The sequence below is a fragment of the Variovorax sp. GW821-FHT09D04 genome (assembly GCF_059416405.1).
On sequence record NZ_JBWKPA010000005.1, the window covers coordinates 57485 to 479403 of the forward strand.

Sequence of the window (421919 nt, forward strand, 5' to 3'; positions counted from 1 at the left end):
CGTTGACGGCGGCATAGCCGAAGCCGAATCCACCGCCCTCCAGACCGATCTGGCCGATCATCGACGCCAGCACGACCGTCATCCAGTACGGCTGCTCCCCGTTCTCGGCCCGCTGTACAGACCACGACATAGTGATCATGGTCCGGTGCCGCGCCATATCGCGCGCCAGCTGCGCGATTTCCTGCGCCGGCACGCGGCAGATGGATGATGCCCACTGCGGTGTCTTCGCAATGCCGTCGAACAGTCCCAGCAGGTAGGCACGGAACTGGTCGTAGCCGACCGTGTACCGGGCCAGGAATGACCGGTTCGCGAGGTTCTCGGTTTCCAGCACGTAGGCCAGCCCCAGCATCAGCGCCACATCGGTTTGCGGACGGATGGGCACCCATTCGCAGGGCACGCTTGTGTCGTCCCGGATCGGGCTTATCGAGACCAGGCGCACACCCGCCTGAGCGAGCTGCCCGAGCGTGTCGCGATAGCGATGCCGTGTGACGCCACCGGCATTCACCTGCGCGTTCTTTTCCGGCAGCCCCCCGAAGGTGACCAGCAGCCGGGTGTGGCCGATCATGGACTTGAACGAGGTGTGCCGACCCGCGAGGCTGTGCATCGAGCCGACCACGCGCGGGATGATCACCTCCCCGGCGCCGTAACTATAGGAGTTGATCGATCGCGTATAGCCGCCTAGCAGGTTCAGGAAGCGATGGATCTGGCTCTGCGCATGGTTGAACCGGCCGGCACTGGCCCACCCGTAGGAGCCGCCGAAGATCGCCGTATTGCCGTGCGTCGCGCGCACCCTGTCCAGCTGCGCGGCGGCCATGTCGAGCGCGGTCTTCCAGTCGACCTCGACGAAGGGCTCGCGCCCGCGGCCCGCACCGCTCGCACGATGCTGCTTCTCGAGGAACGATTGCCGGACAGCGGGCGCGGCCACCCTCGGCCCCGTGTGCGAGCCGTCCAGGCCCTCCCAGACCGGCGCCGGCGCGGGATCGCCCGACCAGGACCGGATGCCGGACACCCTCCCCTGGTTCACGGACACGCTATAGGTGCCCCAGTGCGTGGAGACCACGCGGTTCTCTTGGACAGGCAGCATGAACGGCTCCTGCGGACTCAGGCTGCCGCCCGGCTGGAGGCCAGCGGCGGCGGCGCCTCGCCCTGCCCTCGGCCGAGTTCTTCATCGGCCACGGCTTCCAGCGAACGGTTAGTGGTGCGCGGGCCGAACAGCAGCACGGGGATGGCGAAGACGATGTAGATCGCGGCAGCCGTCCACGTCACATACTTCAAGCCACCTGCGGACACCAGTGCCGCGCCCATCACGCCGGAGACCGCGCCGCCGACCCGGGCCCCCGACATCACGATGCCGTTGCCCAGGGCGCGCAACTGCGTGGGCATCGTCTCGGGGATGTAGGTGTAGTAGGCATTGAGGACGAATCCGGCGAAGACGGTGAGGATGCCGCCGATGATGGATACAGCCCAGTAGCCGGTGGACATGCCCAAAGCTGCCAGAGTGAGCGCCGCGAACACGGACATGAAGAGGATGGTGTTCTTGCGCTCCCACCGATCCAGAAATCGCATGGCGAGGAAAGGCATGGCGCCGTAGACCACGGTCCAGATGAACAGGATGAAATACGCGTCCTTCTGCGCGTACTTGAGGTCGTACACCAGTGCGTAGATGCTCCAGTTCGCCCAGGTGTAGTACGCGAGGTAGACCCCGAAATAGGAAACGAAGAGCACGGCCAGGTTGCGTAACACGGACCTGTTCTGGAACAGGTCGCGCAACGTCGGCTGCGCTGCGGCGTACGGTACAGCCGACACCTGGGGCGTGGCGAGCGGGCCCTGGCGCAGCGCACGCGCTTCCAGCCGGCTGACGATCTTCTCGGCGCGGTCGACTTGTCCGCGTGCCACGCACCAGCGCACCGACTCCGGCAGGCAGAAGTGCACCAGCGGGGCGATCAGCAGACCGATGCCGCCTGCGAGGAACAGGTGACGCCAGGTGTCCGGCCCGCCGGTCGGCAGGTAGAACATGGCCAGCGCCGCCGCAAGCACTGCCGCAGCAGTGAGCCCCATCGTCACGACCGACAGGAAGCGCCCGCGCGCGCCGCTTGGAAACATCTCGGAGACGTAGACCAGCAGCACCGACGTGGCCGCCTGCACTCCGAGGCCGGTGATGAAGCGGGAGCCCAGGATCAGTTCGTACCCGGGCACGAAGGCGGTCGCCACCACGCCGAGCGAATACATGACCGTGCCCCACACCAATACCGGGCGACGCCCCCATCTGTCCGAGAGCCAGCCGCCGACGAGCGCGCCGATCACCATGCCTACGTAGAAGGCGCTGCTGATGAAGCCGATCTGCTCGGTGCTCATGCCGGTGTGCGCCTTGATGGTCGGACTGGCATAGGCAAAGATGGCGTTGTCGTAGTACTCCAGCATCATGTTGAGCGCCAGCAGAGCGGCCCAGACGTAATGCAGCCGCATCGTGGGCAGGCGGTCGAATCGCGCCAGCAAGAACGAAGGGGCGATTCCGGCAGAGGTTGGCCTCGTCTCGTCAATACGGTTCATCATTTGTCTCCATCAGCGTTTCATCTGTTGTCTGGTTTTGTGCTGTGCCGCCACGCCCACGGAACACGCGGACGCAGCCATCCCCCGCATGCGGGGCGATGCGCTCTTCGTGGAAAGGCCGCGGCTGATGCCCGCGGCCTGCAGGCCGGGGCCTAGTCTGCGCCGCAGCCGACCACAGCGACCGCGCGGACCTCGACCAGGTACGCCGGGTGGGCCAACTGGGTCACGCCCACCCCGGTCCACGACGGGTAGCGGTCGGGCAGGAACTCGTCCTTGACCTTGGCGAACGCCTGGATGTCCGGGCCTTGCATGTCCATGTGGAAGGTCATGATCTCGACGACATCGGCCAGTGTGGCGCCGGCCTCCTCGAGGACGGCTTTGAGGTTCTGGAATGCCAGCCGGGCCTGCGCGGCCATGCCCTGGCCGGGCTTGCCCGTCGCCACGTCGAAACCGACCTGGCCGGACACCCAGACCATGTCGCCCACACGGGTGGCCGACGAGAAATGCAGCTGGTCGTAGTGCTTCGCCTTGACGGACGCGGGGTTGATCATTTGTCGCTTCATGGTGGTGGTACTCCTGGTGATGTCAGATGCCGGCAACCTGGCGGAAGATGGGCGAGCGGAACGAATCGCCCTGGCTGAAATGAGCCATTTCCTTGCGAAAGAGCGGACCGACGCGGGCATAGCTCGGCTTGCAAGTGGGCAGTTCCCGAAAGGTGGCGTCATCGCCGAAGAAGCGCATCACCAGGGTGTGACGGGTGGGGCAGCCGGCGTCGACCGGGGCGCCGCCGTGCAGCGAACGCGGGTGCAGGAACACGATGTCACCGGGGTCGATGTCGAAGGAGACGATGTCCCACGACGTAGGGTCACGCGCCAAGTCCTTGTCGATGTGCGGCAGGCGGGGGTAGGTGCCGTCGCCGTAGAGCGGATCCGTCGGATCGTCGGCGCTCATGAAGCTGGCGCCGTCGTACTGGATGCCCAGGTGCGAACCGCGCACGATCTCCAGCGAGTTCCTCTTGGGAATCTTCTGGAAGGTGATCCAGGCGTTGCCCCAGTGGCGGCCGGCCCAGGGCAGATTGGCCGTGTCCTGATGCCAGGGACCACGACCGCTCTTGCCTCCTTCCTTGGCGAAGATCTCCTCGGCGAAGTACCAGACGTTCTCCGAGCCCCACAGCTCCTGGAAGATCTGCCCGAAGGGCAGCGACGCTGCCAGTTCGTCCAGCTTGGCCTTGGCCTCGGGGTTGGCATTGTCGATATGGGTCTCCAGCGCAGTCCCGTTCAGGCCCCGGTAGACGTGGGGACCGGGGTTGGCCATGTCCCACTTGAAGGCGTCGTAGCACCGGGCCAGTTGGGTTTCGTCGAGACAGTTCTTGAAGACGGTGGCACCGTCGTTGCGGAACTGGTCGCGCATCTCGGGGGTGGTCAGCATGGTGAGGCTCCTTTGTGATCGGGCAGCAGAAATTTCCTTGCCCTGGATGCCTCACTGTAGCCATCCATCCAATTTTACACAACAGTCGTTCTGTTAATGAAATCCCATATTTACATGACACTCGTTGTGTAATATTTAGACCCCCCTAAGGGGAAACGAAGCTGACGCGAGGAAAGCTGTTGCCAGAACATGACGGCCACGACTGCACCGCAGCGAGGGGTCGCTGCGAATTCTCGTGTCGGGTATCAGGGGCAATCGGCCCCCACGGCACCATCGCGGCCGGCGCCGAAGCGACGCGCAGCATCGCTGCGCGCGCAGAGATGACAGTGCGGCCTAGCCGGCGTTCGCGCTGCGCGATCCGGGTGCGGGTTGCACGCCAGATGCCGGAGCGATCAGGACGCCTATAGCGTCGATGAGCGCCCGGATCCGCTTGGAAGTGAAGCGCTTGGGCTCGACGGGATACATCAGCATCCAGCCGTCCCCCATCGCGCTGAGTTGATCGGCAAGCAGGTCGGCCGGAATGTCGCAGCGAACGCTCCCTTGCTCCTGCGCTTCCTTGAGGATCGACGTCTGGATTTTGCGAAATTGCGCATAGCGCCGGGCGATCACCTCGGCGAATGCGGGCTCATACCGCCCCTGCGCCAGCAACTCAGAAGTCGCAGGCCAGAACCGTGTGTTGCGCTCGTTCAGCTGCAGCCAGTGTTCGAAGAGCAACCGGATGTCACCCTTTTCCCGGACCGACTCCAGCATGGCATCGAAGCGATCGAACGCGCTTTCCAGCAACGCGACGATGAGCTCCTCCTTGTTTGCGAAGTAGTACGTCACGGCACCGGTCGAGTGCCCGGCGTACTGCGCGACCGTGCGCAGCGATGCCTTCGCATAGCCTTCCCGTGCGATCACCGATGCCGCAGCCCTGAGCAACTCCTTGCGCTTGATTTCGGGGTCGCCGGCGGGGCGCCCCCTTGTCGGCGTCTGCCCACGCTCCCCGGCGCCGTGCGCTGGCTTGGTCTTCTTATCTGACATCGTTGAGGTCATCCACGAACAACTTGCACATCCATATCCATTCCTCGTGGACCGAAGCGATCGGTTTCGTCGGCCAAGATCCCACGGTACTCAGTTTAGTAGGCGCCCATGGGCACCACGAAGACTGCCATCAAGCGGTGCGATAGACACCCCGCCCGTCGACCTGCACCTGCCCGTCGGCCAGCAACTCGACCAGGTGTTGCGAGATGGTGCGGGTCTCCGCATCGACCACCCAGGGGCTTTCATAGCCCGGCGGATACAGCATCCGATGCTGGGCCAGCTGCGCCAGCGTCTTTGGCGATTCGCGCAGCAGGTCCAGCAGCCGCTGCGCGCGCTCGTCGAACTTGGCGGCGAAGGCCGCGAGATCGCGCAGAAATCGCTCTCTCTCGGTGTACACGCCACGGTGGTGCGAGGTGACCCACACCTTGGCCGGAATGTCCGGCAGCCGCGCCAGACTGCGGCGGAAATCCCGCAAGCTGGAGCCGGCGTCGCCGTAGTAGGGACCGAAGCCGGTCAAGTCGATGTCGCCGATGAATGCAACGCCCTCCGGCTCGACCAGCAGCACGGTGTGGCCGGCCGTGTGGCCGGGCATGTGAAAGGCCCGGATGCCCGTCCGGCCCAGGTCCCACCTCGCACCGTCCACGTAGCCTCTTGCATCAGGTCGCGGAGCATAGAAGAAGTCGCGTTGGAACTTGGCGAGCATGTCTTGGATGACGGCCGGATCGGTCATGCCGAAGGCTTTGAGCATGCCGTCCCAACCTTGCGCCGCAGGCAAGTCTGCTTCGTGCACATGCACCGCCGCGGCGGGCAGACGGTGCAGCCCAGCCATGTGGTCTTCGTGCACATGCCCCATGACCACCAACTCGGTGGCGTCGAACTCGGGACCGATGTGGTTGGCAACGATCGGCGTATCGAAAGCGGCGCGCGTATCGGTGCCACGTATGAGCACTTGGTTGCCATCGGGATACTTGCCATTCTTCTCGCCGAAGAAAACCGAGACGCGGCCAAAATCAATGCGGCTGACGGCAGTTAAAGGATCGGTTTGGTGGAAGACAGCGCTCATGCTGCCTCATTCCTGGTCATGCCGAACAGCCGATCGATGCATCTCATCCCTCTGCAAAGAGGCAATGTCCCATTCTCTTGGTCCCACCGCATGCCCCTTCTCCCCTGCATGGCAACTATCGAAGTGAAGCGACCTCGACGAGGGCAGCTTCGCTCCCAGTGGAATCTCCCGTCTGATGCTTGCATGGCGCGACCTCCCAACTCAAAGCAAAAAGTCAAAGACTAGCAAATCACATGATTTTTTACAACGATCGTTTTGCGAATGCATGAGCGACGAACAAGGCCGCCGATGCGCCACAGCGGGATCAGACCAAGGGCCGGTCTTCTCCGCGGAACGAGCAAGACCACAGCCCCACGGGTTCCGGCTTCCTATGAATTTCCTATCTAGTCCAATCGCACTGAAGGGCGCAGTCGTGCATTCAGCAGGTCCACCAGCCACAGCAGGCTGCCTCGAGCGAAGCCATGCAGCCTGGCCTGATGGCTCCGATACAGCAGCACGTGGCTGAGCTGGGCCAAACGTCCTTTGAAGGTCACACCTTTGAACATGCCCGTTTTTCCCAGCGAACCATAGGCGTCGTAATCGGCCAAGGAAACCAGGGCACCGAAGTCGGTGTGGCTGAAATCCGGCACCTGCGTGCAGTACTCAAGCGCAGCAGGCAGGTGACGAATCAGGTGCTGCGCCTGCTGATGCGCCACCTGTGCTGTGGGCGGCAACGGCAGATCACCGCCGATAGGCACTAGGCTCGCGCAGTCGCCGACAGCATAAATGGAAGGATCGAGCGTTGTCTGCAGCGAGGGACGCACCAGCAACTGGTTGCTTCGGTTATCGGAGGGTTCGGTTGCGACGCACAGCAGACGTTCAGCGGGCCACACTGACAGCAACCTGTCTGGAGGGGGCGTACACGAAGGACAGCTATGCAGCGATTGCCGTAGTCGGGATCGGAACAATCGATGTCTGCAACGAGGCCAATATCCGACAACCAAGGCAGTGTGAATCGCTGCGGGGCTCAGTCCAGATCGGGCTTCGTAGGTAAGGTCAGTACGCCGACGCATGCCTTCGGCGCCCGCCGAAGTTGCGCGCTTCGGCGGCCAGAGGGTGCGAGAAACCAGCAGGAGGACACTGTATCCATTGAATGCATCAGCGCGTGTCGAATCCTTCCCGCGCCACCCAGAACGGGCGACGCGCGTTCTCTTCGCGAATGCCTTCACAGATCAGCCTGTGCCAACACTGCTGCGTACACAGCGCCACGACGCCTAGCTAGGTGACGTGCAGGTGAAGCTGGACGCCGCCTCGGGATCGCCGGTGCCGTTGTACTTTGGAAACTGCGGGTGCCTGCACATCGGCCGCTGCATGCCCTTGCCCGGCTCGACGCTGCGCGTGGCCACGATCTCGCGGGCGCTGGGATGGGTGCCGGTTTCGATCCAGTCGAACATCGGGGTGACGAGGTCGACGCTGTCCGGGCCCTTGCCGCCTGCCGGCGTGGCGGCGCAGTGGTCGTTGCCTGCCAGCACGTAGTACTCGACGAACCGGTCGGCCGCGGCCTGCCCGCCCGCTGCGGCGACGACCTTGCGGTAGTAGTCCGTGGTGTTGTTCTGCGTGATCAGCCAGTCGGTGGTGCCGTGCATGAGCAGCATCTTGCCGTTGCGGGCCCGGAACCCGCTCAGGTCGGGGTTGACTGCATCGATCAATCGGGCGAGGTGGTCGAGTCGGTTCGTGTACTGCAGCGGGTCGACGTTCAGCGGGTCTGCGGACGGGTCTTGCGCCACGAAGTACTTCATGTAGTCGCCGCCGAGAATCTGAAACGTGGTGCCTCCGATGGCCTGCCACGATGCGTCGTCGGCGGTCTCGCCGCCGACATAGGGAAAGGCCGGCCATGTGTAGCGACCACCCGCCACATCGGTGGGCTCGTACAGGACCTTGGCGGACGCCAGCTGCGCGTCGGTCAGGCAAGAGTCTGCGTCGGCGCCCGTGCATCGGAGCTTGGCCAGATCGGGCTTGCAGGCCTCGGGGTGGCTGATGATGCCGTCCTTCAGGCCGTCGAGTGCATCGCATTGGGACTGCATGAAGTTCGCGAGGGTCTTGACCTTCGGGATGCTCAGGCCCGCCTCGGGCTGGGCCAGCTGCTTGAGTATTTTTTGATACCAGAGGAACTGGCCCGTGTAGGCATTGGCCGGGGCGCGCGCAATCACGCCGTCGAACAGATCGGGATGCCGTTGCGCCTGGATCAACGCCTGACGCCCACCGCCCGAACAGCCCTCGTAGACAAACTTCGAGCGGCCGACCGATTCGCCATAGCGCGAGCGGAGCACGGCCTTCGCCGATGCAAGCACCTTGGGCACGGCACCGTCTGCGTAGTCCTGAAGCAACTGGGGGTCCATAGCGAAGGAGCCATTGGGATGCTTGGCCGCATCGTGTCCATGGTTCGTCGCGATGGTCGCGTAGCCGCTTTCCGCGACGCCAGGGCTGTAGGCGCTGGGGTAGATGGCGCCGTCGAAGCCGCCGCCGCCGATGAACAGGACACGCTGGTTCCAGCTGCTGGGCAGCTTGACTTCGAAGGCGAGTTCCGGCCGCATCTCGCCGCGCACGGTGCAGGTCTCCGGCGTGGTGTCTGTCTGGGGCGTCAGCGTCGCCTGCGTGATCGTGGCGCCTTCGAAGGCCCGGCTCAGGAAGCTGTTGCACGCGGCCTGCGCGCTTCCGGCGGCGGACGGGAACAGCGCGGGTGGCGAGTTGCCACCACCGCTGCCGCTGCCGCCGCAGGAAGCAAGCAGCGCCGCAGCAGCCACCACGGACCACGAGGTGATGCGCCGGTGGGTGTTGCGTCGGCATGTGAGAGGGGCCATCTTCATCTTTTGTCTCCTTGTTGGGGCAATGCCCCCGTGAACGCGCACGCTGGCGCGGAAAGCACTCATGCGGCGGGCGTGAAAAGCACCGTGCCCTGCGCGAGCACGCTGGTCCTGTCGTCTGCGCTCTTGATCGCACCTTGCAATTCGAGAACGCAGCCGCCCTTCGAATGCGCGGCCATCGACGTCACGCGCCACTCGATGAGTACCGTCTCGCTCGCCCGTACGGGACGCAGCAGGTCGACCGAGAAGTTCATGCCCAGCACCTTCCCCCTCGTAGCGAAGTGGCTGGCGGTCAGCCCCATCAGCAGCGAGGTGGTGTGGGTCGCACTGGCGATCAAGCCGCCGAAGCGCGTGCCCTGTGCAAACGCGGCATCATGGTGCAGCGGGTTCTCGTCTCCCGCGGCCAGCGCGAAGGCACGCACTTGCGCTTCGTCGAAGGTGTGGGGTCGCGAGAAGCGATAGCCGGGCCCGACAGGCCCCAGGGCCGCGGCCGCTTCGCACTCAGCCATGGCTCGCGAGCCGGGTGATGGCGTCCTGACTTCCGGCCTGCTGGCGCAAGCGGAACTTCTGGATCTTTCCCGTGGCCGTCTTCGGCAAGGGGGTGAAGATCACGCGGCGCGGACACTTGAAGTGCGCCAGCCGCTCGCGGCAGAACGCAATGATCTCCTGCTCGCTGGGCGCGGCGACACCGGCCTTCAGCTCGATGAACACGCACGGCACCTCGCCCCACTTGGGGTCGGGCTGCGCCACCACGGCGGCATGCAGCACCGCCGGGTGTCCATGGATGACGTCTTCGATTTCGACCGACGAGATGTTCTCGCCGCCCGAAATGATCACGTCCTTCGACCGGTCGGTGATCTGCGCATACCCGTTGGCATGCAGGACCGCGACGTCACCGGTGCGGAACCAGCCGTCGGCGAGCGCCTTGCGCGTTGCCGCCTCGTTCTTGAAGTAGCCCATCATCACGGTGTTGCCGCGCAACATGAGCTCGCCCGCCGATTTGCCGTCGGGCACGACGGGTTCGAGGGTGTCGGCATCGCCGACCATGAGGCCTTCGAACATGGCGGCGCGCACGCCCTGGCGCACGCGCAGCGCCCCCTGCTCGGCGGGCGCTAGGTCGTCCCAGCCGTCCTGCCACACGCAACTCACCGGCGTGCCGGAAACCTCCGTGATTCCGAAGACGTGCTCCACGTCGAAGCCCATCGCCAGCACCGCGTTCAGCACGGCGAGCGGCGGCGGTGAGCCGGCCGTGAGCACGCGCACGGGGCGCGGCAGCCGGGTATCTTTCGCCGCGTCCGCGAGCATCGCCATCACGACCGGCGCTGCGCAGAGGTGATCGATCTGATGGCGCTCGATGGCCTCCAGCACGGCGTCGGCAGACACCCGGCGCAGGCAGACATGGGTGCCCGCCGCCGCAGTCACGGCCCAGGTGAAGCACCATCCGTTCGCGTGGAACATGGGCAAGGTCCACAGGTACTTCGGCGCCCGTGGCATCGCCCAGTTCGTGATCTGCAGCAGGCTCATGAGGTAGGTGCCGCGATGGCTGGCGACCACGCCCTTGGGGTCTCCGGTCGTGCCGGAGGTGTAGTTCAGGGCGATGGGTTGCCACTCGTCGCTGGGCCAGCGACCGGCAAAGTCCGGGTCTCCGTTCGCCAGCAGCGATTCGTAGTCGGTCTCGCCGATGGGTTCGCCGGGTGGTGCGAGGTGGTCGTTGATGTCGATGACCGCAGGCGCACGGTCGAGCAGCTTCAGCGCTGCGGCCACCGTGGCGGCGAACTCGCGATCGACCATCAGCAATTTGCACTCGCCGTGGCGCAGGATGAACGCGATGCCTTCGGCATCCAGGCGATGGTTGATTGCGTTGAGCACCGCGCCGGCCAGCGGAATGCCGAAGTGGGCCTCCAGCATGGCCGGCGTGTTGGGCGCGAGCACCGAGACGGTGTCGCCCGGTTCGATGCCTCGCATCGCCAGCGCGGACGCCAGGCGATGGCAGCGCTCGCGCGTCTGCGCCCAGGTTCGCGTCAGCTCGCCGTGCACCACCGCCACGCGGTTCGGATGCGCGAGCGCCGCGCGGTCGAGAAAGCCCAGCGGCGTGAGCGGCACATGATTTGCCGCGCAGCGTTCGAGGCCCCGTGCATAGGATGGCGCGCTCATGCGGTGGTCTCCTTGGAGGTGTCGTGGAAGGTCGTAAACGCGGAGACTGGCTCGCGCTCGGTGACGAGCGAGTTCTCGACCGACGAGGTGTCGGCGTAGCCCAGGCTCATGCCGCAGACCAGCATCTGGCCGGCGGGAATGTCCAGCAGGTCCGCGATCTGGCGATGGAATTTCAGGAACGCGGCCTGCGGGCAGGTGTGGAGGTTGCGGCCGCGCGCGGCCACCATCACGCTCTGCAGGAACATGCCGTAGTCCAGCAGGCTGCCCTCCTCGAGTTCGCGGTCCACCGTGAAGAACAGGCCCACGGGCGCATCGAAGAAGCGGTAGTTGCGACCGTGCTGCAGGTGCATGCGCTGCTTGTCGCCCTTGGCGATGCCGAGCAATCCGTAGAGGTCCCAGCCGACCTTGCGGCGCCGCTCCAGGTAGGGAGAACACCATTCGCGCGGGTAGTAGTCGTAGGGCTCGAGCAGCTCGCCCGACCGGCCGGGATCGTCGTCGAGCACGGCAATCGCCGCCGACAGACGGGCCTTGGCAGGCCCCGTCAGCACATGCACATGCCAGGGCTGCATGTTCATGCCGGAGGCGCTGTAGCGCGCCGTCGAGAGGATCGCCTCGACCTCTTCCCGGGGCACCGGCCGGGGCAAGAACGCCCTGACGCTGCGCCGGGTGGCAATGGCCCAGTCGACCGCTCCTTGCAGCGCGTGTGCCTCCAGCGGTGGCGCCATCATTCGGTTCATTGAGGTTTCCTTGCTATTTCGAAGCCGGGCGAATCGCCCCGTCCACACGGCCCACTTCGCCGGTGGCCGCGCGCGCGGCCTTGGCCTGGGTCGACGCGGCGCGCGACTGGTTCACGAACGACACCGCTGCCGCGCCGATGACGCCGGCCAGGGCGATCGCCATGAAGTTCTGCTCGATGGGCAGGCTCAGCGACACGAGCCAGCCGATCAGGATCGGCGCGGCAATGGCGCCGATACGGCCGACACCCGAGGCAAAGCCGACACCCGTCGAACGCACGGCCGGTGGATAGAAATCGCCGGCGTAGGCATAGGCCAGCAGTTGCGTTCCGAGCGTGGACGCCCCCACCACGAACACGGCAACGAACAGCAGCTCGGTCGATTTCGTGTATGCGAGCGCGGCCAGCGACGCAGCCCCGACCACGTAGAACGCCACCAGCACATGCTTGATGTTGAACTTGTCGCTCAGCAAGCCGCCGCCGATCGCGCCCACGATCGCACCGACGTTGAAGACGATCACGAAGTTCAGGGCCGAGCCCAGGCTGTATCCCGCCATGGCCATGAGCTTGGTCAGCCAGGAGTTCAGCGCGTAGACCATGAACAGCCCCGTCATGAAAGCCACCCAGATCATCACGGTGCTGAACGCGCGTCCGGCGTCGAACAGGGTGCGCACCGGCGCGTCGTGCAGGCGGTCGGTGGACGCGCCGACATACACGATGCCGGCTGCGTTCGGCTGCTCCGGCGCGAGCTTGGCCGCGATCTCCCCGAGCTGCCGCTGGTCACCCTTCTTGAGAAGAAACGACAGCGATTCGGGCATCGTTTTCAGGATGAGCGGAATCAGTAGCACGGGCAGGCCGGCCACATAGAACACCCATTGCCATCCGTGGCTCTCGATGAGCTGCTTGGCAGTGAGCGCAACCAGAATGCCGCCTACGGAGTAGCCCGCGAAAACCATCGTCACCAGGCGCGTGCGCAGCTTCACCGGGGCGAACTCGCCCATCTGCGCGGTCACGATGGGCAACACCCCGCCGATGCCGAGGCCCGCGATGAAGCGGGCGACGCTGAAGCCGATGGGTTCGGTGGCCAGCCCGGTCAGCGCCGTGAAGACACTGAAGAGCGCCACGCACACCGCGATCATGCGAGGGCGGCCGATGCGGTCTGCCAAGGTGCCCAGGAAGATCGCGCCCAGCATGGTTCCGAACAACGCCGACCCGGCCATGACGCCGGCGCTCGTGGCGTCGACGCCCATGTCTTTCATGATCGATGGCAGCGCGGCACCCACGACCGCCAGGTCATAGCCGTCGATGACCAGGATCAACACGCACCACCAGAGCACGAGCCCGTGAAAGCCGTTGAACCGGGAGTGCCCCGCCAACGCGTGAATATCGACCTGCTTGCCGGCCTGCTGCATGTTTTTGTCTCCTGTCGTTTGATCTGTCGCGAGATGCGATGTCGACGGGAGGTTAGTTCTGCAGGCGGCACGCTTCCATGCCCGCGCGTCTCGATCTGGATGGGGCGTTCGGACATGTCGGCATCCCTGCCGGACGCCGGAGCTTCGGCTTATTGCGGCGCGGGCGCGGACGAGCGATAGGCGCCCGGGCTGACGCCTGTCCATTTCTTGAAGGCGCGATGGAAGGCGCTGGTTTCCTGGAAGCCGGTGCGGGCAGCGACTTCGGCCACCGTCAGCGACGCACTCGACAAGAGGTCGATGGCGATGTCGCGCCGCAGGTCGTCCTTCACGCGCTGGTAGCTCACGCCCTCCTGCTGCAAGCGGCGTTGCAGCGTGGTGCCGGAAACGCAGAGTTCCTGTGCGAGCTTTTCGAGTTCGGGCCACGCCTCGGGCATCTGGCTGCGCAACCTGTTGCGCACCTGGGCGCTGGTGCTTGCATCGTTGCGGTACTTGACCAGCAGGTTGGCCGGCGCTTCCCTCAGGAAGTTGTTGACCGTGGCGGGCAACTCCGCGATCTTCAGGTCCAGCAGATCGCTGGCGAAGCTGATGTGCGTAGTCTCTCCGTTGAACTTCACGTTCTCGCAGAAGCGCGTGCGGTAGTGGCTGTCGTCGCCGGGCGGCGGGCACCGGAACTGCATCTCGCGCAGGGGAATGCGCCGGTGCACGAGCCAGCACGCCAGGCCATGAACGAGGATGAACCAGGTGCCGTAGCCGAACAGCCGGCGCAGCACGCCGCCGTCATGCAGGACGATGCGCGCCTCGTCGCCATCGCAGACCAGCTCGCCGCGGAAGTCGTCCAGCGTGGCGTGGAGGAACCTCAGGATGCGGCGCAATGCGTGCGCGAGGTTGTCGGCGTTGACGGCGGCGCGCGTCATGAGCGCATAGCTGCCGCGGCGAAGCCCGTGGCTGTCCAGGCCGAAGAACTCGTCGTCCATCAGGTCGGCCAGCGCCACCCACATCTGCGAGTACGCCGCCGCCGAGATGCGCGCGCGCGGCGCGTTCAACAGCTCACGATCAATCTTGGCGCTTTCGAGGACGCTGCTGATGTCCATGTTTCTCAGCGCCGCGGCGTGGATCGCCTCGTGCACCAGTTCAATGGACACGGTTCCCTTCAAGCCTGCAGACTTCATACGCACTCGCTCAAGAATCAGTGGTGGGGCGAGCTCTTTATAAGCGCGTTTCGCGCTGTGCAGGATGCGGCCTCAGGGGACCCGCAGCGTCTGCAGCAATGAGATGCCGCCGACCTCTGTCGTGGGCTGTCGCGGAAATTGTGCGACTAGGTGCTCTGGGAACCGGAAGCGCCAGGCGTCATCGAGGAAAGCCTCGACAGTACGGCGCTGCGGCAGACATCCAGAATTTCATCGGCCAGTGGCGAGTCGTCAGGACACGCCCGCGACAGCACGATGGCACCGACTGCCTGCGCAATGAGGTCGATCCGCCTGGCGCGTGCGTCGCCGCCCTGATCGTCCTCCTCTGGCGCGTCGAACTGGTTTCCCAGGGTCACCAGCAGGTTTTCAATGCCGGTCGCAAACGCCGTCTTGATCGACTCCGGTTGGCGCGCAGCATCTGCACACAGGGCGGCCATCGTGCAACCGTCACCCGGTGCATCTCGGTGTTCACGGGACAGATAGTGATGGACAAATGCCATCGCATCGACGCCTTCGGCCTTGGCGGCCGTCTGCGCAAAACCGCAAGTCGCGGCTTGCGCCATCAGGTCGGCCTTGGATTCGAAGTGCTTATAGAACCCGCCGTGGGTAAAGCCTGCGAACGCCATCAAGTCCGCAATCCCCACCCCGTCGTAACCACGCTCGCGAAACAGCGTGGAGGCCGTCTCGACGATGTGCGCCCGGTTCGCCTGTGCCTGCGCCTTGGTGACCTTCATGTCCAGGACCTCTCTAGATGTGCCATCGGTGAAGCCATGAATATACATTGATGTCGATCATCATCAAAGTCCTTGACATCAAAGATGATGATCGACATCATTAGGCCAACTTACCTTGGAAGGCTTCCGAAAATGAGCGATACCCACCTGACCGCACCCACCCGCTTCGTCGAAGTGGATGGCGACAAATTCGCCCATCGCCGCTGGGGCAACACCTCCAGCGGACAGCCCCCTCTGTTCTTCGTCCAGCATTTCCGCGGCGGCCTGGACCACTGGGATCCCCTGTTGACCGATGGTCTGGCCGCAGGCCGCGAGGTCATCCTTTACAACGGTCGCGGCATTGCCTCCTCGACCGGCACGCCCCGCAACCGGATCGAAGACATGGCGGACGACATCGCCCTGGTGATCCGGGCGCTGGGTCTGTCCCAGGTCGATCTGCTTGGTTTCTCGATCGGGGGCTTCCAGGTGCAGGAGGTCGTGCTGCGTCACCCGCAACTGGTTCGAAAGCTCGTCCTGCTCGGCACCGGACTGCGCGGCGGCGATCCGAAGATGGAGCCCAGGGTGCTGGAGGTCGCGCCGAACCCCGTGCCGACCGCGGATGACTTTCTCTACCTGTTCTTCGGCCGCTCGGAAGCTGCCAAGCAGGCGGGTCTGGCCTTCTGGGAGCGCCGCCACCAGCGCGCCGACCAGGACCCGCCCAGCTCGATGGCCGTCGCTCAAGCCCAAGCCGAGGCGCACGCCGCCTACCTGCAGCCGCTGCCGGGTGCGAACCCCTATGCCTTCCTGAACGCCGTCACGCAGCCGACCCTGGTGCTCAACGGCGTCGACGACATCATGATTCCCACGATCAACTCCTGGCATCTGTCGCAGAACATTCCCAACGCGCAGCTGTTGATCTATCCCGACGCCGGACACGGCGCGCAGTTCCAGTATCCCGAGCGCTTCCTGCAACACGCGATCCAGTTCCTCGAGGAGTGATGCCGTAGCGCATCCCGTCCCCGCCCGATCAACGACGACACAGCAAACAAGCATGACTGACAAGACGCTCTTCGAGCCCTACACACTTGGCTCACTCCAACTGTCCAACCGCATCGTGATGGCGCCGCTGACGCGCAATCGGGCAGGCGCGGGTCTGGTGCCCAGCGAGTACGCCGCCACCTACTACGGTCAGCGCGCCTCGGCGGGCCTGATCATCACCGAGGCCACCCAGATCTCGGCCGATGCCCAGGGCTACCAGGACACCCCGGGTCTGTACACGCCGCAGCAGATCGACGGCTGGCGCAAGGTGACCGACGCCGTTCACGCCAAGGGCGGGCGGATCTTCGTGCAGTTGTGGCACGTGGGCCGTATCTCCCACGTCGACCTGCGCCCTGGTGGCACCGCGCCGGTGGCCCCCTCCCCCATCCGCGCCGCGACCAAGACCTTCGTCAACAACGGTTTTCATGACGTCTCTGAGCCACGTGCCCTGACCCTGGATGAGATTCCAGGCATCGTCGAGGATTTCCGCCAGGCTGCGGCCCATGCAATCACTGCGGGGTTCGACGGCGTCGAGGTCCACGGTGCCAACGGCTACCTGCTGGAGCAGTTCATCAAGGACGGTGCCAACACCCGGACGGACGCGTACGGCGGCTCCATCGAGAACCGCGCGCGCCTGTTGCTCGAAGTCACGGCCGCCGTGGCGAAGGAAATCGGTGCCGAGCGCACCGGTGTGCGCCTCTCGCCGGTGTCGTCGGCCGGCGCCATTTCGTCCAGCGATCCGCAGTCGCAGTACGACTACATCGCCGAGCAACTCAATGCGATGGGCATCGTCTACCTGCATGTGGTCGAAGGCGCCACCGGGGGTCCGCGCGATGCCGCACCGTTCGATTTCGACGCCTTGCGCACTCGCTTCAAGAACACCTACCTGGCCAACAACGGGTATGACCTCGAACTGGCCAACGCCCGCCTGATCGAGGACAAGGCCGACCTGTTCGTCTTCGGCCGCCCCTTCATCAGCAACCCCGATCTGGTCGAAAGGCTGGAGATCGGCGCACCCCTCGCCGCGCTGGACCCCACCACGCTGTATGGCGGTGGCGCCAAAGGCTACATCGACTATCCGACCCTCGCTGATTCCAGCGTCCGGTAGTCGTTTTTCCACGCTGCATATCGCGGCATGGACTCACCCTTTCGATCACGAGCAAAACACATGACCTCTCATTCCACTGTTCTCATCACGGGCGCCTCGACCGGCATTGGCGCCATCTATGCCGACCGCTTCGCACGCCGCGGCCACGACCTCGTGCTGGTGGCGCGCGACAAGGCGCGGCTGGAAACGCTCGCGGCGCGCCTGCGTGAGGAAACCGGCGCTGCCGTCGATATCCTTGCGGCCGATCTGACCCAACCCGGCGACCTGGCCGCCGTCGAGACGCGACTGCGCGAGGACGCCAGGATCGAGACCCTGATCAACAACGCCGGGGCCGCACTGTCCGGCCCGTTCATCGACCAGTCGACAGACGATGTCGCCCGCTTGGTCAGCCTCAACACCACCGCACTCGTGAGGCTGGCGAGCGCCATCGCCCCGCGCCTGGTGCAGGCCGGCAAAGGCGCGATCGTCAACATCGGCTCGGTGGTCGGCTTGGCGCCCGAGTTCGGCATGTCGGTCTACGGCGCGACCAAGGCCTTCGTGCTGTTCCTGTCCCAGGGGTTGAGCCTGGAGCTCGCGCCCAAGGGCGTCTACGTGCAGGCGGTGTTGCCGGCCGGCACCCGCACCGAGATCTGGGAGCGCGCGGGCATCGATACCCGTGCGATGCCCGACCTGATGGGAGTAGAAGAGCTGGTGGATGCCGCGCTGACCGGATTCGACCGCCGTGAACTCGTGACCATCCCGCCGTTGCACGATGCCGCGCGCTGGGAAGTGCTGAACACGGCACGTCAGGCCCTGGTCGCGGACATTCGGCAGGCGCACGTGGCGGAGCGCTATCGAACCGCCGCCTGAAACGGCAAGAACGCCAGAACGGAAGGAACAGCACATGACATTCAAGGCACTGCTCGCCAGCAAGACCGGCGACACCATTTCAAGCAGCCTGGTCGACTTCAAGGAAGAGGACCTGATGCCGGGCGACGTCACCGTCGCGGTCGAGTACTCGACGGTGAACTACAAGGACGCGATGGCGCTCAGTGGCCGGTCACCGGTCATTCGCCAGTTTCCGCTGATTCCGGGCATCGACTTTGCCGGTGTCGTCGAGTCGTCGACTTATCCCGGCATCGCAGCCGGCGACCGTGTGCTGGCCAACGGCTGGGGACTGAGCCAGACGCACCACGGCGGCTTTGCGCAAAAGGCGCGGGTGAGCGGTGATTGGCTGGTCAAGGTTCCCGAGGTGTTTTCGACCCGGGATGCCATGGCCGTCGGCACCGCCGGGTACACCGCCATGCTGTCGGTGCTCGCGCTCGAGCATGGTGGCCTGACGCCCGAGCACGGCGACATCCTGGTGACGGGCGCCAATGGCGGCGCCGGCTCCGTGGCGATCGCGCTGCTGTCGAGCCTGGGCTATCGCGTGATCGCGTCGACCGGGCGTCTCGAGGAATCCGATTACCTGCGTGCGCTGGGCGCGGCGGACATCATCGACCGTCACACCCTGTCCGAAGCGGGCGCACCGATCGCCAAGGAGCGATGGGCCGGGGCCATCGATTCGGTCGGCAGCCATACCTTGGCAAACGTCCTGGCGCAGACCCGGTATCGCGGCGTGGTCGCGGCCTTCGGGCTCGCACAGGGCGCGGACCTGCCGGCATCCGTCCTGCCCTTCATCCTGCGCAACGTCACCCTCGCCGGTATCGACTCGGTCAATGCGCCGCAGCCTGCGCGGCTGCAGGCGTGGTCGCGTCTGGCCAGCGACCTGGACCTGGACAAGCTGGCACGGACCACCAAGGTGATCGGATTGGCAGAGGTTCCTGACGTTGCCAGCCAGGTACTCGCAGGGAAGGTCCAGGGGCGCACCATCGTGGATGTGAACGCCTGACCGGATCGCGCATGCCCTTCATCGACGCTCCCAACCTCTCGATCGATGTCGACGGGACTGCATTCGCGTACCGCGACCTGGGGCCGCGCGATGGCGTGCCTCTGGTCCTGCTCAACCACTGGGGCGCGGTCCTCGACAATTTCGACCCGCGGATCGTCGATGGACTTGCCCGCAGGCATCGCATCATCGCCATCGACTACCGAGGGATCGGCGCTTCAGGCGGAACAGCGCCTGTGACCATCGATGCGATGGCGCGGGATGCGATCGCGCTGGTCCACGCACTGGGCTTCGAGAAGATTGATCTGCTTGGCTTCTCCCTCGGAGGATTCGTGGCGCAGGACATCGTGCTGAAAGCCCCCGGCCTGGTGCGCCGACTCATCCTGACCGGCACAGGGCCGGCAGGCGGCACAGGCATCGAACGGGTCGGAGCGGTCTCCTGGCCGCTGATAGTCAAAGGCCTGCTGACGCTGCGGGATCCGAAGACCTTTCTGTTCTTCACCTCCACGGCCAACGGTCGTCAAGCCGCGAAAGCCTTCCTGGAGCGACTGAAGGAGCGCAAGGCGGATCGGGACAAGGAACCGATGCCCCCTGCCTTCCTGCGACAGCTGAAGGCCACCAAGGCCTGGGGCCAGCAGGCGCCCCAGGATCTGGGCGGCATCCGCATCCCTGTGTTGATCGCCAATGGCGACAACGACATCATGGTTCCCACCGTGAACAGTCACGACATGGCGCGTCGCATCCCAGGCTCACAACTGGTCATCTACAAAGACGCTGGGCATGGCGGGATTTTCCAGTATCACGGCGAATTCGTGCCCAAGGCGCTGGCCTTTCTCAATGACTGAACGACGGCATCTTTTGCAACCGGCTTCAGGCCGACTTTCCCGACCGCCCCCTGTGGGGCGGGGCTGCCCGAAGCGCATTCAATCAAACACTCTGGAAAAAAGTCGCCCATGAAAGCGTTCATCATCGATCGTTACGGAAAGAATGAAGTTGGCCGCATCGGCGAAACGCCCGAGCCCGAGGTGCGGGACGATGACGTCCTAATCCAGATCCACGCGGCGAGCATCAATGCCCTGGACTCGAAGATCAAGAGCGGCGAATTCAAATTGATTCTTCCCTACCACTTCCCCCTGATCCTGGGCAACGACCTGGCCGGTACGGTTGAGCGGGTCGGCGCTCGCGTTCGCAGCTTCAAACCGGGCGACGAGGTCTATGCGCGCCCCGACGACGATCGCATCGGCACCTTCGCTGAGTTCATCGCCGTCAAGGAATCGTCGCTGGCGCTGAAGCCCAAGAATCTCAGCATGGTCGAGGCCGCATCCGTTCCTCTGGTGGCCCTGACCGCCTGGCAGGTGCTGGTCGAAACCGCCAAGCTGAAAAAGGGGCAGAAGGTCCTGATCCATGCCGGCTCCGGCGGCGTCGGCACCATCGCCATCCAGCTTGCCAAGCATCTCGGGGCATTCGTGGCCACGACCACCAGCACGGCCAACGTCGCCTGGGTGAAGGCCTTGGGCGCGGACGTCGTCATCGATTACAAGCAGCAGGATTTCGCCACGGTGCTCCGCGACTACGACGTGGTGTTGAACAGCCTCGGCAACGGCGAGCTGAACAAATCCCTCCAGGTTCTCAAGCCGGGCGGGCATCTCATCTCCATCTCGGGGCCGCCCACCCCGGCGTTCGCCATCGCGCGAGGACTGGTCTGGCCGCTCAGGCAAGTGCTGCGCCTGTTGAGTTTCGGCATCAGGAACAAGGCAAAGAAGAACGGGGGCCACTACACCTTCGTCTTCATGCGGGCCGATGGGGCGCAGTTGCGAGAGATCACCGCCCTCATCGAGTCAGGCGCCATCCGCCCGATCGTCGACAAAGTGTTCCCATTTCAGGACACCCACAAAGCGTTGGCCTACGTCGACAGTGGGCGCGCCAAGGGCAAGGTCGTGGTGCAAGTGGTGTAGCTGCCGCCTGCCTGCGCTAGCGTCTTTGATCAGGCCCTTGCCCCGCCGACTCAGGCCATCGCACGGCCGACGCGCAAGCCTCCGGTGGCCTTGGCGTTCTGTACCCGCTCTGCATGACCAGGGGATCGACCTTGAGTTCATACACAACCGCCCGCATCGGCAAGCGCGCGCTGGTGACCGGCGCATCTAGCGGCATCGGTGCGGCCATCGACGCGTGGACCCACATTTTCGCTGACGCTTGAACCGCCTGTATTCCAACGCGCACGCCTGTGGTTCTGCGCATCGGTGCGCAGAAGCGGGTCAGCGTTCGATGGAAAAGTGGGGCCAATGAGCGTGGGAATCCACATCAAAGGCCTCCCGCAGAAACGCGGAGTTCGAAACCTTCGAGATCCCGAAGGACTTGGACTACGACGTGGCCGTCCCAGCGGACGACATCAGGGCGCCTGGTCACGCCGCAGCAAGCTGGTTGCGCGATCCTGCTCGCTTCAGTGACAACCCGCAGGGAGGCGCGCATCCTTCGCACGTTGCCAGCTCACTGCGCGTCGATCCTCATCCGCGAACCTGTAGGCTTCAACCGGCTCACGAGAAAATCCAGCAGTGCCCGATGCACCGCCGTGCTGTGCCTGCGCTCCAGGTACACAGCGGACAGCCACATGTCGCTGCGCACGAACTCCGACAGCACGGGCACCAATCGCCCGCTCTCGACGTAAGGCGCGAGCATCACCGAGGGCAAGTAGACGACGCCTGCGCCAAGCAGCGCCGCCTGGATGAGCGGACTGGCTTCCGTCGCATCCAACGGTCCACGGACCGGGACCTCGAGTGGCTGACCGTCGACTTCGAAGCGCCACTTGGGCAGCGGATTCAGATGGCTGCTGAACAGCGCGATGTGATGCGCAAGTTCGCCCGGATGAGCTGGCACACCATGCTTACGCCAGTAAACGGGAGCCGCGCAGACAGTGAGCTCCATCGATACCAGTTTTCGAACGATCAGGTTCTCATTGGCTGACGCGCCGAAGCGAAGCGCGATGTCGACGCCTTCCTCCGCAAGATCGACCATGCGGTTTGTGAGCACGAGACTGATGCTGACCTCCGGATAGTGGCCAAGAAAGGCGTTGATCAATGCCGGCAATTCGGTCAGTTCCATGCCGTAAGGCGCCGAGATGCGCACGCGCCCGCTGGGGATCCGCGCGCGGTCCTGGAGCTCGGCTTGCGTGACGTCGGCCAGTTCGAGCATGGGCCTGCTTCTTTCGAGCAGCAAGGCGCCGGCGTCCGTCAGGCTGACGGCATGGCTGGTCCGGTTCAGCAATCTGACACCGAACCGGCTCTCGAGTGCCGCGATGTATTTGCTGACGGTGCCCTTGGACAGCGAAAGATGCTTGGCCGTGCGGGAGAAGCTCCCCGAAGTGGCGACCTCGCTGAATGTGCGCAGGAGATCCAGGCTGTCCACAAATGTTCTCCTTCTTGTTGGTCAGGGCGACGCTGGGTACAAGCATCTCGGACAGGTGCTCAGACGAGCCCGAGTTTTTTCCTCAGGCTCGCATCCACCGGTCCCGCCGGCATGAAGCGGCGCAATTTCGTCAACAGAGACGCCTCCCCCGGCGGCGTGCAACGCATTCGCCACGGGCCCAGCGCCGCCTCGACGATGGTGCTCGCCACGCCGTGCGGCTCGGGCGCACTGCTCACGCTCTCGGCCACGGAGAGCGTCACCAGTTCGCGTTCGCGGTCATAGCCCGCGATCCGCGCCTTGACACGGGGCGCATTGGCATCGAGGTTGGTCCGGGTGAAGGCCGGCTGCACCAGCGTGGCACGAATGCCGAACTGGCGCACTTCATGGTCCAGCGACTCCGACAGCCCTTCCACTGCGTGCTTGGTGGCCGCATAGAGTCCCATGTACGGAGCCGGAAGCACACCGAGCACGGAACTCACGTTGACGATTCGCCCGCGGCGTTTTTCACGCATGTACGGGAGCACCGCGCGCGTCGTGCGGAGCATGCCGAAAACGTTGGTATCGAACAGCACTGCAGCCTCGGCTGTCGCGGTTTCCTCGACCGCGCCGATCATCATCATTCCCGCGTTGTTGACCAGCACGTCGATGCGCATGGCCCGGTCGATGACGGATTCGATGCCCCTCTGGACAGAGCCTTCGTCGCGGACGTCCATTTCGATGAACTCCACACCAGGCAGCGCGGGTGCCTTGCGCAACTCGCGAACGGTGCCGAAAACCCGGCAGCCTCGCGCCACGAACATTTCCGCGGCGGCACGTCCGATGCCCGAGGACGCGCCAGTCACTACGACGACTGATGAACTCGACATGACTGGTTCCTTCGATCTTGATGAATGATGATGAAGCGCATCAGTGCGCGGGCTGGGTCGCGTTGCCTGGTTTGATCCTGAACCAGATCGAATACATCGCCGGCAGGAACACCAGCGTCAGGATCGTCCCCGCGAAAGTGCCGCCGATCAGCGTGTACGCCAATGCGCCCCAGAACACCGAATGCGTCAGCGGAATGAACGCGAGGATCGCCGCCAACGCCGTCAGGATCACGGGCCGCGCTCGCTGCACCGTAGCCTCGACCACCGCGTGGAAAGGGTCCATCCCCTCCTGCTCGTTGTGGTGGATCTGCCCCAGCAGAATCAGCGTGTTGCGCATCAGAATCCCCGACAGCGCGATGAGCCCAACCAGCGCATTGATGCCAAATGCCTGCTGGAAGATGAGCAGAGTTGGCACCACACCGATCAGTCCCAACGGGCTGGTAAGGAACACCATGACCATCGCCGACATCGAGCGCACCTGGAGAATGATGATCAGAAGCGTGACCGCCAGCATGATCGGGAACAGCGGCAACATCGCCGCGGTCGCCTTCTCCGATTCCTCGATGGAGCCGGCCTGGACGACGCGGTAGCCCGCGGGCAGCTTGTCGATGATCGGCTGCAGCTGCTTGGTGATCGCGTTCGACACGTCCGGCGGCTGCGTTCCGTCGGCGATGTCGCCCTGCACCGTGATGGTGGGCATGCGGTCGCGTCGCCGCATGACCGGCTCTTCCATGCGCATCTCGACCTGGCCGACCTGCGACAGCGGAATGCGTTGGCCGCCGGCACCGGCGAGCGTGAAGTCCGCGATGCGGGCCGGGTCGAGACGCGTGTCGCCCGCCGAACGGGCGACGACCTGCACGGTGCGGATGTCTTCGCGCACGGTCGTCACAGGTACGCCGCTCAAGAGGAACTGCAGTTGTTGCGCCACGGCATTGGAGCTTAGGCCCAGCGCCGAAGCGAAGGTATCGGTGGAGCGGCAACCGTGCTCCACGAACGGCCCGGTGCTCGCGCCCATCGCCAGGCCCATGGCGCCAAGCTTCGACTCGGGGTCGATCCGCAGGTAGGTGAAGATCACACGGTCGCCGGCGCCGGGCTCCCGCATCAGCTTCACCTGCGAGGCGAAGCTGGCTTGTCCGCTCCAGGTGATCGTGCAGTCCGGCGGCACGTGGAAGGCGCCGCCTGCCGCCAGCTCCATGGTGGAGTCATAGGTGCCGATCGCATAGCGCACGGGCCGCTTCACCTCCTCGCCACAGGTGTCGCGCACCGGCCCTACGTCGGCTCGCCAGCGCGTGCGTATCGGCCCGTCGACGGCGAGGCCCGGGTAGTTTTGCTTGAACCAGTGCGTGTCGATGCGGATGTTCCACTGGCTGACGGTGCGCCGGTTGCTGCGATCCGCACCCAGCTCCACCCACACCGGTCCGCGCGAGCCCGCGCCCACGCGCGGCAGGTCGCAGACGACGAGCTCATGCTCCCAGCGCACCACCTGGCGCTGCGATCCGTCGACGAAGACCTTGCCCTGCCTGCGACCGAAAGCGCCGATGAGGTTGAGCTGGTCGTTCAGTTCATCGACCTCGACATGGTGAATCGCCGGCGAGAGGATGTGACTCACCGCGCTGCGCGGATTGGGCTTGGCGATGAAGTAGGCGCCGGTCTTGGTGCCGTTGCCGGTGTCGTGGTTGAGATTCTTGCGCTGCATATGGGCGATCACTTCTTCGCCCGTGAAGGCGCGTTGCTTCGGCGTGTGCGGCTTGAAGAGGTTGGCGCCCAGCATCCGGTCAACACAGTACTTCGGTATGTCAAAGGCGGCCGGCGGCGAGCAGATCTCCGTCCAGCCCAGGTAGAGGCCCGCGTTCTTACGGTGGCAGGCGACGAGAAAGTCGATCACCCGGTCGTTGTCGGCGCTGTTGGCGCTGTTGCAGGCGTTGATGACGACGACGCTGTCCTGCGCGAACTCCCAATAGGTGTCGACGAAGGCAGCGGTGATGCCGTAGCGCGTGTCCTTGAGCATGATCTCCTCGCCCTTGCTGTCCACGGTGGCGAGGCCGTTGTAGGCCGTGAAGTAGGTCAGCCGGAAGGCGGCGAGATCGGCCTGGAAATCGGGTTGTGCCTCCAGGGCGGGGTCGATCAGCGTGGACGCCGCCATCGTGCTCTGGCCGGCTTCGATGTACCGCCTGCGTAGCAACCTGGTCGATGAGGTCCCCCTCATGGCCTTCGTTCCTGCGACGTCGGATCTCGCGCGCCAGCGGCGCATTGCAGTGCGGGACCTGCAGTCCCTGCCGCCATTCTTCCGCTTCAGTCGCAGCGTGAACACACGCATGTACGACGAGTTCACGCGCGAGTACACGGCGCATGGCTTTCGGCCGAAGGCCGAGGCGCCAGCACCCGATCCGTTGCATGTCTTCGCCCAGATCGGCGCCGGCCGTGGCTGCACCTGCCTGCCTGCGCCCTTTGCGTTGCATCGCTACGCGGGCGTACAGCCCAGGCCGCTGCGGGAGCGGATCATGGTGCCGCTGGTGGTAGTGACTGCGTCGCGCGTGACGCAGGAGTTGCACAACGCCCTGGTCAAGGGCGCGACGCGGATGCTCAGCGGGTGAACGGCATCGTTGTGGATGGCGCAAACGTCGAAGGTGCTGATGCTCCCCCGGGCCTTCTCGAAGGCATCATCCCTTCCGCGATCGACACGGCCGCCAACCTTGGACATCGGGGCGCGCGGCAGCGACGCGAGACGGAGCAGTTACTCATGGGTTCAGTCGAAGGCAGCATGGCTTGCAAGCAAATCCCCTCTGTTCATTGCCGGGCTACACCAAGGACGTCACGATATCGCGCACTGAGGGGACGCTGCCTGCAAGGCACCCGAGGCTGGGCCCACGCGCCATGGTGCAGATCGACAGCAGCGCCGCGAGCCCACCGCAAACTCTGTCAATGCGGTACTTCAGGGTTAATAAAGTCGACCAGTTGCCGCCACGCCCCGAACGGTCCTGCGATCGGGAACATCAAGCCGAGTGGCTCGAGCATGTAAAGCGGCCGTAGCTTCAACTCGCGCAGCAAACCGGCATCGAGGAGAGGCCGCACGAAGCTAAGCGGCAGGAACGACAGTAGGTTTTCTTGCTGCGAGAGCCACCACAACATGGCCGTTGAACGAGTGACGACCGGATAGGTGCGGATCGGGTGAGGCAGATTCGCGGTCAATTCGTCGAATCGCTCACGGGCGGCCGAACCCGTGGGGACGAGTAGCCAGGTCTCGTCGGCGAGTTGCGGCCAGCCCAGGGAACGCTTGCGCGCCAGCGGATGGTCTGCGCGCGCCAAGACCGCGAAACGATCTTCGCGCACCGGCATGAACTGCCAGCCTTCCGGGATCACGGGAGGCCGTCGGCATGCCACGAGATCTGCCTCGCCACGTGCGATGGCCAGCAGTTGATCGTCCCCTTCGGCTTCCGAGAGGTGAACGGTGACATCCGGATGCCGTTGCGCGAAGCGAGGCAGCACGTTGAGCAGGAGCCCGTTCATCGCGCCGACCGAGGCGACGAGGCGGATGGCGCCGCCGATGCGTTGCCGTCGCGCGGTGACGACCTCGGCGCCGTCGGCGACGCCGATCAGCATGCGACGCGCAACGGGCAAGAGGTCTTCGCACGCCTGCGTGGGTCGCGCGCCGCGCGCATGCCGCTCGAAGAGCTGAACTTCCAGCAGCCGTTCCAGGTACGCGAGGCCCTGGGTCACCGACGACTGCGTCATGCCGATCGAGTCCGCCGCCCGCTGGAGGCTGCCCAGCTCTGCCACTTTCAAGAGGATCTGCACATGCCGAAACTTGCCGCGCGCGAGCAGGCGGTTGAAGAGGACGGACGCGTCATGGCTCAAGATATCGGAAAGTCTAATGGAAGAGCGTCATTTTTAATTTGTCGCCGATGGCTTGCTCAGGAATGATGGCAACTCCACAAACGGCGGGCAGCAAGCCACGCGACAGGAGACAAAACGTGAAAAAAAAATGGCCGCTGCTCGCGGTTGTCTGTTGCCTGCTCGGCGCCTTTTCGGCCCATGCGCAGGACGAGGTCTGGCCATCCAAGCCGATCCGGGTGATCGTGCCGACCCCGCCCGGCGGCGCCTACGACCGCACCATGCGACCGCTTTCGCAGGAGCTGGCGTCGTTGCTCAAGCAACCGGTGGTGATCGACAACAAGCCTGGTGCCGGCAACATCATCGGCGCCCAGGCGGGCGCCGCGGCCCCATCCGACGGCTACACGCTCACGATGACGGGCATGGTGAACACGATCGCCCAAGGCATGTACGACAACGTGCCCTTCAACATCGTCAATGACTTCACCCACGTCGCAATGATCGGCGGCGGCGCGCAATGGCTGGTGGTCAACAGCCAGTCCGGCATCGAGTCCTTCGCCGATCTGATCGCCCGCGCCAGACGCGAGCCGGGCGCGATCAACTACGCGAGCTCGGGCGCCGGCAGCACCGGCCATCTGTTGATGGAACTGCTGCAGAAGGCGACACAAACCTCGTTCGTGCACATCCCCTACAAGGGCGGCGCGCCGGCGCTGATGGATGTGCTGGGAGGCCAGGTCGCTGTCACCGTGATTCCGCCGAGCGGGTCGATGCAGTACATCCAGAGCGGCAAGCTCAGGGTGCTGGCGGTGTCCAGCCCGAAGCGCAGCCCCGAGCTCCCTCAAGTTCCGACTTTCGAGGAGCTGGGCTACAAGCAGCTGACGGTGATCTCCTGGGTCGGCCTGTCGGCACCGAGGAAGACGCGGCCCGAAGTCGTGCGCAAGGTCAACGAAGCGGTGCGCGAAGCGATGACGAGGCCGGAGCTGCAAAAGAAGCTCGACGCCGAAGGCATCACGCCGATGACGATGACGCCCGACGAGTTCACGCGCGTCGTCAAGAGCGATACCGAGCGCTGGGGTGCACTCACACGCAGCCTGCAACTCAAGGCCAACTGAAACTCAAGCCCATCCCTCATGCCTTTTGTCACATCGAACAAACGCGACATCTACTACGAGCGCCACGGCGCCGGCCCGGCGATCCTGTTCCTGCACGGAGCCGGATCGAACGCCGCCACCTGGTGGCAGCAATTGCCGGCCTTCACGCCGCAGTACACCTGTCTCACGATGGACATCCGCTGCTTCGGTCGTTCGGTGGCGCCGCCGGAGGAGTTCTCGCTGGAGCTCTTTGTCGGCGATGCCTTGGCGGTACTGGCGCGCGAAGGCATCGAGCGTGCGACGGTCGTCGGCCAATCGCTTGGCGGGATGATCGGGCTGCGGCTCGCGCTGCGCCATCCCGAGCGCGTCGCCGCGTTCGTCGCTTGCGACACGTCGCTGGCCATCGACCACCCGACGCTGGTCGACAGCATCGAGCGGCGCTTTAAGACAGTTTCCGCGGTAAGCATCGAGCAGCGCTCGCTGGGCGCCTGGTTCTTGAAGGCGCAGCCCGCGCTTGCAGCGCTTTACGCGCAGATCAACCACTTCAACCCGAGCGCTCACAGTATTGAGCCCGAAGCCTGGCGCGAGGCCGTACTGCGTCTGAACCAGCCCGAGAACCTGCTTGCCGTCGCTGAGATCGACCAGCTGGCTTGCCCGACGATGTTTCTCGTTGGCGCCGAAGACCCGATTGTTCCGCCGGCGGTCATGCGCGAACTCGGCCAGCGCCTGCCAGGAAGCGAGGTCGTTGTCGTCGAGGAGGCCGCGCATTCTGCGTACTTCGAGAAGCCGCTGGAGTTCAATCAGACGGTGTTCGACTTCTTGAGACGACGCGCCGACTCCTAGGTCTGCTGTGCAGCGACTTCTGAATCTCGGAGCTTGCCTCCATGCAAAAGCGCGCTCACGACCCGGCCCACGCTGGCGAGCAGCTCGGAGCTCTTCTCTCGCCTGTGCTCGAAAGCTCCGATACATTCTGTTGCCTTGCGCTCCGCAACCGCCCCTTGAAGACGCTGCTGAGACGTCCTATTTTTCTCCCGTTCCAAGTTGGTCGTAGAGAAATGGAGGACAAAGCCATGGCCATGGACATGCTCAAACAACTTGCCGGTTCCCCCTTGCCGGCGACCTTCCGGACCCGGGCGGAGATCGACCAGATCAAGCTGCTGCGGGCCGCCGGCCTCGTGATCGCGCTGACGCCCGCGCCGTCGGATCCCCCCACCCTCTCGGGCAGCCCCGACGCCGCCCAGGTGCTCGCCATCACCGAAAAAGGCCGCGCCGAACTCGAACGCATCCACTACCCCGTGGCCGCACAGGGCCCGTGGCGCGGTGCCGCGTCGCGGTGGCGCGCGAAGCTGCCCCACGCAATCCGCACCCGCCTGATGTAGGGAGGCCGCCATGCGTTCGAAGACGTCCAGCCGCATCCCCTACCGGGGCTTCAATATCGCGATCCAGGTCGACCGCGCCGGCGACCAGATCTTCGGCCACGCGGACTTGTTCGCCGACGACGAGTTCAAGGCCCGGCTCGCCGTCGGCACCCAGGGCCGCCGTACCAAGGAAGTCCGCGACCGGCTGAGACGCCTCGCAAAATCCAAGGTCGACGTGTGGGCGATCACGGGGTCCGCGCGGAGCGCTGCCGCGCCCGGCGATGCACGGCCGAGTCCGGGGTGATGCGCGGGTGAGCTACGGCCGGCGCGCAGCGCTGCTTAATTGAACAACTGGATTCCTTTGATTGGCGGTCGGCGCCGACCGTCCGCTGTTACCAGCGAGCACTTCCAGGAGCTGCTCAAGGAACCAAGTATTTCCTGCAGTATGAGCCGTGCGGGCGAGGTCTGGGGCAGCTCGGCCATGGAGAGCTTCTTCAGTTCACTGAAGACTAAGCGCACGGCCAGAAAGGTAACCGGGTCAGCGAGCAGGCTCGCGCCACCATGCCCGCTGTCGGGTCGGGGGCGGTCAGCAATCACGATGGAGCTGAACGGCGTCCGTCTGGACTGACGCTCCTTCGCGGGCGGCCGGCGAGCGCAAGCGCTGCACATTTGCCGCCCACGCGGGTTGACGCTCTCTTGAGGGCGCCCGCGGGCGCCCTCGCCTTACGACTCATCCGACCTCGACATTGATTCGCCGCGGCTTGGCATGCTCGGCCTTGGGGATACGCAGTTTCAACACGCCCTGCGCCAGCTCGGCGGACACCTTCTCGGTGTCCAGCTCCTTGCTGAGCGTGAAGACGCGGCGAAACCGGCCCAGGCCGACCTCGGTGTGGCTGGTCTTCAGGTCATCCGGCACGCTCAGGCCCGACTCCGCCTCGATGGTCAAGGTCTCCGCTTCGACATGAAGATTCAGCTTGTCGCGCGACACGCCGGGCAGATCGGCGTAGAGCGTGATGCCCCCGGCGTCTTCCACCACGTCGACAGGCGGTGTGAGGGCCGCGCCCTGATAGCGTGGCGCCTGCCCACGATCCATGGGTTCCGGCGCGCTGGGCGATGCGGTCTGTACGTCATTGCTCATGATGTTCACCTCCTTGTTTCACAGGACAGCGATGCGCCGCGGCTGTGCCGAGGCCCGGCGGCGGACCGTGATGCGCAGTACACCGTCGCGCAGCCGGGCCTCGACGGCCTCTGGATCGGCATCGTCCGGCAGAGTGAGGACGCGGCGAAACGGCCCCTCGAAGCGCTCGTTGATGTGCACGGCCGCCTTGGCCTGCGCATCGGGAAGCAGGCTCTTGCGCTCACCCGCGATGGTCATGAGACCACGCTCGAGGTTGATCTCCAGCGTGGCCGGGTCGACGCCGGGGGCGAACGCGAAGATCTCCAGCGCCTGCGGTGTGGCGCCCACGTTCAACGCGGGAAATCCGTTGCTGCCGTAACCGCGAATGGTGGGTGACAGATCGAACGCCTGCTGCATGTCCCGTTGCAGGCGATCCATCTCGGCCAGCATGTCGCGCGGGAAGAAAGATCGGTACATGGGAAACCTCCTGTCAAATCAATTGAACCTGAACAGAATCGAGCCGCCCCTCACTGGGGCAGGCCGTGCGTGCCCGTCGGCCGCGCAGCGCCATCGCTGTCCGCGCGGTGCCGTGCAAAGATCCTGGAGGGTCGCTGTCGCCAGCGCGCGGTGCGCGACTGCGGGTACGAGAATTTCGCCAACTCCTCGCGCCCCTTCTGCGTGATGGCCAGCACCTGGGCGGCCGAAGGGGAGCCAGACAGAGCGAGCGAGTTCGAGGGCGCGGGGATCAGGGCAACGACGAGCCCGGCGGCCCGAAGCACCCGCACCTGATCGATGTCCGCGGTGCGATAGAACGAGACAGGCAAGCGAGAGCCGGCAATTTGCTTGAGCAAGTTCATGGCCATTGAATACCTCCTTTTCGGTTGACCAATTTCCGACGCAAGCGAACATAGGAGCCTCCGAATCGATTTTCAAGAGGCGGTTTTCGACACCCGCGCGAGACGCAGGCCGACACGAAAAAAAGCCCGGCCGCACGCGACCGGGCTGAGGTTTACAGCAAGTCCGCGGTGGTGCCGCGGAGACAAAAATCTACCGCGCCGCGCCGACGCAGGCATGTCAGACAACTTCTGATTCTTGAACGCCAGCGCAATGGCCGGACCGACGCGCTAACGCGCCTGGGCGCGTCGATTCTGCAGGGCGTATTCGGGCAACATCCCTCTCAAGTTGAAGGCATCCTAGACCGTGCCGTTGCGAGAGGGTCAAGCACTTTCCAGGGGCCGCGGTCGCTGCGTCAGCCGTTTTTCGACGGGCACCCTCTGCCTGCAGCAGGCTGCGCCAGGTGTGCGGACATCAAGAGCTTCGGCCCAACCCGGAAAACGAAAGCGGTTGCTGGCCGGAGACTGACATGCGTCGCGTCCAGCGCAGCTCATCCGATGCTGGCCGAGCGCGCAACGGCCATCTGCAAACAGCTTGAGCCGGCCCTTGACGTCACGCGGCGTCGCAGGGATTCCCATCGCCGGACCACGTCTGCTTCCGGGACGAAGGCCATCCGGCTGAAGTCGATCCTAAGGTGGTGGAAAGATGTGGAACCGTTTTCATTCGTTCGGCACTTCTTTCTCCTTCGTAATTTCCTTCGTTTTGGGAATTCAGGGTTATCACTGTAGAAACGTTTCCACGCCCACCGCAAACTGCAGTCATGACCGGTTCTGCATCGCCCTTTCTCGCACCCTCCACACGCTTGCCACTGCGGCCGCCCCCCTACGAACCCGAGGTGGCAGCAGCCGTGCAGAGCACCGCCTTCAAGGGCCTGTCACCCCTGAACCTTCGACTGGCGCTCGCGAATCACAGCAAGCTCGGCCCGGCCTTCCAGGCCATGGCACATGTGGTGCTGTTCCAGTGCGCGCTGCCCGAACGGGACCGCGAGATCGCGATCATCCGCACCGGCGCGCTCACGCGGTCCGAGTACGAATGGGGCATGCACATCAGCATCTACGCGGACAGGTGCGGCCTGGATGCCGCGCAGGTGCGCGAGCTCACCGGCAGTGCCGACTGGCATGCGCTGTCGCCAGGCCTGTGGAGCGACAGGGAACGCCTGATCGTGCGCATGGTGGATGAGCTGCACCACCACTGCACGGTGTCCGATCAGACCTGGCAGTCCCTTGGCGCGGGCTGGCCGCAGGAGCAGGTGATCGAGCTGATCTTCGCGTCGAGCTTCTATCACATGGCCGCGCTGTTCCTGAACAGCGCGGCCGTGCCGCTCGAGCCCGGTGCCGAGCGTTTCCCTGCCCCGCTTGCACAGGCGAAAGTGCCGGCATGAAGGCCAAGATCACCATCCGCGAAGTGGCCAAGGCCGCCGGCGTTGCGATTGGAACGGCCTCGCGGGCCCTGAACCGCAGCGGGCGCGTTAGCGAGCAGGCCATCGCAGCGGTCACCAAGGCGGCGCGCGAGCTCGGCTACACGCCGGATTCGGTGGCGCAGAGCATGCGCACCCGCTCGACAGGCGTGGTCGGGTTACTGGTGTCGGATCTGGCCAACCCCTTGTACGCGCGGATCATCACGGCGGTCGAATCGCGCCTGCTGGCGGCGGGCTATGCGCTGCTGGTGGCCAGCACCCACAACGACGACCAGCGCGAGAAAACCCTGATCGACCTGTTCCGGCGCCGGCGCGTGGACGGGCTCATCCTCGGTCCCTGCCAGGCCGAGACCCCGGCCTACCTCGACCAGCTGGCGGCGCACGGCCCGGTGATCGCGCTCGATCGCGACTTCCAGGGCAACAACGCGGGCGTGCACGTTGACCACTACCACGGCGCGCTTCAGGCCACGCGCTACCTGCTGAACCTCGGTCACACGCGCATCGCACTGCTGACGCCCGGCAGCGTGTTGCGTCCGGGTCGCGAGCGCATCATGGGCTACAGGGACGCCTATCTGGAGCGTGGTCTGCAGCCTGACCCCAAGCTGATCCGCGCCGAGAAGTCGGCGATGGACTTCGCCTTCAGCGAGGCCCTCTCGCTGCTGGGCTCCCCCACGGCGCCCACGGCCTTCCTGTGCCTGGGCACCCGCATCCTGTCGGGCGTGCTGCAGGCACTGCGTCACTCGGGCCGTTTGGCGCCCGATGACGTCAGTGTCGTCAGCATCGGCGACACCGACCTGTCGCAGCTTTTCAGTCCCGCCATCACCTCGCTGACCTGGGACCTGGAAGCGGTCGGCACCGCCGTGGCCGAGCTGCTGCTGCGGCGGCTGGACAGCACAGCCCCCCTTGAGCAGGAGCGCATCCTGCTCACCACCCAGATGGTGCTGCGCGAATCCTGCGGTCCGGTCGCCAAGGCACCCGCTGCCGTCCGCAAGAAAACGAGAGCGGCCTCATGACGCAGCGTCTCAAGGACAAGGTGGCCATCGTGGTCGGCGCCGGCTCCATCGGCACCGACATCAGCAACGGCGCCGCCTGCGCCGTCACCTTCGCCCGCGAAGGCGCGACGGTGATCTGCGTCGACCGGTCGCCCGAAGCTGCGGCGACGTCGGTGCGTCGCATTCATGACATCGGCGGCATCGCCGAGGCCTTCGAGGCCGATGTGCGCAGCAGCGAGCAGATCGAGCGGATGGTGAACCACTGCCTGGCACGCTTCGGCCGCATCGACGTGCTGCACCACAACGTCGGCATCGAGGAATTCGGCGAGCTGATCGAAGTGACGGAGGAGTCCTGGGACCGCGTGCACGCCATCAACCTCAAGGGCCCCATGCTCACGGCGCGCGCCGTGGTGCCTCACATGATCCGACAAGGCGGCGGCGCCATCATCAACGTCTCCTCCATCGCGAGCCGCAAGTGGAGCCCGATGCAGTTCCTGTCGTACAGCACCTCCAAGGCGGCACTGAACCACATGACGCGCGTCGTGGCGCGCCAGTACGCGCAGCACCAGGTGCGCTGCAACGTGATCGTGCCGGGCCTGATCGACACGCCGCATGCCGCGGCCCTTTTCAAGAGCGAACAAGAGGCGCAGGCCGGCCGACAGGCACGCAACGCGCGCTGCCCCATGGGCCGCCAGGGCTCGGCCTGGGACGTGGCCAACGCGGCGCTGTTCCTCGCCTCCGACGAATCGAGCTACGTGACGGGCCTGGAGCTTGTGGTCGACGGCGGACTGTCCCTGTAGACGGGTATTCGAGCATCAACGACAAGGAGACAACACCATGCGCAAACTGTGGATTGCCGCGCTCGCGGGCCTCGCATTCGCCGCCCATGCCCAGGCGCCCTCGGACTATCCGTCGCGGCCGATCCGCTTCGTCCTGATCTCGGCCGCAGGCAGTGGCGGCGACGCGCTCGGCCGGCTCCTGGCCGACAAGATGGCGCCCCTGGTCAAGGGCGTGTTCGTGATGGACAACAAGCCGGGCGCCAGCGGTGCCATTGCCACCGACTTCGTCGCCAAGGCGCCGGCCGACGGCTACACGATCGGACTGGGCGGCGCGACCACGCACGTGCTGCTGCCCGCGAGCAATCCCAAGCTCTCGTACGACTCGGTCAAGGACTTCGCACCCATCGGGCAGGTCGGCACCGCCTCTATCCTGCTTATCGCGACCAACGACTTCCCGGCAAACAACGCCAAGGAGCTCATTGCGCTGGCCAGGAAGTCGCCCGGCAGCGTGCAATACGCGAGCTGGGGCATCGCCTCGACCGGTCACTTTTGCGGGGAGCTCTTCAATCTGCGCACGCAGGCACAGATGAGCCACATCCCCTACAAATCGGTGGTGCAGATCCAGACCGACATGCTGGGCGGCCACGTCAAGCTGGCCTACGTGGACATGGCATCGGGCTCGCCGATGGTCAAGTCCGGCAAGGTCAAGGCGATCACCGCCTGCACCTCGCGCTCGCCCAGTCTGCCCGACGTCTCGAGCTACGACGACGAAGGCATCGATTTCGCGGGCAAGCGCATGGGCGCGCTGCGCTGGGCGCTGTACGCACCCGCGGGCACCCCCAAGCCGATCGTCGCCAAGCTCTCCGCCGCGCTGAAGCAGGTCGTCGAGATGCCGGACGTGAAGGCGCGTCTTCTGGACCTGGGCATCACCGCCGCGTTCGTCGGTGGCGACGAACTGCGCGCCATGACCGCCGCAGACATCGAGGGCTGGCGGCAGATCGCCAAGGCCGCGAACATCAGCAATGAGTGACGCGGCCCTTCCCCTGCTGCAGGGCCGCGTGGCCTTGATCACCGGTGCGTCCCGTGCGCGCGGTATCGGCCTGGCGACCGCACGGCTGTTCGCCCGCCACGGTGCCCGGGTGGCGCTGCTCGACCTCGACGAAGGGCAGGCACAGGTCGCTGCCGAATCCCTCGGCGCCGAGCACATCGGCATCGGCTGCGATGTGCGCGATGCCGGCGCCTGCAAGGCGGCCGTGGCGCGCGTGCTGCAATGGGCGGGCCGCATCGACGTGCTGGTGAACAACGCTGCCATCACACAAAAACGCGGTGTGCTGGACGTGAGCGCCGAGGACTTCGAGCAGGTCGTGGGCATTACCCTTCGCGGCACCCTCCAAATGTCGCAGTGCGTGATCCCCACCATGATCGAACAACGCAGCGGCTCGATCATCTGCATCTCGTCGATGTCCGCGCAGCAAGGCGGTGGCGTGTTCGGCGGCAGCCACTACTGCGCCGCCAAGGCCGGCGTGCTGGGCCTCATGCGCGCCATGGCCAAGGAACTGGGCCCCCAAGGCATTCGCGCCAACGCCATCACGCCGGGCTTGATCATGACGGACTTCTCGCGCGGCGCGAACTCCGACGACAACAAGCACGCGCTGGGCAAGACCTTTCCACTGAGCCGTGTCGGCCAGCCCGAAGACATCGCGGGCGCGTGCCTGTACCTGGCAAGCGACCTGTCGTCCTTCGTGACCGGCGCAACGCTCGACGTCAACGGCGGCGCGTACATGCGCTGACCACGCCCCAAGGAGTCCATTCAATGAGCATGCTGTTCGGCGGCGCCCGCCAGGTCGGCTATGTCGTTCACGACATCGAGAAGGCGATGGCCCACTGGTCGCGCACGCTGGGCGTGGGCCCATGGTTCTACAAGGAAGAGGTCGGCACGACCGAGTTCAACTACTACGGCAAGCCGTCGCGCCTGCCTCGGCTGTCCATCGCGCTGGCCAACTCCGGCAACCTGCAGATCGAGCTGATCCAGCAGCGCGACGACGCCCCCTCGCTCTACCTCGATTCGCTGCGCCGCGGCGGCGAGGGCGCCCAGCACCTGGCCTACTGGAGCGACGATGGCTTCGACGACGCCGTGCGACACCTGCGCTCGACGGGTTACGTCGAGGGCCACAGTGGCCGCATGGGCATGCGCGGGCGCTTCGCCTACTTCGTGCATCCCGACCTGCCCAGCGGCATGTTCGAGATCTCCGAGATGGCCGGCGGCAAGGGCGAGTACTTCCGCGACATCCGGCACGCGGCCGAAGGATGGGACGGCAAGGACCCGATCCGCCGCATGGGCGCGAACGCCATCGCCCCGGTGCCATGACGGCTCCCGACCACCCCGTTCACCAACCAGCAGGAGATTCCGTGCAGACCACAACCCTTCAAGCGGCACGCATCAAGACGGTACGCGATCACATGGCGCTCGAGTGCACGCAGGAGTGGGATGCGGTGATCGACACCTTCGAGCATCCCCGCTACGAGATGCACGGCAGCGGCGTGGTGTTCGACGGCGAGGAAGAAGTGCGCGGCTATTTCCGCAGCTCGCGCACGCCCTTTCCCGACCTGGCCAACGAGATCATCGCCATCGCCGCCGACCAGGACACGGTACTGGTCGAGTTCTGGCTCAGCGGAACGCACCTCGGGCCGCTGCATGCCAACGACAAGGTGTTCGATGCCACAGGCCGGAAATTCCGGATCCGCCTGGCGGCAAGTTTCGAGTTCGCGCCAGGTTCCGACAAGATCGTGTGCGAGCGGCCCTACTCCGCACCCGATGCGAAGCTGCGCGCGCTCGGGTTGATCTGACGACCCTCTCGCGCTTCGCCTCGGCTGCGCGCGTCGAGAGGAGGCGGGAAGCCACCCAACCTCCTGCTCACTGGCTGTGCGCTATCGTCTTGGCGGCTTGCTCTCAACACCGAGTGATGTTTCTCCTGCGCTGCGCAGGCTCTCACAGCGGCCTGTCGCGCATCCGCTCAAGCTCGCCACGGCCATGAGGCGTGATTCGCAGAACAACCGCTGGCAGGTCATGGGCTTCAGCCTCTTCTGGAAGGATCGCCTCGACAAGCCCCGCGGCAACCAGCACCGCGACGTTGCGGATGTCCATGGGGTCGGTCACGGTCAGCGGCAACGTTTCCTGTTCGACCTTCTTGAGGAAATCCATCGGCATGAAGCGCTCCCTTTCTCGAAGCGGCTCAGTTTAGGTCAAAGGACCTCCCTCAATCCCCGCAAGGCCCTTCTCTCTTCCATGAGCAGAACGGACTTCTCCCGCTCCTGGGGCTGAGCCCACAGTTCACGCACCGGAGAGCCTCAGCACATTGACGGCTTCCCGCAGCGACGCCGTCCTACGCCCACAAGCACCCACCCCTGAGATGTTGGGGACCCACCGACCAGGAGACCCCGATGACAGCCAAGCGCCATGAACCCGATGCATGCTCGCTACTCGACACCGATCACAAGAACGTCAAGAAGATGTTCGCCGCCTACGAGGAGCTTGCCAGCTCAAAAGCTGCCAGCGCCTCGGAGAAGAAGCGAGATCTTGCACTGCAGATCTGCATGGAGTTGACCGTTCACACGCAACTCGAAGAAGAGCTCCTCTATCCAGCAGTGCGCGAAGCCATCAAGGAAACTGAACTGCTCGACGAAGCCGAGGTTGAACATGCGAGCGCCAAAGACTTAATTGCGCAGATCCAGGATTCGACCGAAGTCGATGAGATGTTCGATGCGAAGGTGAAGGTCCTGGGCGAGTACATCGACCACCACGTCAAGGAAGAGCGCAACGAGATGTTCCCCAAAGCGCGCGCCGCGCGGGGACTCGACCTGGTTGCCATGCGCGAGCAACTCACCACTCGCAAAGAAGAATTGATGGCGGACATGGCAGTCACGGCCTAGACTGCCCCTAGGCCCCTTCCTGGAAGCGTTCCGCCGCCCCTTCGCAAAGACGCAGCCGTCAATGCTGGCCCTCACCAAGCCGCAACTTCGCAATTCCGCAGGAATGTTGCGCCCACCCGGTATCGCGATGAAGCTTCCGTACTTTGCATGCTCGTGCAACATCAAGCATCTGGAAAGTGTCCCGGGGCAGGCATGGCTTCGCCTGTTACCCCGGGTTCAGATGTATCGCTGCATGAACTGCGGGCAATCGCAAGTGTTTTCGCGGCGCTCCATCGATCGAGCCCTGGCCCTTCAAGATGCTCAACCAGTCAGCTCCAGAGAACTGGATGGGATGCGCCATCGTCCACCGCACTGATGCTCCGGGCGCGCCCAATGGGGCAGCGAGACCGAACGCCGGAGCCAATTCCGCGGTCAGGGGCTGAGTACGGGCACCAATTTCCACCCACGCTGGTTGGCCCTGAGCTCGAGGACCGTCCTCGCAAATTCGGCGGGTGGCTGGTTATCCGGTGGCACGTGGCCCGGCAGGCTCGCAGTCACAAACTTCTTGAACCGCGTGCGGTTGGGGGACGCCGCAGCGTCCTTCGAGATAGTGAACGGCCGAGCCGTGCAAGTCTGCAACCTTGGGGTCGCCAGTACCCCCCATTTTCGCTTCTATGCAGGGGCGCCGGTCCATGACACCGACGGCTTTGCACTCGGGTCAATCTGCGTCATCGACTTTCGTCCGCGGAAGCTGGATGGCAGCCAAAGACGCACCCCGCTGGAACTTGCTGCGATTGCTTCTGACGAAGTGAAGCTTCGAGAGCTGATGGCCAAGCTTTAGACGAAGCGAGCGCGCAACGGCCATCTCGCATTCAAGGGAATCACTGGGCCCGGCGCCCTCCCTCCCTGGCAGCTCGATCGATCACGTCGGCGACTGCCTTCGGCTGGGTCATGAATACCGCATGGCTTGCCTTGACCTCCTGAACCGTGGCGCCGATGCGCTTGGCCATCTTGTGCAACATCCGGACGTCGAAGGCCCTGTCCTCGGTCGCGATCACCGCCCAGCTTGGCTTGGTCCGCCATGCGGCGTGATTGAGCTTGGTCGCAAACACCGACATGTTGATCGGCACCTGCGAATCACGCAGGAACGCGGCGTCCGCATCGCTGGCATCGCCGGCGAAGCCGATCTTGAACTTCTCCCGATTGACGAATCCGAATCCGTCCGACTGCGTGTCGATCACGAAGTCGGGGGCCGTGAATCCCGCGTACTGTTCGCTTGTGGTCTCGCCGGCGTCGGGCGACAGCGCGGAGACATAGACAAGACCCACCACCTTCGGATGGATGCCCGCTTCGGTGATGACCGTGCCCCCCCACGAGTGACCCACGAGGATAGTAGGACCGTCCTGGCGCGCGAGCGCGCGCTGCGTCGCCGCCACGTCGTCGGCCAGAGACGTCAGCGGGTTCTGAACGATGGTGACCCGGTAGCCTCGGCCGATGAGCTCGTCATAGACGCCGCGCCAGCCCGAACCATCGGCAAAGGCGCCATGCACCAGCACGACGTTTTTCGCCTGCACCTGTTGGGCATGGGCGCCGCCACCGGGACCGACGATGCTGGCGGTTGTCGCAGCTGCGATCAAAAGCTTGCGAATCAGTGAGTTCATGGGATGTCCTGTGAGTGGATGGGAGAAGCGAAATGGTAGGAAAGAACGTGTTGAACAGGGTTGCGAATATCACGCCAAAGTTGAAGCTTTGCGCGCAAGAATTGCTGTTCTTCAAAACTGCGTTTCGTGACACGCTTCAGATGCGCAATAAAGCTGTCCGGTCCGAATGGCGCGCGGGAGGCGTTGCCACGCACGCAGTCCCTCGCCATCGCACGCGTGTGCAGCCAGCTGCTTTCGTACCGTGCCGGCGATGGCCGCGGCCTTGCCTAGACCGTCGGGACGGTCCCGCCATCGATCAGGTGTTCCGACCCTGAGATCGAGCCCGCCCGGGGTGACACAAGGAACGTGATCAAGTCGGCAACTTCCTGCGGCCTGGCCGGTCGACCCAGCGGAATGCCGCCGAGCGATTGCATGATGATCTGCTTGCCACCCTCGTAATCCGTGCCGGCCTGGCGGGCCAGGCGATCGGCCAGCGCCACCGACGCTTCGGTCTCGATCCATCCGGGCGACACGCGCAGCACGCGCACGCCCTTGGGCGTCACCTCTTTCGACAACGCCTTGCTGTAGGTGGACAAGGCCGCCTTGGCCGCCGCATACGCGGTCGTCGATTCCGGCAGTGGCAGCAGGCGCTGGATCGAGCTGACGTGGACGATGACGCCAGAGCCCTGCGCGAGCATGGCGGGCAGCAGCGCACGATCGAGCCGCACGGCCGGCATGAGGTTCTGGTTCAGTTCGGCGAACCACTGGGCATCGTCCAGGGCCGCGAAGCCGCCGCCCGGTGCGCTGGAGCCGCCGACCACATGCACCAGGATGTCGAGGCCGCCCCAATGCCCGAGCACCGAGTGCGCCACCTTGGCGGCGCCTTCAGCCGTCGCCAGATCGGCGGTCACATGGACCACGCCCCCGATGGGCCGCGCGGGCGCGGCGCGGGCCGTGGTCATCACCTGCACACCGGCGTCGCGCAGGCCTTGAACGACGGCGGCGCCAACGCCTTTGGTGCCGCCGGTGACCAGCGCGCGCTGGCCCTGGAGTTGAAGATCGAAGCTCATGCCGTGATCTCCAGCGACGCAATCAGGCCGCGTTCGAGGCGAAAGCGATATCGAAGATCGACCGGACTGCCGGGAAAATTGCCGGCCACGTGCGCCCGCACGACCTGGAACTCCCCCGCGTGATCCAGCGCAAATGGCTCGACCGTGTACGCGTACTGCGTGGATGTCGCGCTCTTCCATTCCTGGATGGCGCGGCGGCCGGTGTGGGTGCGGCCCTCGTCCTTCACGATGGCTTGAGGCGTGAAACAGCGGGCCAGGGCCTCGGCGTTCTGCCGATCGGCCGCGAAGTAGGCGGCGATCGGAGCGGGAAGGATCAGGGTACTCATGGTGACGACTCCTTGGATGTGAAGACCTCAGGATGCGCGTCGATCATCAATAAGTGAATCGCCTAGAATCTTCACGAGCTATGTAGAAGAAAATACAGAATGCGCGGATCGGAGTTTGCCGAGCTCAAGGCCTTTGCTGCCGTGGTGGAACGCGCGAGCTTTGCCCGCGCCGCCGAGCATCTGGGGCTGTCTGCTTCGGCGCTGAGTCAGACCATCCGACAGCTGGAAACGCGGCTGGGTACGCGGCTGCTGAACCGCACGACCCGCAGCGTGGCCCCCACCGCTACCGGGGCGCAGTTGTACGGGCGCATCGCGCCGCTCTTCCGGGACATGGCCGATGCAGTGAATGAAGCCAGCGCGATGGCGGGTCAGACGCGCGGCACGCTGCGCATCAACACCCTCGGCATGGCCGCCTGGCAGGTGATCGGCCCCCGGCTGGGCCGGTTTCACCGGACGCACCCGGAAGTGACACTGGACATCGTGGTCGACAACGGCCTGAGCGACATCGTCGCCGGTCGCTTCGATGCGGGCATCCGCGTCGGGGGCAAGCTGGAGAAGGACATGATCGCGGTGCGCTTGACGCCGGACGTGAAGATGGTGGCCGTGGCATCCCCGGACTATCTGGAGCGTCGCGGCAAACCGCGGTCCCCCGCCGACCTGCACGGCCACGCCTGCATCAACTGGCGCCTGCAGGGCGACGGGAGTTCCTACCGCTGGGAGTTCGAAAAAAAGGGCAAGCGGATCGAAGTGGCGGTGGAAGGACCCTTGGTCACCAACCACTCGGACACTGGCGTCGCTGCGGCACTCCAAGGGCTGGGGATCGTCTATGCCTTCGATCGCGAACGCGTCGATGCACTGCTCGCCCAGGAGCGGCTGGTGGAGGTTCTCGCCGACTGGTCGATTGCAAGGCCTGGCCTGTTCCTGTACCACCCCAGCCGGCGCCACTTCCCTGCCGCACTGCGCGCCTTCATCGACTGCATGCTGGAGAAAGACCCCTGAGCGGACTTTCTCTTCCCGGCGATCGGACCGGGGGCCGGGCAGGCCCTGCCGGCGTCGCTCGATGGTGACTTCAATATTTCCGCGGATAGGAGCCGGGTAGCCGGAACTCCGCATGGCTCGCGAGCAGCTTGGCGATCTCCGGCTGCGAGGCGTGATCAACGTTCCGATCGTTCATCGGCGGACTTGATCAGACGTTCCCTAGAGATCTCGGAGCAGACGGAAATCTGAGCGAGCGTCGATTGAGCGGCGCAGATCCGTCCGCCTTGCCGCCGCGGCGAGGCGGATCGACGCGCTGCCGGAGGACTCGATTGAGACGCACAGCAGACGTTCAGCGGGCCATACCGACTGACTGCAACCAGTCTGAAGCAGCCACCCCGGTATCCAATACCGGCGCCAAACTCTCACCCTCCCCCACTCTCCTGAAACAACGCCGCCGCATCCCGCGCCAAATCCGACGCGATCCACAGCAGGTTGTCCCGATGCCCTGCCCCCGCCTCTTCGAACCACCCATCGCCGGCGCCGTGGCAGCACCACAGCAGTGAGTTCAGTTGTTCCAGCTTGCATTCCAACAGGTCTGCTGCGTTGGGGGTGGTCGCGTGGGGAGAGGCCGGCGCGGTAGCGCGGGCCATAATTCGTTTAGCCATTTGTTGTGCTCCTTCCAAGGTGTATGCACGTCACTTGGTTAGACGGTCATGGTGTTCGCGCACCGTGGCCGTCGCCTTTTGTGCCTCACGTTCGCATCGATCGATCTGCATCGATGGCCCGCCGTGAGGCGAAGCGGTTCATTCATTCACTCAATCAGTCAGTGGTCCGTGGTGTGGTGTGTGCTGCCCTCCTCGCCCACATGGCGGGTCGTTTCATCACAGGGGCATTCACTGTAGAGAAGTCCTGCCCGGCACAGAGAGAAATTTCGCCGAGGAATGCGCGGTTCGCGCAAGTAATCGCGCTGCGGCAGCGGCGATTCACAAAGCCCTGACAGTCAGGCCCTGAAAGCAGGGCCCGAGCCCCGCATCGAAAGCAGCGCCTCAGCCCTGCCCGCCGAACTCCCGCGCGTGTTCCACCGCGTACTTGATGAGCTCCGCCTGCCCTTCGATGCCCAGGCGCCGCTTGATGCTCTGGCGGTGCGCCTCCACGGTGCGCACGCTCAGGCCGAGGTCGCGCGCGATCTGCTTGCTCGATTCGCCGCGGCCGAGCGCGCTCAAGATTTCGCTCTCGCGCGGCGTGAGCAGCGGGCGTGGGGTCTGGTTGCGAAAGAGTTTCTTCGACACGGCCGGGCTCAAGAAGGTGCCGCCCGCCGACACGGCCTCGATGGCCGCCACGATCTCTGCGGCCGGCGCGTCTTTCAGCACGTAGCCGCGCGCGCCGACCTGCAGGGCCTTCTGCACGTACTCGGGGTTGTCGTACATGCTGAGCATCACGATGTGCGGCGCGGGCTGCTGGTGCGGCTGTTGTTGTTGCAGCAGCAGCGCCGCCAGCTCGATGCCGTTCATGTCCTTCATGCCCACGTCCATGAGCACGAGGTGCGGCTGCGCGCGACCGATGAGTGCCAGCGCCTCGGCCGCGCTGCCGGCCTCGCCCACGATCTCCAGGCCGGGCATGGCGCCCAGGCGCGCGCGCAGGCCGTCGCGCACCAGTGGGTGGTCGTCGACCAGGAACAGGCGCACGATCACAGGGGCAGCAGCAGTGGCGGGGACTTCATTCATGGCCGCTATTCTGGCTTTGCGCGCCGCACAGGCACTTCGGCCACGATGGAGGTGTGGCCCCGGCCCGAGCGCATGCGCAGCCGGCCTTCGATGGACTCCATGCGCTCGCGCATGTTGCGCAGGCCGATGCCGCGCTGCGGGTCGATCTGCATGGCCTCGACGTTGAAGCCGACGCCATCGTCGCTGATCTCCAGGCGCACGGCCTCTTCGTCGAAGCTCAGTGCGATGTGCACCTGTTGCGCACGCGCGTGTTTACGCACATTGGTCAACGCTTCCTGCGTGACGCGAAAGAGCGCGGTCTTGGCTTCTTGCGACAGCTCGAAGGGTTCGCCCTCGACCATGATGGATGCGTCCACGCCGCCTTCTTCACCGAACTCGGCGCCCAGGCGCTCCAGCGCAGCGGGCAGGCCCAGGGTGTCGAGCAGCGCGGGGCGCAGCCGGTGCGAGATGCGGCGCACCTCGGTGAGCGAATCGTTCAGCCGCTGCAGCGCCTTGCCGAGCGCGGGCGGCGGCGACTGGTGCGCGCGGTCGAGCTGCTCCACGGCCGATTCGATGAGCAGCTTGGCCGACACCAGCGTCTGGCTGGTGCCGTCGTGCAGTTCGCGCGCGAGGTGGCCGCGCTCTTCTTCCTGCGACTGCACCACGCGGCGCGCGAGCAGGCGCAGCTTGGCTTCGGCGGTGCGGTGCTCGCTGAGGTTGAGCAGCAGCCCGGCCGCGCTGACCACGCCCAGGCACAGCGCGGCGATGCCGGCGATCCACAGCAGCGTGGCGGTGACGTTGGCGTTCATCTGCCGGTCGAGGGTGTCCATGGTCGACTGGATGTCGTCCAGGTACAGGCCGGTGCCGACCATCCAGTTCCAGCGCGGCAGCGCGGTGACGTAGCCGAGCTTGGGCGCCATCTGCGCGCTGGAGGGCTTGCGCCATTCGTATTCGACGTAGGCGCCGCCCTTGTCGCGCGCGCCCTTGATCAGCTCCTGGATGGTGAAGCGGCCATGCGAATCGCGCAGGTTCCACAGGTTCTGGCCGACCAGCTCGGGCTGGCGCGAGTGCATGAGCGAGTTGCCGTCCATGTCGTAGACGAAGAAGTAGCCGTCGTCGCCGTAGTTGAGCGTGGCCAGGCGGCGCAGCGCCTCGGTGCGCGTGGCCTCGTCGTCCAGGCCCGACTCGTACAGCGGCAGCAGGTTGCTCACGGCCAGGTCGACGTAGCTGCGCAGCTCGCTGCGGCGCTGGGCCATGTAGCTGCGCTCGATGAGGGCCCGCTCGCGCTGGGCGAGGTCGTGTTCCTGGTGACGCACAGCCAGGGCCACGAGCACCAGCGCGACCAGCAGGGGCGCAACGGCCAGCGCGACGATCTTGGTGCGGAGGTTCATCGGGGAGGGAGACTACCACTGGGGGTGGGCGGGGAGCTGACCTCGCGGCTTCGCGGAGAAATTCCGGGGAAGAAGGACCGGGTGACGTTGGGTGACAGTGTGCAGCGCCGAACCGGCCTACAACACGGGGACATCAACAAACGGAAGAGGGAGCACGTATGCGCAAGACGCAAAAGACGACGGCAGCCGAGACAGAGAATGAAGGCTGGAAGCGCGGCATCGACAACGCCGACGACAAGTGGAACAGCCACGACTGCGAGATCCGCTCGGCCGTCCATGAATACGACATGCACCTCTCTCGAACCAAGGGCTACGTCCCGTTGGACTGGCGCCTGGTGAAGGCCATGCTGTGGGTCGAAACGGGGGCCAAACGGCCGCAGTGGAAGACCCGCCCGATGCAGATCGGCAATACAGGAGATCTGGGCCTCCAGGCGCTGCTGGGTGGCAAGGACGGCGGTGACCTGATCCTCCCGCCCTCTTACCGCAGAAGCCTCTCCGTCGACGGCGTGCGCCGCGCGCCTGCCGACAACATCCGGGCGGGCATCGGCTATCTGCTGCTGCGCATGGCCAATTTCTCCTTTCAGAGCGTGCCCGATGCAGACACCCGCACCCATCAGGTCGTCGTGAAAGCTGGCGATACCCTGAACAGCATCGCCAGAGCGAAAGGCAGCACGCCAGAGGTGATGAAGCGGCTCAATCCGTCCGCACACATGCTTCGGCCCGGCGAGGTGCTGCACTACCAGAGGGCCTCGGTTCAGAGGGTCATCACAGGCTGGAAGCCCATCACGGTATCGGGAGCGGCAACTTACTACAACGTGGATGGCGATGCGACGTATGCAGACAAGCTCGGCTATGCCTTGGCGGCCGTTCGCAGAGGCTCCGAGGCAACCGCATGCAAGTAGGCCGAAACATCGGGCGGCGTCTCCTGACACTCGCCTGCTCAGCAGTTATGGCTGGTCCCGCGCACGCCCACACATTCACCGGGAAGTTCACCGGCACGGGCCGGGCATGCAACGGTGTGCTCCACGTGCGCAGCCAGACCATCGAATGGCGGTCGAGTTTCAGCCGCTGCGCACGCAGCAGCTATGAGGTGCTGGACATGAGCCGCCCCGGCGAACCCCGGCGGATGGCCTTTCGCTTCAAGGCACGCGGCGACAAGTGCTTGTATGAAGTCGTCGCGCTCGAACAGGTGGACGGCACCGACTGGACGGCGGACGGCTATCCCTCGCTGGAGGCCTACCGAAAGAAGGACGTACCCGGCTGGCAGGACTCACCCCTGCCCGCCCGGCTCGTTCTGGAGTGCCCAATGACACAACAGCTGCGATGAGCAGCTGCGAAGCAGGTCAGTGCAGGCTCGTCGGCCGCCCCGAAGCCACCCACGCATCCACCCCCCCCGTCAGCGGCAGCGCCCGCCGCGCCCCGCGCGCCAGCAGCACGCGCGCGGCCTGCGCGGCCGAGACTTCGTTGGGGCAGTTGCAGTACAGCACCACGTCGCGGTCGGGGTCGATCGTGAGGTCCAGGTTGCGCTGCTGCAGCGCCTTGAGGGTGTACGACAGCGCGCCCGGAATGCGGCGCGGGTCGACCTGCACGCCGGCTTCGCCGCGCACGTCGATCACCAGCGGCGGCACGTCGCCGCTCATGAGGTCGAACAGTTCGTCGACGCTGATGCGCGGCATGCCGGTGAGCCGCGCGAAGGCGCGGCGGCGCCAGTAGCGCACGGCGAGCATCACGAGCAGCACCACGCCCAGCGCGGCGGTGGCGATGCCGCCGGCCTGCGCCAGCACGGCGAGCACCTGCTGGATCTGGTCGCGAAAGAGCCAGCCCAGGCCGAGGAACAGGCCCGTCCAGACCAGCGCGGCCACGATGTCGAAGCCGACAAAACGCCGCACCGACATGCCCAGCGCACCGGCCATCGGCGGCGCCACCACGGAGACGCCGGGCACGAACTTGGCGGCCACCAGCGACATGCCGCCCCAGTCGGAAATGAGCGATTCGCCGCGCCGCACGCAGGAGTCCTGCGACAGCGAGATGCGGCACAGCAGCCGCATGAAGCGGTAGCCGAAGCGACGCCCGGCATAGAACCACGCGCCGTCGCCCAGCAGGTTGGCGACCACAGCGGCCAGCACCACGCCGACCACCGACACGTCGCCCGCCGCCAGCAGCGCGCCGGTGACGACCAGCACGGCCGCGGCCGGCACAGGCAGGCCCAGGCGCGCGGCGAAGCTGGCGGCAAACACCACCAGGATCGCGTTCTGCACCAGCAGCGACATCAGCTGCGCCATGCGGGCCGCCGTTCGGTCGTTGCCGGGGGCCGCGGGGCGGCGCGCCGGGAGGAGGTGTGGGATGTGCTCATGCCGGGCGCGATTCTCCCGCATGGCCCAAGCACGTACTGCGCGCAGGCCATCCGGGCGCCCGCACGCCCGTTCGCTCAGCGGGGCGCGTCGCCCTTGCGGTACTCGGCGGTGAGCGCGTCGAGCTTCTGCTTGAGCGACGGGTCGAGCGTGTAACTGGCGGCAGCCACGGTGGCGTCGAGCTGCTCGGGGCGGCTGGCGCCCAGCAGCGGCGCGGTGATCAGCGGGTTGGCCATGACCCAGGCCACGGCCAGCGTGGCCAGCGGCACGCCGGCTTCGTCGGCCAGGGCGTGCAGCTGGGTGACGGTGTCGAAGCTGCGGTCGTTCCAGTAGCGGTCCTGGTACATGCCGCCGGCGGTGCCGAGGGTGAAGCGGGTGTTTTCCTCGGGCTTGGCGCCGGGCTTGTACTTGCCGGTGAGCAGGCCGCCGGCCAGCGGGTTGTAGGGAATCACGCCCAGGCCCTCTTCGGCCGCGAGCGGCAGCAGCTCGCGCTCGATCTCGCGGAACAGCAGGCTGTAGCGCGGCTGCACCGACACGAAGCGCGTGAAGCGGTGCAGCTCGGCCTTGCCCAGCGCGCGGGCCAGGCGGTAGGCCAGGAAGTTCGACACGCCGATGTAGCGCGCGCGGCCTGACTTGACGATGACGTCGAGCGCCTCCAGGCTTTCTTCGAGCGGGGTCTCGCGGTCGTCCATGTGCAGCTGGTACAGGTCGACGTGGTCGGTCTTCAGGCGCTTGAGCGAGAGGTCGATGGCGTCGAGCAGGTGCTTGCGCGAGGCGCCCTGGTCCCAGGGGTTGGGGCCGACCTTGTTGACGGCCTTGGTGGCGACCACGAAGCGGCGGCGGCCCGCGGGGCCCTGCTTATCGAGCCAGTTGCCGATGATCTCTTCGGTCCGGCCGGTGGTCTCGATGGTGCCGCCCAGCGGGTACACGTCGGCGGTGTCGAGGAAGTTGATGCCGGCGTCGGCGGCCTTGTCCAGGATCTGGTGCGACACGGCCTCGTCGGTCTGCAGGCCGAAGGTCATGGTGCCCAGGGCCAGGCGGGACACGGTGAGGCCGGTACGGCCCAGGCGGGTGGTGGGGATGCTCATGCAGGCTCGCTCCGAGAAGGTGGGAGAGGGAGGAAAAGAGGCGGCGGCCATCATAGGCACGGCCGCGCATTCCTGCAGGCGCTGGAGATTCAGGTGGATTCGAGGTGCACGCCGGGCGCGCCGCGTTCGACCGAGAAGCGGGCCATGGCCGCGACGGCAGAGTCGGCGTTCTTCTCGTCGTCCACCGCGCGGAACTCGACCGCGCAGCCGCGCGCGTCGAGCGTCATGAGGCCGTAGCCGCGCTTGTCGGCGCGGCCGTAGCGCAGGTGTTCGTTCTTCGCGCGCATGTGGGCCACGCTGGCGGCGCTGGGCCCTTCGGAGGTGATGGCGCCGCCGACGAACTCGGTCGCGACGACGGGCCCCTGCGGCTCGCGGCGCAGGTCGGCGGCCCAGAAGGCGTGCACGTCGCCGCCGAGCACCAGCGCATCGCCGCCGCGCGACGGGTTGGCGGCCAGCGCGTCGAGCAGGCGCGTGCGCGCGGCGGCGTAGCCGTCCCAGCCGTCCATCCAGTAGCCGTGACCGGGGCAGCGCTGGCGGTCGGCTTCGGCGAGCAAGGTGGGTTGGGCGATGACCGTCCAGCGCGCCGGCGGCGTGGCGAGTTCGTTCGCGAGCCAGGCTTCCTGCTGCATGCCGAGCAGGCTGCGCTCCGGGGCCAGCCGGTCGGCGCAATCGACCAGCGGCTTGGTGCTGCGGCCCGGGAGGCAGGCGTGGTGCGAGCGGTACTGGCGGCCGTCGAGCAGCATCACGTCGAGCATGCGGCCGAAGCGATGGCGGCCGTAGATGGTCGCGCCCGCGCCGCGTGGACGCATGGAGGCGGGCACGGGCATGTGCTCGTACCAGGCCTGGTAGGCGGCGGCGCGGATCGCCAGGAACTGCGCCGGGTCGGGCGTGCGCGGCGAGACGTCGTCGGTGTAGTCGTTGGCGACCTCGTGGTCGTCCCAGGTCACGAGCCACGGAAAGGCGGCGTGCGCGGCCTGCAGGTGCGGGTCGGTCTTGTAGAGCGCGTAGCGGTTGCGAAAGCCGGCAAGGTCGGTGGGAATGCCGCCCTCGTGCCGGCGCACGTTGTGCGAGCCGCGCGAGCTTTCGTAGATGTAGTCGCCCAGGTGCACGACGAAGTCGAGCGGCTGCGCGGCCATGTCGCGGTAGGCGGCGTAGTAGCCCTCCTCGTACTGCTGGCACGAGGCGAAGGCGAAGCGCAGCGGCTGCACGGTGGCGTCGGTGTCGGCCGGCGCGGTGCGCGTGCGGCCGACGGGGCTGCGCACGCCGCCGGCTGTGAAGCGGTACCAGTAGGGGCGGCCCGGGCGCAGGCCCTGCACTTCGACGTGCACCGAGTGCGCGAGGTCGGCCTCGGCGCTGGCGATGCCCTTGGTCACGATGCGGCGAAAGCGCTCGTCCTCGGCCACCTCCCACTGCACCGCCACGGGCGCATCACCCATGCCGCCGCCCTGCAGCGGCTCGGGCGCGAGCCGCGTCCACAGCACCATGCCGTCCGGCCGCGGCGCGCCCGAGGCGACGCCGAGCGTGAACGGGTCGCGCGCCGCCGCGGTCTGGGCGCGCAGGTGCAGGAAGGGATGGCCGAGCGCGGCGGCGGCGAGGCCGGTGTGCAGCAGGCGTCGGCGGGTGAAAAACGGAGGGGTCATCGGGCGTCCTTCTTGGCGCGTCGCTCGGCGATCTCGAGGTCGATCGATGCCTGCAGCTGCGCTTGCCGTTCGGGGTTCTTCGGGCGGGTGTCGAAGCTCCTCGTGCGTATGCCTTCGACCGACTGTGAGGAAACACGGCGAGACTTTCCCCACCAGATCGCTGCAGCGCCGCCGAGCAGGAACAGCGCGACCATGAATTCCGCGGCGACCCGGTTCAGGTCGCTCTTGAGGATCGGCTGCGCTGCGTTGTCTGTCCGGTCCCGCGGAGGCAGCAGGACTGCGAGCTTCTTGCCCACGGGGCGCGCGCTGAACTTGCCGCCACGGCCGGCCCGCAGGACGGCTTTTCGGCCATCGGGTCGGACGTAGTCGACCCGCACCTCGTCGCCGTTGGCGCCGGTGACGACACCCTCGACTTCGCCGTAGGACAGAAGAACCAGCGCCGCGTCATACGCCGACAGCAGCGCGACACACAGCATGGCGACGCCCATCGCCGCAACGCACGTCGCCACCAACACTCGAAAGATATGCATGGACTCCAGCCATCAGGAACGTGCCTGATTCTGGCGCCCTTCTCTTGCAGCACCGCCACTGCAGAACGGCGTCTCAGCCCGCCGACCCTTCGCAAACCACCGCCACCGGCCGCCGCGCATCCGCACGCGCGCTCGCCACCGCCCAGGCGAAGATGCCCACGCCCGCCAGCGCGAGCAGCGCGCCGACCCAGCCGGTCGAGGTCCAGCCCAGGCCGGCTGCAATGGCGACGCCGCCGAGCCAGGCGCCCAGGGCGTTGGCCATGTTGAAGGCCGAGTGGTTGAGCGCGGCGGCGAGGGTCTGGGCGTCGCCGGCCACGTCCATCAGGCGGATCTGCAGGGCCGGGCCGATGGCGACGGTGGTGCCGATCAGGAACACGGTGAAGGCCGCCGTCACGACGTGGTGCGCGGCGAAGGTGAAGCTGGCGAGCACCAGCGCCGCGTAGACGAGCACGCCGCCGATGGTGCGCATGAGCGACTTGTCGGCCAGCCGCGAGCCCACGAGGTTGCCGGTGACCATGCCCAGGCCGAACAGCGCGAGCACAAAAGGCACGCCGCCCAGCGGCAGGCCGGCCACCTCGATCAGCGTGGGCTTGATGTAGCTGAACACGGCGAACATGCCGCCGAAGCCGATGGCGCCGATGCCCAGCGTGAACCACACCTGCTTGCGCTTGAGCGCGCCGAGTTCGCGCCAGGGGCTGGCGCCGGCGGCGGGTGCGATGTCGGGCACGTCGCGGCGCAGCAGCACCACGGCAACGAGCGCGATGACGCCCACGAACACGAAGGCCGCGCGCCAGCCGAACAGCTGGCCCAGCCACGCCGCGATGGGCACGCCGACCAGCGTGGCGCCGGTGAGCCCCAGCATCACGAGGCCGACGGCGCGTGCGCGCCGCCCCGGTGGCGCGAGCGTGGCGGCCACGAGCGCGGCCACGCCGAAGTAGGTGCCGTGCGGCAGGCCGGTGGCAAAGCGCAGCAGGTTGAGCGACAGGTAGCCGGGCGCCATGGCGCTGGCGAAGTTGCCGGCCGCGAACACGGCCATCAGCGCGATCAGCAGTGCGCGTCGGCCCCAGCCGGCGGCCAGCACCGCGAGCACGGGCGCGCCGATGACCACGCCCAGCGCGTAGGCGCTGATGACGTGGCCGGCCTGCGGGATGGTGACGGCGATGTCCTTCGCGACCTCGGGCAGCAGGCCCATGATGACGAACTCGCCGGTGCCGATGGCAAAGCCGCCGACGCCGAGCGCGAGCACCGCGCGCAGGAATTGGGCGGACGAGACGGACGGTGCAATGGCGGTGGTTTCCGCGCCTTCGCGGGCGGACGGTGAGGCGTTCAAGGCCGGGCTCCTGGGGGGGGTGCCCGGCGGACGCGGGCAAGGCCCGATTCTAGGGTAAACCCTTAAATTGTGAAGATGCTCTCGTGCGCCGCGTCGGTACCGTCTTGCGGCTGAAGGCCTCAACGCCGCTGGAACTGCGGCGCCCGGCGCTCGGCCATGGCGCGCACGCCTTCCTTGAAGTCGTCGGTTGCGAACTGCACGCACTGCACCTCGCGCTCGTGGCGGTTGGCCTCGGTCACGGCGTCGGCCAAGCCGCGCCGCAGGGTGGCGCGGGTGGCTTCGACGGCCAGCGGGGCCGACAGCGCGATCTCGCCCGCCAGCGCCAGCGCGCTCGCGCGCACCTCGTCGGCCGGCACCAGCTGGTCGACGAGGCCGATGCGCAGCGCTTCCTCGCCACCGATGCGCCGCCCGGTGAAGAACAGCAGGCCGGCCTGCTGCGCCCCCACGAGGCGCGGCAGCGTCGCGCTCAGGCCGAAGCCCGGGTGAAAGCCCAGGCGGTTGAAGTTGGCGCTGAAACGCGCCTCGGCGCAGCTCACGCGAAAGTCGGCCGCCACCGCAAGGCCGAGGCCCGCACCCACCGCAGCGCCATGCACCGCGGCGACCAGGGGCTTGGCGCTGCGAAAGAGCCGCATCGCCTGCGCGTACAGCGGACCGGGGTCGCGCGAGGTGCCGTCGTCGTCCCCGCTGTTGAAGTCGGCGCCTGCGCTGAAGGCGCGCCCCTCGGCGGCCAGCACGATGGCGCGGCAGCCGGGCTCGGCGTCGAGCCGGTCGAGGTGGTCGGCCAGTTCGCGCAGCAGCGCCTCGTTCACGTAGTTGAAAGGACCGCGGCGGATTTCGAGCAGCGCAACGTGCGCGTGGCCCGACTCGAGGGATGCGATGTGGCTCATTGGACCTCCAGCTTGGCGATGTCGACGTAGCCCTTCCACTTCTCGCGCTCCTGACGCTCGAAGGTGGCAAGGTCGGCGAGGCTGACCTTGGCCGGCGCGAAGGCAAAGCCCTCGAGCCGCGAACGGATCGGGTCGGTGGTCACGGCCTCGTTGATCCAGGTGTTGAGTTTCTGCTGGATCTCCACCGGCGTCGCGGCCGGCACGGCAATGCCGAGGAAGCCGCCGCGGATGGTGAACTTCGGGTACGTCTCGGCGATCAGCGGCAGCGCCGGGTAGCGCTTGAGCCGCGCGTCGCTGTGCACGGCCAGCGCGCGCAACTGGCCCGAGGCCACGAAGGCGTCGCCGGCCACGGTGTCGGTGAACACCACCTGGATCTGCCCGGCGATGAGCTCCGACATCGCCTGACTCACCTGCTTGTACGGAATGGGCGCGAGCTCGATGCCGGCCTCGTGCGCGAACAGCGCGCCCGTGACTTTCGAGGTGGCGTTGAAGTGGCCGTAGTTGATGCTGCCCGGCGCCTTCTTCGCGGCGGCCACGAACTCCTGCAGCGTCTTGTAGGGCGCGTCGGGCCGCACCAGCATGTAGGTGGAGCCGGGGCCGAAGGAGCCGACCAGCCGGAAGTCCTTGCCCGGGTCGTAGGGCAGCTTGCGGAACAGGCTGGGGTTGGCCAGGTGCGTGGACGTGGTGGCCAGCAGCAGCACCGAGCCGTCGGCCGGCGCGTTGCGCACCGCCTCCACGCCGATGATGCCGTTGCCGCCGGGGCGGTTGTCGACCACCACCGCGCGGCCGGTCTTGCGCGTGAGGAACTCGGCCAGCATGCGCGCCGAGATGTCGCCCGAGCCGCCGGGGCCGAAGGGCACGATGATCTGGATCGGCTTGTCCTTGTCTTGCGCCTGGGCGGCGCCGGTGGCGGTGGCCGCGAACGGCAGGCCCGCCAGCCAGGCGAGGCAGTGTCTTCTGTGCATGGGATGTGTCTCCTGTCTGTTTTTGAATGTCGTGGCCGGTGGGCGCTCAGCCGAGCGCGCCGGCGCCCAGCGCCTCGTTGTGCTCGCCCACGCCGGGCGCGCGGGCCCGTACCTGCGGGCGTTCGCCGTCGAAGGACAGCGGCAGCCCGACGATGCGCAGTTCTTCGTCGGGCACGGTCTGAAAGATGCCGATGGCCTCGGTCTGCGGCTGCGCCAGCACCTGCGCGAAGTCCTGGATCGGCGCGCACGGAATGCCCAGCGGCTCCAGCGCGTCGAGCCACTGCTGCGTCGAGCGCGTGCGGAACACGGCCTCCAGCGCGGGGATGAGCAGCGCCTTGTGCTGCACGCGCAGCGCGTTGCTCGCAAAGCGTTCGTCGCGCGTCCATTCCTCGTGGCCCGTGGCGCGCGCCAGCTTGGCGAACAGGCGGTCGTTGGCGGCGGCCACGACGATCTCGCCGTCTTCGGTGGGCAGCGCCTGGAACACCACCACGTTGGGGTTGCCGCTGCGGTGGCGCTCGGGCTGACGGCCCGTGGCGTGGAAGCCGGCCATCATCACCTGCAGCCAGCCCAGCGCGGTCTCGAACAGCGAGGTGTCGACCACGCAGCCCTGCCCCGTCGTCGCACGCCGCAGCAGCGCGGCGATGCAACCCAGCGCCGCCCAGATGCCGGTGCCCAGGTCGAGCACCTGCATGCCGACGCGCGCCGACGGGCCGTTCTCGGCGCCGTTGATGCTGAAGATGCCCGCGAAGGCCTGCACCATCGGCTCGTAGCCCGGCGCCAGGCGCATCGGCCCCTTGTGCCCGAAGGCCCAGAGCGAGCAGTACACCAGCCGGGGGTTGAGCGCGCGCAGCACGTCGGGGCCGAGCTCCAGTTCTTCGAGCGAACCGGGGCGCATGTTCTGGATGAACACGTCGGCCTGCGCGGCGTGTTCGCGCAGCCACTGCACGTGCGCCGGGTTCTTCAGGTCGAGCGCGATGCTCTTCTTGCCGTGGTTCATGGCCTGGAAGGTGGTCGCGGTGCCGCGCCAGAACGGCGGGCCCCAGCCGCGCGCGTCGTCGCCCGCGCCGGGCCGCTCGATCTTCACCACCTCGGCGCCGAGCGAGGACAGGATCTCTCCCGCGTACGGCCCGGCGATGTTCTGCCCGACCTCGATGACCTTGATGCCGGCCAGCGGCTGCGCGGCGGCGATGTTGTGAAAAGGGGTCGTCATGTTCAATGTCCTGTGAATCGGGGGGCGCGTTTTTCGAGGAAGTGCTGCACGCCCTCGCGGAAGTCGTCGGTGTCGCGGCACGCGGCGATCTCGCGGTCGGCGTCGCGCGTGGCTTGGCCCAGCGTCTGGTAGCGGGCGGCACGCAGCTGCCGCTTGATGACGCGGGTGGCGCGCGGCGAAGCCGCATTCGCAATCTCGCCGGCGCGCGCGAGCACCGCGTCGAGAAAGCCCTCGGCCGGCAGCAAGTAGGCCAGCCCCATGCGGTCGGCCTCCTCCGCCAGCACGGTGCGGCCGGTCAGCAGCAGGTCGGCGGCATGCATCGGGCCGATGAGGCGCGGCAGCAGCCAGGCCGTGCCGTGCTCGGCCACGAGGCCGCGGCGCGCATAGGGAAAGCTGAGCTTGGCGCCGGCGGCCACGTAGCGCAGGTCGGCGTGCAGCGCGAGGCACAGGCCGACGCCAGCTGCGGCGCCGTTGATCGCCGCGATCAGCGGCTTGTCGAAGCCGCCGAGGTAGCCGTAGCGCTGCGCGAGGTCGTCGTCCGAGGGCGCCTGCGGCACGGGCGGCCGGACTGCTGCGCCCAGCACCGCCATGTCCATGCCTGCGCAAAAGCCCCGCCCGGCGCCGGTCAGCACGGCGCAGCGCACGTCGTCGTCGGCCTGCGCCAGGTGGATGGCCTCGCGCAGCTCGGCCTCCAGCGTGGGCGTCCAGGCGTTGAGCCGGTCGGGGCGGTCGAAGGTGATCGAGGCGACGCGGTCGATCACCGCGTACCTGAGTTCCGTGAATTCCAAGCGTGTCTCCGGTTCGTTGCTCGCCCTGTGTCGGGCATGGGCTCAGTATTCCGGCGCACCCTGGCGGTGACAATGCTGCAATTTCGCTGACCGAAATCATGGCCACGCCCCGCTCCACCTCCACCCGGGCCGAAACGCAGTCGACCGGCACCTTCGTGCGCAGCACGCCGGGCAGCCATTCGCTCGAGCGCGGGCTGGCGTTGCTGCGCGCCTTCCGGCATGGGGTGGACGTGCTGACCAACGCCGAGCTGGCCGATCGCACGCAGCTGCCGCGGCCCACGGTGAGCCGCCTGACGCGCTCGCTGGTGGATGCGGGCTTTCTCGCCTACGACCTCGAGCAGCGCGGCTACCGGCTGACGGCCGCGTGCCTGAGCCTGGCCTTGTCGTTCCGCACCTCGGAGCAGACGCTGGCGCAGGCCCTGCCGCTGATGCGTGCGCTGGCCGAGGGCCGCCGCGTGAACGTGGGCCTGGCGGTGGCCGACCAGCTGGAGATGGTGTACCTGGACTCGGTGCGCTTCAGCCGGCTGGGCATCTTCCGGCGCATCCTGCCGGGCTCGCGCCTGCCGATCGCGAGCACGTCGCTGGGCTGCGCTTTCCTGGCGGGCATGCAGGCGACGGAACGCAAGGCCTTGCTGGGCCAGCTGCGCAAGGCGCATGGCAGCGACTGGCCCGCACTGCAGCGGCAGGTGGATGCGGCCCTGCGTGCGGTGGACGCGCAAGGCTATTGCCACGCGAACTGGGCGCCGGGCATGACGGCGGTGGCGCTGCCGCTGCGTGCACCGTCAGGCAGTCTCTATGCGATGAACGTGAGTTTTCCGACGACGGGGGAGGTGTCGGCGGATGCACTGCAGGCACACGCCGATCTGCTGCTGCGCCTTGCGGCAGACCTGCGCAAGGCGTGGGCGCGGTAGCGGGTCAGATCGCAACCAGCTGCCGCACGCCCTGCGCTTCCATGTCCTTGCCCAGGCCGCGCGCAATGACTTCGCCGCGCTCCATCACGAGGTAGTCGTCGGCCAGCTCCTGCGCGAAGTCGTAGTACTGCTCGCACAGCACAATGGCCATGTCGCCGCGGTCGGCCAGCATGCGGATGACGCGGCCGATGTCCTTGATGATGCTGGGCTGGATGCCCTCGGTGGGCTCGTCGAGGATCAGCAGCTTGGGCTTGGGCGCGAGGGCGCGGGCGATCGCCAGTTGCTGCTGCTGCCCGCCGGAGAGGTCGCCGCCTCTTCGGTTGATCATCTGCTTGAGCACGGGGAACAGCTCGAACAGCTCCGCAGGAATCGGCGTGCCGCCGCTCTTGTAGGCCAGGCCCATGCGCAGGTTCTCCTCGACCGTAAGCCGCGCGAAGATCTCGCGGCCCTGGGGGACGAAGCCGATGCCGGCCCTGGCCCTGTCGTAGGGCGTGGCCTTGTGGATCGGCTTGCCTTCGAGCTCGATGCTGCCGCTCTTGATGGGCACGAGGCCCATGAGCGACTTCAGCAGCGTGGTCTTGCCGACGCCGTTGCGGCCGAGCAGGACCGTGACCTTGCCGAGCGTGGCCTCGAAGCTCACGTCTCTGAGGATGTGGGAGCCGCCGTAGTACTGGTGGATGTTCTTGACTGTCAGCATGGTGGAATGCCTTCCTTGGTCTTTATCGGGGGCACCCGGTGGGCGGCACGGCGCGGTCGGCCCCACTGTGCCGGCCCTTCGGGCTGCCCTGCGGTGCTCGCGTTTCGCGGGGTCTCGCAGAACTCGCTGCGCTCAAACAGCTGCGAGCCCTGATCCGCGAAACGCTGCGCTCCTCGGCGGCACAGAGGGGCCGCCCACGCCGCACCGCACACCGGGCGCTGGTCGTGGCGTTGATGCCGCCGGCTCTGGCTGCGACGACAAGTTCACCGCCCAAGGTAGACCTCGATCACGCGTTCGTCGGCCTGCACTTCGTCCAGCGTGCCTTGCGCGAGCACCGAGCCATCGCACAGCACGGTCACGATCTCGGAGATGGTGCGGATGAAGCTCATGTCGTGCTCCACCACCATCAGCGAATGCTTGCCCTTGAGCGTGAGGAACAGCTCGGCGGTGCGCGCGGTTTCCTCGTCGGTCATGCCGGCCACGGGCTCGTCGAGCAGCAGCAGCTTCGGGTCCTGCATGAGCAGCATGCCGATCTCGAGCCACTGCTTCTGGCCGTGGCTCAGGTTGCCGGCCAGGCGCGAGACGCTGTCGGCCAGGTGGATGGTCTCCAGCACTTCGGCCAGGCGGTCGCTCTGCGCCGAGTCGAGCCTGAACAGCATCGAGGCGCGCACGCCCTTGTCGGTCTTGAGCGCCAGCTCGAGGTTCTCGAACACGGTGAGGTGCTCGAACACCGTCGGCTTCTGGAACTTGCGGCCGATGCCCAGCTGCGCAATGTCGGCTTCGCGGTGGCGCAGCAGGTCGATGGTGCTGCCGAAGAACACGGTGCCCGAATCGGGGCGCGTCTTGCCGGTGATGATGTCCATCATCGTGGTCTTGCCCGCGCCGTTGGGGCCGATGATGCAGCGCAGCTCGCCCGGCGCGATGTCGAGCGAGAGCTTGTTGATGGCCTTGAAGCCGTCGAAGCTCACGCTCACGTCTTCGAGGTACAGGATGCGGCCGTGGGTGACGTCGACCTCGCCCGGCGTGGCGATGCGGCTGAAGCCTGCGGTGCGGCCACCCGATTCGGTCTGGCCCGTGGTCGCGTGCAGGCCGGCCGCGCGTGCGGCGCGCTCGGCGCCGGCTTCCATCAGGTCGGGGGTCATGCGCGGGCTCCCTTCACATCGGCGACCAGGGGCGCCTGCACCGTCGCTTCGGGCTCGGCATGCGCGGGGTGCGCGGCGGCGGGCTCGCGCCGCGCTTCCTTCGCGGCCGGCGCCGCGGCCTTCTGCGTCTTCTCGCGCGAGAGCCACTTGCGCACCAACCCCACGATGCCGTTCGGCAGGAACAGCGTGACAGCAATGAACAACGCACCCAGGAAGTACAGCCAGTACTCGGGGTAGGCCACGGTGAGCCAGCTCTTGGCGCCGTTGACGATGAAGGCGCCGATGATTGGCCCAATCAGCGTGGCGCGCCCGCCCACGGCCGCCCACACCGCGATCTCGATGGAGTTGGCCGCGCTCATCTCGCCCGGGTTGATGATGCCCACCTGCGGCACGTACAGCGCGCCGGCCACGCCGCACATCACGGCCGAGATGACCCAGATCGTGAGCTTGTACGGCAGCGGGTTGTAGCCCGAGAACATCACGCGCGTCTCGGCATCGCGGATGGCCTGCAGCACGCGGCCGAACTTGCTGCCGATGAGCCACTTGGCGAACAGGAAGAAGCCCAGCAGGGTGAGACCGGTGAGCGCGAAGAGCGTCATGCGCATCTCCTGCGTGGCGATCGGGATGTTCAGGATGCGCTTGAAGTCGGTGAAGCCGTTGTTGCCGCCGAAGCCCGTCTCGTTGCGGAAGAAAAGCAGCATCGCCGCGAAGGTCATGGCCTGCGTGATGATCGAGAAGTACACGCCCTTGATGCGCGAGCGGAAGGCGAAGAAGCCGAACACGAAGGCGATGAGGCCGGGCACCGCGACGATGAGCAGCAGCGTCATGCCGAAGCTGCCGCTGAAGGTCCAGTGCCAGGGCAGTTCCTTCCAGTCGAGGAACACCATGAAGTCGGGCAGGTCGCTCTTGTAGTTGCCGTCGCGGCCGATCTGGCGCATGAGGTACATGCCCATCATGTAGCCGCCCAGCGCGAAGAACAGGCCGTGGCCCAGCGACAGGATGCCGGTGTAGCCCCAGATCAGGTCCATGGCCAGCGCGCAGATGGCGTAGCACATGATCTTGCCGACCAGCGCCACGGCGTAGTCGCTCATGTGCAGCGGGCTGTCGGCCGGCACCCACATGTTGAGCACGGGCGCCACGGCGCACACCACGATCAGCGCGACGAAGAAGGCCGTCCAGCCCTTGCCGCTCAGCAGCGGCCCCTTGGTTGGCAATGTGACCTTGCTCATGCTTCTGCGCTCCGGCCCTTCATGGCGAAGATGCCTTGCGGGCGCTTCTGGATGAAGATGATGATGAAAACGAGCACCGCGATCTTCGCGAGCACCGCGCCCGCCCAGCCTTCGATGAACTTGTTGAGAATGCCCAGCCCCAGCGCCGCATACACGGTGCCCGCGAGCTGGCCGACGCCGCCCATCACGACCACCATGAAGCTGTCGACGATGTAGCTCTGGCCCAGATCGGGACCGACGTTGCCGATCTGGCTCAGCGCGCAGCCCGCCAGGCCCGCGATGCCCGAACCGAGCGCGAAGGCATAGGTGTCGATGCGCGCCGTGTTCACGCCCATGCACGAGGCGATCGGGCGGTTCTGCGTGACGCCGCGCACGAACAGGCCCAGGCGCGTCTTGCCGATGAGCCAGCCCATCGCGAGCAGCACGAGCGCCGCGAAGACGATGATGCAGATGCGGTTCCACGGCAGCGTGACGTTGCTCAGCATGGTGAAGCCGCCGCTCATCCAGCCGGGGTTTTCCACGCCGACGTTCTGCGCGCCGAACAGCGATCGCACGAGCTGCTGCAGCATCAGGCTGATGCCCCAGGTGGCGAGCAGCGTCTCGAGCGGACGGCCGTAGAGGAAGCGGATCACGCCGCGTTCGAGCACCGCGCCCACGAGCGCCGAGGCGAGGAAGGACACGGGAATGGCGGCCACGAGGTACCAGCCGAACGCTGCCTCGGGCATGTACTTCTGGAAGATGCCCTGCATCACGTAGGTGGCGTAGGCGCCGATCATCATCAGCTCGCCGTGCGCCATGTTGATGACGCCCATGAGGCCGTAGGTGATGGCCAGGCCGAGCGCGGCGAGCAGCAGCACCGAGCCCAGGCTGATGCCGCTGAACACGGCATTGATGCGGTCGCCCCAGACCAGCGCGCCGTCGATGTTGGCGATCGATGCGGTGATGGCCGCCTTCACGTCGGCTTCGGTTTCGTCGGCCAGGCGCTGGTTGAGCAGCAGCTTGGTGTCGGGGCTGCGGTTGTTGCCCAGCTCCTTGGCCGCGGCCAGGCGCTTGGCCTTGTCGGCGCTGGTGAGCATGCTGGCGGCACGCACCAGCTCGAGCTGCGCCTTGATCTTGGGGTTGGTCTCGGCGGCCAGCGCCTTCTCGACCATCGGAATGCGCGATTCGTCGGGCTCCTTGAAGAGCGCCTGCGCGGCTTCGGCGCGCACCGCGTCGTCGGTGCTTGTGAGCTTGAGTGCGGCCTGCGCGGCATCGAGCGCACCGCGCATGAGGTTGTTGTTGACGACGTCTTCGGCGGTGTCGGGCACCTTGAGCTCGGCGCCGGTGACGGGGTCGAAACCCTTGTCGTCCTTCATCACGAAGACCTTGTCTTCGGTGTACTTCACGGCGTCGTCCGCCATGGCCTGGATGAAGGCGGCGGTCTTGTCGTCGGCGGTGAGGACGGCCTTGTTGAGCGCGGCGATGCGAGCTTCGGATTCACCGGAGGCGATGGCCCGGGCTTCGTCGGCGGTCAGCGCGTGGGCGGCCGACGCTGCGAGGAGCATGGCGGCGAAGGCGCAGTGAAGGGTTCGTCGAAGCATCATGGACTTGGAAGTTAGGTTGGCTCCCTCCCCTTCCGGGGGAGGGTTGGGGTGGGGGCACGCGGCGCCAACAAGGACGCAGTGACCGAATCGACCGCCGTCAGCCCCCACCCCTGCCCTCCCCCAGCGGGGGAGGGAGAAACACACTTACATCGACTTGCCGGCCGGGTAATCGGGCTTCTTGTCATTGCCTTCGATGTACGGGCTCCACGGCTTGGCCTTCACCGGACCCGGCGTCTTCCATACCACGCTGAACTGCCCATCGGCCTTGATCTCGCCGATGAACACGCTCTTGTGCAGGTGGTGGTTCTTCTCGTCCATCTTCGAGACGATGCCCGAGGGCGCGGTGAAGGTCTGGCCGGCCATCGCCGCGATCACCTTGTCGGTGTCGGTCGACTTGGCCTTCTCGACCGCCTGCTTCCACATGTGGATGCCGATCCAGGTGGCTTCCATCGGGTCGTTGGTGAGCGGCTTGTCCTTGTGGCCGGCGATGTTCTTGGCCTTGGCGTAGTCGCTCCACTGCTTGATGAACGCGGTGTTGGTCGGGTTCTTGATCGACATGAAGTAGTTCCATGCCGCGAGGTGGCCCACGAGCGGCTTGGTGTCCACGCCACGCAGCTCTTCCTCGCCCACCGAGAAGGCGACGACCGGCACGTCCTTGGCCTTCAGGCCCGCGTTGCCCAGCTCCTTGTAGAAGGGCACGTTGGAGTCGCCGTTGATGGTCGAGACCACCGCCGTCTTGCCGCCGGCCGAGAACTTCTTGATGTCGGCGACGATGGTCTGGTAGTCGCTGTGGCCAAAGGGGGTGTACTTCTCGTCGATGTCCTTGTCGGCCACGCCCTTGCTCTTGAGGTAGGCGCGCAGGATCTTGTTGGTCGTGCGCGGGTACACGTAGTCCGTGCCCAGCAGCACCCAGCGCTTGGCGCCGCCGCCTTCCTTGCTCATCAGGTAGTCGACGGCCGGAATGGCTTGCTGGTTGGGCGCGGCGCCCGTGTAGAACACGTTCTTGGAAAGTTCTTCACCCTCGTACTGCACGGGGTAGAACAGCAGGCCGTTCATTTCCTCGACCACCGGCAGCACGGACTTGCGCGACACCGAGGTCCAGCAGCCGAAGATCACCGAGACCTTGTCCTGGCCGAGCAGCTGCTTGGTCTTTTCAGCGAACAGCGGCCAGTTGGAGGCCGGGTCGACCACCACGGGCTCCAGCTGCTTGCCCAGCACGCCGCCCTTCTTGTTGATGTCGTCGATGGCCATCAGCACCGTGTCCTTCAACACGGTTTCCGAGATGGCCATCGTGCCCGACAGCGAGTGCAGCACGCCGACCTTGATGGTGTCGGCTGCGAATGCAGGCGCAGCAGAAATGCTGGCCAGCGCGACGGCGGCGGTGAGCGCCTTGAGTGTGAAACGACGTTGCATGTGGACTCCTGCTCCGGGTGGGTTGAACCTTGTCGACAGCGCGGGGCTGGCGATGGAGAGGAGTCTGCGGAACGCACCACAAAGGGGAAATACGCCGGGTGGCGTACACGGAGGTACTCAGGCGGGTGGCGGGGCCGGGTACTTCACGGCGTTGGCGAGCATCTTGTGCTTCGCCGCCTCGACCGGGTCGATGCCGAGCTTGTCGGCCAGCTGCAGCAGGTAGAGCAGGACGTCCGCGATCTCGGTGCCGATCTGCGCGCGCTGGTCTGCGGGCAGCGCCCGGCTTTGCGCTTCGGTGAGCCACTGGAAATGCTCGAGCAGTTCGGCAGCCTCGACCGACAGCGCGGCGGCGAGGTTCTTGGGGGAGTGGAATTGCTCCCAGTCGCGGGCTTGTGCGAAGTCGCGCAAGGCCTGGGTCAGTGCTTGAAGTTCGGTGGCCATGTCAATCCTGCGGGGTCTGCCGCGAGTTTGGCATGGCTACCCGGCTACGCCATGCGACCTCCCCGCCCATGCAGCACCGCCACCAGCAGCGCCGACACCATCAGATAAACCAGCGCCACACCGAACGCGGCTGTGTAGTCCGCCTCGCGCCCCAACTGCCCATAGAACAGGATCCCGACCAACGCCACCCCCAGCGCATTGCCCGCCTGCTGCACCATCGACAGCACACCCGAGGCCACGCCCGCGTGCTGCGGCGGCAGGCCGGCCAGCACGGTGGACACCAGCGGCGCCATCACCATGCCGAGCCCCGCGCCCTGCACGAACAGCAGCGGCACCATCCACGCCACGACGTGCGCATGGCCCGGCCAGCCGGCCACGTTGGCGCACTGCAGCGCATGCCCCGCCGCGAGCACGAGCGCGCCGAGCGCGATCGGGGGCGTGCCGCCGAAGCGGCGGGCGATGCGGGCGCCGGCCATTGAGGTCGCGAAGAAGCCGACGGCCAGCGCGGTGAAGACGATGCCCGAGTGGAGCGCGCCCAGCCCCATCCCCTGCTGCAGGTACAGCGCGAGCACGAAGTAGAACGAGGCGTTGCCCGCATAGAAGGCCAGCGTGGTGAGCAGCCCGGTCACGAAGCGGCGGTTGGCGAGCAGCACCGGTGCCACCAGCGGCGCACCGCCGCGTGCCGCAAGGCGGCGCTGCTGCCCCGCAAAGAGGCCCCACAGCGGCACGGCGGCGGCCAGGCACAGCCAGCTCCACATCGGCCAGCCCTGCTGGCGCCCTTCGACCAGCGGCAGCACCACGGCCACCGAACCGGCCGCGACCAGCGCCATGCCGGCGAGGTCGAGCCGGCTGTCGCCGCGGCCCTGCGCCAGCGGCGGCACCACGCGCGGCGCGAGCACCAGCGCCAGCAAGCCGATGGGCACGTTGATGAGAAAGCAGCTGCGCCAGCCGAGCCCCGCAAGGTCGGCATGGATCAGTGCGCCGCCCACCAGCTGCCCCAGCGTGGCCGCCAGGCCCAGCGTGAGGCCGTAGGCCGCGAAGGCGCGCGTCCGGTCTTCGCCCGCGTAGGCCAGGCCGATCATCGCGAGCACCTGCGGCTGCAGCAGCGCGCCGGCCAGGCCCTGCAGCAGGCGCGCGGCCACGAGCAGCCCGGCGTTCGGCGCCACGCCGCAGGCGGCCGAAGCGAGCGTGAACAGCAGCAGGCCGAGCATGAACATGCGGCGCCGGCCGAACAGGTCGCCCAGCCGCCCGCCCGTGACCAGGCCCGCGGCGGTAGCCAGGCCGTAGCCCGCCACCACCAGCTGCAGCGTGCCCGCGCTGGCCTGCAGGTCGTGCTGCATGGACGGCAGCGCGACGTTGACGATGAAGAAATCGAGCACCACCAGGAAGGTGCCGCTGAGCATGACCCACAGGCCCAGCGGGCCCGGTGTGGCGGACGCGATCGATGGGGCAGAAGAAACGGCAGGGTTCGACGAGGTCATGGCCCCCACTGTCGGCACCGGCCGGCATCGCGGCAATGACCTGCGAGGTCATGCGCGCAGGGCGCCGCGCGTTCAGCGCTTGTCGAACTGCGCGGACGCAAAGGCCCACGTCATGCGCGTCGCATCAGGCCCGATCGGGTCGCTGAACAGCTGCCCCCGCGCCCCGCCGCTCCATGAATGCCCGAGCCCCGCGATCTCGCACAGCGTGACCAGCGTGACGCCCTTGCGCTTGAAGTCGGTCACGCGCATGGCGTGGCGCTTGCCGCGTTGCAGGTCGCGCGGCGTGCCGGGGCGCGCGCCCAGGGCGGTGGCCCAGACGGCCGCACTGCTCACGGCGTTGCTCGGCGCCACCACGGCGTCGGCGTCGCCGTGCAGCACCAGCATCGGCGGCAGCGTGGCGAAGACGGCCGCGGCGCCCATGGCCTTGCCGACCGCGGTGACGGGCATCGGCGGCACGTGCTCGCCGCGCATCGCACCGAGCGCGGTGGCCGGCGACTTCGCGGCACCGGGCGCCACGCCCGAGTGCATGACCACGGCGCGAAAGCGGTTCGGGTAGCGCGTGGCCAGCAGCGCCGCCATGCTCGCGCCCGCCGACAGGCCGGCCACGGCCACGCGATCGCGGTCGGCGGGGTACAGCATGCAGGCCTGATCGACGGCGGCCATCAGCGTGGCGGCCTCGGCGTCGGCCTTGCCGGAGCGGCGCTCGTACCAGTTCCAGCAGCCCTGCGGATGGGCGATGCGGTCCTGCTCGGGGTAGAGCACGAGAAAGCGCTGGCGCACTGCGAGCGCGTTCATGCGCGTGCTGGCCGCGAAGTCGCGACCGGTCTGGCCGCAGCCGTGCAGCATGACCATGAGCGGCAGCTTCTCGCCGGGCTGCAGCACCAGGTCGGCCGGACGGAACAGGTGATAGCCGCGCGCCCCGCCCGCGCCCATCGCCATGCCGCTGATCCAGTCGCCCTTGCCGGGCGGCGGCTTGAGCCGCTTGGCGGTCGCGCGTTGCACCTGGCCGGCCACGCGCTTGCCGTTGCTCAGCGTGAGCTTGGTGAGCGCCTTCAGGTTGCGCTCATAGGCGCGGGCGAAGAAAGAAGCGGTGGAGCGACGGGCCATGGCGCAGTGTGCAGGCAAAGCGCCGGGCGGCCAAACGGCCGCGAAGGCCTCAGTAGATTTCCGGCACGACCATGCTGGCGGGCACCGGCTGGCGAAGATAGTCGTCGTGCCGCTCGCGCGCCGGCAGCTCGACCGGCGCGTGCGCCACTTCCTGGTAGGGCAGCTGGCCCAGCAGGTGGCTGATGCAGTTCAGGCGCGCTTTCTTCTTGTCGACGGCCTGCACCACCCACCACGGCGCCTCGGGGATGTGGGTGCGCTCCAGCATGATCTCTTTCGCCTTGGTGTATTCCTCCCAGCGGCGGCGGCTCTCGAGGTCCATGGGGCTGAGCTTCCACTGCTTGAGCGGATCGTGGATGCGGCCCAGGAAGCGCATGTGCTGCTCGTCGTCGGTGATGGAGAACCAGTACTTGATGACCTTGATGCCCGAGCGCACGAGCATCTTCTCGAATTCGGGCACGGTGCGGAAGAACTCCTCGTACTCGTCGTCGCTGCAGAAACCCATCACGCGCTCGACGCCGGCGCGGTTGTACCAGCTGCGGTCGAACAGCACCATCTCGCCGGCGGCCGGCAGGTGTGCCACGTAGCGCTGGAAGTACCACTGCGTGCGTTCGCGGTCGTTGGGCGCGGGCAGCGCGGCCACGCGGGCCACGCGCGGGTTCAGGCGCTGGGTGATGCGCTTGATGACACCACCCTTGCCCGCCGCGTCGCGGCCCTCGAAAAGAATGACCACCTTCTGCTTGCTGTGCTGCACCCAGTCCTGCAGCTTGACCAGCTCGCCCTGCAGGCGAAAGAGTTCCTTGAAATAGGCCTGGCGCGCCGCCTTGTCGGACACGGAAGACGCGGCCGCGGCGGGGTCGAGCCCGTCGAGGTTGCGGTCTTCGATCTCCAGTTCGAGCTCTTCGTCGTAGCTGTCGATCAGGTCGCGGGCGATGCGTTGCATCAGGTCTTCGTGGTCGGGAAGTGCGCTCGTCAGCATGATGAAAAGGGGCAAGAGTGGCGGGTAGACAAAAAGCATGCTGCACCCGCCGCATGACGGCGGCGTGACGGTTTTGCGGCTGTTTTCTGTAAGCCGACACGCCGTTGTCACATGGCACGAACACCATCCGGGGCACGCTGGCAGCCCGCCAAACGGGCGTCTGCCTGTTCACATGTCTTTTCTGACCAAGCACCTTGTCGGTATTTCATGACCTCGCCGCGCAGTCCTATGGCGGCGACGAAGCCGGGCTGATCTGCGGCTACCTGTTCGACGCCGCGGCGCCGGAACCCGCGCGGGCGATCGATTCGGCGCAGGCCGCCGCGTGGCTGGCGGACGCCGGCCAGCTCGGCGACAGCAACGCCTACGTGTGGCTGCACTTCAACCTGAGCCATGCGCACGCCGAACGCTGGCTGACGCGGCACGCGGCGCTGTCGGACACCTTCTACGAGACGCTGCACGAAGGCCTGCCCTCCACGCGCATCGAGCGCGCCGACGACTCGCTGATCGCGGTCATCAACGACGTGCACTTCGAGTTCAGCTTCGAGCCCTCGGACATTTCGACGCTGTGGATCAGCGTCGGCCCGCGCCTGGTGGTCACGGCGCGCACCAAGCCGCTGCGTTCGGTCGACGCGCTGCGCACGGCCGTGAAGGCGGGCGAGGCACCGCGCTCGAGCACCGAGCTGCTCGAGCACCTGCTGCGCGCGCAGGCCGACGTGCTGGTGAAGATCGTGCGCGGCGTCACCTCGCGCATCGACCGCATCGAGGACGAGCTGCTGGCCGGGCGTCTGGACCACAAGCGCGCACGGCTGGGCGTGCTGCGCCGGCTGCTGGTGCGGCTGCAGCGGCTGCTGGCGCCCGAGCCGGCCGCGCTGTTCCGCCTGCTGCAGGGCCCGCCGGCCTGGATGGCCGAGCCCGACGTGCAGGAGCTGCGCGGCTCGACCGAGGAGTTCTCGGTGGTGCTGCGCGACATGCAGGCGCTGCAGGAGCGCATCAAGCTGCTGCAGGAAGAAATCGCCGCCAACGTCAACGAGGACAACAACCGCAGCCTGTTCGTGCTGACGGTGGTCACGGTGCTGGCGCTGCCGATCAACATCCTGGCCGGCCTGTTCGGCATGAACGTGGGCGGCATCCCGCTGGCGGAGCACAAACACGGGTTCTGGATCGTGGTGGCGATCGTCGCCACCTTCACCGCCGTGGCCGCCTGGACGGCGTTTCGCAAGAAGCGCTGAGGCGCGGCCGCACTCAGTCCGTCGGCAGCGGCGCGGCGGCCGCGTCCTGCATGCATTGCAGGAAGACGCGCGTGGGCGTGTTCATCGCCTCGCTGCGCAGGCGGAAGGCGCACATGGGGCCGCGCAGCAGTTCGCCCGGCATGGCGATGCGGCGCACGAGCCCGCGCCGCTCGAAGTCTTCGGCGTAATGGTTGGCAGTGGCCCACAGCAGGCCCGAGCTGCGCACGAGGTGCAGCGCGAGCGGGGCCGAGTCGGCCTGGATGTCGGCCGGATGCGGCCCGCCCGGACGGCGGTGCACCGACAGCATGCGGTCCAGCTTGGGCCGCAGCGGCGTGCGGTGCGGCGGCAGCACCCAGCGCTCGTTGGCGGCCTCGGCCCAGGTCGGCGCGCGCTTGAGCGCCAGCCGGTGCCGCGGCGCCGCCACGATGCTGCTGAACTCCTCGTACAGCGGCGTGACCTCGACGCGGTTGAGGTCGACCGTCCACTCCGCGTGCGCGAGCATGAGGTCGATGCGCCCGTCCTGCAGCGCGCCGTGCAGGTCCTCGATCTCCAGCGTCTGCACCATCGGGCGCACGTGGGGCAGCATCTGCGAGGCCTGCAGCAGCGCGGCCGCGAGCCGCTGCGCCGAGAACACGGGCAGCACGCCCAGGCGCAGCTCGCCGCTCACGCCCACGCGCAGGTCGCGCAGCGACTCCTCGGCCAGCATCAGCTCGCCCAGCACGCGGTCGGCGTGCCGGACCATGCTCAGCCCCGCCGCCGTGGGCGAGATGCGCTTGGTGGTGCGCTCGAACAGGCGCACCTGCAGCGTGGCCTCGAGCTGGGCCAGCGTGCGGGACAGCGCGGGCTGGGTGGTGTTGAGCAGCTCGGCCGACTTGCTCAGGCTGAGCGTGCGGCCCAGCTGGCTGAGCAGCCGCAGCTGGCGCAGCGTGAGATTTCGTTCCAGGAAGGAGGCCATGGCCATTTATATCGGCAACGGTATGAGTACGCTCGGATTTCTCATTTGTCGCCCTCCCCCGGCCTGCCCAGAATCCGCCCACCGCCCTGGCACCCCGGAGACCCGCGATGACCGAACCGACGAAGCGATCCCTTTGCGCCGCCCTCATGGCCGCCACCCTGCTGGCCGGCCTGCTGCCCGCCGGCGCCGCGGCCCAGGCGTACCCGTCCAGGCCCGTGCGCCTGATCGTGCCGTGGGCGCCCGGCACGCCGGCAGACGTGGCGGGCCGCGTGGTGGCCGAGCGCATGGCGGGCGGGCTGGGCCAGACCGTGTTCGTCGAGAACCGGCCGGGCGCGGCCGGCACCGTGGGCCTGGGCGAGGTGCTGCGCCAGCCGGCCGACGGCTACACGGTCTACATGCTGTCGTCGGCCTCGCTGGTGGCGCCGCTGCTGTTCCCCGGCCAGTCTCTCGACCTGCTCAAGAGCCTGGAGCCGGTCGGCATGACGGCCTGGAGCTACAACGTGCTGGTGGCGCCCGCCGCCTCGGCGCTGGGCTCGCCGCGCGAGCTGGAGGCCGCGGCCAAGGCCCGGCCGGGCACGCTGAGCTTCGGCTCCGGCGGCAACGGCACGCCGGCGCACCTGGCCGGCGCGCTGTTCGCCCAGCAGACCGGCAGCCAGCTCACGCACGTGCCGTACAACCAGTTCCCGATGGCGGTGGGCGACCTGCTGGCCGGGCGCCTGGACACCATGTTCCTGACCGCGTCGGCGGCGCTGCCCCACATCCAGGCCGGCAAGCTGCGCGCGCTCGCGGTGACCGGCGCGCACCGCCTGCCGGCCCTGCCCGCCGTGCCCACGATGATCGAGCAGGGCTACGCGGGCTTCGAGCTGCGCTCCTTCGACGGCATGACGGTGCGCAGCGGCACGCCGCGCGAGATCGTCGAGCGGCTCAGTGATGCGCTCGCCAAGGCGCTGGCCGCGCCCGAGGTGCGCGAGCGCCTGGCCACGCTGGCGCTCGAGCCGGAGCCGATGACGCCGGCGCGCTTTCGCACCGTGCTGGCGGCCGAGTCGGACAAGTGGCTGCGCCTGGGCCGCGGCGCCGGCATCAAGGCCGACTGAGCACGCACGATGCAGGCGGACATCGTGATCGTCGGCGGCGGCTCGGCGGGCTGCGTGCTGGCCGCCCGCCTGAGCGAAGACCCCGCGCTGCAGGTGGTGCTGGTCGAGGCGGGACGGCCCTCGCGCAACCCGTGGCTGCGCATTCCCATCGGCTACTTCAAGACGGTCGGCCACCCCCGGCACGACTGGCGCTTCGAGACCGACCCCGAGCCCGACATGGCGCAGCGCCGCCTGCCCTGGCCGCGCGGGCGGGGGCCGGGCGGCTCCAGCCTCATCAACGGCATGCTGTACCTGCGCGGCCACCGCGCCGACTACGACCAGTGGGACGCCCTGGGCAACCCGGGCTGGGACTGGGACAGCGTGCGCCCCTACTTCGACCGGTCGCAGCCCGCGGCCGATGGGCCGCTGTGGGTGTCCGAGCTGCCGCGCGATGCGCTGTCCGATGCCTTCATCGCCGCGGCGGCGCATGCCGGCATCGCGCCCACGGCCGACTTCAACGGCGGCGACAACAGCGGCGCCGGCTACTTCCGGATGACGACGCGCCACGGCCGGCGCATGGACACGGGGCGGGCCTTCCTGGCGCCGGCGCGGGGCCGGCCCAACCTGCGCGTGCTGTCGGGCGCGCAGGCGACCCGCGTGTGCTTCGAGGGGCGGCGCGCCGTCGGCGTGGACTGTGTGCGCGACGGCAAGGTCGAACGCGTCTCGGCGCGGCACGAGGTGATCCTGAGCGCCGGCGCCATCCAGTCGCCGCAGCTGCTGCAGCTCTCGGGCGTGGGGCCGGCCGGGCTGCTGGGCCGCCTGGGCCTGCCGGTGGTGGCGCCGCTCGAGGGCGTGGGTCGCAACCTGCAGGACCACCTGCAGGTGCGGCCCAGCTACCGCTGCCAGGGCATCGAGACGCTCAACGACATCGCCCACAGCCGCTGGCGCAGCGCGCGCGAGTTCATGCGCTACCTGCTGACGCGCGGCGGCGCGCTGAATGGCGGCGTCTACCGCGCCGGGGCCTTCTTTGCGGCGGGCGACGAGGCCGCGGGGTGGCCCGATGCGCAGATCCACTTCGGGCTGGTGAGCTTCGAGCGGCCGCACCAGCCGCCGCATCCGTTCCCGGGCGTGACGCTGTCGGCCTGCCTGCTGCGCCCGCACAGCCGCGGCGAGATCATGCTGCGCTCGGCCGATCCGCTGGCGGCGCCGTCGATCCAGCCGCGCTACCTGTCGCACGAAGCCGACCGCGCGCTGGCCGTGCGGCTGGTGCGCAAGATGCGCGAGATCGCCGCCGCGCCGCCGCTGGCGCGCTACCTGGCGCAGGAGCACGAGCCCGGGCCCGCGCTGGCCAGCGACGCGCAGCTGCTGGACTGGGTGCGCCGCCGCGGCGGCAGCATCTTCCATCCGGTGGGCACCTGCGCCATGGGCCCCGCCGACGATGCCAACGCGGTGGTCGATGCCCGCCTGCGGGTCCACGGGCTGCAGGGGCTGCGCGTGGTGGACGGCTCGGTGATGCCGCGGCTGGTGTCGGGCAACACGAACGCGCCGATCATCATGATCGCCGAGCGCGCCGCCGACCTCGTCAGGCACGACCTGCGCGCCTGAGCGCCCACGGGACGGCGCGCGCCAAGCCGCTTGGGCGATGAGGTTAATGCTATTTATCTAGTAGCACCGCGAAGCATCCACACGCCGGTGTCGGCGGACGAGAGCGCCTAGAATCGCCCGGTGTCTTCTACTCTCAATGCCGATCTTCACTGCCACTCCGTGGTCTCCGACGGCACATTGACGCCCGAAGCGCTGGCCGCCCGCGCCGCCGCCAACGGGGTCGAGCTCTGGGCCCTCACCGACCACGACGAGGTCGGCGGCCAGCACCGCGCCGCCGCGGCCGCGCGCGAAAACGGCATGCGCTACCTCACGGGCACCGAGATCTCGGTGACCTTCGCGAACGAAACCGTGCACATCGTCGGCCTGGGCTTCGACCCCGACGACGCCGCCATGTCGCAGGGCCTGTACGACACGCGCGGCGGCCGCGGCAAGCGCGCGCAGGAAATGTCCGAGGGGCTGGCCAAGGTCGGCATCCACGGCGCCTACGAAGGCGCGCTCAAGTTCGTCGGCAACCCCGAACTCATTTCGCGCACGCACTTCGCGCGCTTCCTGGTCGAGCAGGGCCACTGCCGCGACACCCCCGAGGTGTTCCGCAAGTTCCTCACCGAAGGCAAGCCCGGCTACGTGCCGCACCGCTGGGCCTCGCTGAAGGACGCCGTGCACTGGATCACCGCCGCCAAGGGCATGGCCGTGATCGCGCACCCGGGCCGCTACAAGTTCACGGCCAACGAGGAGTACGCGCTGTTCCTCGAATTCAAGGCGCACGGCGGCCAGGCGATCGAGGTCGTCACGGGCAGCCACACGCCAGCCGAGTTCGTCGAGTACGCCGACAAGGCGCTCGAGTTCGATTTCGCCGCCTCGCGCGGCAGCGATTTCCACAGCCCCGACGAGAGCCACTGCGATCTCGGCAAGCTGCCACCGTTGCCCGGCAGCCTCACGCCGGTGTGGGAACTGCTCGGCCACCGCATCCAGCAGTGAGCCAGAGCCCCGGGCCCGGCATCGACAGCGCGGCCACCGCCGCGCTCGCCCAGGCACGCGCCACAGCGCAAACCCGCCGCCGCACCGAGTCCGAACGCATCCTCGCGGGCATCGGGCTGGTCATCCTGGCGGTGGCCTGCTTCGCCACGCTGGACACGGCCACCAAGTACTCGACGCTCGCCGTGCCGATCCTCATGGGGGTGTGGTTCCGCTATGCCTTCCAGGCCGTGGCCACCACGCTGGTGCTGCTGCCGCTGCGCGGCACGGCCCTGCTGCGCACGCAGCACCCGCGCTACCAGGCGCTGCGCGGCGCGCTGCTGCTGGGCTCGAGCCTCTTTGCCTTCCTGAGCCTGCGCTACATGCCGCTGGCCGAGTTCACGTCGATCGTGCTGATCGCGCCGCTGGTGATCACGCTGCTGGCCGCCACCACGCTCAAGGAGCAGGTGTCGCCGCTGCGCTGGACGCTGGTGGCGGGCGGCTTCATCGGCACGCTGGTCATCCTGCGTCCGGGCGGCGGCAGCTTCAGCTGGGCCGTGCTGCTGCCGCTGGGGCTGGTGCTGACCAACGCCTGGTTCCAGGTGCTGACCAGCAAGCTCGCGCAGACCGAGAACCCGCTGACCATGCACTTCTACACGGGCTGGGTCGGCACGCTGCTGGCCTCGGTGGCCGTGCCCTTCGCCTGGACCGCCCTGCCCTCGTGGGAATGGTGGGCGCTGCTGTGTCTCATGGGTTTCATGGGCACGGTGGGACACTTCATGCTGATCCTGGCCTACCAGCGCGCGCCGGCGTCCACCCTCACCCCGTACCTGTACGCGCAGATCGCCTTCGCGATGCTGGGCGGCTGGCTCATCTTTTCCCACGTGCCCGACCGCTTCTCGCTGATCGGCATGGCGATGATCGCCGTGTGCGGCGCCGCCGGCGCGTGGCTCACCGTGCGCGAGCGGCGCGTGCCGATCGAACCGGCGGAATCCTGATCAGGAGCAATTCACCATGGCCCAGTACTTCGAAGTCCATCCCGAGAACCCCCAGCAGCGCCTGCTGAAGCAGGCCGTGGCGCTGCTCGCGCGCGGCGAGGTCGTGGCGGTGCCCACCGACTCCAGCTACGCGCTGGCCTGCCACCTGGACGACAAGGACGCGGTCGACCAGCTGCGCCGCATCCGCCAGGTCGACGACAAACACCACCTCACGCTGCTGTGTCGCGACCTGAGCGAGCTGGCCAACTACGCGCGTGTCGACAACAAGCAGTACCGCCTGCTCAAGGCCGCCACGCCCGGGCCCTACACCTTCCTGCTCGAAGCCACCAAGGAAGTGCCGCGCCGCGTGAGCCATCCGCAGCGCAAGACCATCGGCCTGCGCGTGCCCGACCACAAGGTGCTGCTGGAGCTGCTGGAGCTGCACGGCGCGCCACTGCTGGCCACCACCCTCATCGCGCCCGGCGAGACCGAAGCGCTGAACGACGCGCAGGAAATCCGCGAGCGCTTCGAAAAGCAGATCGGCGCCGTCATCGACGCCGGCGCCTGCCCGTCGCAGCCGACCACCGTGGTCGACCTCACGCCCATGGGCACGGGCGACGACCCGGTCGTGGTGCGCCAGGGCCGCGGTGCGCTCGCGGTGCTTGGCCTCTGACGAACGGCTCGGCCGCCTCTTTCCTCTCTGACACAATCGCGCAGTGGATATTTCCAATCTGATACAGACGGTTCTGATTTACGCACTGCCGGTGATCTTCGCGATCACCGTGCACGAAGCGGCGCATGGCTACGTGGCGCGCCACTTCGGGGACAACACCGCCGCCATGATGGGCCGCGTGACGCTCAACCCCATGAAGCACATCGACCCCATCGGGACCATCCTGATGCCGTTGATGCTGTACTTCGCGACCTCGGGCGCCTTCCTGTTCGGCTATGCCAAGCCGGTGCCGGTCAACTTCAACCGCCTGCGCCATCCCAAGCGCGACATGGTGTGGGTCGCGCTCGCGGGCCCAGCCTCCAACTTCATCCAGGCCATCCTGTGGGCCGTGCTGCTCATCGTGATCGTCGCGGCCGGCGTCAGTGAAACCTTTTTCATCAAGATGTGCCAGGGCGGCGTGCTGGTCAACCTCGTGATGTGGGCCTTCAACCTGTTCCCGCTGCCCCCGCTCGACGGCGGCCGCGTGCTGGCGGGCCTGCTGCCCAGCGGCCCGGCGCAGAATTTCCTGGCGCGCATCGAGCCCTACGGTTTCTTCATCGTGATGGCGCTGGTGCTCGCCGGCATCGTCAGCAACTACTGGCTGCGCCCGCTGATGGATGCCGGCTACTTCGTGGTCAACCTGCTCATCACGCCGCTCAAGGCAATGCTGCTCTAAGTTTTCTCTTTCGTCCCATGGCTTCGTCTTCTCCAGCTCCCCTGCGCGTCCTGACCGGCATCACGCCGTCGGGCACGCCTCACCTCGGCAACTACGTCGGCTCCATCCGCCACTCGGTGCGCCAGAGCGTCGCGGCCGGCGTCGAGAGCTACTTCTTCCTGGCCGACTACCACGCGCTCATCAAGGTGCAGGAGCCGGCGCTCATCCAGCGCTCCACGCTCGAAATTGCGGCCAGCTGGCTGGCCTGCGGGCTCGACCCCGAACGCGTGACCTTCTATCGCCAGTCGGACATCGCCGAGATCACCGAGCTCACCTGGTTCCTGACCTGCGTCACCGGCAAGGGCGTGCTCAACCGCGCGCATGCCTACAAGGCCCAGCTCGACAAGAACATCGCCAAGGGCGAGGAGCCCGACGCCGACGTCACGGCGGGCCTGTTCATGTACCCCGTGCTGATGGGCGCCGACATCCTGATGTTCAACGCCCACAAGGTGCCCGTGGGCCGCGACCAGGTGCAGCACATCGAGATGGCGCGCGACATGGCGCAGCGCTTCAACCACCAGTACGGCGAGCACTTCACGCTGCCCGACGCCGAGATCGACGATGCGGTCGCCACCTTGCCCGGCCTCGATGGCCGCAAGATGAGCAAGAGCTACAACAACACGATCCCACTGTTCGCGCCGCGCGCGCAGCTGCAAAAGCAGATCGCCAGCATCGTCACCGACTCGCGCGCGCCCGGCGAGCCCAAGGACACCGAGGGCTCGGCCCTGTTCCAGATCTACCAGGCCTTTGCCAGCGCCGAGGAAACCGAAGCGCTGCGCAAGGCGTATGCCGACGGCATCGCCTGGGGCGACGCCAAGCAGGTGCTGTTCGAGCGCATCGACCGCGAGGTGGCGCCGCTGCGCGCGCGCTACGAGGCGCTCATGAACGACCCGGCCGAGATCGAGCGCATCCTGCTGCTGGGCGCCGAGAAGGCGCGCAAGCTGTCGCGCCCCTTCATGACCTCGCTGCGCCATGCGGTCGGCCTGCGCAACCTTGCGGCGGGCCGCGACGGCGCCGGTGCCAAGGCCGCCAAGGTGGCGAAGCCCAGCTTCAAGCAATACCGCGAGAAGGCCGACGGCCTTTTCTATTTCAAGCTGCTCGATGCGCGCGGCGAAACCCTTTTGCAAAGCCGTGGATTCGCGTCGCCGCAGGAAGCGGGCCGTACCATCGCCGACTTGCAGGCGCAACGCGGCGCGGCGCTCACGGCACTGGCCGCGCAGCTCGAACCGGTCGACGCGCAACAGGCTCGCGCCGCCACCGAGGCGCTGGAGGCACTGGCGGAGGCAACGTCCACCACCCAGGGACATTGATCCGGCAACAACCCGCGGGCCATCCGCCGGCGGGTGTGACAAGAGAGAAGACGGTGCGATCACAAAGGAAGAAAACATGAGCATTTATGTCATCGACGACCACCCCCTGATGCGCGACGCGATCGTGATGGTCCTGCGTCGCCTGCGCCCCGCCGAGAACATCGTCGAGCTCGAGCGGCTCGACAAGCTCGCCAGTTCGGTCCAGCAGCGTGGCGCGCCCACTCTTTTCTGCCTGGACCTGAAGCTGCCGGACACCAATGGCGTCTCGGGCGTGATCGCGGTCAAGCAGGTCTATCCGAACGTGCCGATCGCCGTGTACTCGGCAGCCCCGGCCGCCGACATGGAAGACGCCTGCATCGAGGCTGGCGCTGATACCTACATCGAGAAGTCGGCCAGCTCCAACGAGCTGGCAGCCGCCCTGCGCGGCCTGCTGATGGCCGGGTCGGAAGACGACACCGAGGAGATGCCGGCCGCCAACAGCGGCAAGCTCTCCAAGCGCCAGACCCAGCTGATCGCCATGCTCGACAAGGGCATGAGCAACCGCGACATCGCCACCGACCTGGAGATCAGCGAACACACGGTGAAGGTGCATCTGTGGCGCCTGTTCCGCCGTCTGGGCGTGAAGAGCCGTACGCAGGCCCTTCACTATGCACGGACGAATGGGCTGCTCTCGGGCTGAGCCCGGAACAGCGCCAGCTTGATCAGGAACCGCGCCTCGTGCGCGGTTTTTTCATGGGCGGCGCGCGCGCCGCTCAGCCGCCCGACGCACTCACCCGCGCCTGCGCCACCGCCTCGTCGGCGTCGTGCAGCGCCACGCGGAACACGCTGCCGCTGCCCAGGCGCGAACGCACGCTGACCGGGTGGCCGAGCACGTGCGACAGCCGCGCGACGATGGCCAGGCCGAGGCCGAAGCCGTCGGAGGTGCCGGCGTGGTCAGCGACCTTGTAGAACTCCAGGAACACGTCGCGCAGGTGCTCGGGCGCGATGCCGATGCCGGTGTCCCACACCTCCACGCGCATGCCCTCGCGGGTCTGGCGCGCGGCCAGCAGCACGCCGCCTTCGGTCGTGTACTTGATGGCGTTGGCGAGCAGGTTGCCGATCATGCGGCGCACGCGGATCGGGTCGGTGAGGAACGAGCCCTCGGTCACGTGCACCCGGAAGTCCAGGCCCCGGCTCTCGGCCACGGGGCGGTACTGCAGCTCGAGGTCGTGCAGCAGCTCGGCCACGTCGACGCGCTCGATGTGCAGGCGCACCTGGCCCGCGTCGATGCGCGCCAGGTCGAACATGGAGTCGAACAGCGCGTTCACCGCGTGGGTGGCGCGCACGATCTTCGGGGCCAGTTCGAGCACCAGCTCGGGCTCGTTGCGCAGCCAGTCGGCGTACAGCGACAGCGCCAGCACGGGCTGGCGCATGTCGTGCGCGGCGCTGGCCAGGAAGCGGTTCTTCATGGCCACGGCCGACACCGCCGCCTGCCGCTGCTGCGTAAGCGACTTGATCAGGATGTGGTTGTGGAACAGCAGCTCCAGGCTGTTGCGCGCGGTCTCGTGGATGTTGCGGCCGGCGCGCAGCAGCAGAAACCAGTGCAGCGCCGGCAGCAGCGGCATCAGGTAGCCGTACTGGAAATGCGGGTGCTGCATGGTGACGGCCACGAGGCGCACCAGCACCGCGCCGAGCATGGTGATGAACAGCGTGTTGACGTAGCGCTTGAGCAGCGGCGGGTGCAGCGCCAGCCCGTTGAGCGGGAAGGTGCCCACGCCGGCCACGATGAGCCAGCTCATGAACTGGTTGACCTGCGGTGTGCGCTCGAAGAACAGCAGCACCGAGCAGCCCCAGACCACCGCGCTGGTGCTCCACACGAAGCCGTAGCGGTCGGTGAACTGCTGCTGCGCGACCGCGCTGCGCCCGGCATAGCGCACGGCGTACACGCGCGCGCCCCAGGCCCGGCAGGCGGTAGCGATGATGCCGGCGGCCAGCCAGGTCAGCAGCTCCCAGCGGGGCACGTGGCCCCAGCTCAGGCCGACCATGGCGGGCATGAGCGCCGCCGAGACGAGGTAGGAGCCGCGCGCCGAGCGCATCAGGCTGCGGATGAGTTCTCCGCGCACCCACGACTCGGCCTCGTCGGCCGACGCCGGAGCGGGTGTCACGCTTGCGATCGACGCATTCGCCATGGATGCATGACCGTGGTGGATTCGGCCAAACCAGAGAAAGATGGAGACAGGCGCCTGCGCAGGCGCCGGAAGTTCGCGATCTTAACGGCCTGTCGGGCATGGTTTCGGGAAGTAACCGCAGAAAATCCGCCCGCCCCGCGCAGCGGTCCGCCGCGACGCCCCGTTTACCATGCGGGCTGCCGACACACACCGCACGCCATGCTGAACAACATCACCCCTTTTCTCGTCCACTGGGCCATCACCGGCATCTCGCTGTGGGTCGCCAGCCATCTCTTCAAGGGGCTCAAGTTCGACAGCACCTCGGCGCTGATCGTGTCGGCGCTGCTGCTCGGGCTGGCCAACGCCATCGTCAAGCCGCTGCTGATCTTCCTGACGCTGCCGCTGACGCTGCTGACCTTCGGCCTGTTCCTGCTGGTCATCAACGCGCTGATGATCCTGCTGGTGGCGGCGCTGGTGAAGGGCTTCAAGGTGTCGGGCTTCTGGACCGCGCTGTTCGCGAGCATCTTCGTCTCGCTGCTGAGCATCGTCATCGGCTCGTTCGTGACGGGCGGCGACCCGGCCGAGCAGATCCAGATGCCGCAGGGCGGCAACTGGCTCTGAGCGAGCCCCCGCCGACGGCGACGGCGACGGTGATGATCCCGTTCCACATCGAGCAGCGCGAAAGCTGCTGAGGCGGTTGCGCGCGAAATGCCGCGCGCGCTTCGGAATCAGTGGGACGACCGGTGTGGCTTCGCGGGAAAACCGTGCGCACGCGATGCCCAGGCAATCAGAAGGCCGGGAAGCAACAGCGCCAGCAATGCCCATGGAAAAGCGCCGACGCCCGATGTCTCCAGCAGCACGCCACCGACGATGCCGCCGCCCGCGATGGCGATGTTCCACACCGTCACGAGGATGGATTGCGCCACGTCCGCGCCGGGGCCGGCTGCTTCGGCCGACGCGGTCTGCAGCAAGGCCCCGGAGCCGCCGAAGGTCAGCCCCCACGCGGCCACCGCGACATAGACCACCACCGGCTGCGTGCCGGCGACGCCCAGGGCCAGCGACGCCAGCGCAAAGCCCGCGAGGGCGAGCAGCACCAGCGAGCGCAGCATGCGGTCGATGAGCAGCCCGCTGATCCAGATGCCGGCCAGCGATGCCACGCCGAAGACCAGCAGCACCGCATCGACCCGATCGGACAGGCCGGCCGGCGCCAGGAACGGCATCACGTAGGTGTAGAGAATGCTGTGCGCCAGCACCCACAGCGCAAGCACGGCCAGCACCGGTCGCACGCCGGGCGTGACGAAGATCCGGCGCACCGGCGCGCGCTTTTCGGCCGTCTGCCCCGGATAGTCGGGCACCTGCAGGAAGACCCAGGCCATCACCGCCAGCGTGAGCAGCGACATGCCGCCGAACGCAGTGCGCCAGCCCAGCGTGGCACCCATCAACGTCCCCAGCGGGACGCCCAGCGACAACGCCAGCGGTGCCCCCAGCCCGGCCACTGCCAGCGCGCGCCCCTTGAGGTGCTCGGGCACCATGCGCCGCGCATAGCCCGCCAGCATCCCCCAGATCAGGCCGCCCGCCATGCCGGCCATGAAACGCGCAACCAGCGCGACGGCATAGCTCGACGTCAGCGCCGTGAGCGTGTTGAAGGCCAGCACGGCGACCAGCGCCGCGATCAGCAACGGTCGGCGCCGCCAGCCCAGCGTGGCCGCCGTCAGCGGGATGGCCGCAACCAGCGAGCCGATGGCATAGAGGGTCACGAACTGGCCCGCGAGCGCTTCCGACACGCCCAGGTCCTGGCTGATGCGCAAGAGCATGCCGGCCGGCATCGTTTCCGTCAGCAGCGCCAAGAAGCCGGTCATCGACAGGGCCAGCAAGGCGGCCACGGGCAGTCGTTCAGTGCGCTCGCCCACGGTGGCGGTTGTGGTGGTCATTCAGTTGTTTTCCATCGTCTGTGCCCGCGTTGGCCGGGTGGCCCGCGTTGGCGTTCACCGCAGTGTGGGCGGGAATGCATCAATGAAAAATGGGCTAAAGTTTCAAATACATGTGACTCTCAAGTCATCAATCAAAGTTAGCCAATGGAAAACCTGGGTTCGCTGAACGTCTTCGTTCGCGCCGGCGAAACGCGCAGCTTCACGGCCGCGGGGCAGCAGTTGGGCATCTCGGCCTCGGCCGTCAGCAAGGCCATCGTGCGGCTCGAAGAACGGCTGGGCGTGCGGCTGTTCCATCGCTCCACGCGCACCGTCCACCTGACGCCGGAAGGCGCGCTGTTCCTGGAGCGCTGCCGGCGCATCCTTTGCGAGGTGGAATCGGCCGAAGCGGAACTGCTGCAGACACAGAGCGCACCGCGCGGCAAGCTGCGCATCAGCCTGCCGTCGGTGGGCACCCTGTTCATGCCCAAGCTGGCGGCGTTCAAGCGGCTCTACCCCGACATCGAACTGGACATCGACTACGCCGACCGGCTGGTGGACGTCATCGAGGAAGGCTTCGACGCGGTCATCCGCACCGGCGAGCCCAGCGATTCACGGTTGATGGCGCGCCGCATCGGCTCGTGCCGCAAGGTGATCGTCGGTGCGCCGGCCTACTTTCGCCGGGCCGGCGTGCCGCGCGAACCGCAAGACCTGGCAAGCCACGCCTGCCTGCTCTATCGCTTTCCCAGCACAGGCAAGCTGGACGTGTGGCCGTTGGGCCTTGCGGCCGGCGCGCCCGCCATCGACCTGCCGGCCAGCATGGTGACCAACACGCTCGATCCGCAGGTCTGCTTTGCCGAGCAGGGACTGGGCATTGCCTGCGTGCCGGAGATCGCCGTGCGCCAGCAACTGGAACAGGGCCGCCTGGTCACGGTGCTGGACGACCACAACCGCGAACACATGATCTTCCACGTGCTGTGGCCGTCGAGCCGGCAGCTGTCGCCCAGGATCCGTGTGTTCGTGGACTTCATCGCGCAGCACCTGTTTCCGTTGTCGGATGCGCTGGAGCAGCCGATTCGCTCAGGTCAGCGCTGCGCGCCCGCCATGTAATCCACCGTCAGCTGCGACAGCGTGCGCACGCCCACCAGCAGGCTGGCCTCGTCGACGAAGAAGCGCGGCGAGTGATTGGGCTCGGCCTTGTTCGCGTCGCGGCCGGGCGGCGTGGCGCCAATCATCACGAACAGGCCGGGCGCCTTCTGCGCGAAGAACGAGAAGTCTTCGCCGCCCGTGCCCTTGGGGATCACGATCGGCGTGGCGCCGGGCACGCGCTGCAGGCTGGGCACCATCCTGGCGGTCAGGGCCGGGTCGTTCACGGTCGGGGCGTAGCCGTCGGCCTCGACGCGGACCTCGGCCGTGCCGCCGCCGCTTTGCGCGATGTGCGAGGCGGTCTCGCCCATGCGCTTGATGATGAACTGGCGCATCTCGTCGTCGTAGGTGCGCAGCGTGCCGCTCATCTCCACGGAGTCGGGAATGATGTTGTAGCGCGTGCCCGCGTTGAAGGTGCCCACGCTCAACACGGATGGCTCCTTCGTCACGTTGACCTGGCGGCTCGCGATGGTCTGGAAGCCCAGCACGATCTGCGAGCCCAGCACGATCGGGTCGACCCCGCTCCAGGGCTGCGAGCCGTGCGTCTGGCGGCCCTTCACGCTGACCTTGAAGGTGTCCGAACTCGCGGTGATGGGGCCGCTCTTGTAGCCGATCTGCCCGGTGTTCAGCGCCGAGACCAGGTGCAGGCCGAACACCGCGTCGGGCTTGGGCGCGTCGAAGGCGCCTTCGGCCAGCATGCGGCGCGCGCCGCCGATCTCGGCGTTGGGCAGTTTTTCTTCGGCCGGCTGGAAGATCAGCTTCACGGTGCCGGGCAGCTGCGCCTTCATCGAGGCCAGCACCTCGGCCACGCCCATGAGGATCGCCACGTGGCCGTCGTGCCCGCAGGCGTGCATCACGTCGACCGTCGCGAAGCCCCACTGGGCGCGCGCCTTGGAGGCGAAGGGCACGTCGACCTGTTCCTTCACGGGCAGCGCGTCCATGTCGGCGCGCAGCGCCACCACCGGGCCGGGCTTGCCGCCGCGCAGCGTGGCGACCACGCCGGTCACGGCCACGCCTTCGCGCACCTCGTAGCCCAGCGCCTTCAGGTGGGCCGCGACCAGCGCGGCGGTGCGCTTTTCCTGGTTGCCCAGCTCGGGGTGCTGGTGGATGTCGCGGCGCCAGTCGATCACCTTCTGCTCGATGGCCTTGGAGCGCTCGGCGATCAGCGGGTACAGCGGCACGGCGGCGGGCGATGCGGCAGCAGCCGCAGGTGCCTCCTGCGCCGAGGCGCACAGGGACGAGACGGCTAGGACGATGGGCAGGCACAGGCGCGCGGCCGGACGGAATCGGTGGGACATGGTGATGTGTTGTCTGAAAAGCAAGGAAGGGAAGGACCCGCCGGGCGGGAGCCCTTCGTCCGCACGGCCCCGTCGGACCGGCAGCCGATGCGCCCTTGTCTGCCGCCCGACCCCGTGAGCGTAGGAAGGCCACCGATTGGCGTCCAATCGCTTTTGCATCGACTGATAATGAATGCCTATCGATGGCCGCCGACACACCTACGCCCTCCTCCGTGCTGCACGAGCGGCTGCTCGCGCGCCTGCGCCTGCGCCACCTGAAGCTCATCGACGCGCTGGCCGCGCACTCGCACCTGCGCCGCGCGGCCGACGCGATCCACATCAGCCAGCCGGCGGCCACGCAGATGCTGCAGGAGGTCGAGGGCCTGCTCGACACGCCGCTGTTCGAGCGCCACGCGCGCGGCATGCGCATCACCGAGGCCGGGCGGCTGCTGGCGCTGCACGCGCGCATGGTGATCGACGCCATGCAGGTGGCCAGCGACGGCCTCGCGGCGCTGGCCGCGCAGGAGACGCGCGCGCTGCGCATCGGCGCCATCGAGGCGGCCATCGCCAGCGTGCTGCAGCCCGCGCTGAACCTGCTGCATGCGAAGCACCCCAAGCTGCGCCTGTTCATCGAGGAAGGCAACATCGAGCGGCTCACGATCGGCCTGCGCGCGGGCGCCTTCGACGCCGTGCTGCTGCGCCAGCCTGCGCGCGTGCCCGACGCTCACCGCTTCGTGCCGCTGCGCAGCGACGAGGTGGTGGTCATCGCCGGCATCGGCCACCCGGCTGTGCAGCGCAAGCGCCTGCGGCTGCGGCTGCGCGACCTCGCCGATTCGCGCTGGGTGCTGCCGCCCGCGCACTTCGCGGTGCGCCAGGTGATGGAAGCCGCCTGGGCCGCCGAGCGGATCGTGCCGCGCCCGCACGCCATCCAGGTGCTCACGCCGCAGCTGGTGCGCGCCCTGCTCTCGCAGCCCGACGTGGTGGTGCCGGTGCCGCGCACCGTGCTCGACCAGCTCGACCGCGCGGCCGTGGCAGAGCTGCCGCTGCGCATGAACGCGCCCATCGCGCCGCTGGGCATCCTCTACCGCACCGACAACGAGGTCGGGCCGCTGCAGCTGCTGGTCGATTTCCTCGTCGCGCAGGCCAGGAAGAAACCGTAGCCGGCGGGTTTTTCATGCGGGCAATGTCCCGCTTCACACCCGCTTAACTGTGGGGCCGCACACTCGACGCCACCCGCCCGTCCCCTCGGGACATGGCACGGTTTCCGCTCTGTAAAGTTCGCCGCCCCCGCGCCGCGGCATTGAACTCGACGGCGCGAGCCCGCTCCATCTTTGGCTTTCGTTACTTCTGCCTGTCCATGCCCGTCCACTTTGCCTCCCGCTCCGCCCCGCTCCTCACGGCCCTGTGCATCGCCGCCGCCCTCGCGGGGTGCTCGCGCACCAATGTGGAGGCTCCCGGCGCGGCCAAGGCGGCCAACGCCCCGGCGAAGGAAGTCGGCATCGTCACGCTCAAGTCCGAGGTGCTGGCCCTGAGCACCGAGCTGCCCGGGCGCACCGCGGCCCCGGTGATCGCCGAGATCCGCCCGCAGGTCGGCGGCATCCTCAAGGAGCGGCTCTTCACCGAAGGCTCGCAGGTCAAGGCCGGCCAGGTGCTCTACCAGCTCGACCCCGCTTCGCTGCAGGCGGCCCACGCCAGCGCGCAGGCCAGCGTGCGCAAGGCCGAGTCGGCCCTGGCCACGGCCCGCACCGTGGCCAAGCGCAATGCCGAGCTGGTGAAGATCGACGCCATCAGCCGCCAGGTGTTCGACGAGACCCAGGCCGCCGAGCAGCAGGCCGAGGCCGACCTCGGCGTGGCCCGCGCCGCCGAGCAGACCGCGCGCATCCAGCTGGGCTACACGCGCATCACCTCGCCGATCACCGGCTGGGCCGAGCTGTCCACGGTCACGCCGGGCGCGCTGGTCACAGCCAACCAGGCGGCGGCCATGACCACCGTGCAGCAGCTCGACCCGATCCACGTGCACGTCACGCAGTCCAGCAGCGAGCTGCTGCGCCTGAAGCGCGAGCTGGCCAGCGGCCGGCTGCAGCGCGCCAGCGAGGCCGAGGCGCGCATCCAACTGCTGCTGGAAGACGGCAGCCCCTACCCGCACGCGGGCCGCCTCACCTTCAGCGGCGTGACGGTCGATGCCGGCACCGGCAGCGTCACGCTGCGCGCCGTGGTGCCCAACCCCGACAAGCTGTTGATGCCCGGCATGTACGTGCGCGCCGTGCTGCAGGAAGGCGTGAACGACGCCGCGCTGCTGGTGCCGCAGCAGGCCGTCACGCGCGCGCCCGACGGCAGCGCCTCCACGCTGGTGATCGACGCCGAAGACAAGGTCCAGAAGCGGCCCATCCGCATCGGCCGTGCCGTCGGCACGCGCTGGCAGGTGATCGACGGCCTGGCCGCGGGCGATCGCGTGCTCATGGAAGGCTCGCAGCGCGTGAAGGTGGGCGACAAGGTGCGCACGGTCGACCTGGGCGCGAAGCCGGCCGGTGCTGCCATCGCGAGCGCCACGCCCGACGCCGCCTCCGCCACCGTCGCGCGCTGAGGCCCCGCCATGGCCCAGTTCTTCATCGACCGCCCCATCTTCGCGTGGGTGCTCTCCATCGTCGTCATGCTCGCCGGCCTGATGGCCATCCGCACGCTGCCGCTGGAGCAGTACCCCGACATCGCGCCGCCGCGCGTGTCCATCAACGCCACCTACACCGGCGCCTCGGCCAAGACGGTGGAAGACTCCGTCACCCAGGTCATCGAGCAACAGATGAAGGGGCTGGACAACCTGCTGTACATGCAGTCGACCAGCAACTCGTCGGGCGTGGCGCGCCTGTCGCTCACCTTCAACGCGGGCACCAACATCGACGTGGCCCAGATGCAGGTGCAGAACAAGCTGCAGCAGGCCATGTCGCGCCTGCCGCAGCAGGTGCAAAGCCGCGGCGTCACCGTCACCAAGGGCGGCAACGACTTCCTGCTGATCGTCTCGATGTTCTCCGGCGACGGCAGCGCCTCGGCGGTGGACGTGGGCGACTACATCAGCAGCAACCTGGTCGACGTCATCAGCCGCGTCGACGGCGTGGGCGAGGTGCAGACGCTGGGCACCGGCTACGCCATGCGCCTGTGGCTGGACCCCGACAAGCTGCGCAAGTACGCGCTCATGCCCTCGGACGTGGGCAACGCCATCACCGCGCAGAACGCGCAGGTCTCGGCCGGCCAGCTCGGCGCGCTGCCGGCCGGCGCGCAGCAGCAGCTCAACGCCACCATCACCGCGCGCAGCAAGCTGAAGACGGTCGAGGAGTTCGAGAACGTGGTGCTGCGCGCCACGCCCGACGGCGCCGTGGTGCGCCTGCGCGACGTGGCGCGTGTCGAGCTGGGCGCCGAGAACCTCACGGTGCGCTCGGTGCTGGGCGGTCGTCCGGGCGCCGGCATGGGCATCGTGCTGGCCGACGGCGCCAACGCGGTGCAGGTGGCCGAGGCCGTGAAGGCCAAGGTGGCCGAGCTGCAGCCGCTCTTTCCCAACCAGATGCAGACCTTCGTGAGCTACGACACCACGCCCTTCGTGAGCGCGTCGATCGACGAGGTGGTGAAGGCGCTGGCCGAGGCCATGGTGCTGGTCGTGCTGGTGATGTACATCTTTCTGCAGAACTTCCGCGCCACGCTGATCCCGGCCATTGCCGTGCCGGTGGTGCTGCTGGGCACGTTCGGCGTGCTCTCCGTGGCGGGCTACTCGATCAACACGCTCACCATGTTCGGCATGGTGCTGGCCATCGGCCTTCTGGTGGACGACGCCATCGTGGTGGTGGAGAACGTCGAGCGCGTGATGCACGAAGAGGGCCTGTCGCCCAAGGAGGCCACGCGCAAGTCGATGGCCGAGATCACGCCCGCGCTGGTGGGCATCGCGCTGGTGCTGTCGGCGGTGTTCATCCCGATGGCCTTCTTCGGCGGCTCGACCGGCGTGATCTACCGCCAGTTCTCGATCACCATCGTCTCGGCCATGGCGCTGTCGGTGTTCGTGGCGCTCACGCTCACGCCGGCGCTGTGCGCCACGCTGCTCAAGCCGGTCGCCAAGGGCGGCCACGCGGCGCCGCGCAAGGGCGTGCTGGGCGCGGTCGACCGCTTCTTCGCGGGCTTCAACCGCCGCTTCGACCAGGGCGCCGACCGCTACCAGGGCATCGTCGGCGGCATCGTGCGGCGCGGCAAGCGCAGCCTCGTGGTGTACCTGCTGATCGCGGCCGTGATGGCGCTGCTGTTCATGCGCCTGCCCACCTCCTTCCTGCCCGATGAAGACCAGGCCTTCCTGCAAGTGCAGGTGACGCTGCCGCCGGGCGCGTCGGATGCGCGCTTGCAGCCGGTGGTCGCGCAGATGCAGGACTACTTCACCAAGCAGCCCGAGGTGGTGAGCGTGAACGTCATCACCGGGCAGAACGGCGACCAGAGTTCGGCGCGCGCCTTCGTGAAGCTCAAAGACTGGGCCGAGCGCGAAGGCGCCGGCCAGTCGGCCGCCGAACTCGCGCGGCGCGCCAACAAGGAGCTGTCGACCATCCGCGACGCGCGCATCTTCGTGCTGCTGCCGCCGGCGGTGCGCGGGCTCGGCGCCAACGCGGGCTTCAACTTCCACCTGAAGGACATCAACGGACTGGGCCACGACGCACTGGTGAAGGCGCGCGACCAGCTCATCGACCTGCTCTCCAAGCGCCCCGAGGTGGCGAACGTGCGCAGCAACAACCTGGACGACACGCCGCAGTTCGCGGTGGACATCGACGACGCGCGCGCCGGCGCGGCCAGCCTGGCCACGTCCGACATCGACAGCACCCTGTCGAGCGCGATGGGCGGCACCTACATCAACGACTTCCTGGACAACGGCCGCGTCAAGCGCGTGTACATGCAGGGCGACACGGCCTTTCGCATGCTGCCCACCGACATCGACCGCTGGAGCGTGCGCAACAGCCTGGGCCAGATGGTGCCGTTCCCGGCCTTCTCCGGTTCGCGCTGGACGTATGGCTCGCCGCAGCTGCAGCGCTACAACGGCAGCCCCAGCTACGAGTTCGTCGGCGATGCCGCGCCCGGCGTGAGCTCGGGCGACGCCATGGCCGCCGTCGACGAAGTGATGAAGCAGATGCCCGCCGGCATCGGCTACGAATGGACCGGCGCCTCGTTCCAGGAACGCCTGTCGGGCGCGCAAGCGCCGGTGCTCTACGCCATCTCGATCTTGTTCGTGTTCCTGTGCCTTGCGGCCCTGTACGAGAGCTGGTCGGTGCCGTTCTCGGTGATCCTGGTGGTGCCGCTGGGCATCGTGGGTGCGCTGCTGTTCACCAGCCTGCGCGGCCTGAGCAACGACGTGTACTTCCAGGTCGGCCTGCTGACCACGGTGGGGCTGTCGTCGAAGAACGCGATCCTGATCGTGGAGTTCGCCAAGCAGCTGCAGGAGCAGGGCAAGGGCGTGATCGAGGCCACGCTGGAGGCCGTGCGGCTGCGGCTGCGCCCCATCCTCATGACCTCGCTGGCCTTCGGCTTCGGCGTGCTGCCGCTGGCCATCGGCACGGGTGCAGGTGCAGGTGGGCGCCAGTCGATCGGCACCGCGGTGCTGGGCGGCATGGTGGTCGGCACCGCGCTGGGCATCTTCTTCGTGCCGTTGTTCTTCGCGATGATCCGCGGCTGGCTGGAAGCCCGCCGCAAGCCGGCCGAAACGCCACCGGATGCCTTGCCCGCGGAACAGGGAGCCCAGTGATGACGCGCACTCTCCTGCCCCGCCTTCCCCTGCGCGCACTGGCCTGCGCCGCCCTGGCCTCGGTCGTGCTCGCGGGCTGCGTCAACCTCGCGCCCGCGTATGAAACGCCCGTCTCGCCCGTACCATCGAACCTGCCCTCGGCCGGCATCGCCACGACCACACCCCTGGACATCGGCTGGCGCGACTTCTTCGTCGACAAGCAGCTGCAGGGCGTGATCGAACTCGCGCTCGCCAACAACCGCGACCTGCGCGTGGCGGCGCTCAACATCGAGCGTGCGCGCGCCCAGTACGGCATCGCGCGGGCCGACCTGTTCCCCACCGTCAACGCCGGCGCGAGCGGCACGCGCTCGCGCACGCCGGGCAGCCTGTCGACCAGCGGCGAATCGCGCATCGCCTCGCAGTACAGCGCCAACCTCGGCATGACGGCCTACGAGCTCGACCTGTTCGGGCGCGTGCGCAACCTCGGCGAATCGGCGCTGCAGGGCTACTTCCAGACCGAGGAAACCCAGCGCAGCACGCAGATCAGCCTCGTGGCCTCCGTCGCCACGGCGTGGCTGCAGCTGGCCGCCGACGAACAGCGCCTGCAGCTCGCGCGCGGCACGCTCGAGAGCCAGCGCAAGTCCTTCGAGCTGGTGCAGCGCAGCCATGCGCTCGGCGCGCAGTCGGGCCTGGCGCTGGCGCAGGCGCAGAGCACCGTCGATGCCGCGCGCGCCGACGCCGCGGCCTTCGACAGCCAGGTCGAGCAGGACCGCAACGCGCTGGCGCTGCTGGTCGGCGCCACGCCGCCGCCCGAGCTGCTGCCGACCGCCGCCACGACCGCCGACGTCGCGCAGCTGCTCGTGCCCCCGGCCGGCCTGTCGTCGAGCGTGCTGCAGCAGCGGCCCGACGTGCGCGCCGCCGAGCACGCGCTGCGCGCGAGCAATGCCGACATCGGCGCGGCGCGCGCGGCCTTCTTCCCGCGCATCGCGCTCACCGCCTCGGCCGGCACCGCGAGCAGCACGCTCTCGGGCCTGTTCGCGAGCGGCAGCAAGGCCTGGAGCTTCGCGCCGTCGATCAGCGTGCCGATCTTCGACGGCGGCGCCAACCGCGCCAACCTGCAAGTGGCGCAGGCGCAGCAGAAGATCCAGATCGCCACCTACGAGAAGGCCGTGCAGACCGCCTTCCGCGAAGTGGCCGACGCCCTGGCCGAACGCCGCACGCTGGCCGAGCGCCTCGACGCACAGCGCTCGCTGCGCGCCGCCACCGCGCGCAGCTTCGAGCTCTCGCAGTCGCTCTTCAAGAGCGGCGCCGCCAACTACCTCGACGTGCTGGACGCGCAGCGCAGCGACTATGCGGCGCAGCAGACGCTGATCGGCTTGCAGCTCACGGAGCAGACGAACCGGCTGGCGATCTACAAGGCGCTGGGGGGTGGGTGGAGCGAGGCGTCCGGCACGCAGCAACCTGCGCAAGGCGACTGATGCGCCGCCGCCCTACGCACCAGCCACAGCGTAGGGCGTGAACCTGCTTTCGTTCTCGTTCACATCCAGCGGCCGCCCGACAAACGGGAACGCCCGCTGCGGGCAGGCCACGCGCTCGCAGACCTTGCAGCCCATGCCGATGGGCGTGGGCACGTCGGGGTCCTTCAGGTCCAGGCCCTTGGCGTAGACCAGGCGCGGGGCGTGGCGGATGTCGCAGCCCAGGCCGATCGAGAAGGTCTTGCTCGGCGAGCCGAAGCCGCGCTGGCCGTGCGACACAGTGCGCGCGATCCACAGGTAGGCGCGGCCGTCGGGCATGCGCGCCAGCTGCGGCAGCACGCGCCCGGGCTGCGCGAAGGCCTCGTACACGTTCCACAGCGGGCAGGTGCCGCCGGTCTTCGAGAAGTGGAAGTGCGTGGCCGATTGCCGCTTGGAGATGTTGCCGGCCCGGTCCACGCGGATGAAGAAGAAGGGCACGCCCGACGCGCCCGGGCGCTGCAGGCTGCTCAGGCGGTGGCACACGGTTTCGAAGCCCACGCCGAACTGGCGCGCGAGCAGGTCGATGTCGTAGCGCAGCGCCTCGGCCGCCTGCAGGAACGGACCATAAGGCAGCAGCACGGCGGCCGCGAAGTAGTTGGCCAGCCCGATGCGCGCGAGCGCGTGGGCCGGGGCGTCGCCGAAATCGGCCTGCACGACCAGCGATTCGATGAGCGCGGCCTGCTCCAGCAGCGCGAGCTGCGTGGCCAGCTGGAAGGCCTGCTGGCCCGGCTCCAGGCCCGCCGACAGGCGCAGCACGCGGCGGGCCGGGTCGTAGCGGCGCTGGCTGTCGAGCGCGCCCTCCCCTTCGTCGCCCGGCACCACGCGCACGCCGTGCGCCGAAAGAAGCCGCTGCTGGAGCCACTCGGCGAGCGGTCCGCCCTGCGCGCGGGCCTCGGCGGCGAGCGATTCGGCGGCGGTGTCGAGCGGGTCGAAATGGTTCTGGTGGGCAAAGAAGAAATCGCGCACCACCTCGAAAGGCATCGGCCGGCTGCGCGAGATGTCGCCGCGCCCGTCGCCCAATTCGGCGGCCATGAGCTCCAGCCGCTCCTGCGCTTCCTGGTGGCGGCGGTGCAAGGCGAGCAGCGCGCGCGCCACGGCCGGCATCTGCGACGCCACCTCGCGCAGCTCGGGCAGCGCCACGGCCTCGCCGCCGGGGTTGTCCGCCAGCGCCTCGCGCATGCGGGCCACCAGCCGCGCCTCTTCGTCTTCGGAGAACTGCTGCACGTCGACGCCGAGCGTCTTGCTGATGCGCAGCAGCACCGCCACGGTGAGCGGGCGCTGGTTCTGCTCGATCTGGTTCAGGTAGCTCGGCGACAGGCCCAGCATCTGGGCCAGCGCCACCTGCGTGAGGCCGCGTTCGGCGCGCAGCGTGCGCAGGCGCACGCCCATGAAGGTCTTGCTCATCGGGTCACCTCGTGGGTCTTGCGATATTCGCAATATTTGCAAAATCAGCCATCTTCATTCGCAATGATTCGCCAATTCAGGCCTTCATTATGGGCATTCGATTGCGTAAATTGCGAAGTATGACAAACCGATCCGCCGCCATCGAGCTGACCGACATCGTGTTCCCCGAGCACGCCAACCACTACGGCACGCTGTTCGGCGGCAACGCCCTGCTGCTGATGTCCAAGGCCGCCTTCCTCGCCGCGCGCGCCTTCGCGAAATCCGACGTGGTGATGGCCAGCCTGGGCGACGCGCAGTTCCTCGCACCCGTGCCCGTCGGCCACGTGCTGCGCCTGCGGGCCTGGGTGACGCGCGCCGGGCGCAGCTCGCTCACGGTCTGCGTCACCGGCGCGGCCGAGCCGCCCGACGGCGAGGCCCGCCCTTCGCTCAAAGGCCTGTTCGAGATGGTGGCCGTCGACGGCCGCGGCCGTCCCGCGCGCCTGCGCAACGCCTACCTGCACACCGACAAGGAACCCGCATGAACGACACCGCCACCCCCACCGGCTTCAAGCCCAAGAAATCCGTCGCCCTGTCGGGCGTGACCGCCGGCAACACCGCCCTGTGCACCGTGGGCCGCACCGGCAACGACCTGCACTACCGCGGCTACGACATCCTGGACATCGCCGAGGTCTGCGAGTTCGAGGAAATCGCGCACCTGCTGGTGCACGGCAAGCTGCCCACGTCCGCCGAGCTGCGCGCCTACAAGGCCAAGCTGAAAGCCATGCGCGGCCTGCCCGCGAGCCTGAAGGAGGCGCTGGAGCAGCTGCCTGCCAGCGCCCATCCGATGGACGTGATGCGCACCGGCGTCTCGTCGCTGGGCTGCCTGCTGCCCGAGAAGGAAGACCACAACCTGCCCGGCGCGCGCGACATCGCCGACCGCCTCATGGCCTCGCTCGGCTCGATGCTGCTGTACTGGTACCACTGGTCCACGCAGGGCCGACGCATCGAGGTCGAGACCGACGACGACTCCATCGGCGCGCACTTCCTGCACCTGCTGCACGGGCGCAAGCCCAGCGCGCAGTGGGAGCGCGCCATGCACACCTCGCTCAACCTGTATGCCGAGCACGAGTTCAACGCCTCCACCTTCACGGCGCGCGTGGTCGCGGGCACGGGCTCCGATGTGTACTCGGCCATCACCGGCGCCATCGGCGCGCTGCGCGGCCCCAAGCACGGCGGCGCCAACGAGGTGGCCTTCGAAATCCAGAAGCGCTACGACGCGCCCGACGAAGCCGAGGCCGACATCCGCCGCCGCGTCGCCGCCAAGGAAGTCGTGATCGGCTTCGGCCACCCGGTCTACACCGTGAGCGACCCGCGCAACGTGGTCATCAAGGGCGTGGCGCGCACGCTGTCGCAGGAGGCCGGTTCGACCAAGATGTTCGACATTGCCGAGCGGCTCGAGGCCGTGATGTGGGAGGTGAAGCAGATGTTCCCCAACCTCGACTGGTTCAGCGCCGTGAGCTACCACATGATGGGCGTGCCCACGGCCATGTTCACGCCGCTGTTCGTCATTGCGCGCACCTCGGGCTGGGCGGCGCACATCATCGAGCAGCGCATCGACAACAAGATCATCCGGCCGAGCGCCAACTACACGGGCCCCGAAGACCTGAAGTTCGCGCCGATCCAGGATCGGAAGTAAAAACACGAGAAGAAGAAAAGCGCCCGTGCCTGCGCGCGGGTGCCGAGCGACAAGCGCCCCATGAACACCGACTACCGCAAGAACCTTCCCGGCACCGCGCTGGACTACTTCGATGCGCGCGCAGCCGTCGAGGCGATCCAGGCCGGCGCCTGGGCCCCGATGCCCTACACCGCGCGCGTGCATGCCGAGAACCTCGTGCGCCGCTGCGACCCGGCGATCCTCGTGCAGAGCCTCACGCAGCTCATCGAGCGCCGGCGCGACCATGACTTTCCGTGGTTCCCCGCGCGCGTGGTCTGCCACGACATCCTCGGCCAGACCGCGCTGGTCGATCTGGCCGGCCTGCGCGACGCCATCGCCGAACAGGGCGGCGACCCGTCGCAGGTGAACCCCGTGGTGCCGGTGCAGCTCATCGTCGACCATTCGCTGGCGGTGGAGTGCGGCGGTTTCGACCCCGATGCCTTCGCGAAGAACCGCGCCATCGAGGACCGGCGCAACGAAGACCGCTTTCACTTCATCGAATGGACGAAGCGGGCCTTCCGCAACATGGAGGTGATACCGCCGGGGAACGGGATCATGCACCAGATCAACCTGGAGCGGATGTCGCCCGTCGTGCATGCGCAGGACGGCGTGGCCTACCCCGACACGCTGGTCGGCACCGACAGCCACACGCCGCACGTCGATGCGCTGGGCGTGGTCGCCGTCGGCGTGGGCGGGCTCGAGGCCGAGAACGTGATGCTGGGCCGCGCCTCGTGGATGCGGCTGCCCGACATCGTCGGCGTGCGCCTCGCGGGCCGGCCGCAGCCGGGCATCACGGCCACCGACGTCGTGCTCGCGCTCACCGAGTTCCTGCGCGCAGCAAAGGTCGTGGGCGCGTACCTCGAGTTCCACGGCGAAGGCGCGGCCAGCCTCACGCTGGGCGACCGCGCGACCATCTCCAACATGGCCCCCGAGTACGGCGCCACCGCGGCGATGTTCGCCATCGACACGCAGACGCTCGACTACCTGCGCCTCACAGGCCGCGCCGACGAGCAGGTGCGCCTGGTCGAGGTCTATGCGAAGCAGGCGGGCCTGTGGGCCGACACGCTCGCCGAGGTCGTGTACGAGCGCGTGCTGCAGTTCGATCTGTCGACGGTCGTGCGCAACATGGCCGGCCCGTCGAACCCGCATGCGCGCGTGGCCACCGCCGACCTCGCGGCGCGCGGCATCGCCGCACCGTGGGACGAGGTGCCCGGCCAGATGCCCGACGGCGCGGTGATCATCGCGGCCATCACCAGCTGCACCAACACCAGCAACCCGCGCAACGTGATCGCCGCAGGCCTGCTCGCGCGCAACGCCAACCGCGTGGGCCTGGCGCGCAAGCCTTGGGTCAAGACCTCGCTCGCGCCCGGCTCGAAGGCGGTCACGCTGTACCTGGAAGATGCGGGCCTGATGCGCGAGCTCGAACAGCTGGGCTTCGGCGTGGTCGCCTATGCCTGCACCTCGTGCAACGGCATGTCGGGCGCGCTCGATCCGGCCATCCAGCAGGAGATCGTGGAGCGCGACCTGTACGCCACGGCCGTGCTCTCGGGCAACCGCAACTTCGACGGGCGCATCCACCCGTACGCGAAGCAGGCCTTCCTGGCCTCGCCGCCGCTGGTGGTGGCCTACGCGATTGCGGGCACGGTGCGCTTCGACATCGAGAAGGACGTGCTCACGGTGGTCGACGGCAAGGAGATTCGCCTGAAAGACCTCTGGCCGAGCGACGAAGAGATCGACGCCATCGTGAAAGCCAGCGTGAAGCCCGCGCACTTCCGCCAGGTGTACGAGCCGATGTTCGCGATCCAGCCCGACACGGGCGAGCAGGTGGCGCCGCTGTACGACTGGCGCCCCGCCTCCACCTACATCCGCCGCCCGCCGTACTGGGAAGGCGCGCTGGCCGGCGAACGCACGCTCACGGGCATGCGTCCGCTGGCGATCCTGCCGGACAACATCACGACCGATCACCTCTCGCCGTCGAACGCGATCCTGCTGGACAGCGCAGCCGGCCAGTACCTGCAGCGCATGGGCCTGCCCGAGGACGACTTCAACTCCTACGCCACCCACCGCGGCGACCACCTCACGGCGCAGCGCGCCACCTTCGCCAACCCCACGCTGAAGAACGAGATGGTGCGCAAGGCCGACGGCACGGTGCGCGCCGGATCGCGCGCGCGCGTGGAGCCCGAGGGCGAGGTGATGCGCATGTGGGAGGCCATCGAGACCTACATGCTGCGCAAGCAGCCGCTGATCATCGTGGCCGGCGCCGACTACGGCCAGGGCTCGTCGCGCGACTGGGCCGCCAAGGGCGTGCGGCTGGCCGGCGTGGAAGCGATCGCGGCCGAAGGCTTCGAGCGCATCCACCGCACCAACCTGATCGGCATGGGCGTGCTGCCGCTCGAATTCAAGCCGGGCACCAATCGCCTCACGCTGGGCCTGGATGGCACCGAAACGTACGATGTGACCGGCGAGCGCAACCCGCGCGCCGACCTCGTGCTGGTCGTGCACCGCCGCAATGGCGAACGGCTCGACGTGCCCATGACCTGCCGCCTCGACACCGCCGAAGAGGCCTCCATCTACGAAGCCGGCGGGGTGCTGCAGCGCTTTGCGCAGGACTTCCTCGCCGCCACGAAAGCCGACTGACGATGCCGCACCTTCCGCAGATCAAGATCCCCGCCACCTACATGCGCGGCGGCACCAGCAAGGGCGTGTTCTTCCGCCTGCAGGACCTGCCCGAGGCCGCGCAGGTGCCGGGCCCCGCGCGCGATGCGCTGCTGCTGCGCGTGATCGGCAGCCCCGACCCCTACGGCAAGCAGATCGACGGCATTGGCGCGGCCACGTCGAGCACCAGCAAGACCGTCATCCTCTCGAAGAGCGAGCGGCCCGGCCATGACGTGGACTACCTCTTCGGCCAGGTGTCGATCGACCGGCCTTTCGTCGACTGGAGCGGCAACTGCGGCAACCTCTCGTCGGCCGTGGGCCCGTTCGCGATCAGCAACGGCCTCATCGACGCGGCACGCGTGCCGCGCGACGGCGTGGCGGTCGTGCGCATCTGGCAGGCCAACATCGGCAAGACCATCGTCGCGCACGTGCCGATGACCGGCGGTGCGGTGCAGGAGACCGGCGACTTCGAACTCGACGGCGTGACCTTTCCCGCGGCCGAGGTGCAGCTCGAATTCATGGACCCCGCCGCCGAAGAAGACGGCGCAGGCGGCGCGATGTTCCCGACCGGCAACCTCGTCGACGCGCTGGAGGTGCCCGGCCTCGGCACGCTGCAGGCCACGATGATCAACGCCGGCATCCCCACCGTCTTCGTGAACGCGGAGGCGCTCGGCTACACCGGCACCGAGCTGCAGGACGCGATCAACGGCGACGCCGCCGCGCTCGCCCGCTTCGAGGCCATCCGCGCGCACGGTGCGCTGCGCATGGGCCTCATCCGCACGCTCGACGAAGCGGCCAGCCGCCAGCACACGCCCAAGGTCGCCTTCGTGGCCAAGCCCGCCGGCTACACCGCATCGAGCGGCAAGGTCGTGGCGGCCGGCGACATCGACCTGCTCGTGCGCGCGCTGTCGATGGGCAAGCTGCACCACGCCATGATGGGCACGGCGGCGGTGGCCATCGGCACGGCCGCCGCCATTCCCGGCACGCTGGTGAACCTCGCGGCCGGTGGCGGCGCGCGCGAGGCCGTGCGCTTCGGCCACCCCTCGGGCACCTTGCGCGTGGGCGCGCAGGCCCGCCAGGTCGATGGCGAGTGGCAGGTGACCAAGGCCGTCATGAGCCGCAGCGCCCGCGTGCTGATGGAAGGCTGGGTGCGTGTGCCCGGCGACACCCTTTGAGCTTTCAGATCCATTCACAGGAAATTCCGATGTCGACTCGCAAGACCCTCCGATCCCTGGCCGAGGCCCGCCGCGGCGTGCTGGTGCCGGGCGCCTTCAACGCGCTCTCGGCGCGCGTCATCCAAGACCTGGGCTTCGAGGCCATCTACGTCACCGGCGCGGGCGTCACCAACATGTGGTTCGGCCTGCCCGACCAGGGCTTCATGGGCCTGCACGAGATCGCCGACCACACGGCGCGCATCCGCGACGCGGTGAACCTGCCGCTGATCGTCGATGCCGACACCGGCTTCGGCAACGCGCTGAACGTGCGCCACACGGTGCGCGTGCTGGAGCGCGCGGGCGCCGACTGCATCCAGTTCGAGGACCAGGTCGCGCCCAAGCGCTGCGGCCATTTCTCGGGCAAGGAGGTGATCTCCACCGAGGAAGCCGTCAACAAGATCAAGGCCGCGGTCGATGCGCGCACCGACCCCGACCTGCTCATCATGGCCCGCACCGACGCGGCGGCGACGCTGGGGTTCGAGGCCGCGATCGAGCGCGCGCAGAAGTTCAGCGAGGCCGGCGCCGACATCCTGTTCGTCGAGGCCGTCACCACGGCTGACGAGATCCGTGCGCTGCCGCAGCGGCTGGCGAAGCCGCAGCTCATGAACATGGTGATCGGCGGCAAGACGCCGATCTTCGGCGCCGAGGAACTCGGCGGCCTCGGCTACGGCATCGTGCTGTATGCCAACGCCGCGCTGCAGGGCGCGCTGGCCGGCATGCAGAAGGCGCTCACGGTGCTGCGCGACACGCGGCGCATGGACGAGGACCCGTCGCTGGTCGCGCCCTTCGCCGAACGGCAGCGGCTGGTGCGCAAGCCCGAGCTCGATGCGCTGGATGCACGCTACGCCAGCTGAGGTTCTCTACAAAGAGTCCTTCAGCTTCGCACGCAGCCGGCTCACCGCCTGGCCGTGCAGCTGGCACACGCGCGACTGGCTCACCTCGAGCACCGCGCCGATCTCGCGCAGGTTCAGCTCTTCCTCGTAGTAGAGCTTGAGCAGCAGCTGGTCGCGCTCGGGCAGCGCGCCAATGGCGTCCACCAGCTGGTGGCGAAAGCCGCTTTCGAGCAGGCGCGCCAGCGGGTCGTCGAAGTCGCCGCGCCCCTTGCGCGCCTCCTGCGCATGCAGGTCGAGAAAGGGGTTGTCGGGGTCGCCCTTGGCGAAGTCTTCCACGTACAGCAGCTGGCAGCCCTGGATGTCCTGCAGCATCGACTGGTAGGTCTCCAGGTCGACCTTCAGCTCCTTCGCGATCTCGCCTTCGGAGGGTGCGCGGCCCAGCCGGTGGCCCAGCGCCTGGATCGCTTTCTCGATGCCGCGCGCCGACTGGCGCAGCCCGCGCGACCCCCAGTCGCTGGCGCGCAGCTCGTCGAGCATGGCGCCGCGGATGCGCTGGCTGACGAAGGTCTCGAACTGCGCGCCGCGGTGGTCCTGGTAGCGGCTCGACGCGTCGAGCAGGCCGAGCATGCCGGCCTGGATCAGGTCGTCCAGCTCCACGCTGGCCGGCAGCCGCGCCATCATCTGCAGCGCGATGCGGCGCACCAGCGGCTGGTGCTGTTCCAGCAGATGCGATTTCTCGATGGTGCCCTGTGCGGTGTACACGGCCGTCCGTCCTCGTGGTCGTGTCTCAGGCCGCGAGCGCCTGCGGGAACACGGCCGGCCGCGCAGGCGTGCGCCAGGTCCAGCGGCCCATGTCGTCGGCGATGGCGCGGAAATCGACCGCCGCCGCGCTGGCCGGAAAGGCCTCGACCACAGTCTGGCGCAGCCGCGCCGCGTCGGCCAGCCAAGGGTCGGTGCGCACCCAGCCCACGGGCAACAGCGACAGCGCGAGGTAGCGGCTGGCGGCCTGCGCGAGGTTGTGCATGACCTGCTGCGCGGTGCCCGCATCGGCCACGCCGTTGAGCAGGAAGCGCAGCTGCTTCAGCGCATGCGCGCGGTGCAGGCGCTTGATGCCTGCGTAGGCCGAGGTGATGGCCGCCGGGTGCGGCTGCAGCACCAGCAGCAGTTCGTCGGCGCTTTCCGCCAACGGCGACAGGCGGCCTTCGTCGTCGAAAGCCGCATCGACGAGCACGATGCCGCGCGGCCACAGCGTGCGCGGGTCGATGGTCGCGCCAGGCGATGCGGGCAGCACCTGCACACCGCACACCGCGTTGGCAGCGGCCTGGTCGATGCGCAACCGCCGCCCCGCCACATCGGCCAGCGTGCCGCGCGGGCCCAGCGCCCACACGTCGCACACCGAGCGCATCGTTGGGTGATGCTCGTCGAGCAGCAGGACGTCCTTGCCCTGCTGCGCCAGCGCCGCGCCCAGGCTCATCGCGGCCGTGGTCGCGCCCGCGCCGGGCCCCATGCCCGCCACCGCGACGACGCGCACCGGTGCCTGCCCGAGCAGCCGGCGCAGCCCGTCGGCCTGGTCCGTGACGCGTGCGCTCATCGCCTTCAGCCCAGACGTTCCAACGCGCGCGGCGCTTGCGCAGGCGCTGCCGATTCGGTGCCCAGTGCATCGAGCAGCAGGAACAGCTTGCCCACGCCCGCGTACAGCGCACCGCCCGTCAGCGCGCGGCCGGCGCGCGTGGCGCGGCCCGTGAGCTGGCCCAGCAGCAGGCGCGTGCGGTCGGCCCATTCGCCTTCGGCCTGCAGCAGGCGCCACACGGTGGTCGTGACCTGGCCGGCGACGAGCAGGCGCTTCATCATGTGCGGGTCGCCGGGCTCGCCCATGCCGCCCACCAGTTGCACGCCGTCGCGCAGCAGGCGGAAGCACGGCTCGGCGTCGGCGGCCCAGCCCTGCCATTGCGCGAGCTGCGGCGCGCCCACTTCGTCACCCAGGTTGGTGAGCACGCAGGTCTGCGACAGCAGCTTGCGGCTGCGCGCATCGACCACGCGCACAGAGATGCAGCGCAGTGTGGGCAGGGTGTCGCGATCGATGGCGGTGCGCGGCAACACCTCGACCTGCGCTTCGCATTGCAGCGCGGCCTTGCCGCGATAGCGCACAGGTCGCTCGGTGGCGTCGTCGAACGCGAAGACCAGGCGCGCGAGTGTGGTCGCAGCGCCCGTGTGCACATCCGTCACGGCCGTGCTGCCGGGCGCGCGCGCCAGCCACTTCGAGCCCTCGGCCTGCCACGCCAGCATCTGCTCGAGCGCCGGCGGCTTGCCCAGCACGTGCACGAGCCGCTTGCCGAAATCCTGTTGCTGCAGCCACTGCACCTGACGCTGGCCCGGTGCGGCCGCCTGGCGCGCCGCAGCAGTCGAAAGCCACTGGTTCGGCGCCGCCAGCGGCAGGCCGCTGCGGTCCGACAGCAGCAGGCTGCCATGGCACACGTAGGCGTCGCCGCTGTCGGTCGCACGCAGGCCCACCTGCCCCGCCAGCGCGAGGACGTAGGTGTCGCAGCCGGAAGCCAGCTCGCCACGCGCAAACGTCGACAGCTCTTGCAGCACAGCCTTGGCATCGACAGCCTCATCACCGGCCTGGCGCCACAACGTGCGCGCACCATCGAAGCCGATGTACGCACCGGCCAACGCGCCAGCGGTCGTCGCGAGTTCCTGCGCGTCATGCGCCATCGCACGGATCAGGCTCTGGTAGCGCAGGCGCAGGCGATCGGTCTCGCCCTGCGCCTGCGGCGAAGGCGCGGCCTCGTCGGGCAGGTCGGCTTCGGCCGGCACGAAGAGCGGGCTGTGCTGGCGCGGCTGGAACACGCTGTCCACCAGCTGCACGCGGTCGGCGCGCACCAGGTTCTCGGGCACCTTCTGGCCGCCCGAGATGTAGTGCACCGGCAGGCGGTGGCGGATCACGGTGTCGATCAGCGCACCCGGGTGGGTGGCCTCGTCGACCTTGGTGAAGATGCAGCCCGCCAGCGCATGGCCCTGGCGGTAGGCGTGCACCACCTCGTTGAGCGTGTCGCCGTGGCTGGTGGCGTTGAGCAGCAGCAGCCGCTTCACCGGCCGCTGGCTGCTGCCGAGCATGGCGATCTGCTCGGGCACGGCGCGGTCCCGCTGGCTCATGCCGACGGTGTCGATGAGCACCATGTGGCGGTCGCGCAGGTCGTGCAGCACCAGCTGCAGGTCGGCCGCGTCCTTCACGGCATGCACCGGCACGTTGAGGATCTGGCCGTAGATGCGCAGCTGCTCGTAGGCGCCGATGCGGTAGCTGTCGGTGGTGACGAGCGCGAGCTTGTCGGCGCCGAAGCGCATCACGCAGCGCGCGGCCAGCTTGGCGGTGGTGGTGGTCTTGCCGACGCCGGTCGGGCCCATCAAGGCATAGACGCCGCCCTGCGCGAACAGCGCGTCTTCGTCTTCATGCACCGGCACCGCGCGCACGAGCTCGGTGCGCACGAAGGCCATGCCGTCGGCGTAGCTCTGGCCGGTGGGTAGCTTCTCGAGCATGGCCTTCGACAGGCGCGCGCTGAAGCCCGCGCCCAGCAGCGTGCGCAACAGGCGTCCGCGCACCGGGTCGCGGCGCTGGCTGTCGCTCCAGACCACGCTGGCGAGCTGTTCCTCGATCATGCCGCGCATCGAATGGAGTTCGCTGAGCACGGTGGGGTCGGCGGATGCGGCCGTGGCAGGTGCGGCTGCGGGCACCGCGGTTTGCACCGTCTCCTGCACATCGCCCTCGGCCATGGCGACGATCTCGACGCCTTGCGCGGTGGCGCGGTGCGTGAGCACGATGGCCTCGGCGCCGAGCGATTCGCGCACCAGGCGCAGGGCCTCGCGGCCGGTGGCGGCGACGAATTTGCGTGCGGTGGTGCGCACGTCGGTCTGTGGATTCAAACGGCTCGTCCTCCAATGGCGGCGGTGATCTTGATGGTCCGGGCGTCAGGGATCTCGGCGTGCGAGAGCACCTTGAGCTGCGGCAGGCTGCGCCGCAGGAAGCGAGACAGCAGCACGCGCAGCGCGTGCTGCACGACCAGCACCGGTGCCAGCCCCATCTGCTCCTGGCGCACCATGGCGGCCTGCGCCTGCTTGAGCAGGTTGTCGGCAATGCCCGGCTCGATGCCGCTGCTGTTGTTCAGGGCCTGCTGCAGCACGCTGTCGAGCGAGCCGTCCAGGCCGATCACCTGCATCTCCTCGTCGCCCGGGAACAGCTGCTGCGTGATGGCGCGGCCCAGCGCCAGGCGCGTGAGCGTGGTGAGCTCGGTCGGGTCTTTCACCGTGGGCGCGTGCTCGGCCATCACGTCGAGGATGGTGCGCATGTCGCGGATCGGCACCTCTTCGTCGAGCAGGTTCTGCAGCACCTTGTGCAGCGTGCTCAGCGACAGCACCTTGGGCACCAGGTCTTCGGTGAGCTTGGGCGCGGTCTTGGCGATCTGGTCGAGCAGCTGCTGCACTTCCTGGCGACCCAGCAGCTCGGCCGCGTGGGTGTGGATCAGGTGGTTCAGGTGCGTGGCCATCACGGTGCAGGCATCCACCACGGTGTAGCCGTACACCTGCGCCTGCTGGCGCAGGCTGGCGTCGATCCAGGTGGCCTCCAGGCCGAAGGCCGGGTCGCGCGTGGGCGTGCCCGTCAGCGCGCCCGTCACCTGGCCGGGGTTGATCGCCATCCACTGGTTGGGGAAGGCCTCGCCGCGGCCGATCTCCACGTCCTTCAGGCTGATGACGTAGGCGTTGGGCTTGATCTCCAGGTTGTCGCGGATGTGGACCACCGGCACCAGGAAGCCCAGCTCCTGCGCGATCTTCTTGCGGATGCTCTTGATGCGGCCCAGCAGCTCGCCCTGCTGCGACTGGTCCACCAGCGGGATCAGCCGGTAGCCGACCTGCATGCCCAGCGGATCGACCATGGCCACGTCGTCCCAGGTGGCTTCGGCCTGCTCGGCCGAGGCCGGCACGCCCGCCCCCTGCGTGGCGGCGGCCGCGGCGGCCTGCTGCGCGGCCGCCTGCGGCTTGCGCTGCACCAGCCGCTTGCCGAGCCACACCAGGCCACCCGCGATCAGCAGGAAGGCCAGGTTCGGCATGCCGGGGATCATGCCCAGCAGGCCGACGATGCCGGCCGTGAGGAACAGCACCTGCGGATTGGAAAAGAGCTGGCCCGTGAGCTGGCTGCCCACGTCCTCGTCGGTGGTCACGCGCGAGACGATCACGCCGGCCGCGGTGGAGATCACCAGCGCCGGAATCTGCGCCACCAGGCCGTCGCCGATGGCCAGCAGCGTGTAGGTCTTGCCGGCCGTGGAAAAGTCGAGCCCGTGCTGCAGCATGCCGACCACGAGCCCGCCGATGATGTTGATCACCATGATCAGCAGGCCCGCGATCGCGTCGCCGCGCACGAACTTGCTGGCGCCGTCCATCGAGCCGTAGAAGTCGGCCTCCTGCGCCACCTCGGCGCGGCGCTTGCGGGCGATCTCCTCGCCGATCAGGCCGGCGTTGAGGTCGGCGTCGATCGCCATCTGCTTGCCCGGCATCGCGTCGAGCATGAAGCGCGCGCCCACCTCGGCGATGCGGCCCGCGCCCTTGGTGATCACCATGAAGTTGATGAGCACGAGGATGATGAACACCATCACGCCCACCGCGAAGTTGCCGCCCACCAGGAAGTGGCCGAAGGCCTCGATCACCTTGCCGGCCGCGTCGGGCCCGGTGTGGCCGTGCATGAGCACCACGCGCGTGGAGGCCACGTTGAGCGACAGGCGCAACAGCGTCGAGAACAGCAGCACCGCCGGGAAGGCCGCGAAGTCCAGCGCCTTCATGGTGTACATGCTCACCAGCAGCACCATCACCGACAGCGCGATGTTGAAGGTGAACAGCAGGTCGAGCAGGAAGGGCGGCAGCGGCAGCACCATCATGCTCAGGATGAGGATGATGAGGATCGGGCCCGCCAGGCCCTTGAACTGCGAGCCGGAGAAGATCCGCGCCGGCAGGCGCATCAGGTCGTTCAATCCGTTCATGCCACCGCCGGCGCGTACTGCAGGTCGGCCGGCACCGGCAGGTCGGTCGGCGTGCGCGGCGCCTCGCCGCCTTCGCTGTTCCAGCGCTTGAGCTGGTACACCCAGGCCAGCACCTCGGCCACGGCGGTGTACAGCCCTGCGGGAATTTCCTCGCCCAGCTTCGTGTGGCGGTAGAGCGCGCGCGTGAGCGGCGGCGCCTCGAGGATCGCGACCTTGTGCTCCTTCGCCATCTCGCGGATGCGCGCGGCCACCAGCTCGGTGCCCTTGGCGACCACGCGCGGCGCGCGCATGTCGCTGTCCAGGTACTGCAGCGCCACGGCGAAGTGCGTCGGGTTGGTGAGCACGATGTCGGCCTTGGGCACCTCGGCCATCATGCGGCGGCGCGCCATCTGCTGCTGTTGCCGGCGGATCTGCGCCTTGATGTGCGGATCGCCTTCGCTTTCCTTGTGCTCCTGGCGCACGTCTTCGCGCGACATGCGCAGCTTGCGGTAGTAGTTCCACAGCTGGAACGGCACGTCGACCAGCGCGACGAGAAAGAGCGTGGCGGCGATGAGCGCGCAGTGCTTGGCCACCAGCACCAGCGCATGCGGCAGCGCCTCGTGCGCGGGCTGCGACATGAGCGCCATCACGGCCTCGATGTCGTCCACGATGACCCACCACGCCACGCCGCCGATGAGTGCCGACTTGGCCAGCGCCTTCACGAGCTCGGCCAGCGCCTGTGCCGAGACCATGCGGCCGATGCCGGCCAGGGGATTGAGCTTGCCGAAGTTGGGGGCGACGGCCTTGCCGGAGAACATCCAGCCGCCGAGCATCAGCGGCGCGGCCACGGCGGCCACGACCATCATGGCGAACAGCGGCCCGATGGCCATGAGTGCGTGCAGCACCATGAGCCCGCTCTGCGAGAGCATGTGCGCGGGGTCGAAGGCGCTGGCGCGTTCGAACTGCAGGCCGCGGCGCAGCGCGCCGCTCAGGCTCGCGCCGAGCGACTCGGCCGCCAGCCACAGGCCGGCGCTCGCGGTGGCGAGCATGACGAAGGTGGTGAGCTCGCGCGAACGGGCCACGTTGCCTTCCTCGCGCGCCTTCTCCAGGCGCCGCTCGGAGGCGGGTTCCGTTTTCTCGAGATCGCTTTCCTCAGCCATTCATGCTCCGAACCAGCACTGGCGAAGTACGCCTTGCCCAGAACCAAATTATTGGATCCGGTGGTGCGGAGCAATCTGCCGATCAGGGCCGGTATCGCCCTGCAATTCGGCCAATCAAGCAGGCCGCAAGCGGCTCAGAAGCCGAGGCTTTCGAGCAGGTCGTCGACCTGCGCCTGGTCGGTCACGGCGTCGGGGTTGCCGGGCTTCACCTGCGGCCCGTTCTGCAGGCTCTGCACGGCCTCGTGGCGCTTTTCGGGCGGCGAGTTGTCGATCAGCACCTGCAGCAGCTGCGTCTCGACGTCGTTGACGACCTCCATCATCTTCTTGATGACCTGGCCCGTGAGGTCCTGGAAGTCCTGCGCCATCAGGATCTCCATGAGCTGCGTGTTGATGGCGCTGGCGCGCTGGGGCACGTCGTTCAGGTAGCCGCGCGTGTCCAGCACGAGCTCGCGCGCCTGGTCGAGTTCGATCGGGTTCTCGAACCACTGGTCCCAGCGCTGCGTCAGGGCCTTGGCGTCGGTGGCCAGGGCTTCCTGCAGCGGCTGCGCGACGTCGATGGCGTTGAGCGCGCGGTGCGCCGCGCGCTCGGTGGTGGCCGCCACGTAGTTGAGGCGGTCGCGCGCATCGGGAATGGCCTGCGCGGCCTTGGCCACCTGCTTGTCCAGGCCCAGCTCGCGCAGGCCTTCGCGCAGCTGGCGCGTGAGGTGGCCGATGCGGCCCAGCAGTTCCTCGGTGGTGTTGTTGGTGGCGTCTGCCGCGCCGGCGGTGTCCTGGCTCATGCCTTGGCCAGCTTCTCGAAGATCTTGGTGATCTTCTCTTCCAGCGTCGCCGCGGTGAAGGGCTTCACCACGTAGCCGTTGGCGCCGGCCTGTGCGGCCGCGACGATGTTTTCCTTCTTGGCCTCGGCCGTGACCATCAGCACCGGCAGCGTCTTCAGCTCGGGGTCGGCGCGGATGGTCTGCAGCATGGTCAGGCCGTCCATGTTGGGCATGTTCCAGTCGGACACCACGAAGCCGAAGCTGCCGCCGCGCAGCTTCTCCAGGCCGGCCACGCCGTCCTCGGCCTCGTCGACGTTGAGGAACTCCAGCTCCTTCAACAGGTTGCGCACGATGCGCCGCATGGTCGGGAAGTCATCCACCACCAGGATCTTGATGCTCTTGTCGATCACGATTTTTTCCAGCTCCACAGGTCGTTGTTCAAACTCGTCATACCCGGTTCGCACGTTCGCCGAACGTGCGAAGGTGCGCCATCACGCGGCGACTGATCTCGTTCAGCGGCGACACCTCGTCCACCGCGCCCAGCGCCACCGCCTCGCGCGGCATGCCGAAGACCACGCAGCTGGCCTCGTCCTGCGCCAGCGTGTGCGCGCCCGCGCGCCGCATGCGCAAGAGGCCCTCGGCGCCGTCCTTGCCCATGCCGGTGAGGATGATTCCGATGGCGTTCTTGCCCGCGTGCTTGGCCGCCGAATCGAACAGCACGTCGATCGACGGCCGGTGGCGGTTCACGGGGGGCTCCTGGTCCAGGTGCGCCACGTAGTTGGCGCCGCTGCGCGCCAGCGACAGGTGAAAGCCGCCCGGCGCGATGTAGGCATGGCCCGGCAGCACGCGCTCGCCCTGCTCCGCCTCCTTCACGCGGATGCGGCACAGGCCGTCCAGGCGCTGCGCGAAGGAGCGCGTGAAGCCGGCCGGCATGTGCTGCGCGATGAGCACCGCGGGCGCGTCGGGCGGCAGCGGCTGCAGCACCTCGCGGATGGCCTCGGTGCCGCCGGTGGAGGCGCCGATGATGAGCAGCTTCTCGGTGCTCAGCAGCGGGCTGCGCAGCAGCGCCTCGGGCGCCGCCTCGTGGGCGGGCCGTGCCGCCGTGGCCGCTGGGCGCGCGGGCAGCAGCCGCGCACTGGCGGCCGTGCGGATCTTGCCGGCGATGAGCTCGGTGTAGTTCAGCAGGCCGTCGCGCACACCCAGGCGCGGCTTGGTCACGAAGTCGATGGCGCCCAGCTCCAGCGCGCGCAGCGCGATCTCCGAGCCGCGCTCGGTGAGCGAGGACACCATGACCACCGGCATCGGCCGCAGGCGCATGAGCTTCTCGAGAAACTCCAGGCCGTCCATGCGCGGCATTTCCACGTCGAGCGTGAGCACGTCGGGGTTGGTGACCTTGATGAGGTCGCGCGCCACCAGCGGGTCGGCCGCGGTGCCGACCACGGTCATGTCGCTCTGGCTGTTGATGATCTCGCTCATCACGCTGCGGATCAGCGCCGAATCGTCGACGCAGAGCACCTTGATCTTTTTCTTGCTTGGCAGGCTCACCGGCTTCCTTTGGTTCTGTCGATCTCGTGCGGCGCGGCGGGCACCGACAGCCGGCGCAGCAACTCGCCTTCGTCGCGGCGCACCCGCAGCACCTCGGTCTGCGCGCGCAGGCGGCGCACCACGGCCTTGCCGCTCTCGGGCAGGAAGCACACGCGGCGCGCATGCGGTCCGCGCAGGTCCTGTGCCGCCACTTCGATGCGTTCCGCCTCCAGGTAGCGCAGCACGAAGTCGGCATTGCGGTCGCCGATGTTGAGCGTGGTCATGCCGGCCAGCACGGCGCCGCCGCCGAACACCTTGGCCTGCAGCCGCTCGCGCCGCGCGCCCGCGCGCACCAGTTCGCGCACCAGCACGTCCATCGCGAAGGCGCCGTAGCGCATCGAGCCGCCACCGGGCTCGCCGTCGTCGGGCAGCATGAAGTGGTTCATGCCGGCCACGCCCGCCTGGGCGTCGTGCAGGCAGGCGGCCACGCAGGAGCCGAGCACGGTGCTCAGCACGGTGTGGTCGGTGGTCACGTAGTACTCGGAGGGCAGCAGCTTGACGGCCATGCGCCCGACATCGCGGTCGAAGTAGTGGTGGCTCGCCAGGCTCATGCGATGCCCGGCGTGCGCGACAGCTCGTACACCGTCTGCCCCAGCGGGCGGAAGGCCGGGTTGACGAGCGAGGCGTTCTCGGAGTGCCCGGCGAACAGCAGGCCGCCCGGCTTGAGCAGCGGCGCGAAGCGGTCGAGCACCTTCTTCTGCGTCGGCTTGTCGAAATAGATCATCACGTTGCGGCAGAAGATCGCGTCCACCGGCTCCTTCACCGACCAGGCGCTGTCCAGCAGGTTGACGCGCGAGAACTTCACCAGCGTGGCGACCTCGGGGCGCACGCGCACCTTGCCGGCGTTGGTGCCGGTGCCCTTGTTGAAGAAGCGCCGCAGCCGCTCGGGCGACAGGCGCCGCACCTGCTCGGTGGTGAAGACGCCGGTGGCGGCCTTGGCCAGCACCGCCGTGTCGATGTCGCTGGCGATGACGCGGGCCGAACCCGCGCGCTCGCCCAGCGCTTCCATCAGCGTGATGGCGATCGAGTACGGCTCCTCGCCCGTCGAGGCGGCGGCGCACCACACGGTGACCGGGCCCGGCCGCTTGCGCACATGGTCGGCCAGCGTGGGAAAGTGGTGCGCCTCGCGAAAGAACGAGGTCAGGTTGGTGGTGAGCGCGTTGATGAACAGCTGCCACTCGTCGCCGTCGTGGCGCGCCTCGAGCTGGTCCAGGTACGGCGCGAATGCGGGCAGCTGCAGCTCGCGCAGGCGCCGCGACAGCCGGCTGTACACCATCTGCCGCTTCTGCTCGCCCAGGGCGATGCCGGCGCGGCGGTGGATGAGGGTCCGGATTCTGGAGAAGTCGTGGTCGGTAAAGTGGAACTCGGTCGTCACAGCCAGCCTGGAAGCGTGACTTTCAATGGTCACGGAAACCGCCGTTTCCAATCGGCCGATCAGACGCGCAAAAGCCTTGCATTTCCGGGGGTCAGGCAGGCGGTGCGGTCACGGCCGGGCCGGCGTCGAGCGCCCACACCAGCGCCGACAGCTGCGCGGCATTGACCTGCGCGGCGCTCAAGAAGAGCGCCTCCGACAGGCGCGCCGCACGGCCGTCGTCGGTCTCGCAGCTTTCGGCCAGCGCCACGAAAGGGCCGTAGACGCCGCTGCGCGACAGAATGGCCTGCTGCACGGCCTCGGTGAGCTGCACCTTGCGCAGCACGCCTTCCATGGGCACGCCCAGCAGCTGGTCGAGCAACGAGAACATGCCGGCAACGAACAGGTTGTCGGCCTCGCTGGGTGGCAGCATGCCCTGCCCCATCAGCTCGACGAAGCGCCCGCGCAGGATGGCCTTCTTCATCATGAAGGGCGAACTGACCTTGTTGCTGGTGGCCAGCAGCAGCGACAGCCAGCGGTACAGCGGCGAGTAGCCCAGCATCGCGACGGCATGGCGCAGCGAATGGATCTCGACCGCCAGCCCGACCGAGGGCGAGTTGATGTAGCGCAGCAGCCGGTAGGTGAGCGCCGCGTCGTGCTTGAGCGCGCCCTCGATGGCGCGCATGTCCTCGTTGCGCAGGATCATCTGCATCAGGTGCACGATGAGCTGCGACTCGGGCTGCAGCGCGTCGGCGCTGTCGCGCGCCGGCGGCAGGCGCACGGCGCCGTCGACGAACACCTGCACGCCGCGCGCGGCGCAGGCCTCGAACTCGGCCCAGTTCGCCACGCGCGCAGCGATGGGCGCCGGGCCGGCGGGCGACACGTCCGCCAGCTGCGAGGGCAACACCTCGCGGTGCGTGACGATGGCGCGCAGCTCGTCGTCGTCCGGCAGCGCGACGCCGCCGCACAGCATGAAGCCGAAGCCCTGCTCGCGCAGGAACAGCAGGATGGAGCGCATGTCGGCGTCCATCAGCTCGTCGGCCTTCATGCACAGCACGACGTTGCGCGGCGGCAGCGACTGCAGCTCGCTCTGGAACAGCGCATCGACGGTGACGTCGACGAACACCATCTGCCCGCCCAGCAACCAGCCGTGGCCGCCCGGGTTCAGGTGCAGGCCCAGCGTATCCATGAGCGCCTTGACGCCGGCTGCGGCACCCGCGTCGGTGCCCTGCCCGGCTGCGCGCCAGGCCATGCGATAGCCGACCACGCGGCGCTTGCCGTCCAGCAGCATGGCATAGGCCACGTGGCCGTCGGCGCCCACGGCGGGCGTGATGGCGGGCGTTGCATCGGCTTGCGCGCCGTTGCCGTCGACGCCGGGGCGCCGGAAGAAATCGAACCTCATGCGGCCGTCCCTCGCGTCGGGATCAGGACGCCAACGCGTCGGTGCGGCGCGCCGCGCCCGCCAGGGCCGCCGCGCTGGCGGCCTGTGCGCGCTGGATGCGCGGCATCGCGCCCACGTCGACGATGAAGGCCACGCTGCCGTCGCCCACGATGGTGGCGGCCGAGATGCCCGGCACCTTGCGGTAGTTGGTCTCCAGGTTCTTCACCACCACCTGGTGCTGGCCGAGCAGCTCGTCGACCAGCAGCGCGAAGCGGCTGTCGTCGGCCTGCACGATCACGAGGATGCCCTGCGTGGGCTGCGTCTGCGCGCCGGCCACGTCGAACACGCGGTGCAGCTCGATGAGCGGCAGGTACTCGCCGCGCACGCGGATCACGTGGCCGTCGGCGGTGATCGAATGCAGGTGCTCCGGCAGCGGCTGCAGCGACTCGATGACGTAGCTCAGCGGCAGGATGTAGGCCTCGCTGCCCACGCGCACCGACATGCCGTTGAGGATGGCCAGCGTGAGCGGCAGCACGATGCGCGTGGACGTGCCCTGGCCGCCGCGCGAATGAATTTCGACATGGCCGCCCATCTCCTGGATGTTGCGCTTGACCACGTCCATGCCCACGCCGCGCCCCGAGATGTCGGTGACCTGCTCGGCGGTGGAGAAGCCGGGCGCGAAGATCAGCTGCCACACCTCTTCGTCGGGCATGGCGTCGTTCACCGGCAGGCCCTGCTGGCGCGCCTTGTCGAGGATGCGCTCGCGGTTCAGGCCCGCGCCGTCGTCGCTCACCTCGATCACGATGTTGCCGCCGTGGTGCTGCGCCGACAGCAGCAGCTGGCCGGTGGCGTCCTTGCCCTTGGCCAGGCGCACCTCGGGGGCCTCGATGCCGTGGTCCAGGCTGTTGCGCACCAGGTGCGTGAGCGGATCGACGATGCGTTCGATGAGCCCCTTGTCGAGTTCGGTCTCCTTGCCGTAGGTGTCCAGGCGCACCTGCTTGCCGAGCTTGGCGCTCACGTCGCGGATCACGCGCGGGAAGCGGCTGAACACGTAGTCCATCGGCATCATGCGGATGGACATCACCGATTCCTGCAGGTCGCGCGCGTTGCGCTCCAGGTGGCCCAGGCCGCTCAGGAAGCGCTCGTAGGCCACGGGGTCGAGCACGGTGGCGGCCTGCGTGAGCATCGACTGCGTGATGACGAGCTCGCCCACGAGGTTGATGAGCTGGTCGACCTTCTCGACGTCGACGCGGATGGAGCTGGACTCCTTGGCGCCGGCGGGCACGGGCGCGGCGGCGACCGGTGCAGGCGCGGCGGGTGGCTGCACGACCGGTGCTTCAACTGCGACCACAGGTTCGGCAACGTCGGCCACCTCGCGCGTGATGTCGATCTGCGATTCGTCGATGACGAAGCAGCACACGGCCACGATGTCGTCGGGGTCGCAGGTGGTGGCCAGCCGCACGGTCAGCTGGTCGTTGCTGCGCGTGCGCGTCAGCACGGTGCCCAGGTTGGCCAGCTCGCCGGCGAGCAGCTCGCATTCGCTGTCGGACAGGCGCGCGAAGCGCACGACCAGCACGCCGTCGCTGTTGCCGCCTTCATCGGCCGGCGCAGCGGCTTGAACGACAGGCGCCGGTGCGGGCGCGGGTGCCGGCACGGGCGCGGCGGCGTTGTTCTCCATCGCCAGCTGCTGCAGCACGCCGCAGATGTGGGCGACCCTCTCGGCGTCCGGCTCCTTGCCGGCCTGGTAGGCGGTGAGTTGTTCTTGCAAGGCGTCCTTCGTTTCCAGAAAGGCATCGATCATCGGAGCGCTCAGGTGCAGTTGCCCGTGGCGGGCCCTGTCCAGCAGCGTCTCGAGCACGTGCGTGGTGTGGGTCAAGGCGGTGAAACCGAACGTGGCCGCGCCGCCCTTGATGGAGTGCGCCGCGCGGAAGATGGCGTTGAGCTGCTCGCCGTCGGGCGCCTCGACGTCGAGGTCGAGCAAGAGCTGCTCCATCTCCGCCAGCAGCTCGATGGCTTCGACGAAGAAGGCCTGGGTGAATTGACTGAGGTCCATCTGTGGTGCTCCGGGGCCCGCGCGCTTGCGCGAAGCCGCTTCCTTGTTCTTGTTATCCCGCCGTGTGTCCTGCCGCCGTGCGCGCCTGCGCGGCCGGCGGCGGCAGGCCGATGCGCGTGGCGCCGGCGTCGTTGCTGTTCTCGCGCTCGATGCGCTCCTGCGTGCGGTGGTTCAGCAGGATGATGCTGATGCGGCGGTTGATGGGGTTGCGCGGGTCGGCGCGGTCCAGGTGCATGCTGTCGGCCAGGCCGATCACGCGCAGCACCTTGTCCTCGGCCATGCCGCCCGTGACCAGCTCGCGGCGCGAGGCGTTGGCGCGGTCGGCCGAGAGCTCCCAGTTGCCGTACGAACGGTCGTTGGTGTAGACGATGGCGTCGGTGTGGCCCGACAGCGTGAGCTTGTTGGGCAGGCCGTTGAGCACCGGCGCCAGCTCGCGAAGAATGGCGCGCATGTGCGGCACCACGCGGGCGCTGGCCAGCTCGAACATCGGGCGGTTCTCGCTGTCCACGATCTGCAGGCGCAGGCCTTCGGTGGTGATGTCGATGAGGATCTGCGAGCGGAACTGCTGGAACACCGGGCTTTTCTCGATCAGCTCGTCGAGCTTCTTCTTCATCTCGGCCAGGCGGCTGGCGTCGGCCGCGTCCTCGCTGTCGGCCTCGGTGTGGCGCACCTCGCCCTCGGCGTGCATCACGTCGGCGCCGCCGCCGGGGATCATGCTGGTGCTCATGCTGCTCTTGTCGCCGCCGGCCAGCGCCACGCGCAGCGGCATGCGGAAGTGCTCGGCAATGCCTTCACGCTGCTTGGGGCTGGAGATCGACAGCAGCCACATCACGAGGAAGAAGGCCATCATGGCCGTCATGAAGTCGGCGTAGGCGATCTTCCAGCCGCCGCCCGCATGGCCGCCGCCATGCCCGCCGCCGTGGGCGCGCTTGATGATGATGCGGGGCTTCGCGTCGCTCATGGCCGTCGCAGGGTCAGCGTGCCTTGACTTCGCGCACGTGGTCGTCCAGCTCGGTGAACGAGGGGCGCTCGGTCGAGAACAGCACCTTGCGGCCGAACTCCACGGCCAGCTGCGGCGCGTAGCCGTTCAGGCTGGCCAGCAGCGTGACCTTGGCGCACTGGTAGATCTTCATGCCCTCTTCGACCTTCTGCTCGATCAGCGAGGCCAGCGGCGACACGAAGCCATACGCCAGCAGCACGCCCAGGAAGGTGCCGACCATGGCGTGCGCGATGAGCGCACCCATTTCCGACGGCGGCAGGTGGGCCGAGCCCAGCGCATGCACCACGCCCATCACGGCCGCGACGATGCCCAGCGCGGGCAGCGCGTCGCCCACGCGCGAGAGGCTGTGGCCGGGCACGGCCGCCTCGTGGCGGATGGTGTCGATCTCGTGGTCCATGAGGGCCTCGATCTCGTGGGCGTCGGTGTTGCCGCTGATGACCAGGCGCAGGTAGTCGCACAGGAACACGGTGATGCCCTCGTGCGCCAGGATGGTCGGGTAGCGGCCGAAGATCTCGCTTTGCTCCGGCGCTTCCACGTCGGACTCGAGCTTCATCATGCCCTCCTTGCGGGCCTTGGCGAGCAGCTCGTACAGCAGCGCCAGCAGGTCCATGTAGAGCTGGCGGTTGTGCTTGGACGAACGCAGCAGGAGCGGCAGCTCCCGGATGGTCGCCTTGATGGTCTTGCCGTTGTTGCCCGCGATGAACGCGCCGAGCGCGGAGCCGCCGATCATGAGCAACTCCACGGGCTGGAACAGCACGCCGAAATGCCCGCCCATGAGGCCGTAGCCGCCGAAGACGGCGCCGATCACCACCAGATATCCCACCAGAACCAGCACGCGCTTCCCCTATGCCCTGAGGCGTCCAAAACAAAAAACCCGCGCCGGGCGCCGGGGCACTTTCACGAGACGGCGCCGCCGATGTCGAGCACCGGGCCGCCGGCAATGAGGCCGCCGCGGCGCACCGGTTCGAGCTTGGGCTTGCGCGCCTTGCCCGCGCGCGAGGGCGGGCGGCACAGCACGCACACATAGCCGTGCTTGTGGTCATGGGCATGCGCCACGAAGTGGCCGCCGCAGCGGCTGCACGGGCTCAGCTGCAGCATGTCGCTGTCGAAGAAACGCACCATGGTCTCGGCGCGCGTGAAGTCGAGCACGACCTCGCTGCCCTGCGACTCGACCTGCTCGGCGTACAGGCGGTAGGCCTTGATGAGCGCGGGCAGTTCGCCCTCGCCGGCCTCGTCGCGCATGAAGCGGTAGATGTTGTAGAACATCGACGAGTGGATGTTGGCCAGCCAGGTCATGTACCAGTCGGTGGAGAACGGCAGCAGGCCCTTGGGCGGCGAGACGCCCTTGAGTTCCTTGTACAGGCGGATCAGGCGCTCGCGGCTGAGCGCGACCACGGCCTCCAGGAACTGCAGGCGCGCGCCCAGGCCGATGAGCTCGACCGCGAGCTGCACCTGCCGGACCTCGCCCAGGATGCTCTTGGCAGTCATGCGCTGGCCGAACCTGCTTTGCGCATCTGCGGCTGGGCTTGGGCCTGTGCCTGGCGCGCGCTCATCAGGATCGACATGTGGGCCTGCTGCAGCGCGGGCTCCTTGCCCTCGCCGACCACCGCGAACATGGGCCGGTCGTCCAGGCGGAAGCTGCACAGCAGGAAGTTGGACGCGGCCAGCTTCACGATCTGGCTGAGCGACATGTTCATGAGCAGGTCGGCCAGCTCGCGCCCCACGCCGAGACGGAACATGGCTTCCGCCCGGTCCCGCTTCACGAGCTTCTGCGCGAGCAGCATGTAAGCCAGATTGATCTCGCCGATTTCCTTCGAAATCACGCCGCCTGCGTTGACATTGCAATTTTCCACGTCTACTTCCATTTCCGATTCCATGTCGACTCCGCACGTCCATCCAACATGTATACATTATATACACACTTATTTACACTTCGAAGACAAAGTAGACCAAAAAGTAAAAGGGTTTTGACGCGGTTTCCGACGGAAGGCTTCAGACCTCCCTCTGGGGAAGCGGTTTCAGTCCTGGCGCCGGCGCGCGGTCACGGAGCGCAAGCAATTGTTACGAGCGTGCGTATTCCGGCAATTGGCAATCCCCTCGCCAATTGAATTCATAAAGACTATCGAACGCAGCCGAGCGTTAATCGGCGGCTTTATTCAGGGTCTTTCAATAGGTCAATGACTTTCCATAGAACAACCACCGATCAAGGCGCCGCAGCCTCGGCGCCGCCTTCCAGCCGGTGAATCCAGGCCATCACTTCCGCGACCGCCTGGTACAGCTGCGGCGGGATCTGGCGGTCGAGGTCGATCTGCATCAACAGCTTCACGAGATCGGCCGACGCATGCACGTAGAGCCCGTGCGCGCGCGCCTCGCGCAGGATCGATTCAGCCACCACGCCATAGCCCTTGGCGACGACGACAGGGGCCTTGCGCGTGTCCGCATGCGAGAGCACGACGGCGCTGTGGCGGTTGCGAAGGTCATCGGTCATGCCACCGCCTTCTCCGTGACCTGCAGCTGCTGCAGCTGAAGCCCGACAGCCTCGAAGCGTTGCGCGAGCCGGCCGGCGTCGCCGCGCAGGCGGGCCACGGTGGCGTGCTCGCGCGCCTGCAGCTGCGCCTGCACGGTCGGGCCGCTCAGGCTCAGGCGCAGGTCGACCTCGCCCAGGCGCGGCAGCACGAGCGACACGGTGGTCGACCAGCGGCGCGCGCCTTCTTCTTCGATGGGTTCGCCTTCGCGTGCGTTGGAGCTGGCGGGGTCTTCCTCGATGGTCCACGCCATCGGCACCTCGGGCCAGGCGTGGCCGCTCCAGCGAAACGCGGCGCTGGCCAGCAGGTCGAGCTGCTGGTGCACGACGGTGACGGCTTGCGGATGGATCACTTCAGCGCTGCGCGGGGCCGGCGTGCTGGCGAGGTCAACCGCAGCGCGTGCGTGTTCTGCGATGCGGGGCGCGGGCATTTCCGGCGCGGCATCGGAGAGGCCGTAGGCCGCCTGCACGCGCGCAGCATCCGGTGCGGGCGCGGCGGTGGTCTCGCTGCGCGCAACCGCACGCGCTGCTTGCGCGATATCGGCTTCTGGCGCGTCGACCTGCGGGGCCTGCACGGGCGCATTCGGCGCGGGCGGCGTTGCAACATCGACCGCAGTCAGCGCCGTCGCCGCAGCCACCACGCCCTGCCCTGCCGTGCCCGTCGTCATCGCCACCATCACCGGACTCGCCCAGCGCGCCTGCAGCTCCCGCGCCATTTGCGCGAGCGTGCGCGTGCCGGCCGCGAATTCGGCGAGGTGCGATTCGTAGAAGAGCCCGCTGTCCGCCACCGTCTGCGCCAACGTGCCCGCGAGTGCCGCGGTGTTCGTGCCCTGGCGCGCGACGGGCAGCAGCAACGGCGCCTCGCCCCGCACCGGCCCCGGCGCGGCCTGCAGGTCGGCCAGCACCGCGCCGATCACGCGCGCGGCCAGCGACAGGCGGGTGTCGATGGAAGGCGGCGCACCGCCGGCGGGCGGCGCAGCCACCTCGCCACCGGACGCGCCCGACGGCACCAGCCGGTCCAGCGCCGCGCGCGACGGCAGGCGCACGTCGTTCGCCGTCTTCGGCACGGCCACCGCCGCACCGGGCGCGCCCACCGTGGTCTCGGGCCGCAGGCCGAGCAGGTCGAGCGGCGGCGTCAGGCGCGCGGCCCTCAGTGCATCGATCAGTCCGGTGAGTCCCAGCATGGCCACGGTGGTGTCGTCCTGTCGGTTCGCGTCAGTGCGCGAGGCCGTAGGCCTTGCCCAGGTTCTTCTGGTGGTTGAGCGAATCCATGCGGCGGATCAGGTCGTCGAGCTGCGGCTTGATGAGCCCCGACAGCTCGGCCTGCTCGGTGCAGATGCGCTCGAGCAGGCGCAGCACCAGGTCGCGCTGCGCGGGCTCCAGCGACGCCAGCGGCTGGATCGCCTTCAGGCGCTCGACCGACGCCGAGCACCGGGCCTCCAGCTCGGGCAGCTGCCCCCATTCCTTGGCACGGGCCAGCGCCAGCATCGTCGAGATGCACGCAGCCAGCTGCTCGTAGCAATGGACGATCTCGCTGCGCACGGCCATCTGTTCCTGCCCCCAGGTCACGCTCTGCATCATCAGTTGGAGGGCCTGTCGTCGATCTCGCGCCAGGCGGAAGCCAGGTGGTCGAGCAGGCGGTCGGCCTCGTCCAGCGCCTGCACGTCGTTGCGCAGGTTGGCCAGCAGCAGGCGCTGCACCACGTAGTCGTACAGCGACGAGAGGTTGCCGACGATGTCGCCGCCGGCCTCGCCGGCCGCCTCGGCATCGAGGCTGGCCTTCAGGCCGTTGTCGACGATGTTGATCGCCTTCGAAATCGCCTGCCCCTTGGCGCCGATGTCGCCGGCCGTCATGTGCAGGCGCGCCGCGCCGATGGCGGTCTTCGCGCCGTCGAACAGCATGTGGATCAGTTGCAGCGGCGACGCGCTCATGGCGCGCGTCTCCACGCCGACGCGCGCGTAGACGCCGGCACCGGTGCGGGAGTGGTGAGAGCTGTACATGTCGCGTCCTGTCCTCAGCCCTTGCTGGCGTTCATCGCGTCGAACTGCTGCGCGAGGTACTTCAGCGTGCCGTTCATCTTGTTCATCGCCACGTCCAGCTGCACGAACTGCTTGCGATAGCGCTCCACCGTCGCGTCGGCGCGTTCCTTCATCGCGGTGTACTGGGTGTCGAGCTGCTTGAGCGAGCTCGTCACGCCGTCGGTGGCGACCTTGAGCGCGCCCTTGGTGCCGGTGAGGTCGTCGACCAGCGCCGTCAGCTGCTTGCCGTAGCCGGCGGTGCTGCCGGTGCCGCTGGAGAACAGCTTCGCCACGCCCTCCAGGTTGGTGTCGATGGCCTTGTCGAGCTTGTCGTTGTCGATCGCGAGCGTGCCGTCCTTCTGGAACGAGATGCCGATGGACGTGAGCACCTTCAGGTCGTTCGGGCCTCCCACCTGCGGGGCGACCAGCGCCTGGCGGATGCGCGTCTGCAGGTTGCGCAGGGTCGAGTCGCCCACCAGCGGCGCGGCGGCCTTGGCGTCGGTGTCGAAGGCCGTGAGCGACTTCGCAGTGCTCTGCAGCGCGTTGTAGGCCTTCACGAAATCGGTGATGGCCGTCTTCACCGACGTCGTGTTGGCCTTCATCACCAGGTTGAGCTTGCCGGTCTGCACCAGCGTGAGCGTGGTGCCCTGGATGGCGTCGGTCACCGAGTTGCTCGTGCTGGTGACGGCGATGTTGTTGACGGTGAGCTTGGCGTTCTGCGCCGCGGCGGTCTGCTTCAGGTTCTGCGTGCCGGCGGGGTCGTTGCCCAGCAGGTTCTGCAGCGCGGCGTCGCCGTCCACCGAGATGCGCATGGCCGAGGCCTCGCCGGTCTGCGTGGAAGTGAGCACCAGCCGGTTGGGCGTGCCGCTGCCGTCGTTCACGATGGTGGCCGACACGCCCGCGTTGGCCGCGTTGATCGCATCGCGGATGCCGCCCAGCGTGTTGTTGGTCACATCGATGGTGATCGGCTTGGCCGTGCGCGTCGCGTCCTTGTCGAAGGTGGCGCCGGTGTACTGGCCGGTCGCCGGGTCCAGCGTGCCGCCGGAGACCTTGCCGAAGTCGATGGTGATCTTGCCGCTGCCGATCGCGCTGGTGGTGCTGGCCTGGCCCTTCGCGATGACCGACTGCGCCTGCGCGAGCTGCGAGATGTCGATGGCATAGGTGCCGACCGAGCGCGGGTCGGTGCCGCTGGCCGCCAGGATGCCGCTCACGCTCGGCGTGCCGGTGATGGCCTGGAACAGCGCTGGGTCGCCCAGCTTCTTGGCGGCCGCCTGGATGCCGGTGAGCGCGCTTTGCAGCGTGCCGTAGGCCGAGAGCTTGCTGTTGTAGCTGGTCTGCTTGGCCTTCAGGGCCACCAGCGGCTGGTTCTCCGCGGTCTGCAGCTGGGTGAGCAATGCGCCCAGGTCAAGGTTGGCGCCAACGCCGATGCTGCTGATCGATGCCATGTCGGGGGTGTCCTGAAATGCGAATGAAATGAAGAGGTCTGGAGCGGGTCGTGATCAGGCTTGCTGGCTCACCAGAAGCCCGGCCTGCCGGTCCATGACCTTGGCGATGCGAACGACCTCTTCGGTCGGAATCTGGCGAATGACTTCGCCGTTGCTGCGGTCGACCACCTTGACGATGAGCTTGTCGGTGTCGCGGTCGACCTCGAACTGCAGGCTGATCGAGCGGCTCTCGAGCGAGGCATTGACGGACTTCACCGCCATCTCGATCTGCACCGGCGTCGCCTCCTCGACCTCGGCCTCGGCCTTGCGCAGTGCGGTGGCCTCGGCGGCGGCCGCAGCGGCACCACCGGTGCGGCCGGCGAGCAGTTGCTGCAGCCAGGGGCTTTCCACGGCGGAGGCGGCGGGTACGGGCTGGGACATGGTCTGCGTTCTTCTTCTGGAGTTCGTTGTCCTGTGCGGCCTCGCCACGAGCGTGGCCGCACAGGACAACGCAGGCGGCTTCGGGTCGCCCCGAAGGCCTGCGAGCAAAAAACCAAGGCACCGGGCGCCGCCCTTGTGAGGAGCGCCCGGTGGTCTTAGCGAATCAACGCAGCAGCGACAGCACGCCTTGCGTGGTCTGGTTCGCCTGGGCCAGCACCGAGGTACCGGCCTGCTGCAGGATCTGCGCGCGCGTCATGTTCGACACTTCCACGGCGTAGTCCGAGTCTTCGATGCGCGAACGCGACGACGACAGGTTGGTGATGGTGGTGCCGAGGTTGGCGATCACCGAGTCGAAACGGTTCTGCACCGCACCCAGCGAGGAGCGCAGCTTGTCGACCTTCGACAGGGCGGCGTCCAGGGCCTTGAGCGGGTCGACCGTCGAGGTCTTGCCGCTGCGGGCGTTCAGCGTGAAGGCACCGGCCTTGGCCGAATCGGCGTAGACCGCATTGCCAGCGCCGTCGGTCACTGCGCCGTTGCTGTGCACGCTGTAGGTCGACACGGTGGTGAGCGAGTTGCCGAGCGAGCCGTCGGCGCCCACGTAGGCGCCAGCAACCGTGCCGCCAGCAGTGATCGTGACACCTGCCACGCCGCCGATGGTCGATGCCGCCACGGCGGTGCCAGCACCTGCGGCCAGCTTGTCGTTCAGCGCAGCGGCCGAGATTTCGTCGCCGGTCACGTCGAAGTTGGCTGCACCGGCGGTTGCCGTGTAGGTGGTGCCGCCGACCTTGATGGTGCCGCCCGTGCCGGTAGCCGACGCCATGCTGGTCGTCAGGCTCGTCAGCGTGGCTGCCTGAACGCCAGCGCCAGCGCTGTTCTGCGTCAGGTTGCCCACGTTGTCGACAAACAATGCAGAGCCGTCGGTCGCCGTGATCGTGCCGGCGCTGTCGATCTTGACGTCCAGCGAGGTGCCGCCGATCGTGACCGTGGCGGTCTTGCTCGAGCCCGCTGCGGGCTGGAGCGAAGCGATCGTGGCAGCGTTCGTGCGGCCCGTTTCACCGAAGGTGAAGGCGGACTTCGCAGCGTTGTAGGTGTAGGTGGAACCTGCGGTGACGACCGAGTCGCCCGCCTTGGCGCCCGCCAGCAGCTGGCTGCGCGTGGCCAGCGTGTTGGTGGCCGTGACGTCGTACTTCTGCGTGCCGTTGACCGGTGCACCGTTGGCGACAGCGCCAGCCAGCGTCAGGTCGTCCTTGGTGGCGGCCTTGTTCAGCGTGCCCGTGCCGTTCACGTTGAAGCTTTCCAGACCCAGGGTCTTGGCGCTGATTTCCTGCAGGTCGATGTCGATGGTTTCGCCATCGTTCGCGCCGACTTGCACCGTCAGCTTGCCGGCGTTGGCCGACAGGACCTTCACGCCGTTGAACTGGGTCTGTTCCGACACGCGGTTGATTTCGTCCAGGCGCTGGCCGATTTCCGACTGGATCGAGTCCAGGTCGGTGGCCGAGTTGGTGCCGGTGGCGGCTTGCACCGACAGGTCGCGGATGCGCTGCAGGTTGTTGTTGACTTCGGTCAGCGCGCCTTCGGTGGTCTGCGCGATCGAGATGCCGTCGTTGGCGTTGCGCGCGGCTTGCGTCAGGCCCTTGATGTTGGCGGTGAAGCGGTTGGCGATGGCCTGGCCGGCGGCGTCGTCCTTGGCGCTGTTGATGCGCATGCCGGAAGACAGGCGCTCGATGGCCGTGTTCAGGGCCGATTGCGACTTGTTGAGGTTGTTCTGCGTGAGAAGAGAAAGGCTGTTCGTATTGATGACTTGCGCCATGTTCGACTCCTGATTGACAAAAGGTTGTGGACTCCGGCCATCGGCCGTAACGCTGGACCCGCTTCCACGGTGAGACTCAAGCCATCGTTGAAGGGGATATCGGCGGGTGTCCGCAAACCTTTAGGGTCGCAACGAAAAAAGTTCTACGTTGCCACCCCCTGCCTCGTCATACCTGCATGCTCATGATTTCCTGGTAGGCCGTCACCAGCCGGTTGCGCACCTGCAGCCCGGTCTGGAACGCCACGTTGGCCTTCTGCAGGTCGACCATCACATCGTTGAGCGCCACGCCGGGCTTGCCCAGCTCGAAGGATTCGGCCTGCGCATAGGCCTGCTGCTGCGCGCCGCTGATGTTGGCGAGCGAGCGCTGCAGCTCGGCCGCGAAGCCGCCCGCGCCAGCCGGCGCAGTCGTCGTGGGCCCCATGCCGCTGGCGAGCGCGGTGGCGCGCATCTGCTGCAGGACGGATTCGATGGCATTGATGGACATGGGGAAAAGTTCACTTCCAGCTGACTTGACACGGAGCGCGCGAGCGCTCCAACCGGCAGGCAGCGTATCAAGGGAAGACCCCCATTCAAACGCGCAACTGAGGGCAAAACCCCCGGCTGTTCGACCGATCGAATTCCCCATCGCCTGCTGACAATCGTTCGCGAAACCACAGGCCGCGCACGACGTCGCCGGCCACCGGCATGACATCCCAACACCGAATTCCTTCTCTCACACCGGCGCCGGCCCTGCGCGGCGCAACGGCCCCGGCGAAGGCGCGCCGATGAGCACGGCCGCGCCCACGGGCGGCCTGGCGGCGGGCGCCAACGGCCTGCCCCCGATGCTGGAGCGCATGCGCGCGCAGCCCCGGCTGCCGCTGATCCTTGGCGCCGCGGCGCTGGCGACGGTGGCGGCCGCCTTCTTCCTGTGGAGCCGCGGCCCCGACTACAAGGTGCTCTACACCAACGTGTCGGACCGCGACGGCGGCGCGATCATCGCGTCGCTGCAGCAGATGAACGTGCCCTACAAGTTCGCCGAGGGCGGCGGCGCGATCCTGATCGCGGGCGACAAGGTGGCCGAGACGCGGCTGAAGCTCGCGGCGCAGGGCCTGCCCAAGGCCGGCGGCGTGGGCTTCGAACTGATGGACAACCAGAAGTTCGGCACCAGCCAGTTCGCCGAGCAGGTCAACTACCAGCGCGGGCTCGAAGGCGAGCTGGCGCGCTCCATCGAATCGATCGGCAGCATCGAGGCCGCGCGCGTGCACCTGGCGCTGCCCAAGCCGTCGCTGTTCGTGCGCGACCAGAAGAAGCCTTCGGCCTCGGTGGTGCTCACGCTGATGCGCGGGCGCAGCATCGACGAAGGCCAGGTGAGCGCCATCGTGCACATGGTGTCTAGCAGCGTGCCCGACCTGGACGCCAAGAGCGTCACGGTGGTCGACCAGCGCGGCAACCTGCTGTCGTCGGCGCGCGGCACCAGCCAGGGGCTGGACGTGAGCCAGCTCAAGTACGCGCAGGAGATCGAGCAGGGCTACGTGCGCCGCATCGAAGCCATTCTTCAGCCGCTGGTGGGCGCGAGCAACGTGCGCGCGCAGGTCGCGGCCGAGATCGACTTCTCGGTGGTGGAGCACACCGACGAGAAGTACCGGCCCAACCAGGACCCGGCGCAGGCCGCGATCCGCAGCCAGCAGTCCAGCGAATCGGCACAACACAACGGCGCGCCACCGGGCGGCGTGCCGGGCGCGCTGTCGAACCAGCCACCGGTGAACCCGACGGCGCCGATCACCGCGCCCAAGCCGCCGAACGCGCCGGGCGCACCGAACACGCCGAACGCATCTCCCGCCGCTGCACCGGCCGGCCCGAGCAACACGCGCAAGGACGTCACGACCAACTACGAGCTCGACCGCACCATCCGTCACGTGCAGCAGGCCGCCGGCGGCGTGAAGCGCCTGTCGGTCGCCGTGGTGGTGAACCACCGCGACACGGTCGATGCCGCGGGCAAGACCAGCGCCCGCGCACTCGCACCGGCCGAGCTGGAGCAGATCCGCAACCTCGCCAAGGAAGCGATGGGCTTCAGCCAGGAACGCGGCGACTCGCTCAACGTGGTCAACAGCGCCTTCGCCCGCGATGGCGACAGCGACGCCGGCCCCGCGGCCGACGTGCCGTTCTGGCGCGACCGCGACAACCTCGCGTTCGGCAAGACGCTGGTCCCCTACCTGCTCATCGGCCTGCTCGCGCTGTTCGCCTGGTTCGCCGTGGGGCGCCCGCTGATGCGCCGGCACCTGGCCGCGCCGCCGCCCGCGCAACCCGTGGCCGATGCAAGCGCCGTGGCCCCCATCGGCACGGCCCCGGCCGAGCCCGAAGAAACACTGCAGCAGCGCGAGTCCGCACGCCAGAAGGCCGACATGGACTACGCCCAGCAGACCGCCGACAAGGACCCCAAGCTCGTGGCCGCCCTGATCCAGCACTGGATGCACTCCGATGACTAGCAGCGAAGCAGGCACCCGCAAGAGCGCCATCCTGCTCATGGCGCTGGGCGAAGACCGCGCCGCCGCCGCGCTGCACCTGCTGCCCACCTCCGAGGTGCAGGCACTGGGCCTGGCCATGTCCAAGCTGAGCGCGGTCTCGCGCGACGAGCTGGCCTCGGTGCTGGCCGAGTTCCGCCAGGAGACCGAGCAGCTGTCGGCGCTGCACCTGGGCTCGACCAGCTACATCCGCGCCGTGCTCAAGAAGGCGCTGGGCGACGACCGCGCGAGCAACCTGCTGGAAGACATCCTGCAGCCCGACGAGCCGCACGGCGGCATCGAGCGCCTGAACGAACTCGAGGCCGGCGAGGTGGCCGAACTCATCCGCGACGAGCACCCGCAGATCCTTGCGACGCTGCTGGTGCACCTGGACCGCATGAAGGCCTCGGAGGTGCTCGAGAAGCTGCCCGCGCGCCTGCGCCACGACGTGATCATGCGCGTGGCCACCTTCGGCGGCGTGCAGCCCTCGGCGCTGAACGAGCTGACCGAGGTGCTGACCGAAATGCTCGCGGGCCAGGGCCTGCGCCGCAGCCGCCTGGGCGGCGTGCGCACCGCGGCCGAGATCGTCAACCTGATGAGCACCACGGTGGAAGAAGAAGCCATCGCCCATGTGCGCGAACAGGACGAGGCGCTGGCCCAGCGCATCGTCGACGAGATGTTCGTGTTCGAGAACCTGCTGGGCCTGGAAGACCGCAGCATCCAGCGCCTGCTCAAGGACATCGAGAGCGACTCGCTCATCATCGCGCTCAAGGGCGCACCGCTGGAGCTGCGCGACAAGTTCCTCAGCAACATGTCGCAGCGCGCGGCCGAGACGTTGCGCGAGGACATGGAGCTGCGCGGCCCCGTGCGCGTATCGCAGGTCGAGACCGAGCAGAAGGCCATCCTGCAGGTCGCCCGCCGTCTGGCGGACGCCGGCGAGATCGTGATCGCGGCGCCTGGCACCGATGACTTCGTCTGACCCCGGCGCCTTCGGCGCCTCCAACAGTTCGCGCGAGCGCCTCGCCGCCATCCACGCGGCGGCGCGCCAGGCCGGCGCAGGCACCCCGGCGCTGTCGGCGTGGGAGCGCTGGGAGATGGGCACGCTCGATGGCAAGGCGCCGTCGGGCACGGCCCTCTCGCGCCACACGGCGCAGCGCCCTTCTCCACCGCCTGCGCCTCCCGCACCCAAGGTCGACCTCGCCGAGCTGGCCCGCATCCGCAAGGAAGCACGCGCTGCAGGCGAAGCCGAGGGCCGCGCCGCCGGGCTGGCCGAAGGCCGCCAGGTCGGCCACACCGAAGGCCTGGCCACCGGCCTCGCCGCCGCCAGCGTGCATGCCGAGCGCCTGCGCGCACTGGCCCGTTCGCTGCCCGAGGCGCTGCGCGGCGCCGAAGCCGAGCTGTCCGAAGCCGTGCTCGCGCTCGCGCTCGACGTGGCGCGCCAGGTGGTGCACCGCACCTACCAGGCCGAGCCCGAATGGGTGCTGCCGCTGGTGCGCGACCTGCTGCACGCCGAACCCGCGCTGCGCGGCGAGCCGCGCCTGCTGCTGCACCCCGACGACCTGGCGCTGGTGAAGAACAGCCTGGGCGACGAGATCGAGGCGGCCGGCTGGCAGCTGCGCGCCGACGACAGCCTGGCGCGCGGCGGTTGCCGCGTGCAGTCGGCCACCGGCGAGCTGGACGCCAGCCTGGCCACGCGCTGGGAGCGCGTGGGTGCGGCGCTGCGTGGCGACGCTTCCTGAGCCGATGCAGACGACGGCCACCAACCCTCATCTGAACAGCGTGCGCGCCGTGCTGGAACAGGCGCGCGCCGATGTCGCCCGCAGCACGACCACCACCGCCTCGGGCCGCCTCACGCGCGCCGTTGGCCTCGTGCTCGAGGCCGTGGGCCTGCAGCTGCCCGTGGGCAGCGACTGCCTCATCGAGCTGCCGCCCGGCCATCCGCAGCGCCATGCCGAAGCCGAGGTCGTCGGCTTCGCGGGCGACCGCCTCTTCCTCATGTCGCAGACCGAGGTGGCGGGCCTGCTGCCCGGCGCGCGCGTCTTCGCGCGGCCCGGCCTGCGTGAGCCCGGTGCGACCGGCGACGCCCACACCAAGCGCCTGCCCGTGGGCGAAGGCATGCTGGGGCGCGTGGTCGATGCGGCCGGCCGGCCGCTCGACGGGCTGGGCCCGCTCGACGTGGCGCGCCAGGTTCCGCTGGCGGCGCCGCCGATCAACCCGCTGTCGCGCGCGGCCATCGACTCGGTGCTCGACGTGGGCGTGCGCGCCATCAACGCGATGCTCACCGTCGGCCGCGGCCAGCGCATGGGCCTGTTCGCCGGCTCGGGCGTGGGCAAGAGCGTGCTGCTGGGCATGATGGCCCGCTACACCAGCGCCGAGGTGATCGTGGTCGGCCTCATCGGCGAACGCGGTCGCGAGGTGAAGGACTTCATCGAGAACACGCTGGGCGAGGAAGGCCTGGCCCGCGCCGTGGTGGTGGCCGCGCCGGCCGACAACTCGCCGCTGCTGCGTTTGCAAGGCGCGGCCTACGCCACCTGCCTGGCCGAGTACTTTCGCGACCAGGGCAAGGACGTGCTGCTCATCATGGATTCGCTCACGCGCTATGCGATGGCGCAGCGCGAGATCGCGCTGGCCGTGGGCGAGCCGCCCGCCACCAAGGGCTATCCGCCCTCGGTGTTCGCGCGGCTGCCTGCGCTGGTCGAACGTGCCGGCAACGGCGCGCGCGACGCGCAGGGGCGCGGCGGCTCGATCACGGCCTTCTACACCGTGCTCTCGGAAGGCGACGACCAGCAGGACCCGATCGCCGATTCGGCGCGCGCGATCCTGGACGGCCACGTCGTTCTCTCGCGCACGCTGGCCGAGGCGGGGCACTACCCGGCCATCGACATCGAGGCCTCGATCAGCCGCGCGATGACGTCATTGATTGCGCCCGCGCAGTTCGACACCGTGCGCCGCTTCAAGCAGATGCTGTCGCGCTACCAGCGCAACCGCGACCTGATCAGCGTCGGCGCCTACGCGCCGGGGCACGACCTGCAGCTGGACCAGGCGATCGCGATGTACCCGCGCATCGAGGCCTTCCTGCAGCAGTCGATGCACGAGCGCACCGGCTACGAGGAGGCCATCGCCCACATGGGCAGCCTGTTCACGAACACACCTTCCCCAGGACGCCCATGAGCAGCAGCAAGCTCCCCCTCGGCATGCTCATCGACCTGGCGCAGAGCCAGACCGACGACGCCGCGCGCCGCCTGGGCGCACTGCAAAGCGCGCACCTGAGCGCGCAGCAGAAGCTCGAGCTGCTGCTGCAGTACCGCCAGGACTACCACGCGCAACTGGACACGCTGATGCGCGGCGGCCTGCCGTCTTCGCAGTGGCGCAACTACCGCAACTTCCTCGGCACGCTCGACCACGCGATTGCGCAGCAGCGCGCCATCGCCGAGCGGGCCGGGCACCAGCTCGACCGCGGCCGCACCGACTGGCAGCGCGAGAAGCGCCGCCTCAGCTCCTTCGACACGCTGGCCGATCGCGTGCGTGCGCAGGAGCTGATGGCGCAGGCCAAGCGCGAACAGCGCGACAGCGACGAACGCGCCGCCCGCCAGTTCTTCGACCGCGCCTCGCACCCCACCCACTGAATCTCCTCCAGGAACCGACATGCCTCCCATGATCCCGCCGTCCGTCACGCCTGCCGCCACCTCGCCGGTCGCGCAGGGCGGCGCACGTGGCCGCAGTGCCGACGAAGCACAGGGCCGCGCGTTCGGTGCCGCGCTTGAACGGTCGCGCACGAGCCGGGCCGAGAAGGCGTCGGATGCCGACACCGTGGTGGCGGATGCCAAGCCGCTGCGCAAGACGGAGCTTGCTGAAGAGATGCGGGATGCGCAGCCTGCGGAGCCCGACCTCGCTTTTCTCGCAGCCGCCGTCACGCCGCAACAGGCATTGGTGCTTGCGGGAGGTGCGGCCACGCAGGGCAGCGGTGCGCCTGAAACTTCGCTGGCGCCGGTCACGCCTGACGCGCAAGCCGGTCTCCCTACAGGCACGGTCCGAGTGAGCAGCGACGCCGCCGCCACGCCCGCGCCCGCCATCGCCACCGAAGACGCTTCCGCCCCCACCGCTACCGCCGCCGCACAAAGCGCGACACCTGAAACCGACAACGCCGCGCCGCCCTCGCTGTACGAGATCGTGCGCGCCGCCGTCGCCGCGCAGCCGATGGCTGTCGATGGCAAGAAGCCGGCGACCGCACCGGCCGGCCCACCCGTCGGCACCGCCGCACCGGGCCGCGCGGGCGCACCGCGCACCGTGAGTGCCACCACCACCGAACAGCTGGCAGCCGCAGCGCAAGCCCAGCCCGCCGTCGATGCGAAGCCCGCGACGACAGAAGCCACCACGGTCGCCGCAGTGTCGGCAAGTACATCAGGGGACGACGCGACGACTCCGTCCACCACCCCGTTCGCGCTTCAACAGCCCGCGACCGTCTCCACTGAGCGCACGACCGAAAGCCCCGCCGCACGCCCCGCCGTGCACACGCTCGCGCCCGAAGTCGGCAGCGAGAAATGGGCGCCCGCACTCGGCCAGCAGCTCGCGCGCATGAGCCTCGGCGGCACGCACACGGCCGAGCTGAACCTCAACCCCGCCGGCCTCGGCCCGCTGAAGGTCACGCTGTCGGTCGGCGAGCACCAGGCGCAGGCCGCATTCGTGTCGGCGCACGAGAGCGTGCGCAAGGCCGTCGAGGCTGCGCTGCCACAGCTGCGCACCAGCCTGTCGGAGCAGGGCATCACGCTGGGCCAGACCTCGGTGGGCGCGGACACGCGCGCGCCGTTCGGGCAGGACGCGGCGTTCGCGCAGCAACAGCAGCAGCAACACCAGCGACAGGGCGCATGGCGACCGCAGGGCACCTCCGCTGCCACCGACATCGCCCGCACGGCAACGGCAGCACCCCGCCCCGTTGCCACCCCACGCACGGGCCCGGGCGTCGACACCTTCGCCTGAAACCGCCCCGTCCGCCTCCCGCAATGAACGGATGTGAAGCGCCTTTGTGCGCTTGTTCGGCCGTTCGCCGGCGGGCGACTTCGCAAAGAATAGATCGGACCCGTCCACCGTTTCACCATGGCTACCTCTTCTCCCGCCGCCACCGCGGCTGCGTCGGTCGCGACCGACCCGCCGGCCTCGCGCCGCACCTCGAAACTGCTGATCGGGCTCGTGGCCGTGCTCGGCCTGGCCGTGGCCGGCGCGGCCGCGTACGTCTTCGTGCTGCCCCGCTTCACCGAGCGCGCCGCCGCCGAGACGGCCAAGGCGCCGGTGCCCGAGAAACCCATCTTCCTTCTGCTGGAGCCGCTGACCGTCAACCTGCAGTCCGAAGGCCGCTCGCGCTTTTTGCAGATCGGCATGGCGCTGAAGGTGCGCGACGAGCAGGCCAAGGCGCAGATCGTGGAGTTCATGCCCGAGCTGCGCAGCCGCCTGCTGGTGCTGCTGTCGAACCGCCCTCCCGAATCGCTGGTCACCTCGGAAGACAAGGCCCGGCTGGCCACGGAAATCCACAGCGCCCTGAACGCACCGCTGGCCGAGGGCCTGCCCGAGCTGGGCATTGCGAGCGTGTCCTTCAACTCCTTCGTCGTGCAGTGACGACGATGCCCGTTTGCGGACCCGCGATCCATGGCGTATGAACAGGTGCTCTCCCAGGACGAGGTCGATGCGCTGCTGCAGGGCGTCACCGGCGGCGACCTCGACCAGGCCGCCGCGCCCGCGCCGCCGCCCGACGGCCTGCCGGCCTACGACCTCGGTGCGCCCGACCGCGTGGTGCGCAACCGCATGCACACGCTGGAGGTCATCAACGACCGCTTTGCGCGCGGCCTGCGCAGCGCGCTGCTGAACTTCATGCGTCGCAGCCCCGACATCTCGGTGGGGCCGGTGCAGATTCAGCAGTTCGGCGAGTTCGTGCGGCACCTGCCGGTGCCCGCGAACATCAACATGGTCCACATGAAGCCGCTGCGCGGCACCGCCCTCTTCGTGTTCGACCCGAAGCTGGTGTTCCTCGTGGTGGACAACCTGTTCGGCAGCGACGGGCGCTACCACGTGCGCGTGGAAGGCCGCGACTTCACGCGCACCGAGCAGCGCATCATCAAGCGCCTGCTCGACCTGTCGCTGCAGTGCTACGGCGACGCGTGGCAGCCGGTGTTTCCGCTGGCCTTCGACTACGTGCGCGCCGAGATGCACGGCAAGCTCGCCAACATCGTGGCGCCCAACGAGGTGGTGATCAACACCACGCTGCAGATCGAGTTCGGCCCCATCGGCGGCTTCCTGCATGTGTGCCTGCCCTACTCGATGATCGAGCCGATCCGCGACCTGCTGTCCAACCCGATCCAGGACGAGGTCGAGGTCGACAAGCGCTGGGTCACGCAGATGTCGCGCCAGATGCAGGCCGCCGACGTCGAGCTCACCGCCGACTTCGTGACCATGCCCTCGACGCTGGGCGAGGTGATGAAGCTGCGCGTGGGCGACGTGATTCCCATCGAGCTGCCGGCGACGGTGGTCGCCAAGGTCGGCGGCGTGCCCGTGATGGCCTGCGGCTACGGCACCTCCAACGAGCGCTACGCCCTGCGCGTGCAACACATGATCTCCCACCAAGACAGCGATTCGAAGAACGACCATGACTGACAACACCTCTGCCGCCAGCGACGCGGACGACTGGGCCAGCGCACTGGCCGAGCAGACCGCGGCCAGCGCGCCCGCGCCCGACCCGGCCGTGGCCCCCGCAACGGCGCAGGTCTTCCAGCAGATCCAGGACGCACCGGCTGCATCGTCCGCCACGCCCGTGGACATCGCGCGCGTGCTCGACGTGCCCGTGCAGCTCACCGCCGAGATCGGCCGCACGCGCATCACCATCAAGAACCTGCTGCAGCTGTCGCAGGGCTCGGTGGTCGAGCTCGACGGCCTGGCCGGCCAGCCGCTGGACGTGCTGATCAACGGCTACCTCATTGCGCAGGGCGAGGTGGTGGTGGTGAACGAGAAGTACGGCATCCGACTGACCGACATCGTCACGCCCTCCGAGCGCATGCAGAAGCTCGCGCGCGCATGAACCTGGCGCGGGTGTCTTCGCTGCTTGCGCGGGGCGTCGCGCTGCTGGCACTGGGCCTGCATGCGGCGCATGCGGCGCATGCGGCCTTGCCCACCGTGCCCACGCCGGTGCGCGAAGCCGCGCAGCCCGCTGCGGTCGGCGGCGCGGGCCTGCTGCAGGCGGGCTTCGGCATGGCGGCGGTCGTCGGCCTGATCTTCCTGTGCGCATGGCTGGCGCGGCGCTTCGGCCTGCAGCGGCTGGGCGGCGGCCAGGTGGTGAAGGTGGTGTCCACCGCCATGGTCGGCCCGCGCGAGCGCGTGGTCGTGGTGGACGTGGCCGGCCAGTGGCTGGTGCTGGGCGTGACCAGCAGCCAGGTCCGTACGCTGCACACGCTGCCGGCCCAGGCAACGCCTGCGGCAGTCACACCCATGTCGCCACAGAACCCGGTGGGCCTGTTCGCCCAGAAGCTGCGCGATTCCCTCGCGGGCAAGGCGCGCACCGCGCCATGACGCGCCCTGCCCTGCACCGCGGCCTGCGCACCGCCTTGCTGCTGCTCGCCGCCACGCTGCCCGCCGCCGCGTGGACGCAGGGCCTGCCCGGCCTCACGAGCACGCCGGGCCCTGGCGGCAGCCAGACCTGGTCGCTGAGCGTGCAGACGCTGGTGCTGCTGACCTCGCTCACCTTCCTGCCCGCGCTGCTGCTGTCGATGACCAGCTTCACGCGCATCCTCATCGTGCTGGGCCTGCTGCGCACCGCCATCGGCACGCAGACCTCGCCGCCCAACCAGATCCTGGTGGGGCTGTCGCTGTTCCTCACCTTCTTCGTGATGTCGCCGGTGTTCGACAAGGCCTACACCGAGGCCTACGTGCCCTTCTCGGAAAGCAAGCTCAGCGCCGAGAAGGCCCTGGAGCGCGGCATCGCGCCCTTCAAGACCTTCATGCTCAAGCAGACGCGCGAGACCGACCTGGCGCTGTTCGCGCGGCTCGCCAAGGCGCCCGAGATGCAGGGGCCCGAAGACGTGCCGCTGCGCATCCTGCTGCCGGCCTTCGTCATCAGCGAGCTGAAGACCGCGTTCCAGATCGGCTTCACCATCTTCATTCCCTTTCTCATCATCGACCTCGTGGTGGCGAGCGTGCTGATGTCGATGGGCATGATGATGGTGCCGCCCGCGTCCATCGCACTGCCCTTCAAGCTCATGCTGTTCGTGCTGGCCGACGGCTGGCAGCTGCTGATCGGCGCGCTCTCGCAGAGCTTCTACTTATGACGCCCGAGTCCGTCATGACCATGGGCCACCGGGCCATGGAAATCTCGCTGCTGCTGGGTGCGCCGCTGTTGCTGGTGGCGCTGGTGATCGGCCTGGTGGTCAGCATCTTCCAGGCGGCCACGCAGATCAACGAGGCCACGCTGTCCTTCATTCCCAAGCTGCTCGCGGTGTTCGCGACGCTGGTCATCGCCGGGCCGTGGATGCTCGACCGCATGCTCGACTACATGCGCGCCCTGTTCGCCAGCATCCCGCAGATGCTGGCGTGACGCCCTCGGTTTTTTCCGTCACCTCGGGCCAGCTCGAGGCCTGGCTGGCGGCCTTCCTCTGGCCCTTTGTGCGCATGCTGGCCATGGTCTCCACGGCACCGGTGTTCGGCGAGCCCTGGGCGACGCGGCAGGTGAAGGTGGGCATCGCCGCCGTGCTCACGCTGGTGATCTCGCCCACCATCGGGCCGCTGCCCGCAGTGCCCGTGGTGTCGGCAGGCGGCTTCTGGATCATCGTGCAGCAAGTGCTGATCGGCGCCGCCATGGGCTTCTCGATGCGCCTCATCTTCACGGCCGTGCTGGCCGCGGGCGAGTACATCGGCCTGCAGATGGGTTTGTCTTTCGCGTCCTTCTTCGACCCCATGAGCCACGGCAGCACGATGGTGGTGTCGCGGTTGCTGAACATGCTGGCGATGCTGATCTTCATGGCGCTGGACGGCCACCTGCTCATGCTGGAAGCGCTGGCCGCGAGCTTTCACACGCTGCCCATCGCCGACGCGCCGCTCGCGGCCGGCGGCTGGATGTTCCTGGTGCTCGCGGGCGGCGACATCTTCGCAAGCGGCCTGCTGCTGGCGCTGCCGCTGATCACCGCGCTGCTCACGCTCAACCTCGCCATGGGCATCCTGAACCGCGCCTCGCCGCAGTTCAGCATCTTCGCAGTGGGCTTTCCGCTCACGCTGCTGGCGGGGCTGGTGATGCTGCAGCTGCTGATGCCGCACCTGGCGGCGTTCCTGGAGCCGCGGTTTGCGGAGTCGCTCTCGAACATGCTGCGGTTCACGCAGGGGTTGCGGCGCTGAGGGGTGAAGGGCTGCTTGCGGCCAGTCGGCTGGTTTGAAGGACATCAGGGTCACGGGATGACGCGCCACTCCCACTAAGATGATTCCGGCCGCAACACGGAAGATCGCGCATGTCACACCCCATTTATCTGTCCAGCTCCTCCCTGCCCCGGATGCCGGAAGGCAGCCGCAACGAATGGCGCAGCTTCTTCGGCGACGGCGCCGAGCTGGAGGCCAACGCGTTCTTCCCTCTGTTCTGGCGGGCACTCTTCAGCACCAGCGACATCCGGTACGCGCGCTTCATCGACGAATACGACATCGACGACGAAGCCTCGGCCGTCGACCGCGAGGAATGCATCGAGGATTTCGGCGCCGACGCGACCTACCCCTACCTCGTCATTGACGAGGCCGCAGCGGTTGCGCGGCTGGCGACACGGCGTGAAGCGATCCTCGGCGCCGTCGGAGAACGCTACCGCCCGATCTACGCGTCCTTTGAAGCACTGATTGCGCAGCACTTCGGGGACTACCTCCTGCTGCGCACCTCTGGCTTGCCGGATGCGGCCGATGCCGAGCCATGGCTGCGCGCCGATCTTGGGGACATCGACGGTCTCCACGACAGCAAGGCGCTCGAAAGCCTGATGTCGGATCTTGCGAGGCACGATGCGGACCCGGTCTGGACATTGAGCGGCCTCGCGTCATCCAGCGATGGCGCCTGGCCCACGCCGGCGTTGCGAGAACACTTCCCCGACCCGCGACAACGGAAGGCCCGCAGATCGCCGACCCCACAGCAGATCGACGAACACGATCGCGCGTTCGCGGAACCCAAGGCGCACGCTGCCAAGAGCTGGCTCGACCCCGCCCTGGAATGGCTGGGCGCCTTCGTGGCGGCGGGTGCGGCCTTGGGCGCCTATTACTTCACCCAATCCACCTGGCTGGCCGTGCTGGCATTCTTGTGCGTCGCCGTGGCCTTGGGCTTCGGCATTGCGAGGCTGCGCGCCCCGAGACGATGACCCCGGCCCTCGCCATCAACAAGCCTGCTCCCGCTACATCGCGCGGAACAGGTGCCCGAACGCACGGCTGACCTTGAGCGATCGCGCCAGGCCCCGCACGGACAGGCTGTAGCGCCCGTTCTCGTCGCGGGTGGCGCTCTCGATGCAGTGGGTGTTGACGAGCACGCCGCGATGCACCTGCGTGAAGTCGGCGGCGTCGATGCGCGACACCAGATCGCGCAGGCTCATGCGCACCAGCGCCTCGCCCTGGGCCGTGACGACATTGACGTACTTCTCGGCGGCTTCCAGGCAGATCACCTCCGAGACCGGAATCATCCGCACGGTGTTGCCGACGCCGGCGCGGATGACCTTGATCTTTTCGGGCGCGTCCGCCGGATCGGTGATCGACTGCACGCGCTCCATCAGGGCCGCCATGCCACCGGCCGCCGGTGTCCGCGCGCGCTCGTGCAACCTGTGCTTCAGGCGTTGCACGCAGACCTGCAGGCGTTCGAGCGTCGCCGGCTTGAGCATGTAGTCCATCGCCGCATGCTCGAACGCCGAGATCGCGAAGTTGTCGTACGCGGTGATGAAGACGAAGAGCGGTTCGGCCTCGTCGTCGGGCCACTCGTCAGCGACGGCCTCGGCGACTTCCAGGCCGGTCTTGCCCGGCATCTTGATGTCCAGGAACATCACATCGGGCGCCAGGGTCTGGGCCAGCTCGATCGCCTTCAGGCCATCGTCGGCGACGCCCACGATCTCCAGCTCGGGCCAGGCTTCGTGCAACAAGCGCTGCAGTGTTCGCGACAGCACCGGTTCATCTTCGGCAATCACGCCGCGCCACGCGTTCACGATGGAATCCTCACGACCGCGCGAACGCCGCACGGCGATCGCGCTTGCAGAGACAGGGACGCACGCAAGCCATAACGGGTCTGGAGGCGGTCACGCACATTTTTCAGTCCGGCCCCGCAGACCTCGTCGCCCCCCGAAGCGGGCAGGTGCGGCGACAAGCCCAGACCGGAATCGTCCACCGCGACCTCGATGCCGCCCTCGATCGACCGTGCCAGCACGTCGATGCTCCCTGCGCCCAACTTCGGCTCCAGGCCGTGCCTGATGGCGTTCTCGACCAGCGGCTGCAACAGCATCGGCGGGATGGCGATTCGCGCCAGTTCGGCGGGCAGGTCGAGCCGGTAGGCCAGCCTCGGACCCATGCGCAAGGACATGATGTCGAGGTACGCCCTCAGCTGGGCGAACTCCGACTGCAGCGTCGTCACCTCGTCGCGTGACGCTGCATGCGTGCTGCGCAGGTAGACGATCAGCTGGTCGATCATGCGCTCGGCCTGTCGTGGGTCTTCGTCGACGAGCGAGCGCAGAGTCGCCAGCGTGTTGAACAGCATGTGGGGCTCGAGTTGCGCGCGCAGCAGCCGCAGTTCCGATTCGGTGGCCAGGCGCTGGGCGTCGGATCGGGCGCCCGCTTCCTTGGCAAGCTGGTCACGCGTCGCGGCGACGTAGAGGACGAACAGGGCCAGCACCAGGCCGAATGCGAACGCCACCATGTAGTCGCTGTCATGACCCACGACGCGGCCGACCGGTTCGTCCAGGATCAGGAGCGCGACCAGGTGCCCCCCGAAGTACCCCGTCGGGATGGCGATCGCGCCGGTCAGAAGCCAACGGGGCAGCGCCTGCATTCGCCGCAGTCGTCCAAAGCGGCCCAGCACCGCGACACACGCGATGAACACCATGCCGACACATTCGACGAAGACGAACAGGCGCGCTGGCGTTTCGAGTGCAGGAGCAGCCCAGAAGAGCAGCCCGGCCGCGATCGCGCACAGCAGGAACGCGCCGGCGGTCAGCCGCCCTGCGCCCAGCCAGCGGGCGGGAATGGACGAATCAACGCGGATCACGGACGGAAGTCGGCTGCATGCATCGCGGCACTGTAGAGGTTGGCGCGCCATGCCGCTACCGATCGAGGGCCGGTGGGGCGAGTTTGTCCTCGAGCCGTCGTTTGAGGGGTCCGAACGGCGACCGCTCGATGCCGCCTCACGACCGTTGATGCCCTCCACCGGGCGTTTGGGCGCCAAACCGGATGCGCGCCTGGCTGCGGCCGCCGACAGTGCGGGCCTCACCACCCGGGAGTTCCCATGCAACGATCTTCTTCTCTTTCGAACACGCTGCTTTGCGCCGCGGCCGCCGTCTGTGCGGCCCTCGTCACGACGCACGCACAGGCCTTCGACGGCATCGTGGAAAAGCAGGTGTTCAACCTGCCCACCTACACGACCGTGAACGGCCAGGTCATCAAGGGCGTGCGCATCGGCTATGAAACCTATGGCCGTCTGAATGCGGCGCGAGACAACGTGATCCTCATCAATCACTTCATCACCGGCACCTCGCACGCCGCCGGCCGGTATGCGGCGAGCGACGCCGCGCCGGGTTACTGGGACACGATCATCGGCGCCGGCCTGCCGATCGACACCGATCGGTTCTTCGTCATCGCAACCGACGCGTTGGCCAACCCCAATCGCGCATCGGCCACCGTCATCAGCACCGGCCCCGCCAGCATCGACGCCGCCACCGGCAAACCGTATGGCCCGCGCTTCCCGGTGCTGGCGGCGCGGGACACGGTGGAGGTGCAGAAGGCCCTGCTCGATGCGTTGGGCATTCGAACCCTCTACGCCGTGGCTGGCGCGTCGGCCGGCGCCTGGATGTCGGTGGAATGGGCCTCGGCCTACCCGGAGCGCGTGCAACGCCTGGTGTCCATCGTGGGACCTGGCGTCGACAGCCCGGCCTACGCCATCGCCAAGATGAGCTCGTGGGGCGCGGCCGTGCGACTGGACCCGAACTGGGCCCACGGCGACTACCACGGCAAGGCCGAGCCGCTGGCAGGCATGACGCAGGCGATGCGGCTGGTCACGCTCGATGCGCTCAGCTTCGCCTGGGCCGACAAGGCCTTCGGCCAGAAGTGGGCCGACCCGGGCAAGAACCCCGGCGAAGCGGCTGCGAACCAGTTTGCGGTCGATGCCACCCTCGAGAAGATCGGCGAAGCGCGTGCCAAGGGCATGGACGCCAACAGCTGGCTGTACACGCTGAAGGCCTTGCAGTTGCCCAGCGCCAAGCCAGAACGCATCAAGGCCAGGTCGCTGTTCGTGGGCATCAGCTCGGATCAGATTTTTCCGCCGCTCCTGTCCAAACGCGCCGTGGAGATCCTCAAGGCGCAAGGCACGCCGGCAGAGTATGTCGAGATGAACAGTCCCAACGGCCACGCCGATGCACTGGGTGCCACCATCGGCTTGGCCGGGCCGGCGATTGCGTCGCTCCTGGCGAAGTAAGCAGGCGGTGAGTGGCCGAACCAGGACCTTGGGTCTGCGGCGTTGTCGGGGGGCGTTCGGTCGGGAAGAGGACGCCGGCCTCTTTCAAATTCCGTCCACCAGTTTTCTGGGATCGCGCGATGGATGCAGGCTTTCTTCTTGAGGCTGAAGGAGCCATTCCTCAGGCAAATTGCGCCAGCCCGTGCCCGACGGACCAGTTCTCCTTGGGGGCATCGGCAATGGTCACAAAGACGTCCTCCGGCCGTATCCCCGGACTATCGGCCAGCAGCTGCGCAATGCGCTGGAACAGCGCCTTCTTCTGCTGCGCGGTGCGCGTGTTGAAAACGGTGATCTGGATGTACAGGAGATCGTCGCTGCGCGCGACGCCGAAGGCGCCTCCATATCGGAAGTTGGCGGCCTCGTGCTCGGTGATCGTCATGAACTGGTCGTCTTGCGGCACGTTCAACGTGTCACGCAGGGCGCGATAGAGGCTGTCGAAGATCGCCTGCCGGTACGCCTCTGGCTTTCCCGCGCGCATCGAGATGTGAATGGTGGGCATCGCTGCTCCGGGTCATGGTGGAACAGCGGATGTTATGTATTCAGATTTGCTATTGATACTTATCTCAATAACAATCTTTTGTCATGACTGATCGCCCGCTGGATCTCGATGCCGTTCAGGCCTTCGTTCGCATCACCGAGCTGGGCAGCTTCACGCGCGCGGCAGAAGTCATGCAGACCACGCAAGCAGGAATCAGCCTGAAACTGAAACGCCTGGAAGACAGGCTGGGCTGCCGGCTCCTGGAGCGCACACCCCGGCACGTGGAGCTGTCGGCGCGCGGTGCCGCCTTCCTGGGACATGCCCGGGAACTCCTGGCGGTCCACGATCGCACGCTGGCGGCCTTTGCGAGCGCCCGCCAGCGACTGACCATCGGCATCAGCGATCACGTGGCAGGACCGGAGTTGCCCGCGCTGATCGCCCGCATGAACGCGCAAGACGCGCAGCTGCTGATCGATATCCGGATCGGCTCCTCGGGCGATCTGCTCCAGAGCTACGACCGACGGGAACTCGACACGGTCATCGTCCGGCTGCACGCGGGACGCACGGACGGGAAACTTCTGACGCAGGAGCGCTTCGGCTGGTTCGCTGCCGCGGGCTGGCAGCACCGCGTGGGTGAGCCCCTGCCGCTGGCCACGATGGCACAGCCCTGCGGGGTGCGCGCGTTGGCGGAGCAGCTCCTGGACACGGCCGGCATCCCGTGGACCGAGGTGTTCGTGGGGGGCGGCGTCGCGGCCGTGGCGGCGGCGGTGGTGGCCGGCCTGGGGGTCGCTGCGTTGGCGCCGCGCATGCTGCCCCTGGGCTGCGTCGACGTGGGCCCCAAGCTGGGTCTGCCCGACCTGCCGCGCCTGCCGGTCCTGCTGCACTCCCGGGTCCGGGAGGCTCGGGCGCGGGATGCCGTGGACGCCCTGTCTGCGGCGTTCAGGAGCGTGGCGAGAAACTGATCCGACCGCGTCAGGGCGCGCGTTCGTCCACCACGAAGCCCCAGAAATCGTCGTCGCAGTGGATGCAATGGTCCAGGAAGGATTGCATGCCGCTGGCGTGGAACCACACCAGGCCCTGCGCCTCGTCGCACAGCGCATCGGCCTGCGCATCGAGGCTGAGCGATGGGAGGTGGGCCAGTTCCATGTCGGCCAGGAACTCCTGCGTGTCCAGCTTGCCTGCAAAGAGGTCGTGGTCGAGGCTGGCGATACGGCCCTTGTGCCGGCCGTGCAGCACCTCCACGAACGGGTTGCCCGCCGGGTCGCTGCCGATGTCCAGAAACCAGTCGGCCAGCAGGCTCTCGGCCTGCAGCGTCTCCAGGTCGCAGTGGGGGTCCGAGGCGCCGAAGCTGTTGAGCACACGGAAGTTGGCGTGCGACGCGCTGCTCGCCGTGCCGTCTGGCTGCACATAGGCAGCGATGTCGCCGGCCTGTTCCATCTCGTACAGCGAGAAGCCGTTCTGGGTTCGCAGGAAGGTGGCGTAGGCGTTCGAGAAACCGAGGCGGCGCTGCAGCGCGTCGACCGCCTGCGCGGAGGCCGGTGCGCGGCCAAAGGGATTGGGGAAAAGTACTTTCATGGCGTTCGCTGCAGCCTAACGCGGATCACGGCACACCGGCCCCGCGTCGCTTTCGTGCACCGCCCCTATCGGCCAGGCAGGTTCAGGCCGTAGATCAGCATGTCCTCGAAGACGCCCCGGTGGTTCACATGCTTCACCAGGCGCCCCTCCGGGAGGAACCCCGCCTTCTGCATGACGCGCTCGGAGCCGGTGTTGCGCGGCAGGCAGCTGCAGACGATGCGGCTGATGCCGAGCTCGCCGTGTGCGTAGCGGATCACGGCGCCGACCGCTTCGGAGCAGATGCCGCTCGACCAATGCGCGAAGGCGACCCAGTAGCCCAGTTCGGCGCGGCGATGCAGCACGGACATGTGGGCCAGCTGCACCGCGCCCAGCAGCTCGCCCGTGTCGGCGCTGGTCACGGCATAGATGACGTCGGTTCCCGCGCGGAATGCGGGAGCGTGCGAGGCGATCCATTCGCTGGCCACGCCATCCGGATACGGGTGGGGCACGTGCGCGGTCGGCTCGGCGACGCGCACATCGCCTGCGATGCGTTGCACGTCATCGGCGTCGTCGGGATCGAAGGGGCGCAGGACGAGACGGGGGGTTCGGAGCTGAGGTTGCATGGCGGGGTTCAGATTCAACGTCGCTGGCGTGGCCAAGGGCCCATTCTGGGCCAGAAGCCGAACCGCGAGAATGCGGGCAACAGACACTTCAGAGGAGCTCGCCTTGACCACCGTCGCCATCACCCCCGCCATCCACGTCAGCAACAGCAAGGGCTTTGTCCTGTTCGGCGGCGTGAACGTCCTCGAGTCGAAAGACATGGCCCTGCGTGCCGCGGAAGAATATGTCCGGGTCACGCAGAAGCTCGGCATTCCCTATGTCTTCAAGGCGAGCTTCGACAAGGCCAATCGCTCGTCCATCCATTCCTACCGGGGCCCCGGCCTGGAAGAGGGCCTGAAGATCTTCGAGGCCGTCAAGGCCGCGTTCGGCGTGCCGGTCATCACCGACGTGCACGAGCCCTGGCAGGCGAAACCCGTCGCCGAAGTGGTTGATGTTCTTCAACTGCCTGCGTTTCTCGCCCGCCAGACCGACCTGGTCGTCGCGCTCGCCCAAACCGGCAAGGTCATCAACGTCAAGAAGCCCCAGTTCCTGAGCCCGACGCAGGTGCTCAACATCGTGGAGAAGCTCAAGGAAGCGGGGAATTCCTCCGTCATCCTGTGCGACCGCGGCACCTGCTTCGGCTACGACAACCTGGTGGTGGACATGCTCGGCTTCGGCACCATGAAGAAGGTCACCGGGGACCTGCCGGTCATCTTCGACGTGACGCATTCGCTCCAGCAACGCGAGGCCAACGCCATCGCGTCGGGCGGACGGCGCGAGCAGGTGGCCGAACTGGCGCGTGCGGGCCTGGCAGTGGGCCTGGCGGGCCTCTTTCTCGAAGCGCATCCCGACCCGGCGCAGGCGAAATGCGACGGTCCCAGCGCCCTGCCGCTGGACCAGCTGGAGCCCTTCCTCACGCAGCTGAAGGCACTGGACGACCTGGTGAAGTCGTTCGCGCCCTTGCACATCCGCGCCTGAACAGGACGCGCCCGCACGGGCCTCTAGCGGCTGTCGAGGCGGGCCTTCATGTAGCAGGCCCGCAGCAGCGCCTGTTCGCGATGGGGATCGTGCAGGCCATTGCCCATCGGCCGGGTCCGGCTCGCCGCCTCCTGCAGCGCCCCGGCGTGGTACTCGGCCAGCGACTGGGGCGGAACGGCCAGCGCGCCTGCGGCGTATTCGACCCTGGCTTTTTCCGTCATCCAGCCCTGCACGCGCTCGCGAGACCCTGTGTGCGTGCGGCGGTAGTAGCGGTCGGCCTCCACCTCCGATTGGTAGAAGGTGTCGATGGCGGTCCGCAGGGCGTCCGAGCAGCGCGACATCAGCATGTCCACGGAGGGTTCGCTGCGCGAGGATGCTCTCGCCGCGGGGACGCCGCCCGCCTGGACCGTCGGGCGTTCCGGCGCCGCGGCCTCGTTCGGCATGGCGGCCGAGTCGCAGTTCCTGGCGCCCGAATGTCTGCATTCCGAAACGAGCCGCACGTATTCCTGCTGATAGACCTTGCGCGTGGCCGCGCGGTCTTCGGGTGTCAGGTTGCCGCAGCTGCGATCGAGGTACTCGATCATCGTGTAGTTGTGGACCCGGTCCGCGCCGGGGCCCGAGGCCTGCGTGGCGCGTTGCTGCAGCGCCTTGCATTCTTCGGAGGAGGCGCGCGTTCGCTGCGAGGGCGCCGGATTCGCGGCCTTCGCTTCCTTCTCGGAGAAGCAGTACCCCCGGTAGCCTCGCCCCTCCACGTACCGCCAGCGGCCCGTGCCCCGGTGCTTGGTCGCGCAGGCCCACCAGTGCACGGTGCCGTGCAGGAGGTTGCCCTCCTTCTTGCCGGGGCCCAGCGTGCTGAGTCCGCCGTTGGGGCACTGGAAGGCCTCGGAGCTGTCGAAGAAGTGCTTGGTCTGCCGCGGGTTCTCGACGCAGAAGCCGACGTCGACGCTGTAGTTGCACTGGTTGAAGAGCGTGCTGTCCTTGCCGATGACGCAATGGCTGTCGGTGCCGTCGTTCGCAGCCAGGGCGGGCAAGGCCGTGCCCAGCAGGAAGACGCTCAGGGCCAGGGTGCGAACGATCGGCATGCTTTTCTCCTCCAGGATGGCGCCTGAATCTAGCCCGACGATTCGCAAACGAAATACCGCTTTTGTGGGAGGCCACGGGAACCGGTGGCCCGCCTCGCAAAACGCAGGTGGAGAAGCAATCCCACGCCAACGGCAGGCAGCGTGCTTCCTGCCTCGTGTTCATCGCACCCGCGCTGTCTCGCTTCTATTCCTCCGGCCTGACGTCCATTCCCAGCGCCTCGGCGATGGTCAAGGCTTGCACGGCGGTGATGACTGCGCCTTGGAGCTGCACGTGCTGCGGTTCGAGTGCGCTTAGGTCACTGCCACGCAGGTCGCACCGCGAGAAGTTGGCGCTGTGCAGCCAGGCCCCCGACAGATCGACATCGCGAAGAACGCCGCCGTCGCACCGTGCGCCCGTGAGGTCGACCTCCCGCATCCGTGTCCCATGGAACGATGCCTTGCGCAGGTCGGCCCCCGGCAGGCCGGCAAACGACCAGTCGCCGCCGACCGCCTTCATCACCTCGAACATGCAGCCGTCGAACATGCTGCCGATGAACTTGCAATCGATGAAGCTGGCGTCGAAGAACTTGCAGGCGACAAACGTGCAATTGACGAAGGCCGCATCCGTGTGGACCGACGAATTGAAGCGCGCGCTCCGGAACGTGCAGTCGGTGAACACCGAACCGGTGTTCCTGGCCTCCGTCATGTCCAGATCGTTGAACAGGACGGCGGTGTAGGTTTGCCGGTCGATGTCCTTCCCGTACCAGCGCTCTCCAGGCAGCGTGGTCTGGGTCGCAGGTGCCGGTGCCCCATATGCACGGTCGGCCATGGATCGATTCTCCGAGGAAGGTGGGTGTGGTGCGCTGCTGCCAGGCGGACGACCGGCGGCAGCCAGTCGACGCATTCTGCCCGCGCCCATCGCGACGATCGGCTTTCCCCCTCCAGTGGCCAGCACGCAGCCGCTGGCCACCCCACCCTCACAGGTAGTTGAAAAGCGAAATGCTGTTCAACTTGGCAAACGTCATCTGCGTCGCCTGCAGCGACGACTGCCGCTGGTAGAACTCGGAAATCGCCGTGTACGGATCGAGGTCCTCGATCGATGACAGGTAGCTTTCTTCCTGCAGCTTGTTCATCGCACCCGCGCTGTCGAGCGCCTGCAGCTCGACCTGGCGCGAGCCCACCGACGACAGCACCGTGAGCACGTTGTCGTGTGCGTTCGTGACCTTCACGTTGGCGGTGCTCAAGGCGTTGCGCAACTGCGCCTGGGCCGCCGCGCCGCCGCCGTTCAGCGGTGCGCGCAACGCCGTCACCAGTTCGCCCAGGGCCGCGAAGATGTCGGTGCCGGCGTTCTGTGCGGTCGACACGTCGAAGCTGTCGCCGTTGGCCGGCGTGCCGCTGATGGCGAGCTGCACGCCGCCGAACGAGATCGGGGTGCCGGCGGTGAACGGGCCGCTCGCGGCCACCACGGGCGGCGTGTCCTTGGTCATCACCGTGTAGTCGGTGCCGGTGAAGCGGATGGTGAAATCCTTGCCGTAGTTCGGTGCGGTGGCGTCGGTGATGCTCACGGCGCCGAACACGCCCGAGCCGGTGTTGGCAGGTGAGCCCGAGGTCACATAGCCCGCACCGCCCTGCACCGACTGGAAGATGCTGCGGCCGTCGTCCGAGGTCGACATCTGGCGCGCCACGTCGATCTGCATCAGCCGCTCGCCCTGGTCGCCCACGTACTGCACGCCGCCGCCGGCAGCCATCACGAAGGGCGGGCTGCCGCTCTTGTAGCCGGCGAACAGGTACTGGCCGCTGCCGTTGTCGCTGTTGGCCACTCCCACGAGCTGCTCCAGGCTGCTCTGGATGGCCGTGGCAAGCGAGCCGCGATCGGCGTCCGACAAGCCGCCGCCGCCGGCTTGCACGACCAGCGTCTTCACGTGCTGCAGGATCGACGTCACCGAGTCGAGTGCGTTCTCTTCGGTCGACAGCGCCAGCGCCGCGCGCTGGCGGCTGGTGGCGAACTGGGCGCCCTCCGCCAGCGTCTGGCTCACGCCGAGCGCGCGCGCCGCGCCCACCGGGTCGTCGCCGGCCGACAGGAACTTGGAGTTGGTCGCCAGCTGCTGCTGGACCTTGAACAGCTTCTGCTGCTGCAGGCCCATCGACTGCAGGCTCTGTTCGTAGAAGGATTGGGTGCTGATGCGCATCGCGGGTCCTGGAATCTGTGCGGAAGGTGGAAGGCTAGCTACGGATACCGAGGATGGCGTCGAACATCGCCGAAGCGGTCTGGATCACCTTGGCGTTGGCCTGGTACATCTGCTGGAACATCAGCAGGTTGCCGGTTTCCTCGTCCTGCACCACGCCCGAAATCGCGCGCTGGCTGGCCTTGATCTGGCCGGTCACGCTGTCCTGCGTGACGGCGGCCACCTTGATCGACATGGCGCGGTTGCCGACATCGCTCACCAGCTGCGAGTAGGCGCCGTTGAAGGTCGCGGTGCCGTTCGACATGGTGGTCTTGCGCTGCAGCGCGCCCAGCAGCAGCGCATTGCCGCCGTCGGAGACACCGCCGGTGTTCTTGCCGATGGTGAAGGTGTCGCCCTGCGCGGGCGCGCCCGTCATGGCCACGGTGATGCCGTCGAAGCTCATCTTCGCGCCGGCCGTGTACGGCACGGGCGTGCCGGCCGGGTAGCTGGTGGCGGTGCCGTCGGCGCGCGTGACGGTCACGGCCGAGCCGGCCGGAAAGCCCGACAGCGTGCCGGTGCCCGCGTTGAAGCTCAGCGTGACGTTGCCGGCCAGCGGCGAGCCCGGGTAGGCCGCGTCGACGGTGGCCGCGCCCAGTGCGCCGCTGCCCTTGTTGCCCGCGGTGTTGCCGGTGATCACGGGCGACGCGGCGGCCACCTTGGCCGGGTCGCGCACCAGCACCTCGAGGTCGCGCGCGCCGGTGCGCGTGGGCTGCACCAGGAACGAATCGCCGGCCTGCGCCGTGCCGCTCGCGGCCGTGAGGCTCACGCCGTCGAAGCTGATTGGGAAGGTGGTGAAGCTGCCCATCGGCGTCTTGTCCGAGAGCCGCGTGACCGTGTAGGTGAGCGTGCCTCCGACGTCGGTGACGCTCACGTTGTAGTCGCTCGTGGTGAGCTTGGACGCATCGGTCAGCGTGGCGCCCAGCTCGAGGTTGCCGCCGTTGCCAGCATTGGCGATCGTGCCCGGCACGGCCTGCGAGAAGAAGTTCTGGCCCAGCGCGCCGTTCAGGTCCACGCCCAGCTTGTGCTGCGCGTTCACCGCGTCGGCCACCGACATGGCGAGCCGGCCGATGGCGTTCTGCGTGGGGATCAGCGTGTCCTTGCGGAAGGCCATGAGGCCGCCGAGCACGCCGCCGGTGAAGGCGCTGTCGTCCAGCTCGACGGTGTTGCCGGCAAAGCCCGACAGCGCCACCACCTGGCGCGTGGGGTCGGCCGACGACGTCACCGCCGCCATCTTCGAGGCATGGTCGCCCACCACCAGCGACTGGCCGGTGGCGATGAACACGTTGTACTTGCCGTCGTCCTGCTGCAGCACGCGCACGTCGACCACCTGGCTCAGCTCGCTCACGAGCTGGTCGCGCTGGTCGAGCAGGTCGTTCGGCGCCTGGCCGCCGGCCACCGCGCTCATCTGGCTGATCTGCTGGTTCAGGCTGGCGATCTTGGCGGCGTAGGTGTTGATCTGGCTCACGCTGCCCACGATCTGCTCGTTGACCGAGGTGTTCAGGTCCGACAGGTACTGGTCGGTCGCGCGGAACTTGCTGGCCAGCGACTGCGCCGCGCTGATCATCTGCTGGCGCGCGGCCGGGTCGGCCGGCGTGTTGGCCACGCCCTGCACGCTGGTGAAGAAGCTCTGCATCAGCGGCGCGATGCCCGAGGTCTTGTCGGCCAGCAGCTGGTCGATGCGGTTGACCTGCACGCCGTTGGTGGCCAGCGCGGCCGACTGCGACTGCGCGGTGGCCAGCTGCGCCGTGAGGTAGCGGTCGTAGCTGCGCGACACGGTCGTCACGTTGGCGCCCGAGCCGATGAAGCCCGAGCCGCTGGCAATGCCGCCGGCCGAGGCGATCTGCGCGATCTGGCGGCTGTAGCCGGCCGTGTACACGTTGGCGGTGTTGTGGGCCGTGGTCATCAGCGCGGTGCGGGCGACCGCGAGGCCGCTCAGACCTGTGTAGAACATGCTTCCGGACATAAGGCTTTACCTGTCAAAGGGGTGTGTGGGAGCGGCATCGCGCGCGATGCCTCTCGGTAGTTATCGGCAGCGCGCGCCCGAAGTTGAGGGGCGCGCGTCGTCTTTACGCTTGACTCAGAATTCCGACCAGTCGCCCTTGGCGTCGCCGGCCATGGCGAGCTGCGGCGTCCCGGTGGGTTCGCGGCGCGTGGGCAGCGCCTTGGCACGCGGCTTGGGCGTCGGCTTCGGCGGCTTGGGAATCGGCGTGATGCGCGTGAAGCTGGCGCGGGTCGTCGCGACCGCGTTCGCGTCGAGCTTGAAGACGCTCACGGCCTGCACGAGGGCGCCGGCCTGTTCCTGCAGCGACTGTGCGGCTGCCGAAGCTTCTTCGACCAGTGCCGCGTTCTGCTGCGTCACCTGGTCCATCTGCGTGATCGCCTGGTTGATCTGCTCGATGCCTGAGGTCTGTTCCTGGCTCGCGGCCGTGATCTCGCCCATGATGTCCGTCACGCGCTTGACGCTGCCCACGATCTCTTCCATCGTGCGGCCCGCTTCGGCGACCTGCTTGCTGCCTTCTTCGACCTTTTCCACCGAATCGCCGATCAGGGTCTTGATTTCCTTGGCGGCGGCTGCGGAGCGTTGGGCGAGGCTGCGGACTTCGGATGCGACCACCGCAAAGCCTCGGCCTTGCTCACCGGCACGCGCAGCTTCAACCGCCGCATTCAACGCCAGGATGTTGGTCTGGAACGCGATGCCATCGATGACGCCGATGATGTCGACGATCTTCTTGGACGAAGCATTGATCGAGCCCATCGTGTCCACCACCTGCGAGACCACGGCGCCGCCCTTCACTGCCACTTCCGAAGCAGAGACGGCTAGCTGGTTCGCTTGACGCGCGTTGTCCGCGTTCTGCTTCACCGTCGAGGTCAGCTCTTCCATCGACGCCGCCGTCTGCTCCAGCGAGCTGGCTTGCTCCTCGGTGCGAGACGACAGGTCCTGGTTGCCCGAGGCGATCTGCCCCGAGGCCGTGGCAATGGTCTCCGTGCCCGTGCGCACTTCGCCCACCACCTTGGCGAGATTCGCGTTCATGTCCTTCAGCGCCTGCATCAGCTGGCCCGTCTCGTCGCGGCTGTCCACGCGGATGTTCGCACTCAGGTCGCCCGCGGCCACGGTCTCGGCCACGCCGACGGCCTTGGCCAGCGGGCGCACGATGCTGCGCGAGATGAAGAAGGCGAACAGGCCGCCCAGCAGCACCGTGAGCGCCGTCAGCAGCAGTCGCAGGTTGAAGCTCTTCGCATTCGCCGCGTCGATGGCGTGGCTCATGTCGTCGATGGCGCGGCGCTCGATGGCCAGCAGCTCGAGCACGCGGTTCTCATAGGCCTTGGCGGCCGGCTGGAACGACAGCTGGTAGGCGCGCACGGTCTCGACCGTGTTGCCGCTGGCCTTGGCGCGGGTCACCTCGTCCTTGGCGGCCTGGTACTTGGCGCGCAGCTCGACGATGGACTTGTAGGTCGCCTTTTCCTCGTCGGTGACCAGCAGCGCCTCGACCTTGGCCATGGTCTCGCTGCCCTTCTTCACGCTCTCGGAGATCACGTCGGCGAACAGCATCGGCAGCGCCTCGTCGGTGGTGCGCGCGATCATCGAGGTGCGCGCGATGGCCGAGTAGGTCAGCACGTACCAGTCCGAAATGAGCCGCTCCTTGGCCAGCGGGCTCTGCATCATGATGCGCGTGGCTTCGGCGTTCTTGTGCGCCGACATCAGCCCCACCGCGCTGGAGATGAGCGTCAGCCCCAGTACGATGGCGAAGGCGAGGGTCAGGCGGGTGCCGATGCGAAGGTTCGAAAAGAATGTCATGGGGTGGTCCTCAAACGGTGGCTGCGGCTTCGATGAGGCCCATTTCTTCGCTGGACATCAGCCGGTCGATGTCCACCAGGATCAGCATGCGTTCGTCCAGCGTGCCCAGGCCGATCAGGTAGTCGGTGTCGAGCACCGAACCCATCTCGGGCGCCGGCTTGATCTGCTCGGCCGTGAGCGTGATCACGTCGGACACGCTGTCCACCACCATGCCCACCACGCGGCCCGAGATGTTCAGCACGATCACCACCGTGAACTGGTCGTAGGTGGGTGCGCCCAGCTCGAACTTGATGCGCATGTCGATGATCGGCACGATGATGCCGCGCAGGTTGACCACGCCCTTGATGTAGTCCGGCGCGTTCGCGATGCGCGTCACGGCGTCGTAGCCGCGCAGCTCCTGCACCTTCTGGATGTCGATGCCGTATTCCTCGTCGCCGAGCTTGAAGGTCACGACCTCCAGGCGGTTGGCGACCGCGGACGCGGACGGGGCCGCGCCGTTCGATCGCGGCGATGTGTCTCTGGTGTTGTTCAACATGTGTTCTTCTCCTCGTTCAATACGCATCCCGGGCGCCGGCACCCTCGCCCGCCCCGGTCCTGAATACCCCTGCGGCCCGGACCAGGCCCTCCGCCTGTTCCTGCAGCGACTGCGCCGTGGCCGACGCTTCCTCGACCAATGCGGCGTTCTGCTGCGTCACCTGGTCCATCTGTGCGATGGCCTGGTTGATCTGCTCGATGCCCGAGGTCTGCTCCTGGCTCGCGGTCGTGATCTCGCCCATGATGTCGGTCACGCGCTTCACGCTGCCGACGATCTCCTGCATGGTGCGGCCGGCTTCGGCCACCTGCTTGCTGCCCGCCTCGACCTTCTCCACCGAGTCGCCGATGAGGGTCTTGATTTCTTTCGCAGCCGCGGCCGAGCGCTGCGCCAGGCTGCGAACCTCCGACGCGACCACGGCGAAGCCCTTGCCCTGCTCGCCCGCGCGGGCGGCTTCCACGGCCGCGTTCAGCGCGAGGATGTTGGTCTGGAACGCGATGCCGTCGATCACGCCGATGATGTCGACGATCTTTTTCGACGACGCGTTGATCGAGCCCATCGTGTCCACGACCTGCGACACCACGGCGCCGCCCTTCACCGCCACTTCGGAGGCGGAAACGGCCAGCTGGTTCGCCTGCAGCGCGTTGTCCGCGTTCTGCTTCACCGTCGAGGTCAGCTCTTCCATGGACGCCGCCGTCTGCTCGAGCGAGCTGGCCTGCTGCTCGGTGCGCGAGGACAGGTCCTCGTTGCCCGAAGCGATCTGGCTCGACGCCGACATCACGCCCGCGACGTTCGCGCCCACGTCGGCGACGATGGCAAAGAGGTTGGCGCTCATCTGGTTCAGCGCGCGCAGCAGCCCCGCGATCTCGTCGCCGGGCCGCACCGTGAAGCGCACGAGGTCCCCGCCCGCGATGGTGCGCGCCACGTCAATGGCCTCGTCGAGCGGACGGAACACCGTGCGCCCGAGAAACGCACCCAGGCCCAGCCACGCCAGCGCGGCGCCGAGGCTGCCCGCTGCCACGGCGGTAGGCAGCCAGCTGTGGGCGCCAGACGCTGCCGCCAGGCGGGACGCTTCCATCCAGCCCATCGCGCCCAGGCCCGCTGACAGCGCAGCGGCCGCGAGGGTCACGCCGAACACGCGGCGCCGCACCGGGATGCGCCGCAGCCGCGCCAGCGGACGCGTCCAGCCGCTGCGCACCACCTCGCCCTGCAGCAGCTCGAGGCCCTTGGCCTCGCCCTCGCGCATGCGGCGGTAGAGCGCATCGGCGGCCGCCACATCGTCGCGCGCGGGACGGCTGCGCACGGACATGTAGCCCTCCACGCGGCCCTGGTGGCGGATCGGCGTGACGTTGGCGAGCACCCAGTAGAAGTCGCCGTTCTTGCGCCGGTTCTTGATCAGGCCGGTCCAGGGCAGGCCCTGGTCGAGCGTGCGCCACAGGTCGGCGAAGGCCTCGGGCGGCACATCGGGGTGGCGCACGATGTTGTGCGCCTTGCCCAGGAGTTCGGCGGCCGTGAAGCCGCTGGCCGCGACGAAGGCCGGGTTGACGTAGGTGATGCGGCCCTTGAGGTCGGTGCGGGACACCAGGGCCTCTTCCTTCGAGAGTTCGTATTCGATGTCGGTGACGGGCAGGTTGACACGCATGGCCGGTGCGTCGCCTTCAGGCCAGGGCCAGCGCGTTGCCGTGGCTGCTGCTGCCGCCGAGGCGGAACACGCCGACGACCTGCGACAGGCTGCCCGCCTGCTCCTGCAGCGACTGCGCTGCCGCCGAAGCCTCTTCGACCAGCGCCGCGTTCTGCTGCGTGACCTGGTCCATCTGCGTGATCGCCTGGTTGATCTGCTCGATGCCCGAGGTCTGCTCCTGGCTGGCCGCCGTGATCTCGCCCATGATGTCCGTCACGCGCTTGACGCTGCCGACGATCTCCTCCATCGTGCGGCCGGCTTCTGCGACCTGCTTGCTGCCTTCCTCGACCTTTTCCACCGAGTCGCCGATCAGGGTCTTGATTTCCTTGGCGGCGGCTGCGGAGCGTTGAGCGAGGCTGCGAACTTCGGACGCGACCACTGCGAAGCCTCGGCCTTGCTCACCAGCGCGTGCGGCTTCAACCGCTGCATTCAACGCCAGGATGTTGGTCTGGAACGCGATGCCGTCGATCACGCCGATGATGTCGACGATCTTCTTGGACGACGCGTTGATCGAGCCCATCGTGTCCACCACCTGCGACACGACCGCCCCACCCTTCACCGCGACTTCCGAAGCGGAGACGGCCAGCTGATTCGCTTGCCGCGCGTTGTCCGCGTTCTGCTTCACCGTCGAAGTCAGCTCTTCCATCGACGCCGCCGTCTGCTCCAGCGAACTGGCCTGCTCTTCCGTGCGCGACGACAGGTCCTGGTTGCCCGAAGCGATCTGCCCCGATGCCGTGGCGATGGTCTCCGTCCCCGTGCGCACTTCGCCCACCACCTTCGCCAGGTTGGCGTTCATGTCCTTCAGCGCCTGCATCAGCTGGCCCGCTTCATCGCGACTTTCCACGCGGATGTTCGCGCTCAGGTCGCCCGCGGCCACGGTCTCCGCCACTTCGAGCGCATGGCCCAGCGGGCGCACGATGCCCAGCGTGAGGCGCCAGGCGAACAGCGCGCCCACCGCCAGCGCGATGGCCGACAGCACGAGCAGCGTGGTGCGGCCCTCGGTGTGGTCGGCCGCGATGCCCTTGGCGGCGGCGTCGATCTTCTCGCGCTGGTGGTTGGCCAGGTTTTCGACCGCGCCGGCGTAGACGGCGAGCGCCGCGCTGAACTTGGTGTCGACCAGCACATTGGCTTCGTCGATCTTCTTCTCGTCCTTGAGCTTGTTGAGCGTGCCCACGGTCTCGAGCACGACGACGCGCGCCGCGACCACCGCGGCATAGAGCGCCTTTTCTTCCGGCGTGGCGAGCATCGCCTCCAGCTGCTTCTGCGCCGGCGTGATGCGCGCCGAACCCGCCGCCTGGAGCTTGGCGAAATAGGCCGCCACCTCGGGGTCGGTGGTCTTGACCATCGCGTAGTTGGCGACCGTGTTCGACTTGAGCAGGCTGAGCCATTCGGCCGCCAGCCGTTCCTTGACCAGCGCGCCCTGCACCATCTCGTCGGTCGCCTGCCCCACGTTCGTCAGGCGCAGCACGCCCGTGCCCGCAATGAACGCCATCAGCAGCAGCAGCACCGCGAAGCCGAGCCCCAGGCGGGTGCCGATTTTCAGATCCTTCAAACTCATTGCGCTTCTCTTCCTTCAATAACGGGGGACGGTGGCCGCATCGCGCGGCGGGCCACCGGCATGACATGACGGCATGGCGGGACGGCGGCCTGCGCCACCCCGTCTCCCTGTTATCGGCAGCACGCCGCCAGACTTGAGTCTTTTTTCTAAAGAAAGGCGCGGATCGGGACGCGGGCGCATGCGTTCTCTGTCAGGCGTCGGTGGCGTTGACGTGCTGGAACACCCGGTCCAGCCGCTCGGCCACCTTGGCGTCGTGGCGGCTTGCACGGGCCCGTGCGTGCGCCGCGAAGCCCGTGAGACCCAGGCCCGTCAGGCAGGCGGCGCCGGCCAACGCCCACACGGCATGGAGCGCCCAGGCGCAGCCGGTGCCGACATGGAAGCCGAGGAAGAGCGCCACGGCCAGCAGCAGGAGCAATGCGGCGAAGCCCATGCCGACGCGGCGCAGGGCTTTCGGATGGAAGTGCGTGGACACGGGGTGTTCAGGCCGCAACGGCTTCGTCGGCGTCGAGCTTGAAGGTGCTCACGGCCTCGACCAGGGCACCGGCCTGCTCCTGCAGCGACTGCGCGGCGGCCGACGCTTCCTCGACCAGCGCCGCGTTCTGCTGCGTCACCTGGTCCATCTGCGTGATCGCCTGGTTGATCTGCTCGATGCCGGAGGTCTGTTCCTGGCTCGCCGCCGTGATCTCGCCCATGATGTCGGTCACGCGCTTGACGCTGCCGACGATCTCTTCCATCGTGCGGCCGGCTTCGGCGACCTGCTTGCTTCCTTCTTCGACCTTTTCTACCGAGTCGCCGATCAAGGTTTTGATTTCCTTGGCGGCGGCTGCGGAGCGTTGAGCGAGGCTGCGGACTTCCGAAGCCACGACGGCAAAGCCTCGGCCTTGCTCGCCAGCGCGTGCGGCTTCAACAGCCGCATTCAGCGCCAGGATGTTGGTCTGGAACGCAATGCCGTCGATGACGCCGATGATGTCGACGATCTTCCTGGACGACGCATTGATCGAGCCCATCGTGTCCACCACTTGCGACACGACCGCGCCGCCTTTCACTGCAACTTCCGAAGCCGACACGGCCAGCTGATTCGCCTGTCGCGCGTTGTCCGCGTTCTGCTTGACCGTCGAGGTCAGCTCTTCCATCGACGCCGCCGTCTGCTCCAGCGAACTCGCCTGCTCTTCCGTGCGCGACGACAGGTCCTGGTTGCCCGCCGCGATCTGCCGCGACGCCACCGCGATCGAATCGGTCGAGGCCTTGATGCGCGTCACGAGGTCGGTGAGCGTGTCTTCCATCTCGCCCATGCCGCGCAGCAGCCGGCCGAAGTCGCCGCCGCGCTCGGTCTCGAACTCCTGGCTCAGGTCGCCCGAGGCCACGGTCTCAGCGATCAGCAGCGCCTCGGCGACCGGATCGGCGATGCTGCGCGTGAGCAGCCATGCGAGCACCGCGCCCAGCGCCAGCGCGGCCACGGCCAGCGCGACGATGTAGAGGAGGCCTGCGCGGTACTGCGCGTCGATGGCGGCGGCGGTGCTGTCGATGTGCTTCTGCTGGTGCGTCACCATGGCGCGGATGCCCGCGTCGTAGCCGTCGAGCATCGGCAGCAGCTGCGTGTCGGTGCGCGTCGCGGCCTCGTCCTTGCGGCCTTCGGTCTTGAGCTGGAGGATCTGCTGGCGCAGCGCGATGTACTCGCCGCGCCGCTTCTGGATGTCGGCGCTCAGCGCCAGTTCTTCCGGCGACACGAGCAGCGCCTCGAGCGCCTTCTGCGTCTCGGAGATGGTGGCGCTGGTCGCGGCAATCTGCTTTTGCAGGTGCGCCTGCACCTGCGCGTCGTCGCTCTTGAGCAGCGAGAAGGTGCGCACGCTGTTGGTGGCCGTGCCCAGCTGCCAGGCCGTGGCCAGGCGCTCCTTCGACAGGGTGCGCGAGGCCATGTCCTGCGTGGCCTCGCCCACGCCCTGCAGCCGCAGCACGCCGATGCCCGCCACGGCCACCAGCAGCGCCAGCACCAGCGCAAAGCCGGCGCCCAGCCGCATTCCGATCGTCCAGTTCTTTATCGTCATTCGCTTGTCTCCTCTCGGGGCCTCTCGTGTCGTTGTTCTCGGGTCCGGGCAGTCAGGCTGTGCGAAGGGCTCAGCCGAACTTCTGCATGATGCGAACCAGCTTCTCGCCGTACTTCGGGTCGGTGGCATAGCCCGCGCGCTGCAGACCGTGCGCGGCCTGCGCCGGGTCGGCGGTGGCCAGCACGTTCGCGTAGCGCGGGTTGCGCGTGATGAAGCGCGCGTAGTCGGTGAAGGCCTCCTCGTACGAGGCGTAGGCGCGGAATTTCGCGCGCACCTTCTGCGGCTCGCCGTCGATGTACTCGGTGGTGGTGGTCTCGACCGTCGCGCCCTTCCAGCCCTTGTCGGCCTTGATGCCGAAGAGGTTGAAGCTTTGCGTGCCGTCGTCGGCGCGGATCTCGCGCTTGCCCCAGCCCGATTCGAGCGCGGCCTGCGCCAGGATCAGCGGCGCAGGCACGCCGCTGGCGGCGCTGGCCGCCTGTGCGGAGGCGCCCATGCGGTCCACGAACGCATCGACCTGGCCTTGCAGCGAGGCGTTCGCGGCCGGTGCGGGGCCACTCCTGACTTGATAGACGCCCAGGTCGGCCGCCGTCGACACGCGCGCGCCGGGCGACGAGCCGATGGGAATGCCCGCGCGCGGGCCGTACGGCAGGCCGGCGGGCGGCTCCAGCGACATCGGCCGGGTGCCGATGCCATCGTCGGATTCCGTCGCCGCCGAAGGCAATTGCCGCCGCAGCTGCGCCAGCATCGCCTCGGCCAGCCCCACGCCCCGCCCCGAGAGGTTCTGCGTGAGCTGCTGGTCGAACATCGACAAATAGACCTTCTGGTCCTGGCTGTCGAGCAGGCCGCTCGAAGGCGTCGCCTCGCGCATGCTCTTGAGCACCATGTTCATGAACAGCGCCTCGAACTGGCGCGAGACCTGCTGCAGGCCCTCTTCGGGCGAGGTGCGCACGGTGCGTCGCAGCGCATCGACGCCCTGCACGTCGAGCGCAAAGCGCTGGTCGAGCGCGCCGCTGCGGCTGGCCGCGTCGGCGCCGCTCCACGCGGTATTGGCAGAGATGGTCATGACTGCGGCCTCAGATGATCTCGAGCTCGGCGCTCAGGGCGCCGGCCGACTTCATGGCCTGCAGGATCGACACCAGGTCCTGCGGGTTGGCGCCCAGGCTGTTCAGCCCCTTGACCACATCGGCCAGCGAGGCGCCGCCGCGCACCATCTGGATCGCGCCGCCGCCCTGGTTGACGGAAATCTGCGAGGTCTGCGCCACCACCGTGCTGCCGCCCGAGAACGCGCCGGGCTGGCTGATCACCGGCTCGGTGTTGATCACCACTGACAGGTTGCCGTGGGCGATGGCGCAGTCTTTCACGCGCACCGCCTGGTTCATCACGACCGAGCCCGTGCGCGCATTCACCACCACCCGCGCGCCCGCCTGCGTGGGCGTGACCTCGAGCTCCTGCAGCTGCGCGAGAAAGCCCACGCGCCGCTGCGGCTCGGGCGCCTGCACGCGGATCACGCGCGCGTCCATGGCTTCGGCGGTGCCGGCGCCGAACTGGCGGTTGATGGCGTCCGTGGCGCGCTGCGCGGTGCCGAAGTCGGAGCGGTTCAATTCAATGGTGAACGCGCCTTCCGCGCCCACCGGCGCCTCGACCGTGCGCTCCACCAGCGCGCCGGCGGGAATGCGCCCCGAGCTCAGCTGGTTGACCTGCACCTTGCTGCCGTTGGCCGACGCACCCGCGCCGCCCACCACCATGTTGCCCTGCGCCACCGCGTAGGTCGCGCCGTCCACGCCCTTGAGCGGCGTCATCAGCAGCGTGCCGCCGCGCAGGCTCTTGGCATTGCCCATGGACGACACGGTGACGTCGATGTTCTGCCCCGGCCGCGCGAACGACGGCAGCGTGGCCGTCACCATGACGGCCGCCACGTTCTTCAGCTGCATGTTCACGCCCTGCGGGATCGTGATGCCCAGCTGCTGCAGCATGTTGTTCAGGCTCTGCGTGGTGAACGGCGTCTGCATCGTCTGGTCGCCCGTGCCGTCCAGGCCGACCATGAGGCCGTAGCCGATGAGCGGGTTGTCGCGCACGCCCTGGATGCTGGCGAGTTCCTTCAGGCGCTCTGCATGCGCGGGCGCGATGAACAGGAGCGCGCACAGCGCCGCGATGCGCCAGCGACTCGAATTAGGTGAAGCCTGGAGGTGTGTCATCAGAACGGCATCACGTTGAGGAAGATGCGCTGCATCCAGCCCATGTGCTGGGCCTCGTCGATGTAGCCCTTGGCCGAGTACTCGATGCGCGCATCGGCCACCAGCGTCGAGGGCACGGTGTTGTTGCCCGACACGGTGCGCGGGTTCACCACGCCCGAGAAGCGGATGTACTCGGTGCCCTGGTTGATGCCCATCTGCTTCTCGCCGCTCACCAGCAGGTTGCCGTTGGCCATGACGTCGGTCACGGTGACGGTGATCACGCCGTTGAAGGTGTTGTTGGCGTTGGCGCCGCCCTTGGCGTTGAGCGTGTTGGTGCCCGACAGCTTGGTCTCCTGCCCGTCGAGCAGGCCGCCGATGAGCTTGGGAATGGCCGCGAACACGCTGGTCGTGTTGCCCGTGCGGCTGGCATTGGCGCCCGAGTTCTTGGTCGCGTTGACCTTCTCGCTGATGAGGATGGTGAGGATGTCGCCGACGTTGCGCGGGCGGCGGTCTTCGAACAGCGCGTTGGCGCCGGGGCCGTCCTGGAAGATCGCACCCGGCGCGCGGCGCGCCTGCACCGCCGCGTACTGGTCGGCGCGTGCCGTCATCGGCTGGTGCACCAGCGGCTCGCGCGGCACCTGCGCGCAGCCGGCGGCCAGCGCGGCCACGAGCAGCAGCGCCGCCGCCCGGCGAAGAAGACGCACCCCCGCCCGCATCACAACTGGGCCAGGCGCTGCAACATCTGGTCCGAGGTCTGGACCGCCTTGCTGTTGATCTCGTACGAGCGCTGGGTGGCGATCATGTTGACCAGCTCTTCCACCACGTTGACGTTGGAGGCCTCCACATAGCCCTGGCTCAGCGTGCCCGCGCCGTCCACGCCGGGGTTCACCTGGTTGGGTGCGCCCGAGGCGTCGGTCTCGGCATACAGGTTCTCGCCCTGGCTCTGCAAGCCCGTGGGGTTGACGAAGGTCGCGAGCTGCAACTGGCCGACCTGCACGGTGTTGGTGCCGCCCGCCTGCACCACCGACACGATGCCGTCGCGGCCCACGGTGATGCTGGTGGCGTTGGCCGGGATGGTGATGGCCGGCTGCACCGGGAAGCCGCTGGCCGTGACCAGCTGGCCGTCGCGGTCGGTCTGGAACGAGCCGTCGCGCGTGTACGAGGTGGTGCCGTCGGGCATCAGCACCTGGAAGAAGCCGCTGCCGCTGATGGCCACGTCGGTCGGCTTGTCGGTCTTGGTGAGGTTGCCCTGCGAGTGGATGCGCTCGGTGGCGACCACGTGCACGCCGGTGCCCACTTGCAGGCCCGAGGGCAGGCGCGTCTGGTCGGAGCTCTGGCCGCCGACCTGGCGCAGGTTCTGGTAGACCAGGTCTTCGAACACGGCGCGGCTGCGCTTGAAGCCGGTGGTGCCGACGTTGGCCAGGTTGTTGGAGACCACGTCGAGCTGCGTCTGCTGCGCGTCCAGGCCGGTCTTGGCGATGTAGAGGGAGCGGATCATTGAAAGGAGTTCCTGGAAGAGGGTCAGCCGTAGGCCAGCAGCTTGTTGGCGGTCTGCGCGTTGATGTCGGCGGTCTGCAGCGACTTCATCTGCATCTCGAAGCTGCGGGCGTTGGCGATCATGGCCACCATGGCATCGACCGGCTGCACGTTGCTGCCCTCGATGGCGCCCGAGATGAGCGTGACGGCCTCGTCGGCCTCGGCCGGCGGCAGGTCGGCGCGCATGCGGAACAGGCCGTCGTCGCCGCGCACGAGGTCGGTCACGGGCGGGTTGACGAGCTTGAGCCGGCCCACTTCGGCGATGCCGGTGAGCGTGGTCGAGGCCGCGTCGCGCGAACCCACGAGGCCGTTCGACGCAATGCTCACGGCCGAACCCGGCGGCACGGTGAGCGCGCCGTTGTCCCCCACCACGGGGCGCCCGCCCATCGTCGTGAGCTGGCCGTCGGCGCCGATCTGCAGGTTGCCGACGCGCGTGTAGGCCTCGCTGCCGTCGGCCGCCTGCACCACCAGCCAGCCCTGGCCGCCCACGGCCACATCGAGCGCGCGGCCGGTCTGCGTGAGCGGGCCGTGCGTGAAGTCGGCACCGGGCGTGGTGGCGGCCACGAAGGCGCGCGTGGGCGCTTCCTCGCCGACCACGGGCACGGCGCGGAAGGTCGCGATCTGCGCACGGAAACCCGGCGTCGAGACGTTCGCCATGTTGTTGGCGACCACGGCCTGCTGCTCCATGGCCTGCTTGGCGCCGCTCATGGCGACATACAGCATTCGATCCACGAAGTGCTCCCGATCAGCGGATGTTCATGAGCGTCTGCATGACCTGGTCTTGCGTCTTCACGGTCTGCGCATTGGCCTGGTAGTTGCGCTGCGCGACGATGAGGTTCACCAGCTCGGAGGTCAGGTCGACGTTGGACGACTCCAGCGCCCCCGAGGCCAGCGAGCCGGCCTTGGTGCCTTCGCCCGGCGTGCCGGTGAGCGCATTGCCCGAGGCCTGCGTCTCGGCCCACACGTTGTTGCCCTTGGGCTCCAGGCCGTTGGGGTTGGCGAACGACGACAACACGACCTGGCCCAGCAGGCGCGTCTGCTCGTTGGAGAACTTGCCGGTGATGGTGCCGTCGGGGTTGATCGAGAACGCCGTGAGCTCGCCCGACTTGTAGCCGTCCTGGCCCAGCTTGCTCATGCCGTTGGCGCTGCCGAACTGCGTGGTGCCCGTGAGGTCGACCGAGGCGGTGAGCGGCGAGGCGCCGTTGGTGAAGGTGAGCGGCCCGATGTTGAACGCGCCCGAGGCCGGTGCGGTCATGACGCCCTTGGCGTCGAAGGTCACGTTGGACAGCGCGGCGCCGCCGTTCAGCGGTGCGCCGTCGGAGGTGCCGTACACGTTCCAGGTGTTGGCCGCGGTCTTCACGAAGTACACGGCCACGTCGTGCGGGTTGCCCAGCGAGTCGTAGATGGGGCCGATGGCGTTCGGGTAGTTGTAGGTGGCGGCGTCGGTGGGGTTGAACGGCGTCTTGGCGGGCACCGTGCTGCGCGCGTCGAGGTTGAACTGCGCGTCGATGTTGGCCGTGGGCTTGGGCGGCATCATGCCGCCCTGCACCTGGATCGGGCCCGGCGTGCCGCCGCTGATGCCGCCGCTGGCGTTGGCGCCGTAGCCGGTGAGCTGCAGGCCCTGCGCGTTGACGATGTAGCCGTCCTTGTCGCGCGTGAACTGGCCGTTGCGCGAGTAGAAGACCTCGCCGCTGGGGCTGGCCAGGCGAAAGAAGCCGTCGCCGTTGAGGATGGCCACGTCCAGCGGGCGCGTGCTCGACTGCGTCACGCCCTGCGTGAAGTTCTGCGTCACGCCCGACACCGAGGCGCCCAAGCCCACGCGCGAGCCGGCGTACACGTCCTGGAAGGTGGCGGCGGCCGACTTGTAGCCCACCGTGCCCGAGTTGGCGATGTTGTTGCCGATGACGTCGAGGTTGGCCGCGGCCACGCCGAGTCCGCTGATGCCTTGGGAGAAACTCATGAGGGGGTCCTTGTTCGGTGCGAGGAAGAAGAGTGCGAAGGGCGCGGCCCGTGCGGGCCACGCCGAAGACGAAGACGAAAGCTCAGAGGAACAGGCGCACGTCGCCCAGCCCGATGCTGGCGCCCGAGGCCAGCTCCAGCGTGACGCCGCCGGCGCCCTGCTTCACGGCGGCCACCTGCGAGAAGGTGAGCGCGGTGGCCTTCACCGTCGTGCCGTTGTTGCTGGCATCGACCGTGAAGCGGTAGGCGCCCGGTGGCACCGCCACGCCCAGGTCGTCCTTGCCGTCCCAGGTGACGGCGTTGACGCCTTCCTTCATGGCGCCCGCGTCGAGCGTGCGGATCACCTTGCCGGTGCTGTCGACGATCTTGATCTCGACGTCGGCGGCGGTGCCCGGCAGCTGCACGGCGAAGGCCTGCGTGGCGGGGTCCTTGCCGTCTTCGGGCTTCTTGGTGGTGAGCACGTCGCCGGGCGACAGCACGTTGTAGCCGATGAGCGAGGTGGCCTGCAGCAGCTGGTTGGCGCCGGTCTGGTTGACCAGGCCCGAGAGCGTGGCATTGAGCTTCTCGATGCCGCTCACGGTGCTCATCTGCGCGAGCTGCGAGGTGAGCTCGGCGTTCTGCATCGGGTTGAGCGGGTCCTGGTTGTTCAGCTGCGTGACGAGCAGCTTGAGAAAGCGCTGCTCGCTGTCGGCGCTGGACACGTTGTTGTTGCTGTTCGCCGCCGTGGGCGCGTTCAGCCCGCTGATGGACGAGGTGTCGGAGAGGGCCATGGGGTCGGTGTTCTTCCTGCGGGAGGCGCGTGTGCGTGCGTGGGTTACTGGCCGATGGTCAGCGTCTTGACCATCAGCGTCTTGGCGGTGTTGAGCACCTCGACGTTGGCCTGGTAGCTGCGCGAGGCCGAGATCATGTTGGTCATCTCCTCGACCACGTTGACGTTGGGCATCGCCACGTAGCCCTCGGCGTTGGCGTGCGGGCTCTTCGGGTCGAACACGAGCTTGGCGGGCGACGGGTCTTCGATGACACCGGCCACCTTGACACCGCCGATGTCGCGCCGACCCGAGGCCGCCACTTCGAACACCACCTGCTTGGCGCGGTAAGGCTGGCCGTCGGGGCCGGCCACACTCTCGGCGTTGGCGAGGTTGCTCGCGGTCACGTTCATGCGCTGCGATTGCGCGGTCATGGCGGAGCCCGCCACGTCGAAGATGTTCATGGCTGTACCGCCGACAGGAGCGACTTGATCTTGGCGTTGATGAGGGTCAGGTTCGACTCGTAGCGCAGCGCGTTGTCGGCGAAGGCCACGCGCTCGACGTCCATCTCGACCGTGTTGCCGTCGAGGCTGGACTGGTGCGGCACGCGGTACAGCAGGTCGTCGCCGGCCGTGGCCTGCGCCTGGCCCGCGAGGTGGCGCGACGAGGTGGTGGCCATCGACACCGACGATGCGGCACGGCCGCGCTCGACGGCGTCGCTCAGGCGCGCGCCGAAGTCGAAGTCGCGCGCCTTGTAGTTCGGCGTGTCGGCATGGGCGATGTTGGCCGCGAGCACCTCCTGGCGCTGGGCCCGGAGATGGAGCGCTTCGCGGTGGAAGCGAAACGCCGCATCCAGCTTGTCGATCATCTTTGTTCCATCTGTTGAGGCGTCGCCAGTGCACAGGGCGCAGCGACCGATGGAAAGCAAGTCTATGCATGCGGCGCGTTGGCAATCGTCCGAACAAAGGGGGGTTTCGCCTGCTGCTCGCACCTTCGCCGGCGGGGTGAATTCATAAGAATCCAGGGGCGCCGGTTGCGGCTTTCCTGCACCGGCGACCTCATTTTTCTGGCCCTCTTCTTTCGCTTTCGATGACCCTCTCGCCACTTCGCCATCGCCTGCTGCGCACCGCCTGCGCGGTGGGGCTGTCGTGCGCGGTGTCGACCGGTGCGATCGCAGGCGACGTGGCCGCGAAGGCGGTCGAGACCTACCTCCAGGTGCAGAGTGCCGGCCTGCCGGGCAAGGTGACGGTCAGCCTCGAAGGGCGCGGCACCGATGCCCTGCCCGCGTGCGAAGCCCCCGAGGTGTTCCTGCCGCCGGGCGTCACGCCGTGGGGCCGCCTCTCGGTGGGCGTGCGTTGCCATGCCGAACGGCCGTGGACGCGCTTCGTGCAGGCGCGTGTCGCGGTGGAAGGCCGCTACCTGGTGGCGGCGCGCGCCATCGACGCGGGCCGGGCACTGGGCGCTGGCGACGTGGTCGAGCGCACCGGCGACCTCACGCGGCTGCCGCGCTCGGTGGTCACCAGCGCGGCCGAACTGGTCGGGGTGGTGAGCGCCAACCGCGTCGCGCCCGGCGCTCCGATCCGCAAGGAGCTGCTGCGCGGCGTCGCCGTGATCCAGCAGGGCCAGGCCGTGAAGGTGGTGGCGCAGGGGCCGGGTTTTGTCGTCAGCACCGAGGCCAAGGCCCTGAGCGGCGCCGCGGTGGGCGCGGTGGTGCAGGCCAGGACGCTGGACGGCCGGGTGATCCGCGGCGTGGCCGACGAGGAAGGACAGGTCCGGCTGGTGCAGTAGCGGCCGCCGCGTTGGCGCAGGCTTCACTTCATGCACGCCCTTCCTAAAGTTCTTGCACCGGCTGCCGATATACGGGTCAGCCCCTGAGGAATCACCTTGAAAATCGATCCCACCGCCCCTTCGGCCACGCCCTTGCACCGCACGCCCGCACCCGGCGCGCCGGCTCCGTCGACGCCCGCCGAGGCCGTGCAGCGCCCGAAGGAAGCGGCGCCCGTTTCCGCGCTCGTCCATGCGATGCCCGCCGCCGTGGGAGGCAGCGATTTCGACGCCGCGCGCGTGGCCGCGATCCGCGAGGACATCCGCGCCGGCCGCTACGAGATCCGTCCCGAGCGCATCGCCGACGGCCTGCTGGCCAGCGTGCGCGAGCTGCTCGCACCGAAGGGCCAGGCATGAGCACCTTGCTGGCGCACCTGCGCGCGGAAGCGGACTGCATCGGGCAATTCCTTGTCGCGCTGGACCAGGAGGCGCAGGCCATGTCCGCCAGCGACTTCGACGCGCTCAACGCCATCGCCGGCCACAAGACCGTGCTGCTGGACCGCATGGCCGAGCTCGACCGGCAGCGCGAATCGCTGCAGGCGGCGCTGGGCTTCGCGCCCGGGCGTGCGGGTGCGGACGCCGCAGCTGCGGCAGGCGGTGCGCCGACGCGCCAAGCCTGGAACGAACTGCTCACGCTTGCAGAGGATGCGCGCAACCGCAACCTGCACAACGGCACGCTGGTGTACGCGCACCTCGACTTCACGCAGCAGGCGCTGCACTTCCTGCAGGCGCGCGCCCAACCCTTCTACGGCCCCGACGGCGTGCGCAAGACGCAGGCCGGCGCGGGCACCCGGCTGGCCGCCGGCTGAACAGCAGCCGTGAACGCGTCCGCACGTTTCGCCCTCCGACGCACCGCGATCTTGCGGGTGCTGATGCTGTGGCTCGCGTGCGCCGGCGCCCATGCCTTCGAACTGGCGCCCGCCGTGCGCCCGGACGACGCCATCAACCTGGGCCAGCTGCACCCGGTGCGCGCGGCCGTCGGCGAGACGGCGCGCATCGCCTACTCGGGCGCGGCCATGGCCATTGCGATGTCGGCCGCCTACGTGCCGACGTACCGCCCGGGCGAACAGTCGATCGGCCTGGCCTTCGGCAGCTACCGGGGCTATTCGGCCGCGGCGCTGGGCTTCAAGCGCAGCTCGGACGACGGCGACATGGCCTGGGGCATGGGCGTGTCCAGCACGGGCCGGGACTGGGGCTTCAACGCGGGCATCGGCTGGAAGCTGCCGCGCAGCACGGCCGCCGCCCGCCCCTGAGCCCACGCCGTCGCCCCGGGACGCCCTTCACCACCTTCTCATGGATGCCACCGACATGAAGACCTCTCCTGCCACGCCAACGCCCCGCCACGAGAAGGTCGCACGCCGGGGAGCCCGCGCGTGATGGCCGCGCAGCTGGGCGCGCGCCGCATCGCGATGGTGGGCTGCGACGAGGCGCAGCAGGCCGGCTGGGGCAACCGCCTGCGCCTGATGGGCTGCGATCCCGTGTGCTTCGACGACAGCACGGACTTCCTGCTGGCGATCACCCAGGGCCTGCAGTTCGGCCTGCTGCTGGTGGTGCTGAAGGACGAAGGCGCCTGGCCGATCCTCACGGCGATGTGCCGCGCGCTGCGCATTCCCATCTTCCTGGTGGCGCGCGCCTCCCAGCGCGACCTGCTGGTCGACGTGCTGTCGGCCGCGGGCGGCGAGACGCAGGGCGCGAGCATCGACTTCGCGGTGCTGCCGGTCGACGAGTTCGAGATGGAGCTGCGCGTGCGCGAATCGCTGCGGCGCAACCGCACGCTGCTGCAGCCGCACGCCACGGCCGCGTGCTTCGGCGACTACCAGTTCCTGGGCGAGCGCCGGGTGGTGGTGTGCCACGGCACCGAGGTGCGCCTGAAGCCGCGCGAGTTCGAACTGGCGCTGCTGCTTTTTCGCAACGCCGGCCGGCTGCTGGAGCGCGACTGGCTGCTGGCCTCGCTGTGGGTGGATGCGCGCATCGAACGCACGAGCCGCACGCTCGACTGCTGCGTGGCCAGCATCCGCCGCAAGCTGTCGCTGCACAAGGGCGGCGAGTTCGTGCTGGTCTCGGTGTATGGGCGTGGCTACGAATTGCGGCACATGGCGCCGGCCGCGCGGCGCGCGTCGGACGTCGACGAGGCGCCGCTGATCGACACCGCGGACTTCCCGGACACCTCGAACGAGCCGGTGTGGCTCGGCGAAAGCGCGCGGGCCTGAACATGCGCCCGCGCGACGAAAAAACCGTGACGACCTCCGGCCTCGAGGAACCACCCCGAAGGGCGGGTGCCGAAGCGTCCTCTACCAACGCCAGAAGACCGTCGCCGCCAGTATCCGCGCCTTAGCTGAAGACAGGCTGAAGCCCCGCACAAAACCCTTCTGCTTCCGCACTCAGCCGCCAGTCAGTGAACGCACGTTCAATGGCGGGCACATCGTGAGGGGGAGATTCATTGCAGGACACCATGAGACTACTCGCAGAGGCATCGCTGATTCTTGCCCTGGCCATCGTCCTCGGCGGGTTGGTGCTGGGCCTTCTGGCCGGTCCGCAGCACCCCGACGACCCGGAGTAAACCGTCGGGAGCCTTGCGCGGCTGCGCAGAACTACAGCGCAGCCAGCGGCTTCGCGTCGATGGCCTTCAGCAGGGCCTGCAGCGCCTGGGTGCCCTGGCTGTCGAGTCCGAGCAGCGGCGCGCGCGGCACGCCCGCTTCGAAGCCGCGCAGGCCCAGGCCGGCCTTGATCGTCGTGGGCAGGCCACCCTGCAGGATGAAGCGCAGGATCGGCAGCTGGGCGTAGAACATGCGGCGCGCGCGGTCCAGGTCGCCTGCGGCGCAGATGTCGTAGAGCGCCAGGGGCCACTCGGGGATCAGGTTCGGCGCGGCGGTGCACCAGCCGATGGCGCCGGCCGCAAAGGCTTCGAGCGCCAGCGGGTTGCTGCCGTTGAAGAACGGAATGCGGCCATCGGACAGCTGCATCAGCGTGTGCATGCGCTGGATGTCGCCCGAACTCTCCTTCACCATCGTGGCGTTCGCGATGTCCTTGACGATCCGGACGATCAGCTCCGGCTTCATGTCGACGCCGCTGGTGGCCGGGTTGTTGTAGACCATGATCGGCACGCCCACGGCCTGCGAGATCGTGGCGTAGTGGCGAAAGATCTCGTCGTCCGAGAGCTTCCAGTACGACACCGGAAGCACCATCACGGCATCGGCGCCCGCCGCTTCCGCGAACTTCGCCTTGCGCACCGCGTTGCGCGTCGTCAGGTCGGAAATGCCCACGATGACCGGCAGGCGCTTGTTGACCTGCTGGATCGACGCCTCGGCGACGGCGTCCCACTCGGCGTCGTCCAGGTAGGCGCTTTCGCCGGTGCTGCCCAGCGGGGCGATGCCGTGCGAACCGCGTTCGACGAGACGGTCGATGAGGCCGCGCACGGCCGCAAGGTCGATACGGCCCGAGGCCTTGTCGAATGGCGTGACGGGGTAGGAAATGATGCCTTTGAAGGGAGTGCTCATGATGGCTTCGGAATCTCTCGGTGAAGGGATCGAATGCACGCCGCTCAGCGCGAACGGATGCAGTCCGCGTGGCGGCCGGTGCGTAGGGTGCGGCGCGCGTAGTACGCGAAGGCCGCCTCGTTGCGCTTGGGACGCAGGATCCAGTCGTGTGCTTCACGGCCCAGGGCCGGATCGATGGGCTGGATCGCCCCTGCAGCCGCAGCCAGCAGCTGCATCTTGGCCGCGCGCTCGAACGCGATCGCCAGCACGCAGGCGGCCTCGACGCTTTCGGCCGCCACCAGCAGGCCATGGTGCGAGAGCATCAAGGTGCGCTTGCTGCCCAGTGCCGTCGAGATGAGCTCGCCCTCCTCGTTGCCGACCGGCACGCCGGGCCACTTCGGAACGAAGGCCACGTCGTCGTACAGCACGCAGTTGTCCATGTGGGAAACCTCCAGCGGCACTTCGAGCATGCTCAGGGCCGCCGCGTGCAAGGCGTGCGTGTGGATGATGCAGTTGACGTCCGGCCGCGCACGGTAGACCCACGAGTGGAAGCGGTTGGCGGGGTTGGCCATGCCTGAACCGGACTTGACGTTCAGGTCTTCGTCGACGACCAGCAGGTTGTCTTCCGAAATCTCGTCGAAGCCCAGGCCCAGGCGCTGCGTCAGATAGGTGCCGTGAACCTCGGTGCGCGTGGTGATCTGGCCCGCGAGGCCGGAGTCGTGCCCGTTCTCGAAGAGGATGCGGCATGTCAGCGCCAGCTTCTGGCGCAGCGTGTACTCCGATGGCAACAGGGTCGTTTCCATCTCGGCATTCGCCTTGTCGATCAAGGCTTCTTTGTTGAGGGAAAAAGTGTCTTCTGACATAGCGATCGCTCCCGTATCAGCGTTGAGAAAAAGTCAGCCCGAGGTTTCGAGCGTCGAAAGGGTGAGGTCCGGTTGTCCCGGAAACAAAGGCGCGTAGCCCGGCAGGCCTTCGATGCGGTCGATCCAGCGCTGCACCTGCGGGTAGCGGCCGAGATCGACGCCGCCCATCGGCGCCATGCGGGTGTACGGATACAGGGCGATGTCCGAAATGCTCGGCGCCGTTTCCGTGGAGACCCACTGCCGGCGTGTTGCCAGGCGCGCTTCGAGAATCGCCAGCGCGTCGTGGCCTTCCTGGAGCCACGCGCGCGCTGGGGCGTCGGCGGGCGTGAGGTCTTTGCGCAGGGCCAGGTGCAGCCGCAGCTGGGCCAACGGTCGCATGTGCTGCTCTTGCTCGAAGTGCATCCATGCGAGCGTCTGCGCCTGCTCGTGGAGCGCCTGGGGCCACCACGGCGTGCCCTGCGCCAGATAGAAAAGGATGGCGCCCGACTCGCTCAGCATGCGGCCGTCGTCCAGTTCGAGCACGGGCACCTGCTTCATCGGTGCGTGGGCGAGGAAGCTTGCGGACTGCAGGTCGCCGCGGTCGATCGACAGCGTGGTTCGCTGCAGATCGATGCCCACGAAGCTCGCCAGGAGCCGGACCTTCCAGCAGTTGCCGGAGCGCTGTGTGTCGATGATGCGCATGGCGGTCAGTCCACCTTGGTGCCGGCGGCCTTGGTGATGCGCGTCCACTTGTCGGTCTCGCTGCGCACATGCGTCAGGTAAGCCGCTTCACCCGTAGGCAGCGGCTCGACGCCGATCTCGGCCAGCTTGGCCTGCAGCTCGGGGCGGGCCAGGGCCCGCGCCAGGGCCTCGGACAACAGCGTGGTCTGTTGCTTGGGCGTGCCCGGTGGCGCGAGCAATGCGTTCCACGACCCGATCAGGAAGGTCGGCACACCGGCTTCGGCGCTGGTCGGCACCTTCGGCATGGCGCCACTGCGCGCGTCGTCGGCGATGACCAGGGCCTTCAGGCGCCCGGCCTGGACCTGGCTGCGGATGACGGGAATGGCGTCGATCACGATCTGCACCTGCCCGCCCAGCGCGGCGTTGATGGCCTCGGCACCGCTCTTGAACGGCACATGGACGATCTCGGTGTTGGTGGCGATCTTGAAAAGCTCCAGCCCCAGGTGCGGCGAGCTGGCATTGCCCGCGGAGCCGGCGTTGAGCTTGCCGGGGTTGGCCTTGGCATAGGCCACCAGGCCCTTCACATCGTCGACGCGCAGCGCGTCGTTCACGACCAGCACGTACGGCGAGTTGCTCACCAGCGAGACGGGCGCGAAGGCGCTCGCGTCATAGGCGAGTTTGCTGTAGATCATCTTGTTGACGACCTGCGTACCGACCGTGCCCAGCAGCAGCGTGTAGCCGTCGGGCGCGGCCTGGGCGAGCGCCTGCGCCGCGATGTTGCCGCCCGCGCCGGCGCGGTTGTCGATGATCACCGACTGCTTGAGCTCTTCGCCCAGCTTCTGTCCCACCAGCCGCGCCACGACGTCGGTGATGCCGCCCGCACCGAACGGCACGATCAGCTTGATGGGTTTGGCGGGGTAAGCCGCCTGCGCAAAAGCGGGCCGGGGAAGGGCCACGACCGTGGCCGCGCACAGCACCGCGCCGAGCAGGGCCGCGGCAGTGAGAAATGGATTTTTCCAGCGAAAAGACGGGAAATTCGACATGACATACTCCAAAAGAACCCAACGGTGCGGCGACAAATCGGTGTCGCGGCTCAGGACTCAAATGTACGATAGGACTCATGTGTCCTGCAAGAAACCATGACGATCAAGTTGAAACTCCTGCGCACCCAGGCGGGAATGACGCTGGAAGAGCTTGCGCAAGCAGCTGAGCTCACGCGCAGTTATGTCTCCAAGGTGGAGCGTGGTTTGGCGAACCCGTCGGTCGGCGTTGCGCTGAAACTCGCCAAGGCGTTGAAGCTGCCGGTGGACGAGTTGTTCGGCCAGGCATCGACGAGCAGCTCGGTCACGATCACGCGCGCCGCCGACGCCAAGGCGAAGCAAAAAGACGAAGGCGCCCCGCGGCTGGTCGCGGGCACGGCACCCGGTCAGCGCGTGGTCGCCTTCGTGTTGCAGCCCGGTCGGGACAAAGGCGCGAAGCACCTGAAGAGCGACCACGAGGGCGAAGAGCTCATCTATGTCCTGAGCGGCGAGGTCAGTCTCGAACTCGACGACAAGACCGAGGACCTGGTCGCCGGAGACTGCGTGCATTTCAACGCCTCCGTGCCGCACCGACTGATCTGCACGAGCAAGAAAGCGGCGGAAGTTCTGTTGGTGATTGCGAGCCCCTCCACCGCCTCGTAAGGCGATGTGCTTACAGCACGCAAGCCTGGCGCGTTTCGCTTGATGCGCCTCATGCGACTGACGATCGCGCGCGAACACCGCCGCCTGTTTCTTCCAGCCAACGGTCGCTGAAAGACCTGTCGAAAACCTGCCTGCGCTGGCGACAATCCGTCGCCCGCCGCCGGCAGTACACACACGCCACCGCAGCGCGTCGCGTCTCATCGCGACAGGGAGGCGCGACCACGCTCGCGCCTCCGGCCTCATGCCCAAAAAGTCAGAACTACAAAGGAGAAGAACCATGACGCACGCGCGCAAGCTCGTGACCCTGATCGCCAGCCTCGTCCTGTCCGCCTGTGGCGGCGGCGGCGGGGATTCCGGCGGCGCCGGCTTTGCCGGGATGGGCATCCCCGGCACGCCGGGCACGTCCACCGGTGCACCGGACGATGGCACGACCACGCCGCCGGTGAGCCGCGTCGACGCGGCACTCGACAGCGGAGACCCGAGTGGCCTGCGGCCCGAGGACCGCGCCACGCTGCTGGAGCGCGCGACGCGCAAGGCCATCGAACTGCGTGTGCGTCCGCAGCAGGTATTGGCCGACATCTACAACACGAAGGGCCAGGTGCCGAACCTCACGCTCGACATCAGCAAGAACAGCGCCGAGCTGACGCCAGCCAGCCTCACGCAGGCGATTCCATTCATCGTCGCCGACGACGGTTCAGGCATCGCGGCCATCGCCGAACTGGGCGACGGCCGCGCGCTCGCCTACGGTGCCGACGTGCTGGGCTGGATGGCCGGCACCACACGAGAGCAGCAGCACCTGCCACTGTTCACGCGCGCCTTCACGTGGGTGATGACGGGGCAGGCCGAAGGCACGCTGCCGGCCACGCTCAAGTTCAGCCAGGCGGGCTACAACGCGGGCGCCATCAAGAACTTCGCGACCCGCCTGCAGAAGAAGACGCAAGAGATCGCCTGCGACATCGCCTCGCCCACCAACACCTGCTGGCGCGATGCCGACCTGCTCGTCTTCGGCGCCAGCGTGGCCGACACCCCCGCGCTGGGCGAGCTGGTGCGAAGCTACGTGAAGGCCGGCAAGGCCGTGATCTACATGCACAGCAGCTGGTGGACCGCCCCAGGCGGCACACGCTTGCTGTCCAGCCTGGGCATGAGCCTCGCCGCCGACCCCGGCAACTTCTTTGCGTCAGCAGCGGGCTACTCAGTGAGCGCAGGCCGCACCGCTGCCGACGCCCTGGTGCGCGGCGACCAGCTCGGCAGTCTGGTGCACACGCTCGAGTGGCTCGCGAAGGACAAGTACACGCAGGACTTCGCCGTCGACAACGCACCCATCGTCGGGATCGACGCCGCGCGCAAGGACCTGTCGAGCACCGAGCTGGCAGGCCGGCCGCTCTTCAAGACGGAGAACGCCGAGCTGCAGCGCCTGCTGGTGCTGTGGGCCGATGAATGGCGCCGTGACATCGCCTACGGCAAGATCAACCGCACCAGCGATGCAGCCAACTTCCTGCGCGCCTATGCGTCCGATTCGTGGCAGGCCTTCGGCCGCACCGCGACCACGACGCAACCGGGCGGCCAGGGCGACTACATGCCCGCCGGCGCACAGAAGCTCGCCACGAGCAGCGACTACGAAACCATCGAGCTCACGCTCCCGCAAGGCAGCGGCAAGACGGCGATCGGCCGGGGCGCCATTCCAGCGAAGGCCGTGGCACTCGAGATCGCCGAGGCACCCGTCGGCGTGAACCTCGGTGTGCAGACCAGCCACATCCGCACCTACGGCAACCCGCTGACGGACGCCGGCAATTACATCCGCCCGCGCCAGGCGCCGTCATGGACCGTGCCACTGCAACGCGATGCCGTCAACGACTTCGTCACGCCGTTCGGAGGCCCGCTGTTCCTGAGCTACAGCGGCGCCACCGCCGGGCAGAAGGTCAAGCTGCGCGTCAAGGGCGCCATCCAATACGCCCACTTCGACTTCAGCCAGGGCACGCCCGCGCAAGCCGAACTGGACGCCGCCATGGCCGCACTGCAGCGCCAGGACTACGGTTGGTCCACCTTCAAGTTCCGCGGCGGTGAGCTGCAGCAGACCATCGCCGTCGCGCTCAAGAGCTTCAAGTCGGGCATGCCGACAGGCACGCTGAGAACGCCGCAAGACCTCGTCACGCGGCGCATCGAGGGCATCCTCATGGACACCAACCACATGTCCAACGGCTACAACGACATGAAGATGCCCAGCACCGTGTCGACCTTGTGCACCAGCTTCGCGTGGGCCTGCGACGACGCCGTGCACAACGCGCCGGGCGTGCAGCACTTCGTGAGCTGGCTGCCGAGGTGCGGCAGTGGTTGCTCGGGCAACCCGATCGACTCCGACAACTGGGCCATGGACATCGGCTGGGGCTGGCCGCACGAGCTGGGCCACAACACCGTGCAGCCCTGGATGCAGATCGTGATCGACGGCAAGGGCTGCAGCACCGAGTGCGACAACAACACGCTGTCGAGCGCCCACATGCTGCGCCGCTACGCCGTCCTCGGCGAGGACGACAGCGGCACCCGCACCGCCCACGCGGCCCTGTACAAGATGATCCAGGACAACCGGGCGCTCGCGCTCAGCGGTGAGCCGCAGCGCGCGGACATGCAGGCCCGGCTGTGGGGTGGCCCGGAGCAAAGCCCCATGCTCGCCATGTACTTCCAGCTGGCTTTTCTCTACACCCATGCCCGCCACAGCGAAGCCCAGCCCACCGCCGCGAGCACGATCGAGTTCCTCACGTTGCTGTCGAAGGGCGGGCGCCTGGTCGCCAAGAAGTGGAGCACCAACACGGCGGGCAACTACGGCATGAGCGGCTACACCAGCAACGACATTTTGAACCACGAACTGCTGTACGTGCTGAGCTCGAAGATCATCGGCCAGGACCTGCGCAATGTCTTCGCCATGTACGGCGTTCCGCTCACGCAGCCCGCGCTGGATTCGGTGGCGGCGCTGACGCTTCCGATGGCACCGCAACGGTTCTATGCCCTGGGGGCCAACAAGGCCAACCAGCTGTCGACGGGGCAGTGGCTGTCGGTGCAGGGGCAGACGCCGGCCTATCCGTTCTGAGCGGGCGGGGCATGGTCACGGCGTCCCGTCGTGACCATGCCTTGTCTTCAGCATCACGCGGAAACTGCAGGTCGTTGATTGCCGTCGAGCGACCCGCACGTCGGTGCAGATCGACATGCGCCAGGGTACCGAGGCACGTCTTCTTTCTGCCACACGATGAGCGTGCAGGGTCCGCGATGCGCCGCGTTCCCGCGCAAGCCTCGCTCTCGGCACGTGTGTGGCGGTTCCATCCGCGAGCGCCTGCTTTGCCTTTCCACGTTGCGATCGTTGTCCTGCGCTCTCTGCATCCGCCCAGACATACGACCGACGGCCCCGTCGCACGCAAGCCAAATCGCCTTAAAAAGCGCATCATCTTCACTGACGAACCCACGGTGCAGACTGTTCGCGAGGCAGAGCATGACTTGGTTCAAGAAGCTTTTCTGGATCGGCGCGGGACTCGCCGTGGGAGGCGGGTTTGCCCTGTTCGTGCTGGACGAATTGAAGACGTCCCGGCTGCAATCGGCCCTGTGGCGCGACTTGGCCGAGGGCGCCCGCTTCAGCGTCGAAGACGGTGCCAGCGACGCCATCCGCTTTCCCCGAACCGGGCCCTACGACGAGCGGCTGGGCTACCACCAGCTGCCTGGCTACATCGACCGCCTGGCGCCGCAGGGCTATGTCGTCACCCGCCAGGCCCGCATGTCGCCGCGGCTGATCGAACTGCAGGACTACGGGCTCTTCGCGCCCTACCGTGAGAAAAACCAGGCCGGCCTGACCGTGCGCGACTGCCGGGACACGGCGCTGCTGCACACCCGCGTGCCCCAGCGCGCCTACGAGCGCTTCGAGGAGGTGCCGCCGCTGCTGGTGAGCGCCCTGCTCTTCGTCGAGGACCGCCACCTGCTGGACGCGCAGCCGCTGCAGCGCAACCCCGCGATCGATCCGGAACGCTTCGCCAAGGCGGCGCTCGAGCAGGCGCTGCGCGCGGTCGGCCTGGGCCAGACGGCGACGGGCGGCAGCACGCTGGCCACCCAGCTCGAGAAGTACCGCCATTCGCCGCAGGGCCGCACCGGGTCGGTCGGCGACAAGCTGCGCCAGATGGCGTCGGCCTCGCTGCGCGCCTACCAGGACGGCGACGACACGCAGGCGCGGCGCCGCCAGATCGTCGTCGACTACCTCGACACCGTGCCGCTGGCTGCGCGCCCGGGCATGGGCGAGGTGCACGGGCTGGGCGACGGCCTGTGGGCCTGGTACGGGCGCGACTTCGGCGAGGTCAACCGCCTGCTGGCCGACCAGGCGGAAGAGGCGGCAGCGCCCACGGAGGAGGCGCTGCGGCAGCAGGCCGAGGCCTTCAAGCAGGCGCTGTCGCTGATGATCGCGCAGCGCCGCCCGTCGCAGCACCTGCTCGGCGACGGCGCCAGCCTGGCGCGGCTGACCGACAGCTACCTGCGGCTGATGGCCGAGGCCGGCCTGATCTCGCCCACGCTGCGCGACGCGGCGCTGCCGCTGTCCTTGCACCTGCAGCCACCGCTGCCGCCGACGCCCCGGCCCGACTTCGTGCAGCGCAAGGCCGCGACCGCGCTGCGCACCCACATCGGCACGCTGCTCGACGTGCCACGGGCTTACGACCTGGAGCGCCTGGACCTCGAGGCCGAAACCAGCCTGGACGGCGAAGCGCAGGCGCTGGTGGCGCGCGTGCTGGCCGGCCTGCGCACGCCCGCCGCGACGAAGGCCGCGGGGCTGGTCGGCTCCCACATGCTCGACCCGGGCGCCGACCCCAGCCCGCTGATCTACAGCTTCACGCTGTTCGAGCGCAGCGCCGGGACCAACCTGCTGCGCATCCAGGCCGACAACATCGACCAGCCGTTCGACGTGAACCAGGGCGCGCGGCTGGACCTGGGCTCGACCGCCAAGCTGCGCACCCTGGTGAGCTACCTGGAGCTCGTGGCCGAGCTGCACGCGGGCTGGGTCGACCTGAGCCCGGCCCAGCTGTCGGCGCTGGCGCCGAACCCGCGCGACCCGCTGGGCACGTGGGCGCGGCAGTACCTGCTGCGTGCCAAGGATCGCAGTCTTGCGCCGATGCTGGAGGCGGCGATGGAGCGCAAGTACTCGGCGAACCCCGGCGAGGCCTTCTTCACCGGCGGGGGCCTGCACCAGTTCGAGAACTTCGAGCGCTCGCGCAACAGCAGTTCGATGACGGTGCGCGAAGGCTTCAAGCATTCGGTCAACCTGGTGTTCATCCGCCTGATGCGCGACCTGGTGCGCCACCGCATGTTCGGCGGCGCGTCGGGCGCCGAGCGCCTGCTGAAGGACCTCGCCGACCCGGGCCGGCGCGAGCTGCTCGCGCGCTTTGCCGACCGCGAAGGCTCGGCCTTCCTCACCCGCTTCCATCGCAAGTACCAGCACCTGCCGGCCGCGGACGCCGAAGCGCTGCTGCTGCGCGGCCTGAGGCCATCGGCACCGCGCCTGGCGAGCGTGCTCTTCACGATCGAGCCCGAGGCCGACGACGCACGGCTCGACGCGCTCCTGGTGCAGCGGCTGGGCCGCGGCGCCGACTCGCCGCGCGCACTGGGGGCGCTGCGCCGCACCTACGCCGGCCTGTCGCTGGCCGATCGCGGCTACGTCGCGCGCGTGCATCCGCTGGAGCTCTGGCTGGTCGGCTACCTGCGGCGCCACCCCGGCGCTTCGCTGACCGAGGTGCTGGACGCGAGCGTGCGCGAACGCCAGGAGGTCTACGCCTGGCTCTTCAAGACGCGCCACAAGAGCGCGCAGGACAGGCGCCTGCGCGAGCTGATCGAGCTCGACGCCTTTGTGCAGATCCATCGTTCATGGCAGCGCGTGGGTTACCCCTTCGCGTCGCTGACGCCGTCTTACGCGAGCGCGATCGGCGCGTCGGGCGACCGGCCGGCCGCCCTGGCAGAGCTGATGGGCATCCTCGCGAACGACGGCGTGCGGCTGCCCACGCAACGGGTCGGCGCCCTGCACTTCGCGCGCGACACGCCCTACGAGACGCGGCTGGAACCGCGCCATGCGAGCGCACAGCAGGTGCTGCCCGCCGAGGTGGCCGCCACGGTGCGCCGTGCCTTGGTCGAGGTGGTGAACGACGGCACCGCGCGGCGGCTGAAGGGCGCGCTGGTGGACGAGAGCGGCCACGCCCTCGAGATCGGCGGCAAGACCGGCACCGGCGACCACCGCTACGAACAGACCGGCCGCGGCGGACGGGTGATTTCGCAGCGCAAGATCGACCGCTCGGCCACCTTCGTGTTCATGATCGACGACCGCTACTTCGGCACGATCCTGGCCTACGTGCACGAGCCCCACGCCGCCCGCCATCGGTTCACGAGCGCGCTGCCGACGCAGCTGCTGAAGTCGCTGGGGCCGCAGTTGCTGCCGGTGCTGCAGCGCAGGGGGTGCGGGGAGCCGCAGCAGCGGGCGCCATGAGGCGACATGGGCGGCCCAAAGACAAAGCCCCTGTAGCAGGGCTGCTACAGGGGCTTGAATCTGGAGGAGAGGGAGGGATTCGAACCCTCGGTACTATCGCTAGTACGCCTGATTTCGAGTCAGGTACATTCGACCACTCTGCCACCTCTCCGGTGCTGTCGAGCCTCAGATTATAGCCAGAAAAATCTGACTTTTGACGCCCTGCGCTTCAACCGCGCAAAACTTCGAGGCCGCCGAGGTACGGACGCAACGCCGCCGGCACGTTGATCGAGCCGTCTTCGTTCTGGTGGTTTTCCAGCACGGCGACCAGCGCACGGCCCACGGCCAGGCCGGAGCCGTTGAGGGTGTGCACCAGCTCGTTCTTGCCCTGGGCGTTCTTGAAACGGGCCTGCAGGCGGCGCGCCTGGAAGGCTTCGCAGTTCGACACCGAGCTGATCTCGCGGTACGTGTTCTGCGCGGGCAGCCACACCTCGAGGTCGTAGGTCTTGGTGGAACCGAAACCCATGTCGCCGGTGCACAGCAGCACCACGCGGTACGGCAGTTCCAGCGCCTGCAGCACGGCTTCGGCGTGACCGGTCATCTGCTCGAGCGCGTCGTAGCTCTTCTCGGGGTGCACGATCTGCACCATCTCGACCTTGTCGAACTGGTGCTGGCGGATCATGCCGCGCGTGTCGCGCCCGGCGCTGCCGGCTTCCGAGCGGAAGCACGGCGTGTGGGCCGTGAGCTTGATGGGCAGTTGCGCCTCGGGCACGACCTCGTCGCGCACGAAGTTGGTCAGCGGCACTTCGCTGGTCGGGATGAGGTACAGCGCCGAATGGTCGGGCGCGGGCTCGCCGTCCTGGCCGCCCTTCTTCGCGGCGAACAGGTCGCCTTCGAACTTGGGCAACTGGCCGGTGCCGCTGAGCGTGGCGGCGTTGACCACGTAGGGCACGTAGCACTCGGTGTAGCCGTGCTGTTCGGTCTGCAGGTCGACCATGAACTGGGCCAGCGCGCGGTGCAGGCGGGCGATCGGGCCCTTCATGACGGTGAAGCGCGAGCCCGAGAGCTTGGCGCCCATCTCGAAATCGAGGCCCAGCGGGGCGCCGAGGTCGACGTGGTCCTTGGGCGCGAAGGCCAGCGGCGTGGCGTTGGCGCCGGCGCCGCCCTGGGGCGCCCAGCGGCGCATCTCGACGTTGCCGGCCTCGTCTTCACCGAGCGGCACGCTGGCGTGCGGCAGGTTGGGCACGGCCAGCAGCAGCGCGTGCAGCTCGGGCTGGATTTCTTCGAGGCGCTTGGATTGCGATTCCTGCTCGGCCTTGAGCGCGTTCACTTCGGCCATGAGCGCGTCAACCGACTCGCCCTTGGCCTTGAGCGGGCCGATCTGCTTGTTCAGCGTGTTGCGGCGCGCCTGGATTTCCTCGGTGCGGGTCTGCAGCGTCTTGCGCTCGGCCTCGAGCGCGGTGAACGCCGAGACGTCGAGGTAGGGCTGGTTCTTCTTGCGTTTTTCGAGGCCGGCCACAGCGGAGGCCAGGTCTTTGCGGAGCAGGGTGATGTCGAGCATGGGGAGATTTTAGGTGGGCGCCCGGCCCGCGCCCGCCCTCCCCGCTCGCACGCCTGCGGCGACTCAGGCGACCGTGGCCGGATCGACGTTCGCCCCGCAGATGATCAGGCACACCTTCTCACCCTCGCGCGGCACGTAGGCGCCGGTCTGCAGCGCCGCCAGCGGCAGCGCGGCGGCCGGTTCCACGGCGAGCTTCAGCTCCTTCCAGAGCCACTGCTGGGCGGCGCGGATGGCGTCGTCGGACAGCAGCAGCGCGTCGCGCACCTGCTGCTGCGTGATCTCCCAGGCGATGGCGCCGATGCGACGCGCGCCGAGCGAATCGGCCGCGACGCCGCCGACGTCCACGTCGACGGGCTCGCCGGCCTCGCGGGCGCGGAACAGCGTCGGGGCCTTCTCGGGCTCGAGCGCGACCACGCGGGCGCGCTGCTCGAACCAGCCGGCGAGGCCGCCGATCAGGCCGCCGCCGCCCACGCTCACGAGCACGGCGTCGGGCAGGCCGCCCTGAGCCTCGATCTCGCGGCCGAGCGTGCCGGCGCCGGCCACCACTTCGGGCTGGTCGTAGGCGTGGGTGAGCAAGGCGCCCGTTTCCTTCTGGCGCGCCAGGCAGGCGGCCAGCGCGTCGGGGTACAGCTCGCCGACCACGACCACTTCGGCGCCCAGCGCCCGCAGGCGCGCGCGCTTGGCTTCGGGCGAGACGCCCGGCAGGAACACCTGGCAGGGCACGCCCAGCGCCTTGGCGGCGGCCGCCGTGGCAATGCCGGCATTGCCGCCCGAGGCCACGATCACGCCCGTGGCGGGGATGTCGTTGGCCAGCAGGCGGTTCATCATGCCGCGGGCCTTGAAGCTGCCGCTGACCTGCATGTGCTCCAGCTTGAGCCAGACTTCGGCGCCCGGCGCGGCCACGCCCAGGGCGGCGGCCGGCAGCTTCCACAGCGGCGTTTCACGCAGGAAATGGCCGGCGCGTTCGCCCAGCCTGCGGGAGGCGCTCTCGATGTCGGAGCGCCAATCGGTGTTTGTCATGATGTTCAGGAGATGTGCCCGGGGGGCGGGATGTCGTCGAGCTTGAGGCCCTTGGGAAGCGGGAACTTGATGGTTTCCTCGATGCCGTCCATCTTGCGCACCGACACGGCGCCGAAGGCGCGCACACGCTCGATCACCTCGTGCACCAGCACCTCGGGCGCCGAGGCGCCGGCGGTGAGGCCGATGCGCGACTTGCCCTCGAACCATTCGGGCTTGAGTTCGTCGGCCGAATCGACCATGTAGCTCTCGGTGCCCAGGCGCTGCGCCAGCTCGCGCAGGCGGTTGCTGTTGGAGCTGGTGGGGCTGCCGACCACGATCACGAGGTCGACCTGCGGGCTCATGATCTTCACCGCGTCCTGGCGGTTCTGGGTGGCGTAGCAGATGTCCTGCTGCTTGGGCTCGCGCACGTTCGGGAAGCGCGCACGCACGGCGGCGGCGATCTCGGCGGCGTCGTCCACGCTGAGCGTGGTCTGGGTGACCACGGCGAGCTTCTCGGTCTGCAGCGGCGAGGCGTTGGCCACGTCGGCCACGTCTTCCACGAGGTGGATGCCGCTCGACAGCTGCCCCATCGTGCCCTCGACCTCGGGATGCCCCTTGTGGCCGATCATGATGAATTCGTAGCCCTCTTTCGCGAGCTTGGCCACCTCGACGTGCACCTTGGTCACGAGCGGGCAGGTGGCGTCGAAGATCGAGAAGCCGCGGTCGCGCGCCTCCTGCTCCACGGCCTTGCTCACGCCGTGCGCGCTGAACACCAGCGTGGAGCCGGGCGGCACGTCGGAGAGCTCCTCGATGAAGATCGCGCCCTTGGCCTTGAGCTCGTTCACCACGTAGGTGTTGTGCACGATCTCGTGGCGCACGTAGATCGGCGCGCCGAACTTGGCGAGGGCGCGCTCGACGATCTCGATGGCGCGGTCCACGCCGGCGCAGAAGCCGCGCGGCTCGGCCAACAGGACTTCTTCGATGTTCGGGTTCATAGCACGCCGATCAGCTTCACTTCGAAGGTGACCGGTTGCCCCGCGAGCGGGTGGTTGAAGTCGAAGCGCACGCCGGTCTCGTTCGACTCGACGACCGCGCCCGCGTAGCTGCCCGAGCCGTCGGGCGTGGGGAACTGCACCACGTCGCCGACGGCGTACTGCTCGTCGGGGTCGCCCATCTGAGCCAGCAGCTTGCGCGCCACCCATTGCTGCATGTCGGGGTTGCGCTCGCCGAAGGCCTCGCCGGCGGGCAGCTCGAAGGTGGCGTGCGCGCCCTCTTCCATGCCCATCAGGCGCTGCTCCATGGCCGGCGAGAGCTCGCCGGTGCCCAGCGACAGCGTGGCGGGCTTGTCGGCGAAGGTGTTGATGATGTCGCCCGCCGGACCGGCCAGCCGGTAGTGCAGGGTCAGGAAGGAGCCGGAAGTCACAACTTGGGACATGGGTGCAGCGAAGGTGGGCAAAGACGAGGGAGGTGTCCCGATAAACTGACCCTCATTTTAAGGATCGGGGCAACATCTCGCCCCGGCCCAGGTTTCTGCAGGGTTTCATGGCATTCAAGGATCTCCCTCTCGACGCCCGACCGCGCGAAAAGCTCATCGCGCGGGGCGCCGCCGCGCTTGCCGACGCCGAGCTGCTGGCGCTGCTGCTGCGCACCGGTGTGGCCGGCAAGAACGTGCTCCAGCTGGCCCAGCAACTGCTCGAGCGCTTCGGCGGGCTGTCGGGGCTGCTGCACACGGCGCCCGATGACCTCAAGGCGATCAAGGGCATGGGCGGCAGCGCCAAGCGCTCCGAACTCACGGCCGTGCTCGAACTGGCGCGCCGCGCCATGGGCGAGCGCCTGAAGGAGCGCACGGTGTTCGACTCGCCCGAGGCGGTCAAGCAATACCTGCAGATGCACATCGGCTCGCGCCCGCACGAGGTGTTCGCGGTGCTGTTCCTCGACGTGCAGCACCGCCTGCTCACGCTCGAGGAGCTGTTTCGCGGCACGCTCACGCAGACCAGCGTCTACCCGCGCGAGGTCGTCACCCGCGCCCTGCACCACCAGGCCGCGGCCGTGGTGCTGGCCCACAACCACCCCAGCGGCAGCATCGAGCCCTCGCGCGCCGACGAATCGCTCACGCAGACCCTGCGCGCCGCGCTGGCGCTGGTCGACGTGCGCGTGCTCGACCACGTCATCGTGAGCCCGGGCCAGAGCTTCTCGATGGCGGAACGAGGGCTGCTCTGATGGCGTCGTCTTCTTCGCGTCCCCCGGCCCTGAAGAACCTGGCCGACCTCAAGCAGGTGCAGCGCGTGCTCGCCGAAACCCGCGAGCGCGAGGCCGTGGAGGCCGCCGCGCGCGCCGCGGCCGAGCGCAAGCGCGCCGCCGAGAAAGACCTGTTCACGCGCGCCATCGGCGCCACCGAGCCGCTGCGCCGCAAGGCCGCCGTGGCGCTCGCGCCCGAGCCGCCCGCGCCCATTCCGTTTCAGCACCAGCTCGACGAGCAGCGCGTGCTGCGCGAGTCGCTGTCCGACGAGTTCGACGTGACCACGCTGCTCGACGTCGACGACGCCATGAGCTTTCGCCGCCCCGGCATCGGCACCGACATCACGGCGCGGCTGCGCAAGGGCGACTGGTCGATCCAGGGGCAGGTCGACCTGCACGGCCTGCGCAGCGACGAGGCGCGCGAGGCGCTCGGCGGCTTCATCCGCAACGCCCACAAGCAGGGGCTGCGCTGCGTGCGCGTGGTGCACGGCAAGGGCCTGGGCTCGCCCGGCAAGCAGCCGGTGCTCAAGACCAAGACGCAGCGCTGGCTGATCCAGAAGAACGAGGTGATCGCCTTCGTGCAGGCCAAGCCGGCCGAAGGCGGGGCCGGGGCGCTGGTGGTGCTGCTGGCGCCCGTGCGGCGCTGACACGGCGCCGCACGGGCCCTGCCCTTCTTACTTGCTCAGATCGACCTTGTAGACCGAGCGGCCCTTGCCGCTGCCGTCATCCGCTGTCAGCAGCGAGATGTTCGCGAGCCCCGCATCGGTCGCAGCACTCAGTTGCCCCTGCCCCGACGTGATCGTCACGTTGCCCGCCGTCGTCACCCTGGTGAAGCGCCAGCTGCGCGCCGCGCCGTCGGCCGCGCGCGTGATCGTCTTCTTCGCCTTGATGTAGGCGATCAGCACGTCGCGGTTCGCATCGGGCGAGGCGTAGATCGTCGCGCGCCCGTCCAGCGCCGGAATGAAGCTCGCGCCGCTGGTCGCGCGGTAGTTGTTCGTCGCAATGACGAACTCCTTCGCCGGATCGATGGGCGCGCCCAGGTACATGAGGTTCCTGATGCGGCTGCCCACGGCCTGCGTCACGTCGATCTCGTACTGCATGTCGGGCGTGGTGAACATGTCGAAGTTGTAGCCCGGGAAGGTGCTGATCAGCGGCTGGTCGGTCGTGAGCGCCGGGTCGATCCTGTTGAAGCGCTTGGCCGCGGCCTCGAGCCAGCCCTTGATCTCGGCGCCCGTCACCTTCACCGCGTACACCGTGTTCGGGTACAGGTACAGGTCGGCGGCGCTGAAGATCGCCAGGTTGCCCACGGCCACGTCGGTGTAGTCGCGCCCGCCCTCGAAGCCCGACTTGAAGGGCGCGCTCACCGACAGCACAGGCAGGCCCGCGTACTGCGGCAGGCTGGCCTGGATGTAGGTCTTCACGTAGTCGGCCTGCGCCTGGTTCACGATCTGGATCGCGCCCGGGTCGCCCACGTCGGCGAAGAAGGTGTTCATGCGGAAGTCGGTGCTGCCGATCGGCGTCTTCACGTAGTCGATCGCGGCCTGGTGCTGGGTGTCGACCAGCGGCGCCACGCTCGGGTCGGCATCGACATACACGCCCTTGCCGATCTGGGTCGAACGCGCCTCGACCAGCGTCTTGCTCTTGTCCACGCCCCAGGCCTTGCCGTCCCACACGAGCTCGAGCTTCACGAGGCCCAGCGCCTTGCCCCACGAACTGGGCATCACGGCCGGCACGCCGTTGACGGTGCCGGCGGCGTTGTCCACGCCGGGCTGCGTGTAGCCGGGCTTGGCACCGCGGTCGGGGAACAGGCCGTGCTGGTGGCCCATCATCAGCACGTCGATGCCGGGCACCTTCGACAGGTACAGGCCCGGGCTTTCCATGGTCGGCGAGTACGGCGAGGCGTCGAGGCCGCCGTGCTGCAGCGCGACCACGATGTCGGCGCCCTTCTCGCGCAGCTCGGGCACGTAGCGCTTGGCCGCTTCGACCGCGCCTTCGGTGCGCAGCTTGCCTTCGAGAAAACGCTTGTCCCAGTTCATGATGCCGGGCGTGGTGAAGCCGATCACACCGACCTTCACCGGCACCGTCACGCTCTTGCCATCCGGCGCGGTGGCCGTGAACTGCTTCGTGACGATGGTGTACGGCGCGACGAGCGGCTTGCCGCTCTTGAGGCTGTGCACGTTGGCCACCACCATCGGAAAACTCGGGCCCGCGCACTTCTTGCTGCCGTCGACGCCCTCGACATCGAGGCCGCCGCCGAGCACCTGGTTGAGAAAGTCCAGGCCGTAGTTGAACTCGTGGTTGCCCAGCGTGCCGGCATCGAAGCCGGTGGCGTTCATCACCTTGTAGATCGACAGCGGCTGCGTGCACGGAATGCGGCTGACCAGCGCTTCGTAGTCGGCCAGCGCGGTGCCCTGGATGGTGTCGCCGTTGTCGAACAGCATCGTGTTCGCGAACTCCTTGCGCGCGGCGTTGATGAGCGTGGCGGTGCGCTCGTAGCCGTACGACTTGTCTTCGGCGAGCTTGAAGTAGTCGTAGCTGCGCACGTTGAAGTGCAGGTCGGTCGTTTCGAGCAGCGCGACCGTGGTGCGCGTGCCGGCGGCCACGGGCGCCGGAGCGGGTGCGGGCGCAGGGGGCGGAACGATCGGGGGGAACGTGGTGCCGCCTCCGTTGCCACCGCCACAGGCGGTGAGCACGGCGGCCAGGACGGCGGCACAGGTGGACATGGGGGCGAGGCGCGCCAGCGACGCGGCCACTGCGTTGTTCATCGAGAGGTCTCCCTGCGGATATGAGGAAAGACCAGTCTCCGAAAGCCGGGTGACAGACCGGTGAATCCGGGCCTGCCGTGCAGCGCCGTTGCGACAGCCGTTACGTCAGATTTACGCCAGGTGATTCTTTAGTGGTACCGCCGCGTCCGCCACCGCCTCGGGCGCGGGGCTGCGGCCCGCTTCGAGCAGCTTGCGGCTCATCATGTGATCGACCGGCGCGTTCACCGATTCGACGCACACGAGCTGGCCGTCGACGTAGTGGAACAGCGAGAACGCCTCGGGCTTCGGCCCCGCGCGGCGCACGCTCACCAGGCCCGGCGTGCCTTCGGCCGGCATGAGGCCCGCCATCTGCAAACGCAGGCCGCCCTGGTCGGACCAGAACCACGCGACCGCGTCGTGATCGCGCGCGGCGCCGGTCAGCGTGGCCGCGGCCGTGCGCGCCTGGTCGTTCGCGTTCTGCACCGATTCGAGCCGCAGCGCACGGCCCGCGCGGCGGTCGGGGAAGCGCGTGCAATCGCCCACCGCGAGCACGTCGGCCGCGCTGGTCTGCATGTGGCCGTCGACCACGATGCCGTCGGCGCACTCGAGGCCCGCGGCCTGCGCGAGCGCGGTCTCGGGCACCGCGCCGATGCCCAGCAGCAGCAGGTCGATCGGCTGCTTCACGCCGTTGACTTCGACCGACACGAGCCGGTCGCCCACGACCTCGAAGGCGCCAGTCTGCGCGCCCAGCACGATGTCGATGCCGGCCGCGCGGTGCGTGGCCAGCACGTGCGCCGACAGCTCGGGCGACACGGCGCGGCCCAGCAGGCGCGGCGCGCACTCGATCACCTGCACGCGCTTGCCCAGCGCCTGCGCGGTGGCCGCCACTTCGAGGCCGATGAAGCCGCCGCCCAGCACCGTGACCTGCTGCGCATCCGCCAGCCGCGTGCGCAGGCGATGCGCCTCGTCGGCGGCGCGCAGGCTCGCGACGTTCTCCAGGCCAGCCTGCAGGCCAGGCATCTGGCGTGCGCGCGTGCCGGTGGCCAGCACCAGACGCTCCCACGGCAGCACCGCGCCCGAGCGCAGCGTGACGGTGTGCGCCTCGCGATCGATGGCCACGGCGGCGTCGCCCAGGTGCAGCGTGATGCCCGCTTCGCGGTACCAGTCGGCGGCCTTGTGCGGCTGCGTGGTTTCTTCGGCGCTCTTGAGGAAGGCCTTCGACAGCGGCGGGCGGTGATACGGCTCGCAGGCCTCTTCGCAGACCAGGTGCACGCGCGCGCCCTGCCCGGCTTCCGCCAGGCCCGCGCAGAGCTGGGCCGCGGCGTGGCCGCCGCCGATGATGACGATGGAATTCATGGAGAACAGTCTTTCGGGAATCGTTGTCTGGTCACTCGCCGCGGTTGCGCATCCAGTCGGCGGTCTTGAAGAAGGAGTCTCTGAGGCGTGCGCGCAGGTCTTCGGGCACGCCGGTCTCGCCCATCGCCTGGTCCATGCAGGCCAGCCACTGGTCGCGTTCCTTGATGCCGATGGTGTGGCCGCCGATGGCCTGCGGCAGGTGCCGCGCGCGCAGCATGGGGTGGCCGAAGCGGTCGGTGTAGTGGGCGGGCCCGCCGAGCCAGCCGCACAGGAACCAGAACAGGCGCTGGCGCGCGTTGTCCAGGTCGGTGCCGTGCACGGCGCGCAGTTGCGCGTAGGCCGGCTCGAGGTCCATCAGGTCGTAGAAGCGCTCGACCAGCGCCTCCACCTTCGGCTCGCCGCCGATCCACTCGAAGGGCGTGCCGGCGGGCGGTTTGTCTTGAATCTGCATGAAAGCGAGTATCCCTTCGAGGGCACTCTAGAGTTGGATCAGATCGGGAATGCCCACATCGGTGCTCACGTCGGCCGTGTAGTCCACGCCCTCGACGGCGAAGCCGAACAGGCGCAGGAACTCGGTCTTGTAGCCCGCGAAATCGGTCAGCTCGTTGAGGTTGGCGTCGGTGACCTGCGGCCACAGTTCCTGCACGCGCGCCTGCACCTGCGGCGCCAGTTCCTTGTAGTCGGCGCGCAGGCGACCTTCGTCGTCCAGGTGCGGCGTGGCGCCGTACAGGCTGTCGGCGTACAGGCCGTGCACCTGCTCGATGCAGCCCTCGTGCGTGCCTTCGGCCTTCATCACCTTGAACAGCAGCGACAGGTACAGCGGCATCATCGGAATGGCCGAGCTGGCCTGCGTGACCACCGCCTTCAGCACCGACACGCGCGCGTCGCCGCCCTTGGCCGCCAGCTGCGCGCGGATGTCCAGCACCTTCTCGTCAAGATCCTTCTTGGCGGCGCCGATGGAGCCGTTCCAGTAGATGTCGTGCGTGATCTGCTCGCCCAGGTAAGTGAAGGCCGTGGTCTTGGCGCCGTCGGCCAGCACGCCGGCCTGCTGTAGCGCGTCGATCCACATCTGCCAGTCTTCGCCGCCCATGACGGCGACGGTGTTGTCGATCTCTTCCTGCGTGGCGGGCTCGAGCACCGATTCCTTCACGGTCCCGCTGTCGGTGTCCAGGCCGCGCAGCGTCACGGCCTTGCCGATGGGCTTGAGCACGGAGTTGAAGACCTGGCCGGTCTTCGGGTGCGTGCGGCGCGGCGCGGCCAGGCTGTAGACCACGAGGTCGACCTGGCCGAGGTCGGCGCGGATGGTCTCGATGGCCTGCTGCTTCACCGCGTCGGAAAAGCCGTCGCCGTTGATGGTTTTGGCGTAGCGCCCTTCGGCCGTGGCGGCGCGGTGGAAGGCGGCGGTGTTGTACCAGCCGGGCGAGCCGGGCTTGGTCGCGCTGCCCGCGCGTTCGAAGCACACGCCCAGCGTGTCGGCGCCGCAGCCGAAGGCCGCGGTGATGCGCGCGGCCAGGCCGTAGCCGGTGGACGCGCCGATCACCAGCACGCGCTTGGCGCCGCCCGCGATGGGGGGTTTGGCTTTGACGTACGCGATCTGTTGCCGGACATTGGCTTCGCAGCCCACGGGGTGGGTGGTGACGCAGATGAAGCCGCGCACGCGGGGTTGGATGATCATGAAAAGCTCGCTCGGTAAGACATTCGGGGGACGGCGGCGGGGCACGTCGCGGCGTCGCGAATTTAACCCAGCCGGCAACAGGCCGATTCATCAGCCCCATATGCATATGTCGATTGACGATTTAATAATCTTGGGTTTTATTGATATGGTTCCGGCCTGAATTTCACTCTGGAGAGAGGACGATCCCCACCATGCGCCACACCCTGCTTGCCGCGGCCCTTGCCGCTTCCGCCCTGCTGACCGGCGTTGCCGCCCATGCGGACCAGCTCGCCGACATCAAGAAGAAGGGCGAACTCGTGGTCGGCGTGCTCGGCACCGACGAGCCCGCCACCTTCATCGATCCGAAGACGCGCCAGATCGTCGGCTACGAGGTCGACCTGGTGAACGCCATCGCCAAGAAGATCGGCGTGAAGCCGGTGCTCAAGCAGATCGCCGTGGCCGCGCGCATTCCCGAGCTGCAGCAGGGCCACGTGGACCTGGTGGCCGCCGGCCTCACGCACAACAAGGAGCGCGAGGCGCAGATCGATTTCTCGCTCACCACCTTCGTCACCGGCCAGAAGGCCATCGTGAAGAAGACCAGTGGCATCACCGAGGTGCCGCAGCTCGGCGGCAAGAAGGTGCTGACCATCCGCGGCGGCACGCAGGAGCCCAACATCCGCAAGGCCGTACCCACCGCCGAGGTCGTGACCTTCGACACCAGCCAGCAAGCCTTCCAGGCGCTGCAGCAGGGCAAGGGCGTGGGCTACGTGGACGACGAGGCCGCGCTGCTGCGCAGCTACGCCAAGCTGGGCCCGCAGAAGGCGCAGTACGTGGTGCTCAAGCAGAACCTGAGCACCGAGTCGCTGGCCATCGGCATCAAGAAGGGCGAGAGCGGCCTGAAGACCGTGGTGGACGACACGCTGCGCGAGCTCGAGAAGTCGGGTGAAGCGCAGAAGATCTTCATCAAGTGGTACGGCCCGAACACGGCGTCGGGCTTCCAGACGCGCGACTTCAAGCTCGAGACCGACAAGATCGACTGAGCCCGCGCGCTCGGCACACCAGGGGCGGGCCGCCATGCGACCCGCCCTTCGCTTTTGAGCGGCACGGCGCGCATGCGTACCATGTGCGCCCCGGCGCCTTTCGCCGTGCCTCCCGTTTCCCATGCCCCTGTTCGACTATTCGCTGCTGCTGACCGGCCAGTACCACGACATGCTGGTCGCGGGCCTGTGGCTGTCGCTGCAGCTGCTCGCGGTCTCGCTCGTCTTCGCGCTGCCGCTGGCGCTGGTGGTGGCGCTGCTGCGGCTCTCGCCGCTGGCGCCGCTGCGCTGGCTCGGCTTTGCGTACGTGGAATCGATCCGCAACATCCCGCTGCTGGCCCACATGCTGTTCTGGTATTTCGGCGCGCCCGAGCTGCTGCCCGAAGGCCTGAAGACCTGGCTCTATGAAGGCCACATCGAGGCCTACAGCGCGATCGTGGCGCTGTCGCTGTACACGGCCGCCTTCATGGCGGAGGACATCCGCAGCGGCATCCGCTCGATCCCGGCCGTGCAGTTCGAGGCCGGCCGCGCGCTGGGCTTCAGCTTCCTGGCCACCATGCGCCGCGTGGTGCTGCCGCAGGCGCTGCGCGTGACCGTGCCGCCGCTCATCTCGCAGACGCTGAGCCTGTGGAAGAACACCTCGATCGCCACGGTGATCGGCGTGGCCGAGCTGATGTACCAAGCGGGGCAGGTGGAAAGCGCGACCTTCCGCAGCTTCGAGTCGTTCGCGTTCGCGAGCGCGGCGTACCTGACGGTGTCGCTGGCCATCACCGGGCTCGCCACCTGGTACCACCACCGCTTCCCGGTGCGGACGATCTGAAGGCGGTGCGCTGATGCTCGAAATCATCAACGACTACTGGGTCTACTTTCTCATTGGGCAGTATCCCAACGGCCCGCTCGGCGGCCTGGTGCTCACGCTGCTGCTGGCCTCGTGCGGGCTGGTGCTCGCGCTGCCGCTGGGCATCGTGCTCGGCCTGGCGCGCGTGAGCCCGTGGCGCTGCGTGCGCTGGCCCGTCACGGCGCTGGTGTTCGTGGTGCGCGGCCTGCCGCTGTTGATGGTGATCTTCTGGGCCTACTTCTTCCTGCCCAGCGTCACGGGCGTGAAGACCGACCAGTTCACCACCATGCTGATCGCGCTCGTGATCTTCGATGCCGCCTACCTCGCCGAGATCGTGCGCGCCGGCATCCAGGGCCTGCCGCGCGGGCAGATGGAAACCGCGCGCGCGCTCGGCCTGAGCTACTTCGGCGCGATGCGCCTCGTGGTGCTGCCGCAGGCGCTGCGCAGCATGCTGCCCTCACTGGTGAACCAGTTCGTCTCGACCATCAAGGAGACCTCGCTGGGCTACATCATCGGGCTGGCCGAGGTGTCGTTCATCGCCACGCAGATCAACACGCAGGTGTTCACCAAGCCGGCGCAGATCTACCTGATTCTGGGCCTGACCTACTTCATCCTGTGCTTCGGCCTCTCGCGCTTCGCCTACTGGCTGGAGCGCCGGCTCGCCCGCCGCGGCCTTCCCGCCGCGCCTATCAAGGTGCCCGCATGATCGAACTCCAACAAGTCAACAAGTGGTACGGCAGCTACCACGCACTGGTCGACGTGACCGAGACCATCCACAAGGGCGAGGTGGTCGTGGTGTGCGGGCCCTCGGGCTCGGGCAAGTCGACGCTGATCCGCACCTTCAACCGGCTGGAGCCGATCCAGTCGGGCCGCATCACGCTCGACGGGCAGGACATCCACGCGCCGGGCCTGGACGTGAACGCGTTCCGCTCGCGCATCGGCTTCGTGTTCCAGCAGTTCAACCTGTTCCCGCACCTGAGCGTGCTGCAGAACTGCACCATGGCGCCGATGCAGTTGCACGGCCTGTCGCGCAAGGAGGCCGACGCGCGCGCGATGGCGCTGCTGGAGCGCGTGGGCCTTGCCAACAAGGCCAATGCGTGGCCCGGCGAGCTGTCGGGCGGCCAGCAGCAGCGCGTAGCCATTGCGCGCGCGCTCGCCATGAAGCCGCCGCTGATGCTGTTCGACGAGCCCACCAGCGCGCTCGACCCCGAGATGGTCGGCGAGGTGCTGCTGGTGATGCGCGACCTCACACGCGACGGCATGACCATGGTGTGCGTCACGCACGAGATGGGCTTCGCGCGCGAGGTGGCCGACCGCGTGCTCTTCATGGACCAGGGCCAGGTGCTCGAACGCGCCACGCCCGACGATTTCTTCAACCGCCCGCAGCACCCGCGTGCGCAGCAGTTCCTGTCCGACATCCGTTCGCCTTTTTCGAGAGACGCATGACCGACTCCTCCCTCCCCCTCATCGACGTCGCCCCGCTGGTGGCCGGCACGCCCGAACGCGCACGCGTGGCGGCGCAGATCGGCGACGCCTGCCGCGCGCACGGCTTCTTCTATGTCACGGGCCACGGCGTCGACGCCGCGCTGATCCAGCGGCTCGAAGACCTGAGCCACCAGTTCTTCGACCTGCCCGAAGAAACCAAGATGCAATGGCGCATGGCCCTGGGCGGCCGTGCCTGGCGCGGCTTCTTCCCGCGCGGCGGCGAGCTGACCTCGGGCCGCCCCGACTGGAAGGAAGGCCTGTACCTGGGCACCGAACTGCCCGCCGACCACCCGCTGGTGCTGGCGAAGACGCCGGTGCACGGGCCGAATCTCTTTCCCGACGTGCCGGACTTTCGCGAGACCATCCTCGCGTACATGGACGTCGTCACGCAGCTGGGTCACCGGCTCATGGAAGGCATCGCGCTGAGCCTCGGCCTGCCCGCTTCCTATTTCGCCGAACGCTACACGGCCGACCCGCTGATCCTGTTCCGCCTCTTCAACTACCCGACGCAGGCCGTGCCCGAAGGGCTGGACGTGCAATGGGGCGTGGGCGAGCACACCGACTACGGCCTGCTCACGATCCTGCACCAGGACACCGTGGGCGGCCTCGCGGTGCACACGCCGGGCGGCTGGATCGACGCGCCGCCGGTGCCCGGCGCCTTCGTCTGCAACATCGGCGACATGCTCGACCGCATGACCGGCGGGCTCTACAAGTCGACGCCGCACCGCGTGAAGCGCAACACCTCGGGCCGCGACCGGCTGTCGTTCCCGCTGTTCTTCGACCCGAACTTCGAGGCCCGCGTGCAGCGCATCGAGGGCCTGGCCGGTGCCGACGCGCTCGACGACAGCGCCGAGCGCTGGGACCGCGCGAACGTGCACGCCTTCAGCGGCCGCTACGGCGACTACCTGCTGGCCAAGGTGTCGAAGGTGTTCCCGCAGCTGCGGGACGAAGTGCTCTGAACTGAACTGAACACGGGCCCTGACTTCGTCAGGGAAACCAGCGCGGCACGTGCGGCATCGCGTCGTGCAGCGAATCGAGCACCTGGAAGGCCTGAGCGACGATCGCCTCGGGCGGGTGCTTGAGGTCGGGCACCACCACCACGCACATGCCGGCGGCCAGCGCGGCCTTGGCGCCGTTCTCGCTGTCTTCGAAGGCGACGCAATCGGCAGGGTCCACGCCCAGGCGCTCGGCCGCGAGGCGGTACAGCGCCGGATCGGGCTTGGCGCGCGCCACTTCGTCGCCGCCCGCGAAGGCCTCGAAGTGGTGGAGCACATCAAGGCTGCCCAGGCAGGCCGCGATCTGGCCGCGCGTGGACGACGAGGCGACCGCGCAGCGCGTGCCGCGTCCGCGCAAGGCGGCGAGCAGCTCGGCCGCGCCGGGCTTGATGGGAAAGAGCGGGCGGGCGTCGCCGTCGGCGCGTTCCAGCTGCAGCGCGGCGGTCACCTGCGTCGCCGCGTGCTGGTAGGCGGCGGGGCCGCCGAGCAGCGCGGCAAGGATCTGCTTCGATTCGCTCATGGCCAGCCCCACGCATTGCAGGTACTGGGCGTGCGAAAGCTCGACATCGAGCGTGCGGGCCGCGGCGATCCAGGCGGCCATGATGGGGCGCTCCGAATCGATCAGCAGCCCATCCATGTCAAAAATGGCGGCGGTGAACATCGAGGCGAATCCTAAGCGAGCGACGCAGAGGCCATGAAAAAAGGGGCCATCGGCCCCTTCTTTGCAAACACAGCGGCAACGCCGGTCAGTCCCGCGCCAGCGCCCGGTTCAGCCCCAGCGCCGCCAGCGTGCCAAGCGCGCCCGACAGCAGGTAGATGCTCACGAAGGCCAGGCCGAAGTGCGCTGAAAGGCCCAGGGCGACCAGCGGGGCAAAGGCCGCGCCGATGAGCCAGGCCAGGTCGGCCGTGAGGGCCGCGCCCACGTAGCGGTACTTGGGCGCGAAGTTGGAGGTCACGGCGCCGGCCGCCTGGCCGTACGACAGGCCCAGGAGCGCAAAGCCCAGCACGATGAAGATGTCCTGGCCGATGCGTCCGCCGTCGAGCAGCGTGGGCGCAAAGCCGCTGAACACGGCGATCATGGCGGCCAGGCCGCCGAGCGTGAAGCGACGGCCGATGCGGTCGGCGATCAGGCCCGAGGCCACGATGCCGATGGCGCCGAACACCGCGCCGACCATCTGCACGATCAGGAACTCGGTGATCGACTGGTCGGAGTACAGCGAGATCCACGACAGCGGGAACACCGTGATCAGGTGGAACAGCGCGTAGCTGGCCAACGCGGCGAACGCGCCGATCAGCAGGTTGGCACCCTGCGAACGGGTCAGCTCGACCACGCTGGTGGGCTGCAGCTCGCGCTCTTCGAGCAGGCGCGCGTACTCGTCGGTGGCCACCAGGCGCAGGCGCGCGAACAGCGCCACCACGTTGATGGCGAAGGCCACGTAGAAGGTGTAGCGCCAGCCCCAGTCGAGGAAGTCGGCCAACGGCAGGCTGGAATACAGGTACGCGAACAGCGCGCTGGCCAGGAAGAAGCCCAGCGGTGCGCCCAGCTGGCCCAGCATGGCGTACCAGCCGCGCTTGTTGGGCGGTGCGTTCAGCGCCAGCAGCGACGGCAGGCCGTCCCACGAGCCGCCCAGCGCCAGGCCCTGGGCAAAGCGGAAGATCGACAGCAGCACGATGGCCGTGAAGCCGATGCTCGCGTAGCCCGGCAGGAAGGCGATGCCGGCGGTCGAGGTGCCCAGCAGGAACAGCGCGATGGTCAGTTTCGTCTCGCGCCCGAAGCGCCGCTGGATCGCCATCGAGATCACGGTGCCGAAGGGGCGCGCGATGAAGGCGAACGAGAAGATCACGAAGGCCCAGAGCACGCCTTCCAGGCGCTGCTCGAAGGGGAAGAACACCGCCGGGAACACCAGCACCGAGGCGATGCCGTAGACGAAGAAGTCGAAATACTCGGAGGCGCGGCCGATGACCACGCCGACCGCGATCTCGCCCGGGGCGATGTGCGAATGGTCGGCGTCTGCGGCGCGGGCGCCGCCTTCGGTCGGGTGCGACACAGGCTGGGCGCCTGGTGGACTGATGCTGGACGTCGTCATCTTGCTAGCTGGCTGGCTGTAATTCGGGTGTCATGCCGGGGCACGACACAGGGGAAATTCTGGACACCCTGTAGCGTCTCACCGAATTGCGTTTACCGCCATAGGACAAAACGTCCAATAGGCGGAATCCCTTGGGCGGCGTAGATTGCAGGGTCATTTTTGCGCGGCCTTCGCACTTTCCTCTCCCGGCATGCACATCCTCAAGACCCTTCGCCGAGCACTTCTGCTGCTTTCCGCCATTTTCCTGGCGGGCTGCAACACGGTGCTGTTGAACCCCTCCGGCGACATCGCCAACCAGCAGGGACGCCTGATCGTCGTCTCCACGGTGCTGATGCTGATCATCATCATTCCGGTGATCGCCCTGACCATCTTCTTTGCCTGGCGCTATCGCCAGTCGAACAAGGAGGCCACCTACAGCCCCGACTGGGACCACTCCACGCAGCTCGAGCTGGCGATCTGGGCCGCGCCGCTGCTGATCATCATCGCGCTGGGCGCGATCACCTGGATCAGCACCCACACGCTGGACCCGTACCGCCCGCTGAGCCGCCTGGACGCGCAACGCCCGATTCCCGCCGAAACCAAGCCGCTGGTGGTCGAGGTGGTGGCGCTGGACTGGAAGTGGCTCTTCATCTACCCCGAGCAGGGCATCGCCACGGTGAACGAGCTGGCCGCCCCGGTGGACCGCCCGATCAGCTTCAAGATCACGGCCTCGTCGGTCATGAACTCCTTCTTCATCCCCGCGCTGGCCGGCCAGATCTATGCCATGCCGGGCATGGAGACCAAGCTGCATGCGGTGATCAACAAGCCGGGCGAATTCGACGGCTTCTCCGCCAACTACAGCGGCGCGGGCTTCTCGGGCATGCGCTTCAAGTTCCACGGCCTGAGCCATGACGGCTTCGACCAGTGGGTGGCCAAGGTCAAGACCGGCAAAGAGGGCGAACTGACCCGCGAGCAGTACAAGAAGCTCGAAGTGCCGAGCGAGCGCGAGCCCGTGCGCCACTACGCCGCGGTCGACCCGGCCCTGTACGACGCCATCCTGAACCTGTGCGTCGACCGCAACAAGATGTGCATGAAGGAAATGATGGCCATCGACGCTGACGGCGGCCTGGGCAAGCCCGGCGCCTTCAACGTCGCCACCAAGCAGGCCTGGCAGGCCGACTCCCTCGACACGCCCAAGCGCAAGTACGTCACCGCGATGTGCACCACCGAAGACTAAGATGTTGCAGAACCTAGACCTGACGAAGCTCGTCTTCGGCCGCCTCTCCTGGGAGGCGATTCCCCTTCACGAGCCCATCCTGCTCGTGACCTTCGCGGCCGTGATCCTGGGCGGCCTGGCGCTGCTGGGCGCCGTGACCTACTTCAAGCTGTGGGGCACCTTGTGGCGCGACTGGATCACCAGCATCGACCACAAGAAGATCGGCATCATGTACATCATCCTGGGCCTGGTGATGCTGCTGCGCGGCTTCGCCGACGCACTGATGATGCGGGCCCAGCAGGCCGTCGCCTTCGGCGACAACGCGGGCTTTCTGCCGCCGCACCACTACGACCAGATCTTCACCGCCCACGGCGTGATCATGATCTTTTTCGTGGCGATGCCGCTGGTCACGGGCCTCATGAACTTCGTGGTGCCGCTGCAGATCGGCGCGCGCGACGTGGCCTTCCCGTTCCTGAACAACTTCAGCTTCTGGATGACGACCTTCGGCGCCGGCCTCGTGATGGCCTCGCTGTTCGTGGGCGAGTTCGCCAAGACCGGCTGGCTGGCGTACCCGCCGCTGTCGGGCATCCTCTTCAGCCCTGACGTGGGGGTCGATTACTACATCTGGTCCTTGCAGATCGCGGGGGTCGGCACACTGCTCTCAGGCGTGAACCTGCTGGCCACCATCGTGAAGATGCGCGCGCCCGGCATGACCATGATGAAGATGCCCGTCTTCACCTGGACCGCCCTGTGCACCAACGTGCTGATCGTGGCCGCCTTCCCGGTGCTCACGGCCGTGCTGGCCCTGCTGTCGCTGGACCGTTATGTCGGCACCAACTTCTTCACGAACGACATGGGCGGCAACGCCATGATGTACGTGAACCTGATCTGGATCTGGGGCCACCCCGAGGTGTACATCCTGATCCTGCCGGCCTTCGGCATCTTCTCGGAAGTGGTCTCCACCTTCTCGGGCAAGCGCCTGTTCGGCTACGCCTCGATGGTGTACGCCACGGTCGTGATCACGATCCTGTCGTACCTCGTGTGGCTGCACCACTTCTTCACCATGGGCTCCGGCGCCAGCGTGAACTCGTTCTTCGGCATCACGACGATGATCATCTCGATCCCCACGGGCGCGAAGATCTTCAACTGGCTCTTCACCATGTACCGCGGCCGCATCCGTTTCGAGCTGCCCATGATGTGGACCATCGGCTTCATGATCACCTTCGTGATCGGCGGCATGACCGGCGTGCTGCTGGCCGTGCCCCCGGCCGACTTCGTGCTGCACAACAGCCTGTTCCTGATCGCCCACTTCCACAACGTGATCATTGGCGGCGTGCTGTTCGGCATGCTGGCGGGCATCACCTACTGGTTCCCCAAGGCCTTCGGCTACAAGCTGGACCCGTTCTGGGGCAAGTGCTCGTTCTGGTTCTGGATCGTCGGCTTCTGGATGGCCTTCATGCCGCTGTACATCCTGGGCCTGATGGGCGTCACCCGCCGCATGAGCCACTTCCAGGACATGTCGCTGCAGATCTGGTTCCAGGTCGCCGCCGTCGGCGCCGTGCTGATCGCCCTGGGCATCGCCTCGTTCCTGATCCAGCTGGTGGTGAGCTTCATTCGCCGCGACTCGCTGCGCGACACCACGGGCGACCCGTGGAACGGCCGCACGCTGGAGTGGTCGACCTCGTCGCCGCCGCCGGCCTACAACTTCGCGTTCACGCCGCGCGTGCATGACAACGACGCCTGGACCGACATGAAGGCCCGCGGCTACCAGCGTCCGCTGGACGGCTTCAGCCCCGTGCACATGCCCAAGAACACGGCCGCCGGCTTCATCATCGCGGCGCTGAGCGCGGTGTGCGGCTTTGCGCTGATCTGGCAGATGTGGCTCGTGGCCGGCATCGGCTTCGTGGCCATGCTGGTCGCGATCATCGCCCACACCTTCAACTACAAGCGCGACTACTACATCCCCGCGGAAGAAGTCGTTCGCACCGAAGAAGCACGCACGCGCCTCTTGGCCACCGCCCATGTCTGATACCACCGCCCTCCCCTCCCGGAACGCGAACGCACCGGCGTTCGACCTGTTCCACGTCCGCAACGAGGACCACCACCCCGAGAACGGCACGCTGCTGGGCTTCTGGCTCTACCTGATGAGCGACTGCCTCATCTTCGCCTGCCTGTTCGCGGTGTACGGCGTGCTGGGCCGCAGCTACGCGGCCGGCCCCTCGGGCGCCGACCTGTTCGACCTGCCGCTGGTGGCGATGAACACCTCGCTGCTGCTGCTGTCGTCGATCACCTACGGCTTCGCCATGCTCGAGATGCAGCGCAAGCGCATGGGCGGCGTGCTGCTGTGGCTGGGCATCACCGGCCTGCTCGGCCTGGGCTTCATCGGCCTGGAGCTGTACGAGTTCGCGCACCTGCTGCACGAAGGCGCCGGCCCGCAGCGCAGCGCGTTCCTGTCGTCGTTCTTCGCGCTGGTGGGCACGCACGGCCTGCACGTGAGCTTCGGCATCATCTGGCTGGTCGTGCTGATGGTCCAGCTGCCCAAGCACGGCTTCACCGCCGCCAACCGCCGCCGCCTGATGTGCCTGTCGATGTTCTGGCACTTCCTGGACGTCGTGTGGATCGGCGTCTTCACCTTTGTCTACCTCATGGGATCGATGGCATGAGCGCCCCCGCACACACCGCCACCGCCGCACACGGCCACGGTGCACACGACAGCCACGGTCACGGCGACCACCACGACGACGGCCCCGTGAGCCACAGCACCTTCAAGGGCTACATGACCGGCTTCGTGCTGGCCGTGATCCTGACCGCGATCCCGTTCTGGCTCGTGATGGGCAAGGTGATCGCCAACCCGAGCACCACCGCCCTCGTCATCCTCGGCTTCGCCGTGGTGCAGATCGTGGTCCACATGGTGTACTTCCTGCACATGGACGCCAAGTCCGAAGGCGGCTGGAACATGCTGGCGCTGATCTTCACGCTGGTGCTCGTGGTCATCACGCTGGCCGGCTCGCTGTGGGTCATGTATCACATGAACACCAACATGATGCCGGCCATGGTCCACGACATGAAGAACATGCCCTGATGGCCCCGGCCGCCCGCCCGCGCTCCGTTGTCACGCGTGCGGCGCTGGCGGTCTGCGCCCTCCTGGCCTTTGCCGGCTTTCTTGCGCTCGGCACCTGGCAGGTCGAGCGCAGGGCCTGGAAGCTCGATCTCATCGCCCGCGTCGACCAGCGCGTGCACGCCCCGGCCGCCGACGCGCCGGCGCGATCCGAATGGCCCACGGTCAACGCGGCCAACGACGAATACCGGCACGTGCGCCTTCACGGCACGTTCCTCCATGACAAGGAAGCGCTGGTTCAGGCCAGCACCCGGCTCGGTGCCGGCTTCTGGGTGCTGACCCCGCTGCGCACCGCCGACGGCAGCGTCGTGCTCGTCAACCGCGGCTTCGTGCCGCCTGAAGCGCGTGAACGCGCGGCGCGCACCGCCCCCGAGCCCCAGGGCGACACCACCGTGGCCGGCCTGCTGCGCCTGACCGAGCCCAAGGGCGGTTTCCTGCGCACGAACGACCCCGCGGCCGACCGCTGGTTCTCGCGCGACGTGCAGGCCATTGCCGCCGCGCGCGGCCTGGCCGACGTGGCGCCCTACTTCGTCGACGCCGAGGCCGGGCCCGCGCCCGCACAGGCCGCGCCCACGTGGCCGGCGGGCGGCCTGACGGTCGTCGCCTTTCCCAACAGCCACCTCGTCTACGCACTCACCTGGTACGGGCTGGCGCTGATGGTGCTCGGCGCCTACGGGTTCGTGTGGCGCGACGACCGGCGCCGGCGGGCATCGCAAGACGGTAGCGGCGAAAATGCACCGCATGCCGACGCCGCACGCCCCGACCCCGCCGATGCCCGCCGCGACTGACAAGCTCGTCGCGGTGGCCGGCGAGTTGCACGCCCCGCGCGCGGGCGTCGCCAGCCTGGACAACGCCATCGGCCACCAGAACATGCAGCAGCTGATCCAGCTGCGCTGGTTCGCCGTGGTCGGGCAGGTGGCCACCATCCTCGTGGTGCACTACGGCTTCGGCATCCGCCTGCCGCTGAACCACATGCTGCAGGTGCTCACCTGCCTCGCGCTGTTCAACATGGTGAGCCTGCTGCGCCTGCGCATCCATGGCCGTGTGACCAACGAAGAGCTGTTCGTCGCGCTGCTGGTCGACGTGGCCACGCTCACGGCCCAGCTGTACCTCAGCGGCGGCGCCACCAACCCCTTCGTCTTTCTGTACCTGCTGCAGGTGATCCTGGGCGCGGTGCTGCTCAAGGCCTGGTCGACCTGGACCATCGTGGTCATCACCGGCCTGTGCTTCGCTGGCCTGGCGCTGTTCTCGCGCCCGCTGCCGCTGCCGCTGGACCACGACCGCGGCCTGTGGAGCCCCTACGTGCAGGGCATGCTGGTGTGCTTTGCGCTCAACGCCGCGCTGCTGGTGGTCTTCATCACCCGCATCAGCCGCAACCTGCGCGTGCGCGACGCGCGCCTGGCCGACCTGCGCCAGCGCGCCTCCGAAGAGGAACACATCGTGCGCATGGGCCTGCTGGCCTCGGGCGCAGCGCACGAGCTGGGCACGCCGCTGGCCACGCTGGCCGTGATCCTGGGCGACTGGCGCCGGCTGCCGCACTTCAGCTCCGACCCCGAGCTGCTGCAGGAAGTGGCCGAGATGGAAGTGCAGATCCAGCGCTGCAAGAGCATCGTGAGCGGCATCCTGCTGTCGGCCGGCGAGACGCGCGGCGAGTCGTCCGAGGAGACCACCGTGCGCACCTTCCTGGACGATCTCGTCGAAGAATGGCGCACCACGCGCCCGGTCGAGGAGTTCGACTACGAGAACCTGTTCGGCCAGGACCTGCCCATGGTGTCCGACTCGGCCATCAAGCAGATGGTGTGCAACGTGCTCGACAACGCGCTCGAGGCCTCGCCCCACTGGCTGCGCCTGGAAGCCACGCACGACGCCGACGCGCTCACCATCACCGTCACCGACGCGGGCCCCGGCTTCATGCCGGCCATCCTCGCGGAGTTCGGCAAGCCCTACCAGTCGAGCAAGGGCCGCCCCGGCGGCGGGCTGGGCCTGTTCCTGGTCGTGAACGTGGCGCGCACGCTGGGCGGACGCGTCGCCGTGCGCAACCGCCCCGAGGGCGGCGCCATCGTGACCATCACGCTGCCGCTGGCGGCCATCGTGCTCGAAGAGGACGAGGACACCGCCGCCCCCCAAGCCCCGAGCAGCCCATGACCCACACCCCCGACACCGCCGAAGTCCGCCAGCTGCTCATCGTCGAGGACGACGAGGCCTTCGCGCGCACGCTCGCGCGTTCCTTCGAGCGGCGCGGCTACGTGGTGGTGCATGCGCGCAACCTCGAGGAGGTGGAAGCGCTGCTCGAGGAAGGCGACGGCCCCTCGCCCGGCTACGCCGTGGTCGACCTGAAGCTCAACGGCGAGGCCTCGGGCCTGGCCTGCGTGCAGATGCTGCACCGGCACGACGCCGAGATGCTGATCGTGGTGCTCACCGGCTTCGCAAGCATCGCCACCGCCGTCGAGGCCATCAAGCTCGGCGCCTGCCACTACCTGGCCAAGCCCTCGAACACCGACGACATCGAGGCCGCCTTCGGCCGCGCCACCGGCACCACCGAGGTCGAACTGACCAACCGTTCCACCTCGATCAAGACGCTGGAGTGGGAGCGCATCCACGAAATGCTGGCCGAGACCGGCTTCAACATCTCGGAAACCGCGCGCCGGCTCGGCATGCATCGGCGCACATTGGCACGCAAACTCGGCAAACAGCAGGTCAAGTAACATGATCTGCCGGTTTCGCGAATTCTTGCGGAACCAACACCGATCCCGGAGGCTCTGTTCCTGATGACGAATAGCCCGCCGCTGCAGCTGCAGCCCGCCCGTTCCACCGATCTGCAGAAAAAGCAGGCGTCCGCCGCGCGCGACCAGACCGCGATGGAAGAGCTCTTCAACGCCCTGAGCCACGGCCTGGGCCTGTTGCTGGCGATCGCCTCGCTGCCGATCCTGGTCTACAGCGCCGCCCAGAAGGGCCAGGCCGCGGCCGTGGTGGGCGCCTCGCTCTTCGCGGGCACGGCCATCGTGCTGTACCTGATCTCCACGCTGTACCACGCGCTGCCCATCGGCCGCGCCAAGGCCTGGTTCAACCGGCTCGACCACGCGGCCATCTACCTGTTCATTGCGGGCAGCTACATGCCCTTCCTGTTCGGCGTGCTGCGCGGGCCCTGGGGCTGGACGCTGTTCGGCGCCATCACCGCCGCCGCCGTGCTGGGCGTGAGCGCCAAGCTGTTCAACCGCCTGCAGCACCCGCTGTGGTCCACCGGCCTGTACGTGGCGATGGGCTGGATGGCGCTGATGGCGGCGGTGCCGCTGTACGAGCGCATGTCATCGGCGGGGCTGGCCTGGCTCGTGGCCGGCGGGCTGTTCTATACGGCCGGGGCCGTGGTGTTCCTGTTCGACAACAAGGTGCGCTACGCGCATTCGGTGTGGCACCTGTTCGTGCTCGCGGGCAGCACCTGCCATTTCTTTGCCGTGCTCTGGCACGCGCACGGCTAACCGCAAGTCCTCAGTAGTGGGGCGGGAGTTCATCGCGCAGGTTGCGCGCGCCCCCATCCTGCCCTGCGTTCTGGCTTTGCAGCCTGAGTTGCGCGACCTGCAGGATCAGGCTGTCGATCTGTTGCTGTTGCCGGTAGATCGTCATGTTCAGCTGCTCGAGCAGGTCTTCGGCATAGCTCGACTTGATCTCGAGGTCGTTCAGGCGCTCTGTCACGTCGTTCGGTGAATGTTCCATGCCGCTATTGGACAGGAAGAACCACCGCCTTTCTTGACAGCGCCCCGCTCAGCGCCGCACCTTCGCCTCGAGCAGGTCGCCCATGCCGATGCGGCGGGCGAAGTCGATGCGCACGCGCTCCGACACCTCGAAGACCTCGGCCGCACCGTCGCCCACGAAGTCGATCAGCGAACGCATCGGCCGCGTGCCGGCCGGCAGGCCCACGATGCGCACGATGTCGTCGGCCACGGCCTGCGGATCGGCGTGCTCGGGCGTGAGCGCGGACAGGCGCTCGCCGATGCGGTCCATCACGCCGTCGTAGCGGCCGTAGGCGGCGGCGGTCGCCGCATCGGAGGGCTTGCCCGCGCTCGGAAAGTGATCGGTGCCCCGCGTGAACGCGCCCGGCACGACGATCGAGGTCTCGATGCCGAAGCGCGCGATCTCGTAGGCCAGCGTCACCGCCAGCGAATCCATGGCCGCCTTGGCCGCGCCGTACGGGCCCATGAACGGCGGAAAGCCGCCCTTGGTGGTCGTGCTGCTGATCCACAGCATCAGCCCCGACTCCTGCTGGCGCAGGTACGGCAGCACCGCGCGGTTCACGCGCTGGGCGCCGAGCACGTTGGTGTCGAACACCTGGGCGATGTCTTCCGGCGTGAAGGCCTCGGTCGGCCCGACCACGAGATGGCCCGCGTTCTGCATCACCACATCGAGGCGGCCCTGCGCCTGGACGATGGTCGCCGCGGCGGCATCGGCGGAGGCCTGCGACAGCACATCGAGTTCGAGCGGATGCAGCTGAAGCCCCTGGGCCGCAGCCAGCGCGCGCAGCTCGGCTGCGCGCGCCTTGTTGCGGCCCGCAATGTCGCGCATGGAGGCATAGACGATGTGGCCCGCTTCGGCGAGCGCCTGCGCGCTGAGCTTGCCGATGCCGGAGCCGGCGCCAGTGACGAGGATGACGGATTGCATGAGGGAACCCCTTGAATGAAGGTGAGAGGGAAGAAAGGAAAGTCCGGTGGTCAGTGCACGCGGCGCTGCAGCAGGTGGGCCACCCACGCCGCCATCGATCCGAGTGCCGCCGCGCCGGCCAGCGTGGCGAACAGCGACAGCGAAGGGGGCTGGTGGACCGCGAAGAACGCGATCAGCCCGAGGAAGTAGCACAGCAGGTTGTTCAGTCGCGGCACGCTGCGCATCGACACCACGAGGAGCGCCACGAACAGCACCACCACCGGCAGCGCCGCGGCGCCCGCGATCGGGGCCAGCGCGGCGATGGCCAGCGCCGCGCCCTTGCCGATCAGCAGGCCCAGGCTCACGCAGACGAGGTTGAACACGCCGTCGCGTGCGGTCGCGCCGCGGGTGTAGAACGCCACCCAGCCGACGAACATCGCCCACACGGGCAGTTCGAGCACGAGCGCCATCGCCGAAGCGGCAGCGGCCACCACCGCAGCGGCGGCCGTGAACGTCGCGTAGGCGAGGCTGAAGAAGCGCGGGGTGGCCGCAGGAGGTGAAGGCGGATGCATGGTGCGTGCTCCGTGGATGTCGTGGGAGGCCACCGCTCAGGCCACGCCGCCGTTGGCCCGCAGCACCTGCCCGTTGACCCATCCCGCGTCCGGCCCCGCCAGGAACGACACCACCGAGGCGATGTCTTCCGGCTGGCCCAGGCGCTGCAGCGGCGGCATCTGGGCGAAGGCCTGGATCTGTTCGTCGGTCTTGCCGTCCAGGAACAGCGAGGTGGCGACCGGGCCCGGCGCCACGGCGTTCACCGTGATGCGTCGGCCGCGCAGTTCCTTGGCGAAGACATGCGTGAAGGCCTCGACCGCCGCCTTGGTGGCGTTGTAGATCGCGTAGCCGGGCATGTGCAGCGCGAGCGTGGTGCTCGAGAAGTTGACGATGCGCCCGCCCTCGGCGAGGCGGGTCGCGGCCTCGCGCAGGGTGTTGAAGGTGCCGCGCACGTTGATGTCGAAGGTGTGGTCGTAGAGCGCGTCGCTGTGCGCGGCCAGCGGCGCGGTCTGGAGCACGCCGGCGTTGTTGACCAGCACGTCGACCGGGCCGAGCTGCGCTTCGACGGTGTCGAACATGGCGCGCACCGCTTCAGCGTTCGCCACATCGGCCTGCACCGCGAGGGCACGGGCGCCGTTGGCCTTCAGTTCGGCGACCAGCGCTTCGGCGGGCGCGGCGCCCGCGGCGTAGTTGACGGCGACAGCGAAACCGTCGGCGGCGAGCCGGCGGGCGATGGCGGCGCCGATGCCGCGCGAGGCGCCGGTGACAAGGGCGACGCGGGTGGGCAGCGAAGCAGAAGTGGCGGTGGTGTTCATGGCGCGATTCCTAGGGGTGGTGAGTGAATGAAGCGAATGGTCGGCCATTCCATCCAAAAGATAATCAGCACCAATTCGTCAATAAAATTCCATTTACTTAAACAATAGGCGCGAAGGGCGACCCCATGGACCGCTTCCAGGAAATGCAGGCCTTCGTGCGCATCGCCGAGCGCCAGAGCTTCACGCAGGCCTCGGACGACCTGCAGATTCCGCGCGCCACCCTCACTACGCTGATCCAGCGGCTCGAATCGCGCCTGGGCGCCCGGCTGCTCGAGCGCACCACGCGCACGGTGCGCCTCACGCAGGACGGCGAGGCCCACTACCAGCGCTGCGTGCGGCTGCTGGCGGACGTGGAAGAGGCCGAGGGCGCCTTCACCCACGCCGCGCCCCAGGGTCTGTTGCGCGTGAACCTGCAGGGCACGCTGGCGCGGCACTTCGTGGTGCCGGCGCTGCCCGCTTTCCTCGCCCGCCATCCGGGCCTGCAGCTGCACATCGGCGAGGACGACCGGCTGGTCGACTTGGTGCGCGAAGGCGTGGACTGCGTGCTGCGCGCCGGCCCGCTGCAGGACTCGTCGTTGGTCGCGCAGCGCGTGGCGCTGCTGCCGCAGGTGACGGTGGCGAGCCCCGGCTACCTCGCGGCGCACGGCGAGCCCGTCGACCTCGCGGCACTGGCCTCGCACCGCGCGGTGCACTACGTGTCGAGCGGCACGGGCAAGGCGCTGCCGCTCGAGTTCACGGTCGACGGTCAGGTCCGGCCCGTGCAACTGGCCGCCACCGTGTCAGTCACAGGCGCCGACCTGTACACGGGCGCCGCCGTCGTGGGCCTCGGGCTGGTGCAGGTGCCGCGCTACCGCGTGGCGGCCGAGCTGGTGGATGGGCGCCTGCAAGCGGTGCTGCCGGGCTTTGCGCCGCCGCCGATGCCGGTCTCGGTGCTGTATCCGCAGAACCGGCAGCTGTCGTCGCGGGTACGGGTGTTCACGCAGTGGCTGCGCGGTCTCTTCGAGCAAGACACCGCGCAGGGCTGAGCACGACTCAAGGCGCCTTGTACGACTTGGTGCTGTACAGCTCGACCGGCAGCTTCTGCAACAGCGACAGGCCCGAGCCGACGTCCTTGGGCTTGGACTCGATGTAGTTGAAGAACACGTCGGCATCGAGCACGCCGATGTCCAGGCGCCGCGCGGCGGGCACGGCGGCCAGCGTCTTGTAGCCGTCGCCGCCGCTGGCGTTGAAGCTCAGCACGAACAGCTTGTAGGTCTTGTCCAGGTCGAGCGGGCCCCACACGCCGGTGCCGGGCGCGCGCACCTCGATGTTGCTGGCGCGCTGGCCGTTGGCCTGCGTGGCGTCGACGTCGAAGCGCAGGCCGCCGGTGTACGGGTACGGGCCGGTGGAGCCGCCCGGGCCGTACACGGCCTGCAGGCCGTCTTCGAGCATGCCCTTGACCTCGCGGCCAGTGACGTCGAGGCGGAACAGCATGTTGCCGAAGGGCAGCACCTGGATCACGCTCGCCGCCGTGACGTTGCCCGGCACCAGCGGAATGCGCGCGCCGCCGCCGCTTTGCAGCGAGATGTCGGCGCCGCCGTACTTGCTGTGGCCGATCTCCAGGTAGGCCTGCGCTGCCATCTGCTGGATGTCGCCGCCGCGCAGGCTCACGCTGCCCAGCGCGTTGCACGAGACGCTGGAGCGCGAGTAGTCGACGGTGCCCGTGCCGCCGGGCACGCGACGCGAGCACAGCTCTTCGGTCACGGTGGCCACCAGCGTGGTGTTGAACACCGCCACCTTGTCCTTGAAGGGCTGCAGCACGGCGGTGGCCGTGGGGTCGGGCGCGGTCACGCGCAGGAAGCCGCTGGCCGCCACGTCGGCCAGGATGGCGCTGCGCTGGTTGGCATCGACGGGCTGCTTGCCGAGGCGGAAGTCGTCGCCGATCAGCACGTGCGGCGTGCCGCTGCAGGCCGTGACGTCGCCCTTCTCGTCGAAGCTCACCTTCAGCTCGCCGACCACCTGGCTGTACTCCCAGGCGTGAACCAGGCAGACCTTCTTGCCGTCCTTGTCGGTCAGCGCCGTGGGGTAGGCACCGGCCGGCGAGCCCACGCCGTAGCGGGTGAGCGCGTCGGGGCCGATGAGCGTGTGCGAGTCGCCGCCCACCACGACGTCGACGCCACTCAGGCGCGACGCCACCTGCTTGTCGTACTCATAGCCGATGTGGCTCATGACGACGATCTTGTTCACGCCCTGCGCACGCAGCAGGTCGATCTCGCGCTGGGCGGCAACGGTCTCGTCCTCGAAGGTGGTGTCGGGGTCGGGGCTGGACGAGGCCTTGGTCTTGCCCGCGATGGTCAGGCCGACCAGGCCGATCTTTTCGCCGCCGCGTTCGAGCACCGTGGAGCGCTTCACGTAACCGGGTGCCTTCGAGGGGTGCAGCGCCGATTGGGCGCCGAAGTTCACGTTGGCGCTGAGCACCGGCGTCTGGCAGCTGCCCTTGCGCAGCAGGTCGAGAAAGCCCTTCAGGCCGGTGTCGCCCTTGTCGAACTCGTGGTTGCCCAGCGTGAAGGCGTCGAAGCACACGGTGTTCATCAGCGCCGCATCGGCCTCGCCGTCGGCGCCCGCGCGGTTGAAGTACAGGGTGCCGGTGAGCGCGTCGCCGGCGTGCAGCTTCAGCACGTTCGGCGACTGGGCGGCCAGCGCCTGGATCGCCGCGGTGACGCGCGGAAAGCCCGCCGCATTGACCGTGACCGCCACCGGCGCGCCGCCGCCCGTGTTCAGCTGCAGCGTCTTGTCCTTGGCTTCGAGGTTGGAGTGGTGGTCGTCGATGTGCAGGATCGTGAGGTCGATCGCCTTGCCCTGCGGCGCGGGCGCGGGGGCTGGCGCCGGCGGCGGCACCACGGCGATCGGCGGGAACGCGACACCGCCGCCCCCACCGCCACCGCATGCGGCCATCACGCAGCCTGCAATCACCGTGGCAGCTGCTCCCACGACCCGTCGACTGTTGTTCATCACCATCTCGCACTCCGCTCCTGTTGATCGAGCGGGGATGCTGGCAACGACGCATGACGTGTCCATGAAAGCACCTCATCGGGTGCGGGGTGAGGCGCCTTACGCGTTCTGTCCGAGTGCTTCCGCGTGGCCTCGCGCGGACGCATCGCCGCGCAGGAATGCAAACACCACCACCACCGTCAGCACCGTCACGCCAGCCAGCACGCAGAGCAGCGTCCCGAACGCCACGCCATACGCGTGCAGCAGCCCCGCGCGGTCCATGCCCGGCAGCAAGGCCAGCGCCTGCGCCAGGTCGCCCGTCGCCACGCGCTGCGCCGCCTGCGACACCGCCACGGACGGAGGCGACGACGCCTTCAGCTGCAGCGCCACGAGGGCCGTGAGCCCCGCCCCCACCAGCGCCAGCGCGATGCCCTCCCCCGCGACGCGCACCGTGTTGAAGATGCCCGACGCCATGCCCGCCCGCTCGCGCGGCACCACGCTCACGGCCAGGCCGTCCATCAGCCCCCACGGCAGGCCGATGCCCGCGCCGATCAGCAGCAGCGGACCCACGAGCCCATGCAAGGGCGTGCCCGGCGCGCAGCGGGCGAGCCACACGAGCCCCGCCGCGCACACCAGCAGCCCCACGGCCGAGATCACGCCCGCCGAGAACCGGTGCGCGAGCCACGCGGCCAGCGTCGGCACGATGAGGATCGGCCCCGACAGCGCGAACATGAAGCCGCCCGCCTCCAGCGCGCTGCGCCCTTCGAGCCCGATGAAGCGGATCGGCAGCAGCACCAGCAGCACGACAAAGCCGTAGGCCGGCGCCGCGGCCAGCAGCTGCACGCCGACGAAGCGCGGAAAGCGGAACAGCGACAGGTCGAGCATCGGATGCGCCACGCGCCGCTCGATGGCGATGAAGGCCGCCCCCATGGCCAGCGCGCCGACCAACGCCACGAGCACCCACGGGCTGCCCCAGCCGCTGTCGGGCGCCTGCAGCACGCCCAGCGTGAGCAGGCTCAGCGCGGCCGTGAAGCTGAGCGTGCCCGGCACGTCCAGCCCCATCGCCTGCGGGTTGCGCGACTCGCGCATGCGCGGCGCGGCCAGGCACAGCGCGACGAGGCTCACGGCGCCGGGGCTCAGCATCACGGCGTGCCAGCCGACGGTGTCGGCCAGCCAGCCCGAGAGGATCGATCCGCACGACAGCCCCACGCCGAACGAGGTGCCGATGAGGCTGAACGCCCGCAGCCGCGCCGGCCCGTCGAACAGCTGCGCCAACGCCGCCGTGCCGGCCGCGAAGGCCGCCGCCGAACCCAGCCCCTGCACGGCGCGCGCGAGGTCGAAGGCGACGATGCCCGGCGCCAGCGTCAGCAGCGCGCTGCTCAGCGCCACCACCGCCAGGCCCAGCAGGAAGACGCGCTTGCGCCCGTACGCATCGGCCAGCGCGCCGGCCGCCATCAGCGTGGCGCCGAAGCTCAGCATGAAGGCGTTGGTGACCCAGTTGAGCTGCACCGGCGTGCCGCCCAGCGCGTCGCGGATCGCGGGCAGCACCACGGCCGGGCCGGTGAAGCTCAGCGGCATGCCGAGCGCGGCCAGGCAGACGGCGGCGAGCAGCCAGGCCTTGTGGGAATCGGAGGAAGACATCGGGGAGGCTTTCACGCGGGAGAAGGAAAAGGGAAATGCGTGAAGCGAAGATAAAAAGGATTCAATGAAACGAAAATGGGCCCTCAGCTCCTCACACTGCCAACCAAAGGTTGCCAATCAAGCCCATGGACAGCTTCAGCGGACTCGAATCCTTCGTGCGGGCGGCCGACCTGCAGAGCTTTGCGCGAGCGGGCCGCGACCTGGGCATCTCGGCCTCGGCCGTGGGCAAGAACGTCGCGCGGCTCGAGGCGCAGATGGGCGTGCGCCTGTTCCACCGCACCACGCGGCAGGTGCGGCTCACGGCCGAGGGCGCGATGTTCCATGAGCGCTGCCGCCGCATCCTCGACGAGCTCGGCGATGCGCGCGCCATGCTGCAGGACGCCGTCGCCACGCCGCGCGGCCGCCTGCGTGTGAGCCTGCCGACCATCGGCTACCGCTTTCTGCTGCCGATCCTGCCGGCGTTCAAGGCGCGCTTTCCCGAGATCGAACTCGACCTCGACTTCAACGACCGGCTGGTCGACGTGGTGGCCGAGGGTGTTGACGTGGCGATCCGCAGCGGCGAGCTGGTCGATTCACAGCTCGTGGCGCGCCGCCTCGGCCCGTTCAGCTTCGTGCTCGCCGCCTCGCCGGCGTACCTGGCACGGCACGGCGTGCCGCAGGTGCCGGCCGACCTCGCCCGCCACAGCTGCCTGCGCTACAAGTTCGTGACCGGCGGAAAGATCGAGGACTGGGACCTGCCCGGCCTGCCACCCCAGCTGCCGCCGGGCCTGGTCTGCAACAACATGGAAGCCATGCTGGGCGCCGCTGTCGCAGGACTGGGCATTGCCTACATGCCCGACTTCCTGGCGCGCGACGCACTGCGCCGCGGCGAGCTGCAGCGCGTGCTGGCCGCGCACCTCGTGCGGCAGGGGCAGTTCTCGGCGCTGTGGCCGTCGAGCCGGCAGCTGTCGCCGAAGGTGCGGGCGTTCGTGGACTTTGCGGGTGAGCACATGTTCAGGGACGATGGCTCGGAAACATCGAAAGACTGAATTCAGACCATAATCAGTCCGATCGACAACCGCAGGTGAACCCCATGAATTTCTCCACGCAGATCAAACCCATCAGCTATCTCAAGAGCCATGCCGCGGACATCGTGAAGACCCTCTCGGACACCCGCGAGCCTCTGGTCATCACACAGAACGGCGAGGCCAAGCTCGTGGTGATGGATGTCCGCTCCTTCGAAGAGCAGGAAGCGACCCTCGCGCTGCTGAAAGTGCTGGCACTCGGCAACCGCGAAATCGAACAGGGCCAATTCCGGTCCGCGGACGATGTGTTCGCCGATCTGGACCAAGAAGACGCCCCATGAAGGTGGTGTTCCTGCGGTCCGCCGAAGCCGACCTGAAGGACCTGAGGCGCTACCTGCTCAAGAACTTCGGCGCGGACACCTGGGCGGCGAGCTACGCAAAGATCAAGCAATCCGTCGCGATGATCGCAGCCCATCCCCAGGCAGGCCGCATTCCCGAGGAACTGGAAGACCTGAACGCGGCCCAGTACCGGCAGGTCATCTCAGGCATGAACCGCATCATCTACGAGGTGCGACTGGACACCGCCTACATCCACGTCGTCTGCGACACGCGCAGGGACCTGAAGGGCCTGCTCATGCGGCGCCTCGTTGGCGCCGTGTGAGCCCGATGCAGTACGCGGCCTGAGACGCCCGGCGTGCGACTACGCCGCCGCTTCCACCAGCTGACGCTCCGCCTGTTCGCCGACAGTCACGGCGGGTGCCTCGACAGGCGCCACGGGCTTCGCCTGGCTCAGCGCCAGCGCCACCTGCAACGGATACAGCGTGCGCACATCGCCCTCGGCCTTGTTGCTCACTGTCGTGCCGGCGGCCTCGCTCATGCGGGCCGTGCGCACCGCGTCGAGCCGGTGGGTCGGCACCATGAACGGCGAGTGCGTGGTGTAGAGGATCTGGTTGGCGAAATCGTGCTCCAGGTGCGCCAGCAGATCGGCCTGCGAATGCGCGTGCAGGTGCAGGCCGGGCTCGTCCAGCAGCAGGATCGCATCGGCCGCGCCCTTCGTGTCCGCGAAGAACGCGACGTAGAACGAGAAGAACCACTGGAAGCCGCGGCTGCGTTCGTCGAGGTTCACTTCCACCTCGTAGGCGGCGTTGGGGTCGGACACCAGCGTCTCCAGGTGTTGCCCATCGAGGTTGAAGCGGACCTTGAGTTCGCGGTCCTTCCACACGCGGCGGATTTCCGACGTGACGACCGAGCCGGCCCGGTTCACCAACTGATTGCGCGTCGCCAGGTCGTTCTTCGCCAGCAGGTCCTGCAGCTGCTGCGGGTCGAGCCCCGCCACCTGGCACAGCTTTTCGAAATTGCGTTCGCCCGCCGTGCGCTCGCCCCAGCCCTTGCGCGTGAGGTACTCGGCGATGTTCTGGCGGCCGGGCAGCGAGGCGTAGTCCTCGACGTAGATGAAGCGCGGCAGTTTCTCCAGCACCCAGGCGCGGGCGCGGGCCAGCGCGGGCTGGTCGTTGTCGATCGTGCGGGCCAGCTCTTCGAGCTCGGTCAGCATCTGCGCCTGCTTGTCGGCGATCTCGGCGCCGGCCGTGGCCAGTGCCTGGCGCAGCGCCTGCAGCGCCAGCAGCGCGCCGGCCGACCACTTGACGAAGTCGGGGCTCGGGATCATGGCGGCGTCGAAGGCGTCGGCCTCCTGTTCGAGCGCGGCCTTCAACTCGTCGGCCACCTTCTCGGCCGCGGCCTTCACGGCGGGCACGATCTTGCGCACCTTGGCCTTGATGTCGCTCACGTCGATCGACAGCGGGCCCAGGCCCTCGAAGCCGGTCGTGCGCGTGGCGCCGTAGCCGCGGCCGGCCGTGACCTGGCGCACGCCTGCCGCGCGCGGCAGGATGGCGGCGAGCGCCAGCTGTTCGGAGGCGTCCAGGTCCCAGCGCGTGTGCACCACCGGGGTGTCGTCGGTGCATTCGTCCAGGCGGCGGTGCCGCGGAAAGTCCTTGATGGGGCTGAGTGCCGTGAGCCCGTCGGTCGGGTTCAGGCTGTGCAACGCGCGCAGCAGGTTCGACTTGCCGCTGTCATTTCGGCCGAGGATCGCTGTGATCTGGGAGGAATCGATGGAGCCGCTGTCGTGGATCGAGCGATAGTTGGTGATCTGGAATGACGCCAAGCGCATGCAGGAATTTCTCTTCTGAATTGAATACGGGGCCGGGGAATGTATTGCATCCCCGGCCCCGTCCTGCCGATCGCGGAAGAAAAAAACTGTACGGGCCTGCCGTGCCCTACTCGGCCGCGCGCCGCAGCGTGTCGACCACCGGCCGGCGCAGCACATCGCGCAAGCCCCACCACCCCGCCGCCAGCGCGAGCACCGCACCGGCCAGCGCGCCCGCCACCGGCACGAGCGGCGACGCGGTCCAGGTGAACTCGAACACGTAGCGCGCGAGCCCCCAGCCGATCACCGAGGCCACGATGCTCGCGAGGAAGCCCGCCAGCAGGCCGACACCGATCAGTTCGGCGCGCTGCACCTGCCGCAGCAGGCTGGCGCGGGCACCCACGGCGCGCATCACGGCGAACTCGCGCGCACGCTCTTCGCGCGTGGCGGTGACGGCTGCGAACAGCACCACCAGCCCGGCCGCCAGCGTGAAGCCGAACAAAAACTCGACCGCGCGCACCACCTGATCGAGCACGCGCTGCACCTGGTTGATGGTGGCGCTCATGTCGACGTTGGTCACATTGGGGAAGCTGCGCACCAGCGCGTTGTCGAAGCCGCGCGTCTCGGGCGCGCGGAAGGCGCCCATGTAGGTCACGGGCACGTCGGCCAGCGAGGCCACGGTGTACATCACGAAGAAGTTGGCGTGCAGCGAGCCCCAGTCGACCTTGCGCAGCGAGGTGATGCGCGCGTCGTTCTGCATGCCGCCGATGTCGAAGCGCAGGGTGTCGCCAAGCTTCAGGCCCAGCGTCTCGGCCAGGCCTTCTTCCACGCTCACCTCGTTCTTCGCCTCGGGCGTCCAGGCGCCGGCGGTGACGCTGTTGTGCGCGGGCGCGGCGGTGCTGTTGCTCAGGTTGAACTCGCGGTCCACGAGGCGCTTGGCGCGGTCCTCGGTGTAGTCGTCGGGCGTCACGGGCTTGTCGTTGATCGCCACCAGCCGGCCGCGGATCATCGGGTACCAGTCGAACTTGGCGACGCCCGCGTCGCGCAGCGTCTTCTGGAACGCCTCGCTCTGCTCGGGCATCACGTTGATGACGAAGCGGTTGGGCGCATCGGGCGGCGTGGCCTTGCGCCAGCTCGCGACGAGGTCGGTGCGCAGCAGCACCAGCAGCACCAGCGCCAGCAGGCCCACCGCCAGCGCGCTGACCTGCACCACGGCGTAGGCCGGCCGTGCCGAGATCTGCCGCGTGGCCAGCACCAGCCAGCGCGGCGCGGTGGTTTCGTTGACGCTGCGACGCAGCACTTTCACCGCCAGCCAACTCAGCAGCGCGAACACGGCCACGGCACCGGCAAAGCCGCCGACCGCGATCAGGCCCAGCTTGATGTCGCTGCTGGCCGCCATCAGCAAGGCCGCGAAGCCCGCCACGCCGATGCCGAGCACGGCGAGCGACGCGGGCTTGAGCCCGCCCACGTCGCGGCGGATCACGCGCAGCGGCGGCACGCGCGCCAGCTGCAGCACCGGCGGCAGGCCGAAGGCGAACAGCAGCGTGAGCCCCATGCCCAGGCCGAAGGCCACGGGCCACAGCGTGGCGGCGGGCAATGCGGTCTCGACCAGCCCGGCCAGCAGCAGCACGAACACATAGTGGACGGCGAAGCCGATGGCCACGCCGATGGCGCTGGCCACGGTGCCGATCACGGCGAACTCGAAGGCGTAGGCCGCGGCGATGGTGCGCTGGCTCTGGCCCAGCACGCGCAGCATGGCGCAGTCGTCCAGGTGGCTGGCCGCGAAGCCGCGCGCGGCCAGCGCCACGGCCACGGCCGACAGCAGCGCCGCGAGCAGCGCGACCAGGCTCAGGAATTTCTCGGCGCGGTCCAGGGTCTGGCGCATCTCGGGCCGGCCGCCTTCGAAGGAATCGAGCCGCACGCCGCGCAGCTCGCCCTTCTTGATGGTGGCGTCGGCCCATTCGGTGAAGCGCTTCACGGCGGCGTCGTCGCCCGCCACGGCGTAGCGGTAGCCCACGCGGCTGGCCGGCTGCACGAGGCCGGTGCGCGCCACGTCGGCCTGGTTGAGCATCACGCGCGGCGAAAAACTCATGAAGCCCGCACCCCGGTCGGGCTCCAGCGTGATCACGCGGCCCACGCGCAGGCCGGTGTCGCCCAGCAGCAGCGTGTCGCCGACCTTCAGGCCCAGCGAGTCGAGCAGCGAGGCATCGACCCAGACCTCGCCCGACGCCGGCACGTCGCGCGTCACCGCGCCCGCGCCCTCGGCCGTGGTCGCCGTCTGCAGGTTGCCGCGCAGCGGGTAGCCCGGCGTCACGGCCTTCAGGGCCACGAGCTTGCTGGCCCCGCCCTGGGCGTCCTCGGCCCGCGCCATGGTGGGAAAGCCGAAGGTGCCGGTGCCCGCGAGGCCCAGCGACTTCGCCTGTGCAATGAAAGTTTCGGGCGTCGGGTTGTCGCTCACGACCACCGCGTCGCCGCCCAGCAGCTGGCGCGCGTCACGCTGCAGCCCGCCCTGCAATCGGTCGGCGAAGAAACCGACCGCCGTGAGCGCGGCCACGGCCAGCACCACGGCCACGATCAAGAGGCGCAGCTCGCCGGCGCGCAGGTCGCGCCAGAGCGTGCGCCAGCCAAGGCGAAGGGAAGCGTTCATGGCGCGAACGATAGCCGACGCCTACCGGCACCGGCGGACTCAAGGGTTATTGGAAAGGGCCGCGGGGTGTTGCCCGCTGCGCGGACCTGTCGCACGATGCGAAAAAACGAAGGAGCGCTTGTCGATGACGACCCCACCCGCCCGGTGGCGCCCCGGCTCAGGGCAACACGACGAGGCCCGGCGCGCCAGCTTCCACGCGGCCGATGACCGCCGCCTGCCCGAAGCCTTCGTTGCGGAAGATCTCCAGCACCGCCTCGACCGCCTCGGGCGCGCAGCTCACGAGCAGGCCGCCCGAGGTCTGCGGGTCGGTCATGAGCGCCTGCGCGGTGGCCGGCAGGCCTTCGTGCAACTGCACGTCGGCGCCGTAGCCCGCCCAGTTGCGGCCCGAGGCGCCGGTGACGAGCCCGCCACCGGCCATGGCGATCACGTTGTCGAGCAGCGGCACGCGCGACCACTCGACCACCGCCGCGAGCCCCGCGCCGCGCGCGAGTTCGAGCGCGTGGCCGGCCAGGCCGAAGCCGGTGACGTCGGTCAGCGCATGCACGCCGTCGAGCGCCGACAGCGCGATGCCGGGCGTGTTGAGCTTGGTCGTGTTCTCGATCAGCTGGCGGTAGCCGGCCTCGGACAGCTGCTGCTTCTTGAGCGCCGCCGACAGCACGCCCACGCCCAGCGGCTTGCCCAGCACCAGCACGTCGCCCGCCTGCGCATCGGCGTTGCGCCGCACGCGCTTGGGGTGCACCAGCCCCATCGCGACCAGCCCGTAGATCGGCTCGACCGAATCGATGGTGTGGCCGCCCGCAATGGGAATGCCGGCCGCGCGGCACACGTCCTGCCCGCCGCGCACGATCTCGGCGATGACTTCCACCGGCAGCTGGTTGATCGGCATGGCGACCAGCGCCAGCGCCATGATCGGGCGCCCGCCCATCGCGTAGACGTCGCTGATCGCGTTGGTCGCGGCGATGCGGCCGAACTCGTAGGGGTCGTCCACGATGGGCATGAAGAAATCGGTGGTGGCGATCAGCGCCTGCTCGTCGTTGAGCCGGTAGACTGCCGCGTCGTCGGCGGTCTCGATGCCGACCATGAGCTCGGGCGGAATCAGCCCGCCCGCATGGTTCTTGAGGATCTGCGACAGCACGCCCGGCGCGATCTTGCAGCCGCAGCCGCCCCCATGCGAGAAGCTGGTGAGCCGCAGCGGCGCCAACGGATTCAGGAGCTTGGAAGGTGCGGCTTCGATCATGGCGGCAGGTCGGTCGAATGGAACAAGCCGCGATTATCGAAGCCCGCACCGCCGCCTGCCCGAGTGCCCCGACACACCCTTTTCTTTTTCCACTGAACGCGTCATCACACCATGCAAACGAAACAAACCGTGTCCCGGCTCGCCCTCGCGCTGGCCCTGTCCCTCACCGCCGTGGGCGCCTTCGCCCAGGGCGTGCTGCGCGTGTCGGCCATTCCCGACGAGGCGCCCACCGAGCTGCAGCGCAAGTTCACGCCGCTGGGCGACTACCTGAAGAAGGAAACCGGGATGGACGTGCAGTTCACGCCCGTGACCGACTACGCCGCCGTGGTCGAGGGCCTGGCCACGAACAAGATCGACATGGCATGGCTGGGCGGCTTCACCTTCGTGCAGGCCCGCATCCGCACCAACGGTGGCGCGGTGCCGATCGTGCAGCGCGCGGAAGACGAGGTGTTCACCAGCAAGTTCATCGTGCCGATCGACAGCCCCGCCAAGACCCTGGCCGACCTGAAGGGCAAGACCTTCGCCTTCGGCGCGCCCTCGTCCACCTCGGGCAGCCTGATGCCGCGCTACTTCCTGCTGCAGGCCGGCATCAACCCCGAGAAGGACTTCAAGACCGTCGCGTTCTCGGGCGCGCACGACGCCACCGTGGCCTTCGTGGCCGCCTCGCGCGCCGAAGCGGGCGTGCTCAACGCCTCGGTGTGGGACAAGCTGGTCGAGGCCAAGAACCCCAACGCCGCCAAGGTGCGCGTGCTGGCCACCACGCCGACCTACTACGACTACAACTGGACCGTGCGCCCCGGCCTGGACGCCGCCGTGACGAAGAAGCTGACCGACGCCTTCCTGAAGCTCGACCCGGCCAACCCGGCGCACAAGGAGATCATGGCGCTGCAGCGCGCGAGCAAGTTCATTCCCACCAAGTCGTCGAACTACGACGGCATCGAGACGGCGGGCAAGTCGGCCGGCCTCATCAAGTGAGCGGAATGCGCGGATGAGTTTTTCGCTCGACGGCGTGGGCATGGTGCACCCCAACGGCCAGCGTGCGCTGGCCGGCGTGACGCTGGCCGCGCGCGACGGCGAGCGCATCGCCGTCATCGGGCCCTCGGGCGCGGGCAAGACCACGCTGCTGCGCGTGCTCGGCGCGGCGCTGCGGCCCGGCGAAGGCCAGGTGCAGGCGTTGGGCCAGCACCCGTGGCGGCTGCCGGCCCGTGCGCTCAAACAGCTGCGCGCGCGCATCGGCACCGTGCACCAGGCACCGCCGATCGCGCCGCGCCTGCGCGTGGTCACGGCCGTGCTCGCGGGCCGGCTCGGCCAGTGGTCGACGGCGCGTGCGCTGGGTTCGCTTTTCTATCCGTCCGACATCGCGGGCGCGCACGCGGCGCTGGCCCGGCTCGCACTCGAAGACCGGCTGTTCGACCGCTGCGACCGCCTCTCGGGCGGCCAGCTGCAGCGCGTGGGCATCGCGCGCGTGCTGTACCAGCGCCCCGCGCTGCTGCTGGCGGACGAGCCGGTGTCGGCGCTCGACCCCACGCTGGCGCACGCGGCCGTGGGCCAGCTGGTGGCGCAGAGCGAATCGACGGGCGCCACGCTGGTGGCGTCGCTGCACGCGGTCGACCTGGCGCTGCGCTGGTTCCCGCGCATCGTGGGCATGCGCGACGGGCAGGTCGCCTTCGACCTGCCGGCCGCGCAGGTGACGCCGGCGCTGCTCGAGGCACTCTATGCGAGCGAAGGCGGCGTGGCGACGCAAGGGCCGCTGCCTGTCGCGCCAGTGGCCGGCACCGCCGAGCCAGCCTTCCATCGGCCGGACTGCCCGTGACCGCAACACTCGCCCGCCCCGCCCTGCGCGATCCGCACGCGGGCCGCCGCCTGGCCGGCTGGCTCGCGGCACTGGCCGTTGCGTGGCCAATGCTCGCGCTCTCCGAATTCAAGCCCTGGGCGCTGTTCGGCAGCGGCAACCTCGCGGTCATCGGCGGCTTTCTTGCGGGCTTCTTTCCGCCCGACAGCTCGCCCGCGTTCCTCGCGCTGCTCGCCAAGGCCACGCTCGAGACGCTGGCCATGGCCACCGCCGGCACGGCCATGGCGCTGCTGATCGGCGCGCCGCTGGGCTTCGTGACCACGCGCGCGCTCTCCATCTCGCGCATCGGGCCCGGCCCCGGCCGCGTGCAGGCCGGCGTCGTCCGGCAGGCGGCGCGCTGGCTGCTGATGGTGCTGCGCGCCATTCCCGAGATCGTGTGGGCGCTGCTGTTCGTGCGCGCGCTCGGGCTCGGCCCCGCGGCCGGCGTGCTGGCGCTGGCCATCACCTACGGCGGCATGCTGGGCAAGGTCTACGCCGAGATCCTCGAATCGACCGACACGCGCCCCGCGCGCGCCCTGCTCGAAAGCGGCAGCGGCCGGCTCGCGGCGCTGTGCTACGGCCTGCTGCCGCACACCGCGCAGGAGCTGGCCTCGTACACCGTGTACCGCTGGGAATGCGCGGTGCGCGCCTCGGTGGTGATGGGCTTCGTGGGTGCGGGCGGCCTCGGGCAGCTCATGGACCAGTCGATGAAGATGCTCAACGGCGGCGAGGCCAGCAGCATCCTGCTGGTGTTCCTCGCGCTCGTGCTGCTGGCGGACATGCTGAGCAACGCGCTGCGAAAGCTCCTGGCATGACGACGCTGCCGCCACGCCCTCCTTTGTGCCTGCGCTGCTGGCTCGCCGTGGGGCTGATCGCCGCGGCCGTGGTCGCGAGCTTCGTCTACCTGGGCATCGACTACGGCGCGCTGGGCTCGGCCGAATCGCTCCGGCTCATGGGCAAGTTCATCGCCGAGTTCTTCCCGCCCGACGTGTCGCCCGAGTTCCTGGCCAAGGTCGGCCACGGCGCGCTGCAGACGCTGGCCGTGTCGGCGCTGGGCACCGTGCTGGCCGCCGTGGCGGGCGCCGTGCTCGCGCTGCCGGCGTCGGGGCGCATCGGCGGGCCGCTGCGCCACGGCGCGCGCTTCGTGCTCAACTTCCTGCGCAGCGTGCCCGAGCTGGTGTGGGCCGCGCTGATGGTGCTGGCCGCCGGCATCGGGCCGTTCGCGGGCGCGCTGGCGCTGTCGCTGCACACGACCGGCGTGCTCGGCCGTCTCTTTGCCGAAGCACTGGAGAACGCGCCGCGCGAGCCCGAGCAGGCGCTGGCGCTCTCGGGCGCCGGCCCGGTCGCCGCCTTCAGCTACGCCAGCCTGCCGATCGTGCTGCCGCAGTGGGTGGCCTACACGCTCTACCGCTGGGAAATGAACATCCGCATGGCGGCCGTGCTGGGCTTCGTGGGCGGCGGCGGGCTGGGCCAGCTGCTGTACTTCCACCTGTCGATCTTCCAGCAGCAGCAGGCGATGACGGTGCTGATCGCGATGTTCGTGCTGGTCACCTTTGTCGACTTGGCGAGTGCTCGCTTGCGAAAAGGCTTAGGTCCCGCCTACGCCTGAGTGGCCGACAATGGCGGCATGAGGTCCCTTCAGCCATGAGTCATCGCCAGCCCGTCCGGGTGGCGGACCGCCACGCCTTCGATTCGATCATCGACGCCCGCTCGCCCGCCGAGTTCGCGCTCGACCACATCCCCGGCGCCATCAACTGCCCCGTGCTCAACGACGAGGAGCGCCACATCGTCGGCACGGTCTACGTGCAGACCGGCGCCTTCGAGGCCCGCCGCATCGGCGGTGCGATGGTGGCGGCCAACATCGCGACGCACCTGCGCGACACGCTGGCCGACCGGCCCGAGAAGTGGAAGCCGCTGGTCTACTGCTGGCGCGGCGGCATGCGCAGCGGCTCGATGGTCACCTGGCTGCGGCTCGTGGGCTGGGACGCGCAGCAGCTCGCGGGCGGCTACAAGAGCTTTCGCCGGCACGTGATCTCGCAGCTCGACGCGCTGACGCCGCAGCTCGACCTGCGCGTGGTCTGCGGCGCCACCGGCAGCGCCAAGACGCGCGTGCTGCACGCGCTGGCCGAACGCGGCGCGCAGGTGCTCGACCTGGAAGCCTTCGCCAACCACAAGGGCTCGCTGCTCGGCGCGCTGCCGGGCGTGCCGCAGCCTTCGCAGAAGCACTTCGAGACGCGCATCGCGACCGTGCTCGAAGCCATCGACCTCGCGCGCCCGCTGTATGTCGAGGGCGAGAGCGTGCGCATCGGGCGGCTGTCGCTGCCGCTGTCGCTCGTGGCGCAGATGCGCGCCGCGCCGTGCATCGAGGTGGAGGCCACGCCCGAGGCGCGGCTGGCCTACCTGCTGCGCGACTACGCCTATCTGGGCGACGACCGCGCGGCGCTCGCCGAGAAGATGGGCGTGCTCAAGGAACTGCAGGGCAAGGAGACGGTGACGCGCTGGCAGCAGTGGGCGCACGAGGCCGACCTGCCGCACCTGTTCGCCGAGCTGATGTCGTTGCACTACGACCCGCACTACCAGAAGTCGCAGGAGACGCACTTTCGCGCGTGGGCAAAACGCCAGCGCGTGGGCGCGACCGACCTCTCGGATCAGGGCATCGAGGCCGTGGCCGACGCGGTGCTGGCGCTCGGCGCACCAAGCCCGTTGGCGTAAAGCACACCGCGCGGTGCGCGGCACAGCCCCCAGAACCGCAGGCCGCTGAGCTCGGCCATGCGCACGCCCATCGCGGTCGGCGCCGAGATGGTCGCCATCGCCGCGATGCCCAGGCGCGCGCACTTGCGCACCAGCTCATGGCTGCCGCGGCTGGACATCAGCACGAAGCCGGGCTCCTGCAGCCGATTCGCACGCGCCAGCGCGCCGAGCAGCTTGTCGAGCGCGTTGTGGCGGCCGACGTCTTCCATGAGGTCCGTGAGTTCGCCGTCGACCGTCGCCCAGGCCGCCGCGTGGATCGCGCCGGCTTCGGCGTTGAGCACCTGGCGCGGCGGCATGGCGGCGAAGGCGCGCAGCACGGTGGCCAGGTCGATGCGTTCGATCCAGTCGCGCGGCGGCACGCGCTGCGGCGACAGGTCGAGCCCCGCGAAGCTTTCGACGCCGCACACGCCGCAGCCGGTGCGGCCCGCGAGGCTGCGGCGGCGGTCCTTCAGGCGTTCGAAGCTGCGTGTGGACACTTCGAGCTGCACCTCGATGCCCGGCATGCCCTCGGGCAGGCCCGCATCGAGGGCCTCGACCGTTCGCACGTCGATGCCGCGGCAATCGGCGGCGCTGTCGAGGATGCCTTCGCTGAGCGCAAAGCCCAGCGCGAAGGCCTCGAGGTCTTGCGGCGTGGCCATCATCACTGCGTGCGAGACGCCGTTGAACACCAGCGCCACCGGCACCTCGGCGGCCAGCGTGTCGTCGCGCACCACGCCCTCGGGCGCGAGGCCGCGCTCGCCGAAGACGTGCACGGCATGCCGCGCGAGGGGCGGCAGGGCGTCGGGTTCGGGGGTGTCTGTCATGGCCGCGGCCATTGTCCGCTCAGTCGGATTGTTCGTCAGCCGGCAGGCTGTCGACCACCGCGCGCCCGGCGTCGGTGAGGTGCGCGACCCAGCGATCGTCCAACTGCACCACGCGCACCCAGCCCGGTCCGCGCACGCCGCCCAGCGCGGCATCGCCCATCAGCGTGAGCTGGCGCATGACCACGCTGGCGCCCTGCCCCAGCCGCTTGCCCAGGCGCGGCAGCGACATGCCGCCCTCGCCGGGTGCTTCAGCGAGCGCGCGCAGGATCGCGATGGAAAAGGCGTCGGCGTCGAACCCGGAGTCGCTCATGCCGCCACGGCGTCAGCCTCCACCGCGACCGGCGCCACATGCAGCGACAGCACCACGGGGATCGACTTGGAGGTCGGCGTGCCCGCGTTCTCGGCCACCGACGACAGCGGCACCAGCGGGTTCGTCTCGGGGTAGTAGGCCGCGAGGTTGCCGCGCGGGATGTCGTAGGCCACCAGCTTGAAACGGTCGGCACGCCGCTCCTGCCCGTCGCTCCACACGGTCTGGATGTCGACCCAGTCGCCGTCCTTCATGCCGAGCTGGCGGATGTCGTCTTTGTGGATGAACACCACGCGGCGCTGGCCGAACACGCCGCGGTAGCGGTCGTCCATGCCGTAGATGGTGGTGTTGTACTGGTCGTGCGAGCGCGTGGTGAGCAGCGTGAACACCAGCGTGTCGCGCTGCGACGCAAAGCGCGCGCGGGCCCGGTGCGCGTGCGTGTCCAGCGGCACGGCGTGCGTAAAGAACACGGCCTTGCGCGACGCCGTGGCCCACACGCGCTCGCTGGCCGTGTTGCGCAGGCGGAAGCCGCCGGGGTGCGCCACGCGAACGTTGAAGTCCTTGAAGTCGTCGAACACGGCTTCGATCTTGTCGCGGATGCGGGCGTAGTCTTCGACCAGCCAGAGCCACGGCGTCCTGCTGCGCGCGCCGATGGTGGCTGCAGCAAGGCGCGCGACGATGGCGGGCTCGGACAACAAGAGTTCCGACGCGGGCGGGTTGATGCCCACCGAGATGTGCACCATGCTCATCGAGTCTTCGACCGTCACGCCCTGCGGGCCGTTGGCCTGCATGTCGATCTCGGTGCGGCCCAGGCACGGCAGGATGAGCGCCTCACGCCCGTGGATGATGTGGCTGCGGTTGAGCTTGGTCGTCACGTGCACCGTGAGGTCGCACTGCTGCAGCGCCTTCCAGGTCTGGTAGGTGTCGGGCGTGGCCGCCGCGAAGTTGCCGCCGAGCGCGAAGAACACCTTGCCCTTGCCGTCGAGCATGAGCTGGATCGCCTCGACCGTGTCCACGCCGTTCTGGCGCGGCGGCTCGAAGCCGAACACCTGCTGCAGCCGGTCGAGCAGCGCGGCCGGCGGCTTTTCCCAGATGCCCATGGTGCGGTCGCCCTGCACGTTGCTGTGGCCGCGCACCGGGCAGGCGCCCGCGCCTTCGCGGCCCATGTGGCCGCACAGCATGAGCCAGTTGCCGATCATCTGGATCGTGGCCACCGAATGCTGGTGCTGCGTGATGCCCATGCCCCAGCACGCGATGACGCGCTTGGCGCCCAGGTACACGTCGGCCGCCGCGCGGATCTGCGCTTCGCTCAGGCCCGACTCCTGCACCAGCAGCGGCCACGATTCGGCGCGCAGGTCGTCGGCCAGCGCTTCGAAACCCAGGGTGTGCTCGGCGATGAATGCGTGGTCGAGCACCGAAGGCTCGCCGCGCGCCACCGCCGCGTCTTCGCGCTCGATGACGTGCTTCATCATCCCCTTCACCGCCGCGAAGTCGCCGCCCACGCGCAGCTGGAAGTAGTGCGTGCTGATCGGCGTGGAGCCCAGCGTGGCCATCTCCAGCTTGTCCTGCGGATCGGCAAAGCGCTCCAGCCCGCGCTCGCGCAGCGGGTTGAAGCTCACGATGCGCGCGCCGCGCTTGGAGGCCGCGCGCAGCTCGCCGAGCATGCGCGGGTGATTGGTGCCCGGGTTCTGGCCGAAGATGAAGATCGCGTCGGCCTTCTCGAAGTCTTCCAGCGTGACCGTGCCCTTGCCCACGCCCAGCTGCGGGCGCATGCCGCTGCCGCTGGGCTCGTGGCACATGTTCGAGCAGTCGGGAAAATTGTTGGTGCCGTACTCGCGCACGAACAGCTGGTACAGGAAAGCCGCCTCGTTGCTCGCGCGGCCCGAGGTGTAGAAGATGGCCTGGTTCGGGTCGGGCAGCACGTTCAGGTGCCGCGCAATGCGCGCGAAGGCGTCGTCCCAGTCGATGGGCACGTACCTGTCGCTGGCCGCGTCGTAGGCCATGGGGTGCGTGAGCCGGCCCTGGTCTTCGAGCCAGAAGTCGCTCTGCTGGGCCAGCTCGGCCACGGTGTGCTTCGCGAACAGCTCCGGGCCCGCGCGGCGCGCGGTGGCCTCGGCGGCCACGGCTTTCACGCCGTTCTCGCAGAACTCGAAGGTCGAGGCATGGTTGCGGTCGGGCCAGGCGCAGCCCGGGCAGTCGAAACCGTCGGGCTGGTTGGCCGAGAGCAGCGTCTTCGCGCCCTTGACCGGAATGTCCTGCCGCAGCAGCGCATTCGTCACGCTGCGCAACGCGCCCCAGCCACCGGCGGGGCCCTTGTAAAACTCGATCTTCTGCTCGCTCATGGCGGCAGTGTTGGCCTGTGGGGGCGTGGCGTCAAATTGAATCGCGACATGCGGCGATTCAAAATGGAAATGACGGGGGAGGAAAGGCGCTCAGGCCTCGCGCGCGCCACCCATCAGCAAGCCCCGCAGCTTGCTGCGCAGCGGCGTCTCCTCCACCTCCTGCACCCCGGCAATCTCCCGCAGCGCAAAGTCGCGGCTCTCGGCGTTGTGCAGGTCGATCTCGCGCACCACCTGCCCGTCCTTGTAGACAAAGGCCACGTCGGCCAGCGCCAGCACGTCCTCGATGTCGTGCGTGATCATCAAAACCGGGATGCCCCATTGCTTGCGCACCTGCGCGAGCTCGTTGCGCAGTTCGGCGCGCAGCATGGGGTTGAGCGCGGCAAAGGGTTCGTCGAGCAGCAGCACCTGCGGTTCGCAGGCCAGGGCGCGCGCCAGAGCCACGCGCTGCTGCTGGCCGCCCGAGAGTTTCTGCGGCCGGCTGTCGGCCAGCGCGGCGAGGCCGAAGCTGGCCAGCAGCGCCTGCACGCGCTCGGCGTCGCGCGCCGGCAGCGTGCGGCGGTGCCACGCGGTGAGCCCGAAGGCCACGTTCTCGCGCACCGTGAGGTGCGGGAACAGCGCGTAGTTCTGGAACAGGTAGCCGATGCGGCGCGCCGGCGCGGGCACGTCGATGCGCTGCGCCGCGTCGTACAGCGTACGGCCATCAAGCCGCACATGGCCCGCCGACGGATGCAGCAGGCCAGCGATGGCCTGCAGGGTCAGCGACTTGCCGGCCCCCGAGGGGCCGTAGAGCGCGGCAAAGGGAACGTCGGTCTGGAAGCGCACGGCGAGGTCGAAGCGCCGGGCCCCGTCCTTCACCGTGAGCTGCAGATCGACATCGATCATGGCTTGCCGAAACCGTAGCGCGCGAGCACTTCCTGGGCCGCAGGCGTCGACAGGAAGGCGATGAAGTCGCCGGCCAGCGCCTTCTGCTTGCTCTCGGCCACCACGGCGATGGGGTAGGTCACGGGCGTGTGGCCGGTGGGCGTGAAGGCGACCTTGACCTTGTCGCCAGCCACGGCCGCGTCGGTGCGGTAGACAAAGCCGGCCTCGACCTCGCCACGGCTCACGTAGTCGAGCACCTGGCGCACGCTGTCGGCCTGCACGAACTTGGGTTCGAGCACGGTCCAGAGCTTGGCGTTGTCCAGCACCTGCTTGGTGTAGCGGCCGACCGGCACGGTGGCGGTCTTGCCGACGGCGATCTTCTTCACGCTGGCGCCGCTCAGGTCCTGCAGCGACTTCAGGCCGACGGCGCCCTGCGCAGGCTCGACCAGCACGAGGCTGTTGGTGACGAAGTCCTTGCGGGTGGCGGTTTCGATGAGCTTCTGGTCGTTGCCGCGGTTCATCGTCTCCTGGTCGGCGCTGGCGAACACGTCGACCGGCGCTCCCTGCCCGATCTGCTGCAGCAGCACGCCCGAGGCCGCGAAGTTGAAGCGCACGGTGCTGCCCGCCTTGGCGGCTTCGAACTTGGGACCGATTTCCTTGAACGCGTCGGTCAGGCTCGCGGCGGCGGACACGGTGATCTGCTGCGCGGCGGCCGCAAGCGGCAGGGCCAGGGCAAGCACGACGGACAAAAGACGCAACGGACGCATGGGCACAGTCTCCTGGAAAAAGGGGGGATCAACGAAGCGAAAAGAAGCGGTTCGACACGACCAGCACGGCAATCGACAGCACCGACGTGACGACCACCAGCAGCAGCGCCAGGTCGTCGTGGCCGGCCTGCACGGCGTCGTAGATGGCCATCGACAGGGTCTGGGTCTGCTTGGGAATGGAGCCGGCCACCATCAGCGAGGCGCCGAACTCGCCCATGGCGCGCGCGAACGCGAGCAGCGTGCCGGCCAGGATGCCGGGCCAGGCCAGCGGCAACGTGACGCGCAAAAACACCGAGAACGGCGACTGGCGCAAGGTGCTCGCGGCGGCCTCGAGCGAGCGATCGACGTTAGAAAAAGCCGCGCTGGCCGACTTGAGCACCAGCGGCAGCGCCACCACGGCCGAGGCCACCACGGCGCCGTGCCAGCTGAAGATGATGGTGTAGTCGAAGTGCTCGCGCAGCCAGGCGCCGAGCGGGCTGCGGCGCCCCGCCGCGACCAGGATGGCGTAGCCGATCACCGTGGGCGGCAGCACCAGCGGCAGCATGAACACGGCCTCGAGCACGCCCGAGCCGACGAACTGCTTGCGCGCGAACACCCAGCCCAGCGCCACGCCCGCGACCAGCGCCAGCAAGGTCGCGACCGCCGCGACCTGCAGCGACAGGACCAGCGGCGACCAGTCGGTGGTGGCGATGAGCGAAGAGGTGGTCGTCGTGTTCATTGAGATACGGCGTAATTGTTACATGAGCAGCCTTCTGGTTCCCACGGGGATGCACGGATGCGCCGGTCTTCATATACTGGCGAATACAGCGTTGGAGACTTTGTCCATCCGCCCCATGCGCCTTTCCCCTCATGACACCGTTGTCCGCTCGACCTCCGGCAGGCCCGAGCTTCGCCATGTGACGCAGGTGCACGAATGGCGCATCGAGCGCACGCTGGACGCCGGCGGCTTCGTGCTGTCGATCATCGCGCCGGGCGGCGAGAGCCAGTCGTTCCTGGTGGCGCCGGGCGACGCGCAGGACATCGGCGAGGTGCTGCGCCGCAGCGCCGCGTGGACCGACCGGCGCGGGCCATGACGGCCATGTGGCGCCACATGACGGGTGCGGAACGCATCCTCGAAGTCCTGCTGACACGGCGATCGGTCTCGCCGCGGCGGCTGCAATCGCCCGGCCCCAACCCCGACGAACTCGACGCCATCATTCAGGCCGGCCTGCGCGCGCCCGACCACGGCGGGCTGCATCCGTGGCGCGTGATCGAGTTCCGCCCGCAGAACCGCGAGGCGCTGGCCTGGTGCTTCGAACAGGAAAAGCTGCGCCGCGATCCGCTCGCCAGCCCGACCGACCTGCGGCGCGCCCGCGAGCACGCCACGCGCCCGCCGCTGCTGCTGGGCTTCGTGGTGTCGCCGCGCGAGCGCAGCAAGATCCCGGCGCGCGAGCAGTGGCTGGGCGCCGGTGCGGCGCTGGGCAACCTGCTGGCCGCCGCGCACCAATTGGGCTACGGCGCCATCGTGCTCAGCGGCGAGCGCTGCTTCGACGAGACGCTGGTGCGCCAGGTCGGCGTGCAGCCGGGCGAGTACCTGGCGGGTTTCATCAGCATGGGCACGATCCGCGAAGCGCCGCCGCAGGCGCGCGAGACGCTGTCGCAGGACGTGTGGTCGTGCTGGCAGGGCGACCTGCTGCCGGGCGCGGCCGGCGAGGCGTCAGCCGACGGCGATCAGTCCATCCGGCCGTCGGAGCGCGTGCGCGGCAACTGATCGAGCCGCGCGCCGAACCAGCCCACGCGCTCGGTCTCGCGCACGTCGAAGCGCGGCACGTAGGGCTTGATGTCGAGCACGGGCGTGCCGTCGATCATGTCGTTGCCGCTGAAGTGCAGCGTCGTGCCTTCCACCGCCGTGAGCCGCACGATCGACAGGCCCAGCCGGTTGGGCCGCGCGGGCGCGCGCGTGGCGAACACGCCATGCGTGGCGTCGTCGAGAAAGGGCACCACCTCGAGCCGTTCGTGCGCGCAGCGGTGCAGGTGGGTCACGAGGATCAGGTAGTCGAAGCCTTCGATGTCGCGCAGCCCCGGCGCGAACTCGGCGAACACCTCCAGGCGCCCCACTTCGTCGGGCGCGCCGGCCGTCTGGATGGGCATGCCCGAGGTCTCGGTGAAGCGGCTGCGCACGATGCCGACCGGGCGGCAGACGACAGGGTCGATGTCGGCGGCGTTCATGGGGCCAGCAGGCGCGTGAGCGCGCGAACGTCGGCCGCCGTTGCGAGGCGCGCGGCGTTCTCGATGGCGCGGTAGCGCTTCACGATGTCCTCGCCCACCGGCGTGAGCGCCGTGCCGCCGCCGCGCGAGCCGCCGGCGGCGGTGTTCACGGCCGGCGAGGCCAGCGTCTGGTTCATCTCGTCGATCAGCATCCACGCGCGGCGGTACGACATGCCGAGCAGGCGGGCCGCCGCGGAGATCGAACCGGTCTCGGCCACGGCTTCGAGCACGGCGATCTTGCCGGGGCCGATGGCGATGGTGTCGTCCCGGTAGATGCGCAGGCGGAACTGGGCTTTGGATTTCATGATGGCGCGAAGGGTAAACCATCCAGGTGCCGTCGACACCCGTGGGCCGGGGCTACGCGGCGTCGAGCGCGCCGCTGTGCTGACGCGCCTGCGCCTGCCACTCGGGCGTCTGCAGGAAGGCCAGCGCCGCATCGAGCGCCCGCGCGGGCCGCACGCCCTCCTGCGTCATGAAGCCGATGGGCGTGCGCACCTCGGGCGCCACCAGCGGCAGCGCCTCCAGTTCGCGGTGGCTGCGCACGGCCGCCACCATGGCGCCGGGCAGCACGCTGCTGACGGTGCCCGCGCTCACGGCCAGCGCGAGCGTGAGCACCGAGTTGGTCTCGATGGCCGGCGCCACCGCGGCCACGCCGGCCTCGCGCAGGGCCTGGTCGATGATGGCGCGGTTGTGCATGTCGGGCGTGAGCAGGCACAGCGGCAGCGTGCCGGCCTCGGCCCAGGCGATGGGGCGGCCGATGCGCAGCCGGTCGGCCGAGGGCTTCTTCGCACGCCGCAGCAAGAAGTAATGCTCGATGCTCTGCGGCCAGGCCTTGAGCTTGACGCCCGGCAGGTGCATGCGCTCGGTGTAGCCCAGCGCGAGGTCGACCGAGAGGTTTTCCAGGCCCGTCTCCAGTTCCTGCGAGCTCATGGAGAGCACGGCCGGCACGATGCCCGGATGGCGCTGTTGCAGCATCGCGGCAAAGCGCGACAGCATCGGGATCGCGGTGGGCACGGCGGCCATGCGCAGGCGCCCGCGCGGGTCGCCGGCCTCGCTGCGCAGCTCCTGCAGCAGCACCTCGTTGTCGCGCAGCATGCGCTGCGCCGTGGCCAGCACGCGCTCGCCTTCGTGCGTGAGGCCCACGTACACGCGGGAGCGCTTGACGATGACGACGCCGAACTCGCCTTCCAGCGCGCGCAGCGCATTGGAAAGGGCCGGCTGCGTGATGTGGCAGGCCTGCGCGGCGCGGCCGAAATGCTTGTGCTCGCTGAGTGCGACGAGGTAGCGCATCGAGGCGAGCAGGTTCATTGCGTGCGTCCTTTTTCTTCTTGCGGGCTCGCGTCCGGGGTGCCTGCGCAGGCCCTCGCCCTGCTCCGCCTCGGTCTCAGGTGTTCTTGCTGATCGAGATCGTCGGGAACTTCGCGGAAAAGTCCTTCGCCTTCTCCGCGATCCCCACCGCCACGCTGCGCGCCACGGCCTTGTAGAGCCCGGCCACCTCGCCGTCGGGGTCGGACACCACCGTGGGCGCCCCGCTGTCCGCCTGCAGCCGGATGTTGATGTCCAGCGGCAGCGCGCCCAGGTAGGCCATCTGGTACTCGGCCGCCATCTTCTTGCCGCCGTCGGCGCCGAAGATGTGCTCGGCATGGCCGCAGTTCGAGCAGATGTGCACCGCCATGTTCTCCACGATGCCCAGGATCGGCACGCCGACCTTCTCGAACATCTGGATGCCCTTGCGCGCGTCGAGCAGCGCGATATCTTGCGGCGTGGTGACGATCACCGCGCCCGTCATCGGCACGCGCTGGCTCAGCGTGAGCTGGATGTCGCCGGTGCCCGGCGGCATGTCGACGATCAGGTAGTCGAGGTCTTTCCAGTTGGTCTGGCGCAGCAGCTGCTCGAGCGCCTGCGTGGCCATGGGGCCGCGCCAGATCATGGCCTGGTCGGCGTCGACCAGGAAGCCGATCGACATCACCTGCACGCCATGGCGCTCCTTGGGCTCCATGTTCTTGCCGTCGATGCTCTCGGGGCGCCCATCCAGGCCCATCATCATGGGCTGGCTCGGGCCGTAGATGTCGGCGTCGAGCAGGCCCACGCTGGCGCCCTCGGCGGCCAGTGCCAGCGCCAGGTTGGCGGCCGTGGTGCTCTTGCCCACGCCGCCCTTGCCCGAGGCCACGGCCACGATGTTGCGCACGTTGGGCATCAGCTGCACGCCGCGCTGCACCGCATGGCTGATGACCTTGGTGACGATGTTGACCGACACGTTCTCCACGCCCGGCACGGCCTTGGCCGCGGCCACCAGCGATTTGCGGATGGCCGCGTGCTGGCTCTTGGCGGGGTAGCCCAGTTCGAGGTCGAACGAGACATCGCCCTCGGCGATCTGCAGGTTTTTGAGCGAGCGGGTCGCTGCGAATTCTTTGCCGGTGTTAGGGTCCGTGACGCTCTTGAGTGCGTCCATGAGCCCGTCGGGGGTGAGTGCCATTGATCAAACTCCTGAATGGCGGGTAGTCTATTCCGCCCGCCAAGCCCGTACCGGGACGCGCTCATTTCCCGTCCGAAAAACGCCGAAGAAGAAAAGACACCGACGCAATGCCCGAGACAAGCCCCGCCACCGGCCTGCTGCTGACAGGCGGCGGCGCCCGCGCCGCCTACCAGGTCGGCGTGCTCGAAGCCATCGCCGAGATCCGGCGCGACGCCGTGGCGGCGGGTGCGGCCATCGGCGGCGGCAACCCCTTCCAGATCATCACCGGCACCTCGGCCGGCGCCATCAACGCCGCCGCGCTGGCCTGCGGTTCCGACGACTTCGACCGCGTGGTCGCGCACATCGCGCAGGTCTGGGGCGAGTTCCGCGCCGAGCAGATCTACCGCGCCGACTCGCTCTCGGTGCTCGGCAGCGGCGCGCGCTGGCGCATGCTGCTCGGCCTGGGGCGCTTTGCGGCCAACTGGATGCGCATCAAGCCGAAGTCGCTGCTGGACAACACGCCGCTGGCCGGCCTGCTGCAACGCCTGGTGCCGCTGGACCGCCTGCCGACGCTCATGCAGCAGGGCCACGTGCAGGCGCTGGCCGTCACGGCCTCGAGCTACAGCTCGGGCGAGCACGTGACCTTCTTCGAGGCGGCCGTGCCGATGGAGCCCTGGGTGCGCTCGCAGCGCCTGTCGGTGCGCGACCGCATCACGCACGCGCACCTGATGGCCTCGTCGGCCATTCCCTTCGTGTTCCCGGCCACCGCGCTGCCGATGCCGCCGGGCCACACCGAGTACTTCGGCGACGGCTCGATGCGCCAGTCGGCGCCCATCGCGGCGGCGATCCACCTGGGTGCGCAGCGCATCGTGGTGATCGGCGCGGGCCGCATGCACGAGCCGCGCGACGAGGACGCGCCCAACACCCACAGCGGCTACCCGACCATGGCGCAGATCGCCGGCCATGCGCTGTCGAGCATCTTTCTGGATGCGCTGGCGGTCGACATCGAGCGCCTGCGCCGCATCAACCACACGCTGGGCCTCATTCCCGAAGAGGCGCGCGCCGCGAGTGCGCTGCGCCCGCTCGACCTGCTGGTGATCTCGCCGTCGGAGCGCATCGACATGATCGCGGCGCGCCACGTCGACGCGCTGCCGGGCGCCGTGCGGCACCTGCTGGGCGGCTCGAAGGTCGCGGCCGACGTGAAGGGCGGCGCGCTCGCGAGTTACCTGCTGTTCGAATCGGCCTACACGCGCGAACTCATGGCGCTCGGGCGCGCGGACGCGATGCGCCAGCGCGACGAGGTGCTGCGGTTCTTCGGGTGGGTGCCGGCGTGACGGCGAACGCGGCCGGCTGAGCTCCCGCCGCTCAGTCTGCCTCGTCCAGCAGCCCCAGCACCACGTCCAGCAGCACGTTCGCGCCCTGCGCCAGGTCGGCGCTCGCCGTGTGCTCCTTCGGGTTGTGGCTGATGCCGCGCACGCTCGGCACGAAGACCATCGCGGCGGGCGCGATGCGCGCCATCATCTGCGCGTCGTGGCCTGCGCCCGAGGTCATGCGGCGGTGGCTCAGGCCGCGGGCGTGCGCGCTGGCCTCGACGAGGCGCACCAGCCGTTCATCGAACTGCACCGGCTCGAAGCGCGCCAGCGTGCGGGCTTCGATGGTCACGCCTTCGGTTGTTTCGAGCTGCCGCAGGTAGTCCGCCAACTCGCACTCGGCGTCCTTCAGCGTCGCCTCGTCGGTGTTGCGCAGGTCGACCGTGAGCGTGGCGCGCGCCGCGATCACGTTGATGAGGTTCGGGTTCAGGTCGATCGCGCCGACGGTCGCGACCTGGCTGCCGCCGTAGCGGCGCGCCAGCTCGCGCACGAACACCGCGATGGCGGCGGCGCAGTAGCCGGCGTCGTGGCGCAGGTGCATGGGCGTGGTGCCCGCGTGGTTCGACTGGCCGGTGACGACGATCTCCTGCCACGAGATGCCCTGCAGGTCGGCCACCGCGCCGATGGTGACGCCTTCGGCCTCGAGCACCGGGCCCTGCTCGATGTGCAGTTCGACGAACGCATGCGGCACCAGCGCGCCGCACGCCATGTCGCCCGCATAGCCGATGCGCGCGAGTTCGTCGCCCAGCCGCGCGCCGTCGGTGGCGACGGTGTCGAGCGCCGCCTCGAGCGCCAGCCCGCCCGCATGCACCAGCGAGCCCATCATGTCGGGCATGAAGCGCACGCCCTCCTCGTTGGTGAAAGCCGCGATCACGAAGGGGCGCAGCGTCTGGCGCTGGCGTTCGTTGAGCCAGCGCACCACCTCCAGGCCGGCCAGCACGCCGTAGTTGCCGTCGTAGCGCCCGCCCGTGGCGACGGTGTCGATGTGGGAGCCAGTCATCACGGGCTTCGCATCCGGCAGCTGCCCGGGGCGGATGCCGAAGATGTTGCCGATGCGGTCGATGCGCACGGTGAGTCCCAGGTCGCGCATCCACTGCACGAGCCGGTCGCGGCCCGCGCGGTCGGCGTCGGTGAGTGCGATGCGGCAGACGCCGCCTTGCGCCGTCGCGCCGATGGCGGCGTGCGCTTCGATGCGCGCCATCAACGCCGCTTCGGCGATGCCTTCGCGCTGCAGCCATTGCGCCTGCGCCGCCACGACTTCTTCGCCTGTGCGGCCGGTCAGCGCGCGGTACACGCCGGGCGCGGTCGCGCCTTCGGTGCTGAACAGCAGCACGCGCGAGCGTGCGTCGAGGCCGGCGGCACGCGCCAGTTCAGGGTCGGCCGCGAGCACCTGCAGCGCGGCCAGGCCGGCCGCGCCCGATTCGCCGACCAGCACGGGCACGTCGCCCGCCTCGCCGGTGGCGAAGGTGCGCATGGCGTGCTCGGCGTCGGCATCGGTGACGGTCATGAAGAGATCGACCGAAGGTTGCAGGAAGCGCCACGCGAGCGGCGAGGTCTCGCCACAGGCCAGTCCCGCCATCACCGAATCGACGCTGCCGGTGGCGCGGTCGGGCCGGCCGCTGCGCGCGCTCTGCAGCAGGCAGTCGGCCTGCTCGGGCTCGACGACGATCAGCGTCGGCCGCGCGGCGCCGTAGCGCTCCCAGAAATGGCTGGCCACGCCCGCCGCAAGCCCGCCGACGCCGCCCTGCACGATGACGTGGGTGAAGGGGCACGGTGCGCCGGGCGCGGTGTTCTCCAGCAGCTCGTCGACGAGGCTGCCGTAGCCCTGCATCACGTCGCGCGGAATCTCTTCGTAGCCTTCGTAGGAGGTGTCGGAGACCACCTCCCAACCGTTCACCCGGGCCAGGCGCGCGGCCTCCTCGACCGAGGCGTCGTAGTTGCCAGCGATGCGCACGATCTCCGCGCCGAGCGCGGCGATGGGCGCCTCGCGCTCCTCGCTGACTTGCGCGTGCAGCACGATCACGCAGCGGCAGCCCATGCTCTGTGCGGCAGCAGCCAGCGCGCGGCCATGGTTGCCGTCGGTCGCGCTGATGACGACGAAGTCGCGCAGCGCTTCGGCGTGCCGGCCCGCGAACAGGTCGGCGGGCGTCCAGCCCCGCTCGGGCCAACGGCGCAGCACCAGGCGCAGCAAGGCCACGGGCGCGCCCAGCACCTTGAAGCTGCCGAGCGCGGAGCGGCGCGATTCGTCCTTCACGACCACCTGCGCAACGCCCAGTTGTGCGGCGAGCCGGGGCAGCGGCCACGCCGGTGTCGGCTGCGGCGAGAGCCGGTCCCAGGTGGACAGCCACTGGCGGCTCTCGCGGCCGCGTGCAATGTTCATGACGGCCTGCAGGGCCGCGTCGTAGCCGCGCCGTTGCGCGTGAGGATTGGCGAAGAGCATGGGAAGAAAACCGGAAAAGAAGAATGGATCAGGCAGCGGCGCGCACGGGAAGCCGCCGCCGCACGATTTCCGCGAAGTAGCGCGCGCCCGTGGTCAGCACCGCGTCGTTGAAGTCGTAGCGGCCGTTGTGCAGCGGCGTGCCGCCGGGCTCGCCCTCGGCGCCGTTGCCCAGGAAGACGAAAGCGCCCGGCACGGCGCGCAGGAAGGCGCCGAAGTCTTCCGAGATCATCATCGGCGCGACATTCGCATCGACCTTTTCGGCGCCCACCACGGCCGTGGCGGCGGCCACCGCGGTCGGCACGCATTCCGCCCAGTTCACGGTGGGCGCGAACTCGTGCGTGTAGCTGAACGTGCACTCCGCGCCGTGCATGCGGCAGATGCCTTCGCTGATCTCGCGCATGCGCGCCTCGAGCATGCGCTGCACGGCCGGGTCGTAGCTGCGCGTGTCGCCCTTGATGACCACGTTCGACGGAATCGCGTTGCGGATGCCGTCGGTGATGAACTCGGTGCACGACACCACGGCCTGCGCGCCGGGGTCGAGCGTGCGTGACACGATGGTCTGCAGCGCCAGCACGATCTGCGCGCCGATCACGATCGGGTCGATGCCCATGTGCGGCCGCGCGGCGTGCGTGCCCCGGCCGTGGATGTGGATGACGAAGTTGTCCTCGCTCGCCATCAGGCCGCCCGCGCGCGTGGCGAAGGTGCCGGCGGGCAGGCCGGGCATGTTGTGCAGGCCGTAGATCTCGTCGACCGGGAAGCGTTCGAACAGGCCGTCGTCCATCATGGCCCGGGCGCCGCGGCCGTGCTCTTCGGCGGGCTGGAAGATGAAGCGCACGGTGCCGTCGAAATCGCGCCGCTCGCGCAGCAGCTGCGCCGCGCCGAGCACCATCGCCATGTGGCCGTCGTGGCCGCAGGCGTGCATGCGCCCGGGCGTGGCGGAGGCGTAGGGCCGCTCGGTCGCCAGCTCGGTAATGGCGAGCGCGTCCATCTCGGCGCGCAGGCCGATCACGCCCGGCCCGCTGCCCACCGTGAGGCTGGCGACCAGCCCGGTGCCGCCGATGCCCGTGTGCACCTCGAGCCCCAGCGCCCGCAGCGCGTTGGCAATGAAGGCCGAGGTCTTCGCCTCCTCGAAGCCGGTCTCGGGCATCGCATGCAGCTGGTGCCGCCAGCCGGCCAGCTGGTCGCGCAGGGGTTCGTCTGGAAACTTCATGGCGAGATGCTATTGACAACGCAGCGGGACAGGTGCGCAAAATGAGCCGCCGCCACGCAACGTTTTTGCGTGAAGCCAGCCCGTTCTTCTCATGACACCCCTCGACGCCCTCGACCTGCGCCTGCTCGAACTGATCCAGGCCGACAGCCGCCTCTCGCAGGGCGAGCTGGGCGAGCGCATCCACCTGTCGACGGCGGCGGTGAACCGCCGGCTCAAGCGCCTGCGCGACGAGGGCGTGATCCAGCGCCACGGCGCCGTGCTCTCGCCGGCCGCGCTCGGGCACCCGCTCACCATCGTGGTCGAGGTCGAGGTCGAAAGCGAGCAGATCGAGCGGCTCGACGCCATGAAGCAAAGCTTTCGCGACTGCCCGCAGGTGCAGCAGTGCTACTACGTGACGGGCGAGTGGGACTTCATCCTCGTGTGCGTGGTGCGCGACATGGCGCAGTACACCGCGCTCACCCGCCAGCTGTTTTTCCAGAGCAACAACGTCAAGCGCTTTCGCACGCTGGTGACGATGGACCCGGTGAAGGTGAGCCTGGATGTGCCGGTGTCGGCGGGGGCCTGAGGGCGCGGGCTCAGGCGGCGCGCGGCGTCACGAGCCCAGGCCGAACAGCGCCAGCAGGCCCAGAACGAACCAGCCGGCCTTCTTGGCGCTGTCGGCGCTTTCCTTCGAGATCGGCCACAGCCTGGCGCGGCGCCAGGCCCGGAAGTTGTTCACCACCGCCAGGCCCACGCCAAGCAAGAGCAGCGGCGCCATGTCCCATGCAGCCGCTGCGATGCCCGACAGCACGATGATCAGCAGGCCCGCCACCCCGATCCCGCTCGAGGTGCTGGCCAGCACATGCGAGAGCTTGCCGCAAAGTCCGCACGCCGCGGGCGTTTCGCGGCTGGACCAGCGCTTGGCAACGGCGGCGATGCCCGGCTGGCGGCAATGGGGACAGGCGTAGGTCATGCGGCTCCCGCGAACGACGTGGAAGCCGACGATAGCCGATGGGCTCAGCGCGCCGACAGCATCGACCGCAGCATCAACAGCACCGCGCCGACGATCGGCGCCAGCGCCAGCAGCCGACCAGGTTCGAAGGCCAGCCCTGCGACCGCGCCGAGCAGGCAGCCGGCCTTGACCCACATTGGCACCGCGCCCCAGCCGCGCCCATGGGTCACGGCGAGCGCGACCAGCGCGACCCAGCCGATCGCGCCGCCAAGAACAGACAGCGTCCAGCTCAGCAGGTAGAACGCCGAGTCGGCGTCGCGGAACGCGAGGGCCGTGCCCAGGCCGCGCCAGGTGTGCCACCAGCCGTCGAACAGCAGGAAGCCGGTGGCCGAGGCGGCCCACCAGAAGAAGGCGTAGAGGCTGGCCACGCCGGCCAGGGCCGCCAGCCCGCCCAGCAGGCGGCGGGTGATGTCGTCGAAGGGCGCGGGGTCGCGCCAGGTGGCCGTTTGTCCGTGGTCCATGGTCGGAGCTCCATTGGTTCGCAATGGGTCCGACGGTAGGCAGCGAATGTGCGGGCTGGATGAAGCCTGTGTGAAGCGCGGTATCAGGCTGTCGGCGCGTCGGGCGCAATGCCCAGTTCCGCGCACACGCGCCCCAGCAGCGCCTTCAGCGACGCCACCTCGCCCTCCAGCCGCGCCACGTTGGCCTTGAGCGCCGCGACCTCGCCGAGCGAATCGCCGTGCGTGGCGAAGGCGCCGTCGCCCAAGGCGCCCGGCCCCGCCACCTCTTCCGCCGGTGGCCCGCTCAGCAGGTGCGCCCAGCGGCTTTCGCGCGCACCGGGCAGGCGCGCCAGCTTCACCACCAGCGCGCCGGCCGGCCGTTCGGCGAGTTCGTTGAGGAAGCCCTCGACCGACGAGATGTCGGCGAAGTTGTGCATGCGGTCGCAGGCGATGCGCAGCTCGCCGGCGGTCTGCGGACCGCGCAGCATCAGCACGGTGAGCAGGATCACCGACTGCGACGGAATGCGCAGCACGCGGTCGATGTTGTGCTCGTAACGGAAGGCGCGCCCGCCACTGGTCTCGGCCACGAGGCTGTAGCCCTTCAGGCTGTCGATGGCGGCCTGCACCTGCGACTCGCTGAGTTCGAGCACCGGGTTGCGGCTGGTCTTCTGGTTGCAGCCCGACACCAGCGAGTTGAGCGTGAGCGGGTAGCTGTCGGGCACGGTGCGCTGCTTTTCGGCCAGCACGCCGAGGACGCGGGTTTCGAGGAGGGACAGGACGGGCAGCGGTGTGGTGGACATGGCTCGGGAAGAAGAGACAGAAGTTAGAAAGCAGCCGGGCCTCAGGGCGCCACCACGGCCAGCATCGGCCCGAGGTCGCGCACGAAGTCGTTGCGCTGCAGTGTCTTCGAATAGATCGCCGACACGGTGCCGTCGAGGTACAGCGCGTCGCGGCAATGCAGCACGTCGCGCAAGTACAGCGCGAAGTCGTGAAAGTTCACCGGCGTCTCGGCAAGGACGAAGACCGCGGTGGTGCCCGACACGCACACGCCGTTGCGGGTCTTGCGCGAATCCGAATTGGGGATGAGCGCCGGGTGCACCGCGCCGTGGCGCAGCAGCAGCGGGCCCGACTGGGTCGCCAGCTGCACGCCGCCCTTTGCAGCCATCGCCGGGTACTCCGACGCCTCGACGATCCGCGGCCCCTCGGCCGTCACCAGGAACACGCCATTGGGCTTGCGATAGAAATTGCCGACGCCGTCGGCCAGGTTCAAAGGTGCTTCCTCGCGGCCTTCGCGCACCAGCAGCCCGACGGGTGCGAAGTCGGCGTGGTACATGCCGGCGTTCGCCGCGAACAGCAGCTGCTGGTTGCGCGCCTTCAGCCAGGCCTCGAGCCGGTCGAAGCGCTTGAAGGCGGCGCCCGTGTCGTCGTTCAGGAACAGCGCGAGCTTTTCGGTGCGCAAGTCGACCTTGACGACGGTATAGCGCGGCGGCGCGTCCACGGCCCCGGCGGCGGACCACGCCAGGCCGGCGAGCAGGAAGACCAGCGCAGGCAGCAGCAGTTTTTTCATGCGACCTGCACTGTCTGCTTTTCTCAGCCGCCGTTGATGCGCGCGACCAGCGCCTTCGTGAAGGCCGCCGTGCCGGCGCTGCCGCCGAGGTCGCCGGTGCGCACGTTGTCCAGGTTGAGCGTTTGGTCGATGGCGGTGCGCAGGCGCGTGGCCAGCTCGGGTCGCTTGACGTGGTCGAGCATGAGCGCGGCCGCCAGCAGCAGCGCGGTCGGGTTGGCGATGCCCTTGCCGGCGATGTCGGGCGCCGAGCCGTGCACGGCCTCGAAGATCGCGGCGTTGGTGCCGATGTTGGCGCCGGGCGCCATGCCCAGGCCGCCGACCAGCCCGGCCACGAGGTCCGAGAGGATGTCGCCGAACAGGTTGGTGGTCACCAGCATGTCGAACTGCCAGGGGTTGAGCACCAGCTTCATCGCGCAGGCGTCGATGATCACGGTGTCGAGCTCGAACTGGCCCTTGTACTTCTCTTCGTACAGGTCCAGGCCGGTCTCCAGGAAGATGCCGGTGAGCGCCTTCATGATGTTGGCCTTGTGCACCAGCGTGACCTTCTTGCGGCCTGTGGCCACGGCGGTGTCGAACGCGTATTCGAGGATGCGGCGGCTGCCCTTGCGGGTGTTGACGCCGGTGGCCATGGCCACGGCGTGCGGGTCGCCGTCGATGGGCACGTAGTGCTCGTGGCCGATGTACAGGCCCTCGAGGTTCTCGCGCACCACGGTCAGGTCGATGTTGTCGTAGCGCCCGCCCGGGATGATGGTGCGCGCGGGGCGCAGGTTGGCGTACAGCTGGAACTCCTCGCGCAGGCGCACGTTCGACGAGCGGTAGCCGCCGCCCGAGGGGGTTTCGAGCGGGCCCTTGAGCGCCAGACGGGTGCTGCGGATGCTGTCCAGCGTGGCCTTGGGCAGCGGGTCGCCCGAGGCCTTGACGCCGCCCAGGCCGGCGATCTGGGTGTCCCACACGAAAGGCGCCTTCAGCGCGTCGAGCGCCGCCAGGGTCGCGTCGACGATCTCGGGGCCGATGCCGTCGCCGGGGATGAGGGTTGCGGGGATCGAGGTGGTCATCGGCGGCGGCTCACTTTCAGTAAAGAGGCTGCGAGCATACGTCGCACGGGCGACACCCCCGCGGCCTTCGGGGTCACTCCGGGTACCCCGCGGCCGAGGTGAGCAGCCCCATGGCGGCGGCCCCGGGACGGGCCGCCTAAAATGCCCGGTTCCCGGACGCGGCCCCTGGCCGCCTCCACGGGCCCCGCGCCCCTTCCGTCCGTCACTCCCGAAAGCGCCCTCCCCGATGTCCGCCCCGCGCAAGCTCTTCGTTACCACCGCCCTGCCGTATGCCAACGGCAAGTTCCACATCGGCCACATGATGGAATACATCCAGGCCGACATCTGGGTGCGGAACCAGCGAATGAATGGCGCCGACGTCAACTTCGTGTGCGCCGACGACGCACACGGCGCGGCCATCACCATCGCGGCCGACAAGGCTGGCGTGACGCCGCAGGCCTTCGTGGCCGAGATCGCTGCGGGCCGCAAGCCCTACCTCGATGGCTACCACATCGCCTTCGACAACTGGCACTCGACCGACGCGCCCGAGAACCACCAGCTGGCGCAGGACATCTACCGCGACCTGCGCGCCAACGGCCTCATCGAGACCAAGAGCGTCGAGCAGTTCTACGACCCGGCCAAGGGCATGTTCCTGGCCGACCGCTTCATCAAGGGCGAGTGCCCCAACTGCCACTCGAAGGACCAGTACGGCGACAACTGCGAGGTGTGCGGCGCCGTGTACGCGCCCACCGAGCTGATCAACCCCTACTCGGCGCTGTCGGGTGCCAAGCCCGAGCTGCGCAGCTCGGAGCACTTCTTCTTCAAGCTGTCGGACCCGCGCTGCGAGGCCTACCTGAAGGAATGGACCGCCGCGCCCGGCCACGTGCAGCCCGAGGTGCAGAACAAGATCCGCGAGTGGCTCTACAAGGACGACGAAGGCAAGGGCGGCCTGGGCGACTGGGACATCAGCCGCGACGCGCCGTACTTCGGCATCGAGATCCCCGATGCGCCGGGCAAGTACTTCTACGTGTGGCTCGACGCGCCCGTGGGCTACCTCGCGTCGCTGAAGAACCTGCTGGACAAGCGCTGCATCGAGCTGGGCGGCGACGGCATCTCGTACACCGAGTACATGGCCGACCCCGAGCTGGAGCAGGTGCACTTCATCGGCAAGGACATCATCACCTTCCACACGCTGTTCTGGCCCGCGATGCTGCATTTCAGCGGCCGCAAGGCGCCGAACGCCGTGTACGTGCACGGCCACCTGACGGTGAGCGGCGAGAAGATGAGCAAGAGCCGCGGCACCGGCATCGACCCGCTCAAGTACCTGTCGATCGGCCTGGACCCCGAATGGCTGCGCTACTACATCGCCGCCAAGCTCAACGGCCGCAACGAGGACATCGACTTCAACCCCGACGACTTCGTGGCGCGCGTGAACAGCGACCTCGTGGGCAAGTACATCAACATCGCCAGCCGCGCGGCCGGCTTCATCGGCAAGCGCTTCGGCGGCCAGCTGGGCGCGGTGTCGGCCGACGGCGAAACGCTGCTGTCCACGCTGCGCGCCGCGGCCACGCAGGTGCAGTCGCTGTACGACGGCCGCGACTACGCCCGCGCGCTGCGCGAGGTGATGGCGCTGGCCGACAAGGTGAACGAGTACGTCGACCAGAACAAGCCCTGGGAACTGGCCAAGAAGGAAGGCGCCGAGGCGCGCCTGCACGACGTGTGCACGGTGTGCATCGAGGCCTTCCGCCTGCTCACGCTGTACCTGAAGCCGGTGCTGCCGGCGCTGGCCGTGAACGTCGAGGCCTTCCTGAAGATCGCGCCGCTCACCTGGGCCGACGCCGCGCAGGCCCTGCCGGCCGGCCACGCCATCGGCGACTACAAGCACCTGATGCAGCGCGCCGACCCCAAGCAGGTCGACAAGCTGTTCGACGTGCCCGAAGCCGCCGCCGCCGCTGCGCCTGTCGCCGCGGAAGCGCAAGAGCTGCCCGGCGGCGAAGCCATCGCGCCGACCATCACCATCGACGACTTCGCGAAGATCGACCTGCGCATCGCGAAGATCGTGGCCTGCGAGAAGGTCGAGGGCTCGACCAAGCTGCTGCGCCTGACGCTCGACGCGGGCGAAGGCAAGACGCGCAACGTGTTCAGCGGCATCGCCTCGGCCTACCAGCCGGAGCAACTGGTCGGCAAGCTCACGGTGCTGGTCGCCAACCTCGCGCCGCGCAAGATGAAGTTCGGCGTCAGCGAAGGCATGGTGCTGGCCGCGAGCCACGGCGACGAAAAGGCCCACCCGGGCATCCACGTGCTCGAGCCCTGGACGGGCGCGACGCCGGGCATGCGCGTGCGCTGACCTGAAGCAGAACTAGCCGAACTTGTTGTTCAACACGAGGTCGGCGAACACCTTGCCGCCCACCGAGATGTGGTCGCGCATCGCCTCCGCGGCGTTGTCCGCGTGGCCTTTCAGAATCCACTCGACCACCCGTTCGTGCTCCCGCTGTGAAGCGGCGAGCCGGCCGGGCTTCTCGAACATCCGCCCGCGGTAGGCCGAGATGCGCAGCCGCACGGTCTGCGCCTGCTCCACGATGAAGGGGTTGCCGCTGGCGCGGTAGATCACGTCGTGCAGCGCGGCGTTGGCCTGCTGGTAGGCCTCGGCGTCGTCCGCCTGCGCCTGCGCGGCGGTGCCGGCCAGGGCGCGCAGCAGTTCCTCGCGCAGCGCCGGGCCGATGCGCAGCGCGGCCAGCCGCGCCAGCACGCCTTCGAGCTCGCCGAGCGCTTCCATCATCGCCACCAGTTCGTTCGCCCGCAGCTGGCGCACGTAGATGCCGGTGCGCGGAACGATATCGACCAGCCCGCGCGCACTGAGCAGCAGCAGCGCCTCGCGCACCGGCGTGCGCGAGGTGTTGAAGCTCAGGGCCAGGGCCTTTTCGTCGATGGCCATGCCGGGCGACAGCACGCCGCCCAGGATGTCTTGTTCGAGCCGGGCGCGGATGCGGTCCTGCAGGCTGTGGGTGTCGAGGGTTTTCGCGGGTTGCATGGCGATCTGGATATTAGCTAACCTTACAGATATATCAATTCATCTGTTTGGTACATCAATGTCCCCCACCCTCGCGATCGACGGCCACGTGGCCTACCTGACGCTGCACCGTCCCCAGGCCGCCAACAAGCTCACGCCGGACGATCTTCCCATGCTGATCCAGCATGTGGACACAGTGAACCGCACGCCGGAGGTGCTGGTGCTGGTCCTGCGCGCCGAGGGCAAGTACTTCTGCAGCGGATTTGATATATCAGAAGTGGCCACCCAGAGCCAGACCGAGGGCCGCAGCTTCGGCGAGATGGTCGATGTGTTCGAAAACTGCCGCGCCGTCACCATCGCGGCGGTGCACGGCGGCGTCTACGGCGGCGCGACCGACCTCGTGCTGGCCTGCGACTTCCGCGTGGGCGCCCGCAGCGCCGAGATGTTCATGCCGGCCGCCCGGCTCGGCCTGCACTACTACCAGAGCGGCATGGAACGCTACGTGTCGCGGCTGGGGCTGGACACAGCCAAGCGCCTCTTCCTCACCGCCGAGAAGCTCGATGGCGCCGCCATGCGCGACTGCGGCTTTCTCACGCAGCTGGTCGACGACGCCGCCGCGCTCGACACCGAGGTGCAGCGCCTGCGCACCGTGCTCGCGGGCATGGCGCCGCTGGCGCTGCTGGGCATGAAGAAGCACCTGAACCAGATCGCGCGCGGCACCGCCGACGCGGCCGCGATCTCGCGCGAGGTGCAGCGCACCGTCGCCTCCGAAGACCTCGCCGAGGGCGGCCGGGCCTGGCGCGAGAAGCGCACGCCGCTGTTCCAGGGCCGCTGAGCGCGCCCGCCCTTCCCTAGACAAGACCCAGGAGACAAACCCATGAAGCAAGAACTGCGAGCCCTCTCGTTCGCCGCCGCCGCGCTGCTGGCCTCGGCCGGCGCACTGGCCGACACCTATCCCTCGCGCCCGATCACGCTGCTGGTGGGCTTCCCCGCCGGCGGCGGCGCCGACACCGTGGCGCGCATCGTCGGCGACAAGCTGGGCAAGCTGCTCGGCCAGCCGATCGTCATCGACAACAAGCCGGGCGCCGGCACCACCATCGCGTCGGACCAGGTCGCGCGCGCCGCGCCCGACGGCTACACGCTGCTGCTGGGCAGCGCCAACCTCTACGGCAGCGACAAGCTGCTCTACAAGAGCGTGAAGTACGACGGCGCGAAGAGCTTCGTGCCGATCTCGCGCTGGAGCTCCGCGCCGATGCTGCTCGCGGTGAACAAGGACGTGAGCGCCAAGACCGTGCAGGCGCTGATCGCCGAGGCGCGGCAGAACCCCGGCAAGCTGGCGTACTCGTCGTCGGGCGCCGGCGTGGTGACGCACCTGGCCGGCCTCTCGTTCGAGAAGGCGGCCGGCGTGCAGATGCTGCACGTGCCGTACAAGGGCGGCGCGCCGTCGATCCAGGCCGTGGCCGCTGGCGACGTGCAGCTCACCTTCGGCACGCCGCCCTCGGTGCTGCCGATGGCACAGGGCCAGAAGCTGCGCGTGCTGGCCGTCACCTCGGGCCAGCGCTCGCCGCTCTTTCCCGACGTGCCCAGCGTGGCCGAGGCCGGCGTGAAGGGCTACGACTACACCTTCTGGTTCGGCCTCTTCGGCCCGGCCGGCCTGCCGCCGGAGGTGGCGCAGAAGCTGTTCGACGCCAGCGTGGCGGCGCTGAACGACCCCGAGGTCAAGGCGCGGATGGAGAAGTCGGGCAACGAGTCGGCGCCGTCGAAGTCGCTGGCCGAATTCCGCGCCTGGGCCCTGGCCGAAGGCGCGAAGTCGAAGGAACTCACCGAGCGCTCGGGCGCGAGCGTCGAATGACCCCGCACGCACCCAAGGCAGGCCCGCTGCAGGGCTTCACCGTCATCGACCTCACGCGCGTGCTCGCGGGCCCGTACTGCACGCTGCTGCTCGCCGACCTGGGCGCGCGCGTCATCAAGGTGGAACAACCCGGCCTGGGCGACGACGCGCGGCAGATCGGCCCCTTCGTCGAGGGCGACTCGGCCTACTTCATGTCGGTCAACCGCAACAAGGAGTCGATCGCGCTCGACCTGAAGGCGCCGGCCGACCGCGCAGTCTTCGAGCAGCTGCTGGCCACGGCCGACGTGCTGGTCGAGAACTTCCGGCCCGGCACGATGGAAAAGCTGGGCTACGACTGGCCGACGCTGCACGCGCGCTTTCCGAAACTGGTGTTCACCTCGGTCTCGGGCTTCGGCCAGACCGGCCCGTACAGCAGGCGCCCCGCCTACGACATGGTGGTGCAGGCGATGGGCGGCATCATGAGCCTCACCGGCCACCCCGGCGCGCCGCCGACGCGCGTGGGCGTGTCGATCGGCGACCTGGGCGCCGGGCTGTACGCGGCCGTCGGCACGCAGGCCGCGCTGCTGCAGCGCGGGCGCACCGGGCTGGGGGACCGGGTCGACGTGGCCATGCTCGACTGCCAGGTCGCGCTGCTCGAGAACGCGATCTCGCGCATGGAGGCCGAGGGCCGCGCGCCGGGGCCGATCGGCTCGCGGCACCCGTCGATCACGCCCTTCGACGTGTTCCGCGCGGCCGACGGCTGGTTCGTGATCGCGGCGGGCAACGACGCGCTGTTCCAGCGCCTGTGCACCGCGCTCGAGCTGCCCGCGCTCGCCGGGGACGCGCGCTTTGCCACCAACCCGGCGCGCTGCCAGCACCACGAGGCGCTCAAGCAGCTGCTCGAAGAGCGCCTGTCGACCGCGCCTTGCGCGCATTGGCAGGCGCTGCTGATGCAGCACAACATCCCCACCGGCGACTACAACGACGTGGCGGCGGTGGTGAACGACCCGCAGGTGCAGGCCCGCGAGATGCTGGTGCAGGTGCGCACGCAGGGCGGCCAGCCGCTCACGGTGGCGGGCAACCCGGTGCACGTCGGCGGGCTGCGCACGCAGGTGCGGCGGCAACCGCCACGGCTGGACCAGGACCGCGAGGCGATCCTGGCGTCGCTCGCCCGATCCAGCGCTGCGGGTGCAGAATCCGCCCATGCAACGCAGTGACCGCCTCCGCCCCCTCGTCCTTTCCGCGCTCGGCCTCGCGGGTGCGCTGCTGCTGAGCGGCTGCGCGGTGGTCAGCGTCGCGAGCACCGCCGTGAGCGTGGGCGCCGGCGCGGTCGGCCTCGCGGCCGATGCCGCCATCGGCACCGCGCGCATCACCGGCAAGGTGGTGGGCGCGACGGCCGACGCGGTGATTCCCGACAGCAAGGACTGATCGTTCCCCGCTCTTAGCGCGGCAGACCCAGCGCCGCGAGGTGCGCGGGCGTGTGCTGTGCTTTCTCCTTGCGCACGAAAGCCGAACGCAGCGTCGCGTGCGGCTCGGCCGGATCGAAGAAATTGCGCCGCATGTGCGCCAGTTCCTCGTCGCGGTAGGCCTGAAGTGGCTTGGCTGCTTCGTCGCGGGCACGCGCCGCCTGCTTGTCCGCCAGGCGCGCGGCCAGGTCCGGCGATGCCGCCAGTTGCGCGGCCAGCCGGCCGACCTCGTCACCCAGTTCTTCCGGCGCGGCCTGCAGCACGCGCTGCGCCAGGCCCAGCGCCACCGCGCGCTTGGCGCTCACGGGCAGCGCCGATTGGGTGAGCCGCGCGGCCTCGTCGGCGCCCACACGGCGCGGCAGGCTGTAGGTCCAATATTCGGAGCCGTGCAGGCCCATGAGTTTGTAGTGCGGGTTGAGCACCACGCCGTCGCGGCACCACACCTCGTCGGCCGCGAGCGCGAGCATCACGCCGCCGGCCGCGGCATTGCCGCCCAGCGCGGCCACGGTGAGGCGGTCGGTGGTCGTGAGCACGGCCTCGACCAGGTCGTTCATGGCGTGGATGTTGGCCCATGACTCTTCGGCCGGATCGGCCGCCGCCTCGATCACGTTGAGGTGGATGCCGTTGGAAAAGAAGTCGCGCAGCCCGCCGAGCACCAGCACCGAGGTCGGACGGGTGCAGGCGAAGCGGTAGGCAGCCAGCAGACGCCGGCATTGCGCGGTGCTCATGGCCCCGCCCGCGAACGAGAAGTTCAGCACGCCGACCGGCCCATGCTCGCGGTAGCGGATGTCGGTCCAGGTGCGACGGCCGGCGGGCAGCTCGAGCGGCGCGACCACCTCGGGCAGGCCGGCGGGCAGCCGCGCGCCCAGCGCCTCGACGGCCGGCAGCTTGTAGCTCGGCAGGCCGGAACCCGGCTCGCGCCAGGGCCGCAGCTGGGTGAGCCAGACCGCGCCGTCGACGGTGGCGCGGCAGACGGCGCCGGCGCGGGTGGCGATCAGTTCGCCGGGCGTGCCGCGCAGCTCGTCCTCGGCATGGCCGCCGTGCAGGTACCACGGCGCACCCAGCAACTCGTCGAGCACGCCGGGCTGCGAATCGGCCGCGCGCAGCTGCCGCAGCACCGATTCGGTGGTCTGCGTGGCCCAGTCGATGCGGCGCTCGGCCTGCTTCATGAAGGGCCGCCAGCCGGCGGCGAGGTCGGCCGCCTTCTGCCGCTTCGGCTTGTAGGTGCCCGAGGCGAAACGCTCGACGGCCAGCAGCACGGCGTCGACGGCGGCATCGGCCACCTCGCCGCGGTAGAGGTCGCTCTTGCCTGCCTGCGGCGGCACCTTCAGCGGCGACCAGGCCCAGACATCGCCCGCGTCCATCTCGGCCACGGCCTCGAGCACGGTGACGCCCCAGCTGTCGACGCCGCCCTGCAGCGTCCGGTCGAGCGAGGACGGGCCCCGGTCGCCGGGCGGGCCCGGGTGCACGATCAGGCAGGTGTGGGCGCGCCAGACGTCCTCGGGAATCGCCGTGGTCAGCATCGGCGCGATGACGAGTGCGGGCGCATGCTGGCGCACCGCTTCGCGCAGCGCCTCGTCGTCGCCGAGCGCCAGCACGACGCCGGCTGTGTGGCCCCGGTCCTGAAGCTCGGCCAGCACGCGCTGCGTGAGACTGTTGAACGCGCTCGCGACGAGCAGGATGTGCATGGGCGACCTCATTGACGTTTGTTTCTAAACGTCAAAAATGTATCTTTCAGCCTCGCCGCCGATAAGCTGACTGAAAGTACTCACCGCCGGGAAATCGCCGGGCCGCCGCGACGGCCGGGCCACAATGACCGCACATGTCGTCGCCGCTGAACCTCACCCGCTTTCGCCCCCGCCTGCTGGACACGATGGCCGGCTACGACCGGGGGCGGTTCCTGGGGGACCTGGGCGCGGGCGCCACGGTGGGCATCGTGGCGCTGCCGCTGGCCATGGCCTTCGCCATCGCCTCGGGGCTCAAGCCCGAGGCCGGCATCTGGACGGCGATCATCGCGGGCTTCCTGATCTCGCTGCTGGGCGGCTCGGCCGTGCAGATCGGTGGGCCGGCGGGCGCGTTCATCGTGATCGTCTACGGCATCGTCGAGCGCTACGGCGTGGCCAACCTGCTGATCGCCACCGCCTGCGCGGGCGTGCTGCTGTTCATGGCGGGGCTGTTCGGGCTCGGGCGGCTGGTGCGCTTCGTGCCGCTGTCGATCGTGGTGGGTTTCACCAACGGCATCGCGGTGCTGATCCTGCTGTCGCAGCTGAAAGACCTGCTGGGCCTCACGGTGGAGCGCATGCCAGCCGACGTGTTCTCGCAGCTGCACGCGATGGCGCTGCGGCTGGACACCTTCAACCCGCATGCCTTCGCGCTCGGGCTGGCCTGCGTGCTCGGGCTGCTGGCGTGGTCGCGGCTGTTTCGCGGCGACTCGGCGCTGGCGCGGGCGGTGCAGCGCGTGGGCGGGCGCTGGGTGCAGACGCGCCCGGTGCAGATGGTCGGGCGCATCCCGGGGCCGATCGTCGCGCTGGTGTCGCTCACGCTGGTGTCGTGGGGCTTCGCGCTGCCAGTGGAGACCATCGGCACGCGCTTCGGCGGCATTCCCGAGGGCGTGCCGGCCTTCGCGCTGCCCGATTTTTCGTGGGAGACCGTCAAGCAGCTGGTGACGCCGACGCTGACCATCGCGCTGCTCGGCGCCATCGAGTCGCTGCTGTGCGCGCGCGTGGCCGACCAGGTCAGCGGCCAGCCGCGCCACGACCCGAACCAGGAGCTGATGGCGCAGGGCATCGCCAACCTGGTCACGCCCTTCTTCGGCGGCATGCCGGCCACGGGCACCATCGCGCGCACCGTGACCAACATCCGCTCCGGCGGCAGCTCGCCCATCGCGGGCATCGTGCATGCGGTCACGCTGCTGGTCGTGGTGCTGCTGGCGGCGCCGCTGGCACGCCATGTGCCGCTCGCGGTGCTGGCGGGCATCCTGGTGTTCGTGGGGCTGAACATGGGCGAATGGCGCGAGTTCACACCCGGCCAGCTGCGCCACTTCAGCCGCCACTACCGCCTGCTGATGCTCGGCACCTTCTTCCTCACGGTGGTGTTCGACCTCACGGTGGCGGTGCAGGTGGGCATCGTGCTGGCGTGCGCGCTCTTCATCCGGCGCATGAGCGGGCTGTTCAGCGTCGAACTCGTGACGCTGCAGCCGCCGGTGCTCACCTACCGGCTGTACGGCGCGATGTTCTTCGGCGCAGCGGCCAAGCTCGACGAAGCAGTGAACGCCGCGGAGCGCGCGCCGCGCGGCATGACGCTGGTGCTGGACGCCACGCACCTGATCTACATCGACGCCACCGGCGTCGATGCGCTGCGGCAGCTGCACCGGGCGGTGCTGGCGCGCGACGGGCTGCTGCGCATCGAGTCGCTGCAGCCGCAGCCGCTCGAGGTGCTGGAGCGTTCAGGCTTTGCCGAGGAATTGACGACGGGCCAGCCCGGCGCGTCGCACGGCGCGTAGCTGTTACGGCGCTTCGGTGCCCCGGTCGGGCGACGACCCGCTGCGCACCACGCGCTGGTCGTCGTTCAGCGTGGCGGTGAAGACCATCGACGAATTCGGTGGCTGCACCCAGCGCCATTCCCATTCGGTCTCGCGCTTGAGCGCATAGGGCGTGACCTTGGCCGGCTTGCCCAGCAGCTTGCGCAGGTCTTCCATCATCATGCCGGGCTGCACCTTGGCGAAGTTCTCGGGTGTGAGCACCTGGCGCAGCGCGCTCATCTTGCCGTCGGCACCGATGGTGATCATGTAGTTCTTCTGGCCCTGCGGCTGGCGGTTGAACTCCAGCACGCGGCCGTTGGGCACGTCCCAGACGTTCTCGGGTTCGCCGAAACGCGCGCGCACGTCGGCCTCGGTCGAGACGCCCTCTTCGAGCTCGCTGATGCGCTGCGGATCGCAGCCCGCGAGCCCGATCAGCGCCGCCAGCAGTCCTGCCACGAGGCCGATCCGGCCCTTCTGAAATCGTTGCATGCCGTCCCCGGTAAAATTCGAGCGATAAAGGTCCAGTCTATGTCCATCTTCCGCCGCCCCCACTACACCTCCGAGATCACGAACTTCATCGAGGAGATGAAGCAAAAGAAGCCGACGCTGGAATCCGAACAGCGCGCCGGCCGCGCCCTGCTGTGGGACAAGCACCTCGACCGCAGCCTGCTCGAGGAGTACAGCGAAGCGCGCGTGCCGATGCAGCCGTACGTCTACCAGACCCAACCCAAGTGAATGGTGCCCATCCGGCATCCCGCCGCCCAGCCTGCGCGCACAGCTATTAAGTTGATAGCAACTTCCTCATGAGCGCAGACGAGGACAACGGCACGATCGTGGCCAGCATGCCCGAGGTCGTCGACCAGGTCGCCCTGGCCCGGCTCTACGGCGAGCCGCTGTTCGCGATGCCGAAGGACCTGTACATCCCGCCCGAGGCGCTGCAGGTCTTCCTGGAGGCCTTCGAGGGCCCGCTGGACCTGTTGCTGTACCTGATCCGCAAGCAGAACTTCAACATCCTCGACATCCCGATGGCGGGCCTGACGCGGCAGTACCTGAGCTACGTCGACGAGATCCGCCAGACCAACCTCGAGCTCGCGGCCGAATACCTGCTGATGGCCGCGATGCTGATCGAGATCAAGTCGCGCATGCTGCTGCCGCCCAAGAAGGTGGCCGACGGCGAAGAGGCCGAAGACCCGCGCGCCGAGCTGGTTCGCCGGCTCATGGAGTACGAGCAGACCAAGCTGCAGGCCGCCGCCATCAGCGCGCTGCCGACCTACGGGCGCGACTTCTGGAAGGCGCAGGTCTACATCGAGCAGTCGATCAAGCCGCGCTTCCCCGACGTCGACGTGGTCGAGCTGCGCGACGCCTGGGCCGACATCATGAAGCGCGCCAAGCTCGTGCAGCACCACAAGATCTCGCGCGAAGAGCTCAACGTGCGCGAGCACATGAGCATCGTGCTGCGCCACCTGCAGGGCCAGCGCTTCGTCGAGTTCGAGAAGCTCTTCGACGTCTCGCGCGGCGTGCCGGTGCTGATCGTCACCTTCATCGCGATGCTCGAGCTCGCGAAGGAGACGCTGATCGACATCACGCAGGCCGAGGCCTTCGCCCCCATCTACGTCCGACTGGCCTACTCGCCGGCCTGACCCAACCGGTTCCCACGCCTGTGACTTCCGCCGTTCGCGACTTCGACGTCCTCATTGTCGGCAGCGGCCTCGCAGGCCTCTCCGCCGCGCTGCACCTGGCCCCCACGCACCGCGTGGCCGTGCTCACCAAGCGCGCGCTGAACGACGGCTCCAGCGCCTGGGCGCAGGGCGGCATCGCGGCCGTGCTGGCGGCGGGCGACAGCTTCGACGCCCACGTGGAAGACACGCTGGTGGCCGGCGCCGGCCTGTGCGACCCCGAGGCCACGCGCTTCGTGGTCGAAGGCGCGCCGCAGGCCATCGGCTGGCTGCGCGAACTGGGCGTGCCCTTCTCCGAAGAAGGCGGCGACCTGCACCTGACGCGCGAAGGCGGCCACAGCCAGCGCCGCATCGTGCACGTGACCGACGCCACCGGCGCGGCCGTGCAGCAGGTGCTGATCGAGCGCGTGCGCCGCACGCCCAACATCACGCTGTTCGAGCACCACACGCTGGTCGACCTGGTCACCGGCACCAAGCTCGGGCTGGCCGATCCGTCGTGCCAGGGCCTGTACGCGCTGGACGACGAGACCGACGAGGTGCTGGCCTTCCGCGCACCGCACACCATCCTGGCCACGGGCGGCGCGGGCAAGGTGTACCTGTACACGACCAACCCCGACACCGCCACCGGCGACGGCATTGCCGCCGCCTGGCGCGCGGGCTGCCGGGTGTCGAACCTGGAGTTCATCCAGTTCCACCCGACCTGCCTGTACCACCCGCACGCCAAGTCGTTCCTGATCAGCGAGGCGGTGCGCGGCGAAGGCGGCCTGCTCAAGTTGCCCGATGGCACGCGCTTCATGCCGAAGCACGACGAGCGCGCCGAACTCGCGCCGCGCGACGTGGTGGCCCGCGCCATCGACTTCGAGATGAAGAAGCACGGGCTCGATTGCGTGTACCTCGACATCTCGCACCAGCCGCCCGCGTTCCTGAAGGAGCACTTCCCCAACATCCTGGCGCGCTGCCTGGAGCTGGGCATCGACATCACGCGCGAGCCGATTCCCGTCGTGCCCGCCGCGCACTACACCTGCGGCGGCGTGCTCAGCGACCTGGCCGGTCGCACCGACATCCCGGGCCTGTACGCCATCGGCGAAACCGCCTGCACCGGGCTGCACGGTGCCAACCGGCTGGCCAGCAACTCGCTGGTCGAGTGCATGGTGTTTGCGCGCGCCGCGGCCGACGCCATCGCGCAAGCCCCGTCGCGCGAACGCGCCGCGCTGCCCGCCTGGGACGAAAGCCGCGTCACCGACGCCGACGAAGCCGTGGTCATCTCCCACAACTGGGACGAGCTGCGCCGCTTCATGTGGGACTACGTCGGCATCGTGCGCACCAACAAGCGCCTGGAGCGCGCGAGCCATCGCATCGCGCTGCTGCAGGCCGAGATCCAGGAGTTCTACGCGAACTTCCACGTCACGCGCGACCTGCTCGAACTGCGCAACCTGGTGCAGGTGGCCGAGCTGATCGTGCGTTCCGCGCAGGCCCGCCACGAGAGCCGTGGCCTGCATTTCAGTCGCGATTACCCTTCGCTGGCCGAGCCCACCGCACCCACCGTGCTGGTGCCGCCGGTCGACTGAGCCCACCCTTCGTCACCTTTCGATCACCCTCAGGATGCCCGGCCACCGACGCCCGCAGGGAGAAAGCCAACCATGTCGAACACCCCTACCTCAACCACCCCACCGTCCGAAGCCCCGGCCGCCACGCCCTACGGCACGCTGCCGCCCGCCTCGCCCCTGGCGCAGCGCAAGCCCGTGAGCCTGCCGCGGCTGGCGGACATGCATGCGCGCGGCGAAAAGATCGCCATGCTCACTGCCTACGACGCCACCTTCGCAGCCATGGCCGACGCGGCCGGCATCGACTGCCTGCTGGTCGGCGACTCGCTGGGCATGGTCTGCCAGGGACTGAACAGCACCGTGGGCGTGAGCCTGGAAGCCATGCGCTATCACACCGACAGCGTCTCGCGCGGCCTGCGCCGCGTGCAGGGCACGACCTGGCTCATCGCCGACCTGCCCTTCGGCAGCTACCAGGAGTCGCGCGAGCAGGCCCTGGCCAGCGCCACCGTGCTGATGCAGGCCGGCGCGCACATGGTCAAGCTCGAAGGCGGCGGCTGGACCACCGAAACGGTGCGCTTCCTGGTCGAGCGCGGCATTCCCGTGTGCGCCCACCTGGGCCTGACGCCGCAGACCGTGCATGCGCTCGGCGGCTACCGCGTGCAGGGCAAGGGCGACACCGCCGGCGCGCTGCTCAAGCAGCAGGCCCACGCGCTGCAGGACGCGGGCGCGGCCATGCTGGTGCTCGAGATGGTGCCGGCCGCGCTGGCCGCCGAACTCACGGCCGAGCTGACCCGCTGCGCCACCATCGGCATCGGCGCCGGCAAGGGCACCGCGGGCCAAGTGCTCGTGCTGCACGACATGCTGGGCATCAACCTCGGGAAGATGCCGAAGTTCGTGCGCAACTTCATGGCCGACGCGCCGGGCGTGCTGCCCGCGCTGCAGGCCTACGTGCAGGCCGTGAAGAACGGCAGCTTCCCCGACGACCGCCTCCACGCCTGGTAAGCACAGAAGGACACCGACCATGTACATCGCCAAGACCATCGACGAACTGCGCCAGCACCTGTCTTCCAGCCAGCGCCCCGCCTTCGTGCCCACCATGGGCAACCTGCACGAGGGCCACCTCGCGCTCGTGCGCCAGGCCAAGCCGCTGGGCGACGCCACGGTGGCCAGCATCTTCGTGAACCGCCTGCAGTTTTTGCCGCACGAAGACTTCGACACCTACCCGCGCACCTGGGACAGCGACTGCGAGAAGCTGCGCGCCGCCGGTTGCGACGTGCTGTTCGCGCCCGACGAGAAGGCGCTCTACCCCGAGCCCCAGACCTGCAAGGTGCACCCCGACCCGGCGCTGGCCGACCTGCTCGAAGGGCACTTCCGCCCCGGCTTCTTCATCGGCGTGTGCACGGTGGTGATGAAGCTGTTCCAGTGCGTGCAGCCGCGCGTGGCCGTGTTCGGCAAGAAGGACTACCAGCAGCTCATGATGATCCGCCACATGGTGCGGCAGTTCGCGCTGCCCATCGAGATCGTGGGCGGCGAGACCTTCCGCGCCGACGACGGCCTGGCGCTCTCCTCGCGCAACGGCTACCTGAGCGCCACCGAGCGCGCCGAGGCCGTGCAGCTGTCGAAGGCGCTGCGAGCCATGGCCGAAGCCGTGCGCGCCGGCGAGCGCGACGTGGCCGCCCTCGAGGCGCGCGCCATGCAGTCGCTCGTGCAGCGCGGCTGGCAGCCCGACTACGTGGTGCTGCGCCGCCGCGCCGACCTGCAGGCGCCGCAACCCGGCGATGCGCTCGTGGCCCTGGCCGCCGCGCGGCTGGGCAGCACGCGGCTCATCGACAACCTCGAAATCGACACCCCGCTCGCCACATGACCTACAGCGTCAAGGAAATCTTCTATACCTTGCAGGGCGAAGGCGGCCAGGCCGGCATGCCGGCCGTGTTCTGCCGCTTCGCCGGCTGCAACCTCTGGACCGGCCGCGAGGAAGACCGCGACACGGCCGTCTGCCGTTTCTGCGACACCGACTTCGTCGGCACCGACGGCACGCTGGGCGGCAAGTTCAAGAACGCCGACCTGCTCGCCGACACCATCGCCGCGCAATGGCCCGCCGGCGACACCGCGCACCGGCTGGTGGTGCTCACCGGTGGCGAGCCGCTGCTGCAGGTCGATGCGGCGCTGGTCGATGCGCTGCACGCGCGGCACTTCCGCATCGCGGTCGAGAGCAACGGCACGGTCGTCGCGCCCGCGGGCATCGACTGGCTGTGCATCAGCCCCAAGGCCGGTGCGCCGTGGGTGCAGCAGCGCGGCCAGGAGCTGAAGCTGGTGTGGCCGCAGGCCGGCATCGACCTCGATGCAATGGCGCGCACGGGCGAATTCACGCACCGCTTCCTGCAGCCGATGGACGGGCCCGACCGGCTCGCCAACACCGAGCTGTGCATCGCCGAATGCATGAAGCAGCCGGTGTGGCGCCTGAGCGTGCAGACCCACAAGATCACGGGCATCCGCTGACGCGGCGGCCCCTTTTTAGTTTCGAGTTTCTTTTTCTTGACGATGCGCTTCACCATCAGCCAACGCTTCTTCTTCGACGCCGCCCACACGCTCAAACGCGAGATCGAGGTCGAAGGCAGTCGCCGCATTCACGGCCACACCTACCACGCGGAGGTGTGGCTGGCGGGCGAACGCGATCCGGTGACGGGCATGGTGATCGACCTGGGCCTGCTGCGCCGCCGGCTCGAGGACGTGCGCGAACAGCTCGACCACCACCTGCTGGACGATGTGCCGGGGCTGCATCCGCCGACGCTGGAAAACCTGTGCGTGTTCATCGCCGACGCACTGCCCGACCTGCGGCCGTCGCTGGCGCGCGTGCGCGTGTGGCGCGAGGCGCTGGGCGACAGCTGTACGGTGGACTTCTAGCCGCCGGTCAGGCGGCGCCGATGCCGGCCACCAGGCTGCCCGGCGCCTGCCCGTTCTTCAGCCCGGCGGTGAACGCCAGCATGCGGTCGATCGGCACGCGGGCACGCACGCCCAGCGCCGGATCGACGTGGATCTCGCCCGCGCCGGTCTCCAGCGCATTCGCCAGCTCGACCAGCCCGTTCATCGCCATCCACGGGCAGTGCGCGCAACTCTTGCAGGTGCCGCCGTTGCCCGCCGTGGGCGCTTCGATGAAGGTCTTGCCGGGGTTCAGCGTGCGCAGCTTGTGCAGCATGCCGGTGTCGGTCGCGACGATGAACTCGGTCGCGTCGAAGCGCTGCGCCGCGTTCAGGATGGCCGAGGTGGAGCCCACCGCGTGCGCGAGCGCGATCACGTCCGAGGGCGACTCGGGGTGCACCAGCACCTTGGCCTTCGGGTGCTCCTTCATGAGCAGCTCGAGTTCGAGCGCCTTGAATTCGTCGTGCACGATGCAGGCGCCGTTCCAGCTGACCATGTCGGCGCCGGTCTGGCGGCGGATGTAGTCGCCCAGGTGGCGGTCGGGCCCCCAGAGAATCTTCTGGCCGGCCGCGTGCAGCGCGTTCACCACGTCGAGCGCACAGCTGGAGGTGACGAGCCAGTCGGCGCGCGCCTTCACGGCCGCGCTGGTGTTGGCGTAGACCACCACGGTGCGGTCGGGATGCTCGTCGCAGAAGGCGCTGAAGGCGTCGACCGGGCAGCCCAGGTCGAGCGAGCAGTTGGCGTCCAGGTCGGGCATCAGCACGCGCTTTTCGGGCGAGAGGATCTTCGAGGTCTCGCCCATGAAGCGCACGCCCGACACCACCAGCGTGGTGGCGGCGTGGTCGCGGCCGAAGCGCGCCATCTCGAGCGAATCGCTCACGATGCCGCCGGTTTCCTCGGCCAAATCTTGCAGGTCGGGGTGCACGTAGAAGTGCGACACCATCACCGCATTGCGCTCGCGCAGCAGGCGGCGGATGCGCTCCTTCAGCGCAACGCGCTCGTCGGGCGAAGGCTCGGGGGGCACGCGGGCCCAGGCGTGGCGCGTGTCGCAGACCGCGCCTTGCGCGGGCTGCTCGTAGTCGACATCGATGACGGAAGCGGTCGTCATGGCGGTTCAGTGGGTCAGGAAGCGCATCGAGTAGTCGATGGCCTTCACGTCCTTGGTCAACGCGCCGATCGAGATCCGGTCGACACCGGTCTCGGCCAGGGCACGCAGGCCGTCGAGCGTGACGCCGCCGGAGATCTCGAGCACGGCCTTGCGGCCCTCGCCCACGGCGTCGTTCAGGCGCACGGCCTCGCGCAGCGTGGGCAGGTCCATGTTGTCGAGCAGCACCATGCGGGCGCCGGCGTCCAGCGCTTCCTGCAGCTGGGCCAGGGTCTCGACCTCGACCTCGACAAAGGCGGCCTGCGCGGCCACGGGCGCCACCGCGCGCAGGGCGGCGGCCACGCCACCGGCCGCGGCGATGTGGTTTTCCTTGATGAGCACCGCGTCGTACAGGCCGATGCGGTGGTTCAGCCCGCCGCCGGTGCGCACCGCGTACTTCTGCGCCAGGCGCAGGCCCGGCAGGGTCTTGCGGGTGTCGACGATGCGGGCACGGGTGCCCTTCACAGCGTCGGCGTACAGCGCGGTCTTGGTGGCGACGGCGCTCAGCAGCTGCAGGAAGTTGAGCGCGGTGCGCTCGGCCGTCAGCAGCGCGCGGGCGCCGCCTTCGATTTCGAGCACGGGCTGGTCGGCGGCGCAGCGCTGGCCCTCGCCGCACAGCCAGGTGATGCGCGCCTGCGGATCGAGTCGCCGCACGGTGGCCTCGACCCAGGGCGCGCCGCACACCACGGCGGTTTCGCGCGCGAGCACGCGGGCATGGGCGGTGCGGGAGGCGTCGACCAGCGAGGCGGTCAGGTCGCCGTCGGCGACGTCTTCCTGCAGGGCGCGGGCGACGTCGGACTCGGCCAGCGCGGCGACGGCCGACGCCGAGAAATCAAAGCGAGGGCTCATGTCTCTGGAATCTCTAATTTTTCAGGAGGAGTGGCGGGGAGCCGAACCGGCTTGCACCGATTCCGGCACCGGATCGCGCCCGGTCAGCGCCGCCACGGCATCGCGCGGGCTCACCTGGCCGTCGAGCAGCGCGACCACGCCTTCGGCGATGGGCATCTCGATGCCCAGGCCGCGCGCGCGCTGCACCACGGTGCGGGCGCAGTACACGCCCTCGGCCACGTGGCCCAGCGAATCGACGGCCTGCGCCAGCGTGCGGCCCTGGGCCAGCAGCAGCCCGACCTTGCGGTTGCGCGACAGGTCGCCGGTGGCGGTCAGCACGAGGTCGCCCAGGCCCGACAGGCCCATGAAGGTGTCGGCGCGGGCGCCGAGCGCCAAGCCGAAGCGGGTCATTTCAGCCAGGCCGCGGGTGATCAGCGCCGCGCGGGCGTTGAGCCCGAGCGCGAGGCCGTCGCACAGCCCGGTGGCGATGGCGAGCACGTTCTTGACGGCACCGCCGACTTCGACGCCGACGATGTCGTCGTTGGCGTACACGCGCAGGGCCGGGCCGTGGAAGGCGTCGACCAGCGCATCGCGCACGCCGGCGTGCGGGCTGGCGGCCACCAGCGCGGTCGGACGCCCTTCGGCGACCTCCTGCGCAAAGCTGGGGCCGCTGAGCACGCCCGCCTTCAGTTCGGGGGCGACCTGGGCCCAGATCTCGTGGGCGAGCAGGCCGTAGGTGGTGGGAGAGGCATCGAGCGCGGGCTCGACGCCCTTGCACAGCCACGCCACCTGGGCGCTGGTGCCGCGCAGGGCGAGCAGCTGGTCGCGCAGGGCGGCCATGGGCGTGGCCACGATGACGAGGTCGGCCCCGGCCTGCGCCTGGGCGATGTCGCCCGCGCGCACGGTCAGCGAGGCCGGCAGGGCCAGCCCGGGAAGGTAGCGGGTGTTTTCACGCGCGGCCGACATGGCGTCGGCCTGGGCGGCGTCGCGCGCCCACAGCGTGACCTCGTGGCGGGCCGCCGCGTTGACTGCGACGGCCGTGCCCCAGGCACCGGCGCCATGAACGCAGATCTTCATCGTGCGCTGGCGGCGTCGTGCGGCCGGTTTACTGGGCCAGGGTCGGGGCAGCCTGGCCGGCGGCCTGGGCTTGCTGCTGCTCGTACATGGCCTGGAAGTTGATTTCGGCCAGGTGCACGGGCGGGAAGCCGCCGCGCTGGATCACGTCGGCCACGTTGCCGCGCAGGTACGGGTAGACGATCTGCGGGCAGGCGATGCCCAGGATCGGGCCCATCTGGTCTTCCGGCAGGTTGCGGATCTCGAAGATGCCGGCTTGCTTGGCTTCGACCAGGAACACGGTGCGGTCTTCGATCTTGGTCTGCACGGTGGCCGACACGGTGATCTCGAAGATGCCGTCGGCCACGGGCTGGGCGTCCACGCCGAGCTGGATGTCGACGGTGGGCTGGGTCTGCTCCAGCAGGATCGCGGGCGAGTTGGGTTGTTCGAGCGACAGGTCCTTGAGGTAGACGCGCTGGATCTGGAACACGGGATCTTGGGCTTGCTGGTCGGCCATGGCTGAACTTTCGAGGATCAAAACAATGCCCGCCGGGGAGAGGGTCCCGCAGCGGGCTGCAGATGAGGGAACAAACGATTATCGCCCGACGGCCCGCGCACTTTCGTGACGCCCGGCCGCGCGGAGCTTCAGGCGCCTTGCAGCAGCGGGACCAGGCCGCCGCGGCTGTCCAGGGCCATGAGGTCGTCGCAGCCGCCCACGTGGGTATCGCCGATGAAGATCTGCGGCACCGTGCGGCGCTGGGTGATCTCCATCATGGTGGTGCGGGCTTGCGGGTCGGTGTCGATGCGGATCTCTTCGATCTGCTCGACGCCCTTGGCCTTGAGGATCTGCTTTGCACGCGTGCAGTACGGGCAGACGGCGGTGGTGTACATCTTGACGGCTTGCATGCGCTCTACCTTGGGAAGAATCAGGCTTTTTCAACCGGCAGGTTAGCCTCTTTCCAGGCCTTGAGCCCGCCAGCGACGGCTTGGGCCTGCTCGTAACCGAGCTTCTTGGCCGTGGCCACGGCGCGCTGGGCACGGGCGCCGGTGGCGCACACCAGCAGCAGCGGCACGTTCTTGTTCTTGACCGTACTGGCCAGCTTCTCGTCCAGCAGGTTCAGGGGCACGTTCTTGGCACCGATCATGTGGCCGGTCGCGAATTCTTCGGGTTCGCGCACGTCGACCAGCACCGCGCGTTCGCGGTTGATGAGCTGCACGGCGCCCTGGGCCGTGAGCGTGCCACCGCCCGCACCCCGGAGCATCGGCCAGGCCAGCATGCCGCCCGAGGTGAGCGCCATCAGGATCAGCATCCAGTTCGCGGTGACGAATTCGATCAATTTCACGGGGGTTCCTTGGATGGCAAACCCGGGATTTTAGAATGCTGGTTTTCCCACGCGCTGCCAAAGGCCTCCGACATGCACAAACTGGTACTGATCCGCCACGGCGAATCGACCTGGAATCTCGAAAACCGTTTCACCGGCTGGACCGACGTCGACCTGACCGAGACCGGCGTCGAGCAGGCCAAGCAGGCCGGCCGGCTGCTCAAGGCCGAGGGCTACGACTTCGACGTGGCCTACACCAGCGTGCTCAAGCGCGCCACCCGCACCCTCTGGCACACGCTCGACGAACTCGACCGCACCTGGCTGCCCGTGGTGCACTCCTGGCGCCTGAACGAGCGCCACTACGGCGGCCTGCAGGGCCTGAACAAGGCCGAAACGGCCAAGAAGTACGGCGACGAGCAGGTGCTGGTCTGGCGCCGCAGCTACAGCACCCCGCCGCCGCCGCTGGAAGCGGACGACCCGCGCAGCGAGCGCTCCGACGTGCGCTACGCCAAGCTGTCGCCCGAGCAGATCCCGCTGACCGAATGCCTGAAGGACACGGTGGCGCGCGTGCTGCCGTTCTGGAACGAATCGATGGCCCCGGCCATCCGCACCGGTCGCCGCCTGGTCGTGGCCGCGCACGGCAACTCGATCCGCGCGCTGGTGAAGTACCTGGACGGCATCTCGGACGACGCCATCGTCGGCCTGAACATCCCGAACGGCATCCCGCTCGTGTACGAGCTGGACGACGACCTCAAGCCCCTGCGCCACTACTACCTGGGCGATGCCGCGGCCGCCGAAAAGGCCGCCGCCGCGGTGGCTTCGCAGGGCAAGGGCTGAAGACGTAAGCAAAAGAAGAAAACCCCGCCTGCCGGTTCCTCCGTGGAACCCCGGCAGGCAATTTGCTTCCAAGCTGTGTATATTGGTTCGACAGCCGTCGACATACAGGACATTTCACTCATGATGGGCCAGAAACTGAAGATCACCGGCTGGGTCGCCGCCGGCGCCGTTGCTGGCGTCCTGACCACCGTCTCGCTGCAGACGGTCGCGCGGGGTTCGCTCGCGCCGCTCCCGCTCGAGGAGTTGCAGCAGCTCGCGGCCGTCTTCGGGATGGTCAAGAGCGACTATGTCGAAGCGGTCGACGAGAAGAAACTCATCTCGGACGCCATCTCGGGCATGGTCGCCGGGCTCGATCCGCACTCGCAGTACTTCGACAAGAAGTCCTTCAAGGAATTCCGCGAGGGCACCACCGGCCGCTTCGTCGGCGTGGGCATCGAGATCTCGCAGGAAGACGGCCTCATCAAGGTCGTCTCCCCCATCGAGGGCTCGCCGGCCTTCCGCGCCGGCTTGAAGCCGAACGACCTGATCACCAAGATCGACGACACCGCCGTGCGCGGCCTGTCGCTGAACGAAGCCGTCAAGCGCATGCGCGGCGAGGCCAACACCAAGGTGCTGCTGACCATCTTCCGCAAGGACGAGAGCCGCACCTTCCCGGTCACGATCACGCGCGAGGAAATCCGTACCCAGTCGGTGCGCGGCAAGATGATCGAGCCGGGCTACGGCTGGATCCGCCTGTCGCAGTTCCAGGAGCGCACGGTCGACGACTTCGTCAAGAAGATCGAGGAGCTCTACAAGGAAGACCCGAACCTCAAGGGCCTGGTGCTCGACCTGCGCAACGACCCGGGCGGCCTGCTCGACGCGGCGGTGGCGGTGTCGGCGGCCTTCCTGCCCGAGAACGTCACGGTGGTCACCACCGACGGCCAGCTAGCCGAAAGCAAGTCGATCTACAAGGCGGCGCCCGAGTACTACCAGCGCCGTTCGGGCAGCGACCCGCTGCGCAACCTGCCGGCAGCGCTCAAGAACGTACCGCTGGTGGTGCTGGTGAACGAAGGCTCGGCCTCGGCCAGCGAGATCGTGGCCGGCGCGCTGCAGGACCACAAGCGCGCCACCATCATGGGCAGCCAGACCTTCGGCAAGGGCTCGGTGCAGACCGTGCGCCCGCTCGGCCCGGACACCGGCCTGAAGATCACCACCGCGCGCTACTACACGCCCAGCGGCACCTCGATCCAGGCCAAGGGCATCGTGCCCAACGTGCTGGTCGACGAAAGCGCCGAGGGCAGCCCCTTCGCCGCGCTGCGCATGCGCGAGGCCGACCTCGAGAAGCACCTGGCCAGCGGCCAGGGCCCCGAGGTGAAGGACCCCGAGCGTGAAAAGGCCCGCGACGAAGCCCGCAAGCGCCTCGAGGAAGAAGCCAAGAAGCCGCCGCAGGACCGCAAGGTGCCCGAGTTCGGCACCGACAAGGACTTCCCGCTGGTGCAGGCGCTCAACCGCCTGAAGGGCCAACCGGTGCTCGTCAGCAAGACGCAGGTCATCGTCGACAACAAGGACGAGAAGAAGGAAAACTGATCCCGGCGAGCGGGCCGCACGCACCGTGCGGTTCGCGCCACCGGCGTTTTCCCCTCCCCCGCACAGGCCCAGGCAGGCGCGCATGGACGATCACGACCTGCTGCGCTATTCGCGGCACATCCTCCTCGAAGAATTCGGCATTGACGGCCAGGCGCGCGTCAGTGCCGGGCGGGTGCTCGTCATCGGCGCCGGCGGGCTGGGCTCGCCGGTGGCCCTGTACCTCGCGGCAGCGGGAGTCGGCCACATCGTGCTGGTCGACGACGACGAGGTCGATCTCACCAACCTGCAGCGGCAGGTCGCCCACACCCAGGCGCGGGTGGGCCAGCCCAAGGTCGCATCGGCCGCGCAGGCCATGCGCGACATCAACCCCGGCATCGCCATCGAGACCCACGCCGTGCGCGCCGACGAGGCGCTGCTGTCGCGGCTCGTGGCTGAGGCCGACGTGGTGGTCGACTGCTGCGACAACTTCGCCACGCGGCAGGCCGTGAACCGCGCCTGCGTGGCGCATGCCAAACCGCTGGTGGCGGGCGCGGCGATCCGCTTCGACGGCCAGCTGAGCGTCTACGACACGCGCGACGCGGCCTGCCCCTGCTACGCCTGCCTGTTCCCACCCGAGGCCAGCTTCGAGGAAACGCGCTGCGCGGTGCTCGGCGTGTTCGGCCCGGTGGTCGGCACCATCGGCACGCTGCAGGCCAGCGAGGCGCTCAAGCTGCTGGCCGGCATCGGCCCGTCGCTGGCGGGCAAGCTGCTGATGTTCGACGGGCGCAGCACCGGCTTCGACACGCTGCGCGTCTCGCGCGACCCGCACTGCAGCGTCTGCGCGCAGCGGCCCCAGGCCGGCGCCTGAGCGCCCGCCTGCCCTCTTCTTTCTTTCGTTAAGGCTGGCGAGCCCCCTTGGCCCGCGCCGCACCGCGCGCGGCGGCCCCGGCCGTGGGCCGGTTCGCCAGTGCCAGCACGCCCGTGCAGTCGGCGTTCTCGCCGGGGCCGGTCTCGATGGTCGCGGCCAGCGCCAGCAGCGGGTTGATGGCGCCCAGCGCCAGCGCCGCCAGGCCGCGGCCGGCCAGCGGCCCGATCTCGACGCCGCCCTTGGGCGCGCCGAAGGTGCCGCTCACGACCAGTGGCGTGCGCAGCGACAGGAAGCTCGCGCTCTTGGGCTCGGGCCGGATCACGAAGTCCAGCGTCTCGGTCGCGAGGTTGGCCTGGCCGGTGGCGGTGAAGACGGCGTTGGTGGTGTCCAGCACCAGCGTGCGCCCGTTCATCACGCCCTTGTTCACGTCGAAGGCCAGCGCGGCGCAGCGCAGCTCGACGTCGCGGTCGCCGCGCAGCAGGAACTTCAGGATGTCACCGCCCACCAGCGTCGCGAACACGGGCATCAGGTTGCCGAACTGGCCACGGCCCGACAGCACCGCCATGTCGCCCGACGCGCCGCCGAGCCAGCTGGCCACCGAATTGCCGGCGCCCGACAGGTTGATGCGCCCGTCGAGCCGGCCGACGCTGTTGCCCGAGTTCTCCAGCTTGGGAATCAGCCGCGCCAGCCGCAGCCCGCGCACGTCGAGCGAGGCGCGGATGTCGGCCGGCGTCTTGGTGGCGTCGATGCGGATCGCGCCCACGAGCTTGCCGTTGGCCACGCCCAGGTCCAGTGGGTCGAGCGACAGCACGCCGTCGGTCAGCTTGATCTTGGCGCTGCCGCGGTCCAGCGGCACCTCGCGCACGTTGCGGATGGTTTCGGCGGTGTAGCTCACGTCGGCGTTCATGGCGTGCAGCCGCGCGAAGTCGAAGGGGTTGGTCGGCAGCACCTTGCCGCCAGGCGGGCGCTTGGGCTGGGCCGAGGCGACGGGCGCCACGCCTTCCACCGCGTTGGCGGAACGCGCCGTGGGCGGCAGGCCGATCAGCGGGCCGAGGTCGTCCATGTCCATGACGCGCGAGCGCAGCGTGCCCGACAGGCGCGGCACCTTGCCGGCCTGGTCGAAGGCCATGTCGCCGCCGATGTCCGACAGGCCCAGCCGGCCGTTGAGCCCCGCCGCCTCCCAGAGCTTGCCGCGCTTGCGCAGCCCGCCGCTCAGCGCATAGGGCGGGGTCTGCGGCAGCACGATGCCCAGCAGCGGGTACAGCGCGCTCAACGTCTGACCCTTGACCTGGAACGTGGCGTCGATGCCGTCGAAGCCCGCGAGCTGGGCCACGGTGCCGCTGGCCTTCAGCTTCGTCTGGCCGGCGGCGGCGTTGATCTCGAGCGGGAACGGCGGCGCGCCCGCGGCATTGATCTGCAGCACGTTGCCGGTGCGCCCGTCGGCCGTGAGCGGCTGGCCCTTGTAGCGGCCCTTGATGCGGTAGTGCAGCGGCAGCTCGCCGCGGTTGCTGTCGTAGTCCAGGTCGGCGTGCACGTCGACGCCCAGGTGCGTGGCCAGGAAGTCGACGGCGCCCTTGTCGACCTGGATCAGGCCGATGGTGGGCACGGTGCCGGTGTCGGAGGTGTCCTTGCCGAAGGCCCAGGTGCGGCGCCCGTCGGGTTCCATCTGCAGGCCGACGGTGGGCGCGGTCAGCGCCAGGCTCGGAATGACCACCCGCTTGTCGATCAGCGGCCACAGGCGGATCTCGAAGCTCGCGCGCTCGGCCTTCACCAGGTAGGGGTCGCGCGCCCAGTCGGGGTTGGCGAACTCGATGCCGTCGAAGTGGATGGTGGCAGCTTTCCAGCCCAGGTCCACGTCGAGCCGGCGGGTGATCTCGAACTTGCGCCCGGTCTTCTCGCTCACGAAGCGGTTGAGCGGCTCGCGCAGCGTGTCCCACGGAAAGAAGGCCACGAGGAGCGCGAACGCGGTCAGCAGGACGGCGACCAGCAGCACGAAGGCCGCCAGCAGCTTCTGCCAGCGCGGCCGGGTGCGAAGGGATTGGGTTGCCATGGTCGATTCTTACCCGGATGCGCGCCCGAACCGGGTCGGCGGCGGGCCGCAGACCCCGTGCGGCTTGGCCTACGGGCGGGCGCGAGGCGGCGTGGAGACAGCCGCCTGCACATGCGTCAGAACCCGCCTACAACGCGCGGCCCTTGAACCCTGCATGATCCGCTGCGGGAAAGCCTCAATGTCCATGGGCAGGCTCTCTCCTCCGCAGGGCGCTTGGACACGAGCACCTGCCCACCTCAGAGGAAGCGCGGTTCGGCATGGATTCCAGATTGCAGACCTACGTTGTCGAAGACAACCCCACGATCCGTGAAAACCTCATCGGCACTCTGGAAGAGCTCACCTGCACCACGGTCGTGGGCTTTGCGGAAACCGAGCAGCACGCGCGCGACTGGCTGCGCGACCATGCCGACGAATGGCACCTGGCCATCGTCGATCTCTTTCTCAAGCAGGGGAGTGGCCTGGGCATCCTTCAGGCCTGCCAGTCGCGCAAGCCCGGCCAGAAGGTGGTGGTGCTCAGCAACTATGCGACGCCCGACATCCGGCGCCGCTGCGCCGAGTTCGGGGTCGACGCGGTGTTCGACAAGTCGAACGAGATCGACGCATTGGTCGACTTCTGCATCCGCCAGGCCGCCGCGCTGCGGTCCGCACCCGGCGATGCCTAGGCGCAGCTCAATCGATGAGCTTGTTCTTCAGCGCGTAGTAGGTCAGGTCGCTGTTGGAGGACAGGTTCATCTTCTCCATCAGCCGCGTGCGGTAGGTGCTCACCGTCTTCACCGACAGCGACAGCGTCTTGGCGATGTCGCCGGCGGTCTCGCCCTTGGCCAGCTTCAGGAACACCTGGAACTCGCGCTCCGAGAGCTGCTCGTGCGGCGCGGCGTCGTCCTTGCGGTCGAGCTGGCGGGCCAGCAGTTCGGCCACGGCGGGCGTGATGTAGCGCCGGCCCAGCGAAATGGTGCGAATGGCGTTCACGATCTCGATCGGATCGCACTCCTTGTTGAGGTAGCCGCTGGCGCCCTGACGGATCAGGTTCATCGCGTAGTGCTCCTCGGGGTAGCCGCTGAGGATCAGGATGCCCACGTCCGGCGCCTTGGCGCGGATCATGGCGAGTGCATCGATACCGCTTTGTCCCGGCATGGAGAGATCCATCACCAGCACGTCCAGTTCGGTGGTGCGTACCAGCTCGATGGCTTCACGGCCGCTCGCTGCCTCGCCCGCCACGCGCAGGTCCACGTGCTCGGAGAAGAACTGCCGGAGGCCCGATCGCACGATGGCGTGGTCGTCCACAATTCCAATTTTGATCATCTGTTACTTTCGTCGTTGTGCCGCAGCTTTGGAAGCCGCAGCATGCCGGTCCCTGATTGTTATCAATTATTCACGAAGTTGCATTGAATGCGACCCTAAGGGTGTCATGCACTGGTTAGCCCCCCAAAAAATGGCCGTGAGCCTGTTGCTCGCGGCGCTGGCCGCACTGGCCCTCGTGGGCATCAACGAGGCAGGATACCGGCAATCGAGCCGCGCCCTGGCGGACATCGACGAGGCGCAGCAGATCCGCGGCACGCTCAACCAGATCCTGCAGAACATGCTGGACGCCGAAACCGGCCAGCGCGGCTTCCTGCTCACGGGCGAAGCCGCCTACCGCCAGCCCTACGACATCGCGGTCAAGCAGGTGGACGGCAACCTGGCCACGCTGCGCCAGCTGTACGCCGAACGCCCGGCCGAGCGCACCCAGCTGTCCGAGCTGTCCAAGCACGTGCTGCGCAAGATCGCCGAGATGGACATGAGCGTGCGGCTGCGCCACGAGGGCAACGAGGACGCCTGGAAGTTCGTCATGACCACCGACGTCGGGCGCGAGGAGATGGAAGCCATCCGCGCCACCGCCAACGAGCTGGTGAAGACCAGCAACGCGACGCTGCAGGCCGGCCAGCTGCAGGTGATGAAGTCGCTGCAGCTGGCGCGCGTCGGCACCGGCATCGTGGCGCTCGCGGCGCTGATCGCCTTCTTCCTGTACCTGCGCCAGACGCACGCGCTGCGCTCCGTGGGCGAGCGCCAGCAGGAGGCGCTGCAACGCGAACGCAACGCCCTCGAGGACGAGGTGCGCGAGCGCACCGCCTCGCTGGCCGAGCTCGCCACCCACCTGCAGGACGTGCGTGAGACCGAGCGCGGCTACCTGGCGCGCGAACTGCACGACGAGCTGGGCTCGCTGCTCACGGCCGCCAAGCTCGACGTGGCGCGGCTGAAGTCGCGGCTGGCCGACTCGCCCGACGCCATTCAGCGGCTGCAGCATCTGACCGAGCTGCTCAACAGCGGCATCGCGCTGAAGCGCCGCATCATCGAGGACCTGCGGCCTTCGTCGCTCTCCAACCTCGGGCTGGTCGCCTCGCTGGAAATCCTGGGGCGCGAGTTCGGGGAGCGCTCGGGGCTGGAGATCGAGATGGCGCTGGAACCGGTGACCATGGACGAGTCGCGTCAGCTCACGATCTACCGCATGGTGCAGGAGAGCCTGACCAACATCGGCAAGTACGCCGAGGCAAGCGAAGCCACCATCGTGCTGAAGAACTACGCCAACCACGTGATCGTGGAGGTGGCCGACAACGGCAAGGGCTTCGACGCGCAGCGCATGCGCCCGTCGACGCACGGTCTGGCGGGCATGCGCCACCGGGTCGAGGCGGCGCGCGGCAAGCTCACCATCACCTCGGCGCCCGGCCAGGGCACGCGGCTCACCGCGATGCTGCCGGTGGTGAAGCCGGCACCGCAGGCCGGCACGCCGGCGAGCCCCGACACCCCCGCGTCGCGCGGTGCCTGACGCAGGCGCTGGCATTTCTTCACGTCCCGGGCCTGCGGCGACTCGGTCGCCTCCTACGCACCCCCGCCCCGGTCGCTGACAGGGCCGATGCGGCCCTGCCCTTAAGGTGGGTCCTGTGTCATCCGGCACCGGGCCGCGTCTTCAGCGATGCGCCTGGATGCATGGTTTCAAACCACAAAGAGGGAAGCCTCGAAGGAGTTCCGCATGCTGCACTACGCCGTGGTATTTCTGGTCATCGCACTCATCGCTGCCGTGTTCGGCTTCGGTGGCATTGCCGCCAGCGCGGTGGGGATCGCCAAGGTCCTTTTCATCATCTTTGCCGTGCTCGCCATCGCCAGCTTCCTGGCCGGCTTGCTACGACGCAAGTAGCGTAGTTACGATCCACAGGCTCCCGCATTTCATCTTCCCGGAAAGGACTCTCCCATGAACACGACCAAGACCCCTTCGCAACTCGCTGACGACGTGCGCCAGACCGCCCAGGAAGCGGCCGAAACCACCCGCGCCTACGCTCAGAACGCGGTGAATGCGGCGGGCGAAAAGGTCCGCGAACTGCGCCGCGACGCCGAACCGGGTGTCGAGCAGTTGGCCGCACGCGTGCAGCAAGCCGTGCAGCGCGGCCTCGACGCCGCCTCGACCACCAGCGCCCGCGCGCACCGCCGCATCGAACAGGCCGCCGACGTGACGGGCCGCTACATCTCCGACCAGCCCGTGCGCTCGGTGCTGCTGGCCGCCGCTGCCGGCGCCGCCATCACGGCGCTGATCGTGCTGGCCAGCCGCCGCAACCGCGACGACTACTGATCCGCTGTTGCATCGCCACTGAACGACCGACCCCGCCCGACCACCCTCGCACATGCTTCATCCGATCTTCTCGACGGTGCTCGGGCACCCGGAGCTCATTGCCGATCACATCGCCAACTACGCCGCCCTTGTCCGGCAGGAGAGTGCCGTAGCGGGGCGCGGCCTGGTTGCCCGACTGGTCGCGGGCGTCCTGGCGGTGGCCACCGCCGTGCTCGCCCTCGGGCTGATCGGCGTGGCCGTGCTGCTCGGCGTGCTGCACGGCAGCTTCCACTGGGTGTTGGTGGCCGTGCCTGCCGTGGCAGTGGTCATCGCCGCGATCTGCACCTGGATCGCCACCCGCCCGAGCCCGAACTACGGCTTCGACGATCTGCGTGCCCAACTGGCCGCGGACCTCGACGCGCTGCACGCCGCCGGAGCCCGCCATGAGCAGCCCTGATCCCCGCCGCCCTGCCGCACCGCAACTCACGCCGCAACAGCGGCTGACCCTTTCTCGCCGCGCGCTCGTGCGGCAACTGAACGGCGAGCCCGACGCACCGGCGCCCCATCGCGCCTTGGCTGCCGGCGACGCCGACGACGACCTCGAATACGCACACACCGACGCGGGTGATGCGCCGCCCGCCTCGCCGGGGCGCCGCCACAACGTCTGGAGCGCGATGGCGCGCGGCGTGGTGCAGCGCTGGTGGCGCCGCCATCCCGCGCACGCGGCCGGCCAACTGGCCCGCCCCCTGCTCGAACACTACGCCCGCACCGAGCCCGTCAAGCTCATGGCCGCCGCGGCCGCCACGGGCTCGCTGCTGGTGCTCGTGCGGCCCTGGCGGCTGCTCTCGGCCACGGCCGTGATCGCGGCGGTGCTCAAGACCTCCGACGTGGCCGACCTGGTCAACACGCTGCTGCAGAAGCCCGCGCGGCCGCCGCGGCAGGACCCGCCCTGACGTCACGCCAACGCGTGCTGCACGCAGACAAGAAAAAGCCCGGTCGAACCGGGCTTTTTTGCTGGGCGCGGCGCAAGGGCCGGTCAGCCCTTCACTTCGAGCTGGTTGTTCACCGACTTCACACCCTGCACGGCCTTGGCGATCTCCTCGGCGCGCGACTTCGCGGCGGCCGTCGGTGCCGGGCCCTTGAGGCTCACGGTGCCGCCCTTGGTGTCGACGTCGATCTTGATCGCGCTCAGGTCCGGGTCCTTGGCCAGGCCGGCCGAGACCGAGGCGGTGATCGCGGCGTCGTCGACCGTGGCGGTGACGGCAGCGGTGGCGTCCTTGGCGGCTTCCTTCACATCGGCGGTGGCGCCGGCCATGCCGGTCTTGGCGTCGGCCGCGGCCTGTTCGGTCTTGGCCTTGGCATCGGAGGCCGCCTGCTCGGTCTTGGCGACGGCGCTGTCGAGCTTCTCACCGGCGGTCTGGTTGCCCGGCTTGTCGCAGGCGGCCAGGGTCAGCGCGGCGCCGGCGGCGAGCACGGCGAGCCAGGTGCGCGAGGTGGCAAAGGGAGCGAGGGAACGGTTCGACGTTGTCATGGGAAATCCTCCTGCGGTCGGAAATGGGTGCATGGACCGGCTTGGTCCACGCCAGTCAATCTAGTCCCCGCCGCCTGCGCCCGGGTGTCGCCGCAGGCCCGAAGCGCTGTAGGACAAGCAAGCGACGGCAGGCGGCTCAGGCGCTGACGATCCAGCCTTCGAGCGGGTCCATGGACCCCGGCAATCCGTAGCCCGGCCCGGGGCTATCGGCGCGCTGGCGGGCCCAAGCGGCCTGCAGCAGGCACAGCACGGCGTCGAGTTCATCGCCCTTGGCGTCGGCGCGCAGCCCGTCGCGCTGCGCGGCCGTGAGTTGGAGGCGCAGGCCGAGCCGCGTGCGTCCGGCCTCGAGCGCGGCCAGCAGGTCGGCGCGCGCGGCCCCGCGCTCGGGCGACTGCCGCGCGAGGTCGTCGCTCTTGTAGCTGCGCCGGCCGATCAGCTCGCGGGCCAGCAGGCCGGGATAGGCCTCCAGCGCGATGCGCTCCTTGTGCGTGCCCGCGTGCAGGCCCGGCAAGGTCGCGCCGGCTGCGAGCAGGCGCGGCACGCCGGCGTGCAGCATGTAGGCCACCGGCGGGTTCACCCACTTCATCGACGGGCTCGAGCCCGCCGGCGCATCGGTCGCACGGTGCGCGAATTTGCCGCCGACCGGACGCGCCGCGCAGAAGGCGGCGAAGGTGTCGCGGATCTCGGCGCGGCTCAGGCCGGCGTAGTGGGCGATCAGCGCGTCCCACGCGGCCGGCCACTGCAGGTGCTCGACCAGTTCGCGCGGCAGGCCGAAGGGAAAGTCGAAGCCGCCGACCCAGGCGGGCGTGCTGCTGTCGAGCCATTGGCCCCAGGCGTCGAGCGTGGCGAAGCGGTGCAGGCCGGTCAGCGTGACGGCGTCCGAGCCGGCCATCTCACCGACGGCCACGACGATGGGCTTGCGGGCGGTCGGTGCGCTCGAGAAATCGCAGCCGAAGAGCATCGCCCGCCCTCGGTCAACCCAGTGCGAGCGCGATCACGCCGGCCGCGATGAACAGCGCGCCCAGCAGCCGCAGCATGCGGTCGCCTTCGCGCAGCAGGTGCCCGCCGATCAGCGCGGCGAACAGCATCGACACCTCGCGCGCCGGCGCGACGTGCGAGATGGGCGCCTGCTGCACCGCGTACAGCACCAGCACGTACGAGACGGGGCTGATCGCCGCCACCAGCAGCGCGTACTTCCACTGGTCGCGCCACATGCGCGCGGTGGTCGCGCGGTCCTGCAGCGCGGCGGGCAGCAGCAGCACGAGGCGCACGAAGTTGCTCATGTAGTCGAGCAGGATCGGCGACATGGCGAGGAACTTGACGGCGTAGCTGTCGGTGACCGTGTAGGCCGCGATGAAGGCGCCGGTCAGCACGCCGTAGCGCATGCCCTTGTGCACGCGCTCGCGCTGCACCGGGTCGTGCTTCTTGTGAAAGAGGCGCGGGCCGCCGGCCACCAGGAACACGCCGAGCACCACGCCGAAGATGCCGGCCACGCCGACGAGGCTGATCTTCTCGCCGAGAAACAGGATCGCCACCAGCGACGACAGCAGCGGCCCCGAGCCGCGCGCCAGCGGATAGACCACCGTGAGATCGGACTTGCGGTAGCCGCGCAGCAGCACGACGTAATAGAAGACGTGCAGCACGCCGCTCAGCACGATGAAGGCCCACTCCTTCGTGCCCCAGGTCGGCACGACGCTCCAGCCGAGCGTGATGCCCACGGGCGCCCACACCACGGCCATGAACACGCCGCTCTGGAACGCGAAGCGCGAATCGCCGTTCGCCTTCTTGGCGGCGATGTTCCAGCTGGCGTGGATGACCCCGGCCAGCAGGATCAGTGCGAAAGCGGAAAGGGGCACCCCGGTCGAACCGGGATCAGTGGCGGCCGACGATGGCCGCGGTGGCCATCAGTTCTTCGAGCAGCGCGAGCGAGACCTTGCCCGAGACCTTGTAGGGGTCGAGTTCGGGCTTCTCGGAGTACTTCAGCAGCGTCGAGGCGTTGAGCTTGGAGAGGTTGACCTGCCCCATCGTCCAGCCGCCGAAGCGGCGCTCGGAGATTTCCTCGTAGTGCAGCAACACCACGTCCTTGTGGCGCGGATCGCGCTGGATGTGGCCGTAGAGATCGCTGATGGCGTCGCGCCCGCCCTCGATGGCCTGCAAGAAGGTGCCGGCGCCGTAGCAGAGGATGCCGGTGATGCCGCAGGCCGGGTTGTGCGTGCGCGATTTCGCGAGGATCGCCTCGATGGCCTCGGGGCTGGTATCGACGGCGCGACTGGCATAGAGAAGTCGGACCAGCATGGCTCAGCTCTTTCGTGGCAGGAGGGAGAGGAATTCGCGACGCAGGCTCGGGTCTTTCAGGAACACGCCGCGCATGACGGAGTTGATCATCTTGCTGTCCATTTCCTTCACGCCGCGCCAGGCCATGCAGAAGTGCTCGGCCTCCATGACCAGCGCCAGGCCGTCGGGCTGGGTCTTTTCCTGGATCAGGTCGGCCAGCTGCACCACGGCTTCTTCCTGGATCTGCGGACGGCCCATGACCCATTCGGCCAGGCGCGCGTACTTGGACAGGCCGATCACGTTGGTGTGCTCATTGGGCATCACGCCGATCCACAGCTTGCCGATGATCGGGCAGAAGTGGTGCGAGCAGGCGCTGCGCACGGTGATCGGGCCGACGATCATCAGCTCGTTCAGGTGCTCGGCGTTGGGAAACTCGGTGAGCGGAGGCGCCGGCACATAGCGGCCGCGGAACACCTCGTTGAGGTACATCTTGGCCACGCGGCGCGCGGTGTTGTCGGTGTTGTGATCGTTCTCGACGTCGATGACCAGGCTCTCGAGCACGCCCTTCATCTTGACCTCGACCTCGTCGAGCAGCGACTCCAGCTCGCCCGGCTGGATGAACTCGGCGATGTTGTCGTTGGCGTTGAAACGCTTGCGCGCTGCATTCAGTCGCTCGCGGATCTTGACGGAGACGGGGGTGCCCTCGTCATCGTCTTTTCGATCGGGAAGCGGTTCGACGTCGGTTTTCCTCAGCATGGCGGGGATCGTACCAGTGAATGGCCCCAGGGGATTCGGGCTACAACGCCCGCCCCTTCTCGGAGCAATGCTATCAATTAGGTAGCGCGAAGTCGGCTACCAGCGGAAGGTGGTCGGACATGCGGGCCCAGATCGGGCCGCGCGGCACATTGCAGGCCAGCGGTTCGAGCTGGCGGCCGTAGACGAAATCCAGCTGCGTCACGGGCAGCCGCGAGGGGTACGTGAGCGTGCGCGGGCCGCGCAGGTCGCTGGTGTCGCGCAGGCCCATGGCGTTCATGGCGTAGCGCATGCGCGCGCCCCAGTCGTTGAAATCGCCGGCCACCACCACGGCCTCGTCGGCCGGCACCTCGCGCTCGATGAACTCGCGCAGTCGGGCCACCTGCCGCACGCGGCTGCCCTTGATGAGCCCCAGGTGCACCACGATGGCGTGCACCCGGCGCCCTTCGACGTCGATCACGGCATGCAGCAGGCCGCGCTGTTCGAAGCGGTGGTCGGAGATGTCCTGGTGGCTGGTGCGGATCACCGGCCAGCGCGTGAGCAGCGCGTTGCCGTGCTCGCCGTGGCGCGTGACGGCGTTGGTCTCGTAGACGGCCGTGTAGCCCTCGGGCGCCAAAAAGTCGGCCTGCGGCAGCTCGGGCCAGCGCGGAAAGCGGGCGGCGGCCTGCCGGTTCATCTTGCGCACTTCCTGCAGGCAGACGATGTCGGCATCGAGCTGCTCGATAGCGTGGCCCAGGTTGTGGATCTCGAGCCGACGCGCCGGCCCGATCCCCTGCACACCCTTGTGGATGTTGTAGGTCGCGACCCGGAGGTTCTGCGTTGCTGCTGCTGCGGCGGCCGGTGGGTTCATCGCGCAAATTCTGGCAGCAACAGAATGGCTTCGGCGTTCGACGGGGAAAAGCAGGCGTCCGCCGCCTCGTGGTACGGCAGCCATTGCCAGTCGGTGTGCTCGCGCGGATCGAGCCGGGGTGTCAGGCGCTCGGGCACGCACAGGCCGAACAGGTGCTCGGTGTTGTGGGTGACGCCGGGTTCGTAGCGCACGCGCCAGCCGGGGTAGATCTCGTAGACGTTGCGCAGCTGCCAGTCGACCAGTTGCGACGCCAGCGGCGTGCCTTCACTGCAATCGATGCCGGTCTCCTCGGCCACTTCGCGTGCGGCGGTGAGCGCGAGCGGCTCGTCGAGGGCGTCCTTGCTTCCAGTGACCGACTGCCAGAAGTCGGACTCGGCATCCGCACGCCGGATGAGCAGCACATCGAGTGCCGGCGTGTGGATCACGACCAGCACCGACTCCGGGATCTTCCAGGGCCGGGTGCCGGTCGTCATGGCTGCATCAGGCCGCTTGCGGCGTGTTGCGCAGCTTGATGTGCAGTTCGCGCAGTTGCTTCTCGTCGACCGGGCTCGGCGCCTGCGTCAGCAGGTCTTGCGCGCGCTGGGTTTTGGGGAACGCGATCACGTCGCGGATCGACTCGGCGCCGGTCATGAGCATGACGAGGCGGTCCAGGCCGATGGCGATGCCGCCGTGCGGCGGCGCGCCGTACTGCAGCGCGTCCAGCAGGAAGCCGAACTTGAGCTGCGCGTCCTCGGCGCTGATCTTCAGCGCGCGGAACACCTTGCTCTGCACTTCCTCGCGGTGGATACGCACCGAGCCGCCGCCCATTTCGATGCCGTTGAGCACCATGTCGTAGGCCTTGGCGATGCACTTCTCGGGCGCGGTGTCCATGAGGTCTTCATGGCCGTCCTTCGGTGCGGTGAACGGGTGGTGCACGGCGCTCCAGCGCTGGCCTTCCTCGTCGAACTCGAACATCGGGAAGTCGACCACCCACAGCGGGGCCCAGCGGTCGTCGAACAGGCCCGCCTTCTTGCCGAAGGCACTGTGGCCGATCTTCACGCGCAGCGCGCCGATGGCGTCGTTGACGACCTTTTCCTTGTCGGCGCCGAAGAACAGGATGTCGCCGTTGCGCGCACCCGTGCGGGCGATGATCTCGGCCAGCGTGGCGTCGTCGAGGTTCTTGACGATCGGGCTTTGCAGGCCGTCGCGGCCGGCGGCTGCGTCGTTGACCTTGATGTAGGCCAGGCCCTTGGCGCCGTAGATCTTCACGAACTCCTGGTAGGCGTCGATTTCGCCGCGCGACAGGCCGCCCTCGGCACCGCCGCCGGGCACGCGCAGCGCGACGACGCGGCCGCCAGCCATGGTGGCGGCGTTGGAGAACACCTTGAACTCGACGCGCTTCATCAGCTCGGTGAGTTCGGTGAACTCGAGCTTCACGCGCAGGTCGGGCTTGTCCGAGCCGTACTTGAACATCGCGTCGGCGTAGCTCATGGTCGGGAACACCGGCAGGTCGATGTCCGCGGCGTTGCGGAACACGTTGCGGATCATGCCTTCGAACATCTCGCGGATTTCCTCTTCGGCGAGGAACGAGGTCTCGATGTCGATCTGCGTGAATTCAGGCTGGCGGTCGGCGCGCAGGTCTTCGTCGCGGAAGCACTTCACGATCTGGTAGTAGCGGTCGTAGCCGGCCACCATCAGCAGCTGCTTGAACAGCTGGGGCGACTGCGGCAGCGCGAAGAAGCTGCCGTCGTGCACGCGGCTGGGCACGAGGTAGTCGCGCGCGCCTTCGGGCGTGGACTTGCCCAGCATCGGCGTCTCGATGTCGATGAAGCCGTTGGCATCGAGGAACTTGCGCGTTTCCATCGTCACCTTGTAGCGCAGCATCATGTTGCGCTGCATGGCCGGGCGGCGCAGGTCGAGCACGCGGTGCGTGAGGCGGGTGGTTTCCGACAGGTTGTCGTCGTCCAGCAGGAACGGGGGCGTGACCGAGGGGTTCAGCACCTTCAGTTCGTGACACAGCACTTCGATCTTGCCGCTCTTGAGGCTGTCGTTGGTCGTGCCTTCGGGGCGCGCGCGCACCAGGCCGGTGATCTGCACGCAGAACTCATTGCGCAGGTTCTCGGCCACGGCGAAGGTCGAGGCGCGGTCGGGGTCGCACACCACCTGCACGTAGCCTTCGCGGTCGCGCACGTCGATGAAGATCACGCCGCCGTGGTCGCGGCGACGGTTGACCCACCCGCACAGGGTGACGGTCTGGCCCAACAGGGCTTCGGTCACAAGACCGCAATAGTGAGTACGCATGGCCATAGAGATGACTTCCGGCGCCGTCGTGGCGCGTTCGTTTTTATGAGTTGGATGGCTTGATCGCCACCGAGGAGGGGCCGCCTGGAACGACCACGCCCATCGAGACGATGTACTTGAGCGCTTCGTCCACGCTCATCTTCAGTTCGACGCAGTCACTGCGCTTGAGCATGACGAAGTAGCCGCCCGTGGGGTTGGGCGTGGTCGGCACGTAGACGCTGAGGAATTCCTCGCTGCCCAGGTACTCGGCCACCTCGTTGCCCGGCGCGCCGGTCACGAAGGCAATGGTCCACACGCTCTCGCGCGGCCACTGGATCAGCACTGCCGTGCGGAATGCGTTGCCGTTCTCGGAGAACAGCGTGTCCGACACCTGCTTGACGCTCGAGTAGATCGAGCGCACGACCGGAATGCGGCGCACCACAGCGTCGCCCCAGCCGAGCAGGCGCTTGCCGACGAAGTTGCTCGCAATGGCACCGACCACCAGCAGAATGGCCAGCGTGAGCAGCACACCGAGCCCGCGGATGTTGTTGTCGTAGAGCCAGCGCTGCCATGCGCCCGGCAGCACCCACAGCGTCTGGTCGAGCGTGTCGATGATCCACTTCAGCACCGCCAGGGTGATGAACAGCGGAACGATCACCAGCAAGCCGGAGAACAACCATTTGCGCAGGGCGGACATGGGAGAGGGTTCCGTCAGTCGCCGCTCTTGGCGGCAGCCGTTGCAGCGGGGGCCGGCGCGGGAGCGGGAGCGGGAGCGGGCGCCGGTGCGGGGCTGGAGGCGGGGGACGAAGAAGAAGCGTCGGCCGACTTGGCGCTGTCGCCGGACGCAGCGGGCGCGGTGGCGGCCTCGGACTTCTTGCCGCCGCCCTCGCGGAAGTCGGTCACGTACCAGCCCGAGCCCTTGAGCTGGAAGCCGGCGGCCGTGACCTGCTTTTCAAATGCGCTCGCACCGCATTCCGGGCACACCGAGAGAGGCGTGTCCGACATCTTCTGCAGAACGTCCTTGGCAAAGCCGCAGGAACTGCACTTGTAGGCGTAAATGGGCATGGGAAATCGGGGTGGGAATGAGCGACGCAGCTGCCGCTCGCAAAGCCCTCGATTATAGGGGCGCCCCCGCGCGCAGGGGCCGTGGGGGCGCGGCCCGGCCCGCCGTCAGGCCGGCTCGGTCGCCAGGAGGCGGTGCGGCGTGTGAGTGTTCGCTATCCATTGCGGCAGCAGCGAGCCGACAACCATGCCCGCGAACGAGGACAGCACGCCCGCCAGCTGGGCCGGGAAGGCGGTACCCCAAGGCATGGCCATGAACAGCAGCCAGACGCCGATGCCCCCCACGATCGAGGCGATGGCGCCCTGGGTGGTGGCACGGCGCCAGTACAGGCCGCACACCAGCGGCACGAAGGCCCCGACCAGCGGCACCTGGTAGGCGCCCGAGACCAGTTCGTAGATCGGCGTGCCCTGCATGCGGATCGCGTAGGCCAGCACGGCGGCGCTGAACAGCAGCACCGTGATGCGCATGGTCATCAGGTTCTCGCGGTCGGTGCCGGCGGGACGAAACTGGCGCCAGATGTTCTCGGTGAAGGTGACGCTGGGCGCCAGCAGGGTGGCCGAGGCGGTCGACTTGATGGCCGACAGCAGCGCGCCGAAGAACAGCACCTGCATCACGAAGGGCATCTTCTGCAGCACCAGCGTGGGCAGCACCTTCTGCGGATCCTCCTTCAGCAGCACAGCCACCTCCTCCGGCATGATCAGCAGCGCGCTGGCCACGAGGAACATCGGCACGAAGGCGAACAGGATGTAGGCCACGCCGCCGATCACCGGACCGCGGGTCGCGGCCTTGACGCTGTTGGCCGACATCACGCGCTGGAACACGTCCTGCTGCGGAATGGAGCCCAGCATCATCGTGATGGCCGCGGCAAAGAAGAACACCATGTCGTGCCAGTTGGGCTCGGGCCAGAACTTGAAGAGGTCCTTGCTGACCGCGAAGGCCACCACCTTGTCGGCGCCGCCGGCCATGTCGCCCGCGAACATCGCGATGACCGCGAGGCCGACGACCAGAATGATCATCTGGATGAAGTCGGTCACGGCCACCGACCACATGCCGCCGAACAGCGTGTAGGCCAGGATCGAGACCACGCCGATCACCATGCCCAGCGGGATGCTGATGGCCCCGGCCGACAGCACGTTGAACACCAGCCCCAGCGCCGTGACCTGCGCCGACACCCAGCCCAGGTAGCTCAGCATGATGATCAGCGAGCAGGCCACTTCCACGCTGCGGCCGTAGCGCTCGCGGTAGTAGTCGCTGATGGTCAAGAGCGTCATGCGGTACAGCTTGCCCGCGAAGAACAGGCCCACCAAGATCAGGCAGGTGCCCGCGCCGAACGGGTCTTCGACCACGCCGCTCAGGCCGCCCTCGATGAACTTGGCCGGGATGCCGAGCACCGTCTCGGACCCGAACCAGGTCGCGAAGGTGGTCGTGATGATCATGAACAGCGGCAGGTGCCGCCCCGCGATCGCGAAGTCGGTGGTGTTCTTCACCCGTTTGGCCGCATACAGGCCGATGGCGATGGTGACCAGCAGATAGACGATGACCAGCGTCAACAACACGGCGAAACTCCTCCAGCCTCTAGAACAAACGCACGCGCACCAACACTTGCATGGCGAGCAACCCCAGGACGAATCCGATGCCGCCATAGAGGATGGCCTGCAGCAGCCGGTTGGTGCGCTTCTGCGCGGCCAGCAACTCCTGCAACTCGCGGCGGTGATCGGGCGGCCGATTTTCCAGGAAATCGTGCAGCAAACGCGGCAATTGCGGCAGCAATTTCGCGTAGCGCGGCGCCTCGGCCCGCAGCTGCTGGAACAGCTTCTTCGGCCCGATCTGGTCGATCATCCACTTCTCGAGGAAGGGCTTGGCCGTGGCCCAGAGGTCGAGCTCGGGGTCGATGCTGCGGCCCAGGCCCTCGATGTTCAGCAGGGTCTTCTGCAGCAGCACAAGCTGCGGCTGGATCTCGACGTGGAAGCGGCGCGAGGTCTGGAACAGGCGCATCAGCACCATGCCCAGCGAGATTTCCTTCAGCGGCCGGTCGAAGTACGGCTCGCACACGGTGCGGATCGCCGCCTCGAGCTCGTCGATGCGCGTGCCCTGCGGCACCCAGCCGCTCTCCAGGTGCAGCTCGGCCACGCGCTTGTAGTCGCGCCGGAAGAAAGCCGCGAAGTTCTGCGCGAGGTATTCCTTGTCGGACTCGGTGAGCGTGCCGATGATGCCGAAGTCGAGCGAGATGTAGCGCCCGAAGGTCTCGGGCGCCAGGCTCACCTGGATGTTGCCCGGGTGCATGTCGGCATGGAAGAAGCCGTCGCGGAACACCTGTGTGAAGAAGATCGTCACGCCGTCGCGCGCGAGCTTGGGAATGTCGACGCCGGCGGCGCGCAGCTTGTCGATCTGGGCAATGGGCACGCCGTTCATGCGCTCCATCACGATGACTTCGGGGTGGCAGAAGTCCCAGAACATCTCGGGGATCAGCACCAGGTCGAGCGAGGCCATGTTGCGGCGCAGCTGCGCGGCGTTGGCGGCCTCGCGCACGAGGTCGAGCTCGTCGTGCAGGTACTTGTCGAACTCGCCGACCACCTCGCGCGGCTTCAGGCGCTTGCCGTCGGGCGAGAGCTTCTCGATCCAGCCGGCCATCATGGCCATGAGGGCCAGGTCCTTCTCGATCACGCCGCGCATGTTGGGGCGCAGCACCTTCACCGCCACGTCGCGGATCTCGCCCTGGTTGGTGCGGATGGTCGCGAAGTGCACCTGCGCGATCGAGGCGCTGGCGATGGGCGTTTCGTCGAACTGCACGAACACGTCGCTCACCGGGCGGCGGAAGGCGCGCTCGATGGTCGCGACCGCCACCGCCGAGGGGAACGGCGGCACGCGGTCCTGCAGGAAGGCGAGCTCGTCGGCGATGTCGGGCGGCAGCAGGTCGCGCCGCGTGGACAGCACCTGGCCGAACTTCACGAAGATGGGGCCCAGCCGCTCCAATGCCTCGCGCAGGCGCTGGCCGCGCGGCGCGTCGAGGTTGCGTCCAACGGAGACGATGCGTGCCACCACGCGCAGCCAGGGCTTCTGGAAGCTCGTGAGCACGAGCTCGTCCAGGCCATAGCGCAGTGCGACCCAGACGATGAACAGGCCGCGATAGAAGCGACTCATTCGGCGTGGCCCGCCGCACCGCCGGCACGGGCCGAGCGGTCGCCGACGAACTGGCGCAGCGCGCCGACCACGCGCCGCACGCCGTTGCCCAGCGTGTGCGCGGGCACGTCGCCGATCACGCGGGCCAGGTCGTCCTCGACGTCCCAGCGCACGTGGTCGACCAGCCAGTTGACCTCGGCCGCGAGTTGCACGTCGCCGACGATCTGCACGGAGGGCTTGTCGCCGCGCAGCGTGGCGCGGGCGATGTCGAAGGGGGAGTCATCGATCACGGTGAGCGTGAGTTCGGGCGTGGAGCCGGCAGGTGCCAGGTCGAGCAGGCCGGCCGGCGTGGCCACCAGTTCCATCGTCACGAAGCGCCACTGGAAGCGCACCACCCTGCCCTGCTGGCGCAGCAGCCGCTGCTGCGCTTCGGGCTCCTGCTGCAACACGTGGTTCAGGAACAGGACCGCGCGGTGCTGGATCTCGTGGACGGCCCAGGCCGGCGGTTGCAGGCGTTCGCCGATGCGGTTGAACAAGTCGCCGAGCAAAGAAAAAGGGGACGATGGTGTAGCCATGGTCCCCATTATCCCGTCAGTGCTACAGCCGGGTGACGGCTGCAGCTCAGGTTTTTGTCATTGCAGCGCTTGCACGCCTGCGACGAGCCAGCCGGCGCTGCCGGTCTTGGTCATGTTCCAGACTTCGCGGAACGGGGCCGGGCCCGCCGAGGCGTCTTCGCGGATCATGCCGGAGAACTCCACGCTCGCCATGTAGGCGTCGGGCAGCTCTTCGATGCCCAACAGCTTGGCGTCGAGCATCACGACCTCGGTCTTGTTGAGCGCACCGCCCGTGTGGCTGGCGCGGTCGGCCAGCTGCGTGCGGATCTCTTCGACCATGCTGTCGGTCATCATGGAACGCAGCATCGACACGTCGGCGCGGTCCCAGGCGTCTTGCAGGGTCACGAAGTTGCGCTTGGCGGCGGTGAGGAAACCGTCGGCATCGAAGCCTGCGGGGATGCCCCAGGACTGCGAACCGGCCAGTGCCGAACCGATCATGCTGCCGCCGGCTGCGGCACCCGCGGCCGAGAGGCTGCTGCCGTGCGATGCCGGCGCGGCGTCGAACGCCGCGGCGTTGCGCTCCCACGGCCGTGCCGAGGCGTCGTTGCCGACGTTGGCCGGGCTGTACTGTGCCGGTGCGCGTGCATCGGCGGGGCTGCCGGCGCCCTGGAAGGCGAAAGCGCCCTGGCGGTTGGCGTTGCCCGACGACGCGGCCGAGCGCGCCTTGAAGATGCGCCACACCGCGAGCGCGGCAAAAGCCAGCAGCGCGATCAGCAGGATGTTGGCGAAGCCGGCACCCAGGCCCAGCGAATTCGCGAGCCATGCCAGGCCCAGGCCGGCGGCGAGACCGCCGAGCATCGCGCCCCACGGACGCTTCGGTGCAGCGGCGGCGGGCGTTGCGGGCTTGGGCGCCGCATTGGTCGCGTTCTGCTGCGCGGGGGCCGCGGGCTGCGTGGCCTGGCGCTGCGTCACGTTGGACGACTGGCGACCGACGGACTTGCCGCCACCCATGCGAGCAGCTTCCGCCTGAACGCTCACCAGCACCAGTGCTGCTGCCAAGAACAAAGAACCCAAACTCTTCATGCCGTCTCCTCTTGAGCGAAAAATTCGCGTCGTCATCGTGATCAACACTTGATTCCAACATGGAGGGCAGCAATTCCCCCCGTCATGTTGTGATAGTCCACATGTCCGAAACCGCCCTCTTTCATGAGGGTCTTGAGCTCCTCTTGCGAGGGATGCATTCGGATCGATTCGGCCAGGTAGCGGTAGCTCGCATCGTCGCCGGCCACGAGCTTGCCCAGGCGCGGCAGCACGTTGAACGAATACCAGTCGTAGGCCTTCGTGAGCGGCTTGGCGACCTTCGAGAACTCGAGCACCAGCAGCTTGCCGCGCGGCTTGAGCACGCGGTTCATCTCCTTGAGGGCAACGTCCTTGTGCGTCATGTTGCGCAGGCCGAAGGCCACGGTGACCACGTCGAAGTGGTCGTCGGGAAAGGGCAGCTTCTCGGCGTCGCAGACCGTGGTGGGCAGCACCACGCCGGCGTCGAGCAGGCGGTTGCGGCCGGTGCGCAGCATGGCTTCGTTGATGTCGGTATGGACCACCTGGCCCGTGGCGCCGACCTTCTTGGAGAAGGCGAGTGCGAGGTCGCCGGTACCGCCCGCGATGTCGAGCACGCGCGAGCCTTCGCCCACGTTCGCGACCATCACGGTGTAGGCCTTCCAGGCCCGGTGCAGTCCGGCCGACATCAGGTCGTTCATGATGTCGTAGCGCGAGGCCACCGAGTCGAAGACGCCGCGAACGCGTTGCGCCTTCTCGCTTTCGTCGACTTTCTCGAAGCCGAAGTGGGTTGTACTCATGCGCTGGATGTTAGGCCGGAAGGCATTCCTTCAAGGCGACGACCCCGCGGGCACGGCGGACATTTGTTGCTTTTTCCTCCAACGGAGGGCCGCCGCAACGCGCGTCTTTGCTGTGTGTAAGGCTATCTTTTCAATAGCAACAGGGTATGTTTACCCTCGGTTCCTCGACGCTCAGTGGCTGCTGCAGGCGTGGCCGCCCTTGTCGGCCATCGGGGCGTCGCGGTCCACGCCCGCCGCGGCCAGGCGCCGCTCGTAATCGGCCCACAGCTCGGCCTGCCGCGCGCCCAGGTCATAGAGCAGGCTCCAGGTGTAGATGCCGGAGTTGTGGCCATCGCTGAAGGCCGGCTGCACCGCGTAGTTGCCCACCGGCTCGAGCCCGACCAGGTCGACGTCGCGCTTGCCGGTCTGCAGCACCTCCTGCCCCGGGCCGTGGCCCTGCACCTCGGCCGACGGCGAGTAGATGCGCATCAGCTCGAAGGGGATGCGGAAGGTGGCGCCGTCCGAGAAGCCGACCTCGAGCACGCGCGATTGGCCATGCACGGTGATCGATTGGGGTGTCGGCGCGCCGGCTTGCAAACCTGCCATGGGGAATCCGTTCGGAAGAAGAGAAAAGGGAGAGGACTCGCGCAGTATGCCGCGCGCTGCGCGCCAGCGTGTCGGCCGCCTGCGCTTAGCATTGCCGCATGCCGTCACGCACACGCTCTCCCCTCCTCCTGTCGCGTCCGAACCGGGCCGCCATCGCCCTCTGCGCCGCGCTCGCGGGCACCGCCCTCGCCCCACCGGCCCATGCCTTCTGGGGCCTGATCGGCAAAGCGGCAGGCAAGGCCGCGACCGCCGGCAAGGCGGCCGGCGTCGCGGGCAAGGGCGCGGCGGTCGGCGCCGGCGCGGTGGCAGCCGAAGGTGCAACCGGCGTGGCCGCCAAGGGCGCGATGGCGCTGGGCGACGACGCCGCGCATGCCGCCCAGGCCGGCTCGCGCGGCTTCGGCGGCGCGCATGAACTGAGCACCGTGAACGCCGCGCTGCCACCCGAGGTCGCGGCCTACCTTGCCAAGCCCGCGAAGGAGCTCACGCCCAAGGACACGTCGTTCATGATGGACAGCTACCGGCAGATGGTCGAGCGCGCTGGCAAGAGCGGCGACTTCACCGCCGTCGAGCGCATGCCGACCTCGGCGGGCACCGCGCGCACGCTGCCTGCGGAGCCGGTCAAGGCTGCAGCAACACCGCAGCCGACGACCACTGCAGCAACCGCGTCACCCGGCAGCTCGGGCGCACTGCCCTTCCACGCGGTGCGCCTGCTGGCCCACGCCGCACATGCGGGCAACAAGAGCGCGCAGGCCGAGCTCGATCGCGTGTGCAGGGATGGCAGCGTGGCCTCGAAGCGCTTCTCGAAGGAAACGCGCGCCACGCCGGAATTCAAACAGGCCTGCGCGGACCGCAAGGCAGGCAGCGCGACGCGCACCGCCGCGGCCAACTAAGAAAAAGCGAAGGCCTCAGGCCAGCGTCGCCAGCCGGCGGACCATGTCGGCCTCCGCCTGCGGCAGCAGCGCCTGCACGGCGGCCAGCCGCTCGGTCGGCGCGGCCCGCTGCACGGCGGCCCAGACCGAGCCGGGGAAATGGCTGTCCCAGTCGAAGCGCGCGATCACGTGCCAGTGCAGGTGCGCCACCATGTTGCCGAGCGCGGCGATGTTGAGCTTGGTGGGCGCCAGCGCGTCGCGCAGGCACTGCTCCACGCGCACCACGGCCTCCATGCACAGCGTGCGGTCGGCCGCGTCGAGGTCGGAGAACTCCGCCGCATGGTCTTGCCACACCACGCGGTAGAAGGCCGGAAAGCCTTCTTCCTGTGCATGGATGACACGCAGCTTCGCGCCTTCGAACACGATGCGCCCGCCGGGCGCGTCGCACAGCGGGCAACCGGCCACCGCCGTCATACGAGCACCCGCTCGATGCCGCCCTGGTTGGCGGCGGCCACGTAGTTCGGCATCCAGTCGTCGCCGAGCAGCTTGTTCGCCATCTCGACCACGATGTAGTCGGCTTCGAGCAGGCCGTTGTTCAGGTCGTTGCCGTAGCGCGAGAGGCCTTGCAGACAGCTCGGGCAGCTGGTGAGGATCTTCACGTTGTCGGTCGCGCCAACATTGCCGCTCTCGCGCAGCGCGGCCTCGCCCTTCTTCAGCTCTTCCTCCTTGCGGAAGCGGATCTGCGTCGAGATGTCGGGCCGCGACACGCCCAGCGTGCCCGACTCGCCGCAGCAGCGGTCGTTCTTGAGCACGTTGTCGCCGACCAGCGCCTTCACGGTCTTCATCGGGTCCTGCTGCTTCATCGGCGAATGGCAGGGGTCGTGGTACAGGTAGCCGCCACCGCCCGCATCGGCCAGGGTGATGCCCTTTTCGAGCAGGTACTCGTGGATGTCGATGATCCGGCAGCCCGGGAAGATCTTGTCGAACTGGTAGCCCTGCAACTGGTCGTAGCAGGTGCCGCAGCTCACCACCACCGTCTTGATGTCGAGGTAGTTGAGCGTGTTGGCGACGCGGTGGAAGAGCACGCGGTTGTCCGTGATCATCTTCTCGGCCTTGTCGAACTGGCCGCTGCCGCGCTGCGGGTAGCCGCAGCACAGGTAGCCCGGCGGCAACACCGTCTGCACGCCCGCATGCCAGAGCATCGCCTGCGTGGCCAGGCCCACCTGCGAGAACAGCCGCTCCGACCCGCAGCCCGGGAAGTAGAAGACCGCCTCGGTTTCCGAGGTGGTCGTCTTCGGGTCACGGATGATCGGCACGTAGTCCGCATCCTCGATGTCGAGCAGCGCGCGCGCCGTCTTCTTCGGCAGGTTGCCCGGCATCTTCTTGTTGATGAAGTGGATCACCTGCTCCTTGATGGGCGCAGGCCCCAGCGTGGCCGGCGGCGCGCCGGTCTGCTTCTTCGCGAGGCCGCGCAGCAGGTCGTTGGCCATGCGCTGCGCCTTGAAGCCGATGCCCACCATGCCCGCGCGCACCGCCTTGATGGTCTGCGGGTTGGTCGCGTTCAGGAAGAACATGGCGGCCGCGTTACCAGGGCGGAAGCTCTTCTGGCCCATCTTGCGCAGCAGGTTGCGCATGTTCATCGACACGTCGCCGAAGTCGATCTTCACGGGGCACGGCGTGAGGCACTTGTGGCACACGGTGCAGTGGTCGGCCACGTCCTCGAACTCTTCCCAGTGCTTGATGCTGATGCCGCGCCGGGTCTGCTCCTCGTAGAGGAAGGCCTCGACCAGCAGCGAGGTCGCCAGGATCTTGTTGCGCGGGCTGTAGAGCAGGTTGGCGCGCGGCACATGGGTGGCGCACACCGGCTTGCACTTGCCGCAGCGCAGGCAGTCCTTCACGCTGTCGGCGATGGCACCGATGTCGCTCTGCTGCATGATCAGCGACTCGTGCCCCATGAGGCCGAAGCTCGGCGTGTAGGCGTTGGTCAGGTCGGCGTGCAGGGTCTGCGCTTGGCCGGCCGGCGCGCGCAGCAGCTTGCCCTTGTTGAAGCGGCCCTCGGGGTCGACCCGGGCCTTGTACTCGGTGAAGGGGCGCAGCTCTTCGTCGGTGAGGAACTCGAGCTTGGTGATGCCGATGCCGTGCTCGCCCGAGATCACGCCGTCCAGGCTGCGTGCCAGCGCCATGATGCGCACCACCGCGGCATGCGCGGTCTGCAGCATCTCGTAGTTGTCGCTGTTGACGGGCAGGTTGGTGTGCACGTTTCCGTCGCCCGCATGCATGTGCAGCGCGACCCACACGCGGCCCTTGAGCACCTGCTTGTGGATGGCCGTGCACTCGGCCAGGATCGGCCCGAACTCGGCGCCCGAAAAAATCTCCTGCAGCGGCTGGCGCAGCTGGGTCTTCCAGCTGGCGCGCAGCGTGTGGTCCTGCAGCTGCGGGAACAGCGCGTCGACGTTCTGCAGCCAGCCGGCCCACAGCGCGCGCACGTCGTGCACCAGCGCCACGGCCTGCGCCACGCGGTCTTCGAGCAGCTCGGCCGCCGGAATCTCGTGCGCGTCGTCGGTCTTGCCCAGCGGCAGGTTGCCGCGCGTGAGGAAGGCTTCGAGCGCGTCGGTGAGCGCGAGCTTGTTCTGCAGCGACAGCTCGATGTTGATGCGCTCGATGCCGTCACTGTACTCGGCCATGCGCGGCAGCGGGATCACCACGTCTTCGTTGATCTTGAAGGCGTTGGTGTGCTTGCTGATGGCCGCCGTGCGCTTGCGGTCGAGCCAGAATTTCTTGCGCGCCTCGGGGCTGATGGCGATGAAGCCTTCGCCGCTGCGCGAGTTGGCGATGCGCACCACTTCCGAGGTGACGCGGGCCACCGCATCGGCGTCGTCGCCGGCGATGTCGCCGAACAGCACCATCTTGGGCAGGCCGCCGTGCTTCTTCGACTTGGTGGCGTAGCCCACGGCCTTGAGGTAGCGGTCGTCCAGGTGCTCGAGGCCGGCCAGCAGCACGCCCGAGCGCTTCTGCTCGGCGAACATGAAGTCCTTGATCTCGACGATGCTGGGCACCGCATCCTTGGCGTTGCCGAAGAATTCGAGGCACACGGTGCGCGTGTGCGCCGGCATCTTGTGCACCACCCAGCGGCAGCTGGTGATGAGGCCGTCGCAGCCCTCTTTCTGGATGCCCGGCAGGCCCGAGAGGAACTTGTCGGTCACGTCCTTGCCCAGGCCTTCCTTGCGGAAGGTCTTGCCGGGAATGTCGAGGCGCTCGGTGCGCAGCGGGGTCTTGCCGTCGGCGGCGTAGTACTGCAGTTCGAACACGGCGCTCTCGGCGTCGTGGATCTTGCCCAGGTTATGGCCAACGCGCGTGACTTCAAGCCATTCGGCCTGCGGCGTGACCATGCGCCACGAGGCGAGGTTGTCCAGCGCCGTGCCCCACAGCACGGCCTTCTTGCCGCCGGCGTTCATGGCGACGTTGCCGCCGACGCACGAGGCCTCGGCGGAGGTGGGATCGACCGCGAACACGAAGCCCGCGCGCTCGGCCGCGTCGGCCACGCGCTGCGTGACCACGCCGGCCTCGGTCCAGATGGTGGGCACGGGCGCGGCCAGGCCGGGCAGCGCGACGTGCTCGACCTCGGTCATGGCCTCGAGCTTCTCGGTATTGATGACCACGCTCTTCCAGGTCAGCGGGATCGCGCCGCCGGTGTAGCCGGTGCCGCCGCCGCGCGGAATGATGGTCAGGCCCAGCTCGATGCAGCCCTTGACCAGCAGCGCCATCTCGGCCTCGGTGTCGGGGCACAGAACGACGAAGGGGTACTCGACGCGCCAGTCGGTGGCGTCGGTCACGTGCGACACGCGCGAGAGGCCGTCGAACTTGATGTTGTCCTTGGCCGTGAGCCGGCCCAGCACGCGGGTGGCCTTGCGGCGCAGCGCGGCGACGTCGCGGAAGGTGTCGTCGAAGGCGGCGACGGCCTGGCTGACGAGCCCGGTGAGCTCGCCCACCAGCTGGTCGCGCGGCAGGTCGCTGTCGGGGGTGCGGCGCTTCTGCACCTCGCCCAGGCGGTGGCGCAGGGCGTCGACCAGCTGGCCGCGGCGGCGCGGGTTGTCGAGCAGGTCGTCGACGAGGTAGGGGTTGCGCTGCACCACCCAGATGTCGCCCAGCACCTCGTAGAGCATGCGCGCCGATCGGCCGGTGCGGCGCTCGGCGCGCAGGGTCTGCAGCAGGTCCCAGCCGCGCTCGCCCAGGAGGCGAATCACGATCTCCCGGTCGGAGAAGCTGGTGTAGTTGTAGGGGATCTCGCGCAGTCGTACAGGCTCTGCGGCCTGTGACAACAGCGTATTCAACGCGGTCGGAGCATTCATCGGGTGGGGCCCTTGGCCAGGCGCTGCGCGCCCATGTAGCCGGGGGGTCGATTTTAGGGCAGGCCCCGGGGGCTTTGCCGTGCCCGGCCGCTATTCCCTATCGCGGCCCTATTGCGGGGCCCGCAGGGGCCCCGTCGGGCTCAGAACAGCACGCGGCTGCGGATCGTCCCGCCTACCTTCGCCAGCTTTTCCAGCGCCAGGTCGGACGAGGCGGCGTCGATGTCCATCACGACGTAGCCGATCTTCTCGTTGGTCTGCAGGAACTGGGACGAGATGTTGATGTTGTTGTCCGAGAAGATCTTGTTGATCTCGGACAGCACGCCCGGCACGTTGCGGTGGATGTGCAGCAGGCGGTGCTTGCCGGGGTGCGCCGGCAGCGCCACCTCGGGGAAGTTGACCGACGAGGTCGAGGTGCCGTTGTCGCTGTACTTGACCAGCTTCTCGGCCACTTCGAGCCCGATGTTGGCCTGCGCCTCCATGGTCGAGCCGCCGATGTGCGGCGTGAGGATCACGTTGTCCAGCCCGCGCAGCGGCGACTGGAACTCGTCCTTGTTGGTGCGCGGCTCGACCGGGAACACGTCGATGGCGGCGCCCAGCAGCTTCTTGCTCTTGAGGGCCTCGGCCAGCGGCTCGATCTCGACCACGGTGCCGCGCGAGGCGTTCAGCAGGATGGCGCCCGGCTTCATGGCGGCGATCTCGGCCGCGCCGATCATCCATTGCGTGGCCTGGGTCTCGGGCACGTGCAGGGTCACGATGTCGCTCTGGCCCAGCAGCTGGTGCAGCTCGCGCACCTGGCGGGCGTTGCCCAGCGGCAGCTTGGTGACCACGTCGTAGAAGGCCACGTGCATGCCCAGCGCCTCGGCCAGCACCGACAGCTGCGCGCCGATGGAGCCGTAGCCCACGATGCCCAGCGTCTTGCCGCGGATCTCGAAGGCGTTCTCGGCCGACTTGAGCCAGCCGCCGCGGTGCGCCACGGCGCTTTTCTCGGGCACGCCGCGCAGCAGCAGGATGGCTTCGGCCAGCACCAGCTCGGCCACCGAGCGGGTGTTGGAATACGGCGCGTTGAACACGGCCACGCCGTGTTCGCGGGCGGCTTCGAGGTCGACCTGGTTGGTGCCGATGCAGAAGCACCCGGCGGCCACCAGCTTGTGGGCGGCAGCGAACACCTCGGCCGTCAGCTGGGTGCGCGAGCGGATGCCCACGAAGTGCACGTCGGCGATCTTGGCCTTGAGTTCGGCGTCGGGCAGCGCACCCGGCAGCGACTCGATGTTGGTGTAGCCGGCGGCGCGCAGCACCTCCACGGCCGAGGGGTGGATGCCTTCGAGCAAAAGGAACTTGATCCTGCTTTTGTCGAGGGAGGTTTTGCTGCTCATGGCGTACTCAAGGAAGCCCCGGCCATGGCGACAAGCTAGGCCAAAAAAGGGAGGGCGATGCTAGCATGGTGCAGCGCAGCATGAGGCCCGCAACCCGCGCCGGGCTTGACGCCAAAGGGGTTTCCCCGATTGGAGGAACCCTTCGGTCCGTGCCCCAATGTGACGCGGCTGTGTCACGCACATGCCCTAGCATTCGCGCTTTCCATTTTTTCCCTTCAGGAGTCTTCATGCGATTCAAGACGCTCGCGTTGGCATCGGCGCTGGCCGCCACGCTGTTCAATGCAGCCCAGGCCCAGACCGAGATCCAGTGGTGGCATTCCATGACCGCCGTCAACAACGAGTGGGTCAACGACCTGGCCAAGCAGTTCAACGAGAGCCAGAAGGAATACAAGATCGTGCCGACCTTCAAGGGCACGTACGACGAATCGATGACGGCCTCCATCGCGGCCTTCCGCTCGGGCAACGCGCCGCACATCCTGCAGGTGTTCGAAGTGGGCACCGCCACCATGATGGCCAGCAAGGGCGCCGTCATTCCGGTCGGCCAGGTCATGAAGGACGCGGGCGAGAAGTTCGACCCGGCCGCCTACATCCCCGCCGTGGCCGGTTACTACACCGCCCCCAACGGCCAGATGCTGAGCTTCCCGTTCAACAGCTCCACCACCATCTTCTATTTCAACAAGGACGCCTTCAAGGCCGCCGGCCTGCCCACCGACAAGGCACCCGCCACCTGGCCCGAAGTGGTGGCCGCCGCCGCCAAGCTCAAGGCCAGCGGCCACAAGTGCCCGTTCACCACGGCCTGGCAGAACTGGACGCAGGTCGAGAGCTTCTCGGCCTGGCACAACGTGGAGTTCGCCAGCAAGGCCAACGGCCTGCAGGGCCTGGACGCGCGCCTGAAGGTGAATTCGCCGCTGCACCAGCGCCACATCGAGAACCTGGCCAGCATGTCCAAGCAGGGCCTGTTCATCTACAAGGGCCGCGGCAACGTGCCTGAAGCCTCGTTCGTGTCGGGCGAGTGCGCCATGATCAACACGTCGTCGGGCTTCTACGGCAACGTGGCCAAGAACGCCAAGTTCGCCTACGGCCTGGCACCCCTGCCCTACTACCCGGACGTGCCGGGCGCACCGCAGAACACCGTGATCGGTGGCGCCAGCCTGTGGGTCATGTCGGGCAAGAAGCCGGCCGAGTACAAGGGCGTGGCCAAGTTCTTCAGCTTCATCTCGACGCCTGAAGTGCAGTCCGCCAGCCACAAGCGCACCGGCTACCTGCCGGTGACCACCGCCTCGTACAAGCTCACCGAGGAATCGGGCTTCTACAAGCAGAACCCCGGCACCGACGTGGCCGTGACGCAGATGATCCGCAAGGTCACCGACAAGAGCCGCGGCATCCGCCTGGGCAACTACGTGCAGATCCGCGCCATCGAGGACGAAGAGCTCGAACAGGTCTGGGGCGGCAAGAAGACCGCCAAGGAAGCCCTCGATTCGATCGTGACCCGCGGCAACGAGCAGCTCGAACGCTTCCAAAAGGCGAACAAAAGCTAACGATTGAAGAACCGGGCTCCGTGTCCGGCTAATATCGCCCGCCCCCGCACGCCCTTCTTCCAGGGTGCGCCGGGCGGGATTTTTTATGTAGGGGCTTCATGGAAAAACGCGTTTTCTTTCGCTCGGGCTGGTTGCCCTGGCTGCTGCTGACACCGCAGATGGCGGTGATCCTCGTGTTTTTCTTCTGGCCGGCCGGCCAGGCGCTGTTGCAGTCGCTGCAGCAGCAGGACGCGTTCGGCACGTCGGTCGAGTTCGTCGGGTTCGACAACTTCCGCCACCTGTTCGACGACCCGGCCTATGCCGAGTCGTTCAAGACCACCGCGCTGTTCTCGGTGCTGGTGGCCGGCATCGGCATCAGCCTGTCGTTGATGCTGGCCGTGTTCGCCGACCGCATCGCGCGCGGCGGCATGTTCTACAAGACCATGCTGATCCTGCCGTACGCCGTGGCGCCCGCCGTGGCGGCCGTGCTGTGGGTCTTCATGTTCTCGCCCTCGCTGGGCGTGGTGGCCTATGCCCTGGGCAAGATCGGCATCAACTGGAACCACCTGCTCGACTCGGGCCACGCCATGACGCTGATCGTGATGGCCTCGGTGTGGAAGCAGATCTCCTACAACTTCCTGTTCTTCCTGGCCGGGCTGCAGTCGATTCCGAAGTCGCTGATCGAGGCCGCGGCCATCGACGGCGCGCGCCCATGGCGCCGCTTCTGGACCGTGCAGTTCCCGCTGCTGTCGCCCACCACCTTCTTCCTCTTGGTGATCAACGTGGTGTATGCCTTCTTCGACACCTTCGCGATCGTCGATGCAGCCACGCAGGGCGGCCCGGGCAAGGACACGACCATCCTGGTCTACAAGGTCTACCACGACGGCTTCAAGGGCCTGGACCTGGGCGGCTCGGCCGCGCAGTCGGTGGTGCTGATGGTGATCGTGGTGGCGCTGACGGTCATCCAGTTCCGCTACGTCGAGAAGAAAGTGCAGTACTGATGAAGCAACAAGAAAAAATCGAATTCGGCGGAGCGCAGCATGGTTGAGAAACGCGGCACGCAGGGCATCCTGGCCCACGTCATCATGATCCTGGGCGTGTTCATCGTCGCCTTCCCGCTCTACCTGGCGTTCGTGGCCTCCACGCACACGGCCCAGGAGATCGTGCAGGCGCCGATGCCCCTGACCCCCGGCTCGAACATCGTCGACAGCTACAAGGGCGCCCTGTTCGGGCGCGAGAGCAGCGCGGGCTCCAACGCCCCGGTGGCGCACATGATGTGGGTGAGCTTCGTGACGGCCATGGTCATCGCCATCGGCAAGATCACCATCTCGCTGCTGTCGGCCTTCGCCATCGTGTACTTCCGCTTCCCGTTCAAGAAGATCTGCTTCTGGGCGATCTTCGTGACGCTGATGCTGCCGGTGGAGGTGCGCATCCTGCCCACCTACAAGGTGCTGTCCGACCTGAACATGCTGAACACCTACGCGGGCCTGACGGTGCCGCTGATCGCGTCGGCCACGGCCACCTTCCTGTTCCGCCAGTTCTTCCTCACGGTGCCCGACGAGCTCACCGAAGCGTCGCGCATGGACGGCGCGAGCCCCATGCGCTTTTTCTTCGACGTGCTGCTGCCGCTGTCCAAGACCTCGATCGCGGCGCTGTTCGTGATCCAGTTCATCTACGGCTGGAACCAGTACCTGTGGCCGCTGCTGGCGACCACGAGCGAAGACATGTACCCCGTGGTGGTCGGCATCAAGCGAATGATTGCCGGCGGCGACGGACAGAACGAATGGAACGTCGTGATGGCCACCGCCATCCTGGCGATGCTGCCGCCCGCGCTGGTGGTGATCCTGATGCAGAAATGGTTCGTCAAGGGCCTTGTAGATACCGAGAAATAAAAAATGGCAGCTCTTTCCCTACGCAACGTCATCAAGCGCTACGGCCACGGGCCGAAAGCCAACCAGGTCATCCACGGCGTGAGCGCCGAGATCGCCGACCACGAATTCATCGTCATCGTCGGCCCTTCGGGCTGCGGCAAGTCGACGCTGCTGCGCATGGTCGCGGGCCTGGAGGAAATCTCCGCCGGCGAAATCTGCATCGGCGGCAAGGTGGTGAACCAGCTCGAACCCTCCGAGCGCGACATCGCCATGGTGTTCCAGAACTACGCGCTGTACCCGCACATGAGCGTGTTCGCGAACATGGCCTACGGCCTGAAGATCGCGAAGGTGCCGACGGCCGAGATCAAGGTGCGCGTCGACAAGGCCGCCAAGATCCTCGAGCTGGGCCACCTGCTCGAGCGCAAGCCGCGCGAACTCTCGGGCGGCCAGCGCCAGCGCGTGGCCATGGGCCGCGCCATCGTGCGCCAGCCGCAGGTGTTCCTGTTCGACGAACCGCTGTCGAACCTGGATGCCAAGCTGCGCGCCCAGACCCGCCTTGAGATCCAGAAGCTGCACCGCGAGCTCGGCATCACCTCGCTGTTCGTCACGCACGACCAGGTCGAGGCCATGACGCTGGCCCAGCGCATCATCGTGATGAACGGCGGCGTGATGGACCAGTTCGCCACGCCCGAAGAGGTGTATTCCAGGCCCGCCACCACCTTCGTGGCGAGCTTCATCGGCTCGCCGCCGATGAACCTGCTCAAGCACGCGCCGGGCGTGCGCCCGGGCCAGATCCTGGGCATCCGCCCCGAGCACATGAAGCTCGACGAAAGCGGCTGGACGGTGCAGGTCGAGCAGGTCGAACTGCTGGGCGCCGAGCGCCTGGTGTACGGCCGCATCGGCGAAGAACAGATCATCATGCGCACCGACGAAGGCGACCACCCGCCAGTGGCCGGCGACACGGTGAAGATCGCCGCGCGCGAAGACAAGCTGCACTGGTTCGACGCCGGCTCCGGCAAGCGCGCCGACTGAGCGATGGCCGAACGCAGCCCCTGGCCCTACCCCCGTTGGGTCGCGCACCGCGGCGCCGGCAAGCTGGCGCCCGAGAACACGCTTGCGGCCTTCCGCTTCGGCGCTTCGCACGGCTACCGCATGTTCGAATGCGACGCCAAGCTCAGCGCCGACGGCGTGGTGTTCCTGATGCACGACGCCACGCTCGATCGCACCACCAACGGCCACGGCATCGGCGGCCAGCAGGCGTGGAGCGCGCTGTCGCAGCTCGACGCCGGCGGCTGGCATTCGCGCGCCTTCGCGGGCGAGCCGCTGCCCACGCTGGAGAACCTGGCGCGCTACTGCCGGGCCAACAACCTGCTGCTGAACATCGAGATCAAGCCCACGCCCGGCACCGAACGCGAGACCGGCGAGGTGGTGGCGCGCGAAGCCGCGCGCCTGTGGCAGGGTGCGGCCGTGCCGCCGCTGCTCACCTCGTTCCAGGTCGATGCGCTGAAGGGCGCGCAGGCCGTGGCGCCCGAACTGCCGCGCGGCCTGCTGCTCGACACGCTCTGGAACGGCTGGCTCGACACCGCGCTGAACCTGGGTTGTCAGGCCATCGTCTGCAACCACGCGCTGTGGGACGCCGCCACCGTGGCGCAGGTGCACGGCGCGGGCCTGCGCTCGCTGAGCTACACGGTGAACGACGACTGGGCCGCGCAGCGCCTCATCGACCTGGGCACCGACGGCATCATCACCGACCGGGTCGACCTGTTCAGCCCCGCGGGCTGAGGCTGCATTTCTTACCCGTTCTTACGTCATGGCGGCTTCTATGATGCGGCCATGAATCGGACCTCTCGCCTGGCGGGCCTGCGCCTTCCCGCCCTCCTGGCTCTGTGGGCCCTGCTGACGTGCGGCGGCGCCTTCGCGCAGCCGGACGCCAGCATGAACGCAGGCAACGGCAACCCCAACAACAGCGCCAACACCGCGGCGGCGGCCGCCCCGCCCCCCACCATCGCCGAACTGCGCGCGCAGTTCGCCCGCATCGCGCCTTCGGGCAAGGGCAACGCCAGTGTCGTTCCGGGCGCCGAAGACGACGCACGCAAGCAGCTCGCGCAGATCAACGAGATCGGCGTGCAGGCCGACAAGTTCGTCGCCGCCCGCGCCAGCGAGCTGGCCGACCTGAACGCGCGCCTCGGCGAACTCGGCAACCCGCCCGCCGCCGGCGCCACCGAAGACCCCAACATCACGCGCCAGCGCGCGCAGCTGACCAAGGAGCGCAACGCGCTCGACGCGGACATCCGCCTGGCCAAGCTGCTGGCGATCGACGTGCGCCAGCGCGGCACCGACGTGGTGTCGCAGCGGCGCCAGCAGTTCGAGGCCGAACTCACCAGCCGCGCCGCCTCGCCGCTCAGCGGCGAATTCTGGGACGACCTGCGCGAGGCCTGGCCCGACGACTTCGAACGGCTGCAGGCGATCGGGGCGGCGCTCGGCGATGGCTTCGATCAGGCGCTGCAGCCCGAAAGCCGCACGCCGGTGATCGCCTCGTTCATCGGCGCGCTGCTGCTCGCCTGGCTCGGCGTCTGGGCCGCCGAGCGCGGGCTGGCGCGCCTGGCCACGCGCGTGCTGCCGGCCGGGCGGCTGCGCCGCTCGCTGCTGGTGATCGCCATCGTCGCCACGCACGTGCTGCTGGTCGCCGTGGCCGCGCACGGCGTCGTCGAAGTGCTCAAGGCCCACGCGATGTGGGACGCGCAGGCGCGCAAGGCGCTGCAATCGGCGGCGCAGACGCTGACCTTCATGGCGTTCATCATCGGCCTGGGACGCGGGCTGCTGGCCACGGGGCGGCCGTCGTGGCGCCTGCCGGCCATTCCCGACCTCACCGCGCAGCGCCTGTCGGCGCTGCCGTGGCTGGTGGCGCTGGTGGCCGCGCTGGCGTGGACGCCGGCCGAGATCAACGCGCTCATCGACGCCAGCTTTGCCGCCGTGGTCACGACGCACGTGGCGACGGCGCTGCTGCTCACCGCGCTGGTGGGCACCGTCGTGTACCGCCTGAAGGCGCTGCGCGCCGACGCGCCCGACGCCGGCCTGCCGGAACGGCCGATGTGGGTCGGGGTGCTGGTGGCGCTGATCGTGGTGCTGGTGATCGCGATCTGGGTGCTGGTGGCCTTCGGCTACGTGGCGCTGGCAAGCTTCCTGGCCTCGCAGCTCACCTGGAGCGGCATCGTCGCGGCGGCCTTTTACGTGCTGTTCAAGTTCGCCGACGACCTGTTCATGGCCGTGGTGTCCTCGCGCAGCGCCTCCGGCCAGCGGCTGCAGAAGAGCTTCGGCTTGGCGCCGCAGACGCTCGACCAGGCGGCCACGGTGCTCTCGGGCCTGAGCCGCGTGGCGCTGTTCTTCTACATGCTGGTGGCGCTGGCCGCGCCGCTGGGCACGGGCCCGGGCGAGGTGTTCCAGCGCGGCGGCAAGCTCGGCACCGGCGTGAAGGTGGGCGAATTCCAGCTGGTGCCGGGCGCGATCCTCAGCGCCGTGGCGGTGGCGGTGATCGGCTTCATCGTGCTGCGGGTGTTCAAGCGCTGGCTCTCGCGCAGCTACCTGCCGAGCACGCAGTTCGAGCCCGGCATGCAGAGTTCGATCACCACGCTGCTGGGCTACGTGGGCGGCATCCTGGTGGTGGCGTTCTCGCTGTCGGCGCTGGGCATCGGCATCGAGCGCATCGCGTGGGTGGCGAGCGCGCTGTCGGTGGGCATCGGCTTCGGCCTGCAGGCCATCGTGCAGAACTTCATCTCGGGGCTGATCCTGCTGGCTGAGCAGCCGGTGAAGGTGGGCGACTGGGTGGTGCTGGGCACCACCGAGGGCGACGTGCGGCGCATCAACGTGCGCGCCACCGAGATCCAGCTGGGCGACCGCTCGACGCTGATCGTGCCGAACTCGGAGTTCATCACCAAGACCGTGCGCAACATGACGCTGGCCAACGCCGAGGGCCGCGTGCTGATCCGCCTGCCGATGCCTCTGACCACCGACGCGCAGCGCGTGCGCGAGCTGATCCTCGAGGCCTGCCGCGCGCACGAGGGCGTGCTGGAAACACCGGCGCCCTCGCTCACGCTCGAAGGCATCGAGAACGGGCTGCTGATCTTCCAGGCCATCGCTTACGTGCCGAGCCCTCGGCTGGCGGGCGGCGTGCGCAGCGACCTGCTGTTCACGATCCTCGATGCGCTCAAGCAGGCCGACCTGCCGCTGGCCACGCCCACGACGCTGGTGATGGCGGCGCCCGCGCCGGTGCTGCCTGCAGAACCTTCGCCGGCGCCCGCCACGCCGGCCTCTCCTTTGCCGGGCACCACCAGCACCTGACGCCGTTGTCGCTCTATTCGAGCGGCAGCGCCCCCGTGCACTTGATCTCGTTCAGGCACACGCTGGAGCGCACCGCCGACACGCCCGGCATGTGCATCAGCGTGTGCATCAGGAACTGGGACAGCGCCTCCAGGTCGCGCGCGACCACCTTGAGCACGTAGTCGAAGTCGCCCGTCACCGAGTAGCACTCCAGGATCTGGCGCATGTCGGCGATCAGGTCCTGGAACTTGGGCAGCTCGTCGACGTGGCCGCGCGCCATCGTGACGTGGATGAAGGCGATCACCCCCAGCCCGATGTGGCGCGCGTTGAGCCGCGCGGCGTAGCCGCTGATCAGCCCCAATTCCTCGAGCCGCCGGTGGCGCCGAAGGCACTGCGCGGGCGACAGCTGGGCCACCTCGGCCAGGTCCAGGTTGGACGCGCGGCCGTGCGCCTGGAGGTGGTCCAAAATCCGCCGATCGGTCCGGTCGAGTTCGATGATCTGCAATTTCGTCTCCCCATACGCATCAATGATGCAATTATGTTTCCTAAAGCGGGGAAAGCCCGAGGCATTCATGCACCTTAATTGTGCAAAGTACGATCTAGACTTCGACGCGCCCGGACGGCGTTGCGCCACGCCGGGCCGCTGAATTGCGCGCCCTGGTGCTTTGCCGGTGCCTTGCCGGCGGCTTCGAACGCACCCACACCCCTTTCCCCACCCGGAGACCCTTACGTGAAAAACGCTTTGCTTCGCACCCCCTTCAGCGCCGTGGCCCTGGCCCTCGGCGTGCTCGCCGCCGCACCGGCCCTGGCCGCCGACAAGTCGGTCGCCGTGACCGCCATCGTCGAGCACCCGGCGCTGGACGCCGTGCGCGACGGCGTGAAGGAAGAGCTGAAGGCCGCCGGCTACGAAGCGGGCAAGAACCTCAAGTTCACCTACCAGAGCGCCCAGGGCAACGTGGGCACCGCCGCCCAGATCGCCCGCAAGTACGTGGGCGATGCGCCCGACGTGATCGTCGCCATCGCCACGCCGTCGGCGCAGGCGACCGTGGCCGCCACCAAGACCATTCCCGTCGTGTACTCGGCCATCACCGACCCGGTGGCCGCCAAGCTGGTGAAGAACTGGGAGCCCTCGGGCACCAACGTGACCGGCGTGTCCGACCTGTCGCCGCTCGAAAAGCACATCGACCTGATCAAGAAGGTCGTGCCGAACGCCAAGCGCGTCGGCGTGATCTACAGCCCCGGCGAAGCCAACTCGGTGGCCATCGTCGAGTCGCTCAAGAAGGCCGCCTCGGCCGCCGGCATGACGGTGGTCGAAGCCGCCGCCGCGCGCACGGTCGACGTGCCCACCGCCGCCCAGAGCCTGGTCGGCAAGGCCGACGTGATCTACACGCCCACCGACAACAACGTGGTCTCGGCCTTCGAAGGCATCGTGAAGGTGGCCCAGCAGGCCAAGCTGCCCGTGGTGGCCGCCGACACCGCCACCGTCGAGCGCGGCGCCGTGGCCGCGCTGGGCCTGAACTACACCGACATCGGCCGCCAGACCGGCAAGATCGTGGTGCGCATCCTCAAGGGCGAAAAGCCCGGCACCATCGCCTCGCAGACCAGCACCAACTTCGAACTGGTGGTGAACCCCGGCGCGGCCAAGCTGCAGGGCGTGACCCTGTCGGACGCGCTGCTGAAGTCGGCGAAGGTCGTCAGCACCAAGTAAACGCCGCCCCGGCGGGCCTTCTGCTCCCGGCGCAGGCCGGGCGCCGGGGCCCGCCGACTGCGCTCCCGCCGGAAGCCCCCATGTCCCTCATTGCTTCGCTGGGCGCCATCGAGATCGGTCTGATTTTCGGACTGGTCGCGCTGGGCGTCTTCATGTCGTTTCGCATCATCAACTTTCCCGACCTCACGGTGGACGGCAGCTTTCCGCTGGGCGCCGCCGTGGCCGCGACGCTGATCGTCGCGGGCTGGAACCCCGCCGCCGCCACGGCCGTGGCCTGCGTGGCCGGTGCCGCCTCGGGCTGGCTCACGGCCTGGCTCAACGTCAAGCTGAAGATCATGCAGCTGCTCGCGAGCATCCTGGTGATGATCGCGCTGTATTCCATCAACCTGCGCGTGATGGGCAAGCCCAACGTGGCGCTCATCACCGAACCCACCGTGTTCAGCATGGTCAGCTTCGGCGGCATGCCCGAGCAGTGGGCCAAGCCGCTCTTGCTGCTGATCATCGTGATCGCCGCGAAGATCGTCGTCGACCTGTTCTTTGCCTCCGAAGCCGGCCTGGCGATGCGCGCCACCGGCGGCAACGCGCGCATGGCGCGGGCCCAGGGCATCTCGACCGACTTCCAGACCATGGCGGGCCTGGCGCTCTCCAATGCGCTGGTGGCGCTGGCCGGTGCGCTGTTCGCGCAGAGCCAGGGCACGGCCGACATCTCGATGGGCGTGGGCACGATCGTGATCGGCCTGGCCGCCGTGATCATCGGCGAGACCCTGCTGCCCGCGCGCAGCATGGTCATCACCACGCTGGCCTGCGTGCTGGGCGCGCTGCTGTACCGCTTCTTCATCGCGATGGCGCTGAACACCGACTTCATGGGCCTGCAGGCGCAGGACCTGAACCTGGTCACCGCCGTGCTGGTGGCGTTCGCGCTGCTGGTGCCCGCCTACAAGCGCAAGCTGGGCGGACTCTTCAAGGGGAAGAACTGATGCTGCGCGCCCAACAACTCGAAATCACCTTCAACCCGGGCACGCCGATCGAGAACCGCGTGCTGCGCGGCCTGAGCCTGGACATTCCCACCGGCCAGTTCGTCACCGTGATCGGCTCGAACGGCGCGGGCAAGTCGACCTTTCTCAACGCAATCAGCGGCGACCTGATGGTCGACAAGGGCCGCATCGACATCGACGGCAAGGACGTGACGCGCCTGAACGCCTGGCAGCGCTCGGGCATGGTGGCCCGCGTGTTCCAGGACCCGATGGCCGGCACCTGCGAGGCGCTGACCATCGAGGAAAACATGGCGCTGGCGTGGAAGCGCGGCGAGCGCAGGGGCTTCGGCTTCTCGCTCAACCGCAACCTGCGCGAACTGTTCCGCGAGAAGCTGTCGATCCTGAAGCTGGGCCTGGAAAACCGTCTGGCCGACCGCATCGGCCTGCTCTCGGGCGGCCAGCGCCAGGCCGTGAGCCTGCTGATGGCCTCGCTGCGGCCCTCGCGCATCCTACTGCTCGATGAGCACACGGCCGCGCTCGACCCGAAGACCGCGGCCTTCGTGCTGGAGCTCACCGCCAAGATCGTCGAAGGCAGCCAGCTCACCGCGATGATGGTCACGCACAGCATGCGCCAGGCGCTGGACTACGGCACGCGCACCGTGATGCTGCACGAGGGCCAGGTGATCCTCGACGTGGCCGGCGACCAGCGCGCGGGCCTGGACGTGCCCGACCTGCTGCGCATGTTCGAGCAGACGCGCGGCGAGAAGCTGGACGACGACAAGCTGCTGCTGGCCTGATGGACGCGGCGGCTCCCCTTCTGCTCGTGCGCGACATGCGCGCGGACGACCTCGACGCGGTGCTGGCGATCCAGCTCGCCTGCTACGGCGCGGGGTTCGTGGAGGACGGCGTGCTCATCGCGCGGCGGTTGGCGGCCTCGCCGCACACCGGCTGGGTGGCCGAGCACGGCGGCGCCGTGCGGGCCTACCTGGCGGCCTACCCCTCGCAGCGCGGCAAGCTCACGCCGCTGCACGGCGACTTCGAGGTCGCGCCCGACGCCGACGCGCTGTACCTGCACGACCTGGCGGTGCATCCCGAGGCCTCGGGGCTGGGCCTGGGCCCGCGCCTCGTGCGCCACGCCTGGGCCCACGCGTTGCGCGCGGGCTGGCGGCATTCGACACTGGTGTCGGTGCAGGCTTCGGTCGGGTTCTGGGAGCGCCAGGGCTATGCGGCCACGGTGCCGGCCGACGACCTGCAACAGGCCCGGCTGGCGACCTACCCCGGGGACTCGGTCTACATGGCCCGCCGGCTGGACTGAGCAGTCCGGCTCAGCGGCCCCAGCCGCGCATCGCGAGCCACTGCACGGTGCCGCAGACCACCGCCAGCGCGGCATAAGTGGCCATCGAACCGTCGCGGCCCGTGAGGATCAGCCCGGCCAGCGAGGTCAGCAGGCCAGCCCCGAAGGTGATCGCCCATTGCTTCCACCAGCGCGGAATGCCGGTGCGCGGGCCGCCGAGGAAGCGCCCGACCGCCACGAGCACCAGGGCGATGAAAGCCGCCGGTGCCGCAAAATTAAGCAGGTGATTGAAGAGATCCAGCAGGTCCATGAGGGGGCCACGAGTGGGCGCGAGGCCATGTGGCGAAGCGTATGGCTGTCATAGGGAAAGCCATTTGCCCCTCGGCAAACCTCGCCCGGCTGCTGATTTTATAATCATGGACATGTCAGTCTGGGCTCTCGGCTTGAACCACACGACCGCGCCGCTCGATCTGCGCGGTCGTTTCGCGTTCGCGCTCGACCAGATCGCCCCGACGCTGCACAGCCTGCGCAGCTCTTTCGCCGGCAACAGCAGCCACCCGCAGGTCGAGGCCGCGATCATCTCGACCTGCAACCGCACCGAGATCTACTGCGCCTCCGAGCACATCGCGCTCGACCACACCTTCGGCTGGCTGGCCCAGAGCGGCGGCGTGGCCCCTGCCCTGCTGCGCTCGCACGCCTACACGCTGCACGACGACGAAGCCGCGCGCCATGCCTTCCGCGTGGCCAGCGGGCTCGACTCCATGGTGCTGGGCGAAGCCCAGATCCTCGGCCAGATGAAAGACGCCGTGCGCGCGGCCGAAACCGCCGGCGCACTCGGCAGCACGCTCAACCAGCTGTTCCAGCGCTCGTTCGCGGTCGCCAAGGAAGTGCGCACCGCGACCGAGATCGGCGCGCATTCGATCAGCATGGCCGCCGCCGCCGTGCGCCTGGCCGGCCAGCTGTTCGAAGACCTGCGCAAGACCCGCGTGCTGTTCGTCGGCGCGGGCGAAATGATCGACCTCGCGGCCACGCACTTCGCGGCCAAGGAACCCAAGGCCATCGCCATCGCCAACCGCACGCTGGAACGCGGCGAAAAGCTCGCCTCGCGCTTCGGCGGCGAAGCCATGCGGCTGGCCGACCTGCCGGCGCGGCTGGCCGAATTCGACATCGTCATCAGCTGCACCGCGAGCACGCTGCCGATCATCGGCCTGGGCGCCGTGGAGCGCGCGCTCAAGGCGCGCAAGCACCGCCCGATGTTCATGGTCGACCTGGCCGTACCGCGCGACATCGAGCCCGAAGTGAAGGCGCTTGAGGACATCTACCTGTACACCGTGGACGACCTCGCCCAGGTGGTGCAGCAGGGCCAAGCCAACCGCCAGGCCGCCGTGGCGCAGGCCGAGGTCATCATCGACGCCGGCGTGCAGAGCTTCATGCACTGGCTGGGCCAGCGCGGCACCGTGCCGCTGATCCAGCAGCTCAACGCGCAGGCCGACGAATGGCGCGCCACCGAAATGGCCCGCGCGCGCAAGCTGCTGGCCAAGGGCGAATCGGTCGAGGCCGTGCTCGAAGCCATGTCTCGCGGCCTCACGCAGAAGATGATGCATGGCGCCATGGCCGAGCTGCACGCGGGCGATGCCGCCTCGCGCGAACAGACGGCGCAGACGCTGTCGCGCCTGTTCCTGCGCAAAGAGCGTTAGCGACGACGCGCGTCGATGGCCCCGCCCGCCGCGCGGGCCGCGGTCTTCGTTCATGCGCCCTGCCGCTGCACTGCGGCGTTCCCCTCCCCATTTTTCGAGCCCCTTCCGTCGTGAAATCCTTTCTGCGCCACCAACTCGAACGCTACGCCCAACGCCTGGGCGAGCTCGACTTCCTGCTCTCGCGCGAAGACATCATGAGCGACATGGCGCAGTACCGCACCATCTCGCGCGAGCATGCCGAGGTCACGCAGATCGCCGGCCGCTACGAGCGCTTCAAGCAGCGCGAGGCCGACATCGCGGGCGCGAAGGAAATGCTCGACGACCCCGACATGGCCGAGATGGCCAGGGAAGAAATCGCCGGCGCCGAGGCCGAGTTGGTGCAGCTCGAAGACGAGCTGCAGCGCCTGCTGCTGCCCAAAGACCCCGACGATGCGCGCAACGCCTTCATGGAAATCCGCGCCGGCACGGGCGGCGACGAATCGGCGCTGTTCGCGGGCGACCTGCTGCGCATGTACACGCGCTACTGCGAGCGCACCGGCTGGCGCTGCGAGGTGGTGAGCGAAAGCGAGAGCGAGCTCGGCGGCTACAAGGAAGTGGTGATCCGCATCGTGGGCGACGACGTGTTCGGCCACCTGCGCTTCGAGTCGGGCGGCCACCGCGTGCAGCGCGTGCCGGCCACCGAGACGCAGGGCCGCATCCACACCAGCGCGTGCACGGTCGCCGTGCTGGCCGAGCCCGACGAGACCGTGGCGGTGCAGATCAACCCGGCCGACCTGCGCATCGACACCTACCGCGCCAGCGGCGCCGGCGGCCAGCACATCAACAAGACCGACTCGGCCGTGCGCATCACGCACATCCCGACCGGCATCGTGGCCGAGTGCCAGGACGACCGCAGCCAGCACCGCAACAAGGCGAAGGCGCTGCAGGTGCTGTCGGCGCGCATCCAGGAAAAGGAGCGCAGCGAGCGCGCCGCCAAGGACGCCGCCATGCGCAAGGGCCTGATCGGCAGCGGCGACCGCTCGGACCGCATCCGCACCTACAACTTCCCGCAGGGCCGGCTCACCGACCACCGCATCAACCTCACGCTCTACAAGCTGCTCGCCATCATGGAAGGCGACCTGGGCGACGTGCTCGAGGCGCTGCGTGCCGCACGCGAGGCCGAGCAGCTGGCCGAGCTGGAATCGAGCCTGCCCGCGTGATGACCGACGCCGCCGCACCGTCCACCGTGGCGCAGGCACTGGCCGCGGCCATGGCCCTGGGCATCGATCGCCTGGACGCCCAGCTGCTGCTGCTGCACGCGCTGGGCCGCCCCGTGAACGACCGCGCCTGGCTGCTCGCGCACGACACCGATTCGTTTCCCGGCGAGGCCTGGCCCGCGTTCGCGCGCCAGCTGTCGCGCCGCACGGCGGGCGAGCCTGTCGCCTACCTGCTGGGCGAGAAGGAATTCCACGGCCTGCAGCTGCAGGTCGACGCCCGCGTGCTGGTGCCGCGCCCCGACACCGAGACGCTGGTCGAGTGGGCCCTGGCCTGCCTTGCATCTCCGGACAGCCGCCCGGCCCCGCGCGTGCTCGACCTCGGCACGGGCAGCGGCGCGATCGCGCTGGCGCTGCAGCATGCACGCCCCGATGCGCAGGTCGACGCGGTCGACGCCAGCGCCGACGCGCTCGCGGTGGCCCGAGCCAACGCGCAGCGCCTGGGCCTGCCGGTGCGCTTCACCGAATCGAGCTGGCTCGACGGCGCCGCCGACGGCTACGCGGTCATCGCCAGCAACCCGCCGTACATCGCCGCCGGCGATCCGCACCTGCCCGCGCTGCGCCACGAGCCGACCCGCGCGCTGGTCGCCGGCGCCGACGGCCTGGACGACATCCGCCAGATCGTGCGCGACGCTCCCGCCCACCTGGCCGACGGCGGCTGGCTGCTGCTGGAGCACGGCCACGACCAGGCCGAGGCGGTGCGCCAGCTGCTGGCCGAACGCGGCTTTGCCGAGGTGCAAAGCCGTGACGACCTCGCCGGCATCGCGCGCTGCTCCGGCGGCATCTGGCGCACGGTGAAATAATCCCCCCAGCCCACTTTTCTTCAGGAGTCCCCATGTCCGACGCTCAACAACGCATCGACGACCTCGTCAAGTCCAACGAACTCGTGCTCTTCATGAAGGGCAACGCCAGCTTCCCGATGTGCGGTTTCTCGGGCCGCGCCATCCAGATCCTCAAGGCCGTGGGCGTCGACACCAAGACGCTCAAGACCGTCAACGTGCTCGAAGACGACGGCATCCGCCAGGGCATCAAGGAATACAGCAACTGGCCCACCATCCCCCAGCTCTACGTGAAGGGCGAATTCGTGGGCGGCTCGGACATCATGATGGAGATGTACGAGTCGGGCGAGCTGCAGCAGGTGATCGGCGGCGGCGCGTCCGCCTGAGTCTTCCGCTCCCCGTTTGACGGGCGCCGCGCCCCGCGCGCGCCCGGACCCGGTGCCAGTCATGGCACCATGGCGGTCTACGACGTGCCGCCATGACCCTCACCCAAAGCCTGCTCATCATCGCGCTGCTGATCGCGATGAGCGCCTTCTTCTCCCTCGCCGAAATCTGCCTGGCCGCCTCGCGCCGCCTGCGTCTGCGCCAGATGGCCGACGAGGGCGACCCGCGCGCGGAAAAGGTGCTGCGCGTGCAGGAGCAGCCGGGCCACTACTTCACCGTGGTGCAGATCGGCCTGAACGCCGTGGCGATCCTCGGCGGCGTGGTGGGCGAAGGCTCGCTGAGCCCGTATTTCGCCCGCTTCTTCGAGAACTGGCTGAGCGTGGAGGTGGCGGCCAACATCGCCTTCCTGTGCTCGTTCGTGATCGTGATCGCGGTGTTCCTGGTGTTCGCCGACCTGTTCCCCAAGCGCCTGGGCATGAGCGCACCCGAGCGGCTCGCGGTGCGCATCGTCGGGCCGATGCTGCTGCTGATCACCGCCTTCAAGCCGCTGGTGTGGTTCTTCACGCGCGCGACCGACCTCTTGTTCAAGGTGCTGGGCATGCCGATGGCGCGCGACGACAAGATCACCTCGGCCGACATCCTGGCCATGACCGAGGCCGGCGCGCAGGCCGGCGTGCTGGCGGCGCGCGAGCAGCAGGTGATCGCCAACGTGTTCGAGCTGGACACGCGCCTCGTCAGCAGCGTGATGACCGCGCGCGAAAGCATCGCCTGGTTCCTGCACGATGACCCCGAGTCGGTGCTGCGCGCGCGCATCGTGGCCGAGCCCTATTCCGCCTACCCGGTGTGCGACGGCGACATCGACCACGTGCTGGGCTACGTGGATGCCAAGGACATGTTCCAGCGCGTGCTCAGCGGCCAGCCGCTGGCCTTCGACCAGGGCCTGACGCTGCACAAGGCCCTGGTGATTCCCGACCGCCTCTCGCTCACCGAGGTGCTCGAGCAGTTCCAGCAGGCGCACGAAGACTTCGCGATCATCGTCAACGAGTACAGCCTGGTGGTGGGCGTGATCACGCTCAACGACGTGATGAGCACGGTGATGGGCGACCTGGTGTCGACCTCGACGCCCGAAGAAGAGCAGATCGTGAAGCGCGACGAGAACTCGTGGCTGATCGACGGCATCACGCCCATCCAGGACGTTCAGCGCGCCCTGCACATCGACGAGCTGCCGCATGCCGAGGAGTACGAAACGCTGGCGGGCTTCCTGATGGTGATGCTGCGCCGCGTGCCCAAGCGCACGGACAGCGTGACCTGGGGCGGCTACACCTTCGAGGTGATGGACGTCGACAGCTACCGCATCGACCAGGTGATGGTCACCAAGGGCTCGGCGACCGCCAAGGCGGTGGTCGCCGACTGAGCGACGACCTTCAGGCCGCCGAGCGGTCCCTGTCGACGTACGCCCAGAGCCGCTGGTTCGCGAACACCGCGTTCGGGTACGGCGCGCGGCCCCGGCTGCCGTTGTAGCGGCCCAGCGTCATGAACAGGTCGCCCTTCTCGCGGTCGAGGTAGTGGCGCAAGATCACGCAGCCGAAACGCAGGTTGGTCTGCATGTGGAACAGCTTGGCCGAATCGCTGTCGCCGATCACGCGGGTCCAGAACGGCATCACCTGCATGTAGCCGCGCGCGCCCGCACTGGAAACCGCGAACTTGCGGAAGTTGCTCTCGACCTGGATCAGGCCCAGCACCAGGCTCACGTCAAGCCCCGAGCGCTTGGCCTCGTACCAGACGGTTTGCAGGAACTCGATGCGCGTGGCCGGGTCGGCGACCTTCTTGCGCAGGCGCTCGCTCATCTCGCCGAGCCACCGCAGGTACGCGAGGCGGGCCTCGGTGTCGGCGAACTGCGGCACCGGCGGCGCCTTGTTGTGGATGGCCGAGCTCAGCGCGGTGCGCACCGAGTCGATCAGCGGCTCTTCGATCTGCGCACCGGCCCAGGCCGTTTGCGGCAGCGACAGAGCAGTGAGGGCACCGGCGACGGCGCTGCCCAGCAGGCAGCTGCGTCGCGAAAGGCCCCCCGCCACGCTCATGCCGCGAGCTTGCCGGCGATGAAGTCGGCGACGCCGGCCGCGGGCACCTTGGTGGCGGCGGTGTCGCGCCGGCCCTGGTACTCGAGCTGGCCTTCCTTGAGACCACGGTCGGAGATGACCACGCGGTGCGGCACGCCGATCAGTTCCCAGTCGGCGAACATCGCGCCGGGGCGCTCGCCGCGGTCGTCGAGCAGCACGTCGACGCCCTTGGCCAGCAGTTCTTCGTAGAGCGCTTCGGCCGCGACCTTGACCTCGGGGCTGCGGTCCATGCCGATCGGGCAGACCACGACCGTGAACGGTGCCAGCGCGTCGGGCCAGATGATGCCGCGCTCGTCGTGGTTCTGTTCGATGGCGGCGGCCGGCAGGCGCGTGATGCCGATGCCGTAGCAGCCCATCTCGAGGAACTGCGGCTTGCCGCCTTCGTCGAGGTAGGTGGCGTTCATGTCCTTGCTGTACTTGGTGCCGAGCACGAAGACGTGGCCCACCTCGATGCCGCGCTCGATGGCCAGCACGCCCTTGCCGTCGGGCGAGGCATCGCCGGCGACCACGTTGCGCAGGTCGGCGACCAGGTCGGGCTCGGGCAGGTCGCGGCCCCAGTTGACGCCGGTCATGTGGAAGTCGATCTCGTTGGCGCCGGTGATCCAGTCGGCCAGCACGGCGGCCTCGCGGTCGGCCACGAGCTTGACGGGCTTCTTGAGGTTCAGCGGGCCGAGGTAGCCCGGCTTGCAGCCGAAGTGCTCGTCGATCTCGGCGGTGGTGGCAAAGCGGAAGCCCTTGTCCAGGCCAGGCAGCTTGCTTACCTTGATCTCGTTCATGTCGTGGTCGCCGCGCAGCAGCAGCAGCCAGATCTGCGCGCCCTTGACGTTGCCGGCGTCGTCGAGGATGTCGGTGGCCAGCACCAGCGACTTGACCGTGGTGGCCAGCGGCACGCCGAGCAGTTCGGCCACGTCGGCGCAGGTGCTCTTGCCGGGCGTGGGCGTCTTCTCGAGCGCGTTGGCGGCGGCAGGACGCGGGCCCGCCGGGGCCAGGGCCTCGGCCTTTTCCATGTTGGCGGCGTAATTGCTGTCGGGGCAGTAGACGATGGCGTCTTCGCCGGTGGCGGCGATCACCTGGAACTCTTCGCTCAGGTCGCCGCCGATGGCGCCGCTGTCGGCCGCCACGGCGCGGTAGCGCAGGCCGAAGCGGTCGAAGATGTTGCGGTAGGCCTGGGCCATCACCTGGTAGCTGGCCTTGGCCGCGTCGAGGTCGCGGTCGAAGCTGTAGGCGTCCTTCATGATGAACTCGCGCCCGCGCATCAGGCCGAAGCGCGGACGGCGCTCGTCGCGGAACTTGGTCTGGATCTGGTAGAAATTCTTCGGCAGCTGCTTGTAGCTGCGGATTTCCTGGCGCGCGATGTCGGTCACCACCTCTTCGCTGGTCGGCTGGATCACGAAGTCGCGGTCGTGGCGATCCTTGATGCGCAAGAGCTCGGGGCCCATCTTCTCGAAGCGCCCGGTCTCCTGCCAGAACTCGGCCGGCTGCACCACGGGCATCGTGAGCTCGACGGCGCCGGCGCGGTTCATTTCCTCGCGCACGATGGCCTCGACCTTGCGGATCACGCGCAGGCCCATGGGCATGTACGTGTAGATGCCCGTGCCGAGCTTCTTGATCATGCCGGCCCGCATCATGAGGCGGTGGCTCGCGACCTCGGCGTCAGCGGGCGCTTCCTTCAGGGTGGAGACAAAGAATCGGGAAGCTTTCATCGGGATCGCGCAGGTGGGTTCGAAGTGAGGAGGGAGACAGGCACCCCGGAGAGACCCTGAGAGCCCGGAACCGGTCGCTTGCCGAGTGCAACCCGGCATGCATAATCGACTCAGTTCAAAAATTGGGGTTTGATTATGCTCGACCGGGACGGCTTCAGGCCCAACGTCGGCATCATCCTGCTCAACCAGAGAAACCAGGTTTTCTGGGGCAAGCGCATACGCACGCATTCCTGGCAGTTTCCGCAAGGCGGCATCGACCGTGGCGAAAGTCCCGAGCAAGCCATGTTCCGGGAACTGCACGAGGAAGTCGGGCTCCACCCGGAGCATGTGCGCATCGTGGCCCGTACCCGCGACTGGTTGCGCTACGAGGTGCCGGATCGGTTCATCCGCCGTGACGCACGGGGCCACTACAAAGGCCAGAAGCAGATCTGGTATCTGCTGCAACTTGTCGGCCACGACTGGGATCTCAACCTGCGTGCCACCGACCATCCCGAATTCGACGCCTGGCGCTGGCATGACTACTGGGTCCCGCTCGACGTGGTCGTCGAGTTCAAGCGCGGCGTCTACGAGATGGCGCTTACCGAGCTTGCTCGCTACCTGCCCCGGCAGGATTTCCGCAACCGCTTCCTGCGCAGCAACGTGCGCGCCCGAGAATTCGAGCGCCACACGCTGGACCATGGAGCACCTGCGGGCCTCGACCTGCCGCCCGGCGGCAGCTTCGACCCGCATCCCGACATTCCTTCTGCGAGCGATGAACCTCCTCCCAAGAACAGCGCGCCTTCTTCTTTCCCGACGCCACGCTGAGCGTGCGCTCGTCATCGCCTGCGTCAGCCTGCTGGCCGCCTGCGCCTCCCGCGGCTACGACACCGACAACCCCGACTGGGCCCAGGCCGGCATGCCGCCGGCGCCCAAGAGCACCGAGCAGGACAAGGAGTGGGAAGAAACCGCGGTGCCGCCGCCGCCCGCCTTCAGCGAAAGCCGTCTGCTGCCGATCGCGATGCCGCCCTACATGACGCTGAAGTTCGGCGTCGACCCGAACACCATCGCCATCACGAAGGACGGCATCGTGCGCTACGTGGTGGTGGCACAGAACCGGGCCGGTGGCGCCGTCAATGCGTTCTACGAAGGCGTGCGCTGCTCGACAGCCGAGATGAAGAGCTATGCCCGCTACAACAACGGCGCCTGGCAGGAAACGAAGTCGCCCGAGTGGAAGCGCGTGAAGGACATGAACTCCAGCTACGTGCCGGCGCTGGCGTCGCAGGGCCTGTGCCGCGGCAACGCACCGCGCAGCTCGGTCAACGAGATGGTGCAGAACATCCGCAACCCGCTGCGCGAACTGCCCTGATGCGACGGCGGGGCACGGCGCCCCGCCCTGAAGATCAACCGGGCATCAGCACCATGTTGTCGCGGTGCACCATCTCCGGCTCGGCCGCGTAGCCCAGCAGCCGCTCGAACTCGGCCGAAGGCTTGCGGCACAGCAGCCGGGCCTCCACGCTCGAATAGTTGGCCAGCCCGCGGGCCAATTCGACGCCGTCGACGTCGCGCACCGCGATCACGTCGCCGCGCGAGAACTCACCCGACACGCCCGTCATGCCGATCGGCAGCAGGCTCTTGCCTTCGCCGCGCACCTTGGCAGCCGCACCGGCATCGACGATGACGGCACCACGCAGTTGCAGGTGATCGGCCATCCAGCGCTTGCGTGCCTGGTGCTTGGCGGTCTGCGCCACCAGCAGCGTGCCGATGGATTCGCCGCGCGTGAGCCGCAGCAGCGCGTCGGCTTCGCGGCCCCAGGCGATGACCGTGGAAGCGCCGGACCCCGCCGCGCGCTTGGCCGCGAGGATCTTGGTGATCATGCCGCCGCGCCCGATGCTCGAGCCGGCGCCGCCCGCCATGGCTTCGAGCGCCGGGTCGCCCGCGGCGGCCTCGTGCACGAATTTCGCGCCTGGGTCCTTGCGCGGGTCGGCCGTGTACAGGCCTTTCTGGTCCGTCAGGATGATCAAGGCATCCGCTTCGACCAGGTTGGCGACCAGGGCGCCGAGCGTGTCGTTGTCGCCGAACTTGATCTCGTCGTTGACCACGGTGTCGTTCTCGTTGATCACCGGCACCACGCCCAGGCGCAGCAAAGTGACGAGGGTCGAACGTGCATTGAGGTAGCGCTCGCGGTCCGCGAGATCGGCGTGCGTCAGCAGCACCTGCGCGCTGCCGATCTGGTTCTCGCGCAGCTTGGTCTCGTACATCTGGGCCAGGCCCATCTGCCCGACGGCCGCCGCCGCCTGAAGCTCGTGCACTTCGTGCGGACGGGTCTTCCAGCCCAGGCGCTTCATGCCCTCGGCGATCGCGCCGCTCGACACCATGACCACTTCGCGCCCGTCGCGCACCAGCTCGGCCAGTTGCCGGCACCACTCGCCGATGGCACCTTCGTCGAGGCCGCGCCCCTCGTTGGTCACGAGGCTGGAGCCCACCTTGACGACGATACGGCGGGCATCCCGCAAGGCAGTGGAACCGGAATTCGAGGTCATGAAGAAAGAAGGCGTGTTTCAGGAATGCAGCCTGCGCTGCTTGCTATCCATTTTGCAGCACCGAAGGTGCCGCGACGCCCTCAGTTTCCTTCGGGCGGCAGCGGAACGAAGCGCGGATCGACCACGACGGTTTCGTGCTCGGCCACCTGCTGCGCCTTGACCTGCTGGTACACGGCCTTGATCAGGTGCTCGCAGCCTTCGCGCGTGAGCGCCGAGATCTCGAAGACCGGGCCCTTGAAGCGCAGGCGCTTGACGAAGTCCTTGACGCGCGCGGCGCGCTCGTCGTCCGGCACCATGTCCAGCTTGTTCAGCACCAGCCAGCGCGGCTTCTCGTGCAGCGCCGCGTCGTACTTCTTGAGCTCGGCCACGAGCGCCTTGGCCTGGGCGACCGGATCGACGCTGTCGTCGAACGGCGCCATGTCGACCACGTGCAGCAGCAGGCGGGTGCGCTGCAGGTGACGCAGGAACAGGTGACCGAGACCGGCGCCTTCCGAGGCACCCTCGATCAGACCGGGCAAATCGGCCACCACGAAGCTCTGCTCGGGGCCGACGCGCACGACGCCGAGGTTCGGGTGCAGCGTGGTGAAGGGGTAGTCGGCAATGCGCGGGCGGGCGTTCGAAACGGCGCTGATCAGCGTCGATTTACCGGCATTCGGCATACCCAGCAGGCCCACGTCGGCCAGCACCTTGAGTTCGAGCTTGAGGCTCTTTTTCTCACCGGGCCAGCCGGGCGTCTTCTGGCGCGGCGCGCGGTTGATCGCGCTCTTGAAGCGCATGTTGCCGAAGCCGCCGTCGCCGCCCTTGGCGATGGTGATGACCTCGCCGTCCTTGAGCAGCTCGTACAACACCTCACCCGTTTCAGCGTCGGTGATGATCGTGCCGACGGGCATCTTGAGGACGATGTCGTCGCCGGCGGCGCCGAACATGTCGGAGCCCATGCCGTGCTCGCCGCGCTTGGCTTCGTGCCGGCGCGAGTAGCGGAAATCGACCAGGGTGTTGAGGTTCGAGTCGGCCACTGCGAACACGTGGCCGCCACGGCCGCCGTCGCCGCCGTTGGGGCCGCCGAACTCCTTGTATTTCTCATGACGGAACGACACGCAGCCGTTGCCGCCATCGCCCGCGGCGATGTCGATGAAGGCTTCGTCGACGAACTTCATGGGATGTCCAGTTTACAAATGAAGAAGCCCCGGCAATGCGGGGCCTCGGAAAGATCGAAGTGACTGCGGGGCTTAGGCCGCGGGCGTCACGTTGACCATGTGCTTGTTCAGCGCACCCTTGTGACCGAACGACACGTGGCCGTCGACCAGGGCGAAGAGCGTGTGGTCCTTGCCCACGCCGACGTTCACGCCGGGGTGGAACTGGGTGCCGCGCTGGCGCACGATGATCGAGCCTGCGCTGATCAGTTCGCCGCCGAAGGCCTTCACGCCAAGCATCTTGGGCTTGGAATCGCGCCCGTTTCGCGTGGAGCCGCCGCCTTTTTTCTGTGCCATGGAATGTGCTCCTTAGCCGGCGATCGCGCCAATTTGCAGTTCGGTGAACTGCTGGCGATGGCCTTGACGTTTCTGATAGTGCTTGCGACGGCGCATCTTGAAGATGCCGACCTTGTCGTGCTTGCCGTGCGACAGTACCGTGACTGTCACCGTTGCGCCGGACACCAGGGGCGTACCAACCTTGATTTCAGCGCCGTTTCCGACAGCCAGAACCTGGTCGATCACGATTTCCTGGCCTACGTCCGCAGCAATCTGTTCTACTTTAATTTTTTCGCCGGAAGCAACGCGATATTGCTTGCCGCCGGTTTTTATGACCGCGTACATGTAAACCTCTTAGAAATGAGTCTCCGCAGCGAATTCCGCAGAGCCCAAGATTATAGCGCGGTTTGCGGACACTCACCACCCCGATGCTGAGACGCTCCAGGGAATCGTGCACGGCTCCCTATAATTCCCGCGTTCCGGCCTCCAGGGCCGCCCTCATCCTCGCAGCGCCCCGCGCCTTCGCTTTGCCAGTTCCCGCCGCCGACACCTCCCCCACCGCCACCGTGCTGGACCTGATTGCCGGCGACATGGTCGAAGTCGACCGTGTGATCGCCCAACGCCTGAACACCGGCGTTCCGCTGGTCAGCCAAGTTTCGCAATACATCATCTCGGCCGGCGGCAAGCGGCTGCGGCCGGCGCTGCTGCTGCTCATGGCAGGCGCGCTCGGCTACACGGGCGAACAGCGCTTCAACCTGGCGGCCGTGGTGGAGTTCATCCACACCGCGACCCTGCTGCACGACGACGTGGTCGACGAATCGACCCTGCGCCGAGGCCGCGCCACCGCCAACGAATCCTTCGGCAACCCCGCCAGCGTGCTGGTGGGCGACTTCCTGTATTCGCGCGCCTTCCAGATGATGTTGGATGCAAACAACATGCGCATCATGCAGATCCTGGCCGAAGCGACCAACGTGATCGCGGAAGGCGAGGTGCTGCAACTGATGAACATGCACGACGCCTCGCTGGACGAAGCGGCGTACCTGCGCGTGATCCGCTCCAAGACCGCCAAGCTCTTCGAGGCAAGCACCCGGCTGGCGGCCGTGCTGGCCGGCACGACGCCCGAAGTCGAAGAGGCCTGCGCCACCTACGGACAAGCGCTGGGCACCGCCTTCCAGGTGATCGACGATGTGCTCGATTACGCAGGCGATGCCCAGGAAACCGGGAAGAACGTCGGCGACGACCTGCGCGAAGGCAAGACCACTTTGCCGCTGATCTTTGCCATGCAACGCGGCACCCCTGAGCAGAGCGCACTGGTGCGCGCCGCCATCGAGGCCGGCGACACCGCACAGCTGGGAAAAATCGTCGAGATCGTTCGCGAAACCGGCGCGCTGGAAGCCTCACGCGCGGCTGCTGCGGCAGAGGCCGAACGCGCAATTCATGCATTGCGCGACCTCCCGTCGAATTTGCACGCTTCAGGTTTGCTACAATTAGCGGCTCAGTTGCTTGAGCGACGTGCCTGAAACACCTCCACAGAGTTGGCATCTAGGACGAGTTCTTTTTCTTGCAACCAATCGGGGTGTAGCTTAGCCTGGTAGAGCGCTACGTTCGGGACGTAGAGGCCGGAGGTTCGAATCCTCTCACCCCGACCAGTTTTTCTCGACTGGTCCAGTTAATGTCAGCCCCTGTTGCTGTGTAACGATTTACAGCACAGGCGTGTTCAGCGATGATCGTGAAGCACTTTTTCACATCTTTTGCATTCGCTGAATGGCCGCTGCCGAAATTCCCGTTAAAGAAACTACGCAGATAGCCCTTCCCGGCCTGGCGCGCGCCCTCGTGTCGGCCGGCAAGCTCGCGGCGAAGACAGCCGAAGACATCTATCAGAAGTCGCTGAGCGGCCGCACCAGCTTCATCGCCGAACTGACCGGCACCGGCGCCGTTTCGGCTGCGGACCTCGCCCACACCCTGTCGAGCGCCTTCGGAGCCCCGCTGCTCGACCTCGATGCCATCGATCACCAGCGCCTGCCCAAGGACCTGCTCGATCCGAAGCTCTGCCATGCGTACCGCATCGTCGTTCTCAGCAAGCGCAACAACCGCCTGATCGTCGCGACGGCCGACCCGTCGGACCAGCAGGCCGCGGAAAAAATCAAGTTCGCGTCGCAGATGGGCGTGGACTGGGTCATCGCCGAGTACGACAAGCTCTCGCGCATGATCGAAGCCGCCGCTGCGAGCGCGGCTGAAACCATCAACAGCATCGTCGGCACCGAGTTCGAGTTCGACGACGTCACGGCCGACACCTCGGGCGATGCCAACGAGCAGGCCATTGCCGAAGTCGAAGACGCACCCGTGGTGCGCTTCCTGCACAAGATGCTGCTCGACGCCGTGAGCATGCGGGCCTCGGACATCCACTTCGAGCCCTACGAACACCACTACCGGGTGCGCTTTCGAGTCGACGGCGAGCTGCGAGAAATCGCCAGCCCACCCACGGTCATCAAGGACAAGCTGGCCTCGCGCATCAAGGTCATTTCGCGGCTCGACATCTCGGAGAAGCGCGTGCCGCAGGACGGCCGCATGAAGCTCAAGATCGGCCCCGATCGCGTGATCGACTTCCGCGTGAGCACGCTGCCCACGCTGTTCGGCGAGAAGATCGTCGTGCGTATCCTGGACCCGAGCAGCGCGCGCATGGGCATCGACGCCCTGGGCTACGACGCCGACGAAAAGGAACGGCTCCTCCACGCCATCGGCCGCCCCTATGGCATGGTGCTGGTGACCGGCCCCACGGGCTCGGGCAAGACCGTGTCGCTATACACCTGCCTGAACCTGCTCAACCAGCCGGGCGTCAACATCGCGACGGCAGAAGACCCGTCGGAAATCAACCTGCCCGGCGTCAACCAGGTCAACGTCAACGAGAAGGCCGGCCTCACCTTCGCGGCGGCGCTGCGCGCCTTCCTGCGACAGGATCCCGACATCATCATGGTCGGCGAAATCCGCGACCTCGAAACCGCAGACATCTCGATCAAGGCCGCGCAGACCGGCCACCTGGTGCTGTCGACGCTGCACACCAACGACGCCCCGACCACGCTCACGCGCATGCGCAACATGGGGATCGCGCCCTTCAACATCGCATCGAGCGTGATCCTGATCACCGCGCAACGCCTCGCGCGCCGGCTGTGCATGCTGTGCCGCGCGCCGATCGACATCCCACGCGAAGCCCTGCTCGATGCCGGCTTCAAAGAGGAAGACATCAACGGCACCTGGAAGCCCTACCGCCCGGTCGGCTGCACCGCCTGCAGCGGCGGCTACAAGGGCCGGGTCGGCATCTACCAGGTGATGCCGATTTCGGAAGCCATCCAGGAAATCATCCTGCGCGACGGCAGTGCGCTGGACATCGCGAACCAATCCGAAGCCGAAGGCGTGCGCTCGCTGCGCCAGTCCGGCCTTCGCAAAGTCATGCAGGGCCTCACTTCGCTCGAAGAAGTCGTCGCCTGCACCAACCTATAACGAACACACTGAACACCGGAGATCGAATGGCAACAGTGGCATCCTCCCGCTCCCAGGTCACGCACAAGGAATTCGTCTTCGAATGGGAAGGCAAGGACCGCAACGGCAAGCTGGTGCGCGGCGAACTTCGCGCCGCCGGGGAGAACCAGGTGCAGGCGGCCTTGCGTCGCCAGGGCGTGCTGGCCTCCAAGATCAAGAAGCGCCGCATGCGCTCGGGCAAGGCGATCAAGCCCAAGGACATCGCGATCTTCACGCGCCAGCTCGCGACCATGATGAAGGCGGGCGTGCCGCTGCTGCAGTCCTTCGACATCGTCGGCCGCGGCAACGCGAACCCAAGCGTCGCCAAGCTGCTGAACGACATCCGCAGCGACGTCGAGACCGGCACCTCGCTGTCGGCTGCTTTTCGCAAGTTTCCGAAGTACTTCGATAATCTCTATTGCAACCTCGTGGAAGCCGGGGAAGCGGCCGGTATTCTGGAGGAGTTGCTGGATCGTCTCGCAACCTACATGGAGAAGACCGAGGCGATCAAGTCGAAGATCAAGTCGGCATTGATGTACCCGACCTCGGTGGTCGTCGTGGCCTTCATCGTGGTGGCGATCATCATGATCTTCGTGATCCCCGCGTTCAAGGAGGTGTTCACCTCCTTCGGTGCCGACCTGCCCGCGCCGACGCTGATCGTGATGGGAATCAGCGAGTTCTTCGTTTCCTACTGGTGGTTGATCTTCGGCGTGCTAGGCGGTGGCATTTATTTCTTCCTACAAGCTTGGAAGCGCAATGAGCGTGTCCAGAAGGTCATGGACCGCCTGTTGCTGCGCCTCCCCATCTTCGGCACGTTGATCGAAAAATCCTGCATAGCCCGCTGGACCCGCACGCTCGCCACCATGTTCGCAGCCGGTGTGCCGCTGGTGGAAGCCCTCGACTCCGTGGGCGGCGCATCGGGCAACTCGGTCTACGGCGACGCCACCGCCAAGATCCAGCAGGAGGTCTCGACCGGCACCAGCCTGACGACGGCCATGACCAACGTCAACCTGTTCCCCTCGATGGTGATCCAGATGACGGCCATCGGTGAAGAATCAGGCTCTATCGACCACATGCTCGGCAAGGCCGCCGACTTCTACGAATCCGAAGTCGACGACATGGTCGCCGGCCTCTCCAGCCTGATGGAGCCCATCATCATCGTGTTCCTGGGCGTCATCATCGGCGGCATCGTGGTGTCGATGTACCTGCCCATCTTCAAGCTCGGCCAGGTCGTCTGATGCTGGTGTCGCAAGGGTTCGACACCGCATTGGCCGGTGTGCTGGGGCTATTGATCGGCAGTTTCCTCAACGTGGTGATCTACCGCACCCCGGTCATGATGTACCGGGGCTGGCTGGGCGATGCGGTCGCCAACCTCATGTCGTCGAAGGACATGCCTTCGCTCTGGTCACTGGTCTTCGGTCCGAAGGCCGTGCCGCCCGCAGGGCTCGAGGCGGCCGCCGACAAGGCCGCCGAAGCGCTCGAAAAGCTCCCGCCCTTCGACCTCACCCGCCCCGCCTCGCGCTGCGGCACATGCGGCCACAAGATCCGCTGGTACCAGAACATCCCCGTGCTCAGCTATCTCGTGCTGCGTGGCCGGTGCGCCAGCTGCAAGACCTCGATCAGCCCCCGCTACCCGCTCGTCGAACTGATCACGGGCGCGCTGTTCGCCCTGTGCGCGCACCGCTTCGGCATCACCCCTACGGGCGCGCTCTGGGCGGCCTTTGGCGCCGTGCTGATCTGCCAGTTCCTCATCGACTTCGACACCCAGTTCCTGCCCGACGCCCTGAACTACCCTCTGCTCTGGCTCGGCCTGGTCGGTGCCGCCATGGGCTGGACCGGCGTCAGCCTGAACACTGCGGTCTGGGGCGCCGTGTTCGGCTACCTGAGCCTGTGGCTTGTGTACCATGCCTACCGCTTGGCCACAGGCAAGGAAGGCATGGGACATGGGGACTTCAAACTGCTCGCCGCTCTGGGCGCCTGGCTTGGCGCCGACTACCTCATTGCGATCATCCTCGTCTCATCGGTGGTGGGCGCGGTGATCGGCCTCACGCTGCGCTTCGCCGGCAAGCTGGCCCACAAGGACATTCCCATCGCCTTCGGCCCCTTCCTGGCCGGCGCCGGCCTGATCTGCCTCGTGGCCGGTCCCGCCGTCGTCAAGCAGTGGATTCCCTTCGCCTTCCCTTTCGGGGCCCTGGCCCTTTGAGAACGACAGCGGCATGGCGGTGAAGCGCATCGGCCTGACCGGCGGCATCGGCAGCGGCAAGAGCACGGTCGCGTCGTTGCTGGTGGCTGAAGGGGCAGTGCTGGTCGATACCGACGCCATCGCACGCCGCATCGCGCAGTCCGGCGGCATCGCGATGCCCGCCATCGAGGCCGCATTCGGCCCTTCCGTCATCGCGCCCGACGGCAGCCTCGACCGGGCCGCCATGCGCCAGCTGGTGTTCGCCGACGCGGGCGCCAAGGCCCGCCTCGAAGCGATCCTGCATCCGCTGATCGGCACCGAGACGCAACGCCAGGCCGCCGCCGCCGGCGACGATGCCGTCGTCGTGTTCGACGTCCCCCTGCTGGTCGAATCCGGCCGCTGGCGGGCCCTTGTGGACCGCGTGCTGGTGGTCGATGCCCACGAAGACACGCAGCTGCAGCGCGTGGTCGCACGCTCGGGATGGGAGCCCGAGGCCGTGCGCGCCGTGATCGCCCAGCAGGCGCCGCGCAAGGCGCGCCGGGCCGCCGCCGACGCCGTGATTTACAACGAGTCGTTGACGCTCGCGGAACTGGGCACCGAGGTGCGGGGTCTCTGGAAGCTGTGGGCTGCGGCCACCACGCGATAATCCGAGACCAGCCGCCCCGGCGGCTCTATAACGATTACGACAAAAAGGCGCTCGCCCCTGCAGTGCCCTCCCCGAGATGCTTTTCAACTCGTATCCCTTCATTTTTGTCTATTTCCCGCTGGTCCTGATCGGGTTCTTCCTGATCGGCAAGCGCAACGCCCGCGCCGCCGCCGGCTTCCTCGGACTGGCCTCGCTGTTCTTCTACGGTTGGTGGAGCGTGCAGGCCCTGCCGCTGCTGCTGGGTTCCATCTGCATCAACTACTGGTTCGGCCTGCAGCTGACGCCCGCGCCGGGACGCAACGACCGCAAGCGCAAGACGCTGCTGATCGCCTCGCTGGTGATCAACCTGGGCGTGCTGGCCGTCTTCAAATACGCCAACTTCTTCCTGGAAAACGTCGATGCGGGGCTGGTCGCCGCGGGTCTCACGCCGATCGATCTGGTGCACATCGTGCTGCCGATCGGCATCTCGTTCTACACCTTCACGCAGATCGCCTTCCTGGTCGACTGCTGGCAGGGCAAGGTGCACGAGCGCAGCTTCATCCACTACGTGCTGTTCGTCACCTACTTCCCGCACCTGATCGCGGGCCCGGTGCTGCACCACGCGCAGATGATGCCGCAGTTCGCGAACCCCGCGACCTACCGGATGGACCCGAACAAGGTCGCCATCGGCCTCACGATCTTCGTCTTCGGCCTTGCCAAGAAACTGCTGATCGCCGACCCCATGGGGCAGTACGCCGACCTGATGTTCAACGGCGTTCACAAGGGCATCGAGCCCACGTTGTACACCGCGTGGTTCGGTGCGCTGGCCTATACGCTGCAGATCTATTTCGACTTCTCGGGCTACTCGGACATGGCCGTCGGCCTCTCGATGTGCCTGGGCGTGCAGCTGCCGCTCAACTTCCGCTCGCCCTACAAGTCGACCAACATCATCGAGTTCTGGCGCCGCTGGCACATCTCGCTGTCGACCTTCCTGCGCGACTACCTCTACGTGCCGCTGGGCGGCAACCGCAAGGGCCCGGCGCGGCGCTACCTGAACCTGTTCCTCACGATGCTGCTCGGTGGCCTGTGGCACGGCGCGGCCTGGACCTTCGTGGTCTGGGGCGCGATGCACGGCGCGTTCCTGATGGTCAACCACCTCTGGAACGCCAAGGTCCGTCGCAATGCCACCCCGGGACGCATCGCACGCGTGCTGGGCTGGCTGCTGACCTTCCTGTGCGTGGTGGTGGCCTGGATCGTCTTCCGCGCCGACGGCATGAACACGGCCATGTCCATCTACAAGGGCATGCTGGGGATGCACGGCGCGCCGGTCTCGGCGTTCAGCGAGTTCGGCAAGGTGCCGTTCCGCAAGCCGGAGTTCTTCCAGCTCATGCTGGTGGCGATCATCATCTGCCTGACGCTGCCGCCGACCATCACCCTGGAGCGCTGGATTCCCCACCCGAAGTCGATGGCCGGCCGCCCGGTGATGGCCCGCCTGTCGACCGTGGTGCTCGCCATCGGTACCTTCGCACTGTTCGCGTGGTGCGTTTCGAAGCTGGGCGGCTACAGCCCCTTCCTCTATTTCCAATTCTGATTCGACATGACGACGACCACGACGCCCGCGAAAGTCTGGCTGCGGTTCTTCCTCTTCGGCTACTTCGTCCTGATGGCCCTGTGGATCATTTCGCTCACCAGCCCGGTGCCCTACGGCGACCTCACGCGCATCGGACGCCTGTCCGAGCGCGAGTTCGGCTGGCGCGACCCGCCGCCCAAGGTCGACCCGGTCTACCTTGCCAGCACGCCCATCGAACAGGCGGACGTGATGGTCGTCGGCGACAGCTTCTCCATGACGCACCGCTGGCAGTCCGTGCTTGCCAAGGCCGGCTACCGGGTCTCGACCTCCTACTGGGGCCAGTACGGCGAATCGCTGTGCGGCGATTTCAGCCAGTGGGTCCACGACTCCGGCTTCAAGGGCAAGCTGGTGATCATCGAAAGCGTGGAGCGCCTGCTGGACATGCGCATGCGCTACAGCGAGCGCTGCAAGGACGGCAAGACCATCTTCCCCTACAGCGCCAAGGCCGAGCCCCTCATCGAGCCCGACGAGACCGTGCCGGCCTTCGCGCCCAACTGGGAAGTCCAGTACATGACCGGCGTCGTGACCTATTACCACACGTGGAAGGCCAAGAACTCGCCGGTAGACACCTATTTCGATCGTGACACCTGGGTAAGGAAAGTCCCCGACGGTTGCAAATTCTTCTCGCATCGCCAGTGCGACCGGATGCCCTTCTTCCAGGAAGACGAGGACAATGGCCCGTTGACCTCCGACACGCTGGCGCGAATGAAGAACTTCACCGCTGCGCACAGCACCATCCCGCTCCTGTGGATGGTGGTGCCCAACAAGACCACGGTCTACCTCAAGCCCGATTTCTCGAAAGACTTCGAAAGCGGCTTCCGCGATGCGAAGCTGGGCCCCGACCTGTACGCCTTCACCCGCGAAAAGCACACGCAGATCCGCGACTTCTACTTCTCGAACGACACGCACATGTCCATGCACGGACAGCTCGCACTCGGCGAGCGCATGCTGGCCGCGGTGCGTGAAGTGATGCCCACACCCCCTTCCAAATCGCCCTGAAGTTATGATTCCGCGACAGGAAACCGACAAATACGCGTGATCCTCTACGAGTACCCCTTCAACGAGCGCATCCGCACGTACCTGAGGCTGGAGCATCTGTTCCGTCGCCTCGGGGAACTGGTGCCCTCGGAATCGCCGCTTTCGCACCACTACGCCCTGGTCACGATCTTCGAGATCATGGACGTGGCGGCGCGCGCCGACCTCAAGGCCGACGTGCTGCGCGACCTCGACAAGCACAAGAACGTCTTCAACAGCTACCGGGGCAATCCGGCCATCGCCGAGACGGTGCTGAACCAGGTGGTCGACCAGCTCGAACGCAACTTCAGTGCACTCAACGGCGTGGCCGGCAAGGCGGGACAGGCACTCACCGAGAACGAGTGGCTCATGAGCATCCGCAGCCGCGCCGGCATTCCGGGCGGCACCTGCGAGTTCGACCTGCCCGCCTACTACGCGTGGCAGCACCGCACGCCGGCCAGCCGCCGCGCCGACCTGGAGCGCTGGTCGAACACGCTGTCGCCGCTGGCCTCGTCGATCTACCTGCTGCTCAAGCTGCTGCGCGACGCCGACGTACCCTACAAGGTGATCGCCACCCACGGGCAGTTCCAGCAGAACCTGCCGCAGGGACGCAGCTTCCAGCTGCTGCGACTGCGCATCGATCCCAAGCTGGGCCTGGTCCCGGAAATCAGCGGCAACCGCCTCATGGTCTCGGTGCGGCTCATGCGGCACGAAGCCGACGACCGCCTGCACCCGAGCACGGAAGACACCCCCTTCGAACTGACCCTCTGCGCGTGAGGCCCGGTGTGAGCAAGAAGAAAGAAGACGAACGCATCGTCCGCTGCCCGACCTGCGGCGGCGACAGCATTTATGCGGAGCGCAACCCGTTCCGGCCGTTCTGCAGCGCACGCTGCAAGGGCATCGACTTCGGCGCCTGGGCGACCGAGGAATTCAGGATGCCGGCGGAGACACCGCCCGACGAAGAGCCCTTCGGCGATCCCAAGCTGCAGCAATAGATTGCATGCACGCCGCCGCAGCCCAGAGCTGCGGGGCCGTCAGTTGGCTGCAGCGGGCTGCACGCCCTCTTCCAGGAACACCTTGTCCAGGTAGGTCGCGAACTGCCGCGTGAACGCGGGCCGCAGGTGGCCGTGGTCCTTGTAGGCCGGCGCACCGTCCGGCATCGTCCGCGGGCACTGGCCGTCCTTGCACAGGGCGCCCAGCACGTCGATCGCCTCCGCGCCGCTGGCGGCCGCGATCTGCAGGAGCCGCTGGTTGAGCTTCACCTGGTCGGCGAGCACGGGCGCGGTTGGCGAGTTGCCCACCACCGAGAGCGTGCGCAGCCGGCTGCCCTCGATCATGCGGCGCGGCTCGAAGTCGTCGCCCAGCGCGTTGTCCAGCAGCAGATAGACCTTTTTCTTCTGCTTGACCAGTTCGGTCACCCACGCCTGCAGCGCCACCAGCGAGGGCTCGATGCCGGCGCGGTCGCCGCGGGTCAGGGAGAGCGACGCACCGTTCGCGCGCAGCACGTAGTCCAGCGGGAAATCGCCCGTGAAGTAGCAGTTCCAGCAGCTGCCGATCAGCACGGTGTCGATCTGCGGGTCGCGCGCCATCGCCATCCACTGGTCGCGGGCCGGGCCGCAGCCGGGGTTCTGCTCGGCGAAGACGTTCGGAATGGCCGGGCACGCGCCGTAGGTGAAGAAGTACGTGGTTGCCATGCGCTCGGGCGCGAGGCGTGCCAGCTCCGCGGCACGCGGGCCGTACTCGATGACGTGGCTGTCGCCGATCAGCAGCACCTTGCGGGCGCCGTTGCCGATGCGATTCACCGCGTAGGGGCCGAAGTTCTCCGAGGAAAAGCCGGCGTAGTAGTCGCCGTCCACCGTCGCATCGGTCACCTTCTGCAGCAGCTCGCTGTTGTGGCGGGCGGGCAAACCGTTGAGCACCGCCACGCCGGCCACGGCCACGAAGGCACCGGTGCCCACGAGCGTGCGCAGCATGCCCGCGCCCAGGCGGGCCCGCGTGAACCGCTCGATGAAGCGGTAGGTCAGCCAGGCCAGCAGCACGCTCGCGACCACCATCGTCACGCGCGTGCCCACCGACGGCTCCGCGCCCTTGACGATCCGCGCATACACCAGCAGCGGCCAATGCCACAGGTACAGCGGATAGCTGATCAGGCCGATCCACACCATCGCGCGGTTCGACAGGAAGTACTTGTTCAGCACACCCGTCGGGCCGGCCGCGATGCAGCTCACCGCGCCCAGCGTCGGCAGCAGCGCCCACCAGCCGGGGAAGGCCTTGTCGCTGCGGATCATCACGAGGCCCAGCACGATCAGGCCCACGCCCAGCACCGACTGCACATGGCTGCGCCAGACGCTCGGTGCCGACGGCTTCATCCGCATGCAGGCCAGGATGCCGCCCACCATGAGTTCCCAGAAGCGCGAAGCTGGCGAATAGAAGGCCGCCGTGCGGAACGGGTGGATCGTCGTCACGTTGATGAGGAACGACACCACCGCCAGCACCCACAGCACGCGCACGATCGGCCAGCGCCGGCGCCAGGCCAGCCCGAGCAGCAGCGGCCAGAAAATGTAGAACTGTTCCTCGATGCCCAGCGACCACAGGTGCAGCAGCGGCTTGGTCTCGGCGGCCGTGTCGAAGTAGCCGGCCTCGCTCCAGAAGACGAAGTTGGCCACGAAGCCCACGCCGCCCAGCGCCTGCTTGCCCAGCTCGACGAATTCCTTGTTGAGCAGCACGTACCAGCCGAAGGCCAGCACGCCCGCCAGCATCAGCATCAGTGCCGGGAAGATCCGGCGGATGCGCCGTGCATAGAAGTCGCGGTAGCTGAAATCGCCGGCCGCGTGGCTCTGCATGATGATCGTCGTGATCAGGAAGCCCGAGATCACGAAGAAGATGTCGACGCCGATGAAGCCGCCAGGCAGCAGCTTCGGGAACGCATGGAAGATGACGACCGAGGCCACGGCCACGGCGCGCAGGCCGTCGATGTCGGCACGGTACTTGGGATGCATATCTCTTACTTCTGGACCACGGTCGTGCCGTGCGTCGTCAGGCGACGCTCGACACCGCCTCGGCGGCCGACGCGGGCAGGCCGCGTTCCTCGACCAGCCACTGCAGCACCGGCAGCGCGCCCGGCAGCACCGGCGCCACGTCGAGCGGCAGTTGCTGCCAGGCCATGGCCTGGCTTTCGCGCATTTCGAACTCGCCGGTCCAGTCCGTCACCTTGCACCAGTGCAGGCGCACCAGCGCATGCGGGTAGTCGTGCTCCGTGACCTTCCAGACCTCGGCGCCGCCGATGGTGATGCCCAGCTCTTCCTGCAGCTCGCGGCGCAGGGCTTCCTCGACCGTTTCGCCGACCTCGATCTTGCCGCCCGGGAACTCCCAGTAGCCCGCATAGGCCTTGCCTTCGGGGCGCGTGGTGAGCAGCAGCGCCTCGTCGGCCAGACGGATCAGCACGCCGACGGCCACTTCGGTGTGCTTGCGCGCCGATGTCACAGCCTCGCTCACGCGCCGGCCCGCCCTGCGTAGTCGCGCGCGAACTGGTAGGCCACGCGGCCGCTGCGCGAGCCGCGCTCCAGCGCCCACACGAGCGCCTCGGGCCGCGCCGCCGCGATGGCCGCGTCGTCGACACCGAACGACGAGAGCCACTGGCCCACGATCGTCAGGTATTCGTTCTGGCTGAAGGGATAGAAGCTCACCCAGAGGCCGAAGCGCTCCGACAGCGAGATCTTCTCTTCGATCACCTCGCCCGGATGCACCTCACCGTCGTCCGTGTGCTTGTACGTGAGGTTGTCCTTCATGTACTCGGGCAGCAGGTGGCGCCGGTTGCTGGTGGCGTAGATCAGCACGTTGGGCGTCGAGGCGGCAATCGATCCGTCGAGGATCGACTTGAGCGCCTTGTAGCCCGGCTCGCCCTCGTCGAAGCTCAGGTCGTCGCTGAAGACGATGAACTTCTCGGGGCGCTGCGACACCACCTCGACGATGTCGGGCAGGTCGGTGAGCTCGGCCTTGTCGACCTCGATCAGGCGCAGGCCCTGCGGCGCGTAGGCCTGCAGACAGGCGCGGATCAGCGACGACTTGCCCGTGCCGCGCGCGCCGGTCAGCAGCACGTTGTTGGCCGGCTTGCCTTCGACGAACTGGCGCGTGTTGCGCTCGATCTTTTCCTTCTGGACGTCGATTTCCCTCAGCGAATCGAGCGCCATCGTGGCCACGTGCTTCACGGGCTCCAGCACACCATGGCCGGAGCTGCGACGGCGGTAGCGCCACGCGATGGAGGCGCTCCAGTCGGTTGGCGCGGCCAGTGGCTGGGGCAGGATCGATTCGATGCGGCCGATGAGCTGTTCGGCGCGTTCGATGAGCTTCTGGAACTGCTCGTTCATGACCGGTAATCGGCGTTGATGGTCACGTACTCGTGGCTGAAGTCGCAGGTCCACACGGTGTCGCTGGCGGTGCCGCGGCCCAGGCCGATGCGCACGGTGATCTCGCTCTGCTTCATCACGCGCTGGCCGTCTTCCTCGCGGTACGACGGGTTGCGCCCGCCCTTCACCGCCACGTGCACGTCGTCCAGGAACAGGTCGATGCCGGTCTGGTCGAGGTCGGCAATGCCGGCATAGCCGACGGCCGCCAGGATGCGGCCCAGGTTCGGGTCGCTAGCGAAGAAAGCGGTCTTGACCAGCGGCGAATGCGCCACGGCATAAGCCACCTGGCGGCACTCGGCCCCGTCCTTGCCGCCGTCGACCTGGATGGTGATGAACTTGGTCGCGCCTTCGCCGTCGCGCACGATGGCTTGCGCCAGCAGGCGGGCCACGTCGCGCATCGCGGCCACGAGCGCCTGGCCATCGGCCGAGTCGAGCGAGGTGATGGTGGCGTGCGCGGCCTTCTGCGTGGCGATGACCACGAACGAGTCGTTGGTCGAGGTGTCGCCGTCGATGGTCACGCGGTTGAACGAAGCGTCGGCCAGCTGCGTGGCCAGCGGCTGGATCAGCGCGGGGTCGATCTTCGCGTCGGTCGCCATGAAGCCGAGCATGGTCGCCATGTTCGGGCGGATCATGCCGGCGCCCTTGCTGATGCCGGTGATGGTGACCGTGGCGCCGCCGATCTTCACCTGGCGGCTGAACGCCTTGGGGATCGTGTCGGTGGTCATGATGCCTTCGGCGGCACGGGCCCAGTTGTTTTCCGACGCGTCGGCCAGCGCGGCCGGCAGGCCGGCTTCGATGCGGTCCACGGGCAGTGGCTCCATGATCACGCCGGTCGAGAACGGCAGGATCTGCTCGGGTGCCAACTCCAGATGGCGCGCCAGCGCGATGCAGGTCGAGCGCGTGCGCATCAGGCCGTCTTCGCCGGTGCCGGCGTTGGCGTTGCCGGTGTTGATCACCATCGCGCGGATGCCGTAGTTGGCCTTCAGGTGGTCACGGCAGACCTGCACCGGGGCGGCGCAGAAGCGGTTCTGCGTGAACACGCCGCCGACCGCCGAGCCTTCGTCGATCAGCACGACGGTCAGGTCCTTGCGGTTGGCCTTGCGCACGCCGGCTTCGGCCACGCCGATGCGGACGCCGGGCACCGCGAACAAGGCGGCGGGATCGGGAGCGGACAGGTTCACGGGCATGGGATTTCTCTCAATGAAAGGTGCGGGACTTCAGCTCAGTTCAGCTTGCCGTGGCACGCCTTGTACTTCTTGCCGCTGCCGCAGGGGCAGGGGTCGTTGCGGCCGACGCGCGCAAAGGCAGCGGCTTCGGCGCTCAGCGCGCCGGTGCCGACGGCCGCCAGGCGGCGCTGGTTCTCTTCGTCGACGCGCACCTCGACCTCGCCGGTCTCGGTGGGCGCGGTGTAGGTGATGTTCGAGACGTTCTCGCCGCGGCTTTCCATCTCTTCGGCCGCCTGCTCGAGCTGTTCACCCGACTGCACGCGCACCGTCATGAGCTGGCGCGTGACTTCGTTCTTGACCGAGTCGAGCAGCTGGCCGAAGAGCTCGAAGGCCTCGCGCTTGTATTCCTGCTTGGGCTGCTTCTGCGCATAGCCGCGCAGGTGGATGCCCTGGCGCAGGTAGTCGAGCGAGGCCAGGTGTTCGCGCCAGTGGGTGTCGATGCTCTGCAGCAGCACCATGCGTTCGAACTGGGTGAAATTCTCCTGACCGATGAGTGCGACCTTGGCGTCGAAGCTCTCGTTGGCGTAGGCCACGATCTTCTCGACCACTTCCTCGTCGGAGATGGCTTCGGAGGCCTCGACCTGCTGCTTGAGCGGCATGTCGATGCCCCACTCGCTGAACAGGCTCTTCTCGAGGCTGTCGAGGTCCCATTGCTCTTCGACCGATTCGCGCGGCACGTACTGGCGAGCGAGGTCGGTGAAGCAGCCTTCGCGCAGCGCGGCGATCTGCGCCGTGAGGTCAGCCGCGTCGAGGATGTCGTTGCGCTGCTGGTAGATCACCTTGCGCTGATCGTTCGACACGTCGTCGTACTCGAGCAGTTGCTTGCGGATGTCGAAGTTGCGCGCCTCGACCTTGCGCTGCGCGCTCTCGATGCTGCGCGTGACGATGCCGGCCTCGATGGCTTCGCCGTCGGGCATCTTCAGGCGGTCCATGATCGCCTTCACGCGGTCGCCCGCGAAGATGCGCATGAGCGGATCGTCCAGGCTCAGGTAGAAGCGCGAGGAACCCGGGTCGCCCTGGCGGCCCGAACGGCCGCGCAGCTGGTTGTCGATGCGGCGCGACTCATGGCGTTCGGTGGCAATGATGCGCAGGCCGCCCAGCGACTTCACGAACTCGTGGTCCTTGGTCCACTCGGCGCGCACGTGGGCGATGTCGGCCTGCTTGGTGGCTTCGTCGCGGCCTTCGTCGGCCTCGATCGCCTCGATCATCTTCTCGATGTTGCCGCCCAGCACGATGTCGGTACCGCGGCCGGCCATGTTGGTCGCGATGGTGATCATCTTCGTGCGGCCGGCCTGCGCGACGATGTCGGCTTCGCGGGCGTGCTGCTTGGCGTTGAGCACCTGGTGCGGCAGGCCTGCCTTCTCGAGCAGGGCGTCGATGATTTCCGAGTTCTCGATGGACGAGGTGCCCACCAGCACCGGCTGGCCGCGCTCGTAGCACTCGCGGATGTCCTGGATGGCTGCTTCGTACTTCTCGCGCGTGGTCTTGTAGACGCGGTCGAGCTGGTCGTCGCGCTTGCTGATGCGGTTGGGCGGAATGATCGTGGTCTCGAGACCGTAGATTTCCTGGAACTCGTAGGCCTCGGTGTCGGCCGTGCCGGTCATGCCGGCCAGCTTGCCGTACAGGCGGAAGTAGTTCTGGAAGGTGATCGAGGCCAGCGTCTGGTTCTCGGCCTGGATCTCGACGCCTTCCTTGGCTTCCACGGCCTGGTGCAGGCCGTCGCTCCAGCGGCGACCGCTCATGAGGCGGCCGGTGAATTCGTCGACGATGACCACTTCGCCCTGCTGCACCACGTAGTGCTGGTCGCGGTGGTACAGGTGGCGGGCACGCAGCGCGGCATTCAGGTGATGCATCAGCGTGATGTTGGCCGGGTCGTACAGCGACGCGCCTTCGGGAATCAGCTTGAGCTCGCCCAGGATGCGCTCGGCGTTCTCGTGGCCATCTTCGGTCAGGAACACCTGGTGGGTTTTCTCGTCGACCGTGAAGTCGCCGGGCACCGTGACGCCCTCGCCCGTGCGCGGATCGGCTTCGCCTTCCTGCTTCTTGAGCAGCGGCACCACCTTGTTGATCGCCAGGTACAGGTCGGTGTGGTCTTCGGCCTGGCCGCTGATGATCAGCGGCGTGCGGGCCTCGTCGATCAGGATGGAGTCCACCTCGTCGACGATCGCGAAGTTCAGGCCGCGCTGCACCCGGTCGCCGGGCTCGTAGACCATGTTGTCGCGCAGGTAGTCGAAGCCGTACTCGTTGTTCGTGCCGTACGTGATGTCGCTGCTGTAGGCGGCCTGCTTCTCTTCGCGTGGCATCTGCGGCAGGTTGATGCCGACCGACAGGCCCAGGAAGTTGTACAGGCGGCCCATCCAGGTCGCGTCGCGGTTGGCCAAGTAGTCGTTCACCGTGACCACGTGCACGCCCTTGCCGGACAGCGCGTTCAGGTACACGGGCAGCGTGGCGGTCAGCGTCTTGCCTTCGCCGGTGCGCATTTCGGAGATCTTGCCGTTGTGCAGCGCCATGCCGCCGAGCAGCTGGACGTCGAAGTGGCGCATCTTCATGACGCGCTTGGAGCCTTCGCGCACGGTGGCGAAGGCTTCGGGCAACAGGTCGTCGAGCGACTCGCCCTTGGCGATGCGGTCCTTGAATTCCTGCGTCTTGGCGCGCAGCGCGTCGTCGCTGAGCTTTTCGAATTCGGGTTCGAGCGCATTGATGCGCGTCACCGTCTTGCGATACTGCTTGAGGAGCCGGTCGTTGCGACTGCCGAAGATCTGGGTCAGGAAGTTGGTTGCCATGGGCGTGGAGAGGGGCGGGCACCTGACACGACAGGCACTGCGACCGGATTCCCTAAGATATGGTGAAAGCAGTTGGGCGCACCTTCTTCGAATGCAAGCTTCGCAAGTCTCGAAGTCGGATGGCCCCGTTCCGGAACAAACGCCGACGCACGCGTCGGCAAACCGGGCATTTTAGCTGTCTTGTTTCTAACCCCTGGATTACCCATGTATCGCCGACTGCCCCCCGCCATTTCACTGCACGATGCTGCGGCAGGCGCCCCCACCCTGGGGAGCCTGATGGCGCGCGCGCGGGACACGGCCGAGCGGCTGAAGGCGATCGAAGGGTTGATTCCACCGGCCATGCGCGCGGCCATCCAGCCGGGGCCGGCCGAGGGCGACGTGTGGTGCCTGCTGGTCAAGGGCAGCGCCGCGGCCGCCAAGCTGCGCCAGCTGTCGCCGATGCTGGTCACGCGGCTGAAGAACCGGGGCTGGGACGTCGCGACGATCCGCATCAAGGTGCACACGGGGCGCTGAGCCCCGGGATGGCACACCGCCTCAGGCGGTCACGGCGCGGTCGGGCCAGCTCGGGTCGCTCGACGCGTCGGAGGTCAGCACCATCACGACATGCGCGTCGGCTGCGATGGTCTCGGCCTCGCGCAGTTGCCGCACGGCCCCCAGGCCCGCCGCTGCTGCCAGTTCGGCACTCACGCCGGCCGCAGTAAGCAGCCGCCGCGCCGCGCGGGCCTCGTCGTCGCCCACCACCACGGCACCGCCGCCGCTGGCCGTGGCGGCCTGCCATTGCAGATAAGTGACCGTCGCGCCCGCGCTCGACAGCTGCGCCGTGCGACCAGGGTAGCTGCCGTTGAGCGCCCCGCCGCCGAGCACGCGCGACAGCCGCGGGAAGGGCTCGACCAGCCACATCCGCGGCAGGCGCGCGATGCGCCCCGCCGCCAGCAGCTCGCGAAAACCGGCGTAGATGCCCCAGGCCATGTCGCCGCGCCCGGTCGGCACCACGACGTGATCGGGCAGGCCGCCGTCCTTCAGGCACTCTTCGGCGATGGCCTTGTAGCCCTCCACGCCCAAGGGCGCACTGCCCAGCGCGGGCAGGCGGTAATTGGACAGCGCGAAATACCCCGGGTACTGCGAGCGCTCGCGCACGAAGCCCCAGCGGCCGGTGTTGTCGGCGAACACATAGCGCCGCGCGCCCAGCGCGTCGAGCTGGCGGGCGTAGGTGGCGGGCATCGCCTCGTAGGAGGCCACCTCGCAACCGAGCCCCGCGGCCCACGCGTAGTGCGCCGCCGACACCGCCGTGTTGCCCGACGACGCGAGCACCAGCGTGTGGGCCCCGGCGTCCAGCGCCTGCGCCACGCCCATCGCGGTCAGCCGGTCTTTCGGCGAGCCGGTCGGGTTGCGCGATTCGTCCTTGATGCTCAGGCGCGCGATGTCGAACTGCCGCGCCAGCTCGGGCATGTCGTGCTGCGGCGTGTTGCCCTCGCCGAGCGAGAAGCCCTGCACGTACGGCATCGGCACCACGTCCGGGCCGCCGGGCCGGTAGCTGGCGCGCAGCCCGACGTGGAAGCCGGCCTGCCGGCAGGCCGGGCAGCCGTCGTTGGCGAGCGTGACCGGGTACAGCGCGTCGCAGCGCAGGCACTGCAGCCCCTGCAGGCGCGGATTGCGCTGCGGCGTGAACGAGCGGCCGAGCACCCCGGCCGGCCGGCCCGGCAGGAAGGTCTGCGCGGGGCTCTCCGGCGGCGCGGTGAACTTGAAGTCCAGAACGGGCGATGGGGTCACGGATCGTTGACTCGTTAATAAATGTGACCGAATCTTATTCAAAATCAACAAAATCCACGATACGGGAGTTCATCCCATTGCAGCGGATTTCAGTTTTCCTTCACTTATTTCCAGCTGAATTCGTGGTTCAGCCCGATCACCACGCCGCGCACGCCCTGCGGCCCGGTGCGCGAGGTGCTGATGTCGACGCTGATCAGCGGCGTCAGGCTGAAACGGCCGCCCACGCGCGAGGTCCACAGGCCTCCGGCCCGGTTGCGCTCGGCGATCAGCGACACGGCGTCGTTCAGAGCCCACTCCACGGCCAGGCCGCCGCGCGGCGTGCGCGCGCCAGTGCCCAGCGCCCAGTCGGCGCCCAGGTTGGCGTGAATCTGCAGGCTGGCCGTGGGCCGCCAGGTGAGCGGCACCACCAGCTGGCCGCCCCAGCGACCGCCGCGCCGCAGGTCGGCCACCGCGCCCATCGACACGGCGGCGCTGAAAGGCGCGTCGGCGGCCGCGCCGGCAAAGGTCCACTTGAGCTGCGGTCCGCCCGTGACCGAATGCACGCCCTGCGCCGAGAGCCGGTCGAAGTTCAACCCCAGCTCGACCGGCCCGACCCGGCAGGCCGGCCCGACATGGAAACCCGTCGTGACCGGCTCGGCGCCGCTGCGGCCCCACCAGGTTTCGTACTGGCACTGGCCGGGGTCGAGCGTGCCGGCGTCGTCGACATCGAAGTGGCCGGCGGCCTGCGCGCCGAGGCCCGGCAACGCCGCGACTGCGGCAAGAAGCAGGCGTGCGGTGCGGTTGTTGTTGTTCTTCATCTCGTGCTTCCCTCAGAGAGCCCTGCCTCATTCTAGGAAGCCGGAAAGTCCGCGCCATGACGCGGCAACGCCATCCCCCGCCCTTCAGAGTTCGAACTGCGGCTGCAGCTCGCGGATGCGCTTGATCGCCACGCCCGCCGCGGCGGTGCGCGTCTCCACGCCCAGCTTCACGTACACGCGCTCCAGGTGCTTCTTGGCGGTGGCCGGGCTGCTGCCGAGGATCTCGCCGATGTCCTTGTTGGTCTTGCCCTTGACCACCCAGTACAGCACCTCGGCCTCGCGCGCCGTGAGCTTCAGGCTCAGGCTCATGGCCTCGATCACGGCGGTGTCGGAGACCTCGCGCATGACGATCATCCACTCGTCGCCGGCGTCGTCCTCGCCGGTCTGGCGGTGCAGCCGCAGGCTCAGGCTGCGGGCCCCCTGCGCGATGACCAGGGCCGGCGGCTCGATGCCGCGCGCGCGGGCGTCGGGCGCGTGCTGGCGCAGCCAGCCGAGCACGGCCGGCGGCGTCTCGGGCGCCTGCGTCTCGCAGTAGCGCGCCAGCAGGTCGCGCGCCAGCGCCGTCTGCCAGATCAGCCGCCCCTCGGGCAGGCGCACCGTGATGCTCGCGTAGCCGAAGGCGTCGAGCGCGTTGCGCGCCTGCCCGGCCTGATGCGCCTCCTGCCGCGCGCGGCGCGCGCCCTGCAGGTGCACGTTCATGCGCGCCAGCACTTCCTTGGGCTTGATCGGCTTGGTGACGTAGTCGACTCCGCCCGCCTCCAGCGCGGCCACGAGGTGCTCGGTTTCGGTGAGCCCCGTCATGAACACGATGGGAATGTGCGCGGTGGCCACATCGGCCTTGAGCCGGCGCGCCACTTCGAAGCCGTCGATGCCCGGCATCATCGCGTCGAGCAGCACGATGTCGGGCCGCGCCTGCGCGGCGCGCTGCAGCGCCTGCTCGCCGTTGGTGGCGATGAGCACGGTGTAGCCCGACTCGTCGAGCGCGTCGTGCAGCACGGCGAGGTTGTCGGGCACGTCGTCGACGATCAGCACCAGGTCGCCGTGGGCGCCCTGCTGCTCGCGCAGCGTGCGGGCGAGCGGTGAAGCGGGCAGGGTCGTTGGAGACAAGAAAGTCATGCGGCGCCCTCGGCGGCTTCGGCCAGCGCGCGGCCCATGGCTTCGAACTGGAACTGGCGGGCCAGCGCGCGCTGGGCCTCGGTCCACGCGGCGCACTCGGGCTGCGCGGCGTCGATGTCGTCGAGCTGGTTCATGATGCCCCGGAAGTAGCCCAGGCCCACGGCCTCGTCGAGCGCACGCAGGCGCGCCAGCGACGGCGGCTGCATCGCGCGCGGCGCGGCCACGGCGGGCGCGGGCCGCGCGGCGGTGTCGGACCACTGCAGCGCGAGCCGGCGCTCCAGCCAGTCCAGCAGTTCGGTGTGGCGCACAGGCTTGACGAAGAAATCTTCGGGCGCGATGCCCACGTCGTTGTCCAGGCCCTTGTCGAAGGCGTTGGCCGAGACGATGGCCACCGACGCGTCGGCCAGCCCCAGCTTGCGCGCACGGCGGATGGTTTCCCAGCCGTCGATGCCGGGCATCGCGAGGTCGACGAACATGGCGTCGGGCCGGTAGCCGGCGGCGATGAGGTCCAACGCGTCGTGCCCGCTGGCCGCGCTGCGCAGCTCGAAGCCCAGCGGCGCGAGCACATGGCCCAGCAGCTCGCGGTCGGCCTCCTCGTTGTCGACCACCAGCAGGCGCCGGCGCGCGCCCTCGTAGCCACGCCGCGCGCGCGGTGCCGGCGCAACGCGTGCACTGCCCGCCACCGCCTCATGCACGCGCGGCAGGAACAGCCGCACGCAGAACAGCGAGCCCTCGCCCGGCGTGCTGCGTACCTTCATCTCGCCGCCCATCAGGTCGGTCAGCATCTTCGCGATGGTCAAACCCAGGCCCGCGCCGGGTGCCGACGACACCGCCGCGTGGCCGCGCGCGAAGGGCTCGAAGATGCGCTCGATGTCGGCCGCCGTCATGCCCGGCCCGGTGTCCTCGATCTCGATGGCGGCGAACTCGCGCGCGTACGAAATGCGCAAGGTCACCTGCCCCGCCGCCGTGAACTTGATCGCATTGCCCAGCAGGTTGATGAGGATCTGGCTCACGCGCTTTTCGTCGGCGCGCACCACGTCGGGCAGCGTGCCGGCCGCCTCGAAGCGAAAGCGCAGGCCCTTCTCGGCCGCCTGCAGCTCGAACATGTCGGCCAGCTCGCGCATCGCGTCGGCAAAGCGCATCGGCCGCGCGTCCAGCGTGAGCTTGCCGGCCTCGATGTGGGCGATGGCCAGCGTGCCCTCGATGAGCGACAGCAGGTGCTCGCCGCCGCGCTTGATCACGGCCACCGCCTGCTGGCGGTGCGGCGGCACCGAATGGTCTTCGCCCATGAGTTGCGCGTAGCCCAGGATGCTGTTGAGCGGCGTGCGCAGCTCGTGGCTGATGGCGCTGATGTAGCGGCTCTTGGCCTGGTTCGCGAGGTCCGCCGCGCGCCGCGCCTGGTCGGCCGCGAGCTTGGCGTGCTCGGCGATCTCGCGGGCTTCTTCGGCGCTCTGCTTGGCGTCCTGCAGCGCGCGGTCGGTCTCGCGGTGCAGCGCAATCTCACGCACCAGCAGGTGGGTCTGGCGGTTCGACTCCTCTTGCGCCACCTTGCGGCTCTGGTGCGCCAGCACCAGCCACCACGCGACGATGCCCGCGATGACCAGCAGCGCCATGTAGGCCTTGAGAAAACCCGAGCGCAGCGACGCCTGCTGCACCGCGACCAGCGCCCCGCCCACATCGGCCTGCGCCGCCAGCGCGAGCGCGCCTTCGCTCAGCGCCCGCAGCTCCTGCTGGTAGAGCACGCCGAACACCACGGCCAGCAGCGGCACGATGACCAGCATCAGCAGCAGGAAGTGCCCGAGCCCCGTGTCCAGGTAGCGCCAGCTGCGGCGCGGCAGCAGCCAGCGCAGCACGGCGGACCACTGCGCCGACAGGCTCGCGTGCGGCTTGCACAGATCGCCGCAGCGCGCGTCGAGCGTGCAGCACAGCGAGCAGATCGCGCCCTGGTAGGCCGGGCAGTGCGCCATGTCGGGGCCTTCGTATTCGCGCTCGCAGATCACGCAGTGCTGCACCTTCAGGCGCTGGTAGCTGCCGCCCTCGTCCGGCGACGGCTCGACCCGCGCCCAGCGCACCTTGCGCCCGCCCGCGGCCGGCGCGAACAGCACGGAGCCGCCCGCGTCGGACGTGCGCGCGAGGTAGTACTTGCCGCCCGTGACCCACGCCAGCAGCGGCGACGCGACCAGCGCCGTGCCCAGCGCAATCAGCGCCGAGAAGGCCTGCGCCAGTGGCCCGAACACGCCCAGGTGCGCGGTGATCGACAGCACCGACGCCAGCGCCATCGCGCCCACGCCCACCGGGTTGATGTCCCACAGGTGCGCGCGCTTGAACTCGATGCCCGGCGGCGACAGCCCCAGCGGCTTGTTGACGACCAGGTCGGCCACCACGGCCATCATCCAGGCGATGGCGATGTTGGCGAACAGGCCGAGCACGTCGCCCAGCGCCTCGAACACGTTCATCTCCATCAGCATGAAGGCGATGAGCGCGTTGAACACCACCCACACCACGCGCCCCGGATGGCTGTGCGCCACGCGCGAGAAGAAATTGCTCCAGGCCAGCGAGCCGGCGTAGGCGTTCGTCACGTTGATCTTCAGCTGCGAGACCACCACGAACAGCGCCGTCGCCGCCACCGCCCAGCCGTAGTTCGGAAACACGTACTCGTAGGCCGCCAGGTACATCTGGTTCGGGTCGACCGCGCGCTCCACCGGCACCATGTGCGTGATCGCCAGGTAGGCCAGCGCCGCCCCGCCCAGCATCTTGACCACGCCCAGCACCACCCAGCCCGGCCCGCCCGCCAGCACGCCGGCCCACCAGCGGCGCGTCGTGCCCGTGGTGCGCGCGGGCATGAAGCGCAGGTAGTCGGCCTGCTCGCCCATCTGCGTGATGAGCGCGATGCCGACCGTCAGCGCAGCACCGAACAGGTGCAGATTGAATCCTTGCGCGCCCGGCTTCGCCCCGCTGTAGTGCGTGATGCCCGCGAACGCACCAGGATCGCGCACAAGCACGAAGACAAAGGGCACCACCAGCATCAGCAGCCACAGCGGCTGCGTCCACAGCTGCAGCCGGCTGATCACCGACACCCCGTGCGTGACCAGCGGAATCACCACCAGCGCGCACACCAGGTAGCCCCACACCGGCGGAATGCCCAGCGCCAGCTCGAGCGCATAGGCCATCACGGCCGCCTCGAGCGCGAAGAAGATGAAGGTGAAGCTCGCGTAGATCAGCGAGGTGAGCGTGGAGCCGATGTAGCCGAAGCCCGCGCCGCGCGTGAGCAGGTCCATGTCGACGCCGTAGCGCGCCGCGTACACGCTGATCGGCAGCCCCGCCAGGAAGATGATGAGCCCCGTGACGAGGATCGCCCAGAAGGCGTTGGCGAAGCCGTACTGCACCAGCAGCGTGGCGCCGACCGCCTCCAGCACCAGGAACGAGGCCGCCCCGAACGCCGTGTTGGCCACCCGCCATTCGGACCATTTGCGAAAGCGCTGCGGCGTGTAGCGCAACGCGTAGTCCTCCAGCGTTTCGCTCGCGACCCAGCTGTTGTAGTCGCGCCGCACCTTGACGATGCGCTGGGGAGCGTCGTCGGTCAGGAGAGGTGGGTCGGCGGAATTCACACCGTTTCGGTGCAGCTTCCGTGCCACCGGGTACGGCATTTGGCGAACAGGGCACGACTGTTGCAAAGCCACAGCCTTGCCCATAATCACCGACCGCCACCCGACCCCACCCCCGCCATGGAACTGACCCCGCGCGAAAAAGACAAGCTGCTGATCTTCACCGCGGCGCTGCTGGCCGAGCGCCGCAAGGCACGCGGGCTCAAGCTCAACTACCCGGAAGCCGTCGCGCTGATCACCGCCGCCGTGATGGAAGGCGCCCGCGACGGCAAGAGCGTCGCCGAGTTGATGAGCGAAGGCCGCAGCGTGCTCACCCGCGCCGACGTGATGGACGGCATCGCCGAGATGATTCCCGACATCCAGGTCGAGGCCAGTTTTCCCGACGGCACCAAGCTCGTGACCGTTCACCAGCCGATCGTCTGAACCTCCGCCACAAGAAGAAAGATCCCTCCATGCGCTTCGCAAAGACTTCCGCCCTGCTCGTCACCCTCCTGCTGCCGCTGGCCGCCGGCGCCCACACGGGCGTCGACGGCGGCGTGCACCACGGTTTCGTCACCGGCTTCATGCACCCGCTCACCGGCGCCGACCACCTCGCGGCGATGGTCGCGGTCGGCCTGTGGAGCGCGCTGGTCGCGCGCCGCGCCTGGCCCGACCTGCTGTGGGCGCCGCTGGCCTTCGCGGGCATGCTGCTCGCGGGCGCGCTGGCCGGGCTGGCCGGCGTGCAGCTGCCGGCCGTCGAACCGATGATCGCCGCGTCGCTGCTGGTGCTGGGCCTGCTGGTCGCCACGCGCGTGCACCTGCCGGCCGGCGTCGCCATGGCCGTGGTGGGCCTGTTCGCCGTCTTCCACGGCGTGGCGCACGGCCACGAGCTGGCGGGCGAACACGGCGCGGCCCTCACGCTGGCCGGCATGGTCAGCGCCACGCTGCTGCTGCACGCGGCCGGCATCGCGTTGGGCTGGGCGCTGCGCCACGCCAACGCGTGGCTGCCCCGCGTGGCCGGCGCTGCCGTTGTCGGCCTCGGCGCCACGCTGCTGGCCCAGGCAATCTGAGGCGGCCATGACGCCCGGCGAACTTTTCACCGACGACGGCGAGCACACGCTCAACCCCGGCCGCCGCGCCCTCACGCTGGTGGTGCGCAACACGGCCGACCGGCCGATCCAGGTCGGCTCGCACTACCACTTCGCCGAGACCAACGGCGCCCTCGATTTCGACCGCGCCGCCGCACGCGGCATGCGGCTGAACATCGCCTCGGGCGCCGCGGTGCGCTTCGAGCCCGGCCAGCAACGCACGGTCGAGCTGGTCGATTTTTCCGGCGATCGCATCGTCTACGGCTTTCGCGGCCTCGTTCAAGGAAAGCTCTGACTATGGCCACCATCGGGCGACGCGCCTACGCAGAAATCTTCGGTCCCACCGTGGGCGACCGGGTCCGCCTTGCGGACACCGACCTGCTGATCGAAGTCGAAGCCGACTACACGCTGCGCGCCGGCGGCTACGGCGAAGAGGTGAAGTTCGGCGGCGGCAAGACGATCCGCGACGGCATGGCGCAGTCGCAGCGCACGCGCGCACAGGGCGCCGTCGACACGGTGATGACCAACGCGTTGATCCTCGACCACTGGGGCATCGTGAAGGCAGACATCGGCCTGAAGGACGGGCGCATCGCCGCCATCGGCAAGGCCGGCAATCCCGATGTGCAGCCGGGCGTGGACATCGTCATCGGCCCGGGCACCGAGATCATCAGCTGCGAGGGCACCATCGTCACCGCGGGCGGCATCGACAGCCACATCCACTTCATCTGCCCACAGCAGATCGAGGAAGCGCTGGCCTCGGGCGTGACGACCATGCTCGGCGGCGGCACCGGCCCGGCCACCGGCACCTTCGCGACCACCGCCACGCCCGGCCCGTGGCACATCGAACGCATGCTGCAGGCGGCTGACGCCTTCCCGATGAACCTGGGCTTTCTGGGCAAGGGCAACGCCAGCCTGCCCGATGCGCTGCACGAGCAGATCGAGGCCGGCGTCATGGGCCTGAAGCTGCATGAAGACTGGGGCACCACGCCGTCGGCCATCAGCAACTGCCTGGACGTGGCCGACGCCACCGACACGCAGGTGGCGATCCACAGCGACACGCTGAACGAATCGGGCTTCGTCGAGAACACCATCGCCGCCGTGGGCGGGCGCGCCATCTGCGCCTTCCACACCGAGGGCGCGGGCGGCGGCCATGCGCCCGACATCCTGCGCGTGGTGGGCGAGGCGAACTTTTTGCCCTCGTCGACCAACCCGACGATGCCCTACACCGTGAATACGCTCGACGAACACGTCGACATGCTCATGGTGTGCCACCACCTGGACGCCGGCATCGCCGAAGACCTGGCCTTTGCCGAGTCGCGCATCCGCAAGGAAACCATCGCCGCCGAAGACGTGCTGCACGACCTGGGCGCGATCAGCATGTTCAGCTCCGACAGCCAGGCCATGGGCCGCGTCGGCGAGGTGGTCATCCGCACCTGGCAGACCGCGCACAAGATGAAGCAGCAGCGCGGCACGCTGCCCGAGGACAGCGAGCGCAACGACAACTTCCGCGCGCGGCGCTACGTGGCCAAGTACACGATCAACCCGGCCCTCGCGCACGGCATCGCACACGAGGTGGGCTCCATCGAAATCGGCAAGTGGGCCGACCTCGTGGTCTGGAAGCCGGCCTTCTTCGGCGTGAAGCCCTTCACCATCATCAAGGGCGGCACCATCGCGATGGCCGCCATGGGCGACCCCAGCGCGTCGATTCCCACGCCGCAGCCGGTGCACTTCCGGCCGATGTTCGGCGCCTACGGCGGCTCGCTCGCCAAGAGCTCGCTGACCTTCGTCTCGCAGGCCGGGCTGGCCGCGGGCATCAAGGAACGCTACGGCCTGAGCAAGCACCTGAGCGCGGTGAAGAACATCCGCAACGTGCGCAAGCAGGACCTGATCCACAACGGCTACACGCCGAAGATGGAGATCGACGCGCAGACCTACGCCGTACGCGCCGATGGCCAGCTGCTGACCTGCGAGCCGGCCAAGGTGCTGCCGATGGCGCAGCGCTACTTCCTGTTCTGAACGAAGCCGCGACGCGGCCCTCTGACGGGTTTGCAATCAAGGTGAGCGCAAGGCGCGAAGCCGCAGACAGTGCTGACGCACGGCAAGGCGACGCAACGCGGCGATCGCCTTGATTGCGAAGCCGTCTCACACCGCCGGGTGCCGGCGGTGCCAGTCGGTCGCCCGCTGGAACGCCCATCCCGCGCGCACCAGCAGGTCTTCGCCGAAATGCGGCGCCACGAACTGGAAGGCCACCGGCACACCCGCCTCGGTGGCGCCGCCCGGCAAGGTGAGCGTGGGGCTGCCCGTGAGGTCGAACGGGCAGGTGTAGCGCAGCATGCCCGCCAGCAGCTCCGGGTCCACGCCGAGCTGGCCGGCGCGCTCGAGCGTCGGCGCCGCGAAAGGAATGGCCGGGATCAGCAGCAGGTCGACCTGCTCGAAGAACGTGCGCACGCGGCCGGTGAAATCGGCGCGGCGCAGCAGCAGCTTCTGGTAGTCGGTGGCGCTTTGCGACAGGCCCAGGTCGATCAGCCCCGAGAGGCCCGGGCCGTACTCGTCGCGCCGCGACGGGTACGTGGTCTCGTGCGCCACGGCGGTCTCGACCGCGCACAGCGGCGACCAGTCGAGCACCGCCTGCGCCGTGTCGGGAAACACCACCTCGCGCACCGAAGCGCCCAGCGATTCGACCGTGCGGATCGCGGCGGCCAGCGTGGCGCGCGTGGGGGCGTCCACGCGGTCCAGCGTCCAGGCGGGGTCGATGCCCACGCGCAGGCCGGCCAGGCCGCGCGTCATCGTCGCCAGGTAGTCGGGCACCGGCACCGTGCTGGCCGTGGGGTCGCGCGGGTCGGCGCCGGCGATGGCCGCCAGCATCGCGCCCGCGTCGGCCGCGCTGCGCGTCATCGGGCCGATGTGGTCGAGCGAGGCGGCGAGTTCGAAGGCGCCGTGGCGGCTCACCCGCCCCCATGTCGGCTTCAGGCCCGTGATGCCGTTGGCCGCCGACGGAAAGCGGATCGATCCGCCCGTGTCGGTGCCCAGCGCGCCGAAGCACAGGCCCGCCGCCGTGGCCACGCCCGAGCCGCTGGACGACACGCCGGGCCACAGCGAGGCGTCCCACGGATTGACCGGCGACGCGATCTGCGGATGGTGGTCGGCAAAGGCGCCTTCGGTCTGCTGCAGCTTGCCCAGGATCACCGCGCCGGCTTCGCGCAGGCGGTGCACCACCGTCGCGTCCTCGGTCGGACGGAACGCTTTGTGGATCGTCATGCCGTGCGCGCTCGGCACGCCCTCGGTCCACAGCAGGTCTTTCACAGCCAGCGGCACGCCGTGCAGCGGCCCGCGCGCGCGGCCGGCGGCGATCTCGGTGTCCGCGCGGCGCGCCTCGTCGAGCGCCTGCGCGTCCATGCGCGTCGCGTAGCTGCGCAAGCGGCCGTCGACGGCCTCGATGCGCGCGAGCATGGCGCGCGTGACTTCTTCCGACGAGCGCTCGCGCGACTGGATCTGCCGGCCGACTTCCAGCAGTTCGAGATGATGCAATTCCTTGTCCGCCATGACTGACTCCCGCGTGTGTAGGGTTGAGAAAGAAGGTCCGAATCCAAGTGGCAGAACCTGCCACCCCGGGCGAACCTTATCGGCGCGCGGCGGCCCGCGCTGGTCTCTTCCGGACATGCACTTGTGCTGGGGCGGACACCCCGCGCGCGGCGCTCAGCGCGGCTTCAGCAGCGTGTGCGGCGCGCAGCCGTAGGCCTTGCGGAAGACCCGGCTGAAATGCGACAGGTCGGAAAACCCGTGCTGGAACGCGACGTCGGTCACGCTGTGCGCGTGCCCACCCACCAGCGCCTCGCGGCTGGCCGCCAGGCGCGCCTGCCAAACCGCGCCCATCGCCGTGGCGCCCTGGCGCGCGAACGCCCGCGCCACGGTGCGTGCCGAGACATGGTGCGCCTGCGCCAGCGCCTCGAGCGAGAGCGCCGGGTCGTCCAAGTGGCGCTCGATGTAGGCCGTCATGCGCGCATGCAGGCCGCGCTCGGCGCCGGCGTCGCCAGCCATGTCCTGCTGCAGCTCGAGCGTCACGGCCAGCAGGTCGATGAGCGCGCCGCCGAAGCGCTCGGCGGCGGCGGAATGCGGCTGCGCAAAGGCCGGGTTCGCCGTCTCCCGCAGCATCGCGTGCAGCGGCGCCGCGCCGGGACGGTCCGCGGCGATGGTGCGGGCGGTGAACTCTTCGGCCTTCGCGAAGCGCCGCAGCAGCAGCCGGCGCGGCATGCGCGCCAGGTAGACCGAGCGCGCGTCCAGCGTGCATTCGAAGGGCCGGCCGGCGTCGTAGAGCACCATGTCGCCGCTGCGCAACCGCCCCTGCCGCCCGCCTTGCACCAAGGTGCCCTCGCCCTCCTGCACGAACGCCAGCCACAGGTCGTCCAGCGGATGCCGGCGCAGGTGGGGCGCGTCGCGCGACCAGTGATGCATCGGCGCCGACATGCGGTTGACGCTGACCGCGCCCACCTCACGCACGTCGAGCCGCCCTTCGAACGGCTCGGCCGTCATCGCGCGGCTGGCCGCGGGAATGCAGTGGCGGCACACGACGTCGTGCCAGTAGTCGAAACGCAGCGGGGTGGCGACGTCGGTCGTCAGGTAGGCCAGGCTGTTCATGACGCGGATGCTGGGGCGGATGGGGCGCGCAGGCAAGCCCCCGAGTCCACAAGGCCCGATATTTGCTAACGCAGGAAAGCCCGTTCCCGGCACGCTGGCCTCGCCGACGGGCTTGGAACACCACGCCGAACAGGGGCTGCAAGAGGCGCTACATTCATCGGCCTCATTCGACCCTGCAACCCGCCATGCTCACCGCCAACAAACTCATGCCCCAGGGCCGCGGTCTCGCGCCCGTGCTGCTCAAGCGTGCCGCCACCATCGAACTCGACTGGGACGTGCGCCAGAAAAGCCGTTTCGACGCCACCGACTCGCAGGGCCGGCAGATCGGCATCTTCCTGCCGCGCGGCACCGCGGTGCGCGGTGGCGACGTGCTGGTCGCGGAAGACGGCTCGCTGGTGCGCGTGATCGCGGCGCCGCAGCCCGTGCTGCGCATCACGCACTGCACCGCCCACGGCACGCCGTTCGACCTGACGCGCGCGGCCTACCACCTGGGCAACCGGCATGTGCCGATCGAGCTCAAGCCCGACCACCTGAAGATCGAACCCGACCACGTGCTGGCCGACATGCTGCGTTCGATGCACCTGATCGTCGTCGCCGTCGAGGAAGCCTTCGAGCCCGAAGGCGGCGCGTACGGCGCGCAAGGGCATTCGCATGGCGGCCACAGCCATGACCACGGCCATGACCACAGTCACGACCACGGGCACTCGCACAGCAGCGGCCCGAAGCCCCTCGTGCTCGCCCCCGAACTGCTCGACGACGATCACGGCCACGGCCACTCGCATTGAAATGACCCACCGCTCTTCTCGTGCGCAGGGCACTGGGTGCTTCCCGCAGCGAAATCAAGGAGGAGGGCGAAGCCCGGGGGACATTCGCGGAGGGAAGTACCCGGTGGCCTGCGCACGCGCCCTGAACAGCGGCGCGCGCCAATAAACAGATGCCAACCCCGCACAGCCTCCTCCAGCTCATCTGGCTAGCCTCCCCCGCCCTGCCGGTCGGCGGCTTCTCGTACTCCGAAGGCGTCGAGGCCGCGGTCGAATGGGCCGGCATCCATTCCGAAGCCAGCGCCACCGAGTGGCTCTCCGACCAGCTGCACCTGAGCTTCGCACGCGGCGACCTCGCCCTGGCAGCCCAGGCGATCACCGCCTGGCGCGCGAACGACGCACAACGCATCCGCAACCTCAACGACTGGGTGCTGCACACCCGCGAATCCGCCGAGTTTTTCCTGCAGACCGAGCAGATGGGCCGCTCCTTCGTCGAGTGGCTGAAGCTGCACCACACCGACACGGCCGAGGTCTTCGCCGGCCTGCCCGCGACCTACCCCGTGGCCTTCGCGTTCGCCGCCAGCCGCACCGAAGCCACCGTGCAGGACGGCTGCCTGGCGTTCGCCTTCGGCTGGGCCGAGAACATGGTCGCCGCCGCCGTCAAGGCCGTGCCGCTGGGCCAGAGCGCGGGCCAGCGCATCCTGGCGCGGCTGGCGAACGAAATCCCTGCGGCCGTCGAGCGCGCGATGCAACTGAGCGACGACGAGCGCCAGGCCTTCGCGCCCCTGCTGGCGGTGTTGTCGGCCCGCCATGAAACACAATATTCCCGCCTCTTCCGAAGCTGACCGAACCGGATCTTTTCGCCCATGACCTCCGCCCTGCACCACATCCCGAATCGCACCAAGAAGCTCCCGCCGCTGCGCGTGGGCATCGGCGGCCCCGTCGGCTCGGGCAAGACCACCCTGCTCGAAATGCTCTGCAAGGCGATGCGCGACAAGTACGACCTGGTCGCCATCACCAACGACATCTACACCAAGGAAGACCAGCGCCTGCTCACCGTGGCCGGCGCGCTGCCGGCCGAGCGCATCATGGGCGTGGAAACCGGCGGCTGCCCGCACACCGCGATCCGCGAAGACGCCTCGATCAACCTCGAGGCCATCGATCGCATGCTCGAAGACTTTCCCGATGCCGACATCGTGTTCGTCGAATCGGGCGGCGACAACCTGGCCGCCACCTTCAGCCCCGAGCTGTCGGACCTCACCATCTACGTGATCGACGTGGCGGCCGGCGAAAAGATCCCGCGCAAAGGCGGCCCCGGCATCACCAAGAGCGACCTGTTCGTCATCAACAAGACCGACCTCGCGCCCTACGTGGGCGCGAACCTCGACGTGATGGAACAGGACACCCAGCGCATGCGCCGCCAGCGCCCCTACGTGATGACTAACCTCAAGACGCTGACCGGCGTCGCCGAGGTGGTCGCCTTCATCGAAACGCGCGGCATGCTCATGGCCTAGGCTCGCCCCCAGGCTTCGCGCACTTCGTGTCGCTTCTCCAACCCCCTACCGGGGGCGACACCAGCAGCCCGGTAAAACCGGTTCTGCGGTGTCTCGCGACCGGAGCGCAGGGGTTCAAGCCGGCTGCATCTGCCCGAACTTCCCGCTGCCGAAGTCCTTCATCGCCTGCACGATCTCGTCGCGCGTGTTCATCACGAACGGGCCGTGGCCGACGATGGGTTCGTCGATCGGCTCGCCGCTGAGCAGCAGCAACACCGCGTCGTTGTTGGCATCGATCGTGAGCGCATCGCCCGCGCGGTCGAGCAGCACCATCTGCGCGTCGCGCACGACCGTCTCGCCGTTCACCTGCACCGTGCCGCGCAGCACCACCACCGCGGCCGTGTGGCCTTCGGGCACCGGCAGCGTCACCTGCGCGCCCTGGTTCAGGCGCAGGTCCCACACGTCGATGGGCGTGAAGGTGCGCGCCGGCCCCTTGTGACCGAGGTAGTCACCCGCGATCACGCGCACGCTGCCCGCGCCTTCCGGCAGCGGCACCGACGGAATCTGCGCATCGACGATGGCCTGGTAGCCGGGCGTGGCCATCTTGTCCTTGGCGGGCAGGTTGACCCACAGCTGCACCATCTCGAGCTCGCCGCCGTCGCGCGTGAACGCTTCGGAATGGAACTCCTCGTGCAGGATCCCCGCGCCGGCGGTCATCCACTGCACGTCGCCGGGGCCGATGGTGCCGCCCTGCCCGGTCGAGTCGCGGTGCGACACCTCGCCCTTGTAGACGATGGTCACGGTCTCGAAGCCGCGGTGCGGGTGCTGGCCCACGCCGCGCGGCTGCGTGGTCGGCGTGAAGGGGGCCGGACCGGCGTAGTCCAGCAGCAAAAAGGGGCTGGCGTGGCGGCCCAGCGTGTCGTAGCTGAACAGCGAGCGCACGGGAAAACCGTCGCCCACCCAGTGCGGGCGCGGTGCGCTGTAGGTGCCGAGGATCTTCTTCATGGTCTGTGTTCCTTTCCATCTGGCGGCTCGCCCGGAACGGGAAAGCCATGGATCAAGGATGGGGCCGCAACGATGCTTTGAGTAGATGCCAGAATTCGCCCTCATCGTTCCATCTGGCGAACGATCAACGGCACGGAGGGCCTCCCAGCCATGCGCGACCTGAACGATCTCTACTACTACGCCCAGGTGGTTGACCACGGCGGTTTTGCCCCGGCCGGCCGCGCGCTCAGCGTGCCCAAGTCGAGCCTGAGCCGGCGCATCGCGCTGCTCGAGGAGCGGCTGGGCGTGCGCCTCATCCAGCGCTCCACGCGCCGCTTCAGCGTCACCGACATCGGCCGCCAGTACTACGAGCACTGCGTGGCCATGCTGGTCGAGGCCGATGCCGCGCAGGAGGCCATCGACCGCCTGCAGGCCCAGCCACAGGGGCTGGTGCGGCTGTCGTGCCCGCCGGCGCTGGTGTACTACCAGGTGGCCGAGATGCTCGCCCGCTTCATGACCGAGTGCCCGCGCGTGACCGTGCAGCTCGAGAGCACCAACCGCCGCGTCGACGTGATCCGCGAAGGCTTCGACCTCGCGCTGCGCGTGCGCTTTCCGCCGCTCGAGGACACCGACCTGGTGATGAAGGTGCTGGGCCACAGCACGCAGCGGCTGGTGGCCCACCCGCGCCTGCTCGAAGGCCTGACGGCGCCGGCCAGCCCCGCCGACATCGGCCTGCTGCCCAGCCTGGACCTCGGCCCGGCCCAGCCGCACCACACCTGGTCGCTCGAAGGCCCCGACGGCGCCAGCGCCGAGGTGCGCCACCAGCCCCGCCTGGTGACCGACGACATGGCCGCGCTGCGCCATGCCGCCCTGCAGGGCGTGGGCGTGGCCAAGATGCCGACGATGATGGTGCGCGACGACCTGCAGGCCGGCCGCCTGGTCGACGCGCTGCCGCAATGGGCACCGCGCAGCGGCATCGTGCATGCGGTGTTCCCCTCGCGCCGCGGCCTGTTGCCGTCGGTGCGCAAGCTGGTGGACTTCCTGGCGGTGGAGTACGAGGCGCTCGAGGCCCTTGAACTTTCGGGCGTATCGGCCGCATCGGCGCCGACGCGCACCTCAGTCAACTGATCCAGCGGCCACCGCCGGTGCGTACAGCGGCAGGCGCAGCGTCAGCCCGAGCACGCCGCCATCGTCTGGCGCGGAATAGATGCGCCCGCCGTGGCGCCCCGCGATGCGCTCGCAGATGCGCGCGCTGACCAGCGAGGCGGCGTCGAGTGCATCGAAGAAGCGCGCCAGCGGCGGGCGTTCGCTGTCGGCGTCGAGGTCGCGCCAGTGAACGACGGCCTGCGTGCCTTCGATGCGCGCGCGCACCTGCAACGTCGCCCCCGCCGCCATCACGCGCGCGGCATGCGCGGCCACCTTGGCCAGCAGCTCGCGCAGCTCCGACGGAATGCCGAAGACCGGCACCGCTTCCGCGGGCAGGTCCACAGCGAGGCGCAGCGCCGTTGCGTCGCCGGGCTCGGCGCCGAGCAACGGCCGCAGGTCCTGCACGCGGCTGTCGGCCAGTTGCTGGCGCTGCTGCGTGCGGGCCTGCTGCGCGAGGCCACGGGCGTGCACGGCCGCGCGGGCGTTGGCGACGAACAGCGCGCCCATCAGCGCGAGCACGCCGGCCAGGCCGAGGCCGATGAGCGAGGCAATGACCAGGCCTAGTGAACTGCCGTACACGGTCGACAGTCCTCAGCGCGTTTCAGGAAAGGCCGGCCGCGCGCAGCCGCTCGGGGCCTCGCAGCGTGGCGGGAGCCCTTCGCGAAATCCCGGCGGTGGCCCGGGCGGAAAAAGAGGGGGCGGCAGCACGATGCAGCCCGAGAGGCCGAGTGCTGCCAGCACGCCTGCGAGGTGGTGAATTCGGATCATGTGAATCGATGCGTTGCCTGTTCGACGGCAGGGCCCGTTCGCGTGCGCCGGCAGCGCCGCCGCACGCGAACGGGAGCCGATCAGAACGCGTGGCGAATGCCGAAGTCGTAGCCCGTCGACGAACGCGGCAGGCCCGTGTAGCCCACGCCCGTGCTGCCGTAGCCCGTGGTGCTGGCGGCCGTGAGGCTGCCCGTGTAGTTCGCGTCGTTGCGGTTGCTCACGCGCGCCACGGTGGCGTACAGCGCGGTGCGCTTGGACAGGTTGTGCACGTAGCCGATCGCGAGCTTGTTCGCACGCGGGTCGTCGCCCGTGACGCCGACCGCGCCCTCGTTGTAGCGCACGGTCGAGTACGACGCGCGGATCAGGCCCGCGCCCACCGGCATGCTCGCGCCGATGAGGTAGCCGTTGTAGCTGTCGTGGCTGTTGCCCAGCGCCGCGAGGTCGAACTTGTTCTTCACGTTCGACAGCTCGCCGAACAGCTTGACCGGACCGAAGTCGTACGACGCGCCGAGGTTGATGGTCTGCACCTTGCGCGTGAGCGTGGTGGTGTCGACCGCCACGTTCTGGCCCACCGCCAGCGCGATGTCCAGCGGCCCGTTCGCATAGCCGAAACGCCCGCCGACGTAGCGGCCCGCACTGCTGCTGGTGGCAGCGGTGGTGTCGGTCGCGCTGGTCTTCGTGTTCTCGTTCAGGCTGTACTGCAGCTGGCCGTAGAAGCCGCCGAGGTTGGGCGGCAGGAAGTAGCCGACCATGTTGCTGGCGCGCACGTAGTTCGTGTTGCCCAGCGCGGTGCTGCCGCTGACCGTGTTGATCACGCTCGAGCCCGAGCCGTTGGTGCCGAACGGGTCGAACACCGTGTCGTTCCAGAACGTGGCCGTGTAGTCGCGGCCCAGCCGCACTTCGCCGAAGCCGCCCGACAGGCTGACGGTGGAACGGCGGTTGAAGTTGGCGATGCCGGTGGCGCCGTCGTCGTTGCTGATCGGCGCCTCGAGCCAGAAGCTGGCGGCGAGCCCGCCGCCCAGGTCTTCCGTGCCGCGAAAGCCGATGCGGCTGGAGTTGTAGCCCGAGTTGGCCAGGCTCCATTGGCTCTGCTTGCTGGTGGTGCCCGTGACGGGGTTGCGCGAGGTGGCGCTCTGGTAGCTCACGCCGGCATCGACGACGCCGAACAGGGTGACCGACGATTGGGCAGAGGCCAGGCCGGTGACGGCCAGCGCGGCGAGTGCCGTGAGGGATTTCTTCATTCAGGTTTCTCCGGGGTTTTCAGCTGCTCTTCATCGAGCCGCTGACCGGATGGTCCTGTTCAAATTTGGAGGAATCTGGTGGACGCCAGCCCTCCCCTCGCGGGTGTTGTTTTGCGTTCACGCGCCGGCCGGTGCGTGAACGCTCGGCGTCGGGCAGGCTACTCGGCCGTACGCAGCGCAGGCGCCGGGGACGTCACCGCGCGGCGCGCGTAGCGCTGCGCCAGCACCGCGCACACCATGAGCTGCATCTGGTGGAACAGCATCAGCGGCAGCACGATCGCGCCGACGGCGTGCGAGGCGAACAGCACCTTGGCCATCGGAATCCCGCTCGCCAGGCTCTTCTTGGAGCCGCAGAAGACGATGGTGATCTCGTCCTCGACGCTGAAGCCGAAGCGCCGCGCCATGAAGGTCGTCAGGCCCAGCGCCAGCGCCAGCAGCACGCCGCACACCAGCAGCAGGCCCAGCAGCGCGCTCACGGGAATCTGCTTCCAGAGCCCTTCGATCACCGCCGCGCTGAAGGCCGTGTAGACCACCAGCAGGATCGAGCCCTGGTCCACGAACTTCAGCACCGCGGCGCGCTTCTGGATCCACTTGCCGATCAACGGACGCGACAGGTGACCGATGACGAACGGCACCAGCAGCTGCAGCAGGATGCGCCCGATCGCGTCGAGCGACGAAGACGACGCCACCGCGCCGCCCTCGGGCAACACCACCAGGCTCACCAGCACCGGCGTGATGAACACGCCCAGCAACGTCGAAGCCGAAGCGCTGCAGATGGCGGCCGGCATGTTCCCCCGCGCCATCGCCGTGAAAGCAATCGCCGACTGCACCGTGGCGGGCAGCACGCACAGGAACAGCACGCCCGTGTACAGCTGCGGCGTCACCAGCGGCCCCAGCACAGGCCGCAGCGCGAGCCCCAGCACCGGAAACAGGATGAAGGTGCAGGCGAACACCAGCAGGTGCAGCCGCCAATGCGTGATGCCCGCAAGGATCGCCTCGCGCGACAGCTTGGCGCCGTGCAGGAAGAACAGCAGCCCGATCGCGACCGTGGTCAGGCCCTCGAAGAAATGCGCCACACGGCCGCTGGCGGGCAGCAGGCTGGCCAGGGTGACGACCGCGACGAGCGTGAGCGTGAAGTTGTCAGGAAGAAAGCGTGAACGTGCCATGCCCTGCATTGGACCTTCCGGCCATTCAAAAGAGAAATGGATTTATCGGATGGATATATGATTTGAGCGCATGAACGTCACGCTGCGCCAACTCCGCGTCTTCCGCTCGGTGGCCGAGGGCCGCAACTTCAGCCGTGCCGGCGACCAGGTGGGCCTGAGCCAGCCGGCGGTGAGCCGGTCGATCTCGGAGCTCGAGGCCCAGCTCGGCCTCAAGCTGCTGGACCGCACCACGCGCGAGGTGGTGCTGACCGAAGCCGGCCACTCGTTCGCGGCCCGGCTCGACCGCGTGCTCGACGAACTCGACCAGACCCTGCAGGACGTGGCCGGCCTGGCCAGCGCGCGCGGCGGCAAGGTGCGCGTGGCCAGCAGCCCCACGCTCTCGGCCAACCTCATGCCCGACTGCATCGCGGCCTGCGCGGTACAGGCGCCGGGCATCCAGTTCTTGCTGCTCGACCGCATCCAGCAGGACGTGCTGGACAGCGTGCGCAGCGGCGAGGTCGACTTCGGCGTGGTGATCGAGCCCTCCGAGGCCGACGACCTGCACTGCGAGTCGATCCTCAACGACCCCTTCATGGTGGTCACGCTGCCCGGCCACCGACTGACGGAAAAGAAGGCCTCGGTGAACTGGTCGGCGCTCGACGGCCAGCCGCTGGTGCTGCTCGATCACGCCTCGGGCAGCCGGCGCCTCATCGACCAGGCGCTGGAGCGGCACGGCGCGCGCTGCGACGTGAAGCAGCAGCTGGGCCATGCGACCACCGTGTTCCGCATGGTCGAGGCCGGCATCGGCATCAGCGTGATGCCGGGGCTGTCGTTGCCGCCCGAGGGGCTGGCGCGGCTGGTGGTGCGCCCGCTGGTGCCCAACGTGCAGCGCGCGATCATGCTGATCCGGCGCCGCAACCGCGAGCTGTCGCCGCTGGCGCAGCGGGTCTGGCGCATGGTGCGCGAGACGGCGGCGCTCAGTGAGGCGCCCGCGGCCCCGCCGACGAAGGCGCGCTGAAGAAGCGCTCCTGGCGCTGGCGCACGCAGAAGTCGATCAGCTCCTCGACCTCGGTGGCCTTGTCGAATACCGCGTCGGCGCCGAGCTGCGCGCACTTGCGGCGCGTCTCGGGCGTGGCGTGGTTGCTGAGCACCACCATCTTCTGCTTCGGGTCGCGGTTGCGGCAGGCCTCGAGCACGCTGTAGCCCGTACCGTCGCCCAGGAACAGGTCGACGATGGCCAGGTCCCACAGCGCCGGGTTGCGCGTGAGCCAACGCGTGCCCTCGGCCTCCGATTCGGCCTGGCCGACCGGATCGATGCGCGCCATCTCGCGCAGCGTGCCCGCCAGGCTGGCGCGCTGGGCGGGGTTGTCTTCGACGATGAAAGCGCGGACGGTGGTCATGGCGGGCTCTGCGGGAGGGACAAGTGCAGGCTACAAATTGCGCCCGCCACAAGTCGAAGGTGTGACACCCCACCGCGCGTAGGACATCACCCGCCGGCCGCAGCCAGCCTCAGAGCGTGAGGATGGTACAGCCCGTGGTCTTGCGCGCCTCGAGGTCGCGGTGCGCCTGCTGCACGTCGGCCAGGGCGTAGCGCTGGTCGATCGGGATCTTCACCGCGCCGCTTTGCACCACGGCGAACAGGTCGTCGGCCATGGCCTGCGTGCGCTCGCGCGTGGCGATGTGGGTGAACAGCGTCGGGCGCGTCACGTAGAGCGAGCCCTTCGAGGCCAGCAGGCCGAGGTTGACCGGCGGCACCGGGCCCGAGCCGTTGCCGAAGATCGCCAACAGGCCGAAGGGGCGCAGGCTGTCGACGGAGCCTTCGAAGGTGTCCTTGCCCACCGAGTCGTACACCACCTTCACGCCCTGGCCGCCGGTGATCTCCTTCACGCGCGCCGCGAAGTTCTCGGTGCTGTAGTTGATGGCGTGCGCCGCGCCGTGCACCAGCGCGAGCTGGCACTTGGCGTCGCTGCCAGCCGTGCCGATGAGCTGCAGGCCGAGCGCCTTGGCCCACTGGCAGGCGATGAGGCCGACACCGCCGGCCGCCGCATGGAACAGCACGAAGTCGCCGGGCTGCAGGCCTTCGGCCGGCAGCGTCTTCTTCAGCAGGTACTGGGCCGTGAGGCCCTTGAGCATCATGGCCGCGCCGGTCTCGAAGGAGATGTCGTCGGGCAGCCTGCACACGCACTTGGCGGGCATCACGCGCAGCTCGCAATACGCGCCGGGCGGCTGGCTCGCGTAGGCGGCGCGGTCGCCCACCTTCAGGTGCGTCACGCCCTCGCCCACCGCCTCGACGATGCCCGAGGCTTCCATGCCCAGCTGCAGCGGCATCTGGAACGGGTACAGGCCGGTGCGCTGGTAGGTGTCGATGAAGTTCAGGCCCACGGCCTTGTGGCGGATGCGGATCTCACCGGGGCCGGGCTCGCCCACCTCGACCTCGACGACCTTCAGTTCCTCGGGACCGCCGTGGCGGTCGATACGGACGGCTTTGCTCAACATCGTTGCTGTCTCCACGCAGGGGAAAAAAGAATGGGACGGGCATCGTGCCACGTTTGGCTTTTTCTCGATGCGGCACGGTCTCCGTGCGGGCCCGGTAGAGTCGGCGGCCATGTCGTCCGCATCGCACCACCGCCTCACGCCCCTCACCGCCCTTCTGCTCACCGTGCCGCCGCTGCTGTGGGCCGGCAATGCGGTGGTCGGCCGGCTGGTGCGCGCGCTGGTGTCGCCGCTGACGCTGAACTTCGTGCGCTGGGTGATCGCGTTCGTGCTGCTGCTGCCGCTGGCGGCCTGGGTGCTGCGCCGCGACAGCCCGCTGTGGGCGCACTGGCGGCGCTATGCACTGCTGGGCCTGCTCGGCATCGGCCTGTACAACGCTTTTCAATACCTGGCGCTGCAGACCTCCACGCCGATCAACGTCACGCTGGTGGGCTCCAGCCTGCCGCTGTGGATGCTGGCCGTGGGCACGCTGTGCTTCGACGCGCGCGTCAGCCGGCGCGCGCTGGGCGGCGCGCTGCTGTCGATGCTGGGCGTGCTGCTGGTCTTGAGCCGCGGCGAGTGGCAGCAGCTGCTGGCGCTGCGGCTGGTGCCGGGCGACCTGTACATGATCGCGGGCACCATCGCCTGGGCCTTCTACAGCTGGCTGCTGGCGCGCACGCACGAGCCTGCCAACGTGCGCAGCGACTGGGCCGCCTTCCTCATGGCGCAGCTGGTGTTCGGCGTGGCGTGGTCGGGCGCGCTGGCCGCGGGCGAGTGGACGTTCACGCCCGCCCACATCGACCTGGGCTGGCCGCTCGTGAGCGCGATGCTGTTCATCGGCATCGGCCCCGCCGTGCTGGCCTACCGCTGCTGGGGCACCGGCGTGCAGCGCGCGGGGCCGCAGGCGGCGAGCATCTTCATGAACCTCACGCCGCTGTTCGCGGCCGTGCTGTCGGCGGCCTTCCTCGGCGAGGCGCCGTACTGGTACCACGGCGCCGCCTTCGTGCTGATCGTCGGCGGGATCGTGGTGTCGTCGCGGCGCTGAACGCGCGCCGCTGCGTCGGTCAGTAAGTGCCGGGGTAGGCGCCGCCGTCGGCGAGCACGTTTTGCCCGGTCATGTAGCCGGCCTGCATGCTGCACAGGAACGCGCAGATCGCGCCGAACTCCGCCGGGTTGCCGAAGCGCTTGGCCGGAATGTTCTTCTTGCGCGCTTCCCACACGGTGTCGAAATCCTGGCCCGACTTCTGCGCCGCGCCGGCCATCGTGCCCTTGAGGCGGTCGGTCTCGAAGGAGCCCGGCAGCAGGTTGTTGATGGTCACGCCCTGCGCCGCCACCGACGTGCGCGCCACGCCGGCCACGAAGCCCGTGAGGCCGCTGCGCGCGCCGTTCGACAGGCCCAGGATGTCGATCGGCGACTTCACCGAGCTCGACGTGATGTTGACGATGCGGCCGAAGCCGCGTTTCGCCATGCCGTCCACCGTGGCCTTGATGAGCTCGATGGGCGTGAGCATGTTGGCGTCGACCGCCTTGATCCACGCCTCGCGGTCCCAGTTGCGGAAGTCACCGGGCGGCGGGCCGCCTGCGTTGGTGACGACGATGTCGAAGTCGTGGCCCAGCGCGAACACGGCCGCGCGGCCGGCTTCGGTGGTGATGTCGGCCGCCACGTGCTTGACGAACGGACCCGACGGGCCGGCCGCTGCCACCAGCTGCTTGGCCGCGGCGTCGAGCGCCTCGGCGCCGCGCGCCACGATCACCACGTTGACGCCCTCGCGCACCAGCGCCTCGGCGCAGCCGTAGCCCAACCCCTTGCTCGCGCCGCACACGAGTGCGGTCCTGCCTGCAATGCCCAGATCCATGTGTTTGCTCCCGTCGATCGTTCGATCGATGCTGCAGGGGCTAGCGCCCCTTGCGTGTGAAAACGAAGATGCCCGCGATGACGAGCACCGTGCCGGCCGCGATCCACGCGGTGAACGGCTCACCCAGTATGACCACCCCCATGAGGATGGTCGACAGGGGCCCGATCATGCCGGTTTGCGCCGCAATGGCGGGGCCGATGCGTTCGATGGCCATCATCACCATGAGGACAGGCACCGCCGTGCACAGCGTGGCGTTGAGCACCGACAGCCAGATCACCTCCGGCGCCACCGCCATCGCCGCGCTCATCGGCCGCGTGAGCACGAACTGCAGGATGCACAGCACGCACGCCACGGTGGTCGCCAGCCCCACGAGCCGCAGCGACCCGAGCCGCTTGACGAACTCCCCGCTGTACACGAGGTAGCCCGCATAGCTCACCGCGCTCAGGAACACGAGGAACGCGCCCCACGCGGCCGCGCCGCCGCCCTTGCCGCCGCCCCCGGTCCACAGCTCGTGGCCGAACACCAGCAGCACGCCGGCGTAGCTCACGACCATGCCGAACACCTGTGGGCGCGTCGGGCGGCGCCGGTACAGCAGCCAGCCGAAGAACAGCACCAGCGTGGGGTTGAGGTAAAGAATCAGCCGCTCGAAGCTGGCCGAGATGTAGGCCAGCCCCGCGAAGTCGAGAAAGCTCGCGAGGTAGTAGCCCGAGAAGCCGAGCCCGAGGATGCCGAGCCAGTCGCGCGTCGTGAGCGCAGGCTTGCCGCGCCCGGCCCACCACGCCATCAGCGCGAACAGCGGCAGCGCAAAGAGCATGCGCAGCATGATGAGCGTGATGGCGTCGACGCCGTAGCGGTACGCCAGCTTGACGATGATGGCCTTGCCGCTGAACGCGATGGCGCCCAGCGTGGCAAGGACGAGGCCGGTGGCGTAGCCCTTGCGGGCGGCCTCGTGTCCGTGCGGGGGAATGCCGACCGATGCGGCTGTCTTGTTCATCCCCCGATCATCCCTTGATCCTCAGTAGCCTGCAGCGAGGCCGTCGCGGCGCGGATCGCTCGCGGCCACGTAGCCTTCGACCGAAGGCTCGCCCGCACGCCAGATGAACTGGCCAGCGCCAAAGTCCTGGTAGGAATCGTTGATCACCTCGAGGTGATGGCCCAGGTCGCGCAGGCCTTGCAAGGTGTTGGCATTCATCGCGGCCTCGACGTTGATCTCGAGCCCCGCGTTGAAGCGCCAGCGCGGCGCATCGCAGGCGGCCTGCGGGTTCTGCTTGTAGTCGAGCATGCGCACCAGCGTCTGCATGTGGCCCTGCGGCTGCATGTTGCCGCCCATCACGCCGAAGCTCATCACCGGCTGGCCGTCCTTGGTGAGGAAGGCCGGGATGATGGTGTGGAACGGGCGCTTGCCCGGTGCCACCACGTTCGGGCTCTCGGCCTTGAGGCTGAAGCCGTGGCCGCGGTTCTGCAGGCTGATGCCGAATTCAGGTTCCACGCAGCCCGAGCCGAAGCCCATGTAGTTGCTCTGGATGAAGCTCACCATCATGCCGCTCTCGTCCGCGGCCGTGAGGTAGATGGTGCCGCCCTTGACCGGGTTGCCGGCCTTGAAGTCCTGCGCCTTGTTCACGTCGATGAGTCTCGCACGCGAAGCCAGGTAGGCGTCATCGAGCATTTGCGCGGGGGTCACCGTCATCGACGATGGCTCCGACACGTAGCGGTACACGTCGGCGAAGGCCAGCTTCATGGCTTCGATCTGCAGGTGCTGCGACTGCACCGAGTCGACCGGCAGCGAGGCGATGTCGAACTTCTCGAGGATGCCCAGCGCGATCAGCGCCGCAATGCCCTGGCCGTTCGGCGGGATCTCGTGCAGCGTGTGGCCGCGGTAGTCGCGCGAGATGGGCTTCACCCACTCGGGCTGGTAGGCCGCCATGTCGGCCACGGTGAGCGCGCCGCCCTGTTCCTTCGAGAACTTGGCGATGGCCTCGGCGATCTCGCCGTTGTAGTAGGCCTCGCCCTTGGTGCGGGCGATGGCCTTGAGCGCGCGTGCCGCCGCGGTGAAGCGGAACAGCTCGCCGACCTCGGGCGCGCGGCCCCAGGGCAGGAAGGCCTGCGCAAAGCCCGGCTGCGACTGCAGGATCGGCGTGGCCGCCGCCCACTTGCCCTGCACCACCGGCGGCACGAGGTAGCCGCGCTCGGCGATGTCGACGGCGGGCGCCATCAGGTCGGCGAACGGCAGCTTGCCGAAACGCTCGCTCATCGCGACCCAGCCGCGCACCGCGCCCGGCACCGTGACCGAGTCGATGCCGCGCATCGGCGGCGTGGCGGCGTCGGCGCCGTACTTGGCCTTGAAGTACTCGGGCGTCCAGGCCTTCGGCGCGGGGCCCGAGGCGTTCAGGCCGTGCAGTTCCTTGCCGTCCCACAGGATGCAGAAGGCGTCGCTGCCCAGGCCGTTGCTCACGGGCTCGACCAGCGTCATCACGGCGGCCGTGGCAATGGCCGCGTCGACCGCGTTGCCGCCCTGCTGAAGAATGCGCAGGCCGGCTTGTGCAGCCAGCGGGTGCGACGTGGCGACCACGTTGCGTGCAAACACCGGCAGGCGGGTCGAGAGGTAGGGATTGTTGAAGTCGAAGTTCATGTCGGCGTGCTCTCGTTAGTCGTTCGTGATCTTGCGATCGACGACGATCTTTTTCCACTTGGCGGCGTCGGTCGCCACCATCTTTGCGAACTGCTCGGGCGTGCCCGCATTCGCCGGCTCGATGCCCAGGCGGGCGAGCTTGTCCTTCAGCTCCGGATCGGCCAGCGCCTCGTTGGCGGCCTTGTTCACGCGCGCCACGATGTCGGCCGGCAGCCCCTTCGGGCCGTAGAAGCCGAACCAGGTGGTCGACTCGAAGCCGGGCAGCGTGTCGGCGATGGGCGGCAGCTCGGGGGCGAGCGGGCTGCGCTTGAGCGAGGTCACGCCCAGTGCGCGCAGGCGGCCGTCGCGCACGTGCGGCATGCCGGTGGGCAGCGAGTCGAACAGCACGTCGACCTTGCCGCTGATGAGGTCGGGCACCGCCAGCGCCGTGCCGCGGTAGGGGATGTGCGTGACGAACACGCCGGCCTGCGCCTTGAACAGCTCCGCCGTGAGCTGCACGATGGTGCCGTTGCCGCTCGATGCGTAATTGAGCTTGCCGGGGTTCTTCTTGGCGTTGTCGATCCATTCGCGCACCGTCTTGGCGGGCGTGTTGACCGGCACCAGCATGATGCTCGGCGCGTCGCCCACGTGGGCGATGGGCGTGAAGTCGCGCACCGTGTCGTAGGGCAGCTTGGGCGTGATGGCCGGACCGATGGCGTGCGTGCTCGTGGTCGCGAGCAGCAGCGTGTAGCCGTCGGGCGGCGCCTTGGCCGCGAGGTCGGAACCGATCGCGCCGCCCGCGCCGGGCTTGTTGTCGACCACCAGCGTGGCGCCGAGCTTCTCGCCCATCTTCTGGCCCAGCGTGCGGGCAAAGAGGTCGGTGGCGCCGGCCGCCGGGAACGGCACGATCAGGCGGATGGGCCGGTTCGGGTAGTTCTGGGCCAGTGCGGGCACCGCGGCCAGCACCAGCGCAGCCGCGGCAAGCGCGGCGCGGGTGGTTCGTTTCATGGAATTCATTGTGTCCGAGGTGGTGTGTCGGGAGCGCGCCTTGTCCGACGTGGCCGCAGGATTGGACACGCGGGGCATTGAAAAGGGAAATGGATTTATCGGATAGATATATGAATCTGGCGCATCAATGTGGCCACGGCCATTCCCTCGGCCATCACGCGGCACACGGCCTTGCGCCCGACCATCAGAAATAGCGATGGGGTCGCATCAGCAAACGGTATTTCCTCCCGGGCGCCCTGCCGTCCGATAGTCGCGCCAGTCCACTCGACACAGAAGTGGCGCACAGGAGACCTCCCCCTTGAACTTTCCCTCCCTCGAGGGCGCCGATGCCGGCGCCCTCTGCTTCAGTTCGCGCGTTCTTCGCATGAAGCGGCACCCGCTCGGCCTGGCCCTGCTGGCGCTGGCCGGCACGGCCTCGGCGCAGTCCTCGGTGACGCTGTTCGGCGTCATGGATGCGGGCGTCAGCCATTTCGAGACCGTCAGCGAGTACCGCCCGGCGTTCGATCCACGGCGCCCTGCCGCCGCCATGCTCGCCGCGGCCGTGCCGCGGGTGACGCAGCGCCAGACCACGCTGTCGCGCGGCGGCTACCGCGGCAGCAGCCTGGGTTTTCGGGGCACGGAAGACCTGGGCGGCGGCCTGGCGGCGAGCTTCTGGCTGGAGTCGAACATCGCCAACGATGACGGCAAGACAGGCCTGGCCTCGTTCGCCAAGCGTTCAACGCTGAGCCTGTCGGGCGGCTTCGGCGAGCTGCGTCTGGGCCGCGACTACACGCCGATCTTTCGCAACGACTCGCTGGCCGACCCCTTCGCCGTGCAGGGCGCGGGCCTGTCGGTGATCGCGCGCGTCAACAGCGCCTCGTCCACCCTCCTGGGCGGCGCACCGGCCGGCGTGGCCGCAGGCGACAACTACGCGCGCGCCAGCAACAGCATCGGCTACTTCCTGCCGCCGGACCTCGGCGGCTTCCACGGGCAGCTCCAGTACGCTTTGCCCGAGAACACCCGCTACAGCCCGGACGTGGCACCGACGAACGCGCGCGGGCGCTACCTGGGCGGGCGCTTCGGCTACGCCAAGGGGCCGCTCAACGTGGCGCTGGCGTTCGGTGAAGACAACAAGGACCGCCTGCCCTCGGGTTCGGCGGCCAAGCCGCCCGTCGACGCCGGCGGCGAGGACCGGCTGAAGACCGTCAGCCTCAGCGCCACCTACGACTTCGGCCCCGTCAAGCTGCTGGGCGAACTGTCGCAACTGCGGCACCGGCGCGCGCAGGCACAGCCCTGGATGCAGGATCGCACCGACAAATACAACGGCTACCTGGTGGGCGCCACGGTGCCCGTGGGCCCGGGACTCGTCCGCGCCTCGTTCGGTCGCGTCAGCTACAAGCCCGGCGCCACCGGCCTGCCGGGAGACACCGCGCAAGGCGCCAGCGCCAGCCAATGGGCGCTGGGCTACGTGCACCACCTGTCCCGCCGCACGGCGCTGTACGCCACGTTCGCGCGCGTTCGCATCCGGGACGGCCAGAACGACAAGGCGATCGGCGCCGTGACGAGCGCCAGCGACGCGCCCTATCCGGGCTACCTGGCCGCCAGCGGCTGGCGCCCGCGCAGCGCCACGGGCTACGACTTCGGCATCCGCCACATCTTCTGATCTTCATGCGCCCCTGCATTCACTCCATGTTGACCCACGCACACACCTTCGCCCTTCGTTCCCTGGCCGTGGCCGCCCTCCTCGCTTTCGGCGCAGGCGCACAGGCCCAGCCGGCCCCATCACCGCAGGCGTCGGTGATCCCGCCGCTCGTCGATGCGATGTACCCCCGGCTCGACGCCCTCTACAAGGACCTGCACGCCCACCCCGAACTTGCTTTCAAGGAAACGCGCACCGCCGCCCTGCTCGCCGCCGAGATGCGCGCCATCGGCTTCGAGGTGACCGAGAAGGTCGGCGGCACCGGCGTCGTGGCGCTGTACCGCAACGGCCCCGGGCCGGTCGTGATGGTGCGCACCGACATGGACGGCCTGCCGATGGAAGAGAAGACCGGCCTGCCCTACGCCAGCCAGGCCCGCACCGACTGGGGCGGGCGCGACAGCTTCGTGGCCCACAGCTGCGGCCACGACATCCACATGGCCAGCTGGCTCGGCACCGCGCGCACGCTGGTCGCGCTCAAGGACCAATGGAAAGGCACGCTGATGTTCATCGGCCAGCCCGCCGAAGAAACCGTCTCGGGCGCCAAGGCGATGCTCGCGGACGGCCTGTTCACGCGCTTTCCCAAGCCCGACGCCGCGTTCGCGCTGCACACGGCGCCCACGCCCCACGGCGCCATCGGCTATGGCGTCGGCATCAGCAGCTCCAACTCCGACGCGCTGGAAATCGTCTTCAAGGGACGCGGCGGCCACGGCTCGCGGCCGCACACCACCATCGACCCGATCGTGATCGCCGCGCGCTTCGTCACCGACGTGCAGGCCGTGGTGAGCCGCGAGAAAGACCCGGCCGAATTCGGTGTCGTGACGATTGGCGCCATCCAGGGCGGCACCGCCGGCAACATCATTCCCGACACGGTCACGCTGCGCGGCACCATCCGCTCGTACAAGCCGCAGGTGCGCGAGCAGCTGCTGGCCGGCGTGCGCCGCATGGCCATGGCCGCCGCCGCGACGAGCGGCGCGCCCGAACCCGTGGTCAAGCTGGTGCCGGGCGGAGAAGCGCTGGTCAACGACGAAGCGGTCGTGACCCGCGCGGCCGCCGCGCTCCAGCAGGCGCTGGGCCCGGCGCAGGTCGTTCAATCCACGGTGCCATCGACGGGCAGCGAAGACTTCTCGGCCTTCATCAACGCCGGCGTGCCGTCGATGTACTTCACGATCGGCGTGCTCGATGCGCGGGACATCGCGGCCTCCGCCCAACCCGGCGGCAAGCCGCTGGCCCGCAACCATTCGCCCTTCTTCGCGCCGGTGCCCGAGCCGTCGATCAAGACCGGCGTGCACGCGATGACCGTGGCGGTGCTCAGCGCGCTGGGCAGATAGGGACAACGGCATCCCCCAACGAAAAACGGCGCCCGAGGGCGCCGTTTGTGCGTTCAGAGAAAGCCCGTCGATCAGTCTTCGACGAAGGCCTCTTCGCGCTTGGACTTCACGGCCGGCAGCAGCACGATGATGAGCAGCAGGGCCGCGGCCGCCAGCAGGCTGGCCGAGATCGGACGCGTCACGAACACGCTCCAGTCGCCGCGCGACAGCAGCAGCGAACGGCGCAGGTTCTCTTCCATCATCGGGCCCAGGATGAAGCCCAGCAGCAGCGGCGCAGGCTCGCAACCCAGCTTGAAGAAGGTGTAGCCCACCAGACCGAAGATGCCCACCATCCAGATGTCGAAGGTGTTGTTGTTGGTCGAGTACACACCGATTGCGCAGAACAGCACGATCGCCGGGAACAGGAACTTGTAGGGCACCGACAGCAGCTTGATCCACATGCCGATCAGCGGCAGGTTCAGCACGATCAGCATCGCATTGCCCAGCCACATCGAGGCAATGAGGCCCCAGAACAGCTCGGGGTTGCTGGTCATGACCTGCGGGCCCGGCTGGATGTTGTGGATGGTCATCGCGCCCACCATCAGCGCCATCACGGCGTTGGGCGGAATGCCCAGCGTCAGCAGCGGAATGAAGGAGGTCTGCGCGCCGGCGTTGTTGGCCGACTCGGGAGCCGCCACGCCGCGGATGTTGCCCTTGCCGAAGGGCACTTCGCCCGGCTTCAGCTTGGTCTTCTTCTCGATCGTGTAGGCCGCGAAAGCCGCCAGCAGTGCACCGCCGCCTGGCAGGATGCCCAGCGCCGAACCCAGCGCCGTGCCGCGCAGCACGGCAGGCACCATGCGCTTGAAGTCTTCCTTGGTCGGGAACAGGCCCGAGACCTTGGCGGTGAACACTTCGCGCTCGTCGTCCGGACGCGAGAGGTTGGCAATGATTTCGCCGTAGCCGAACACGCCCATGGCGATGGCCACGAAGCCGATGCCGTCGGTGAGTTCAGGGATGTCGAAGCTGTAGCGTGCGACACCCGAGTTCACGTCGGTACCGACCAGGCCCATCAGCAGGCCCAGCACGATCATCGCGATCGCCTTGAGCAGCGAGCCCGAGGCCAGCACCACGGCGCCGATCAGGCCCAGGATCATCAGCGAGAAGTATTCGGCCGGGCCGAACTTGAAGGCCAGCTCGGTCAGCGGCGGTGCGAAGGCGGCAAGAATCAGCGTGCCGACGCAACCCGCGAAGAACGAGCCCAGACCGGCCGCAGCGAGCGCCGGACCTGCACGGCCCTTGCGCGCCATCTGGTAGCCGTCGATCACGGTCACCACCGACGACGATTCACCCGGCAGGTTCACCAGAATCGCGGTGGTCGAACCGCCGTACTGCGCGCCGTAGTAGATACCGGCCAGCATGATCAGCGCCGACACGGGCGGCAGCGCGTACGTGGCGGGCAGCAGCATCGCGATGGTCGCGACCGGGCCGATGCCCGGGAGCACGCCGATCAGCGTGCCCAGAATGCAGCCGACCAGGCAGTACAGCAGGTTCGTGAAGGTAAAGGCAACGCCAAAACCCATTGAGAGGTGTTCAAACAGTTCCATGTGAGCAGCTTTCTTCTCTCAACCGATGAAGGTCGGCCAGACCTGGATCTGCAGCTTCAGCGCCCAGATGAATGCAACGTAGCTGCCGATGGCCAGAACGGTGGCCAGGATCAGCACGGTGGGCAGCTTGAACTCGTGGCCCGCGAGGCTGGCGATGATCACGAGCGCGTAGATCGCGATGATCATGCCCATGGCCGGCACGCCGATGCTCGGCAGGCCGCCGAGCAGCACGCCGAAGGCGAGGTTGGCGCCCAGGATGAACACCACTTGCTTCCAGGCCCACTTGCCGATTTTTTCGCCATCGGTCGTTTCAACGGTGAGCCCGCTGAACATGATGCCCAGGCCGATCAGCGCCATCAGGATGCCCAGCATGAGCGGGAAGTAACCCGGACCCATGCGGGCGCCGCTGCCCACGCTGTAGGTGGTGGCGCCCCATGCGAACGCCACGCCCACGACGGTGAACATCAGTCCCGAGAAAAAGTCTTTCTGACTTTTGATTTTCACGAACAGTCTCCTCGAACAATTTCGATGCGGGATTGTCGAGTCAGCCTCCGGTCAGGCCGATGTGGATTCCACTAACCGAAGGACTAGGGATAACCCGAAATGACTCATGCCTCGTCGGACCCGAGGCACCTGTTTCTACTCGAGAGGAGGCGTTGCGCTGAGCACTTCTTCGATGGTCGTCACGCCCTCGGCCACGCGCAGCGCGCCGGCCAGGCGCAGCGGCCGCATGCCGTCGATCACGGCCTGGCGTCGCAGGCCCGTGAGGTTGGGCTCCTTGGTGACCTGATCCTTGAACGGCTCGGTCACGCTCAGCAGTTCGTACAGGCCCATGCGGCCCATGTAGCCGGTCATGCGGCAATCGACGCAGCCCACCGGCTTGTAGGCGCGCACGGGGCCGGTGATCTGCCACGGCTTGACGATGGCCTCGAGGCTCTCGCGCGTGACCGCGTCGTCGGGCTGCTTGCAATGCGGGCACAGCGTGCGCACGAGGCGCTGCGCGAGCACGCCCAGCATCACGGCGGTGATGAGGTACGAGGGCACGCCCAGTTCCATCATCCGCGTGATGGCGCTGGGTGCGTCGTTGGTGTGCAGCGTGCTGAACACGAGGTGGCCGGTGAGCGCGGCCTGCACCGCCATCTCGGCGGTGGCGAGGTCGCGGATTTCGCCGACCATGATGATGTCCGGGTCCTGCCGCATCAGCGCGCGCAGGCCCTCGGTGAAACCGAAGTCGAGCTGCGGCTGCACCTGGGTCTGGTTGAACGAGGGCTCGATCATTTCGATCGGGTCTTCGACCGTGCTCACGTTGACCTCTTCGGTCGCCACGCGCTTGAGCGTGGAGTACAGCGTGGTGGTCTTGCCCGAGCCCGTGGGCCCGGTCACCAGGATGATGCCGTTGGGCCGCGTGACCAGCTGTTCCCAGCGCTGCGCGTCGTGCTGCGCGAAGCCCAGCGCGTCGAGGTCTTTCACCGCGGTGTCGGGGTCGAAGATGCGCATCACCATCTTCTCGCCGAAGGCGGTCGGCAAGGTCGACAGGCGCATTTCGATTTCGTCGCCGCGCATGTTGCGGGTCTTGATGCGGCCGTCGAGCGGACGGCGCTTCTCGACCACGTCCATGCGGCCCAGGAGCTTGATGCGCGCGACCATCGCGTTCATCACGCCCATGGGCATCTGGTAGGCGGGGTGCAGGATGCCGTCGATGCGAAAGCGGATCACGCCCTGCTCGCGGCGCGGCTCCAGGTGGATGTCGCTGGCGCGCTGGTCGAAGGCGTACTGCCACAGCCAGTCGACCACCTGCACCACACTCTGGTCATTCGCGTCGAGCTGCTTGGTGCTCTTGCCCAGTTCGACCAGCTGCTCGAAGCTCGCGCCGCCGGTGTTGCCGCCGGCCTTCTGCGCGGCGCGCACCGACTTGGCGAGCGCGAAGAATTCGGCCGTGTAGCGCTGGATGTCCGACGGGTTGGCCACCACGCGGCGCACGGTGCGCTTGGACTGGCGCTCGACCTCGGCGATCCAGTCGATGAGGAACGGTTCGGCCGTGGCCACCACCACCTCGTTCGGCAGCACCTGCACGGGCAGCACCTTGTGGCGCTCGGCGTAGCCGGCGCTCATGGTGTCGGCCACCTTGCCCACGTCGACCTTGAGCGGATCGATGCGCAGGTAGGCCAGGCCGGCGCGGCCGGCGAGCCACTGCGTGAGGGCTTCGAGGTCGAGCGGCTTGCCGTCGGCCTCGCGCGTCATGGCCACGTTGGCCAGGCGCACCAGCGGCGCCTGCCGGCTCTCGGCCTGGGCGCAGCGCGCGATGGTGCGCTTGGCCTCCATCGGCGAGATCACGCCGTCGGTGGCGAGCCATTCGATCAGGCGACGCAGGTCGAGCGGACCTTCGTGGCGGGCAGCAGAGGCGGAAGCGGCGGCGGGTACAGCGCTCATGAACCGGAGGTCAGGTGATCAGGTGGTGAGGGAAAGCGTCATCGGCTTGAACACCCGCAGCCATTTCGGCGCGGGCAGGCCCCAGCGAGTCTGGATGGTTTGGGCGCGCTCGGCAAGCACCTCGCGCTTCGGGCGCGACGCCGTGCGCTGGGCCAGCACCACCGTGTTGCCTTCGCGCGTCGGCTTGAAGGCCCAGACCGCGTCGGCGCCGAAAGCGGCGGCGATTTTCTCGAGGCTGCGTTCGTAGCTCGACGAGCGGCCGAACAGGTTGACCGTCATGCAGCCGTCTTCGGTGAGCAGCGCGCGGCAGTCGGCATAGAAGTCTTCGCTGTCGAGCACCGGCGCGGCGGCCTCGTGGTCGTACAGGTCGACCTGCAGCGCGTCGACCGTGCCCTGCCATTCGGGCTTGCGGATTTCCTCGGCCGCGTCGGCGATCACCACGCGCAGCTTCAGGTCGTCGGCCGGCAGCTTGAACCAGCCGCGGCAGGCCGACACCACCTGCGGGTTCAGCTCGACCGCGGTGGTGCGCATGCGCAGCGTCTTGCGGCTGAACTTGGTGAGCGTGGCCGCGCCCAGGCCCAGCTGCATCGCGTGGCGGTTGCCCACGCCCTTGCTGTCGACGAACAGCAGCCAGGCCATCATGCGCTGCACGTACTCGAGCTCGATCTCGAAGGGGGCGTCGAGCTTCATCGAGCCCTGGACCCATTCGGTGCCCAGGTGCAGGTAGCGGATGTCGCCCCAGTCGGAAAAATTGACTTCGGGCAGGACGAGGGTTTTCTTGGAAGAAGCGGAAGAAGCCATCAGAGAAGGTGGTGGGCAACGAAGACCTCGCGCCAGGCCGCGAGCTTGCGCTCGAAGGACCACGACGCGTTGGCGGGGCTGGTGGATGGCAGCGAGTAGACCGGCACCCCGAGGGTGCGCGTGTGGCGTGCGTGCTTGAAGCTCTCGCCGCCGTTGTGGGCGATGGCGGCGAGCTTCGGCAGTTGCAGGCCGGCGATGTCGTTCACGACCGGCGAGCGGATCGCGGTGTCGAGGCTGCCCTCGCGCTCGCAGGCGCCGTACACGTCCCACACGCCGAGGCCGCGATCGAGCAGCCAGTCGCAGCGCGCGCGGTAGCTGTCTGCGCCCGTCGGAAGCAGGGGGTCGGGCCAGAGGGCTTGCAAGATCTTCCAGAACTGATTTTGGGGATGCGCATAGTACTGCTGCCGCTCGAGCGACTTGACGCCCGGAAAGCTGCCGAGGATGAGCACACGTGTGTGGGGCGAGACGATGGGCGCAAGGCCAGTCAGCACCGTGCCGGCACTGTCGGCAACGGTCGGGGACGGGACGGCGGTCGGTTTCATGGGCGGTATCTTGGCATTGCCACGCGGTGTGCCTGAACGCCCATGAAAAAACCCGCCGAAGCGGGTTCTTTCGTCAAGCACGGGCCGAAGCCCGGTGCATGGAAGTTACGGCTTCTTGACCGCTTCGTTCTCGGCCGTGCCCGGCACCTTCTCGCCGATCGCCTTGCCGGCGCTGCGCATGCCGTCGGCCGTCTTGTGGCCGGCCGTTTCCACGGCGTCGCCGGTCTTCACGGCCGCCTTCTTGGTGGCGGTGGTGGCCTTCTTGGTGGTGTTCTTGGTGGCGTTCCAGGCCTTCTTGGTGCCGCGCTCGGTGGCGTTGGCTGCCTTCTTGGTGCCGCTCTTGGTGGCATCCCAGGCCTTCTCGGCGCCGCTTTCGGTCGCGTTCACGGCCTTCTTGGTCGTGCTCTTGGTGGCGTCCCAGGCCTTTTCGGTGCCGCGTGCGGTCGCATCGACGGCGTCCTTGCCGGCTTCCTTCACCTTCTCGGTGGTCGTGGGCTCGGCCGCGGTGGTCTGCGCGATGGCCGACACACCGATGGAGGCCAGCGCCAGTGCGAGCGCGACGGGCAGGGTACGAACAAAAGATGTGGTCATGAAAGACTCCTTTTTTGAGTGAAGTGCGGAGTGACGACAGTGCCACTGGACAACCAACGTCACTTCGAACTTCAAGGATGACAGCAAAAAGGGCCCGATGGCCTGCGCTGGCGCAACTCGGGAACTTGGCCTACGCGGCGGGCGGACGCCCCTCCGACACGGCCAGCAGACTTTGGAGCTTCGGCAGGGCTGCCACCGCATTGCGCGTGGTGTTTTCGGCCAGCGACGCGATGTCGATGCCCCGCAGCTGCGCGACCACTTCGGCGATGCGCGGCAGCTCGCCGGGCTCGTTGCGACCCTGCGCCTGGCCCGCGTCGCGCTGCGCCTGCGTGCGGTACAGCCAGTGCGGCTGGATGTCGGGCGCGTCGGTTTCCATCACCAGCGCGTCCATCGGCAGGGTGGCCGCGAGGCGGCGCAGCTGCAGCGCGCGCTCGAAGGTCACGGCGCCGCCGAAGCCCAGCTTCAGGCCGATCTCGATGCAGGCCTGCGCCTGCTGCTCGCTGCCGTTGAATGCGTGGGCGATGCCGTGCCACGGCCGTCCGCCCGCGGTCTGGCGCAGGTGCTTGAGCACCTTGTCGACCGAGCGCCGCACATGGATGAGCACCGGCAGCCCGTGCTTGCGCGCCAGTTGCAACTGAGTGTGAAAGAAGCGTTCCTGTCTATCGGCGTCCAGGCCTTCGACGAAGTAGTCGAGCCCGATCTCGCCGACCGCCACCAGGCGCGGATCGTCGCGCCGCGCGTGCAGCTCGGCATCGAGTGTCTGCAGGTCGGCATCGCTCGCCTGCCCCGTGCACAGCGGGTGGATGCCCAGCGCGTAGGCGTCGCCCTGCGCGTGGGCCAGCTCGCGCACGGTGGCGAAGTTGAAGGCCGCCACCGCCGGAATGACGCACAGCACCACGCCCTGCGCCGCCGCACGGGCGCGGATGACGGGCATCTCGGCACCGAATTCGGGCGCATCAAGGTGACAGTGGGTATCGACAAACGCAGCCATCGCGCGATGATGCCCGAAGGGATGCACAGGCGCGGAAAGCGTGCTACTGTGAACTCCTTCACGCGTCCTTTTTTGCCGGAGGTGCTCCGATGCGCAGGCCCGCTTTCTACAGCCGCTCGCCCCGCACGCTGCCGCCGGCCGCAGCACCGGCGGCCGGGTCGCCGGCGGATGCCGCGGCTGTGGCGGAGGCCGACGCCGTGCAAGCCCCACCCCCTCGCGCACGCTGGCAGCCGGGCCGCCGCGCCTTCGCCCTGCTCACCGTCAGCTGCATCGCCATCGCCGCCGGCGGCGCCTTCTGGGCGCCACGCCCGGGCGCCAAGGCGCTCACACAGAAAGACATCGACGCCGCCGTGCTGCGCACGCTGCAGACCGCCACCCTGCCCTCGCCCGCCGCCAAGGCCGCCGACATCGTGCGGCCCTCAGTGGTGCGCGTGGTCGGCTACGGCCCCGAGAAGGCCACGCCCGAGGCCAAGACCCAGAAGCGCGGCCGCAACATGGCCAAGGGCAAGCCGCCCGAGGCGCCCGCCGACGGCGGCACGCCGGGCGAGGTCGAACGCGGCGTGGGCACGGGCGTGGTGATCGTCGACAAGGGCGTGATCCTCACCAACCTGCACGTGGTCGCCGGCGCCGAGAAGATCAAGGTCACCTTCGCCGACGGCCTGGAGGCCATCGCCGTCATCACCGGCGTGCAGCCCGAGAACGACCTGGCCGTGCTGCAGGCGCAGAAGATCCCGGACGACCTGATCCCCGCCGTGATGCGCTCCACCGCCGACCTGCGCTCCGGCGACCAGGTGGCGGCCGTGGGCTTTCCGTTCGGCATCGGGCCGTCGGTGTCGGCCGGCGTGGTGTCGGGCCTGAAGCGCTCCTTCCGCTCGCCCGAGGGCAAGCAGGAGCTGGGTAACCTGATCCAGTTCGACGCCGCCGCCAACCCCGGCAATTCGGGCGGACCGCTCATCAACATGGACGGCGAGGTGCTGGGCATCGTCACCGCCATCCTCAACCCGACGCAGCAGCGCACCTTCATCGGCATCGGCTTCGCGGTGCCGATCGAGAACGCCGCCTCCGCGGCCGGCTCGCCGCCTTTCTGATTTCTTCGAAAGCCCTTCGCATGAGCACAGAAAACCCGACCTCGTCGACCTTTGCAACAGCCCCCGCCACCGCCGAGCTGATGGAGCAGATCCTCTACGAGGTGAAGCGCGTGGTCGTGGGGCAGGACCGCTTTCTCGAGCGCGTGATGGTCGCGATGCTCGCGGGCGGCCACCTGCTGGTCGAAGGCGTGCCGGGGCTGGCCAAGACGCTCACCATCAAGACGCTGGCCGACACCGTGCGCGGCCAGTTCAAGCGCATCCAGTTCACGCCCGACCTGGTGCCGGCCGACCTCGTGGGCACGCGCATCTACAACCAGAAAACAGGCGAATTCAGCACCTCGCTGGGCCCGGTGTTCGCCAACCTGCTTTTGGCCGACGAAATCAACCGCGCGCCGGCCAAGGTGCAAAGCGCGCTGCTCGAGGTGATGCAGGAGCGCCAGGTCACCATCGCCGGCGAAACGCACAAGGTGCCACGCCCCTTTCTCGTGATGGCCACGCAGAACCCCATCGAGACCGAAGGCACCTACCCGCTGCCCGAAGCGCAGGTCGACCGCTTCATGATGAAGGTGATGGTCGACTACCCGAGCGACGAGGAAGAGTTCGTGATCGTGCAGCGCGTGATCGGCCCGGTGGTCACGGCCACGCCGGTCGCCACCACCGAACAGCTGGCCGAGCTGCAGGCCGAGGCGCGGCGCGTGTACGTCGACCCTTCGCTGATCCAGTACGCCGTGAAGCTCGTGTCGGCCACGCGCACGCCCGAGAAGCACGGCCTGAAGGACCTGCGCCGCTTCATCACCTTCGGCGCCAGCCCGCGCGCCAGCATCAGCCTCACCGAAGGCGCGCGCGCCTTGGCGCTGCTGCGCGGTCGCAGCTACGCGCTGCCCGAAGACATGAGCGCGCTGGTGCCCGACGTGCTGCGCCACCGCGTGACGCTGTCCTACGAAGGCCTGTCCGAAGGGCTCACGCCCGACGGGCTGATCGAGAAGATCATGAAGGCCGTCCCCGCTCCTCCCAAGCCCCTCGAACATGAAAAGCTGGTGGCGTAAGGCCCCCGAGGCCGCGAACGACGACCGGCTCGCGATCGAAGCCGGCGGGGCCGAACGCGCACTGCGCCGGCTCGAATGGACCGTGATCCGCCGCCTCGACGGCCTGCTGCAGGGCGACTACCGCACGCTCATGCGCGGCACCGGCCTGGACCTGGCCGACCTGCGCGAGTACCAGCACCACGACGACGTGCGCCACATCGACTGGAACGTCACCGCGCGGCTGCAGACGCCGCACGTGCGCGTGTTCACCGAAGACCGCGAGATGGCCGCGTGGTTCGTGCTCGACCTGAGCCGCTCGGTCGACTTCGGCTCGGGCCTGAAGGCCAAGCGCGAGATCTCGGCCGGCTTCGTCGGCGTGCTCGCGCGGCTGCTCACGCGGCACGGCAACCGGGTCGGCGCACTGGTCTACGGCCGCGACCTCGAGGCCGTGATCCCGCCGCGCACCGGCCGCCGCCATGTGCTGCACCTGCTGCACGCGATGGAAAAGCGCGCGAACCAGGCCGAGGCCGCGCCCGCGCAAAAGGGCATGACGCGCCTGGCCGACCTGCTGACCTCCGCCGCCGCGCTCATGCCGCGCCGCTCCACCGTGTTCGTGGTGTCCGACTTTCTCAGCGAGCCCGGCTGGGAGCGCCCGCTGGGCCAGCTGGTGCAGCGGCACGAAGTGATTGCCGTGCGCCTGTTCGATCCGCTCGAACTCGAGCTGCCCGACCTCGGCCTGGTGCCGCTGCGCGACGCCGAGACCGGCGAGCAGCTGTGGGTCGACACCCATGACGCGGGGTTCCGCAAACGCTTCGCGCGGCTGGCCGCCGAACGCGAGACCACCCTGCGCGAGTCGCTGGCCCGGGCCGGCGTCGACGCCCTCGAACTCTCGACCAACGACGATCTGGTCGAAGCCATCGTGCGATTCGCGGACCTGCGCAAGCGCCGGGTCCGCGGCGTCGCGGCGGGTGGCGGGAAGGCGGTGGTGGCGGCATGACATTCCTCTGGCCTCAATTCCTCTGGCTGCTGGCGGCCTTGCCGCTGCTGGTGCTCCTGTATGTCTGGCTGATCCGTCGCAAGAAGAAGATGGCGGTGCGCTACGCCAGCCTGTCGATCGTGCGCGAGGCCATGGGCCCGGGCCAGAGCCTGCGGCGCCACATCCCGCCGCTGCTGTTCCTGGTGGCCATCACCGCGATGCTCGTGGCGGCGGCGCGGCCGATGGCAGTGGTGGTGCTGCCGTCGAACCAGCAGACCATCATCCTGGCGATGGACGTGTCGGGCAGCATGCGCGCGGCCGACGTGCAGCCCAACCGGCTGGTGGCGGCGCAGGAGGCGGCCAAGAGCTTCATCAAGGACCTGCCGCGCCACGTGAAGGTGGGCATCGTCGCCTTCGCGGGCAGCGCGCAGGTGGCGCAGCTGCCCACCACCAACCACGACGACCTCGTGACGGCCATCGACAGCTTCCAGCTGCAGCGCGCCACGGCCACGGGCAACGCCATCGTGGTGTCGCTGGCCACGCTGTTCCCCGACGCGGGCATCGACATCTCGCAGTTCAGCGCGCCCAGCCGCCAGCGCGGCATTCCGATCGACCAGAACGAGAAGCAGCTCAAGGAGTTCACGCCCGTGGCGCCCGGCTCGTTCACCTCGGCCGCGATCATCATGCTGACCGACGGCCAGCGCACTACCGGCGTCGACCCGCTGGACGCCGCCAAGGCCGCGGCCGACCGCGGCGTGCGCATCTACACGGTGGGCGTGGGCACGGTCGACGGCGAGACCATCGGCTTCGAAGGCTGGTCGATGCGCGTGCGGCTGGACGAAGAAACCCTCAAGGCCATCGCGAACAAGACCAGCGCCGAGTACTTCTACGCCGGCACGGCGAGCGACCTGAAGAAGGTCTACGAGACGCTGAGCTCCAAGCTCACCGTCGAGAAGAAGGAAACCGAGATCTCGGCGCTGTTCGCGCTGGGCGCGGCGGTGCTCACGCTGTTGTCGGCGGGACTGTCGCTGCTCTGGTTCAACCGGATTCTTTAGCGGCGTTTTCTTCCTGTGCCACGGTGGGCGGCATCTTCACCGCCCCCACGCCGCCCAGGAACAGGTCGGCCACGATCGGCGCGATGGCTGCGTGGTCGAGCCGGCCGCCGGGCTTCATCCAGGTGAACATCCAGTTGATCATGCCGAACAGCAGCATGGTCAGCGGCTTGGCGAGCTCGTCGCTCGGTGCGCCGGGGCGCAGCGCCGACACGGCGCGCGCAAAGCCGGCGACCACGGCGCGCTCCTGGTCGAGCACGCGCTCGCGGTCTTCGTCCTCGAGAAAGCGCACGTCGTCGGTCAGCACGCGGTGCGCGTCCTGCGCACCGGCGTACTCCTCGACGATGCGGTAGATGAAGCGGCGCAGGCGCTCTTCGTCGGTGGACGGCTGGGCCTCTTCCTCGGCCACCAGCGCCGCCAGCTTCGAGACGTGCGTCTCGGCGATGCTGATGAGCAGGCTGCTCTTGTCCTTGTAGTAGTGATAGAGCGTGGCCTTCGACAGGTTGCAGGCCTCGGCGACCTGGTTCATCGAGGTCGCGGGATAGCCGCGGCGGGCGAACAGCTGAGCGGCCTGCGCGAGGATCAGTTCGCGCTGGTCGTCGTAGGTGGCGGATCTTCCACGCGGCATCGGGTCTTCTTCCTGGGTTGTCTGTCGGTTGCTGGCGTGCAGCAGGCTCGATCTTGCATGAAGCCGCAGGGCTATCCGCGGCGGGTGGCGATCAGGGATTTCACGTCGGTGGCGGGCAGGCGCGGCCGGTCTTTTTCCACCTCGGCGAGCGGCGCCACCTCGTGCAGGCTGGCCAGGCTGCGCACCGTCAGCGCCTGGTAGGTCTGCGTGCCTTCGAGCTTCCAGGCGATCTCTTCGTCGCTGAGTTCGCGCCGCACCTTGGCCGGGATGCCCGCCGCGAGCGAGCGCGCGGGCACCTTCATGCCGGCGGGCACGAAGGCGCAGGCCGCGACGATGGCTTTCTCGCCCACCTCGGCCTCGTCCATCACCACCGCGTTCATGCCCACCAGCGCGTCGCGCCGCACGATGCAGCTGTGCAGGATCGCGCCGTGGCCGATGTGGCCGTTGACCTCCACCACCGTGTCGTTGTCGGGAAAGCCGTGGATGCAGCAGTGGTCCTGCACGTTCGAGCCCTCCTGCAGCACGATGCGGCCGAAGTCGCCGCGCAGGCTGGCGCAGGGGCCGACATAACAGTTCGGGCCGACGATCACGTCGCCGATCAGCACGGCCGTGGGATGCACGTAGGCGCTCGGGTCGACGACAGGAATCACGCCGTCGATGGAATAGCTGGGCATTCGGTCTCCTTGTTTTTTGCAGGCCTCAGGGTTTGCCCTGAATGCACCCCGCTTGTGCCGGAATCGAGGTCGATCCTAAAATCAACCGAACGGTCGGTCAATAGTGTTTACGCACCGAGCCGTCCCCACAAAGGATGAAAGAGACACGCATGACTGAGCCTTTGGTACTCATCAGCAACGCCGGCGCCGTCCGCACGCTGAGCCTGAACCGCCCCGCGGCGCTCAACAGCTTCACGACCGGGTTGCACGCCGAGTTGCTGGCCGCACTCGAAGCCGCGGCCGCCGACAGCAGCGTGCGCTGCGTGGTGCTCACCGGCGCCGGCCGCGCCTTCTGCGCGGGGCAGGACCTGGCCGACCCGTCGGTCGCGCCCGACCCGACGCCCGGCGCCGCGCCCAAGGACCTGGGCCACGTCATCTCCACCTACTACGGCCCGCTGGTCGCACGCCTGCGCTCGATGCCGGTGCCGGTGGTTGCCGCCGTCAACGGCGTGGCGGCCGGCGCGGGCGCCAACCTCGCGCTGTGCTGCGACCTCGTCGTGGCCGGCCGCTCGGCCAGCTTCATCCAGGCCTTCACCAAGATCGGCCTCGTGCCCGACACCGGCGGCACCTGGCTGCTGCCGCGCCTCGTGGGCCCGGCGCGCGCGCTGGGCATCGCGATGCTGGGCGACAAGCTGCCCGCCGAAGACGCCGCGCGCATCGGCCTGATCTGGCAGTGCGTGGACGACGCGACCCTGCCCGACACCGCCGCCGCGCTGGCGGCGCGCCTGGCCGGCATGCCCACACGCGCCCTGGTCGCCACCCGCGAGGCCATGGCCGCCGCGCAAAACCTCGACCTGGGCGCGGCACTTGCCGAAGAAGCGCGCATCCAACGCGAGATGGGCAACGCCGACGACTACCGCGAAGGTGTCGAGGCTTTCCGCGCCAAGCGCGCCCCGGTGTTCAAGGACCGCTGAGATGACCGACGCTTCCCGCACCCCGCAACAGACCGCCGAGTACGTGCGCGACGGCATGTTCGCGAACGACAACGCCAGCAAGGGCCTGGGCATGCGCATCGTGGAGGTCGGCCCCGGCCAGGCCACGCTCGAGATGCGCGTGCGCCCCGACATGCTCAACGGCCACGCCATCTGCCACGGCGGCTTCATGGCCACGCTGGCCGATTCCACCTTCGCCTTCGCCTGCAACTCGTACAACGAGCTGACCGTGGCCTCGGGCTTCGCCATCGACTTCCTCGCGCCGGCGCGCGAGGGCGACGTGCTCACCGCGCGCTGCTTCGAAGTCTCCAAGGCCGGGCGCACCGGCGTGTACGACACCGAAATCACCAACCAGCGCGGCGAGCGCATCGCGATGTTCCGCGGTCGCTCGTACACCGCCAAGGGTCGGCCGGCCGTCCCGGCCGCTTGAGGAGACACCCCACCATGACCGTGAAACGCCCCGCCCCCGGCGACCTCGACCCGATCGAAACCGCCAGCCGCGACGAGATCGCCGCCCTGCAGCTCACGCGCCTGCGCGCCACGCTGCGCAACGCCTACGACCACGTGCCGCACTACCGCCAGGCCTTCGATGCCAAGGGCGTGCACCCCGACGACCTGAAGTCACTGGCCGACCTGTCGAAATTCCCGTTCACGGTGAAGACCGACCTGCGCGACAACTACCCCTTCGGCATGTTCGCCGTGCCGCGCACGCAGGTCGCGCGCATCCACGCGTCGTCGGGCACCACCGGCAAGCCGACCGTGGTGGGCTACACCAAGAACGACATCGACACCTGGGCCGACCTCGTCGCGCGCTCGATCCGCGCAGCGGGCGGACGGCCCGGCGACATGATCCACGTCGCCTACGGCTACGGCCTCTTCACCGGCGGCCTGGGTGCGCACTACGGCGCCGAACGCGCGGGCTGCACCGTCATCCCGATGTCGGGCGGCCAGACCGAGAAGCAGGTGCAGCTCATCCAGGACTTCAAGCCCGACATCATCATGGTCACGCCCAGCTACATGCAGGTGATCATCGAGCAGTTCGAGCGCCAGGGCCTCGATGCGAAGGACAGCTCGCTCAAGGTCGGCATCTTCGGCGCCGAGCCGTGGACCGAAGCCATGCGCCGCGACATCGAGACCCGCGCCGGCATCGACGCGGTCGACATCTACGGCCTGAGTGAAGTGATGGGCCCGGGCGTGGCCAGCGAATGCGTCGAGAGCAAGGACGGCCCGGTGATCTGGGAAGACCACTTCTACCCCGAGATCATCGACCCCGAAACGGGCGAGCTGAAGGCCGACGGCGAAGAAGGCGAACTGGTCTTCACCTCGCTGAGCAAGGAAGCGATGCCGATCGTGCGCTACCGCACGCGCGACCTCACGCGCCTGTTGCCGCCCACCTCGCGCGCGTTCCGCCGCATGGGCAAGATCGTCGGGCGCAGCGACGACATGATGATCATCCGCGGCGTGAACGTCTTCCCCACGCAGGTGGAAGAGATCGTGCTCGCGCACAGCGCCCTCACCGGCCTGTACCAGGTGCGCGTGAGCCGCGAAGGCCTGCTCGACCAGGTCGAGGTGCACTGCGAACTCACGCCGCACGAAGCCGCCGCGGCCGACCGCAACGCCATCTCCGAGTGGGTGCAGCACCGCGTGAAGACGCTCATCGGCATCTCCACCCGCGTGGTCGTGCACGGCCCCGACGAAATGGAACGCACGCAGACCGGCAAGGCCCGGCGCGTCGTCGACACGCGCCCGCGCTGAACCGCCCGCGCCCCACACACCGCACCGAAAGGACACGCACATGTACACCCAGGCCATGGACACGATGGGCAAGGACGCAGGCGACGGCAAGCAGAAGGCCGTGCGCTCCGCCGACGAGCTGCGTCTCGAGGAACGCTTCGACGCGCGCATCGACGCCGGCGACTTCATCGAGGCGAAAGACTGGATGCCCGAGCACTACCGCAAGACGCTGGTGCGCCAGATCAGCCAGCACGCGCATTCGGAAATCGTCGGCATGCTGCCCGAGGGCAACTGGATCAGCCGCGCGCCCACGCTCAAGCGCAAGGCCATCCTGCTGGCCAAGGTGCAGGACGAAGGCGGCCACGGCCTGTACCTGTACGCCGCCGCCGAAACGCTGGGCACCTCGCGCGACCAGATGTTCGACGCGCTGCACACGGGCAAGGCCAAGTACAGCTCGATCTTCAACTACCCCACGCTCAGCTGGGCCGACATGGGCACCATCGGCTGGCTGGTCGACGGCGCGGCCATCATGAACCAGGTGCCGATCTGCCGCTGCTCGTACGCACCGTATGCGCGCGCCATGATCCGCATCTGCCGCGAAGAAAGCTTTCACCAGCGCCAAGGCTACGAGTCGCTGCTGACCATGATGACCCACGGCACCGACGCGCAGAAGGCGATGGTGCAGGACGCGGTCAACCGCTGGTGGTGGCCCTCGATCATGATGTTCGGCCCGCCCGACGACCAGTCGCCCAACTCGGCGCAGTCGATGCGCTGGGGCATCAAGCGCTTCAGCAACGACGAGCTGCGCCAGAAGTTCATCGACGCCACCGTCGAGCAGGCCGCGATCCTCGGCGTGACCCTGCCCGACCCCGACCTCAAGTGGAACGAAGAACGCCAGGCGCACGACTTCGGCGTCATCGACTGGAGCGAATTCTGGCGCGTGATCGCCGGCGACGGCCCCTGCAACCGCGAACGCCTGCAGGCCCGCGTGGACGCCTGGGACGACGGCGCCTGGGTGCGCGAAGCCGCGATGGCCCACGCCAACAAACAACCTTTGAAGGAAGCAGCATGAGCACCGAAGTGAAGCAAGAGTGGCCCCTGTGGGAAGTGTTCGTGCGCAGCAAGGCCGGCCTCGATCACAAGCACTGCGGCAGCCTGCACGCGGCCGACCCCAAGATGGCGATCCAGATGGCGCGCGACGTCTACACGCGCCGCCAGGAAGGCAGCAGCATCTGGGTGGTGCGCTCCGACCAGATCGTGGCCAGCGACCCGGGCGACAAGGACATGTTCTTCGACCCGGCCGAAGACAAGGTGTACCGCCACCCCACCTTCTACGCACTGCCCAAGTCCGTGGACCACATGTGAGCCAGGAACGGCACGCCATGCAAGCCTCGATCGAACTGAACCGCACGCCCGCCGTGCACTACCTGCTGCGCATCGGTGACACCTGCCTGGTGCTCGCGCAGCGCCTGGGCGAATGGTGCGGCCACGCACCGGTGCTCGAAGAAGACATCGCGATGGCCAACATCGCGCTCGACCTCGTCGGCCAGGCCCGCGCCGTGCTCACGCACGCCGGCCAGCTCGAAGGCGCCGGCCGCGCGCACGACGAAGACCAGCTCGCCTACCTGCGCGACGAGCGCGACTACTTCAACCTCACGCTGGTGGAGCTGCCGCGCGGCGATTTCGCCTTTGCCGTGCTGCGCAACACCATGGTCGCCACGCTGCTCAAGCTGCTGTGGCAACGCCTGGCCGCATCGAGCGACGCCGAGGTGGCCGCCATCGCCGGCAAGGCACTGAAGGAAGCGCGCTACCACCAGCAGCACTCGGCCGACTGGGTCGTGCGCCTGGGCGACGGCACCGACGAATCGCGCCGCCGCACCGAGAAGGCGCTCAAGCAGCTGTGGCTCTACGTGCCCGAGCTGTTCGACAGCGACGACGTCGACGCGCAGGCCAGCGCCAGCGGCCTCGGCCCGGCCTGGAGCGAACTGCGCGAGCCGTGGCTGGCCGAGATGCAGCAGGTGCTCGACGCCGCCGGCCTCGCCATGCCGAAGGAAGCCGCCTTCCGCAGCACCGGCAAGCACGGCGTGCACAGCGAGCACATGGGCTACATCCTGGCCGAGATGCAGCACCTGCAGCGCAGCTTCCCCGGAGGCGTGTGGTGACGAACGCCGTGGCGTCGCGCATTGATGCGGCGTGGGCCGTGCTGCACACCGTGCCCGACCCCGAGGTGCCGGCCGTGTCGGTCTGCGACCTGGGCATCGTGCGCGAGGTGATCGAACACGACGACGGCCTGGAGATCGTGCTCACGCCGACCTACTCCGGCTGCCCCGCGACCGAAGCCATCGAGCACGACGTGCTGGCCGCCATCGAGCACGCAGGCCTGGGCCGCGCGCGCGCCACGCTGCGCCGCGCACCCGCCTGGACCAGCGACTGGATCAGCGACGAAGGCCGCGACAAGCTCAAGGCCTACGGCATCGCGCCGCCCGCGCACCTCACGCCCGAGCAGGCCTCCAACACCGCCGTGCCGATCAAGCTCTTCGGCCGCATGGCCGGCGAGCGCATCGCCTGCCCGCGCTGCGCGAGCGAGCGCACCGAGCGCCTGTCGGCCTTCGGCTCCACCGCCTGCAAGGCCCTGTACCGCTGCATGGCCTGCCGCGAACCCTTCGAACATTTCAAGCCTATCTGAGGCACGCCCACGATGAGCACCCTCTTCCACCCCCTGCGCGTGAAGGCCATCGAGCCCGACACGCACGAGGCCGTCATCGTCTCGTTCGAGGTGCCGCCCGCGCTGCGCGAAGTCTTCGGCTTCACGCAGGGCCAGTACCTCACGCTGCGCCATGACATCGACGGCCAGGACCTGCGCCGTTCCTATTCGATCTGCGCCGGCCTCGACGACGGCGAGCTGCGCGTCGGCGTGCGCAAGGTGCGCGGCGGCGTGTTCTCCAACTGGATCAACGCCCACCTGCAACCCGGCGACAGCCTGCAGGTGATGGCGCCGCAAGGCCGCTTCTTCGTGCCCATCGAGCCCGAGGCCACGCGCCACCACGTCGGCATCGCCGGCGGCAGCGGCATCACGCCGATCCTGTCGATCATGAAGACCGTGCTGGCGCGCGAGCCCAAGAGCCGCTTCACGCTGATCTACGGCAACCGCCAGCTGCAGTCCACGATGTTCAAGGAAGAGATCGAGGACCTGAAGAACCGCTACATGACGCGGCTCGTGCTGCAGCACGTGTTCTCCGACGAGCACACCGATTCGCCGCTGGGCTTCGGCGTGATGAACCGCGAGAAGATCGGCGAGTTCCTGGCCTCGGTGGTGCCCGCCGCGCAGATCGACCACGTGTACGTGTGCGGCCCGTTCCAGATGAACGACGAGGCCGAGGCCGCGCTGCTCGCCGCGGGCGTGCCCGAGGACCGCATCCACATCGAGCGCTTCGGCGTCGCGCTGCCCTCGGCCAGCCAGGTCGGTGCGGTGGTGCACGAGGCGCAGCCGGGCGACGCCAAGCAGGCGCGCGTGACCATCGTGCGCGACGGCCTGCAGCGCGAGATCACCTACACCGAGGGCCAGCCCAGCATCCTCGATGCGGCGTCGGCGGCCGGGCTCGAGGTGCCGTTCTCGTGCACCTCGGGCGTGTGCGGCACCTGCCGCGCGAAGTGCGTGGACGGGGAAGTCCGCATGGAAAGAAACTTCGCGCTCGACAAGAATGAGGTGGCCGCGGGATTCGTGCTGACCTGCCAGGCCCACCCCCTGACCGAACGCGTCACGCTGTCCTTCGACGAGCGTTGAACGCACGGCTTTTCCCTCGGCCTTTCCCCTTTCAACCCGGAGACAAACCAACCATGAAATTCTTCAAGCCCCTGCTGATCGCCGCCCTGTGCGCCACGGCCCTCTCGGCCTGGGCCGACGTCAACGTCGGCGTGACCATCTCGGCCACCGGGCCGGCGGCGTCGCTCGGCATCCCCGAGAAGAACACCATCGCGCTGATGCCCAAGACGATCGGCGGGCAGAAGATCAACTACATCGTGCTGGACGATGCCTCCGACACCACGGCCGCCGTGAACAACACGCGCAAGCTGATCGCCGAGAACAAGGTCGACGTGATCCTGGGCTCGACCACCACGCCGGCCTCGCTCGCGATGATCGACGTGGCCAGCGAAGCACAGACGCCGATGATCTCGGTGGCCGCCTCGGCCCGCATCATCGAGCCGATGGACGCCAAGAAGAAGTGGGTGTTCAAGACGCCGCAGAACGACATCATGATGTCGCTGGCCATCGCCGAGCACATGGCCGCCAACGGCGTGAAGACGGTCGGCTTCATCGGTTTCTCCGACGCGTACGGCGAAGGCTGGTCGCAGGAATTCGCCAAAGCCGCCGACCTGAAGAAGATCAAGATCGTGGCCAACGAGCGCTATGCGCGCTCCGACACCTCGGTCACCGGCCAGGCGCTGAAGCTCATGTCGGCCAAGCCCGACGCGGTGCTGGTCGCCGGCTCCGGCACGCCGGCCGCGCTGCCGCAGAAGACGCTCAAGGAGCGCGGCTACACCGGCAAGATGTACCAGACGCACGGCGTGGCCAACGCCGACTTCCTGCGCGTGGGCGGCAAGGACGTGGACGGCACTTTCCTGCCGGCCGGCCCGGTGCTCGTGGCCGACCAGCTGCCCGCCAGCAACCCCGTGAAGAAGTCTGCGCTCGCCTACGTCGCCGCCTATGAAGCCGCCTACGGCAAGGGCACGGTCTCGACCTTCGGCGCGCACGCCTGGGACGCGGGCCTGTTGATGAGTTCGGCCGTGCCGGTCGCGCTGAAGAAGGCCCAGCCGGGCACGCCCGAGTTCCGCGCCGCCCTGCGCGATGCGCTCGAGCAGACCAAGGACGTGTCGGGCGCGCATGGCGTGTTCAACATGACCGCGGCCGACCACCTGGGCCTGGACCAGCGCGCGCGCGTGATGGTCAAGATCGAAAACGGCGCCTGGAAATTCCAACCCTAAGCTCGCCCCCAGGCTCCGCGCACTTCGTGTCGCTTCTCCTACCCCCTACCGGGGGCAACACCAGAGGCCCGGCAAAGCCGGTTCCTCGGTGTTTCTGGAACAGGCCGCGATGGGTGTTTGTGGCAACGACCGCAACGACGGTCGCTCTTGATCTGATCTGACGCACGGGCCCCGCCCGAAGGTTTTCATATGGACTTGCAGATTGCCCTGTTGCTGGGGCAGGACGGCATCGTGAACGGCGCGGTCTACGGACTGATGGCGCTCGCGCTGGTGCTGGTGTTTTCGGTCACGCGCGTGATCTTCATTCCGCAGGGCGAGTTCGTCGCCTTCGGCGCGCTCTCGATGGCGGCGCTGCAGGGCGGGCGCACGCCGGCCACGCTGTGGCTGCTGGTGGCGCTGGGCGTCATGGCGCTGGCCGTGGAGGTGTGGCGCTGGAAGCGCGGCGCGACCATCGACTGGCGCTCGGCCTTCACCTGGTGCGTCGCCTTCCCGGCGATCGCCGCGGTGCTGGTGCTGGGCCTCAAGCCCACGTCGATGACCATGCAGGCGGTGACCACGCTGGTGCTGATCGCGCCGCTGGGCCCGCTGCTGTACCGCCTGGCCTACCGCCCGCTGGCCGACGCCACGGTGCTGATGCTGCTGATCGTCTCGGTCGCGCTGCACGGCGTGCTGGTCGGCCTGGGCCTGTTCTTCTTCGGTGCCGAAGGTTCACGCACCACGCCGTTCTCCGACGTGCGCTTCGACATCGGCGGCATCCCCGTGAGCGGGCAGTCGCTCGTGGTGGTGGGCGTCACACTGCTGCTGGTGATTGCGATGTTCTGGTTCTTCGGCCGCTCCATGGTCGGCAAGGCGCTGCGCGCCACGGCCATCAACCGCGTGGGCGCGCGGCTCTCGGGCATTCCCACCGAACTGTCGGGCGACCTGAGCTTTGCGCTTGCGGCACTCATCGGCGCGGTGTCGGGCCTGCTGATCGCACCGATCACCACGGTCTACTACGACACCGGTTTTCTCATCGGCCTGAAGGGCTTCGTGGCCGCCATCGTCGGCGGGCTCGCGAGCTACCCGCTGGCGCTCGCGGGCGCGCTGCTGGTCGGCCTGCTGGAGGCTTTCTCTTCGTTCTGGGCCAGCGCGTACAAGGAAGTGCTGGTGTTCACTTTGATCATTCCGGTGCTGTGGTGGCGTTCGCTGCGCAGCCACCATGTGGAGGACGAGGAATGAGCGCGTCGCCCACCACTTCTTCCACCACGACGGCACACGCGGGCCGTCCGCTGGTCACGCCGCGCACGCTCACGCTGGTGTGCATCGTGGCGCTCGCGCTGGCCTGGGGCTGGCTGCCCGACTTCACCGTCGCGGTGCTCAGCAACATCGGCCTGTACGCGCTGGTCGCCGCCGGGCTGGTCATGCTGACCGGCGTGGGCGGCATGACCTCCTTCGGCCAGGCCGCGTTCGTCGGCATGGGCGCCTATGCCACCGCGTGGATCTGCACTTCACCCACGGCCGCGGGCTGGCTCGGCGGCATCGCCGGTTCGGCGCTGGTGCCGTGGCTCGGCCTGCTGCTCGGGCTGGTGCTGACCTTCGCGCTGGCCTGGGCGCTCGGCGCGGTCACGCTCAAGCTGTCGGGCCACTACCTGCCGCTGTGCACCATCGCCTGGGGCCTGAGCCTGTACTTCCTGCTCGGCAACATGGAGTTCCTGGGCGGCCAGACCGGCATCACGGGCGTGCCGCCGCTGGTGGTGGCGGGCATCTCGCTGGCCTCGCCGCGCGCGCTCGGCGTGGTGATCTGGGCCGTGCTGCTGCTCGCGCTGTGGGCGCTGCACAACCTGCTCGACTCGCGCGAAGGCCGCGCCATCCGCGCGCTCAAGGGCGGCCGGCTCATGGCCGAGTCGATGGGCGTGGACACGGCGCGCCACCGCATCAAGCTGTTCGTGCTGGCCGCGCTGCTGGCGGCGGTGTCGGGCTGGCTCTACGCGCACATGCAGCGCTTCGTGAACCCGACGCCCTTCAACCTGAACATCGGCATCGAGATGCTGTTCATGGCGGTGGTCGGCGGCGCGGGCCACCTGTGGGGCGCGGTGCTCGGCGCCACGCTGATCACGCTGCTGAAGGAGAAGCTGCAGGACATCCTGCCCGCGCTGCTGGGCACCAGCGGCAATTTCGAGGTGGTGGTGTTCGGCCTCTTGATGCTGTTCGTGCTGCAGCGCTTTGCCGACGGCCTGTGGCCCACGCTGGCGCGGCTCGTGAGCCGCTGGGTGCGGCCGGTGGCCAAGGCGCCCGCGGCCACCGCGACTGCACCGGCGGCGCAGCTCGCGCAGCGCGTGCTGCCGACGGCAGGCACGATGCTGTTGCAGGCCGACGCGGTCAGCAAGCGCTTCGGCGGCCTCATCGCCAACAACGACATCTCGATGACGCTGAAGGCCGGCGAGATCCATGCGCTGATCGGCCCGAACGGCGCGGGCAAGAGCACCTTCTTCAACATGATCTCGGGCGTGGACGACCCTAGTTCGGGTGAAGTGCGACTCGAAGGCGATGCCATGTCGGGCCGCCCCTCGCGCGCCTTCGCGGCGCGCGGCCTGGGCCGCACCTTCCAGCACGTGCGCCTGCTGGGCCAGCGCAGCGTGGTCGAGAACGTGGCGCTCGGCGCGCACCTGCGCGCCAGGCGCGGCTGGCTCGCGGCGATGCTGCGGCTCGATCGCGCCGAAGAGGCCGCGCTGATGGCCGAAGCCCGCAAGCAGATCGAGCGCTGCGGCCTGGGCGCGCATGCCGACACGCCGGCCGCTTCGTTGTCACTCGGACAGCAGCGCGTGGTCGAGATCGCCCGCGCGCTCGCCGGCCAGCCCTCGGTACTCCTGCTGGACGAACCCGCCGCCGGCCTGCGCCACCTGGAGAAGCGTGCGCTGTCGGAGTTGCTGGGCCAGCTGCGCGCCGAAGGCCTGGGCATCCTCGTGGTGGAGCACGACATGGAGTTCGTGATGAACCTCGCCGACCGCATCACCGTGCTGGAGTTCGGCACCGTGATCGCCACCGGCACACCGGCCGAAGTGCAGGCCAACCCGCGCGTGCTCGAGGCCTACCTGGGCGGCGCAGACGACGAACTGCTGGAAGACGCCCGATGAGCCACCCGATCCTTCAACTGGAAGACTTCTGCGTCGCCTACCGCACCGTCGAGGCGGTGCACAGCGTGCGCCTGCACGTGAACGAAGGCGAGATCGTCACCGTGATCGGCCCCAACGGCGCCGGCAAGACCACGCTGCTGTGCGCGGCCATGGGCCTGCTGCAGTCGACCGGCAAGCTGTCGCTGGACGGCGAGCGCATCGCGCGCCCCGGCGTCGAGACCATGGTCGCGCGCGGCGTGGCACTGGTGCCCGAGCGGCGCGAGCTGTTCGGCGAGATGTCGGTCGAAGACAACCTGCTGCTCGGCGGCTTCTACCAGTGGCGCAAGGGCCAGCGTGACCAGCGCGCGCGCATGGACGAGATCTTCGAGATCTTTCCGCGCCTGAAGGAGCGCCGTCCGCAGATGGCCTCCACGCTCTCGGGCGGCGAGCGCCAGATGCTGGCCATCGGCCGCGCGCTCATGGCGCGCCCGCGCCTGCTGATGCTCGACGAACCCTCGCTGGGCCTGGCCCCGCTGGTGGTGCGCGAGGTGCTGCGCGTGGTGTCGCAGCTGCGCAAGCACGGCGTCTCGGTGCTGCTGGTGGAACAGAACGCCCGCGCCGCGCTGCAGGTGGCCGACCGCGCCTACGTGCTCGAAATGGGCGCCGTGGCGCTCGAAGGCAATGCCGGCGATCTGCTGCACGACCAGCGAATCATCGATACCTACCTGGGCATCGGCAACAAGAAATGACCCCCGCGCAGCGCGCGCACCGCGCCGCTGCGCCTTCCCTCTTCAAAGGACACGCGCCATGACCACCCTTCAAAGCTACATCGCCGGCCGCTGGATCGGCCAGCAAGCCGCGCAATCGCTGCGCAGCGCCGTCAACGGCCAGGCCGTGGCAAGCACGCACGCCGAGGCCATCGACTTCGCCGAGGCGCTGGCGCACGCGCGCCGCGTCGGCATCCCCGCGCTCATGAAGCTCGACTTCCAGCAGCGCGCCGAACGCCTGAAGGCGCTGGCCAAGTACCTGGCCGCGAACAAGGAAGCGCTGTATGCCGTGTCGGCCCACACCGGTGCCACGCGCGCCGACGGCTGGATCGACATCGAGGGCGGCGCCGGCACGCTCAGCGCCTACGCCAGCATCGGCACCAACGAGCTGCCTTCGGGCAACCTCGTGCACGAAGGCCCGGCCTTCCCGCTGGGCAAGAAGGGCGGCTTCGCGGGCACGCACATCCTGGTGCCGCGCGGCGGCGTGGCGGTGCACATCAACGCCTTCAACTTCCCGGTGTGGGGCCTGCTCGAGAAGTTCGCGCCCAGCTTCCTCGCGGGCATGCCCTGCATCGGCAAGCCGGCCACGGCCACCAGCTACCTCACCGAGGCGCTGATGAAGCTCATCGTGCAGTCGGGCATCCTGCCCGAGGGCAGCCTGCAACTCGTGATCGGCAGCACCGGCGACCTGCTCGACCGCCTCGAAGGGCCCGACGTGGTCACCTTCACCGGCTCGGCCGACACCGCCGCCAAGCTGCGCGTGAACGCGAACCTGGTGCGCCAGTCGATCCCGTTCAACGCCGAGGCCGACTCGCTCAACTGCGCGATCCTCGCGCCCGACGTGACGCCCGACGACGAGGAGTTCGACCTCTTCGTGAAGGAGGTGGCGCGCGAGATGACCATCAAGGCCGGCCAGAAGTGCACCGCCATCCGCCGCGCGATCGTGCCGCGCCAGCACCTCGATGCGGTGGCCGAGAAGCTGCGCGCACGACTGGCCAAGACCGTCATCGGCGACCCGTCGCGCGAAGACGTGCGCATGGGCGCCCTCGCCTCGCGCGACCAGCAGGCCGACGTGGCCGAGCGCGTCGCCACGCTGCTGCAGGGCGCGGAGCTGGTGTACGGCGAACGCGACGGCTTCGCGCCGGTGGGCGACGGCGTGAGCGAAGGCGCGTTCTTCGCGCCCACGCTGCTCTTGAGCCGCAAGCCGCTCGAACACGATGCGGCGCACGACGTCGAGGCCTTCGGCCCCGTCAGCACGCTCATGCCCTACGACGGCATCGACGAAGCGCTGGCACTGGCCGCGCGCGGCAAGGGCAGCCTCGTGGGCACGCTGGTCACGCGCGACCCGGCCATCGCGGCCAAGGCCATCCCGGTCGCCGCCGCCTGGCACGGCCGCCTGCTGGTGCTCGACCGCGAAGCCGCCGCCGAATCGACCGGCCACGGCTCGCCGCTGCCGGTGCTCAAGCACGGCGGCCCGGGCCGCGCGGGCGGCGGCGAAGAGCTCGGCGGCCTGCGCGCCGTGAAGCACTACCTGCAACGCGCCGCGCTGCAGGGCTCGCCCACCATGCTCGCGGCCGTGACCGGCGAGCACGTGCGCGGCGCCGCGCTGCGCGAGAGCGAGGTGCACCCCTTCCGCCGCTACTTCGAGGAACTGCGCATCGGCGACTCGCTGCTCACGCACCGCCGCACGGTGGGTGAGGCCGACATCGTCGCCTTCGGCGGCATCTCGGGCGACTACTTCTACATGCACTTCGACGAAGAGGCGGCCAAGGCTTCGCCCTTCGGCAAGCGCATCGCGCACGGCTACTTCGTGCTGTCGGCGGCCGCGGGCCTGTTCGTGTCGCCCTCGCCCGGCCCGGTGCTGGCCAACTACGGCCTGGACACGCTGCGCTTCGTCAAGCCCGTGGGCATCGGCGACACCATCCAGGCGCGCCTGACCTGCAAGCGCAAGATCGACCGCAACAAGAAGGACGCGAGCGGCCAGGGCCAGGGCGTGGTGGCCTGGGACGTGGAGGTGACCAACCAGCTGGGCGAACTGGTCGCGAGCTACGATATCCTGACGCTCGTCTCCAAGAAACCCACCACCTAAAGCTCCCCCTGATGTTCGATCTCACAGGAAAAGTCGCGCTCGTCACCGGCGGCAACGGCGGCATCGGCCTCGGCATGGCGCAGGGCCTCGCCAAGGCCGGCGCCCGCGTCATCATTGCGGCGCGCAATGCGCAGAAGTCGGCCGCCGCGGTCGAATCGCTGAAGGCATTGGGCAGCGACAGCTTCGCGCTCGCACTCGACGTGACCGACGAAGCCTCGGTGCAGCAGGCCTTCGACGAGGTCGCCGCGCGCTGCGGCCGGCTCGACATCCTCGTGAACAACGCCGGCACCACGGTGCGCAAGCCGGTCGACCAGCTCGCGCTGGCCGAGTGGCACCAGGTGATGGACACCAACCTCACCAGCGCCTTCCTGTGCAGCCGCGCCGCGCACCCGCATCTCAAGAAGGCGGGCGGCGGCAAGATCATCAACATCGGCTCGATGATGTCGATCTTCGGCGCGCCCTACGCGCCGGCCTACGCCGCGAGCAAGGCCGGCATCGTGCAGCTCACCAAGTCGACCGCGCTCTCGTGGGCGGCCGACCAGATCCAGGTCAACGCCATCCTTCCGGGCTGGTTCGAGACCGAGCTGACCGACGGTGCGCGCACCCAGATCCCGGGCCTGTACGAGCGCGTGAAGACGCGCGCCGCCGCCGGCCGCTGGGGCCAGCCTTCGGACATCGCGGGCACGGCCGTGTTCCTGGCCAGCGCCGCCTCCGACTACGTGACCGGCACCGCCATCCCGGTCGACGGCGGGTTTTCGATCTCCGGCTGAGTCTTGCGGGCCGTGTAAATTCGGCCGCCATGCTCCTCTGGTTCCAGCTCTTTCTTTTCGTCGCCGGCACGGCCGCGCTGCTGTACGTGTCGCGCGGGCCGCTGAGCCAGCCCGGCTCGCACGGCTTCTACCGCTTCTTCGCGTGGGAATGCATGCTGGTGCTGATCGTGCTGAACCTGCCGGTGTGGCATGTCGATCCGCTCTCGTTCACGCAGCTGCTCTCATGCGTGCTGCTGGCGCTGTCGATCTGGCTGCCGATCCACGCGGTGCGGCTGCTCAAGGCGCAGGGCAAGCCGAGCGAGGCGCGCAACGACGACCCGGCCCTGTACGGTTTCGAAAAGACCTCGGCGCTGGTGACCACCGGCGCCTTCCGCTACATCCGCCACCCGATGTACACGGCGCTGATGCTGCTGGCCTGGGGCGCCTTCCTCAAGCAGTTCACCTGGCTCACGCTGGCGCTGGTGCTCGCGGCCACGCTGTTCCTTTTCCTGACGGCGCTGCGCGACGAAAAGGAATGCCTCGCGCATTTCGGCGACGACTACCGCGCGTACATGCGCGGCACGCGACGCTTCATTCCTTTCGTGCTGTAGCGCTGCCTGGCGCTTCGAGCGCGCCCTCTTCTTTCCTCGCGCCCCACCAGGCGGAGAGCACCAGGCAGCCCTTGCGCACCAGCAGCACCGCCATGCCCACGAGCACGGCCCGCGAGGCCACGTAGCCCGCGATACCGAGCACCGTGGACGGCAGCGGCTTGGACGCCCAGAAGATGACCCAGGTCGCCAGCCCGGCCATCGCCAGCCCGCCGACGATCAGCATCACGCCACCCACCATCCACGTGAGGATCGCGAGCCGCGCGGCCAGGCCGGTCAGGCGGTCGGCGCCGGGCCAGTCGCGCCAGGTCCACAGCGCCGCCAGGCCCAGCGAACCCATCATGGCCGCCAGCAGGCCCATGAGGCTGTAGCCGACCACGGTGATGATCTGGTTCAGGTCCGGCATGCAGGCTACGGCGCTAGGCGCGACAGCGCCTTCGCATCGACCGCCTCGCCGTCGACGATGAAGTGCCCGCCCGCCACGTGGTGCAGCGTGCGCAGGTCGTCATGCCCCTCGAAATGCCAGCGGCCTTCCGAGAACACGCGCGCATCGGCCTGCGCCGCGATCACCTCGCCCAGGAACAGGTCATAGCGCTGCTGGATCGGCGGCTCGGGCAGCAACCGGCATTCGAGCCAGGCCGCGCAGCCTTCGAGCAGCGGCGTGCCGGTGACCTCGCCCGCGAAGGTCGAGAGGCCGTAGGCGGCGAACTTGTCGCTGCCGTCGCGCTCGGCGATCTCGCGGCCCGAGCTGTTGCCCAGCGCCTCGGTCAGGTCGAGCTGCGCGCGCGTGGGCACCTGCAGCGCAAAGGTGCCCGCGCCTTCGAGCAGCACGCGCGTCCAGGTGCTCTTGTCGAGCACCACGGCCACCTTGGGCGGATCGAAGTCCAGCGGCATGGCCCAGGCCGCGGCCATGATGTTGCGCCGGCCATCGTGCGCGGCGCTCACGAGGACGGTGGGTCCGTGGTTCAGGAGACGGTAGGCCTTGTTCAGCGGAACCGGCCGGCGGTGAGAGGCGTTCATGCGCGGGAGGCCCGCGAAAGCGAGCCCGGAGGATGGCGGCCCGCCAGCCTACCAGCAGGCGCCTGGCGGCTCAAACGCGCGGTTGTTGCCCGTCACGCCGCATAGGCGTCGCACAGCGCGAGGTACTCGTCGCCCGAAATCTCCAGCGCCGTCGCGCGGCGCAGCACGCGGGCCTTCGGCTTGGGCAGATCGGTCTTGATCTGGATCTGCTTGCCGATGGGAATGCCCATGTAGTCCTGGTTGACCCAGGTGTTCTCGACGATGTTGTGCCACGGCAGCAGCAGGCCGTTCTCGAAGGTCAGGCCCTGGCGGCCGATGACGAAGGCGGGCGTTGCGATGTTGGCCAGCGTACGGATGCACTTGACGGCCAGCCAAGCGGCCAGCAGGCCGAAGCCCGCCGCAATGAGGATGCCGATGTTCTTGTCCTGCGCGCGGATGCACAGCACGGCGAGCACGACCGCGACCACCACCCAGAGCGTGGCACCGGCGATCAGCCGTGTGCGGGAGTAGAAGACGGGGCGGTCCTGGCGGGTTTTTTCCTGTTGGCTGGCGGAGCTGTAGATTTCCATTTTGGAGTCGCTGTACTTTGGAGATTGAAGAAAGAAAAAGAAGAGGGAGTCAGGCCGACGGCAGGCGTTGCATGAGGCAGCTCATCAGCACCGGCTCGTTGTCGATCTTCGAGCGATCGATCTTGCGGGTCTTGCCGTTGGCGACGATGAGCAGGTGCTCGTCGACGTCCATCGCTTCGGCGTCCGACTGCGTGCGGATGGTGTCTATGCTCGACCACGCGATGAGCTGGCCCTTGTGCACCAGCCCTTCGGCATTGAGGGCCAGCGCGCCGAAGGGCACGGTGTCGCCGGCATGGAGGCGCCGCTCCACGTCGTGGCGCAGCACCTCGCCGACGGCCTCTTCCACTTCGGCGACGAGCGCATACGGGTCGTCCCACAGGTCGAGCCGAAGGCGCAGCGTCTGGCCGTCGCGGGTGGTGAGCAGCAGGTGGTTGCGGTTGTGGCGATGGCGCAGCCGCGTCACGTCGGCAAAGGCAACCGTCTGCGTGCCCAGCTGCAGGCCGTGCGCGGTCAGCGTCAGCACCTGCGGGGTGCGCAGCCACGCGAAGAAGTCGCTGCCCTTCCAGCAGATCAGGTAGATCGCGGCCGGGATCGCCAGCACCAGCACGAAGAAGGCGCCCTTGTAGCGCACGAAGTCCGGCGTGATGAGGTACGGAAGGATGTAGATCTTTGCCGGCACCAGCACCATGGCGCAGAAGACATAGATCGCGGCCAGGCCGGCCAGCACACAGTAGAACGCGTAGCGCGGAAAGATGCGGTCGTGACGAAGGGGCATGTGAAGCAAGTACCCAATGCGTCGACAACGGGCGTGATGGCGTGGAGCTGAATTGCGCGCACGACCATACCAGCGGGAAGCGTCGCTCCCGAGGCTGCGCACGCGTTAATGCATCTTTTTTTTGAGCCGGCAACGCTCGTTGCGAAACCAGTTAACCAAGAAGATTTAAGTTTGATACCCGCTTCTACACAAGCGCTGCTTAAGCATTCATGGCAACTCTGCAAGCGGCGCGCGGTGTGCCGCCAACGCGCGCCCGCGCATCGGGGCCTGCACATCGCGGAGACAACGGTGCGCCGGGCCCACGTCGTCGCGTGGATGCCAGGCCTGCAGCACCTGCTCGGGCGGCACGGCCACCGGCAGCTTGAACATCGCCAGGCCGAGGCTCCGTGCGACTTCTCGGCCTAGATTCGGGTGCGCGGCGCCCGCCTATCGCTGGCGCACGGTAAGGACGGTGCGCGCGACGTGCTCGCCAAGGTGTATGCGCCGTGCAGTGTGGATGACGCAGTGAATCCGGAGAACGCACCTCAAAACAGTCGACGGTCGGCGGATTGGGCACTTATCGACCATCGGTCAAGTCTTCGTTATTCGGTGAATCGACCTAGACAGTCTTCGGCAGAATTTTCGAGTTGCACTCCCCACCCTCAGGGAAGAGCGCGCGCTTCTTTAGTTCCGAAACGTGATTGCTCCAATCTGACGTGCTTTTGAGCTTCGACAAATCGACACTCTGGATTTTTCGACCTTCACCTGTCCCATACCCGAATTTTGCGAGCCAAACCTCATCTTGCTCGTCGAGCAAGAGCATCGCGTTCTCCTTCGCGGGATCAGCGCCGGCCATGAAGCAACCGGCCGACTTGATCTGCTTCGCCACCAACCTCTGGATTCCGGGGCTTTTCCTGGCAATCGGCGCGGCTGTATCCGAACCATTAGCCGCAGGCGCAAGCACGGGCCAGCCGGCGGAGCTGATGCTGAGTGCAATGTCATCATTTGCGGTCACCGTCATCATCAGCTCTTCTCGGCTGACTTCGGCACGCAATGCACGCTGAACACGGCTCAAGAGCGGAACGCTCTCTTCCCACATCCGCTGGCTGGCCGACGCTACCCCAGGCAGCGACTGAGCTTCGAGACTGACGAACTTGACGCTGGGTTCGTTGCCATACACCTGACGAACTATTTGCCTGATGTCCTGGTGCTTCGCAAAGCAGCTCTCATATTTGGCGTTGCCGTACCAATCGACGCCCTTGTTCGCAACGTCGAGAAAAGATTTCAGGGTGATCGCACGATCCAGCTTGTTCAGTCCGGCTTTGGACAGGACTTGAAGCACGTCGGAACAAGCCTCTGCGAGTTCACCACCCGAAGAGGTCCCCAATCTTTGAAGCAAGTTGGATGGGGCGCCTCCACCCATCAAGATCTGGAGCAAGGTCAGCTGCTCCGGGCGATTCGGATAGGCGAGCACATCGGCGGATCCCACTGTATCGATTGACGGGACCGCCGACTCGGCCGTCAGCGTGGGATCAAACACCGATTTGTAGTACCGGAATTGGAGTCGAACCGTGAACGCTTTTTTGGCTTCTTCGGGGGCAAGTTTCTGCAAGGCTTCGCTGGCCTGCGAAGCCGTCTGTCCACCTTTGGCCTCTCCGATGTAAACCGGCACTTGAACTGTTTGGACACCAGTGTAGATGTGGTCCCTCCAAGTAAGTGACGCGGTCTTCTGTGAAGGCAGGGTGTTGCCAAACTGAAGGTCTATGAACTTCTCCGCTCGATCGAACGCCGGCTTGGTCAATGCCGTGGAAAGGCCAGACACGGTCGTTGCGGCGCCTCCGGTCGCAAAGACCGCCGCCACGGCCAACATCGATTGCGCCGGAGCAACGAGATTTGCCTTGGACTCGGTTGTGGACCGAACGAGCACAGTGAACTTCAGGTCGCCCGGATCGCCAGGACCAATCTTTCTTGTCGGCGTCAAGGGCACAACGAGTTGTTGCGCGGTACTGGCAAGAACGCATCCGCCCGCGTTTTTTCTGCCGTCCAGTGTCAGGAGCATCGTCTCGCGGCCACTTTGCGGTGCATCGAGACCATCAATGACGATAGAGGTCGACAGTTGTATCTCCTTCTTGAAGAAGGTCTTCAACCATCCCGCATCGCCGAGCGCGACACAGCCTTTGTCTTGTGGCAGATCAGTTTCCGCCGTGACCATCACGTAGCCGTCATCTCCCTTGGCATTGAGCAACCAGGAAGGAGGCGTGGCAAAGCGGGAGACATCGGGCGTGCGTGGATAAAAGAACGGACTGGCGCCCCAGGCCGTGAACGACGCAGCAACAAGCAATGAAAAGCCGACGGATTTCAACGTATTCATGGTTCTTTCTGTTCAGGTTTTTGACTCCGTGCAGGAGCAGATTCGTTGCCGCTGTCCGTCGGCCGTTCGAGCGCCCGCCGCAGATCCGGCACAAGCGAAGGGGCGCGGAAGTCCGGCATTCTTCGGGCGCACATGTGTAGAGGAACATCCCACGTTTGGGGGATTTCTTGGCCCGCAAGGCCGCTAGCGCGTCGTCGCCTGCCGCCTGAACTCGCTCGGGCTGCCGCCCGTGTGCGCGCGGAACACGCGGCTGAAGTGCGAGAGGTTGCCGAAGCCCGCGCCCAAGGCGATGTCGGTGATCGAGCGCGCGGCGTTCGCGGGATCGATCAGGTCGCGGATGCTGGCCGCCAGCCGCTGGTGCTGGATGTAGCCGGTGAGCGTGTCGTCGTCGCCCGCGAAGGCCTGGTGCAGCAGGCGCTTGCTGCAACGCAGGGCCAGCGCCATGCCGTCGATCGACAGCGCCGGGTCGCGCAGGTTCTGCGCCACGTGGCGGTGGATGCGGTCTTTCAGCGCCTCGCGTTGGGTCTGGGCGGTGCTGTGGCCCGCCAGCTCCATGAGCGACAGGCGCACCAGCTGGATCAGCAGCTCGCCCGCGCCGCGCGCGGCGGCCTCGCTCATGTGGGGCAGCTCCAGGTAGGTGTTGCGCATGGTCTCCAGCGCCACGCGCGAGATGCCGCTGTCGCCGCCGATGCGCCGCGCCACGAGGTCGCCCAGCGGCAGCGCGGGCGAGGCGATCTGGTCTTTTGGCAGCATCACGATGAGGTGGTCGCTGCGCTCGGGGTTGGCCACGGTGTAGTCGAGCGTGGTGTCGTACAGCGTCCAGCCGCCCGCGCGCACCGCCGCCGCGCGCCCGCGCTGCGTGACCTCGGCCGATCCCTGCCAGGGCGCGACGATCTTCAGGTAGGGCGCATCGCTCAGGCGCGCCATCTGCGGCGTGCGCAGCACGCGGTGGCGATTCGCCTCCAGCCGCGTGAGGATCACGTCTCCCGCGTGCGAGGACGCCAGGTGGCCGTCGAAATCGCTGTCGCCATACAGGTCGGAGCCGAGGCCGCCGAAGTGGCGCCACACCCACTCGCACCACAGCGGCCCGCGTTCCTTCGGCGGGATGGCGTCGGTGGACAGGAGCAGGGACGCGGTCATGGGGCGAAAGCAGTGAAGACGAAAGATTGCAGCACGGCAGCGGGATGCCGCGCATTGTGGAGTGCCCGCAAAGCCCTCGCCTTTGCGGGTTAACCACTAGGCGCCTGCACGCTGCGTCAAGTGCTTTGTGCGCGGCAGGCACAGCGGCAAAGGGCGTGCGTTTCTACGATCCCGGTCAGCGGGCGCATACCGACGCCCGGAAGGAGACCCTCATGCTTCACCCGACTCGCCGCCACTGGATTCAGGGCACGGCTACTGCGCTGGGCGCGGCCGCCGTCGCGCCGCAGCTGTTCGCGCAGAGTGCGCCCGTTCGCATCGGCTACGCCATCGCCCGCACCGGCCCCTGGGCCGCGGGCGCGCAGGTGAGCCAGGAACCCAACTACCTGCTGTGGGCCGAGCAGGTCAACGCCGCGGGCGGCCTGTCGGTGAAGGGCACGAAGCGGCCGATCGAGCTCATCGGCTACGACGACCGCAGCGAGACCGAGACCTGCGTGCGCACCTTCGAGAAGCTCATGGGCAGCGACAAGGTCGACCTCGTGCTGCCGCCCTGGGGGTCGGGTGCCAACTTCGCGGTCGCACCGCTGGCCAACCGCTTCGGCTACCCGCTGCTGGCGCCCACCGCCCTGTCGCGCAAGCTGATCGACATGCGCCTGCCCTTCTTCTTCTCGCTGCTGCAACAGCCCGACAAGATGATGGGCGCGCTGGTCGACATGCTGGTGGCGCAGAACGTGAAGACGATCACCATCGTCTACATGGACGACCTGTTCGGGCTGGAGAACTTCGCGGCGCTGAACAACGCGCTGAAGAAGACGCAGATCCAGGTGCTCGACCGCAAGAGCTACCCGCTGGGCGTGAAAGACCTCGCGCCCGTGCTGCGCACCATGAAGGACCTGAACCCCGACGCCTTCATCGGCATCACCTACCCGCCGGACACCATCCTCGCGAGCCGGCAGGCGCGCGAAGTGGGCTTCAACCCGAAGTACTTCTACGCCTCGGTGGGCACTGCTTTCCAGCTCTACAAGAACGTGATGGCGGCCAACACCGAGGGCGTGATCGGCATGGGCTCGTGGAACGGCAAGACCAGCCCCGAAGCCAAGGCCTACTTCGATGCGCACACGAAGAAGTTCGGCAAAGAGCCCGACCGCTGGGCCAGCGGCCATGCGTGGGCCGGCCTGCAGATTTTGCAGCAGGCGGTGGAGAAAGTAGGCCTCGATCGCAAGGCGCTGCGCGAGCAGATCGCGAAGAACGAGTTCAAGACCATCCTCGGGCCGATCCGCTTCGAGGGCAGCGAGAACGCGTCGATCCCCGGCACCGTGTCGCAATGGCAGGGCGGCGACTTCGAAGTGGTGTGGCCCAAAGACCGCGCCACCGCGCAACTGATGCCGAAGCCGGCCTGGAAATAACAGCGTGTCGTTCTCTGGATGGGCCGAGCTCCTGGCCGGCGGATTGATCACGGGCGGCATCTATGCGCTGGTGGCCATCGGACTGAACCTGCAGTACGGGCTGATGCGCATCATGAACATCTCGCACGGCGAGTTCCTGATGCTCGGCGCCTTTCTCACCTGGTGGGCGCACACGGCGCTGGGCATCTCGCCGCTGGTGTTCATGCCGGTGGCCTTCGTGCTGCTGATGGCGCTGGGTATGGCGGTGCATTGGCTGTGCTTCCGGCAGGTGGCGGCGCGCGCGCCGAACGTCGACGTGTTCGAGGCGCGCAGCCTGATGGTCGGCTTCGGCCTGATGTTCTTCGTGCAGAACACCGCCCTGCTCGTGTGGGGCGGCGACCTGCGCGGCTACGACTACCTGGCCGAGCCGGTACAGCTGGGCGAGATGCGCTTCACCGCCAACAAGCTGGTGCTGTTCGGCGTGGCGCTGGCGCTGAGCCTCGTGCTCATCGCGCTGCTCAAGCTCACGCTGCTGGGCAAGGCGGTGCGCGCGCTGATGCAGTCGCCGACCGGCGCGCAGCTCGTGGGCATCAACACGAAGCGGCTGCACCCGCTGATGTTCGGCATCGGCCTGGGCCTGTCGGGGGTGGCCGGTGCCCTGCTGTCGATGACCTACGAGATCTCGCCCTCGATGGGCGAGCCCTACACCGTGACGGCGCTGATCGTCATCACCCTCGGCGGCTTCGGCAGCATCGCGGGCAGCCTCGTCGGCGGCCTGCTGCTGGGCGTGGTCGAAGCGCTGGGCATGCACTACACGAGCCCCTCGCTCAAGATGCTGCTGTCGTATGCCGTGTTCATCGGCGTGCTGATCTGGCGGCCCAACGGACTGTTCTCCAGAAGATGAATTCCCTCTTTCAAAACAAGCCCTGGTGGTTGCTTTGCATCGGCCTCGCGCTGGCGGCCGCCGTGCCGTGGGTCGCGAGCGAGTTCATCGCCTCGGTCGCGCTCGGCTGCCTGATGTACATCGCGCTGGCCACGAGCTGGTCGCTGTTCTGCGGTGCCACGCGCTACCTGTCGCTGGCCACCTCGGCCTTCTTCGGCCTGGGTGCGTACGCGAGCGCCACGCTGCTCGAGGTGCTGCCCTGGCCGCTGGTGATCCTGAGCGGCGCGGCCATCGCGAGCGCGGTGGCGATGCTGATGGGCGCGGCCGTGCTGCACCTGCGCGGCACCTACTTCGCGGTGCTGACCTTCGGTATGACCGAGCTGATCCGCCATGCCGTCACCTTCGTCGAGAAGCAGGTCTCGGGCACCGTGGGCCGCGTGCTCACCGTGGTGCCGTCGAACGAGACGGTGTACCTCACGGTGCTGGCGATTGCGGGCGCGGCCATTGCCACCGCGCTGCTCGTGAAGCGCAGCCGCTTCGGCCTGGCGCTGGCCGGCATCGGTGCCGACGAGCAACGCGCGCAGACACTGGGCGTGGACACGCGCCGCGTGAAGATCGCCGGCTTCGCACTCACCGCCGCCTTCGCCGGCGCGGTCGGCGCCGCGATGGCCGTGCGCTGGACCTACATCGAACCGGCCGCCGTGTTCAGCCCCTTCATCGGCTTCCAGACCGTGCTGATCGCGATGATCGGCGGGGCCGCCAGCATCGGCGGGCCGGTGGCCGCGGCCATCGTGTTCAGCCTGCTGTCGGAAACGCTGCGGCTGCAGCTTCCCTACGGCTACATGATGGTGCTGGGGCTGCTGCTCATCCTGTGCGTGATGTACCTGCCCAACGGCCTCGCGTCGCTGTGGCAGCGCAAGGCGGCAGCGTTGCGGAGGCACGCGCCATGAAGGCCACGCCGCTTCTCGAAGCCCGCGACCTCACGGTGCGTTTCGGCGGGCTCACCGCCGTCGACGCCGTGAGCGCCACGCTGCACGCGGGCGAGCTGGTCGGCATCATCGGCCCCAACGGCGCGGGCAAGACGACCTTCTTCAACGCGATCTCGGGCGTGGTCATGCCGACCTCGGGCCGGCTGCTGGTGGAAGGCGACGTCGACCTCACGCGGCGCGGCCCGCACCTGTACGCCGCGCATGGCATCGCTCGCACCTTCCAGACGCCGCGCGTGATGGCCGACATGACGCTCGAGGACAACGTGCGCTTCGGCATGCAGTTCGCGGGGCGCCGCCGCGCGCCCATCGCGGGGTTGGGCAGCACCGGCGAGATCCTCGACATGCTGGGCCTGGGCGGCCTCGCGACGCAGATCGCGGCCGACGTCACGCCCTCGCAGCAGCGGCTGCTCGAGATCGGCATGGCGCTGGGCACCCGGCCGCGCGTGCTGCTGCTCGACGAAGTGGCGGCCGGCCTCACCGAGGCGGAGGTCGATGCCATGGCGCGGCGCATCCGCCGCCTGCGCGACGACCACGGCCTCGCCGTCGTGTGGATCGAGCATGCCGTGACCACGCTGCTGAAGTACGTCGAGCGCGTGCTGGTGCTGCACCAGGGCCGCAAGATCGCCGACGGCACGCCGGCCGAGGTCGTGCGCAATGCCGAGGTGGTCGAGGCCTACCTGGGCGACGAGATGGAGGCCACGGCATGAGCGGCACGCAACTCACTGTGCGCGGTCTTGCGGCCGGCTACCACGGCTTCCAGGTCATCCAGGGCCTGGACCTCGACGTGATGCCGGGCGTCACCGTCGTGCTCGGGCCCAACGGCGCGGGCAAGACCACGCTGCTCAAGGCGCTGGCGGGGCTGCTGCCGCGCACGGGCGAGGCGGTGCTCGACGGTGCGGCGCTGCCGTCCGCCGATGCCACCGCCTGCGTGCGGCGCGGCCTGGCGCTGGTGGCCGAGGGCCGCCAGCTGTTCCCGCAGATGACCGTCACCGAGAACCTCGAACTCGGCGGCTGGCTCATTCCCGCACGGCTGCGCGCCGAGCGCCTCGCGCGCGCCTTCGACGACTTTCCGCGTCTGAAGGAACGCGCCACGCAGCTCGCCGGCACCATGAGCGGCGGCGAGCAGCAGATGGTGGCCGTGGCGCGCGCCCTCATGAGCGGGCCGCGCCTGCTGATGCTCGACGAGCCCTCGCTCGGCCTGGCACCGCGCATGGTCGACGAGCTGCTCGCCATCGTGCGCCGCATCGCCGACCAGGGCGTGACCGTGCTGATGGTCGAACAGAACGTGCGCAAGGCGCTGCAGGCCGCCGACCGCGGCTACGTGCTCGAACGCGGGCGCGTCGTCGCCTCGGGTGAAGCGCAGGCGCTGCTGCATTCCGACGCCGTGCGCCAGGCCTACCTGGGCGTGGCCTGAACACCCCTCTTCCTCTTTCTTTCTTGCAAAGGACACCCATGACCGACATCTCCATGCTCATCGACGGCGAACGCCGCACGGCCACCGGCGGCGCCACCTTCGAGCGCCGCAACCCGCTGGACGGCGGCATCGCCACGCGCGCCCCCGCCGCCACGCCGGCCGACGCAGTCGCTGCGGTCGACGCCGCGCATCGCGCCTTCGCCACCTGGTCGCAGACCGGCCCCAACGAGCGCCGCGCCTTGCTGCTCAAGGCTGCGCACGCGCTCGAAGCGCGCGCCGACGCCTTCGTGCAGGCCATGGCGCGCGAAACCGGAGCCTCGGCGCTGTGGGCCGGCTTCAACGTGCACCTGGCGGCCGGCATCCTCACCGAGGCCGCGTCGCTCACCACGCAGATCGCGGGCGAGGTCATCCCGTCCGACGTGCCCGGCAGCCTTGCCATGGGCGTGCGCCAGGCCGCCGGCGTGGTGCTGGGCATTGCGCCCTGGAACGCCCCCGTGATCCTGGCCACGCGCGCCATCGCCACGCCGCTGGCCTGCGGCAACACCGTCGTGCTCAAGGGCTCCGAGCTGTGCCCCGAGACGCACGCGCTCATCATCGAAGCGCTGGCCGAGGCCGGCCTGCCCAAGGGCACGGTCAACTTCGTCACCAACGCGCCCGCCGACGCGGGCGCCGTGGTCGAAGCCATGGTCGCGCACCCGGCGGTGCGGCGCGTCAACTTCACCGGCTCCACGCGCGTGGGCCGCCTCATCGCGCAGACCTGCGCCACCTACCTGAAACCCGCCGTGCTCGAACTCGGCGGCAAGGCGCCCTTCGTGGTGCTCGACGACGCAGACGTCGACGCGGCGGTGAACGCTGCCATCTTCGGCTCGTTCGCCAACTCGGGGCAGATCTGCATGTCAACCGAACGCATCGTGGTCGACAACGCGGTGGCCGACGAGTTCGTCTCTAAGTTCGCGGCGCGCGCGCGGGCGTTGCCTCTGGGCGATCCGCGTGAAGGCCCGGTGGTGCTCGGCTCGGTGGTCGACATGAGCACGGTGAAGCGCTGCAACGCGCTCATCGATGATGCGCTGGCCAAGGGCGCGACGCTGGTGTGCGGAGGCAAAGCCGAGAACACGCTGATGCCGGCGACCGTGCTCGACCATGTGACGCCGGCGATGGAGATCTACCGCGAGGAATCCTTCGGTCCAGTGAAGGCCGTGGTGCGCGTCAACGGCGTGGAGGAAGCCGTGACCATCGCCAACGACAACGAGTTCGGCCTGTCGTCAGCGGTGTTCGGCCGCGACGTGGCGCGTGCATGGAACGTGGCGCAGCGCATCGAGGCGGGGATCTGCCACGTCAACGGGCCGACGGTGCACGACGAGGCGCAGATGCCGTTTGGCGGTGTCAAGTCGTCAGGGTACGGGCGGTTCGGTGGGCGGGCCGGCGTCGAAGCGTTCACGGAGCTGCGGTGGATCACGGTGCAGACGACGCCTCGGCACTATCCGTTCTGAACAAGGGAGCGGCAGGGCGCCGCCCCGCCGTTCCGATCAAGCCGTCATCGGCTCCCGCGATTCCCTTTCGGCGGGCCGACGGTTCTGGGTCAGCCGTGTCTCGTCCGCGCCCGCATACACACGGCGGTAGCGCAGGTAGCCGGCCCCCCATGCATACCATTCGCGCCCTTCCGTGAATTCGGGCGCGTACTCGCCCTTGGTCAGGTACAGGTTCACCCATTGCTCCTGCCGGCGCGTCAGCCCGGCGGGCGCCCCGCCCCTGGGTGGATCGATCTGCCCGTGCGCCTCGTCCGCCCTTTTCTTCCGGGCCACCAGTTTTTCGAGCTGCTCCTTGAACTCGGCCGCTTCGGGCCCGGTGAGCTTGAACCATGCATGCGAGTCGTGCACGCGGTCTTCGAACAGCTTGCTGGTGAGCACGGGCTCATTCCAGTACGGCTCGATGCGCCCCCACTCGCCGACCCGCTCCGAATCGATGCCGGGCACGTTGTCGACTTCGTGCGGCGTGCCGTCGGGGCTGTTGCGGCCGCTGATCCGCTTCTTTTTCTTGAGCCAGGCTTCGAAGTCCTTCACTTCCTTGACGAACTGCTCGTCGGCCGACTTGAGGTCCGCCTGGTCTTCCTTCGAAGCGCGCAAAACGAACGGCATCGTGGCCGCGTGGCCAGCCCAGGACTTGCGCCACTGGATGAACAGCTTGCGCTGTTCCGCCATGATGTCGCGCAGCACCCCTTGCTTGACCCGGCATACGGCAAGGTAAGCGTTGAAGTCCCGGATCAGGTCCTTGGCGACCATGAACTGCTTCTGGATGACTGGGCGTGCCAGTTCCAGTTTCAGGGGCACGCCCAAGATTCGTGCTTCGCGGTACATCAGGGCCAAGGGAATGCGCGAAAGCATGTCCTCGCCCGCCTCATCGATCCCCTTGCCCTGCTCCTTCGGCATGTAGCCTCCGCCGACGTCCGAGTGCATGCCAGGGCACACCCACTCCCGAGAGTTCTCAGGCAACGTATTGCCGACATGAATGGAATCCGATGGAAAGCTGCGACGGAACTCATGCGCGGCCACGATGTGCAGGCAGGGCACGTCGGCCGGGATGCGCATCGAAGTGTCAGCGTCAGCCCAGCCGCCATGGCCGTCGGCGAAAAGGGACGAGGCCGCCACACCGACCGACGCGACGGTATCGAACAGTCCCAGGAAGTCGAAGGTCACCGGAAACGATGCCAGCGTCGGCCCGGTCTGCCCACGGAGTTCGGCATCGATCTCGCACATCGCGAGAAACCAGTTGACGAAGACCCGTGCCTCCGCCGCACCTCGCGAAAAGCCGAATGCGCTGACGAAGATGCGTTGCACGCGCCCTGGATCAACCTTGCTGCACTGACCCGTTGTGGGATCGATCATGTGCGGCTTGACCGACTCGTGCAGCTTGTTGAGCATCGCTTCGAGCGTCCGGCGATTCTTGTTCTCGCGTTGGCGTTTGTCGGCGGGCCCTTTGCCCGCTTCCAGCAGCTCCTCCCGCCCGAGGTCGAAAGCCTTGCAAAACTTCAGCACTTCTTCGGTTGAGAACAGCCCTGGTCCGTTGCCGCTTCGGGTGAGGTAGCGGTAGACGCAGTTGAGCGCTTGCGCCAGCGCCCACAGGATGCGGCGCTCGCCGTAGAGCGCCGTGGCGTTGCCCAGCAGCGCGTCCTTGCCGGTGCCGCTGTCGTCCACCTGCGTGAACGGCGTCCCCACGCCCGGCACATACACCTTGAAGAACTGCTGGTAGTTGTCGGGGTTCGTGGTCCACTGCGCATCGGGGTCGGCTGGCACCCCGGGCACATGCTGGCCTGGATAGGCACCGTACAGGCGCGCGACGTTGGAATGCGTGTGATCCTTTTCTCTGGTGCTGCGGTCGTAGTTGTTGCGCGTGCCGTCGAAGAAGAAGCCCATGAAGAGGTTCACGTCACAGGACTTGCCGGGCTGACCGATGGGGCGCAACTCCCGACCTATCTCGTAATTTCTTCTGATGCGTTCACTTTGATCCCCTCCGAAAAATCGCTCTCGGTTCAAAAGATCTGAAAAAGCAAGCTCATCAAGTGAGGAAATGAGCTGCGCAGTCATGGCTTCACCTTCATGAGGTGCTCGACCTTTTCGCGTGAGTACTGCAGTGATTTTTCCTTCCACTGACGTTCGTGGATGAGAAATTCCGGGTCGGCTGGGCCAGTAAACATCTGGAGTTCTTTGGGAGGTCGTTTTTGCTTTCGCTCTTCCAAGTAGAAGTCCCAAGTCTTCTTGAGAGACGCCAATGGGTCCTGATTGAATTCATCCATGGACTTCTTGCTTGCGTTGAGACTCTCCTGCGCCAACCGCATGTCTCGCTCCCACAACTCACGTTGAAAGGCCAATGAAGGCTTGGGCCACCCCTTGATCTTCCCGGGCCACTCGTCGCCATTGGGACGGTACGCGGTTGAAACCACCCCCACCGTTCCATCGGGATAGTTGATGAACCACACATCCCCTGCCTTGCCGCTCTTGTCGTAAGGCGGCAGATCGACGATGAAGGTCTGGCGCGGCCGATAGTCGCCCGCCTTGTTGTCGTAGCTCTGCAGGATCACACCGACCTGGATGCCAGGCGCCCACATCTTCGGCACGTTGTAGCAACAGATCACGCCTCCTGCGGCAAACGGACCGATCTCTTCGGAAGCGACCACGGTCTGCTTCGGGTCCTTGGGATCGAACAGCCGGTAACGGATGTCCTGGTCGGTGTAGTTGACGCCGCTGACCGAGGCCGGAACCGTGTCAGCACGACCGGTGGCACATCCTGCCGTAGCCAGGGATGCAAGAAGCGCGAGGGGAAGGAGCCAGTTTTTGAGAATCATCTGTTGTTCCTGCGGCAATGCGCTAGACCATCAAGGCGCGCAGCGCTTCATGGTCCGGGCCAGCGCCGTGGCTGAGTTCGGGGTGCTGCCAAAAAACTTCACACAGCCTCATCCGTTGCGCCACCGTGTCGAACTGCATGGCATCGGCTGCGGCGAGCCCGCATACAGCCAGTGCGTGCAGCACCGAGGGCCGGTGCTGCGCTTCGTAGGCTGGCGAGAGTTGAAGCAGGTTCGCGATCACTTCATCCGCTTCGCTGCCGGCAATGAGCACCGCGCATTGATCACCGTCGAGTACCGGTGCGCATGGAGCCAGCGACGTGGATGCCATTTTCCCCGGGGCAAGGAAAGTGCTCCAGCTGGCGTCGCGCCGACGGAAATGCCATGTGGCTCCGGGACCGCAGAACGCCATCTGCTGCAACGGCGACAGCGCGGCCAGCACATCCGGCAGGCGGCGCGTGTCGGGAAAGCGCAGCACGAAATACTGCCCGTCCGCATTCACGATGCACCAGGGGCTCAGGCGTTCGAACAGCGATTCGAGCGGTTCGTTCGAGCGGATGAAGCTGAGCATCGGCAAGCCATTCGTCAGCAGCAGCACACGATCGAGCAAGGGCCTCTCGACGGCATCGATGTTCAGCAGAACCGGTGAATGCCGGATCGCTTCGTCTGAAGCGCCGGGCATGTTCTCGTAGAGCGACCGCCAAGAGCCGGAACCCAGGTGGCTCTCGAGCAGCTGATGGCATTGCGGAGCGAATGCGCAATCGATCAAGGCGTAGCGAAATCCCTCGGTGCCGGAGGCAAGAGGGCCGTCGTCCGCAAACAGGGCGTCGATCCATCCGGGTACGTGCTTGTCGATCAGGTTCATCGTGCGTTACTCCACCTGGGTGAAGGCCGGCGCCGACTTGAGCGACTTCAGGAGGCACGCCACGCAGATGCTCTTGGGGAATGCCGGCAGCGGGTAGCTCTTCTGCACCGGCCCAGCCAACTTCCGCTGCACCGAGTGATAAGTGATCTTCCCCGGACACTCGAAGGTGATGTCCCCATCCTGCAGCGTGATCGACGCGCCCTGCGCCGTCGCGATGCGGATCTTCTTCTTGGCCGCGAACTCCACCGTCTGGTCGGTGCTGGCGATCTTCAGGGCCTCCTTGGCCTGCACGCGCAGTTCGTCGTGCTGCGCCTGGAAGTCCAGGTCGTCGTTGCCTGCGACGACCGACAGGCCTGTGTCTGCATCGGCCTTCTGCGCTCCGGCCAGCACGCCGATGGCCTGGCCGCTGTGCACGCGCAGCACGTCGGCCAGCGCCAGGTTGATGTCGCCGCCGCTGGCCAGCGTGGCGGTCTCGCCGCTGACGACCTGCAGCTGCTGACCCGCCACCATCGCCAGGCCGCCGCGTGCGGCCAGTGCGATCACGGCATCGCTCGTGTGCGGCACCTTACCTTCACCGGTGGCGATGGCCTTGTCTGCTGCATCCGCGTAGGCGGCATCGAGCGCATCGGCAGCGACCATGCCGCTGGCGGTGCGCTCCATGGCGGCGTACGGGGCGCGTTCCTTGTCGAGCTGGGATTCATCGGCCTTGTTGGCCCCGATGTGCCCGGCCAGCTGCACGGTCTCGTGGGTCTTGGCCGCATCGCTCAGGGCCTGGCCCAGCTGCTGCACCTGCTTGAGCAGCGCCATGCCGGCGGCGAAGTCGCCCACGGGCTCCAGCTTCTGGCCGCCTGCACCGTGGTACGTGCTCAGCAGCACGCCCTTGCCGCCGCGCAGGGCGGCATAGCCGTCGGTGCGCAGCTCCAGGCCCTGGCCTCGGAAGCTGCCTCGGAAGTTGTCGGCCTGGTGGATCAGGTGGCCCAGGTTCAGTTGGCTGTGGGCGGTGCTGGCGTGCAGCTGCACGCGCAGCTGCTGGTTCGAATCGTCGAACACCAGCTGGCTGAAGCCCTCGCCGCCGAACTCCTTGGTCTTGAAGCCACTCAGGGCGGCTGCATTGCGGTGGCCCTTGTCGTCGGCGCTGGCGCCGTGCCAGGGCGGGGCATGGCCGGCGGCGAGGTTGGCCTGGGCGCTGGGCGAGGCATTGCCCGCTTGGGCGAAGACATCTTCATTGGTTTTACCGGCGCGCGATGCGCCGCCGGGCGTGGGGGCGATGCCGCCGTCGCCGCGGCCGTTGTACAGCGCCCCGACGATGACGGGCTGGTCCACATCGAGGTCGACGAACTTGACCAGCACTTCCTGCCCGATGCGCGGCAGCCATTGCCAGCCCATGCCGGGACCGGCCTGGCGCTGGGCCACGCGGATCCAGCGGGTGCTGCGGTTGTCCTGGGCACTGTCGCCGTTACCGCCGTTCTCGCTCGATCCGTTCTGCCAGTGGAAGCGCACGCGCACGTCGCCGCGATCGTTGCAGTACAGCTCGTCGGCACCGTTGGGCGAGGTCTGGCCCGAAGGCCCGACCACGATGGCGCTGTGCACGCCGCTGGCCGTGGGCCTGGCGTGCAGGCGGGCTCCGTCGGCCGCAGCCAGGGCCGGGCGCCAGGGGCGCGGGGCGTGCACGCCTGAGAAGCTGTTGGCGTAGCCCTGGGCCTGGGCGGTGGCCAGGCTCTGGGGCTGCGGGTAGAGGCTGTTGTCGTTGCCCGTGGCTGCAGACACCAGCCCGAACACATCGGCCTCGGCCGTCACGGGAGCGCAGGGTTGCTCGAACACGAGGTGTTCCGTCAGCGCGCCCAGCTGCGCCGCAATCGACGCGGCCGTGTCCTTGGGCAGGTTGTTGATGCCCACGTGCTCGACGGTGTCCAGCAGCAGTGCAGGCCTGGCCTGCAAGCCCAGTGCGGGCGCGTCGTCGATCTCGAGGCGCGTGCCCGCGCGCAAGGTGCGCACGGTGCTGTGGCCCAGCATCAGGTCGGCGCGGCATTCGGCCGCTTCCATCATCAATGCCGCGTAGCGCTCGACGGTGCGGTTGGTGTCCCAGCCGCGGCTGCGGTCGTTCAAGCCCAGCACGTCGTCGTACTCCAGGCGCGGGGCGTTCTTGCCGCCGACCGGAAAGCGCGCCGGGGCGCTGCCCGTGAGCTGGCGCTTGCCGTCGACGTTCCAGGCGCTCAAATGCACCTGGGCCACCGATTGGCGCATGCGCCGCACCAGCGCCTGCACGGCGTCGCTGCGCTCCTGGGAGCTCTTGCGGTGAAAGCGAACAGGCGAGCCTGCATCGGCGGGCTGGGTGTCGTTGGACGAGAAGATGACGAGCTTGTGGCCCGTCGGGGCCTGGGCGTCTTCCTCGATGCGCCAGGCCAGGCCTTCTTCGGCCAGCAGGCGCGAGAAGAAGTCGTAGTCGCTCTCGCGGTACTGGGTGCAGTAGGTGCGAACGGGGGCGTCGGCCAGGAAGCTGTTCACTTCGGAAGAGAAGGCCCAGCTGCCCGCATCCGCATACGGCGCGAGCACGCGTTCGATGATGTCTGCCACGCTGCGCTGCTGGAAGACCTGGCTGCGCCCTTGCTGGGTGGCCAGCCAGAGCCAGGGCACGAGCGTGAGGCGGTAGCGCGCCAGGCCGCCGTCGGCGCCCAGCGATTCGACGGCGCGGATCAAGCCGGTGCGTCGGCCCATGGAGCCATCGGCCAGTACGGTGACCAGCGTCAGAGGTTGATCAACCAGCGATGACAGCGCCAGGTCCGCACGCAGGCTCAGGCACACGATGCGCAGCTCGAACAGCTGCGACACCGCCTCGCGTTGCACCCAGCCCTCCACGCGCAAGGCCTCGATGCTCTCGCGGGCGGCGCTGTTGGAGGACGAAGCAGCACTCGGCGCTTCAAGGCGATACAGCCGCGCCGTCTGGCTCAGCTCGGCCCACAGGGCGCTGCGGTCAGCGGATGGTGACGACGAACGCATGCGCAAGGGCACGCTGCCGTGGTTGGACATGAAACTCCCCGAACTTATTTTTCTTCCCCGCGTTGCGCGGGGTGGCATGCGTCCGATTGTCGGAGTCCCGGTGGCCCGAGCGTAAGTACCTGAAAGTAGCACCCGGCGATGCAGGACGGCGCCTCAAGCCGGCGAATGCATGCCGCTGCCCTGGCGCCCTTCTTCCGCTGCCGCCACCAGCCGCAGCCCGGCGCGCACGCGCGCCAGCGTCTCGTTCTCACGCTGCGGTGCATACACCGCGTGGGCCGAGTGCGAGAACTCGGGCGCGCCCTCCACCAGCCGCAGCCGGCCGTCGGTCAGGAAGGGCCGCGCGACGCCGATGCGGAAGTAGCCCGCGCCGCCCACGGCAAGCAGGTAGGTGAGGGCCAGCGGTCCGAGCGAGATCGACACCGGCGCGTGGGCCAGCTCCGGAAACGCGGCCTCGTGGTTGGCCGCGAAGGCCGGGCCCCAGTCGACCGACACGTAGCGCGTGCGGTCGAGCCGGCCTTCGGGGTCGGTGGTGACCATCACCAGCCGCTCCTCGGCCAGCAGTTCGGCCACCAGGCCGGGGCGCTGCGGCGGGTTGTAGAGCACGGCCAGGTCGAGCGCACCGCCCTGCACGGCGTCGAGCAGGCGCTGCGCGCTGTCGACCTCGGCGCGCAGCGCGATCTCGGGGCAGACGCGGTGCATCCAGATCAGCCAGTCGGCCAGCAGCGGATGCCACAGGCTGGGCTCGCTGCCCACGCTCACGCCTTCTTCGATCCCCGGCGGCAGCGCCACATGCTGGCGTGCGCGCTCCCACACCTGCACCAGCGTGGTCGCGTGGGCCACGAAGCGCTCGCCCGAGGCGGTGAGCCGCGCGCCGGCCTTGTTGCGCACGAACAGGCGCCGCCCGAGCTGGTCTTCGAGCAGGCGGATGCGCGCGCTGACGGCGGTCTGCGTCAGGTGCAGCCGCTCGGCCGCGGCCACGAAGCTGCCGGTGGCCGCGACTTCGAGAAAGGTGCGGGCGAGGCCGATGTCCATCGGATTCATATTAGTTTTTTTGCACTCATTTGCAATGAACATTCATTGGCTTGGGGAGAAGCACCGGTTCACCATGGGTAGGCACACGTTTCCTGGAGTCCCGCCCATGCGTCCCCTGCCGCCCATGCCCCACGCCTGCCCGCCCGACGATGCCGCTGCGCCCTTCGCCGACACGCCCGCCGCGCTGCGCGCGCAGGGGCTGCGTTTTCCCGAGCGCGTGGAGGTGTCCTCCCCGGTCTGCTATGCCGATGAGCTCGACGCGGCCTACCGCGACGCCGGCAACCGCGACGACCTGCTGGCCGCGCTGAACGAACTGCTCGAAGCCGAGCGCGCCGGCGCGCGCATCACGCTGCGCAGCGCCGCCGAGACCGACGACCCCGCGCTGCAGCGCTTGGTGACCGACATCCACCGCGACGAGGTGCGCTGGTGCGGCGTGCTGATCGACGCGATCCAGTCGCTGTCCGCCACGCCCAGCACACGCACCGGCGCTTTCTACGAGCGCGCGATGGCCGTGCCGGCACTGGGTGCGCGCCTGGCACTGCTCAACCGCGGCCAGGGCTGGGTGGTGCGCAAGCTGCAGGCGCTGCTGCCGCACATCGGTGACGCGCACATCCACGGCGAGTTGACGGCCATGCTGGTGTCGCACCAGCAGAACATCGCGCGCGTCGATGCGCAGCAGGCACCCCAGGCACCACAGGCCCCGCGCGGGCCGCAGGAAGGAGCTTCATCATGAATGCACAGGACGTCATGACCTCGCCGGTCTTCACCGTCGCGCCGGACACGCCGGTGCGCGACATCAGCGCGCTGCTGCTGGCGCGCCACATCAGCGGCGTGCCGGTGCTCGACCAGGGCGAGGTGGTCGGCATCGTCAGCAAGTCCGACCTGCTGCACCGCTACGAAGCCGAGCCCGGCGGCGCGCCGCCGCACCCGTGGTGGCAGCGCTGGGTGCAGCGCACCGCACCGCCGCGCGATTACGTGCGCGCGCACGCCCTGCGCGCGGCCGACCTCATGACGCACGAGCCGGTGTCGATCGCCGAAGACCTCTCGCTGGCCCGCGTCGCGCAGCTGTTGACCGCCTACCGCATCCAGCGCCTGCCGGTGGTGCGCGGGCGCCGGCTGGTGGGCATCGTGACGAGCGGCGACCTGGTCGAGGCGCTGCTGCGGCAGGCCGAGGCCGACACCGCGCGCGCCGATGCGGGCGACGACGCGCAGATCCTGGCGCGCCTCGTGGCCGAACTGGAACGGCAGACCTGGTGGAGCCGCGCGTGGTCGCATGTGTCGGTGGACAACGGCATCGTGATGTACCACGGCATGGTCGGCAACGAGGCGGAGCGCGACGCGGCACGCGTGGCGGCCGAGGGCATCGCGGGCGTGCGCGGCGTGGTCGACGAGCGGCTGTGCACGATCGAATGGCAGACGATGGTCTGAAAGGCAAAAAAGAAAGTTGCAACACGGCACGGGGGTGCGCCATCCAATGGGCAGAAGGAACCCACCGCATGCCGCCCACCGCCCTGCCCCTGACTGCCGATGCCGACGCGAAGGCGTCCGACGCCGAACTGGCCGCACGCGCCGCGCAGGGCGACACGCAGGCCTTCGCGCGCATCATGCGGCGCCACAACCAACTGCTGTTTCGCACCGCGCGCAGCATCCTGCACAGCGACGCTGACACCGAAGACGCGCTGCAGGACGCCTACCTGCGGGCCTGGCGCGCCATCGGCGGCTTCCGGGACGAAGCAAAGCTCTCGACCTGGCTGGTGCGCATCGTCATCAACGAGGCGCTGGGCCGCCTGCGCCGCCGCGGCGCGCAGGTGATTCCGCTCGACGGCGGCGCGACTGCAGGGGACGACGACGACGCCCCCGACACGCAGCTCGCCGACGACCCCGACCGCCAACCGGAGCGCCTCGCCATGCGGGAAGACCTTCGCCGACTCATGGAGCGCCGCATCGACCGGCTGCCCGACGCCTACCGCACCGTGTTCGTGCTGCGCGCGGTGCAGGAACTCAGCGTCGGCGAAACCGCCGAGGCGCTGCAGCTGCCCGAGGCCACGGTGCGGCTGCGCTTCTTCCGCGCCCGCAGCCTGCTGCGCGACAGCCTGTCGCGCGACATCGACCTGGCGACGGGCGACGCCTTCGCGTTCGACGGCGCGCGCTGCGACCGCATCGTGGCGCGCGTGCTGGCGGCGCTGCCTTGATTCTTCCCACAACCACCACCCCCGAGGAGACCCCACCATGTCCTTTTTCCTGATGCCCACCCCGGCCGCCGCGCGGCGCGCCTTCCTCGGCCACTCCGGCCTGATGCTGTCGGGCGCCGCCGTGGCGCTGCTGGCGGGGCGCGACGCGCTCGCCGCCAAGAGCGGCGGCGCCACCGGCAACGACGTGCAGATCCTCAACACCGCGCTCGGCGCCGAGCTCGAAGCCATCGCGGCCTACCAACTCGGTGCGGAAAGCAAGCTGCTCGAGAAGCCCGTGCTCGACCTCGCCGTGACCTTCCAGGGCCACCACAAGGAGCATGCCGACCTGCTGGCCAAGACCATCGCCAAGCTCGGCGGCAAGGCCGTCGCGGCCAAGGCGCGCTACGACTTCCCGGTGGAGCAGCTCAAGTCGCAAGCCGACGTGCTGCGCTTCGCGGCGAAGCTCGAGCAAGGTGCCGTGAGCGCCTACCTGGGCGCGGTGCCGCTGTTCGTCCACCGCGAGCTGTCGAAGGCCGCGGCCAGCATCCTCGGCGACGAGGCAATGCACTGGGCCGTGCTGCGCCAGGCGCTCGGCGAGGCGCCGGTGCCTTCGGCGTTCGTGTCGTGAGCCGTGCGGCGCGCGGGCTCGCAGCGGGCCTGCTGGCCGCATGGGCCTGTGCGGCTGCCGCAACGCCCGACGCGGTGCGCGGCGAGCAGGTCTATGCGCGCTGCCAGGCCTGCCACGCGCTGGCCGCCGACCGGGTCGGGCCGCGCCACTGCGGCCTGTTCGGCCGGCTCGCCGGCAGCGTGCCGGGCTTCGCGTATTCGGAGGCGATGAAGAAGTCGCGCATCGTGTGGAACGACAAGACGCTCGACCGCTTCCTCAGCGCCCCGCTCGCGATGGTGCCGGGCAGCAGCATGACCTACGACGGCGTGCCCGACCCGCGGGAGCGCGCCGACCTGCTCGCCTACCTGCGGCAGGCGAACGACACGCCGGCCTGCGCGGCGCTGGCGCGCCCTACGCCGCGCTGACCGCGGGCGAGGCGGAGGCGAAAGCGCCCGCGATCTCGCGCGTCACGCGCAGGAAGGCTTCCATCTCGCCCACCGTGTGGCAGTGCAGCGGCGACACGCGCACGGTGCCTTCGAGGCCAAAGGATTCAAGCATCCGCTTCGAGTAGATGCTGCTGGCCACGCGCTCGTACACCGTCACGCCGCGCTGGCCGTACTCCACCACGGCCTGCGTGCAGTCGAGCCCGTCGAAGCCGATGCCCAGGATCAGGTCGCGCTGCGTCAAGTCTTCGTGGTCGAGGAACACCTGCACGCCGTCGAGCGCGCGCAGGCCCGGCGTCTGCGCGGTGCCGTCGAGCAGCGTCGCCAGCAGCGCGCGCTCGTGCAGCTCGATGCGCTCGATGCCCGCCACGAAGCGGGCGCGGCGGTCGGTCGCATCGGTGAAATGGCCGCCGAGCCAGCCCACGTAGTCGACGATTTCGGTCAGCACCGCGAACTGCCACGGCGCCGAGCTGCCCAGCTCCCAGTGGCCGGGCTTCTTGCCGGCCAGCTTGTGATGCGGCAGCGCGGCCGCGCGCTCCGACATCCACGAGAAGCCCGAGCCGCGGCAGCCGAAGAACTTGTAGGGCGCGAGGTTGATGCCGTCCACCGGCGTCTGCTGCAGGTCGATGACGCCGTGCGGCGCGTGCTGCACGGCATCGACGAGGATGTACAGGTCGGGCTTGATCTCGCGCGCGCGCCGCACGATGGCCGCCATGTCGAGCTTGGCGCCCGAGATGTTCGACGCGTGGATCACGTTGAGCACACAGGTGTTCTCGTCGACCAGCCCCACGATGGCGTCCACGTCGACGCCGCCGGTGATGGGGTTGCTCTTGGCCACGCGCAGCTCGCGCCCGAGGCGTTCGGCATACAGGCGCATGGCGTCGAAGGCCGAGGGGTGCTCGAGCGCGGTCGTGACCATGTTCGTGCCCGGCACGTTCTCGGCCACCGCGCGCACCATGTCGAACATCGCGCCCGAGGCGGTGAGCGAGGGGTACACGCTGCCGCCGGTGGCATTCAGGATGGTGCGCAGATCGTCGGCGCCGCGCGCCTGCATCGCCTGCAGCTCGACGGCGGTGGCGTGGATGCGCTCGGCGTTGTCGGGAATGGCGTCGACCTGCGCGAAGCGCTCGACCGCGGCCTTCAGCCGGAACGAACCGCCGGCGTTGTCGAAGTACAGGCGCTCGCGGCCGTGGTGGTCGCGTTCGATGCCCAGGAAGCGCTCGCGCACCTGGCGCATCAGCGCATCGGAAAGGAGCTCGCCTCGGGGCAGGTCCGCACGTGTGGCTGCCATGGTGTCAGACGCCCTTGTTGTTGGGGTTCTTGTAGATCTCGCGCACCGCGTCCGTCATCGGGAAGTTCAGGTTCGCGTTGCGCGGCGGGATCGGTGAGAGGAACCACTTGGTGTACAGCTGCTCGATGGCGCCCGACTTCATGAGGCCGTTGACGGTCTCGTCGACCAGCGCCTTGAACTCGGGGTCGTCCTTGCGCAGCATGATGCCGTAGGGCTCCTGGCGCAGCGACTCCTTGAGGATCTTGTAGTCGCCCGGGTTGGTGGCGCTGGCGATCATGCCGGCCAGCTGCACGTCGTCGAGCACGTAGGCATCGGCGCGGCCCGTGGACAGCAGCAGGAAGCCGTCGGAGGTGTCCTTGCCCGCGATCTCGTTCACCTCGATGGTGCCGCTCTTGCGCGCACCGCGCAGCAGCTGGATCGACGTGCTGCCCGAGACGGTGGCCACGTTCTTGCCGTTGAGGTCGGGCAGCGCGTTGATGCCCGAGCTCTTCTTCACGGCGGCCGTGATGTTGGTGACGAAGTGGCTGGGCGCGAAGTCGACCTGCGCCTGGCGCTGCGTGGTGTTGGTGGTGGTCGCGCAGTCGAGGTCCACGGTGCCGTTCTGCAGCAGCGGGATGCGGTTGGTCGAGTTGAGCATGGTGTAGCGCACCTCGATCTTCGGCAGGCCCAGCTTGGCCTTCACGGCGTCGACGATCTTCAGGCAGATGTCGTTGGTGAAGCCGATGGGCGCGCTGTCGGCGCTGAGCTTGTACGAGAACGGGATCTGGCTGTCGCGCGCGCCGATCTGGATCGTGCCGCTGTCCTTGATCTTGCGCAGCGTGCCGGCGTCCTGCGCGCTGGCGGCGCCGCAGGCAAAGACGAGGGCGAGTGCCAATGCGAAAGGTGCGAGAGGCAGTTTGAAGTCCATGGTGTGTTCCTTGGGTTGCAATGACGGTGGCCTGGCGCGCATCTTCTGCGTCCCGATGAATTTCTAAAAGCGATTTTTTGTGATCGAATCGCATGAAGAAAAGCGTTCTTTCTTTCAGGAGCCGCCCGCCGTGATGACCTTCAAGCAACTCGAAGCCCTCTACTGGATCGCCCGGCTGGGCGGCTTCGCGCAGGCGGCCAACCAGCTGCACACCTCGCAGTCGGCCATCTCCAAGCGCGTGCACGAGCTGGAGCAGCTGTTCGACACCGAGCTGTTCGACCGCAGCCAGCGCACGGCGCGTCTCACCGAAAAAGGCGAGGAGATGTTCGTGCTCGCCAGGAAGCTGCTCGACCAGCGCGACGCCGCCGTCGAGCAGTTCGGCAAGCCCGGCGTGGTGGAGCGGCGCATCCGCCTGGGCGTGACCGAACTCACCGCCATGACGTGGCTGCCGCGCCTGGTCGGCCTGATCCAGCAGCACTACCCCAAGGTGATCCTCGAGCCCGACGTGGACGACAGCCTGCAGCTGCGCGACAAGCTGCTGGCCGACGAGCTCGACGTGGTCATCGTGCCCCACACCTTCGCCGACTCGCGCATGCAGAGCAAGGTCATCGGCCGCGTGAAGAGCGCGTGGATGTGCAAGCCCGGCGTGGTGCAGGCCGGCGGCACCGTGCGCCTGCACGACCTGGCGCGCCACCGCATGCTGGTGCAGGGCAACAACTCGGGCACGGGCCGTGCCTACGACGCCTGGATGAAGGACCAGGGCGTGCAGCCCGCCAACGCGATCGTGGTGAGCAACCTCGTGGCGCTCACGGGCCTCACCGTGTCGGGCCTGGGCGTGAGCTACCTGCCGCGCGAATGCCTCGCGCCGCTGGTCGACGCCGGCATGCTCGAGGTGCTCGACGTGACGCCCGCGCTGCCCGTGGTGCGCTACGTCGCCATGCACAAGGGCGAGCACCGCAGCGCGCTCACCTCGTCGATCGTGATGCTGGCGCAGGCGTGCTGCGACTTCACGCGCATGTTCCAGGCACAGCCAGAAGAAGAAGCCGCGGCCGGCGCACGCTGAGATCGCGGGCGCCTTCCGCGCGCCCTTGTTGCGCATCGAACGCGGTGTTCGTGACGCGAAACCCACATGCTTTCGAGGGGGTGCGACGCGCTCGAAATTGACGGCAAGATGAGCGCCATCGCGCGGCATTCAGCCCGACCCGCTGGAGATAAGACATAACGCTTCCATTTCCGGCCGGCCTTGCAAATGAATACCCGCGCGTAAGACACGCCCCAGGTTCCGCGTCCTTCTTTCGTCTTACCGCCGTCGCACGACGTCCTTCAGAAAGTGCCCATGACCATCACCGTGACACGCCAGGATCCGCGCTACAACACCCTGAAGAAAGGCTTCAACCTGCGATGGCCTTCCGTTGAGTCGGACGCGGCGTCGCGCATCGAGCTGGTGGAGAACGCAGACGATGCCGCCGCCGCGCTGCAGCGCATCGTCGATGCAGGCCGGCGGCCCACGGTGCGCAGCGGCGGGCACTGCTATGAAGACTTCGTCTCCAACAACCCCGGCGGTGCGATCCTCGACCTGAGCCTGCTCACGCAGGCCAGTGCCGAGCGCAAGGGCGACGGCCGCTACCGCGTCGCACCCGGCACGCAGAACTGGAACGGCTACCTCGAGCTGTACAAGCAGAGCAACGTCACGCTGCCCGGCGGCTCCTGCTATTCGGTGGGCGCGGGCGGGCACATCTGCGGCGGCGGCTACGGCCTGCTGTCGCGCCTGCAAGGCCTCACGGTCGACTGGCTTTCGGCAGTGGACATCCTCACGGTCGATGCGCGCGGCAAGGTCGTGCCGCGCACCGTGGACGCGACGCGCGAACCAGACCTGTTCCGCGCCTGCCGCGGCGCGGGCGGCGGCAACTTCGGCGCGATCACCAGCTATGTGTTCGACACCTTGCCGACCGCGCCGCGCGAGGTGGCACTCGCGGTGGTCGCGTTCGACTGGGCCAGCATGACGCCCGCGCGCTTCGCCCAGCTGCTCGCCATCTACGGCGACTACTGGGCCACGCGCGGCACCTCGCCCGACACCTGGGGCATGTTCTCGCTGCTCAAGCTCACGCACCGGTCGTCGGGCCAGATCGTGATGCTCACGCAGTTCTGCAACCCCGACGGCACCTGCAACGACCTCACGGTGCTCCACGACTTTCTCGAGCGCTTTCGCGCCTGCACGCCCGTGCCGCTGAAGGGCCGCGCGCCCGGCGTGGGCCCGGCGCCGCAGCGGGACACGGGCCAGCTGCTGTGTTCCAAGCCGCACACCGTGACGCGCTACGACTGGCTCACGGCCACGCAGTACCTCAACGGCTCGGGCGAGAACCAGCGCGGCAAGTACAAGTCGGCCTACATGAAGCGCAGCTTCACCGCCCGCGAGGCGCAGCGCATCTACACGCACCTCACGCGCACGATGCCCGGCATCGACCTGAGCCAGTCGCTGGTGCAGGTCGACTCCTATGGCGGCGCGATCAACAAGCCCGAGCGCATCGACGACACCGCCGTGCCGCAGCGCGCGTCGATCATGAAGCTGCAGTACCAGACCTACTGGCGCAGCGCGGCGGACGATGCGGGCCACCTGCGCTGGATCGGCGATTTCTACCGCGACGTGTACGGCACGCCCGACGTGCCCGAGCGCTTTGCCGGCACGCCCTACCCCGGCGAGCGCTACGAGGGCTGCTACATCAACTACCCGGACAACGACATGCTGGCGCACCCGTTCTGGCCGCAGCTGTACTACGGGGACCAGGGGCTCTACGCCTTCCTTCGGAAAGTGAAGCGGCGTTACGACCCGAACAACATCTTTCACCATGCCATGTCGGTGCGGCCCTGAACCCTTGCACGAGAGGAAAGAACCCATGACACACAGTCCCAGCCAGCCCGGTCAGAACCGCCGCGCCGTCATGCAGTGGATCGGTGGTGCCTCCGCACTCGGCGCATTGACACCACTGGCCCCCGCCAGTGCGCAGACGCCCGAGACTGCACGCAGCGCAGTCGCCAGCACCCTGCCCGCACCCCGCTTCGCCTACGTCGGCACCTACACCAGCGACGCACCGGGCGGCACCGCCGGTGGTCCGGCATCGAAGGGCATCTACGTGCTCGCGATCCGGGACGGCAGCTGGACGCCGGTGCAGACCGTCGCGAGCGCGAACCCCTCGTTCCTCGCGGTGCACCCGAGCCGGCGCTTCCTCTATGCGATCAACGAGATCGACACCTACCAGGGCCTGCCCACCGGCACGGCCGAGGCCTATGCGATCGATGCGAACGACGGGCGCCTGACGCTGCTCAACCGCCAGCCGCTCTCGCTCTCGGGTGTGGTCCCCGCGCACCTGGCCGTGTCGCCCGACGGCCGCGCGCTGGCCGTGGCGCTGTACGGCGGCGGTGCCTACAACGTGCTGCCCATCGAGGCGGACGGCAGGCTCGGCAAGGTCTCGGGCATCGAGAAGGAAACCGGCACCGGCTCCGACGCGCAGCGGCAGGAATCACCGCATCCCCACATGGTGCTGTTCGACGGCACGGGCCAGCGCCTGCTCGCCACCGACCTGGGCACCGACCGCATCAACGCGTTCACGCTCGCCGACGGCCAGCTGGCTCTGCTCGGCCGCACGGCCGTCGCGCCCGGCAGCGGACCGCGCCACCTCGCGCTGCATCCGTCGCAACGCTTCCTGTACGTGGTGAACGAACTCGACGCCACGGTCGCGGGCTTCGGCTACGACGCGGCGAGCGGCAAGGTCGGGGAACAGCGCCAGCGCGTCTCGACCGTGCCCGAGGGCTACACCGGCCCGAAGAACGCGGCGGCGCTGGTGATGCATCCGTCGGGGCAGTTTCTCTACGCGAGCAACCGCCGCCTGAAGTCGGACCACCCGATGGCCGACAGCATTGCCGCGTTCCGCATCGACCCGAGCAACGGCGCGCTGACACCGTTGCAGCACTGGAGCGAGGGCCTGCGCTTTCCGCGTGCGCTGGCGATGGCGCCGGGCGGCAGCCACCTCTACGCGCTCAGCCAGAAGGGCGACACCCTCTTGCGCCTGCGCATCGATCCGGCCAGCGGCAGGCTGGACCAGCCGGTGCAGGTGGCGCAGGTGCCTGCGCCCGTCTGCCTGGTGTTTGCCTGATGCCTAGCGTCCGCGCGTGAGCATCCGCCCCGCGCGTGCCAGCACCTTCGCCTCGCCCTCGCCCTCGCCACCGCGATAGGCCAGCACGCCGTTCACGAACACGCGCTCGACACCGAGGCTCACACCATGCGGCTGGTCGTAGGTGGCGGTGTCGGTGATGGTCTCGGGGTCGAACACCACCACGTCGGCCATGGTGCCGACGCGCAGCAAGCCGCGATCGGCGATGCGCAGGTTGCGCGCCGTCATGCCGGTCATCTTGTGCACCGCCTGCTCCAGCGTGAAGAGCTTGCGCTGGCGCCAGTAGCGCGCGAACACGCGCGGGAACGCGCCCCACAGGCGCGGGTGCGGATGGCGGTCGTGCGGCAGGCCGTCGCTGCCGATCATGGTGAGCGGGTGCGCAATGACGCACTCCACGTCTTCTTCCTGCATCTGGAAATAGCAGGCGCCGCCGGGCTTCAGCCGCAGGCAGGCCTCCTGCTCGGTGGTGCCCCACTCGCGCGCGATGTCGGAGATGAGGCGGCCGGTCATCTCGGGGTGCGGGTCGGACCAGGTCAGCAGCACGTCGATCACGCCGTCGACCAGGTCTTCGCGCAGCACGGTGGAGCCGGCCACGTAGGGGTAGACGTCCATCGCGATCTCCTGGCGCTGCGAGAGCGCCTCGATCAACGGCAGCGTCTCCTTCGTGCGGCCCCAGTTCGCGGGGCCGGCGCACTTGTGGTGCGAGATGACCAGCGGCACGCCCGCGCTGAAGGCCGTGTCGCCGGCCTCGTGCAGCGCCTCGATGATCTGCTGCATCTCGCTGCGCAGGTGCGTGGCGTACACGCCGCCGTGGCGTGCCACGACGCGCGCGAGCGCGGTGACCTCTTCGGCCGGCGCGGCAAAGGCCTCTTCGTAGAACAGGCCCGATGACATGCCGTGCGCGCCTGCGGCCATGCAGTCGTCGAGCAGCGCTTCCATGCGCGCGAGCTCATCACCATCAGCGGGCCGGTCGAGCGCCTGCATCGCCGCGAAGCGCAGCGTGGTGTGGCCCACGAGGGCTGCCACGTTGAGTGCTGGCTGCACCGCATCGACCGCCGCACGGTACTCGGCCATGGTCGCGTGCTTGAACGAGTCCGCACCCAGCAGCGTGAGCGGCGGCTTCGACTGCGGCGTGCGGTAGGGCGCCAGCGAGATGCCGCAGTTGCCCGTGACCACGGTCGTGATGCCCTGCGACACCTTGGGCAGGCACAGCGGGTCGCGCAGCACGATGGCGTCGTCGTGCGTGTGGGCGTCGATGAAGCCGGGCGCGATCACCTTGCCGCGGCAGTCGACCACGTCGACGTCGGCGATGTTCAACCCTGCAGGCAGCCGCGTGCGCAGGCCGTCGCCCAGCGCCAGGATGCGGTCGCCCTGCAACAGCACGTCGCCGGGCCACGAAGGGCCGCCCGAGCCGTCGACCACGAGGCCGGCTTCGAGCAGCACGGCTTGGGTGTCGCTCATGGTTCGCTGTCTCCCTTTTTCGTGTTGATGCCGCCGCCGTCCCAGCTTTGCAGCGGGTGCGTGGTGGCGTCGATGCCGTGGCGCTGGAAAGCCTCGCGCGCGCGCTGCAGGCGCTGCACGGCGGGTTCGCCGCGGCGCTGCGCCACCAGCACGGTGAGGATCTCGATGACCGTGAGGTGCGTGAGGTAGGCGTCGATACCCACGTGCATCACGGCGTCGTCGGGCACCGACAGGCCGATGAGGAAGTCGGCCTTGGCCGCCAGCGCCGTGCCCGGCCGCGTGATCGCGACCACCTGGGCGCCTTGCCCGCGTGCGATGTCGACCGCGTCGAGCAGCGAGGGCATGCCGCCCACGTGCGAGATGGCGATGACCACGCCGCCCGGGCGCTGCGCCGCGCCGGCCACCTGCTGCAGGTGGTAGTCGGCCCAGGCGTTGGCCGACAGGCCGAGGCGGAACAGCCGCGCCTGCAGGTCGTTGGCCATGAACCACGAGGTGGCGCCCGCGCCGTACAGGTCGACGTGCGGCGCGGCCGCGATGGCGCGCACGGCGCCGTCGAGCACCTGCATGTCGAGCTGGCCGCGCACGCCCGAGACCGAGGCCGCGGCGCTGCGCGCGATCTTGCTGACCACTTCGTCGGCGGCGTCTTCGATGTTGACGCGGCGGTGCAGCGGCGAGCCGCCGAGCGCCAGCTCCTGCGCGAGCGCGAGCTTGAACTCGCGCAGCCCGGCAAAGCCGAGGTCGCGGCAGGTGCGCATGATGGTGGGCACCGAGCTGCGCGAACGCTCGGCCAGCTGCTCGAAGCTCTCTTCGAGCGCGCGGTCGGGGTCTTCGAGGATCAGGTCGAGGATCGCGCGCCGCGTGGCCGGCGCGTCGCTGCGCGCCTCGGCGATCCTCTGGAGCAATGAGGGCGTCATCGGTGCGCTTTTAGAAGTGCATGGCGACGGCGTCGCTCACGCGGTAGTCGTTTTCGACCACGGGCATCCAGTGCCATTTGTCGAAGGTGGTGCAGGGGTGCGAGATGCCCAGGCCCACGCGGTCGCCGACCTTGGGTGCATCGGCCTCTTCGCTCTCGTCCCAGCGCAGGTAGGCGTGCTGGTCATTCAGCGCCGTGATCTTCCAGCCGGCGGGCACGCCCTGCGGCTGCAACGCGCCGCGGGCGGCGCGTGCGATCGGCACGGGCATCGACAGGTCGAAGGAGATGTCGCGCTTGCCGACCGACAGGATCGCCAGTCCCGGCTCGGGCCGCGACTGCACGTTGGCCCAGACCTCCATCGCCGGCGTCAGGCCCTCGCCGCATTCGCAGCCCAGGCGCTCGTCGACCACGTTCACCATGCGCTTGTAGAAGCCGTGGTCGTGCGTGACGTAGCAGCCCGAGCGCAGAAGGCCGCGCACCGGCGCACCCAGCGCGGGCTTCAGGCGCCCGGCCACGAGGTCGAAGATGGCCGAACCGCCGGCCGAAACCAGCACCTCGTCGGTCTCGAAGAGCTGGTGCGTGTCGCAGTGGCGCGCCACGGCCTCCACGCGGTCCATCAGCGTGGTGGCGTAGGCCGTGTCCGGCCCGCTTTCGCCCGTGGCGCCCTGCCCTTCATAGGTCTCGATGCCCACGAGCTTGGCCGCGTCGCTGGCGCGCACCCGGGTGGCGAGCGCAATGGCTTCGTCGTGCGTGCGGCAGCCGGTGCGCGCACCCTGCACGCCGATCTCGAGCATGACCTCGAAGGGCACGCTCGCAGGATGGCGCTTCGACCAGTCTTCGATGAGCGCCAGCTGCGCGATCGAATCGACCAGGAACACCACACGCAGGTCCGCATGGTCGGCCAGCAGCAGCTGGATGCCCGCGAGGTCTTCGTCGCTCACGACCTGGTTGGCGATCAGCGTGCGGCGCGCGCCGGCGGCCACGCCCACGGCCAGTTGCGTGACGGTGGCAAAGGTCAGGCCCCACGCACCCGCATCCAACTGGCGCTGGAACAGCTGCGGCGACATGGTGGTCTT

413 protein-coding genes, 2 tRNA genes and 4 pseudogenes (1 of these 419 cut by a window edge) are annotated in these 421919 nt (G+C 68.3%); 193 read left to right on the forward strand and 226 right to left on the reverse strand.

Annotated elements, in window-relative coordinates; translation table 11 throughout:
* From AC07O4_RS16865 to AC07O4_RS16930, 14 genes and pseudogenes are all read right to left on the reverse strand, one after another.
* Positions 1 to 1084: the 5' portion of a molybdopterin-dependent oxidoreductase gene (locus AC07O4_RS16865; protein ID WP_492736746.1), read on the reverse strand. It extends 1229 nt beyond the left edge of the window; 1084 of the gene's 2313 nt are visible here — the first part of the coding sequence; it begins with the start codon at positions 1082 to 1084; its stop codon lies off the left edge, out of view.
* A 17-nt stretch (positions 1085 to 1101) separates the two neighbouring features.
* Entirely contained in the window at positions 1102 to 2550 is a 1449-nt protein-coding gene (locus AC07O4_RS16870; protein ID WP_164546794.1) for an MFS transporter, read from the reverse strand.
* 152 nt (positions 2551 to 2702) lie between these two features.
* The gene (locus AC07O4_RS16875; RefSeq protein WP_062469655.1) at positions 2703 to 3113 is read right to left on the reverse strand and encodes a RidA family protein; all 411 of its coding nucleotides are present in this window, start codon (positions 3111 to 3113) and stop codon (positions 2703 to 2705) included.
* Positions 3114 to 3135: 22 nt separating this feature from the next.
* Positions 3136 to 3978, reverse strand: coding sequence for a phytanoyl-CoA dioxygenase family protein (locus tag AC07O4_RS16880; RefSeq protein ID WP_062469658.1), 843 nt, complete (start codon positions 3976 to 3978; stop codon positions 3136 to 3138).
* Positions 3979 to 4311: 333 nt separating this feature from the next.
* A complete protein-coding gene (locus tag AC07O4_RS16885) occupies positions 4312 to 5001 on the reverse strand; it encodes a TetR/AcrR family transcriptional regulator (protein WP_125948588.1) in 690 nt (229 codons plus the stop codon).
* Between the two features lie 130 nt (positions 5002 to 5131).
* On the reverse strand, positions 5132 to 6064 hold the full coding sequence (locus tag AC07O4_RS16890) for an MBL fold metallo-hydrolase (protein ID WP_070064098.1): 933 nt from the start codon (positions 6062 to 6064) through the stop codon (positions 5132 to 5134).
* Between the two features lie 383 nt (positions 6065 to 6447).
* Positions 6448 to 6885 (reverse strand): annotated as a pseudogene (locus AC07O4_RS16895) (NAD(P)/FAD-dependent oxidoreductase); the annotation flags it as partial.
* A 432-nt stretch (positions 6886 to 7317) separates the two neighbouring features.
* Entirely contained in the window at positions 7318 to 8910 is a 1593-nt protein-coding gene (locus AC07O4_RS16900; protein ID WP_492736750.1) for a tannase/feruloyl esterase family alpha/beta hydrolase, read from the reverse strand.
* 59 nt (positions 8911 to 8969) lie between these two features.
* On the reverse strand, positions 8970 to 9416 hold the full coding sequence (locus AC07O4_RS16905) for a MaoC family dehydratase (protein ID WP_070059255.1): 447 nt from the start codon (positions 9414 to 9416) through the stop codon (positions 8970 to 8972).
* Positions 9409 to 11061: an AMP-binding protein gene (locus AC07O4_RS16910; RefSeq protein ID WP_492736752.1), complete on the reverse strand. Its 1653-nt coding sequence runs from the start codon at positions 11059 to 11061 to the stop codon at positions 9409 to 9411. Before AC07O4_RS16910 ends, AC07O4_RS16905 begins: the two co-directional genes overlap by 8 nt.
* Positions 11058 to 11798: a nitroreductase gene (locus AC07O4_RS16915; RefSeq protein ID WP_159270788.1), complete on the reverse strand. Its 741-nt coding sequence runs from the start codon at positions 11796 to 11798 to the stop codon at positions 11058 to 11060. The genes AC07O4_RS16910 and AC07O4_RS16915 overlap by 4 nt, the downstream gene beginning before the upstream one ends.
* Before the next feature lie 13 nt (positions 11799 to 11811).
* On the reverse strand, positions 11812 to 13206 hold the full coding sequence (locus AC07O4_RS16920) for an MFS transporter (RefSeq protein ID WP_495305166.1): 1395 nt from the start codon (positions 13204 to 13206) through the stop codon (positions 11812 to 11814).
* A 149-nt stretch (positions 13207 to 13355) separates the two neighbouring features.
* Positions 13356 to 14375, reverse strand: coding sequence for an AraC family transcriptional regulator (locus tag AC07O4_RS16925; protein WP_495267535.1), 1020 nt, complete (start codon positions 14373 to 14375; stop codon positions 13356 to 13358).
* A 146-nt stretch (positions 14376 to 14521) separates the two neighbouring features.
* Positions 14522 to 15127, reverse strand: a complete 606-nt coding sequence (locus AC07O4_RS16930) for a TetR/AcrR family transcriptional regulator (RefSeq protein ID WP_095747520.1) — start codon at positions 15125 to 15127, stop codon at positions 14522 to 14524.
* Between the two features lie 132 nt (positions 15128 to 15259).
* On the opposite strand from AC07O4_RS16930, the gene AC07O4_RS16935 reads away from it, so the two are divergent.
* The 6 genes from AC07O4_RS16935 to AC07O4_RS16960 all read left to right on the forward strand — a co-directional run bounded on the left by AC07O4_RS16935 (position 15260) and on the right by AC07O4_RS16960 (position 21074).
* Positions 15260 to 16105 (forward strand): alpha/beta fold hydrolase, encoded by an 846-nt coding sequence (locus tag AC07O4_RS16935; RefSeq protein ID WP_139701795.1) that lies wholly within the window; start codon positions 15260 to 15262, stop codon positions 16103 to 16105.
* A gap of 52 nt (positions 16106 to 16157) precedes the next feature.
* Positions 16158 to 17252 carry an alkene reductase gene (locus AC07O4_RS16940; protein WP_139701796.1) on the forward strand — a complete coding sequence of 365 codons (1095 nt, stop codon included), beginning with the start codon at positions 16158 to 16160 and terminating at the stop codon, positions 17250 to 17252.
* A gap of 60 nt (positions 17253 to 17312) precedes the next feature.
* Complete coding sequence (locus AC07O4_RS16945; RefSeq protein WP_070059257.1) at positions 17313 to 18101, forward strand: SDR family NAD(P)-dependent oxidoreductase; 789 nt, start codon at positions 17313 to 17315, stop codon at positions 18099 to 18101.
* A 34-nt stretch (positions 18102 to 18135) separates the two neighbouring features.
* Positions 18136 to 19122: an acrylyl-CoA reductase (NADPH) gene (gene acuI, locus AC07O4_RS16950; protein WP_390344587.1), complete on the forward strand. Its 987-nt coding sequence runs from the start codon at positions 18136 to 18138 to the stop codon at positions 19120 to 19122.
* Positions 19123 to 19133: 11 nt separating this feature from the next.
* Positions 19134 to 19964, forward strand: coding sequence for an alpha/beta fold hydrolase (locus AC07O4_RS16955; protein ID WP_495305167.1), 831 nt, complete (start codon positions 19134 to 19136; stop codon positions 19962 to 19964).
* 108 nt (positions 19965 to 20072) lie between these two features.
* A complete protein-coding gene (locus AC07O4_RS16960; RefSeq protein ID WP_492736759.1) occupies positions 20073 to 21074 on the forward strand; it encodes an NADP-dependent oxidoreductase in 1002 nt (333 codons plus the stop codon).
* 532 nt (positions 21075 to 21606) lie between these two features.
* On the opposite strand, the gene AC07O4_RS16965 is transcribed toward AC07O4_RS16960, so the two are convergent.
* The 3 genes and pseudogenes from AC07O4_RS16965 to AC07O4_RS16975 form a co-directional block, all read right to left on the reverse strand.
* A complete protein-coding gene (locus AC07O4_RS16965; protein WP_070059261.1) occupies positions 21607 to 22521 on the reverse strand; it encodes a LysR family transcriptional regulator in 915 nt (304 codons plus the stop codon).
* Positions 22522 to 22580: 59 nt separating this feature from the next.
* The gene (locus AC07O4_RS16970; RefSeq protein WP_070059262.1) at positions 22581 to 23387 is read right to left on the reverse strand and encodes an oxidoreductase; all 807 of its coding nucleotides are present in this window, start codon (positions 23385 to 23387) and stop codon (positions 22581 to 22583) included.
* Between the two features lie 40 nt (positions 23388 to 23427).
* Positions 23428 to 24339, reverse strand: a pseudogene (locus AC07O4_RS16975) (efflux RND transporter permease subunit); the annotation flags it as partial.
* Positions 24340 to 25516: 1177 nt separating this feature from the next.
* On the opposite strand from AC07O4_RS16975, the gene AC07O4_RS16980 reads away from it, so the two are divergent.
* Entirely contained in the window at positions 25517 to 25981 is a 465-nt protein-coding gene (locus tag AC07O4_RS16980) for a LysR substrate-binding domain-containing protein (protein ID WP_492736761.1), read from the forward strand.
* 325 nt (positions 25982 to 26306) lie between these two features.
* On the opposite strand, the gene AC07O4_RS16985 is transcribed toward AC07O4_RS16980, so the two are convergent.
* Complete coding sequence (locus AC07O4_RS16985; protein ID WP_492736763.1) at positions 26307 to 27242, reverse strand: LysR family transcriptional regulator; 936 nt, start codon at positions 27240 to 27242, stop codon at positions 26307 to 26309.
* Positions 27243 to 27307: 65 nt separating this feature from the next.
* Between AC07O4_RS16985 and AC07O4_RS16990 the strand changes: the two genes are divergently transcribed.
* From AC07O4_RS16990 to AC07O4_RS17010, 5 genes and pseudogenes are all read left to right on the forward strand, one after another.
* Positions 27308 to 28330, forward strand: coding sequence for a Bug family tripartite tricarboxylate transporter substrate binding protein (locus tag AC07O4_RS16990; protein ID WP_492736765.1), 1023 nt, complete (start codon positions 27308 to 27310; stop codon positions 28328 to 28330).
* A gap of 18 nt (positions 28331 to 28348) precedes the next feature.
* The gene (locus AC07O4_RS16995) at positions 28349 to 29152 is read left to right on the forward strand and encodes an alpha/beta fold hydrolase (RefSeq protein WP_070059271.1); all 804 of its coding nucleotides are present in this window, start codon (positions 28349 to 28351) and stop codon (positions 29150 to 29152) included.
* 227 nt (positions 29153 to 29379) lie between these two features.
* A complete protein-coding gene (locus AC07O4_RS17000) occupies positions 29380 to 29688 on the forward strand; it encodes a hypothetical protein (protein WP_492699159.1) in 309 nt (102 codons plus the stop codon).
* Positions 29689 to 29698: 10 nt separating this feature from the next.
* Positions 29699 to 29971: a hypothetical protein gene (locus AC07O4_RS17005; RefSeq protein ID WP_095744407.1), complete on the forward strand. Its 273-nt coding sequence runs from the start codon at positions 29699 to 29701 to the stop codon at positions 29969 to 29971.
* An 81-nt stretch (positions 29972 to 30052) separates the two neighbouring features.
* Positions 30053 to 30199 (forward strand): annotated as a pseudogene (locus tag AC07O4_RS17010) (IS3 family transposase); the annotation flags it as partial.
* A gap of 198 nt (positions 30200 to 30397) precedes the next feature.
* Here the strand turns inward: AC07O4_RS17010 and AC07O4_RS17015 are convergent.
* From AC07O4_RS17015 to AC07O4_RS17025, 3 genes are all read right to left on the reverse strand, one after another.
* Positions 30398 to 30760 carry an Hsp20/alpha crystallin family protein gene (locus AC07O4_RS17015; RefSeq protein ID WP_070059545.1) on the reverse strand — a complete coding sequence of 121 codons (363 nt, stop codon included), beginning with the start codon at positions 30758 to 30760 and terminating at the stop codon, positions 30398 to 30400.
* Between the two features lie 63 nt (positions 30761 to 30823).
* Positions 30824 to 31261: an Hsp20/alpha crystallin family protein gene (locus AC07O4_RS17020; protein WP_062472360.1), complete on the reverse strand. Its 438-nt coding sequence runs from the start codon at positions 31259 to 31261 to the stop codon at positions 30824 to 30826.
* Between the two features lie 50 nt (positions 31262 to 31311).
* Positions 31312 to 31647 (reverse strand): hypothetical protein, encoded by a 336-nt coding sequence (locus AC07O4_RS17025; protein ID WP_095744406.1) that lies wholly within the window; start codon positions 31645 to 31647, stop codon positions 31312 to 31314.
* A 791-nt stretch (positions 31648 to 32438) separates the two neighbouring features.
* Between AC07O4_RS17025 and AC07O4_RS17030 the strand changes: the two genes are divergently transcribed.
* From AC07O4_RS17030 to AC07O4_RS17060, 7 genes are read left to right on the forward strand one after another with little or no spacing between them, the layout of a single operon-like run.
* Positions 32439 to 33059, forward strand: coding sequence for a carboxymuconolactone decarboxylase family protein (locus AC07O4_RS17030; RefSeq protein WP_062472365.1), 621 nt, complete (start codon positions 32439 to 32441; stop codon positions 33057 to 33059).
* Positions 33056 to 34108: a LacI family DNA-binding transcriptional regulator gene (locus AC07O4_RS17035; RefSeq protein ID WP_070059276.1), complete on the forward strand. Its 1053-nt coding sequence runs from the start codon at positions 33056 to 33058 to the stop codon at positions 34106 to 34108. The genes AC07O4_RS17030 and AC07O4_RS17035 overlap by 4 nt, the downstream gene beginning before the upstream one ends.
* A complete protein-coding gene (locus AC07O4_RS17040; protein ID WP_070059277.1) occupies positions 34105 to 34887 on the forward strand; it encodes an SDR family NAD(P)-dependent oxidoreductase in 783 nt (260 codons plus the stop codon). The genes AC07O4_RS17035 and AC07O4_RS17040 overlap by 4 nt, the downstream gene beginning before the upstream one ends.
* 37 nt (positions 34888 to 34924) lie before the next feature.
* The gene (locus tag AC07O4_RS17045; RefSeq protein WP_095744404.1) at positions 34925 to 35896 is read left to right on the forward strand and encodes a Bug family tripartite tricarboxylate transporter substrate binding protein; all 972 of its coding nucleotides are present in this window, start codon (positions 34925 to 34927) and stop codon (positions 35894 to 35896) included.
* Positions 35889 to 36656 carry an SDR family NAD(P)-dependent oxidoreductase gene (locus AC07O4_RS17050; protein WP_095744403.1) on the forward strand — a complete coding sequence of 256 codons (768 nt, stop codon included), beginning with the start codon at positions 35889 to 35891 and terminating at the stop codon, positions 36654 to 36656. Before AC07O4_RS17045 ends, AC07O4_RS17050 begins: the two co-directional genes overlap by 8 nt.
* 23 nt (positions 36657 to 36679) lie before the next feature.
* Positions 36680 to 37234, forward strand: coding sequence for a VOC family protein (locus tag AC07O4_RS17055; protein WP_062472379.1), 555 nt, complete (start codon positions 36680 to 36682; stop codon positions 37232 to 37234).
* Positions 37235 to 37275: 41 nt separating this feature from the next.
* Positions 37276 to 37713, forward strand: coding sequence for an ester cyclase (locus tag AC07O4_RS17060; RefSeq protein WP_235926634.1), 438 nt, complete (start codon positions 37276 to 37278; stop codon positions 37711 to 37713).
* Positions 37714 to 37855: 142 nt separating this feature from the next.
* Here the strand turns inward: AC07O4_RS17060 and AC07O4_RS17065 are convergent, their stop codons facing one another.
* On the reverse strand, positions 37856 to 38074 hold the full coding sequence (locus AC07O4_RS17065; RefSeq protein WP_495305168.1) for a hypothetical protein: 219 nt from the start codon (positions 38072 to 38074) through the stop codon (positions 37856 to 37858).
* Positions 38075 to 38307: 233 nt separating this feature from the next.
* On the opposite strand from AC07O4_RS17065, the gene AC07O4_RS17070 reads away from it, so the two are divergent.
* Positions 38308 to 38796, forward strand: a complete 489-nt coding sequence (locus AC07O4_RS17070; RefSeq protein WP_095744401.1) for a hemerythrin domain-containing protein — start codon at positions 38308 to 38310, stop codon at positions 38794 to 38796.
* An 860-nt stretch (positions 38797 to 39656) separates the two neighbouring features.
* Here the strand turns inward: AC07O4_RS17070 and AC07O4_RS17075 are convergent.
* The 3 genes from AC07O4_RS17075 to AC07O4_RS17085 form a co-directional block, all read right to left on the reverse strand.
* Positions 39657 to 40436: an alpha/beta fold hydrolase gene (locus tag AC07O4_RS17075; protein WP_139701817.1), complete on the reverse strand. Its 780-nt coding sequence runs from the start codon at positions 40434 to 40436 to the stop codon at positions 39657 to 39659.
* A gap of 266 nt (positions 40437 to 40702) precedes the next feature.
* Positions 40703 to 41485 (reverse strand): SDR family oxidoreductase, encoded by a 783-nt coding sequence (locus AC07O4_RS17080; RefSeq protein WP_495305169.1) that lies wholly within the window; start codon positions 41483 to 41485, stop codon positions 40703 to 40705.
* Positions 41482 to 41811, reverse strand: a complete 330-nt coding sequence (locus AC07O4_RS17085; RefSeq protein WP_062472395.1) for a nuclear transport factor 2 family protein — start codon at positions 41809 to 41811, stop codon at positions 41482 to 41484. The genes AC07O4_RS17080 and AC07O4_RS17085 overlap by 4 nt, the downstream gene beginning before the upstream one ends.
* 99 nt (positions 41812 to 41910) lie before the next feature.
* On the opposite strand from AC07O4_RS17085, the gene AC07O4_RS17090 reads away from it, so the two are divergent.
* Positions 41911 to 42810 carry a LysR family transcriptional regulator gene (locus AC07O4_RS17090; protein WP_369632449.1) on the forward strand — a complete coding sequence of 300 codons (900 nt, stop codon included), beginning with the start codon at positions 41911 to 41913 and terminating at the stop codon, positions 42808 to 42810.
* 401 nt (positions 42811 to 43211) lie between these two features.
* Here the strand turns inward: AC07O4_RS17090 and AC07O4_RS17095 are convergent, their stop codons facing one another.
* The 3 genes from AC07O4_RS17095 to AC07O4_RS17105 all read right to left on the reverse strand — a co-directional run bounded on the left by AC07O4_RS17095 (position 43212) and on the right by AC07O4_RS17105 (position 45883).
* Positions 43212 to 43454 (reverse strand): hypothetical protein, encoded by a 243-nt coding sequence (locus AC07O4_RS17095; protein ID WP_070061615.1) that lies wholly within the window; start codon positions 43452 to 43454, stop codon positions 43212 to 43214.
* A gap of 381 nt (positions 43455 to 43835) precedes the next feature.
* Positions 43836 to 44513: a response regulator transcription factor gene (locus AC07O4_RS17100; protein ID WP_495305170.1), complete on the reverse strand. Its 678-nt coding sequence runs from the start codon at positions 44511 to 44513 to the stop codon at positions 43836 to 43838.
* A gap of 5 nt (positions 44514 to 44518) precedes the next feature.
* Complete coding sequence (locus AC07O4_RS17105; RefSeq protein ID WP_495305171.1) at positions 44519 to 45883, reverse strand: cache domain-containing protein; 1365 nt, start codon at positions 45881 to 45883, stop codon at positions 44519 to 44521.
* 158 nt (positions 45884 to 46041) lie between these two features.
* Here AC07O4_RS17105 and AC07O4_RS17110 point away from each other — a divergent pair, with 158 nt between their 5' ends.
* Positions 46042 to 46785, forward strand: a complete 744-nt coding sequence (locus tag AC07O4_RS17110; RefSeq protein ID WP_139702767.1) for a LysM peptidoglycan-binding domain-containing protein — start codon at positions 46042 to 46044, stop codon at positions 46783 to 46785.
* A 125-nt stretch (positions 46786 to 46910) separates the two neighbouring features.
* Positions 46911 to 47210, forward strand: a complete 300-nt coding sequence (locus AC07O4_RS17115; RefSeq protein ID WP_495305172.1) for a hypothetical protein — start codon at positions 46911 to 46913, stop codon at positions 47208 to 47210.
* Between the two features lie 16 nt (positions 47211 to 47226).
* Here the strand turns inward: AC07O4_RS17115 and AC07O4_RS17120 are convergent, their stop codons facing one another.
* From AC07O4_RS17120 to AC07O4_RS17160, 9 genes are all read right to left on the reverse strand, one after another.
* Entirely contained in the window at positions 47227 to 48165 is a 939-nt protein-coding gene (locus AC07O4_RS17120; protein ID WP_495305173.1) for a VTT domain-containing protein, read from the reverse strand.
* 146 nt (positions 48166 to 48311) lie between these two features.
* Positions 48312 to 49322, reverse strand: coding sequence for an aldo/keto reductase (locus tag AC07O4_RS17125; protein WP_495305174.1), 1011 nt, complete (start codon positions 49320 to 49322; stop codon positions 48312 to 48314).
* 89 nt (positions 49323 to 49411) lie between these two features.
* Positions 49412 to 50962, reverse strand: a complete 1551-nt coding sequence (locus AC07O4_RS17130; RefSeq protein WP_495305175.1) for an alkaline phosphatase D family protein — start codon at positions 50960 to 50962, stop codon at positions 49412 to 49414.
* The gene (locus AC07O4_RS17135; RefSeq protein WP_495305176.1) at positions 50959 to 51492 is read right to left on the reverse strand and encodes a DUF3592 domain-containing protein; all 534 of its coding nucleotides are present in this window, start codon (positions 51490 to 51492) and stop codon (positions 50959 to 50961) included. The genes AC07O4_RS17130 and AC07O4_RS17135 overlap by 4 nt, the downstream gene beginning before the upstream one ends.
* Positions 51493 to 51565: 73 nt before the next feature.
* Positions 51566 to 52822: an MFS transporter gene (locus AC07O4_RS17140; protein ID WP_095744119.1), complete on the reverse strand. Its 1257-nt coding sequence runs from the start codon at positions 52820 to 52822 to the stop codon at positions 51566 to 51568.
* A 119-nt stretch (positions 52823 to 52941) separates the two neighbouring features.
* A complete protein-coding gene (locus AC07O4_RS17145; protein ID WP_495305177.1) occupies positions 52942 to 53709 on the reverse strand; it encodes an enoyl-CoA hydratase/isomerase family protein in 768 nt (255 codons plus the stop codon).
* Positions 53706 to 54674: a Bug family tripartite tricarboxylate transporter substrate binding protein gene (locus AC07O4_RS17150; protein ID WP_495305178.1), complete on the reverse strand. Its 969-nt coding sequence runs from the start codon at positions 54672 to 54674 to the stop codon at positions 53706 to 53708. The genes AC07O4_RS17145 and AC07O4_RS17150 overlap by 4 nt, the downstream gene beginning before the upstream one ends.
* 46 nt (positions 54675 to 54720) lie before the next feature.
* Entirely contained in the window at positions 54721 to 55884 is a 1164-nt protein-coding gene (locus tag AC07O4_RS17155) for a CaiB/BaiF CoA transferase family protein (RefSeq protein ID WP_495305179.1), read from the reverse strand.
* 2 nt (positions 55885 to 55886) lie between these two features.
* Positions 55887 to 56672, reverse strand: coding sequence for an enoyl-CoA hydratase-related protein (locus AC07O4_RS17160; RefSeq protein WP_495305180.1), 786 nt, complete (start codon positions 56670 to 56672; stop codon positions 55887 to 55889).
* 98 nt (positions 56673 to 56770) lie between these two features.
* On the opposite strand from AC07O4_RS17160, the gene AC07O4_RS17165 reads away from it, so the two are divergent.
* Positions 56771 to 57583: an IclR family transcriptional regulator gene (locus tag AC07O4_RS17165; protein ID WP_495305181.1), complete on the forward strand. Its 813-nt coding sequence runs from the start codon at positions 56771 to 56773 to the stop codon at positions 57581 to 57583.
* 4 nt (positions 57584 to 57587) lie between these two features.
* Here AC07O4_RS17165 and urtE read toward each other — a convergent pair whose 3' ends face one another.
* The 9 genes from urtE to ppk2 form a co-directional block, all read right to left on the reverse strand.
* On the reverse strand, positions 57588 to 58280 hold the full coding sequence (gene urtE, locus AC07O4_RS17170; protein ID WP_062472198.1) for an urea ABC transporter ATP-binding subunit UrtE: 693 nt from the start codon (positions 58278 to 58280) through the stop codon (positions 57588 to 57590).
* 263 nt (positions 58281 to 58543) lie between these two features.
* A complete protein-coding gene (urtD, locus tag AC07O4_RS17175; protein WP_495305182.1) occupies positions 58544 to 59422 on the reverse strand; it encodes an urea ABC transporter ATP-binding protein UrtD in 879 nt (292 codons plus the stop codon).
* Positions 59419 to 60651, reverse strand: a complete 1233-nt coding sequence (urtC, locus tag AC07O4_RS17180) for an urea ABC transporter permease subunit UrtC (protein ID WP_495305183.1) — start codon at positions 60649 to 60651, stop codon at positions 59419 to 59421. The genes urtD and urtC overlap by 4 nt, the downstream gene beginning before the upstream one ends.
* Positions 60648 to 62195, reverse strand: coding sequence for an urea ABC transporter permease subunit UrtB (gene urtB, locus AC07O4_RS17185; protein ID WP_495305184.1), 1548 nt, complete (start codon positions 62193 to 62195; stop codon positions 60648 to 60650). Before urtB ends, urtC begins: the two co-directional genes overlap by 4 nt.
* Positions 62196 to 62378: 183 nt before the next feature.
* Positions 62379 to 63647 (reverse strand): urea ABC transporter substrate-binding protein, encoded by a 1269-nt coding sequence (gene urtA, locus AC07O4_RS17190; protein WP_013543023.1) that lies wholly within the window; start codon positions 63645 to 63647, stop codon positions 62379 to 62381.
* 117 nt (positions 63648 to 63764) lie between these two features.
* On the reverse strand, positions 63765 to 64088 hold the full coding sequence (locus AC07O4_RS17195) for a nucleotide pyrophosphohydrolase (protein WP_492741750.1): 324 nt from the start codon (positions 64086 to 64088) through the stop codon (positions 63765 to 63767).
* A gap of 44 nt (positions 64089 to 64132) precedes the next feature.
* Entirely contained in the window at positions 64133 to 65569 is a 1437-nt protein-coding gene (locus AC07O4_RS17200) for an MFS transporter (protein ID WP_495305185.1), read from the reverse strand.
* Between the two features lie 72 nt (positions 65570 to 65641).
* Positions 65642 to 66676 (reverse strand): extracellular catalytic domain type 1 short-chain-length polyhydroxyalkanoate depolymerase, encoded by a 1035-nt coding sequence (locus AC07O4_RS17205; protein ID WP_495305186.1) that lies wholly within the window; start codon positions 66674 to 66676, stop codon positions 65642 to 65644.
* A 49-nt stretch (positions 66677 to 66725) separates the two neighbouring features.
* Positions 66726 to 67652: a polyphosphate kinase 2 gene (ppk2, locus tag AC07O4_RS17210; protein ID WP_495305187.1), complete on the reverse strand. Its 927-nt coding sequence runs from the start codon at positions 67650 to 67652 to the stop codon at positions 66726 to 66728.
* 194 nt (positions 67653 to 67846) lie between these two features.
* Between ppk2 and AC07O4_RS17215 the strand changes: the two genes are divergently transcribed.
* The gene (locus tag AC07O4_RS17215) at positions 67847 to 68881 is read left to right on the forward strand and encodes a transporter (RefSeq protein WP_495305188.1); all 1035 of its coding nucleotides are present in this window, start codon (positions 67847 to 67849) and stop codon (positions 68879 to 68881) included.
* A 13-nt stretch (positions 68882 to 68894) separates the two neighbouring features.
* Here AC07O4_RS17215 and AC07O4_RS17220 read toward each other — a convergent pair whose 3' ends face one another.
* Positions 68895 to 69836, reverse strand: coding sequence for a LysR family transcriptional regulator (locus AC07O4_RS17220; protein ID WP_495305189.1), 942 nt, complete (start codon positions 69834 to 69836; stop codon positions 68895 to 68897).
* Between the two features lie 107 nt (positions 69837 to 69943).
* Here AC07O4_RS17220 and AC07O4_RS17225 point away from each other — a divergent pair, with 107 nt between their 5' ends.
* From AC07O4_RS17225 to AC07O4_RS17260, 8 genes are all read left to right on the forward strand, one after another.
* Positions 69944 to 70930: a Bug family tripartite tricarboxylate transporter substrate binding protein gene (locus AC07O4_RS17225; RefSeq protein ID WP_495305190.1), complete on the forward strand. Its 987-nt coding sequence runs from the start codon at positions 69944 to 69946 to the stop codon at positions 70928 to 70930.
* A gap of 9 nt (positions 70931 to 70939) precedes the next feature.
* Positions 70940 to 72514, forward strand: a complete 1575-nt coding sequence (locus tag AC07O4_RS17230) for a GMC family oxidoreductase (RefSeq protein ID WP_495305191.1) — start codon at positions 70940 to 70942, stop codon at positions 72512 to 72514.
* Positions 72515 to 72634: 120 nt separating this feature from the next.
* On the forward strand, positions 72635 to 73492 hold the full coding sequence (locus tag AC07O4_RS17235) for a 3',5'-nucleoside bisphosphate phosphatase (RefSeq protein WP_062482136.1): 858 nt from the start codon (positions 72635 to 72637) through the stop codon (positions 73490 to 73492).
* Entirely contained in the window at positions 73489 to 74466 is a 978-nt protein-coding gene (locus AC07O4_RS17240; protein WP_495305192.1) for a DMT family transporter, read from the forward strand. Before AC07O4_RS17235 ends, AC07O4_RS17240 begins: the two co-directional genes overlap by 4 nt.
* 16 nt (positions 74467 to 74482) lie before the next feature.
* Positions 74483 to 75118, forward strand: a complete 636-nt coding sequence (locus AC07O4_RS17245; protein ID WP_095744107.1) for an L-threonylcarbamoyladenylate synthase — start codon at positions 74483 to 74485, stop codon at positions 75116 to 75118.
* 43 nt (positions 75119 to 75161) lie between these two features.
* Complete coding sequence (locus tag AC07O4_RS17250) at positions 75162 to 75833, forward strand: site-2 protease family protein (RefSeq protein ID WP_062482125.1); 672 nt, start codon at positions 75162 to 75164, stop codon at positions 75831 to 75833.
* A gap of 17 nt (positions 75834 to 75850) precedes the next feature.
* Positions 75851 to 77182 carry a tryptophan--tRNA ligase gene (locus AC07O4_RS17255; RefSeq protein ID WP_095744105.1) on the forward strand — a complete coding sequence of 444 codons (1332 nt, stop codon included), beginning with the start codon at positions 75851 to 75853 and terminating at the stop codon, positions 77180 to 77182.
* 76 nt (positions 77183 to 77258) lie between these two features.
* Positions 77259 to 77861, forward strand: coding sequence for a LuxR C-terminal-related transcriptional regulator (locus tag AC07O4_RS17260; protein WP_056578680.1), 603 nt, complete (start codon positions 77259 to 77261; stop codon positions 77859 to 77861).
* A 73-nt stretch (positions 77862 to 77934) separates the two neighbouring features.
* Here AC07O4_RS17260 and shkS read toward each other — a convergent pair whose 3' ends face one another.
* On the reverse strand, positions 77935 to 79350 hold the full coding sequence (gene shkS / locus AC07O4_RS17265) for a surface-behavior sensor histidine kinase ShkS (RefSeq protein WP_070061585.1): 1416 nt from the start codon (positions 79348 to 79350) through the stop codon (positions 77935 to 77937).
* Positions 79351 to 79548: 198 nt separating this feature from the next.
* Between shkS and AC07O4_RS17270 the strand changes: the two genes are divergently transcribed.
* Positions 79549 to 79950 carry a phage holin family protein gene (locus AC07O4_RS17270; protein WP_062482043.1) on the forward strand — a complete coding sequence of 134 codons (402 nt, stop codon included), beginning with the start codon at positions 79549 to 79551 and terminating at the stop codon, positions 79948 to 79950.
* Between the two features lie 107 nt (positions 79951 to 80057).
* Here AC07O4_RS17270 and AC07O4_RS17275 read toward each other — a convergent pair whose 3' ends face one another.
* Positions 80058 to 81260 carry an MFS transporter gene (locus AC07O4_RS17275; protein ID WP_495305193.1) on the reverse strand — a complete coding sequence of 401 codons (1203 nt, stop codon included), beginning with the start codon at positions 81258 to 81260 and terminating at the stop codon, positions 80058 to 80060.
* 144 nt (positions 81261 to 81404) lie between these two features.
* Here AC07O4_RS17275 and AC07O4_RS17280 point away from each other — a divergent pair, with 144 nt between their 5' ends.
* Positions 81405 to 82346, forward strand: coding sequence for a LysR family transcriptional regulator (locus AC07O4_RS17280; protein ID WP_095946654.1), 942 nt, complete (start codon positions 81405 to 81407; stop codon positions 82344 to 82346).
* On the opposite strand, the gene AC07O4_RS17285 is transcribed toward AC07O4_RS17280, so the two are convergent.
* Positions 82322 to 83680 carry an amidohydrolase gene (locus tag AC07O4_RS17285; RefSeq protein ID WP_495305194.1) on the reverse strand — a complete coding sequence of 453 codons (1359 nt, stop codon included), beginning with the start codon at positions 83678 to 83680 and terminating at the stop codon, positions 82322 to 82324. The genes AC07O4_RS17280 and AC07O4_RS17285 overlap by 25 nt on opposite strands.
* Before the next feature lie 182 nt (positions 83681 to 83862).
* Between AC07O4_RS17285 and AC07O4_RS17290 the strand changes: the two genes are divergently transcribed.
* The 4 genes from AC07O4_RS17290 to AC07O4_RS17305 all read left to right on the forward strand — a co-directional run bounded on the left by AC07O4_RS17290 (position 83863) and on the right by AC07O4_RS17305 (position 90874).
* Complete coding sequence (locus AC07O4_RS17290) at positions 83863 to 84819, forward strand: LysR substrate-binding domain-containing protein (protein ID WP_495305195.1); 957 nt, start codon at positions 83863 to 83865, stop codon at positions 84817 to 84819.
* A gap of 197 nt (positions 84820 to 85016) precedes the next feature.
* Positions 85017 to 86243, forward strand: coding sequence for an efflux RND transporter periplasmic adaptor subunit (locus tag AC07O4_RS17295; protein WP_495305196.1), 1227 nt, complete (start codon positions 85017 to 85019; stop codon positions 86241 to 86243).
* Positions 86244 to 86252: 9 nt separating this feature from the next.
* Positions 86253 to 89417: an efflux RND transporter permease subunit gene (locus AC07O4_RS17300; RefSeq protein WP_495305197.1), complete on the forward strand. Its 3165-nt coding sequence runs from the start codon at positions 86253 to 86255 to the stop codon at positions 89415 to 89417.
* A complete protein-coding gene (locus tag AC07O4_RS17305; protein WP_495305198.1) occupies positions 89417 to 90874 on the forward strand; it encodes an efflux transporter outer membrane subunit in 1458 nt (485 codons plus the stop codon). The genes AC07O4_RS17300 and AC07O4_RS17305 overlap by 1 nt, the downstream gene beginning before the upstream one ends.
* 12 nt (positions 90875 to 90886) lie before the next feature.
* On the opposite strand, the gene AC07O4_RS17310 is transcribed toward AC07O4_RS17305, so the two are convergent.
* A complete protein-coding gene (locus AC07O4_RS17310; protein WP_495305199.1) occupies positions 90887 to 92314 on the reverse strand; it encodes a short-chain fatty acyl-CoA regulator family protein in 1428 nt (475 codons plus the stop codon).
* Positions 92315 to 92433: 119 nt separating this feature from the next.
* Here AC07O4_RS17310 and AC07O4_RS17315 point away from each other — a divergent pair, with 119 nt between their 5' ends.
* Genes AC07O4_RS17315 through AC07O4_RS17335 form a run of 5 tightly spaced genes read left to right on the forward strand, consistent with a single transcriptional unit; the run spans position 92434 to position 98730 of the window.
* Positions 92434 to 92835: an acyl-CoA thioesterase gene (locus AC07O4_RS17315; protein WP_139704672.1), complete on the forward strand. Its 402-nt coding sequence runs from the start codon at positions 92434 to 92436 to the stop codon at positions 92833 to 92835.
* Positions 92832 to 93989: a bifunctional 2-methylcitrate synthase/citrate synthase gene (gene prpC / locus AC07O4_RS17320; RefSeq protein WP_492728892.1), complete on the forward strand. Its 1158-nt coding sequence runs from the start codon at positions 92832 to 92834 to the stop codon at positions 93987 to 93989. Before AC07O4_RS17315 ends, prpC begins: the two co-directional genes overlap by 4 nt.
* Before the next feature lie 60 nt (positions 93990 to 94049).
* Entirely contained in the window at positions 94050 to 96644 is a 2595-nt protein-coding gene (gene acnD, locus AC07O4_RS17325; protein ID WP_495305200.1) for a Fe/S-dependent 2-methylisocitrate dehydratase AcnD, read from the forward strand.
* 2 nt (positions 96645 to 96646) lie between these two features.
* Positions 96647 to 97837, forward strand: coding sequence for a 2-methylaconitate cis-trans isomerase PrpF (prpF, locus tag AC07O4_RS17330; protein WP_495305201.1), 1191 nt, complete (start codon positions 96647 to 96649; stop codon positions 97835 to 97837).
* A gap of 29 nt (positions 97838 to 97866) precedes the next feature.
* Positions 97867 to 98730, forward strand: a complete 864-nt coding sequence (locus AC07O4_RS17335; protein WP_492734261.1) for an isocitrate lyase/PEP mutase family protein — start codon at positions 97867 to 97869, stop codon at positions 98728 to 98730.
* A 6-nt stretch (positions 98731 to 98736) separates the two neighbouring features.
* Here AC07O4_RS17335 and AC07O4_RS17340 read toward each other — a convergent pair whose 3' ends face one another.
* The 24 genes from AC07O4_RS17340 to fliE form a co-directional block, all read right to left on the reverse strand.
* Entirely contained in the window at positions 98737 to 99471 is a 735-nt protein-coding gene (locus AC07O4_RS17340; protein WP_495305202.1) for an RNA polymerase sigma factor FliA, read from the reverse strand.
* Between the two features lie 25 nt (positions 99472 to 99496).
* The gene (locus AC07O4_RS17345; protein ID WP_495305203.1) at positions 99497 to 100300 is read right to left on the reverse strand and encodes a MinD/ParA family ATP-binding protein; all 804 of its coding nucleotides are present in this window, start codon (positions 100298 to 100300) and stop codon (positions 99497 to 99499) included.
* Positions 100301 to 100305: 5 nt separating this feature from the next.
* Positions 100306 to 102630, reverse strand: a complete 2325-nt coding sequence (gene flhF / locus AC07O4_RS17350; RefSeq protein WP_495305204.1) for a flagellar biosynthesis GTPase FlhF — start codon at positions 102628 to 102630, stop codon at positions 100306 to 100308.
* Entirely contained in the window at positions 102627 to 104735 is a 2109-nt protein-coding gene (gene flhA / locus AC07O4_RS17355) for a flagellar biosynthesis protein FlhA (RefSeq protein WP_492685895.1), read from the reverse strand. The genes flhF and flhA overlap by 4 nt, the downstream gene beginning before the upstream one ends.
* Positions 104732 to 105874 carry a flagellar biosynthesis protein FlhB gene (gene flhB, locus AC07O4_RS17360; RefSeq protein WP_492728873.1) on the reverse strand — a complete coding sequence of 381 codons (1143 nt, stop codon included), beginning with the start codon at positions 105872 to 105874 and terminating at the stop codon, positions 104732 to 104734. Before flhB ends, flhA begins: the two co-directional genes overlap by 4 nt.
* Positions 105875 to 106008: 134 nt before the next feature.
* On the reverse strand, positions 106009 to 106653 hold the full coding sequence (gene cheZ, locus AC07O4_RS17365) for a protein phosphatase CheZ (RefSeq protein WP_062469395.1): 645 nt from the start codon (positions 106651 to 106653) through the stop codon (positions 106009 to 106011).
* Positions 106650 to 107042: a chemotaxis response regulator CheY gene (gene cheY / locus AC07O4_RS17370; RefSeq protein WP_056582361.1), complete on the reverse strand. Its 393-nt coding sequence runs from the start codon at positions 107040 to 107042 to the stop codon at positions 106650 to 106652. The genes cheZ and cheY overlap by 4 nt, the downstream gene beginning before the upstream one ends.
* 37 nt (positions 107043 to 107079) lie before the next feature.
* Complete coding sequence (locus AC07O4_RS17375) at positions 107080 to 108171, reverse strand: protein-glutamate methylesterase/protein-glutamine glutaminase (RefSeq protein WP_083259225.1); 1092 nt, start codon at positions 108169 to 108171, stop codon at positions 107080 to 107082.
* A gap of 2 nt (positions 108172 to 108173) precedes the next feature.
* Complete coding sequence (cheD, locus tag AC07O4_RS17380) at positions 108174 to 108767, reverse strand: chemoreceptor glutamine deamidase CheD (protein WP_062469392.1); 594 nt, start codon at positions 108765 to 108767, stop codon at positions 108174 to 108176.
* On the reverse strand, positions 108764 to 109591 hold the full coding sequence (locus AC07O4_RS17385; protein ID WP_159278381.1) for a CheR family methyltransferase: 828 nt from the start codon (positions 109589 to 109591) through the stop codon (positions 108764 to 108766). Before AC07O4_RS17385 ends, cheD begins: the two co-directional genes overlap by 4 nt.
* Before the next feature lie 91 nt (positions 109592 to 109682).
* On the reverse strand, positions 109683 to 110969 hold the full coding sequence (locus AC07O4_RS17390) for an EAL and HDOD domain-containing protein (RefSeq protein ID WP_495305205.1): 1287 nt from the start codon (positions 110967 to 110969) through the stop codon (positions 109683 to 109685).
* Positions 110970 to 110991: 22 nt separating this feature from the next.
* Positions 110992 to 113001 carry a chemotaxis protein CheA gene (cheA, locus tag AC07O4_RS17395; protein ID WP_495305206.1) on the reverse strand — a complete coding sequence of 670 codons (2010 nt, stop codon included), beginning with the start codon at positions 112999 to 113001 and terminating at the stop codon, positions 110992 to 110994.
* Positions 113002 to 113053: 52 nt separating this feature from the next.
* Positions 113054 to 113962 carry a flagellar motor protein MotB gene (gene motB, locus AC07O4_RS17400; protein ID WP_495305207.1) on the reverse strand — a complete coding sequence of 303 codons (909 nt, stop codon included), beginning with the start codon at positions 113960 to 113962 and terminating at the stop codon, positions 113054 to 113056.
* Positions 113963 to 113975: 13 nt separating this feature from the next.
* A complete protein-coding gene (motA, locus tag AC07O4_RS17405; protein WP_070061563.1) occupies positions 113976 to 114836 on the reverse strand; it encodes a flagellar motor stator protein MotA in 861 nt (286 codons plus the stop codon).
* Positions 114837 to 114898: 62 nt separating this feature from the next.
* Positions 114899 to 115489, reverse strand: a complete 591-nt coding sequence (gene flhC / locus AC07O4_RS17410) for a flagellar transcriptional regulator FlhC (RefSeq protein ID WP_070061562.1) — start codon at positions 115487 to 115489, stop codon at positions 114899 to 114901.
* Positions 115486 to 115854, reverse strand: a complete 369-nt coding sequence (gene flhD / locus AC07O4_RS17415; protein ID WP_370680118.1) for a flagellar transcriptional regulator FlhD — start codon at positions 115852 to 115854, stop codon at positions 115486 to 115488. The genes flhC and flhD overlap by 4 nt, the downstream gene beginning before the upstream one ends.
* 350 nt (positions 115855 to 116204) lie before the next feature.
* Positions 116205 to 116489, reverse strand: coding sequence for an EscU/YscU/HrcU family type III secretion system export apparatus switch protein (locus tag AC07O4_RS17420; RefSeq protein WP_062469365.1), 285 nt, complete (start codon positions 116487 to 116489; stop codon positions 116205 to 116207).
* Positions 116486 to 117709, reverse strand: coding sequence for a flagellar hook-length control protein FliK (gene fliK / locus AC07O4_RS17425; RefSeq protein WP_495305326.1), 1224 nt, complete (start codon positions 117707 to 117709; stop codon positions 116486 to 116488). Before fliK ends, AC07O4_RS17420 begins: the two co-directional genes overlap by 4 nt.
* 31 nt (positions 117710 to 117740) lie before the next feature.
* The gene (locus tag AC07O4_RS17430; RefSeq protein WP_223301366.1) at positions 117741 to 118106 is read right to left on the reverse strand and encodes a flagellar protein FliT; all 366 of its coding nucleotides are present in this window, start codon (positions 118104 to 118106) and stop codon (positions 117741 to 117743) included.
* Positions 118106 to 118525, reverse strand: a complete 420-nt coding sequence (fliS, locus tag AC07O4_RS17435; protein WP_070061560.1) for a flagellar export chaperone FliS — start codon at positions 118523 to 118525, stop codon at positions 118106 to 118108. Before fliS ends, AC07O4_RS17430 begins: the two co-directional genes overlap by 1 nt.
* Positions 118526 to 118539: 14 nt before the next feature.
* Positions 118540 to 119988, reverse strand: a complete 1449-nt coding sequence (gene fliD, locus AC07O4_RS17440) for a flagellar filament capping protein FliD (RefSeq protein WP_495305208.1) — start codon at positions 119986 to 119988, stop codon at positions 118540 to 118542.
* A 54-nt stretch (positions 119989 to 120042) separates the two neighbouring features.
* Positions 120043 to 120408 carry a flagellar protein FlaG gene (locus AC07O4_RS17445; protein WP_139700351.1) on the reverse strand — a complete coding sequence of 122 codons (366 nt, stop codon included), beginning with the start codon at positions 120406 to 120408 and terminating at the stop codon, positions 120043 to 120045.
* Between the two features lie 163 nt (positions 120409 to 120571).
* Complete coding sequence (locus AC07O4_RS17450) at positions 120572 to 122218, reverse strand: flagellin N-terminal helical domain-containing protein (protein ID WP_159274394.1); 1647 nt, start codon at positions 122216 to 122218, stop codon at positions 120572 to 120574.
* Positions 122219 to 122384: 166 nt separating this feature from the next.
* Positions 122385 to 122702 (reverse strand): flagellar hook-basal body complex protein FliE, encoded by a 318-nt coding sequence (gene fliE, locus AC07O4_RS17455; protein ID WP_495305209.1) that lies wholly within the window; start codon positions 122700 to 122702, stop codon positions 122385 to 122387.
* 280 nt (positions 122703 to 122982) lie between these two features.
* On the opposite strand from fliE, the gene fliF reads away from it, so the two are divergent.
* The 14 genes from fliF to AC07O4_RS17525 all read left to right on the forward strand — a co-directional run bounded on the left by fliF (position 122983) and on the right by AC07O4_RS17525 (position 135053).
* Complete coding sequence (fliF, locus tag AC07O4_RS17460; protein ID WP_495305210.1) at positions 122983 to 124683, forward strand: flagellar basal-body MS-ring/collar protein FliF; 1701 nt, start codon at positions 122983 to 122985, stop codon at positions 124681 to 124683.
* Positions 124676 to 125677 (forward strand): flagellar motor switch protein FliG, encoded by a 1002-nt coding sequence (gene fliG, locus AC07O4_RS17465; protein WP_062469343.1) that lies wholly within the window; start codon positions 124676 to 124678, stop codon positions 125675 to 125677. Before fliF ends, fliG begins: the two co-directional genes overlap by 8 nt.
* Positions 125664 to 126437: a flagellar assembly protein FliH gene (fliH, locus tag AC07O4_RS17470; protein ID WP_495305211.1), complete on the forward strand. Its 774-nt coding sequence runs from the start codon at positions 125664 to 125666 to the stop codon at positions 126435 to 126437. The genes fliG and fliH overlap by 14 nt, the downstream gene beginning before the upstream one ends.
* Positions 126438 to 126441: 4 nt before the next feature.
* Positions 126442 to 127869, forward strand: a complete 1428-nt coding sequence (gene fliI, locus AC07O4_RS17475) for a flagellar protein export ATPase FliI (protein WP_495305212.1) — start codon at positions 126442 to 126444, stop codon at positions 127867 to 127869.
* Positions 127866 to 128324: a flagellar export protein FliJ gene (fliJ, locus tag AC07O4_RS17480; RefSeq protein ID WP_062469337.1), complete on the forward strand. Its 459-nt coding sequence runs from the start codon at positions 127866 to 127868 to the stop codon at positions 128322 to 128324. The genes fliI and fliJ overlap by 4 nt, the downstream gene beginning before the upstream one ends.
* A gap of 19 nt (positions 128325 to 128343) precedes the next feature.
* The gene (locus AC07O4_RS17485) at positions 128344 to 129675 is read left to right on the forward strand and encodes a flagellar hook-length control protein FliK (RefSeq protein WP_495305213.1); all 1332 of its coding nucleotides are present in this window, start codon (positions 128344 to 128346) and stop codon (positions 129673 to 129675) included.
* A 117-nt stretch (positions 129676 to 129792) separates the two neighbouring features.
* Positions 129793 to 130308, forward strand: coding sequence for a flagellar basal body-associated protein FliL (gene fliL / locus AC07O4_RS17490; RefSeq protein ID WP_495305214.1), 516 nt, complete (start codon positions 129793 to 129795; stop codon positions 130306 to 130308).
* Positions 130309 to 130338: 30 nt separating this feature from the next.
* Positions 130339 to 131340, forward strand: coding sequence for a flagellar motor switch protein FliM (fliM, locus tag AC07O4_RS17495; protein ID WP_062469328.1), 1002 nt, complete (start codon positions 130339 to 130341; stop codon positions 131338 to 131340).
* Positions 131333 to 131761 carry a flagellar motor switch protein FliN gene (fliN, locus tag AC07O4_RS17500; RefSeq protein ID WP_062469325.1) on the forward strand — a complete coding sequence of 143 codons (429 nt, stop codon included), beginning with the start codon at positions 131333 to 131335 and terminating at the stop codon, positions 131759 to 131761. The genes fliM and fliN overlap by 8 nt, the downstream gene beginning before the upstream one ends.
* Positions 131758 to 132249, forward strand: a complete 492-nt coding sequence (gene fliO, locus AC07O4_RS17505) for a flagellar biosynthetic protein FliO (RefSeq protein ID WP_495305215.1) — start codon at positions 131758 to 131760, stop codon at positions 132247 to 132249. The genes fliN and fliO overlap by 4 nt, the downstream gene beginning before the upstream one ends.
* Positions 132246 to 133004 carry a flagellar type III secretion system pore protein FliP gene (fliP, locus tag AC07O4_RS17510; protein WP_062469318.1) on the forward strand — a complete coding sequence of 253 codons (759 nt, stop codon included), beginning with the start codon at positions 132246 to 132248 and terminating at the stop codon, positions 133002 to 133004. Before fliO ends, fliP begins: the two co-directional genes overlap by 4 nt.
* Positions 133001 to 133270, forward strand: a complete 270-nt coding sequence (fliQ, locus tag AC07O4_RS17515; RefSeq protein ID WP_062469313.1) for a flagellar biosynthesis protein FliQ — start codon at positions 133001 to 133003, stop codon at positions 133268 to 133270. The genes fliP and fliQ overlap by 4 nt, the downstream gene beginning before the upstream one ends.
* A complete protein-coding gene (fliR, locus tag AC07O4_RS17520) occupies positions 133267 to 134064 on the forward strand; it encodes a flagellar biosynthetic protein FliR (protein ID WP_495305216.1) in 798 nt (265 codons plus the stop codon). The genes fliQ and fliR overlap by 4 nt, the downstream gene beginning before the upstream one ends.
* A 110-nt stretch (positions 134065 to 134174) precedes the next feature.
* A complete protein-coding gene (locus AC07O4_RS17525; protein ID WP_495305217.1) occupies positions 134175 to 135053 on the forward strand; it encodes a hypothetical protein in 879 nt (292 codons plus the stop codon).
* A 33-nt stretch (positions 135054 to 135086) separates the two neighbouring features.
* Here AC07O4_RS17525 and AC07O4_RS17530 read toward each other — a convergent pair whose 3' ends face one another.
* Both AC07O4_RS17530 and AC07O4_RS17535 read right to left on the reverse strand, forming a co-directional pair.
* Complete coding sequence (locus tag AC07O4_RS17530) at positions 135087 to 135881, reverse strand: LytR/AlgR family response regulator transcription factor (RefSeq protein ID WP_495305218.1); 795 nt, start codon at positions 135879 to 135881, stop codon at positions 135087 to 135089.
* Positions 135878 to 136933, reverse strand: a complete 1056-nt coding sequence (locus AC07O4_RS17535; RefSeq protein WP_495305219.1) for a sensor histidine kinase — start codon at positions 136931 to 136933, stop codon at positions 135878 to 135880. Before AC07O4_RS17535 ends, AC07O4_RS17530 begins: the two co-directional genes overlap by 4 nt.
* A 237-nt stretch (positions 136934 to 137170) precedes the next feature.
* Between AC07O4_RS17535 and AC07O4_RS17540 the strand changes: the two genes are divergently transcribed.
* A complete protein-coding gene (locus AC07O4_RS17540; RefSeq protein ID WP_495305220.1) occupies positions 137171 to 138355 on the forward strand; it encodes an alpha/beta fold hydrolase in 1185 nt (394 codons plus the stop codon).
* 160 nt (positions 138356 to 138515) lie between these two features.
* On the opposite strand, the gene AC07O4_RS17545 is transcribed toward AC07O4_RS17540, so the two are convergent.
* Entirely contained in the window at positions 138516 to 138893 is a 378-nt protein-coding gene (locus tag AC07O4_RS17545; RefSeq protein ID WP_495305221.1) for a tautomerase family protein, read from the reverse strand.
* Positions 138894 to 138976: 83 nt separating this feature from the next.
* Between AC07O4_RS17545 and AC07O4_RS17550 the strand changes: the two genes are divergently transcribed.
* A complete protein-coding gene (locus AC07O4_RS17550) occupies positions 138977 to 139834 on the forward strand; it encodes a LysR family transcriptional regulator (protein ID WP_095744064.1) in 858 nt (285 codons plus the stop codon).
* Between the two features lie 10 nt (positions 139835 to 139844).
* On the opposite strand, the gene AC07O4_RS17555 is transcribed toward AC07O4_RS17550, so the two are convergent.
* Together AC07O4_RS17555 and AC07O4_RS17560 are read right to left on the reverse strand one after the other, a co-directional pair.
* Positions 139845 to 140447 (reverse strand): SMI1/KNR4 family protein, encoded by a 603-nt coding sequence (locus tag AC07O4_RS17555; RefSeq protein WP_495305222.1) that lies wholly within the window; start codon positions 140445 to 140447, stop codon positions 139845 to 139847.
* Between the two features lie 65 nt (positions 140448 to 140512).
* Complete coding sequence (locus AC07O4_RS17560) at positions 140513 to 141049, reverse strand: GNAT family N-acetyltransferase (protein WP_495305223.1); 537 nt, start codon at positions 141047 to 141049, stop codon at positions 140513 to 140515.
* A 103-nt stretch (positions 141050 to 141152) separates the two neighbouring features.
* On the opposite strand from AC07O4_RS17560, the gene kdsA reads away from it, so the two are divergent.
* Positions 141153 to 142004 (forward strand): 3-deoxy-8-phosphooctulonate synthase, encoded by an 852-nt coding sequence (kdsA, locus tag AC07O4_RS17565; protein ID WP_159274376.1) that lies wholly within the window; start codon positions 141153 to 141155, stop codon positions 142002 to 142004.
* A gap of 23 nt (positions 142005 to 142027) precedes the next feature.
* Here kdsA and AC07O4_RS17570 read toward each other — a convergent pair whose 3' ends face one another.
* The 19 genes from AC07O4_RS17570 to flgB form a co-directional block, all read right to left on the reverse strand.
* Positions 142028 to 143086 (reverse strand): hypothetical protein, encoded by a 1059-nt coding sequence (locus AC07O4_RS17570; protein ID WP_495305224.1) that lies wholly within the window; start codon positions 143084 to 143086, stop codon positions 142028 to 142030.
* Positions 143087 to 143270: 184 nt separating this feature from the next.
* Positions 143271 to 143894: a pentapeptide repeat-containing protein gene (locus tag AC07O4_RS17575; RefSeq protein WP_495260754.1), complete on the reverse strand. Its 624-nt coding sequence runs from the start codon at positions 143892 to 143894 to the stop codon at positions 143271 to 143273.
* A 148-nt stretch (positions 143895 to 144042) separates the two neighbouring features.
* Entirely contained in the window at positions 144043 to 145254 is a 1212-nt protein-coding gene (flgL, locus tag AC07O4_RS17580) for a flagellar hook-associated protein FlgL (protein ID WP_495305225.1), read from the reverse strand.
* Positions 145255 to 145288: 34 nt separating this feature from the next.
* Positions 145289 to 147241: a flagellar hook-associated protein FlgK gene (flgK, locus tag AC07O4_RS17585; RefSeq protein ID WP_495305226.1), complete on the reverse strand. Its 1953-nt coding sequence runs from the start codon at positions 147239 to 147241 to the stop codon at positions 145289 to 145291.
* A gap of 126 nt (positions 147242 to 147367) precedes the next feature.
* Positions 147368 to 149086, reverse strand: coding sequence for a methyl-accepting chemotaxis protein (locus AC07O4_RS17590; RefSeq protein ID WP_095946608.1), 1719 nt, complete (start codon positions 149084 to 149086; stop codon positions 147368 to 147370).
* A 10-nt stretch (positions 149087 to 149096) separates the two neighbouring features.
* A complete protein-coding gene (locus AC07O4_RS17595; RefSeq protein WP_307586301.1) occupies positions 149097 to 149621 on the reverse strand; it encodes a chemotaxis protein CheW in 525 nt (174 codons plus the stop codon).
* A 16-nt stretch (positions 149622 to 149637) separates the two neighbouring features.
* On the reverse strand, positions 149638 to 151260 hold the full coding sequence (locus AC07O4_RS17600; protein WP_495305227.1) for a methyl-accepting chemotaxis protein: 1623 nt from the start codon (positions 151258 to 151260) through the stop codon (positions 149638 to 149640).
* A 16-nt stretch (positions 151261 to 151276) separates the two neighbouring features.
* Positions 151277 to 152857 carry a methyl-accepting chemotaxis protein gene (locus tag AC07O4_RS17605; RefSeq protein WP_495305228.1) on the reverse strand — a complete coding sequence of 527 codons (1581 nt, stop codon included), beginning with the start codon at positions 152855 to 152857 and terminating at the stop codon, positions 151277 to 151279.
* Between the two features lie 190 nt (positions 152858 to 153047).
* The gene (locus AC07O4_RS17610; protein ID WP_495305229.1) at positions 153048 to 153329 is read right to left on the reverse strand and encodes a hypothetical protein; all 282 of its coding nucleotides are present in this window, start codon (positions 153327 to 153329) and stop codon (positions 153048 to 153050) included.
* 7 nt (positions 153330 to 153336) lie between these two features.
* Complete coding sequence (locus AC07O4_RS17615; RefSeq protein ID WP_495267345.1) at positions 153337 to 154902, reverse strand: methyl-accepting chemotaxis protein; 1566 nt, start codon at positions 154900 to 154902, stop codon at positions 153337 to 153339.
* A 70-nt stretch (positions 154903 to 154972) separates the two neighbouring features.
* The gene (gene flgJ, locus AC07O4_RS17620) at positions 154973 to 155965 is read right to left on the reverse strand and encodes a flagellar assembly peptidoglycan hydrolase FlgJ (protein ID WP_495305230.1); all 993 of its coding nucleotides are present in this window, start codon (positions 155963 to 155965) and stop codon (positions 154973 to 154975) included.
* A 10-nt stretch (positions 155966 to 155975) separates the two neighbouring features.
* Entirely contained in the window at positions 155976 to 157097 is a 1122-nt protein-coding gene (locus AC07O4_RS17625) for a flagellar basal body P-ring protein FlgI (RefSeq protein WP_495305231.1), read from the reverse strand.
* Positions 157097 to 157792, reverse strand: coding sequence for a flagellar basal body L-ring protein FlgH (locus AC07O4_RS17630; protein ID WP_062469249.1), 696 nt, complete (start codon positions 157790 to 157792; stop codon positions 157097 to 157099). Before AC07O4_RS17630 ends, AC07O4_RS17625 begins: the two co-directional genes overlap by 1 nt.
* A complete protein-coding gene (gene flgG / locus AC07O4_RS17635) occupies positions 157792 to 158574 on the reverse strand; it encodes a flagellar basal-body rod protein FlgG (protein ID WP_062469245.1) in 783 nt (260 codons plus the stop codon). Before flgG ends, AC07O4_RS17630 begins: the two co-directional genes overlap by 1 nt.
* A gap of 23 nt (positions 158575 to 158597) precedes the next feature.
* Positions 158598 to 159344, reverse strand: a complete 747-nt coding sequence (locus tag AC07O4_RS17640; RefSeq protein ID WP_159274365.1) for a flagellar basal body rod protein FlgF — start codon at positions 159342 to 159344, stop codon at positions 158598 to 158600.
* A 13-nt stretch (positions 159345 to 159357) separates the two neighbouring features.
* Complete coding sequence (flgE, locus tag AC07O4_RS17645; protein ID WP_095747489.1) at positions 159358 to 160572, reverse strand: flagellar hook protein FlgE; 1215 nt, start codon at positions 160570 to 160572, stop codon at positions 159358 to 159360.
* An 82-nt stretch (positions 160573 to 160654) separates the two neighbouring features.
* Entirely contained in the window at positions 160655 to 161341 is a 687-nt protein-coding gene (locus AC07O4_RS17650; protein WP_070061527.1) for a flagellar hook assembly protein FlgD, read from the reverse strand.
* Positions 161342 to 161385: 44 nt separating this feature from the next.
* Complete coding sequence (flgC, locus tag AC07O4_RS17655) at positions 161386 to 161781, reverse strand: flagellar basal body rod protein FlgC (RefSeq protein WP_062469232.1); 396 nt, start codon at positions 161779 to 161781, stop codon at positions 161386 to 161388.
* A complete protein-coding gene (flgB, locus tag AC07O4_RS17660) occupies positions 161778 to 162185 on the reverse strand; it encodes a flagellar basal body rod protein FlgB (RefSeq protein WP_159274363.1) in 408 nt (135 codons plus the stop codon). The genes flgC and flgB overlap by 4 nt, the downstream gene beginning before the upstream one ends.
* 221 nt (positions 162186 to 162406) lie before the next feature.
* Between flgB and flgA the strand changes: the two genes are divergently transcribed.
* The 5 genes from flgA (at position 162407) to AC07O4_RS17685 (ending at position 165351) form a co-directional block, all read left to right on the forward strand.
* The gene (gene flgA, locus AC07O4_RS17665) at positions 162407 to 163105 is read left to right on the forward strand and encodes a flagellar basal body P-ring formation chaperone FlgA (protein WP_495305232.1); all 699 of its coding nucleotides are present in this window, start codon (positions 162407 to 162409) and stop codon (positions 163103 to 163105) included.
* 96 nt (positions 163106 to 163201) lie between these two features.
* The gene (gene flgM, locus AC07O4_RS17670; RefSeq protein WP_159278104.1) at positions 163202 to 163498 is read left to right on the forward strand and encodes a flagellar biosynthesis anti-sigma factor FlgM; all 297 of its coding nucleotides are present in this window, start codon (positions 163202 to 163204) and stop codon (positions 163496 to 163498) included.
* Complete coding sequence (locus tag AC07O4_RS17675) at positions 163495 to 163950, forward strand: flagella synthesis protein FlgN (protein WP_495305233.1); 456 nt, start codon at positions 163495 to 163497, stop codon at positions 163948 to 163950. Before flgM ends, AC07O4_RS17675 begins: the two co-directional genes overlap by 4 nt.
* A 9-nt stretch (positions 163951 to 163959) precedes the next feature.
* Positions 163960 to 164394 (forward strand): YadA-like family protein, encoded by a 435-nt coding sequence (locus AC07O4_RS17680; protein ID WP_495305234.1) that lies wholly within the window; start codon positions 163960 to 163962, stop codon positions 164392 to 164394.
* A gap of 123 nt (positions 164395 to 164517) precedes the next feature.
* Positions 164518 to 165351, forward strand: coding sequence for a winged helix-turn-helix transcriptional regulator (locus tag AC07O4_RS17685; protein ID WP_307586278.1), 834 nt, complete (start codon positions 164518 to 164520; stop codon positions 165349 to 165351).
* Positions 165352 to 165732: 381 nt separating this feature from the next.
* Here AC07O4_RS17685 and AC07O4_RS17690 read toward each other — a convergent pair whose 3' ends face one another.
* From AC07O4_RS17690 to AC07O4_RS17705, 4 genes are read right to left on the reverse strand one after another with little or no spacing between them, the layout of a single operon-like run.
* Positions 165733 to 166638, reverse strand: a complete 906-nt coding sequence (locus tag AC07O4_RS17690; protein ID WP_495305235.1) for a dihydrodipicolinate synthase family protein — start codon at positions 166636 to 166638, stop codon at positions 165733 to 165735.
* Positions 166639 to 166682: 44 nt separating this feature from the next.
* A complete protein-coding gene (locus AC07O4_RS17695; RefSeq protein ID WP_495305236.1) occupies positions 166683 to 167480 on the reverse strand; it encodes an aldolase in 798 nt (265 codons plus the stop codon).
* A 33-nt stretch (positions 167481 to 167513) separates the two neighbouring features.
* Positions 167514 to 168161, reverse strand: a complete 648-nt coding sequence (locus AC07O4_RS17700) for a glutathione S-transferase family protein (protein WP_495305237.1) — start codon at positions 168159 to 168161, stop codon at positions 167514 to 167516.
* Between the two features lie 5 nt (positions 168162 to 168166).
* Positions 168167 to 169183, reverse strand: coding sequence for a Bug family tripartite tricarboxylate transporter substrate binding protein (locus AC07O4_RS17705; protein WP_095745941.1), 1017 nt, complete (start codon positions 169181 to 169183; stop codon positions 168167 to 168169).
* Between the two features lie 96 nt (positions 169184 to 169279).
* On the opposite strand from AC07O4_RS17705, the gene AC07O4_RS17710 reads away from it, so the two are divergent.
* From AC07O4_RS17710 to AC07O4_RS17720, 3 genes are all read left to right on the forward strand, one after another.
* Positions 169280 to 169822 (forward strand): helix-turn-helix domain-containing protein, encoded by a 543-nt coding sequence (locus AC07O4_RS17710; protein WP_495305238.1) that lies wholly within the window; start codon positions 169280 to 169282, stop codon positions 169820 to 169822.
* Positions 169823 to 170099: 277 nt separating this feature from the next.
* Positions 170100 to 172904, forward strand: coding sequence for an ImpA family metalloprotease (locus AC07O4_RS17715; protein ID WP_495305239.1), 2805 nt, complete (start codon positions 170100 to 170102; stop codon positions 172902 to 172904).
* A gap of 396 nt (positions 172905 to 173300) precedes the next feature.
* On the forward strand, positions 173301 to 176318 hold the full coding sequence (locus AC07O4_RS17720; RefSeq protein WP_495305240.1) for a transglycosylase domain-containing protein: 3018 nt from the start codon (positions 173301 to 173303) through the stop codon (positions 176316 to 176318).
* 61 nt (positions 176319 to 176379) lie between these two features.
* On the opposite strand, the gene AC07O4_RS17725 is transcribed toward AC07O4_RS17720, so the two are convergent.
* The 5 genes from AC07O4_RS17725 to AC07O4_RS17745 form a co-directional block, all read right to left on the reverse strand.
* Positions 176380 to 176469: transfer RNA gene (locus tag AC07O4_RS17725), tRNA-Ser, on the reverse strand.
* Between the two features lie 57 nt (positions 176470 to 176526).
* Complete coding sequence (gene serS, locus AC07O4_RS17730) at positions 176527 to 177858, reverse strand: serine--tRNA ligase (protein WP_062469134.1); 1332 nt, start codon at positions 177856 to 177858, stop codon at positions 176527 to 176529.
* 63 nt (positions 177859 to 177921) lie between these two features.
* Entirely contained in the window at positions 177922 to 178878 is a 957-nt protein-coding gene (locus AC07O4_RS17735; protein WP_495305241.1) for a threonine/serine dehydratase, read from the reverse strand.
* 5 nt (positions 178879 to 178883) lie between these two features.
* Positions 178884 to 179852: a 4-hydroxy-3-methylbut-2-enyl diphosphate reductase gene (gene ispH / locus AC07O4_RS17740; protein WP_095743996.1), complete on the reverse strand. Its 969-nt coding sequence runs from the start codon at positions 179850 to 179852 to the stop codon at positions 178884 to 178886.
* The gene (locus AC07O4_RS17745; RefSeq protein WP_062469447.1) at positions 179849 to 180292 is read right to left on the reverse strand and encodes an FKBP-type peptidyl-prolyl cis-trans isomerase; all 444 of its coding nucleotides are present in this window, start codon (positions 180290 to 180292) and stop codon (positions 179849 to 179851) included. Before AC07O4_RS17745 ends, ispH begins: the two co-directional genes overlap by 4 nt.
* A gap of 107 nt (positions 180293 to 180399) precedes the next feature.
* On the opposite strand from AC07O4_RS17745, the gene radC reads away from it, so the two are divergent.
* Positions 180400 to 181077, forward strand: a complete 678-nt coding sequence (gene radC, locus AC07O4_RS17750; protein ID WP_495265755.1) for a RadC family protein — start codon at positions 180400 to 180402, stop codon at positions 181075 to 181077.
* Positions 181077 to 181742 carry a Smr/MutS family protein gene (locus AC07O4_RS17755; RefSeq protein WP_495265756.1) on the forward strand — a complete coding sequence of 222 codons (666 nt, stop codon included), beginning with the start codon at positions 181077 to 181079 and terminating at the stop codon, positions 181740 to 181742. Before radC ends, AC07O4_RS17755 begins: the two co-directional genes overlap by 1 nt.
* 27 nt (positions 181743 to 181769) lie before the next feature.
* Here the strand turns inward: AC07O4_RS17755 and AC07O4_RS17760 are convergent, their stop codons facing one another.
* The 4 genes from AC07O4_RS17760 to fabV all read right to left on the reverse strand — a co-directional run bounded on the left by AC07O4_RS17760 (position 181770) and on the right by fabV (position 186870).
* A complete protein-coding gene (locus tag AC07O4_RS17760) occupies positions 181770 to 183818 on the reverse strand; it encodes a bifunctional 2',3'-cyclic-nucleotide 2'-phosphodiesterase/3'-nucleotidase (protein ID WP_495305327.1) in 2049 nt (682 codons plus the stop codon).
* 153 nt (positions 183819 to 183971) lie between these two features.
* Complete coding sequence (locus AC07O4_RS17765; RefSeq protein WP_495305242.1) at positions 183972 to 185195, reverse strand: NAD(P)/FAD-dependent oxidoreductase; 1224 nt, start codon at positions 185193 to 185195, stop codon at positions 183972 to 183974.
* Between the two features lie 31 nt (positions 185196 to 185226).
* On the reverse strand, positions 185227 to 185646 hold the full coding sequence (locus AC07O4_RS17770) for a group II truncated hemoglobin (RefSeq protein ID WP_056578450.1): 420 nt from the start codon (positions 185644 to 185646) through the stop codon (positions 185227 to 185229).
* A 27-nt stretch (positions 185647 to 185673) separates the two neighbouring features.
* Positions 185674 to 186870, reverse strand: coding sequence for an enoyl-ACP reductase FabV (gene fabV / locus AC07O4_RS17775; protein WP_495305243.1), 1197 nt, complete (start codon positions 186868 to 186870; stop codon positions 185674 to 185676).
* Between the two features lie 191 nt (positions 186871 to 187061).
* Here fabV and AC07O4_RS17780 point away from each other — a divergent pair, with 191 nt between their 5' ends.
* The 5 genes from AC07O4_RS17780 to AC07O4_RS17800 all read left to right on the forward strand — a co-directional run bounded on the left by AC07O4_RS17780 (position 187062) and on the right by AC07O4_RS17800 (position 191168).
* Positions 187062 to 187889 (forward strand): ABC transporter substrate-binding protein, encoded by an 828-nt coding sequence (locus tag AC07O4_RS17780; protein WP_095946445.1) that lies wholly within the window; start codon positions 187062 to 187064, stop codon positions 187887 to 187889.
* 121 nt (positions 187890 to 188010) lie between these two features.
* Positions 188011 to 188706, forward strand: a complete 696-nt coding sequence (locus AC07O4_RS17785; protein WP_056578440.1) for an amino acid ABC transporter permease — start codon at positions 188011 to 188013, stop codon at positions 188704 to 188706.
* 13 nt (positions 188707 to 188719) lie between these two features.
* Positions 188720 to 189430, forward strand: a complete 711-nt coding sequence (locus tag AC07O4_RS17790) for an amino acid ABC transporter permease (protein ID WP_447741757.1) — start codon at positions 188720 to 188722, stop codon at positions 189428 to 189430.
* Positions 189427 to 190170 carry an amino acid ABC transporter ATP-binding protein gene (locus AC07O4_RS17795; RefSeq protein WP_062469108.1) on the forward strand — a complete coding sequence of 248 codons (744 nt, stop codon included), beginning with the start codon at positions 189427 to 189429 and terminating at the stop codon, positions 190168 to 190170. Before AC07O4_RS17790 ends, AC07O4_RS17795 begins: the two co-directional genes overlap by 4 nt.
* Positions 190167 to 191168, forward strand: a complete 1002-nt coding sequence (locus AC07O4_RS17800) for an isopenicillin N synthase family dioxygenase (RefSeq protein ID WP_495305244.1) — start codon at positions 190167 to 190169, stop codon at positions 191166 to 191168. The genes AC07O4_RS17795 and AC07O4_RS17800 overlap by 4 nt, the downstream gene beginning before the upstream one ends.
* 28 nt (positions 191169 to 191196) lie before the next feature.
* On the opposite strand, the gene AC07O4_RS17805 is transcribed toward AC07O4_RS17800, so the two are convergent.
* Together AC07O4_RS17805 and AC07O4_RS17810 are read right to left on the reverse strand one after the other, a co-directional pair.
* A complete protein-coding gene (locus AC07O4_RS17805; protein WP_495305245.1) occupies positions 191197 to 191865 on the reverse strand; it encodes an HAD family hydrolase in 669 nt (222 codons plus the stop codon).
* 85 nt (positions 191866 to 191950) lie between these two features.
* Positions 191951 to 193291, reverse strand: a complete 1341-nt coding sequence (locus AC07O4_RS17810) for an MFS transporter (RefSeq protein ID WP_095743978.1) — start codon at positions 193289 to 193291, stop codon at positions 191951 to 191953.
* 190 nt (positions 193292 to 193481) lie between these two features.
* Here AC07O4_RS17810 and cyoA point away from each other — a divergent pair, with 190 nt between their 5' ends.
* The 8 genes from cyoA to trhA all read left to right on the forward strand — a co-directional run bounded on the left by cyoA (position 193482) and on the right by trhA (position 201080).
* The gene (gene cyoA, locus AC07O4_RS17815; RefSeq protein WP_062469097.1) at positions 193482 to 194507 is read left to right on the forward strand and encodes a ubiquinol oxidase subunit II; all 1026 of its coding nucleotides are present in this window, start codon (positions 193482 to 193484) and stop codon (positions 194505 to 194507) included.
* Between the two features lies 1 nt (position 194508).
* Positions 194509 to 196515, forward strand: a complete 2007-nt coding sequence (gene cyoB / locus AC07O4_RS17820) for a cytochrome o ubiquinol oxidase subunit I (RefSeq protein ID WP_495305246.1) — start codon at positions 194509 to 194511, stop codon at positions 196513 to 196515.
* Positions 196508 to 197149, forward strand: coding sequence for a cytochrome o ubiquinol oxidase subunit III (cyoC, locus tag AC07O4_RS17825; protein WP_062469091.1), 642 nt, complete (start codon positions 196508 to 196510; stop codon positions 197147 to 197149). Before cyoB ends, cyoC begins: the two co-directional genes overlap by 8 nt.
* Positions 197146 to 197568, forward strand: a complete 423-nt coding sequence (gene cyoD, locus AC07O4_RS17830) for a cytochrome o ubiquinol oxidase subunit IV (RefSeq protein ID WP_062469089.1) — start codon at positions 197146 to 197148, stop codon at positions 197566 to 197568. The genes cyoC and cyoD overlap by 4 nt, the downstream gene beginning before the upstream one ends.
* Complete coding sequence (locus AC07O4_RS17835; RefSeq protein WP_495305247.1) at positions 197568 to 198392, forward strand: SURF1 family protein; 825 nt, start codon at positions 197568 to 197570, stop codon at positions 198390 to 198392. The genes cyoD and AC07O4_RS17835 overlap by 1 nt, the downstream gene beginning before the upstream one ends.
* Positions 198376 to 199749 (forward strand): ATP-binding protein, encoded by a 1374-nt coding sequence (locus tag AC07O4_RS17840; RefSeq protein WP_495305248.1) that lies wholly within the window; start codon positions 198376 to 198378, stop codon positions 199747 to 199749. The genes AC07O4_RS17835 and AC07O4_RS17840 overlap by 17 nt, the downstream gene beginning before the upstream one ends.
* Entirely contained in the window at positions 199746 to 200309 is a 564-nt protein-coding gene (locus AC07O4_RS17845; protein WP_495305249.1) for a response regulator transcription factor, read from the forward strand. Before AC07O4_RS17840 ends, AC07O4_RS17845 begins: the two co-directional genes overlap by 4 nt.
* Positions 200310 to 200372: 63 nt before the next feature.
* Positions 200373 to 201080 carry a PAQR family membrane homeostasis protein TrhA gene (trhA, locus tag AC07O4_RS17850; protein ID WP_370870083.1) on the forward strand — a complete coding sequence of 236 codons (708 nt, stop codon included), beginning with the start codon at positions 200373 to 200375 and terminating at the stop codon, positions 201078 to 201080.
* Between the two features lie 10 nt (positions 201081 to 201090).
* On the opposite strand, the gene AC07O4_RS17855 is transcribed toward trhA, so the two are convergent.
* From AC07O4_RS17855 to AC07O4_RS17870, 4 genes are read right to left on the reverse strand one after another with little or no spacing between them, the layout of a single operon-like run.
* Positions 201091 to 201315, reverse strand: a complete 225-nt coding sequence (locus tag AC07O4_RS17855) for a SlyX family protein (RefSeq protein ID WP_062469081.1) — start codon at positions 201313 to 201315, stop codon at positions 201091 to 201093.
* A gap of 48 nt (positions 201316 to 201363) precedes the next feature.
* Positions 201364 to 202257, reverse strand: coding sequence for an SDR family NAD(P)-dependent oxidoreductase (locus tag AC07O4_RS17860; protein ID WP_495305250.1), 894 nt, complete (start codon positions 202255 to 202257; stop codon positions 201364 to 201366).
* Positions 202258 to 202307: 50 nt separating this feature from the next.
* Entirely contained in the window at positions 202308 to 202808 is a 501-nt protein-coding gene (locus AC07O4_RS17865; protein WP_495305251.1) for a DUF1097 domain-containing protein, read from the reverse strand.
* 36 nt (positions 202809 to 202844) lie between these two features.
* On the reverse strand, positions 202845 to 203603 hold the full coding sequence (locus AC07O4_RS17870; protein ID WP_495305252.1) for an SDR family oxidoreductase: 759 nt from the start codon (positions 203601 to 203603) through the stop codon (positions 202845 to 202847).
* A 125-nt stretch (positions 203604 to 203728) separates the two neighbouring features.
* Here AC07O4_RS17870 and AC07O4_RS17875 point away from each other — a divergent pair, with 125 nt between their 5' ends.
* Positions 203729 to 204628, forward strand: coding sequence for a LysR family transcriptional regulator (locus AC07O4_RS17875; RefSeq protein ID WP_495305253.1), 900 nt, complete (start codon positions 203729 to 203731; stop codon positions 204626 to 204628).
* Between the two features lie 7 nt (positions 204629 to 204635).
* On the opposite strand, the gene AC07O4_RS17880 is transcribed toward AC07O4_RS17875, so the two are convergent.
* The gene (locus tag AC07O4_RS17880; protein ID WP_495305328.1) at positions 204636 to 206594 is read right to left on the reverse strand and encodes a bifunctional metallophosphatase/5'-nucleotidase; all 1959 of its coding nucleotides are present in this window, start codon (positions 206592 to 206594) and stop codon (positions 204636 to 204638) included.
* Positions 206595 to 206693: 99 nt separating this feature from the next.
* Positions 206694 to 208214 (reverse strand): MFS transporter, encoded by a 1521-nt coding sequence (locus tag AC07O4_RS17885; protein ID WP_495305254.1) that lies wholly within the window; start codon positions 208212 to 208214, stop codon positions 206694 to 206696.
* Between the two features lie 125 nt (positions 208215 to 208339).
* Here AC07O4_RS17885 and AC07O4_RS17890 point away from each other — a divergent pair, with 125 nt between their 5' ends.
* From AC07O4_RS17890 to AC07O4_RS17900, 3 genes are read left to right on the forward strand one after another with little or no spacing between them, the layout of a single operon-like run.
* Positions 208340 to 209242 carry a LysR family transcriptional regulator gene (locus tag AC07O4_RS17890; protein ID WP_495305255.1) on the forward strand — a complete coding sequence of 301 codons (903 nt, stop codon included), beginning with the start codon at positions 208340 to 208342 and terminating at the stop codon, positions 209240 to 209242.
* A 44-nt stretch (positions 209243 to 209286) separates the two neighbouring features.
* Positions 209287 to 209559, forward strand: coding sequence for a type II toxin-antitoxin system Phd/YefM family antitoxin (locus AC07O4_RS17895; RefSeq protein WP_495305256.1), 273 nt, complete (start codon positions 209287 to 209289; stop codon positions 209557 to 209559).
* On the forward strand, positions 209556 to 209879 hold the full coding sequence (locus AC07O4_RS17900; RefSeq protein WP_070061493.1) for a type II toxin-antitoxin system RelE/ParE family toxin: 324 nt from the start codon (positions 209556 to 209558) through the stop codon (positions 209877 to 209879). Before AC07O4_RS17895 ends, AC07O4_RS17900 begins: the two co-directional genes overlap by 4 nt.
* A gap of 39 nt (positions 209880 to 209918) precedes the next feature.
* Here the strand turns inward: AC07O4_RS17900 and AC07O4_RS17905 are convergent, their stop codons facing one another.
* From AC07O4_RS17905 to selD, 3 genes are all read right to left on the reverse strand, one after another.
* Positions 209919 to 211385, reverse strand: coding sequence for an AAA family ATPase (locus AC07O4_RS17905; protein WP_492734204.1), 1467 nt, complete (start codon positions 211383 to 211385; stop codon positions 209919 to 209921).
* Between the two features lie 106 nt (positions 211386 to 211491).
* Positions 211492 to 214008 carry an ABC transporter permease gene (locus tag AC07O4_RS17910; RefSeq protein ID WP_495305257.1) on the reverse strand — a complete coding sequence of 839 codons (2517 nt, stop codon included), beginning with the start codon at positions 214006 to 214008 and terminating at the stop codon, positions 211492 to 211494.
* Positions 214009 to 214165: 157 nt separating this feature from the next.
* A complete protein-coding gene (selD, locus tag AC07O4_RS17915) occupies positions 214166 to 215245 on the reverse strand; it encodes a selenide, water dikinase SelD (protein ID WP_062469051.1) in 1080 nt (359 codons plus the stop codon).
* A 111-nt stretch (positions 215246 to 215356) separates the two neighbouring features.
* On the opposite strand from selD, the gene AC07O4_RS17920 reads away from it, so the two are divergent.
* Genes AC07O4_RS17920 through mnmH form a run of 5 tightly spaced genes read left to right on the forward strand, consistent with a single transcriptional unit; the run spans position 215357 to position 219788 of the window.
* The gene (locus AC07O4_RS17920) at positions 215357 to 216220 is read left to right on the forward strand and encodes a putative selenate ABC transporter substrate-binding protein (protein WP_307586223.1); all 864 of its coding nucleotides are present in this window, start codon (positions 215357 to 215359) and stop codon (positions 216218 to 216220) included.
* 13 nt (positions 216221 to 216233) lie between these two features.
* Positions 216234 to 217058, forward strand: a complete 825-nt coding sequence (locus AC07O4_RS17925; protein WP_495305258.1) for a phosphonate ABC transporter ATP-binding protein — start codon at positions 216234 to 216236, stop codon at positions 217056 to 217058.
* A complete protein-coding gene (locus tag AC07O4_RS17930; RefSeq protein ID WP_354343072.1) occupies positions 217055 to 217891 on the forward strand; it encodes a PhnE/PtxC family ABC transporter permease in 837 nt (278 codons plus the stop codon). The genes AC07O4_RS17925 and AC07O4_RS17930 overlap by 4 nt, the downstream gene beginning before the upstream one ends.
* Entirely contained in the window at positions 217888 to 218685 is a 798-nt protein-coding gene (gene phnE, locus AC07O4_RS17935) for a phosphonate ABC transporter, permease protein PhnE (RefSeq protein WP_307696223.1), read from the forward strand. Before AC07O4_RS17930 ends, phnE begins: the two co-directional genes overlap by 4 nt.
* A 35-nt stretch (positions 218686 to 218720) precedes the next feature.
* The gene (mnmH, locus tag AC07O4_RS17940; protein WP_495305259.1) at positions 218721 to 219788 is read left to right on the forward strand and encodes a tRNA 2-selenouridine(34) synthase MnmH; all 1068 of its coding nucleotides are present in this window, start codon (positions 218721 to 218723) and stop codon (positions 219786 to 219788) included.
* On the opposite strand, the gene fdhD is transcribed toward mnmH, so the two are convergent.
* The 6 genes from fdhD to modB all read right to left on the reverse strand — a co-directional run bounded on the left by fdhD (position 219725) and on the right by modB (position 225625).
* On the reverse strand, positions 219725 to 220630 hold the full coding sequence (gene fdhD, locus AC07O4_RS17945; RefSeq protein WP_307637133.1) for a formate dehydrogenase accessory sulfurtransferase FdhD: 906 nt from the start codon (positions 220628 to 220630) through the stop codon (positions 219725 to 219727). The genes mnmH and fdhD overlap by 64 nt on opposite strands.
* 19 nt (positions 220631 to 220649) lie before the next feature.
* On the reverse strand, positions 220650 to 220940 hold the full coding sequence (locus AC07O4_RS17950; RefSeq protein ID WP_307696225.1) for a hypothetical protein: 291 nt from the start codon (positions 220938 to 220940) through the stop codon (positions 220650 to 220652).
* On the reverse strand, positions 220937 to 223279 hold the full coding sequence (locus tag AC07O4_RS17955; RefSeq protein ID WP_495305260.1) for an FdhF/YdeP family oxidoreductase: 2343 nt from the start codon (positions 223277 to 223279) through the stop codon (positions 220937 to 220939). Before AC07O4_RS17955 ends, AC07O4_RS17950 begins: the two co-directional genes overlap by 4 nt.
* A gap of 90 nt (positions 223280 to 223369) precedes the next feature.
* A complete protein-coding gene (locus AC07O4_RS17960; protein ID WP_495271145.1) occupies positions 223370 to 224161 on the reverse strand; it encodes an ABC transporter ATP-binding protein in 792 nt (263 codons plus the stop codon).
* Positions 224158 to 224907, reverse strand: coding sequence for a molybdate ABC transporter substrate-binding protein (modA, locus tag AC07O4_RS17965; protein ID WP_495305261.1), 750 nt, complete (start codon positions 224905 to 224907; stop codon positions 224158 to 224160). The genes AC07O4_RS17960 and modA overlap by 4 nt, the downstream gene beginning before the upstream one ends.
* A 28-nt stretch (positions 224908 to 224935) precedes the next feature.
* On the reverse strand, positions 224936 to 225625 hold the full coding sequence (modB, locus tag AC07O4_RS17970) for a molybdate ABC transporter permease subunit (RefSeq protein ID WP_062479002.1): 690 nt from the start codon (positions 225623 to 225625) through the stop codon (positions 224936 to 224938).
* Between the two features lie 115 nt (positions 225626 to 225740).
* Here modB and AC07O4_RS17975 point away from each other — a divergent pair, with 115 nt between their 5' ends.
* Together AC07O4_RS17975 and AC07O4_RS17980 are read left to right on the forward strand one after the other, a co-directional pair.
* Complete coding sequence (locus AC07O4_RS17975) at positions 225741 to 225980, forward strand: hypothetical protein (protein WP_062478998.1); 240 nt, start codon at positions 225741 to 225743, stop codon at positions 225978 to 225980.
* Entirely contained in the window at positions 225977 to 226657 is a 681-nt protein-coding gene (locus AC07O4_RS17980) for a nitroreductase family protein (RefSeq protein WP_495305262.1), read from the forward strand. Before AC07O4_RS17975 ends, AC07O4_RS17980 begins: the two co-directional genes overlap by 4 nt.
* Here the strand turns inward: AC07O4_RS17980 and tsaA are convergent.
* From tsaA to apbC, 4 genes are all read right to left on the reverse strand, one after another.
* Positions 226618 to 227115, reverse strand: a complete 498-nt coding sequence (tsaA, locus tag AC07O4_RS17985; protein WP_159274924.1) for a tRNA (N6-threonylcarbamoyladenosine(37)-N6)-methyltransferase TrmO — start codon at positions 227113 to 227115, stop codon at positions 226618 to 226620. The two genes, AC07O4_RS17980 and tsaA, sit on opposite strands and share 40 nt — an antisense overlap.
* Positions 227112 to 227459: a winged helix-turn-helix domain-containing protein gene (locus tag AC07O4_RS17990; RefSeq protein ID WP_062478989.1), complete on the reverse strand. Its 348-nt coding sequence runs from the start codon at positions 227457 to 227459 to the stop codon at positions 227112 to 227114. Before AC07O4_RS17990 ends, tsaA begins: the two co-directional genes overlap by 4 nt.
* Before the next feature lie 52 nt (positions 227460 to 227511).
* The gene (locus AC07O4_RS17995; RefSeq protein WP_062478987.1) at positions 227512 to 228462 is read right to left on the reverse strand and encodes a LysR family transcriptional regulator; all 951 of its coding nucleotides are present in this window, start codon (positions 228460 to 228462) and stop codon (positions 227512 to 227514) included.
* Between the two features lie 76 nt (positions 228463 to 228538).
* Positions 228539 to 229630 carry an iron-sulfur cluster carrier protein ApbC gene (gene apbC / locus AC07O4_RS18000; protein WP_062478984.1) on the reverse strand — a complete coding sequence of 364 codons (1092 nt, stop codon included), beginning with the start codon at positions 229628 to 229630 and terminating at the stop codon, positions 228539 to 228541.
* Between the two features lie 107 nt (positions 229631 to 229737).
* Here apbC and AC07O4_RS18005 point away from each other — a divergent pair, with 107 nt between their 5' ends.
* Positions 229738 to 230943 carry a patatin-like phospholipase family protein gene (locus AC07O4_RS18005; protein WP_495305263.1) on the forward strand — a complete coding sequence of 402 codons (1206 nt, stop codon included), beginning with the start codon at positions 229738 to 229740 and terminating at the stop codon, positions 230941 to 230943.
* Positions 230944 to 230974: 31 nt separating this feature from the next.
* Here the strand turns inward: AC07O4_RS18005 and AC07O4_RS18010 are convergent, their stop codons facing one another.
* From AC07O4_RS18010 to AC07O4_RS18020, 3 genes and pseudogenes are all read right to left on the reverse strand, one after another.
* Complete coding sequence (locus tag AC07O4_RS18010; protein WP_495305329.1) at positions 230975 to 232234, reverse strand: M20 family metallo-hydrolase; 1260 nt, start codon at positions 232232 to 232234, stop codon at positions 230975 to 230977.
* Positions 232220 to 233419, reverse strand: a pseudogene (locus AC07O4_RS18015) (diaminopropionate ammonia-lyase); the annotation flags it as partial. The gene AC07O4_RS18010 and the pseudogene AC07O4_RS18015, both read right to left, overlap by 15 nt.
* Before the next feature lie 28 nt (positions 233420 to 233447).
* Positions 233448 to 234629 carry a M20 aminoacylase family protein gene (locus AC07O4_RS18020; RefSeq protein ID WP_495305264.1) on the reverse strand — a complete coding sequence of 394 codons (1182 nt, stop codon included), beginning with the start codon at positions 234627 to 234629 and terminating at the stop codon, positions 233448 to 233450.
* Positions 234630 to 234720: 91 nt separating this feature from the next.
* On the opposite strand from AC07O4_RS18020, the gene AC07O4_RS18025 reads away from it, so the two are divergent.
* Positions 234721 to 235194, forward strand: coding sequence for an Lrp/AsnC family transcriptional regulator (locus AC07O4_RS18025; protein ID WP_495305265.1), 474 nt, complete (start codon positions 234721 to 234723; stop codon positions 235192 to 235194).
* A gap of 27 nt (positions 235195 to 235221) precedes the next feature.
* Here the strand turns inward: AC07O4_RS18025 and AC07O4_RS18030 are convergent, their stop codons facing one another.
* From AC07O4_RS18030 to AC07O4_RS18050, 5 genes are all read right to left on the reverse strand, one after another.
* Positions 235222 to 235581 carry a hypothetical protein gene (locus AC07O4_RS18030; protein ID WP_495305266.1) on the reverse strand — a complete coding sequence of 120 codons (360 nt, stop codon included), beginning with the start codon at positions 235579 to 235581 and terminating at the stop codon, positions 235222 to 235224.
* A 44-nt stretch (positions 235582 to 235625) separates the two neighbouring features.
* Positions 235626 to 236081 carry a hypothetical protein gene (locus AC07O4_RS18035; RefSeq protein ID WP_495305267.1) on the reverse strand — a complete coding sequence of 152 codons (456 nt, stop codon included), beginning with the start codon at positions 236079 to 236081 and terminating at the stop codon, positions 235626 to 235628.
* Between the two features lie 83 nt (positions 236082 to 236164).
* Positions 236165 to 236860 (reverse strand): YceH family protein, encoded by a 696-nt coding sequence (locus AC07O4_RS18040; protein ID WP_495305268.1) that lies wholly within the window; start codon positions 236858 to 236860, stop codon positions 236165 to 236167.
* Between the two features lie 41 nt (positions 236861 to 236901).
* Positions 236902 to 237627: a phosphodiester glycosidase family protein gene (locus tag AC07O4_RS18045; RefSeq protein ID WP_495305269.1), complete on the reverse strand. Its 726-nt coding sequence runs from the start codon at positions 237625 to 237627 to the stop codon at positions 236902 to 236904.
* A 23-nt stretch (positions 237628 to 237650) separates the two neighbouring features.
* Positions 237651 to 238682: an isocitrate/isopropylmalate dehydrogenase family protein gene (locus AC07O4_RS18050; RefSeq protein WP_062478955.1), complete on the reverse strand. Its 1032-nt coding sequence runs from the start codon at positions 238680 to 238682 to the stop codon at positions 237651 to 237653.
* A gap of 226 nt (positions 238683 to 238908) precedes the next feature.
* Here AC07O4_RS18050 and metG point away from each other — a divergent pair, with 226 nt between their 5' ends.
* Positions 238909 to 241008, forward strand: coding sequence for a methionine--tRNA ligase (gene metG, locus AC07O4_RS18055; RefSeq protein WP_495305270.1), 2100 nt, complete (start codon positions 238909 to 238911; stop codon positions 241006 to 241008).
* A gap of 12 nt (positions 241009 to 241020) precedes the next feature.
* On the opposite strand, the gene AC07O4_RS18060 is transcribed toward metG, so the two are convergent.
* Positions 241021 to 241692 carry a GntR family transcriptional regulator gene (locus AC07O4_RS18060; protein ID WP_062478945.1) on the reverse strand — a complete coding sequence of 224 codons (672 nt, stop codon included), beginning with the start codon at positions 241690 to 241692 and terminating at the stop codon, positions 241021 to 241023.
* Positions 241693 to 241750: 58 nt separating this feature from the next.
* Here AC07O4_RS18060 and AC07O4_RS18065 point away from each other — a divergent pair, with 58 nt between their 5' ends.
* From AC07O4_RS18065 to AC07O4_RS18080, 4 genes are read left to right on the forward strand one after another with little or no spacing between them, the layout of a single operon-like run.
* Entirely contained in the window at positions 241751 to 242506 is a 756-nt protein-coding gene (locus tag AC07O4_RS18065; protein WP_495305271.1) for an enoyl-CoA hydratase/isomerase family protein, read from the forward strand.
* A 42-nt stretch (positions 242507 to 242548) separates the two neighbouring features.
* Positions 242549 to 243523 carry a Bug family tripartite tricarboxylate transporter substrate binding protein gene (locus AC07O4_RS18070; protein WP_062478940.1) on the forward strand — a complete coding sequence of 325 codons (975 nt, stop codon included), beginning with the start codon at positions 242549 to 242551 and terminating at the stop codon, positions 243521 to 243523.
* Entirely contained in the window at positions 243520 to 244719 is a 1200-nt protein-coding gene (locus tag AC07O4_RS18075) for a CaiB/BaiF CoA transferase family protein (protein WP_495305272.1), read from the forward strand. Before AC07O4_RS18070 ends, AC07O4_RS18075 begins: the two co-directional genes overlap by 4 nt.
* Positions 244706 to 244930 (forward strand): hypothetical protein, encoded by a 225-nt coding sequence (locus tag AC07O4_RS18080; RefSeq protein WP_095949340.1) that lies wholly within the window; start codon positions 244706 to 244708, stop codon positions 244928 to 244930. Before AC07O4_RS18075 ends, AC07O4_RS18080 begins: the two co-directional genes overlap by 14 nt.
* 13 nt (positions 244931 to 244943) lie before the next feature.
* Here AC07O4_RS18080 and AC07O4_RS18085 read toward each other — a convergent pair whose 3' ends face one another.
* On the reverse strand, positions 244944 to 246656 hold the full coding sequence (locus AC07O4_RS18085; protein ID WP_495305273.1) for a hydrogenase maturation protein: 1713 nt from the start codon (positions 246654 to 246656) through the stop codon (positions 244944 to 244946).
* A 134-nt stretch (positions 246657 to 246790) separates the two neighbouring features.
* Here AC07O4_RS18085 and AC07O4_RS18090 point away from each other — a divergent pair, with 134 nt between their 5' ends.
* Positions 246791 to 248470 carry a SulP family inorganic anion transporter gene (locus AC07O4_RS18090; RefSeq protein ID WP_495305274.1) on the forward strand — a complete coding sequence of 560 codons (1680 nt, stop codon included), beginning with the start codon at positions 246791 to 246793 and terminating at the stop codon, positions 248468 to 248470.
* A gap of 3 nt (positions 248471 to 248473) precedes the next feature.
* On the opposite strand, the gene AC07O4_RS18095 is transcribed toward AC07O4_RS18090, so the two are convergent.
* On the reverse strand, positions 248474 to 248977 hold the full coding sequence (locus AC07O4_RS18095; protein WP_062477116.1) for a hypothetical protein: 504 nt from the start codon (positions 248975 to 248977) through the stop codon (positions 248474 to 248476).
* A gap of 39 nt (positions 248978 to 249016) precedes the next feature.
* On the opposite strand from AC07O4_RS18095, the gene AC07O4_RS18100 reads away from it, so the two are divergent.
* The 7 genes from AC07O4_RS18100 (at position 249017) to AC07O4_RS18130 (ending at position 254612) form a co-directional block, all read left to right on the forward strand.
* The gene (locus AC07O4_RS18100; RefSeq protein ID WP_070061458.1) at positions 249017 to 249223 is read left to right on the forward strand and encodes a DUF3460 family protein; all 207 of its coding nucleotides are present in this window, start codon (positions 249017 to 249019) and stop codon (positions 249221 to 249223) included.
* Between the two features lie 68 nt (positions 249224 to 249291).
* Complete coding sequence (locus AC07O4_RS18105; protein WP_056578351.1) at positions 249292 to 250128, forward strand: segregation and condensation protein A; 837 nt, start codon at positions 249292 to 249294, stop codon at positions 250126 to 250128.
* Between the two features lie 20 nt (positions 250129 to 250148).
* A complete protein-coding gene (nadB, locus tag AC07O4_RS18110) occupies positions 250149 to 251732 on the forward strand; it encodes an L-aspartate oxidase (protein ID WP_062477111.1) in 1584 nt (527 codons plus the stop codon).
* Positions 251733 to 251804: 72 nt separating this feature from the next.
* Positions 251805 to 252710, forward strand: coding sequence for a 3-methyl-2-oxobutanoate hydroxymethyltransferase (panB, locus tag AC07O4_RS18115; RefSeq protein WP_495305275.1), 906 nt, complete (start codon positions 251805 to 251807; stop codon positions 252708 to 252710).
* Positions 252711 to 252729: 19 nt separating this feature from the next.
* Complete coding sequence (gene panC, locus AC07O4_RS18120; protein WP_495305276.1) at positions 252730 to 253572, forward strand: pantoate--beta-alanine ligase; 843 nt, start codon at positions 252730 to 252732, stop codon at positions 253570 to 253572.
* Positions 253569 to 254207, forward strand: a complete 639-nt coding sequence (gene queE / locus AC07O4_RS18125) for a 7-carboxy-7-deazaguanine synthase (RefSeq protein WP_495305277.1) — start codon at positions 253569 to 253571, stop codon at positions 254205 to 254207. Before panC ends, queE begins: the two co-directional genes overlap by 4 nt.
* A 42-nt stretch (positions 254208 to 254249) precedes the next feature.
* Positions 254250 to 254612 carry a 6-carboxytetrahydropterin synthase gene (locus tag AC07O4_RS18130; protein WP_369631695.1) on the forward strand — a complete coding sequence of 121 codons (363 nt, stop codon included), beginning with the start codon at positions 254250 to 254252 and terminating at the stop codon, positions 254610 to 254612.
* A 7-nt stretch (positions 254613 to 254619) separates the two neighbouring features.
* Here the strand turns inward: AC07O4_RS18130 and nadA are convergent, their stop codons facing one another.
* The 6 genes from nadA to AC07O4_RS18160 form a co-directional block, all read right to left on the reverse strand.
* Positions 254620 to 255735 (reverse strand): quinolinate synthase NadA, encoded by a 1116-nt coding sequence (gene nadA, locus AC07O4_RS18135; protein ID WP_369631694.1) that lies wholly within the window; start codon positions 255733 to 255735, stop codon positions 254620 to 254622.
* A 6-nt stretch (positions 255736 to 255741) separates the two neighbouring features.
* The gene (gene nadC / locus AC07O4_RS18140; protein ID WP_487847817.1) at positions 255742 to 256620 is read right to left on the reverse strand and encodes a carboxylating nicotinate-nucleotide diphosphorylase; all 879 of its coding nucleotides are present in this window, start codon (positions 256618 to 256620) and stop codon (positions 255742 to 255744) included.
* Positions 256621 to 256641: 21 nt separating this feature from the next.
* Positions 256642 to 257676: an NAD(P)H-dependent glycerol-3-phosphate dehydrogenase gene (locus AC07O4_RS18145; RefSeq protein WP_495305278.1), complete on the reverse strand. Its 1035-nt coding sequence runs from the start codon at positions 257674 to 257676 to the stop codon at positions 256642 to 256644.
* A 28-nt stretch (positions 257677 to 257704) separates the two neighbouring features.
* Complete coding sequence (secB, locus tag AC07O4_RS18150; RefSeq protein ID WP_056578332.1) at positions 257705 to 258169, reverse strand: protein-export chaperone SecB; 465 nt, start codon at positions 258167 to 258169, stop codon at positions 257705 to 257707.
* Between the two features lie 128 nt (positions 258170 to 258297).
* Complete coding sequence (grxC, locus tag AC07O4_RS18155; RefSeq protein ID WP_062477087.1) at positions 258298 to 258558, reverse strand: glutaredoxin 3; 261 nt, start codon at positions 258556 to 258558, stop codon at positions 258298 to 258300.
* Positions 258559 to 258578: 20 nt separating this feature from the next.
* A complete protein-coding gene (locus AC07O4_RS18160) occupies positions 258579 to 258962 on the reverse strand; it encodes a rhodanese-like domain-containing protein (RefSeq protein ID WP_370681259.1) in 384 nt (127 codons plus the stop codon).
* Positions 258963 to 259067: 105 nt separating this feature from the next.
* Between AC07O4_RS18160 and gpmA the strand changes: the two genes are divergently transcribed.
* The 3 genes from gpmA (at position 259068) to AC07O4_RS18175 (ending at position 262224) form a co-directional block, all read left to right on the forward strand.
* Positions 259068 to 259811 carry a 2,3-diphosphoglycerate-dependent phosphoglycerate mutase gene (gene gpmA, locus AC07O4_RS18165; protein ID WP_013543140.1) on the forward strand — a complete coding sequence of 248 codons (744 nt, stop codon included), beginning with the start codon at positions 259068 to 259070 and terminating at the stop codon, positions 259809 to 259811.
* Between the two features lie 123 nt (positions 259812 to 259934).
* Entirely contained in the window at positions 259935 to 261377 is a 1443-nt protein-coding gene (locus tag AC07O4_RS18170; RefSeq protein WP_062477129.1) for a S41 family peptidase, read from the forward strand.
* An 82-nt stretch (positions 261378 to 261459) separates the two neighbouring features.
* Positions 261460 to 262224, forward strand: a complete 765-nt coding sequence (locus AC07O4_RS18175; RefSeq protein WP_495305279.1) for a HesA/MoeB/ThiF family protein — start codon at positions 261460 to 261462, stop codon at positions 262222 to 262224.
* 28 nt (positions 262225 to 262252) lie between these two features.
* On the opposite strand, the gene AC07O4_RS18180 is transcribed toward AC07O4_RS18175, so the two are convergent.
* A complete protein-coding gene (locus AC07O4_RS18180) occupies positions 262253 to 264274 on the reverse strand; it encodes an AsmA family protein (RefSeq protein WP_495305280.1) in 2022 nt (673 codons plus the stop codon).
* A 257-nt stretch (positions 264275 to 264531) separates the two neighbouring features.
* Here AC07O4_RS18180 and AC07O4_RS18185 point away from each other — a divergent pair, with 257 nt between their 5' ends.
* Positions 264532 to 264936 (forward strand): response regulator, encoded by a 405-nt coding sequence (locus tag AC07O4_RS18185; RefSeq protein ID WP_095743933.1) that lies wholly within the window; start codon positions 264532 to 264534, stop codon positions 264934 to 264936.
* Positions 264937 to 264943: 7 nt separating this feature from the next.
* On the opposite strand, the gene AC07O4_RS18190 is transcribed toward AC07O4_RS18185, so the two are convergent.
* Complete coding sequence (locus AC07O4_RS18190) at positions 264944 to 265576, reverse strand: response regulator (protein WP_007837167.1); 633 nt, start codon at positions 265574 to 265576, stop codon at positions 264944 to 264946.
* 130 nt (positions 265577 to 265706) lie between these two features.
* On the opposite strand from AC07O4_RS18190, the gene AC07O4_RS18195 reads away from it, so the two are divergent.
* The 5 genes from AC07O4_RS18195 to AC07O4_RS18215 all read left to right on the forward strand — a co-directional run bounded on the left by AC07O4_RS18195 (position 265707) and on the right by AC07O4_RS18215 (position 268807).
* Complete coding sequence (locus AC07O4_RS18195) at positions 265707 to 267077, forward strand: CHASE3 domain-containing protein (protein WP_062477077.1); 1371 nt, start codon at positions 265707 to 265709, stop codon at positions 267075 to 267077.
* A gap of 204 nt (positions 267078 to 267281) precedes the next feature.
* Entirely contained in the window at positions 267282 to 267446 is a 165-nt protein-coding gene (locus tag AC07O4_RS18200; RefSeq protein ID WP_070063586.1) for a DUF1328 domain-containing protein, read from the forward strand.
* A gap of 54 nt (positions 267447 to 267500) precedes the next feature.
* Positions 267501 to 267875: a hypothetical protein gene (locus AC07O4_RS18205; protein ID WP_062477074.1), complete on the forward strand. Its 375-nt coding sequence runs from the start codon at positions 267501 to 267503 to the stop codon at positions 267873 to 267875.
* Between the two features lie 52 nt (positions 267876 to 267927).
* On the forward strand, positions 267928 to 268311 hold the full coding sequence (locus AC07O4_RS18210) for a hypothetical protein (RefSeq protein ID WP_062477071.1): 384 nt from the start codon (positions 267928 to 267930) through the stop codon (positions 268309 to 268311).
* A complete protein-coding gene (locus AC07O4_RS18215) occupies positions 268298 to 268807 on the forward strand; it encodes a hypothetical protein (RefSeq protein ID WP_495305281.1) in 510 nt (169 codons plus the stop codon). The genes AC07O4_RS18210 and AC07O4_RS18215 overlap by 14 nt, the downstream gene beginning before the upstream one ends.
* Positions 268808 to 268890: 83 nt before the next feature.
* On the opposite strand, the gene AC07O4_RS18220 is transcribed toward AC07O4_RS18215, so the two are convergent.
* From AC07O4_RS18220 to AC07O4_RS18295, 16 genes are all read right to left on the reverse strand, one after another.
* Positions 268891 to 269385 carry a BON domain-containing protein gene (locus tag AC07O4_RS18220; protein ID WP_492734171.1) on the reverse strand — a complete coding sequence of 165 codons (495 nt, stop codon included), beginning with the start codon at positions 269383 to 269385 and terminating at the stop codon, positions 268891 to 268893.
* A gap of 136 nt (positions 269386 to 269521) precedes the next feature.
* Positions 269522 to 270346 (reverse strand): DUF429 domain-containing protein, encoded by an 825-nt coding sequence (locus tag AC07O4_RS18225; protein WP_495305282.1) that lies wholly within the window; start codon positions 270344 to 270346, stop codon positions 269522 to 269524.
* A gap of 13 nt (positions 270347 to 270359) precedes the next feature.
* The gene (locus AC07O4_RS18230) at positions 270360 to 271241 is read right to left on the reverse strand and encodes an EamA family transporter (RefSeq protein WP_390346141.1); all 882 of its coding nucleotides are present in this window, start codon (positions 271239 to 271241) and stop codon (positions 270360 to 270362) included.
* Between the two features lie 16 nt (positions 271242 to 271257).
* Positions 271258 to 271680, reverse strand: coding sequence for a BLUF domain-containing protein (locus AC07O4_RS18235; protein ID WP_062477059.1), 423 nt, complete (start codon positions 271678 to 271680; stop codon positions 271258 to 271260).
* Positions 271681 to 271683: 3 nt separating this feature from the next.
* Positions 271684 to 272415, reverse strand: a complete 732-nt coding sequence (gene folE, locus AC07O4_RS18240) for a GTP cyclohydrolase I (RefSeq protein WP_062477056.1) — start codon at positions 272413 to 272415, stop codon at positions 271684 to 271686.
* 73 nt (positions 272416 to 272488) lie between these two features.
* Positions 272489 to 273262 carry an endonuclease/exonuclease/phosphatase family protein gene (locus AC07O4_RS18245; protein WP_095949358.1) on the reverse strand — a complete coding sequence of 258 codons (774 nt, stop codon included), beginning with the start codon at positions 273260 to 273262 and terminating at the stop codon, positions 272489 to 272491.
* Entirely contained in the window at positions 273259 to 273735 is a 477-nt protein-coding gene (nudB, locus tag AC07O4_RS18250; protein WP_495305283.1) for a dihydroneopterin triphosphate diphosphatase, read from the reverse strand. Before nudB ends, AC07O4_RS18245 begins: the two co-directional genes overlap by 4 nt.
* Positions 273736 to 273742: 7 nt before the next feature.
* Entirely contained in the window at positions 273743 to 275548 is a 1806-nt protein-coding gene (gene aspS, locus AC07O4_RS18255) for an aspartate--tRNA ligase (protein WP_062477047.1), read from the reverse strand.
* 37 nt (positions 275549 to 275585) lie between these two features.
* Positions 275586 to 276218 carry a DUF502 domain-containing protein gene (locus AC07O4_RS18260; protein ID WP_062477045.1) on the reverse strand — a complete coding sequence of 211 codons (633 nt, stop codon included), beginning with the start codon at positions 276216 to 276218 and terminating at the stop codon, positions 275586 to 275588.
* A gap of 14 nt (positions 276219 to 276232) precedes the next feature.
* Positions 276233 to 276586, reverse strand: a complete 354-nt coding sequence (locus AC07O4_RS18265) for an FmdB family zinc ribbon protein (protein WP_495305284.1) — start codon at positions 276584 to 276586, stop codon at positions 276233 to 276235.
* Between the two features lie 105 nt (positions 276587 to 276691).
* A complete protein-coding gene (locus AC07O4_RS18270) occupies positions 276692 to 278140 on the reverse strand; it encodes a high affinity choline transporter 1 (RefSeq protein WP_493194558.1) in 1449 nt (482 codons plus the stop codon).
* Between the two features lie 19 nt (positions 278141 to 278159).
* Positions 278160 to 279725, reverse strand: a complete 1566-nt coding sequence (ubiB, locus tag AC07O4_RS18275; protein WP_139700161.1) for a ubiquinone biosynthesis regulatory protein kinase UbiB — start codon at positions 279723 to 279725, stop codon at positions 278160 to 278162.
* A complete protein-coding gene (locus AC07O4_RS18280) occupies positions 279722 to 280279 on the reverse strand; it encodes a ubiquinone biosynthesis accessory factor UbiJ (protein WP_062477123.1) in 558 nt (185 codons plus the stop codon). The genes ubiB and AC07O4_RS18280 overlap by 4 nt, the downstream gene beginning before the upstream one ends.
* A 57-nt stretch (positions 280280 to 280336) precedes the next feature.
* Positions 280337 to 281341, reverse strand: a complete 1005-nt coding sequence (locus tag AC07O4_RS18285; RefSeq protein ID WP_062477032.1) for a Tim44 domain-containing protein — start codon at positions 281339 to 281341, stop codon at positions 280337 to 280339.
* 41 nt (positions 281342 to 281382) lie between these two features.
* A complete protein-coding gene (ubiE, locus tag AC07O4_RS18290) occupies positions 281383 to 282114 on the reverse strand; it encodes a bifunctional demethylmenaquinone methyltransferase/2-methoxy-6-polyprenyl-1,4-benzoquinol methylase UbiE (protein ID WP_056578284.1) in 732 nt (243 codons plus the stop codon).
* Between the two features lie 171 nt (positions 282115 to 282285).
* Positions 282286 to 282699 (reverse strand): gamma-butyrobetaine hydroxylase family protein, encoded by a 414-nt coding sequence (locus AC07O4_RS18295; RefSeq protein WP_062477026.1) that lies wholly within the window; start codon positions 282697 to 282699, stop codon positions 282286 to 282288.
* 98 nt (positions 282700 to 282797) lie between these two features.
* On the opposite strand from AC07O4_RS18295, the gene AC07O4_RS18300 reads away from it, so the two are divergent.
* On the forward strand, positions 282798 to 283589 hold the full coding sequence (locus AC07O4_RS18300) for a hypothetical protein (protein ID WP_495305285.1): 792 nt from the start codon (positions 282798 to 282800) through the stop codon (positions 283587 to 283589).
* A 15-nt stretch (positions 283590 to 283604) separates the two neighbouring features.
* Here the strand turns inward: AC07O4_RS18300 and AC07O4_RS18305 are convergent, their stop codons facing one another.
* The 3 genes from AC07O4_RS18305 to serA all read right to left on the reverse strand — a co-directional run bounded on the left by AC07O4_RS18305 (position 283605) and on the right by serA (position 289290).
* Positions 283605 to 284042 (reverse strand): HIT family protein, encoded by a 438-nt coding sequence (locus tag AC07O4_RS18305; protein ID WP_492741211.1) that lies wholly within the window; start codon positions 284040 to 284042, stop codon positions 283605 to 283607.
* Entirely contained in the window at positions 284039 to 287917 is a 3879-nt protein-coding gene (locus tag AC07O4_RS18310; protein ID WP_495305286.1) for a DUF3683 domain-containing protein, read from the reverse strand. The genes AC07O4_RS18305 and AC07O4_RS18310 overlap by 4 nt, the downstream gene beginning before the upstream one ends.
* Before the next feature lie 140 nt (positions 287918 to 288057).
* Positions 288058 to 289290, reverse strand: coding sequence for a phosphoglycerate dehydrogenase (gene serA, locus AC07O4_RS18315; protein WP_070063599.1), 1233 nt, complete (start codon positions 289288 to 289290; stop codon positions 288058 to 288060).
* A gap of 227 nt (positions 289291 to 289517) precedes the next feature.
* Here serA and ugpB point away from each other — a divergent pair, with 227 nt between their 5' ends.
* The 6 genes from ugpB to AC07O4_RS18345 all read left to right on the forward strand — a co-directional run bounded on the left by ugpB (position 289518) and on the right by AC07O4_RS18345 (position 297016).
* Entirely contained in the window at positions 289518 to 290828 is a 1311-nt protein-coding gene (ugpB, locus tag AC07O4_RS18320) for a sn-glycerol-3-phosphate ABC transporter substrate-binding protein UgpB (RefSeq protein WP_369644485.1), read from the forward strand.
* Positions 290829 to 290926: 98 nt separating this feature from the next.
* Complete coding sequence (gene ugpA / locus AC07O4_RS18325) at positions 290927 to 291808, forward strand: sn-glycerol-3-phosphate ABC transporter permease UgpA (RefSeq protein WP_492734165.1); 882 nt, start codon at positions 290927 to 290929, stop codon at positions 291806 to 291808.
* A 39-nt stretch (positions 291809 to 291847) separates the two neighbouring features.
* Entirely contained in the window at positions 291848 to 292699 is an 852-nt protein-coding gene (gene ugpE, locus AC07O4_RS18330) for a sn-glycerol-3-phosphate ABC transporter permease UgpE (RefSeq protein WP_062474482.1), read from the forward strand.
* Between the two features lie 3 nt (positions 292700 to 292702).
* A complete protein-coding gene (ugpC, locus tag AC07O4_RS18335; RefSeq protein ID WP_062474484.1) occupies positions 292703 to 293710 on the forward strand; it encodes a sn-glycerol-3-phosphate ABC transporter ATP-binding protein UgpC in 1008 nt (335 codons plus the stop codon).
* Positions 293711 to 293713: 3 nt separating this feature from the next.
* On the forward strand, positions 293714 to 294460 hold the full coding sequence (ugpQ, locus tag AC07O4_RS18340; RefSeq protein ID WP_492734164.1) for a glycerophosphodiester phosphodiesterase: 747 nt from the start codon (positions 293714 to 293716) through the stop codon (positions 294458 to 294460).
* A 51-nt stretch (positions 294461 to 294511) separates the two neighbouring features.
* Entirely contained in the window at positions 294512 to 297016 is a 2505-nt protein-coding gene (locus AC07O4_RS18345; RefSeq protein ID WP_492734163.1) for a DUF3772 domain-containing protein, read from the forward strand.
* A 13-nt stretch (positions 297017 to 297029) separates the two neighbouring features.
* Here AC07O4_RS18345 and AC07O4_RS18350 read toward each other — a convergent pair whose 3' ends face one another.
* Positions 297030 to 297500: an Lrp/AsnC family transcriptional regulator gene (locus AC07O4_RS18350; RefSeq protein WP_056578260.1), complete on the reverse strand. Its 471-nt coding sequence runs from the start codon at positions 297498 to 297500 to the stop codon at positions 297030 to 297032.
* A gap of 225 nt (positions 297501 to 297725) precedes the next feature.
* On the opposite strand from AC07O4_RS18350, the gene AC07O4_RS18355 reads away from it, so the two are divergent.
* From AC07O4_RS18355 to AC07O4_RS18370, 4 genes are all read left to right on the forward strand, one after another.
* Positions 297726 to 298703 carry an ABC transporter substrate-binding protein gene (locus tag AC07O4_RS18355; RefSeq protein WP_174250233.1) on the forward strand — a complete coding sequence of 326 codons (978 nt, stop codon included), beginning with the start codon at positions 297726 to 297728 and terminating at the stop codon, positions 298701 to 298703.
* A gap of 80 nt (positions 298704 to 298783) precedes the next feature.
* Positions 298784 to 299680 carry an ABC transporter permease gene (locus AC07O4_RS18360; RefSeq protein WP_062474491.1) on the forward strand — a complete coding sequence of 299 codons (897 nt, stop codon included), beginning with the start codon at positions 298784 to 298786 and terminating at the stop codon, positions 299678 to 299680.
* The gene (locus AC07O4_RS18365) at positions 299680 to 300474 is read left to right on the forward strand and encodes an ABC transporter ATP-binding protein (RefSeq protein WP_062474493.1); all 795 of its coding nucleotides are present in this window, start codon (positions 299680 to 299682) and stop codon (positions 300472 to 300474) included. The genes AC07O4_RS18360 and AC07O4_RS18365 overlap by 1 nt, the downstream gene beginning before the upstream one ends.
* A complete protein-coding gene (locus AC07O4_RS18370; RefSeq protein ID WP_492734162.1) occupies positions 300474 to 300992 on the forward strand; it encodes a GNAT family N-acetyltransferase in 519 nt (172 codons plus the stop codon). The genes AC07O4_RS18365 and AC07O4_RS18370 overlap by 1 nt, the downstream gene beginning before the upstream one ends.
* Before the next feature lie 10 nt (positions 300993 to 301002).
* Here the strand turns inward: AC07O4_RS18370 and AC07O4_RS18375 are convergent, their stop codons facing one another.
* Positions 301003 to 301281 (reverse strand): hypothetical protein, encoded by a 279-nt coding sequence (locus AC07O4_RS18375; RefSeq protein ID WP_492734161.1) that lies wholly within the window; start codon positions 301279 to 301281, stop codon positions 301003 to 301005.
* Between the two features lie 112 nt (positions 301282 to 301393).
* On the opposite strand from AC07O4_RS18375, the gene hemA reads away from it, so the two are divergent.
* The 5 genes from hemA to paeA all read left to right on the forward strand — a co-directional run bounded on the left by hemA (position 301394) and on the right by paeA (position 306498).
* Positions 301394 to 302668: a glutamyl-tRNA reductase gene (gene hemA, locus AC07O4_RS18380; protein WP_492734160.1), complete on the forward strand. Its 1275-nt coding sequence runs from the start codon at positions 301394 to 301396 to the stop codon at positions 302666 to 302668.
* Between the two features lie 110 nt (positions 302669 to 302778).
* A complete protein-coding gene (gene prfA, locus AC07O4_RS18385) occupies positions 302779 to 303867 on the forward strand; it encodes a peptide chain release factor 1 (protein WP_492734159.1) in 1089 nt (362 codons plus the stop codon).
* Positions 303867 to 304724, forward strand: coding sequence for a peptide chain release factor N(5)-glutamine methyltransferase (prmC, locus tag AC07O4_RS18390; RefSeq protein WP_492734158.1), 858 nt, complete (start codon positions 303867 to 303869; stop codon positions 304722 to 304724). The genes prfA and prmC overlap by 1 nt, the downstream gene beginning before the upstream one ends.
* Positions 304725 to 304756: 32 nt before the next feature.
* On the forward strand, positions 304757 to 305086 hold the full coding sequence (gene grxD, locus AC07O4_RS18395; RefSeq protein ID WP_062474501.1) for a Grx4 family monothiol glutaredoxin: 330 nt from the start codon (positions 304757 to 304759) through the stop codon (positions 305084 to 305086).
* 92 nt (positions 305087 to 305178) lie between these two features.
* Positions 305179 to 306498 carry a polyamine export protein PaeA gene (paeA, locus tag AC07O4_RS18400; protein ID WP_062474502.1) on the forward strand — a complete coding sequence of 440 codons (1320 nt, stop codon included), beginning with the start codon at positions 305179 to 305181 and terminating at the stop codon, positions 306496 to 306498.
* A 10-nt stretch (positions 306499 to 306508) separates the two neighbouring features.
* Here the strand turns inward: paeA and AC07O4_RS18405 are convergent, their stop codons facing one another.
* Positions 306509 to 307165, reverse strand: a complete 657-nt coding sequence (locus AC07O4_RS18405) for a lytic transglycosylase domain-containing protein (protein WP_492734157.1) — start codon at positions 307163 to 307165, stop codon at positions 306509 to 306511.
* Positions 307162 to 308907: a proline--tRNA ligase gene (locus AC07O4_RS18410; RefSeq protein ID WP_492734156.1), complete on the reverse strand. Its 1746-nt coding sequence runs from the start codon at positions 308905 to 308907 to the stop codon at positions 307162 to 307164. The genes AC07O4_RS18405 and AC07O4_RS18410 overlap by 4 nt, the downstream gene beginning before the upstream one ends.
* A gap of 135 nt (positions 308908 to 309042) precedes the next feature.
* Between AC07O4_RS18410 and AC07O4_RS18415 the strand changes: the two genes are divergently transcribed.
* Both AC07O4_RS18415 and AC07O4_RS18420 read left to right on the forward strand, forming a co-directional pair.
* On the forward strand, positions 309043 to 309711 hold the full coding sequence (locus tag AC07O4_RS18415) for an RNA pyrophosphohydrolase (protein WP_062474507.1): 669 nt from the start codon (positions 309043 to 309045) through the stop codon (positions 309709 to 309711).
* Positions 309659 to 310252: a CNP1-like family protein gene (locus tag AC07O4_RS18420; RefSeq protein ID WP_492734155.1), complete on the forward strand. Its 594-nt coding sequence runs from the start codon at positions 309659 to 309661 to the stop codon at positions 310250 to 310252. The genes AC07O4_RS18415 and AC07O4_RS18420 overlap by 53 nt, the downstream gene beginning before the upstream one ends.
* Before the next feature lie 34 nt (positions 310253 to 310286).
* Here AC07O4_RS18420 and proB read toward each other — a convergent pair whose 3' ends face one another.
* The 4 genes from proB to rplU all read right to left on the reverse strand — a co-directional run bounded on the left by proB (position 310287) and on the right by rplU (position 313240).
* Positions 310287 to 311426 (reverse strand): glutamate 5-kinase, encoded by a 1140-nt coding sequence (gene proB, locus AC07O4_RS18425; protein ID WP_492734154.1) that lies wholly within the window; start codon positions 311424 to 311426, stop codon positions 310287 to 310289.
* 80 nt (positions 311427 to 311506) lie between these two features.
* A complete protein-coding gene (gene cgtA / locus AC07O4_RS18430) occupies positions 311507 to 312583 on the reverse strand; it encodes an Obg family GTPase CgtA (protein ID WP_062474512.1) in 1077 nt (358 codons plus the stop codon).
* A gap of 72 nt (positions 312584 to 312655) precedes the next feature.
* Positions 312656 to 312916 carry a 50S ribosomal protein L27 gene (gene rpmA / locus AC07O4_RS18435; protein ID WP_013543198.1) on the reverse strand — a complete coding sequence of 87 codons (261 nt, stop codon included), beginning with the start codon at positions 312914 to 312916 and terminating at the stop codon, positions 312656 to 312658.
* A gap of 12 nt (positions 312917 to 312928) precedes the next feature.
* Positions 312929 to 313240, reverse strand: coding sequence for a 50S ribosomal protein L21 (rplU, locus tag AC07O4_RS18440; RefSeq protein ID WP_042578903.1), 312 nt, complete (start codon positions 313238 to 313240; stop codon positions 312929 to 312931).
* A gap of 182 nt (positions 313241 to 313422) precedes the next feature.
* On the opposite strand from rplU, the gene AC07O4_RS18445 reads away from it, so the two are divergent.
* The 10 genes from AC07O4_RS18445 (at position 313423) to AC07O4_RS18490 (ending at position 322857) form a co-directional block, all read left to right on the forward strand.
* Positions 313423 to 314415, forward strand: a complete 993-nt coding sequence (locus AC07O4_RS18445) for a polyprenyl synthetase family protein (RefSeq protein ID WP_070063612.1) — start codon at positions 313423 to 313425, stop codon at positions 314413 to 314415.
* Between the two features lie 52 nt (positions 314416 to 314467).
* Positions 314468 to 314544: transfer RNA gene (locus tag AC07O4_RS18450), tRNA-Pro, on the forward strand.
* A 115-nt stretch (positions 314545 to 314659) separates the two neighbouring features.
* A complete protein-coding gene (gene pilB / locus AC07O4_RS18455; RefSeq protein ID WP_492734153.1) occupies positions 314660 to 316393 on the forward strand; it encodes a type IV-A pilus assembly ATPase PilB in 1734 nt (577 codons plus the stop codon).
* 26 nt (positions 316394 to 316419) lie between these two features.
* Complete coding sequence (locus AC07O4_RS18460; protein ID WP_492734152.1) at positions 316420 to 317649, forward strand: type II secretion system F family protein; 1230 nt, start codon at positions 316420 to 316422, stop codon at positions 317647 to 317649.
* Entirely contained in the window at positions 317649 to 318614 is a 966-nt protein-coding gene (locus AC07O4_RS18465; protein ID WP_492734151.1) for a prepilin peptidase, read from the forward strand. Before AC07O4_RS18460 ends, AC07O4_RS18465 begins: the two co-directional genes overlap by 1 nt.
* Positions 318615 to 318627: 13 nt before the next feature.
* Positions 318628 to 319239: a dephospho-CoA kinase gene (coaE, locus tag AC07O4_RS18470; RefSeq protein WP_492734150.1), complete on the forward strand. Its 612-nt coding sequence runs from the start codon at positions 318628 to 318630 to the stop codon at positions 319237 to 319239.
* Between the two features lie 76 nt (positions 319240 to 319315).
* Positions 319316 to 320809 (forward strand): MBOAT family O-acyltransferase, encoded by a 1494-nt coding sequence (locus AC07O4_RS18475; RefSeq protein WP_492734149.1) that lies wholly within the window; start codon positions 319316 to 319318, stop codon positions 320807 to 320809.
* 6 nt (positions 320810 to 320815) lie between these two features.
* Positions 320816 to 321847 (forward strand): alginate O-acetyltransferase AlgX-related protein, encoded by a 1032-nt coding sequence (locus AC07O4_RS18480; protein ID WP_062474527.1) that lies wholly within the window; start codon positions 320816 to 320818, stop codon positions 321845 to 321847.
* Between the two features lie 36 nt (positions 321848 to 321883).
* Positions 321884 to 322639 carry a cell division protein ZapD gene (gene zapD / locus AC07O4_RS18485; RefSeq protein WP_070063618.1) on the forward strand — a complete coding sequence of 252 codons (756 nt, stop codon included), beginning with the start codon at positions 321884 to 321886 and terminating at the stop codon, positions 322637 to 322639.
* An 8-nt stretch (positions 322640 to 322647) separates the two neighbouring features.
* A complete protein-coding gene (locus tag AC07O4_RS18490; RefSeq protein ID WP_062474531.1) occupies positions 322648 to 322857 on the forward strand; it encodes a DNA gyrase inhibitor YacG in 210 nt (69 codons plus the stop codon).
* Positions 322858 to 322896: 39 nt separating this feature from the next.
* Here AC07O4_RS18490 and AC07O4_RS18495 read toward each other — a convergent pair whose 3' ends face one another.
* Genes AC07O4_RS18495 through secA form a run of 5 tightly spaced genes read right to left on the reverse strand, consistent with a single transcriptional unit; the run spans position 322897 to position 330277 of the window.
* Positions 322897 to 324861, reverse strand: coding sequence for an acyltransferase family protein (locus tag AC07O4_RS18495; protein WP_062474533.1), 1965 nt, complete (start codon positions 324859 to 324861; stop codon positions 322897 to 322899).
* A gap of 37 nt (positions 324862 to 324898) precedes the next feature.
* Positions 324899 to 325357, reverse strand: coding sequence for an NUDIX domain-containing protein (locus AC07O4_RS18500; protein ID WP_487847844.1), 459 nt, complete (start codon positions 325355 to 325357; stop codon positions 324899 to 324901).
* Complete coding sequence (locus tag AC07O4_RS18505) at positions 325354 to 326229, reverse strand: ATP-binding protein (protein ID WP_062474537.1); 876 nt, start codon at positions 326227 to 326229, stop codon at positions 325354 to 325356. Before AC07O4_RS18505 ends, AC07O4_RS18500 begins: the two co-directional genes overlap by 4 nt.
* The gene (argJ, locus tag AC07O4_RS18510) at positions 326226 to 327455 is read right to left on the reverse strand and encodes a bifunctional glutamate N-acetyltransferase/amino-acid acetyltransferase ArgJ (protein WP_447741594.1); all 1230 of its coding nucleotides are present in this window, start codon (positions 327453 to 327455) and stop codon (positions 326226 to 326228) included. Before argJ ends, AC07O4_RS18505 begins: the two co-directional genes overlap by 4 nt.
* 35 nt (positions 327456 to 327490) lie before the next feature.
* Positions 327491 to 330277, reverse strand: a complete 2787-nt coding sequence (gene secA / locus AC07O4_RS18515; RefSeq protein WP_492734147.1) for a preprotein translocase subunit SecA — start codon at positions 330275 to 330277, stop codon at positions 327491 to 327493.
* Between the two features lie 204 nt (positions 330278 to 330481).
* Between secA and AC07O4_RS18520 the strand changes: the two genes are divergently transcribed.
* Positions 330482 to 330790 carry a DciA family protein gene (locus tag AC07O4_RS18520; protein ID WP_062474543.1) on the forward strand — a complete coding sequence of 103 codons (309 nt, stop codon included), beginning with the start codon at positions 330482 to 330484 and terminating at the stop codon, positions 330788 to 330790.
* 21 nt (positions 330791 to 330811) lie between these two features.
* Here AC07O4_RS18520 and AC07O4_RS18525 read toward each other — a convergent pair whose 3' ends face one another.
* The 4 genes from AC07O4_RS18525 to AC07O4_RS18540 all read right to left on the reverse strand — a co-directional run bounded on the left by AC07O4_RS18525 (position 330812) and on the right by AC07O4_RS18540 (position 337583).
* Entirely contained in the window at positions 330812 to 332047 is a 1236-nt protein-coding gene (locus tag AC07O4_RS18525; protein WP_492734146.1) for a pyridoxal-phosphate dependent enzyme, read from the reverse strand.
* 104 nt (positions 332048 to 332151) lie between these two features.
* Positions 332152 to 332844, reverse strand: coding sequence for a PA4824 family protein (locus tag AC07O4_RS18530; RefSeq protein ID WP_492734145.1), 693 nt, complete (start codon positions 332842 to 332844; stop codon positions 332152 to 332154).
* 84 nt (positions 332845 to 332928) lie between these two features.
* The gene (locus tag AC07O4_RS18535) at positions 332929 to 333960 is read right to left on the reverse strand and encodes a response regulator (protein ID WP_492734144.1); all 1032 of its coding nucleotides are present in this window, start codon (positions 333958 to 333960) and stop codon (positions 332929 to 332931) included.
* Positions 333957 to 337583 (reverse strand): hybrid sensor histidine kinase/response regulator, encoded by a 3627-nt coding sequence (locus tag AC07O4_RS18540; RefSeq protein WP_495305330.1) that lies wholly within the window; start codon positions 337581 to 337583, stop codon positions 333957 to 333959. Before AC07O4_RS18540 ends, AC07O4_RS18535 begins: the two co-directional genes overlap by 4 nt.
* 102 nt (positions 337584 to 337685) lie before the next feature.
* Between AC07O4_RS18540 and AC07O4_RS18545 the strand changes: the two genes are divergently transcribed.
* The 4 genes from AC07O4_RS18545 to ureC are packed head-to-tail and all read left to right on the forward strand — an operon-like array spanning position 337686 to position 340648.
* Positions 337686 to 337988 carry an urease subunit gamma gene (locus AC07O4_RS18545; RefSeq protein WP_062474548.1) on the forward strand — a complete coding sequence of 101 codons (303 nt, stop codon included), beginning with the start codon at positions 337686 to 337688 and terminating at the stop codon, positions 337986 to 337988.
* A 29-nt stretch (positions 337989 to 338017) separates the two neighbouring features.
* The gene (locus AC07O4_RS18550; protein WP_495305287.1) at positions 338018 to 338614 is read left to right on the forward strand and encodes a HupE/UreJ family protein; all 597 of its coding nucleotides are present in this window, start codon (positions 338018 to 338020) and stop codon (positions 338612 to 338614) included.
* 7 nt (positions 338615 to 338621) lie between these two features.
* Positions 338622 to 338927 (forward strand): urease subunit beta, encoded by a 306-nt coding sequence (locus AC07O4_RS18555; protein WP_099792392.1) that lies wholly within the window; start codon positions 338622 to 338624, stop codon positions 338925 to 338927.
* Between the two features lie 2 nt (positions 338928 to 338929).
* Positions 338930 to 340648 (forward strand): urease subunit alpha, encoded by a 1719-nt coding sequence (gene ureC, locus AC07O4_RS18560; protein WP_493194601.1) that lies wholly within the window; start codon positions 338930 to 338932, stop codon positions 340646 to 340648.
* 126 nt (positions 340649 to 340774) lie between these two features.
* Here ureC and AC07O4_RS18565 read toward each other — a convergent pair whose 3' ends face one another.
* Both AC07O4_RS18565 and AC07O4_RS18570 read right to left on the reverse strand, forming a co-directional pair.
* Positions 340775 to 342175 carry an amidase gene (locus tag AC07O4_RS18565; RefSeq protein ID WP_495305288.1) on the reverse strand — a complete coding sequence of 467 codons (1401 nt, stop codon included), beginning with the start codon at positions 342173 to 342175 and terminating at the stop codon, positions 340775 to 340777.
* 153 nt (positions 342176 to 342328) lie between these two features.
* Positions 342329 to 343267, reverse strand: coding sequence for an AraC-like ligand-binding domain-containing protein (locus AC07O4_RS18570; protein ID WP_495305289.1), 939 nt, complete (start codon positions 343265 to 343267; stop codon positions 342329 to 342331).
* A 185-nt stretch (positions 343268 to 343452) separates the two neighbouring features.
* Between AC07O4_RS18570 and ureE the strand changes: the two genes are divergently transcribed.
* The 3 genes from ureE to ureG all read left to right on the forward strand — a co-directional run bounded on the left by ureE (position 343453) and on the right by ureG (position 345542).
* On the forward strand, positions 343453 to 344052 hold the full coding sequence (ureE, locus tag AC07O4_RS18575; protein WP_495305290.1) for an urease accessory protein UreE: 600 nt from the start codon (positions 343453 to 343455) through the stop codon (positions 344050 to 344052).
* A gap of 149 nt (positions 344053 to 344201) precedes the next feature.
* Positions 344202 to 344873, forward strand: coding sequence for an urease accessory protein UreF (locus AC07O4_RS18580; RefSeq protein ID WP_159274978.1), 672 nt, complete (start codon positions 344202 to 344204; stop codon positions 344871 to 344873).
* 21 nt (positions 344874 to 344894) lie between these two features.
* Positions 344895 to 345542 carry an urease accessory protein UreG gene (gene ureG / locus AC07O4_RS18585; protein ID WP_307696298.1) on the forward strand — a complete coding sequence of 216 codons (648 nt, stop codon included), beginning with the start codon at positions 344895 to 344897 and terminating at the stop codon, positions 345540 to 345542.
* A 114-nt stretch (positions 345543 to 345656) separates the two neighbouring features.
* On the opposite strand, the gene AC07O4_RS18590 is transcribed toward ureG, so the two are convergent.
* Complete coding sequence (locus AC07O4_RS18590) at positions 345657 to 346526, reverse strand: pirin family protein (RefSeq protein WP_495305291.1); 870 nt, start codon at positions 346524 to 346526, stop codon at positions 345657 to 345659.
* Positions 346527 to 346676: 150 nt separating this feature from the next.
* On the opposite strand from AC07O4_RS18590, the gene AC07O4_RS18595 reads away from it, so the two are divergent.
* Positions 346677 to 347633, forward strand: coding sequence for a LysR family transcriptional regulator (locus tag AC07O4_RS18595; RefSeq protein ID WP_369644512.1), 957 nt, complete (start codon positions 346677 to 346679; stop codon positions 347631 to 347633).
* On the opposite strand, the gene AC07O4_RS18600 is transcribed toward AC07O4_RS18595, so the two are convergent.
* The 3 genes from AC07O4_RS18600 to AC07O4_RS18610 form a co-directional block, all read right to left on the reverse strand.
* Positions 347622 to 348230: an ATP-binding protein gene (locus tag AC07O4_RS18600; protein WP_495305292.1), complete on the reverse strand. Its 609-nt coding sequence runs from the start codon at positions 348228 to 348230 to the stop codon at positions 347622 to 347624. The genes AC07O4_RS18595 and AC07O4_RS18600 overlap by 12 nt on opposite strands.
* A 269-nt stretch (positions 348231 to 348499) precedes the next feature.
* A complete protein-coding gene (locus tag AC07O4_RS18605) occupies positions 348500 to 349660 on the reverse strand; it encodes a porin (RefSeq protein WP_095949392.1) in 1161 nt (386 codons plus the stop codon).
* A gap of 158 nt (positions 349661 to 349818) precedes the next feature.
* Positions 349819 to 350826 carry a bile acid:sodium symporter family protein gene (locus tag AC07O4_RS18610; protein WP_495305293.1) on the reverse strand — a complete coding sequence of 336 codons (1008 nt, stop codon included), beginning with the start codon at positions 350824 to 350826 and terminating at the stop codon, positions 349819 to 349821.
* Between the two features lie 70 nt (positions 350827 to 350896).
* On the opposite strand from AC07O4_RS18610, the gene AC07O4_RS18615 reads away from it, so the two are divergent.
* Positions 350897 to 351823, forward strand: coding sequence for a LysR family transcriptional regulator (locus tag AC07O4_RS18615; protein ID WP_062479435.1), 927 nt, complete (start codon positions 350897 to 350899; stop codon positions 351821 to 351823).
* Here the strand turns inward: AC07O4_RS18615 and AC07O4_RS18620 are convergent.
* Together AC07O4_RS18620 and AC07O4_RS18625 are read right to left on the reverse strand one after the other, a co-directional pair.
* Positions 351783 to 352205: a response regulator gene (locus AC07O4_RS18620; RefSeq protein WP_095949394.1), complete on the reverse strand. Its 423-nt coding sequence runs from the start codon at positions 352203 to 352205 to the stop codon at positions 351783 to 351785. The two genes, AC07O4_RS18615 and AC07O4_RS18620, sit on opposite strands and share 41 nt — an antisense overlap.
* Before the next feature lie 109 nt (positions 352206 to 352314).
* On the reverse strand, positions 352315 to 353301 hold the full coding sequence (locus AC07O4_RS18625) for a quinone oxidoreductase family protein (protein ID WP_495305294.1): 987 nt from the start codon (positions 353299 to 353301) through the stop codon (positions 352315 to 352317).
* 109 nt (positions 353302 to 353410) lie between these two features.
* Between AC07O4_RS18625 and AC07O4_RS18630 the strand changes: the two genes are divergently transcribed.
* On the forward strand, positions 353411 to 354322 hold the full coding sequence (locus AC07O4_RS18630) for a DMT family transporter (RefSeq protein WP_495305295.1): 912 nt from the start codon (positions 353411 to 353413) through the stop codon (positions 354320 to 354322).
* A 19-nt stretch (positions 354323 to 354341) separates the two neighbouring features.
* Here the strand turns inward: AC07O4_RS18630 and AC07O4_RS18635 are convergent, their stop codons facing one another.
* From AC07O4_RS18635 to AC07O4_RS18650, 4 genes are read right to left on the reverse strand one after another with little or no spacing between them, the layout of a single operon-like run.
* Entirely contained in the window at positions 354342 to 355133 is a 792-nt protein-coding gene (locus AC07O4_RS18635; RefSeq protein WP_159274987.1) for an SDR family oxidoreductase, read from the reverse strand.
* A 40-nt stretch (positions 355134 to 355173) separates the two neighbouring features.
* Positions 355174 to 356127, reverse strand: a complete 954-nt coding sequence (locus AC07O4_RS18640; protein ID WP_139700095.1) for a DMT family transporter — start codon at positions 356125 to 356127, stop codon at positions 355174 to 355176.
* A gap of 21 nt (positions 356128 to 356148) precedes the next feature.
* Complete coding sequence (locus tag AC07O4_RS18645; RefSeq protein WP_495305296.1) at positions 356149 to 357762, reverse strand: gamma-glutamyltransferase family protein; 1614 nt, start codon at positions 357760 to 357762, stop codon at positions 356149 to 356151.
* Between the two features lie 15 nt (positions 357763 to 357777).
* Positions 357778 to 358749 carry a tripartite tricarboxylate transporter substrate binding protein gene (locus AC07O4_RS18650; protein ID WP_070063639.1) on the reverse strand — a complete coding sequence of 324 codons (972 nt, stop codon included), beginning with the start codon at positions 358747 to 358749 and terminating at the stop codon, positions 357778 to 357780.
* A 364-nt stretch (positions 358750 to 359113) separates the two neighbouring features.
* On the opposite strand from AC07O4_RS18650, the gene AC07O4_RS18655 reads away from it, so the two are divergent.
* Together AC07O4_RS18655 and AC07O4_RS18660 are read left to right on the forward strand one after the other, a co-directional pair.
* The gene (locus AC07O4_RS18655) at positions 359114 to 360391 is read left to right on the forward strand and encodes a porin (RefSeq protein WP_495305331.1); all 1278 of its coding nucleotides are present in this window, start codon (positions 359114 to 359116) and stop codon (positions 360389 to 360391) included.
* Positions 360392 to 360417: 26 nt separating this feature from the next.
* Positions 360418 to 361755: an amidohydrolase gene (locus AC07O4_RS18660; RefSeq protein ID WP_495305297.1), complete on the forward strand. Its 1338-nt coding sequence runs from the start codon at positions 360418 to 360420 to the stop codon at positions 361753 to 361755.
* A gap of 71 nt (positions 361756 to 361826) precedes the next feature.
* Here AC07O4_RS18660 and AC07O4_RS18665 read toward each other — a convergent pair whose 3' ends face one another.
* The 7 genes from AC07O4_RS18665 to AC07O4_RS18695 form a co-directional block, all read right to left on the reverse strand.
* The gene (locus AC07O4_RS18665; protein WP_062479412.1) at positions 361827 to 363338 is read right to left on the reverse strand and encodes a tripartite tricarboxylate transporter permease; all 1512 of its coding nucleotides are present in this window, start codon (positions 363336 to 363338) and stop codon (positions 361827 to 361829) included.
* A gap of 18 nt (positions 363339 to 363356) precedes the next feature.
* Positions 363357 to 363842, reverse strand: a complete 486-nt coding sequence (locus AC07O4_RS18670) for a tripartite tricarboxylate transporter TctB family protein (RefSeq protein WP_062479410.1) — start codon at positions 363840 to 363842, stop codon at positions 363357 to 363359.
* Positions 363843 to 363977: 135 nt separating this feature from the next.
* Positions 363978 to 365768, reverse strand: a complete 1791-nt coding sequence (gene tfpB / locus AC07O4_RS18675) for a type IV pilus assembly ATPase TfpB (protein WP_062479407.1) — start codon at positions 365766 to 365768, stop codon at positions 363978 to 363980.
* 18 nt (positions 365769 to 365786) lie between these two features.
* On the reverse strand, positions 365787 to 366569 hold the full coding sequence (locus AC07O4_RS18680) for a class I SAM-dependent methyltransferase (protein WP_095743886.1): 783 nt from the start codon (positions 366567 to 366569) through the stop codon (positions 365787 to 365789).
* Positions 366569 to 367111 (reverse strand): DNA-deoxyinosine glycosylase, encoded by a 543-nt coding sequence (locus AC07O4_RS18685; protein ID WP_495305298.1) that lies wholly within the window; start codon positions 367109 to 367111, stop codon positions 366569 to 366571. The genes AC07O4_RS18680 and AC07O4_RS18685 overlap by 1 nt, the downstream gene beginning before the upstream one ends.
* Positions 367112 to 367216: 105 nt before the next feature.
* A complete protein-coding gene (locus AC07O4_RS18690; protein ID WP_495305299.1) occupies positions 367217 to 367702 on the reverse strand; it encodes a hypothetical protein in 486 nt (161 codons plus the stop codon).
* Positions 367703 to 367832: 130 nt separating this feature from the next.
* The gene (locus AC07O4_RS18695; RefSeq protein ID WP_495305300.1) at positions 367833 to 368693 is read right to left on the reverse strand and encodes a TatD family hydrolase; all 861 of its coding nucleotides are present in this window, start codon (positions 368691 to 368693) and stop codon (positions 367833 to 367835) included.
* Positions 368694 to 368782: 89 nt separating this feature from the next.
* On the opposite strand from AC07O4_RS18695, the gene AC07O4_RS18700 reads away from it, so the two are divergent.
* The 4 genes from AC07O4_RS18700 to AC07O4_RS18715 are packed head-to-tail and all read left to right on the forward strand — an operon-like array spanning position 368783 to position 372837.
* Positions 368783 to 369781 carry a S1C family serine protease gene (locus AC07O4_RS18700; protein ID WP_491513710.1) on the forward strand — a complete coding sequence of 333 codons (999 nt, stop codon included), beginning with the start codon at positions 368783 to 368785 and terminating at the stop codon, positions 369779 to 369781.
* 20 nt (positions 369782 to 369801) lie between these two features.
* Complete coding sequence (locus tag AC07O4_RS18705; RefSeq protein WP_095949404.1) at positions 369802 to 370827, forward strand: AAA family ATPase; 1026 nt, start codon at positions 369802 to 369804, stop codon at positions 370825 to 370827.
* Positions 370808 to 371803 (forward strand): DUF58 domain-containing protein, encoded by a 996-nt coding sequence (locus AC07O4_RS18710; RefSeq protein ID WP_159278217.1) that lies wholly within the window; start codon positions 370808 to 370810, stop codon positions 371801 to 371803. The genes AC07O4_RS18705 and AC07O4_RS18710 overlap by 20 nt, the downstream gene beginning before the upstream one ends.
* On the forward strand, positions 371800 to 372837 hold the full coding sequence (locus AC07O4_RS18715; protein WP_062478619.1) for a VWA domain-containing protein: 1038 nt from the start codon (positions 371800 to 371802) through the stop codon (positions 372835 to 372837). The genes AC07O4_RS18710 and AC07O4_RS18715 overlap by 4 nt, the downstream gene beginning before the upstream one ends.
* Here AC07O4_RS18715 and AC07O4_RS18720 read toward each other — a convergent pair.
* Both AC07O4_RS18720 and AC07O4_RS18725 read right to left on the reverse strand, forming a co-directional pair.
* Positions 372821 to 373462, reverse strand: coding sequence for a TetR/AcrR family transcriptional regulator (locus AC07O4_RS18720; protein ID WP_495305301.1), 642 nt, complete (start codon positions 373460 to 373462; stop codon positions 372821 to 372823). The two genes, AC07O4_RS18715 and AC07O4_RS18720, sit on opposite strands and share 17 nt — an antisense overlap.
* Positions 373463 to 373533: 71 nt before the next feature.
* Positions 373534 to 374136, reverse strand: a complete 603-nt coding sequence (locus AC07O4_RS18725) for a phenylacetic acid degradation protein PaaY (protein WP_095743881.1) — start codon at positions 374134 to 374136, stop codon at positions 373534 to 373536.
* Between the two features lie 149 nt (positions 374137 to 374285).
* On the opposite strand from AC07O4_RS18725, the gene AC07O4_RS18730 reads away from it, so the two are divergent.
* The 15 genes from AC07O4_RS18730 to AC07O4_RS18800 all read left to right on the forward strand — a co-directional run bounded on the left by AC07O4_RS18730 (position 374286) and on the right by AC07O4_RS18800 (position 389132).
* Positions 374286 to 375089 carry an enoyl-CoA hydratase-related protein gene (locus tag AC07O4_RS18730; RefSeq protein WP_495305302.1) on the forward strand — a complete coding sequence of 268 codons (804 nt, stop codon included), beginning with the start codon at positions 374286 to 374288 and terminating at the stop codon, positions 375087 to 375089.
* Position 375090: 1 nt separating this feature from the next.
* A complete protein-coding gene (gene paaI, locus AC07O4_RS18735) occupies positions 375091 to 375537 on the forward strand; it encodes a hydroxyphenylacetyl-CoA thioesterase PaaI (protein WP_062478628.1) in 447 nt (148 codons plus the stop codon).
* A 14-nt stretch (positions 375538 to 375551) separates the two neighbouring features.
* A complete protein-coding gene (gene paaK / locus AC07O4_RS18740) occupies positions 375552 to 376862 on the forward strand; it encodes a phenylacetate--CoA ligase PaaK (RefSeq protein ID WP_495305303.1) in 1311 nt (436 codons plus the stop codon).
* A gap of 40 nt (positions 376863 to 376902) precedes the next feature.
* Positions 376903 to 377913: a 1,2-phenylacetyl-CoA epoxidase subunit PaaA gene (gene paaA / locus AC07O4_RS18745; protein WP_495305304.1), complete on the forward strand. Its 1011-nt coding sequence runs from the start codon at positions 376903 to 376905 to the stop codon at positions 377911 to 377913.
* Entirely contained in the window at positions 377910 to 378206 is a 297-nt protein-coding gene (gene paaB, locus AC07O4_RS18750; RefSeq protein WP_062478634.1) for a 1,2-phenylacetyl-CoA epoxidase subunit PaaB, read from the forward strand. Before paaA ends, paaB begins: the two co-directional genes overlap by 4 nt.
* Positions 378207 to 378223: 17 nt before the next feature.
* The gene (gene paaC, locus AC07O4_RS18755; RefSeq protein ID WP_095949436.1) at positions 378224 to 379003 is read left to right on the forward strand and encodes a 1,2-phenylacetyl-CoA epoxidase subunit PaaC; all 780 of its coding nucleotides are present in this window, start codon (positions 378224 to 378226) and stop codon (positions 379001 to 379003) included.
* A complete protein-coding gene (gene paaD / locus AC07O4_RS18760) occupies positions 379000 to 379527 on the forward strand; it encodes a 1,2-phenylacetyl-CoA epoxidase subunit PaaD (RefSeq protein WP_495305305.1) in 528 nt (175 codons plus the stop codon). Before paaC ends, paaD begins: the two co-directional genes overlap by 4 nt.
* 12 nt (positions 379528 to 379539) lie before the next feature.
* Positions 379540 to 380625: a 1,2-phenylacetyl-CoA epoxidase subunit PaaE gene (gene paaE / locus AC07O4_RS18765; RefSeq protein ID WP_495305306.1), complete on the forward strand. Its 1086-nt coding sequence runs from the start codon at positions 379540 to 379542 to the stop codon at positions 380623 to 380625.
* 53 nt (positions 380626 to 380678) lie between these two features.
* The gene (locus tag AC07O4_RS18770) at positions 380679 to 381824 is read left to right on the forward strand and encodes an ABC transporter substrate-binding protein (RefSeq protein WP_070063655.1); all 1146 of its coding nucleotides are present in this window, start codon (positions 380679 to 380681) and stop codon (positions 381822 to 381824) included.
* A gap of 189 nt (positions 381825 to 382013) precedes the next feature.
* Positions 382014 to 383042, forward strand: coding sequence for a branched-chain amino acid ABC transporter permease (locus AC07O4_RS18775; protein WP_062478648.1), 1029 nt, complete (start codon positions 382014 to 382016; stop codon positions 383040 to 383042).
* The gene (locus AC07O4_RS18780; protein WP_495305307.1) at positions 383039 to 384937 is read left to right on the forward strand and encodes a branched-chain amino acid ABC transporter ATP-binding protein/permease; all 1899 of its coding nucleotides are present in this window, start codon (positions 383039 to 383041) and stop codon (positions 384935 to 384937) included. The genes AC07O4_RS18775 and AC07O4_RS18780 overlap by 4 nt, the downstream gene beginning before the upstream one ends.
* Positions 384934 to 385665: an ABC transporter ATP-binding protein gene (locus tag AC07O4_RS18785; protein ID WP_062478652.1), complete on the forward strand. Its 732-nt coding sequence runs from the start codon at positions 384934 to 384936 to the stop codon at positions 385663 to 385665. The genes AC07O4_RS18780 and AC07O4_RS18785 overlap by 4 nt, the downstream gene beginning before the upstream one ends.
* A 58-nt stretch (positions 385666 to 385723) precedes the next feature.
* Positions 385724 to 387772 carry a phenylacetic acid degradation bifunctional protein PaaZ gene (gene paaZ, locus AC07O4_RS18790; protein ID WP_492741246.1) on the forward strand — a complete coding sequence of 683 codons (2049 nt, stop codon included), beginning with the start codon at positions 385724 to 385726 and terminating at the stop codon, positions 387770 to 387772.
* An 11-nt stretch (positions 387773 to 387783) separates the two neighbouring features.
* Positions 387784 to 388542: an SDR family NAD(P)-dependent oxidoreductase gene (locus AC07O4_RS18795; protein WP_492741247.1), complete on the forward strand. Its 759-nt coding sequence runs from the start codon at positions 387784 to 387786 to the stop codon at positions 388540 to 388542.
* A gap of 29 nt (positions 388543 to 388571) precedes the next feature.
* Positions 388572 to 389132 carry a methyltransferase family protein gene (locus tag AC07O4_RS18800; protein ID WP_492741248.1) on the forward strand — a complete coding sequence of 187 codons (561 nt, stop codon included), beginning with the start codon at positions 388572 to 388574 and terminating at the stop codon, positions 389130 to 389132.
* Here AC07O4_RS18800 and AC07O4_RS18805 read toward each other — a convergent pair.
* The 7 genes from AC07O4_RS18805 to AC07O4_RS18835 all read right to left on the reverse strand — a co-directional run bounded on the left by AC07O4_RS18805 (position 389113) and on the right by AC07O4_RS18835 (position 394983).
* Positions 389113 to 389535 carry a hypothetical protein gene (locus tag AC07O4_RS18805; protein WP_492741249.1) on the reverse strand — a complete coding sequence of 141 codons (423 nt, stop codon included), beginning with the start codon at positions 389533 to 389535 and terminating at the stop codon, positions 389113 to 389115. The two genes, AC07O4_RS18800 and AC07O4_RS18805, sit on opposite strands and share 20 nt — an antisense overlap.
* 5 nt (positions 389536 to 389540) lie before the next feature.
* Positions 389541 to 390149: a flavin reductase family protein gene (locus AC07O4_RS18810; RefSeq protein ID WP_492741250.1), complete on the reverse strand. Its 609-nt coding sequence runs from the start codon at positions 390147 to 390149 to the stop codon at positions 389541 to 389543.
* Positions 390150 to 390241: 92 nt separating this feature from the next.
* Positions 390242 to 390718: a hypothetical protein gene (locus AC07O4_RS18815; RefSeq protein ID WP_062478668.1), complete on the reverse strand. Its 477-nt coding sequence runs from the start codon at positions 390716 to 390718 to the stop codon at positions 390242 to 390244.
* Positions 390719 to 390767: 49 nt separating this feature from the next.
* Positions 390768 to 391493 (reverse strand): hypothetical protein, encoded by a 726-nt coding sequence (locus AC07O4_RS18820; protein WP_095949419.1) that lies wholly within the window; start codon positions 391491 to 391493, stop codon positions 390768 to 390770.
* Positions 391494 to 391700: 207 nt separating this feature from the next.
* The gene (locus AC07O4_RS18825; RefSeq protein WP_495305308.1) at positions 391701 to 391862 is read right to left on the reverse strand and encodes a hypothetical protein; all 162 of its coding nucleotides are present in this window, start codon (positions 391860 to 391862) and stop codon (positions 391701 to 391703) included.
* Between the two features lie 229 nt (positions 391863 to 392091).
* The gene (locus tag AC07O4_RS18830) at positions 392092 to 393843 is read right to left on the reverse strand and encodes a hypothetical protein (RefSeq protein ID WP_492741251.1); all 1752 of its coding nucleotides are present in this window, start codon (positions 393841 to 393843) and stop codon (positions 392092 to 392094) included.
* Between the two features lie 183 nt (positions 393844 to 394026).
* Positions 394027 to 394983, reverse strand: a complete 957-nt coding sequence (locus tag AC07O4_RS18835) for an AraC-like ligand-binding domain-containing protein (RefSeq protein ID WP_495305309.1) — start codon at positions 394981 to 394983, stop codon at positions 394027 to 394029.
* Positions 394984 to 395195: 212 nt separating this feature from the next.
* On the opposite strand from AC07O4_RS18835, the gene AC07O4_RS18840 reads away from it, so the two are divergent.
* The 6 genes from AC07O4_RS18840 to AC07O4_RS18865 are packed head-to-tail and all read left to right on the forward strand — an operon-like array spanning position 395196 to position 401141.
* Positions 395196 to 396386 (forward strand): amino acid ABC transporter substrate-binding protein, encoded by a 1191-nt coding sequence (locus tag AC07O4_RS18840; RefSeq protein ID WP_095743865.1) that lies wholly within the window; start codon positions 395196 to 395198, stop codon positions 396384 to 396386.
* Between the two features lie 4 nt (positions 396387 to 396390).
* On the forward strand, positions 396391 to 397269 hold the full coding sequence (locus tag AC07O4_RS18845) for a branched-chain amino acid ABC transporter permease (protein ID WP_307696326.1): 879 nt from the start codon (positions 396391 to 396393) through the stop codon (positions 397267 to 397269).
* Entirely contained in the window at positions 397266 to 398198 is a 933-nt protein-coding gene (locus tag AC07O4_RS18850; RefSeq protein WP_495305310.1) for a branched-chain amino acid ABC transporter permease, read from the forward strand. Before AC07O4_RS18845 ends, AC07O4_RS18850 begins: the two co-directional genes overlap by 4 nt.
* Positions 398195 to 398944 carry an ABC transporter ATP-binding protein gene (locus tag AC07O4_RS18855; RefSeq protein ID WP_095747464.1) on the forward strand — a complete coding sequence of 250 codons (750 nt, stop codon included), beginning with the start codon at positions 398195 to 398197 and terminating at the stop codon, positions 398942 to 398944. The genes AC07O4_RS18850 and AC07O4_RS18855 overlap by 4 nt, the downstream gene beginning before the upstream one ends.
* A complete protein-coding gene (locus AC07O4_RS18860; RefSeq protein ID WP_495305311.1) occupies positions 398941 to 399651 on the forward strand; it encodes an ABC transporter ATP-binding protein in 711 nt (236 codons plus the stop codon). The genes AC07O4_RS18855 and AC07O4_RS18860 overlap by 4 nt, the downstream gene beginning before the upstream one ends.
* A 38-nt stretch (positions 399652 to 399689) precedes the next feature.
* Positions 399690 to 401141 carry an aldehyde dehydrogenase gene (locus AC07O4_RS18865; protein ID WP_495305312.1) on the forward strand — a complete coding sequence of 484 codons (1452 nt, stop codon included), beginning with the start codon at positions 399690 to 399692 and terminating at the stop codon, positions 401139 to 401141.
* A gap of 36 nt (positions 401142 to 401177) precedes the next feature.
* Here AC07O4_RS18865 and AC07O4_RS18870 read toward each other — a convergent pair whose 3' ends face one another.
* The 5 genes from AC07O4_RS18870 to AC07O4_RS18890 form a co-directional block, all read right to left on the reverse strand.
* Positions 401178 to 403232: a T6SS phospholipase effector Tle1-like catalytic domain-containing protein gene (locus AC07O4_RS18870; protein WP_495305313.1), complete on the reverse strand. Its 2055-nt coding sequence runs from the start codon at positions 403230 to 403232 to the stop codon at positions 401178 to 401180.
* The gene (locus AC07O4_RS18875; RefSeq protein ID WP_492741259.1) at positions 403229 to 403990 is read right to left on the reverse strand and encodes a DUF3304 domain-containing protein; all 762 of its coding nucleotides are present in this window, start codon (positions 403988 to 403990) and stop codon (positions 403229 to 403231) included. Before AC07O4_RS18875 ends, AC07O4_RS18870 begins: the two co-directional genes overlap by 4 nt.
* A gap of 22 nt (positions 403991 to 404012) precedes the next feature.
* A complete protein-coding gene (locus AC07O4_RS18880) occupies positions 404013 to 404852 on the reverse strand; it encodes a DUF4123 domain-containing protein (RefSeq protein WP_492741260.1) in 840 nt (279 codons plus the stop codon).
* A gap of 6 nt (positions 404853 to 404858) precedes the next feature.
* Positions 404859 to 407879, reverse strand: coding sequence for a type VI secretion system Vgr family protein (locus AC07O4_RS18885; protein WP_495305314.1), 3021 nt, complete (start codon positions 407877 to 407879; stop codon positions 404859 to 404861).
* A gap of 123 nt (positions 407880 to 408002) precedes the next feature.
* Positions 408003 to 408881, reverse strand: a complete 879-nt coding sequence (locus tag AC07O4_RS18890) for a LysR family transcriptional regulator (protein WP_495305315.1) — start codon at positions 408879 to 408881, stop codon at positions 408003 to 408005.
* Between the two features lie 106 nt (positions 408882 to 408987).
* Between AC07O4_RS18890 and AC07O4_RS18895 the strand changes: the two genes are divergently transcribed.
* From AC07O4_RS18895 to AC07O4_RS18915, 5 genes are all read left to right on the forward strand, one after another.
* Positions 408988 to 409614, forward strand: a complete 627-nt coding sequence (locus tag AC07O4_RS18895; RefSeq protein ID WP_495305316.1) for a DUF6306 domain-containing protein — start codon at positions 408988 to 408990, stop codon at positions 409612 to 409614.
* On the forward strand, positions 409611 to 410309 hold the full coding sequence (locus AC07O4_RS18900; protein ID WP_495305317.1) for a CBS domain-containing protein: 699 nt from the start codon (positions 409611 to 409613) through the stop codon (positions 410307 to 410309). The genes AC07O4_RS18895 and AC07O4_RS18900 overlap by 4 nt, the downstream gene beginning before the upstream one ends.
* 68 nt (positions 410310 to 410377) lie before the next feature.
* Entirely contained in the window at positions 410378 to 411073 is a 696-nt protein-coding gene (locus AC07O4_RS18905) for an RNA polymerase sigma factor (protein WP_495305318.1), read from the forward strand.
* A gap of 37 nt (positions 411074 to 411110) precedes the next feature.
* A complete protein-coding gene (locus AC07O4_RS18910; RefSeq protein ID WP_495305319.1) occupies positions 411111 to 411680 on the forward strand; it encodes a ferritin-like domain-containing protein in 570 nt (189 codons plus the stop codon).
* Complete coding sequence (locus AC07O4_RS18915; RefSeq protein WP_495305320.1) at positions 411677 to 412084, forward strand: c-type cytochrome; 408 nt, start codon at positions 411677 to 411679, stop codon at positions 412082 to 412084. The genes AC07O4_RS18910 and AC07O4_RS18915 overlap by 4 nt, the downstream gene beginning before the upstream one ends.
* On the opposite strand, the gene AC07O4_RS18920 is transcribed toward AC07O4_RS18915, so the two are convergent.
* Both AC07O4_RS18920 and AC07O4_RS18925 read right to left on the reverse strand, forming a co-directional pair.
* Positions 412071 to 413393, reverse strand: a complete 1323-nt coding sequence (locus AC07O4_RS18920) for an aminotransferase class V-fold PLP-dependent enzyme (RefSeq protein ID WP_495305321.1) — start codon at positions 413391 to 413393, stop codon at positions 412071 to 412073. The two genes, AC07O4_RS18915 and AC07O4_RS18920, sit on opposite strands and share 14 nt — an antisense overlap.
* Positions 413394 to 413397: 4 nt before the next feature.
* On the reverse strand, positions 413398 to 414300 hold the full coding sequence (locus tag AC07O4_RS18925) for an amino acid ABC transporter substrate-binding protein (RefSeq protein WP_062481835.1): 903 nt from the start codon (positions 414298 to 414300) through the stop codon (positions 413398 to 413400).
* A 133-nt stretch (positions 414301 to 414433) separates the two neighbouring features.
* Between AC07O4_RS18925 and AC07O4_RS18930 the strand changes: the two genes are divergently transcribed.
* From AC07O4_RS18930 to AC07O4_RS18940, 3 genes are all read left to right on the forward strand, one after another.
* Entirely contained in the window at positions 414434 to 415363 is a 930-nt protein-coding gene (locus AC07O4_RS18930; RefSeq protein WP_070064129.1) for a LysR family transcriptional regulator, read from the forward strand.
* A 273-nt stretch (positions 415364 to 415636) separates the two neighbouring features.
* Positions 415637 to 417169 (forward strand): FAD-binding oxidoreductase, encoded by a 1533-nt coding sequence (locus AC07O4_RS18935; RefSeq protein ID WP_495305322.1) that lies wholly within the window; start codon positions 415637 to 415639, stop codon positions 417167 to 417169.
* Between the two features lie 25 nt (positions 417170 to 417194).
* Complete coding sequence (locus AC07O4_RS18940) at positions 417195 to 418451, forward strand: lactonase family protein (protein ID WP_495305323.1); 1257 nt, start codon at positions 417195 to 417197, stop codon at positions 418449 to 418451.
* A gap of 3 nt (positions 418452 to 418454) precedes the next feature.
* On the opposite strand, the gene AC07O4_RS18945 is transcribed toward AC07O4_RS18940, so the two are convergent.
* From AC07O4_RS18945 to AC07O4_RS18955, 3 genes are all read right to left on the reverse strand, one after another.
* On the reverse strand, positions 418455 to 419930 hold the full coding sequence (locus tag AC07O4_RS18945; RefSeq protein ID WP_495305324.1) for an N-acyl-D-amino-acid deacylase family protein: 1476 nt from the start codon (positions 419928 to 419930) through the stop codon (positions 418455 to 418457).
* Positions 419927 to 420844 carry a MurR/RpiR family transcriptional regulator gene (locus AC07O4_RS18950; protein WP_095743851.1) on the reverse strand — a complete coding sequence of 306 codons (918 nt, stop codon included), beginning with the start codon at positions 420842 to 420844 and terminating at the stop codon, positions 419927 to 419929. Before AC07O4_RS18950 ends, AC07O4_RS18945 begins: the two co-directional genes overlap by 4 nt.
* A 10-nt stretch (positions 420845 to 420854) precedes the next feature.
* Positions 420855 to 421919 (reverse strand): alanine racemase (locus AC07O4_RS18955; RefSeq protein WP_495305325.1); only part of this gene is annotated, 1065 nt, incomplete at its 5' end.

Coding starts and splice junctions, on each gene's coding strand:
- AC07O4_RS16870 (WP_164546794.1), bottom strand. CDS start 2,550: ATGAACCGTATTGACGAGACGAGGCCAACCTCTGCCGGAATCGCCCCT.
- AC07O4_RS16875 (WP_062469655.1), bottom strand. CDS start 3,113: ATGAAGCGACAAATGATCAACCCCGCGTCCGTCAAGGCGAAGCACTAC.
- AC07O4_RS16880 (WP_062469658.1), bottom strand. CDS start 3,978: ATGCTGACCACCCCCGAGATGCGCGACCAGTTCCGCAACGACGGTGCC.
- AC07O4_RS16885 (WP_125948588.1), bottom strand. CDS start 5,001: ATGTCAGATAAGAAGACCAAGCCAGCGCACGGCGCCGGGGAGCGTGGG.
- AC07O4_RS16890 (WP_070064098.1), bottom strand. CDS start 6,064: ATGAGCGCTGTCTTCCACCAAACCGATCCTTTAACTGCCGTCAGCCGC.
- AC07O4_RS16900 (WP_492736750.1), bottom strand. CDS start 8,910: ATGAAGATGGCCCCTCTCACATGCCGACGCAACACCCACCGGCGCATC.
- AC07O4_RS16905 (WP_070059255.1), bottom strand. CDS start 9,416: ATGGCTGAGTGCGAAGCGGCCGCGGCCCTGGGGCCTGTCGGGCCCGGC.
- AC07O4_RS16910 (WP_492736752.1), bottom strand. CDS start 11,061: ATGAGCGCGCCATCCTATGCACGGGGCCTCGAACGCTGCGCGGCAAAT.
- AC07O4_RS16915 (WP_159270788.1), bottom strand. CDS start 11,798: ATGAACCGAATGATGGCGCCACCGCTGGAGGCACACGCGCTGCAAGGA.
- AC07O4_RS16920 (WP_495305166.1), bottom strand. CDS start 13,206: ATGCAGCAGGCCGGCAAGCAGGTCGATATTCACGCGTTGGCGGGGCAC.
- AC07O4_RS16925 (WP_495267535.1), bottom strand. CDS start 14,375: ATGAAGTCTGCAGGCTTGAAGGGAACCGTGTCCATTGAACTGGTGCAC.
- AC07O4_RS16930 (WP_095747520.1), bottom strand. CDS start 15,127: ATGAAGGTCACCAAGGCGCAGGCACAGGCGAACCGGGCGCACATCGTC.
- AC07O4_RS16935 (WP_139701795.1), top strand. CDS start 15,260: ATGAGCGATACCCACCTGACCGCACCCACCCGCTTCGTCGAAGTGGAT.
- AC07O4_RS16940 (WP_139701796.1), top strand. CDS start 16,158: ATGACTGACAAGACGCTCTTCGAGCCCTACACACTTGGCTCACTCCAA.
- AC07O4_RS16945 (WP_070059257.1), top strand. CDS start 17,313: ATGACCTCTCATTCCACTGTTCTCATCACGGGCGCCTCGACCGGCATT.
- acuI (WP_390344587.1), top strand. CDS start 18,136: ATGACATTCAAGGCACTGCTCGCCAGCAAGACCGGCGACACCATTTCA.
- AC07O4_RS16955 (WP_495305167.1), top strand. CDS start 19,134: ATGCCCTTCATCGACGCTCCCAACCTCTCGATCGATGTCGACGGGACT.
- AC07O4_RS16960 (WP_492736759.1), top strand. CDS start 20,073: ATGAAAGCGTTCATCATCGATCGTTACGGAAAGAATGAAGTTGGCCGC.
- AC07O4_RS16970 (WP_070059262.1), bottom strand. CDS start 23,387: ATGTCGAGTTCATCAGTCGTCGTAGTGACTGGCGCGTCCTCGGGCATC.
- AC07O4_RS16990 (WP_492736765.1), top strand. CDS start 27,308: ATGGCAACTCCACAAACGGCGGGCAGCAAGCCACGCGACAGGAGACAA.
- AC07O4_RS16995 (WP_070059271.1), top strand. CDS start 28,349: ATGCCTTTTGTCACATCGAACAAACGCGACATCTACTACGAGCGCCAC.
- AC07O4_RS17000 (WP_492699159.1), top strand. CDS start 29,380: ATGGCCATGGACATGCTCAAACAACTTGCCGGTTCCCCCTTGCCGGCG.
- AC07O4_RS17005 (WP_095744407.1), top strand. CDS start 29,699: ATGCGTTCGAAGACGTCCAGCCGCATCCCCTACCGGGGCTTCAATATC.
- AC07O4_RS17015 (WP_070059545.1), bottom strand. CDS start 30,760: ATGGATCGTGGGCAGGCGCCACGCTATCAGGGCGCGGCCCTCACACCG.
- AC07O4_RS17020 (WP_062472360.1), bottom strand. CDS start 31,261: ATGTACCGATCTTTCTTCCCGCGCGACATGCTGGCCGAGATGGATCGC.
- AC07O4_RS17025 (WP_095744406.1), bottom strand. CDS start 31,647: ATGGCCATGAACTTGCTCAAGCAAATTGCCGGCTCTCGCTTGCCTGTC.
- AC07O4_RS17030 (WP_062472365.1), top strand. CDS start 32,439: ATGACCGGTTCTGCATCGCCCTTTCTCGCACCCTCCACACGCTTGCCA.
- AC07O4_RS17035 (WP_070059276.1), top strand. CDS start 33,056: ATGAAGGCCAAGATCACCATCCGCGAAGTGGCCAAGGCCGCCGGCGTT.
- AC07O4_RS17040 (WP_070059277.1), top strand. CDS start 34,105: ATGACGCAGCGTCTCAAGGACAAGGTGGCCATCGTGGTCGGCGCCGGC.
- AC07O4_RS17045 (WP_095744404.1), top strand. CDS start 34,925: ATGCGCAAACTGTGGATTGCCGCGCTCGCGGGCCTCGCATTCGCCGCC.
- AC07O4_RS17050 (WP_095744403.1), top strand. CDS start 35,889: ATGAGTGACGCGGCCCTTCCCCTGCTGCAGGGCCGCGTGGCCTTGATC.
- AC07O4_RS17055 (WP_062472379.1), top strand. CDS start 36,680: ATGAGCATGCTGTTCGGCGGCGCCCGCCAGGTCGGCTATGTCGTTCAC.
- AC07O4_RS17065 (WP_495305168.1), bottom strand. CDS start 38,074: ATGCCGATGGATTTCCTCAAGAAGGTCGAACAGGAAACGTTGCCGCTG.
- AC07O4_RS17070 (WP_095744401.1), top strand. CDS start 38,308: ATGACAGCCAAGCGCCATGAACCCGATGCATGCTCGCTACTCGACACC.
- AC07O4_RS17075 (WP_139701817.1), bottom strand. CDS start 40,436: ATGAACTCACTGATTCGCAAGCTTTTGATCGCAGCTGCGACAACCGCC.
- AC07O4_RS17080 (WP_495305169.1), bottom strand. CDS start 41,485: ATGAGCTTCGATCTTCAACTCCAGGGCCAGCGCGCGCTGGTCACCGGC.
- AC07O4_RS17085 (WP_062472395.1), bottom strand. CDS start 41,811: ATGAGTACCCTGATCCTTCCCGCTCCGATCGCCGCCTACTTCGCGGCC.
- AC07O4_RS17090 (WP_369632449.1), top strand. CDS start 41,911: ATGCGCGGATCGGAGTTTGCCGAGCTCAAGGCCTTTGCTGCCGTGGTG.
- AC07O4_RS17095 (WP_070061615.1), bottom strand. CDS start 43,454: ATGGCTAAACGAATTATGGCCCGCGCTACCGCGCCGGCCTCTCCCCAC.
- AC07O4_RS17100 (WP_495305170.1), bottom strand. CDS start 44,513: ATGAATGAAGTCCCCGCCACTGCTGCTGCCCCTGTGATCGTGCGCCTG.
- AC07O4_RS17105 (WP_495305171.1), bottom strand. CDS start 45,883: ATGAACCTCCGCACCAAGATCGTCGCGCTGGCCGTTGCGCCCCTGCTG.
- AC07O4_RS17110 (WP_139702767.1), top strand. CDS start 46,042: ATGCGCAAGACGCAAAAGACGACGGCAGCCGAGACAGAGAATGAAGGC.
- AC07O4_RS17120 (WP_495305173.1), bottom strand. CDS start 48,165: ATGGCGCAGCTGATGTCGCTGCTGGTGCAGAACGCGATCCTGGTGGTG.
- AC07O4_RS17125 (WP_495305174.1), bottom strand. CDS start 49,322: ATGAGCATCCCCACCACCCGCCTGGGCCGTACCGGCCTCACCGTGTCC.
- AC07O4_RS17130 (WP_495305175.1), bottom strand. CDS start 50,962: ATGACCCCTCCGTTTTTCACCCGCCGACGCCTGCTGCACACCGGCCTC.
- AC07O4_RS17135 (WP_495305176.1), bottom strand. CDS start 51,492: ATGCATATCTTTCGAGTGTTGGTGGCGACGTGCGTTGCGGCGATGGGC.
- AC07O4_RS17145 (WP_495305177.1), bottom strand. CDS start 53,709: ATGAGCCACATCGCATCCCTCGAGTCGGGCCACGCGCACGTTGCGCTG.
- AC07O4_RS17150 (WP_495305178.1), bottom strand. CDS start 54,674: ATGCACAGAAGACACTGCCTCGCCTGGCTGGCGGGCCTGCCGTTCGCG.
- AC07O4_RS17155 (WP_495305179.1), bottom strand. CDS start 55,884: ATGACGACCCCTTTTCACAACATCGCCGCCGCGCAGCCGCTGGCCGGC.
- AC07O4_RS17165 (WP_495305181.1), top strand. CDS start 56,771: ATGGCCACGCCCCGCTCCACCTCCACCCGGGCCGAAACGCAGTCGACC.
- urtE (WP_062472198.1), bottom strand. CDS start 58,280: ATGCTGACAGTCAAGAACATCCACCAGTACTACGGCGGCTCCCACATC.
- urtD (WP_495305182.1), bottom strand. CDS start 59,422: ATGACCCCCGACCTGATGGAAGCCGGCGCCGAGCGCGCCGCACGCGCG.
- urtC (WP_495305183.1), bottom strand. CDS start 60,651: ATGAGCAAGGTCACATTGCCAACCAAGGGGCCGCTGCTGAGCGGCAAG.
- urtB (WP_495305184.1), bottom strand. CDS start 62,195: ATGCTCCTCGCAGCGTCGGCCGCCCACGCGCTGACCGCCGACGAAGCC.
- urtA (WP_013543023.1), bottom strand. CDS start 63,647: ATGCAACGTCGTTTCACACTCAAGGCGCTCACCGCCGCCGTCGCGCTG.
- AC07O4_RS17195 (WP_492741750.1), bottom strand. CDS start 64,088: ATGGCCACCGAACTTCAAGCACTGACCCAGGCCTTGCGCGACTTCGCA.
- AC07O4_RS17200 (WP_495305185.1), bottom strand. CDS start 65,569: ATGACCTCGTCGAACCCTGCCGTTTCTTCTGCCCCATCGATCGCGTCC.
- AC07O4_RS17205 (WP_495305186.1), bottom strand. CDS start 66,676: ATGGCCCGTCGCTCCACCGCTTCTTTCTTCGCCCGCGCCTATGAGCGC.
- ppk2 (WP_495305187.1), bottom strand. CDS start 67,652: ATGCTGACGAGCGCACTTCCCGACCACGAAGACCTGATGCAACGCATC.
- AC07O4_RS17220 (WP_495305189.1), bottom strand. CDS start 69,836: ATGGCCTCCTTCCTGGAACGAAATCTCACGCTGCGCCAGCTGCGGCTG.
- AC07O4_RS17225 (WP_495305190.1), top strand. CDS start 69,944: ATGACCGAACCGACGAAGCGATCCCTTTGCGCCGCCCTCATGGCCGCC.
- AC07O4_RS17230 (WP_495305191.1), top strand. CDS start 70,940: ATGCAGGCGGACATCGTGATCGTCGGCGGCGGCTCGGCGGGCTGCGTG.
- AC07O4_RS17245 (WP_095744107.1), top strand. CDS start 74,483: ATGGCCCAGTACTTCGAAGTCCATCCCGAGAACCCCCAGCAGCGCCTG.
- AC07O4_RS17255 (WP_095744105.1), top strand. CDS start 75,851: ATGGCTTCGTCTTCTCCAGCTCCCCTGCGCGTCCTGACCGGCATCACG.
- AC07O4_RS17260 (WP_056578680.1), top strand. CDS start 77,259: ATGAGCATTTATGTCATCGACGACCACCCCCTGATGCGCGACGCGATC.
- shkS (WP_070061585.1), bottom strand. CDS start 79,350: ATGGCGAATGCGTCGATCGCAAGCGTGACACCCGCTCCGGCGTCGGCC.
- AC07O4_RS17270 (WP_062482043.1), top strand. CDS start 79,549: ATGCTGAACAACATCACCCCTTTTCTCGTCCACTGGGCCATCACCGGC.
- AC07O4_RS17275 (WP_495305193.1), bottom strand. CDS start 81,260: ATGACCACCACAACCGCCACCGTGGGCGAGCGCACTGAACGACTGCCC.
- AC07O4_RS17280 (WP_095946654.1), top strand. CDS start 81,405: ATGGAAAACCTGGGTTCGCTGAACGTCTTCGTTCGCGCCGGCGAAACG.
- AC07O4_RS17285 (WP_495305194.1), bottom strand. CDS start 83,680: ATGTCCCACCGATTCCGTCCGGCCGCGCGCCTGTGCCTGCCCATCGTC.
- AC07O4_RS17290 (WP_495305195.1), top strand. CDS start 83,863: ATGGCCGCCGACACACCTACGCCCTCCTCCGTGCTGCACGAGCGGCTG.
- AC07O4_RS17295 (WP_495305196.1), top strand. CDS start 85,017: ATGCCCGTCCACTTTGCCTCCCGCTCCGCCCCGCTCCTCACGGCCCTG.
- AC07O4_RS17300 (WP_495305197.1), top strand. CDS start 86,253: ATGGCCCAGTTCTTCATCGACCGCCCCATCTTCGCGTGGGTGCTCTCC.
- AC07O4_RS17305 (WP_495305198.1), top strand. CDS start 89,417: ATGACGCGCACTCTCCTGCCCCGCCTTCCCCTGCGCGCACTGGCCTGC.
- AC07O4_RS17310 (WP_495305199.1), bottom strand. CDS start 92,314: ATGAGCAAGACCTTCATGGGCGTGCGCCTGCGCACGCTGCGCGCCGAA.
- AC07O4_RS17315 (WP_139704672.1), top strand. CDS start 92,434: ATGACAAACCGATCCGCCGCCATCGAGCTGACCGACATCGTGTTCCCC.
- prpC (WP_492728892.1), top strand. CDS start 92,832: ATGAACGACACCGCCACCCCCACCGGCTTCAAGCCCAAGAAATCCGTC.
- acnD (WP_495305200.1), top strand. CDS start 94,050: ATGAACACCGACTACCGCAAGAACCTTCCCGGCACCGCGCTGGACTAC.
- prpF (WP_495305201.1), top strand. CDS start 96,647: ATGCCGCACCTTCCGCAGATCAAGATCCCCGCCACCTACATGCGCGGC.
- AC07O4_RS17335 (WP_492734261.1), top strand. CDS start 97,867: ATGTCGACTCGCAAGACCCTCCGATCCCTGGCCGAGGCCCGCCGCGGC.
- AC07O4_RS17345 (WP_495305203.1), bottom strand. CDS start 100,300: ATGAGCGCACGCGTCACGGACCAGGCCGACGGGCTGCGCCGGCTGCTC.
- flhA (WP_492685895.1), bottom strand. CDS start 104,735: ATGAACGGATTGAACGACCTGATGCGCCTGCCGGCGCGGATCTTCTCC.
- flhB (WP_492728873.1), bottom strand. CDS start 105,874: ATGGCTGAGGAAAGCGATCTCGAGAAAACGGAACCCGCCTCCGAGCGG.
- cheZ (WP_062469395.1), bottom strand. CDS start 106,653: ATGAGCCAGGACACCGCCGGCGCGGCAGACGCCACCAACAACACCACC.
- cheD (WP_062469392.1), bottom strand. CDS start 108,767: ATGAGCCTGGCGAGCCACCACTACTTCGACCGCGATGTCGGGCGCATG.
- AC07O4_RS17390 (WP_495305205.1), bottom strand. CDS start 110,969: ATGAGGTTCGATTTCTTCCGGCGCCCCGGCGTCGACGGCAACGGCGCG.
- cheA (WP_495305206.1), bottom strand. CDS start 113,001: ATGGACCTCAGTCAATTCACCCAGGCCTTCTTCGTCGAAGCCATCGAG.
- motB (WP_495305207.1), bottom strand. CDS start 113,962: ATGAGCGACGCGAAGCCCCGCATCATCATCAAGCGCGCCCACGGCGGC.
- flhC (WP_070061562.1), bottom strand. CDS start 115,489: ATGACTGCCAAGAGCATCCTGGGCGAGGTCCGGCAGGTGCAGCTCGCG.
- AC07O4_RS17420 (WP_062469365.1), bottom strand. CDS start 116,489: ATGACCGATGACCTTCGCAACCGCCACAGCGCCGTCGTGCTCTCGCAT.
- fliK (WP_495305326.1), bottom strand. CDS start 117,709: ATGCTGGGACTCACCGGACTGATCGATGCACTGAGGGCCGCGCGCCTG.
- AC07O4_RS17430 (WP_223301366.1), bottom strand. CDS start 118,106: ATGATGCAGAGCGTGACCTGGGGGCAGGAACAGATGGCCGTGCGCAGC.
- fliS (WP_070061560.1), bottom strand. CDS start 118,525: ATGTACAGCTCTCACCACTCCCGCACCGGTGCCGGCGTCTACGCGCGC.
- fliD (WP_495305208.1), bottom strand. CDS start 119,988: ATGGCATCGATCAGCAGCATCGGCGTTGGCGCCAACCTTGACCTGGGC.
- AC07O4_RS17445 (WP_139700351.1), bottom strand. CDS start 120,408: ATGTCCCAGCCCGTACCCGCCGCCTCCGCCGTGGAAAGCCCCTGGCTG.
- AC07O4_RS17450 (WP_159274394.1), bottom strand. CDS start 122,218: ATGGCGCAAGTCATCAATACGAACAGCCTTTCTCTTCTCACGCAGAAC.
- fliE (WP_495305209.1), bottom strand. CDS start 122,702: ATGTCCATCAATGCCATCGAATCCGTCCTGCAGCAGATGCGCGCCACC.
- fliF (WP_495305210.1), top strand. CDS start 122,983: ATGAGCACGGCCGCGCCCACGGGCGGCCTGGCGGCGGGCGCCAACGGC.
- fliG (WP_062469343.1), top strand. CDS start 124,676: ATGACTAGCAGCGAAGCAGGCACCCGCAAGAGCGCCATCCTGCTCATG.
- fliH (WP_495305211.1), top strand. CDS start 125,664: ATGACTTCGTCTGACCCCGGCGCCTTCGGCGCCTCCAACAGTTCGCGC.
- fliI (WP_495305212.1), top strand. CDS start 126,442: ATGCAGACGACGGCCACCAACCCTCATCTGAACAGCGTGCGCGCCGTG.
- fliJ (WP_062469337.1), top strand. CDS start 127,866: ATGAGCAGCAGCAAGCTCCCCCTCGGCATGCTCATCGACCTGGCGCAG.
- AC07O4_RS17485 (WP_495305213.1), top strand. CDS start 128,344: ATGCCTCCCATGATCCCGCCGTCCGTCACGCCTGCCGCCACCTCGCCG.
- fliL (WP_495305214.1), top strand. CDS start 129,793: ATGGCTACCTCTTCTCCCGCCGCCACCGCGGCTGCGTCGGTCGCGACC.
- fliM (WP_062469328.1), top strand. CDS start 130,339: ATGGCGTATGAACAGGTGCTCTCCCAGGACGAGGTCGATGCGCTGCTG.
- fliN (WP_062469325.1), top strand. CDS start 131,333: ATGACTGACAACACCTCTGCCGCCAGCGACGCGGACGACTGGGCCAGC.
- fliO (WP_495305215.1), top strand. CDS start 131,758: ATGAACCTGGCGCGGGTGTCTTCGCTGCTTGCGCGGGGCGTCGCGCTG.
- fliP (WP_062469318.1), top strand. CDS start 132,246: ATGACGCGCCCTGCCCTGCACCGCGGCCTGCGCACCGCCTTGCTGCTG.
- fliQ (WP_062469313.1), top strand. CDS start 133,001: ATGACGCCCGAGTCCGTCATGACCATGGGCCACCGGGCCATGGAAATC.
- AC07O4_RS17525 (WP_495305217.1), top strand. CDS start 134,175: ATGTCACACCCCATTTATCTGTCCAGCTCCTCCCTGCCCCGGATGCCG.
- AC07O4_RS17540 (WP_495305220.1), top strand. CDS start 137,171: ATGCAACGATCTTCTTCTCTTTCGAACACGCTGCTTTGCGCCGCGGCC.
- AC07O4_RS17545 (WP_495305221.1), bottom strand. CDS start 138,893: ATGCCCACCATTCACATCTCGATGCGCGCGGGAAAGCCAGAGGCGTAC.
- AC07O4_RS17550 (WP_095744064.1), top strand. CDS start 138,977: ATGACTGATCGCCCGCTGGATCTCGATGCCGTTCAGGCCTTCGTTCGC.
- AC07O4_RS17555 (WP_495305222.1), bottom strand. CDS start 140,447: ATGAAAGTACTTTTCCCCAATCCCTTTGGCCGCGCACCGGCCTCCGCG.
- AC07O4_RS17560 (WP_495305223.1), bottom strand. CDS start 141,049: ATGCAACCTCAGCTCCGAACCCCCCGTCTCGTCCTGCGCCCCTTCGAT.
- AC07O4_RS17570 (WP_495305224.1), bottom strand. CDS start 143,086: ATGCCGATCGTTCGCACCCTGGCCCTGAGCGTCTTCCTGCTGGGCACG.
- AC07O4_RS17575 (WP_495260754.1), bottom strand. CDS start 143,894: ATGGCCGACCGTGCATATGGGGCACCGGCACCTGCGACCCAGACCACG.
- flgL (WP_495305225.1), bottom strand. CDS start 145,254: ATGCGCATCAGCACCCAATCCTTCTACGAACAGAGCCTGCAGTCGATG.
- flgK (WP_495305226.1), bottom strand. CDS start 147,241: ATGTTCTACACAGGTCTGAGCGGCCTCGCGGTCGCCCGCACCGCGCTG.
- AC07O4_RS17590 (WP_095946608.1), bottom strand. CDS start 149,086: ATGACATTCTTTTCGAACCTTCGCATCGGCACCCGCCTGACCCTCGCC.
- AC07O4_RS17595 (WP_307586301.1), bottom strand. CDS start 149,621: ATGTTGAACAACACCAGAGACACATCGCCGCGATCGAACGGCGCGGCC.
- AC07O4_RS17600 (WP_495305227.1), bottom strand. CDS start 151,260: ATGCGTGTCAACCTGCCCGTCACCGACATCGAATACGAACTCTCGAAG.
- AC07O4_RS17605 (WP_495305228.1), bottom strand. CDS start 152,857: ATGAGTTTGAAGGATCTGAAAATCGGCACCCGCCTGGGGCTCGGCTTC.
- AC07O4_RS17615 (WP_495267345.1), bottom strand. CDS start 154,902: ATGACGATAAAGAACTGGACGATCGGAATGCGGCTGGGCGCCGGCTTT.
- flgJ (WP_495305230.1), bottom strand. CDS start 155,965: ATGACCATCTCTGCCAATACCGCGTGGAGCGGCGCCGACGCGGCCAGC.
- AC07O4_RS17625 (WP_495305231.1), bottom strand. CDS start 157,097: ATGACACACCTCCAGGCTTCACCTAATTCGAGTCGCTGGCGCATCGCG.
- AC07O4_RS17630 (WP_062469249.1), bottom strand. CDS start 157,792: ATGCGGGCGGGGGTGCGTCTTCTTCGCCGGGCGGCGGCGCTGCTGCTC.
- flgG (WP_062469245.1), bottom strand. CDS start 158,574: ATGATCCGCTCCCTCTACATCGCCAAGACCGGCCTGGACGCGCAGCAG.
- flgE (WP_095747489.1), bottom strand. CDS start 160,572: ATGAGTTTCTCCCAAGGCATCAGCGGACTCGGCGTGGCCGCGGCCAAC.
- AC07O4_RS17650 (WP_070061527.1), bottom strand. CDS start 161,341: ATGGCCCTCTCCGACACCTCGTCCATCAGCGGGCTGAACGCGCCCACG.
- flgC (WP_062469232.1), bottom strand. CDS start 161,781: ATGAACATCTTCGACGTGGCGGGCTCCGCCATGACCGCGCAATCGCAG.
- flgB (WP_159274363.1), bottom strand. CDS start 162,185: ATGATCGACAAGCTGGATGCGGCGTTTCGCTTCCACCGCGAAGCGCTC.
- flgA (WP_495305232.1), top strand. CDS start 162,407: ATGACCCTCTCGCCACTTCGCCATCGCCTGCTGCGCACCGCCTGCGCG.
- AC07O4_RS17675 (WP_495305233.1), top strand. CDS start 163,495: ATGAGCACCTTGCTGGCGCACCTGCGCGCGGAAGCGGACTGCATCGGG.
- AC07O4_RS17685 (WP_307586278.1), top strand. CDS start 164,518: ATGGCCGCGCAGCTGGGCGCGCGCCGCATCGCGATGGTGGGCTGCGAC.
- AC07O4_RS17690 (WP_495305235.1), bottom strand. CDS start 166,638: ATGAGCACTCCCTTCAAAGGCATCATTTCCTACCCCGTCACGCCATTC.
- AC07O4_RS17695 (WP_495305236.1), bottom strand. CDS start 167,480: ATGTCAGAAGACACTTTTTCCCTCAACAAAGAAGCCTTGATCGACAAG.
- AC07O4_RS17700 (WP_495305237.1), bottom strand. CDS start 168,161: ATGCGCATCATCGACACACAGCGCTCCGGCAACTGCTGGAAGGTCCGG.
- AC07O4_RS17705 (WP_095745941.1), bottom strand. CDS start 169,183: ATGTCGAATTTCCCGTCTTTTCGCTGGAAAAATCCATTTCTCACTGCC.
- AC07O4_RS17710 (WP_495305238.1), top strand. CDS start 169,280: ATGACGATCAAGTTGAAACTCCTGCGCACCCAGGCGGGAATGACGCTG.
- AC07O4_RS17715 (WP_495305239.1), top strand. CDS start 170,100: ATGACGCACGCGCGCAAGCTCGTGACCCTGATCGCCAGCCTCGTCCTG.
- AC07O4_RS17720 (WP_495305240.1), top strand. CDS start 173,301: ATGACTTGGTTCAAGAAGCTTTTCTGGATCGGCGCGGGACTCGCCGTG.
- serS (WP_062469134.1), bottom strand. CDS start 177,858: ATGCTCGACATCACCCTGCTCCGCAAAGACCTGGCCTCCGCTGTGGCC.
- AC07O4_RS17735 (WP_495305241.1), bottom strand. CDS start 178,878: ATGACAAACACCGATTGGCGCTCCGACATCGAGAGCGCCTCCCGCAGG.
- ispH (WP_095743996.1), bottom strand. CDS start 179,852: ATGAACCCGAACATCGAAGAAGTCCTGTTGGCCGAGCCGCGCGGCTTC.
- AC07O4_RS17745 (WP_062469447.1), bottom strand. CDS start 180,292: ATGTCCCAAGTTGTGACTTCCGGCTCCTTCCTGACCCTGCACTACCGG.
- radC (WP_495265755.1), top strand. CDS start 180,400: ATGGCATTCAAGGATCTCCCTCTCGACGCCCGACCGCGCGAAAAGCTC.
- AC07O4_RS17755 (WP_495265756.1), top strand. CDS start 181,077: ATGGCGTCGTCTTCTTCGCGTCCCCCGGCCCTGAAGAACCTGGCCGAC.
- AC07O4_RS17760 (WP_495305327.1), bottom strand. CDS start 183,818: ATGTCCACCTGTGCCGCCGTCCTGGCCGCCGTGCTCACCGCCTGTGGC.
- AC07O4_RS17765 (WP_495305242.1), bottom strand. CDS start 185,195: ATGAATTCCATCGTCATCATCGGCGGCGGCCACGCCGCGGCCCAGCTC.
- AC07O4_RS17770 (WP_056578450.1), bottom strand. CDS start 185,646: ATGCAGATTCAAGACAAACCGCCCGCCGGCACGCCCTTCGAGTGGATC.
- fabV (WP_495305243.1), bottom strand. CDS start 186,870: ATGATCATCCAACCCCGCGTGCGCGGCTTCATCTGCGTCACCACCCAC.
- AC07O4_RS17780 (WP_095946445.1), top strand. CDS start 187,062: ATGCGCCACACCCTGCTTGCCGCGGCCCTTGCCGCTTCCGCCCTGCTG.
- AC07O4_RS17785 (WP_056578440.1), top strand. CDS start 188,011: ATGCCCCTGTTCGACTATTCGCTGCTGCTGACCGGCCAGTACCACGAC.
- AC07O4_RS17790 (WP_447741757.1), top strand. CDS start 188,720: ATGCTCGAAATCATCAACGACTACTGGGTCTACTTTCTCATTGGGCAG.
- AC07O4_RS17795 (WP_062469108.1), top strand. CDS start 189,427: ATGATCGAACTCCAACAAGTCAACAAGTGGTACGGCAGCTACCACGCA.
- AC07O4_RS17800 (WP_495305244.1), top strand. CDS start 190,167: ATGACCGACTCCTCCCTCCCCCTCATCGACGTCGCCCCGCTGGTGGCC.
- AC07O4_RS17805 (WP_495305245.1), bottom strand. CDS start 191,865: ATGTTCACCGCCGCCATTTTTGACATGGATGGGCTGCTGATCGATTCG.
- AC07O4_RS17810 (WP_095743978.1), bottom strand. CDS start 193,291: ATGACGACGTCCAGCATCAGTCCACCAGGCGCCCAGCCTGTGTCGCAC.
- cyoA (WP_062469097.1), top strand. CDS start 193,482: ATGCACATCCTCAAGACCCTTCGCCGAGCACTTCTGCTGCTTTCCGCC.
- cyoB (WP_495305246.1), top strand. CDS start 194,509: ATGTTGCAGAACCTAGACCTGACGAAGCTCGTCTTCGGCCGCCTCTCC.
- cyoC (WP_062469091.1), top strand. CDS start 196,508: ATGTCTGATACCACCGCCCTCCCCTCCCGGAACGCGAACGCACCGGCG.
- cyoD (WP_062469089.1), top strand. CDS start 197,146: ATGAGCGCCCCCGCACACACCGCCACCGCCGCACACGGCCACGGTGCA.
- AC07O4_RS17835 (WP_495305247.1), top strand. CDS start 197,568: ATGGCCCCGGCCGCCCGCCCGCGCTCCGTTGTCACGCGTGCGGCGCTG.
- AC07O4_RS17840 (WP_495305248.1), top strand. CDS start 198,376: ATGCCCGCCGCGACTGACAAGCTCGTCGCGGTGGCCGGCGAGTTGCAC.
- AC07O4_RS17845 (WP_495305249.1), top strand. CDS start 199,746: ATGACCCACACCCCCGACACCGCCGAAGTCCGCCAGCTGCTCATCGTC.
- trhA (WP_370870083.1), top strand. CDS start 200,373: ATGACGAATAGCCCGCCGCTGCAGCTGCAGCCCGCCCGTTCCACCGAT.
- AC07O4_RS17855 (WP_062469081.1), bottom strand. CDS start 201,315: ATGGAACATTCACCGAACGACGTGACAGAGCGCCTGAACGACCTCGAG.
- AC07O4_RS17860 (WP_495305250.1), bottom strand. CDS start 202,257: ATGCAATCCGTCATCCTCGTCACTGGCGCCGGCTCCGGCATCGGCAAG.
- AC07O4_RS17865 (WP_495305251.1), bottom strand. CDS start 202,808: ATGCATCCGCCTTCACCTCCTGCGGCCACCCCGCGCTTCTTCAGCCTC.
- AC07O4_RS17870 (WP_495305252.1), bottom strand. CDS start 203,603: ATGAACACCACCGCCACTTCTGCTTCGCTGCCCACCCGCGTCGCCCTT.
- AC07O4_RS17875 (WP_495305253.1), top strand. CDS start 203,729: ATGGACCGCTTCCAGGAAATGCAGGCCTTCGTGCGCATCGCCGAGCGC.
- AC07O4_RS17880 (WP_495305328.1), bottom strand. CDS start 206,594: ATGAACAACAGTCGACGGGTCGTGGGAGCAGCTGCCACGGTGATTGCA.
- AC07O4_RS17885 (WP_495305254.1), bottom strand. CDS start 208,214: ATGTCTTCCTCCGATTCCCACAAGGCCTGGCTGCTCGCCGCCGTCTGC.
- AC07O4_RS17890 (WP_495305255.1), top strand. CDS start 208,340: ATGGACAGCTTCAGCGGACTCGAATCCTTCGTGCGGGCGGCCGACCTG.
- AC07O4_RS17895 (WP_495305256.1), top strand. CDS start 209,287: ATGAATTTCTCCACGCAGATCAAACCCATCAGCTATCTCAAGAGCCAT.
- AC07O4_RS17900 (WP_070061493.1), top strand. CDS start 209,556: ATGAAGGTGGTGTTCCTGCGGTCCGCCGAAGCCGACCTGAAGGACCTG.
- AC07O4_RS17905 (WP_492734204.1), bottom strand. CDS start 211,385: ATGCGCTTGGCGTCATTCCAGATCACCAACTATCGCTCGATCCACGAC.
- AC07O4_RS17910 (WP_495305257.1), bottom strand. CDS start 214,008: ATGAACGCTTCCCTTCGCCTTGGCTGGCGCACGCTCTGGCGCGACCTG.
- selD (WP_062469051.1), bottom strand. CDS start 215,245: ATGATCGAAGCCGCACCTTCCAAGCTCCTGAATCCGTTGGCGCCGCTG.
- AC07O4_RS17920 (WP_307586223.1), top strand. CDS start 215,357: ATGCAAACGAAACAAACCGTGTCCCGGCTCGCCCTCGCGCTGGCCCTG.
- AC07O4_RS17925 (WP_495305258.1), top strand. CDS start 216,234: ATGAGTTTTTCGCTCGACGGCGTGGGCATGGTGCACCCCAACGGCCAG.
- phnE (WP_307696223.1), top strand. CDS start 217,888: ATGACGACGCTGCCGCCACGCCCTCCTTTGTGCCTGCGCTGCTGGCTC.
- mnmH (WP_495305259.1), top strand. CDS start 218,721: ATGAGTCATCGCCAGCCCGTCCGGGTGGCGGACCGCCACGCCTTCGAT.
- fdhD (WP_307637133.1), bottom strand. CDS start 220,630: ATGACAGACACCCCCGAACCCGACGCCCTGCCGCCCCTCGCGCGGCAT.
- AC07O4_RS17950 (WP_307696225.1), bottom strand. CDS start 220,940: ATGAGCGACTCCGGGTTCGACGCCGACGCCTTTTCCATCGCGATCCTG.
- AC07O4_RS17955 (WP_495305260.1), bottom strand. CDS start 223,279: ATGAGCGAGCAGAAGATCGAGTTTTACAAGGGCCCCGCCGGTGGCTGG.
- AC07O4_RS17960 (WP_495271145.1), bottom strand. CDS start 224,161: ATGATCGATGTCGATCTGCAGCTCACGGTGAAGGACGGGGCCCGGCGC.
- modA (WP_495305261.1), bottom strand. CDS start 224,907: ATGCGTCCGTTGCGTCTTTTGTCCGTCGTGCTTGCCCTGGCCCTGCCG.
- modB (WP_062479002.1), bottom strand. CDS start 225,625: ATGAACACGACGACCACCTCTTCGCTCATCGCCACCACCGACTGGTCG.
- AC07O4_RS17975 (WP_062478998.1), top strand. CDS start 225,741: ATGCGCCTTTCCCCTCATGACACCGTTGTCCGCTCGACCTCCGGCAGG.
- AC07O4_RS17980 (WP_495305262.1), top strand. CDS start 225,977: ATGACGGCCATGTGGCGCCACATGACGGGTGCGGAACGCATCCTCGAA.
- tsaA (WP_159274924.1), bottom strand. CDS start 227,115: ATGAACGCCGCCGACATCGACCCTGTCGTCTGCCGCCCGGTCGGCATC.
- AC07O4_RS17990 (WP_062478989.1), bottom strand. CDS start 227,459: ATGAAATCCAAAGCCCAGTTCCGCCTGCGCATCTACCGGGACGACACC.
- AC07O4_RS17995 (WP_062478987.1), bottom strand. CDS start 228,462: ATGAACCTGCTCGCCTCGATGCGCTACCTCGTCGCACTCAGCGAGCAC.
- apbC (WP_062478984.1), bottom strand. CDS start 229,630: ATGGCACTCACCCCCGACGGGCTCATGGACGCACTCAAGAGCGTCACG.
- AC07O4_RS18005 (WP_495305263.1), top strand. CDS start 229,738: ATGCCCGAGACAAGCCCCGCCACCGGCCTGCTGCTGACAGGCGGCGGC.
- AC07O4_RS18020 (WP_495305264.1), bottom strand. CDS start 234,629: ATGAAGTTTCCAGACGAACCCCTGCGCGACCAGCTGGCCGGCTGGCGG.
- AC07O4_RS18025 (WP_495305265.1), top strand. CDS start 234,721: ATGACACCCCTCGACGCCCTCGACCTGCGCCTGCTCGAACTGATCCAG.
- AC07O4_RS18030 (WP_495305266.1), bottom strand. CDS start 235,581: ATGACCTACGCCTGTCCCCATTGCCGCCAGCCGGGCATCGCCGCCGTT.
- AC07O4_RS18035 (WP_495305267.1), bottom strand. CDS start 236,081: ATGGACCACGGACAAACGGCCACCTGGCGCGACCCCGCGCCCTTCGAC.
- AC07O4_RS18040 (WP_495305268.1), bottom strand. CDS start 236,860: ATGTCCACCACACCGCTGCCCGTCCTGTCCCTCCTCGAAACCCGCGTC.
- AC07O4_RS18045 (WP_495305269.1), bottom strand. CDS start 237,627: ATGAAAAAACTGCTGCTGCCTGCGCTGGTCTTCCTGCTCGCCGGCCTG.
- AC07O4_RS18050 (WP_062478955.1), bottom strand. CDS start 238,682: ATGACCACCTCGATCCCCGCAACCCTCATCCCCGGCGACGGCATCGGC.
- metG (WP_495305270.1), top strand. CDS start 238,909: ATGTCCGCCCCGCGCAAGCTCTTCGTTACCACCGCCCTGCCGTATGCC.
- AC07O4_RS18060 (WP_062478945.1), bottom strand. CDS start 241,692: ATGCAACCCGCGAAAACCCTCGACACCCACAGCCTGCAGGACCGCATC.
- AC07O4_RS18065 (WP_495305271.1), top strand. CDS start 241,751: ATGTCCCCCACCCTCGCGATCGACGGCCACGTGGCCTACCTGACGCTG.
- AC07O4_RS18070 (WP_062478940.1), top strand. CDS start 242,549: ATGAAGCAAGAACTGCGAGCCCTCTCGTTCGCCGCCGCCGCGCTGCTG.
- AC07O4_RS18075 (WP_495305272.1), top strand. CDS start 243,520: ATGACCCCGCACGCACCCAAGGCAGGCCCGCTGCAGGGCTTCACCGTC.
- AC07O4_RS18080 (WP_095949340.1), top strand. CDS start 244,706: ATGCAACGCAGTGACCGCCTCCGCCCCCTCGTCCTTTCCGCGCTCGGC.
- AC07O4_RS18085 (WP_495305273.1), bottom strand. CDS start 246,656: ATGCACATCCTGCTCGTCGCGAGCGCGTTCAACAGTCTCACGCAGCGC.
- AC07O4_RS18090 (WP_495305274.1), top strand. CDS start 246,791: ATGTCGTCGCCGCTGAACCTCACCCGCTTTCGCCCCCGCCTGCTGGAC.
- AC07O4_RS18095 (WP_062477116.1), bottom strand. CDS start 248,977: ATGCAACGATTTCAGAAGGGCCGGATCGGCCTCGTGGCAGGACTGCTG.
- AC07O4_RS18100 (WP_070061458.1), top strand. CDS start 249,017: ATGTCCATCTTCCGCCGCCCCCACTACACCTCCGAGATCACGAACTTC.
- AC07O4_RS18105 (WP_056578351.1), top strand. CDS start 249,292: ATGAGCGCAGACGAGGACAACGGCACGATCGTGGCCAGCATGCCCGAG.
- panB (WP_495305275.1), top strand. CDS start 251,805: ATGTCGAACACCCCTACCTCAACCACCCCACCGTCCGAAGCCCCGGCC.
- panC (WP_495305276.1), top strand. CDS start 252,730: ATGTACATCGCCAAGACCATCGACGAACTGCGCCAGCACCTGTCTTCC.
- queE (WP_495305277.1), top strand. CDS start 253,569: ATGACCTACAGCGTCAAGGAAATCTTCTATACCTTGCAGGGCGAAGGC.
- AC07O4_RS18130 (WP_369631695.1), top strand. CDS start 254,250: ATGCGCTTCACCATCAGCCAACGCTTCTTCTTCGACGCCGCCCACACG.
- nadA (WP_369631694.1), bottom strand. CDS start 255,735: ATGACGACCGCTTCCGTCATCGATGTCGACTACGAGCAGCCCGCGCAA.
- nadC (WP_487847817.1), bottom strand. CDS start 256,620: ATGAGCCCTCGCTTTGATTTCTCGGCGTCGGCCGTCGCCGCGCTGGCC.
- AC07O4_RS18145 (WP_495305278.1), bottom strand. CDS start 257,676: ATGAAGATCTGCGTTCATGGCGCCGGTGCCTGGGGCACGGCCGTCGCA.
- secB (WP_056578332.1), bottom strand. CDS start 258,169: ATGGCCGACCAGCAAGCCCAAGATCCCGTGTTCCAGATCCAGCGCGTC.
- grxC (WP_062477087.1), bottom strand. CDS start 258,558: ATGCAAGCCGTCAAGATGTACACCACCGCCGTCTGCCCGTACTGCACG.
- AC07O4_RS18160 (WP_370681259.1), bottom strand. CDS start 258,962: ATGCTGATCCTGATGGCGCTCACCTCGGGCGGCATGCTGGCCTGGCCG.
- gpmA (WP_013543140.1), top strand. CDS start 259,068: ATGCACAAACTGGTACTGATCCGCCACGGCGAATCGACCTGGAATCTC.
- AC07O4_RS18170 (WP_062477129.1), top strand. CDS start 259,935: ATGGGCCAGAAACTGAAGATCACCGGCTGGGTCGCCGCCGGCGCCGTT.
- AC07O4_RS18175 (WP_495305279.1), top strand. CDS start 261,460: ATGGACGATCACGACCTGCTGCGCTATTCGCGGCACATCCTCCTCGAA.
- AC07O4_RS18180 (WP_495305280.1), bottom strand. CDS start 264,274: ATGGCAACCCAATCCCTTCGCACCCGGCCGCGCTGGCAGAAGCTGCTG.
- AC07O4_RS18185 (WP_095743933.1), top strand. CDS start 264,532: ATGGATTCCAGATTGCAGACCTACGTTGTCGAAGACAACCCCACGATC.
- AC07O4_RS18190 (WP_007837167.1), bottom strand. CDS start 265,576: ATGATCAAAATTGGAATTGTGGACGACCACGCCATCGTGCGATCGGGC.
- AC07O4_RS18195 (WP_062477077.1), top strand. CDS start 265,707: ATGGCCGTGAGCCTGTTGCTCGCGGCGCTGGCCGCACTGGCCCTCGTG.
- AC07O4_RS18200 (WP_070063586.1), top strand. CDS start 267,282: ATGCTGCACTACGCCGTGGTATTTCTGGTCATCGCACTCATCGCTGCC.
- AC07O4_RS18205 (WP_062477074.1), top strand. CDS start 267,501: ATGAACACGACCAAGACCCCTTCGCAACTCGCTGACGACGTGCGCCAG.
- AC07O4_RS18210 (WP_062477071.1), top strand. CDS start 267,928: ATGCTTCATCCGATCTTCTCGACGGTGCTCGGGCACCCGGAGCTCATT.
- AC07O4_RS18215 (WP_495305281.1), top strand. CDS start 268,298: ATGAGCAGCCCTGATCCCCGCCGCCCTGCCGCACCGCAACTCACGCCG.
- AC07O4_RS18220 (WP_492734171.1), bottom strand. CDS start 269,385: ATGACAACGTCGAACCGTTCCCTCGCTCCCTTTGCCACCTCGCGCACC.
- AC07O4_RS18225 (WP_495305282.1), bottom strand. CDS start 270,346: ATGCTCTTCGGCTGCGATTTCTCGAGCGCACCGACCGCCCGCAAGCCC.
- AC07O4_RS18235 (WP_062477059.1), bottom strand. CDS start 271,680: ATGCTGGTCCGACTTCTCTATGCCAGTCGCGCCGTCGATACCAGCCCC.
- folE (WP_062477056.1), bottom strand. CDS start 272,415: ATGCTGAGGAAAACCGACGTCGAACCGCTTCCCGATCGAAAAGACGAT.
- AC07O4_RS18245 (WP_095949358.1), bottom strand. CDS start 273,262: ATGAACCCACCGGCCGCCGCAGCAGCAGCAACGCAGAACCTCCGGGTC.
- nudB (WP_495305283.1), bottom strand. CDS start 273,735: ATGACGACCGGCACCCGGCCCTGGAAGATCCCGGAGTCGGTGCTGGTC.
- aspS (WP_062477047.1), bottom strand. CDS start 275,548: ATGGCCATGCGTACTCACTATTGCGGTCTTGTGACCGAAGCCCTGTTG.
- AC07O4_RS18260 (WP_062477045.1), bottom strand. CDS start 276,218: ATGTCCGCCCTGCGCAAATGGTTGTTCTCCGGCTTGCTGGTGATCGTT.
- AC07O4_RS18265 (WP_495305284.1), bottom strand. CDS start 276,586: ATGCCCATTTACGCCTACAAGTGCAGTTCCTGCGGCTTTGCCAAGGAC.
- ubiB (WP_139700161.1), bottom strand. CDS start 279,725: ATGAGTCGCTTCTATCGCGGCCTGTTCATCGTCTGGGTCGCACTGCGC.
- AC07O4_RS18280 (WP_062477123.1), bottom strand. CDS start 280,279: ATGGCTACACCATCGTCCCCTTTTTCTTTGCTCGGCGACTTGTTCAAC.
- AC07O4_RS18285 (WP_062477032.1), bottom strand. CDS start 281,341: ATGAAGAGTTTGGGTTCTTTGTTCTTGGCAGCAGCACTGGTGCTGGTG.
- ubiE (WP_056578284.1), bottom strand. CDS start 282,114: ATGAGTACAACCCACTTCGGCTTCGAGAAAGTCGACGAAAGCGAGAAG.
- AC07O4_RS18295 (WP_062477026.1), bottom strand. CDS start 282,699: ATGGCAGGTTTGCAAGCCGGCGCGCCGACACCCCAATCGATCACCGTG.
- AC07O4_RS18300 (WP_495305285.1), top strand. CDS start 282,798: ATGCCGTCACGCACACGCTCTCCCCTCCTCCTGTCGCGTCCGAACCGG.
- AC07O4_RS18305 (WP_492741211.1), bottom strand. CDS start 284,042: ATGACGGCGGTGGCCGGTTGCCCGCTGTGCGACGCGCCCGGCGGGCGC.
- AC07O4_RS18310 (WP_495305286.1), bottom strand. CDS start 287,917: ATGAATGCTCCGACCGCGTTGAATACGCTGTTGTCACAGGCCGCAGAG.
- serA (WP_070063599.1), bottom strand. CDS start 289,290: ATGAGCAGCAAAACCTCCCTCGACAAAAGCAGGATCAAGTTCCTTTTG.
- ugpB (WP_369644485.1), top strand. CDS start 289,518: ATGCGATTCAAGACGCTCGCGTTGGCATCGGCGCTGGCCGCCACGCTG.
- ugpA (WP_492734165.1), top strand. CDS start 290,927: ATGGAAAAACGCGTTTTCTTTCGCTCGGGCTGGTTGCCCTGGCTGCTG.
- ugpE (WP_062474482.1), top strand. CDS start 291,848: ATGGTTGAGAAACGCGGCACGCAGGGCATCCTGGCCCACGTCATCATG.
- ugpC (WP_062474484.1), top strand. CDS start 292,703: ATGGCAGCTCTTTCCCTACGCAACGTCATCAAGCGCTACGGCCACGGG.
- ugpQ (WP_492734164.1), top strand. CDS start 293,714: ATGGCCGAACGCAGCCCCTGGCCCTACCCCCGTTGGGTCGCGCACCGC.
- AC07O4_RS18345 (WP_492734163.1), top strand. CDS start 294,512: ATGAATCGGACCTCTCGCCTGGCGGGCCTGCGCCTTCCCGCCCTCCTG.
- AC07O4_RS18360 (WP_062474491.1), top strand. CDS start 298,784: ATGTCCCTCATTGCTTCGCTGGGCGCCATCGAGATCGGTCTGATTTTC.
- AC07O4_RS18365 (WP_062474493.1), top strand. CDS start 299,680: ATGCTGCGCGCCCAACAACTCGAAATCACCTTCAACCCGGGCACGCCG.
- AC07O4_RS18370 (WP_492734162.1), top strand. CDS start 300,474: ATGGACGCGGCGGCTCCCCTTCTGCTCGTGCGCGACATGCGCGCGGAC.
- AC07O4_RS18375 (WP_492734161.1), bottom strand. CDS start 301,281: ATGGACCTGCTGGATCTCTTCAATCACCTGCTTAATTTTGCGGCACCG.
- hemA (WP_492734160.1), top strand. CDS start 301,394: ATGTCAGTCTGGGCTCTCGGCTTGAACCACACGACCGCGCCGCTCGAT.
- prmC (WP_492734158.1), top strand. CDS start 303,867: ATGACCGACGCCGCCGCACCGTCCACCGTGGCGCAGGCACTGGCCGCG.
- grxD (WP_062474501.1), top strand. CDS start 304,757: ATGTCCGACGCTCAACAACGCATCGACGACCTCGTCAAGTCCAACGAA.
- paeA (WP_062474502.1), top strand. CDS start 305,179: ATGACCCTCACCCAAAGCCTGCTCATCATCGCGCTGCTGATCGCGATG.
- AC07O4_RS18405 (WP_492734157.1), bottom strand. CDS start 307,165: ATGAGCGTGGCGGGGGGCCTTTCGCGACGCAGCTGCCTGCTGGGCAGC.
- AC07O4_RS18410 (WP_492734156.1), bottom strand. CDS start 308,907: ATGAAAGCTTCCCGATTCTTTGTCTCCACCCTGAAGGAAGCGCCCGCT.
- AC07O4_RS18415 (WP_062474507.1), top strand. CDS start 309,043: ATGCTCGACCGGGACGGCTTCAGGCCCAACGTCGGCATCATCCTGCTC.
- AC07O4_RS18420 (WP_492734155.1), top strand. CDS start 309,659: ATGAACCTCCTCCCAAGAACAGCGCGCCTTCTTCTTTCCCGACGCCAC.
- proB (WP_492734154.1), bottom strand. CDS start 311,426: ATGACCTCGAATTCCGGTTCCACTGCCTTGCGGGATGCCCGCCGTATC.
- cgtA (WP_062474512.1), bottom strand. CDS start 312,583: ATGAAGTTCGTCGACGAAGCCTTCATCGACATCGCCGCGGGCGATGGC.
- rpmA (WP_013543198.1), bottom strand. CDS start 312,916: ATGGCACAGAAAAAAGGCGGCGGCTCCACGCGAAACGGGCGCGATTCC.
- rplU (WP_042578903.1), bottom strand. CDS start 313,240: ATGTACGCGGTCATAAAAACCGGCGGCAAGCAATATCGCGTTGCTTCC.
- pilB (WP_492734153.1), top strand. CDS start 314,660: ATGGCCGCTGCCGAAATTCCCGTTAAAGAAACTACGCAGATAGCCCTT.
- AC07O4_RS18460 (WP_492734152.1), top strand. CDS start 316,420: ATGGCAACAGTGGCATCCTCCCGCTCCCAGGTCACGCACAAGGAATTC.
- AC07O4_RS18465 (WP_492734151.1), top strand. CDS start 317,649: ATGCTGGTGTCGCAAGGGTTCGACACCGCATTGGCCGGTGTGCTGGGG.
- coaE (WP_492734150.1), top strand. CDS start 318,628: ATGGCGGTGAAGCGCATCGGCCTGACCGGCGGCATCGGCAGCGGCAAG.
- AC07O4_RS18475 (WP_492734149.1), top strand. CDS start 319,316: ATGCTTTTCAACTCGTATCCCTTCATTTTTGTCTATTTCCCGCTGGTC.
- AC07O4_RS18480 (WP_062474527.1), top strand. CDS start 320,816: ATGACGACGACCACGACGCCCGCGAAAGTCTGGCTGCGGTTCTTCCTC.
- AC07O4_RS18495 (WP_062474533.1), bottom strand. CDS start 324,861: ATGCATCCCAAGTACCGTGCCGACATCGACGGCCTGCGCGCCGTGGCC.
- AC07O4_RS18505 (WP_062474537.1), bottom strand. CDS start 326,229: ATGAACGAGCAGTTCCAGAAGCTCATCGAACGCGCCGAACAGCTCATC.
- argJ (WP_447741594.1), bottom strand. CDS start 327,455: ATGCCCGTGAACCTGTCCGCTCCCGATCCCGCCGCCTTGTTCGCGGTG.
- secA (WP_492734147.1), bottom strand. CDS start 330,277: ATGGCAACCAACTTCCTGACCCAGATCTTCGGCAGTCGCAACGACCGG.
- AC07O4_RS18520 (WP_062474543.1), top strand. CDS start 330,482: ATGTATCGCCGACTGCCCCCCGCCATTTCACTGCACGATGCTGCGGCA.
- AC07O4_RS18530 (WP_492734145.1), bottom strand. CDS start 332,844: ATGAAGAACAACAACAACCGCACCGCACGCCTGCTTCTTGCCGCAGTC.
- AC07O4_RS18535 (WP_492734144.1), bottom strand. CDS start 333,960: ATGACTTTCTTGTCTCCAACGACCCTGCCCGCTTCACCGCTCGCCCGC.
- AC07O4_RS18545 (WP_062474548.1), top strand. CDS start 337,686: ATGGAACTGACCCCGCGCGAAAAAGACAAGCTGCTGATCTTCACCGCG.
- AC07O4_RS18550 (WP_495305287.1), top strand. CDS start 338,018: ATGCGCTTCGCAAAGACTTCCGCCCTGCTCGTCACCCTCCTGCTGCCG.
- AC07O4_RS18555 (WP_099792392.1), top strand. CDS start 338,622: ATGACGCCCGGCGAACTTTTCACCGACGACGGCGAGCACACGCTCAAC.
- ureC (WP_493194601.1), top strand. CDS start 338,930: ATGGCCACCATCGGGCGACGCGCCTACGCAGAAATCTTCGGTCCCACC.
- AC07O4_RS18565 (WP_495305288.1), bottom strand. CDS start 342,175: ATGGCGGACAAGGAATTGCATCATCTCGAACTGCTGGAAGTCGGCCGG.
- AC07O4_RS18570 (WP_495305289.1), bottom strand. CDS start 343,267: ATGAACAGCCTGGCCTACCTGACGACCGACGTCGCCACCCCGCTGCGT.
- ureE (WP_495305290.1), top strand. CDS start 343,453: ATGCTCACCGCCAACAAACTCATGCCCCAGGGCCGCGGTCTCGCGCCC.
- AC07O4_RS18580 (WP_159274978.1), top strand. CDS start 344,202: ATGCCAACCCCGCACAGCCTCCTCCAGCTCATCTGGCTAGCCTCCCCC.
- ureG (WP_307696298.1), top strand. CDS start 344,895: ATGACCTCCGCCCTGCACCACATCCCGAATCGCACCAAGAAGCTCCCG.
- AC07O4_RS18590 (WP_495305291.1), bottom strand. CDS start 346,526: ATGAAGAAGATCCTCGGCACCTACAGCGCACCGCGCCCGCACTGGGTG.
- AC07O4_RS18595 (WP_369644512.1), top strand. CDS start 346,677: ATGCGCGACCTGAACGATCTCTACTACTACGCCCAGGTGGTTGACCAC.
- AC07O4_RS18605 (WP_095949392.1), bottom strand. CDS start 349,660: ATGAAGAAATCCCTCACGGCACTCGCCGCGCTGGCCGTCACCGGCCTG.
- AC07O4_RS18610 (WP_495305293.1), bottom strand. CDS start 350,826: ATGGCACGTTCACGCTTTCTTCCTGACAACTTCACGCTCACGCTCGTC.
- AC07O4_RS18615 (WP_062479435.1), top strand. CDS start 350,897: ATGAACGTCACGCTGCGCCAACTCCGCGTCTTCCGCTCGGTGGCCGAG.
- AC07O4_RS18620 (WP_095949394.1), bottom strand. CDS start 352,205: ATGACCACCGTCCGCGCTTTCATCGTCGAAGACAACCCCGCCCAGCGC.
- AC07O4_RS18625 (WP_495305294.1), bottom strand. CDS start 353,301: ATGTTGAGCAAAGCCGTCCGTATCGACCGCCACGGCGGTCCCGAGGAA.
- AC07O4_RS18630 (WP_495305295.1), top strand. CDS start 353,411: ATGTCGTCCGCATCGCACCACCGCCTCACGCCCCTCACCGCCCTTCTG.
- AC07O4_RS18635 (WP_159274987.1), bottom strand. CDS start 355,133: ATGGATCTGGGCATTGCAGGCAGGACCGCACTCGTGTGCGGCGCGAGC.
- AC07O4_RS18640 (WP_139700095.1), bottom strand. CDS start 356,127: ATGAACAAGACAGCCGCATCGGTCGGCATTCCCCCGCACGGACACGAG.
- AC07O4_RS18645 (WP_495305296.1), bottom strand. CDS start 357,762: ATGAACTTCGACTTCAACAATCCCTACCTCTCGACCCGCCTGCCGGTG.
- AC07O4_RS18650 (WP_070063639.1), bottom strand. CDS start 358,749: ATGAAACGAACCACCCGCGCCGCGCTTGCCGCGGCTGCGCTGGTGCTG.
- AC07O4_RS18655 (WP_495305331.1), top strand. CDS start 359,114: ATGAAGCGGCACCCGCTCGGCCTGGCCCTGCTGGCGCTGGCCGGCACG.
- AC07O4_RS18660 (WP_495305297.1), top strand. CDS start 360,418: ATGTTGACCCACGCACACACCTTCGCCCTTCGTTCCCTGGCCGTGGCC.
- AC07O4_RS18665 (WP_062479412.1), bottom strand. CDS start 363,338: ATGGAACTGTTTGAACACCTCTCAATGGGTTTTGGCGTTGCCTTTACC.
- tfpB (WP_062479407.1), bottom strand. CDS start 365,768: ATGAGCGCTGTACCCGCCGCCGCTTCCGCCTCTGCTGCCCGCCACGAA.
- AC07O4_RS18680 (WP_095743886.1), bottom strand. CDS start 366,569: ATGGCTTCTTCCGCTTCTTCCAAGAAAACCCTCGTCCTGCCCGAAGTC.
- AC07O4_RS18685 (WP_495305298.1), bottom strand. CDS start 367,111: ATGAAACCGACCGCCGTCCCGTCCCCGACCGTTGCCGACAGTGCCGGC.
- AC07O4_RS18690 (WP_495305299.1), bottom strand. CDS start 367,702: ATGACCACATCTTTTGTTCGTACCCTGCCCGTCGCGCTCGCACTGGCG.
- AC07O4_RS18695 (WP_495305300.1), bottom strand. CDS start 368,693: ATGGCTGCGTTTGTCGATACCCACTGTCACCTTGATGCGCCCGAATTC.
- AC07O4_RS18700 (WP_491513710.1), top strand. CDS start 368,783: ATGCGCAGGCCCGCTTTCTACAGCCGCTCGCCCCGCACGCTGCCGCCG.
- AC07O4_RS18705 (WP_095949404.1), top strand. CDS start 369,802: ATGAGCACAGAAAACCCGACCTCGTCGACCTTTGCAACAGCCCCCGCC.
- AC07O4_RS18710 (WP_159278217.1), top strand. CDS start 370,808: ATGAAAAGCTGGTGGCGTAAGGCCCCCGAGGCCGCGAACGACGACCGG.
- AC07O4_RS18715 (WP_062478619.1), top strand. CDS start 371,800: ATGACATTCCTCTGGCCTCAATTCCTCTGGCTGCTGGCGGCCTTGCCG.
- AC07O4_RS18720 (WP_495305301.1), bottom strand. CDS start 373,462: ATGCCGCGTGGAAGATCCGCCACCTACGACGACCAGCGCGAACTGATC.
- AC07O4_RS18725 (WP_095743881.1), bottom strand. CDS start 374,136: ATGCCCAGCTATTCCATCGACGGCGTGATTCCTGTCGTCGACCCGAGC.
- AC07O4_RS18730 (WP_495305302.1), top strand. CDS start 374,286: ATGACTGAGCCTTTGGTACTCATCAGCAACGCCGGCGCCGTCCGCACG.
- paaI (WP_062478628.1), top strand. CDS start 375,091: ATGACCGACGCTTCCCGCACCCCGCAACAGACCGCCGAGTACGTGCGC.
- paaK (WP_495305303.1), top strand. CDS start 375,552: ATGACCGTGAAACGCCCCGCCCCCGGCGACCTCGACCCGATCGAAACC.
- paaA (WP_495305304.1), top strand. CDS start 376,903: ATGTACACCCAGGCCATGGACACGATGGGCAAGGACGCAGGCGACGGC.
- paaB (WP_062478634.1), top strand. CDS start 377,910: ATGAGCACCGAAGTGAAGCAAGAGTGGCCCCTGTGGGAAGTGTTCGTG.
- paaC (WP_095949436.1), top strand. CDS start 378,224: ATGCAAGCCTCGATCGAACTGAACCGCACGCCCGCCGTGCACTACCTG.
- paaE (WP_495305306.1), top strand. CDS start 379,540: ATGAGCACCCTCTTCCACCCCCTGCGCGTGAAGGCCATCGAGCCCGAC.
- AC07O4_RS18770 (WP_070063655.1), top strand. CDS start 380,679: ATGAAATTCTTCAAGCCCCTGCTGATCGCCGCCCTGTGCGCCACGGCC.
- AC07O4_RS18775 (WP_062478648.1), top strand. CDS start 382,014: ATGGACTTGCAGATTGCCCTGTTGCTGGGGCAGGACGGCATCGTGAAC.
- AC07O4_RS18780 (WP_495305307.1), top strand. CDS start 383,039: ATGAGCGCGTCGCCCACCACTTCTTCCACCACGACGGCACACGCGGGC.
- AC07O4_RS18785 (WP_062478652.1), top strand. CDS start 384,934: ATGAGCCACCCGATCCTTCAACTGGAAGACTTCTGCGTCGCCTACCGC.
- paaZ (WP_492741246.1), top strand. CDS start 385,724: ATGACCACCCTTCAAAGCTACATCGCCGGCCGCTGGATCGGCCAGCAA.
- AC07O4_RS18795 (WP_492741247.1), top strand. CDS start 387,784: ATGTTCGATCTCACAGGAAAAGTCGCGCTCGTCACCGGCGGCAACGGC.
- AC07O4_RS18800 (WP_492741248.1), top strand. CDS start 388,572: ATGCTCCTCTGGTTCCAGCTCTTTCTTTTCGTCGCCGGCACGGCCGCG.
- AC07O4_RS18805 (WP_492741249.1), bottom strand. CDS start 389,535: ATGCCGGACCTGAACCAGATCATCACCGTGGTCGGCTACAGCCTCATG.
- AC07O4_RS18810 (WP_492741250.1), bottom strand. CDS start 390,149: ATGAACGCCTCTCACCGCCGGCCGGTTCCGCTGAACAAGGCCTACCGT.
- AC07O4_RS18815 (WP_062478668.1), bottom strand. CDS start 390,718: ATGGAAATCTACAGCTCCGCCAGCCAACAGGAAAAAACCCGCCAGGAC.
- AC07O4_RS18820 (WP_095949419.1), bottom strand. CDS start 391,493: ATGCCCCTTCGTCACGACCGCATCTTTCCGCGCTACGCGTTCTACTGT.
- AC07O4_RS18825 (WP_495305308.1), bottom strand. CDS start 391,862: ATGTTCAAGCTGCCGGTGGCCGTGCCGCCCGAGCAGGTGCTGCAGGCC.
- AC07O4_RS18830 (WP_492741251.1), bottom strand. CDS start 393,843: ATGAATACGTTGAAATCCGTCGGCTTTTCATTGCTTGTTGCTGCGTCG.
- AC07O4_RS18835 (WP_495305309.1), bottom strand. CDS start 394,983: ATGACCGCGTCCCTGCTCCTGTCCACCGACGCCATCCCGCCGAAGGAA.
- AC07O4_RS18840 (WP_095743865.1), top strand. CDS start 395,196: ATGCTTCACCCGACTCGCCGCCACTGGATTCAGGGCACGGCTACTGCG.
- AC07O4_RS18850 (WP_495305310.1), top strand. CDS start 397,266: ATGAATTCCCTCTTTCAAAACAAGCCCTGGTGGTTGCTTTGCATCGGC.
- AC07O4_RS18855 (WP_095747464.1), top strand. CDS start 398,195: ATGAAGGCCACGCCGCTTCTCGAAGCCCGCGACCTCACGGTGCGTTTC.
- AC07O4_RS18860 (WP_495305311.1), top strand. CDS start 398,941: ATGAGCGGCACGCAACTCACTGTGCGCGGTCTTGCGGCCGGCTACCAC.
- AC07O4_RS18865 (WP_495305312.1), top strand. CDS start 399,690: ATGACCGACATCTCCATGCTCATCGACGGCGAACGCCGCACGGCCACC.
- AC07O4_RS18870 (WP_495305313.1), bottom strand. CDS start 403,232: ATGACTGCGCAGCTCATTTCCTCACTTGATGAGCTTGCTTTTTCAGAT.
- AC07O4_RS18875 (WP_492741259.1), bottom strand. CDS start 403,990: ATGATTCTCAAAAACTGGCTCCTTCCCCTCGCGCTTCTTGCATCCCTG.
- AC07O4_RS18880 (WP_492741260.1), bottom strand. CDS start 404,852: ATGAACCTGATCGACAAGCACGTACCCGGATGGATCGACGCCCTGTTT.
- AC07O4_RS18885 (WP_495305314.1), bottom strand. CDS start 407,879: ATGTCCAACCACGGCAGCGTGCCCTTGCGCATGCGTTCGTCGTCACCA.
- AC07O4_RS18890 (WP_495305315.1), bottom strand. CDS start 408,881: ATGGACATCGGCCTCGCCCGCACCTTTCTCGAAGTCGCGGCCACCGGC.
- AC07O4_RS18895 (WP_495305316.1), top strand. CDS start 408,988: ATGCGTCCCCTGCCGCCCATGCCCCACGCCTGCCCGCCCGACGATGCC.
- AC07O4_RS18900 (WP_495305317.1), top strand. CDS start 409,611: ATGAATGCACAGGACGTCATGACCTCGCCGGTCTTCACCGTCGCGCCG.
- AC07O4_RS18905 (WP_495305318.1), top strand. CDS start 410,378: ATGCCGCCCACCGCCCTGCCCCTGACTGCCGATGCCGACGCGAAGGCG.
- AC07O4_RS18910 (WP_495305319.1), top strand. CDS start 411,111: ATGTCCTTTTTCCTGATGCCCACCCCGGCCGCCGCGCGGCGCGCCTTC.
- AC07O4_RS18920 (WP_495305321.1), bottom strand. CDS start 413,393: ATGGCAGCCACACGTGCGGACCTGCCCCGAGGCGAGCTCCTTTCCGAT.
- AC07O4_RS18925 (WP_062481835.1), bottom strand. CDS start 414,300: ATGGACTTCAAACTGCCTCTCGCACCTTTCGCATTGGCACTCGCCCTC.
- AC07O4_RS18930 (WP_070064129.1), top strand. CDS start 414,434: ATGACCTTCAAGCAACTCGAAGCCCTCTACTGGATCGCCCGGCTGGGC.
- AC07O4_RS18935 (WP_495305322.1), top strand. CDS start 415,637: ATGACCATCACCGTGACACGCCAGGATCCGCGCTACAACACCCTGAAG.
- AC07O4_RS18940 (WP_495305323.1), top strand. CDS start 417,195: ATGACACACAGTCCCAGCCAGCCCGGTCAGAACCGCCGCGCCGTCATG.
- AC07O4_RS18945 (WP_495305324.1), bottom strand. CDS start 419,930: ATGAGCGACACCCAAGCCGTGCTGCTCGAAGCCGGCCTCGTGGTCGAC.
- AC07O4_RS18950 (WP_095743851.1), bottom strand. CDS start 420,844: ATGACGCCCTCATTGCTCCAGAGGATCGCCGAGGCGCGCAGCGACGCG.